This window comes from Stenotrophomonas bentonitica (genome assembly GCF_013185915.1).
In the GTDB taxonomy this organism is placed as follows: domain Bacteria; phylum Pseudomonadota; class Gammaproteobacteria; order Xanthomonadales; family Xanthomonadaceae; genus Stenotrophomonas; species Stenotrophomonas bentonitica.
In genome coordinates this window covers 55,594-420,059 of record NZ_JAAZUH010000003.1, presented here as the reverse complement: position 1 = coordinate 420,059, position 364,466 = coordinate 55,594, and the positions used below count along the sequence as shown (strand labels likewise).

The following is a 364,466-nucleotide window of genomic DNA, read 5'->3' as shown; positions in this document are numbered from 1 at the left end:
CTGGTGAAATTAGCGCTGTGGAACCACCCGATCCCATCCCGAACTCGGAAGTGAAACGCAGCTGCGCCGATGGTAGTGTGGCTCAAGCCATGCGAGAGTAGGTCATCGCCAGGGTTTACACCCAAAACCCCGCTGCTCACGCAGCGGGGTTTTTTCTTTGCGTGTTCGACGGGCAGTGAACACCGCCCACGATCTCTGTCCAACGGTAGGGTCGGTTCCCAAACGACCGCCGATAACGGTGATCGGCAGGGTGACGCATTTACCCTGATCGAAGGGCGATCCCTCCGATCACAGGTCATGCCCCAATGACGCGATCACCACCTCAGCGGTCGATCGGGATGCGACCCTACCGCCCGCGATCAGTGTCCAACGGTAGGGTCGGTTCCCAAACGACCGCCGATAACGGTGATCAGCAGGGCGACGCATGGACCCTGATCGAAGGGCGATCCCTCCGATCACAGGTCACGCCCCAATGACGCGATCACCACCTCAGCGGTCGATCGGGATGCGACCCTACCGTCCACGCTGTCTGTCCAACGGTAGGGTCGGTTCCCAAACGACCGCCGATAACGGTGATCGGCAGGGTGACGCATTGACGCTGATCGAAGGGCGATCCCTCCGATCACAGGTCATGCCCCAATGACGCGATCACCACCTCGGCGGTCGATCGGGATGCGACCCTACCGCCTACGCCGTCTGTCCAACGGTAGGGTCGGTTCCCAAACGACCGCCGATAACGGTGATCGGCAGGGTGACGCATTGACGCTGATCGAAGGGCGATCCCTCCGATCACAGGTCATGCCTCAATGGCGCGGTCACCACCTCGGCGGCCGATCGGGATGCGACCCTACCGGGGTTGGCTGACGGCACATCGCATCGTTTCCCGATACTGATCAACGAGCAGGAAGACGACGCTGTCGGCATGTCCAGCCCACGTCTCCTCATCGGCCGCCGTTCCCTTCAAGGGGCCTACTACATGCTCACCATGACCGTGGCAGGTCGCGAGCGAATCTTTACCAACGATGCCACCGTTGAGTGCGTCATCGAAGCGCTGCGCTGTTCAGACCGCGAGCAGCGATCCCGGACACTCGCCTGGGTTGTCATGCCCGACCACGTGCATTGGCTCATGCAACTGGGCAACGGGAACATCAGCCGCTGCGTTCAAGCGTTCAAGTCCCGCTCTTCCCGCGCTATCAAACTTCATCTCAAGAGTCAGAGCGCCGTATGGCAATCGGGCTTCTATGACCACTGCGTGCGATCAGACCAGTCCCTGCTGAAACAGGCCAACTACCTGATCGAAAATCCTGTTCGCGCCGGGCTGGCCACAAAAGTAGGCGATTACCCGTACTGTTGGACACGTTGGCCAACAGAGATTGACGCACCCGCGGCGGCTGACGTGCCAGCGCAGGCAGGTCAGCCGGCCAACGCCGCCTAGACCGAACATTCGCAACAGGCTCAACGTCCTGAATAGTGTCCCCAAGAAAAACGGCGCCCCGAAGGGCGCCGCTTTCTTTCAACCTCAGTGACATATACGGCTTACTTCGCCGCAGGCTTGGGCGTTGCCGTATCGACCTTGCCCTTCATCATCTCGTCGCGGGCCGCCTTGAACGGGTTGCCCTCGTACCAGTTCGGCCACCGGCCGCCGATTGCGATCTCACGACCGACGCCGTGCAGCAGCTCCAGGTCTTCCACGGTACCGTCCAGCTTCCAGGTGCTGGCGTCGTACTCGTCCTTCGGACCGTGGTAACGGTCGCGGCCGTAGGCTTCTGCCACCTTGCGGCCGGCTTCCACGCCGCCGTCCAGCAGGTCTTCGCCGCCGTCGGCATACAGTGCCGGCACGCCGGCCTTGGCGAAGTTGAAGTGGTCCGAACGGAAGTAGAAGCCGCTCTGCACCGAGGTCTCGCCGTGCAGGGTGCGACCCTTCTCCGCGGCCAGCGGCTTGAGGATGTCCTCCAGCTGCGAGCTGCCGAAACCGGTCACGGTCAGGTCCTTGGCCCGGCCGGCCACCGACATCGCGTCGATGTTGATCACGCCGGCAATCTTGTCCAGCGGGAAGGTCGGGTGGTTCACGTAGTACTTCGAACCCAGCAGGCCCGATTCTTCCAGCGTTACCGCCAGGAACACCACCGAACGCTCCGGCGCCGGCTGCTCGTGCGCCATCGCGTCGGCGATCTCCAGGATGCCGGCTACGCCGGTGGCGTTGTCGATGGCACCGTTGTAGATGTTGTCGCCCTGCTCGCCCTCATGCTTGCCCAGGTGGTCCCAGTGCGCCATGTACACGACCGCTTCGTCGGCATGCTTGGTGCCCGGCAGTACGCCGACCACGTTGCGCGACTTCTTCTCGGCGATGGTGCTCTTCAGGTCGAGCGACAGCTTGGCCTTCAGTGGCACCGGCTTGAAACCACGCTTGTTGGCGTCCTTGTAGGCCTGATCCAGGTCCAGCCCGGCGTCGGCGAACAGCTGGCGTGCCGCGTCCGCGCTCAGCCAGCCCTGTGCGGGCAGGCGCGGCTCCGGATCGTCCTTGGCCGGCAGGTCGTACTGCGGGCCCGCCCAGGAATTCTTCACCACGTCCCAGCCGTACGACGCACCGGCGGTGTCGTGCACGATCAGCGCGGCGGCCGCGCCCTTGCGCGCCGCTTCCTCGAACTTGTAGGTCCAGCGCCCGTAATAGGTCATGCGCTTGCCGTCGAACAGCGTCTCATCGTTGGCATGGAAGCCCGGGTCGTTGACGAACATTACGACCGTCTTGCCCTTCCAGTCCTGGCCGGCGTAGTCGTTCCACTTCTGCTCCGGCGCATCCACGCCGTAGCCGACGAACACCAGCTCGCTGCCGTCGATCTTCACTTCCTGCTGGCCACTGCGGGTGCCGATCACCATGTCGGTGCCGAACTTCAGGTCGCGCTGCTTGCCGGCCTGGTCCAGCTTCAGCACGGTGCTTTCGTCAGCGGTGGTTTCGGTCATCGCCACCTCCTGGAACCAGCTGTCGCCGTTGCCCGGCTGCAGCCCGATGCGCTGCATCTGGTCGCGGATGTAGTTCACCGTGCGCTCTTCGCCGGTGCTGCCCGGGGCGCGGCCTTCGAACTCGTCGGACGACAGGGTCTTGACCAGCTCGCCGAAATCGCCGGCGTTGATCTCGGCGGAGAATGCGTGGCCGGCAGCGGCCGGTGCGGTGTCGGCCACCGGCGCGGGGGCCGGGGCCGTGGTCTCGCCCTTGCACGCGGTCAGCGCGGCGGTGGCGGCCAGGCACAACAGAAGTTTGCGGGACATCATCGATTCCTGGTGACAAAGGGCCGGTGCGCGGGCACCGGGTGAAAGCGTATCAATTGGCGGGCGCGGTGTCGGTGTCGAACGGCACGGGCTCGGCGCCATGCACGGGGCCGATCGACGCGGTACGGTGCACATACAGCACGACCTCACGCTCGAAGTTCAGCTCACCGGCCACCGACGCCTTCGGCCCGATGATGATCCGCGGCTTGCGCGGCGCGCTCAGCGAAATGCCGAAGCTCGGCTTCTCCACATGGATGCCACCGCCCACCTGCGAGCCGACGCCGACGGTAATGTCCCCGTTGACGGTCTTGATGCTGTTGCTCAACCGCGTTTCGACCAGCCCGATGCCGCCGTTGACGGTTTCCACGCCACCGTCGATCTGGCTGCCGCGGTCGACGAAGATGCTGCCGTTGACGGTTTCGAGGTTGCCCTTGGCCATGACCCGCGGCCCCAGCTTGATCGCGCCGTTGACCGTGGACACGCTGCCGGTGCTGGCGCCTTCCTCGACCTTGATGCCGCCATTGACGGTCTGGATGCTGCGGGTGGTGGCGCCGCTGCTCACCTTGATGCCGCCATTGACCGTTTCAAGGTCGCCATAGGCCTGGCCGGCCTCGGCGGTGATGTTGCCGTTGACCTTGCTGATGTCATCCACCGCCCATGCCGACCCGCAGGACAGGGTCATGGCCAACAGCAGTGGGAGCGAGAGATGTTTCATGGGTGCGTCGTCCGGTATGCGGCTGGCAGGCCGCCTGCAGGAATGTCACCATGCAGCGCTGCGATCCGCATCTGCCTGAAGTCACTGGAAAGCCCTTGCGCCACAACGTCTTTTCCTCACGCCGGCATAACAATTCGTCCACCGGGCAGGGCCGTGGCCCGCTGTGGACGCTGGCGCTGTCGGCGGCCCTGGTGCTGGCGACCCTCGGCGCAGGACCGGTGGCGGCGCAGAACCCCAAGGAAACCGAACGCAAGCTGCAGAAGCTGCGGACCGAACTGAAAGGCGTGGCGCAGGAACGCAAGACCCTCGAAGGCCAGCGCGGCCAGGCCTCGCGCCAGCTGCGCGAAGCCGACGAAAAAGTGGCCCGCACCAGCCGAGGCCTGGCCGAAACCGAAACTGCGCTGCAGCGCGAAACCCGCGCCCTGCAGGAACTGCAGCAGCGGCGCAGCGAACTGCAGGCCGGCCTGCAGGCGCAGCGCCAGGAATTGGCCTCGCTGTTGCGTGCCGCGTACCGGATCGGCAACAACGCGCCGTTGAAGCTTCTGCTCTCGCAGGACAAGGTGGCCGACGCCAACCGCACCCTGGCCTACCACCGCTACCTGCAGCGCGAACGCGCGCGTCGGATCGGCGCGCTCACCACCGACCTGACCGAACTGGAAACGGTGGAAGCGCAGATCGTGGAGCGGCAGCAGGCGCTGGAAGGCACCCGCAAGCAGCAGAAGCAGCAGGCCGCCACCCTGGCCGACGACCGCAAGACCCGCGCGGCCACCGTGGCCAGCCTGGACGAGCGCTTCAAGGATCGCAGCGAGCGCGAGAAGGCGCTCGGCCAGGATGCAAAGGCGCTGGAAACGCTGTTGGCCAACCTGCGCGCGGCCGCCGCCCGCGCCGAGGCCGAACGCAAAGCCGCCGCACGCCGCGCCGCCGCAGAAAAGGCCGCAGCCGAAAAGGCCGAACGCGCTGCCGCCGCCAGCGGCACGCGTCCGCCGCCGCGCCCGGGCAAGACCCCGCCGGCGGTTGCGTCCGCACCCGCGCCCAAGGTCGGTGGCCTGGGCTGGCCGCTGTCGGGCAACCTGCTGGCCCGCTACGGCGGCAAGCTGCCTGACGGGCGGACCAGCAGCGGCGTGCTGATCGGCGCCGCCGCCGGCAGCACGGTGACCGCGGTGGCCGATGGCACCGTGGTGTTCTCCGACTGGATGACCGGCTACGGCATGATCCTGATCGTGGACCATGGCAATGGCTACATGAGCCTTTACGCGCACAACGACACCCTCCTGCGCGATGCCGGCGGTACGGTGAAGAAGGGCGACCCGGTGGCCAAGGTGGGGAACTCGGGCGGGCAGGGGGTAACGGCGTTGTATTTTGAACTGCGTCGTAACGGGCAGCCGGTGGATCCGTCTTCGTGGTTGCAGCGGCGGTAGGTCTTCGCTCAGCCACGCAGGGCGTGGCTCTACCAGCGGGCGGAGCGCCGCCGTTCTGGGCTGTTGTTCAACGGGAATTTACCGTGCGTTCGCGCATAATCGGGCGTGCCTTTCCCCCGCTTACCCTGGAGTGCTTCATGCGCGTAGCCCGTTCCGCCACCCTGCTGCTGGCCCTGGTGCCGGCGCTGTCATGGGCGCAGCAGACCGCCCAGGTTCCGGAACGTGGCGGCGATGCCGCCTCCACTGAAGAAGCCGTTACCTCGCGGGTACCGCTGGAAGAGATCCGCCGCTATGTGGCCGTCTACAACGCCGTGCGCGCGGCCTATGTCGACCCGGTCGAAGACAAGAAGCTGATGCAGTCGGCCATCCGTGGCCTGCTGCTCGACCTGGACCCGCACAGCACCTACTTCGACAAGGAAGATGCCGAAGCCTTCGACGAGCAGGCCGAAGGCGCCTACGAAGGCATCGGCGTGGAGCTGCAGCAGCAGCCGGACAACAGCAGCCTGAAGGTGATCTCGCCGATCGACGACACCCCGGCCGCCAAGGCCGGCATCCTGGCCGGCGACCTCATCATCGCCATCGACGGCAAGCCGATCAGCGCCATCGAGGCCACCGAGCCGTTGCGCGGCAAGGCCGGCAGCAAGGTGGTGCTGACCATCGTGCGCGACGGCAAGCCCAAGCCGTTCGATGTGCCGATCACCCGCGAAACCATCCGCGTCACCAGCGTGCGCAGCCGCATGCTGGAGCCGGGCTATGGCTACATCCGCCTGAGCACCTTCCAGGCCGACACCGGCGCCGACTTCCAGAAGCACGTCGCCCAGCTGCAGCAGCAGGCCGGTGGCCAGCTCAAGGGGCTGGTGCTGGACCTGCGCAGCAATCCGGGTGGCCTGTTGACCGCTGCGGTGCAGGTGGCCGACGACCTGCTCGACAAGGGCAACATCGTCAGCACCCGCGGCCGCATCTCGATCAGCGACGCACGCTTCGACGCCACGCCGGGCGACCTGCTCAAGGGCGCACCGGTGGTGGTACTGACCGACGCCGGTTCGGCCAGCGCCTCGGAGGTGCTGGCCGGCGCGCTGCGCGACAACGGCCGTGCCCGCGTGGTCGGCAGCCGCACCTTCGGCAAGGGCTCGGTGCAGACCGTGCTGCCGCTGGACAACGGCGACTCGGTCAAGCTCACCACCGCGCGTTACTACACGCCGAGTGGCAAATCGATCCAGGCCACCGGCATCGTGCCCGACGTGGTGCTGCTGCCGGAGAAGAAGGACGGCGACGACGACCTGCCGGCCAGCCTGTCCGACTACAGCGAAGCCACCCTGCCGGGCCACCTGCGCGGTGACGACGAAGGCGGCGAAGGCTACCAGGCCGGCGACGTGCTGCCGGGCGACGGCCCGATCAACGACGCCCTGGCCGAGCTGAAGCAGCCGGGCTCGGTGGTTGCGAAGCAGAAGGCAGAAGCGGCGAAGAAGCCGGCGGCGAAACCAGAAGCCAAGCCGGAAACCAAACCTGAGACCAAACCCTGACATGACGGTAGGGCCGGTTCCCAAACGGCCGCCGACCTTGGTGACGGGTGCTTTAACGCAGGGACCTGTGACGGAATACGCTCTTCTCCGCCAGACGTCCATGCCTCAATGATCTGATCACCGTCATCGGCGGTCGATTGGGATGCGACCCTACCGGCGTTCTCCCTGACGGGGCAAGACGTCCTTCAAAACCCGTGGCGCTTGCGCAGCCTCCGGGCGATGGCGGCGCGCACGTACACCCCGTAGGCCAGGCCGAACACGAAGCCGGCGATGTGCGCCCACCAGGCCACCATGCCGAAGCTCGGGCCGATGTAGGCGAACACCACCTGCAGCCCGGCCCACACCCCGATCAGCAGGTAGGCCGGGGCGCGCACGAATTCCAGGAACAGGCCCAGCGGGATCACCACGCCCAGCCGGGCGCCGGGGAACAGCGCCAGGTAGGCGCCGATCAGCGCCGACACCGCGCCGCTGGCGCCGATGATGATCTGGTCGGGGCTGCCCATCGTGTAGATCGCGGTGAGGTTGGAGATCGCCCCGCCCACCAGGAACAGCAGGATCAGCCGCCACGGCCCCAGCACCCGCTCGGCGGGCAGGCCGAAGATCAGCAGGAACACCAGGTTGCCCAGCAGGTGCGACCAGTCCGCGTGCAGGAACAGCGCGGTGAACAGCCGCAGCACGCTGCCGTCCTCGAACGTCGCCCACCAGTCCAGCGGCCGGGTCAGCCCGGTGGACAGGGCACCCCAGTCCATCCACAGGCTGCGGCGGGCGTCGCCCGGGCGCGAGATCGACCACAGGAAGGCCGCCCACAGCGCCGCGAACAGCAGGGGCGTGGCCCAGCGGACGGCAGACTTCTTGCGGGCGGGCAGGGAGACGAACATCGGTGCGCTAGCCTAGCGCGCCAAGGCGCCGGAAAGGGGTAAATGGCGGGTTCAGCCTGAATAGCCAGAACCGCCACCAACGTTATTGTTTCATTAACCGGTCTGGGTATACTCGCATACGGCGTCGTATGTCGGGAGGGGAATCCGGCGCGTTGTTCCAGGCCTTTCGGGGCGGGGAACAGCGCAGGCGCGCGTAGCCAAAACCACACGCAATTCCGGAGAGAACACACGATGCATACCGCTTCCACCCTCGCCCGCGTCACCGCCCTGGCTGTCGGCATCGCCGGCGTGCTGGCCGTTGGCCACGTCAACGCCGCCGCATTCCAGCTGAAGGAAAACAGCGCCAAGGGCCTCGGCCGCGCCTTCGCCGGTTCGGGCAGCGCCCAGGGCGACGCCTCGATCATCGCCGTCAACCCGGCCGGCATGCGCCAGCTGGAAGGCACCATGGTGCAGGGCGACCTGAGCGCCATCAGCTTCAAGGCCGAATACGAAGGCACCGGCCGCAAGCCGACCGGCCAGCCGCAGACCGGCGGTGACGGCGGCGACGCCGGCATGATTGCCCCGGTTCCGGCTGCCTACTTCCACATGCCGATCGGCGAAAAGGCCCACTTCGGTGTGTCGCTGACCGCTCCGTTCGGCTTCAAGACCGACTACGAGAACGGCTGGGTGGGTCGCTACACCGGCCTGAAGACCGACCTGAAGGCGATCGACCTGGGCTTCGCCGCCTCGTACGACGTCAACCCGTACGTGTCCTTCGGCGCGTCGGTGTTCGTTGAGCACCTGACCATCGAACTGAGCAACAATATCGACTTCGGCACCGCGCTGGCCCAGTCCCGCGTGCCGGGCTTCGCCCCGGGCAGCGCCGATGGCAAGCTGACCGTCGAAGGCGACAACAACGCCGTGGGTTGGACGGTCGGTGGCCTCTTCAGCCCCGATGAGAACACCCACATCGGCATCAGCTACCGTTCCAAGGTCGAGCACAAGGTCACCGGCGGCGACGCCACCTTCGACGTGCCGGCCAACGCCGCTGCCGTGCTGGCCGTTGCACAGCCGGGTCGCTTCATCAGCACCTCGGGCAAGGCCACGCTGACCCTGCCGGCCTCGGCCACCTTCAGCGTGACCCACAACTTCACCGACCGCTTCACCATGATGGCCGACGTCACCCGCACCGCGTGGTCGACCGCGTTTGACTCGGTCACCATCGACTATGCTTCGGCGCAGCCGGATTCGGTGCTGGAGTTCGGCTACCGTGACACCACCTTTGCTTCGCTGGGCGGCGACTACAAGCTGAGCGACACCGTCACCCTGCGCAGCGGCGTGGCGTACGACCAGACCCCGACCACCGACGCGCACCGCGACGTCCGCGTGCCGGACACCAGCCGCATCTGGCTGTCGTTCGGCCTGGGCTGGACCCCGTCGGCGAACATGGAATACAACTTCGGTTATACCCACCTGTTCACCAACGATCCGAACCTGATCGTGCCGGGCACCACCAACAACCAGGGCAACTCGCTCAACGGCAAGTACAAGGTCCGCGGCGACGTGCTGGCTGCTTCGTTCCAGTACAAGTTCTGATTCACGGCGTTCGCGCCGCGTAGTACCGGAAGGCCCCGCGCAAGCGGGGCCTTCTGCGTTTCAGCACTGCGGTGAGCGGCCTGCGGCGTACAGCAGGCCCTGGCGCAGGTGCGCCAGGAAATCGCGGTTGCGGTACACCGCCGTGTCGTGGCCCAGGCCGGTGTACCAGCTGCGCCCGCCATCGAAGGCGTGGCACCACGCGATGGGGTGGTCGGCGCCCATGGTGCCGCCGCTGTAGCGCTTCTCGTCCACGGTGGCGGTCACCTGCACCGTGCCGCGCGGGTTGCTGCGGTAGTTGTAGAGCTCGTCGCGCACGGGCCAGGCAGTGCCCACGGGCTTGCCGTCGCGTTCGGGCTGCACCGGGCTGAACTGCAGGCCTTCGGGATGGTTCTTGAAGTAGGCGCCCACCAGCTGGCCGTACCACGGCCAGTCGTATTCGGTGTCGGCCGCCGAATGCACGCCCATGTAGCCGCCGCCGGCGCGGATGAAGCTCTCCATCGCCTGCTGCTGCGCGGCGTCGAGTACATCGCCGGTGGTATTGGCGAACACCACCACCCGGTAGCGGGCGAGGTTGACGTCGTTGAAGTCGGCGGGGTTCTCGCTCTGGTCCACCGCCATCCGCTCGCGCCCGGCCAGCAGGCGCAGCGTGCTCACTGCGGTGGGGATGGAATCGTGGCGGAACTTCGCGGTGTGGGTGAACACCAGCACGCGGTCTTCCTGCGCCGTGGCAGGTCCGGCAACGGTGGACAACGACAGGACCAGCAGCAGGGGCAGGGTCAGTGAGCGCATGGGCCGATCATGACACAGCGTACAATCCCGGTCCCCGCACGCCCGGCAGCACTGTCGTGCGGGGGTACCTGCCCCACGATGTATGACACGGAGAAACACATGTCGCGTTACCTGCTTCGCACGTCCCTGGCCATGAGCATGGCCGTCTTCTCGGCCCCCGCGCTGGCCGCCCCGGACTTCGCCGCCTGCTTCACCCTGACCCCGGGCCTGTCCTGGTCCACCGGCGATGAAACGCTGACCATCGAAAAGGCGAGCTTCGCCGGCCAGGACGCCATCAAGGTGCACAGCGCCGGTGGCGGCGTCGGCATGGCCAGCTACTACGACGCCAGCGGCCGCCAGCTGCTCGGCCAGGACCGGTATGGCATCTCGGCCTGGGGCGGCGACGCCTCGCAGCCGGTGATGACCGACACCTTCAAACCGGCACCGACCTTCCCAGCCAGCGCCAAGCCCGGCGAACGCTTTGAAGTAACCGGCAAGGGCGAACGCACCCATCATGTCGAAGAGACCGTCACCGCGATCGACTATGACGGTTTCTCCGATTACACCTTCGTCGGGTTCGAAGACGTGGAAGCGGAAATCAGCTATCAGCCGCGCACGTTCAAGGACACCTGCCACGTCACCGCGACCTTCGAAGACAACCGTATCGAAGCCTGGTACGCGCCCGGTTTCGGCCGCATCAGGTTCGAGCGCTACATGGGCGACCAGCGGTTGATGCGCGACGAGATCCAGTCGATCGAAGCGGAGTGATCCGCATCGCGTGACCCACAAAAAACCCCGCTTTTCAGCGGGGGTTTTTCGCTAAACGCCTTCGGCTGGAATCAATCGCCGAGGGTCAGCAACGACGCATTGCCACCGGCCGCCGTGGTGTTCACGGTGACGGTCTTTTCCGTGGCAAAACGCAGCAGGTAGTGCGGGCCGCCGGCCTTCGGACCGGTGCCCGACAGGCCCTGGCCGCCGAACGGCTGCACGCCGACCACCGCACCGATCTGGTTGCGGTTGACGTACACGTTGCCCACGTTGATGCGCGAGGAAATGCGGTCCACCGTCTCATCGATGCGCGAATGCACGCCGAGGGTGAGGCCATAGCCGGTGGCGTTGATCTGGTCGATCACCGCGTCGAGCTGGTCGCCCTTCCAGCGGATCACGTGCAGCACCGGCCCGAAGATCTCCTTGTGCAGCTGGTCCAGGTTCTTCAGTTCGTACGCACGCGGCGCGAAGAAGGTGCCGTGCGCGGCCGCTTCGCTGAGCTCGGCGGCGGCGATCAGGCGCGCTTCCTTCTCCATGCGCAGCGCATGTTCGCGCAGGATCTGCAGCGCGTCGGCATCGATCACCGGGCCGACGTCGGTGGACAGCAGGCCCGGGTCGCCGATCTTCAGTTCGGCCATCGCACCGGCCAGCATGGTCATCACCTTGTCGGCGATGTCGTCCTGCACGAACAGCACGCGCGCGGCCGAGCAGCGCTGGCCTGCCGAGGTGAAGGCCGAGCCGATGGCGTCCTTGACCAGCTGTTCCGGCAGCGCCGAGGAGTCGGCGATGAAGGCGTTCTGGCCGCCGGTTTCGGCGATCAGCACGCCGATGGCGGCATCACGCGCGGCCATCGCTCGGTTGATCGCACGCGCGGTGTCGGTCGAACCGGTGAAGGCCACGCCGGCCACGCGCGGGTCGGCGGTGAGCGCGGCACCGACGGTGGCGCCGTCGCCCGGCAGGAACTGCACCACGCCTTCGGGTACGCCGGCGTCCAGCAGCAGCTTCACCGCGTAGTAGCCGATCAGGTTGGTCTGCTCGGCCGGCTTGGCGATCACGCTGTTGCCGGCGGCCAGTGCAGCGGCCACCTGGCCCAGGAAGATCGCCAGCGGGAAGTTCCACGGGCTGATGCAGACGAACACGCCACGGCCGTGCAGCTGCAGTTCGTTGGACTCACCGGTCGGGCTCGGCAGCTTTTCGGCGTGGCCGAACTGCTCGCGCGCCTGCTTGGCGTAGTAGCGCAGGAAGTCGACCGCTTCGCGCACTTCGGCGATGCCGTCGGGCAGGCTCTTGCCGGCTTCCTTCACGCACAGCGCCATGAACTCCGGCATGCGTGCTTCGAGCTGGTCGGCGGCGTGCTCCAGGATCGCGGCGCGGCTGGCGGCCGGGGTGCGGTTCCACTGCGGCTGTGCCGCCACGGCATTGACCAGCGCCTTTTCGACGGTGGCGCTGTCGGCCGGCTGCCACTGGCCCACCACCTGGCGGTTGTCGGCCGGGTTGATCACGTTGAGCAGCGCGCCGGTCGGCTGTGCGCCCGGCACCAGCGGGGCGGCCTGCCACGGCTTGATGGCCGCGTTGAGCTGCTCGGCCAGGGCGCGCAGATCGTTGTCGTTGGCAAGGTTGATGCCCATGGAGTTCTTCCTGTCGTGGTTCTGGCTGCGCAGCAGGTCAACCGGCAGCGGGATCTTGGGGTGCGGAATCGAGTCGAACGAGGCAACGGCCTCGACCGGGTCGCGGATCAGGTCGTCGATGGCCACGTCTTCGTCGGTGATGCGGTTGACGAAGCTGGAGTTGGCGCCGTTTTCGAGCAGGCGGCGCACCAGGTACGGCAGCAGGTCTTCATGCGAACCCACCGGCGCGTACACGCGGCACGGCACGTTGAGGCGGTTGGCCGGCACCACTTCGGCATACAGATCATCGCCCATGCCGTGCAGCTTCTGGTGCTCGTACTGGCCGCCCTTGGCGATCGCCTTCACCGCCGCGATGGTGTGCGCGTTGTGGGTGGCGAACATCGGGTAGATCGCGTCGGCATGGGTGAACAGGCGCTTGGCGCAGGCCAGGTAGGACACGTCGGTGTTCTGCTTGCGTGTGAACACCGGGTAGGCCGGCAGGCCGTCGATCTGCGCGCGCTTGATCTCCGCGTCCCAGTACGCGCCCTTGACCAGGCGCACCTGCAGGCGGCGGCCGATGCGGCGGGCCAGGTCGGCCAGGTAATCGATCGTGTACGGGGTGCGCTTCTGGTACGCCTGCACCACCACGCCGAAGCCTTCCCAACCGGCCAGCGACGCGTCGCTCACCACTGCTTCGATGATGTCCAGCGACAGTTCCAGGCGGTCGGTTTCCTCGGCGTCGACCGTGCAGCCGATGCCATAGGACTTGGCCAGCTGGGCCAGTTCCAGCACGCCCGGCACCAGGTCGGCCATCACGCGCGCACGCTTGGCGTGCTCGTAGCGCGGGTACAGCGCCGACAGTTTGATCGAGATGCCCGGCGCCGAATTGACGTCGCCGTCCGGACGGCCGCCACGGGCCTTGTGGTCGCCACCGATGGAGTGGATCGCGCGACGGTAGTCTTCCAGGTAACGCTTGGCGTCCTTCATGGTCAGCGCGCCTTCGCCGAGCATGTCGAACGAATAGCGGTAGCTGGCGTTGTCGCCCTTGTGCGAGCGCGACAGCGCTTCGTCGATGGTGCGACCCATGACGAACTGGTGGCCCATGATCTTCATCGCCTGGCGCACGGCCAGGCGGATCACCGGCTCACCCACGCGGCCCATCAGGCGCGCGAACGCGCCCGGCACGTCGGCGCGGGTGGAGTCGTTGATCTGCACGATGTGGCCGGTAAGCATCAGGCCCCAGGTGGAGGCGTTGACCAGCACCGAGTCGCTGCCGCCCAGGTGCTTCTTCCAGTCCGCTTCGCCGAGCTTGTCGCGGATCAGCTTGTCGGCGGTGTCCTGGTCGGGAATGCGCAGCAGGGCTTCGGCCACGCACATCAGCAGCACGCCTTCCTCGCTGCCCAGGTCGTACTGGCGCATGAAGGCTTCGATCGCGCCCTGGTCCTTGGCGCGCACGCGCACGCGGGCCACCAGGTCGGCGGCGGTGGCCTGCACGGTGGCCTGTTCGTCGGCCGGCAGGCGCGCCTGCGCCAGCAGCTCGCGCACGTGGCTGGCCTCGTCCTTCATCCAGGCATCGGTGATGGCCTGGCGGAACGCGTTGGGAACGGCCGGCAGCTCGGGCGACAGCAGCGGCGGGCGGGAGGCGCCGGACGAGGCCGGGGCAGGGGGAAGCGCGGAAGATGCGGTCATGCCGGTTGGCTCGTGGAGAACTTGACCATTTTAATCGTTTTTTTGCCCTGGCAAGCAATTCGGGGTGCGCTGTCGATCCGCCGCATAGCCTTTCATACAGCGGGATTCGGCGGATCCCATGGGACCGTTCAAAAGTGTGCCATTTTCGTCAAATCGGCCGCCGAGGCTTATGCTGTATTGCACCATCTCCGAAATTGTGAATGGACCCTTGCGGCTCGCGCGACAGCAGGGCTACCATCGGGACGTTCAGCGTACAGCTGGCAGTCGCACTGCGTGCTCACCCCCTCGGGTGCGTCTGCGACCGAAAAGTAGGCTTGCTCGTGGCCAGCGATGGCTGCAACCGACGACGCTAAGGGTCTAGGCAATGAAGCAACGCAGAAAGTGGGGCACGCAGTTCGCAAAGGCAGTGGGGTGTGGGGCAGCGCTGATGGCGCCGGCACTGGCGTGGGCCCAATCGGCCGACCCCAAGCCGTGGCAGCTCAACATGGGCAAGGGGGTCACCCAGAGCTCGCGGTTGGCCTGGGAATCCAACATGTTCTCGCTGTGGGTGTGTACGGTCATCGGCGTGCTGGTGTTCGGCGCGATGTTCTATGCCATCTTCAAGTTCCGCAAATCCAAGGGCGCGGTCGCCGCCACCTTCAGCCACAACACCAAGGCCGAGGTGATCTGGACCGTCATCCCGGTGATCATCCTGGTGGTGATGGCCTGGCCGGCCACCGCCAACCTGATCAAGTTCTACGACACCCGCGACGCCGAAATGACCGTGAAGGTCACCGGCTACCAGTGGATGTGGAAGTACGAGTATCTGGGCGAAGAGGTCACCTTCACCAGCCGCCTGGACCGCGAGTCGGACCGCGTGCGGCAGAGCGGCAAGGTGCCGGATCGCGAGAGCCACCCGCACTACCTGCTCGACGTGGACAACCGCCTGGTGCTGCCGGTCGACACCAAGGTGCGCTTCGTCATCACCTCCGACGACGTGATCCACGCCTGGTGGGTGCCCGCACTGGGTTGGAAGCAGGACGCCATTCCCGGCTTCATCAACGAGGCCTGGACCAACATCGAGCAGGTCGGCGTGTACCGCGGCCAGTGCGCCGAGTTGTGCGGCAAGGACCATGGCTTCATGCCGATCGTGGTCGAAGCGGTCTCGAAGGAAGACTTCCAGAAGTGGCTGGCCGAAAAGCGTCCGAAGGCGGCAGATCCCGCCCCGGCGCCTGCCGCGCCGGAAGCCACCCCGGAAGCGACCCCGGGTGAAACACCGGAAGCACCGGCAGCGCCGGCCGCGGCACCGGCCGCGGCGCCGGAAAACGCCTGACATCATCGAACCGCGCGCGCCGCACGGCGCGCACGGCTACCAGCGGAACCAATGAGGTGTAGTTGCGATGGCGCATACCGCAGTTGATCACGACGGGCATCACGGACATCAGCAGTCGTTCTTCGAGCGTTGGTTCTTCTCGACCAACCACAAGGACATCGGCACGCTGTACCTGCTCTTCAGCTTCATCATGTTCATCATCGGCGCGGCGATGAGCGTGATCATCCGCGCCGAGCTGATGCAGCCCGGCCTGCAGTTCGTGAAGCCGGAAACCTTCAACCAGCTCACCACCGTGCATGCGCTGGTGATGATCTTCGGTGGCGTCATGCCGGCCTTCGTCGGCCTGGCCAACTGGATGATCCCGCTGCAGGTCGGCGCGCCGGACATGGCGCTGCCGCGCATGAACAACTGGTCGTTCTGGCTGCTGCCGGTGGCCTTCAGCCTGCTGCTGCTCACCTTCCTGCTGCCCGGTGGTGCGCCGGCCGGTGGCTGGACCCTGTACCCGCCGCTGTCGCTGCAGGGCGGCTACAACGTGGCCTTCACCGTGTTCGCCATCCACGTGGCCGGCATCAGCTCGATCATGGGCGCGATCAACATCATCGCCACCGTGCTCAACATGCGCGCGCCCGGCATCGACCTGCTGAAGATGCCGATCTTCTGCTGGTCCTGGCTGATCACCGCGTTCCTGCTGATCGCGGTGATGCCGGTGCTGGCCGGTGCGGTGACCATGCTGCTCACCGACAAGTTCTTCGGCACCAGCTTCTTCAATGCCGCCGGTGGTGGCGACCCGGTGATGTTCCAGCACATCTTCTGGTTCTTCGGCCACCCGGAGGTGTACATCATGATCCTGCCGGCGTTCGGCGTGGTCAGTGAAATCATCCCCACCTTCAGCCGCAAGCCGCTGTTCGGTTACCAGGCCATGGTCTACGCGATCGCCGCGATCGCGTTCCTGTCGTTCATCGTCTGGGCCCACCACATGTTCACCGTGGGCATGCCCCTGGGCGGCGAAATCTACTTCATGTTCGCCACCATGCTGATCTCCATCCCGACCGGGGTGAAGGTGTTCAACTGGGTGAGCACCATGTGGCGCGGCTCGCTCACCTTCGAAGCCCCGATGCTGTGGGCGGTGGCGTTCGTCATCCTGTTCACCATCGGCGGCTTCTCCGGCCTGATGCTGGCCATCGTGGTGGCCGACTTCCAGTACCACGACACCTACTTCGTGGTGGCGCACTTCCACTACGTGCTGGTCACCGGTGCGGTATTCGCGCTGATCGGCGCGGTGTACTACTGGTGGCCGAAGTGGACCGGGCGCATGTACAGCGAGTTCTGGGCCAAGGTCCATTTCTGGTGGTCGATCATCTTCGTGAACCTGCTGTTTTTCCCGCAGCACTTCCTCGGCCTGGCCGGCATGCCGCGCCGTATTCCCGATTACAGCGTGGCGTTCGCCGACTGGAACCTGATCAGCTCGATCGGTGCGTTCGGCATGTTCGTCACCCCGTTCATGATGGCCGCGATCCTGATCGCCTCGCTGCGCAACGGTGAAAAGGCCGCCGACCGCTCCTGGGAAGGCGCGCGCGGGCTGGAGTGGACCATTCCTTCACCGGCTCCGGCGCATACCTTCACCGTGCCGCCGGTCATCCGTCCGGGCGACCTGGCCCACGACGACATCACTCACTGAGGTGCGCCATGCATGATGCGCAACAACAGGATCTGGCCGTTCGCCGCCAACGTGCGCGGCGCACCGCGCTGTGGGTGGGCGCGGTGGCCATCGCCGTGTATGTCGGCTTCATCCTGACCGGGGTGCTCGGCCGATGAACGACCCGCGCCCCGCCACGCCCGCGCCGAGCGCCGGGCTGCCGCGCCTGATCGGGGTGGCGGTGGCGGTGTTCGTGCTGACCTTCTCGCTGGTGCCGCTGTACCGCATCGCCTGCGAAAAGGTGTTCGGCGTGCGCCTGGAACGCGGACCCGGCGCGCAGGCGGCGGGTGGGCCGGCGGCGGCAAAGCGCACCGTGCGGGTGGAGTTCGACGGCGGCGTCAATTCGAAGCTGCCCTGGGCGTTCCACCCCGAGCAGCTGAGCATGGACGTGGTGCCCGGCGAGCTCAACGAAGCGCTGTACTACGCCCGCAACGACAGCGACCACGCACTGGTGGGCAGCGCGGTGCCGTCGGTGGCCCCGGCCAAGGCCTCGGGCTACTTCAGCAAGACAGAATGCTTCTGCTTCACCGCGCAGACCCTGGTGGCCGGCGAGAAACGCGACATGCCGGTGCGTTTCATCGTCGACCCGGACCTGCCGGCCAACATCAAGACCATCACCCTGTCGTACACGTTCTACAAGAACGACGCGCTGTCGTCGCAGCTGGCCACGGCGACCCCGCCGGCCACCGCGCGCTCGGCACCCTGATACGTACCCGGATACCGCATATGGCCGCCCAGCATAGTCCCGACGCCAACGTGTATTTCGTCCCCACGCACAGCAAGTGGCCCTTCATCGGTTCCATCGCGATGATGGTGACCATGGTCGGCGTGGCCAGCTGGCTCAATGACGCCGGCTGGGGCAAGTGGACCTTCTACGCCGGCATCGCGATGCTGGTGCTGACCCTGTTCTGGTGGTTCAGCGACGTGGTGCGCGAATCGCAGGCCGGCCATTACAACCACCAGGTCGACGGCTCGTTCCGGATGGGCATGGTGTGGTTCATCTTCTCCGAAGTGATGTTCTTCGGTGCCTTCTTCGGCGCGCTGTTCTACACCCGCAACCTGGGCCTGCCGTGGCTGGGCGGCGAGGGCGACGGGGTGATGACCAACGAACTGCTCTGGGACGGCTATTCCGCCGCCTGGCCGACCAACGGCCCGGGCAGCATCGGCGGCCACTTCCAGACCATTCCGGCCTGGGGCCTGCCGCTGATCAACACGCTGATCCTGCTGACCTCCGGCGTCACCCTGACCATCGCCCACCATGCATTGAAGGCCGGCCACCGCCGCCAGTTGCTGGTGTGGCTGGGCATCACCGTGCTGCTCGGCGCGTTCTTCCTCACCCTGCAGGCTGAGGAATACATCCACGCCTACAAGGAACTGAACCTCACGCTGGGTTCGGGCATCTACGGCTCCACCTTCTTCATGCTCACCGGCTTCCACGGCGCGCACGTGCTGCTGGGCACCATCATGCTGATCGTGATGTGGCTGCGCGCGGCCAAGGGCCATTTCACCCGCGACAACCACTTCGGCTTCGAAGCCGCCGCGTGGTACTGGCACTTCGTCGACGTGGTGTGGCTGATGCTGTTCCTGTTCGTCTACGTGCTGTAGCGCCGGGGCTCAACCACCGATGCCGTGGGGTTTGATCCAGCCGGTGTAGATGCCGATCGCCACCAGTGCAATCAGCGCCACCGACACCGCGATGCGCCGGGTGAGCGCATTGACGGTGCGCTTGGTCTGGCCGCGGTCGACCAGCAGGTAGTACAGACCGGCGCCCAGATTCCAGACGATGACGATCAGAAACGCGATTACCAGCAGGGTCTTCAACGAATCATTCATGCGCGGCTCAAGGGCAGGGCGGGTACGCCTATCTGACCGCGTTTCGACGGCGTTGTCATGATGCGCAAGCACACACGCCTGATCGGCTGGGTGGCCGCCGTGCTGGTCATCATCGGTTTCTCCCAGCTGGGCCTTTGGCAGCTGCACCGCATGCATGAAAAGCAGGCCCTGCTGGACCAGCAGGTGCCGGCCCGCGCGCAGACCCTGAGCCTGGCCGACGCCCAGGCCGCACCGCCGCAGCTGCGCTGGGTCGACGACCACGGGCGTTTCCTGCCGGGTACCGTGCTGCTGGACAACCAGACCCGCGCCGGGCGCGCCGGCATCAAGCTCTACCAGCCGTTCCGCAGCGACGGCGGCGCAGTCGTGCTGGTCGACCTGGGCTGGCTGCCGATGCCGCCCAACCGCCAACTGCCGACCGTGGTTCCGCGCGAAGGCGAAGTCCGCATCGCCGGCCTGCTCGCTCCGCCCCCGGCCACCGGGCTTGCACTGGGCCCGGCGCTGACCCCGGCCTCGCAGCCCGCCGTGTGGCTGGCCAACCGCATGCCGCCTGCGGATGTAGCTGCCGCGCTGGGCCTGCCGCCCGCCAGCCTGCGCAGCGCCGTGCTGCGCCTGGATCCGGCGCTGCCCGGCGGCTACGCCCGCGACCTCGAACTGCTGCCCAACACCCTGCCGCCCAGCCGCCACCTCGGCTACGCCGTGCAGTGGTTCGGCCTGGCCCTGACCGTGCTGGTCGTGGCGCTGGTGCTCGAATGGCGCCGCCGACGTCCCTGCACACCGTCCCCGCCGTAGCGCCGGGCTCTGCCCGGCCGCTTTTCCGCACACCCGCCGCTTACATGAGAAAATCCCGCCCATGAATGCCATCACCCCGGAACAGCTCAAGGCCCGCAACCGTGGTCGCTGGACCCTGGTCGCGCTGTTCGGCCTGTTCTTCGGCGCGATGGCGCTGGCCGGCGTGCTGCGCTTCTCTGGCTGGCAGCCGGCCGACCACCGCAACACCGGCCAGATGCTGCAGCCGCCGGTGGACGCACGCGCGCTGCCGCCGACCCTCGCCAACGGCGAACCCTACCCGTGGAACCCCGACGCGCACGTGTGGCGCATCCTGGTCGCGCCCGCACCGGGCTGTGCAGCCGAGTGCGTCACTTTGTCGCAGGGATTGGGCAAGGTGTGGCAGCTGTTCGGCCATAGGGCCGATAATGTCGAGATCCTGTGGCTGGGTACGCCGCCGGCCGAGGTCCAGGGCCTGCCCGCCCTGCGCGTGCTGGCGCCCCAGCCGCCCCTGCGTGCCGCCTTGCCCGCCGTGGATGACGCCGCCGGCACCCCTGTGTATGTGATCGACCCGAACGGGTTCGTGATCATGCGGTACGCGCCGGGATTCGAACTGGCCGGTCTACGCAAGGACCTGGCCACGCTGTTGAAACTGAAGTGAGTTCCGTTTGATGAACCCCACCGCGCGCCCGGCGCTGCATCGCAATTTCCACCGTCTGGCGTGGTTCGCCCTGATCATGACGGCCAGCACGATCATGTTCGGTTCGTTCGTGCGCCTGTCCGATGCCGGCCTGAGCTGCCCGGACTGGCCGACCTGCTATGGCCGCGTGACCTGGCCGCAGCATGCTGCGGAAGTGGTTGGCCACGAAGCGGCCAAGATCCGCCCGCTGGAAACCCACAAGGCCTGGCGCGAGCAGGTGCACCGCTTCCTGGCCGGCGCGCTGGGCATCGAGATCCTCACCCTGGCGCTGCTGGCGGTACGTCGGCGCAACTGGGGCACCACGGCGGTGGTCACTGCGTGCGTGCTGGTGGCCACCGGCATACCGCTCTACATGATGGGATGGCACGTAGCGGCCAGCGTCCTCGCCATTACTGGCGAAGTGATCCTGCTGATCGCCGCCTTGCGCTGGAACAACATCGACCTGGCGCGCGCTGCGCTGCTTACGCTGGCGGTGGTGATCTTCCAGGCGCTGCTGGGCATGTGGACGGTCACCCTGCTGCTCAAGCCGATCGTGGTGATGGGCCACCTGCTCGGCGGCATGCTGATGTTCGGGCTGCTGGTGTGGATGGCGTGGCGCGCCACGCACATGCCGATCACCCTGGTCGAAGCGCCGAAGCTGAAATGGCTGCTGCGCGCCGGCGTGGCCGTGCTGGTCCTGCAGATCGCGCTCGGCGGCTGGGTCAGCGCCAACTACGCGGCACTGGCCTGTGGCGGCGGCAGCGCCTCGCTCGACAACTTCCCGCGCTGCGTAAGCCAGTGGTGGCCGCCGCACGACTTCAAGGAAGGCTTCACCCTGTGGCGTGGCATCGGCGTGGACTACGAAGGGGGCGTGCTGGATGGCGCTTCGCGCATCGCGATCCAGATGGCGCACCGCATGTTCGCCGTGGTGGTCGCGGTCTACCTGCTGTGGCTGGCGGTGCGCCTGTACCGCCTGCCGAGCATGCGCGGCTGGGCCAGCGCGCTGGGCCTGCTGGTAGTGCTGCAGATCACCCTGGGCATCCTCAACGTCAAGCTGGCCGTGCCGCTGGAAGTGGCGGTGGCGCACAGCGGTGGCGCCGTGGCGCTGCTGTTCGTGCTGGTCACGCTGCTCGCGCGCCTGCGAGCGCCCGCCGACGTGGCCGATGAAGATGACGTGTCTGGAGTGACGCCGTGAGTGTTCGGCAGTACTGGGACCTCACCAAGCCCAAGGTGGTGGCACTGATCGTGTTCACCGCGTTGGTGGGCATGTTCCTCGCCATTCCCACCCTGCCTACCGCCGAGCAGGCGGTTCGTGGCGCGCTCGGCTTCCTTGGCATCTGGCTGGCCGCCTCGGCAGCAGCGGCGATCAACCAGCTGCTGGACGCACAGATCGACGCGCAGATGGCGCGTACCTCGTGGCGGCCGCTGGTGGTGGGCAAGGTGAAGCCGTGGCAGGTGCTGGTGTTCGCCGGCGCGCTGATCGTGCTGTCGATGACCATCCTGGTGCTCTGGGTCAACGTCATCACCGCCGTGCTGACCTTCGCCTCGCTGATCGGCTACGCCGTGATCTACACCGTGTACCTCAAGCGAGCGACCTCGCAGAACATCGTGATCGGCGGCCTCGCCGGTGCCACCCCGCCGCTGCTGGGCTGGGCGGCCATCACCGGCATGCAGGGCCCGATGGACTGGGCCTACGCCTCGCTGTTGGTGCTGATCATCTTCATCTGGACCCCGCCGCATTTCTGGGCGCTGGCGATCTTCCGCCGCGAAGATTACGCCAAGGCCAAGATCCCGATGCTGCCGGTAACCCACGGCGTGGCGTACACCCGCAAGTCGATCATGGCGTACTCCATCGCGCTGGCCATCGTCAGCATCCTGCCTACCGTGGTCGGCATGAGCGGCCTGTTCTACCTGGGCGGCGCGGTGGTGTTGAACGCCGTGTTCCTCTGGTACGGCTGGCGCATGCTCAATCCGCCGGATGAGCTGTTCTCGATGAAGATGTTCGGCTACTCCATCGTCTACCTGATGGCGCTGTTCGCGTTCCTGATGGTGGACCACTGGATGCTGCCGTTCCTGTGATCGCCATCGCACGCGCCCGGACTTGAATCCGGCAATCGCGCCGCCATTGCTTTCATGACCCCGACAGGACGTGACGGCATGAAGCGATGGCTCTGGATGGCTGCGATGGTGGCTTCAATGATGTACGGCAGCGCCTTTGCCGCGCCCGCAACGGGCGTGGAGGGCACCGCCACCCAGATCAAGACACTGGCGGGCGACCACCGCCTGGTGGTGCTGGGTGAGTTCCACGGCACTGCTGAAACGCCGCTGCTGGTAGCCGACCTGATGGAGCGCTACAGCCGCGACAACGCGCCGGTACGGCTCGGGTTGGAGCTGCCGATGAGCGAGAACGCCGCCCTGGCGCGGTACCTGCGCTCCAACGGAGATGCAGATGCGCGGGAAGCGCTGCGCACCCAGCCGTTCTGGCAGGTGAAGGACGACCAGCATGACGGACGCCGCAGCCGCGACATGCTCGCACTGATCGAAGCCCTGCGCGCGCTGCGCGCGGAGGGGCGCGATGTCGGTGTGGCTGGCTACGACATTGAAATCAGCGCGTACGACAGTGATGTGGACCGCGACGCAGCGATGGCCACGCACCTGCGGCAGCAGTTCAATGCGCTCCCGGCCGAAACGCGCATGCTGGTCCTCACCGGCAACGTGCACGCGATGCGCCACCCCTTTGCGGATGCGCCGCCGGAAATGAAGCACCGCACCATGGCGTCGTACCTGCTGGATCTGCCGCTGTACAGCGTGCGCGTGGAGGCGCTGCGCGGCCAATCCTGGGGCTGCATGAAGCCTTGCCGCGCGCTCACGCTACGCGAAGTGCCGGCGCAGGAACCGATCGTCGAAACGGAAACGGAACGATCCTACGACGCGTGGGTGCGTCTGCCGGAGTTGAGCGTGGGCACGCTGACTGACCCGTAACGCTGAAGAGACCCTGGGTGCGCGATGCATTGGTAGGGTCGCTTCCCGAACGACCGCACGTAGAAATGATCGGCGCGGTAGGGCATGACCTTTGCCGGGGTAACGTCGAAACGCCGACTTCGATAAGTCCGCGCTCACCATCTGCCAATCACCGTTATCGGCGGTCGTTTGGGAAGCGACCCTGTCGGCGGCCGCTCGTATGGATGGCGCTTTAGGCATGGTTCCTTGTAAGGAACGCCCGCGCCAATAGGTGGGGAAAAGATCGTCCGGCCTGCAACGAGACACAGCGCTTACTTTCGTCAGCCACAGCTCCGTAGAACGGACTGCGCGAGATTCTGCTCGCGCAATTTAATGGAGCTTGAATGAAATCAATGAAAGGCATCGGGACTGCAGTCTTGACGACTGCTGCTCTACTCGGGAGTGCGGAAGCATCTGCGGCGATGAAGGCAATCAGTCGTGCCAATTGCCTGCTCTTCGTCAATGAATCAATCACCTATGACCGACCGCTTTTCAGGAGGATGCAGGGATCAGCGGCCAGTACTCACCACGCGCAAGGTGAGCTGAGGCCGAGACATGTCTTAGGTGCTCCGAACAACGGAGCGTTCTCGTGGAGATTTCGCGCAGGCGATCAGTCTCATAACGAGCGCATCACCGTAAAGGGGTATCACACGTGGATATTCCAAGGAGCGGTGAACACTCGCCACACCTATGCAGTCAACTGCAATCTGACCGAATGGTGAACTTGATGAAGTCTCTAATGATTCCCCTTCTGATGACTGGGTTGCTGTACAGCGCCCAAGGTCATGGTGCTCAGGATGAAGCAGACGCCGTGGGCAAATGGCTTACTGAGCGCACCATGCGTGCTGCGCTGGAGGACGCCGGCCCTGGTTTGCGCGCAGTCGAGCCTGAGGGTACGTATCGCGTCGTCTCACTGTCCGAGTTGGACGCGCCGGAGGAAGTCAAACAACACTTCCGTGCAGAGATGGTTCGAAACCGAGCGGGGGTTGGCCGGGTGCCCAGCGGGGAGATCCCCTCACAGGACAAGTTGATTTCATCATTGCCGAAGATCGTCAGGTCCAATGCTGAACTTCGAAGCCGATTGCCTTCGTCACCAACTGATCTGCAAGCTACGATTCTCGGTGCGGCAGAGATGATCGGCATGGAACCAAGCGGCACGTTGGATGGAATGAAGTCCAGCGGATTGACTCGATTCTATCGTTTGGACGGAACGGGAATTGTTGAGTTCAATGAAGAGAACTTCCGTACTCCAGGTGCCAGTGTCGAGGTAATCGCCGAGCTGCAGAACACTCGCGTGAACGGTAGTCTCGCGAAGCTCGAGAAGGTCTCTGATGACCAGGGACGCAGTCGGGCGACGCTGACATGGGCCGGGGAGAACAAGGTCTACACGCTGATTGCTACAGGCGACGGCGACGTGGAGCGCAAGGCGGTACTGTTGCAGCAGATTGCCGCTGCTGTGAAGGACTGAGGCATCCGGCAGGATCGTCCATTGGGACGGTCCTGTCAGGCTGCGAGAGGGGCGGTCTTGAGTGACGCTGGCGGAACCGGACCGAGCCTCACTGCGACCGCGCAAACCGCTGCGCAATCACGGCGCACACAATCAACTGGATCTGGTGGTAGATCATGATCGGCAGCACGATGGCGCCGAGGCTGCCGCCGGCGAACAACACCTTTGCCATTGGTACGCCGGTGGCCAGGCTTTTCTTGGAGCCGCAGAACAAGATGGTGATGCGGTCTTCGCGGTTGAAGCCCAGGCGCTTGGACAGGAAGGCAATGATCGGCATCGCGATGCCCAGCAGCACGGCGGCCACCACCGCCACGGTCAGCAGTGACAGCACTGGCGTCTTGCTCCACAAGCCTTCGTTCACGGCCTCGCCGAATGCCGAGTACACCACCAGCAGGATCGTGCCCTGGTCCGTGTAGCGCAGCAGCGCGCGCTGGCGCTCCACCCAGCGTGCAATCCACGGGCGCAGCAGGTGGCCGGCCACGAATGGCACCAGCAGCTGCAGCATGATGCTCAGGATGGCCTGGCCAGGGTTGTGCATGCCACCTTGGGCGCCGGCCAGTACGGTCAGCAGCAGGGGCGTCAGGAACACGCCGAGGATGCTGGACAGCGATGCACTGACCACCGCCGCCGGCACGTTGCCGCGCGCAAGCGAAGTGAATGCGATGGACGACTGCACGGTGGACGGCAGCGCGCACAGGAACAGCACGCCGATGTACAACTCAGGCGTGAGCAGCCAGCCATCCAGCGGTTTGAATGCCAGCCCCAGCAGCGGGAACAGCGCGAAGGTGCAGGCCAGGATCGTGAGGTGCAAACGCCAGTGCAGCAGGCCGGCGACGATGGATTCACGCGGCAGGCGCGCACCGTGCAGGAAGAACAGTGCGGCGATGGCGACGTCGGTCACGTCGTCCAGCACCATCGCGGCAGGGCCGTGCATCGGCAGGAATGACGCCAGCAGTACAGTGCCGAGCAGCGCGAGGGTGAAGTTGTCCGGTCGCAGGCGCGACCACCAGCGGGTCATGGTGGGCAGGCTCCTGTTGAGCTGGGCGAATCGGGGTGATGCGCGATGGAAATCAACGCGCGTCGTCCTGCTCGAGCAGGGTGCGGGTCTGGGTTTCGAGCGAGGTCATGCCGGCACTGCGGCCGAACTGCAGGGCCTCTTCGGTGGAAGCACCCTGCTGGTGCTTGAGCAGCGCCAGCAGCGCGCCGACGCGATTGCCGGAAGCGCAGTGCAGGAGCACCGGGCCGTTGGACCGGGTCAGTGCGGCCTGCAGGGCCTGTACGTTTGCGGCGGTGAGGCCGGCGGCGCCTGCGACCGGGATGCGCACGTAGTTCAGGCCGAGGCCTGCTGCGGTCGTGGCTTCGTCGAAGCCGCGATCTTCATTGGGCTGGCGCAGGTCGATGACGGTGGTGATGCCTGCGGATGCGGCCTGCTGCAATTGCGCTGCGGTTGGTTGGCCGCCGGTGTAGAGGCCTTCGTCCGGTTGGTGGAAGCCGTTAGAGAGCGAGGTCGCCGGTAGTTCGGGTCGTGCGGGCAGCGGGGCAGAGCCCCGCTCTACGGCGGAAGCGGGTGACACCATGCCCACCATACAAACCAACAGGAAAGCCGGGCGCTTCAACCATCGCATCACGTCACTCTCCTTTCCGTCCAATCAGCGCAATGCTGCGCGCGCCTTCAACAGCTCGCGCAGTTCGTACTTGTCAGTATCGTCCAGACCCTGCTGCCGCTGCTTTGCCTGAAGCTCCTCAAGACGTTGCAGCAACAGCTGTTTTTCCAGCTGAGCCACCGCATCGTGAAGCTCTTGGTTCCACATCGCCTCGTCACCGGGAAGCGTCTGCGCGGCCAGCTTGTGCAGGGAATCCTGCTCTTCGCGGCCTTCGAAATGCTCCAGCAGTGCGCCTGTACTGATGTCCGGGCGCTGCTCCACCAGGGTGAGCAGCTCGATCAGCAGCTCCACGCCCGGCAGGCGCAGCCCACTGAAGTGGTGGCCTTCCAGCGTCATCGCCAGTGAAGGCTGTTGCAGCAGGATCGCGATGGCCGCGCGCACCAGGCTGCGGCGTTGGGTCGGTGCCACCGCGCGCGGCGGCGGACGCGAGACCGGTGCCGCAGTGGCGGTACCACCCAACCCGGTCAGCGTCGTCAGCTGCTGCTTCATCAGGTCGCCAAACGCGCCGTCGGGAATCTGCGCCAGCATCGGCCGCGCGCGCTCTGCCAGGCGCGCCTTGCCGTCCAGCGTGGCCATGTTGACCTCGCGGGTGAGCTCGTCGAAGAAGAACTGCGACAGCGGCGTGGCCTGCTTCAACCGCTCGTCGAACCCCTGCTTGCCTTCCTTGCGCACGATGGTGTCGGGGTCTTCGCCATCAGGCAGGAACAGGAAGAACGCCTGGCGGCCGTCCTTCATGCGCGGCAGCACCGACTCCAGCGCGCGCCAGCCGGCGCGGCGGCCGGCGGCGTCGCCGTCGAAACAGAAGAACACGTCCGGCGCGTTGCGGAACAGCAGCTCGGCGTGTTCGGGCGTGGTCGCGGTGCCCAGCGTCGCCACCGCCTGGGTGACCCCGAATTGGAACAGCGACACCACGTCCATATAGCCTTCCACCACCACCAGCCGCTCGATCTTCTGGTTGGCCTGGCGCACCTGCCACAGGCCGTACAGCTCGCGGCCCTTGTGGAACAGCGCGGTCTCCGGCGAGTTCAGATACTTCGGGCCGTCGTCCTTCTCCATGACCCGGCCGCCGTAGGCGATCACGCGCCCACGCCGGTCGAAGATCGGGAACATCACCCGGTCGCGGAACTTGTCGTAGACATGGCCGCGGTCGTTCTTGGAAAACAGGCCGGCGCGGTTGAGCAGCTTCATGCGCCGCTCGTCCTTGCCCAGCGCATCCTTCAGCGCGCTGTAGCCATCCGGCGCATAGCCAATCGCAAACCGGGTGCGGTTCTCCTCGTCCACGCCGCGCTGGTCCAGGTAGGCGCGCGCCTTGTCGCTGCCCTCCAGCGACTTCTGGAAGAAGCGCGTAGCTGCGTCCAGCGCCGCGTACAGTTCGCGGCCATCGTCCTGCTGTTGCTGGGTACGCTGCTGGGTCTCGCGCGGCACTTCCATGCCCACGCGCTTGGCCAGTTCATCGACTGCGTCGAGGAACTCCAGGCGGTCGTAGTTCATCAGGAAGCTGATCGCCGTACCGTGCGCGCCACAACCGAAGCAGTGATAGAACTGCTTGGTCGGGGACACCGTGAACGACGCCGAGCGCTCGTCATGGAACGGGCAGCGCGCCGAGTACTCCTTGCCCTGGCGCTTCAACGGCACACGGCTGCCCACCACTTCGACGATGTCGGAGCGGGCCAGCAGGTCGTCGATGAATGCGTCGGGGATACGGGCCATGGGCAGCAGGCTGGGGGCACGGCCGGCAACGGCCACGCACGGTAGCGGGGGACCTCGCTAGTCTACTAGCTGGCGCTGGCTTCGCCCGGTTTCGGTGGCTCGATGCCTGCTTCCGCCAGGTGGAAGCGCGCCCGCAGGCGTTCGTCGATCACCGCGGTCATCAATGCACCGACGAAGAACACCACCGTGGCGTAGTAGATCCACACCAGCGAGATCACCAGCGCGCCCATCGAGCCGTAGGCGCTGCCCGGCGCCACCGTGGCGATGTACAGCCCGATCGCATAGCGCCCGAGCGCGAACAGCGCCGAGGTGATGGCGCCGCCAATGAACGCCTGGCGCCAGGCCACGCGGCGGTCGGGCAGGTAGTGGTACAGGAACGCGAAGCCCACCGTGTACAGCACCAGGCTGGTCAGGTAGCCCACCGCCGGCAGCACCGAGGGCAGCTGCGCGAAAGCCACCTGCAGCATCGTGGTGGCGGTCATCGACAGGATCAGCAGGAAGCCCAGCGCCAGCACCACGCCGAAGGAAAACACGCGTTTGCGCAGCCAGGCCACGATCCCGTCCAGGCGCTCGCCGCTGGTGTTGAAGATCAGGTTGAGCGCGTTCTGCAGCTGGGCGAACACGGCGGTGGCGCCGATGAACAGCAGCAGGGTGCTCCACATCCCGGCCAGCGAGCCCATCGAGGGCTGGTTGTCGGCGTTCTTGAGCACGGTGTCGGCCACTGTCGCGGCACTGCTGCCGGCCACGTCGTTGATCTGGCCGATCAGCGCCTGCTGCGCGGGCGGGTACAGCGAGGCGGTCAGCCACAGCAGCAGCACCAGCAGCGGTGCCATCGAGAGCAGGGCGTAGAAGGAGACCGAGGCGGCCTGGGTCAGTACGTCGATATCGACGAAGCGCTTGCCCACCGCCACCGGAAAGCTGCGTTCAAGCCGGTCCACGTACTTGCGCAGGCGGGGCGGAACGCTGGAACGGTCATGCGCGGGCTCGGGCGCAGGGGAGGGTGGCAGTGAAGACATGCCTGGATTTCTAGCAGGCCCGGTTCGAAGACCGGGTGAAACGCGCCTGCCGGGTAGGACACGACCGTGGGTCGTGTCCTCCGCACATCTCAGCCGGCGAAGTGCTTCTTGACCAGCTGCGACACCAGGCCCATGTCGGCCTTGCCGGCCAGCTTCGGCTTCAGCGCGCCCATCAGCTTGCCCATGTCGGCCGGGCCGCTGGCGCCGGTTTCGGCCACGGCTTCCTGGACGGCGGCCTGGATCTCGGCTTCGCCCATCTTGGCCGGCAGGTACGCTTCGATCACCACCAGCTCATCGCGCTCGATCTGCGCCAGGTCGTCACGGTTGGCGGCGTCGTACTGGGTGATCGAGTCCTTGCGCTGCTTGACCATCTTGTCCAGCACGGCGATCACGGCGGCGTCGTCCAGGGTGATGCGCTCATCAACTTCGCGACGCTGGATCTCCGCGTTGATCAGGCGGATGACGCCCAGCTTGTGCTTCTCGCCCGCCTTCATGGCGGCCTTCATGTCGTCGGTGAGCTGCTGCTTCATGCTCATGGAACACCTCGTTCGGTGAAAGTATGGAAACGCAAAAAGCCGGTAACGCTTGCGCGTTCCGGCTTCGGCTCCGCCGCGACAGGACCAGCCTGCCGCATCGAAGTGCGTCCGATCAGTACAGGCGCTGACGCTTGGTGACGTCGCGCGACGAGCGGCGCAGCTGACGCTTCACAGCAGCAGCAGCCTTACGCTTGCGCTCCTGGGTCGGCTTTTCGTAGAACTCGCGCTTGCGGGTTTCGGCCAGCACGCCGGCCTTTTCGCAGGTGCGCTTGAAGCGACGGAGCGCAAACTCGAAGGGCTCGTTCTCGCGGACTTTAACGCTGGGCATGGAATCTCCGGGACACAGTAGAACCGGGTCACGCCCGGTGAGAGCCGCACATTATAGCGGCGAGAAAAGAACTTGCAACCCACCCCGGCAAACTTCCTGGCCTTGGGTAGTGAAGGGCGCGCTGGCGGTACGTCTGCCAAGGCCTCAAGAGGTCCATAATAGCAGGCATGCGAGTCCTTGGTATCGAATCTTCCTGCGATGAGACCGGCGTGGCGGTGTACGACACCTCCCTGGCCGGCCCGGACGCCCTGCGCGCCCATGCTGTCTACAGCCAGATCGCCCTGCACGCCGAATACGGCGGGGTGGTGCCTGAACTGGCCAGCCGCGACCACGTGCGCAAACTGCTGCCGCTGATCCGCCAGACCCTGGCCGAGGCCGGGCTGGGCGTGGGCGACATCGACGGGGTGGCCTATACGGCCGGCCCCGGGCTGGTCGGCGCGCTGCTGGTGGGGGCGGGCGTGGCCCGTTCGCTGGCCTGGGCGCTGGAAGTGCCGGCGGTGGGCGTCCACCATATGGAAGGCCACCTGCTGGCCCCGCTGATGGAAGATGACCCGCCGCAGGCGCCGTTCGTGGCCCTGCTGGTCTCCGGCGGGCATACCCAGCTGGTGGCGGTGGACCGCATCGGCCAGTACCGACTGCTGGGCGAGACCCTGGACGATGCGGCGGGCGAGGCGTTCGACAAGACCGCCAAGCTGATGGGCCTGCCGTACCCCGGTGGCCCGCAACTGGCGGCGCTGGCTGAACGCGGCACGCCGGGCAGGTTTAAGTTCACCCGCCCGATGACCGACCGGCCCGGCCTGGATTTCAGCTTCTCCGGCCTGAAGACCCAGGTCCTGCTGGCCTGGCGCGACAGCGACCAGAGCGAGCAGACCCGCGCCGACATCGCGCGCGGCTTTGAAGACGCGGTGGTGGAGACCCTGGCGATCAAGTGCGACCGCGCGCTGGATGCGGCCGGAACCGACGTCATCGTGGTGGCCGGCGGCGTAGGCGCCAACAAGCGCCTGCGCGCCAAGCTGCAGCAGATGGCCGAGCGCCGCGGCGGCCGTGCCTGCTTCCCGCGCCCCTCGCTGTGCACCGACAACGGCGCCATGATCGCCTTCGCCGGCGCGCTGCGCCTGGAAGCCGGCCAGCACAACCCGCCGCAGGTGCAGGTCACCCCGCGCTGGGACATGGCGACGTTGCCGGCGGTGTGAACTGCGGTTCCATCGATTTCATTGATACTGAGATGGATGCAGCAGATTTGGGCGGCCTCGCGCTTCATGCTGTCGGGAACGAGGAGTGACCATGTTCAAAATCGATCTCAAGAAAGTCGTCACCGTCGGCGCTGTAAGAGACGCCAACATGCGCCTGATGTCCGGCACCCCCGCAACGGGAAGCTTCATTGGCAGTGCACCGGGTAGCGTCATCTCGCTCCAGCTGACTTCGGAGCAGATCAACCAGGCGGGCCGTGTTGCCTTCAACTCACTGAAGCGGCGGTAGCCGTGAGCGGGCCGCACCTCACCTACGGCACGTTGGTGAAGGATGAGGGCGACATGGTGGGGCATGTCGCGTATGCACTGTACAAGCGGGATAAGTTGAGCTTCATCCAGGCCGTTCGCGACGAAAAGGGGCGAGAACCGACCGAGGAAGAGGTATGGGCGTTCATCGTCAGCTCGAATCTCGGACTCCGCATCGACGCCTACCGCTCAGAGGCAGAACAGGCACTTCAGGTCCTTTCCGGAGAGTTGCTGCAGGGTGCTGCCGAGGATCTTGGGCGGCAGTACCAGCAGGAACTGACTCAGCAACTACAAAAGGCGAAGCCGCTCTTCCGTGCGGTTGGGGAAAGCCTGCTGGCCAATCTGTTGGCCGTTGCGGTCATTGCGCTTGTTGCGGTGGTGCTCCACGGCACCCGCATCGGCTTTGTGGGTTTGGCTGCTGACGTATTCGGCTACGAAGTGAAGGCTCGAGTGGACTGAACTGTTAGCGCTGTCCCGAAACAGAGCACTGCCAGTTGATATCACCGCCCGCACTGGTACATTGATTTCACGCGCCACCGGGACTCGCGGATGGGAATCCCATCTCCACCCGGGGACAAGATTCAAGCAAAGGGCCCCGCAAGGGGCCCTTTGTCGTTTCTGGCCGGTCTTCGTGATCCCGCGCCGCCGGTTCGAGGCACGTTCGGGCCCACCCCGTTACCATGGACGCCATCTTTCACGTGGCACTCCTATGGACAAGGTATTCATTGAAGGGCTCGAAATCGACGCCCTGATCGGGATCTACGACTGGGAACGGCGGATCCGCCAGACCCTGCGCTTCGACCTGGAAATGGGCTTCGACAACCGCAAGCCGGCGGCCAGCGACGACATTGCCGACACCCTGAACTACAAGGCCGTGAGCAAGCGGATCGAGCAGTTCGTGCGCGAGTCCGAGTTCGGCCTGGTCGAAACCCTGGCCGAGCGCATCGCCGAGATCGTGCTGCGCGAGTTCAACGTGCAGTGGCTGCGTCTGAAGCTGAGCAAGCCCGGCGCGGTGCGCGGGGCCAAGGCGGTCGGCGTGATCATTGAACGAACCGCGGGTTGATGATGCAGGAAGCGGTGATCGCCACGACGCAGTGGCTGGAAGGCGTGCAGCAAACCCTTGAACCCTGGCCGTGGGCCTACACCGCACTGGTGCTGAGCGCGCTGGCGCTGGCCGCGTGGCTGGCCAATTTCGTCACCAAGCGCATCCTGCTGCGCGGCCTGCGCCGGCTGGTGCGGCGCCTGCCCGGCAACGGCGCCGGCAATGAAGGGGGCAGCAACCTGCGGGTGATCTCGCGGCTGGCCAACGTGGTGCCGAGCATGGTCATCGCCGCCGGCATCCGCATCGTCCCGGACCTGCCGCCGGAGCTGGTCACGTTCGTGATCGGGGCCTGCCGGGCCTGGGCCATCCTGACCGTGGCGCTGGCCGTTTCGCACGCGCTGGATGCGGCCAACGAACTGTACGAACGCCGCCCCGACGCCCGCAGCAAGCCGATCAAGGGCTACCTGCAGGTGGTGAAGATCGTGGTCTTCGTCATCGCCGGGCTGTCCATCGTCGCCATCTTGCTGGGCGTGCAACTGGGCCCGCTGGTGACCGGCCTGGGGGCTGCCACCGCCGTGCTGATGCTGATCTTCCAGGACACCATCCTGTCACTGGTGGCCAGCGTGCAGATCAGTGGCGACGGTCGCGTGCGGCTGGGCGACTGGATCGAAATGCCCAGCCAGAACGCCGACGGCGATGTGATCGACATTGCCCTGCACACCATCACCGTGCAGAACTGGGACAAGACGATCACCACCATTCCGACCAAGAAGCTGGTCACCGAGTCGTTCAAGAACTGGCGCGGCATGCAGGAATCGGGCGGGCGGCGGATCAAGCGCGCGGTGTACCTGGACCAGCACAGCGTGGGCTTCCTGGACGCGCAGGCGCTGCAGCGGCTGGAACAGTTCGCGGTGCTGGGCGACTACCTGCGTGAAAAGCAGGCGGAGCTGGCCGCATGGAACAGCGGGTTGGAAGCGAAGGGCGTGAATGCGGTGAACGCGCGCCGGGTCACCAACCTGGGCACGTTCCGCGCCTACGTGGAGCGCTACCTGCGCCAGCATCCGGGCATCAATACGGATATGACGCTTCTGGTACGGCATCTGCAGCCCACCACCGAAGGCCTGCCGCTGGAGGTGTACTGCTTCACCCGCACCGTGGCGTGGGCCGGCTACGAAGGCACCCAGTCGGATGTGTTCGACCACCTGCTGGCGATCCTGCCGGCGTTCGGGCTGCGCGTGTTCCAGGCCTCCAGCGATGCAATGCTGATGACCGCACAGCAGCAGCGGGCCGCCGCAGAGTAAGCTCTTGAGCCCGGCGCGCCGCCCTGGCTGCGCCGGATTTCCCTCCGGGGATGCAAAATGAACGTCAAAATCCTCCACAACGGGCTCGGGGACGCTAGAATCCCGGCCTTGTAAACGTTTTCATAAGGACTGCCGGTGGCCTCCGATCGCATCGAAACCCTCATTGCCCAGATGACCGTCGAAGAAAAAGTCGGCCAGCTGGGCGTGTTCGCGGACATGGTCCGGCCGTTCGCGCCGGACGTGAATCCCGAAGCCAACGTCAGCAACGCCGACCAGGTGCTGCAGCAGGTGCGCGAAGGCAAGGTGGGCTCGCTGTTCAACGGCGTGGGCGTGGAAGGTGGTCGCCGCATCCAGCAGGTGGCGCTGGAAGAAAGCCGACTGGGCATTCCGGTGATCCTGGCGGCCGACGTCATCCACGGCATGCGTACCGTGTTCCCGATCCCACTGGGTGAAGCGGCCAGCTTCGAACCGGACCTGGCCGAGCGCACCGCGCGCGCCACTGCGGTGGAAGCCACCGCAGGCGGCCTGCACTGGACCTACGCACCGGCCGTGGACATCGCCCGCGACCAGCGCTGGGGGCGCGGTGCCGAAGGTGCCGGCGAAGACGTGGTGCTCGGCTGTGCGTTTGCCGCCGCCCGCGTGCGCGGTTTCCAGGGCGCGGACCTGCGCGCCGCCGACGCGCTGCTGGCCACCCCGAAGCATTTCGCCGCCTATGGCGCGGTGATGGCGGGCATGGAATACAACATGGTGGACATCTCGCCGCAGACCCTGCGCGACGTGCACCTGCCGCCGTTCAAGGCGGCCTTCGAAGCCGGCGCAATCACCGTGATGTCCTCGTTCAACGACATCAACGGCGTGCCGGCCAGCGCCAACGCCGAACTGCTCACCGACATCCTGCGCGGTGAGTGGCAGTTCCCGGGCGTGGTGATTTCCGATTACACCGCCGACATGGAGCTGGTGGCGCACGGCTACGCCGCCGACGACCGCGACGCCACCGCCAAGGCGTTCACCGCCGGGCTGGACCTGAGCATGCAGAGCGGCTTCTACGCCGTGCACCTGCCGGGCCTGATCGAAAGCGGCGAGGTGCCGATGGCCACGTTGGACGAATCCGTGCGTCGCATCCTCAACCTGAAGGAAGCGATCGGCCTGTTCGACAACCCGTACCGGTCGCTGGACCTGGACCGCGAAGCGGACACTTCGCACATCGCCGCGCACGACGAACTTTCGCGCGACGCCGCGCGCCGTTCGATCGTGCTGCTGAAGAACGAAGGCAACGTGCTGCCGCTGCGCAAGGACGGCCAGAAGATCGCGCTGATCGGCCCGTTCGTGCAGGACCGCGAAAACATCGAAGGCTGCTGGACGCTGTTCGGCGACAAGTCGCGCTACGTCAACCTGGAAGCCGGTGTACGCGCGGCGATCGGCGATGAGAGCCTGCTGGAAATCGTGCCCGGCTGCGAGCTGGAAGCGGCGATGCAGGATGGCATCGAGCAGGCGGTGGCTGCCGCACTGCGTGCCGATGTGGTGGTGCTGGCGCTGGGCGAGCCGCAGCGGTACAGCGGTGAAGCGCAGTCGCGCGTTGAAATCACGCTGCCGGCGGCGCAGCAGGCGTTGGCCGAAGCGGTGGCGATGACCGGCAAGCCGCTGGTTGTTCTGCTGCGCAATGGTCGCGCGCTGGCCCTGCAGGGCGCGGTGCGCAACGCGCAGGCCGTGGCCGTCACCTGGTACCTGGGCACCCAGACCGGACCGGCCGTGGCCGACGTGCTGTTCGGCGACTACAACCCGTCCGGCCGCCTGCCGGTGAGCTTCCCGCAGGTGTCGGGCCAGCAGCCGTTCTTCTACAACCACCCGCGCACCGGCCGCCCGGAGCTGCCGACCATGTCGGAGTTCAAGGCGCGCTGGCGCGAGATCCCGAACGCGCCGCTGTACCCGTTCGGCCATGGCCTGGGCTACACCACCTTCAGCTACGGCGTGCCGCAGTTGGGCAACGCCAAGCTGGGCTGGGACGATACGCTGGAGATCACCACCACCCTGACCAACACCGGTGCGGTGGCCGGCGAGGAAGTGGTGCAGCTGTACATCCATGACCGCGTGGCCAGCCGCGTGCGGCCGGTGCGTGAGCTGAAGGACTTCCGCAAGGTGGCGCTGCAGCCGGGCGAAAGCACCGAGGTGCGCTTCACCCTGGATCGCCACGCGCTGGGCTTCACCGGCCGCGACGGCGTGTTCCGCGCCGAACCGGGCCAGTTCGACCTGTGGGTGTGTGCCTCGTCCGCCAGCGGCGAACCGGTGGTGTTCGAACTGCTCGCAGGCTGAAGGCGGGATGGACATCCGACGTAGCGCCGGGCTCTGCCCGGCCGCCATGCCGGCCGCAGTCCGTAACCGTCATCCTCCTCGCACACGCCCCCAGCTACCCTGCGCGTTCGCACCATATGGAGCCGCGCATGCGCCTGATCCAGATCCTGCTACCCACGATGCTGCTGGCTGCCTGCAGCCAGCCGGCCCCGCCGGCAGACAAAACCGCTGCGCCGACGACTTCGCCGCCGGCTACCGCGCCTACCGCCGCCGAGGATGCGCCGCAGGCCGGGCTGTCGCCGGATGCGGTGGAGCCGAGTACGACGCCCACGCCCGATACTGCGCCGCCGGTAGCGGGCACCGATTCTGCCGCGACCCCCGCAGCACCTTCAGAGGGCGGTGCACGCGAGCGCATCGACAGCCTGCTCGGCAACGCCGATAAGTACGAGAGCGTGTTCAATGATCTGCAGCGCGGCATTGCGGCCGGCGACCGTGCCGCCGTGGCTGGGCTGATGCGCTACCCGGTGAGGGTCAGCATCGCCGGCAAGAGCCAGCAGGTAAAAGATGCCGCGTCCTTCCAGCGTGACTACGACAAGATCGTGACCCCGTCGCTGACCAAGCTGATCGGCGAACAGAAGTTCGACGAGCTGTTCGTCAACTGGCAGGGCGTGATGCTCGGCCAGGGCGAGGTGTGGATCAACGGCGTGTGCCCGGACAATGACTGCAAAAATGCAGATGTGAAGGTCAACAACATCGGCGAGTGACGAGGAAAGCGTTTCCTTCGTTGCAGGTCATGCGTTCCCGAACGTTGCACCGTTCACGGCGGTTGTTTGGGAACCAACCCTACCGGGCCACATGCCCGGCAGGGTTTGCGCGCGTAGAGCCGGGCTCTGCCCGGCTCCGTACGACCATCACCCCTTCGGGGTCAGCTTCAGCAGCTTCGCGTTGCTGCCATCTTCCAGCAGCCAGATCGCGCCATCCGGACCCTGTTCCACTTCGCGGATGCGTTCGCCCATCTTGAAGCGCTCCGCTTCGCGCGCGTTGTCGCCGTCGAACGCCACGCGCACCAGCGAGGTCGACGACAGGCCGCCGATGAAACCGCTGCCGGTCCACTGCGGGAACAGCTTGCCGCTGTAGATGATGAAGCCGGCCGGGGAGATCACCGGGGTCCAGGTCACCTTCGGTGCGGCGAATTCCGGGCGGGTGTCGTGGTCGGGAATGTCGCGGCCATCGTAGTGGTTGCCGTTGGACACGATCGGGTAGCCGTAGTTGGCGCCGCGCGTGATCAGGTTCAACTCGTCGCCGCCGGCCGGGCCCATTTCATGCACCCACAGCTTGCCGCGCGCGTCGAAGGCGATGCCCAGCGCGTTGCGGTGGCCCAGCGACCACACCTGCGCAGCCACGCCGCCCTTGGAGGCGAACGGGTTGTCGGCCGGCACGCTGCCGTCGTCGTTGAGGCGGATGATCTTGCCCAGGTTGCCGCTCATGTCCTGCGCCGGGTCGAACTTCTGCCGCTCGCTGGAAGTGATCCACAGCTTGCCGTCCGGGCCGAAGGCCAGGCGGTGGCCGTAATGGCCTTTGCCTTCCACCTTCGGGGTCTGGCGCCAGATCACCTTCAGGTCTTCAAGCTTGCCGCTGCCATCGGCGGCCAGCACCAGCTTCGCGCGTGCAACTGCCGCGCCACGGGTGTCGTTCTCGCCTTCTTCGGCGTAGCTCAGATAGACGAACTGGTTCTTGGCAAACTGCGGGTGCGGCAGGATATCGCCGAAGCCGCCCTGGCCACCGTAGGCCACCTTGGGCACGCCGGTGATCTCCGCGCTCTTCTTCGTCTGCACGTTGAAGTGCTTGAGCTTGCCTTCCTTCTCAGTCACCAGCAGGCTGCCATCGGGCAGGAAGCTCATAGCCCAAGGCTGGTCGAACCGGGCCACTTCGGTGGCGGTGAACGGCCACTGGGCCTTGTCCAGCTGGGGCGCGGCCGCGGCGCCGGCCTTGTTGTCGGCGGCAACGCAGGCGGTAGTGAACAGGGCGGGGGTGACGGCAAGGGCAACGCTGAGCAGCAGGCGGCGGGTCATGGGAAATCTCCAGGGTGGGGACGCGAATGGCCAACCCGTGTTGTACAGCATGGCCATCAACAAGGCGTGCACCATACGTCACCCCCAGTAGGCGGATGCTCGCCAATCGGCTACGGTAGCCGCGGCTGGCCGGGACCGGCTGGCGCGGCAATCGCACCCTCAAAACGGAGTTTGAAGCATGAAACCTCAGGTTCACAAACCGTCGCCCGCGTTCATCGCTGCCTCGTGGCTCGCCCTCCTGCTGGGCGCCTTGGCCTACATGGTCGGCCTGTTCAACGCGGAAATGGTCCTCAACGAGAAGGGCTACTACTTCACCCTGCTGCTGTTCGGCCTGTTCGCTGCGGTATCACTGCAGAAGAGTGTTCGCGACCGTCTGGAAGGCATCCAGGTCAGTGGTCTCTATTACGCGCTGGCGTGGTTTGCACTGCTGGCGGCGCTGTTGCTGCTGCTGGTGGGTCTGTGGAACGCCACCCTTCTGCTGAGCGAGAAGGGGTTCTACGGCATGGCGTTCGCGCTGGCCCTGTTTGGCGCGGTGGCGGTGCAGAAAAACACCCGCGACCTGATGGCCGCGGGTGCTCATGAACCGCCGGCCATGCCGCCCATTCCCTACGAGGAATGAGTGAACGTGGCGCGCGGTACTCAGGTACCGCGCGGCACGCCTTTGTCCAGGTGCGCCTGGTGCAGGGAGGTGGACTCGTCCCAGCCACGGCGGACCGCGTTGCGCGCCTGCGCCCAGGTCAGCTTGCTGGTGGCCTGTTCACGCGCCCACCGCGATTCCAGTTCGGCTTCTACCTGCTCGTAGGCTTCGATGACTTCATCGGCGCGGGTGCGGGTGTGGCGCGAGCTGTAGCCCAGGTAGTAGGCCGGCTCATAGTCTTCAAAGCGCTGGTCGCTGTCGTAGTACGGCTCGGCGCTGAAGCGTTCACGCCAGTAATCGGATACGGCTTCGCGCGGCACGCCATCTTCCGGCACCCGGCCGGGAATCTGGTAATCAGGGCTCATGTCTGGCTCCGGTGGGGTGAGGCGTTACCGTAGCCAGAAGGCGGTTAACGCCGTGGGCGCGTGGGGTGAATGGTGGGTCAAGGGCGTCGCGTCGCCGGGGCGTGACGCGGACACGCATGGCGTGTCTCTACGCGGGCCAGCACACCAGGTGTGCGTATCCCACGGAACCACGACCGCGTAGGGACACGCCATGCGTGTCCCGCGCGGTGCCACCGAAGCCAATCACCCCACGTTCTTGCGCGGCAACAGGTAGATCACCCCACCCACAGCAAACGCAATCAATGCCGCCGCGATGTTCTGCCAGCTCGCACTCGCAAACAGCGCCAGGCACAGCACCAGCGCCAGGATCGGAATCAGCGGGCCACCGGGCAGCTTCAACGCACCGGGACGATCGCGGAACCGCCGCGCCAGCACGATCACCGCCGCCGCCGTGCCGATGTAGGCGAACAACCGCGTGGTCATCGACAACAGCGCCAGCTGCACGAACGAGCCCGACAACGCCAGCACCAGCGCGATCAGCCCCTGGGTGATGATCGCCGCGGCCGGCGTGCGGAAGCGCGGGTGCACCTGCGCCAGCAGCTTCGGCCCATAGCCATCGCGGGCCAGCGCGAACAGGAAGCGCGGGCCCATCATCATCGTGTTGCTGTTGGTGCCCAGGATCGAGATCGTCGCACCCACGGTCAGGATCAGCGCCAGCGCCTCACCGCCGAACCCTGCCGCCGCATCCGCCAGCGGCGTGGCCGAATCGGCCAGGCCCGGCAGCGTGCCCTGCGCGATGAACTGCACCGCGCCGTAGATCACCGTCACCGTGATGATCATCGTGATCAGCGCGAACGGAATGTCCCGGCGCGGGTTGCGGTACTCGCCGGCCGCCGCCGGAATGTTCTCGAACCCGGCATAAGCGTACAGCAGCAACAGCGCCGCCTCGCCCATGCGCTGCAGGTCGTGCGGGTCCGGGCGGGTGCCGGAGAAGGCCAGGTCGGTGTCCACATAGAAGGCGCCGATCGCCACGAACAGCAGCAGCGGCAGCATCTTGCCGATCACCAGCACGATCCCGGTGCGTGCGGCCGAGCGCACCCCGGCCACGTTCACTGCAGTCAGGAAGCCGAGCGACGCCACGATGATCAGCACCCGGCCCAGGTCGTGCCCGGCCCACGGCCAGAACCGCGCCACCGCATCCGCCAATGCATTGCTCAATGCCGCCGCGGAACTGATCCGGGTCAGCCAGATCATCCAGCCGATCTCGAACCCGGCAAAGCGTCCGAACGCCTCACGCGCATACAGGTAGCTGCCACCGGGCTCATCGAAGTAGCTGGCGGCCTGCGCGTAGCACAGCACCAGCAGCGCAACGACGATGCCCGCCACCACCACGCCCCACAGGCTGAACGGCCCCAGCAGGAGCACGGTAGCCGCCGGCAGCAGGTAGATGCCGCTGCCGATCACATCGTTGATCGACAGCCCTACGATCTGCCAACGGCTGACCGCGCGTTCCAGTTGCGGTTCGGGTGCGGCGCTCATTCAGCGGCCCCGGCCAGCGCCGGCAGCTGCCAGTCGTGCTGCACGCGCTGGTACTGCGCGCGCGGCAGCAGCACGAACACCGGCTTCTGCGCCGGGTCCAGCCACTTCAGCAGCGCGGCCATGTGCTCGGGCTGCATCGCGGTGCAGCCGGCAGTGGCCTCGCCCGGCGTGCGCCACAGATGCGCGAAGATGCAGCTGCCCCGGCGCGGTTCCGCGCCCGGGTTGTGTTCGATCACGAAGCCCTGGCGGTACCGCACGTCGCCCTTGTTGTGCAGGTCCAATCGCATCGGTTCGGTGGAACCCTCCACCGCCTCGGCACCGACCACCTCGGCATCCACGATGCGGTTGTAGTACTTCGAATCCGGCACGTCCATGCAATAGCTGCTGTCCAGCATCGGCTGATAGGGCAGGGCGGTGGTGGCCTTGTCGGCATAGCCGAACGCAGTGCCGATGCTGAAGATGCCAGCCGGGCTGCGTCCATCGCCTTCCTGCTTCACCGGCTCGCCCGGCTGCTGCGGTCCGTCGCCATTCGCGGCCGGCACCAGGCCCACGCCCCAGGCGCTGCCGCTGCGGCCCACCGACACCGCGAACGCCTCGCCCTCCGCCTTCCAACCCGTGGCCGTGCGCGAGTACGCCTGCAACTGGCCCTGGGTGGCATCCCAGCCATCGGTGGTGACCACGATCATCTGCCGGTGATCCTGCAGCGGGGACACCGCCGGGGTCAGGGCGGCAACGGGCACGGCGCTGGCAACCAGCACGACGGCAACAGCGGAACGCAGCAACGACAGCATCGGGCAGACTCCGGCAATCAGGTGTCGATCAGGTGTTCGATCCGTTCCAGGTTCACCCCGAGCTGGCGGTGGCGGTCCGGGTTGGCGTGGCAGAGCAGCACGAACACGAAGTCCAGCAGCGACTGCAGGGCAGAACGGTACAACAGTTGCGCCACGTGCGGCGCCGGGTCGTGCGCGCACACCACCAGCGCACCGTCGGCGTGCGCGCGCAGCGGGTTGGCGCTGTGCCGGGTGATCGACACCACCTTGCCGCCCATGTCCTGGAACTGGCGCGAGAGCTGGAACAGCTGCGGCAGCTTGCCGAACTCGGAAAACACCAGCAGCACATCCCCCGGGCGCGCGGCCGACAGGTTGGCCATCATCAGGATCGGGTCGGCATGGTGAACGGTCAGCATGCCCAGCAGCGAAAGCCGCATGGCGAATTCGCGCGCATACAGCCCATCGTCGCCCAGCCCGTACACGAACAGCTTGGGCGCGGCATCGATCAGCTGCACGATTGCTTCCACGTCCGCCTGCGCGTTGGCCAGGCGGGTTTCCTCGTCGGCCGAGGTGCGGCTCAGCCGCAGGCGCTCGGCCAGCTGGTCGTAATCGTTGGCCGGTGCGGCGGCCGGCGCGCTGGCACCGGGTTCGCTGCCGGCGCGGGCGACGGCCTGGCCGATGGAATACTTCAGGTCCGGGTAGCCCTTGAAGCCGAGCTTCTGGCTGAACTTGACCACGCTGGACTGGCTGATCCCCAGCGCGCTGGCCAGCTGCTGCGAGGAGTAATCGCGCAGCAGGTGGGCGTTGTCGAGGATGAAGTCGGCAATGCGGCGTTCGATCGCCGACATGTGGTCACGCTCGGAGCGGATTTTCACCAGGGGCGGCATGCGCTCTTCACCATTTTGGGGGCTTCAACATCTCCAATCCTCGCACCTCGGTGATGCCCAATCCCGGCGCATCGCTGATGGTGATCTCGGACTCGTTGAAATGTACCCCGCCTGTGACCGGATTGAACTGCCCCAGCGACGGTCCGTCCAGGTCCACCTTGGTGATGACCTCGCTCTTGGCCACGGCCAGGTGCACCGCCGCGGCCACGCTGATGCTGGACTCGATCATGCAGCCGATCATGCACGGCACCCCGTATATGGCGGCGATATCGGCAATCCGGATCGCGTTGGAGAGGCCGCCGGTCTTCATCAGCTTGATGTTGATGATGTCCGCCGCGCGCTGCTGGATCAGGTCGAACACCTGGCCCGGGTTGAACACGCTCTCATCGGCCATCACCGGCGTGTTGACCCGGTCGGTCACGTACTTCAGCCCGCTGATGTCGGCCGCCTTCACCGGCTGCTCCAGCAGCTCCAGCACCACCCCGGCGTCTTCCAGGGTGCGCATGGCGTGCACCGCCTGCTTGGCGGTCCAGCCCTGGTTGGCGTCCAGGCGCAGGAGCGCCCGGCCCTGCACCGCCGCGTGGATCGCCTTGACCCGCTCGATATCCAGCCCGATGTCCTTGCCGACCTTGATCTTCAACGACTCGAAACCGCGGTCGATGGCCGACAGCGAATCGGCCACCATCTTGTCGATGTAGTCCACGCTGATGGTGATGTCGGTGGTGATCACCGGGTCGCCACCGCCCAGCATCTGGTACAGCGGTGCGCCGTGCAGCTGCGCCCACAGGTCGTACACCGCGATCTCCACCGCCGCCTTGGCGCTGGTGTTGCGCTCCATCGACGACTGGATCAGCGCGCAGATGCGGTTGAGGTTGGCCACCTCCTGGCCGATCAGGCGCGGCTTGATGAAGCGGTCGATGGCCTCGACGATGGAGCCGTGCGTATCGCCGGTGATCACCGCCGTGGCCGGGGCTTCGCCGTAGCCGGTGTGGCCGCTGTCGGTGCGGACCAGCACCACCACGTCTTCCACCGTGTCCACGGTGCGCAATGCGGTCTTGAACGGGGTTTTCAGCGGCACGCGCAGCATGCCAAGTTCAATGTCGGTGATTTTCATCAAGGAGTCTGGGGCCGGATGCGCTGGATGTTGGTGATGCGGTCGATGTAACTGACGGTGTCGCTGGCCATCATCGGCTGCAGCGGGGTCACCGATACCCCATTGAGATGCGCCTGCACGCGCGTGCCGCCCGGTCCGAACCAGCTGCCGCCGGAGGTGTCGTGGATCATCCACGTCTGCCCGTCCAGCTGGCCGATGGTGACCATCACGTGGCCGGGGATGTAGACCAGGTCGCCTACCTGCAGCTGCTGCACGGCGGCGTTGCGCCTGGCCTTGTCGTCCGTCGCGGTGAAGGCGATGCGGTCCAGCGCCGGGCTCACCGCCTGCGCGCTGGTATTGCGCGGCATCAACACGCCGAAGCTGCGGTAGATCTCCGAAACGAAGCCGCTGCAGTCGCGGGTGTCATATGAGTGGCCCCAGCCATAGCGCTCGCCCAGGAACTTGAAGGCCTGGGTGAGCAGGTTGCGCGGGGTCAGCGGCAGGTAGTCGGCGGCGGTGTCCTGCGAGCGTGGCAGCAGCGCCGGCACCAGTGACAGGGAGCCGTCGGCATTGCGCACCGGCAGCTGCACCACGTGCGCGGCATGCGCCTGCTGGCCGTTCACGGTCTGCGCCTGTGGCCAGTCGGCCAGCACCGGCAGGCGCACGCCCATGTCCAGCTGCAGCCGCGACACGCGCGGTTCTTCAGGGGTGAAAGCGGTGAACGCGGTCGCGCCGGTCACTACCCGATACGGGCCCTTCTGGCCGTAGCCGAGCACCGTCGCGGCATCGCCGATTCCCACGAAGCGCTTTTCGATCCACGCCGAATAGCGCTCGCTGGTGATGAACAGCCACTTCCCGTCGGCGCTTTCATGCAGCACCGCCACCGCGTCGCCCGGGAACAGCGCGGACTCCTGGAAGCGGTCGATATCGGTATCGCCCTGCGAGGTGAATACCCGCAGCGCGGTCGGGAACGCACGCAGGTCGGCGCGGTGGGTGACCAGTCCGTACTGCAGCGGGCGCGCGGCGGGAATTGCATCCAGTGCCAGGTTGGCCTCGGTGCTGCTGCGCGCCCCAGCCGCGATGGGCTGGCTGTCCACACCGAACAGCGCCTTTTCGGGCCAGCGCGACAGCTTCCGGATATCGGCCAGCACCTGCGCACGCGGCAGCGACGCCGGCAGCGCCCGCAGGTCGTGGATGGAGTCGTCTTCGGCCCGCATGCGCGCGTTCTGCGCGTCAATGCCAGCCCGGTCCAGGATCACCCGGTCCGCGTCGGGCAGCCGCGCGGCCCAGAACGCCGGGTCCAGGTAGGCCTCGCGCAGCCCGACCACGCCGCCGAAACCACTGGGGGTCGCAACCGGCGCCTCGGCCCATGCAGCGGTGCCGGGCAGGGCCAGCATCGCTGCCAGCACTACGCGCGCCGGCCACGCAAGCCGCGCAGGGCGGCGGGGGGAAGCCTGGATCATGGAGCGGTCATCCTCCTCGGAAGCGTCAGGAATATTTATTCCTTTTTTCAGCGAAAGCAAGAATAAATTATTGACCCCCTGTCAGGCCCGTGTTACACAGCGATTACCACCCGCACCTTGGGAAGTGTCGCTGTGGATCTGCCCGTTAGCAAACCGCGTTCTGCTTCGACCTTCGCCCGTCGCGCCGCCACGGCGTGCCTGCTGCTGGGCCTGGCCTCGGGGCAGGCGCCGGTGCTGGCCCAGGACGCGTTGATCGCGCAGATCGACCAGGGTCAGTTCGCTGCGGCGGAAGCCACCATCACCGAACGGCTGGCAGACCCCGCGCTCAGCGCCGAGCAGCGCGCCGCGTATGCCTTCCAGCGCGAACGCATGCGCCGCATGCGGCTGGACTTCAGCCTGGACGAAGCGCAGGCCAAGATGCAGCTGCGCAAGCAGATTCCCGACCTGCGCGACGACGAGTTCGCGCGCTGGGACGCGGCCGGCCTGATCGAGCACCTGGACATCGACGGCCAGCGGCGCTACTTCAAGCGCGCCCCGTCCAACCTGTTCCGGGTCAGCGCCGAAGCACGCGCGCGCCGCGCCCCGGACGTGCCGCTGCCCACCGAGGGCCCCTACGAAAGCCTCGCCCCGCATCACCATGAGGTGATCGCCGCTGCGAAGACCAGCGGTGCCACCAGCCTGGTGCCGCGTCGGGTGGAGGTCACCCAGTCGATCACGGTCAAGCCCGACGCCGTGCCCGCCGGTGTACTGCTGCAGGCGTGGATTCCATACCCGCGGGCCATCGCCGGCCAGCAGGAAGACATCACCTGGATCGCTCCGCAGCAGGGCGCGGTGATCGCTCCGGAATCGGCCCAGCAGCGCACCGTGCACCTGCAGCAGAAGGCGGTGGCCGGTAAGCCCACGCGCTTCGAGATCCGTTACGCAGTCACCGTGTACGCGCGCCACATCGCCATCGACCCGGCCAAGGTGCTGCCGACCCCGAACGATCCGGCACTGCAGCCCTACCTGGCCGAGCAACCGCCGCACGTGGTGTTCACCCCGGCCCTGCGCGCGTTCTCGCAGCGCGTGGTCGGCACTGAAACCCATCCCTACGCCATCGCGCAGAAGCTGTTCGACGCCGTCGACCAGATTCCCTGGGCCGGCGCGCGCGAATACTCCACCATCTCCAACATCAGCGACTACGCCCTGCACGCCGGCCATGCCGACTGCGGCCAGCAGACCCTGCTGTTGATCGCCCTGCTGCGCCTGAACGGCATTCCGGCGCGCTGGCAGTCGGGCATGGTCTATTCGGATGACGCGGTGGGCTACAACAACCTGCACGACTGGGGCGCGCTGTACCTGGCTCCGTACGGCTGGGTGCCGATGGACGTCACCACCGGCCGCCTGCAGAGCAATGAACCGGCCCTGCGCGACTTCTACTTCGGTGGGCTCGACGCCTACCGCATCGCCTTCAACGACGACTTCCAGCAACCGTTCCAACCGGCCAAACGGCATCCGCGCTCGGACACCGTCGACTCGCAACGCGGCGAAGTCGAATGGTCCGGCGGCAACCTGTACTTCGATCAATGGAATTACGACTTCCAGTCGCACGTCGTGCCGGCGAAGTCCACGCACTAATCAGCACCATCACCATTTCACCCTTGAAGGAGAGAGCAGGGAATGAAAGCGAACGGTTTGAAGCGGGCGGCGCTGTGCGTCGCGTTGGGAGCGTGCCTGGGCAGCCTGTTGCCCACCGTGGCATTCGCGCAGGCGGTCAGTGGTGCCGTGGCCGGTCGTGCCAGCGCCGGCGACCAGATCACCGTGGTCAGCACCAGTACCGGGCAGACCCGCACGGTCACCGCCAGCGCCGACGGCACCTATCGCCTCGGCCAGCTGCCGGTGGGCAACTACCAGCTGCAGCTCAGCCGCGACGGCCAGAACCTGGGTGATCCGGTCGCCGTGAGCGTGGCCATCGGCGGCACCACCACGGTCAACCTCGGCAGTGGCGGCGGCGTGGTCAACCTGGACGCGCTGCAGGTGGTCGGTACGCGCGTGGTCAACCGGGTGGACGTGTCCACCACCGAAACCTCGTTCAACGTCAACCGCCAGGAGCTGGAACGCCTGCCGGTGGCGCAGGACCTTTCCGCAGTGGCGCTGCTCGCCCCCGGCGTGGTCGGCGGCAACTCCACCTTCGGCGGCCTGTCGTTCGCCGGTTCCTCGGTGGCCGAGAACGCGGTGTTCATCAACGGTCTCAACGTCACCGACATGTACACCCGGCGTGGCTTCTCCAGCGCACCGTTCGCGTTCTTCAACGAGTTCCAGGTCAAGACCGGCGGCTACTCCGTTGAGTTCGGCCGTTCCACCGGCGGCGTGATCAACGCCGTGACCCGCTCGGGCAGCAACGAGCTCAAGGGCGGCATCGAGATCACCGCCGAACCGAGCGCGTGGCGCTCCAGCGGGCGCGACCACTTCCATCGCGACGGCACCCCGCATTCCTACGCCAGCCGTGACGACAGCTCGTTCTTCAAGACCAACGTGTGGGGCTCCGGCGCGCTCGTACAGGACCGCCTGTTCCTGTTCGCGATGTACGAAGATCGCAACGACAGCGGCCACAACACCTCCAACGACGCCCTGACCTGGTTCAAGAACGAAGCCGACAACGGCTTCTGGGGCGCCAAGCTCGACTGGAACATCACCGACAACCACAGCATCTCGCTGCTGGGCTTCTCCGACGAAGGCGACGTCACGAACGGCTCCTACAACTACGACTGGGACGCGAACGAGATCGGCCAGTGGGGCGGCGATTCGGTCACCGAGACCGGCGGCCGCAACTACTCGGCCACCTATACCGGCCACTTCGGTGAAACCTTCACCGCGCGTGCCATGGTCGGCCAGAACAACCAGCGGGCCTTCACCAATTCCTCGCTGGACGAAGCCTGCAGCCCGGTATTCACCGACGCCAGCTACGCCTCGCGCCTGTACAAGCTCAACGGCCTGCGCCCGGGTTGCCACCCGACCGGCGCCGCCGTGGCCGAGCGCGACGACACCCGCGACGTGGCGCGCCTGGACTTCGAATGGCAGCTCGGCCGCCACCTGCTGCGCTTCGGCGTGGACCGCGAGCTGATGACCACCGAGCAGTCCACCCGCTATCCGGGTCCGACCCAGCTCAGCTACACCGCCTACGTGGCCCGCCCGGGCGATGAAGTGTGGGACGGCGCCAACGCGTTCGTACCGCCGGGCGTCACCGAGATGCTGCGCGGTCGCAACCGCGTGTCCGGCGGTACCTTTGAAACCGAAGCCAACGCCTTCTACCTCGAAGACATCTGGAACATCACCCCCAACCTCATGCTCAACCTGGGCGTGCGCTGGGACCGCTTCGAGAACCGCACCGCCGACGGCGACGCCTTCATCAAGATGGACGACCTCATCGCGCCGCGCGTGGGCTTCTCCTGGGACGTGAAGGGCGACGCCACCACCAAGCTGTTCGGTAACGCCGGCCGCTATTACCTGCCGGTCACCAACAACATCAACGTCAACTTCGCCGGCGGCCTCACCGACGAGTACTCCTACTTCGTGCTCGACGGCTGGCAGCAGCAGGCCAACCCGGTCACCGGCGCGCCGTACGCGGCGCCGATCATCGGCCAGCAGATCGGCCCGGTCGACACCCGCATGAACACCGGTGCGGCCGACCTTCGCCAGAGCGTGGACCGCGACCTCAAGGCGGTCTACCAGGACGAGTACATCCTCGGCTTCCAGAGCATGATCAACCAGGCCTGGTCGTGGGGCGTCAACGCCACCTACCGCACCATGGACCGCGCGCTGGACGACATGCGCCTGAACTACACCCCGTGCGGCCCGACCGGCACCACCCTGTGGCCGATCGCCAACCCGGGTGAGAACCTGACCATCTGGGGCGACTCCAGCATCGGCTGCGCAACCGAAGGCTGGATCACCATCGACACCGCCAACAGCGGTTACCGCAAGGGCGGCAGCGGCGAAGTGGTCGGCTATTCCAAGCCCAAGCGCACCTACAAGGCGCTGGAATTCCAGATCGACCGTGGCTGGGACGAGAAGTGGCTGTTCAACGCCTCCTACCTGTGGTCGCGCAGCGACGGCAACTTCGAAGGGCCGGTCAACTCCGATACCGGCTATGGCGACACCGGCATGGTCCAGCACTGGGACCACCCGTCCAACAACGAACGCTATGGCGTGCTGTTCAATGACTTCCGCCACCAGTTCAAGTTCCGCGCGGCGTACGCGTTGAATGAAACCTGGTCGTTCGGCACCACCCTGCAGGTGTTGTCCGGCGGCCCGATCACCGCTTTCGGCGTGATGTGGCCGGGCGACACCGTGGCCGGCGGCAGCACCTCCAACGAAAGCGGCGGCGGTGGCACCGGCTGGCTGTGCGTGGCCAACTGTTCCGGCCCGTACAACCAGCGCCAGTTCGAATACACCCCGCGCGGCGCGTACGGTCGCCTGCCGTGGACCTGGACCATGGGCGCCAACGTCACCTGGCGCCTGCCGGTGGAAGGCATCGACCTGAGCGTGCGGCTCTCGGTGTTCAACCTGTTCAACAACCAGACCGTCATCAACGTCCACCAGCGCTACGAAGCCCAGCCGGGCCAGTACCGCGAGAACACCTTCAACACCGGGACCCGCTGGCAGGCCCCGCGCTACACCCAGCTGATGGCGACCTGGAACTTCTGATCGCCGCAGCACCGCCGGGCCGCAGGACACGCTGCGGCCCGGCATCTTCTCCGCTCTGGAATCACCGGACATGCCCGCGCTCCGCCCCCTGTTGCTGACCGTTGCACTGGTCGCGTCACTGCCCGCAGCGGCGGCCGGGTCGCCTGCGTTTGCGCCCATGCTCGACAGCACCGTCGAGCAATACCGCCTGCCCGGCATCGCCATGGCCGTGGTGGAGAACGGCGAGGTGGTGTTCACCGGCACGCGCGGCAAACGTGGCGAGGCCATCGACGCCGACACGCGATTCCGTATCGCCTCCAACAGCAAGGCAATGACTGCCGCCGCGCTGGCACGGCTGGTCGACCGTGGCCGGCTGGCCTGGGACGACCCGGTCATCAAACACCTGCCGCAGTTCCGCATGTTCGACCCGTGGGTCACCGAACACATGCAGGTGCGCGACCTGCTCATCCACAACAGCGGCCTGGGCCTGGGCGCAGGCGACCTGATGCTGTGGCCCGAGCCCAACCAGTACACTCGTGCCGACATCATCGCCGGGCTCGCACACCTCAAGCCGGTCACCAGCTTCCGCAGCGGCTACGCCTACGACAACCTGATGTACGTGGTGGCCGGCGAAGTAGCCGCTGCGGCAGGTGGCAAGCCGATCGACCAGCTGCTGCATGACGAAGTGTTCGCACCGCTGGGCATGGCCGGGTGCCAGGCGCCCGCCGAACTGACCTCGCTGGCTGCCGGTGGCATCCGCTGCAGCCTGCGCGATATGACCCGCTGGCTGCAGGTGCTGCTCGATCCAAAGCTGGTACCCGGCTGGCTCAGCGACACCCAGCGCCGCGCGCTGTGGACCGCGCACATGCCGATGCCGCTGGGCGAACGCCAGCGCACCTGGGACAACGCGCATTTCTCCGCCTATGGCTACGGCTGGCGTTTGTCTGACCTGGATGGGCAGTGGAAGGTCGCGCATACCGGCACGCTGTCGGGCAGCTATTCCTCGCTGGCGTTGTTGCCGGACAGGAAGGTGGGCGTGGTGATCCTGATCGACGGCGAAGGGGAAGATGCACGCACGGTGCTGATGCAGGCGGCGTTGAAGCAGTACACCGCGCCGGAGCAGAAGCAGACGGTGGCGGGGTATGCCGCGCAATTGAGGGCCGAGCAGGCCAACCGCCGCAACGCAGGCCATGTACGTCCAAACACGGATGGGCGTTCCCCGGTACCGACATCGGCACCGACATCGTCGCCACCCACCGGCCTCTACCGCGACCCCTGGCTCGGCCAGGCCCGCCTCTGCCCGGAAAACGGCCGCCTGCGCTTCACCGTCGACAAATCGCCCACCCTGCGCGGCACCGTCATGCAGCTCGACACCCGCTGGCTGGTGCAGTGGGATACGCTCGGGGCGGACGCCGAACCCTGGCTGCAGGTGGAGCCGGGCAGCCCGCCCGCGCTCATCCTGCGCGCGATCGATCCGGACATCGACTTCAGCTATGACTTCCAGGACCTGCATTTCACCCGTACCGGCGACTGCCCTTAGCCTCCTGCTGGCACTGATGGCCCCACTGGCCAGCGCACAACCGGTCACCGTTGCACTGGTACGCACCACCGACCAGGCCGGCCTGGTCGACATCCGCACGCTCGCGCCGGACATCCAGCTGGACATGCGCTACGCCACGGCCAACAACTTCACCGGCCGTCCGGTACCCGGCTACGACGCCCCCAAGTGCTTCCTGCTGCGCCCTGCCGCCACCGCGCTGGCCCAGGTCGAAGCCGACCTGCGCGCCCGCGGCTACGGCCTGCAGCTGTTCGACTGCTACCGCCCCGCGCAGTCGGTGCGTGCCTTCGTCGACTGGGCCAACGATCCGTTGGAGCAGTCGCGCAAGGCCACCCAGTACCCCGGCCTGGAAAAACCCGCGCTGCTGGGCGAATACATCGCCGAAACCTCCGGCCACAGCCGCGGCGCCACCGTCGACCTGGGCCTGCTCGACTGCCGCCGCGACCCCTGCACGCCGGTCGACATGGGCACCGACTTCGACTTCTTCGGCCCGCGCGCGCATACCGACGCGCCCGACGTCACCCCCGCCCAGCACCAGAACCGGCACACCCTGCTGCAGGCCATGCAGCGCCGGGGCTTCGCCAACTACCCGCAGGAGTGGTGGCACTTCACGCTCACCCCCGAGCCGGCCCCCGGTACCGCCTACGACGTGCCGGTGCGCTGAGCCGCGCCGCTACAATGCGCGCTCACCGAACCTGTGGACCACGATGAACCTGCCGCTGCACTTTGGATTGCTGGGCACGCTGGAAGCCGGGCTGATCGCCCTGCTGGTCGGTCTGCTGGTCTACGCGCTGTGGCACCGGGTGTGCCGCTGGGCCGGCTGGAGCATGGGCTACGCCATTGGCTGGGCCTGCGTCATGGCCGTGGTTATCTCGGCCGGCATCGACGCATGGAAGCTGTTCTACATGGGCATCGTGCGGCTCGAGTCGCCGTTCTTCGCGCGGATGTACCTCGCCACCATCCATGACCCCAACGAACTGGGCTCCCGCGTGGTGATCGAAGTGGCCGGTGCACTCTTCGGTGTTGCGCTGGGCTGGCTTTTGTTCAGTTCGCGCTCAGGCGAAAAAAACGCCAACGAAGGCTGAGTTTTCGTTCGCATCCGGTTAAATCCGGCGCGATTGAATGGGCGTGTTACCAATCGCTCACCTGTGCGTAACCACCGGGGTAACCGAGCGCTGCGCGCATGTGGTTAAGACCGCGTGCGCACGCCGATCCGGGCGCAAGATCGATTCACAAACGGGCTGGCAGTGTGGGGCCGTGCGGAAACAACAGCCGCGCAACATCCCTCAAGGAGACCACCCAAATGACTAATCGCAACCGCAAGCCCCTGATCGCCCTGATGATCGCCGCAGGCAGTGTGCTGGCCATTCCGGCGATGGCCCAGACCGCCCAGCAGAGTGCAGCGCAGGCCCAGACCCAGGCCGCGCAGGCCCAGCAGTCGGCGGCCCAGGCGAGCGACGCGGCTGACGCGGCAACCGGCGCGGCCGCCCAGGCCTCGCAGGCCAGTGGCGGTGGTGGCCAGACCTGGGCCAGTGTCGACACCGACGGTGACGGCGCCATCAGCAAGACCGAGGCCCAGGTGAACGCCGGCCTTGCCCAGGTGTTCGACCAAGCCGACACCAACAAGGACGGCAAGCTCACGCCGGACGAGTACAAGGCCTACGTGGCCGCCCAGCAGGGCGCTGCCGGCGGTGGCAACGCCGCCCCGGGCCGCTGATCGGCAGGATTGACGCGCAACTGGCCTGAACCCGCTGGACAATGGTGGATGGCCCCGGGAGGGCGGCTTCGGCCGCCCTTCCTTCTGCCCGATTGCATCATTGGGTCCAACCCCGGCGCTTGCTATCCTTGGCCGATGATGACCTCCATGCCCACGCCCAACGGCGCCATCGGTCTGGTCGGTTTTGACGGTGACGACACGCTGTGGAAGAGCGAGGACTATTACCGCAAGGCCGAGCAGGATTATCTCGACATCCTGTCGCGCTACATCGACGTGCACGACACCGCCACCGCGCGCCACCTGCTGGAAGTGCAGCAGCGCAACCTCGGCGTGTTCGGCTACGGCGTAAAGGGCATGACCCTGTCGATGCTGGAAGCGGCCATCGATATCACCGAAAAGAACATTGCCGCACGCGACTTGCAGCTGATCCTGGACATCGGCCATGACACCCTGCGCCACCCGGTCGAACTGATCGACGGCGTGCGCGAGTCGGTCGCCGAGATCGCGCGCGACTACCCGGTGGTGCTGATCACCAAGGGTGACCTGTTCCACCAGGAAGCCAAGATCAAGGTCGCCAACCTGCGCGACCTGTTCCCGCGCATCGAGATCGTGTCCGAGAAAGATCCGGAAACCTACGCCCGCGTGCTGGAAGAATTCGACCTGCCGATGGAGCGCTTCGTCATGGTCGGCAACTCGCTGCGTTCGGACATCGAACCGGTAGTCACCCTTGGCGGCTGGGGCATCCATACCCCCTACGCGGTGACCTGGGCGCATGAAACCCAGCATGGCGTGGCCGACGACGAGCCGCGCATGGTCGAAGCGCCTACCGCGTTCGACTGGCCGCAGGCCCTGCGCGCCATCGAAGCCAAGGCCGCCGGCGGCTGATTCGGTGAAGCGCCTGCGCCCGTTGCTGGTTGCATTGCTGCTGTGGCTGCCGTTGCTGGCCGCCGCGCAGCAGAGCGCCGATGAGTCCGCCGCGTACCGCGTGGACACCGGCGATGCATGGGTGGACACCCAGCTGCAGGACATCAACTACTACGCCGAGCGCTACCCGGAGAGTTTCCTCGACGAGGTCTCGCGTTACGGCGGCGTGTCGCGCGACTACATCGCCGCGCTGTTCTACACCCACAACTGGCAGGCCGGCGACATCTACTTCGCCTGTTTCTGGGCAAAGGCCATCGAGCATTCCTGCCGCGACAGCGTAAAAGCCTGGTCGCGCGCCGTGCCGGAAGAGGGCGAGCCCAAGCGCTGGGCCGACGTCGTCGCCAGCCTGCCCACCAAGCCCACCAACCAGCACTGGCGCACCCTGCGCCACGCCATCGTCGCCAGCCACGACCACTGGGACCGCCCGGTCACCCTGGACGCCACCCTCAAGGGCCAGCTCGGCGACCGCGCCCAGCGCGACCGTGCGGCTGCCAATGCCGAGGTCAAGCGCGCCCGGTAAGGGCCCGGATATGAAATTGGCATGGACGCACGCCGGTAGGGTCGCATCCCAATCGACCGCCGAGACATTCACCACATCCGGTAATGGCATGAACATCATCGGGGAGGGCGTTTACCCAGTTCGCCGGTCATGCGTCCCCGAACGTTGCACCACCCCGGCGGTTGTTTGGGAACCAACCCTACCCGTACACATGCCCCATCCCGCTACGGCGAATCACGTGCACCGGTAGGGTCGCATCCCAATCGACCGCCGATAACCGCCCCGCGCCCGGTAATGGCATGAACATCCTTGGGGAAGGCTCCTGCCTTGAGCCCCCCAATGCTGCTCTGCACCTCGCCGCCCACCCCGGCCGTGCGCGACAATGCCGGATTGCTGTTCCCCCGTGATCCGTTGCCGAGTACGTAATGAGCGCCGACCGTTTCGTTTCACCCGACGATATCCGCAGCCTGTTCGCCCAGGCCATGTCCACCATGTACCGCACGGAGGTACCGCTGTACGGCACCCTGGTCGACCTGGTGGCCGAGATCAACGACGCCGTCCTGACCGACAACCCGGCGCTGGCCGAGCAGCTCGAGCGCAATGACGAACGCGCCCGCCTGGCGCAGGAACGCCACGGCGCCATCCGTGTTGGCACCGCCGAAGAACTCGCCACCCTGGGCCGCCTGTTCGCGGTGATGGGCATGCACCCGATCGGTTACTACGACCTTTCCGTCGCCGGCGTGCCGGTGCATTCCACCGCCTTCCGCCCGCGCACCGCGCCTGCGCTGGCCGCCAACCCGTTCCGCGTGTTCACCTCGCTACTGCGCCTGGAACTGATCGAAGACCCGGCCCTGCGCGATGAGTCCGCGCGCATCCTCGCGCGCCGCCGTATCTTCACCGACGAAGCGCTGGCCCTGATCGACCAGGCCGAACGCGAAGGCGGCCTGGACCAGAACGACGCCCGCCGCTTTGTGCTCGCCGCGCTGGAGACCTTCCGCTGGCACAGCGACGCCACCGTCTCGCTGGCTACCTACCAGGCGCTGAGCAACGCGCACCGGCTGGTGGCCGACGTGGTCAGCTTCCGTGGCCCGCACATCAACCACCTCACCCCGCGCACCCTGGACATCGACGCCGCCCAGGCCGGCATGCTGGCCCGTGGCATCGACGCCAAGGCCGTGGTCGAAGGCCCGCCGCCGCGCCGCTGCCCGATCCTGCTGCGCCAGACCAGCTTCAAGGCGCTCGAGGAAACCGTGAACTTCCCGGACGGCGAGGGCGGCGACGCCGGCACCCATACCGCGCGCTTCGGCGAGATCGAACAGCGCGGCCTGGCCCTCACCCCCAAGGGTCGCGCGCTGTACGACCAGCTGCTGGCCCAGGCCCGCGACGCCGGTGGCGCCGGCAGCACCGGCCAGGACTATTCCACCCGCCTGGCCGCAGCGTTCACCGGCTTTCCGGACGACCACGACACCCTGCGCCGCGAGGGGCTGGGTTACTACCGCTACGCGCTCACCGAAGCGGGCCGCAACGACCGCGCCGCCGTGGCCGACCTGCCGGCCGAAGCACTGGTCAGCGCCGGCCTGGCCAGTGCAGATCCGATCGTCTACGAAGATTTCCTGCCGGTCAGTGCCGCAGGTATTTTCCAGTCGAACCTGGGCGGCGAAGAGCAGCGTGCATATGCCGCGCATTCCAACCGCGATGCATTCGAGAAAGCGCTGGGCATGCCGGTGGAAGACGAGTTCGCAATCTACGAACGCCTGCAGCAGGAATCGCTGGACAGCCTGCGCGTCGATTGATCGATCGCGCGGAACAAAAAAACGCCGGGAAATCCCGGCGTTTTTCGTTGCATCACATCAGGCCTTCATCGTGCCGGTATCCAGCCACCGCTGGTGCCACGACAACGCCTCCGGCAACAGATGCGGGGTGTGCTTGCCGTAACTATCGCGGCTGGCACGCTCGAAATAATCGTTCAACTGGTCGCGGAACTCCGGGTGCGCGCAGTTGTCGATCACCACCCGCGCGCGCTTGCGCGGGGTCAGACCGCGCAGATCGGCCAGGCCCTGTTCGGTCACGATCACCGACACATCGTGCTCGGTGTGATCCACATGGCTCACCATCGGCACGATCGCCGAAATCGTGCCGTTCTTCGCGGTGGACGGGCTCAGGAATGCGGACAGGAACCCATTGCGCGCGAAATCACCGGAACCGCCAATGCCGTTCATGATCCGCGTGCCCATCACGTGGGTGGAATTGACGTTGCCGTACAGGTCCACCTCGATCATTCCGTTCATGCCGATGCAGCCCAGGCGGCGCACCAGCTCCGGATGGTTGGAGATCTCCTGCGTGCGCATGATGATGCGCTCGCGGTAGAAGTCGATGTTCTCCTTGAACGTCTCGTTGGCCTGCGGGCTCAGCGCGAACCCGGTGCACGAGGCATAGCTCAGCACCCCGTCGCGCAGCAGGTCCAACATGCCGTCCTGGATGACCTCGGTGAACGCGCTCAGGTCGCGGAAGCCGCTCTTGCCCAGCCCCGCCAGCACCGCGTTCGGAATATTGCCCACGCCGCTCTGCAGCGGCAGCAGGTTGGCCGGCAGGCGACCGCGCGCCACTTCGTGCTTCAGGAAGTCGATCAGGTGCGCGGCAATCTGCTCGCTGGTGCTGTCGATCGGGCTGAACGGGCTGTTGCGGTCCGGCCCGTTGGTGCGCACCACCGCCACGATCTTGTCCGGATCGCAGCGCAGCGAGGTCTCGCCAATGCGGTCGTTGCCGTGCACCAGCGGAATCGGCTTGCGGTGCGGCGGCAGCGCCGTGCCGTAATAGATGTCGTGCATGCCGTCCACGCCGGCGGGCTGCCAGTCGTTGACCTCCACGATCACCTTCTTGGCCAGGTCCAGCCAGGTCTTGTTGTTGCCCACCGAGGTAGAGGGCACCAGCGAACCGTCTTCACGGATCGCCGAAACTTCGACCACCGCCGTATCGATCTCTCCATAGAACCCGAACCACACATGCTGGGCCACGTGGCTGAGGTGGATGTCGATGTAATCGAGCAGGCCGGCGTTGATGCGGTTGCGCGCATCCGGGTCGCTCTGGAACGGCATGCGCATGGCAATGCCATCGGCCTTGGCCAGTGCACCGTCCAGTTCCGGGGCGGTGGACGCGCCGGTCATCAGGCTGATCTGGAAGGGCAGGTTGTCGGCGTGGAACGCCTCGATACGCTGCGCCAGCGCCACCGGCACCGCCTTGGGGTAGCCCGAGCCGGTGAAACCGCTCATGGCCACCGTTTCGCCGGGCTGGATCAGCGCGGCGGCGGCTTCGGCAGATACGACGCGATCGCGCAGACGCGCGTTGGCAATGCGATCAACGGACATGACGACCAGGTATTTCGTGGGGGACTTCATTATCCGCCATCGCACCCCCCTCCCGGCTGCGACCAAGGTGGAATGGTGTTCCCGGGTTATGTGAGGTGCTATTCAGGTAAATGGGGGCTTCTGTACCCATGAGTATTGTTTTGCAGTGCAGCGTGCAAGTTATTCGCGGAGCCTAGAAGATCGCCCTGCATCCCGACGTGGGGGAGGGAGCAGAGCCCGCTGACAGTTCGCTGTTAGCGGGCTTTTTAATGCCTGAAATTTGGGATGCGCCGGGCAATGCATAATCCCTGCATGCCGATCCCCGCCGATGCCGTCCCCGCCGCCCTCGTCCCCCTGGTCGACCGCGCGCTCGCCCGCCTTGCGCTCAGCCTGAACGACTCAGGTTCCTGGCCGCCGCCGGAACCTGTACTGGCCCAGCTCCGCCAACTCGCCATAACCAGCGACTTCGCCATCGACACCCTGTGCCGACAGCCCGCCCTGTTGTCGCATCTGACCCAAAACGACTGCCCGCCGCTTCCGCTCCCGGAACTGGACCCCGCGCAACCCGCCGACTGGCCCGTCCGCCTGCGCCGCTATCGCACAGCCTGCTCCACCCGCCTGATCTGGCGCGACCTGGCCGGCCTGGACGACGTCCCCGCCACTCTTGCGGGCGCCACCCGCCTGGCCGAGGAATGCCTCGCCCTGGCCCTGGCCGCGCTCGAGCAGGAATTCGCCACCCGCCACGGCGTGGTCCGCGCCGCCGACGGCAGCGCACAGCAACTGGTGGTGTTCGGCCTCGGCAAGCTCGGCGGCGGCGAACTCAACTTCAGCTCCGACGTCGACCTCGTCTACGCCTACCCCCAGGGCGGCGAATCCGACGGCCCGCGCCCGCTCGCCGCCGAGGAATACTTCGCCCGCCTTGGCCAGCGCCTGGCCCGCCTGCTCGACGAAACCACCGTGGACGGCTTCAGCCACCGCGTCGACCTGCGCCTGCGCCCATTCGGCAGCGCCGGCCGCGTCGCGCTCTCGTTCGCCGGCATGGACCAGTACTTCCAGCGCGAAGGCCGCGACTGGGAACGCTACGCGTGGCTCAAGGCGCGCGCCGTGGCCGGTGACATCGCCGCCGGCGAAGCCTGGCTGCAGACCCTGCGCCCGTTCGTGTACCGCCGCTACCTCGACTTCACCGCGCTCGACGGCCTGCGCGAAATGAAAGCCGCCATCACCGCCGAAGTCTCGCGCCGCGACATGTTCGACGACATCAAGCGCGGCCCCGGCGGCATCCGCGAAATCGAATTCCTCTCCCAGGCCCTGCAGCTCATCCGCGGCGGCCGCGAAGCCAGCCTGCGCGAGCGCCGCTTGCTGCATGCACTGCCGGCACTGGTCGCCTGCGGCCAAATGGCCCCCCAGGACGGCGAAGACCTGCTGCACGCCTACGGCTTCCTGCGGCGGCTGGAAAACCGTCTGCAGATGCTGCGCGACGCCCAGACCCACGCGCTGCCCACCGACCCCACCGACCGCCTGCGCATCGCCTGCGGCCTCGGCTATGCCGACTGGGACGCGCTGCTGGCCGCCCTCGACGTGCAGCGCGACCGCGTCAGCACCGAATTCGGCGCGCTGCTCGCCCCGCGCGCCGGCCAGGCCGCGCCCGACGCACTGGCCAACTACTGGCGCGGCCTGCCCGACGGCGGCAGCGCAGAGGTGCTGGCCGAAGCCGGCTTCCACGATCCCGGCGGCGCCGACCAGTCGCTGCGCGACTTCGCCCAATCGCTCGGCGTGAAGTCGCTTTCCGACAGCGCCCGCGCGCGCCTGGACCGCGTGCTGCCCGCGCTGCTGCACGCCGCCACCCGCTCGCCGCAACCCGACGCCGCGCTCAAGCGCGTGCTCGGCCTGCTGCAGGCGGTCCTGCGCCGCACCAGCTACCTCGCCCTGCTCGACGAACAGCCCAGCGCATTGGCGCGGCTGGTCGACGTGCTCGCCCGCAGCGCGCTGCTGGCCGAGCGCATTGCTGCGTATCCGTTGTTGCTGGACGAACTGCTCGACGTCCGCGTCTCCGGCCCGATGCCCGACGCCGAGGCCATGCAGGCCGAGTGCGATGCCTCGCTGGCGGTGGACGATCCCGAAGCCGCGCTGCGCCTGCTCAATGAAACCCGCCTCGCACTCAGCTTCCGCATGGCGCTGGCCACGCTGGATGGCCGCCAGCGCGCCGTGGACAGCACCCGCCAGCTCGCCCAGCTCGCGCAGGTCGTGGTGGTCACCGCACTGGCCATGGCCGACGCCGACATGCGCCGCGCGCATGGCGAAGTACCGGGCGGGCGCTTCGCCATCATCGGCTACGGCAGCTTGGGTGGGCTGGAGCTCGGCTTCGGCTCCGATCTGGATCTGGTGTTCCTGCACGACCACCCGGCCGACCAGGACAGCAGCAACGGCGCGCGTCCGCTCGACCCGGGCCGCTGGTACGCGCGCCTGGCGCAGAAGGTGATGGCACTGCTCGGTGCCGTCACCGCCGCCGGCCGCCTGTACGACATCGACGTGCGCCTGCGCCCGGACGGCGGCAAGGGTTCGCTGGTGTCCTCGCTGGCCAGCTACACCGAATACCAGCGCGAGCGCGCCTGGACCTGGGAACACCAGGCGCTGGTGCGCGCACGCGGCATCGCCGGCGACGCCAGCCTGCTCAGCGATTTCGAACACATCCGCGCCACCACCCTCGCGCGTCCGCGCGAGCGCGACGTGCTGTATGCCGACGTAGTGAAAATGCGCGCCCGCATGCGCACCGAACTGGACCGCAGCGACGCCGCGCGCTGGGACCTGAAGCAGGGCGCAGGCGGCATCGTCGACCTCGAGTTCCTGCTGCAGACCGGCGTACTCGACAGCGCCGGCAGCAACCCGCAGGTGCTGGAACCGCGCGACACGCCAAGATTGATTGACGCGCTGGCCGGCATCGCCTGGCTGCCCGGCGGCACGCGCGAGGCATTGCATGAAGCGCATGCGGCGTTGCTGGACGTGGGTTTGGCCTGCACGCTGGATAGACGCCCGAGGTTGGCGGTGCCAACGCCGGCGTTGGAAGAAGCGCAGCGGGTGATCACAGCCGCGTGCGAAGCAGCAGAGCTACCGTTCGGCCCGTCACCGCCGCAATGACAATCCGCGGTAGAGCCACGCCCTGCGTGGCTGCTCTTGGCGCGGACCATGCGCCGCAGCCACGCAGGGCGTGGCTCTACCCCCGGTGAAACCGTCGCCCTGTCACGCCACCCGCGGCGCCATCTTCCACAACAACGCGCGGAACGGCGCCAGCAGGAACACACCGATCGCCAGCTTCACCGCCAGGTCGCCCGCGGCCCAGCTCACCCACGGCAGACTCGACCCGGCGAACGCAATACTCCAGAAAATGGTCGTATCCAACGTCGCACTGCACGTCGTCGCCACCATCGGCGCCCGCCACCAGTGCCCACGGCGCAGCCGGTCGAACACGGTGATGTCCAGCAGCTGCGCGGCAATGAACGCCAGGCACGACGCCACCGCAATGCGCGGCGTGGCGATCCAGAAACTCAGCACCACCGCCAGCGCAAACCCCGCCCACGCCACCCGCCGCGCGGCAGCCGGGCCAAACCGGCGGTTGATCAGGTTGCTCACCAGGAACGCCACCGGGTAGCTGAAAGCCCCCCAGGTTAGCCAGTCGTTGATCGGGTACTGCACCAGCACGTTCGAGCCCAGCACCACCGCGCCCATGGCCAGCACCGCCAGCAGCAGCGAGCGGGCGGTCAACGGGGCAAACACGATTGCAGGGCGCGCGGTCATGGCGAACCAGTGGGGTAGACAGGGAAGCGGCGGATTATCCCGGCTCGGGGCGGCCGCAGCCACCCCGCAGCCGTTCAGTCACCAGCGTTCGCTCAGGTTGCTCGCCGCTGCATCCGTGGTCGGCATGAACGCCAGCGCCGTGCCCTTGGCGTCGGCCACCATCCAGCCGGCGCCGGTCTCGGTGGGGGTGAAGGCCAGCACGTCGCCCTGTTTCACCGCCGGCGCGGCCGTGTCCGCACGCGCCGGCCACTGCACCACGGCCAGGTCATTGGGGGCTTCCGGGTTCTTCAGCGATACCTTGCAGCCGCCGTCGGGCTGCTGTTCCACCTGCTCAACCGTCAACGGCGGCAGTGGACCGGCCTTGCCCTGCTTGCCAGCGCCTTCGCGCTTGGCCGCGCTGCGCCGCTCCGAGCCCTCGGCCGAGGCCTTGAACCCGGCCACCGTCAGCCAGATCGGTGCGGTGATCACCACCACGCTCGCGTAGGAGCCCAGCACCGCCACGCTGCTCGCGGTCTCGCTGGCGGTGAACTCCGGCTCTGCTGCCGCCGGTGCTGCAACGACGAGGGCCAGTGCCATCGCCAGAATCGAAGAACGCTTCATGCCAACTCCTTCTGCAAAGGCAGCACCGGCCATTCGCCGGTACCGCAAAAAATCACTGCGGCTTCGGTGCCGACATCCCCGCCACCGGCACGTGCGCCACGCTCAGTTCCTGCGCCAGCACCTTACGCTTCTGCAGGAAGTCGAACACCGACTCCACCGTCACTACCGAATAATTGCCGGAAATCCGCTCACTTGCAGGATGGTCGGTGGTGGCGGCATTGGCCGCAAAGAAGCGCGCACCCAGCCGCTTGCCCACGCCGATGTGCAGCGAGCTCGGCTCATACATCTGTTCCTTCAACCACGTCTGCACCTGCGCCCGGCGCACCAGCAATGTGCCGTCGCGCGACTGCGCAATCGCGGCGGCCAGCACTTCCAGCACCCACTGGTTGGAGTTCTGGTACTCGTCGCTGAAGGGATAGGCCACCACGCTGTAGCGCGGCTCGTGCAGCGCCTTGGCCTGGATTCCCGGCGCGGTAAGCATGGTCTTCAACGCCGCACGCACTGCAGGGGTCGGAACGCCCACACGCAGGTCGGTATGCGACCCGGTTTCGCCAATGAAGTTGCTCAGCCCCTCGCGGAACAGCGTGGACTGCGGCGACTTGCAGTGGTTGAGCAGGTGCACCGTGCGCCAGCTGCCATCGTCTTCGCGCACCGCGAAGGCCAGGTGGCTGTGGCGCAGGCCGTACTTGCTGAGGTCCTGGCCGCCGCGCGCGAGGATGACCACATCTACGTCGTCCAGCGCTTCCAGCGCCTCATCGGCGCGTAGCGCGACGTCGAACATCGCCGCCAGCGAGGCCGGGGTAGGGTGGCGCTCCACGCACTCGTGTTGGGATTGGGCGTGGGCGGCGGGGACGGCCAACATCAACGCGGTGAACAGCAGCGCGGCGGGCAGGCGGCGTGAAGCGGGGCGGGGCACATCCATGCGTGGGGTTCTCCTGCGGCTCGTGCCGCTGACGCATCATAGCTTCGTCTGGCATTTTGCCGACCAGCGGTCGGCACTACCGGTATCGAGATGTCCGATAAATCCGGTGCCGGTATCGAGACGTCCGATAAGTCCGGTGATCGCCGGGTTCGGCGCGATCTCCAATCGGCCGCTCCTGCCGCTATCGGCTCAGCTCGCGCGCGCAGGCATCACTCACGGGTGCGGGCTCGTTCTCCGGCGGCCAGTGTTCCTTCTTCTGCTGGTCCGTACGCGGCGGCTGGTTGCGGTACGCGGTCAGCTCCTTGTGGCAGCTCCACGACACCGGGTCCTGCCCGGTCGGCATGCTCGAACACCCCGCCAGCATCGCGCCCATCAAGATCAACACAGCACTGCGCATACGCACGCTCCTTCCCTGGTGAGCCTCGAACATAACGGCAACCCACCACCGAAGGTACCCAACCCACGCGCGCCGTTAAGCCGGGATACCCAATGCCGCCTTCACCTGCGCCGCCACCCGCGCGGTCTCACGCAGCGGCTCGATCGCCCCGGGCGTAGCCCAATCCAACCACCGCGACTGCAACCGCCCGCGTGCATGCAGCGCCTGCTGGAACGTCACCATCCGCCCCTGCGCCTGCTTCTCCAGCGCCACCGCCACCGGCAACCGCGTGCCGCAGGCTTCAGACAGCAGGTTCACCGAATCCGGCGATACCACCACCCGGTCCGCCCAGCCCAGCAGCCCCGCGTACGGGTTCACCCCGTCGCCGCCATCGCCCCAGATCACGCCAGGCACATCGGCAAACGCACTGCGCAGCGCCCCCACCAACGCCGGCGGGGTACGCCGCGAAGTGGTGGCCAACAAACTGCCGCCTTCCTCACGCAGCTGCCCAGCCACCTGCTGGAACACCTTCACCATGTCCGGCTCATGCCACGGCGCATGCGGGGTCGGCCCACCCACCAGCAGCGCAGTACGCGGCCCAGGCAGCTCGCCAAAGCTGGCAAACGCAGCCCGCCCCAGCGAAAGCCAGTCGTCATCCACCGGGTTCAAGCTGCCCAGCAGCGTCAGCACGTTGCTACCGCGCAGGCGGTCGTGTTCGGGCACCACCAGCAGGTCCCAGTGGCGTGTGCCCAGGCGCGGGTCCAGGATCTGCACCACCTTGCTGCCGCGCCGGCGCAGTTCGCGCAGCGCCCCGGCCGCCTGCCGGCCACAGCCCACCGCCAGCTCGGGCGGTTGCGCAGCCAATGTCGCAAATGGCTCGCCATAGCCACTGGCCGCGCCCGGCAACCAGCGCGGTGCCACCCATTTCCACGGCGCGCGCGGCTCCAGCACCAGCGGCCGGTGGGCCCCCAGCTTCAGTGCCGTGGCCAGCGCCACCGCCTGCCGCACATTGCCGGCACGGCCGTCAGTGATAGTCCAGGGCGGACTCCATCGTTTCACGTATGGCATTAATTCGTTTCAGTAAGGCTGGGTGTTGCAACAGTCGCGACACTCTACACTGCGAGCCTTCGCCAACCGCAGCGCCCGGTCAAGGTAGCGTACGGCGAGCGGAATTCCTCTTTACCCCTGTTCCACCGGAGGCTTCATGTCCAACGTGCTCAACGATGCTGCGCTCGACCAGTTGTTCCGTACCGCCCGTACCCAGAATGCCTTCCTCGACAAGCCGGTTGAAGACAGCCAGCTCAAGGCCCTGTACGAACTGGTGAAGTGGGGCCCCACGGCCGCCAACTCGAGCCCGGCGCGTTTCGTGTTCGTGAAGTCGGCCGAAGCCAAGGCCAAGCTGGCCCCGGCGCTGTCCGAAGGCAACCAGGACAAGACCCTGGCCGCCCCGGTCACCGTCATCATCGCCTTCGACGAAGACTTCCACGAAAAGCTGCCGTACCTGTTCCCGCACACCGACGCCAAGGCCTGGTTCGACGGCCCGCGTGAAGGCCGCCGCGAGTCCGCGTTCCGCAACGGCAGCCTGCAGGGCGCCTACCTGATCCTGGCCGCCCGCGCGCTGGGCCTGGACGCCGGCCCGATGAGCGGCTTCGACCCCGCCAAGGTGGACGAGGCCTTCTTCAAGGGCACCACCATCAAGTCGAATTTCCTGGTCAATCTGGGTTACGGTGATTCTTCGGGCCTGTTCCCGCGGCTGCCTCGCCTGGCCTTCGACGAAGCTGCCCGCATCGAATAAGCGTTCCCGCCGGACCCTGGCCCGTCCGTGCGGACGGGCTGTTGCATCACTTTTCCTTTTCCCTACGAATGCGAGAGAGATCTGCCATGACCGTTACCCGCAAACTGCTCCTGCCGCTGGCCCTGACCCTGGCCATCGCCGCCTGCTCCAAGCCGGCTGAAGAAACCGCTGCCCCCGCTGCGGACGCCACCCCGGCCGCTGCCGCCACCGCACCGGCTGATGCCGCTGCCGCCCCGGCCGCTGCCCCGGCTGCCGAAGCCATCCAGATCGCCTCGGGCACCTACAAGCTCGACCCGAGCCACACCGACGTGCTGGCCCAGTGGAGCCACTTCGGCTTCTCGCACCCGACCGCCCACTTCGGCAACGTCGAAGGCACCCTGGTGTACGACTCGGCCGACGTGACCAAGAGCACCCTGGAAGTGAAGCTGCCGCTGAGCGGCCTGAACAGCTTCACCGCCAAGTTCGACGAACACCTGCGCAGCGCCGATTTCTTCGACGCCGCCAAGTTCCCGGCCGCCACCTTCAAGAGCACCAAGGTTGAAGCCGCCGGCACCAACAAGCTGACCGTCACCGGCGACCTCACCATCAAGGACATCACCAAGCCGGTGACCCTGGATGTGACCGTCAACGCCGGCGGCGAGCACCCGATGGCCAAGGTTCCGGCCGCTGGTTTCGACGCCACCACCACCATCAAGCGCAGCGATTTCGGCGTCGGCGCGTATGCCCCGAACGTCAGCGACGAAGTGAACATCCGCATCACCACCGAAGCCACCGGCGAAAAGCCGGCCGCGTAATTGGTTTGATGTGAAACGCAAAAATCCCGCCGAAAGGCGGGATTTTTGTTTGTGCACAAACCAGGGGAGCATCTAGCCGGTAGGGTCGGTTCCCAAACGACCGCCGATAACATTGATCGGCACGGTGACGCATGGACCTCAAACGGAGCAGCGCATCACCGCCCGGAAACCCTCAAGCCGCCGCGATCTTCGCCAACCACGCCGTTGCGAAATCGGTCGGCAACCGACGCGCCGGCGCCACCAAGACACTCTCACGCAGGAACGCGTGCGTGGCCTGCGTAAAGTTCTGCCGCGCAATCAACGCCGCCTGCTTCACCGTAGCCTGCTGCTTGCGCAGCTGCACGATCTGCAGGCTCGGTTTACCCGGCAACGCGTACTTCTGGTACCGGCGCAGCTCATCCGCCACCAGGGTGATATCCGCATTGGCCTGTACCAGCGCCAGCTGCGCCTTGGCCAGCGGCAGCACCGCCTCGCGCATCGGCACCGTCGCCTGCGGGGCGGCGGTGGCCAGGGTGGCGTCCAGCGCGGGATCGGCGCGCTCCAGGCGCGCGATCAGGTCGGCCAGGGTCGGGAGAGAGGCAGGTTGCATCGTAGAGGCGTCGGGGAAAAGCGGGATTGTCGCACGGCCGGCCGGGGCCTCAATCCCCCTCATGCTCCGGATGCGCCTTCCAATACCCCTTCGAGCGGATCCAATCCTTAGGCACCGCCAGGTGCCCCTCGATGTACTTGCGCATCATCCGCGCCCGGCGCGACTCGGTGGCGATCCAATAGAACGTGTCGCCCTCCGGCTCCTCGAAATCGGTCAGCACGTCTTCCAGCAGCGTGCTGGTGGCCGCATCGAACCCGTTCCGCTCCAGCCACGAGACCGAAATCCGCTCGTCCACCGGCAGCTCCTGGCGGTCCTCCGCCTCCGGAATCTCGATATACACCTCCGCCCGCGCCTGCTCCGGCAGCGTCTCCAGCCAGCGGCCAATCGCCGGCAGCGCCGTCTCATCGCCAAACAGCACGTAGGTGTCGAAGTCATCGGCCGTGATATGCGAACCACGCGGCCCGCCCAGCGCAATCGCATCGCCCGGCTGCGCATTGGCCGCCCAGCGCGAGGCAACGCCGTCGCCGTGCATCACGAAGTCGATGGCCAGCTCATTGCTTTCCAGGTCCCACCAGCGCGGCGTGTAGTCGCGGGCGGGCGAGGGCTCCTGGCCCTCCGGGTAACGCGGGCCTTCCGGGGTCATCGTCGGCACCACGAACTGGCCTTCCGCGTTCGGGAAGAACAGCTTCACGTGGTCATCGGGCGAGGGCGAATCGAAGCCCTCCAGTGCCTCGCCACCGATCACCACCCGGCGCATGCACGGGCTGATCTCCTCGGTGCGCAGCACCTGCAGCGGGCGGAACTTCACGGTGTGGCGCACCAACTTGCTTTCATGCAGAGCCATGGGGGAATACCTGTTTCAAAGCCGCCGCAGCGGCGTAGGGGGGAAGACCTGGCTGGCAAAATGCGGGCGGGGTCGAAGTAGCGGGTCAACGGCCCTGCGCGCGAATCCGCGCAGCGGCCTCACTCAATGCCTGGGCCACCACAGCCGCGTTCTCGTCCTGCCACCGCGCCTGGTGCACGCCCAGCGCCTGTTTCAGCTCGCGCATCGCATCGCGCACCACCGGCGGCAGGTTGGCCTTGGCGATCGAGCGCGCGCTGTGCCGCACCCGGTGCAGCGCCGCCTCAACCTCCTCGCGCTGCGCCGCCAGTTCATCCTGGCCCAACGCGGTGAGCTGGTAGCGCTTGCGCCCGGCCTCCTCCAGCACGCTCACCCAGCCGGCCGCCTCGAACTGCGCCAGCACCGGGTAGATCGAGCCCGCACTGGGCGTGTACACCTGCACGAACATCTCGCCGATGCCCTTGATCAGCTCATAGCCATGGCGCGGCTGCGCCGCCAGCAGCGAAAGCACCAGCAGGCGCAGGTCGCCGCGGCTGAGCGGGCGGGAGGTGGCGGGGCGCGAAGCAGTCATTTCGATATATCGAATCAAGTCCGCTAACGATATATCGAAAACGCCCACCCCGCAAACGGCCCCCACCACCGTGACGCTCCGTCCCCCACATGGAACGCTCCACGCCCTGCTGTCCCACCTGTCCCATGCAACAACAGCCCATGCACCCTCAAAAACCCCACGAAACCCTGCGTCCCACTGTCGCATCTTGTCCCGAAGACACAACGCCAGCACTTCCATACGCACCCGTAGCGAAGTAAGCAAACCCATTGGTGCGCTACACTTTGCGGCTAGAAATCTAAAACAGTCGCGCGCGTGCGTGCGGTAATGGGAGCGCTAATGAACTGGTTGAACGAGGTGCTGAACAACGACCCGAATCCTGTGGAAACCCAGGAATGGATCGAGTCGCTGAAGGCCGTTATTGATGTCGAGGGCCCTGAGCGCGCGCATCAGCTGTTGGAAGGCATGGTGGAACTGACCCGTCGCTCGGGCGCCTACCTGCCGTTCTCTCCCACCACCGAGTACGTGAACACCATCGCGCCGACCCTGGAGGCCAAGAGCCCGGGCAACGCCGAACTGGAATGGCGCATTCGTTCCATCATCCGCTGGAACGCCATGGCCACCGTGGTGCGCGCCAACCGCAAGCCGGGCGACCTGGGCGGCCACATCGCCAGCTTCGCCTCGGGCGCCACCCTGTACGACGTGGGCTTCAACCACTTCTGGCGCGCCCCCAGCGACAGCCACCCCGGCGACCTGCTCTTCATCCAGGGCCACAGCGCCCCGGGCATCTATGCGCGTTCCTTCCTGGAAGGCCGCATCGACGAGCAGCAGCTGGACAAGTTCCGCATGGAAGTCGACGGCGGTGGCCTTTCCAGCTACCCGCACCCGTGGCTGATGCCGGACTACTGGCAGACCCCCACCGTCTCCATGGGCCTGGGCCCGCTCGCCGCCATCTACCAGGCGCAGTTCCTGCGTTACCTGGAAAACCGTGGCCTGATCGAAAAGTCCGACCGCAAGGTGTGGTGCTTCATCGGCGACGGCGAGTCCGACGAGCCGGAAACCCTCGGCGCCATCGCGCTGGCCGGCCGTGAAGGCCTGGACAACCTGATCTTCGTGGTGAACTGCAACCTGCAGCGCCTGGACGGTCCGGTGCGCGGCAACGGCAAGATCATCCAGGAACTGGAAGGCGTGTTCCGTGGCGGCGGCTGGAATGTCATCAAGCTGCTCTGGGGCGGTTACTGGGATGCCCTGCTGGCCAAGGACACCAACGGTGTGCTGCGCAAGCTGATGATGGAAACCGTCGACGGCGAATACCAGAACTGCAAGGCCTTCGGCGGCGCGTACACGCGCGAGCATTTCTTCGGCAAGTACCCGGAAACCGCCGCCATGGTGGCAGGTCTTTCCGACGACGACATCTGGCGCCTCAACCGTGGCGGCCACGACCCGCACAAGGTGTATGCCGCCTACCACGAGGCCGTGAACACCAAGGGCATGCCCACCGTGATCCTGGCCAAGACGGTCAAGGGCTACGGCATGGGCAGCGCCGGTGAAGCGCTCAACCCGACCCACCAGACCAAGAAGCTGGACGACGAAGCGGTGCGCCACTTCCGCGACCGCTTCAACATTCCGGTGACCGACGAGCAGCTCAAGGACGGCCAGGTGCCGTTCTACCACCCGGGCCCGGACTCGCCGGAAGTGCAGTACCTGCAGGAGCGTCGCGCCGCACTGGGCGGCTACCTGCCGCAGCGCCGCCGCAAGGCCACCAAGAGCTTCAACGCACCGAAACTGGAAGCCTACGAGCGCCTGCTCAAGAGCAGCGGCGAGCGCAGCTACTCCACCACCATGGCCTTCGTGCAGAGCCTGAACATCACCCTGCGCGACAAGGAACTGGGCCCGCACATCGTGCCGATCGTGGCCGACGAAGCCCGTACCTTCGGCATGGAAGGCCTGTTCCGCCAGATCGGCATCTACGCGCCGTTCGGCCAGAAGTACAAGCCGGTCGACGCCGACCAGCTCATGTTCTACCGCGAAGACCAGAGTGGCCAGGTGCTGCAGCAGGGCATCAGCGAGCCGGGCGCCATCAGCTCCTGGATGGCCGCCGGTACCAGCTACTCGGTCTCCAACGTGCCGATGCTGCCGTTCTACATCTACTACAGCATGTTCGGCTTCCAGCGCGTGGGCGACATTGCCTGGCAGGCCGCCGACATGCGTACCCGCGGCTTCCTGCTCGGCGGCACCGCCGGCCGCACCACGCTGAACGGTGAAGGCCTGCAGCACGAAGATGGCCACAGCCATCTGGCCGCTGGTGGTATTCCGAACGTGCGCAGCTACGACCCGACCTTCGGTTTCGAAGTCACGGTGATCATGCAGCACGGCACCAAGGCCATGATGGAAGACCAGATTGATGAGTACTACTACATCACTCTGATGAACGAAAACTACACCCACCCGGAAATGCCGGAAGGCGCGGCCGAAGGCATCATCAAGGGCATGTACCTGCTCACCGATGCCGGCAAGCCGAAGAAGGGCGAGCTGCGCGTGCAGCTGATGGGTTCGGGCACCATCCTGCGCGAAGCCATTGAAGCGGCCGCGCTGCTGGAGAAGGACTTCGGCGTTACCGCCGACATCTGGAGCTGCCCGAGCTACAACGAACTGCGCCGCGATGGTTTCGACGCTGAACGTTGGAACCGCCTGCACCCGGAAGACACCCAGCGCAAGGCGTACGTGACCGAGCTGCTGGAAGACCGCCAGGGCCCGGTGATTGCCGCCACCGACTACGTGCGTGCGTATGCGGACCAGATCCGCGCGTTCGTGCCGGCTACCTTCACCGTGCTGGGTACGGATGGCTTTGGTCGTTCGGACACCCGTGCGAACCTGCGTCGCTTCTTTGAAGTCGACCGGTACTACATCGCGCATGCCGCGATTGCGGCGCTGGCGAAGGACGGGAAGATGACCGGTAAGGATGTTGCCCGGGCTATCAAGCAGTACAAGATTGATCCTGAGAAGGCTAATCCTGTCGGGGTATAATCCTCATTGATTACGAATCGCAGAAAAGGCAGCCTAGTGGCTGCCTTTTTTGCGATGATGGCTGGAGAAGCCGAACAATCCCGGGGGGGGACATGCAGAAGTACTTCGAGAATTGCGTCAAGGAAGTTGCCGCCTGTAGTAATCAGGTTGAAGCCAGGGTTCGGGTAATTGTCGGGGTCCGACTTCTGCTCCAGCAGGCAGTTTTTGGCTTGCTGGAGTGGGTAGGGAATAAGGCGCCGGATCCGTCGCTAACTCCTCCTAAGCAGGTCTTGGATTCGCTCTGGAAGCCGGCAGATGGAAGCTTGGTGGATGCGTTGGACGCGCTACTAATCGCGGCTGAGCAGACTGGCTGGTCTGGCGTTTCGCGCCTTTTGTTGAAAAGCGTTCTCGATAGGCCCGCAGCGGAACTTTGTGGCAACCATCCCAAGAACTTACTTGGACTGCTTCGCGCTCTCGTGCAACTGCGAAACGATGGCGGTGAGGGGCATGGACTGTTGGGTGGCTACATGCCTGCACAGGAAGCCGATGCGTTCAAATTTCTCGTGGACTCTCTCCAATCAGTCCTCCCTCGAGCCGATGAGTCAGGTGGCTATCCCAAGTTTGGAGCTGATGCGGACGTCATCGAGCTAAAGTTTCTAAAGGCCAGGGATGGCATTCCTGCGCTGATTAGGCGAATTCAACGTATCGCGTCTGACCGAGTTCGCGTCAATTGCCAAATATCAGATGGACCTGAGCTGCGTGCCGAATTTAACTATGATGCGCCCAACCCATTTGAGGCGCTGGGTGAAAAGGGGCTTCCCTCGCTTTTGGAATGGCAGAATGACTGGGGCGCAAGAGTCTCAATGCCCGACAGGAAGACCGACTCATTTACTGGCCGACTTTCACAGATTGACGAGCTGCTTGAGTGGTATGAAGACGAGGGAGCTCGGGCCTGCCTCGTCTACGGTGACGGTGGCTTTGGGAAGACGACTCTCGCAATTGAATTTGTGCATCGAATCCTAGATCAGGAGGTGGAAGTCCTCTGGAAGCCAAAGATCGTTATCTTCTACACTGCGAAGAGAACGCAGTGGGGCCTCAATGGTCTGGAGCCAATAAAGTCTGGTCAACCCCATCTGATAGAGCTCCTCGCAAACATCAATGTTCTGATCTTCGGCTGCTACCCTGCGGCTGAGTTCTATAGGTTGGACTTCGTCGCGGCAGTTTCCAATCTTCAGGGTCGAATGACGGCGCTTGGGGTCAAGAGGCAGGACGTATGGCTGGTGATTGATAACACGGAAACGCTGATGTCTGACGATGGCGAGAGTAGAGCCGTCGGGCGGGAGCTCAAGGAAGTCGCGCGAAAAATCGGACGGGTTCTCCTGACGTCAAGAAGAAAGGAACATTTGGAGGCGACGCCGATCGAGGTGCCAGTGCTCGAAATGCCTGAGGCAGTTGAATTCGTTCGCGAGCGCTCGCGCAAGTTGAACTGCAAATTGGCAGTCAATGCGAAGATTGAAGACCTTCAGCGCGAAATTGAAAAGATTGAACGGCGGCCAATTGTTCTTGAAGCATTTGTTAGCGCGCTCTGCGACCCGGCAACAAGGAAGATCGAGCGCGCAACGGAGCGTGTTGCCAAAATGCTCAATAAGGATCTCGGGGATTTCTTGTTTGCCGATGTATGGGCGCGAATAGAGCTTAAGGAGCGACGCGTACTGCTTCTAATGGCCAGGGTCGCAGACGTGCACCAATCCTACTCCCTTAGGGTTTGCTGTGAGGAAGCTGGCGTCACCGTTTCCTGCATGGAGCAGGTTTTGGAGGAGTCTAGAGGGATTGCCTCTGTCGTCACTGTGTCAGGTGACGTGCAAATCGCATTCACCAAGAATTTTATCGATTATTCGAAGGGCAAGCAGGTTTCGCTCCCAGATGGTGGCGCGAGTCCAACCGATGCCGAGGTTGTTAAGGTATCCGCAAAAATATCCTCTCTCGTTAAGACTGCGTCTCGGTACAAGCTAGGCACTGGTGACGAAGCGTTCCGGACTCCACTGGCTAAGGCGGCAGAGATGGCGCGTCGCGAGGGGGACATGGTCGAGAGCCAAAGGCTTTTTGAGCAAGCAGTGGCCTCAGATAGCTTGAACGGCCATCTTCGTGAGCGATTCGCTTACTTCCTATTTTCAGCAAGGCAAGACATTGATGCAGCATTGCATCAAGCCAAGATCGCGGTCGAACTTCTTCCTGATCAGGGGGAGGCTTGGTTTATGAGGGGGTTGATTGAGGCGCGTCAGGGGGATGTTCGCGCGTGCGATGCTTCCCTAGCGAAGGCCGAGGACCTAGGCGTAAGCTGGCACAGATGCTCGGTTCAGAGGTGTTGGGGCTATCTGAAGGCACGACCGCCTCAGCTCCCGCTTGCCACTAAGGAACTACTTCGTCTGGACACGTACTTGCGGTCCAAGGACAGTGATCGACGCGTTTCGGGTGAAGTCGAACTGTTGAAGCGCCGTCTGCAAACCATCAGTGAAAGGAAGGTAGGCGAGGCTGTTCCACGTAAGGCAGCATCGAAGAAGCGTGATTCAGATAGGGTGTAGTGCCAGCCTATGGCGACGGCCTGCATCATGCTCCCTTCGTTGGGGGAAGACGCTTCAGGCAATACCGCCTTCTGTGGCGCTTGGCCCCATTCCAGAGGCTGCGCTACACAGTTGGCGGGGACGCCCCAGGGCGCTGCGAACGCTGCCGCCGACTAACTGCCTGCGTACGGAGGCATGCCTACGCCGTACCGGTCATGGTTAGGGGGGCACGTACGAACTTGGCCATAAGGACGCGCGCGCGAACCTGCGTCGCCTCTTCGAGGTCGCCCGGTGCAATATCGCGCCTGCCGCGCCTGCGCCGTTGGCGAAGGATGGGAAGATGGGCGGTAGGGATGTTGCCCGGTCTACCAAGCAGTTCAAGGCTCCCTGAGAAGGCTAATCCGGTTGGGGTTTAATTGAATTTGCCTATCCTGCGATAGGCGTCTCAAGTGGCGAGAACTCAGGAACGTACACTGCCCCCTGCGTGATGACCCACCTAGTGAAGGAGCATGTATGTCTGCGGGTACGCGAAGGATCAAAAGCGATCTGCGTGACTTCGCCGGAGAGGTGATGCGAGAGCTGCAGTCGCGCCAAACTGTTCAAAGCTTCAACGGTACATTGAGGGTCAATCCCGACCGCGTCGTGATCAGCGAAGTGGAAGGCAGGCGCGTCATTGAAAAGCTGAGACAACGGTTGAAGTAAGGGCGCTGCAATGGGGAGCAGGAAGCTCGGCTATCTCGGTCCTGGTGCTGGCGATCAGCGGTTTAATCTTCAGTCTAATCTTGCGTCTCGTTCGGTACTCCGCCAGCCGGGGAGGGGGGGGCTGAGAAGTTGCTCTTCATCTCGGCGGGGTAGGGCATTCTTTTGGGTGCGTTGGCCTTCCTTGTCGTATCGGCAGTAAAGCCATGGTTGCCTACAGACTTTTTCGCCGCTGCGGCTTGCCCAGTTCATCAATCAGTCGATACAGTGCCGTACGGATTTCGGTTAGTACTTGCGCTCATTGGTTCGGCTGCCCTCGCGATATTCCTCTACAAGTTCTCCGTGCGGATTGGGCGACGGTTCTGTAGCGAGTGCAAGATTCAACGGCTACTGGACCCGGAGTGGTCGCGCCACAGCTGTTGTGTTGCAACCAGTAACCTTCCAGGCAGCCAGCGACTATGTAGGTGTTGCTTCATCAGCCTGCGTTTCGGTAGAGGCCGGCGTAGCCAGAGAAGAGAGCGCTGTCTCAATTGTGCTGAAGGCTCCTTTGTACACGATGATCTGTTGCCGGAGCGCAATGCCGACAGTCTCATTGAAGCTGTAGTTCTTTCCGCGATGCGAGAAGACAATCTCTCCATTGTCCATCTTTGTCGCGACGCCATGAGCCAGATGATTTCGAGGTCCAAGTATCTCTTGCTCGTAGTTGCCCAGCGATACGACCCCGAGCGCTCCGATCAGCTTCTTGGCGCGATTAAAGTTCTGCCATAGCTTATTGCTGTCGCAGAGGTCAAGGAGCCCTTCGATACTAGGCGCTCCTCGGAAAGCCTCAAGCCTCTCAGTATGGCCATGCTGATGCTCGCAAGATCTTCTGTAAAAGGTATCGAACCATTCGGACCGCTGCTCCTCGCCGATATGAGGGGCGGCCGAACGAAGAACTCGGGCAATTGCCAGGTCAAGATCTCCGACTTCTGCCATGACTATGCCGCGCATGTTGTCGACGTCTAGAACCTTTCGTAACGATTGCTGGCCGACGCTAAGGATGCGCTCAATGACGTTCCCGCGGTTAGCGACAAATATCCCCTCCAGCTTCTTCTCTCGAACTTCATTCCATAGTTCCTCCACACTGTTGGAGGAATAGAAAATGACCTCGGTAAACACCTTCTGGTCGCGTACACTTCGAATGAAATCTTGGCCCTCTCCTATCCCCTCAAGGTTATAATCAACCACGAGAAGGTCAAAGTCCGAGTACGGGGCTTGCGAGTTGAAGTCGTCGCTGGTCGTGACGAGCTTGCACTCAGGCATGAAACCCCACTCAGATACTCTCCGCTCCAACTGCTCAATGTCGAGCGAGTCAAAAAACTCAGCATTGTCATCGAACCACAGAATCTTATAGGTAAGCTTCATTTCACCAGCTCCAAGGTCATCTCCATACCTCGAGGCGCCAATGCGCGCGCACTCAAAGTTCCATCCATGGTCTCGGCGAGTTGCTTGGCATGGTACAAGCCCAGGCCTGAGCCAGAAGTGGTCGTCACGCCGATCTCAAACATCGAGTCTATGTCCGGTATATCTTCCGATAGCCCGTTTCCATCATCCCCAAATGCAATGACAAGTCTGTTGTCGCCAATCTTGTCGATGCGAACCTCTAAGTTCTTCGCCATTGCTTTGCCGGAATTGGAGATCAAGTTGTCAATTAGGATTGAGAGTTCAATGCGACTCGCTTTTATATCGAACGGCTCGGTCACACTATTGCTGACGGTGAGCGTAAGATTCGATGCAGCAAAGTCCTTTGCAACATTTAGAAGGTACTGCTCGACAAATGCGGGAATGTCCGTCATCTCCTTCTTCATCCCCGCCCTGAAATTCGCTTTGCTTGCAAATTGTGCGACCGTGGCCATCCGCTTGTTGGCCATCAGAGCTTTCTCTAGAAACTTGGTCACCTTCTCGCCCCCTTCGATCTCCCGAAGAGACCGCAGAGCCTTTGTCAAGTAATTGCCGAGAATCACCGAGTCTTGGCTGATCTGATGGTGAAAGGTAAGAAGGTCCTTGACCTCAGTCGGTGCAATGGACTGAAGAAAGAGCGTTTGCGCCCTGTAGGTCTCGGTCGATTTGCTGAGCTGCTCGACTTCCTGTTGTTTCTTCGCCACTTCCACGCGAAGCGTTGCGGACTCCTGCTTCGCTGATATGGCGGCATCGTCCTTCGCCTGGATCAACCGGCGAATCTTCGACAGATCTGACCTTAAGCTTCCGTCGAGTTTGCTAGGGTCAGCTCCATCGATCTCATCTAGTAGGCGGCGCACGTCCTCTGTTCTCGTTTCGAAAACCGCCTCTAGCAGCTTCGGATTGAACCAAAAATTCTGAGTGCGAGAAGGATGCGAGCCAATGAGCCCAAGGATTGATAGCGCAATGCGTTGTTGCTTCCGTTCCCAGGACTCAAGATAAGACTCGGACGTGTTCTTCCAGTCCAAGCCCTCGGCTGTCCTCAGCTCCTCGCGCACAGTGGTGGGCACGCTGTCCCAGTCAAGACCGTCAACGACGAATCGTTCAAGCTTCCTCAGTACGTCAAGGAACAGGCCTTCCCTCAATCGCTTGAACTCAGCGGTGTTCTTAAGGCCTTCTCGGCTGGATACCGGTTGGAATACGTCCTCCACGTCGGTAAGTTCAATTCTTCCGACGATGTCGCGACTAGATAGGTATCGACTAGTGCCCTGAGACTTACGTACGTCTAAACCGAGCCAGTCGTCCCCGCGATCACCGTAAGGAGCGACACGAAAGCCGTTTAGGAAAAGGAAAATTGAGCCAAATTCAATGGATCTAATGCCGGTCTGTCGCGTAAAGTAGGCCTTCTTATACGGATTAAGGTAGTAGATGACGACGTGCGCATCCACAATGCCAGGGTAAGTAGACGAGCTTTCCCGCAGTCGGAATACCGACTCTCCCTCGTGATAAAGCTCGGTCGTCACTGATGAATCTGCTGACGACACGTGGCAGGTAATGTAAGTGGAGTTGAACTTGAGCTTCTCAAAGACCTGATTCTGGATGATTCCGTTCACGCGATCGTGGTATGACTTCCCAGCATCACCCTTCGCTAGGTCCTTAACCACCAATTCGATTGCGAATTTGTCTCGCTCGAATAGCTGATTGGGGTTAAGGAACTTTTCAAGCGACCGCTTTAGGTCGATTAGTTTGTCGTGATTCCACTCGCTGCGAAGGTTGGAGATGACCAGCGTTGTTCCCGAAGCAGGGAAGGTCGATCCTCCGCAAATATCGGCGGCTCTAGATTCGCTGATTTCCTTTGGATACAAGGGGATGCTTTGAATGATGCGGTCCTTGTCTCCTTCGACTTCAAAGTCTTTCCAGTCAATAGGCAAATGGATGATCGGCTCAGCCTTTGATCGGGTGACCAAGTCAAGACCGGAGCCAAGGCGGTCGCACGAGAACCTTCCAACGCCTTTATTTCCGGCGAAGAACTGCCCTCGCCCCTGCTGCGAGCCTTTCTTCTCAGAGTATGCGATGTTCAGCCACTTATCGGAAAGGTCACCGATCGTCATTCCGGTGCCCAGATCCGATATCAGAATCCTTGTTTGGGCGGTGGTGACGCCATCTTGGCCCAAGTTTGTGAACTCAACGCGCACGCTGGGTGAGCGCGCGTCGTAGGAATTCTTGACAAGCTCAACGATGGCAATATTGTCGTCGTTTATTAGATCCTTTCCGACGAGATTCTTCAGGAGTGTGTTAGTTCGGAAGCTGTAGGATTGACTTTTCATGATTTTGCAAGCTCCTTAAGCATCCTTCCTACTGCCTCTGCAAACAGCGGTGGTACGGCATTGCCAATTTGCGTGTAACGAGGGCACTCGTTCCTGCGATTCTTTCCGCCGGTCGTGTACTTGCCCAGAAACTTGAAATTGTCTGGAAACGACTGGAGGCGCGCATTTTCACGCGCAGTCAGGATTCGTGCTTCGGAATAGTGAATGATGTCATCTGGCAGCGTTGTGACAGTCGCGGACGGCAAACTAGCGGATAGGGGGGTTAGCGCTTGTTTCTTTATTCCGAGGCGATCTCGGTCCGTGCCGCTGATTGCTTTTCCTTTCTCGCACGTCGTCATGACAAGCTCAAAGTTGACCTTTGTCACTTCGGAGTGGCGAGGGAGTCTCAAGCTATCGGGCGCAGTGGTCCGCCGCCCACGCATCAGCCGTATGTACTCGCTGGAGTAGGTGGGAGAGTACTTGATCTGCTTGAAGCCTCCCATTGCGGAGTCATTGCAGTCGATGAGTGTGGTGCCCTTGACTTCCAGATCGCCTATGGCCTCCTGAGCTGAGACGGTTCTGTTCGTCGGGAGTCCCTTATCGGACAAGAACCTTGTCCGGCGCTTCTCGAGATACTCGAATGGTGTGAGCGATCCCAGTTTTGTCAGCGCAACGTCTCCCTTCCGGATCGCGATGAGAATGAATCTGCGTCGTCGCTGTGGGACACCGAAACGACTTAGATCTACCATTGACGAAAACACCCGGTAGCCGCATGACTCCAGCTCACTCGCAACCTTCTCCGAGTAAGCGACCCCCTGATCATCTTTCGAGCTCTTCTTGAACGCAAGATTGAATCCGCGCACGTTTTCGATCAACAGCATGCGAGGCAGCATCACTTTGACTAGCCGGATGTACTCTTCGGTTAGCTTGTTCCTTGGGTCCAAGTTGCTTCGCCGGCCGGCCAGCGAGAACCCCTGGCAAGGGGGGCCGCCCGCCAGAAGATCGATAGTGCCCCTCAGTTCCGTAAGCTCAGAGGAGTAGTTGTTTAAAACTCCTGAGATATCGGAGGCCTGTTTTGGGAGCCAGTCGGGCCAATGAAATTTGTTCGATGAGCGAGGATGCGAGATGAGATTGGCATCCAGAGTCGCAAATGCATCCGGATTTTTCTCGACCGCGAACCGGCCTTTCCAGCCAGAGTTCAGAAGTCCGAGAGACAGGCCGCCGCAGCCTGCAAACACGTCCACAAAGTTTAAAGATGTTCCTTCACTCACTCCATCCCCCGTTCGTCCCGGAATCCCGGCTTAGCCAATCAAATGGTGCGAGCATGCAGAATTTCGCCAGTACAGTCCACAGGGATGGATTCGAGGAGGCGGTCTCTAGAGCCGCAGCTCAAAGCTTGGTCAAAAAGTCATTGAAAAATAAGGGATATTTTTTGATTCGAGCGCTTTGTGAGTGAGTCAGCAGCCACCCAAAGTGCGGATTCGGACCAGTGCCAACAAGTTCGTCAGCGCTAGGGGTAGCGGCTGCATGCCTACCAGTCACATTGAGCTCGATGCTTCTCCAGCTGACGTCGGTCAACTGCGCACCCCTTACTAGCTGGCGTGGCCAAGCGCCTTTCTGTCAGCTCCCCGTAGATGGACCCAGCCAGCTTCGGGGCGACGCAGATGCGCATCGTAGATAGATCGACGCCCACCAGCTTCAGGTCAAAGAGGGTGTGGACGTCCGCCCTAAGCAGTAGTCCGTTGGACACGACGTTCGTTTCCTCTCCCAGATAGCGGTGGATATGGGCAGCCTCAAGGACATCGACTGCCCCGCACCCGGTCATCGCGCACTTCCCTTCATACGCGTCCAAGAGCGCCATGCGAAATTCCTGCTGGCCCTGGCGCTGAACGATCGACCTGAGAACCCGACTTCGTTGATCTTCGATATTCTCCGGAAGGAAGAAGCCCGACTTGTCGACCAGGAGGCGCTGTTGTTCGAGCTCGGCTGACGTGGCGGGTGACACCGCGGTCGGTGGGCCAAGAGCTAGGAGCTTTACAAGGGTCCCCGTGACCTCGGGGCCAACGTTCTTGGCGGGTTTCAGGCCTCCAATCCACTTCTGGCCGGCCTGGTCTAGGACATGCGAAATGTTCTGCATGCGGTACTCCCAGGCCTTGGGCGTACGACCATGCTTCGCTGCGAGGTCTCGATAGACCTGGGCCTTGTTTACCTCCAAGCCGTCCATCGTCCGCTGCTGCATCCGACGGTACGCTCCAACTGCTGCACCGAGCTGTTCATAGGTCCAGTCGTCCATGTCGCCCTCCTCTCGACCTTAGCGAATTGGGAATCCGATAAGGTGGAAGTATGCCGTAGGCGTCAAGCCATGACGCAAATGGAGATTTTTCCAGCTGTGGGAGGCCTAGCTAGCTCCAGAATGTTTCCACTCGACACAAGTCAAAGTCCCGGCCGTAGGCCAGTGCAGCTTCCTTTGGTGGCAGGTCGGCGTACCAGCCAAGTTCTCTTTCATCCATGCCTGCCTCTTCGTGGTTGATGGCAAAAAAGACAAGCATCGCTGCGTCGAAGTCTCGCAACCAATCACTATCAGTACGTGCCATCTGCTCATTTCCGTCAAAGGGGGCGCATATTACGTGCACTCCATCCCATATCTTGCGACGACATAGAGCTGCTTGCGACAACGGTAGGCAACGCCTACTGATTCGCTGAAATCAAGAGAAACAAACGAATGGTCGTTCCTCGACGCGTGCTGCATGTTGGTCACCGGAGCGTAGAAACTCCTCTAGTGCGAAGATTGGACTTCTCCCTGTCGGGAGGGCGGCTAATACAATACCCACGTTCGTGGGAAATACGCCCGCCGATTCGCACTAGACGGTTTCTAACCTCCCGACTCCCCCGCCATCCCGGCGAGGGGCGATCCTTACAGGAGGTCCAACATGCACACGCACTGGGACGACACGCCGTACGACGAACTCCCTTCCCAACCAACCCCTAAGCGCCCGGCAAGCGCGGCCCCGGCAGCTTCCGCACCCACACCGCCCCCGGACTTCGCGGAAGACGCCAAGATCCCCTTCATGAAGCTCCAGGGCCGCTGGCTTCGCCAGATGGGCTTCAACGTGGGTTCCAAGCTCCAGATCGACGCATCAGAAGGCGTCATCACCATCTCCATCATCGGCCGGCCGATCCTGCCTTACCCCGGCGTGCCCAGGAGCCTGCAGCGCCAGATCCACCACGCGGTGGTTGAAGCCGACACGCGCCAGCCGATTCTCAGCGGAGATCCGCGATGAAAAAGCGCGTGGTGATGAAGGTGAAGGTGGCTGACAGCCTGCGCCACCACTTCCAGGCGGCGGCGTGGCGTACCAACCAGACGCCTTCGTACCTGCTGCGGAAGATGATGATGGGGTACGTGTGGCTGGCGGACGAGCCGAAGTCCATCGACCTCACCGTGGTGAGCAACTCGTACAAGTATGCGGAGGGCATGGATGCGCCTGACGAGCAGCCGTAGGTTGCAAAGGGCCGGGGTGGTGTCCCCGGCCCTTGTCGTTCAGGCCTCGGTCTTGGGCGCCAGGCTCACCGACCACTGGCCACTCTCTTCCTCATGCGGCGTGAGCAGGTCGTAGGTCTTCACCATGCTCAGCAGCCCGGAATGGCCATAGACGGTGGGGCTGAAGGCCGGGTCGGCGCGCTTGAGGTACTGGCCCAGTGCGTTCAAGGTGACCCTGCCGTCCGGGGTGGACGAGGCCAGCAGCGCAACGGCCTCCACCAGGAAGCGGGGGCGGCGCTTGGGTAGCGGGCCGTTGGCGGCGGGCTTGGCTTCCGGCTTCGGGGTGGCGGCCGCCGGCTTGGCTTCCGGGGTGTCCACGTCCTTGGTCTTGGCGTCGTTGTCTGCCTCGGGCACCCATTCGAAGAACCGGTCGCAGGCGTTGCGCAAGGCGTCCGGGCTTTTGGCCTCGCCCACGATGTAGACGTTGGCCCCGCGCTCGCGCAGCTTGCGGCAGAGGTAGGCGAAGTCGCTGTCGCTGGTGACCAGGCAGAAGGTGTCGGCACGCTTGTCGAACAACGTTTCCAGGGCGTCCAGTGCCAGGGCGATGTCGGAGGTGTTCTTCTTGGAGGCGTACTGGAACTGCAGGCAGGGGGTGAAGGCTTGGCGTACCAGTGCTTCTTCCCACTTCTTGCCGAGTGTGTTCGAGTTTCCGTAGCCCCTGCGCGTTGTCACCCGGCCTGCCTGTGCGGCCATGCGCAGCGCGAAGTCCACGATGTCCGGCGGCACGTTGTCGCAGTCGATCAGGATGGCAACAGCGGTTTCCTGGGAGGGGTGTGCCATTGCGGTTCCTTGTCTTGGCCGGGGCGGGGGGCAGTTTGGCGAACTATAGGCAATCCGGCCCCCGCGTGTTGGGCGCCCGCGTCAGCCCATGCGCATGGCGTGGCTTTGGGTCTCGCGCTGCTGGGCTTCCTGATGCTGCTGTTGGGTCTGGGTGAGGGCCTGTTGCTGCCGTTCCTGCCCGGCTACCTCCAACTGCTGCAGGGAGTGCTCCACGGGCGTCTGTACCGCCACGTCGGTGGGCATGAAGGCGCGGCGGTGGGCGGGGTCGGCCAGGTCGCCCTGTACAACGAACACATTCCGGCCGGCGGGGCTGTCGGCGGTCTGCTGGCTCAGCACCACGTGGTCGGCACGCTCCAGCCCGTTCTGGCGGGCCAGCGCCACTACGCTTGCGGTAAGGCGCTCGCTGGTTTCGTCAGGGGTGCGACCCTGCCTGGCGTCGATGGCGGCCACGCCTTCGCGAATTTGCTGCACCAGTGCGTAGTCCGCGTGCCCGGGCCCGATGTCGGCCAGGCGGGTGGCGGGGCGAGGGGCGCCCGGGGTGCCCTCGAGCGAGGCAGTGAACGGGCTGGGGGTGATGGTGCGGTACGGGTCGTCCGGGTGGAACTGGGTTGCCTTCTGCTGCCGTTCCAGGCGCACCTCACGGGCATCGTTGAGATCGGCAATCCGGTTCGGGTTGCACTCTTCGCGCATGGAAACGTGGCCTCCGCCGGTGCTGACGTTCACCCACTTCCGTTCGCCCTCGAAGTACATGGCGTAGTAGCTGTTGCCGCCAATGACGTTGGGGTTGGTGGTCGCGCGGCCTTCGAGCAGCTGGGTGGCTTCGGTGGCGCCCAGCCTGGCAAGGTACTGGCCGCCCTCGACCACGCCCATCTGGGCGATGGCGTCATAGCCGGTCTTGCCAACGCGGGTTGCGCCCAGGTAGTTGTTGTCCAGCATGTTGGTCCAGATCTGCTCGGCCTTTTCGGGGCCGCTGTTCTCAAGCGCCGCCTGAAGCAGGACGCGGGGCGTCCAGCAGTTTGGGTCCAGCCGGTGGTCCACAAAGGCCTGGTCATGGGCAAGCATGACGTCTTTGCCGGGAAGGTTCAGCGCAAGGTCGCCGCGCCCGGCAAGCAGGTGTTTGGAGCGCAGTTCCAAGTCTTTCTTCAGCAACGTATGGCCAAACTCCTCCCAGTCGCGCTCGGTAAGGCTGGCGTTGGCGAACTGCGAGCCCACGTCGCCCTGGCGGGCAGCATGGGCTTGTGCGTAGCTGTTTGCTACCTGGCCCGGCAGGCTGTCGTTGCGCACCACGCCCAATGCCAGTGTTCCGTAGCCATCGGCGCCGGGGAGCTGGGAGAGGTAGTTCCAGTACAGTTCCCGGTTTCCGGTATCTGCATAGTGCCCGAGGACTCGGAGGTCGTTGGCGGTTAGTCCACTCATGGAAAACTCCTGTATCTGACGGGGCTACTTGACCTTGGAGCGGTTCAAGACGTCCCGTACGGCCACTTCCATGGCCTTCCAGTCCTTAAGAAACACGCGGTTGTAGCTGAGGCTGATTGAAAGGCTGTTTTCAGTGTCCACGATGTAGTGGGTGCAACTGGCAACCGTCCTTGACTCGGTGTTTACGAGCTCCCTGCCTTTGATCTCCAGCCCGTCAGCACTATGCTTGTGGCTGTCGCATTTGATGAAGGTGCTCAGCTCGCCGGATGGGTCCCGCGCGATGTACCAGTCATCTTCATACGCGGGGTTGCGGGGATGGGGCGAGCCATACTTGGTTTCGTACGCGCGCGCGTACTCGGCCATCAGCGTTTCGTTGATTGCATAGGGGGTCAGCCCCAGCTGCTCAGGCTGGGCGACGCGCAGGTCGAGCCGCTTGGACGGATCGTTGCGCTCCAATGAGCCTTCACCGGTGATGGCGTCGTTGCTGGCCTGGCGCTGCAGCAGGGTCTCGATCGGCACCCGGTCGACGTGGTCAACCAGTATCCGGATTTCCTTTCGGAAATCGTTGGTGCGGGGGTTGGCACGAGCGCCCGGAGGCGTGGGTTTCATGTCCGGCCATTCGATCACCAGACTCACGCCGTCGCCGGGCCAGGGAGCGATCTGGCTGTCCAGGTAGTTTGCAGGAATGCGGAAGGTGTTAGGCCCCAGCCGCACGTCCACCGGTGCATTGGTGTAAGTGTGGCCGTTGAGGGTACGACCTGTTTCAGTTGCTTCCGACATGTTCGAAGTCCCTTTGTGTTCGGTTGGCGGCGTCCGTGCGCAGGCGCTGGCGCTCAGGGCGACGGCGAGTGCAACTGCCAGGCACCGGCCGGATGACATCACGCTCATGGGGCGTTCCATTGCTTTGATGGAGATCACTATAGGCAAGGGGGCGTCAACGGGACAGAAACGGGCTGATTGAGTCAGCGGTGCAAGCCGGTCGCAGACGTTGGTCGTGTCGCAAATGGCTGGTTCGGCGCCATCCGTTCATGGTATTCAACAGGAGGGCCGCAAAGGCAAAGGGAGTTGGCACTATGGCGGGGAGAGCCAGGCTGTGGCTGGCGGCGGGAGTGGTGGCCGTGCTGGTCGGTGTTGCACTGTGGCGCTAGGTTCCTGCGGCGCAGACCGACGTGCCTGGAACGGACGGTGCGCCAGTACAGGCCTCGCGTGCCGAGGGGGCGCCCAGTGCTGCCTCCAGCCCCGGTCAACTTCAGGCCTCGCTTGCGCGGAAGCACAGGTTGCAGGAGTTCGCGGCCCTGAAACAGCGAGCCGAAGCGGGCGACCGGGTGGCGCAGCGCTTGCTGGCCGAAACCCATGCCGACTGCTACTTCGTCAACGAGGATCGCGACGCGTTCATCAGCACCATGGACATGAGGAAGCGCAGTCTCAGTGATAAGAGCCAGATAGACTTTCTGGAGCAGGCAACGCGCGAACGCATTGAAAAGTGCGACGCAGTGGATGGTGGCGGCCCGCTGGAACCGCAACTCGCTTCCCACTGGTACGCCGAGGCCGCCAAGCGTGGCGACCTGGCAGCCCGCGTAATGGTGCGCGCGAATGAGCTGAAGCCTTATGACCCTGCAGAGAACGAGCAGCTTCTGGAAGAGGTGCTTGCCTCTGGTGACCCTGCGGCCGTCTTCTACTTTGGTGCCACGCTTCGGGTAGATGAAGCTGTGACCACTGGCGAAGCTACCGAGGCGATGACGACCGGACCGTTGGCTACCTGGTCATGGATGGTGGCGGCATGCCGCATGGGGCACGACTGCGGGCCAGCCAGCAGGGGGATGGTGTTGAATTGCTTGGATACGCTTCGCTGTTTCGGCGAAGACATGGACACCCATGTTCTGACGAGGGAGCTGCCCACCGATGCCGAGCGCAGGGAGCTGGAACGTAGGGTGAGTGAGATTCTGGAGCTGATTGGAGGCCAATGAATTCTGGTGCGTGGCGGTTACACTCGCATTGAGCACAGGGGGAGTGGCTGTATGACAAAGGGAATTGGTACGAGGACCAGCAGGGCTTGGGTCTGGCTTGGAGTAGGGGTGGTTGCCGTCCTGGCGGGCTTTTTCTTGTGGCGGAACGTTCCGGCGGCACGGGTCGAAATCCCACGTGGGAAGGAACAGGCAGCGCAGCTTCCAGCCGCGCCTGCTCCGAAGGCCGCTGGACCTGCTATCAGCACCGGCCAAGGGCGCCCCGCAGAAGTAGTCAGGTTGAAGACCTTCGAGGACCTGAAGCGGCGGGCCAAGGCTGGCGATGCTGTTGCCCAGCGTTTGCTGGCGGATACGTACGAGTCTTGCTACATCGTCAACTTCAACCGCGAACACTTCCTCGGCTTTGTGGATGCCACTGGCGGAATGATGACCGACCCTGCAGAACTGCAGGGGCTGGAGCGGGTAGCTCGCGAACGTGTCGCACAGTGCGACGTGGTGGATGGCGGCGCCATCGTGCCGCTGGAGCTTATTCGTGGCTGGTACGCGCAAGCGGCCGAGAACGGTGACCTGGCCGCCCGGTTGACGGACAACGCCTTGAACAAGAAGAGCGTAGACGCGGCGGAATCTGCCAGCCTGATAGAAGAAGTACTCGGCTCAAACGATCCTGCTGCCGTGTTTGCCATGGGCAGCACGTTGTTTAGAAACTTTCCGGCCGGGTTCAGCGGGCCCGCCGGGGAACTGGTGACTGGAGATCAAGCCAGCGAAGCATGGCAGGTAGCCGCCTGCCGCATGGGGTACGACTGCGGACCTTCCAGCGCATTGATGGGGAGCATGTGCCTGGCGATGATGGGTTGTGCCAGCGACGATTACGAAGGCGCGGTGAAAAGGATCCTGAAAAGTGATCTGGAGCGGCGGAACCTGGAGCGCAGGGTCACGGAGATTCTGCGTTTGATGGAAGGTCGGTAAGGAGGAAGCAAGATCATGAATCAGGAAGATACGAGAAAGATGGCAGACAACAGGTACTACACGTTCAGGGTCAGGAAGCGCGACGTACATGGTCTCGCATTGGTGCTGTCCTTCTGGTTCCTGTGGAGCGAAGGCGGGGAGATCGCCAAGCTTTTTGGCAATCTCTTTGACGCGATGAAATAGTTCGTGCCCCGAGAGGCTCGGCTTCAGCTGTTCCACACCAACCCAGCCGGCGGCCAGATAGCCTCGCTGCGATCCAGATCGTAGTCATTCCCGATCGCCACGGCCGCGTCCCGGGGCTCCAGGTCGTAGTAGCTGATCAACAACCGCTGATCCAGTTCCGGGTCGTGCGCCTTGATGGCAAACAGGCTGCGCATGGCGTCGTTGAGTTCTTCCAGCCAGTCGGCGTCGATCTTGTTCATGGTGTTCCTCCGAAGCGGGCTGCAGGATGGCGCAGGGCCGTCTCATAGGATGGGACGGGCCCACGCCTGTTAAGATGTCCGGGCCAGCCAGCCTTCCCACGTGTTTCGACCGTGCGGTTGGCCGCTCCTCCCAGCGGCCACGCGAGCCAGGATCCTTCCTCTGCCTCTCACAAGGACGCTCGCATGCACCCTCGTTCCCTGTTCCGTTCGGCCGCCCTGGCGCTGGCCGTCAGCCTGACCCTTGGCGCTCCGTCTGCCTTTGCCGCCGAAAAGGCCGGCACCACCGCCGCCGCTTCCTCCGTCCAGCGCACTGCCGTTGCGCAGGGCCTGTACGAGCTGGCCTTCAGCCCGACCCAGAACGCGCTGTTCGTGGCCTCCTCGGGCGGCTTCGGCGATGCCGCGGGCCCTTCGCAGGTGTTGCGCCTGAATCCGGATTCGCTGGCCGTTGAAGCCAACATCCCGCTGGAGCGCAAGGCGTTCGGCGTGGTGCTGGACGACGCCCACAACCGCCTGTACGTGGGCAACACCGTGGACACCTCGGTGACCGTGGTGGATACGGCCACCAACAAGGCCGTGGGCATCGTGCAGCTGATGGAAAAGAAGGTGGGCAAGGACGGCAAGGCCGGCTACACCCACGACCTGCGCGAGCTGGTGGTGGATTCCCCGAACAACCGCCTGTACGTGACCGGCCACTCCGGCGAGGGCAGCGTGCTGTTCGTGGTGGATACGAAGACGCTGAAGCTGATCAACACCATTCCGGGCCTGGGCAACGCCAAGGCGCCGGGGCTGACCCTGGATGCGGCCAACAAGCGCGTGCTGACCTCCAACCTGCTGGGCGAAGTGGTCACCGTGGGCACCGAGAGTGGCAAGGTGGAGCAGCGCTTCAACATCAGCGCCGAGCAGCCGATGAACCTGGCCCTGGACCCGAGCGGCAAGCGCCTGTTCGTGACCGACCAGGGGCTGGAGATGATCCGCAAGTACCAAGGCAGCAGCATTCCGGGCTTCGCCTCCAAGCACCCGGGCCAGCGCGTGCTGGTGCTGGACCCGACCACGGGCAAGGAACTGGCGAGCATTGCCACCGACGCAGGCCCGCTGGGGCTGCTGTTGGATGCGCCGCGCAAGCGTTTGTATGTGACCAACCGGGAAGCCGGTACGGTGACTGCGTATGACAGTGAGAGCTACAAGCAGGTGGGGGCGTATGACGTGCCGACCCACCCGAACAGCCTGGCGCTGGATGCGAAGAAGAACGTCCTGTATGTGACCATCAAGAATGGGGACAAGGACGAGAAGGGAAGTGAGGAGTCTGTGGCGCGGATTGCGCTTTAAGGGCGACTGGCTTCGGAGGCCCGGCAGCGCTGTTGGTTGCCGGGCATCGTCTGACAGAAAACGCACGCCTTAAGCGTAGTGACACGCCATGCGTGTCAATGACAAGGCGGCCGCCATAACATCGAATTGAACCGTAACACTGGCCGATGTTACGGTTTAAATTGATGTTACGAATGACGTCGCCACTTCATGGCTTAGGTCTATCGGGCTGCTGCTTCCAGGCCTATCCCGCCGCACGACACGCAGCCTGTTGCAGCAGCCAGTTGCGAGCTGCAGCCTCGGTTTCAGTTCTATCGTTAATGGTGACATCCGGCTCGATTCTTCCGCCGTCTCCCTTCAAGTTCCGATCAACCGCAACGGAGCCAGTGAGCAGCAGCATGCTCCCGTCCTGTAGGCGTGCTGGATGGTTGGCTGTGGAGTACCCGGCGGTTGGCTTTCCGAAGCTGCGGGTGGCAGGTCGCCCCCTGAAGGCCAAGGCAAGCATTTCTCCGGAGCTCCCGGTGTCGGGGCCCAGAAGTACCGCCACGGGTGGAGCGGGATGCCTGAGCACATAGGCTGGGGAATCCAATTCCACTGGCGTGCTGTCACCCCGAACGACACGGCCGGATTGGATGCTCCAGATCTGCTTTATTGCTCCGGCGTTGAACGCACCAATGACCTCCTTCCGCTTTGGATCCGTCGAAAGAAGCGGTGCTACGCCCACCAACATGGGCCACATGTTGCCGCCCTGATTCGCACGGAGGTCTACGATCCAGCCGCACCGGTTGATCTCGTCTTCGGCCTTGAGCTGCGATTGCAGCAGGCTTGCGAACGTGACCTTCTGCTGATTCTGCAGGGAAGTAGACGCAGTTGAGTCCTCTTTGAAACTCGGTACGGATATCCAGCCAATGGGGTCTGCGTGGCCGGACTGGCGTTGCTGCGGACTGGATGCGGTGGCAGCACTCGGACGCCGTAGCTGCTCGGGTCGTGCAAGGCGCTGCATGCGGCCAGATGGGGTGGACATCGCCGATACGCGGATCCAGAGGCCGTGATTGCCGGTGCTGCGAGCGATGAGCTGGTCGATCAGTTTGTCGGCTTCGGCGGAATCTTTGGTTTGTTGGAGCTGTTTGCGGGCTGCGGGCCAGTCGACCTGATCGCGATAGAGAGCGCCTCGTTCGAGCAGGTGCAGTATCTCCTGGCGAACGCCTGGGAGTTGGCCCACCGGGTGAGGTGGAGCGGCCATGGACTGGAATGCGAGGGCGGCTGCCAGGGCTGCGGTGGTTCCAAGTACTGCTAGTCCTTTAGCGGGTGTCACGCGTTTTTGCTCCTTGGTTGCCTGGGTTGCAGCGCCTTCGTTTGGGTTCATGCCCTACCGGGTGTTGCGGTGTTACGTGCAGTCGACTGGGGTGCGACCCTACCGGTGGCTGGTCTCGCGTACCGATTGACGTCGGGCGCCTGGTGTGGGCGCCCGACGAAGGCATGCTCAGTGCTCATCTCACCGATCTTACGGCGAAATGCTCAGGCGTTCACATCCACCACCAGCCGGCCACGCACCTTCCCTTCAAGGAAGTCCGGGAACACGTCCAGCACCTTCTCCAGCCCAATCACTTCCACGGTGCTGGCGAGCTTGCCAAGATCCAGATCGGTAGCAAGCCGCTTCCACGCTTCCGCACGCACTTGATGCGGCGCCTGCACCGAATCAATGCCGGCGAGGGTCACGTTGCGCAGGATGAAGGGCAGCACGGAGGTGGTGAGGTCCACACCCTGCGCCAGCCCAGCTGCTGCCACCACGCCTCGGTATTTGGTCTGCGCCAGCGCATTGGCCAACGTGTGGCTACCGGCCACGTCCACCACGCCTGCCCAGCGTTCGGCGTCCAGGCCACGCGTGCGCGGCTCGGCCAGCGTGGCGCGGTCGATGAGTTCGTCGGCGCCCAGGTCCTTCAGGTACTGCGCGTGCTCGGGGCGGCCGGTGGAGGCCACGGTGCGGTAGCCGAGCTTGGAGAGGATCGCCAGCGCAATGGAGCCCACGCCGCCGTTGGCGCCCGTCACCAGGATGTCGCCGCGTTCCGGCATTACGCCACCGTGTTCCAGCGCCAGCACGCACAGCATGGCGGTGTAGCCGGCGGTGCCGATGGCCATGGCGTCCTTGCTGCTGATGCTGTCGGGCAGCTTCACCAGCCACTCGCCCGGTACGCGCGCGCGCTGGGCCAGGCCACCGTGGTGGGTCTGGCTCAGGCCGTAGCCGTTGAGCACCACGCGGTCGCCCTTGCGGAAGCCGGTGTTGGTGGACTCGAGCACGGTGCCGGCCAGGTCGATGCCGGGAATGAGCGGGAAGTTGCGGATCACCGGCGAGCGGTTGGTCATCGCCAGCGAGTCTTTGTAGTTCAGGGTGGAGTACTCCACCTGCACCAGTACGTCGCCTTCGTGCAGGTCTGCTTCGTCGAAGCTCACCAGCTGGGTGGAAACCTGGTCGCCATCTTTGCTGGCCAGCAGTGCGTTGAATGTCATGGGCGTGCCTCACCTGTGGGGGTATGACCTGCATGCTATGGTCGTGCCGTGGTTGCCACAAGAACTATGCATTTCCATAGCTACTACGGTTTTCAGGAGTATCCAGCAATGGCGCGGCGCGTGTATGGCAAGACCGGTTGCAGCGTGGAGGCCACGCTCTCGGTGATGGGCGGCACGTGGAAGCCGGTGATCCTGTTCTATCTGGTGCCCGGCACCAAGCGGTTCATGGAACTGACCCGGCTGATTCCCAATGCAACGCAGTCGATGCTGACCAGCCAGCTGCGTGAGCTGGAGGCCGACGGCGTGGTGGTGCGGCATGTGTACCCGGAGGTGCCGCCGAAGGTGGAGTATCGGCTTTCGGAGCTGGGGCAGACGCTGGTGCCGGTGCTGCTGGCGATGCGGGACTGGGGGACTGCGTATAAGAAGATGAATCGGGAGAAGGCGGCGGAAGGGGAGGAAGACGCCGAAGTGTGACGTGGTGCAGGGGGCGGGTAAGGTTTCTCCTATTCCTCCATCGGAGTGCGTGCTTCAGGATGTGCGTATGACAGGATTATCGTCACCACAAAAGGGCTGGACCATGCGACTGCGGTTAGTGAGATCGTTTCTAGCCGGCGCCGTTGCCATCGTCGCTGGCGTCGGCCTTTCCGGATGCGGCCGTGGTGCGGAGGTCTCCCAGCCAGTTAAGCCGCTCTCGCGGGAGGAGGCCGATATACGGAATGAAGTGCCGCTTACGCGATCGATTTCGCTCGATAGGGCCGGCGAAATCGCGGATGTCGAATTTGAGTTGCCCCCGCCGGGACCGAATGCTGCGCCGATGCTCATGCTCGGCTTCCGCACCGAAAGCGCAGATGTGAAGTCCGATATCGCTCTCTCAAGCAAGCTGATGCAAGCAGAACTCGCGGCAAGGGTGCGTCTTCTGCGCGTGGAAGAGGGAGCCATCACGGTGGTGCCGCTCAGTCGGGTGACTTCCGGGCCGGGTGAGTGGGTCGCGGTACCGCCGGATGGAACTGTCCCGGGTGTCACCATCAGCAGCACCGATCCCACCCTGCTTCAAGAAGCTGGGTTGGTGAACGCCGAACTCTTGCAGACCCAGTTCAAATTCGCGGTCGCAGAGCAGATTCAGCCGGGTCACTACCGCCTGACTGTCGAGTTGCTGCAAGACCATCCGGAGTTTGAGGGTCAAAACGCCGAACTGTTGGTTGCGTACTTCAAGCGCGGAAAGTAGCTCATGGAAAAGGATCCGCCCTACACCGTTACCGTATATGTTGCCGCCCCCGGAACTCCTCTTCGTTCGGGAGGTACTTCCGCAGCGGGACACATGTACCTGGTGGTCGAACACGGCAAGGAGCGCGAGAGCTTTGGCTTCGCGCCAGCCAAGCACGGCGCGACCAGTGGTCCGGGCGCAGTGAACAATGAAGATTTCCTCGAGTACATCGATCCGTTCTACGCGCGCAGGATGGAGATCAGCAAGGCGCAGTACGAAAAGATAATTGAGTTCGGAAGAGGAGCCGATCAGCACGGGTTCAATCTGCAGTACGGCGGGCTCTCCAATAGCTGCATTGATTTCACATGGGGAGCGCTCAACCACGCGGGCCTGCACCGGCAAGCGAAGGCCGAAGCGGACAAGACGTTCGAGGGGGCGATCAGGCCCTTGAACAACAAGAATGAGATCAAGAGCATTCAAGCGCCATATCCGGATAGCAAGCTCAACATCGAGACTGACCATCCAATGCCGAAGCGCACGTTCCAGCAGTGGCTGATCTCCGAGAACGAGCCGATGCTTGAACAGATTCAGGGGAAGGTTGCAGAGCTGGATGCCGCCAACGGCCGGTCGTTTGACCCGACCAGCGAGCGCATCAGTGCCAGCCTGCTGGTACTCGCCAAGGAGAACGGGCTGTCCCGCGTGGACCACGTGATGCTGAGTGACCGCACGGCCAACGCACCAGCGGCCGAGAACATCTTCGTGGTGCAGGGCGAGCGGGGCGATCCTGCCCATTTGCGAGCGGCAATGTCCACGGCAGTTGCTGCACAAACCCCCGTGGAGGCTTCATTGGAGCGCAGCGAGCAGTTGGCCAATGACCACCAGCTCTCGCAACAGCAACTGGTGGCGCAGAACGAACAGAGCCAGACGCAGGAGCGTGAGGCAGCTGTCCTTCGGATGGGCTAAGGCTTGCGCACGTAGCGTGCACGGCCCTCACCGTGTACTACCGTCAGCACGCTCACCTTCCCACCCGCATCCCGAAGGAATTCAATCTGCAGCCCATCAATATCCGGTGACACAAACCGGTTCGGGCTGATCGGCAGCACCTGCCCATCGCGCGGGGCGCCGGCCATGCCCACCGGCACCTCGCCATTCGCTACCTTCACCTGCAACGCCGGAATGTCGAAGAAGTCGGCCAGGGCGCGGCGCTGGTCCATGGGGATGCTGTTGTCACGCTCGAAGATGCCGGCGTAGTCGGCATACCGGGCATCGCTCAGGTCGAGGGCAACGGTGCGCACCGGTGGATTCACGCCGTGACCAATCGCGTCGCTGAGTGCATTGCGGATCTCAGCCGCCAGGTCGGCGCCGTTCTCGCCGTTGGTCAGGATGACCAGCCCGTCGCCCGTTTCCAGATAGCCCTCGATCCAGGCGCGGTAGCTGTCGTTCGAACCGCCGTGGTGGAAGATGCGGGTCTGCCCGGCGCCGTCCAGACGCGGGCCCAGGCCGTGCCAGCTGGGCGAGACCTCGGTCATCATGTCGGTGGCGATCGGGCGGGGCAGGAAATTGCCTTGGCCGCGATAACTGGCGGTGAGAGCGGCGACGAAGGCGGCCATGTCGTTGGCGCTCGTCCACAGGCCTGAGGCGGCCTGTTCCGGGAACGACTGCCAGCCGCGCGGCAGGGCGGTCAGTGCGCCTTCGCCGTCGTGCGCCTTGGCGATGTTGTCGGTGTCCGGTTGCGGGTCCGTGTAGCGGCTGCGCTGCATGCCCAGTGGGTCGAAGACCTGCGCCCGGGCGATGGCGTCCAAGGGTTGGCCGGTTACGTCTGCCAGCACCTGCTGCTCCACCATCACGCCGCCGCCGGAGTAGTCGCTGCGTTCGCCCGGAGTGTGGACGAGGCGAATGGGTTTGTTCTTTGCCGGGGCAGTGCCATCCAGGGTCTGCAGCAGGGTGGGCAACGGTTCGCCCGGCAGGTAGTCGGCGAAGCCGTGCACGCCCAGGCCGCTGGTATGCGACATCAGCATGCGCAGGGTGAGCTTCGGCGCCGGCACGGTGGGGGTGGCAGGTACCTTCCAGCTGCGCAGGTAGGTGTTGATGTCCTGGTCCAGGGCGAGTTTGCCTTCGGCGGCCAGGCGCAACGTGGTGGTGGCGGTGACGACTTTGCTTACCGAGCCTACCGAGAACAACGTGTCTGCATCGACACCGCTGCGGGCGCCGGCTTCGCGTGTGCCATACCCGGCGCTGTGCACCAGTTTGCCATCGCGCAGCACGGCGATGGCCACGCCGGGCACGTGGTGCTCTTCCATGCGTGCCTGCAGCGACCACTTCGGAAGTGCTGCGTCGGGCTGCAGCACCGTGGGGCGCAGGCCGTTGGCGAGCAAGGCGTCGATGGCGGGGTCGTGGCGGTCTCCGGCGAAGGCCGAAGCGCTGACCAGCAGCGCCAGTGCAGCGCAGAGGGTGAGCGCGCGCTGTGGTGCGTGGATGCTGCGGCGGCTCGGTGAGGCGATGTGACGGGCAGTGATGGCGTGCATGTGGGAGCCTCTCTGGTTTGGGCAGCGTGAAGCGAAGGCGTGCGCGTGCACGCCGCTGGAGGTGCGGAATTCGAGGAATCAAGCGCAGCCGCGCCGGTGGTGGGACGTCGCCGTCCACCGGGTGGGTGCCGCATGTGGTGTGCGGTGCTGCGGTACGGTTTAGCGGCGGGACACGGCGCCGTGCTGCACCAGGTAGTCGCGCACGCTGTCATTGCGTGCCTGGTTGAGCGGGGAGCGCCATTTGCCGAAGTCTGCGACCACGCCCAGGTTGACGTCGGCGCCGTGGTCGATGAGGAAGGCCACGGTTGCCACATCGCCGCTGCGCGCGGCATTGATCAACGGGGTTTCGTCCCACGGCACGATGCGGTTGACGTCGGCACCTGCGTTGACCAGCCGCTGCACGACCGGCAGGTGGCCATTGCGGGCGGCGGCGATCAGCGGGTTGCCGTCGCCGCCCACGTGCAGGTTGGGCTGGGCGCCGAGCGCCAGCAGCGCGTCCACGGTGCCGAGCTGGCCGTTGCGCGCGGCGTTGATGAGGGCGGTGCCTTCGCCGCGTACGGTGGTGTCCACGGGAACGCCATCGGTCACCAGCAGCTGCACCTGGGCGGTGTTGCCTTCGGCGGCGGCGCTGAGCAGGTGTTCGGCGCGCGGCGAGACGCTGCGCTTGGGTTCGTCACCATCGACCTGAGCCGGCGCAGTGCCCAGGCGCGGCGTGGCGGCCACGGTGACACCGATGTGCGCGCCGAGGGCAAGCGCGATCAACGCACTCCACAGCACGCGGGTGGCCAATCCGGTGGTCGCAGTGTCCAGCCGCAGCAGGTGGTCGATGCGCTGGGACAGGCCGCTGCGGCTGCTGGACATGGAGACGGCGAGCGGCGCGGTGTGCGTGCCGCTGCGCAGGGTGGCAATTCCAGTGAGCAGTGAGTCGGCATAGGTGCGGCCGCTGCGGCTCAGAGTGGCGGCGCGGGTGTCGCAGGCGATCTCGCGGGCGAGGTCAAGGCGTGTGCTGAGCAGGCGCATGCAGGGGCTCCACCAGTAGACGGCAAGGACGGCACGCTGGGCCGCCGCGAACCAGAGGTCGTTGCGGTTGATGTGGGCGGCCTCGTGGAGGAGCAGGTCGCGCAGGGCGGTGGGCGTCAGCGTGGTGGTGAGGTGGGTGGGGATGAGAATGCGCGGGGAGAGCAGGCCTACGACCATGGGGCCGGGGGCAGTGTCTGATTCGGCAACCGTGGTGTTGCGCGGGAGCTGGTGGCCGAGGAGCGCGTTCAAGGTTGGCGCGACGCGGGCGGTGCGGTGCAGGGTGTTGGCCAACTGGGCGCCACGGAGCAGCTGGAGTAGTTGCCAGGTGGTGCCGAGGAGCCAGAGCAGGGCGATGACGTGAAGCGCAGAGAGGCGGGTAGAGGGCGCGGTAACCGCGGTTTGGGGTGCTTCGTGCGGCCGGGCAGAGCCCGGCTCTACCTTGGGGGTGTGCGCTGGAGCGGCGGTTGTTGTGTGCAGCGGGGCAGAGCCCCGCTCTACGGGCATTGAGCGGAGGACCAGCAGCGGGGAGATGGCGGCCAGGGCAAAGGCGCCGCATAGGAGCCAGGAGCGGGCTTCGGCGCCCAGGCGGCTCTTTGCTACTACGACGGCTGCCAGTGCGAACAGCAGGGCGCTGTGCCACAGGTGCTGCAGCGCGAACGTCATCAATGCGTCGCTCCAGTGCACGGTCATTTCGGCGTTCCCGGTTTGGCAGCATCGTCCACGCGCTTGCGCAGCGCCTGCAGCTCGTCTGCCTCGATATCGTGATCTTCGATCAGGTGCTGGGCGAGTACGGTGGGGGAGTCGTTGAAGAAGGACTTGAGCAGGTTCTCCAGCGCTTGCTTGCGAGCCTCGCTGCGGCTGATGGCGGCGCTGTAGATGAAGGCGCGGCCTTCTGCGCGGTGGTGAACCAGGCCCTTCTTGTCGAGCACTTTGAACATGGTGAGCACGGTGGTGTAGGCCACCGGCTTTTTCTTCGACAGCTCGTCCGTCACCTCGCGCACGGAGGCTTCCTTCTTTTTCCACAGCACTTCCAGGATGCGGCGTTCGGAATCGGTCAGCGTGGGCGAGACAGGGCGGGCCATGGGGCTTCTACTGGTTCTTTAGTTGATGGTGGCATCCTGCGCCTGGCCGGCGGGGGGTGTCAACTATGTAATTAGTAATGGGTGTGCACACGATGTCAGTGCGGCGCCGGATTTGTTCACGGGTGCTGTTTGCTGCGTTGTCTAAGGTCGAACTTCCTTTCGAACCATCAGGAGTTCCCATGACTGCATCACGCGTTCGCTTGCACGTAGAAGACACCGGCGGTAATGGCCGTCCTGTGGTGCTCATCCATGGTTGGCCGCTGTCGGCCGAATCGTGGAAGGCGCAGGTGCCGGTGCTGAAGGCGGCGGGCTACCGGGTGGTGGCGTATGACCGTCGCGGGTTCGGGCGTTCGGACAAGCCGGCAGATGGCTACGAGTACGACACGCTGGCCGACGATCTGGCCGGGGTGCTCAATGACCTGGACCTGCGCGATGCCACGCTGGTGGGGTTCTCGATGGGCGGCGGCGAGGTGGCGCGCTACATCGCGCGGCATGGCGAACAGCGCCTGCGCAGCGTGGTGTTTGCCGCTGCGGTGCCGCCGTACATGCTGAAAACCGCTGACAACCCCGAGGGGCCGCTCACCGAAGAGAAGGCGGAGCAGATGCGGTTGGGGCTGGAGAACCACCGGGACGAGTTCTTTGATGGGTTCACCACCGATTTCTTCAGCGCCAAGGGTGAGTTGAAGGTCACCGAGAAGCAGCGGCAGGAGGCGATTGCGCTGTGCAAGCAGTCGGACCAGACGGCTGCGCTGGGGTGCATGAAGGCGTTTGGAACTACGGACTTCCGCGAGGATCTGAAGAAGGTGACGGTGCCTACGCTGGTGCTGCATGGTGACAGCGATGGTACGGTGCCGTTTGAAGGGTCTGGGGCGCGGACGCGTGCGGCGATCGCGCATAGTGAGCTTTCGCTGGTTGAGGATGCGCCGCATGGGTTCAATGCGAGTCATCCGGAGCAGTTCAATGCGGCGTTGGTTGCTTTTCTGGCGCGGTAATTTTTGCGGCTGCGGCTTGGGCTGCTTGGGACACGCGTGGCGTGTCGCTACGCGGGATTGCAATGCATATGAGAGGGTCGTCTGGCATGCGTAAGACTGCCAAGCCGCCTTGGGAGAAGCCCAATCCCAAGGGGAAGAAGGGGCAGCCGCTTTCTGCTTCGCAGAAGGAGGCAGCCAAGCAGCGTGCTGATGAGAATGGGCGCGCTTACCCGAACCTGGTCGACAACATGTGGGCGAAGAAGTTGGCGCGCGGGGAGTGATTGAACTGCGAGGCGATAAAACAACGGCGCGGTGATTGCTCATCGCGCCGTTGCCCTATCTCCGTTGGAGCGCTTTCAGCGAAGTGCGTCTTTGGCTGCGCTCAGCGCCTGGTCGGCACGCAGGAAGACTGCGGTGGTGGATTCTGCGGTGCTGGTTGAAGCCGCGCCCAGCAGCAGGGTGGCGCCTGCATTCTGGTTGGCTTCGCGGGCGACGTGCTTGAACCGTGTCAGGGTGTCTTCGACATCGCTGCTGCCGAGTACCGCGATGAACTCGCCACTGCCGCTTACGCGGTTGATGCTGTCGCCGCGGTCGGGCTGCAGGCACTGCTCCAGCGCCTGGTCCAGCTGCTGCAGCTGGCGGTCCAGGCCGCGATCACCGAGGCGTTGGGCCAGCTCGCTGAGGTCCTGCAGCTCCAGGATCACCACGCTGTAGGCACCGGCCGCGTCTGGCGCAGCGGCGGTTTCTTCGGCCACGCCGTGGTCGAGAATGGAGGCAACCTGCTGGTCACGCTCGCGGCTGCGGCCTTCCATCAGGGTCATGGTCAGGCGGGCCAGCGCCTGCAGGGCCTCGCGCTGGGTGGTGTTGAGCTCGCGCGGGTTGAGGTCCACCACGCACACGCTGCCCACCGCGGCGCCGCTTTCGGTCACCAGTGGCATGCCGGCGTAGAAACGGGCGCCGATGTCCTTGAGCACGGGATTGTCGGCGAAGCGCGCGTCCTGGGTGAGGTCGCCCACTTCCATCAGCTGGGTCGGCTGGCGGATGGCGTGGTCGCACACGGCCACGTTGCGTTCGGTCTGGATGCCGTCCAGCCCGGTGCGGGCCTTGAACCACTGGCGGTCGCGGTCGATCAGGGTCACCAGCGCCATCGGCGTGCCGCAGACGGCGGCGGCGACTTTCACGATGTCGTCGTAGGCCGGTTCGGGCAGGCTGCCCACGATATGCAGCGCATCGAGGGCGCGCTGGCGTTCGGCTTCGTCGAAGGTGGCGGTGGGGCTTGCGGTCATGCAGTTACCTGTAGCGCGTGGACATGGCGCTAGGGTAGGGCAGCTGCATGTTGTTCAGGTTAAGCCCGGGTGGAGGCGGTCCGGCCGGTTCACGTGGGCGTGCGGTAGGTGCGCCTCAGCGCTTGACCGCGAGCACGCCGTCCAACGCCAGCTCGGCCTTGAAGCCGGCCTTCTCCAGCCGCTTGGCCACTTCGCGTGGCACGTCGCGGCCGCTGGTGAGCTTGTTGGGGGCGCCGGTGTAATGGAACATGCGCCCGCCCTTGCGGATCACCCGCGCCAGCTGGTCGTAGAACACCTGCGAGTACAGTTCCCCGGCAATGCCGAAGCGCGGTGGGTCGTGCAGGATCGCGTCCACCGAGCTGCTCTCCAGGCCTTCGATGGCCTGCGACACGTCGCCGTGGGTCAACGACAGGCGGCCGCCGCTGCTGGGGGCATCAGGGTCGGGCGACCACGGGTTGAGGGTGCGCAGCCACAGCACGTCGGGGTTCTTCTCGAACGACTGGATGCGGGCGACGCCGGCTTCCAGGCAGCACGCCGCGAAGTAGCCGAGCCCGCCGCAGGTGTCGAGCACGGTCTTGCCGGCCGGGGCGACCAGCGCCACCTTCTGGCGCGCGTCTTCATAGGGCGACACCTTCGCGCTGGGCAGCATCTTGATGCCATCGATCTCGAAGGTGGGCGCGTCCCACTCGGTGGGCACCAGCTTGATCAGCGCCGAGCCGAACCGCGATACCGCCAGGAACTCCTCGCCGTCCCAGTAGTACAGGGTGCGGTCCTTGGTCTTGCCCGGGTAGGCGTAGGTTTCGCCCTTCCACTGCCAGCTGTCCGGGCCCAGCAGCGCGGTGCCGGTGGAGCGCGCCAGGTCCAGCGAACCGGTCCATTCGGTGGCACCGGCGTCGCGCGCGCGGACCAGGGCTTCGGCAAGGGGGCGGGTAAGCAGGGGGCCGGTGTAATGGGGCACGGGATCTGGGTGGGGCGGGGCAGCAAGGGGTGGGCATCGTAACCGAGATGGGCGGAAGGCTGGGTCAGATAGGGGGTTCGGTGAGGTGCTCCAGTTTCGTGGAGGGGCGCGTTGCGGTCTCCCGACTGCAGTGCCAGCCGCCGTAGGTGCCGGGGCCGCTGAACACGGCATCGCCTTCGCCCGGGTACATGTTTTCGTGCCCGCAGTAGGTTGCGTGGTACATGCGGGTCAGCCGCGACTGGCGCTCGTACTGATAGGTGAATGAGCCGTCCTCGTTTGGAATCAACACCTGCTCCACGGCGGCTATGCCGCCCTGGAAGTCGTCCCACAGGCCGGTCCGGATCACTACGGCGGTGCCGTCCTCGGCGACGCCGGGGCGGTCGTGGAAGCCGGGTGGGAACGGCTCGGTGGTGGCAGTCAGCAGCCACAGCAGCAAGGTGTACATCGCAGGTCGCCCATAGGTCGCGGGCGGCCAGTCTGTTCGGGCTGCTCCGCCTGCTGGTGTGCGCTGGGTCGCAGCTGCGAACGCAGGGCGATTGAAAAGTGCGTAACTGTGCGGTGCGTCTTGCGGGAGTGGGCCGAATGCGCGCTTCGCGGGGATGTTGGTGTTATCGGGTGGCAAGGATTTCTTGGGACACGCGTGGCGTTCCGCTACCGGTCCAGTGGGGGTGTTTGGGACCTACGGTGGGGTCAGGGGCTTGCCGACGCCTTGGTGCGCTCTGGCCTGATCGTTCGGGCGCGTGCAGGTTTGCACACTGCGGGCATGGGCATTCCACACGACACTTGGCAACCCGGCGCCGCGTACTACTTCAGTGCGCACCTGCGCGATCGGCGCAGCGACCTGCTGGTGGAGCATGCGCAGGCGCTCGGGCTGGCGTTCCGGGTGGCGCAGCAGGCGCGACCCTTCCGGATCAATGCGATCGTGGTGCTGCCCAACCACCTGCACGGGGTGTGGACGCTGCCGGCGGGTGATGAGGATGGCCACCGGCGGTGGCTGCAGATCCAGGCGGTGTTCGATCGTCAGTTGCCCGGTCAGCCTGCGCGCGCAGTGGTGCACCGCGACCGCAGCGTACGGCCGCTGTGGCATGACGACTTCCGCGAACACCGGTTGCTGGATGCAGAGGACGTGCAGCGGCACGTGGCCTATGTGCATGACAACCCGGTCCGGCATGGGTTGGTGCGCGATGCGTGCGAATGGCCGTACAGCTCGATTCACCGCAGGCGGGCTGGGGAGGAGGAGCCATGCTGACGCTTGGTTGGAGCGTGGTGCGCAGTGCGTGGCTGATGGAACACGGCCATGCGGGGGCATGGCCTGTGGCGCCTTCGCAGGTGGGGAGCACTGCCTGCGGGGCGCGTTACAGGGGACGGGGGACACGGCGAAAGCTTCGCCACTGCATGCATGGGTCACGCTGGGGTTGGGCGCGGAGGGGAACCGCGCCGACGAGGCAACGCCGGCGGCAGTTGCACATTCGTGGATCGCCTTGCGGGAGCGCCAGCGATGCGGCGCTCAGGGACAGTTGACCTGGAACACCGGGCCGGCACCAATGAGGACGAGCGCCATGTAGTCGCTGTCCTTGTCCTTGCCCTTCAGGGTGGCGCCGGGGTTGAAGTGGAAAATACCGAAGCCGCCCGAGGGGCGCACCAGCGCCTTGTCGATCTGGTCGGCATCGTCCTTGAAGAAATGCGCGATGTCCGCGCGCGAAGAGACCTGCAGCGGGGTGCTGTCACGCTGCCATTGTTCGTCGCGGTTGAAGGAAACGAAGTAGTGTCCCGCTTCCTGTTCGATGCGGAACTCGGCCGGCTTGCGGGGGTGGGTGGAGAAGCAGCCCAGCAGGGGATCGGAAGAGAAGGTGCCGGGGCTGGTGTCGCGGTTGCCGCAGGCGGTCAGCAGCAGGGCGCTGGGCAGCAGGAGTACCAACGGTAGTGTGCGCATTTCGGATCCCCCCTTGGGACAGGTATGGGGCCATGGTGCGCCTGTGCCGGGTGAGGGGATGTGCACGGGTGCTGATGGTGTACGGTTGAGCCATCACACGGAGCACGCCCCATGTCAGAGCACGGCGCTACGGCGCTATCGAAATCCGCAGTTCCTGCACCCGCTGCCGTCCACCGGCGCTGGCCGCTGCTGGGGGCGCTCAGTTGGCTGGTGGCGCCGGTCTTGTTGTCGGCCGCTTATGCGGCTGCGCAGGCTTCCCCGGAGGTGGCGCGGTTCCTGGTCGGGAGTGCCGGGGTTGCCGTGGGGGTGTTGGCGTCGTCGGTGCTGGGGTTGCTCTGCACCATTGGATCGCGGGTGCGTGGGGAACGTTGGCCGTGGGTGGGTATCGTCGGCGCGGTCATCAGTGCGCTGCCGTTGTTGTTGTTCCTGGCGGGGATGTTGTTCCGGTTCTGAGGCGTACGGCCGGGTAGGGGCGGGTGCAACCTTGGGGTTCGCTGGCGCTGCTCAGCCAGGCAGGGCCTGGCTCTACCGAGGGGTGTGGCGTTGCTCAGCCGGGCAGAGCCCGGCTCTACCGGGGGGGGGTGTGTAGCGTCGCTCAGCCGGGCAGAGTCCGGCTCTACGCCGTAGCGCCGGGCTCTGCCCGGCTGCTCTTCGCGCGATGCAATTCGACCGTGATGTGGACCAGCTCTTCGTGCACGGACAGGGCTTCGCGCAGCTGATCGGGCGTGACGTCTGAGTCGGTAACGACGCTCGCTACTACGGCGTACTTGCCGCGACCTACCTGCCACACGTGCAGGTCGGCGAGGCGTGCGGCCCACGGACCCTCTTCGATCACTTCGCGTACTTCCTCCACTACCGGCGCGTCCATCTCGGCGTCGAGCAGGATGCGGCCGGTGTCGCGCAGCAGCCCGATCGCCCACACGGTGACCAGTACGGCGCCGACCAGGCCCATCAGCGGGTCCAGCCATGCGGCGCCCCACAGTTTGCCGCCGATCAGCGCGACGATGGCGAGGACGGAGGTGGCGGCGTCGGCGATGACGTGCAGGTAGGCCGAGCGCAGGTTGAGGTCTGCGGCCTGGGCGTTGCCGGTGTGGGATGCGTGGCCGTGATCGTGATCGTGCGCGCCGTGATCTGCGTGGTCATGAGCGTGGCTGTGTTTGTGCCCATGATGACCATGACCATGACCATGACCATGACCATGACCATGACTATGGCTGTGCCCATGCCCGTCGCTGTCATGCAACCACCACGCGCAGATGAGGTTCACCACCAGGCCGACAACAGCGATGGCGATGGCCTGGTTGTAGTGGATGCTGCTCGGCGAGAACAGGCGTTCGGTGGATTGCACGGCCATCAGCAGGGCTACGCCGAGCAGGGCGATGGCGCTGGTGTAGCCGCCGAGGATTTCGATTTTCCAGGTGCCGAAGGCGAAGCGGCCGTCGTGCGCGTAGCGGCGGGCGCAGGCGTAGGCGAATGCGGCCATGCCCAAGGCAAGCGCGTGCGAGCTCATGTGCCAGCCGTCGGCGAGGACGGCCATGGAGTTGAACCACCAGCCACCGACGATCTCGACCACCATCATCACAGTGGTTAGGTACAGGGCCTGGCGGGTGCGGCGTTCGGCCAGCGGGTTGCCGTCGTCGAAACGGTGGCTGTGGCGGCGGGCGTCTGCGGTTGCGGCGAGGGACATGGGGGGAACTGAGCCTTGGAATATACCCCCATAGGGTATATGCTTTGGCCCCATGGCGCATGTTCAATCACAACGTAAGGCTCTGCTGGCACGCGTGCGGCGGATGGCGGGGCAGGTGTCTGCCCTTGAGACGTCGCTGCAGTCAGAGGAGGCCGATTGCACGGACGTGCTGATGCAGGCCTCGGCGGTGCGCGGTGCGGCGCATGCGCTGCTGATGGCGCTGCTGGATGACCACCTGCAGGCGCACGTGGTGTCGCCGGAGGATCCCGCAGAGCGGGCGGCGGAAGCACAGGTATTGGTGAAGTTGCTGCGGGCCTACGGGCGGTGACGCGGCCGGGCAGAGCCCGGCGCTACGGTGTATTGGCGAGCGCGGCGAGGTAGAGCCGGGCTCTGCCCGGCTGCGCCGGAGCCGATGGACTCAATGCCTATGCCGGCGCCAGGCATTCCAGATGTGGGTGCTCGCCAGCAGCAGGCTGCCGGCCACGGTCATCGGGGTTTCGGCCTCGTGGCTCGGCCAGCCGGCGGCGCCGGCCAGGAGCAGCAGCAGGCCCGAGGCGGCGCTGAGCAGGGCCAGGGCCGGCAACGGATGCTGAAGGTGGGCGCGCCACAGCGCGAAACCGGTGGTCGGCGCAGCGATGGCGACGAACACGATGTGCACCCATTCGGCTTCGGCCCAGACGCCCATCAATGGCAACGCGGCGGCCAGCAACGGCAGGGCCAGGCAGTGCAGGAGGCACAGGCTGGAAAGGGCAATGGCGCCTGCGTCGAGCAGGGCGGAACTTGGCTTCATGGGCGTGGGGGCCTGGAGCATGAGGTGTTATACACTAACATTCAATGCAGGGCCCTGCACGGACGGACACGCCTGATTTGAGGCCAGCGGATGGAACGCTGCGGGTCACCCGCGACCCGCAGTATTGCCCGCAGCGCGGCTGCGGCCAGCGTCGCGGCCCCCGCCCGGCCTACAGGAGGTTCAGCTCCCACCCTTCGTCCACGGCGTCCAGCTGATGAGTCAACTGCACCGCATCCAGCAGCGCCTGGTCGTGGGAGACGATGACCACGCTGCCCCGGTACTGGTTGAGCATTTCCTCCAGCGCAGCGAGCGAGGCCAGGTCCAGGTGGTTGCCGGGCTCGTCCAGCAGCAGCAATTGCGGTGGTTCTTCCGCGTACAGGACTGCACCAAGCGCGGCCTTCATGCGCTCGCCGCCGCTGAGCGTAGCGAGCGGGCGCAGGCTGCGTTCGGCGTCCAGCCCGAGCAGGGCCAGCTGGGTGCGCAGCGTGGCCTCACTGGCCTGCGGATTCGCGCGCTGCAGCAGTTGCAGCGCCGAGTCCTGTGCGGGCAGCGATGACAGGGTCTGGTCGAGCAGGGCGGTGCCTGCCGCGCGCTTCACCTCGCCCGCCACCGGTTCCAGCTCACCCGCCAGTACCCGCAACAGAGTCGATTTGCCGCTGCCGTTGCGCCCGCGCACGCCGACCCGGTTGCCGCGTTGCAGGTGCAGGTCGATGTGCTGCCAGCGTGGTTCCACCCACGGCAGGATCACGCCTTCAAGCGACGCCACCTGTTGCGGGCCCGGCGCGGCCAACGCAGGGCCAAGCATTGCGATCTGCGTAGCCGCGTCGACACCCGCAGCTGCGTCGCGCACGCGTCCGTCGGCAGCTGCACGCCGTTCGGCGTGCTGTGCCTGCAGGCGCCCCGCACTGTTCTCGGCGCGGTTCTTCATGCCGCCCAGCAGGATCGGCGCCTGGTTGGCGGTGCGTGCGTCGCGCTGCGCGCGCGACTGGCGGTGCTCCTGGCGCTCGCGCTGTTCGCGCAGTGCGTTCTGCTCCTGCCGCCGCTCGCGCTTGCGCACCGCCAGCTGCGCCTCGGCAGCGGCCTGTTCGTCCTGGCGCTGTGCGGCGTAATGATCGTAGTTGCCACCATAGCTGCGCAGCCCGCTGGGGCTGAGCTCGACAATGCGCTGCATCTGCCGCAGCAGGGCGCGGTCGTGGCTGATCACGATCAGGCCGCCACGCCATTGCGTTAAGGCGTCGATCAAGCGGGCGCGATGCGCGCTGTCGAGGTGGTTGCTGGGCTCGTCCAGTACCAGCGCGTCGGCGTCGGACAACAGGGCGCCGGCCAATGCCACCTGCATGGCCTGGCCCCCGCTGAGCCGGGACGCCGGCGCGGCCGGGTCCAGCGTGGGCAGGCCAAGCCGCTGCCACTGCGCCTGCAGCTGTTCGCGCAGGGTCCACCGCTCGCCGACCAGGGCGAAGTCGTGTGGGTCCACGCTGCCGGCTTCAATGCGGTCCAGTGCGTCCAGCACCGGCGCAACGCCGGCGAGGTCGGCGATGCGGCCGGGTTGCAAGCCGCTGTGCTGGGCGAGCAGGTGCACCTTGCCCTGGCGTTGGATGTGGCCGCTGCTGGGCGCAAGCTGGCCGGCCAGCAGGCGGCCGAGCACGCTCTTGCCCACGCCGTTGCGACCGACCAGGCCGGTGGGGGTGGTGTCGAACGAAGCGGAAAGATCGGAGAAGAGCACCCGGCCGTCGGGCAGGGTGAGTGTCACGCGGTCGAGCGTGAGGGCGAATGCGGTCATGCGACCTCCAGGAATGCCAAGGACTCCCCCTGCGGACAGGGCGGGAAGGAGACTGGCCGTCAGACGACGGCGGCATTACTGGCGCATGCAGGCACACCTCATTACGGGGGCGGCTGGATGCCGCGCGGCCATTATAGGCACCCGCTGGCGGGTGCCGATGAATGCCGGCACAGCGCTACTCGCTGATGCTGTTGGGGTTCTGCATGTTCTCCGGCGCTTCGCCGTACTGGCTGCGGCGCTGCTCGTGGAACGCGATGAACTCCGCCGCCGGCAACGGGCGCGAGAACAGCCAGCCCTGGCCGAATTCGACCTGGCGCGACTGCAGGTAGGCCAGCTGGGCGGAGGTCTCGATGCCCTCGGCCACGGTGAACAGCCCGAGCGTGCGGGCCATGTCGATGATGTGCGAGGTGACAGGGCTGGTAGCGCTGTGGGTGCCGATCGAGTCGATGAACGACTTGTCGATCTTCAACGCATCCAGCGGCAGCTGCTGCAGGTACTGCAGGCTGGAATAGCCCACCCCGAAGTCGTCGATGGCCACGCAGTGACCGGCCCGGCGCGCGGCCGCCAGCGAGGTGCGCGCCGCCTGGATGTCGAGGATGCCGCGCTCGGTGGCTTCCAGCCAGATCTGCTGCGGGTGGATGCTGGTGCCGATCAGCTTGCCGGTCAGCACCTTCAACGCGCGCCCGCTGCTGACATCGCCGGCGGAGAGATTGATGGCGATATGCGCGCTGCGGTCGTGGATGAGCAGCTCGCGCATGTCGCTGAGCACCAGGTCCATGACATGGTCGGTGAGTGCTTCGATCAGGCCGGTTTCTTCGGCGACCGGAATGAACAGGTCCGGGCGTACCTGGGTGCCGTCGCTGCGTATCCAGCGCACCAGCGCTTCGGCGCCGACGCAGATGCCGGTGTCCAGTTCGATGATGGGCTGGTAATGCATGCGGAACTCGCGGCGGCGCACGGCGGCGGCCAGTTCGCTGCGCAGCGACAGGCGCCGGCGCGAGAGCCAGATGCCGCCGGCAATGGCCAGCATCGCACCCACCGCGCCCAGCGGCAGCAGTTGCCAGAACTGTTGCCGGAAGGCGGCCACCAGCCCGGTGCGCGGTGCGATGGCGACGGCCAGCCATTCCTGGTCCTGCGCGGTGGCGAACAGGGTGCGCGGGGTGTGCCCGCTGTGCGGCTCGCGCAGCAGGCGCTGCAGCAGCTCGGGGTCGGCCATGGGCTGCTGGGCGATCAGGCGGCCGTCGGGGGTGGCCACGGCCAGCCGCACGTTGGCTTCGGCGATGACATCCACGAAGCGTTCCGGGTCCATCAGGATGTCGTGCTGACCGAGCTGCACCGAGAGCAGGGTGCCCGCGCCGTCGCCGGCCGAGGGGCGCACACCGAGGGTGATGGCGGCGCCGTCGGCGGTGATGTGGTCCGGGGTGGGTTCGGGAACCAGTTCGTCGGCCTCGCCCCAGGAGGTGCAGCGCAGCCGGCCTTCGGAGAAGTAGCCCACCTGTTCGGCCGAGGTGGTGGCCAGGGCCAGGCTGCGCATCAGCCGCACATGCTCGGGCGAGCAGGCCGGAAGGGCCAACTGGTTGAGCTTGCGCAGGGCCAGCAGGCCGCCTTCATAGGCGCGGTGGGCACGCTGCAGGGTGCGCTCGGCGGTGTGCTGCAGGCGGTCCGCTTCGGCCACCTGGGCGCGGCTCCAGCTCACGTAGAGCAGCGCGGCCATCGGCAGGATGGCCCCGAGCACCGCGGCTAGCGCAATGGCGGCGATGGTGCTGACGCGCTTCAAGCGGACCTCTCTGCCGGTTGGGGCGGGGGAATGAGCGCTATATGACCACCTGGAACGACGGTTTGGAACAGGGCTTTCCGCACAATCCTGTCGGATTTTCCCCAGTGTCGACATCCGGGCGCCGAGACAGGGTGAAGCCGACACGGTCGGGATTCACCCGTGGTTCGCGCCCCCGGCAGGATGATCGCGCCACCATGAAGCCCTTGCTGCCCATCGTGCTGACCCTGTTGCCGCTGCTGTTGCCCGGCACGGCAGCGGCGCGCACGGTGTACCGCTGCGTGCAGAACAACACGGTGAGCCTGGCAACCGCGCCGGAGCCCGGCTCGAAGTGCAAGGCGCAACAGGTGGATGACAACGCGGTGCAGGCCCCCAACCTGTGGGGCAACATGGGGGTGTTCAGCGGCACCCTGTACGAGCGGGAGCAGGACGGGCAGCTGGTGTATTCCACCCGCAACCTGCCCGGTTCGCGGGTGTTCCTGAAGTTCACCGTGGCCACGCCACCGGGCGAGCCGGCGCATGAAGGGCTGGGCAAGGTGGGCAAGCCGCAGCTCAACCGGCATGCGAAACAGTTCAAGGCGGCGGCGCGCGCGACCGGCGTGGACGATGCCTGGCTGCGCGCGATCGCGCATGCGGAAAGCAATTTCGATGCGGGTGCGGTGTCGCCGAAGGGTGCGCAGGGGGTGATGCAGCTGATGCCCGATACCGCCACCGAACTGGGCGTTTCAGATCCGCTCTCGGCCGAGCAGTCGATCAATGGCGGCGCGCGCTACCTGAAGGCGCTGCTGGCCCGCTACAAAGGCGACCGCACCCTGGCGGCTGCGGCCTACAACGCGGGCATCGGCGCGGTGACCCGCTACAAGGGCGTGCCGCCATATGCCGAAACGCTGGCCTACGTGGAGAAGGTGGGCACGCTGTACGCACGCTATCGCGAGGCGATGGGCATCAAGCCGGAAACACCGGCGCGCTGAGCTGCGCCGGCAGGCTCAGTAAGAAAACAGCGGATAGGTGGCGATGCGCCCGACCTTTTCCACCGCCGCCTGCACGTCGGCACGCTTCTTCATCTGCTCCCAACGCTCGTGGTAATCGCGTTCGCCTTCCAGCACCGGGCCCTCGCGCATGTCCTGCAGATCAAGCAGGATCTGGACGCGCTCCAGCGGGTCGGCCAGCTGCGCGATCACGATTTGCGCGGCTTCGTCCATGCGGTTGTCGGTGAGCAGGGCGTCGCGGTACTGGCCGGGCGCTTCGGTGCGGTTGGCCTCCAGCACGGTCCACGCGCGCTGTGCAGCGGTATCGTCCTTCAACTGCCGCGCGGTCATCAGCGAGACCAGCGCGTGGCTGCTGATGCCGTACGCGCTGAGGTTGGCGTCGTCCGTGTCGCGCAGGACCTCGCGTGCCATCATCGGCCGATGCAGCGACATGTACAACGCGGCCAGGTTGAGTTTCTGGCTGACCGTGTCGCTGCCTTCCGCCATGCGCACCGCGATCAGCTGGTTGGCCACGGCGCGGTCATTCTCGCCCAGGCGGCGCAGGGCGCGGCTGCGGGTGTCCAGCATCCAGCCTATGGCGAACGCCTGCTCCTCCGGCGCCTGGGTGGCCGCGTTTGCGGCGGCGGCAATCTGATCGGTCATGCCCACCACGTCGCCCAGGTCGCCGGCAATCATCAGCGCGGTGGCAAGCTCCACGGCGGTTTCGTTGATGCCGGGCCGCAGCATGGTCTCCACGCGCAACCGGTCGATCTGCCGCCGCGCGGCGGCGACCGGCTCGTAGCGGGCGTCGTCGCGCTTCAGGTAGGGGTCGAAGCGCTTGTCGCTGCGCAGGCGCACCAGCGCCATGGGGGCGTCGATGCGCTCCAGCGTGGCTGGCACTTTGTCGCCGTGGCCGGCCTCGACCTGCAGCGTGGCGAGGATGACCCACAGTTCCACCGGCTCGACGCCGTCGTTCTTCCAGTTGCTGTCGAACAGGGCCTGCAGCAGTGCCAAGCGCTTCTCGGGCTGGTCCTTCAGCCCGGTGTCCAGCTGCCAGACCATCTCGGTGGTGATGTCCGGTGAGTCTTCGCTGTCGGCCGCACCGAGGATGACGCTGTCGGCGGCGGCCACGGTCTGCTGGCCATGCAGCTGGAACCAGGCCAGGCGCAGGCGCGCGTATGCATTGTGCGGATTGATCGCCAGCGCCTGCTGCAGGCGCTGCGTGGCCAGGGCGAAGTCCTTCTGCTCAGCCGCCACCATCGCTGCCGAGGCCCACACGTGGCTGCGGCCTTCCACTGCCAGCGTGGCCAGGCGCGGGTCGGCGAGCAGGCGCTCGAACACGATGGACGCGCCCAGGGTGTCGCCGCGCTCGGCCTGCTGGATGGCTTCGCCGACCTCCATGTAAAAGGCGCGGTCACCCTCGGGCACCGGGGCGGTGGCATCCACGCTCGCTGCAGCAGTGGCCGCCAGCGGGGCAGCGCACAGCGACAGCACGAGGGCGAGGGCAATGCCGGTGCGGCAGGTCATGCGGAGCGTCCTTCCTTGGCTTGGCCCTTGATTGAAACCGGAACGCGCGTTCCAGACAAGTCGCGGCACGTACACGCGGGGTTTGCACGCGCGCCTGCACCGGCTAAGGTCATGGCCCGAACGGCAGCAGGCAAGGATCGCGATGACGCGTGCACGATGGACGATGGCGGTGCTGGTCGCCGTAGTGGTGGCGGCTGCGCTGGCCTGGACCTTCCTGCGCACGCCGGCCGAACCGGCGCCGCCGCCCGGCCCTCCGGCAACCGTATTGGGCTGGGCGCCTGAGATTTCGCTGCTGGCCGGTGACGGTGTCGGCGGCATGCGCGACGGCGCGGGCGCGCAGGCGCGTTTCGCCGATCCCTACGGCCTGGCGCTAGACTCGCAGGGCGTGCTGTACGTAGCCGACGGCGGCGACAACAACCGCATCCGCCGCGTGTATCCGGACGGCCGGGTCGACACGCTGGCCGGGCAGGGCGAGGGCTGGCGTGACGGTCCGGCGCTGCACGCGCAGTTCAACACCCCTTCGTCGATCGCGCTGGACACGGCCGGCAACGTGGTCGTGGCCGACACCGGCAACCACGTGATCCGCCGGATCGGCACCGATGGCAACGTCACCACGATCGCGGGCGATGGCACGGCGGGATACGTGGATGGCCCGGCCGCGCAGGCGCGCTTCGATGGCCCGATGGGCGTGGCGGTGGACACCGCAGGCCGCGTGTATGTGGCCGATACCTGGAACGACCGGATCCGCGTGATCGAACCCGATGGCCAGGTGCGCACGCTGGCCGGTGGCGATGCACCGGGCAACGTGGACGGCGCCGGGATCGGCGCACGCCTGGATACCCCGGTGGCGCTGGCGCTGGATGGCCACGGCAACCTGCTGGTCGCCGACATGCTCAACAACGCCGTACGCCGGCTGGCACCGGACGGCACGGTGGACACGCTGCTGGCCGACGGCGGCCTGCTCAATGGACCGATGGCGCTGACGGTGACCCACGACAACGTGGTTTACATCAGCGACTTCGACGGCAAGGTGGTGCAGCTCACGGCGCAGGGCCACGTGCTGGCGCTGGGCGGCGTGGCGCCGCAGCCTCGCTTCTCGCGGCCGGCCGGGCTGGCGCTGGATTCAAACGGTGGGCTGTACCTGTCCGATGCGGCGTCGTACCGCGTGCACCGGGTGCGCGCGCTGGCCGCAGGGGCGACCCCGGCACCGACGCTGATCGGGCCGGCTGCCGATGCGCCACTGCCCGACACCGGCGGACGCTGGCCTCTCGCGCCGCAGCTGGGCTGGCATGAAGTGGTGGGCACGCTGGGCGAGGTGCGCGGCAACTTCAGCGGCGAGAGCCGGCACCACCTGCACGATGGCTTCGACATCCGCGGCGACGTGGGCCAGACCGTGTTGGCCATTGCCGACGGCAAGGTCAGCGGCCCGTTTTCGAGCTGGGCGGTCGGCGGGCAGGGCGAAGGGTTCTCGCTGGACCGGCTGCGCTACATCCACATGAAGGTGGGCCGCGATGCGCGCGACCGTCCGCTCGATACGCGCTGGCCGCAGCTGCGCGACCTGGATGGAAAGCTGGAGCGGATACGGGTGCGCCGTGGCACGCGGTTCAAGGCGGGCGAGCCGCTGGGCAGCATCAACCGCATGGCGCATGTGCACCTGAGCGTGGGCGCCAGTGGCTTCCAGCGCAACGCGGTGGCGCTGGGCTTCGTGGACTACGCCGACAGCTTCGCGCCGCGCATTACCGAGGTGGCGTTGCTGGACGATAGGGACCAGCCGATCAAGGCAGGCCCCGGCGGGCGCGTGGAGATTCCGCGCCAGAGCCCGGGCGTGCAGATCGTGGTGGAGGCGTGGGACCAGGTGGACAACAACCTGCCGCGTCGCCGGTTGGGGGCGTACCAGGTGGGCTATCAGATCCTGGATGCCGCCGGTACTCCGCTGGTGGGCTACGAGCAGCCGCGCTTCAACATCGTGTTCAATCGCATGCCGCGCGAGAACAGCGCCACGGTGGTGGCGTATGCGCCAGACAGCGGCATCACGGTGCATGGCAGTGCGGTGACGCGGTTCCGGTACCTGGTCACCAACACCGTGCGCGACGGGCTGGTGGAAACCGGGCGGTGGCAGCCGGATGCGTTGCCGGCGGGCGATTACACCATTCGTGCGAGTGCGCGCGATTACAGCGGGAATGAGGCGGTGGGCGTGCGCGAGTTGAAGGTCACGTTGTTGCCGTGACCCACAGCGTCACGCGCCTACGCGCTCGCGTTCCACATCCATGTCCTCCACCGGGCGTACTTCAATGCTGCCGTAGCGCGACCATGGGAACTGCTGCGCGATGCGCATCGCTTCTTCATGGTTGGGTGCGTTGATCAGGTTGAAGCCGGCCAGCAGTTCGCGGGTTTCTGCGAAGGGGCCGTCGGTGATGCGCGCCTGTGCGTCGCGCGTACGCAGCGTACGCGCCGCGCTCACCGGTTCCAGCCGTTGCGACAGCACCAGGGTGCCTTCTGCTTCCAGCTTGTCCGCGTGCTGGATGCAGCCGCGCATGATGCGGTCGTATTCCTCGGCTGGCAGGTCCTTGATCAGGGCCTCGTCGATGTAGATCAGCAGCAGGTACTGCATGGCGGCGACCTCGGTGCGGGGGAGCGGCCATGATGCCCCAGCCCGCGCGACAGTCCTGTTGCAGTGCAGCGCCCCCGGCCTGTTCAGGGGCTGTGTCCGACATGGCGTGGCGGCCTTGGAAGTTTTGTTTGGCGACCGTGTCGATTTCCGGTCCACTGGGGCGTCGTAACCAGTGAAGGGCCCGCCAACCGGGCCGGCATCGAGGACAGATCAATGAAAGTCATGGTGATCGTGAAGGCAACCGAGGCCACCGAGGCCGGGCAGCTGCCGACCGAAGCGCAGTTCAAGGCGATGGGCGACTTCAATGAAGAGCTCATCAACGCCGGGATCATGCTGGCCGGCGACGGCCTGCGCCCCAGCTCGCATGGCCGCCGGGTGGCCTACACCGGCGCCGCCCCGCAGGTGATCGACGGCCCGTTCGCCGAAACCCGCGAGCTGGTGGCCGGGTTCTGGCTGTGGCAGGTGCGTTCGGTGGACGAAGCCACCGAGTGGCTCAAGCGCGCCCCGTTCCTGCCCGGCGACGTGGTCGAGATCCGTCCGTTCTACACCGAGGAAGATTTCGGTGAAGCCTTCACCCCGGAATTACGTGCACAGGAACAGCGTTTGCGCGAGCAGATCGGCCAGGCCGACTGACCCACCCCCGACCCTCTGGAGAGTCCCATGAAACTGATTCCGTTCCTCGGCTTCAACGGCAAGACCCACGAAGCGATGGCGTTCTACGCCCAGGCCCTGGGTGGCAAGGTCACCTCGGAAATGAAGTACAGCGACATGCCGCCCAGCGACAACATGGAAGGCTGCGGCGACAACCAGGGTCCGAGCGATCCGGACCTGATCGCGCACAGCCAGCTGGAGGTGGGCGACGCGATCCTGATGGCCGCGGACGGCCCGGGGTCGGGCGACAACGGCAGCACCACCATCAACGTGGACGTGGAGACCGAAGACGAAGCCGAGCGCGTGTTCAAGGCGCTGGCCGAAGGCGGCAAGATCACCTTCCCGATCGGCGAGACCTTCTGGGCCAAACGCTGGGGCATGCTCGAAGACAAGTACGGCAAGCCGTGGATGGTCAACTGCATGAAGCCCTACTGATTACCAAGGACCGACCATGAGCGATGCACCGCAGATGATCTTTGTGAACCTCCCGGTCAAGGACCTGGAGAAGAGCAAGAGCTTTTTCGCCGCCCTTGGCTTCACCCCCAACCTGACCTACACCGATGAAAAGGCGGCGTCCTTCAACATCAGCGACACCATCATGCTGATGCTGCTGAAGGAGGACTTCTTCGCCACCTTCATCAACCGCCCCATCGGCGATGCGCACAAGCAGGCGCAGGTGATCCTGGCGCTGTCTTCGCCCAGCCGCGCCGCCGTGGACGCCACCGTGGAGAAGGCCAAGGCCGTGGGCGGCACCGAGCCGACCGAGGCGCGCGACTACGGCTTCATGTACCAGCGCAGCTTCGCCGATCCGGACGGCCACCTCTGGGAAGTGGCGCACATGGACGGCGAACCCGGCTGATGCCCGCTGCCGCGCCGCACCTTGTGCGGCGCGGTGGGCGATGCTCTCATTCGCCGCATGGATGCAGCCCTCACGCAACGACTGGACACCCTCTGGCGGATGGAGTCGCCGGCCCTGATCGCACGCCTGGCGCGGATGCTGGGGGGCGACATCGGGCGTGCCGAAGAACTGGCCCAGGACACCTGGCTGGCCGCGCTGGAGCGTTGGCCCACGCAGGGCGTTCCGGACAATCCGGGAGCGTGGTTGATGACCACCGCACGCAATCGCGCCATCGACGTGCTGCGCCAGCACCAGCGCGTGGCCGGCCAGCATGCGCAGTGGGGCACGGAGCTGGAGCCGCAACCGCTGCCGTTGCCTGACGACAGCGACGCGTTGCAGGACGACATCGGCGATGACCTGCTGCGGCTGATGTTCGTGTCCTGCCACCCGGTGCTGTCGGCCGATGCGCGGGTGGCGCTTACGTTGCGCTTGCTCGGCGGATTGACCACCGACGAGATCGCGCGCGCCTTCCTGCAGCCCGAACCGACCATCGCCCAGCGCATCGTGCGCGCCAAGCGCACGCTTGCCGCGAAACAGGTGGCGTTCGAGGTGCCGCGCCAGGCCGCGTTGCCGGAACGGCTGGGGTCAGTGCTGGCGGTGGTGTACCTGATCTTCAATGAAGGCTACGCGGCCAGCAGCGGCGATGACTGGATGCGCCCGGCGCTGTGCGAGGAGGCGCTGCGGCTGGGCCGCGTGCTGCAGCAGCGGTTGCCGACGTGGCCGCAGGTGCATGGGCTGCTGGCGCTGATGGAACTTCAGGCCTCGCGCGCGGCGGCGCGGGTGGACGCGCATGGCAATCCGATCCTGCTGCCGGAGCAGGACCGCACCCGCTGGGACCACCTGCAGGTGGCGCGCGGCCAGGCCGCGTTGCGGCAGGCGCTGGCGCTGGGCGGCGCGGACGATGGCTACGTGCTGCAGGCCGCGATTGCCGATTGTCATGCCAGCGCGCGGCGCGCCGAGCAGACAGATTGGGCGCGCATGGCCGCGTTGTATGCGCGGCTGGCGCAGGTGCAGCCGTCGCCGGTGGTGGAGCTCAACCGCGCGGTGGCGGTGTCGCGCGCGGAAGGCGCCGCTGTGGCATGGCCGCTGGTGGAAGCGCTGGCCGAGGATCCGCGGTTGCAGGACTACGCGCCGCTGGCGGCGGTGCAGGGTGACCTTTTGTCGCAGATGGGCCGGAATGAGGAAGCTGCAGAAGCCTTTGCGCGCGCGGCGCGGCTTACGCCCAATGCCCGGGAACGGGCGCTTCTGCAGGCACGAGCGGGTTCCCGCTGATCCGCTTGACTTGATTGCGTCGCATTCATCTTCTATCGTGTCGCACTTCACGAAAGTGACCAGGCACCCGTCTGGTCCAGCCGATAAGGACGCGGGACGATGTTTTCAGGGAAGAAGCGCACGCGCGCGCATGGCGCGTGGCTGCTGGTGTGCGGGCTGCTGCTGGTGGGCACCGCCGTTGCCAACAGCGCACAGGCCGCCGACAAGTCGCAGCAGGCCTACTGGGCCGGATTTGCCTACACCGCCGAACAGAGCGCCGTAGAAGCCAGCACCCCGCGTGCGGCAGCGGTACTGGAAGCGCGCGGGCTGGCCCCGCTCAATCAAACGCTGTGGGCGCGCCTGAAGGCGCAGCCGCAGGCCAATCTGGAGTTGATCGACCAGCCGCTGGCCATGCTCGACGGCACCACCAGTGCCACCGTGCTGGCCACCGCGCTGGACCGTGAGCTGGTCTCGATCGAGCCGATTGGCGGGCAGTACAAGGTGCTGGTGGAAGTGGCGCTGCAGGCGCTGTTCTTCGACTTCCGCGAACGCCAGGTAGTAGCGTCCTACCCGATCACGCTGCAGCGGATCGACGTGATGGAATACCTGCCCGACGACGAAGAGATCGACACCATCGTCGCCGACCTGCTGTACGGCAATGCGCCCACCGCGCTGCCGCAGGTGCTGGCCGGAACCCTTGCCAAGGCGAAGCTGCCGGCGGCGTCCACCCGTCGCATCCAGGTGGGTGAAGTTACCCTCTCCGACGCCGTTCGCGCCAGGCTGCCCGATGCCGTGAATGAGCAGGTCCTGCGCGCCACGCTCGCCCACGAACTGTCCAAGACGCTCTCGTCCAACACCGGCATCGGCCTGCTGCCGCCGGCCAGTGGCCAGGCCATCGGCGGGGCGATGGCCGCGCGCTTTGCCGACGGCAAGGTCTACCAGCTGAAGATTCCCGAGCCGGACTACGTGGTGAAGCTGCGCCTGGACGCGCTGAAGAACGGCGTGATCAATGAAACCCCGGCGATGAAGACGATGCTGTTCGGCGCGTTCTTCCAGGCCACGGTGGTGGAGCCGTTCTCGGGCAAGGTGTTCTTCGACCAGCCGCTGCGCAAGGGCGCCACCAAGGTGGTGCCGGCCACGCAGTGGCACGTGGACCAGTGGTCGGCCAGCTACGAAACCGTGCTCGCCGGACTGGACGCCTTCGCGGGCGCCGCCGCCAAGCGTGCCGACGCGCGCGCCTGGCTGGACGAACAGAAGCCCGGCGGAAAGCCGCTGCAGCAACAGACCCAAGCCCTCCAGGAGTTGATCACCTCATGCCGTTGATTCGTGCCGTACTGCTGATTCTCATTGCCCTGATGGTTGCCGCGCCGGTGTCGGCTCAGACCGCCAGTTCCCGTGGTACCGGTTCGGCCAGCTATGGCCTGCGCCTGAGCGCCGACACCCGCGCCGAAGCCTTGAAGAAGGCCAAGGTCAACGCGCTGGAGGCGTACATCGCCGAATCCGGTGCGGCCAAGCTGCGCCTGTTCGAAGACCGCCGCGCCGAGTTCATCGGCGAGATCGACCGCTACGTGCTGTCGGCGGTGCCGCTCTCGGACACCGAAGACAAGAAGGCCAAGACCTACACGGTCAGCGTGCGTGCCGAGATCAACACCACCCTGCTGCAGACCAAGCTGGACGCCGGTTCGGCTACCGCGGGTGCACGTGGCAACGAGCGCTCGCTGCTGACCTTCCTGTTCATGGCGCGCTCGCAGGACACCGTGCAGTCGTTCCAGGACAAGGAATACCGCCGCGTTGACGCCAGCCAGAGCTACGACGAGAAGACCCGCGAAGGCGACAGCTTCCGTGGCAACTCGGTGAGCACCAACGGCAGCATCAACCAGAACGCCTCGGTGTCGATCACCTCCGGTGGCAGCACCACCGCGCGCAGCGACAACGTCAGCTGGAAGGTGGCCAACGCCAACGAGATCAACACCGCCATGACCGGTGCGTTCAGCGCCGCCGGCTATGAAGTGGTGGAAGCGGAATACGTGGAAGGCGAAAGCCGTGGCCTGCTGAGCATCGAGCGCATCCGCAAGGACTTCAGCACCGGCAATGACCTGTCGGCGGCGACCCTGCGCGACACCGCCAATGGCATCAAGGCGGCCAACATTCCGTACCTGGCCGTGGGCACGCTCGACGTGGGCATGCGCGACCGTGATCCGGTCAGCGGCAACACCCGCGTGTTCGTCACCGTCACCGGCAAGGTGCTGGACGTGAGCGGCCGTTTCCCGAAGACCGTGTCGTCGGTAGGTCCGGTGCAGTTCTCCGGTACCGGCCCGAACGAGACCGTGGCCCGCACCAACGCGCTGCAGATCGCCTCTGAAAAGGGCGCGCAGCAGATGATCAACGAATTGAACGTCAAGGCCGTGCGTTGATCGCACGCCGGCACCGCAACCCGCATTTCATCAAGGACTACACCATGATCCGCAAGACCCTCATCGCACTGGCCCTGGCCACCACCTTCGCCGCCCCGGCACACGCGCAGTTCGGCAAGCTGAAGGACCTGGCCGGCGGCGGTTCGTCGTCGTCGTCCTCGGCCGCCCCGAGCGAAGCCGACCAGGAAGCGCTGGTGCGTCGTTTCGCCGCGTCGCAGTCGCACTCGCTGGAAGCACAGACCGCGTTCGCCAAGGCCTTCGGCCTGGCCGAGCAGGTGCAGCTGCTGGAAGCCGAGCGCCAGGCGCTGTCGTCCGGTTCGGTCAACGTGGACCAGATGAAGAAGTCGGTCTCGGTCAGCGAAGCCGCGCAGGCGGCGATCGATGAGCGCGTGGCGGCCAAGCCGGAGCTGAGCGCCGAGTCCAAGCAGCACTACACCGACGGCCTGATCGCGCTGGCCGCCTCGGCCGTGGAAGGCCAGAAGCTGAGCGGTGAAGCCAGCAACTTCGCCAACGGCATGAAGAACCTGGGCGCGACCCAGCTGGCCACCGTGGGCCGCAAGCTGGTCGCCGGTGCCTGGGTGGCCAAGGAATCGCCGGGCTACCTGAAGGGCCTGTACAGCTCGTCCAAGGCGGCGCTGACCTTCGCCCGCGCCAGCAAGATCAAGGTGCCGGGCAACGCCGAGTCGCTGCTCGACACCCTGTAAGCCAACGGAGCGCCACGCATGCAGACCTCAACCCGACTGTTCGGCCTGGCCCTCACCGCGACCCTGCTTGCCGCCTGCGGCAAGCAGGAGGCGCCGGTGGAGGCGGCGGCCCCCAAGCAGGATTCGAAGCTGGAAGCCCCGGCCGAGAAACCCCTGCGCGGAACGCCCGATTTCGGCGGCACCACCAAGGTGGCGCGCGAAGCCGATGGCGTCGGCAGCACGCCGGAGCTGGCAGTACTGGCGGCGTTGCAGTCGGCGGTGGCACAGGTCAATGGCGTGCGCGTGGCCAGCCAGATGCAGAGCCTGCGTGCGGGCCTGCATGTGGACGTGGATGGGGAACACGTCGGCGACATCCGCGCCGACGCGTTCGCCCAGCAGATGATCGCCGCCTCGCAGGGGGCGGTGCTGGGCTATGAAATCCTTTCGCAGGAAGAAGTGACCCAGCTCGATGAAGAAGTGATTGCCCGCGTTCGCGCCAGCGACGCCGGTTACAAATATTCAGCGTCTGCCTCGGCCAGTGGCTCGGCGCAGGCGCAGGCCGAAGCGGCAGACGGCTCTGCGTCGGCCTCGGCCAGCATGAAGCAGAGCTACAAGGAACAGGCCAGCGTCAACGCCGAGCGCGGCGCGCAGTCGTTCGAGTCGGACGTCAGCCGCCGCACCATGCGCAGCTACTGGAAGGTGCGCGTGCGTGCCGATATCGCCCAGTACCGCGCGCCGGATGAGCAGGGCCGGCCGAAGATCGTGGTGGCGCAGCCGCACGTGCGCAGCGGCAGCTACGCGGTGGGCGACGGCCGCGTGGCCAGCGAAGAGGTGGCCGCCGCAATCCGCGCGCGGTTGAACGACACGCTGACCCAGACCAAGCGCTTCATCGTGCTCGACCGTGAGTTCGGCGAGGAGATGCAGGCCGAGATCGACCACATCAACAGCGGCAACGTGCGCCTGCAGGACACCGCGCGGCTGGGCCAGCAGCTGGCCACCGACCTGATCCTGATTCCGACCATCGAACGTTTCGAGTACCCGCGCAGCGTGCGCAACCTGCGCATGTCCGACCGCCAGGTGAGCTCGTACTCCGGCGGCGGGCGGATCACGTTGCGGCTGATCAACGCCACCACCGGCGAGGTGGTGATGTCCGACAGCTTCGACCACCAGCTGGCGTCGACCGGCCCGAGCACCCTGCCGCGCGTGGTGGATGGCAAGGGCATGGCGGCGGCGATGATGGAGTCGCTGTCGGGCCAGATCGGCACCGCGATCATCACCGAGATCTTTCCGGTGTCGGTGGTGGCGATGACCGGGGACCAGGTGGTGCTGAGCCAGGGCGGGGACACGCTGAAGGTGGGCCAGCGCTGGCAGGCGGTGATGCTGGGCGAGGAGTTGAAGGACCCGCAGACCGGTCGCTCGCTGGGCCGCAATGAGACCCCCTGCTGCACGATCCGGGTGGACCGGGTGGCCTCGCAGACCTCCTACGGCACCATTGAAGGCGGCGCGGATGTGGGCGGCAGCGCGTTCAAGCCGGGTTCGATCGAGTTGCGCCAGCAGGTGGGGGCGGTGAAGGACGTGGCAGCGGCTGCGTCCGGCGCTGGCAGCGCAAAGCCCAAGGCGGCCCGTGCGGCGGCGCCTAAGGCCCAAGCGCCGGCTGAAGATCCGAACTGGTGATGGATTGCGTGGAGCCCGCCAGCGGCGGGCACTACGCATTACCGGCAACCCGTTGACGTAGTGCCGGCCGCCGGCCGGCTCCCCGTACCCTTCGGCACGTGCGACACGGTTACTATCCGTTGATGATGGGGAATTCCCATGCAGCGGAGAGAGCAATGAAGCGAGTGGTACTGAGCGTGCTGGCCCTGTCGGTGTCCAGCGCCCTGATGGCGGCGACGCCGAAATTCGACGGCGCGCGGATCTCCGCCGACGTCAAGGAACTGGCGTCCGACGCCTATGAAGGCCGCTCCCCGGCCACCGCCGGCGAAGAGAAGACCATCGCCTTCCTCAGCAAGCAGTTCGCGGCCGCCGGCCTGCAGCCGGGCGGCGACCTGAAGGACGGCAAGCGCCTGTGGACCCAGGCGGTGCCGCTGCGCAAGGGCGACATCGTGGGTGCGCCGAGCCTGGCGCTGAGCAGCCAGGGCAAGCCGCAGACCCTCACCCAGGGCAAGGAAATCGCGGTGCGCGCGGCCATGAACGGCGCCAGCGAAGTAGACATCCAGAACGCCCCGCTGGTGTTCCTGGGCTACGGCGTGAACGCGCCGGAGCGCAACTGGAACGACTTCAAGGACGTCGACCTGAAGGGCAAGATCGCCGTCGTGCTGATCAACGACCCGGACTTCGAAACCGGCGAAGGCAGCTTCGACGGCAAGGGCATGACCTACTACGGTCGCTGGACCTACAAGTACGAAGAGGGCGCCCGCCAGGGTGCGCTGGGCGTGCTGATCGTGCACGAAACCGCGCCGGCCTCCTACGGCTGGGCCACGGTGGCCGGCTCCAACACCAACACCATGTTCGACGTGGTCCGCGACAACCCGGCCGAAGCGCACCCGCTGCTGGAAGGCTGGATCCAGCGCGACCTGGCGGTGGACCTGTTCAAGCGCGCCGGGCAGGACTTCGAGGCCCTCAAGAAGAAGGCGCAGCGCCCGGACTTCAAGCCGGTGGAGCTGAAGGGCGAAACGCTGTCGGCCAAGTACGCGGTGAAGACCGAGGTGATCACCTCGCACAACGTGGCCGCGCGCCTGGAAGGCAGCAAACACCCGGATGAAACCGTGGTGTACAGCGCGCACTGGGACCACATCGGCGTGGGCAAGCCGGACGCGAATGGCGACACCATCTTCAACGGCGCGCTGGACAACGCCAGCGGCACCGCCTCGCTGGTGGAACTGGCCCGAGGCTTCGCCAAGGGCCCGCGCCCGGAGCGTTCGGTGTTGTTCCTGGCAGTGACCGCCGAAGAGAAGGGCCTGCTGGGTTCGGAGTACTACGCGACGCATCCGCTGTACCCGCTCGCGAAGACCGTGGCGGTGATCAACATGGACGGCATGGCGCCGTTCGGCCCGTCGCGCGACTTCGGCATCTACGGTTCGGCCAAGCTGGAACTGCTGGACCAACTCAAGGACGTGGCCAAGGGCTGGGACATCCGCTACACCCCGGACCCAAAGCCGGAAGCCGGCCTGTTCTTCCGCTCCGACCACTTCCCGTTCGCCAAGCGTGGCGTGCCGGCGGTGTCGTACTCGGCGGGCCAGGATTGGGTGGACGGTGGGATTGAGGCGGGCAAGAAGGCTTCGGACGACTACACCGCCAAGCGCTACCACCAGCAGGGCGACGAATGGCAGCCGGACTGGAAGTTCGCCGGTGCCGCCCGCGACCTGGAAGTGCTGTACACGCTGGGCAACCAGCTGGCCAACAGCCGCGCCTGGCCGAACTGGAGCGATGATTCCCAGTTCCGCGCCACTCGGGACGCTTCGGCCACCGACCGGAAATGATGTACGGCCCCGCCGGCAACCGCCGGCGGGGCGTTTCATCCCACGATTCCCTGCCTCCATCGCATGCCGCTTGTTCCCGCCGGCGGCGCGGCTATCCTCACACCATCCCATCGTGAAGACGCCGCCGTGTTTGCCAGCCTATCCCTGATTCTTCGCATCCTGCTGGCCTGGGCCGCCGCGCTGGTCGTGGCCGGCTTCGTCTGGAGCGGCTTCTTCCACGGCATGGACGAGGGCCCGGGCTGGGTGTTCGGCCTGCTGTCCCTGTTCCTGATGGTCACCGCGCTGGGCAGCTGCATCACCCACCTGCGCCGGGTCTCGACCCTGGCCGGCCGCCTGGATTCAGCCACCCTCTCCAGCCGCCAGCGCCGCCAGATCGAGCTGCCGATGGACGCCGGCGCCGCCTTCAGCCTGGTCGAACAGGCGATCCGGGAGCTGCCGCGCGTGGAAGACATCGAAAGCGCGGCCGGTAGCCTGCAGGTGCGCGCCTACGTCCGCCGCGTGGACCCCTACAACGGCCGCCCGCCGTCGCGCTGGAACCTGCCCGCGCGGCTGGCCATCAAGCGCAACACCGTGCTGGCCACGGTCACCCCGGGGCAGGGCACCAGCAGCGTGACCCTGGTGTTCGAACCCGACGCCGGCGTCTGGGCCGACCTGCTCGCGGTGGACGAAGGCAGCAACTACGAGAACGCCGAAGCCGTCGGCCGCGCCATCACCCGGCACGTGGCCGAACAGCGTCGCGACGAACAGGCCGCGGCCGAGCAGACCGCCACCGAAAAGGAACTCTCGGTAGCCCGCCTGAACCTGCTGCACGCCCAAGTGGAACCGCACTTCCTGTACAACACGCTGGCCAACGCGCAGGTGCTGACCCGCACCGATCCGCCGCGCGCCGACCAGATGCTCGGGCATCTGATCCAATACCTGCGCAGTTCGCTGCCGAGCGTGGACGAGTCGATGTCCACCCTGGGCGTGGAGCTGGAACGTACCCAGGCCTATCTGGAAATCCTCAAGATCCGCATGGGCGCGCGGCTGGCGCTGCAGGTGGATGTTCCGCCCGCGCTGAACAGCCTGCCGCTGCCGTCGATGGCGCTGCAGACCCTGGTTGAAAATGCGATCAAGCACGGGCTGGAGCCCAAGCCCGGTGGAGGCACGGTGTGGATCATCGCGCGCGCCTTCGACGACCATGTCACCCTTACCGTGGCCGACGACGGCCTGGGCTTCGGCCAGGGCGGCAGCAGCGGTACCGGTATCGGGCTCAAGAACCTGCGCGAACGGCTGCGCCTGACCTGCGGCGAACGCGCCGGCGTGGCCATCGTGTCCAATTTCCCCAGCGGCGTGGCGGCAACGATCACCCTGCCGCGCGACGCACGCGAGGCGATCCATGCAGCTTGATGCCCTCATTGCCGAAGACGAAGACCTGCTGCGCCAGTCGCTGGTGGCCCAGCTGCAGCGGTTGTGGCCGGAACTGCGGCTGGTGGCCGAATGCGAAGACGGTGCCAGCGCGCTGGAACGGCTGGCCGAGCTGAAGCCGGACCTGGCCCTGCTCGACATCCGCATGCCCGGCATCAGCGGCATCGACGTGGCGCGCGCGCTGCCCGAACTCAGCCCACGCACCCAGGTGGTGTTCGTGACCGCCTACGACCAGTACGCGATCGATGCATTCGAGCAGGGCGCCATCGACTACCTGCTCAAGCCGGTCAGCGACGAACGCCTGCTGGCCACGCGCGAGCGGATCCTGGCGCGCATGCAGATGGAGCGCCCGGACAACGCGGTGCTGGAGCAGTTGCTGCAGCGGCTGGGACAGCAGCCCGGTGCGCAGTCGAACGCGCCGCCGCTGGCCTGGATCACCGCCAGTAACGGCCGCGACACGCAGCTGATCATGCTGGAAGACGTGGTCTATTTCCGTGCCGACAGCAAGTACACCACGGTGGTGACCGAAGCCGGCGAAAGCCTGCTGCGCACGCCGCTGCGCGAGCTGCTGGAAGTGTTGGACCCGCAGCGCTTCCGCCAGGTGCACCGTTCCACCATCGTCAACATGAAGGCAGTGGCGGCGGTGACGCGGGATGACACCGGACGCGGGCAGTTGCGGTTGAAGCAGCGCCCGGAGCTGCTGAATGTCAGCCAGCCGTTCATGAGTCTGTTCCGCGGGATGTAACAAAAAAACGCCGGGCAATGCCCGGCGTTTTTTCATGCGTGAAAATCAGAACGCAGGCTGCAGATGCATGTTGTGCCCGCTGTCCGGTTCACCCACATGGTTCAACTGCCCCACCAGTTCCGAATGCTGCTTCATGCGACCGATCTCGCGCATGATGCGGATGTCCTCGTGGCGCAGCTCGCGCTTGGCGGTGACCGCCTGCTTATAGTCGAGCACTTCCGGGTAGAGCTGGGCCATGTCCAGCGCTTCGGCAACGCATTCCACGCTGTCCGCATCGGAGGTGATCCGCGCGCGGCTGTTGAACGCCTTCATCCAGCGCTCGAACCCGGCGGTGTGGTCGAACATGTTGGCCATGAACCAGATCACGAACAGGATCGAGACCCACGAACCGAACACGATCACCACGCGGGTGAAGGTGATATGGAAGTCGTCCTTCCACAGGTAATTGGCGATCAGGCCGAGGATGAGCAGCGACGCCGCCTGCCAGCCGACGATGGACGCCATGAGCCACTGGCCCTTGGCCTTGGCCAGGGTGGCCACTTCTTCGCGGATCTGTTGCTCACTCTTGTTGCGCCAATGCGCGACCTGCTTCTCGAACGGGCTGCTGTACAGCTCGTTGTCCTGGAGCAGTAAACCCAAACCTTTGAACAAAGCGATCATCACGGGCTCCTTCGGGAACGTGCAGCAGCGCATTGGACTTACGGTGAGGCGGATTCAGTTCTAAGCAGGTTCGTTGCGCTTGGCAATGGGCAGTGCGACAAAACGCCGCAGGGGGTCTGGCTGAATGGGCGGGGCGCGCGAAATCTTGCGCGGTGCATCATGAAGAACCCGCGCCGAAAGCTGAAAAAGCCACCCGATTTCTGTTGCAGGCGCACAATTTTGAACGATGGCGCAAACGGACCGTGGCCGGGGTGTCGTACATCACGCAGAATTGACGCAACCGCGCAGGACGGCGGTGTCCCGAACCCCCAGGAACCGCGCAATGTCGTCACTGCTGCACCGCCTTGCCCGCCCCGCCACGCTGCCGATCCGGCGTTGGGTGCTGGAGGCGTTTCCCCGCGACCAGAGCGGCATCGACTACGACCATCCGCTGGGCGACCCGGGCTGGTTCGGACCGGACAGCGCCACCTGGCGGGTCAACGCCGAGCTGCCCGGCATGCTGGCCGGCGGGTTGTGCGCGCTGATGCTGCAGACCCTGCACCCGCTGGCGCTGGCCGGGGTGTACGACCACTCCAATTTCCGCGAAGACCTGGTCGGGCGGCTGCGTCGGACCACTTCGTTCGTGGCCTGCACCAGCTATGCCGCTTCGGGCGAAGTGGAAGCGCTGGTGGCCAAGGTGAAGCGCATCCACGCGCAGGTACGCGGGACCACGGCGGACGGGCAGGCGTACTCGGCCGATGATCCGGACCTGCTCACGTGGGTGCACGTGACCGAGGCCTATGGCTTCCTGCAGGGCTGCCGACGTTACTGCCGCGATGTGCCCGAAGCGATCGCCGACCGCTACTACAACGAGTACCGCCGTGTGGCAGAAGCATTGGGGGCTACCGACGTGCCGGCAACCGAAGCGGAGGTGACCGCGTACTTCGAGCGGCAGCTGCCGGTGCTGCGCTGCGACGCGCGTTCGCGCGAGGTCCTGGCAGTGTTGTCCGGGATACGTCTGCCCGTACCCATGCCCGGAGTGTCCCGCGACCTGTTCCTCAGCGCGGGTGCGGCGATGCTGCCGGAGTGGGCCAATACGATGCTGGAGCGCACGCCGTTGCAGCGCGCACAGGCGCGTGCGTCGGCAAAGGTGTTGCAGGGTATTTCACCCTTGTTCCACCGCGCATTGCATGACGGCACCGCCCCCCGGGCCTGCAAGCGCGTGGGCGTGCCAGTGAGTGTGCTGGCGCATTGGTGAGGGTCGCTTGGGTCTGGCGCCGCGTGGGACACGCATGGCGTGTCGCTACGCAGGTATGCCCCGCGAATGCCCGATGCGCACGGCGAATTCCCGGTACGTGCATCGGCGGACGCGTAGCGACACGCCACGCGTGTCCCACGGATGGCTGATCGACACCAAAGAAAAACGGACGCCGAAGCGTCCGTTTTTCATTCAACCATTGCTACCAATCACCACACCTTGACCCGCTTCTCCGGTGCCAGGTACAGCTTCTGGCCTTCCTTCACTTCGAACGCCGGGTACCACGCGTCCAGGTTGCGCACGGTGAGCGCGCGGAACTGGCCCGGCGCGTGCACGTTGGTCAGCAGCGAATTGCGCAGCGCCTGCTCGCGCGCCTTGCTGCGCCAGGCCTGGGCGAAGCCCAGGAAGAAGCGCTGGTCGGGGGTGAAGCCTTCCAGGGTCTGGCCCGGCTTGCCCTGCAGCGACAGCTGGTAGGCGTCGTAGGCGGTGGCCAGGCCGGCCACGTCGGCGATGTTCTCGCCCAGGGTCAGGCGGCCGTTGACCGACACGCCCGGGAACGGCTGGTAGCTGCTGAACTGCGCCGCCAGCGCGTCGCCGGCTGCGTTGAACTTCTTCAGGTCTTCGGCCGTCCACCAGTTGTTCAACTTGCCGGTCTGGTCGAACAGCGCACCGGCATTGTCGAAGCCGTGGCTGATCTCATGGCCGATCACCGCGCCGATGGCGCCGTAGTTCACCGCGTCGTCGGCCGCGCCGTCGAAGAACGGCGGCTGCAGGATCGCGGCCGGGAACACCAGGCGGTTTTCCAGCGGCACGTTCATCGCGTTGATGGTCTGCGGCAGCATCGCCCATTCGCTGTGGTCCACCGGCTGGCCCAGCTTGGCCAGGTTGCGGCGGTACTCGAACAGACTGGCACGTTCGGCATTGCCCAGCGCGTCGTCGCGCTTCACTTCCAGGCCGCTGTAGTCGCGCCACTTGTCCGGGTATCCCATGCCCACGGTCAGCCCTTCCACCTTGGCCTTGGCGTGCGCCTTGGTTTCCGGCGACATCCACTCCAGCGCGTCGATGCGCTTGGCGAAGGCGGCGATGATGTTCTTGGCCATCTCGTCGGCGCGGGCCTTGGTGGCCGGGTCGAAATGCTTCTCGACGTAGATCTTGCCGATCGCTTCGCCTACCGCGTTGTTGCTCTCATCCACCGCACGCTTCCAGCGCTCGCTCTGCTGCGGGGTGCCGTTGAGCACGGTGCCGTGGAAGGCGAAGCGCGCGTCGGCCATCGCCTTGGGCAGGTACGGCGCGGCGCGGTCCAGCGCATGGAAGGTCAGGTAGTCCTTCCACACGTCCAGCGGCTCGGTGGCGACCAGGCGCGAAATGCCGGCCACGGCCTTGGGCTGCCACACGATGAAGTCGTCCTGCTTGTCCAGGCCGGCGGCGGCCAGGAACGCGGCCCAGTCCATGCCCGGCGCCTTGGCACTCAGGTCGGCCTGCTTCCACGCGTTGGCGCCCTTGGCCACGTCGTTGGTTTCTTCCTGGGTGGCATGCGCCTGCGCGATGCGGGTTTCCAGCGCGACGATGCGCTGCGCCTTCGCCGCCGGGTCGGCCACGCCGGCCAGCTGCAGCACCTGGGCGATATAGGCCTGGTACTGCTTGCGCAGCTCGGCCATGCGGCCGCCCTGCAGGTAGAAGTCGCGGTCGGGCAGGCCCAGTCCGCCCTGCACCAGGTACGGCGCGTTGCGGTCCGGCTGCAGCAGGTCCACCGACACCCAGGTGCCGAACAGGCGGTCGGTGTAGAAGTTGGTGGCGTTGAGCAGGTCCACGTCGGCGCGCAGGGTGCCACCCAGCGCGGTGGCCAGCGCGGACTTGTCGGCGATGCCGCCGATGGCGTCCAGTTCCGGCTTCACCACGCCCATGCCGCGCGATTCGATCCCGGCTTCGTCCATGAACGCGGCGTAGTAGTCGCCGATCAGCTTGGTTTCACCGTCGGCCTTGGTGTCGGCCGCCGCGCCTTCGAGGATGGCGCGGGTGTCGGCCAGGGTTTTCTCGGAAATGACATTGAAGCTGCCGAAACTGGAGCGGTCGGCCGGGATCTCGGTGTTCTTCACCCAGTTGCCGTTTGCGAAGCCGAAGAAGTCGTCACCGGCGGCGACGCTGCGGTCCATGCCGGTGGCGTCGAAGCCGAAGCTGCCCAGCTGCGGCTTGGGCGCGGCGGGCGGGGTGGCGGCGGTATCGGACGCGGGGGTGGTGGTCGGCGCGGCCGCATCGCGGTCGCAGGCGGCCAGGCCCAGCGACAGGCTGGCGGCAATGGCAAGCATCAGGGTGGGGCGGCGCAGCTTGGACATGGACTTCTCAGGCAACGGGGAAACCGCAAGTCTAATCCGCGCTGACACTGCGGGAGGGTGCCTGCGGCTACCCCAGACAGGTTCCGATCATCGGTGTTTCACTGCCCGGGCGCGTGGCGACGCGTTCATCGAATAGTGGCTCCAGGTACCGGGGGGCGCCCCCTTCCCGAGGCGCCCGGGCTCGTGCATGCTGGGGCCAAGGCGCTGGGCCAAGGCCTGGCCCGTGGGGAACGGGTCCGCAGGGCGTCAAGAAATTGCGACGTCGGCCGCTCAGGTTGGGGAAACCAGGAAGCGTTTACATGAAGTCAGGCCGTCACGCTGGTAGGGGTATGCAATGCCCGCACTGAGCCAGCCGATGGCGCGGCCGCTGCGCACGATCGTCTGGCTGGGCATCGGCATGGGCCTGCTGCTGGGCGTGGGCCTGGTGGTGATGCTGGTCAACGACTTCCAGCGCCGGCAGGACGCTGCGCAACGGCAGAGCTCGGCGCTGGCAACCGGTTCGCAGCGCCTGCTGCGACTGGAACTGCGCAATCTGGAACGCGCCATGCGCGGCATTGCCGCCGACGGCGCGCAGCTGTTCGACAGCGTGCCCACGCAGGCGCCGGACCTTTTGGATGACTCCATCGACGGGGTCCTGCAGCGCCACGGCGAACTGGAAAGCATCGTGGTGGTGGACCAGTTCGGGCGCGCGCTGACCAGCGGCGGCGGCGATCTGACCCTTCCACTTTGGATCGTGGAAAACCATCGCGGTGCCGACAGCCAGCTGTACCTGGGCCCGCCGCAGGACCTGGGCATGCGGCGCTGGGTGCTGCCGCTGGCGCTGCGCATGGGCGAAGACCGCTGGCTGCTGGCGCGGATGCATACCAGCGAGCTGCAGTCGATCATCAGCGGGCTGGACATCGGCTACCACGGGGTGATCTCGATCAGCGACGTGAGCGGCCATGTGCTGGCGCGCAGCCCGGACAACGAAGGCCTGACCGGCAAGCAGTTCAACCTGCAGCGGCGCGACCTGATCGGGCGCGATGCGGTGCTTGCACTGGGCATCGAATACAGCCCGATCGACAAGGTGGAGCGCATTTCCACCCTGACCACGCTGGCCGAGTACCCGCTGGCGGTGTATGCGGGGCTGGGCCGGCAGGACGTGCTGGCGCCGTGGTGGCCGTACGCGCAGGCCTCGGTGGGCCTGTTCCTGCTGTACTGGGGCGCGTTCGCGCTGGTCTACACCAGCCTGCACCGCGCCACCCGCCGCCAGGACGCGATGAGCGCCGAGCTGCGCACCGGCCACGCCGAGCTGCGCCTGGCCCACCAGGTCGGCAAGATCTGCACCTGGACCGTGGACGAAGACGCCGCCGTGCTGCGCTGGTCGCCGCTGGCCCGCGAGATCTTCGGCATTCCGATCGATTCGCTGCCGGTGGCCGAATTCTTCCAGCGCGTGCACCACGAAGACGCGCCGCGCCTGCAGGAGGCGTTCCACCACGCCTTTGCCGGCAACAGCGTGCTGGATGAAATGTTCCGCGTGGTGCTGCCGGGCGGCACCACGCATTGGGTGTCGGCACGCGGCCAGCTGGCCGGTGGCGGCGACCAGGAGCGGCGCATGATCGGCGCGCTCACCGACGTGAGCGAGCGGGTCCAGGCGCTGGCGCGCGCGCAGCAGGCCGAGCGCCAATTCCGCCTGCTGTTCGACCGCAACCCGGCGCCGTTCTGGGTGTTCGACCCGGACACGCTGCGCTTCCTGGAAGTGAACGAAGCGGCGGTGCGCCAGTACGGCTACAGCCGCGACGAATTCCTGGCCATGAGCATCCTCGACATCCGCCCGCGCGAAGGCTGGGAAGAGATCCGTGGTGCCATCGCCAGCGCCGCCAATGGCGACCTGCCGGACGCCCGGGTGCGCCTGCACCGGCGCAAGGACGGCACCGTGTTCGAAGTGCGCGCGCACCTGGCGCGGCTGGATTTCGACGGGCGCGAGGCGTGCCTGGTGCTGGCCGAGGACATCAGCGACCGCATGGCCTATGAGCGCGACCTGGCCTACCACGCCACCCATAACCCGGCCACCGGCCTGCTCAACACGCGCGCGCTGGCCGCGCAGCTGGACGAGGAAGGCGGCAGCTACACCATCGCCTATGTGCAGTTCCGTGGCCTGCAGCTGGTGGCCGACACGCTGGGCCGCGAAGTGGGCGAGGTGGTGCTGCAGGCCATGGCCAAGCGCCTGGGCGGACTGGGCGTGCGCTATGGCCTGCTGGCGTTCCAGCCGGCCGAGGATTTCATCTTCGCCATCCGCGACGACCACGAGCGCCAGACCGCGCTGGACACGCTGCTGCAGACCGTTTCAGAACCGGTGCGCGGGCAGGACTGGCTGCACCAGTTCGAACCGCGCATTGGCGTGGCGGTGAAGTTCGAAGGCGACGTGGTCAGTGCCGAACAGGTGATCGGCATGGCCGCGCAGGCCGCGCATGCGGCGCGCGACGAGGGCAACGTGATTGCCTGGTTCGACAGCACGGTGAGTTCGCGGCTGGCCGATCGCCTGCGCCTGGCCGGGCGCATCCACAGCGCGATCGATGCCGAATTCGAACTGTACTTCCAGCCGATCTGCCACGCCGCCGACGGCACGCCGGCGTCGCTGGAAGCGCTGCTGCGCTGGCCGCAGGCGGACGGCAGTTTCGTTCCGCCGGGCGAGTTCATCCAGGTGTGCGAAGACACCGGCTTGATCCTGGCACTGGGGCGCTGGGTGATCCGTGAAGCGGCGCGCGCGCAGCGCCAGCTGGTGGACGCCGGCTGGGACCTGCCGATCGCGGTGAACGTGTCGGCGGTGCAGTTCTTCAACAGCGACCTGGTGGCCGAGTTCCAGCGGGCCAGCCAGGAATTCGGGCTGGCGCGCGGCGCGCTGCACGTGGAGCTGACCGAGAGCAGCCTGATGCGCAAGCCGGGCCAGGCCAAGCAGACCATGCAGCGCATGCACGAGCAGGGCATCCATATTTCGCTGGATGACTTCGGCACTGGTTACTCGAACATGTCCTACCTGCAGCACCTGCCGCTGGACATCCTGAAGATCGACCGCAGCTTCGTGGCCGATGTGGAAACCAACCCGCGCAATGCCTCCATCTGCCGCGCGCTGCTGTCGCTGGGCCACAGCATGGGCCTGACCGTGATCGCCGAAGGCGTGGAAACCCCGGGCCAGCACGAGTGGCTGGCCGCGCACGGCTGCGACCAGGTGCAGGGCTACCTGCTGGGCCGGCCGGCCCCGCTGGTGGACGTGATCGGGCGGCTGGAGCTGGCTGCGGTGTGATGGCTGTGGTGGGGCAAGCCGCTGGGGGCACGATTTGGGAGGGTCGCATCCCGATCGACCGCACGTACGGGTGATCGGCACGGTGAGGCATGAACCTTGGTCGAAAAAGCGCCTCCGTCAGACGTCCATGCCTCAATGGGGTGATCACCGTTATCGGCGGTCGATTGGGATGCGACCCTACCGTCAGTGTTCCGTTCATGGAACTAATCTAGGCCGTCACTGGCGTTTAATTGCATGGATATTGGTAATAGCCTGTGGCTCTGGATTCCCCGGAGCTCCGCCATGACCCGCCTGCCGTCGCTGTACATCTCCCATGGTTCGCCGATGACCGCCCTGCAGCCGGGGCTGGTGGGCGTGCGCCTGGCCGAGCTGGCGGCGCAGCTTCCGCGCCCGCGCGCGATCGTGATGGCCTCGGCGCACTGGCTGACCCGCCAGCCGGTGGTGGGCGCGCACCCGCAGCCGCCCACCATCCATGATTTCGGCGGTTTCCCGCAGGCGCTGTTCGACCTGCAGTACCCGGCGCCGGGCGACCCGGCACTGGCGGACGAGATCGCCAAGCGCCTCGACAAGGCCGGCCTGCCCACGCTGCAGGACCCCACCCGTGGCCTCGACCACGGCGCCTGGGTGCCGCTGCGCCTGCTCTACCCGCAGGCCGACATTCCCGTGGTGCCGCTGGCGCTGCAGCCGCTGCAGGGGCCGGCCCACCAGTTCGCGCTGGGCCGCGCGCTGGCGCCGCTGCGCGAGCAGGGCGTGCTGCTGGTCGGCTCGGGCAGCATCACCCACAACCTGCACGACTTCCGCGAGTACCAGAGCGGTGGCGAGGCGCCTTATGTGCGCCCCTTCATCGAATGGGTGGAGCAGCGCCTGCAGGCCGACGACAGCGCCGCACTGCTCGATTACCGCCGGCAGGCGCCGTATGCCGAGCGTGCGCATCCGACCGACGAGCACTTCCAGCCGCTGCACTTCGCACTCGGCGCGGCCGGTGGCGATGCGCTCGGCGCGCAGCGCATCGACGCGGGTATCGACGCCGGCATGCTGGCCATGGACATCTACCGCTTCGACGGCCCCGCGCACTGACGCGCGGGGCGCTTGTCCTACGCGGTTACGGATGGGTGTGGTAATTTTTTTCCAGGCTTTCTGGAAAATGCATGCATACGATTGAAGTCGTCCTCGCGATGCTGGTGGCGGTAGTCGCCAGCGGCTACCTGGTAAGGGTGCTGCCGTTGTCGGTGCCGCTGCCTCTGGTGCAGATCGGGCTGGGCGCGGTGATCGCCGGGGTGTTCAACCGTGGCCACGCGCTGGAACCGGAGATGTTCTTCCTGCTGTTCCTGCCGCCGCTGCTGTTCCTGGACGGCTGGCGCATTCCCAAGCAGGGCCTGTTCCGCGACAAGGGCGTGATCCTGGAGCTGGCGTTCGGGCTGGTGGTGTTCACCGTGCTCGGTGCCGGCCTGCTGATCCACTGGATGATTCCGGTGATGCCGCTGGGCGTGGCCTTCGCGCTGGCCGCGATCATTTCACCGACCGACCCGGTGGCGGTCAGCTCGATCGCCAAGAGCGCGCCGATCCCCAAGCGCCTGATGCACATCCTGGAAGGCGAGTCGCTGTTGAACGATGCCTCGGGCCTGGTCTGTTTCCGCTTCGCGGTGGCAGCGGTGATGACCGGCGCGTTCTCGCTGGCCGACGCCTCGCTGACCTTCCTGTGGGTGGCGGTGGCCGGGCTGGCGATCGGCGTGGCGGTCACGCTCGGCGTGTCCACCTTCCAGCGCTGGCTGTGGCGGCGCTTCGGCGAAGAGCCCGGCGCGGCGATGCTGGTCAACCTGCTGATCCCGTTCGCGGCGTATCTGCTGGCCGAAGAGGCCAATGCCTCGGGCATCCTGGCTGCCGTGGCGGCGGGTGTCACCATGAGCTACGTGGAGCTGACCGGCCGTGTCTCCGGCAGCATGCGCGTGCAGCGCATGGCGGTATGGAACATGCTGCAGTTCGCCTTCAACGGCATCATGTTCGTGCTTCTGGGCGAGCAGCTGCCGGGCATTGTGGACCGCGCGATGACCACGGTGAGCGAAAGCGGCCACCACAGCGCGTGGTGGCTGCTTGTGTATGTGGTGGTGATCAACCTGGCGCTGGTGCTGCTGCGCTTGGCCTGGGTGTACCTGTCGCTGCGCTGGAGCCTGCTGCGCGCGCGGCACCGGGGCGAAGCCAGGCAGGGCACCTCGTGGCGGATCGTGGTGGCTACTTCGCTGGCCGGCGTGCGCGGTGCGATCACGCTGGCCGGTGTGTTGACCCTGCCGCTATTCCTGCCGGATGGCACGGCGTTCCCGGCGCGCGACCTGGTGATCTTCCTGGCGGCGGCGGTGATCCTGGTGTCGCTGGTCGGCGCCAGCGTGGCGTTGCCGCGCTTGTTGAAGGGGCTGGAACTGCCGGCCGATTCGGGTGAGCGCAAGGAAGAAGACCTGGCGCGGCGGCTGGCCTCGAAGGCGGCCCTGGCCGGGGTGGAGCGCATGCGCCAGCAGCTGGTGCAGAACCAGACCACCGACAACGTGCAGCTGTACAACGACGCGGCGTCGCGGGTGAGCCTGTTGTACCAGCGCGTGTTGGAGAAGGATGACGGCCCGGATGCGGACCCGGAAAAGGTGCGCAGGATGGAGCAAGGGTATCGGCAGCTACGCAGCGCCGGGCTGACCGCCGAGCGCGAAGAATTGTTCCGGCTGACCCGGCGCGGCAGGATTTCCGATGAGATATCGCGGAAATTGATCCGCAACCTGGACCTGCTGGAGACCCGGCAGCGGGATTGACGACGCTGCCAACGGGGCCTGATTCCGGGCGATTCATCGGTAGGGTCGGTTCCCGAACGACCGCCGATAATGGTGATCGGCTCTGGGACGCATGACCTCGAACGGAAACGCGCCTTCGTTTGCGGTCCATGCGTCAACGAACGTTGATCGCGTACTTGCGGTCGTTCGGGAACCGACCCTACCGATGAAGCCACATCGCACTGTGGACGGCCGCAGGGTCGTCCACGCGTGCCCGGGGCACCCGGCCGGTTATTCCGCCGGCTTCTGATCGAGGTAATACGCCACCACCGTCCCCTTGACCTTGATGGTCATCGGGTTGCCGCGGCGGTCGCGGGCCTTGCCGGCCTGCACGCGGATCCAGCCTTCGCTGACCGAATACTCCTCAACGTTGTCGCGTTCGACATTGTTGAAGCGGATGCCCACGCCGCGCTCCAGCGCTGCGGCATCGTGGAAGGGGCTGGCCGGGTTGATCGCCAGGTGGTCGGGAGGGGTATCGCTCATGGGTATCGGTCGTTGAGGGCCACCACGGCCGTCTTCAGGCGCACAGGATAAACCGAGTCGCCGCCGGGGCCGAATTTCGCTTCCTGCCAACGCCCGGCCACGGCAGAATGCCTGCCTGTCTCCAGGAATACCGGTCATGCCCGACAACAGCGATTATTTCGACTTCGAAGAAGACGAGCGCGATTTCGACGAAGACGACTTCGAGGCGCGGATCTGGAACCTGTTCGTGCTGATCAACCCGGGCGACGAGGAACTGGGCCTGCAGCAGTTCAACCGCTGGCGCGAAGCGCTGCTGGAGAGCGGCCAGGAGGTCGACGAGGAGGCGGAGTGGCTGGAGCCGCTGATGACCGCCATCGCCTGGCAGTCGGGCTTCGAAGTGGAACGCGACGATGCCGACGCGCTGGTGTCGGCGGTGAACGAGCTTTCGGCGCGCTTCAACGTGCAGGTGGACTGGGGTGGCGATCTGGATGACGAGGATTTCGCCGCCGACGTGGACGCACCGATGTTGATGGCGACCGCGTACGACCGGCTGCGCGAGCACAATTACTCGCTGTGGAGCGTGGACACCGGCAACGGCGGCCTGGCCGGCTGGATGGCGCTGAGCCGCGACGACGACGCCATGCTGGCGCTGTGTTCGTTGCTGGGCGTGGAAGTGCGGCCGGGTTCCGATCCGTTCTGACCGACGCTCGAAATCCGTAGTGCCGGCCGCCGGCCGGCTCTGCATGGTGGCGGCATCGCGAGGAGCCGGCCGGCGGCCGGCACTACGCCGGTTCGGTGTACTGCGATCTCGCGTTGGCGATTACCGCTTTCACCAGCGCTCTGTCGGTGTGCCGCGAAATCGCCTTGGCACCCAATGCAATCGCCTTCTCGCGTAACGGGGCCGGCACGTCGTAATGCGCGCCGCTGCGGCGGTTCTGGAAGGCCCGCCGGGGAATCCCGAGCTGCGCCGCCATGGCGTGCAGCTCGGGCAGGGTGTCGGCCATCAGATGCGCCCAACGCTCGTCGCGCCAGGGGTGTACTGCATCGTCGATATAGACCGTCACCGGGTCGCCGTGGCTCAGGCCTGCGGCTTGTCGTCGCTGGCGGCCGGGGTGGCCTCGGCGTCAGCCGGGGCGTCTTCGGCGGCGGTTTCAGCGGTTTCGCCTTCTTCGCCTTCCGCCTCTTCCACGCCTTCGAACTCGGAGACCAGCTGCGCCAGGTACTCGTCGGCGGTCTTGCCTTCATCGGCGGCGAGGTCGTCGATCAGCTGCTGCAGCTGGGTCGAGTATTCCAGGGTGACCTTGCGGCCTTCCTTTTCCTGCACGTTGGAGAGGTGCTTGAGCATGGCCAGCATCGGCACCGGGTTGTCGGCGTTGCCCATGGTCTGGCCGCCAATGGCCAGCAGCCATTCGGTGCCCTGCAGGCCGATCGCGGCGACGACCTGGCCCTCTTCGTTGGTCAGCACGGCATGGTTCTGCACCGGCTGCTGGGCGTTGAGGCGGTTGATCGGGCGCTTCGGCTGGAGCTTCTTGCGCTTGTCGCGCTTGGCTTTGGAGAGCTTGGACATGGGGTTCGTTCGTTCTGGATCGGAAAGGACCCATTGTAGAGGCCACAGCCGTTTCCGGGCGTTTTCATGCCGGAATCGAGCGTTGCCGGGTGCGCGTGCGGTCGGCTGGGGCGCGACCCTACCGGCGGTGGACCATTGGCCGGGGCTGCCGCCTCAGGGCGAGGCGGTAGCCGGGGCTGCGGCCGGGGCTGAAGTGGGTGCCGGGACCGGAACGATGGCCGGGGCGCCCTGGGTGGCGTGGATGTCGGCATCCTGCACGGTGGGCGAGAGCGCTACTTCCTGCCCGGAACCGGCCAGGGCGGCGGCTTCGGCGGCCTTGGTCATCACCACGATGCTGATCCGGCGGTTGATCGGGTTGTCCGGCTGGGTCTTGTCGAACAGCACCGAGGACGACAGGCCGACCACGCGGGTGACCTTCTCGTCGGCCATTCCGCCGTCCAGCAGCGCACGCCGGGCGGCGTTGGCGCGGTCGGCGCTGAGCTCCCAGTTGCTGTAGCCGTGCGCGGCGTTGTACGCAGTGATGTCGGTGTGGCCGGTAATGCTGATCCGGTTCGGCACGTGGTTGATGAACTGCGAGAGCTCGCGAAGGATGTCGCGGGTGTAGCCCTTCAGCGCCGCGCTGCCCACGTCGAACATCGGCCGGTTCTGCTTGTCCACGATCTGGATGCGCAGGCCTTCCGGGGTCAGGTCCAGCAGCAGCTGGTCCTTGAACGGCTCCAGCGCCTGGCTCTTGCTGATCGCCTCTTCCAGCTCCTGCTTCAGCACTTCCAGCTGCTTCTTCTCACGCTCGCGCTCGTCTTGCTGCGGCACCGGACGTTCGGCCTGCTGGTTCTGGAACGGGTCGTTGCTGGTGCCGCGCGAGACGTCGGTGGCGCCGCCCAGCTTGATCATCGAGGTGCTGGCGCCGCCCGGGCCGGCCATGCCCGGGGCGGGCGTGGAGCTCTGACCGGTGAGCGGGCTGGGATTGCGGAAGTATTCGGAAATGGCGGCGCGCTCGGGCTTGGTGGTGGCCGCCATCAGCCACAGCACCAGGAAGAACGCCATCATCGCGGTCACGAAGTCGGCGTAGGCCACCTTCCAGGCGCCGCCGTGGTGCGCGCCATGCCCGGCCTTCTTGACCTTGCGGACGATGACGGTGGGTTTGTTCTCGGCCATGGCAGTGCCTTACTTGACCGTCTTCAGGTGGGCTTCGAATTCGCTGAAGCCCGGGCGCACGTTCGACGGCAGGGTCTTGCGGGCGAATTCCAGCGCGATCTTCGGGTTGTAGCCACGCAGGCAGGCCAGCAGGGCGGTCTTCACCGACTCATAGATGCGGCTGTCCTGTTCGGCGCGCGCTTCCACGGCCGCCGCCAGCGGGCTGACGAAGCCGTACGCCAGCAGGATGCCCAGGAAGGTACCGACCAGTGCACCGGCCACGTGCGCGCCCACTTCCTCGATCGCACCGCCGATCGAGCCCATGGTGATCACGATGCCCAGCACCGCGGCGACGATGCCGAAGCCGGGCAGGCCGTCGGAGACCTTGTTGAGCGCGGCCGAAGGCTGCATCGCTTCGGCATGGTGCTTTTCCAGCTCCATTTCCAGCAGCGGTTCCAGTTCGTGCGGCTCGATGTTGCTGCCGATCATCAGGCGCAGGCAGTCGGTGATGAAGTCGACCAGGTGATGGTCGGACTGCACCTTGGGGTAGTTGGCGAAGATGGCGCTGTCGGCCGGGCGCTCGACATGGTCTTCCAGCGCCATGAAGCCCTCGCGGCGGGCCTTGTTGAGCAGTTCGTAGAGCAGGCTGAGGACGTCGATGTAGTCCTGCTGCTTGTAGCGCGGGCCCTTGAACACGCTGATCGAGGCCTGCAGGGTCTGCTTGACCGTCTTCATGGGGGTGCCGACCAGGAACGCGCCCAGTGCGGCACCGCCGATGATGACCAGCTCATAGGGCTGCCACAGGGCGCCCAGCTTGCCGTGCGCGCCTACATAGCCGCCGAGCACGCTGAGGATGACGATGAGGAAGCCGACAATGATGAGCATGGGGCAGACGCGGAGGTGGGGATATCTCCTTGTCGGCACCACGTGAAGGTTTCTGAAGGGTGGCGTCCGTTCGACGTCACACTTTTGCGATCAGCCGGCCGGTTCCGCCTCGGCCCCGCCGCGCTGCAGCGGATCGGGATAGGCCGCGCCGTTGGGGGTGAACGACAGCGAGACCGAGTTGAGGCAGTGCCGCTCCAGGCTCGGCAACGGGCCGTCCGGGAACACATGGCCCAGATGGCTGTCACAGCGCGCACAGGTGATTTCGGTACGGACCATGCCATGACTGGTGTCACGGATTTCGCGCACGTGGTCGCGGTCGAACGGGGCGAAGAAGCTCGGCCAGCCGGTGCCGGAGTCGAACTTGGTGCTGGAACGGAACAGCGGCAGGCCGCACAGCCGGCAGCCGTAGACGCCGTCCTGCTTGTTGTCCAGGAACACGCCGCAGAACGGGGCTTCGGTGCCGTGCTGGAGCAGCACGCGCCGTTCGTCTGCGCTGAGCCCGGCTTCCAGCGCCTGGCGCTGGGCATCGCTGGGCGGGGAGAGGTCGAAAGCAGTCATGGGGGGTCCTCGTGGGGGTAACGGCTAGATGGGGGCGGGCGCGGCGCTGGGCAAGCGCGTCTGCGCCCCGCTAAGGTGTTCATGGTGCTGACACGCGGGCAGGCGCAGGGTGAATGCCTGTCCCACCGTGAGCACGTGCCATGAAACGCCTTTCCCGCCTGGCCCTTTCGCTGCTGGTGCTGCTGCCGCTGGTGGCAGCCGCGCAGATCGCCGCGCCGCGCAAGCCTACCGATACCCGTCCAGTGACCACGCCCATGCCGGCCCAGCCTGCGGCGCGGCCCGCCGACGCGCTGTCCGCGCCACCGCAGCCGATAAGAGCGCCCACGCAGGGCATGCAGCCGCTGCCCACGCATCCGATCCAGAGCCAGGGCCCGGCGCGCGTGGTGCCGCCTGCACCGCCGGCCACCACCGCCCCCGTCAAGGTGTATGACCGCAACGGCCGCATCGTGCCGGGCATGCAGCAGGCCGGTCCGAACCGCGTACTGGATACGCGCACGGGTCGCTACTACGACTCGGTACCGGCCGGTGATGGGCAAAGCATCCGGCCCTGATGCATGAACGCTTTACAACACATTCCCGCAGTCATCGGCGTCAACGCATCCGCTCACTTCTTTTTCGCCTGCGATTAACCGGTTTTCGCCGAGTCTGTACGTGCGCCGCAACACCGCGCATCCCAATGGTAGAAGGTGCAATTCCTATGGCTAACCAGCAGAACCAGAATCCCGGCAAGATGCCGCAGGATCAGCAGGGCCAGCAGAACCAGAAACCCGGCCAGCAGAACCAGCAGCAATGGGATCAGCAGAACCAGAAGGGTGGTAAACAGCAGGATCAACGCAAACCGGACCAGAAGCAGCAGCGTTGACGCGCTGGTAGGCAGTTGACCCACAGGGGCGGTGCGCACATGCGCGCCGCCTTTCTGCGTTCTGCGGCGCTTAGTCTGGAATGGGCAGGGTCAGCGTTTCCTTGACCTCTTCCATCACGATGTAGCTCTTCGACTCGCGCACGTGCGGCAAGGTCAGCAGGGTGCTGCCGAGCAGCTTGCGGTACGACGCCATCTCGCTGATGCGCGCCTTGAGCAGGTAGTCGAAATCGCCGGATACGAGATGGCACTCCAGCACGTTCGGCAGCTTCAACGCCGCACGGCGGAATTCCTCGAAGATGTCGCCGGACTTGTAGGCCAGGCTGATCTCCACGAACACCAGCAGGCTGGCCTTGAGGTACTGCGGGTCGAGCCGGGCGTAGTAGCCGGTGATCGCGCCGTCGCGCTCCAGCCGACGCACGCGCTCGGTGCAGGGGGTGGTGGACAGGCCCACGCGTTCGCCCAGTTCGGTGAACGAAATGCGCCCTTCCTCCTGCAGGATGCGCAGGATCTTGCGGTCGATCTTGTCCAGCTCGCGGGAACGGGCAGCCACAGCGTCAGCCTCTCGGGGGTGTTGGCGCGACAATACCCTGCCTGAGACGCCAAAAACAGACAAATTGCATGGTTTGGCCGGAATATACTTCCCCAATTATGGTCCCGGCACGCTCCAGTGCAGGGAATGATCCGGTTGGAGAGGTCTCATGCGCGTTCTAGTCCTTGGCAGTGGGGTAATCGGCACGACCAGTGCCTGGTACCTGCGGCAGGCCGGGTTTGAAGTCACCGTGGTCGACCGCCAGCCCGGTCCGGCACTGGAAACCAGCTTCGCCAACGCCGGCCAGCTCTCGTTCGGCTACACCTCGCCGTGGGCCGCCCCGGGCGTGCCGCTCAAGGCGGTGAAGTGGCTGTTCTCCGAACACGCGCCGCTGGCGATCCGCCCCGGGCTGGACCTCAACCAGTACCGCTGGCTGGCCCAGATGCTGCGCAACTGCACGCACGAGCGCTACGCGATCAACAAGGCGCGCATGGTGCGCATGTCCGAGTACAGCCGCGACTGCCTCAACGAGCTGCGTACCGAAACCGGCATCGAGTTCGAAGGCCGCGACCTGGGCACCACGCAGCTGTTCCGCACCCAGCAGCAGCTGGACGCCTCCGCGCAGGACATCGAAGTGCTGGCCCAGTACGGCGTGCCGTATGAAGTGCTGGACCGCGCCGGCATCATCGCCCACGAACCGGCGCTGGCCAGCGTGGCCGACACGCTGGTGGGCGCGCTGTGGCTGCCGCGCGACCAGACCGGCGACTGCCAGCTGTTCACCCGCCGCCTGGCGCAGATGGCCATGGACGCCGGGGTGGAATTCCGCTTCGACCAGGACATCGCCGGGCTGGTCACCGACGGCGACCGGATCACCGGCGTGCGCATCGACGGCAAGGTGGAAACCGCCGACCGCTACGTGGTCGCGCTGGGCAGCTACTCGCCGTCGCTGGTGGCGCCGCTGGGCATGCACCTGCCGGTGTACCCGCTGAAGGGCTACTCGCTGACCCTGCCGATCACCAACGCGGCGATGGCGCCGACCTCGACCATCCTGGACGAGAGCTACAAGGTGGCGGTGACCCGTTTCGACGACCGCATCCGCGTGGGTGGCATGGCCGAAGTGGGCGGGTTCGACCTGTCGCTGTCGCCGCGCCGCCGCGCCACCCTGGAAAAGGTGGTGCGCGACCTGTACCCGGACGGCGGCGACCTGTCGCGCGCCGAGTTCTGGACCGGCCTGCGCCCGGCCACCCCGGACGGCACGCCGGTGATCGGCGCCACCCCGTACCGCAACCTGTTCCTCAACACCGGCCACGGCACGCTGGGCTGGACCATGGCCTGCGGTTCGGGCCGTTACCTGGCCGACCTGATGAGCGCGCGCCAGCCGCAGATCAGCACCGAAGGCCTGGATATCTTCCGTTATGGCGGCCAGCACGCCGCGTCCGTCCAACACAGTGAACCCAAAGCATGCGTCCAGCCCGCGCGTTGATCGACCTGGATGCGTTGCGCTCCAACTTCCGCCTGGCCCGTGAACTTGGCGGCGGTCGCAAGACCCTGGCCGCGGTAAAGGCCGACGCCTATGGCCACGGTGCCGTCGCCTGCGCGCGCGCGCTGGACGGCGAAGCCGACGCGTTCGGCGTGGCCTGTATTGAAGAAGCGCTGGAACTGCGCGCGGCCGGCATCAGCGGCCCGATCCTGCTGCTGGAAGGCTTCTTCGATGCCGACGAGCTGCCGCTGATCGTGCAGCACAAGCTGTGGTTCGCGGTGGCCGCGCCTTGGCAGGTGGACGCGGTGGAAGCGTTCCAGACCGACGCCACGCTGCAGATCTGGCTGAAGCTGGACAGCGGCATGCACCGCCTGGGCCTGGCCCCGGCCGAGTTCCGCGCCGCGCATGCGCGGCTGTCGGCCCTGCCGCAGGTGGCGCCGATGGTGCTGATGAGCCACATGGCGCGTGCCGACGAACTGGACAGCCCGCGCACGCGCGAACAGGCCGACCTGTTCGCCGCCACCATTGAAGGGCTGGCCGGCGAAACCAGCCTGTGCAATTCGCCGGCCCTGCTGGGCTGGCCGGACGTGCGCAGCGACTGGGTGCGCCCGGGCCTGATGCTGTACGGGGCCAACCCGCTGGCCGCGCACAACGCCTTCACCGAGCGCCTGCGCCCGGTGATGACCATGCAGTCGAAGATCTTCGCCACCCGCGAGATCGCCGCCGGCGAACCGGTCGGCTATGGCGCCCGCTTCGTCGCCGAGCGCCCGACCCGGGTCGGCGTGGTGGCGCTGGGCTACGCCGACGGCTACCCGCAGTTCGCCCCGAACGGCACCCCGGTGCAGATCGATGGCCAGCCCGGCCACCTGATCGGCCGGGTCTCGATGGACATGCTCACCGTGGACCTCACCGACCTGCCGCAGGCCGGGGTGGGCAGCACGGTCACCCTGTGGGGCGACGCGCCCCGCCTGGACGTGCTGGCCCCGCTGTGCAAGGTCAGCGCCTATCAGCTGCCGTGCGCGGTCAAGCGCGTGGCACGGGTGCTCAGCGGCCGCTAGCCGGCGGCAGCAGGCGGCGCAGCCAGTCGTCCAGCAGGCGCTTCTCGAAGCGCAGCGGGTCGTTGTTGCTCAGCAGCCCGGTGTTGGTCAGGTAGCCCATGTCGATCAGCTTCTCATCGCCCTGCTGCAGCACCGCGCCCTGGGCATCGCGCAGGGTGAAAGTGAGGCTGATCCGCGGCGGGTAGATGTTGCGCATGATCCGGATGTCGTTGCCGCGCGGGCCGTTCTGCGGCTCGAAATCGCCGGCCCGCTTGATGTCGGTGATCTCCACGTCCAGGGTCTGGCCCGGCGCCAGGCGCTTGCTGGCGCTGCTGCGCAGGTAGTCGGCCAGCTGGTACACCCAGTTGCCGCTGCGCGCTTCGAACTGGTTGGAGCTGCTGCGGATCTCGGTGAACTGGGCCGGGTCGGTCCACTTCACCTGGACCGGGCTTTCGCCGGTGAGCGCGCGCGGCGCGTCCGGCGCGGTGACCGTTCGCGGCGCGGCCGACGCGCAGCCGACGAGCAGCATCAGACAGCTCAAAGCACCAGCCAGCAAGGGTTTGCGGTTCATGGCACAGCCTCGGTCAGGGTGTTGAAGGAGAGACACTACGGAGTGTGATCCTGTTCACGCGACGGAACAATTGCCTTGGACAATACGCCAACGGCCGTCCGGGCATGGTTCACTTACGTCAAAACCGGGCCGTTGTTTGACGCGACGAATACGCGCTCTGAACGATGCTGTGTCCTTCCGCGCCATCCGCTACCTTTCTTGACGCCCTTGTCCAGCCTGACTGCCTCGACCTTTACACGTGCGCCGCATGCGGCCCCCGTTCCCGACCCTTCCCTGCACCGTGCGTTGCTGGAAGGCTTGAGTGCGGGCTTCTGCATCATCGAAGTGATGATCGAGAACGGCGTCGGCGTTGACTATCGCTTCCTGGAAGTGAACGAGGCATTCGAACGCAATACCGGCCTGCATGACGCCACCGGGCGGTTGATGAGCGAGCTGCAGCCCAACCATGAAGTCGAGTGGTACCGGGTGTACGGCCAGATCGCGACGACCGGCCGTTCCCAGCAGTTCGAGCTGGAAGCCCGCGCGCTGGGCCGCTGGTATGCGGTGGAAGCGATGCGGGTGGGCGAAGCGCACGAGCGCCGGGTGGCGATCCTGTTCTTCGACATCACCAACCGCAAACAGATCGAAACGGAACTGGCCGAGAGCGAGGCGCGCTTCAGCGCGCTGGCCGACGGCCTGCCGATGCCGGTGTGGGTGCTGGACGAACTGGGCCATGCGCGCTTCGTCAACAGTGCCTTCAGTGAATTCTTCGGTGGCGACGAACAGCGCGTGCCGGAAGATGTGTGGCGCGGGCTGGTGCAGCCCGACGATGTTTCGGTGTTCGACTACGAACTGCAGGCCGCGCTGCGCGCGCAGCGTTCGATGCAGGTGCTGGTGCGTGGGCTGCGTGCCGACGGCGAATGGCGCTGGCTGGAAATGAATGCCAAGCCGCGCTTCTCGCGCGCGGGCCGTTTCATCGGCCTGGCCGGCAGCAGCACCGACGTGACCGAGCGCCGCGAGATTGAAATGGCGCGCGAAGAGCTGCTGCAGTCCGAGCGCGCCGCGCGCAACGCCGCCGAGAGCATGGCGCGCCTGAAGGACGAGTTCCTGGCCACGCTGTCGCACGAACTGCGCACCCCGCTGACCACCATCCTCGGCTGGAGCGAACTGCTGCTGCAGCGCGTGGACGACACCAGCCCGCTGTACAAGGGCCTGGGCGTGATCGCCAACAGTGCGATGGCGCAGAAGCGGCTGATCTCGGACATGCTGGACCTGAGCAGCATGCTGCTGGGCAAGGTGCAGCTGGAAGTGGAAGTGCTGGACCTGCGCGCGCAGCTCACCGAGGCGCTTCGCGCCCAGGAGCTGGTGGCCGAAGGCAAGGCGCTGGACATGAAGCTGGTGATGCCCGACGAACCGGCGCTGGTGCTGGGCGATGGCACCCGCCTGCAGCAGGTGCTGTGGAACCTGCTCAGCAACGCGATCAAGTTCACCCCGGCCGCCGGCTCGGTGACTGTCACCCTGTCCACCGACGGCGCGCACTGGACGGTGAGCGTGGTCGACTCGGGCGATGGCATCGCCCCCGAATTCCTGCGGCACCTGTTCAGCCGCTTCCGCCAGGCCGACGGCACCACCACCCGTCGCCACGGTGGGCTGGGCCTGGGCCTGGCGATCGTGCAGCAGCTGGTGGAACTGCACGGCGGCTCGGTGGCGGCCAACAGCGAAGGCCATGGTAGGGGTGCCGAATTCACCGTGCAGCTGCCGCGCTACCAGCCGCAGGCCGACGGTCGGCCGCTGCGCGAAGTGTTCAGTGGCCCGATCCACGAGCAGCTGATCGAACCGTACCCGTTGAAGGGCCTGCGCCTGCTGGCGGTGGAAGACCAGCCCGAAGTGCTGGAATACCTGCGCCGGCTGCTGGAAGAGCAGGGCGCCCAGGTCACCGCCGTCGCCTCGGCCGCCGAAGCGCTGGCGCTGCTGGACGACGGTGGCCATGAAGAGGTGGACGTGCTGCTCACCGACATCGGCATGCCCGGCATGGACGGCTACGGCCTGGCCGCCGCGCTGCGCAACGACTTCAAGCTGGACGCCGCCGCCCTGCCGATCGTGGCGGTCACCGCCCTGGCCCGCGCCGACGACCGCAAGCGCGCGCTCGCCTCGGGCTTTCAGGAGCACGTGGCCAAGCCGTATTCGGTGGCCCAGCTGGTGTCCGCCGTGCGCACCGTACTGGCCGCCAACCGCGACTCCGCGCAGCGCGCAGATACGCAATAGCACCGCCCGGTACGTGAACACCGCGCGGTACGTGGCACCCCGAACACCGCACGGTACGTGGCAACACCCGGTAGAGCCACGCCCTGCGTGGCTGGAACCCCAAAGGATTCAGAATGTCCCGCACAGCTCCCGCCATCCTCACCCATCAAGCCGACATAGCCGCGCTCGAAGCCCTGCTGCCCCAACTCAAAGGCCAGACCCAGGTAGAAGTGACGCTGAAAGACGGCACCCGCGTCTCCGGCACGGTCGCGGTACAACCCACCGTGCAGCAGTACCGCGATGCGGCCGAGAACGAGGGCACCAACGGCGAACTGCGCCTGGACGACCTGAACGACCCGGCCCAGCAGCACCTGCTGTGGCTGGACCAGATCGCATCGGTCCGCGAGCTGCCGCCGCACCCGTAACGCCGGGCAGGTCCCGGCGCTACCTCAGTGCTGGAAAACCTCGGGCGTAGCCTCGAACCGGCGCGCGTACGCGCGCTCGTCCGCCACGCGGGACACCTCGTCGTCCGCCAGGTCCGGCGCGCCATACACCGCGTACGCGACCGCGCCGTCGTCCTTCTTGCCTACCTGGTGCAGCCGGTACCGCGCATGCCCGCCGCCGGTGTCTTCCGGGTAATGAACCGGCGGCTGTGCGCCCTCCAGGTCCATCTCACTGTTGTCAACCACGCCCCCGACGAACAATGCGCGCATGAGCTACCTCCGTTGCGAATGAGCCTTCACCCTGACCGACGGCATGTTGCGGTGGCATCAAGACAGCGTTGAATAAACGCAAATCGCGCCAGGAACGAGGCGGATCGGGCGAAACGGTAGAATGGCGGTCACTTTTCAAGATCTGCCCCCGCATGGCTGCCCAGCACGACGCTCCCCTGGAAACCCTGTTCCTGCCCTTCGGCGGCGCGCTCACCTGGCCGGCCGGTCCGGTGCTGTTCCTGCGCGCCCGCGACGGTTGGCCGCTGCGTGAACGCGCCCAGCCGGGCCAGCTGGTCTGCGAGCAGAGCTTCCGCCCGTTCGCCGACGCCCTGGAAGCCAGCGGCTGGACCGTGCGTGACGAGCAGCAGCTGACCGCCGACGCCACCCGCTACGCGGTGGTGCTGGTGCTGCCGCCGCGCCAGCGCGAGGAAGCCCGCGCCCTGTTCGCCCGCGCCCTGGCCCTGGCCGCCCCGGGCGGCATCGTGGTGGCCTGCCAGCACAACAACGAAGGCGCGCGCTCCGGCGAAGGCGACCTGCAGCAGCTGGCCGGGCTGGGCGGCAAGATGACCAAGAACCACTGCCGGGTGTACTGGACCGCGCCGCTCAACGGCCAGCACGACGCCGCGCTGGCCCAGCGCTGGGCCGCGCTGGACGCGCCGCGCGGGATCCTGGGCGGGCGCTTCCAGAGCCGTCCCGGCATCTTTGCCTGGGACCGGATCGACCCGGCCTCGGCGCTGCTGGTGGAACAGCTGCCGGCCGACCTGGCCGGGCGCGGCGCCGACCTGGGCGCCGGCTACGGCTACCTCTCCACCGAGGTGCTGCAGCGCTGCCCGCAGGTGACGGGACTGGACCTGTTCGAGGCCGAAGGCCGCGCGCTGGCGCTGGCCCGGGAGAACCTCGAGAAGCTGGCCTCGCCGGCCAAGCTGGGTTTCCACTGGCACGACGTTACCGCCGGCGTGCAGGGCCAGTACGACTTCATCGTGACCAATCCGCCGTTCCACACCCCGTCGCGCGGCGACCGCCCCGACATTGGTCGCCGCTTCATCGCCGTGGCCGCCGAAGCACTGCGCCCGGGCGGGCGGATGTGGCTGGTGGCCAACCGCCACCTGCCGTACGAGCAGATCCTCAATGAAAGCTTCGGCGACGTGCGCGTGGCTGCCGAGCGCGATGGCTTCAAGCTGATCGAGGCGACCAAGGCCAAGGCCAGCCCGGCTCGCAGCCCTTCCCCCAGCCGTGATCCGGGCCGTGACTCGGGCCGCGGCCGCGACTGGACGCGCGCATGAAGCTGGTCAAGCTGCTGGCCAACCTCGGCTATGGGAGCCGCAAGCAGGTGCAGTTGATGTTCCGCGAGGGCCTGGTGACCGATGCGGAGGGCGAAGTGCTGTATGCCGACGACCAGGTCGAGCACGCCGCGATCCGCGTTGAAGGCGAGCCGCTGGACCCGCCGGTGGGGCTGACCCTGATGCTGCACAAGCCGCGCGACTACACCTGTTCGACCAAGGACAAGGGTCGCCTGATCTACGACCTGCTGCCGCCGCGTTACCGCGAGCGTTCGCCGCTGCTGTCGTCGGTGGGCCGGCTGGACCGCGACACCAGCGGCCTGCTGCTGATGACCGACGACGGCGCGCTGCTGCACCGGATCGTTTCGCCCAAGTCGCGCCTGGACAAGGCCTACCAGGTGACCCTGGCGCAGGACCTGCACGGCGACGAGGCCGCGCGCTTCGCCAGCGGTGGCCTGATGCTGGAATCGGACGACAAGCCGCTGTTGCCGGCCGAGCTGCACGTGCGCTCGCCGCGCGAGGCCGAACTGGTGCTGCATGAAGGGCGCTACCACCAGGCCCGGCGCATGTTCGCCGCCGTGGGCAACCACGTGCAGGCGCTGCACCGCAGCCGCATTGGCGGGCTCTCGCTGGGCGACCTGCCGGAAGGCGAGTACCGCATCCTCGATGCTGCCGACCTGGAAACGCTGTTCAACGTGCCATGACGATGATCGCCGCGCTACCGTTCCTCCCCGAGGCGGTCATCTTCGACATGGATGGCCTGATGATCGACAGCGAGCGGGTCTCCATCGCCTGCTGGTCGCAGGCGGCGCAGGAGCAGCAGCTGCCGTTCGCGGATGACTTCTGGCTGGGGCTGGTCGGGCTGGGCGACCGCGACTGCGAACAACTGCTGCTGCAGCACGTCAGCGCCGACCAGGTGGCCGTGTTGTACGCGCGCTGCCACGACCTGTACGAAGCGCGTACCCAGCAGGGACTGCCGCTGCGCCCGGGCATCATGGAGCTCCTGCAGCTGCTGCAGGCGCACGGCATTCCGCGCGCGGTAGCCACCTCCACCCGGCAGCCGCGCGCCAACCGCAAGCTGGCTGCGGCCGGGCTGCTGCCGTACTTCGACCACGTGGTCACCAGCGACCAGGTGGCGCATCCCAAGCCGGCGCCGGACATCTACCTGCTGGCCGCGCACAAGCTCGGCAAGGACCCGGCGCGCTGCCTGGCGCTGGAAGACTCCCCGGCCGGCACCCGCGCCGCGCTCGCCGCCGGCATGACCGCGATCCAGGTGCCCGACCTGGTGCACCCCGATGAAGCGCTGCGCGCCCTCGGCCACCGCATCGTGAATTCCCTGCACGACGCCCACGCACTGCTGCTGCCGCTGTTGTCGCGCTGAGACGCGCGCAAAGAGACGCACGCACAAAAAACCCGGCACATGGCCGGGTTTTCTGTTCACGCGGGAGGGCGGCCATTACACCCGGCCAAACACCAGCGCTGCATTGGTGCCGCCAAAGCCGAAGCTGTTGGACATCACCGTGTTCAACTGCACGTCCTGGCTCTCGCGCACGATCGGGAACCCTTCCACGGCCGGGTCCAGCTCACCGATGTTGGCCGAACCGGCCATGAAGCCATCGCGCATCATCAGCAGGCAGTAGATCGCTTCATGCACGCTCGCCGCGCCCAGCGAGTGACCCGACAGCGCCTTGGTCGACGACAGCGGCGGAATCGATTCGCCGAACACTTCGCGCACCGCCTTCAGCTCGGTGACGTCGCCCAGCGGGGTCGAGGTGCCGTGCGTGTTGAGGTAGTCGATCGGACCGCTCACGTCCTTCATCGCCATGTGCATGCAGCGCACCGCACCCTCACCGGACGGGGCGACCATGTCGGCACCGTCGGAGGTCACGCCGTAGCCGATCAGCTCGGCGTAGATGCGTGCACCGCGCGCCACGGCGTGGTCGTAATCCTCCAGCACCAGCATGCCGCCGCCACCGGCGATGACGAAGCCATCGCGGTCCTTGTCGTACGGGCGCGAGGCAGTGGCCGGGGTCTCGTTGAAGCGGGTGGACAGCGCGCCCATCGCATCGAACATCACGCTCATCGACCAGTGCAGGTCTTCACCGCCACCGGCGAACATCACGTCCTGTGCGCCATGCCGGATCAGGTCCGCGGCGGCGCCGATGCAATGCGCCGAGGTCGCGCACGCGGCCGACAACGAATAGCTCAGGCCCTTGATCTGGAACGCGGTGGCCAGGCACGCCGACACGGTCGAGCACATCGTGCGCGGCACCATGTACGGACCCACCTTGCGCACGCCACGCGCGCGCAGGATGTCGGCCGACTCCACCTGCCACTGGCTGGAACCGCCGCCGGAACCGGCGATCAGGCCGGTGCGCGGATTCACCACCTGCGACTCGTCCAGGCCGGCGTCGGCGATGGCGTCGCGCATGGCGATGTAGGCGTAGGCCGAGGCGTCGCTCATGAAACGCTTCAGCTTGCGGTCGATCTGCGCGTCCAGGTCCAGCTCGACGTTGCCGCCGACGTGGCTGCGCAGGCCGGCTTCGGCATGGTCGGGCAGGTTGCGGATGCCGGGACGGCCTTCACGCAGTGCAGCGGACACGGTGTCCAGATCGTTGCCCAGGCACGAGGTGATGCCCATTCCGGTAATGACGACGCGACGCATCAGAAGTTCTCGGTGGAAGTGAACAGACCTACGCGGAGGTCCTTGGCGGTATAGATTTCGCGGCCATCGACCAGCATGCGCGCGTCAGACTGCGCCATGACCAGCTTGCGGTTGATGACGCGGGAGATGTCGATTTCGTAGGTCACCAGCTTGGCGTCCGGCAGCACCTGGCCGGTGAACTTCACTTCACCACAGCCCAGTGCGCGGCCACGGCCGGGTGCGCCCAGCCAGGTGAGGTAGAAGCCGGTGAGCTGCCACATCGCATCCAGGCCCAGGCAACCGGGCATCACCGGGTCGCCGATGAAATGGCAGCCGAAGAACCACAGGTCGGGGCGGATATCCAGCTCAGCACGCACGTAGCCCTTGCCGTGTGGACCGCCTTCATCGCGGATGTCGGTGATGCGGTCGAACATCAGCATCGGATCGTTGGGCAGGCGACCGCTGCCCGGCCCGAACAGTTCGCCACGGGCACTGGCCAGCAGCTGTTCGCGCGAGAACGCGTGGAGACGAGTCATGGAAAACGCAATCCTGAGGAAGGTGACATCGGGTTGGCGCCGGCCCGGAGGCGGCTGATTGTTGCCAATGAAAGTGCCCAAGAGTGCAGCGTATTTTTCATTCAATCAAACGTTTTAACCGTACGCCGGCGTAGTGTTTTCAGCTTGAAAAACGCATGTTGTTGTTATGAAAAGACCATACTCAGGCGTGTGGCTGTAATCTGTTCATAACTCTCTTCCGCCCCGGGCCTTGAGCCACCACCGTGTCCGCACAACGCAAGATCATCCACGTCGACATGGACGCGTTCTACGCGTCGGTGGAGCAGCGCGACAATCCGTCGCTGCGCGGCAGGCCGGTGGTGGTGGCGTGGAAGGGCGCGCGCTCGGTGGTCTGCGCAGCGTCGTACGAGGCGCGCGTGTTCGGCATCCGTTCGGCGATGCCGGCGCTGCGTGCCGAGCGGCTGTGCCCGGACGCGGTGTTCGTGCCGCCGGATTTCGGGCGCTACAAGGCGGTGTCGCGCCAGGTGCGCGAGATCTTCCTGCGCCACACCGACCTGGTTGAGCCGCTGTCGCTGGACGAGGCCTACCTAGACGTGACCGTGCACAAGGGCGGCATGACCGTGGCCACCGAGATCGCCCAGCAGATTCGCGCGCAGATCCGTGAAGAGACCCAGCTGACCGCATCGGCCGGCATCGCGCCGAACAAGTTCCTGGCCAAGATCGCCTCGGACTGGCGCAAGCCGGATGGGCAGTTCGTGGTGCCGCCGCACCGGATCGAACAGTTCCTCACCCCGCTGCCGGTGAAGCGCGTGCCGGGCGTGGGCAAGGTGATGGAGGGCAAGCTGGCCGAGCTCGGCATCGTCACCGTCGGCGACCTGCGCGCGCTGCCGCTGGAGTTGCTGGAAGCACGCTTCGGCAGTTACGGCGGCAGCCTGTACCGGCGTGCGCGCGGCATCGACGAGCGGCCGGTGGAACCGGACCAGCAGGTGCAGTCGATCTCCTCCGAGGACACCTTCGCCGAGGACCTGCCGCTGGAAGCGCTGGAACCGGCCATCGTGGAACTGGCGGGCAAGACCTGGCAGGCCACGCGCAAGACCGAGCGGGTGGGGCACACGGTGGTGCTGAAGTTGAAGACCTCGCAGTTCCGCATCATCACCCGCAGCTTCACCCCGGAATCGCCGCCGGAAACGCTGGAAGAACTGCGCGACATCGCGCTGGCGCTGCGCGCGCGGGTAGACCTGCCGGCAGAGACCCGCTACCGGCTGGTGGGCGTGGGGCTGGGCGGATTCCGCGAACGTGAAGGCGTGACGCAGCTGGGGTTGTTTGATCCGCTGAACGGGTGACCGTGGGTGCGCGTGGCGGGTCGATGCTGCTTCGGGCCCGGGTCATGCCTTAGTCGGTGTGATCACCGCTGTCGGCGGTCGATCGGGATGCGACCCTACCGAGGAAATCCCGCCGCGTCCGAACAACCGCGCGCTCTCAGCGCAGGCGAAAAACTGCTGGTAGGGTCGCATCCCAATCGACCGCCGATGGCAGGGCAACGCGCGGTAGGGCATGACCCCGAACAGAAACCGCACGTCGCCCCACCGACCTCAATACGCCACGGTCGCCACCTGCTTCACATACTGCGGCGACTCGATCTCGCTCACGAACGCATCGGCGTAATCGGCGTAACTGATCCGGCTGTGCCCATCGGCGCCGACCAGGAACTGCTTCGCCTGCGTGCGGAACCCACCCTTCTGCGGTCCCGGGCCGATCTCGGCGGCGGGCGAATAGAAGGTCCAATCCAGGTCATCCACCTTCTGCAGCAGCGTGAACGCTTCACGCGCTGCCAGCGCCACCGGCTTGTAGGCGTCCGGGAAGCCCTCGGTGTCCACCAGCTGCACGCCGGGGGCGACTTCCAGGGTGCCGGCGCCGCCGACCATCAGGAAGCGCGGCACGCCGGCCTGGCGGGCGGCCTTGACCAGGTCGGCGGTCACCGTGGTCACCGTGGACGGGTCGTCGCCCGGCCGCGGGCCGAACGCGCTGGCCAGTACGTCGTGGCCGGCGATGGCAGCCGCCAGGGCATCGGTGTCGTCCAGCGCGGCCACGGCCAGCTGTGCACCGTCCAGTTCGCCGGGCAGGTCCGTCTTGCGGCGCACGATGGCCGTGACCTGATGCCCGCGGGCCAGGGCCTGGCGGGTGATTTCACGGCCGATGTTGCCGGTGGCACCAACGAGGGCAATCTTCATGGGGCGACGTCCGTAGCGGGGGAGGAAGGCCAGCTTATGCCTGTGTGATCGGGGGAACACCCCCGGCAGTGGGCCGATTCGTTGCACGGATGGAGGGAGTGCGGTGGCGGCGACGTGTACGGGGCCGTTCGGCACCGCGTGGGACACGCATGGCGTGTCGCTACGCACCATGTCCGCGTAGCGACACGCCATGCGTGTCCCACGGCATGCCCGCCCCACGGCATGCCCGCCCCAAGCGATCATCCATGCCCGCATTTACAATGAACGTTCCCCACGCAAGGCAACCCCGTGTCCTATCCCTACCCGCTGGTCATCTTCGACCTCGACGGCACCCTCGTCGACAGCGCGCCTGACATCGCCGAAGCCCTCAACCGCACCCTGGAAGACTGGAACCTGCCGCGCGTGCCCGAAGCCACGGTGCTGACCTGGATCGGCGACGGCGTGCGCCGGCTGGTGGAACAGGCCTTCACCGCCGCCAACAGCGACATCGACCTTGCCAAGGTCATGCCCGGCTTCATGCGCCACTACGAGGCCTGCCTGCTGCGCAGCCCGCGCCTGTTCGACGGGGTGGTGCCGGCGCTGCAGGCACTGCAGGCCCGCAACGTTCCGCTGGCGATCTGCACCAACAAACCGGTGGCGATGGTCGGCCCGCTGCTCGCGCACCTGGGCGTGCAGGACTATTTCGCGAAGGTGCTCGGCGGCGACTCGCTTCCCGAACGCAAGCCCAGCGGCGACCCGCTGCGGCACATCGCAGCCGCGTTCAACGTCGCGCCCGAAGCGGCGCTGATGGTCGGCGACTCGATCACCGATTACCGCGCCGCCGTCGACGCGCGCATGCCGGTCGCACTGGTGCGCTACGGCTACCCGCGCGGCCTGGACCTGGAAAACGTAGAAGCAGTAGCGGTGATGGACAACCTGCAGGAACTGCTGCAACTGTAGTGCCGGCCGCCGGCCGGCTCCACGTAGACCCGGCCGGCACCTCACGATGCCGGCCACTGCAAACCGCCTTACTTCGGCTGGTACCGCACGCTCAACCGGTACTCACGCCCCGGCTGGTTGAACCACGCCACGGTCTCGTAATCGCGGTCGAACAGATTGCTCACCCGACCCAGCACCGACCAGTCGCGGCTGATCGCATACTCCAGGCGCAGGTCCACGGTGCCATACCCGGCCAGGCGCACCGTGTCGTCGGCGTTGTCATACCTCTTGCCCGAACCGGTCGCGGTGACGCCGGCGCGGAAGTCGCCGAAGCGGCGGTCGATATCCAGCCGCGCGGTGTCCTGCGCACGGCGCGCCAGCCAGTTGTCGAACTGCGCGCTGCCGTCGGTGCGGTTGCGCGGGTCGGTGTGGCTCAGCTGCGCGTTGACATCGAACCCGGCAAACGTGACGAAACCGGTCAGCTCCGCACCTCGAATACGCGCCTTTTCCACCTGCGACATCATGAAGGTGGTGGCGTCATAGGTGATCAGGTCGTCGATGCGGGTTTCATACACATCCAGCCCCCAACGCCAGCCGTCGCCCTGCTGGGCAACGCCGAGGTTGGCGCTCTTCGACTTCTCCGGGTCCAGGCCCGGCACACCGCTCCACGGGTCGTACAGGTCGCTGAAGGTAGGGGCCTTGAACGCGGTGCCGTAGCTCGCGTTCAAACGGAAGCCGCGCGCCAGGTCCATGCCCCAGCCCAGGCTGCCGGTGGTGTGGTTACCGAACTGCTCGTTGTCGTCGTTGCGCAGGCTGGCCTGCAGCTGGTGCGCGCCGAAGCGGCCCTGGTACTGAACGAACACGCCGGTGTTGTCGCGGCTGTCGACCAGATACCCGGCGCTGCTGCCGTCCAGGTTGTCCTGGCTCCAGTCCACGCCGGCGCTGAGCAGCTGGCCCTCGGCGAGGCCCACGTCGGCCTGCACCGAGGCGCTGTCGCGGTGGGTCTGCGCCGCGCCCAGCCAGGTGCTGTCGTTGTAGTTGTCCGACTCGTTGTCGGCGCGGCCGACGTTGGCGGTCAGGGTGAAGCGCTCGCTCGGCGTGTACCGGACCTTGCCGCCCAGCACCTGCTGCAGCGTTTCCGAATAGTTGTAGTAACCGTCGTAGTGGTTCTCGCCTTCGGCGCGCAGCGCGGTGCCTTCCACCTGCAGCGTGTCGGTCAGCGAATAACCACCGCGCAGGCTCATCGAAAGATTGCGGTAGCCGTCGCGGTCGGGCTCGTCGGCGCCACAGCCGGCGAAGGTGGCGGCATCGCCACGGCAGGCGTTGATGCCGTCGGTGTGCTGGTAGGCGATGTCGGTGCCGAACCAGCCGCGCGCGCCGGTGCCGCCGAAGCCGCCACTGGCTTCACGCAGGCCGTTGCTGCCACCGCCCAGCTGCAGGTGCGGGGCGAACTCGCCGGCATTACGGCGGGTGAAGATCTGGATCACGCCACCGATCGCGTCGGCGCCGTACAGGCTGGACTGCGGGCCGCGCACGATCTCCACGCGTTCGATCTGCGCCAGCGGCAGGTCCTGCAGCATGGCCAGGCCGAGGTCGCCGGTGTTGATGCGTACGCCGTCGACCAGCACCAGGGTGTGGGCCGAGTTGGTGCCGCGCAGGAACAGCGAGCTCTGCTTGCCCAGCCCGCCGCTGTTGTTGATGTTGATGCCGGCGCGGCCGCGCAGCAGGTCCTGCAGCGACGGCGCCTGGCTGCGCTCGATCTCGGCGCGGTCGATCACCTGCGCCGGCGAGATGCTGTCGTGCAGGGCGATCGGGGTGCGGGTGGCGGTGACCAGGATCGGGTCCAGCGCGGCGGCATCGTCCTGTGCGGCGGCCAGCAGCGGCAATGCCGCGAGAACGGCAAGGGAAAGCGTTTGGATCTGCAGCTTCATCATTGACTCCATGCACCGCGCACGCCCGCGCGGCAAAGGTGGGGGCGGGGTCGCGTCGCAACCCGTCGTCTTCCAGGCCGGTCTCCGGACTTGCGGGCCGATGGCATGCCATCGCACCAGGCGCCTTCCCATGCACGAGCACAGTGGCGTATTGCCTGGCTTTTCCACGCTTACCGTTGCGGGGGCAGTGCCGGACTGGCAGCAGGCAGGACCTGTTGCGTCACCGGCTTCCCGTTTCAACCTGCCGGCATGCGCCGCAGGTCACCTGAAAGTGCGCGCAGTGTAGAGCAAACCTTTGCGCCTGGCCCAGTGCAGTGGCGCGACCGGTTAGAATGCGCCTCGCTTTTTGCAGGGGTGCCGCACCAATGATCCTGGACCTGATCCGGCACGCCGCCACCGGTCGCGACGACCATCTGGACGGACGCACCGACCCAGCGTTGGAGGCCGGCAGCACCGAGGCGCTGTGCGAGCGTTATGCGGAGCTGGCGTGGGAGCGCGTGCTGTGCTCCCCGCGCCAGCGTGCTGTCGGCACCGCCGAGGCGCTGGCAATGCCGCGTGGATTGGACGTGGAGCCTGACGAGGAATGGGAAGAGCTGGATTTCGGCGACTGGGACGGCCAGGCGCTGGACGCACTGCCGATGCAGGCGCTGTCGGCCTTCCATCTGGATCCGCATACCAACCCGCCACCGCATGGCGAGAGTTGGGGCCATTTCGAGCGCCGCATCGCGCGTGCGCTGCACCGCCTGCTCGATGAACCCGATGCCGTGCCGACCGTGGTGGTCAGCTATGGCGGCCCGCTGCGCATGGTGCTCTCGCAGGTCTGCGGCCTGCCGATGGCGATGTGCTGGGCCCTGCGCATAGACCACGGCACCCGCGTGCGGCTGCGCATCGAGCGCGGGGAAGAAGGGCTGTGGGGAGAACTCCTCGAGCTCCAGCAACCGGGGTAGAGCCACGCCCTGCGTGGCTGCGCGCGGTGCCGGGGTCACGCAGCCACGCAGGGCGTGGCTCTACCGGATCTACGCTCGTTCGTCGTCATCCGAAACGAATGGCGCATCATCTCTGTCGTCATCACTGACCATGCTGCGCTCATACACCGGCCCAGACGCCGGCCCCGCCTTCTTCAGCGGATTGTCGGCAATGATCGCCTCGTACTCCGCCACCAGCGCGGTACGTCGCGCTTCCGGCAATTCCTGCCAATGGCAGTCCTGCAACGCGCCTTCCAGCGAATACAGCAGGTTGAGGCTGGGCTTGAACCCGGCGCGGCGCACTTTCACGAACGCGCCCACCGCTCCGGCGGCGGCCAGGTCCTCGGCGGTGCGCAGACCGACCTGGCGCAGCCAGGCTGCACTCTTGGGGCCGATGTTGCGCAGCTTCGCGCTCATCCCAATGCCTCGACGAACACCGCGGCAATCGCTTCCAGGCCCGCCTGGTCCTCAGCGTCGAATCGCGACAGCACCGGGCTGTCCAGGTCGAACACGCCGACCAGGGTGTCGCCCTTGAACAGCGGCACCACCAGTTCCGAGCGCGAGGCCGAATCGCAGGCGATGTGGCCCGGGAACGCGTCCACGTCCTCGATGCGCTGGGTCACCCGCTGCGTCGCAGCCGCCCCGCACACGCCCTTGCTGAGCGGAATGCGCACGCAGGCCGGCAGGCCCTGGAACGGGCCGACCACCAGTTCGGTGCCGTCGTAGAAATAGAAACCCACCCAGTTCAGCTGCGGCAGGGCGTGGTAGACCAGCGCCGACAGGTTGGCGGCATTGGCGATGCGGTCGCGTTCCCCGTGCACCAGGGCGCGGGCCTGGGCCAGCAGCTGGCCGTACTGTTCCGGCTTGCTGCCGGTGAGCGTGGTGGTATCGAACATGGCCGCAGTCTAGCAAGCGGGGCCCGGAACCGGGCCGCCGGGCGCGGAACGCTGCGGTGCCGGTGATAATGCAGGCCCCTGTTCATCGGTCCGGCCATGTCCCCGTCCGCGCTTCCGCCAGCCTTTTACGTCACCGGCACCGACACCGGCATCGGCAAGACCTTCAGCAGCTGCGCCCTGCTGCACGCCCTCCGCCAGCGCGGTCAACGCGCGGTAGGCATGAAGCCGGTCGCCAGCGGCTGTGAAGACACCGCCGAAGGCCTGCGCAACGAAGACGCGACCGCGCTGCTCGCCGCCAGCCTGCCCAGCCCGGCCTACGCCGACCTCAATCCCTACGCGTTGCCGCTGCCCCTGGCGCCCGAGCTGGCTGCCGCCGCAGCCGGGGTCACCCTGTCGCTTGCGCCGATCGAGGCCGCCTTCGCCCGGCTAAGCGCCCAGGCCGACACGGTGGTGGTGGAAGGCGTGGGCGGCTGGCTGGCGCCGCTCTCGACCACGCTGGACCAGTCGCACCTGGTGCACGCGCTGCAGCTGCCGGTGGTGATGGTGGTGGGCCTGCGGCTGGGCTGCCTGAACCATGCGCGGCTGACCGCGCAGGCCATCGCAGCCAGCGGCGCGACCTGCATCGGCTGGATCGCCAATGAAGTCGACCCGCAGATGGAGCGCATCGACGACAACGTCGAACTGCTGCGCGCGCGCCTGCCGCTGCCGTTCTGGGGGCGCCTGCCGTACGCGCCGGGCGCGGACCCGGCGCAGCTGGCCCGCCACCTGCTGCCAGGCTGAGCGGCTTTCAGCGCACCGACAGCGTCGACACCAGCCGCGGCTTCTCGCGGTACAGCTGCGGGTACATGCGCTGCAGCGCCGCCACCTTGGGCTGGTCGTTGATGCGGATGTACAGCGACTCCGGGTGCAGGGTGAGGTAGTTCTGGTGGTAGCCCTCGGCCGCCTGGAACGGCTTGCCGCCATCGACCGTGGTCACCACCGGCGCTGTATACGCGCGTGCCTGCTGCAGCTGCGCGATATACGCTTTGGTGGCATCGCGCTGTGCGGCATCGTCGGCATACACCGCCGAGCGGTACTGGGTGCCGCGGTCCGGGCCCTGGCGGTTGAGCTGGGTGGGGTCGTGCACCACCGAGAAGAACACCTGCATCAGCTGGCCATAGCTCACCTGGCTGGGGTCGTAGGTGACCTGCACCGCCTCGGCATGGCCGGTACCGCCGCTGCTGACCCGCGCGTAGTTGGCATCGGCCCTACTGCCGCCGATGTAGCCGGACACCGCGTTGTCCACGCCCTTGATGTGCTGGAACACGCCCTGCACGCCCCAGAAGCAGCCACCGGCGAACACCACCTGGGCACGTCTGCCCGGCAGCTTCGGATCGGCCGCGCCGCTCGGCGCCGGCACCGCGACCACCTTCTCGACGCCTGCGGCATACGCCGGCCGATCCAGGTTCAACACGGCGGTGATGGTGAGCGTGGCGATCACGGCGGCGATGCCGCCGGCCACCAGTTTGTCTACGGAAAGTCGCATGGGTCTCTCCTGGTTCAACCGAAGGTAAAGGCGTAGGCGTGCACGCCGGGGTCGAGGAACTCGATCTCGAAGGTGCGTTCGCCGACATCGCCGTCCTGGCGGATCAACTGGTACAGGCGGTGTTCCTTCACTTCGCCGCTGCCATCGGCGCTCACGTCGCCACCGGCCGCCGCGCCTGGCGCCTGGCCATCCACGCGCACGCGGAAGCGCACCGGCTTGCCGTCTTCACCGGGGGCCAGCACCAGGTGCAGGTCACGCGCATGGAAGCGGAACGCGATGCGCCCGCCGGCGCGCTGCAGCTGCGCGTCCTCGTCGCCCACCGTCCAGTTCCCGGCCAGCGCCCACTGGTTCAGGGCCAGCGACGGCGGCACCACGTAATCAGCAGGCTGGTCGTTGCGCTGCCCACCGGGCGAAGCGAAGTTCTCCGCACGCGCATGGCCCAGATAGGTCTCCGGCGATTTCAGGTTGCGCATGTCGGCCTGGCGCTCCACGCCTTCGCGCGGGGATGCGGCTGCCATGGCCATGGCCTGCGCCGGTTCGTCGGGCAGGGTGGCACCGTTCTCGCGCAGCAGCTGGCGGATGATCTGCTCGGACTGCCGGTAGTTGCCTTCGCCGAAATGGTGCGCGCGGATCTGGCCCTTGCCGTCGATGAAGTAGTGCGCCGGCCAGTAGCGGTTGTTGAAGCCGCGCCAGATCGCGAAGTCGTTGTCGATCGCCACCGGGTAGGTGATCTTCAATTCGTCCACCGCGCCCATCACGTTGCGCAGGTTGCGTTCGAAGGCGAACTCCGGCGCGTGCACGCCGATCACCACCAGGCCCTGGTCGCGGTAGCGCTGTTCCCACTCGCGCACGTAGGGCAGGGCGCGCAGGCAGTTGATGCAGGAGTAGGTCCAGAAATCGACCAGCACCACCTTGCCGCGCAGCCCTTCGGCGCTCAGCGGCGGGCTGTTGAGCCAGCCGGTGGCGCCGGCCAGCGAGGGCAGTGTGCCTTCCACTGGCAGCGGCGCACCGTCTGGTGCATCGGCAGCGCGCATCATCATCGCCGGGCCGGCGTCGGGCGCCTGGCCGGGCAGGGTGTCGAGCAGGCCCTGTTCCAGCTTTGCGGTACTGACCGTGGAAAGACGGGTCAGCACGCCGGTATCCCAGCCCATTGCGATGGCGACCACCGCCAGCAACGCGGCTACACCGAGGCCTCGGCGGATCCATTCACCGGCCCCCAGGCGCTGCTTTAGCGCGGTGAACACCCGCCCACCGATCCAGATCGCCAGCGCCAGCGAGGTCGCCGCGCCCAGCGCGTACGCCAGCAGCAGGCCGCTGGTGCCCACGCTCGCACCCTGCAGCGCCGCGCCGGTCAGGATCAGGCCGAGGATCGGCCCGGCGCAGGGCGCCCACAGCAGGCCGGTGGCCACGCCGATCAGCAGCGAGGTGCCCACGCCGCCACGGCCGGCGTCGCTGGCCTTGTCGGCCGAAGCACTCAGCCGCGCGCCCAGCCGCTGGAACGGCGAGAGCATGCGGTCGGCCAGGGTGGGCCACAGCAGCGCGAGTGCGAACAGCGCCATCACCACCAGCGCGATCCAGCGCCCGACCTGGTTGGCCTGCGCCACCCACTGGCTGCCCACCGCCGCCAGGCTGGCGACTACCGCAAACATGAGTGCCATGCCGACCAGCAGCGGCAGCCCGCTGCGCAGGAACGGCCGGTCCGAGCGCGCGAACACGAACGGCAGCACCGGCAGGATGCACGGGCTGAGGATGGTCAACACACCGCCAAGGTAGGCCAGTACAAGCAGGATCATCATTGAGTCCCTGTAAACGGATGGATCGCGAATGCGTTACGTGCGGTTCGGAATCCGCACGCGTGTCTCTTCCTCAGCAGCGACGAAGTTCATCGCCACGCCGTTCATGCAGTACCGCAACCCGGTCGGGCGCGGCCCGTCGTCGAACACATGGCCCAGGTGCCCGCCGCAACGGCGGCAGTGCGCTTCTACCCGCAGCATGCCCAGCGTGGTATCCCGGTCCTCGGCCACCGCGTTGTGCAGCGGCGCCCAGAAGCTGGGCCAGCCGGTGCCGCTGTCGAACTTGGTGGAGGACGAGAACAGTTCCAGCCCACACCCGGCGCAGGCGAACGTACCGCGCCGGTGCTCCTTGTTGAGGGGGCTGCTGAAGGGGCGCTCGGTGCTCTGCCGGCGCAGTACCGAATATTGCGCAGGGGTGAGCTGCTCGCGCCACTGCGCGTCGGTGCGCATCACTTCAAAGCGCCGCGAGGGCGCCGGGGCGGCCGGGGCGCTGGCGCTGCAGGCGGTGAGCCCGAACAGCCCGGCGGCGGCGCCCAGGGCGCCCATGCCAAGTACTCTGCGACGGGTGAACTGCATGGCCGATCTCCAGCTCTGGATACGATGGGGCCATGCTGCGCCCGGGCCGATCAACGAATCCTCACGCAGGGTTAAATTTTCCGTGACACATTCAGGTCCGGATCCGACCACAATGCGGCTACCTTCCCGCCACTCCCCCGCGTGCCGATGAGCAGTGCAAAACAGGTCCTGATCGTTGAGGACGATGTCCACATCGCCAACCTGCTGCGCATGCACCTGCGCGACGAGGGCTACGAGGTCACCCACGCTGCCACTGGCGACGAGGGCCTGGCCCTGCTCGAAGCGCAGCCGTGGAGCGCGCTGGTGCTGGACCTGATGCTGCCGGGCGTGGACGGGCTGGAGATCTGCCGGCGCGCACGCGGCATGGCCCGCTACACCCCGATCATCATCACCAGCGCCCGCGCCAGCGAAGTGCACCGCATCCTCGGCCTGGAGCTGGGCGCGGACGACTACCTGGCCAAGCCGTTCTCGATGCTGGAACTTGTGGCGCGGGTGAAGGCGCTGCTGCGCCGGGTCGAAGCGATGGCGCAGAACGCGCGCATCGACGCCGGTGAACTGGCGGTGGCCGGGCTGCGCATCGACCCAGTCGCACGCACCGCGCAGGTGGAAGGGCGCGCGCTGGAGCTGACCCCGCGCGAATTCGACCTGCTGTACTTCTTCGCCCGCCATCCCGGCCAGGTGTTCGCACGGATGGACCTGCTCAACCAGGTCTGGGGCTACCAGCACGACGGCTACGAGCACACCGTGAACACCCACATCAACCGGCTGCGCAACAAGATCGAACGCGACCCGGCGTCGCCGCAGCGCATCCAGACGGTGTGGGGCCGCGGCTACAAGCTGGTCGACGGCAGCGAGGCGGCGTCGGCATGATCCGCCTGAGTCTTTCGCAGCGGTTGTCGGTGGCGTTCTTCGCGCTGCTGCTGGTGTGCTGCGGCGCGCTGATGGCGATCCAGATGCGCAGCACCCGCGTGCACGAGCAGGAAACCGTGCAGCGGCTCTCGCGCGGGCTGGCCGAACACATCGCCCGCAGCGGCGAACTGATGGACGGCGGCGGCATGCGCAGCGGCGAAGTGCGCGCGCTGTTCGGCAAGCTGATGGCGGTGAACCCCAGCGTGGAGGTGTACCTGCTCGACGACCAGGGCCGCATCCTCGGCCACGACGCGCCCAGCGGCCACCTCAAGCGCGACCGCGTGGACCTGGCGCCGGTGCAGGCGCTGCTGCGCGACGAGCCGCTGCCCATCCTCGGCGACGACCCACGCAGTGAAACCGGCCGCAAGGTGTTCAACGCCGCGCCGCTGTTCGTGCAGGGGCGCCAGGCGGGCTACATCTACGTGGTGCTGGTGGGCGAGCAGCGCGAGGCGCTGGCGGCCAACATCGCCGCCAATGCCAGCCTGCGCACCACGCTGTGGTCGCTGGCGATCGTGGCGGTGATCGGGCTGCTGGCCGGCGCGGTGGCGTTCCGCTGGGTAACGCGCCCGCTGCGCCTGCTGACCCGGCGCGTGCAGTCCTTCGACGTGGACGCGGCGGCGCCGGCACAGCCGGTACCGCCCACGCCGCTGCGCGCCGGTGAGCGCGACGAGCTGGCGATCCTGCAGCACAGCTTCGGGCACATGGGCCAGCGGCTCAACGAACAATGGCAGCAGCTGCGCCAGCAGGACCTGCAGCGGCGCGAGCTGGTCGCCAACATCTCGCACGACCTGCGCACGCCGCTGTCGTCGCTGCACGGTTACCTGGAAACGCTGGCGTTGAAGGACGCCACGCTGAGCCCGGAGGAGCGCCAGCGCTACCTGGCCATCGCACTGTCGCAGAGCCACAAGGTCGGCCGCTTGGCGCAGGCGCTGTTCGAGCTGGCGCGGCTGGAGCACGGCGGGGTGGTGCTGGACCGCCAGGCGTTCTCGCTGCCGGACCTGGTGCAGGACGTGTTCCAGAAATTCGAGCTGGCCGCGCAGGCCCGGCGGCAGGCGCTGGTGGCGGAGATCCCACCCGGGCTGCCGGCGGTGGACGCCGACCTGGGCCTGATCGAACGGGTGCTCACCAACCTGCTCGACAACGCGATCCGGCATACCCCGGAAGGAGGGCGGATCACGGTCACGCTGCAGGCGGTGCAGGGCGAGGTCCAGGTCAGCGTGGCCGACACCGGCCCGGGCATTCCGGCGGCGCGTCGCGACGACCTGTTCCACACCCCGCCGGCACTGGGCAGCGACCGCCCGGACAGCGGCGGACTGGGCCTGCTGATCGTGCACCGCATCCTGCAGCTGCATGGGCGCGAGATCCGGTTGATGGAGAGCCGCGAGGGCGCGTTGTTCGTGTTCACCCTGCCGCGTGCATGACCGTGGTCATGGCGACCACCGGCACTGGGGATGCGGTCCGCAACCGGTTGCAATGAAGCCTACCGACGCGCGAGGAACGACTGATGACCAGTGCCCCGAACTGCCGACGCTTCGTCCTGTCCGCGCTGGGCCTGATGGCGCTGGCCTGCAACGCCGTCGCGGCTGATACCTGCCCTGACACCGCCGCCCTCGAACCCGCACGCGCGGTGGTGCGCGACCTGCAGCGGATCACCACGCCCAACGGCATCCAGGAGCACTACGCCACCCCCATCGGCGGGCTGCGCCAGTGGCTGACCATCCGCGGCGACGACCGGGCCAACCCGGTGCTGCTGTTCGTGCACGGCGGCCCCGCCAGCCCGGTCACTCCCAGCCTGTGGCAGTTCCAGCGTCCGCTGGAGGAATACTTCACCGTTGTCGACTGGGACCAGCGCGGCGCCGGGAAAACGTATGCCGAAGCGCCGCCGGAGCAGGTCGCACCGACCCTGACCATCGAGCGTTACATAGACGACGCCATCGAAGTGGCCGAACACCTGCGCACCCACCTGGGCCAGCCCAAGGTGATCCTGATGGCGCACAGCTGGGGCACCATCGTGGCAATGCAGGCGGCGCTGAAGCGGCCGGACCTGTTCCATGCCTACGTGGGCATCGGGCAGATCATCAACCAGGTGGAGAACGAGAAGATCAGTTTCGACTACGGGCTGGCGCAGGCCAAAGCGCACGGCAACGCCAAGGCCGTCGCCGAACTGGAAGCCATTGCACCGTACCCGGGCAACACCCCGATCACGCGCGAACGCATCATCACCGCGCGCACCTGGCCACAGTACTACGGCGGGCTGACCGCCTACCGCGATGATTCGAAGTACTACTTCGGCGCCGCGAAGCTGTCACCGGAGTACACCGATGCAGACCGCTGCAACCTCGACAAAGGCAGCGTGCTGTCACTGGGACCGCTGCTGCCGCAGATGCTGAAGGTGAACTTCAACCCGATCACCCGTTTCCCGATCCCGGTGGTGATGTTCATGGGCCGCCACGATTACACCACCCCGACGGCACCCACCGAACGCTGGTTGAAAAACGTGCAGGCGCCCTTCAAACAAGGCGTGTGGTTCGAACATTCCGCGCACATGATGCCGTGGGAAGAGCCGGGCAAGACCTTGATGACGCTGGTGCAGGTGGTGAGGCCGCTGGCCACGCCCCGGTAACCCCGGGGCAAAAAAAAGACCCGACAGAGGGAGGGTTCTGTCGGGTCCTGGATTGCGTGGGGGGAGGGACCCACGCAAATTCCGTTTGATGCAATGCAGCATACGCCGATCTTGGTGCATTGCAACAACTAATTTCTGAACCCGCCGGTGTTCCAACTAATCCGTTCAGGAACAAGGGGTTGGCGCTCAGCCGCGGTAGCGGCAGCCCGAGGTGCAGGTCTCATGCACGGTCACCTCGCTCAGCGCCGGCAGGCTCGGCTTGAGCTCATTCCAGATCCACCGCGCCAGCACTTCGCTGGTCGGGTTCTCCAGGCCGGGAATGTCGTTGAGGTAGTGGTGGTCCAGGCGGTCGTAGATCGGCTTGAAGGCCGCTTTGACGTCGCCGAAATCCATGATCCAGCCGGTGTGTTCGCCCGGCTCGCCTTCGACCTTCAGTTCCACCCGGAACGAATGGCCGTGCAGGCGCGCGCACTTGTGGCCCGGCGGCACGTTGGGCAGGCGGTGGGCCGCTTCGAGGGTAAAGACTTTGAAGATTTCCATGCCGCCATTGTACGGCCATCCAACAAAAACATATCCATCCGGATGAAGAGATGTTACTTTTCGTTATATCCGCATGAAGCGATGTTATTGGCCCGTTAAGCCCTTGGCATGGACTACTGCGGAACTACTCGCTCACAACCCCCACCGAGTTCATGCCCAAGCACACCCTACTTGTAGCGGCGCTTTCCGCCGCTCTGGCTACGCCTTTGCCTGCATTTGCCGTAGACGCCGCCGCTGACGCCGCCAACGACAGCAAGACCCTCGCCGCCGTGCGTGTCACCGGCTCCAACATCAAGCGCACCGACACCGAAACCGCCAACCCGGTGCAGGTGATCGGCCGCCAGGAGATCGAAGCCACCGGCAAGGCCACCGTTGCCGACCTGCTGCGTTCGATCAGCGCCAACACCGGCAACGCCGCCAACGAAACCACCAACAATGGCTGGGCTTCCGGCTCGGCCGGCATCGGCCTGCGCGGGCTCTCGCAGAAGAACACGCTGGTGCTGCTCAACGGCCGCCGCCTGGCCAACTACGGCTTCCCGGCCGGTGGCCTGTCCGACACCTTCGTCAACCTCAACGCACTGCCGATGGTCGCGGTGGAGCGCATCGAAGTGCTCAAGGACGGCGCGTCGGCCGTGTACGGCTCCGACGCCGTGGCCGGCGTGGTCAACATCATCACCCGGCAGGGCTTCGAAGGCGCCGAGCTCGGCGGCAGCGTCGGCACCGCCGACCAGGGCGGGCTGGACGAACAGAACCTCAAGTTCATCGGCGGCATCGGCGACCTTGAAGCGGATGGCTACAACATCCTGGTCAGCCTGGAAGGCTACAACCGCGAACGCCTGGACCAGGACCAGCGCGACCTCACTAAGTCGGGCATCTACACCGACAAGCCCGGTGGCCGCTGGAACGGCTGGTCGGCCAAGGGCGCGCGCTTCCTGGTCAACGGCACCTCGGTGCCGATGCTCGATGCCAACGGCCAGTGCCCGGAAAACACCACGCTGGTTGCCAGCGCGCCGATCGACGGCCTGCCCGGCAACACCTGCGGCTACAACCTGGCGCCCTACACCACGCTGATTCCCTCGACCAAGCGCTACCAGGCCTACGTCAACGGCACCTTCAAGGTGAACGACAACGTCGAAGCGTTCGGCGAAGTGATCTACAGCGAGATCAAGGGCGTGGCGTGGTTCGGCAGCAGCCCGTTCTTCACCCTGGAAAGCGGCCGCTTCGCGCTCAACGCCGACACCGGGCTGGCCGAGCCGGTCTCGTCCAACCTGCCGGCGAGCAGCCCGTTCAATCCGTACGGGCGCCCCATCCCGATCGAATACACCTTCTTCAACCTCGGCCCCAGCTTCAAGACCAACCGTTCCACCGCCTACCGCGGCGTGGTCGGGTTGCGCGGCAGCCTGCAGGACTGGGACTGGGAAGTGGGCGCGTTCGGCGCGCGCAGCAGCGAGCGCGAAACCGTCTCCGGCGGCTTCGCGAACCGCTGGACCCTGGCCGACGCACTGGCCACCGGCAGCTACAACCTGCTCAACCCCTCGGCCACCCCGCAGGCGGTGATCGACAGCATCAACCTGAGCACGCTGCGTCCGGCGGAGTCGGTGCTGCAGGGCGTGGATGCCAAGATCTCCGGCGGCCTGGGCAGCACCTGGGCCGGCCCGGTCGGCTTCGCCGCCGGCCTCGAATGGCGCCGCGAAAAGCTGGACTCGGAAAACCCGTGGCAGATCGACGCCGGCCTGCAGATCCGCCCGGCGATTGCCGAAGTGCACGGCGAACGCAAGGTCACCGCCGCGTATGCCGAAGTCAACGTGCCGCTGGCCGAACGCCTGGAACTGCAGGCGGCCGCGCGCGCCGACCATTACAGCGACTTTGGCGATGCGTTCTCGCCCAAGCTGAGCCTGCGCTGGCAGCCGTGGGACATCCTGCTGGTGCGTGCGGCCGCGTCCAAGGGCTTCCGCGCACCGTCGCTGTCGGAGAACTCCAACAGCACCAGCATCGCCTACGGCAGCGTGATCGACCCGCGCGACCCGGACGTGCCCGGCTCGCGGCAGAATCCGACCTTCTTCACCGTCGGCAACAGCGACCTCAAGCCCGAGCGCACCAAAAGCTACAACCTTGGCGTGGTGCTGTCGCCGTGGAGCAACACCAGCCTGAGCGTGGACTACTACCGCATCGAACTGGAAAACCTGGTCGGCACCAACAACACCCAGACCCTGGTCACCAATGACGTGCCCGGTGCGGTCACCCGCGACGAGCGCGGCAAGCTGCTGGCGGTGTTCAACCGCTACCAGAACCTGAGCGAGCTGAAGACCTCCGGTTTCGACGTGGAACTGCGCCAGCGCTTCCCCACCGAACGCGCCGGCGACTTCACCCTCTCCACCGCGTTCACCCACGTGCGCGACTACCGCCGCCCGACCGTGGTCGGTGGCCCGCTGGTGGACTACGCCGGCAGCAACCTCGGCGCCACGCTTCCCGCCAACAAGGCCACCACCTCGCTGGACTGGACGTACCGCGATTTCCGCACTGCGCTGACCTGGTACTACACCAGCGGTTATGACCAGAAGGCGAGCGCTGCGGCCACCTCGGTGCAGGACCGCGTCGATTCGTACAGCCAGTTCGACCTGTACCTGGCCTACACCGGGCTGGAGAAGCTGACCTTGTACGCGAAGATCCAGAACCTGGCCGACGAGGAACCGCCGTACGACGCTTCGTTCCCGGGCATCCGTGCGCCGTACGACTTCAGCCAGTACGACCTGCGCGGTCGCTACTTCACTGTTGGTTTCGATTACCGCTTCTGATTGGGGGTTGCTGTGTCCTTGTACCGTGGTGTGTCGCGTCCCATCGCCTGGTTGTTGGGTTCGTTGTGGTTGCTGGCGGCGCCGGCGTTCGCGCAAAGCGCCTATTTCTTCCCGAAGGCCGGTGATTTCGATCCGGCCATTCCCACCCCGCAGCAGTTCCTGGGCTATGAGATCGGCAACCGCTACACGCGGCATGACCAGCTGGTGGCCTACTTCGACGAGCTGGCGAAACACTCGGACAAGATCAAGGTCGAGCGCATCGGCAGCAGCTACGAAGGGCGTCCGCTGCTGATCGCCACGGTGACGTCGGCGCAGAACCAGCAGCAGCTGGAGTCTTTGCGCCGCCAGCACGTGACCCTGGCCGACCCGGCGCAGCCGCTGTCGGCGGCGGGCAACAGCCCGGTGGTGGTGTGGCTGGGCTACAGCGTGCATGGCAATGAAACCTCCAGCGGCGAAGCCGCGCTGCTCACCGCCTACTACCTGGTGGCCAGTCGCAGCGCCGAAACCGCGCAGTGGCTGGACCGCGCGGTGGTGCTGTTCGACCCGGCGCAGAACCCGGACGGCCGCGACCGCGCGGCGAGCTGGCACAACGCGTATGCGAGCTCGCCGGCGTCGTCCGACCCGGCCGACAAGGAGCACGTGGAGCCGTTCCCGCAGGGCCGCACCAACCACTACTTCACCGACCTCAACCGCGACTGGCTGGCGCTGACCCAGCAGGACACGCGTCCGAAGATCGCGTACTTCCACCAGTGGTACCCCAACGTCCAGATCGACTTCCACGAAATGGGCAAGGACAGCACCTACTACTTCGAACCGTCGCCGGCGAGCATGCACAGCCCCCTGTTGCCGGCGTCGTCGTATGAGTGGAACAAGACCCTGGCGAAGTATCACGCGCAGTCACTGGATGCACTCGGCTCGCTGTATTACACCGGGGAAAACTTCGACAACTTCTCGCCGGTGTACGGCTCGACCTATCCGGACTTCCACGGCGCGGTAGGCGTAACCGTGGAACAGGCCAGCTCGCGCGGCCGCGTGCAGGAATCGGTGAACGGCCTGCTGACCTTCCCCTTCACCATCCGCAACCAGGTCGCCACCGGGCTGGGCACCGTGCGCGGTGCGGTCACCGAGCGCGAGGGGCTGCTGAAGCTGCAGAAGGAATTCTTCCAGTCGGCGTTGAAGCAGGCCAACCAGCAACCGGTGAAGGCGTTCGTGTTCGGCGACGCCAAGGACCCGGGCCTGACCCGGCGCCTGCTCGACCTGCTGCTGCAGCACCAGATCACCGTGCAGGCATTGACCTCTTCAGTGACCGTCGACGGTCAGCGCTTCGAACCGGGCAGTGCGTACGTGGTGCCAACCGCGCAGCCGCAGTTCCGCCTGGTGCATTCGATCTTCGCCGAAACACCGCCGATCAAGGGCGATGTGTTCTACGGCAGTACCTCGTATGCCATTGCGCCGGCCTACGGACTGGCCTTCGCCGGCAGCCGCAGCCGCTTGGATGCGGGTGAACGCATCAATGCACTGCCGGCCGAACGCGGTGGCGTAAGCGGTGGCCAGGCGGGCTACGCCTACGTGTTCGACTGGCGCGACTACAACGCCAGCCGAGCGCTGTACGCGCTGCAGGCCAGGGGCGTGGTAACCCGTGCCGCGTTCCAGCCGTTCACCGCCGCTACCGCAGGCGGCGAGCAGGCCTTCGCGCGCGGCAGCGTGGTGATTCCCGTAGCCGGGCAGACCTTGGCCGGTGATGCACTGCTGGCAGTGGTGGACGAGGTGGCGCGCAGCAGCGGCGTACAGGTGCATGCGCTGGCCAGCGGTCAGAGCCGCAGCGGCATCGACCTCGGCAGCGACAGCGTCAAGGCGCTGCGCAAGCCGGCGGTGGCGCTGGTGATGGGCGAGGGCGTGAGCGCCACCGAGATCGGCTCGGCGTGGTTCCTGCTCGACCAGCAGGTGCAGCTGCCGGCCAGCAAGCTGGACCCAGCGCAGCTGGGCAAGGTCAACCTGGACCGCTACACCACCATCGTGCTCTCCGGTGGCACCTACGGCGGCGTGGATGCGGCTGCAGTGGCTGCGCTGAAGCGCTGGATCAACGCCGGCGGTTCGCTGGTCACCTACGGCAGCGCGTCCAAGTGGGCCATCGAGCAGAAGCTCAGCGATGAAGTGCTGGGTGCCGAAGAGAAGGAGCCCGACAGCGCCCGTCGCGCCTTCGGCGACCAGCGCGACATCGCCGCGATCGAGCGGGTCAGCGGCAACATCCTCAGTGCCGACGTCGACACCAGCCACCCGCTGGGCTTCGGCCTGCCGCGCAACCAGCTGGCGGTGAACAAGGAAAACGGCATCAGTTTCAAGCCGAGCCGCAATGCCTTTTCCACGGTGGTGAGGATCGACGAGACGCCCCGGGTGAACGGGTATCTGTCGGAGAGCAACCGCACCCGCGTGGCCGGTGCCGCCTGGCTGCTGGTCTCGCCGCAGGGGCAGGGCAACGTAGTGCTGTTCGCCGATGACCCGGCCCACCGCAAGTACTGGCATGGCACCGAGCGGTTGCTGTTGAACGCGGTGTTCTTCGGAAACCTGTTGAACCCGACCAAGCCGCGGGGATGATGGGCGACGCCCGGTGCGACGTTCCGTGGGACACGCATGGCGTGTCTCTACGCGGACCACGGTCACGGATGCGTAGTGACACGCCACGCGTGTCATCGCGGTGCCGGAACGAAAAAGGCGACGCAGATGCGTCGCCTTTTTCACTTTCACCAACCGCTCGAATCAACCGGCGCGATGACCACCACCGCCCGGACCGCGGCCGCCACCGCCACGGCGCTGGCCCGACGGCGCACCGCCGCGCGGCGCACCGTTGCCGGCGCCACGGCTCGCACCGCGGCCGGAACCGTCACGCTGGCCGCCACCGCTCTTGGCACCGGCATGCGCATGACGCGGCGCTTCACCGTGCGGACGACGCGCGTGCTTGCGCGGCGAACGGTCGCCACCCGGCACTTCGGCCTTGCCCGGCGCGCTGTTGCCCCAGCGGATCGGGGTCTGCGGCTCGAAGCCCGGCACGTCGCGGATGTCCATGTCCTTGTCGAGCAGGCGCACGATCTGGCGCAGCAGCTTGGCTTCGTCCTGCGCCACCAGCGAAATCGCCTGGCCGGTCGAACCATTGCGGCCGGTACGGCCGATACGGTGCACGTAGTCTTCCGGCACCATCGGCAGGTCGTAGTTGATGACCTTCGGCAGCTCGTTGATGTCGATACCGCGCGCGGCGATGTCGGTGGCCACCAGCACGGTCACGCGGCCGGCCTTGAAGTCGCCCAGCGCACGCAGGCGCTGGCCCTGGCTCTTGTTGCCGTGGATCGCGGCGGTCTTGATGCCGGCCTTGTCCAGGAACATCGCCAGCTTGTCGCAGCCGTGCTTGGTACGGCCGAACACCAGGGTCTGCTCGCGGCTGTCCTGCGCCAGCAGGTGCAGCAGCAGCTCGCGCTTGCGCGCGCCATCGACCGGGTGCACGCGGTGGGTGATGGTCTCGGCCACGGTGTTCTTCGGGGTCACCTGGATCTGCGCCGGGTCGCGCATGAATTCCAGTGCCAGCTGCTTGATGCTCTCTTCGAAGGTCGCCGAGAACAGCAGGGTCTGGCGGTTCTGGCGCGGCAGCTTGGCCAGGATCTTCTTGATCGACGGCAGGAAGCCCATGTCCAGCATGCGGTCGGCTTCGTCCAGCACCAGGATCTCGATGCCGGAGAGGTCGACGCTGCGACGTTCCAGATGGTCGATCAGGCGGCCCGGGCAGGCCACCAGCAGGTCCACGCCACGGCGCAGCACGTCGAACTGGTTGCCCATGCCGACGCCGCCGTAGATGCAGGCGCTCGGAATGCGCAGGTACTTGCTGTAGCTGCGCAGGCTGTCATGCACCTGGGTGGCCAGTTCGCGGGTCGGGGCCAGCACCAGCGCACGCGGCTTGCGCGGGCCGTTCACGGCCTGCGGATTGGTGCCCAGGTGCTGCAGCAGCGGCAGGCCGAACGCGGCGGTCTTGCCGGTACCGGTCTGTGCACCGGCCAGCAGGTCGCGCCCTTCCAGGGCCAGCGGGATCGCCTGCTCCTGGATCGGGGTCGGGTTTTCATAGCCCTGCTCGGACAACGCGCGCAGCAGGAACGGGGCGAGGCCCAGGTTTTCAAAAGACATCGGGTGGAAGCTCCAAATACGAAGTAACGCCAGGCCCATTGGCCGGACGTGCGGCAGATCGATGTGATCGGCTGACTCGGAGCGTTCCCGTGAACCGCGCTGCGAGAATTGGGTGCAGCCGGCGCGGTGCGCAGACTGGAATGCATGACGAATGGCGTCGGAGTGGGGGCGGGCGAGGGATCGATGATCCGGATCGCCGGCGATCCCGAAGGGAAACGGACGGCCGCTGCAGACCCATATAGTGTATAGGAATCAATGGCCCGAGACCAAATGCCCCGTTCAGGTTGGGCGACGACGCCCCGCATCATGCGGATGGTTTATCGTCGTTTGACGCAATGCGTCTTGGCACCACCGCGCATTTGGTTACACTCGAAACCTTATTTCTGCGATTCCCGGATACCCACCCATGAAGCTTGGTTCTTTGAAGGAAGGCGGCCGCGACGGCACCCTGATCGTGGTTTCGCGCGACCTGCGCCAGGGCGTGCGCGCCACCGGGATCGCCGCCACCCTGCAGCAGGCGCTGGAAGACTGGAGCCACCTGGCGCCACGCCTGAACGCCCTGTACGAGTCGCTCAACGACGGCAGCGCCGACGGCGTGTTCGACATCGACCTGCAGGCGCTGGCCGCGCCGCTGCCGCGTTCCTATGAGTTCGTCGACGGCAGCGCCTACCTCCCGCACGTGGAGCGCGTCCGCCGCGCCCGTGGCGCCGAGGTCCCGGAGAGCTTCTACACCGACCCGCTCATGTACCAGGCCACCAGCGCCGGCTTCCATGGCCCGCGCGATGCCGTGAAGGTCATCAGCGAGGAGTACGGCATCGACCTCGAAGCCGAGCTGGTGGTCATCACCGACGACGTGCCGATGGCGGTCACCCCCGAACAGGCGGCCGGGCACATCCAGCTGGTCGGCCTGGTCAATGACGTCTCGCTGCGCAACCTGATCCCCGGCGAGCTGGCCAAGGGCTTCGGCTTCCTGCAGTCCAAGCCGCGCTCGGCGCTATCGCCGGTGTTCGTCACCCCGGACGAGCTGGGCGAGGCCTGGCAGGACAGCAAGGTCCACCTGCCGCTGGTGACCCACATCAACGGCGCCTGGTTCGGCGCGCCGGAAGCCGGCGTGGACATGCAGTTCAACTTCGCCCAGCTGGTCGCGCATGCGGCCAAGACCCGTCCGCTGGGCGCCGGTGCAATCGTCGGCTCGGGCACCATCGCCAACGAAGACACCAGCAAGGGCGCGTCCTGCTTCGCCGAACAGCGCACCGTGGAAACGCTGCGCGACGGCAAGCCGAGCACCCCCTTCATGTCGTTCGGCGACGTGGTCCGCATCGAGATGTTCGACGCCGCCGGCGAGAGCATCTTCGGTGCCATCGAGCAGCGCATCGAACAGGCGACACGGCCCTGAACATCCCGGCCGACCGCATCGAGCTGTTCAGCTACTGGCGCTCCAGCGCGGCTTACCGCGTGCGCATCGGCCTGAACCTGAAAGGCCTGGCGCACCAGATCACGCCAGTGCACCTGGTCCGCGACGGCGGCCAGCAGCACAGCGAGGGCTATGCCGCGCTCAACCCGCAGGAGCTGGTGCCGACCCTGGTGCATGGCGAAAGCGTGGTGCGGCAGTCGATGTCGATCCTGGAGTACCTCGACGAGGTGTTCCCGGAGCCGGCGTTGATGCCCGACGACGCGCTGGGCCGGGCCCGCGTGCGCGCGCTGGCCCAGCTGGTGGCGTGCGACATCCACCCGCTCAACAACCTGCGGGTGATGCAGTTCTTCAGCGACACCTGGCATGTACCGCAGCCCGAGCGCGACGACTGGACCAAACACTGGATGCAGGTGGGGTTCGACGCGATGGAGCGCATGCTGGTCGAGTCGGTGGAAACCGGGCGCTTCTGCCACGGCGACACCCCGACCCTGGCCGACTGCTGCCTGGTGCCGCAGCTGTTCAACGCGAAGCGGTTCAACGTGGACCTGACGCCGTACCCGACGCTGGTGCGGATTGAAGAGGCATGCCTGGCGTTGGAGGCGTTTGATGCCGCGCGACCGGAGAATCAGGCCGACGCAGCGGCCTGATTCCTTGTACCTGCATCAGAACCCGTGCGTGATCGCCGCCGGCGTCGCCGCCGAATAATCCGCATACGGGTCGTGCTCGCTGCCGCCTTCGGACAGGCGGAACTTCAACGCCAGGCCGTCGCGTGAATCGGCTGCGCGCAGCGCTTCTTCCTGCTCGATGATGCCGTTCTTGGCCATCCGGAACAGGCACTGGTCGAAACTCTCCATGCCTTCTTCCAGCGAGGCTTCCATCGCCGCCTTGATCTCGTGCACCTGGCCGCGACGCAGCAGGTCGCGGATCATCGGCGTGTTGATCAACACTTCCGTCGCCGGCAGGCGGCGCCCGTCCTGGCCCTTGACCAGGCGCTGGGAAATCACCGCGCGCAGGTTCAGCGAGAGGTTCATCAGCACGTTGCGGTGCGCGCTCTCGGGGAAGAAGTTGAGGATGCGCTCGATGGTCTGGTCGGCGTTGTTGGAGTGCAGCGTGGCCAGGCACAGGTGACCGGTTTCGGCGAACGCAATGGCCGCCTCCATGGTCTCCGCATCCAGGATTTCGCCGATCAGGATCACGTCCGGCGCTTCTCGCATCGCGTTCTTCAACGCGTTGTGGAAGGCATGCGTGTCCAGCCCGACCTCACGCTGGTTGACGATCGACATCTTGTGCTTGTGCAGGTACTCGATCGGGTCCTCGATGGTGAGGATGTGCCCGGTCGTGGTGCTGTTGCGGTGGTCGATCATCGAGGCCAGCGAGGTCGACTTGCCCGAACCGGTCGAGCCCACCACCAGCACCAGCCCGCGCGGGGTCATGATGACGTCCTTCAGGACCTGGGGCAGGTTGAGCTCTTCAATGCTCGGGATCTTGCTGCGGATGGCACGGATCACCATGCCCACCTCACCGCGCTGCTTGAACACGTTGACGCGGAAGCGCCCCGCGTCGGGCAGGGCGATGGCCATGTTGAGCTCAAGGTCGCGCTCGAACTGCGGCACCTGGCCCTCGTCCATCAGCGAATAAGCGATTTTCTTGACCATGCCCGGCGGCAACCCGGTGTTCCCCAACGGGTAAAGCTTGCCTTCGATCTTGATGTACACCGGCGCGCCGGTGGTCAAAAACATGTCCGAAGCGTTCTTTTCGGTCATCAGCTTCAGGAAATAGCCGATATCCATGCGAAATGTTTCCCCAACAATCAGCCGCGTGCCCTTGCAGGTACGCCGCAGGCTTCCGACAATGGCCGCGCACCTACTTCAGGCGAACGGCACCCCCAATGAATCCTAGCTTCGCACAAATACGACGTACTCTGTATGTGATGGCGTGCGCATTCGCGCTCTCTGGTGCCGCCCAGGCGCAGGATGGCGCCCTGGAATTGATGCAGGCCCGGCAGGCGGTGGACAAGGCCACCCAGGCCGACGCCGACCAGTACGCCCCGGACCTGATCGCCGTGGCCCGCCAGGGCCTGGAGCAGGCCCAGGCCGCCGCCAGCGACCGCCGCGAGCGCAAGAACGCCCCGGCCATGGCCGTGCGTGCCACCGCCGACGCCGACCTGGCCCGCGCCCGCAGCGAAGAAGCCACCGCCACCGCCCAGCTGCAGCTGCGCCGCAACGAGGTCACCCAGCTCGAACGCCAGCTCGCCGACGGGGAGGGCCGCCGATGAAGACCGCCCTGCGCCTCTCGCCCCTGCTGCTCGCCGCCGGCCTGGCCCTGTCGCCGCTGGCCTTCGCCGCCGAAGACCCGGCCGTTGCCCAGCTGACCCAGCGCCTGATGGCGATCCAGGCCAACCCGGACACCAACGAGCTGGCCGCCTTCGAGCGCCTGCAGGCCCAGCAGGCCATTGCGACCCTGGCCAACGCCAAGCGCCGTGACCTCGACCAGGCCCGCTACCTGGCCGACCGCCGGGTCGAGATTGCCGAAACCACCGTGCGCGCCGCCTTGGCCCAGCGCGAACTGGCCCAGCTCGAGCGCACCCGCAGCGACCTGCTGATCGAAGCCAGCCGCCGCGACGCCCAGCGCGCCCGGCAGGAAAGCGAACGCCTGCGCGTGCAGGCCCAGATCCAGGCCGAGGAGTCCGAACGCCTGCGCCTGGCCGCCGAATCCGAAGCGCTGGCCCGCCAGGACGCCGAAACCGCGCTGACCAGCGTGGCCGGCAAGCAGACCGCCCGCCTCAGTGCCGCCCAGCAGAACGCGGCCAAGCTGGCCCGCGAGGAAGCCGAGCTGGTCTCGGGCAACAAGCTGCCGGGCTCGAAGTTCGACAGCCGCGGCGAAGTCTTCACCTTCCCCGGCGACGCCTTCTCCAGCGGCAAGGGCACGCTGTCCGGGGGCGCCAAGGGCCAAGCCAAGGCACTGGCCGAGTACCTGAACATCGGCAAGAAGGGCCGTGTCCGGATCGAGGCCTACGACGCCGCCCCCGGAGTAGGGCAGCAGCGCGCCGAAGCCCTGCGCGACGCACTGGTCGGGGCCGGCGTCAGCACCAGTCGCTTCCAGGTGGCGGGCAAGAAGGCGGCCGCTACCAAGGCCCGTTCGGCCGAGGTCATCATCGCCCCCTGACGGTTTCAACCCGTTGTTTTCGTTACTTTTTCGTTGTTCCTCGTGTTCAGCCTGAACCCCGACTGGGCACCGCCAGCGATTTCAAACGAAACCCTTGAACCTGCCCTTGGGCAGGCGTAGGGTCGATTGTCCGGGTTGCCTTCCGCGACCCGGACGATTGGAGGACCGGGCCGATGTACCGAGGGCACGAACCAGAGCAGTCTGCAGTCCGGAATGGCCGGGCTGGGCGCATGGGTTCGCCTGCGGTCGCGGTTGACGCCGGTGCTCCTCCCGAAGACACGCCCCGTGCCTCACCGGCCGGGGCGTTCTTGTTTGTGCTGTAGACGCGATAGGAGGTTCATCATGTTTGAAGATCAGCCCCAGAGTGAAATCGACGCCCGCCTCAGTGCGGACCCGCAGTTCAAGAAGCTCTACGACCAGCATCGAAAGTTGAACAAGAAGTGTATGGATGCCTCGTTGGGCGTACTTGGGGTCGACGATGTCACCCTGGGACAGATGAAGCGTGAGAAGCTGCTGGCCAAGCAACAACTGCTTCGAATGTACGAGTCTTCCTCCCCTGTGCATTGATGTTTCCCCCGCGCCGACCCCGGGTCGGCGCCACCAGGTGGCCGGCCGGCCCACGGCCGGCGCCTGACACCCAACCGCCGCGGGCGGTGTCCGTCTCCTCGTCGACGGGCACCGTCCGCGTCGCTCTTTTGGGGGGACAAATCCGCTGGACACGCATGGCGTGTCTCTACCTTCTGTCGGATAATCGGGGGTCCGGCCGCCCTGCGGCGCGAATCGATGTGACCCGATGGCAATCCACTCCTCCGTGCTCGAACTCATTGGCAAGACCCCGATCGTCAAGGCCCAGCGCCTGGATACCGGTGTCTGCGAGCTGTACCTGAAGCTCGAAAGCGCCAATCCCGGGGGCTCCATCAAGGACCGCATCGGCCTTTCCATGATCGAGGCCGCTGAAAAGCGCGGCGATCTCAAGCCGGGTGCGACGCTGGTGGAAGGCACCGCCGGCAACACCGGCCTCGGCCTGGCCCTGGTCGCCCAGCAGAAGGGCTACAAGCTCATCCTGGTGGTGCCGGACAAGATGAGCCGCGAGAAGATCTTCAACCTCAAGGCGATGGGTGCCGAAGTCCGCCTGACCCGTTCGGACGTGGCCAAGGGCCACCCCGAGTACTACCAGGACATGGCCCAGCGCGTGGCCGAGGAAACCCCCGGCGCGTACTTCATCAACCAGTTCGGCAACCCGGACAACCCGGCCGCGCACGAGTTCGGCACCGGTCCGGAGATCCTGGCGCAGATGGACGGCGACCTGGACGCCATCGTGTTCGGCTGCGGCAGCTCCGGCACCATGACCGGCCTGTCGCGCGCCTTCGCCAAGCTTTCGCCGAAGACCGAGCTGGTCCTGGCCGACCCGGTCGGCTCGATCCTGGCCGAGTACATCAACGACGGCAACCTGAACGACAAGTCGGGCAGCTGGCTGGTCGAAGGCATCGGCGAGGACTTCCTGCCGTCGATTGCCGACTTCACCCGGGTCACCAAGGCCTACGCCATCACCGACGCCGAAAGCTTCCATACCGCGCGCGAGCTGCTGGGCAAGGAAGGCGTGCTCGGCGGCTCGTCCACCGGCACCCTGCTGGCGGCCGCGCTGAAGTACTGCAAAGAGCAGACCACCCCGAAAAAGGTGCTGGTGCTGGTGCCCGACACCGGTAACAAGTACCTGTCCAAGATGTACAACGACTACTGGATGCTGGACAACGGCTTCCTGGAGCGCCCGCAGACCGGCGACCTGCGCGACCTGATCCTGCGCCCGTACGGCCAGCGCGACACTGTGGTGATCGGCCCGAACGACCTGCTGACCACCGCTTACCAGCGCATGAAGCTGTACGACGTCTCGCAACTGCCGGTGATGGACGGCGACCAGCTGGTCGGCATCGTGGATGAAAGCGACGTGCTGCTGCATGTGTACGGGGACGAGTCGCGCTTCCGCGACAAGGTCGCCACCGCCATGGTCAGCAAGCTGGACCGGCTGGACGTGAAGTCGCCGATTGAAGCCCTGCTGCCGGTGTTCGACCGGGGCCAGGTGGCCATCATCATGGATGGCGGCACCTTCCTCGGCCTGATTACCCGGATCGACCTGCTGAATTATCTGCGCCGTCGGGTGCAATAACGGCCTGATAGCCGATTATCCGAGCACAAAGCGCGTTTATCACAGTCAACGATCGATTAAGCTGGCGCTGATAGACTTTCGCTCCTTTTAGTGGGAGCCCCATTGGGGCTTCCTATCCTTGGGAACTTCAATGTCCGACCCTGCATCCTCCGGGCACAGCACCCGCTCGCTTGCTCTGGCCACCCTGGCCATCCACGGCGGGCAGTCGCCCGACCCGAGCACCGGCGCGGTGATGCCGCCGATCTACGCGACCTCCACCTATGCCCAGTCCAGCCCGGGCGAGCACCAGGGCTTCGAGTACTCGCGTACCCACAACCCGACCCGCTTCGCCTACGAGCGCTGCGTGGCCTCGCTGGAAGGCGGCACCCGCGGTTACGCGTTCGCCTCCGGCATGGCCGCCACCTCCACCGTGATGGAACTGCTGGATGCCGGCAGCCATGTGGTGGCGATGGACGACATCTATGGCGGCACCTTCCGTCTGTTCGAACGCGTGCGCAAGCGCACCGCCGGCCTGCAGTTCGGCTTCGTCGACCTGACCGACCTGGCCGCGTTCGAGGCGGCGATCACGCCGCAGACGAAGATGGTCTGGATTGAAACCCCGACCAACCCGATGCTGAAGATCGTGGATATCGCCGCAGTCGCTGCCATCGCCAAGCGCCATGGCCTGATCGTGGTGGTGGACAACACGTTTGCTTCGCCGATGCTGCAGCGCCCGCTGGAGCTGGGTGCGGACCTGGTGCTGCACTCGGCCACCAAGTACCTCAATGGCCACTCGGACATGGTCGGTGGCATGGTCGTGGTAGGCGACAACGCCGAACTGGCCGAACAGATGGCCTTCCTGCAGAACTCCATTGGTGGCGTGCAGGGCCCGTTCGACAGCTTCCTGGCCCTGCGTGGCCTGAAGACCCTGCCGCTGCGCATGAAGGCCCACTGCGCCAACGCGCTGGCCCTGGCCCAGTGGCTGGAGAAGCACCCGGCGGTTGAGAAGGTGATCTACCCCGGTCTGCCGAGCCATCCGCAGCATGAACTGGCCACGCGCCAGATGAACGGCTACGGCGGCATCGTCTCGATCGTGCTGAAGGGCGGGTTCGAGGCGGCCAAGCGGTTCTGCGAGAAGACCGAGCTGTTCACCTTGGCTGAGTCGCTGGGTGGGGTGGAGAGCCTGGTGAACCATCCGGCGGTGATGACGCATGCGTCCATTCCGGTTGAACGCCGTGAGCAGCTGGGCATCAGCGATGCGCTGGTGCGGTTGAGCGTGGGCGTGGAGGAGCTGGGGGATCTGCAGGTGGATCTGGAAGGGGCGCTGCTCAGCGGCACGGGGTCGACCGTCCATGCGTAATCCTTTGTCTGCATTCTCTGCTGTGAGCAGCCTGGTCCAACACAGAAAGCTGATTTACCAGCTGGCCAAGCGCGAGGTTTTGGGTCGCTATCGAGGCTCCATTGCCGGGCTGGCATGGTCATTCTTCAATCCGCTGCTGATGCTCGCGGTCTATACGTTTGTCTTCTCTTATGTGTTCAATGCGCGCTGGGCTGGTTCGGTAGAAGGTAGCCGCGCCGAGTTCGCGATCATCCTGTTCGCCGGCATCATGGTGCATGGATTCCTATCCGAGTGCATTAGCAAGGCTCCCGCGCTGGTGCTGGGTAATGCCAGTTACGTCAAGAAGGTCGTGTTTCCGCTGGAGATCCTGACATGGTCTGCAGTCGCATCGGCATTCTTCCATATGCTGATCACCTTGACCGTACTGCTGATCGCGCAGTACCTGCTGCTCGGAAGGCTGCCGCTGACTGCGCTGTACTTCCCGCTTGTGGTGTTTCCGCTTGTGCTGGTATCAGCTGGTGTGACGTGGTTCTTCGCTGCTCTGGGTGTCTACTATCGTGACATCGGCCAGATTACCGGCTTGCTGGCCACAGTGCTGCTGTTCATGAGCCCCGCGCTCTATCCGGTCTCGTCGTTGCCGCCCAGCATGCAGAAGCTTATATATCTGAATCCGCTCACCTTCATGATCGAGCAGTCGCGCAGCGTCCTGATTTGGGGCGTCGCTCCTGACTGGATGTCGCTACTCAAGTACCTCATCGTGAGCGTGGTACTCGCCTATCTGGGCTACTACTGGTTCCAGCTTGTTCGTCGCGGATTCGCCGACGTCGTCTGACCGTAGTTCTCGCTACATGAAACTGAATTAGAGGCTCATCCATGTCGGAATTGGCAATCCAAGTCTCCGGTGTTTCAAAGTGTTACCAGGTCTACGACAAGCCCCATGACCGGGTGAAGCAGGCGATCATGCCGCGCGCGCGCCGCGCGGTGGGCCTTCAGCCTCGCAGCTACTTCAAGGAATTCTGGGCGCTGCAGGACGTGTCGTTCGAAGTCCGGAAAGGCGACACAGTCGGAATCATCGGTCGCAACGGGTCGGGCAAATCGACGCTGCTGCAGATGATCTGCGGCACGCTCTCTCCTAGTTCTGGTGAGATCAAGGTCAAAGGGCGGGTTGCCGCTTTGTTGGAGCTGGGTGCGGGTTTCAATCCCGAGTTCACCGGGCGCGAAAACGTGTTCATGAGTGCGGCCATTCTCGGGCTTACCCATGAGCAAGTGGTAGAGCGTTTCGATCGTATCGTGGCTTTCGCGGACATCGGCGATTTCGTTGAACAACCCGTCAAGGTCTACTCTAGCGGCATGTATGTTCGACTGGCGTTTGCCGTGATCGCTCACGTTGATGCCGATATTCTTGTCATCGACGAAGCGCTGGCAGTCGGGGACGCAGTGTTCGTGCAGAAGTGCATGCGGTTCCTGCGCTCATTCCGCGAGCGCGGAACGCTGCTGTTCGTAAGTCACGACACCAGTTCCGTGCTTAGCTTCTGTCAATCTGCGATCTGGCTCGACAAAGGCGTGATGCGGATGCATGACACCGCGCAGCAGACTACGCAGGCTTACATTGAATATTGCGCGCAGGAAAGCTACGGCGACGAGATCAAGTTGCAGGCATTGGATCGCCGAGATGCAGCTGCTGGCGCGGGAGTGCTGACGCGCGAGCCGATGAAGGCCGTGGAGGACATCACCCTGGAGATGTTCGACAACATTGCTCATTCCGATGGCTGGAAATCGGGCGACGCAAGCGTGGAGCGCGTGACGCTCACCAATATGGACAATCCATCCAAACCATATTTCTATGGTGGCGAGCGCGTGCTTTTGCGGATAGAGGCGCAGGTGAACCGTGACATGACCAGTCCAATCCTTGGCTTCTTCGTCAAAGACAGCCTCGGCCAGTCGCTATTCGGCGAACACACTTACACCCACGTGCAACCACCCATGGAGCTTACGGCGGGACAGAAGCTGCAGGCGGAGTTCGAGTTCCATCTCCCCCTGCTGCCTAATGGTGACTACTCGATGACCGTCTCGATTGCTGAAGGCGACCCGATAGCGAACACCCAGCACCACTGGCTCCACGATGCGGTAATTCTGAAAGTATCGTCACCGACACTTCGGTATGGGCTTGTCGGTATTCCATTCGATCGCGTGCAGATGCAGGTAGTGGAGGAGAGGGTATGAATGACTACACCAGTCAGATCGCCCCGCTGATCAGTCAGGACCCGCGAGTGACGGTGGGTCGCTTCACATATGGAAACCCTCAGTTCAAAGTGTGGAGCGATGACGAGTCCGTGAGTATCGGCGCTTTTTGCTCCATAGCCGACGACGTGGTGATCTTCGGTGGGGGCGAGCATCGAAGCGACTGGGTGACGACGTTCCCATTGCGTATCGCTTTTGGCGACGCGATGGCAGGTCGCGACGGGCACCCGGCGAGCAAAGGACCTACTCGTATTGGCAACGACGTCTGGATCGGGCACGGCGCGACGATTATCTCCGGTGTCACAGTTGGCGATGGTGCAATCATCGGTGCGCGCGCTGTGGTCACTCGAGACGTAGCTCCATACGCAGTGGTGACCGGGAATCCAGCAACTCAGGTGAAGATGCGCTTCTCACCCGAGCAGGTTGACGCGCTTCTTCGTATCCGCTGGTGGGATTGGCCCATTGAGGACATTCACGCTCACCAGGGCGAACTTTGCGGCGCTAGCGTGGACTCTTTCGTTCAGCGATTTTCATCCCGCTGACGAATTATCTGGCTCTAGCGAACATTCCTCGCCCGAAAAAATCATCGAGAGCACCATGATCAGCTTCGCCATAAATAATTCAATGTTCATGCAGCCACGCAACGTGCCCGAGAGTGCGTGGGTGGGGCACATTCCATTCGCTGCCTGGCTGGTGGAAGAGGTGCGTCCGGGAGTCCTGGTTGAGCTGGGCACACATCGCGGTGCCTCGTACTTGGCGTTCTGCCAAGCTATCCAGGAGTGCGCGGCGCCTACGCTCTGCTATGCGGTGGATACGTGGGAAGGTGACGAGCATGCGGGAGAGTACGGCGACGAAGTGTTCTTGCCTCTTCTTGACTATCACCAGCGCAACTACGCCGATTTCTCCCGTCTGATGCGCATGCGTTTCGAAGAGGCTGTCACATACTTCGATGACGGCGCTGTTGACGTTCTTCACATCGACGGATTGCACACCTACGAGGCCGTGCGCGGCGATTTTGAGACGTGGCAAGCGAAGCTGTCCAAGCGCGCCGTGGTGCTGTTTCATGACATCAATGTCCGGGAGCGGGGTTTTGGTGTCTGGAAGTATTGGGACGAAATTCGTAGCCAGTATCCTTCCTTTGCATTCACCCATGCGCATGGGTTGGGTGTCCTACTTGTAGGGCCGGAGCAGCCTCAAGCACTGTTGGATTTGTGCGAGCGTAACGCAGTGAATGGCGAGGCCGTGTTGGTCAATCGTCTATTCGATCAGCTTGGAAAACTGATCACGGCAAATGTGGATATTGGAACGCTTGCCCGTGAGCAGGGTCGGCTACATCAGTTGCTGCATGAAGGTGAGGCGACGCGCCAAGGAGTGGAACAAGAGGCCGTCCGGTTGCGCGACCAGGTAAACAAGGTTCATGCAGACTTGGAACGGGTCACCGCAGACTATCAGAACCTTCATGCGCACAATCAGGAGCTGCTGTCGGCTGCCGGAAACGTGGGCACTGTGCAGCAGCTCAACGAGCAGCTTAGCGAGCAACTGAGCCAACAGCTCGCGCAGAGTCAGGAGCGACTCCGTCGAGAACTTGGTGAGGAGCTGACGCATTGCCAAGATCGCCTGCGTCAGGAGCTTGGCGAGGATCTGGCACGGAGCAGGGATCGAGTGCGCGAGCAGCTCAGCGAGGAACTCGCAAGCAGTCAGGATCGCCTGCGTGAAAAAGGTGTAGAAAGCGATAAACTTAATGCCGAGCTGCGCGCAGTAGAGGGCGACCTGGCGCAAATGCGCGCATCCCTGAGCTGGCGTTTGATGGGCCCTTTCCGGCGCATGCGCCGAATGTTTGATTGACTTGGATGTCTCCCTAGATGAATCCCTGGCGCGTACTAGTAATTGATACAAAGAAGAGCAATCCGAACCACTACATTTGTCTGGGTATGGTTCGGGCGTTGTCGGAAGTGGAGGGCGTCGAATGCGTGATCCGATCCGACTACCTGACTGCTGTACAGGACGCGTCGCGTCACAACTGCAATCTGCTCATCGCCTTTGACGGGGAGGAGCTTGACCGACCGATCATCGAGCGCGTGGCGCAGGTGTGTGGTCGCAGCGTGCTGTGGGTGACCGAAGATCCGTACGAGCGCAGTGTCAACGTAGGTAACTCCGATCTCTTCGATCTGGTCTTCACCAACGATTCGGGAAGCGTTGCCGGCTACGGGGATAAGGGTGTATCGCTGCCGCTCGCCGCAGATCCCCGCTTCCATTTCCACGCCGTTCCGGAAGTGGATCAGGACCACTATCTGTACGATCTCTTCTTTGCGGGTACTGCCTGGCCAAACCGATCGGATTTTCTGGCGCGCCTACAGACCGCGATCCCGGAGATCAACCTTAAGCTCGCGCTGCCTGCCAATCCGTACATTCCTGCTCCAAAGTTGAAGATGGACCCGAGCGCGTATGACTGGCGCACTCCGAACACCGAGTTCGCGAAGTTCGCCAATCGCAGCCGTTCAGTGCTGACGCTGCACCGTGCATTTTCATCCTCGGGCAATGATCCGGTGGCTCACACCCCCGGGCCACGCTTCTTCGAAGTTGCGCTGGCGGGCGGTTTTCAGCTGGTGGACACGTCGATTCCGGAGATCCGTGTTCAGGATTTCTATCAGGAAGGTCGAGATTTTGTCGGGTTTGATGGCCCCGCTGACTGCATTGCCAAGTTGCGTCACTACCTTGGTAATCCAGAGGAGCGTCTGGCTATCGCGCGGTCTGCGCAGCAGGTCACCCTTGAGCGACACTTGTACTTGCACCGTGTGCGGGAGCTGCTGGGCCGGGTAGCTGCGTTGCCCCAGCCTGCTGTGCGGAGCCTGGCTGCGGCAAGCAGTTCGCGTCGCAAGGTGCTGGTTGTGTCCCACAACATACTGGGCGTGCCTCCGTATGGCGGCGTAGAGGTTTATCAGGACTCCGTTCGAACGGCACTTGGGGACACTTTTGAGTTCCTGTTCTACACGCCTGACCGCAGCGTAGGCAGTATGGGAAGCCGTTATGTACTGCATGACGGATCGATGGAAGTGATCGACGCCGTACAGTTCGATGACGGACTGGATGAAGCCGCATTGACCTGTCCGCGTCGGGAATCTGCATTTTCCGAGCTGCTGTACCGCCACGGGATCGAGCTTGTACATTTCCAGCATCTCATAGGTCATCCTCCCTCGTTGGGCCTTTTGCCATCGTCGCTCGGACTGCGTTCGATACTCAGTCTGCACGACTATCATGCTGTGTGTTCGCGTTTCAACCTGTTGGACTATCGCGGCGTGTATTGCGATATTCCGTCGCTGCCCATCGAGACGTGCGATGTCTGTCTGAATGCATGTGGCGGCGGGGCCGCCGGCAGCCAAGCCAGGCGCCGGGCTTTCTTCAGCCGGGTGTTGGAGAGCATTGACGTCCTTCATGCCAACACCGATGGTGTGGCCGATCTCTATCGTCGAATGTACCCTGCACTGCTGGATTCAGACCGCATCCGCGTCAATGCGGTGCCGATGCCCAAAGACGACGAGATGGCGGATGTCCCAATGCAGCGGGAGGCCACTACAAAGTTGCGTATAGCCGTTCCGGGCAACTTCACTCGGAACAAAGGCGGGAACGAGCTCATTCACGTCTTCAACCAGTTGCGCCATGACGACGTAGAAATCACCATCGTAGGTCCGGTGCCGGAGGAGTATCAGAACATCCTGCGCATCCTGGATATCCCCAACCTGAAGCAACACGGCTCTTACAAGCCGGGGACATTGAAGCAGATACTGGCTGGGCATGACATGTCCATCCATTTCTCGATCTGGCCTGAGACGTATTGCATCAGCCTTTCCGAATCTTGGGCGGCAGGGCTCGTTCCGATTGTTTCTGACATCGGTGCACTCGGCGAACGCGTGTTCGATGGCGAGAACGGCTACACCATCCCTGTGAGCGAAGCGGGGGCGATGGTGCACCTGATTCGAGAGGTCATAGCGGATCGCAGTGGGTTGGAGTCCATACGCAGTCGCGTTATCAGTGCCACCCGCCCACATCATGACGAGCACATGCTCTGGGTTTCCGATCTATACAATGAGCTCCTTCCGAAAGAGCGATTCACGCAACGGACCCACACGCCGATTCGTGGCAACACGATCCGTGATCTGGGCATTCTGCTTGTCGAACCCAATTGGGTAATCCGGCCCCAAGCGAGCAGCGTTTCCGACGATGGCCACGGGCCGACGGTTGTGCTTCCCGTGGGAGTCATGCGGAAGGCCCTTTGGTACTACAGGAAGAATGGCATCAGGAACACAATTGTGAGAATACTTCAGGAAGTCATGCGCCGTGTGGGCGGGGGGCGTCAATGAGCACGGTCGGAATGAGGGTGCTTGTCAGTGGCGCGTCGCCTGACAATCAGAATCGCAACGCTGTGCTCCGTGACTATGTAACGGAGGGCTTCTCACTGCTTGATGGCGTGACGCGGGCGATCTCGTCCCCGCTGGAATTCGCTGCGGAGCGAGCGGAGCAGTTCCAGCCGAATCTGGTCGTTTGCTTCGGGTCCTGCATGCCGGACGATGCGGAGTACGCTCGACTGCGTCGCTACTGTACGCAGCACGGCGCACCAATGGTGTTCTGGCTCCACGATGACCCCTACGAGTTCGACTACAACTACAAGATCAGTGCTGTCGCGGATATCGTGTTCAGCAATGACCGATGGTGTGCCGAGCACTATTCGCATCCGTTCGCCCGCCATCTACCGCTGGCGGCAAGTCACCGCGCCCATTGGCGTGAGATTACTGCGGCCAAGGACATCAGCATCTTCTTCTGTGGCGTCGCTTTCTCCAACCGCAAGCGGCTGCTGGGCGATCTTCGTAGAACACTGCAGTCGCATGATGCGGTGATCATGGGTGACGGCTGGCCGGCGGACCTTCCGTTCTGCAGCAATCAACGCTTGCCCAACGATCAGTTGTCCGATCACTATGCGCGCGCTCGGGTGACGCTCAACATGGGGCGGGATTTCCACTACGCCAATGATCGGTTCAAGCTGGAACCGTCAACTCCGGGTCCGCGTACGTTTGAAGCGGCCATGGCTGGCACAACCCAAGCCTTCTTCGTTGAAAGCCTGGAGATTGCGGACTACTACCGTCCAGGCAAAGAGATTCTGCTCTACAACTCCGCAGCCGAGTTTGCTCAATTGATGGATGAAGTGCTAACCGACTCGGATAGGTGCCTCGACCTTGCTGCAGCGGCCCAACGTCGGACAGTGCAGGACCATACCTATCAGGTAAGAGCGCGGCAAATTCTGGAAGTGGTCGAGGAATGGCGGAGCTTCTCGCGCTAAGCAGGCGCAATCAATTCAGGGCTCCTGCTTGGCTGGACTAAGCTCGATTCGGGGGTCGCGCATGAGCGTCCAGACGTCTTGGTCGGCACTTGGCGCCAGCTGGATCCGTACCTCCTGTCCCGCCAGGGGGGCGAGGTCCAGCTCGAGCCGGGTCCACTCCGTCTGCACGCTCACTTCGGGCACTACGTGCGCTACCAGCTCCGGTTGGCCCTTCGCCCGAGCGATTACATTGAAGGACACCGGCGTAGCTCGATCCCGTGGCCATTCCGGATGAACTCTGACTTCCGCAGTGAATCGGCTGCGCCGGGTGACCGGGACGTGGTCAAAGCGGATCCACTGGCCTGCATTGATCCAGGACTCAAAATGCGTCGGAGGATCATTGTCCGGGCGGTTGATAGCGGGGAGGGCTCCGCCATTGCGATTGGCCGAGATACGCGTCCAGCGACTTAGGTTGATCTTCTGACCGCCTTCGACAAAACCTCCGTCATGACTTGTCCGATAGACGAGTCGGGGCGCGATGAATGCACAAACCATGATCAGGCCGATAGCTGCAGCAACGCATGCGTTGGGTGTAAGTGAGCGCAGTCGGTTCATCGGCTTACCTCCTGTGCAGCGCCGGGTATGGGAAGCCATCGAGGGCGTTGCGAGACAATGCAGCTGCCCACTCCGATCATGCCCAAGACGGCCGCCGCGACGTAATAGGCGTGGAACTCGCCCACGAAACGGCCAACGGGATAGCGCCAGAAGTAGATCATCATGTACTCGCAAAGCATCACCAAGGCGAGGAGGATCAAGCTGCGAGGCTTTACGGATTCCAGTCCGATGCAGAAGGAGATGAGCACCGGGATAATCGCAAACATCATGATCGGCAAGAGGAAGTGGTCATCACGGCGATACAGGCCTAGGCCCGGGATCAGTGGCAGCAGGAAGAACGCGATAAAGGCAAGGCGGGGTACCCAGCGCGAGCTGCTGTGGCTGAACAGTCCTCGCCACGTGACCAGTCCCCCTACCAAACCAAGCGCAAACCAAGCGCGCATAAATTGATTGCGAAAGAGCGCGTCGCCCAATGCCCGCCACCCAGTAGCGTCATCGATGAGGCGGTAGTTGATGACCAGGTCAAGCACCTCGATCGGCAGCACGCCCTTGGCCACGTTGATCCACGGAAGATTGACTAGATTTGTCGCATTTGTAGAGGCATAGAACTCGCGAGCGATGGCTTCCGCGCTGTGGTGGAGGCCGTAGGCAACATGAACATTGTAGAGGTAGTAGGTGCGAAGAGGCGTTGCGCCGCCCGATAGATGCTCTGCAGTAAACCAAATTGCAGGAACGGCCACGGAGAGGATTAGCACCGAAAAAATTTGCCGCCACATCCAGCGCCGAGAGCCTAGACTTTCGACGATCAAGGTGAAGAAAATTACCCCGCAGAAGGAAATGTGGGCCCATAGGAAGGAGCCATGGGTAAAGAATGCCACGCTGCTGATAAGGCAAGCGCCAATCCAGTTGCGGCGCAATGCCGAGGTGCCGGCCAGGCACATCAGTGCCAGCGCCAGAAGCTTCGACCAGAGCCCGATGCTGTTGAACACCAGGAAGGGACAAGCCAACAGAAGCAGGCTGACTACGAAGGCCGTGCGCCCTCGGCTGAATCGGTCGACAATGTGGAGCAGCGGCAGCACGACGATCGCGTTGATTGCGATCCAAAGGTTGGTGTACGCAAAGGCGACAAGATCTGGATAGTCGTAAAATTTGCTGCTGAAAGAAATGCCGAATGCCGGCAATGTGCCGGCCGTGATGATGCCGCCCAGAAAGGGGCGGTCAAACAGCGCAAAATCTTCGCCTCCGACGAGCTTCGAGCCGAAAAGAAGATACTGCGCTTGGAACGCGCCTTGAGGTGAATCGCCGGGCGTCACGTTGGTAAGGGAGTAGATACTCCAGAAAATCGTGCTTCCACGGGCCGGACCATAGTGAAAACTGAGGAGAAGCAGGTAGCATGCGAGCCCGTACGAGGTCACCAGCAGAACCGGGGCCACCAACCCAGTCAACGTGGGGCGGTACCAGCGCCAGCGCACGATGCAGCCGGCCAACAACAGCCAGAGGGATATGCCACTCCATCTAGGTGCGACCAGTAGCAAAATGCTTGCTACCAGCGCGTGTGCCAACAGCCCTGTGACGAGCGTTGCGCCAGCGCGCTCCCAACGGCACAAAATCCCATCAGTCCAGCGATGCCCAAGGGTGGCGCCAACCACGAACAGGAATAGAAGATAGGCGGGGCCGACAAAGGCGGCGATACCGACAATTTGAAGCTGGGTCATCCGGCGGTTCCAGATCAGGGGTGACGCCCGCCACCCGGTTCAGGCGAAACGCCAATTATAAGGCGGCCTAGCGTGCAAAGTGCCGCTTGGTAGGATGCTCCCGACGCCTAATTACTCTATTCTTTCGCCAACAGGCCGAAGCACGGCACTTTTGGGGGATTTCAATGGAGCAATCGAAATGACAGCCTTGCCGGGTTCACTGGGCCTGATCGGCTTGACAGCGCTGCTGATCCTGATCTTGGGTGGAGGCGTACTTTCGCTGTCTTCCCGTGGTCGAAAGCAGACTGGTCTTGAGTTGCTTGCGTACGCCATCGGCATGGGGATCCTGGCATTGGCCCTCATCGGAGTGGCAGTCGTCTCGATCTCTTGGGACTACCAGCGCAATAGCTGGTTGGTCATCGCCGTGGCCTTGGCGGCTTCCTTGGTGCAATGGGTGCGCACCAGGGTGTTTTCGCGGCTTTTCGGTGGCCAAGCGCTAGCTCAAGCGGTACCGACGCGGTTTGTCGCATTAGGGTGGGTCGTGATGGCGGCGCTGCCGATGGCCGTGACCTTCTTGCCCATCAAGATGCCGGACACACTGCCCGATGGCGCCTACGTCATCAAAGGCGACAACTTGCATGTTCGACTGCAGCGCATGATGGGGGATTTTCCAGCGGACAACTATATCCCGTTCGTGGCGACTGAGTACTTGGTGCGGGACATCTCCTTTGCGGAGGAGCGCCCCCTGATGCCGGGGCAAGAGTTGGCGAATCGTCCCATTCTTATGTCGCTCGTTGCAGTTCCTTTCCGTGCTGCGATGGACGCTCCGCCGAAGATTGAAGGTCCGTTACCGACGTTCAAGTACGTGGGGAAGCAATGGCCAGACGTGGGTCGGTTTGGCGATGACGTCAGCTATCGCCGATTCCTGGCTGTGGCCTTAGTCCTGAATGCTTCGCTGTTCGTCGGCGCAGCCCTGTTTTTCCATTACTTCGGCCTTAGGCGCGCCTATTCGGTCGCCGGGCTGCTGTTGCTGCTCAGCAGTCCCTACTTCCTTGGCCAGACGCTGTTCGCGTGGCCCAAGTCATTGGCGGGCTTCTATCTTCTGCTAAGCGCCTACACACTTCTTGTACGGGACCGGACCTGGGTTGCCGGCCTGCTGGCGGCTTTGGCCTATTGGGCGCATCCCTATGCCGTCGTCTTCATCGGGGCGTTCGCGCTGTATCTGCTTGTGCGGGAACGTAACGACATGGATCCGCGGCGAGGGCTCCTGCCGTTCTGCATTGCCGCGGTAAGCGGTCTCCTTATCTGGTGGGGCTGGGCCCAGTGGTATCTACAGATGCCTTCCGATCTGGTAGAGCAGAATTTAGGTACGCAGGCAGCCCTGCTGAGCCAGGCTGGCATACGCCTCAGCAATACTCTGAATACCATCGCGCCGATCAGCTTCACCGCTTGGCCTTCGCTGCATGATCTGCTGCAAGCGTGCCTCTTGGGGCTTGTAGGCGGAGTTGGACTGCTGTTGCTCCCACAGGCTGTCTTGGGCGCAGTGCAGTGCATGCGGGAGCGGCGCAAGGAGATCGTGCTGCTCGTCGCGCTGCCCTCTGTGCTGCTTGTGGGCGTTTTCAGCGCCTTGGCTGTGCCCGCCGTGCATGGCTTCCAGAGCGTCGCAGTTATATTGCTCATGCTCGCTCTTCTCTGGATGCAGCGTCGCGGTCACTCCACCTTGATGATGGCGTGCGTGGCCTTACAGGTCAGTCTTAACATCGCTTTGATGGTTTACCGCGGTTTTGTACTGGTACAAGGCTGATCTGATCTTCTGGAGGAAATATGCAAAAAGCTCTTCTCGCGACCCTGCTGCCCTTGGCACTGGCTTCCTGTCACCAGTACCCGCCCCGTCTGTGTGAGGTCGGATCGCCCATCCAGATGCAGGTTCGTTCGCCTTTCGATGACTCTTCGAATCGAGGGATAGTGCTGGCGGTGGGCGAAACCGTCCAAGGCTCATTCTTGCCGGTGGGCTCGCTGCGCGTGGACGCAGTTGCCGTTCAGATCGGCAATGGCGGAGGGGGGGCAAGTGGCGAAGTCGTGTTCCGACTCTGTCAGGACGGCCGATGCGTCGAGGGCAAGGGCCAACTCAAAGGTTCTCGGGATAATGACTATCTTGAGATCCCGCTTACGCCGCCTCTTGGCGTCACCTTCGAGGCGGGAACGATCAGCTACGAACTCAAGCGGATCTCGGGCCAAGGCGAACTGACGGCTTGGGCCTACCCTGGCACCGGAAGGAACACCGCGATGCAAGTCGGAGAGGATCGAAGTGCTGAGGTTCTGAACTTGATGCTCCGTCAGCACTAAGCGTGCGAGGGATTACGCGCCCTAGTGCCTGCTAGGGCGCCGACGAAGGTGCCTGCGCGGGTGAGAAACGTGCACATTGTTGGCATCCCAGCTCATGATCGAGCAGTCCACGGAACTGGCTCAGTTCGGCGTGAAATTCTGGATCCAGCTCAGAAAGCTTGCGGTCGCGAATGTAGCCCCCGGCTTCCAACTGGATCCGGGCATCGCTCACTACTTGATGCCAGGTCATCGGAAAGGGTGCCGCGAAAATTGGCCACAGTGTTGCGATCGTCGTGAAGAACACATAGGTGGCGACAGAAGCTGCGGTGGTGAGGATAGCTACGGGCCATACCAGCCGGCGCCCAAGGGCGCGGGCTCCCGCAATCAGAATCAGCGGACTTAGAAGGAACAGGAAGAAGGCCGGGAATACTATGTAGCGCGTGCCGAACAGGAATGGATTAATGGCACTGAGTGAGGGGTCGTGTCGTAGTCGGAAGACGATCAATGCACAGTACGCTCCAAGCGCAAGGGTTGACATGCCGATCAACAGGCCGCCGGCGATCAGTGAAGGCTTGCAGTCGCGTTTTCCCCTCCACAACAGAGCTGCCGAAACGGTAAGCATTGTTACAAACACGCCAAAGCCGTAAGCGGCGTCGGTTTGGTAGCTGTCCGGGTTCGGCCATGGGAAACGACCGTTGGACCAGAGCGAACGCATACCCGCTTGGATGGAGCCCATGTACAGTGCACCAAAGCGCGTCCACTGATCGCTCCAAGTCACCGCATGCTCGGCCGCCTCCACACCAGTTCGCGCCATGATCCAGGCGTGCCCCAGCGTTAACACGGCAAAGGCTACGGGCGCGTTGTAGGTTTTTTGGGGAAGTTCGCGTGCCCAGATGAGCACTATCGCAGCGACCAGGGCCGTCAGGCTGATGGCCAATCCGACGCCGAAGAGGTGCATCGACGCATAACCCCATGCCAAAGCCCAGTAGACCGAGTTCGCGCTGGCGGTGCGTGCGGCGGTCAGCAGCATTGCCGTGGCCACGGCACCACACGCGATGCACAGAAGTGGTCCAGCCATGAATGGCCAAGTTGCCAACTCTAGGACGGTGGGCTGTACGACAAACAACAGAGCCGCCAAGAGGGCTATCGTGGCGCTGCTGAGTCTGCCGAGAGAAGTAAAGGCCAGCCCGGAGCGTCCGACCAGATACAGGGAGGTGGTCAACAGGCCCAGCACGAGCATCTGACGCGCAAACCACCAGCGAACCCCTGTGCCAAACCATCCGGACTGAAGATACTCCAAGCCAAAGAACAAGGGGGCAAAGTGGCCGTTGTACGCTCGGATAAGCATCGGCCTAATGAACGCAAAGCGGTCCTCATGACTCCATGCGGAGGCGATGAACCAGCCCGACTCGCCACGGAAGGGCATCACGTTCAGGCCGATGATCTCGCAGTAGACTGCCAGAAGCATGGCTGTGGCGAGCGCCATGCATCCTACATGCCAGATGCCGAAGGTGACGTTGGGCTCCTGCGCCGGGCGTCCGAGTGAGGTCATTGGAAGGTGCCTCCTTTGGTCGTTTAGCGCCGGCAGCTCCGGCAAAGGGCCGTTTCAGGTGCGGAAAGTCAGTCGCTTGTGTCCAATGTAGCTGGTGAGAACTGGGGTCGCCACACCGACCGCATGCGCTATGGTTTCTGCGCCGCGGGTGATTCCCATCATTGGTAATGCCCATCGTGCCAGAAGCAAACTTACGCAAAATGTCTGCAGTAACGCAAGTGCATTAACGGCAAGAAACCAGAGCACTTGATGATGCGCAGCATTGCTTGTTTGTTTGAATGCCAGTTTGCGCATCAGCACGAATGCTGTGACCAAGCCAACCATGAAGCTCAGGACGATCGACAGCGAATACGGGAGCCAAAGGCTGAACAGCATCCTCGAGAAGAAATTCGCGGCAGCCGCGAGGCCGCCGGATATGATGAACATAGCGAAACGTTTGCTGATCACGACTGTCCCATGGCGGTTCGGGCTAGGGTCGAACCCACGGCGATACTCTCGTTGATGGAGCGATCTTCCGGATAGTAATAGGCAGTGTCTGCCATGTAGAAACCGGCCAGCGGCGTCTTCATCGGCGGTAGCATCTCTTGGAATCCAGGCGGGCAGATCGTCTGAGCATACTCGTAGCGATGGCAGTGGGTGGCGCGGATCCAATCCGGCTTGAAATTGGGGTTGATCATTGGCAGGTAGCTGATCACCTCATCGATCAGTTGCTGGTTGCTCCACTGCCATTTGGGGTGGGTCTTTGGCATGTAGTAAGGTGCGTACACGATGTGTTCGCCCGGACCGTTTCCGGGATTGAGGTTGCTGTATTCGATCAGCCCGGGAATGGAGATTCGCTCATCGCTGATGTTCATCCAGAAGTTCTCACTGACCGGCTTCGAGAGTTTCAGGATCACGCAGGCCACCGGAATGTTCTCGATCGCTGCGACTTGACGGGAGAAGGCTTCCGGCAGTGCCGGCACCATGGAGGGTACGTACTGGATTGGCGCGGTGGAGATTACGCCGTCGTAGGGCTGGTCGCCGGCAGCCGTGCGCACGCCGGTGGCACGAGTGCCATCTGCGGTCACCTGGTCAATGGGCTGGCCGAGCAGGATCCTACCGCCACGCCCAAGCACCTCGGCAGCCATTTTCTCCAGCAGCACCGCCGAACCCCCTTGCAGGTAGCCCATGCTCTCGTTGAACAGATTGCGTCGCGACAATGCCACGCGCTTGATGCGCGTGCCGATCCAGGAAGCAGATAGGTCGTTCTGGAACTCGAAGAACTTCAGCGCGAACGCCTTTTCCCACATTACCTTGTAGGCCTTTGGGCCAATCCAGCGGGTGATCCAGTCGCGCGCATTCTCCTTGTCCAGCGCAGACCAATCCTTGATCCCCTTTGTGTACATCACGTGCAGCGCGTAGCGGACCTTGTCGATCAGCCCCAAGTGCGGGAAGCCCAGCAAGGCAAATGGCGTGCCCCACTTATGGAGCTTGCCTTGGTAGTAGTACCCCATCTTGGTATCCGTCCAGTGAAGGCGGTCTGAAAGCTTCAGCTCATCGAGTAGCTTGAACAAGGGGTAGTCGGTCTTGCAGATGAAGTGGTAATAGCGCTCGATCCGAAGACCATCGAAGTCGAAGTCGGCCGACATCCCGCCAATGCGGTCATCACGCTCGTACACGTCTACCTGGTGGCCCTGCTTCAGCAGTTCCAGGGCTGTCATGAGGCCCATGGGGCCGCTGCCGATAATGGCGAAGGTGCTCATACGCATTTTTCCGTCAATTCTGTGGGTCAGCGCTTCAGCACGATGTGGCTGTAGCGTGGGTCGGTATAGCTTTCTCGAATTGCATCTTCGAACGGAGTCTGCCGCACGCCGAACACGGCCTTGGTGTCCACGCCTTTGAAGTCGTCGCCGGCGCTGAGCGCCTTGAGCTGGGAGGCTGTGAATGGCGGTTTGCTGCTGAACAGTGCAAACGTACGCAGCAGAAATCCGAAGAATCCGATGGGGATGTGCACAATCAAGGTGTGCAGCTTCTTTACCCGTTTGATGGTGCGGATGATATCTACGTAGTCAACGCGGGTGTCGCCCACGATGTCGAAGACAGCGTTATCGGGTTCGGTTTCCACGCATTTGACGATGCAGCGGCAGAAGTCCCGCTCATACAATGGTTGACGCATGAACCTGCCGTCCCCAGGAATTGGGAACACCGGTGTGCGCGCCATGAAGCGTGAGAGCCAGCCCAGGTGCTTGGGGTCGAACCAGCCAAACATCAACGTCGGGCGAAGCACGCAGTGGCGCAGGCTGCTATCGACGACCAGCGCTTCCTGCGCACGCTTCGTTTCGGTGTAGTCATCCTTGGCCACAGAGTTCACTACCGAGGAGCTGATGTGAACCATGTAGGGCACACCTGAGGCCTTGCACGCGGCCAGAACATGTTCGGTCGCAGTGAGGTTGTTGCGCACGAACAGGTCCGGGGTCTTTCCCGTAATCTGGGCGTGGAGTTGCACGACCAGCTTGGCACCCTCGAAAACCTCCCTCCAGCTGCCCGGTTCAGCCAGATCAGCTAGAACAATCTTCACATCCGGGTGAAGCTTGCGAAGAATCTCAAGATTGTGCTCATGCTTGTCGATGGCTACAAGTTGCGTGTAGCCCTGTTGCTTCATTTCGACAATGAGGTTCTGACCTACCAAGCCTGCCGCGCCGGTCAGGACGATTTTTTCATTCTTCTGTGCCATGGGCGAACTCGAGTACCAAAGTGGAGTCAGCTGGGCTTGTAAGCCACGACCAGGGCCTGCTTGCCCAGGATGTGCCATGCCAGCGGTATGTGCAGGTATAGAGAAACCAACCAAGGCGCCTGCGGAAGCCTGCTCTTGGTGGTGTATGGAAGGAACTTGGGGATCACCACGCGTGGCTCCAGCCCGGCCATCAAGACTCCTTCGACCAGACTACGGTCGCTCAGTGCAGTATGGTGATCGAAATAGTCCCAGTACTCGTCATAGAGGAATCGGATGTTTGGCTGAAGGATGACGGCTCTCCCACCAGGTTTCAGCATCCGCGCGCTTTCCCTCAATGTCTGCAGAACTAGGTCTTTGGTCGGGAGATGCTCAAGGAAATTGCTCATGAACACAGCATCGACGCTGCCGCTTGGAATGGAACTCACCGACGTGCAGGATTCATTGATGATGTGGACTCCGTCGGCAGCGAACTTGCGTACGTCAGGGTTCAGGTCAACGGCTATCTTTCGACTGGCGGGAATGTTGTTGATGAATTCACAATAGCCAGCCCCAATATCCACCACAGTGTCGCCGGGGGCGACGAAGCGGTTGAAGTACTGGGTGCACAACACTTTCCAGATGCGGTTTTTATTCGCCAGCTCCTCTTTCGGGAACCGGTGCTGATACAGAACGTCCAGGTCGTGATCAATATCCGGCATCGCAAAGTGTCCTTCTTTATGAGGGATTCAAAGGGAGATACGGCGGAAAACGAACTCGGGGATATTCTTGATTACCATCATGATCGCCCACCAGAACCCTGGCAGGTAAGCAACCGCACGTCGACGGTCGGACGCACGCACGATGCCTCGTGCAACTCTATCAGGGGTCGCCCACAGGGCGCCCTTCTTGAATGCCTGAGTCATGGGCGTGTCCACGAAGCCGGGCTTTATTGTTAGTACGTTGATGCCCTGCTTGCGTAGGCGCTGACCCAGGCCGCTGAGGTAGGTGCTTACGGCCGCTTTTGCACTGCCATACAAATAGTTGCTGGCGCGGCCCCGGTCGCCGGCTACGGAGGAAATCACCGCCAAGGTGGATCCGGCCTCCAGTCGCTGCGCAAGTGCGGCGGCCAGCGCGATGGTCGACGTACCGTTGGTGCTGAACTCTCGCAGCGAAACGTCTACGGAAGCATCGCAGGCAGCCTGATCGGGAAGGGTGCCGTGGGCGATCAGCACTGTGTCGATGCCACCCATGGTGGCCCAGGCGGTGTCCAAGACTGCGGCGTGCGCGTCGATGTCGTTGACATCGAGTGCCGCAGCGTCGACCTGCCTCGCACCGCGTACGCGAAGGTCTGCCGCGATGGTGTCGAGCCTGGTTGCGTTGCGGGCAACAAGGAATACTGCTGCGGCACGCGTGGCGTACACGCGCGCCACAGCTTCGGCGATGGCCGATGTCGCACCAATGATCAGGATCTTCTGCATGCTCACTCCATGACCCGGCGCCAGAAGCCGGATGAGAATCGGGGGTCGATGAATCGGGAAAAATGCTGCCACTTCGGATTGGACTGGCGGAACAATGCGCCGCTCATGCGCGCGTCCTTGGCCGCGTATACCGCGCCACCGGCCTCGGCAACGATGGCATCAAGACGCTCCAGCATCCGGAACACATCCGGCCCATCGTTCGGGAAATCCAGTGCGAGCGTGCTTCCGGGGCGCGGGAAAGACAGCAGTCCCGGCGAAGGTCGATTGCCGAACTCCTTGAGGACCGCAAGGAAGGAACCCCGCCCGCTGCGCGAGATCTCCGAAAGCAGTGCGGCGGTTGCATCGCGTGCATTATCCGGTGGCAGGACGCACTGGTGCTGCAGGAAGCCCTGTGGGCCGTACATGCGGTTCCAGTGGTTGATGCCGTCCAGCGGATAGAAATAACTCTGGTAATGGCTGACATGACGGTGCCGCCTTGCCGGCTGGCGCCAGTAATACAGCGTGTTGAACGGACGCAGGGTGAGTCGGTTGACCAACGACACTGGCGGCACCAGCGGCATGCTGCGCCTGGGAGAGGCAGACGGTGTAGCGGCTTGGGCGTTGCCGGGCGCGTGGTCGCCACGCAGGAAATGCCCACGCCCCAATTGCTTGCCTTTTGCCAGGCAGTCGATCCAAGCCACGGTGTACTCGAAGCCATCGGCCGAGTCGCGCGACAGCGCGAAGAAGTCGTCAAGGCTGTCGAAACGGATCGATTCCGTTTCGATCCATGGACCGGGCACGCGGCGCAGCTGCAGTTCGGCCCAAGTGATCAATCCGGTAAGGCCCAGTCCACCGATGGTGGCGGCGAATAGGCCGCTGTCGTCCTGCGGATCCAGCAGCTGGCGGGACCCATCGCTGCGTAGGAGTTCCAGGCACCGCACGTGGTGGCCGAAGCTGCCAGCGCGGTGGTGGTTCTTGCCATGCACGTCGTTGCCGATCGCACCCCCTACGGTCGCGTAGCGGGTTCCAGGCGTCACCGGAAGGAACCAGCCAGTGGGTAGCGCCAGTCCGATAACTTCGGCCAGTGTCACCCCGGCTTCACAGCGCAGGACGCCGTTTGCCGGGTCGAACGCGATGAAGCGGTCCAGCGCCCGTGTCATCAGCAGCGTGCCGCCCGGGTTCAGGCAGCTGTCGCCATAACTGCGACCATTGCCGTGGGGCAGCAGCGTTCCCGTGCAGGCCGGAAGGTCGGCCCCACGGTCGCCCAGCGCAAGCAGCGTCTGCTGCGCGCGCGGGTAGCGTCCCCACGACTGGCCGCGCGTTGAACTCATATGGCGGCGAGCACGATGACCACGCACAGGGCAATCACCACTTGGCTGACCCGGTCCATGGCGGCAAAGACGATGGGGTCATCTTCCATGTCGCCACGGTGCGAGACGATCCACATGCGGCTGATCCAGTACAGAAGCATCGGGCACAGCAGCCAAAGCACCTTCGGCTTGCTGTACAGCTCAAGGCTTTCCGGACTGTTGATGTACAACGCAAACACCAGCACGCCGATGTAGCCGGCCGCAGCACCCAGCGACTGCACGAGCGGCAGGTCTGCGACGGCGTAACCGCGGCCGATCGCCATTTCCTTACCGCTGGCCAGTGCGGCAGCCAGTTCGGTGTAGCGTTTGAGCATGGCCAGGCTGAGGAACACAAACATCGAGAACGCCAGCAGCCAGAACGACAGCTCCGAACCGATCGCCACGGTGCCGCCAATGATGCGTACCGTGTACAGCGCGGCCAGCAGTACTACGTCGATCATGACGATGCGCTTGAGCTTGAGCGAGTAACCGAGGGTCATCACGTAGTAGCACAGCAGCACGCCGGCAAAGGCAGGGCTGCAGAGCAGGGCCAGCGCGAAGCCGAGCACGGTCAGCAGCGGCGCCATCAGCAGTCCATGCAGCAGCGGCAGCGTACCGGCGGCGAACGGCCGTTTGCGCTTGCGCGGATGCATGCGGTCGGGCGTCAGGTCGAGCAGGTCGTTGAGCAGGTACACACCTGATGCGCACAGGCCGAATGCCAGGAACGCGATGCCGGAGTCGACGACGGCGTCCGGCTCCAGGAACCGATGGGCGGTAAGCAGCGGCACCAGCACCAGCAGGTTCTTCAGCCACTGGTAGATGCGCAGGGCCTTGATCCAGGTGAGCAGGCCGCCGTTCTGGGCGGGCAGGTGGCCCAGTACCTCGGTCTGAAGGGCGGCGTCGCGGGCCAGACGCTCACCGTTGTTGACGACGATGGCGCCGCCGGCATGCGCCCAGACCTGCAGGTCGACCCGCCCGTTGCCCATGTAGTCGAAGCCACGCTCGCCGAAACGCTCGGCCAGCGCCTTGCCCTTGTTGTGGCCGGACAAGTTGGTGTGGCCATCGCTGGCAATCACTTCCTCGAACAGGCCGAGGTGGTCGGCGATCGGCTGCACCAGCAGCAGGTCCGAGGCGGTGCACAGCACGCGGGGCCGCTGCGTGGTGGTACGCAGCATCTCCAACACCCGCTCGTCGTACGGCAGCGTCTCGGCCGGCAGCTGGACGCGCGAGGCAAGCTGGCGCTTTACGGCAGCCTTGCCGCCAAGCAGCCAGAACGGCAGCAGGAACAGGTAGAAGGGGTTGCGCGCCAGCAGGGCCAAAAGCGATTCATATAGAATGTCGGAACGCAGCAGGGTGCCGTCCAGATCGACACAGAGCGGGCGGTTCTGGGAATTCAAAACGGGGTTACTCCTGCGTCAAGCGAGCCAGGACAGCACATACGGGTGCCTCATCCATGAAATTTGACCGGGAAGTATAGCGCTGCACGCTTCAGGAATTGGTCCGAAAACGCGCGTTTAATCCGACTTGGCGCGAACTTCCAGCCGAGTCAGCGCCAACATTCCGACGATGACCGCCAGCCACAGACTGGCCAGTCGAATGCCAATTGCGGCGGTCAGGGCCACGTCCATGCCGGCGCCCACGCTGGCCAGCATCACTACGATGGCGGCTTCGGTGGTGCCCACACCCCCCGGGACGAAGGACAGCGCCCCCACCAGCATCGCCAGCGGGTAGATGGCCACTGCATGCTGCCAGGCCAGATCGACTCCCAGCGAGTGGCAGAGCCACGCGAATGCGGCGGAGGTCAGCAGCCAGGCAGCGGCGCCATAGCCAGCGCTGGCCACGGCCAGGCGTGCGTGCAGCAGGGGGCGCAGGGCACACACCCCGTCAAGCAGGAAACCGCATAGCTGGCGCAGTCGTTGGCCAGGAAGTCGAGTTATGACGACCCGCGCAAGTTGCTGCAAGGCTGGCCAGCATGCCAGCAGGCAGATTCCGGCGACCACGGCGAGTACCAGGCCGGTCAACACACCAAACAGGGGAACGAGGCGTGCGGCGCCGGTCGCCATCAGGGTGATGACCAGCAGATCCAGTGCGCGTTCGTAGACAAATGTTGTCAGCGTGGTCCTGGGAGGTACGCCCAAGCGCGAAAAGTAGCGTATGCGCAGCAGCTCGCCGGCCTTGCCCGGCGATGCGGTAAAAGCGAAGCCGGCCAGATACGCCCCCAGCCCCGACCACCAAGAAGCCAGCGGATGGCGCTGTGCGCGCAGCAGCATGTGCCAGCGCTGGTAGCGGAAACCATAGCTGGCCAGTACCGCACCTGCACACAGCAGCAGCGGGCCGCCCAGCTCGCCCAGTCGCGACAGCACGTTCTTGTCGCGATCCAGATACCACAGCGCCACCAGATACACGGCGGCGACGCCTGCCAACCATCCCAGTGCCCGGCCCCGGCGCTGCGGGGCGGGCGGAGTGAAAGAGGCGTCTTCGGCCACGCTTACAGGGCCGCTTCCAGCTCCGGCAGCAGGGTAAACAGATCCCCCACCAGCCCGATATCGGCAATCTCGAAGATCGGCGAGTCCGGATCCTTGTTGATCGCCACGATGGTGCCGGCGTCCTTGATCCCGGTCAGGTGCTGGATGGCACCGCTGATGCCCACGGCCACATACAGCTCCGGGGCAATGATCTTGCCGGTCTGGCCGACCTGCAGGTCGCTGGGCACGTAACCGGCGTCCACCGCCGCGCGCGAGGCGCCCACGGCCGCACCGAGCTTGTCGGCCAGCTGGAAGATCACCTTGAAGTTCTCTTCCGAGCCGACGCCACGGCCACCGGAAACCACGCGCTTGGCGCTCTGCAGGTCCGGGCGGTCGGTGGCACCGGCGGCCAGGCCGATGAAGCGGGTGTGGGTCGGCAGGGCCGCGTCCACGCTGGCCGCTTCAACCGGGGCGCTGCCGCCCTGGGCCGCTTCCGGCCAGGAGGCGGCGCGCACGGTGGCAACCACGATCTGGTCGGCCGGCACGTCCACGGTGATGATGGCGTTGCCCGCGTAAATCGGGCGCTTGAAGCTGTGGCTGCCTTCCACGCTCATCAGGTCGGACACCTGGTTCACGCCCAGCAGGGCGGCCACGCACGGCATCAGGTCCTTGCCGAAGGTGGTCGACGGGCCGAACACGTGGGTGTAGCCCTTGGCCAGCTGTGCGATCTGCGGGGCCAGCACCTGGGCCTGGGCTTGGGCGTTGGCAGCATTGGCAACGGTCAGCACCTTGGCCACGCCCGCCAGCTGGGCGGCCTGGGCGGCCACGGAGGCCGGGTCGGCAGCCAGCACCAGCACGTCGATGCTGGCGCCGCTGATGGCGGCAGCCGCGCTCACGGTCTTGGCGGTGGCGGCGTTGAGCTTGCCGTCATGGTGCTCGGCAACTACGAGGATCTTGGTCATTACAGCAACCCCTTCTGCTTGAGTGCGGCAACCAGTTCGGCTGCGTCCTTGACCATCACACCCTTGCTGCGCTTGGACGGCGCGGCGTAGTGGGTGGTTTTGAAGGTGTCGGCGGCTTCAACGCCCAGGTCGGCCAGTTGCAGGCTTTCCAGCGGCTTGGCCTTGGCCTTCATGATGTCCGGCAGCTTGATGAAGCGCGGCTCGTTCAAACGCAGGTCGGTGGTGACCACGGCCGGCAGGTCCACTTCCAGCGTTTCCAGGCCGGCGTCGACCTCGCGGGTCACGGTGGCCTTGCCGTCGGCAATCTCCAGCTTGCTGGCGAAGGTCGCCTGCGGGCGGCCCCACAGCGTGGCCAGCATCTGGCCGGTCTGGTTGGCGTCGTCGTCGATCGCCTGCTTGCCCAGGATCACCAGGTCCGGCTGTTCTTTCTCGACCAGCTTGAGCAGGGTGCGCGCGGCGGTCAGCGGCTGGATGGCCTGGTCGGTGACCACGTGGATGGCGCGGTTGGCACCCATGGCCAGGCCGTTGCGCAGGTGGGCCTGGGCGTCGGCGGGGGCGATGGTGGCGACCACGACCTCGGTGGCGATGCCCTTGTCGCGCAGGCGCAGGGCTTCTTCCAGGGCGATTTCGTCAAAGGGGTTGGGGGACAGCTTGACGCCGTCGGTGACCACGCCGGAACCGTCCGGCTTGACCTGAATGCGGACGTTGTAGTCCACCACGCGCTTGTACGCGACGAGGATTTTCATCTGGTGCGGGATCCTTCAATAACGGGGAACGTCCGGCTGCAGGACGCGGCAACCGGTTCGGGGGTGGGATCCCGATTCTAACTGGCTTACGCCAACCATGCGAATGCGTATGGTTGTGCTGCACTGCGACATGAAAGTGCTGCCCATTTGCCTTCTTCACATGACGTGAGAGGCCGCGAACGGCACTGCGATGTATGCTGTGTGGCTGTACGAGCGCCCCTGGAGGGCGGCTCATGATCGATACCGAACAGGAGAACGGGTAGTGCCCACATGGCTTGTCACCGGCGGAGCCGGATTCATTGGCGGAAACTTTGTGTTGGAAGCCGTCGCCAGAGGCGTGCGGGTAATCAATCTGGATGCCCTGACCTATGCGGGTAACCTGAAGACCCTGACTTCCCTGGAAGGCAACCCGGACCACGTCTTCGTCCAAGGCGACATCGGCGACCAGTCCCTGGTGACCCGACTGCTGAATGAGCACCAGCCGGATGCGGTCCTGAACTTCGCCGCTGAAAGCCATGTTGACCGGTCTATCGACGGTCCGGGCGCCTTCATCCAGACCAACGTGGTTGGCACCCTGGGTCTGCTCGAATCGGTGCGCGACTACTGGAAAGCGCTGCCGGCCGACAAGGGCAAGGCGTTCCGCTTCCTGCACGTGTCCACCGACGAGGTGTACGGCACCCTCGGTGAAACCGGTAAGTTCAGCGAAACCACCCCGTATGCGCCCAACTCGCCGTATTCGGCATCCAAGGCGGCTTCGGACCACCTGGTGCGTGCGTTCCACCACACCTACGGGCTGCCGGTGCTGACCACCAACTGCTCGAACAACTATGGCCCGTACCATTTCCCGGAAAAGCTCATTCCGCTGGTGATCGCCAAGGCGCTGGCCGGCGAACCGCTGCCGGTCTATGGCGACGGCAAGCAGGTGCGCGACTGGCTGTTCGTGTCCGACCATTGCGAAGCGATCCGCACCGTGCTGGCCAAGGGCCAAGTGGGCGAGACGTACAACGTGGGCGGCAACTCCGAGAAGGAGAACATTGAGGTGGTGCACGCCATCTGCGCGCTGCTCGATGCACGCCGGCCGCGCGAAGACGGCCAGCCGCGCAGCAGTCAGATCACCTACGTGGCGGACCGCCCGGGCCATGACCGTCGTTATGCCATTGACGCATCGAAGTTGAAGGACCAGCTGGGCTGGGAGCCCAAGTACACCTTCGAGCAGGGCATCGGCTTCACGGTTGATTGGTACCTGGACAACCAGGAATGGGTCAACGGCGTGCTCGACGGCAGCTATCGACTGCAGCGCATTGGCACCAGCGCCTAAAAGGATTTCCTACCATGACGCAACGTAAAGGCATCATCCTGGCGGGCGGCTCCGGCACTCGCCTGTATCCGATCACCAAGGGCGTCAGCAAGCAGCTGCTGCCGGTATACGACAAACCGATGATCTACTACCCGCTCAGCGTGCTGATGCTGGCCGGGATCCGCGACGTGCTGATCATCAATACACCGCACGAGCAGGCGCTCTTCCAGACGCTGCTGGGAGACGGTTCGCAGTGGGGCATGAACATCGAGTACGCCGTGCAGCCGAGCCCGGACGGGCTGGCGCAGGCTTACCTGATTGGCAAGGACTTTGTGGGCGGCAAGCCGAGCTGCCTGGTGCTGGGGGACAACATCTTCCACGGCCACGGCTTGAGCGAAATGCTGCGCAACGCCGATCAGCGCGAAACCGGCGCGACCGTTTTCGGGTACTGGGTGAATGACCCGGAACGTTACGGCGTGGCTGAGTTCGACAAGGCCGGCAAGGTCATTGATCTTGTTGAGAAGCCGGCCAACCCGCGTTCGAACTATGCGGTTACCGGCCTGTACTTCTACGACGGCAATGCCAGCCATCACGCAGCCGAACTGAAGCCGTCGCCGCGCGGCGAGCTGGAGATTACCGATCTCAATCAGCGGTACCTGCGCGAAGGCAATCTCCATCTGGAAGCGCTGGGTCGCGGCTACGCGTGGCTCGACACCGGCACGCACCAGTCGCTGCTGGAGGCTTCCAACTTCATCGAGACCATCCAGACCCGCCAGGGCCTGCAGGTCTGCTGCCCGGAAGAAATCGCCTTCGGCCAGGGTTGGATCAACGCCGAACAGCTGGAAGCGCTTGCCGCACCGCTGATCAAGAATGGTTATGGCCAGTATCTGCATGCGCTGGCCGTGCGTGGAGTCGTACCGTGAAAGTAATTGAAACCAAGCTGCCGGGCTGCGTGGTAATCGAGCCGGCTGTGTTCGGCGATGAACGTGGCTTCTTCTTCGAGACCTGGAACGCCGAGCGTTTTGGCCAGCACGGCCTGCCCACGAAGTTCGTCCAGAGCAACGTCTCCACCTCGGCCAAAGGCGTACTGCGTGGCCTGCACTATCAGTGGCCGCGTCCGCAGGGCAAGCTGGTCAGCGTTCTCGAAGGCGAGGTGTACGACGTAGCCGTGGATATCCGCCGCGGCTCGCCGACTTTCGGCCAGTGGGAAGCGGTGGTGCTGAGCGCGGAGAACAAGAAGCAGTTCTGGATTCCGGAAGGCTTCGCGCACGGGTTCGCCGTGCTGTCCGAGCGTGCCGTTTTCAGCTATCTGTGCACCGAGGTGTACCTGAAGGACTTCGACGCAGGCGTCCGCTGGAATGATGCCGATATCGGCGTGGATTGGCCGATCAGCGGCCCGACCCTGTCGGCCAAGGATGAAGCCGCGCCGTTCCTGAAGGACATTGCCGAAGACCGTCTCCCGGACTTCGCTGCGCTGCAGGGCGCACTGTGACTGTGCTGCTGTTTGCCGGCAACGGACAGTTGGGCCAGGAACTGTTGCGCGCCCTGGCCCCGCTCGGCACGCTCATGGCAACTACCCGCAGCGGCACTCTGGCCGACGGTACGCCTTGCGAGACGGCTGATTTCAATCAGCCTGAATCCCTGGTCGCGCTGCTGGACCGGGTGCAGCCCAGCATCGTGGTGAACGCCGCGGCCTACACGGCCGTGGATCGCGCCGAGGAAGAGCGCGACGCCGCTTTCCGCGCAAATGCTGAAGCGCCGGGCGTCATCGCCCGCTGGTGCGCTGCAGCTGGCGTGCCGCTGGTGCATTACTCCACCGACTATGTGTTCGACGGGCAGGGCACGCGCCCGTACCGCGAAGGCGATGCCACCGCGCCCTTGGGCGTGTACGGCGCCAGCAAGCTGGCCGGTGAAGAAGCCATCCGGGAAGCAGGTGGACGCCACCTGATCTTCCGTACCGCGTGGGTGTACGCCTCCCACAGCGCCAATTTCCTCCGCACCATGCTGCGGGTGGGCGCTGATCGCGATGTGCTGCGCGTGGTCGCCGACCAGGTAGGGACGCCGACCCCGGCGGCATTGATTGCCGACGTCACCGCACAGGCGCTGCAGCATCCGGGGCAGCTGTCCGGAACGTGGCACCTTACTGCCAATGGCGAAACCAGCTGGCACGGCTTCGCCGAGGCGATCTTCGCCGAGGCCGTAGCAGCGGGCAAGCTCGCACGCGCGCCAAAGGTTGAAGCAATCTCCACGGCCGAGTACCCGACGCCGGCAAAGCGTCCGGCGTACTCGCACTTGGACGTTTCGAAGCTTGAGTCTGATTTCGGCGTCAAAGTGCCGGACTGGCAGCAGGGTTTGAAGCGTGTGATTGCAGATATCTAGTAAAAGAAAAAACCCGGCCAGGCCGGGTTTTTTTATCGTACTTTCGCGCCGATCAGCTCCTGCCGTACGTATCCTCGAACCGCACGATGTCATCCTCGCCCAGATAACTGCCGGACTGCACCTCGATGAGCTCCAGCGGCAGCTTGCCCGGGTTGCGCAGTCGGTGGGTCACGCCCAGCGGAATGTAGGTGCTCTGGTTCTCGCCCAACAGGATCACCTCATCACCGCGCGTTACTTCGGCGGTTCCGCTCACCACCACCCAGTGCTCCGCACGGTGGTGGTGCATCTGCAGGCTCAGCGTGCCACCGGGCTTCACCGTGATCCGCTTCACCTGGAAGCGTTCGCCATTGTCGATGGAGTCGTAGGCGCCCCACGGGCGATACACCTTGCGGTGCCAGGTGGCTTCGGGGCGCGAATCGGCCTTGAGCTGGGCCACGACCTGCTTGATTTCCTGCATGCGGTCGCTGCGGCCGACCATCACCGCGTCATCGGTCTCGACCACGATCACATCGTCGAGCCCGACCAGCGCGATCAGGCGCTCGCCGTAGGCATAGGTATTGCGGCAATCGATGGCGATCACGTCGCCGTGGTGTGCGTTGCCATCGGCATCCTGTGCCGACACGTCGCGCAGCGCGGTCCAGGAGCCCACGTCATTCCAGCCGGCGTCCAAGGGCACCACCACCGCGTCGCTGGTCTTCTCCATCACCGCGTAGTCGATGGAGTCGGCCGGTACGGCCGCAAATGCTTCCTTGTCCAGACGGGTGAAGTCGGTATCACGGCGTGCCAGCTGCCAGGCATTGCGACTGGCAGACAGCATCTCCGGTTGCAGGCGCTCCAGCTCGGCCAGGTAGCGCGAGGCCTTGAACAGGAACATGCCGCTGTTCCAGAAGTACTCGCCGGACTGCACGTACTGAAGGGCGGTCTCCGCATCCGGCTTTTCGACAAAGCGGTCGACCGCACGGACGGCACCGCCTGATGACGCCTTGATGTAGCCATAGCCGGTTTCCGGCCCGGTCGGCACGATCCCGAAGGTAACCAGCTTGCCCTCGCGTGCAGCCGGCAGTGCGCTGAGAACCGCGGCCCGGAAGGCGTCTTCATGGGCAATCACATGGTCCGACGGCAGTACCAGCAGTACCGGGTCGCCTTCCTCCAGCGTGGCTTCCAGCGCGGCCACGGCGATCGCTGGCGCGGTGTTTCGCCCGACCGGCTCCAGCAGGATGGCCTGAGGCTGCACGCCCAGCTGCTGCAACTGTTCGGCGGCCACGAAACGATGTTCCTCGTTGGCAACGACCAGCGGCGGTCGCCCGGCGATGGGCGCCACGCGTTCCCATGTGGCCTGCAGCATGGTCTGCTCGCCGGCCAGGGCCAGGAACTGCTTCGGATAGGCCTCGCGGGACAGCGGCCACAGCCGCGTACCGGAGCCGCCAGACAGGATCACCGGAAGAATGTCGTTCATCGGGCTACGCCTCAGGATGCCGTGAGCAACTGGGAGATTTCGTCGGTGCGCTGCTGCAGCAGGGCGGCATCGCCGCGCGCTTCCACGTTGAGGCGAAGCAGCGGCTCGGTATTGGAGCTGCGCAGGTTGAAGCGCCACTCGCCAAAGTCGGCGCTGATGCCGTCGGTGTGGTCCAGCGTGGGCCCGTGCGAAGCGAAGTGTTCCATCACCCGCGCGACGGCGAGCTTGGCGTCGCTGATCTTGAAGTTGATCTCGCCGCTGCACGGGAACTTCTGCATGCGCTCTTCCACCAGCTCGGCCAGCGAAAGGCCGGACTCTGAGACCAGCGCGGCGATCAGCAGCCACGGAATCATGCCTGAGTCGGCGTAGGCGAACTCGCGGAAATAATGGTGCGCGCTCATTTCACCGCCATACACGGCATCTTCGTCGCGCATCTTTTCCTTGATGAAGGCATGCCCGCTCTTGCACAGCACGGCTTGGCCACCGGCCTCTTCGACCATTTCCACGGTGTTCCAGAGCAGGCGCGGATCGTGCACGATCTTGCCGCCCGGCTGCCGCGCCAGGATCGCCCTGGCCAGCAGCCCGACCAGGTAATAGCCTTCGATGAAGCGGCCGGTATGGTCGAAGAAGAAGCAGCGGTCGAAGTCGCCGTCCCAGGCGATCCCGAAGTCCGCACCGTGCTCAAGCACCGCCTTCGCGGTGAGCTCGCGGTTCTCGACCAGCAGCGGGTTCGGAATGCCGTTCGGGAAGCTGCCGTCCGGCTCGTGCGCGATGCGGACGAACTCGAACGGGAGGTGCGGCGCCAGCAGGTCCACGATGGCACCCGCGCCGCCGTTGCCGGCGTTGACCACCAGCTTCAGCGGCTTCAGCGAGCTGCGATCCACGTAGCTCAGCAGGTGCTCGATGTAGGCCGATTTGTCCGGATGCGACTGGATGCCGGCCTTGGGTTCGACCGCAGGCGCGGTGTCGGCCTCGACGGCGTCGGAGATGGCGAACAGGCCGGTATCCGAGCTGATCGGCCGGGCCTGCTCCTTGACCAGCTTCATCCCGTTGTAGTCCATCGGGTTGTGGCTGGCGGTGACCATCACCCCGCCGGCGGCCTTCAGGTGGTCCACCTGGAAGTAGACCTCCTCGGTACCGCACAGCCCGATGTCCAGCACCTCGCGCCCCGCGCCGCGCAGGCCGGCAGCCAGCGCGTCCTGTAGCCCGGGGCTGGTCAGGCGCACGTCATGGCCGACAACGACGGTGCCCGGCGCCAACTGGGCGGCCAGGGCCACGCCGATCCGGCGCGCCATGTCTTCGTTCAGCTCGTCCGGCACGCGGCCGCGGATGTCGTATGCCTTGAATGCGGGGAGAGTCATCGGTAGTCCTTTCGAAGTTAGTAGGCGAGTTTAGCTGGTGCCGCGTGTGGGAAGCGTTTTCAGCCCGAACCGGCCGTTTAGCCGGGGCTGGCCCTGCCAATGGCTACAATGGCGGCTTACATCAACGAGGTGAGGGCGTAGATGAGCAAGTCCCCAGACAACGGCCGGCGCGGCAAGCGCTACGCCAGTGCCGCCGAGGCGCTGCAGGGCGCGGTGGCCGACGGCCAGACCCTGGCGGTCGGCGGTTTCGGCCTGTGCGGCATTCCCGAAGCGCTGATCGCCGCGCTTCGCGACACCGGGGTAAAGGACCTGACGGTGATTTCCAACAACGCCGGCGTGGACGGCTTCGGCCTGGGCCAGCTGCTGGAAACGCGCCAGATCAGCAAGATGATTTCGTCCTACGTGGGCGAGAACAAGGAGTTCGAGCGCCAGTACCTGGCCGGTGAACTGCAGCTGGAATTCAACCCGCAGGGCACCCTGGCCGAGCGGCTGCGCGCCGGCGGCGCGGGCATCCCGGCCTTCTTTACCGCCACCGGCTACGGCACCGTGGTGGCCGAGGGCAAGGAAACCCGCGAGTTCGACGGCAAGCACTACGTGATGGAGACTGCGCTGCGCGCGGACGTGGCGCTGGTCAAGGCGTGGAAGGCCGACGAGGCCGGCAACCTGGTGTTCCGCAAGACCGCGCGCAACTTCAACCCGGCCTGCGCCATGGCCGGCAAGCTGTGCGTGGTGGAAGTGGAAGAAGTGGTGCCGGTGGGCAGCATCGACCCGGACCAGGTGCACCTGCCTGGCATCTACGTGCACCGCATCGTGCACAACCCGACTCCCGAAAAACGCATCGAACAGCGCACCGTGCGTGCGGAGGGCAACTGAGATGGCATGGACCCGCGATGAAATGGCGCAGCGCGCCGCCCGCGAACTCACCGACGGCGCCTACGTCAACCTGGGCATCGGCCTGCCCACCCTGGTCGCCAACCACATTCCCGAAGGCGTGGACGTGTGGCTGCAGTCGGAGAATGGCCTGCTCGGCATCGGCCCGTTCCCGACCGAAGCGGAAGTGGACGCCGACCTGATCAACGCCGGCAAGCAGATCGTCACCGCGCGTGCCGGTGCCAGCTACTTCGGCAGCCACGACAGCTTCGCGATGATCCGCGGTGGCCACGTCAACCTGGCGATCCTCGGCGCCATGCAGGTGACCGACAAGGGCGACCTGGCCAACTGGATGGTGCCCGGCAAGATGGTCAAGGGCATGGGCGGCGCCATGGACCTGGTGGCCGGTGTGCAGCGCGTGGTGGTGCTGATGGAGCACACTGCCAAGAACGGCGAGCACAAGATCCTGCCCGAGTGCACCCTGCCGCTGACCGGCGTGGGCGTGGTGGACCGGATCATCACCGACCTGGCCGTGTTCGACGTGACCGACGCGGGGCTGAAGCTGGTGGAAGCTGCCCCGGGCGTGAGCGATGAAGAACTGAAGGAAAAGACCGGGGTCAGCTTCAGCTGACCTGGGGTCACGGCGGTCCGCATACCTTCCCGGTGTGCGGATCAGCCGCGTTTTGCGTAGGCGTAGGTCGAACCCGTCTCCGCACCGCCCAGCGTTGCCAACGTGTAACCGGCGTCCTCGCAGACGGCGCCCAGCGCACGTTCCAGTACGTGCGCCAAGGTGCCATCGATCTGGCCTTCTTCAGGCTCGAACGCGCTGGGCAACAGATGCGCGTCCAGCAACGGGTGCAGGGCCGCCAAACGCACCCAGAACATGCTGCCAGCACTGAACCGGGCGTCCAACAGGTCGGCGTGCAGCCCCAGTCGAACCTGCAGGCGCCGCAGCGCTTCTGCATTGGCACCGACGTAGTCGCGCACCGGCAGCAGGTGTCCTGCCGGAGCTAGCAGGCCCAAGGTGGCATCCTGCGCGAACCGCTCCACAGCCTGTGCGCCGCGTCCGTCGTCCAGCAGGTGCTGCAGCAACTCCTGGCGCCATTGCGCACCCTGCTGCATATGAGTGGAGCGCTTGGTATGCAGCTTCAGCACCACGTCTTCGCCCTGCTCAAACAGTAGGTTGGCGACATGCAGGAACGGCAGGATGTCACGACCGTGGTTGGCGAAGATCATGATCTCGCCAGTAAGGCCGGAGGTCTGCAGCAGAGCCTCGACGCGCTCGCGGTGTTCGGGGGCAGTGGTGATGATGAGCCGGTGTTCCAGTGCACTCTGCCGCAGGTGGGAGAGCAGCTCGGCCAGTTCTTCCAGATACCAGGCATGGATCACCACGCACGGGCGGGTTGGTCTGGCAGTGGTCGGCACACGCAATGCCTGACGCGTCGCCTCCAGGTAAGCGTGGCCCAGCCGCAGGTCCGGCTCAAGCACAGCGCCTTCGGCCCACTCGTTCCAGGCGTTGATGAAAACCAGCTTCTGGGCCGGAGGCACTGGTGCCAAGCGCTGGTGAATGGTCTTTGACAGCCAGTCCCGGTACCCGCGCGGCGAAGCATGCAGGTACACGCGGCCGCGTCCAGAACGGCGTGCTTCGTTGTCCCAGCCTGGGTTCACGCCCGGGTAGAGCGGGTAGTCTGGCAGCGCACGGGCGCCAATCTCGCTCGCTAGCTCGCGCCAATCGCGCACGTCACCCTGGAACTCCGGATTGATCAGGTACTGGTCGGCAGTGAGCGAGCGCGGGTTGCTCATGTTCGGCGGGAACTCCACCGCTGCGTCGAAATCAATCTCGCGCGGGTCGGGCCGTTCAAAGCCCTGAACGTATGCCAGATGGATTTCGCCGATATCGTTGTCCCGGCACCACTGGCGCCAGCGCTGCGCAGTTGCGCGCGCATCCGGTAGCAGATGCGGGCGGTAAACCAGCAGCATCGGCTTGCCGTCCACCTTCAGGGCACGGCGGTCACGCAGGTAATCGGCAACGTGGGCGATGAAGGCCAGATCGTCTTCGGCGCTGTGCTGCTGGCCGATCAGGATGTCTTCGCTACGCCCGTCCCAGCGCCGCGCCCAGTTTTCGTTGGCCCAGCACAGGCAGAACGGCATATCGATAGTGTCGTCGGCCAGCCACTGGCGCAACGGCGTTTCCAGTAATGTGGTGCCGCTGAACCAGTAGTAGTAGAAGCAGAATGCGCCGATGCCGTATTCCTGCGCCAACGCTGCCTGCTCGCGCATGATTTGCGGGTTGCGCAGATCGTAGAAGCCCAGATCCGCCGGCAGCCGGGGCTGCGCGTGGCCTTCGAACTGGGGCAGGGCGCGGGTGACGTTCCGCCATTCGGTGAAGCCCTTGCCCCACCAGGCATCGTTCTGCTCGATCGGGTGGAACTGCGGCAGGTAGAACGCCACCAGGGTGGCCGGCAGCGTGGCGGGCAGGGGCTCGGCGCGGTACGGCACATGGCCGATGGCGGGCTCGTCTGCGCGCACCAGCGGGCGACGCGCGCTGTCGCCTGTGGAGCCCACTCGCCCGCGAGGCGGTGGTGGCACCCAGTCGCCATGGCGGTCCAGGAAACGGGCCCGCAGCCGGTCACGCTGCCCGTCGGAGAGGGGCAGAGCCCGGAAGCCAGTGCGTAGCGCGAGGTAAACCGCTGCGCGCAGGCGGCCCTTGAGGGTGGTCATGGACGGCAGACCCCGGTCAGGGCGAGCGCGGCAGCGGGCATGAAGTCTCCAACACAACGGCAATGGGCGTCATTCTCGGCGTTTGCCGGTGCGGCGGCAAATGAGGGGAGCGGCGCGCCGGGGCACGTCCCGCCCCCCCCCCGGTAGAGCGACGCCCTGCGTCGCTGCACTCCATCAACGCCCGGAACACCCCCGTCCGATCCGCCGCCTGATCGGCCGAAGCTGCACCGACACCGCCGGCTCCGCCGCACGCAGCAGGATGGCACCGTCATACATCTCGACGGTCAACCGCGTCCCGGGCGCGATGCCGGCCTCGGCCATCCACATGCCGCGCAGTTTGATGCAGGGGACGATCGGGTCGCCGGGCTGCGGTCGGTGGTGCTGATAGATCAGCGAGCCCACGAGAACGCGCTTGGGTTTGTGCCAGCCGAGGCTGGGGCGGCTGGATGCACTGGTGGGCGCATCGTTGTCATTGGTATGCATGGTGGCTCTCCAAGATGAATCCCTCGTCAGGATGGCGAGGGGAGTCGGGAGGTTGAAAGCCGTGCTACTGCAGACGGTGCGACGTATTCCCCTGAAGGGTTTTTTATTCCGTCGCCCTCCCGACATAGGAGGACCGATATGCAGTAGCGGAGCTTTCAAACTCACGGGCACACCATGCGAACCCCGCGACGATACCTCCAGTAGATTGTTTCTGTTGATGTGCGCGTTTCAGTTGATGCTATCAATGGATGTGACGTGATCGGTCCGGACCGCCCTGAAAGCGTTGTGGGGCAGGGGCGTAACGAAGTGGAATGGAGTTGGCACTTGGGGTTTTTGCCGGGGTTCTGAGTCGATCACGGGGAGATCCGAGCTGGCGGTTTTGGCACGAGAATCTTTTCATCGCGCGATGTGGGCGATGTTTCGATCAGGGGTCATGCGTTACCGGACGTTGGTGGGTTGCGTGCGGTCGTCTGGGGACCGACCCTACCGCTGCCCCTCCGGAGTCGCTTCGGGCGCAAATGCTAGAATTCGCGGCTTGGCTGAACCTGGAACGCTGCCGTGATCAAACCCGGGAAGGGAACCTCCTCCGTGCTGCAACGCTGGCTGGTCGGCCTGTTGATCGGCGCACTGCTGATGGTGGGGCTGCGTGGCATTGCCAAGGACATCCATTTCGACAGCTCGCTGCTGCGCAAGGCCTTTGATGCCGACGCGGGGTGGACCGAATCGGTACCGCCAGAGGTGGTCGAAGCCCGCGAGCTGCTTTCCCACCATGGCGATGCCAGCGTGCCGGTCGCGTTGGCGCCGGGCCTCTGGGAAGACCCACTGGTGCGCGAGCGCCTGTGGGACGGTCTGTACCCCCGCCGCGTGCACTGGGCCGACAAGGGCCTGATGCTCTGGCGTACCCCCGGCCCGCAGCAGCCGAACTGCACTGAAATCTCAAGGAGTGAGCGCATTGTTCTCGTTGACTGCCACTGACGGTGGCGCGCGCGCCGCGCTGGGCATGCTGGCCGGCGTGCTGCTCTGTTATGCCTTCGCCGCGTTCGGCTGGGTAGGGCTGCCGGCCCAGATCGCCTTCATCGCCGTGCTGGCCTGTGCGGTCTGGTCGCTGCTGGCCCTGCGCGACGGGCGGGCGGCCTGGATGGTGGGCATTGTCGTGGTACTGCTGGTGCTTGCGCTGGGCAGCCCCACCGACGAATGGGACCCGCGCTCGATCTGGATGCTGCACGCCAAGCGGATCTACCTGGAAAACTCGCTGTACGCCCAGCTGGACGGCTACGCCATCTTCAGCCACAACGACTACCCCTCGCTGATGCCGTTGTGGTCGGCCACGGCGGCCAAAGTAGTTGGGCACTGGAACGAGATCTTCCCCAAGGCCGCCGCCACGCTCCTGCTGCTGCCGCCGTTGCTGCTGATCGCGCGCAGCCTGCGCACCTGGTGGGCGGTGGGCCTGTTCGCGGTGGCGGTGCTGGAAGTGGGCGGGCGCTATCTGGTTGACGGCTACATGGACGCGTTCCTGGCGGTGTACGCGGTCGCAGCGCTGGCCGTGGCGATCCAGCCGCGCCGCGACGTCGCCGAGGGCACGTGGTTCAACCTCGCTGCCTATGCGGCACTGTCGGCGGTGCTGACCCTGATCAAGAACGAGGGCGCGGTGCTGGCGATCCTGGTGGGTCTGGTCGCCGTCGCCACTGTCCTTCTGCGCGACCGGCGCATCCCTTGGGCCCTGCTGGCCGCGTTCGCCGCATCCATGGTGCCGCTGGTGGCCTGGAAGCTGGCTGTGGCCGGTGCGGACCTGGGCAACGACCTGGCCCAGAGCGACCTGAAGGGGCAGCTGCTGGCCCGCCTGCCTGACCTGACCCAAAGTGTGCTGATCCTGAAGGCCCTGCTGCGCAGCGCCGCGTGGGTGCCGCTGGTGCTGCTGCTGGTACTGTGGGCGCGCCTGTGGCGCGTGCCGGCCGCCCGGGCCGCGCTGGTGGTCGCCGTGGCCTATTTCGGTGTGCTGTTTGCGGTCTACCTGAGCACCCCGCACGACCTGATCTGGCACCTGGCCACCAGCGCCAAGCGCGTGGCGCTGCCGGTACAGTTGTTGTTGATGTACGGAGTACTGGTGCTGCTGGACCAGTGGAAACTGGCCGCTGCGCCTCAGCGTGCAGGAGAACGGAATGCTTGAGCCCAACGAATCGTTCGTGGTGGTCACCCCGGTCTACGAAGACCACGTGGCGTCGACCCGCTTGTTCACCGAGCTGGCACGCCTGTACGGCGACCGCGTGTTCGTGGTGGCGGTGGACGACGGCTCGATCCGCGAACCGGTGCAGCCGTTCCAGCTGTCCAGCTCCGGGGTGAGCGGGGTGGTGTTGAAACTGCGCCGCAATGTCGGCCATCAGAAGGCCATCGCGGTAGGGCTGGGCTATGTCGAGGAAAACCTGCCGGACGCGCAGCGGGTGATCGTGATGGATTCGGACGGGGAGGACCTGCCCGAAACCATCGCCACGCTGCTGGAAGCGACCCGGGACGAGAATGTGGACGTGGCCGTGGCGCGGCGCAAGAGCCGGGTGGAAACGCTGCGCTTCCGCGCGTTCTACGTGGTCTACAAGTTCATTTTCCAGCTGCTCACCGGGCGCACCATCAGCTTCGGCAACTTCATGGCGATCAAGGTCAGTGCGCTGCACCGCCTGAACGCGATGCACGAGGTGTGGACCCATGTGGCCGCCGGCCTGATCGCCAGCAAGCTGCGCCTGGCGGTGTGCCCGATCGACCGGGGGCCGCGCTACGCCGGCCAGAGCAAGATGAACTTCGTGGGGCTCACCCTGCACGGTTTCCGCGCGCTGATGGTGTTCGCCGAGGACGTGCTGGTCCGGGTGGGCCTGATGTGTGTACTGGTTTCTTCGGCATCCATCGTGCTGGCCGTGGTCGCGACCCTGCTCAAGCTGGCCGGCTACGCCACGCCGGGCTGGTTCTCGATGGCGCTGGGCGTGCTGTTCCTGGTGTTCCTGCAGACCGGCACGCTGACCCTGATGACGCTGATGCTGAGCGGGATCGTGCGCGGCACCATCCAGAAGCCGGGCGCCTACCGCGAGTACCTGGCGGGCGTCACCGAAGTCACCGCCGATGTCGCGCCGCGCTGATTTCCGCCAACTGCTGCGGTATGTCATCAACGGGCTGGTGGCCACCGGCGTGCACTTCGCGGTGCTGACCCTGCTGGTGGAGGTGGTGCATGTGCCCTCCAAGGGCGTAGCCAACCTGGTGGCGGCAGCGGTCGCCATCGTGGCGTCGTTCCTGGGCAACCGCTACTTCGTGTTCGCCGCCACCCAGGCCCGCGCCAGCGGCCAGCTGTGGCGGTTCGTGCTGCTGTATGCCGCAATCGCGCTGATCAATGGCGGCCTGATGGCGCTATGGTCGGACCTGTTCAAGTTCGATTACCGCATCGGCTTCGTGCTGATCAGCATCATCCAGTTCATCCTCTCGTTCCTCGGCAATCGCCTGCTGGTGTTCAAACCATGAAAACCTTGCGCAACGCACTGCTGCTCACCGCCGTCTACGTGGTGCTGCTGTTGGGCATCCACTTCCTGCATGTGCGCTTCTTCAGCGTCGACGTGGTGTTCTACGCGGCCATCGGCGATGCGCTGCTGGCGGCGGTGCTCACCGGGCTGTTGCTGCTGGTGCCCGCGCTGCGCCGCTTCACCCTGACCGAGAAGGTCCTGCTGGTGGCGGTATGGCTGCTGGGCGGCTACGCCTTCGCCATTTCAGTGCCGACCGTAATCGACCGCTCGCTGTCGTTCTACATCCTGGAAAAGCTGGACCAGCGCGGTGGCGGCATCCGCCAGGACGCGTTCCAGGACGTGTTCACCAAGGAATACATGGTGGAGCACCGGCTGGTGGACGTGCGCCTGACCGAACAGGAGAGCTCGGGCACCATCCAGATCAGCAACGGCTGCGTGCTGCTCACCGACAAGGGCCGCCGCGTGGCAGCGATGAGCCGCTTCTACCGCCAGCACTTCCTGCCCAAACAGCGCCTGCTGCTGGGCAAGTACTCAGACGACCTGACCGACCCGTTCCGCCACAGCCGCCAGGACGTCACCTACCAGTGCAGGTGACGGTGGGAGCTGAGCGCGCTCTTACGCGCTCAACAACCCATCAAAATACGCAATCGTGCGCCGAAGCCCATCCTCCAGCTTCACCTGCGGCTCCCACCCACCCAGCTTGCTCTTCGCCAGCGTGATATCCGGCTGCCGCTGCATCGGATCGTCCTGCGGCAACGGCTTGAACACCAGCTTCGACCCCGAATTGGTCAACGCAATCACCGTCTCGGCCAGCTCGCGAATGGTCATCTCGGCCGGATTACCCAGGTTGCACGGTCCGGTGAAATCCTTGTCCGTGGCCATCAACCGGATGAACCCTTCAATCAGGTCATCCACATAGCAGAACGAACGCGTCTGCTGGCCCTCGCCGTAGATGGTGATGTTCTCGCCGCGCAGCGCCTGCACGATGAAGTTCGACACCACGCGCCCGTCATTCGGGTGCATGCGCGGGCCATAGGTGTTGAAGATGCGCGCCACCTTGATGTCCAGCCCATGCTGGCGGTGGTAATCGAAGAACAGCGTCTCCGCACAGCGCTTGCCTTCGTCGTAGCAGGAGCGCGGGCCGATCGGGTTCACGTTGCCCCAGTACTCCTCGCGCTGCGGGTGGACGCTCGGGTCGCCATAAACCTCGCTGGTGGACGCCTGGAAGATCCGGCAGTCCAGCCGCTTGGCCAGGCCCAGCAGGTTGATCGCGCCGTGGACCGAGGTTTTTGTGGTCTGCACCGGGTCATGGCTGTAATGCACCGGCGAGGCGGGGCAGGCCAGGTTCCAGATCTCGTCCACTTCGATGTACAGCGGGAAGGTGACGTCGTGGCGCAGGAATTCGAAGTGCGGGTTGCCCAGCAGGTGCGCGATGTTGCGCTTGGTGCCGGTGAACAGGTTGTCCGCGCAGACCACTTCGTGGCCCTGCCCGAGCAGGCGCTCGATCAGGTGCGAGCCGAGGAAACCCGCACCGCCGGTGACCAGGATGCGCTTGGTGCTGTCATGACTTCTCATTCGGGGTCTCTGGCTGTGGGCGGCGTGGTGGTGGCCGCTGGTCGCGCGTGGGGAAAGTGGACCATTGTAGGCGGGAGGGATGGTCGTGTCGTAGGGGCGGTCGCGCGGGGTGGGGCTGCTTCGATTGGGGTCCATGCGTTACTGGGCGATGCGGGGTTTCCGTGCGGTCGTTTGGGAACCGACCCTACCAGTGGGTTTCCCGGCTGAGCTGAGTGGGCCGCCGCCGTGCTAGCGTTTCGCCATGGATCTCCACCTTCCCGACGCCCAGGTGCATTGGCACCGCCATTGGCTGGCCGCGCCTGCCGCCGACGCGCTGCAGCGACAGCTGCGCGGGGAAGTGCCTTGGGAGGTTCACAAGATCAAGATGTTCGGGCGGCAGGTGGATTCGCCGCGGCTGAGCTGCTGGATGGGGGACCCTGCGGCGCGGTATCGGTACTCGGGGACGGACTTCGTACCGCATGCGTGGCATCCGGCCTTGGTGCCGTTGCGCGACGCCTTGGGCGAGTTCTGCGGCCAGCCGTTCAACAGCGTGCTGCTGAACTGTTATCGCGACAACGACGACGGGATGGGGTGGCACAGCGACAATGAGCCGGAGCTGGGGCCTACGCCGTTGATTGCGTCATTGAGTCTGGGTGCTGCGCGTCGGTTCCTGTTGCGGCGGCGGGATGATCATGCGCGCAAAGCCGAAGTGACCCTCGGTCATGGCGATTTGTTGGTGATGGGTGGGCGTACCCAGACGTTTTATCAGCACGCGTTGCCGAAGAGTGCACGGCCCTTGGCCGAGCGCATCAACCTGACGTTTCGTTGGATAAACGGGTAGAGCCACGCCCTGCGTGGCTGACGTACCGTCGGGAGATAGCCGGTAGAGCCACGCCCTGCGTGGCTGCGCGGTGCACGGGCCGTTCCAGCCACGCAGGGCGTGGCTCTACCGATGATCGGCCAGACACCCTCGATGTGCGTGACGCAGTCAGCGCAGGCGTGCGGGAATAACCGTAGCCGTCTTGCTGTCATTCTGCCCCGTCACCAACGTCCAACCCACCAGCTCGCGGGTCACTTCCTCCAACCCCTTCTCCAGCGCGTGCGCCACGTCACCGGTCGCGGTACTGCCCACCGGCTGTTCCTGGCGGAAGGTCCGATCGGCAACAACCCGCTGGTCAATCACGTGGATCAGCTTGGCGTTGATCTCGATCAGCGCGGTCGGGGTGGCCTGGCCACGGTAGTCCGACTCGAAACGCCGCACGTCCAGCGCGAGCTTGTAGTCGGCGCGGATGCCGGTGGTGGCACGCGCCACGCCGGTGATGCGGCCGGAGTCCTCGAAGGCGCGCACCAGTGCGTCGTCCACCATGTCGGTGGCCGGCTGCGCCCAGCTCACGCCCTTGTAGACCTCAAGCTCGCCCGGGTTCGGTCGCACGTTGATGCGCGGGCTGTCGACCACGCGCGCGGCGGTCGGCTTGACCAGCACCAGCGCCCAGTCGACCTTCGGCCATGACGGGTCGGGCTGCACGCGTACCACCGGCGAATAGATGGTGACCTGGCTGCGCTCCCCGCCGCCCAGCAGCGAGGAGCAGGCGCCCAGCGCGATCATCAGTGCCGCCGGCAGCAGCAGGCGGGGCAGGGAGGTGGGAAGAAGGGGCATGCGGCTCATTTGGGTTCGAACTCCTTCGGCGCGTCACGGCCGAGCAGGTAGCGGGCCGGGTTGTTGTCCAGTTTGTCGCTGACCCGGCGCAGGTCGCGGATCAGCCCGCGCAGTTCGGTCAGGGTCGGGCCGAGCTGGGCCAGGCCGTCGTTGGCGAAGCTGTTGATCGCCGCGCGGTTCTCGCCAAGGATGGAGTCGGCGCTGCCTGCGGCCGAGTCGAGCTTGGTCAAGGTAGTTTCCAGCTTGTCCAGGATCGGCGGCAGCTGCTGCACCAGGTTCTTGTCCAGGCGTTCCACGGTGCCGTTGGTGGTCTTCAGGGTCACTTCCAGGCTGCGCGCGGCGTCGCGCGCGCTCAGCAGCAGCGCCTTGGTGCCCTGGTCGCGGTCGGCCAGGCCGCCGCTGATGGTTTCCAGGTTGGCCAGGGTGGCGTTGATGCTGGCCACGTTGCGGTCGCTCAGCACCTGGTCCATGCGCTCGACGATGCGGTTGGCGACGTCGGTGATGTTCTGCAGCGCCGAAGGCGTGGTCGGAATGATCGGGGCCGGGTCGCGGTTGACCGCGGTCAGCGCCTGCGCCTGCGGGGTGCCGCCGCTGAGCTGGATGATCGAGGGACCGGTCAGGCTGGTGATGGCCAGCTTGGCGCGGGTGTCGGTCTTGACCGGCGTGTTGGAGTTCAGGCGGATGCGGGCCACCACCTGGCGCGGGTCGTCCGGCACCAGGTTGAGTTCGGTGATCGAGCCGACCGCGATGCCGTTGTACTGCACCGGGCTGCCCACCGAAAGGCCGGTCACGGCTTCGCGGAACACCACGCGGTATTCGGTCCAGGTGCGGTCTGAGGAGTACTTGGCCGCCCACAGCCCGAAGGCCAGCAATGCCAGCCCCACGATGATGGTGAAGGCGCCGATCAGTACGTAATTGGCTTTGGTTTCCATGGCTTACTCGCTCTTCTGCTTTGCGTCGCGTGCAGCACGCGCGCGCGGTCCGTGGAAATATTCCTGGATCCACGGATGGTCCAGTTGTTCGATCTCGTGCAGCGGCGCGGTGGCGATCACCTTCTGGTCGGCCAGTACCGCCACGCGGTCGCAGATGGCATACAGCGTGTCCAGGTCGTGGGTGATCAGCATCACGGTCAGGCCGAGCGCTTCCTGCAGGGTCTTGATCAGGCGGTCGAAGGCGGCCGCGCCGATCGGGTCGAGCCCGGCGGTGGGTTCGTCCAGGAACAGCAGTGGCGGGTCCAGCGCCAGCGCACGGGCCAGGCCGGCGCGCTTGCGCATGCCGCCGGACAGCTGCGAGGGCAGCTTGTTGATCGCATCTGCGGGCAGGCCGGCCAGCTTCACCTTGAGCAGGGCCAGCTCGTAATGCCAGCGCTCGGGCAGCTCGCCGTGGTGTTCCTTCAGCGGCACCTGCACGTTTTCGCCCACGGTCATGGACGAGAACAGCGCGCCGTCCTGGAACAGCACGCCGGTGTTGCGTTCGATATGCAGGCGGTCGGCACGGTTCTCCGAACGCGCGTCCACGCCGAGCACTTCGATCTGGCCTTCGTCCGGATGACGCAGGCCGAGGATGCTGCGCATCAGCACCGACTTGCCGGTACCCGAGCCACCGACCACGCCGAGGATCTCGCCGCGACGCACGTCCAGGTCCAGCCCGTCGTGCACGGTCTGGCTGCCGAACCGGTTGGTGAGCCCGCGCACGCGGATCGCCAGCCCGGCCTCGTCGGCCAGTTCGGTGCGGGTGTCTTCTTCAGGGGCGGCCGTGGTCGTCATCACCAATCCATGTGCATGAACCACAACGCGGCGAACGCGTCGATGATGATCACCAGCGAGATGGTCTGCACCACGCTGGAGGTGGTGCGTTCGCCCACCGATTGCGCGGTGCCTTCCACCTTCAGGCCTTCCAGGCAGCCGATCAGGCCGATCACCGCGGCGAACACCGGCGCCTTGGACAGGCCGACCAGCATGTGCCGCACTTCGATGGTGTCGTGAAGGCGCGCCAGGTACATCTGCGGCGGGATGTCCAGGTCGAACGCGCCGACGGTAACGCCGCCGGCCAGGCCGGCGATCATCGCGATGAAAGTCAACAGCGGCAGGGTGACCAGCAGCGCGATCAGGCGCGGCAGCACCAGCAGGTCCACCGGGTCCAGGCCAAGGGTCTGGATCGCGTCGATCTCCTCGCGCGCCTTCATCGAGCCGATCTGCGCGGTGAATGCGCTGGCGGTGCGGCCGGCCAGCACGATCGCGGTGAGCAGCACCGCGAATTCGCGCAGGAAGGCGATGCTGACCAGTTCGACCACGTAGATCTCAGCGCCGAAGTCGCGCAGGATGGTCGAGCCGAGGAATGCGATCACCGCACCGACCAGATAGGACAGCAGCGCCACCAGCGGCACCGCGTCCAGGCCGACCTGTTCCATGTGGTGCACGGTCGCAGTGAGCCGGAAACGACGCGGCTCGCGGATCAGGCGTCCGGCCTTGACCAGGTTCTCGCCGAGGAAGCTGGCCAGCGCCACGATGTTGTGGGCGGTGGCATGCACGCTGACGCCCAGGCGCTCCAGCGCGGCCAGCACGCCGAAGTCGCGCTTGGCCTTGGGCCGGTCGTCGGCGACCTCTTCGATGGTGCAGACCAGCGCGCGGTGCTCCTCGCGGAAGGTCAGTGCGTCTTCGCCCAAGTCGGCGCGATGGGCCACGCGCAGCACCTGCAGCACGCCGGCCGAGTCCAGCTGGGTAATGCCGCTGGCGTCGATGCCGGTAACGGTTTCCGGCGCCGCGCGCAGCGCTTCGGCCGCGTCCAGCGCGGTGCGCAACGTCCACTGACCGGACAACCGGATCTTGCCGGGGTCCTGTGGATCCTGTTCGAGGTGGGGGGCGTTGTCGGGCGTCATGGCGTCTCCACGCAGCATAACCTGTCTACGTGTACGCCCCGTAGTGCCGGCCGCTGGCCGGCTCTCGAGATGCGGGTAATACTACGCCGCATGTCTGCCGACGCACCCGCCATTGCAACCCCTCCGGCCACCTACGCACAGCGGGTGGCCTTCGTGTCCGAAATCGCCGGGCGGCTGCACAGCTACGGCACCACCGCCCAGCGGCTGGAGGCCGCGGTGGTGGCGCTGGCGCAGCGGCTGGACCTGGACTGCGAGCCCTGGTCGAATCCGACCGGGCTGATCCTGAGCTTCAGCGACCCGACCAAGGCGATCGGTTCGTCGGACATCACGCGCGTGATCCGGTTGGCCCCGGGCGAAAACGACCTGCACAAACTCAGCATTGCCGACCAGATCACCGACGCGGTGGCCAACGGCACCATGAGCATTGCCCAGGGCCATACCGCACTGCGGCAACTGGACAAGGACCCCGGCCGGCGCGGAAAGATCCGCATGATCCTGTCCTACAGCCTGGGTGCGGCCGGCGTGGCCGGGCTGTGGAAACTGCCGTGGCTGGACATCGCTACGGCCGGGGTGATCGGGCTGCTGATCGGCCTGATGACGCTGGTCACCGACCGCCGCCCGGCCAGCCGCGAGGCGAGCGAGGCGCTGGCCGCTTTGCTGGCCGGCACCGTGGCGGCGCTGGTGGCTTCGTTCGTGGGCGCGCTGAACCTCAACACGGTGATCATCGCCTCGCTGGTGGTGATGCTGCCCGGCATGTCGTTGACCAACGCGGTGAACGAACTGGCCAGCCAGCACTGGGTGTCGGGCACGGCGCGTTTTGCGGGCGCGATCACCACCATTCTGAAATTGACCGTGGGCGCGGTAATCGCGGTGACGCTGTCGGGCATCATCGGCCTGGACCCACTGGTGCGCGCCTCGCGCCCGCAGGACGCCTGGGTGGAATGGAGCGCGCTGCTGGTGGCGGCATTCGCGTTCGCGATGCTGTTCAAGGCCAGTCGCCGCGATTACCCGTGGGTAATTGCCGCGTCTGTTGCCGGGTATGCGATCTCGAAATTCGCCGGGCAGGCGTGGGGCATGCCGGCGGGGATTTTCATGTCGGCGATGGTGATGACCGCGGCCGGCAATCTGTTCGGGCGGCTGGTGCAGCGTCCGGGCGCGATCATCCGCTTGCCCGGCATCATCATGCTGGTGCCGGGCAGTACCAGTCTGCGCGGGGTGCTGACCCTGGTGCAGCAGCAGGACATGAGCGCGGGGCAGGTGGTGCTGATGACGGTGTTGAACGTGGTGATGGCGCTGGTGGCGGGGTTGTTGTTCGGTAATCTGTTGTTCCCGGCGCGAAAGAATCTGTGAGTTTCTGAGAGTTTCCGTGGGACACGCATGGCGTGTCTCTACGCTTGGATTTGCGCAAAAACACATTGGGGCGGACATAAAAAAACGCCGGCATCCCGCCGGCGTCTTCAATGCGTGCGCCATCGGCGCGCCGCTTACTTCTTGATCAGGAAATCTTCCAGCTTCTTGCCCTTGGTGGTGTGCGCGGCCAGCCAGCGCGGCTGCTTGCCACGGCCGGTCCAGGTTTCCTTGGGGTTGGCCGGGTTGCGGTACTTCGGGGCCACCTTGCCGAGCTTGCGCACGGCCTTGGCCGGGGCGGCCTTGGTCGCCTTGGCGGCGCGGCCGCGGGTGGGGGCCGCAACGCCCGCCACTTCTTCCAGGGTGTAGCCGTTGGCCTTGGCCAGCTTGCTCAACTGGGCGCGGACCTTGGTGAGGGCCGGACGCTTTGCGACGATGGTCTGCTGCTTCTTGGCGTTCTTGATCAGGGCGCCCAGCTCTTTGGCAGACAAACCACTCAGGTCAATACTCATCAACTACTCCGGAATCTAGAAAGAAGGACGGGTGTGGCCAGTCCCTGGCATCGGCAACAGCATACATTCTCATTTGCCGCATGCACAGCTTGTAGGAATAATCAATGGAAATGGGACAATTAAATGCCGGGGTCTTTCACCCGGCATCCGTCATCATTTCGTCAGCTTGGCCATCAACCCAGCGCGGTCCAGGCTTTCCGCTTCGCTGGCGCTGCGGGCACGGTATTCGAAGGTCCCGGCCGCCAGGCCGCGTTCGGACACCACCACGCGGTGCGGCACGCCGATCAATTCGATGTCGGCGAACATGTTGCCCGGGCGCAGGCCACGGTCGTCCAGCGCCGCATCCAGGCCGGCGGCCTGCAGTTCCGCCAGCAGTTCGGCGGCGGCAGTGGAAACGCTTTCGTCCTGCTTCGGATTGATCACGCACACCACCACCTGCCACGGCGCCATCGCGTCCGGCCAGATAATGCCGGCATCGTCATGGTTCTGCTCAATCGCTGCAGCGACGATGCGGGAAATGCCGATGCCGTAGCAGCCCATCGCCATCACCTGCGCCTTGCCGTTCTCGTCCAGCACGGTGGCATTGAGGGCCTGCGCATACTGGCGGCCGAGCTGGAACACATGGCCCACTTCGATGCCACGGGCCACGCGCAGTTCGCCACCGTCGGCGGCGCGGTCGCCTTCCTTCGCGTTGCGGATGTCGGCCACTTCCGGCTCGGGCAGGTCGCGACCCCAGTTCACGCCGGCAATGTGGAAACCGACTTCATTGGCACCGACCACGAAGTCGGCCATGGCCGCAACGTCGCGATCGGCCACGATGCGGATCGGCTTGGCCGGGCTGAGCGGGCCCAGGAAGCCCGGCTCGCTGCCCAGGTGCGTGGCGATTTCCGCTTCGCCGGCCATGCGGTAGCCCTGCAGGCCGTCCACCTTGCCCAGCTTGATTTCATTGACCTCGTGGTCGCCGCGCACCAGCGCCAGCACGAAGCCGGCCTCGGTCATGATCGCGACCGACTTCACGGTGCGCTCCAGGCCCAGGCCGAGCATGGCGGCAACCGCCTCGCAGGTCTTCTGGGTGGGGGTTTCGACCTTGCGCAGTGCTTCGCTGGCGGCCGCGCGCGGGGCAGGCTCTGCCGCCACTGCCGCTTCCATGTTGGCCGCGTAGTCCGAGCCGGTGGAGAACACCAGCGCGTCTTCGCCCGAGTCGGCGATCACGTGGAATTCCTGCGAGGCATCGCCGCCGATCGCGCCGGAGTCGGCCTGCACCATGCGGAAGTCCAGGCCCAGGCGGGTGAACACGCGGGCGTAGGCGGCCTTCATGTTCTCGTACTCGCGCACCAGGCAGTCGTCGTCCAGGTGGAAGGAGTAGGCGTCCTTCATCAGGAACTCGCGCGCGCGCATCACGCCGAAGCGCGGGCGGATCTCGTCGCGGAACTTGGTCTGGATCTGGAAGAAGTTGACCGGCAGCTGCTTGTAGCTGGACAGCTCCTGGCGCGCGAAATCGGCCGCGGCCTCTTCAGCGGTGGGGCTGTAGCAGAACACCTGCTCCTTGCGGTCCTTGATCTTGAGCAGCTGCGGGCCGAACTTTTCCCAGCGGCCAGTGGCTTCCCACAGTTCCTTGGGCTGGATGGTCGGCACCTGGAATTCCACCGCGCCGGCATTTTCCATTTCCTCGCGCACGATGCGCTCGACCTTGCGCAGCACGCGCAGGCCCAGCGGCGACCAGATGTACAGCCCCGAGGCCAGCTTGCGGATCATGCCCGCGCGCAGCATCAGCCGGTGGCTGGTGAGCTCGGCATCGCTGGGGGTTTCCTTGGTGGTACGCAGGTGGAACTGGGAGAGGCGCATCGTCGGCTTCGCTGAACGGCGGAAACCGATATTCTGACACGACCCTCCCGGATATGGCCTGTCAGGCCGCCGGCTTGCAGTACGCCTTGATGGCGGCTTCAGCCAGGCCCTTCTGGGCGGTGCGCTGGTCTGCGTCCAGCGCCTTGTCCGGCTTGCCGTCGCCGTCGGTGTCCTGCATCACATCGCCCTTGCCATTGAGCAGGGTCAGATTGTTGCGGGCATTGGTGCAGTCGGTCGAGTCGGCAGGCGCGGCTGCCTTGGCCGCGGTGCTGCCGGCGGCCGGGTCGCGGCTCTGGATCTGGCGCTGCTCGGCGTTCTGGCCGGTCGGCGGCTTCTCCGAGTACTGGGTGACGCCATTGGCATCCTTCCACTTGTAGACGTTTCCGGCGCTGGCCGTTGCGCTGACGAGCAGCAGGCAGCACACGAGGGGCAGGGCACGCATGGCAACTCCGGGCAGCAAGGGGTCAGGTGCGCGATTGCAGCATTCCCGCCCGGCGCTGGCAAGCCTCCCCCCAAACCGGGCCGCAGCCACTAAACTGGCCGCATGGATCAGATGAAACCCCCGCCGCGCTCGCGCAGCATTTACCTGTTGCCCAACCTGTTCACCACGGCCGGCCTGTTCGCGGGGTTCTACGCGATCATCGCCGCCGCCAATGGCGACTTCGTCAATGCCGCCATCGCGGTGTTCGTGGCCGCGGTCATGGACGGCCTGGACGGCCGCGTGGCCCGGCTGACCGGCACCAGCAGCGAGTTCGGCGTGCAGTACGACTCGCTGGCCGACCTGGTCAGCTTCGGCATGGCCCCGGCGCTGGTGATGTACCACTGGTCGCTGTCCTGGCTGAAGTTCGACGACCCGATCATGGGCCGGGTCGGCTGGGCGGTGGCCTTCCTGTATGCGGCCTGCGCGGCGCTGCGCCTGGCCCGCTTCAACACCCAGGTCAGCGTGGTCGACAAGCGCTGGTTCATCGGCCTGGCCAGTCCGGCCGCGGCCGGGCTGATGATGTCCTTCGTGTGGGCCTTCGCCGACGGCGCGCTGGGCTGGGACGGCAATGAGCTGCGCTACGTGGCGTTGGGCGTGACCCTGGTCGCGGCCCTGCTGATGGTCAGCCGGATCCGCTTCTGGAGCTTCAAGGGCGGTGGCGAGAAGGGCCCGCGCGCCGACCGCGTGCCGTTCCTGGCGCTGGCGCTGGTGCCGATTGCCATTGCGATCATGGTCATCGACCTGCCGCGCGTGCTGTTCGCGATGGGCGTGATCTATGCGTTGTCCGGCCCGGTCAGCTGGATCTGGCAGCGCACCCGCAAGCCGGCCGAGCCGACCGCGTGAGCACCCCGGCCGCCCCGCCGCTGTGGACCCCCGCCCAGCAGTCCTGGCTGCAGGCGATGGGGTATACGGTGTTCGTGGACGGCAGCATTGAAGCGGCCCCGGAACCGGTGGTGGAGCTGGGCGCAATCCCGGCGGTAGAGCCGGGCCCTGCCCGGCTGAACGAAGCCGCTCCCCGTCAGGACGCAGCCCCCACCCGACCCGACGGCGCGCCCACGCCGCCGCGCCGCAACGCCCCTGCTGACGAAGCACCGTCCGCACCCACACCCCCACGCACCGGGACCCGCCGCCCGGCCGTGCGCATGCCGCCGCCGCTGCAGATCGCCCTGCTGCGCGCCTCCGGCTGCAACCCGAACGATCCTGACACCCAGGCGCTGATGGCCAGCTGGAACCTGGACGAACTGCGCGGCAACGCGGCCGCCAAGCGCGCGCTGTGGCCGCAGTTGAGGGCACTGCGCAGGCGGGGCACCGCGTGAGCGCGGTCAGCTCGCCGCGCCCGCCGGCGCTGCGCGCGCTGCGCGAGGCCGATCTCGACGCGGTGATGGAGATCGAACTGCGCGGCTACCCGTTCCCGTGGACGCGCGGCATCTTCGTCGACTGCCTGCGCGCCGGGTATCCGGCGTTGGCGATGGAAGACGACGGCGTGCTGGTCGGCTACGGCGTGCTCAGCATCGCCGCCGACGAGGCGCATGTGTTGAACGTATGCATCGACCCCTACAGCCAGACGCGTGGCCTGGGGCGGATGCTGTTCCGCGCGCTGGTGAAGCTGGCGCGCGACCACGGGGCGCAGCGTGTGTTCCTGGAAGTGCGCCCGTCCAACACGCCGGCCGTGGCGCTGTACCACAGCGAAGGCTTCAATGAGATTGGCCGCCGGCCGCGGTATTACCCGGCCAAGGACGGACGCGAGGATGCGCTGGTGATGGCGATGGAGCTGGTGGACGGCGACATCACGGTGATGCCGCCGTTGTAACCCTTACAGCTTCGCGCGCTGCGCGACCAACCCTTCCAGCTGCGTGGTCCACTCGACCAGGCGCACGCGCTCCTGCTCGACCACGGCGGCCGGTACCTTGTCGGTGAACTTGGAGAGCTTCATCGCGCTCTTCTCCTTCTCCGACTCCACCCGGCCGATTTCCTTGTCCAGGCGGGCGCGTTCGGCGCCCAGGTCGACCAGGCCCTCCAGCGGCACCAGCAGCTTCAGCTCGCCCACGATGGCGGCGGCAGCCGGCGGGGTGTCCGCGTCGGCAGCCAGCCATTCGATGCGTTCCAGCTTGAGCAGGAACGACAGCGACGAGGTGAAGCGCGCAACACGATTGCGGTCCTCTTCACTGCCACCCTGCAGCAGCAGCGACACCTGCTTGGCCGGCGGCAGGTTCAATTCACTGCGCACACGGCGCAATGCATTGACCATCGACTTCAGCCATTCCACGTCTGCTTCCGCACGTGCGTAATCGCCGGCGAACTCCTCGGCGGTCGGGTAGGCGCGCAGCGAAATGGTGTCCGCGTCCAGGCCCAGGCGCGGGGCGACCTGGCGCCACAGCTGCTCGGTCACGAACGGGGTCAGCGGGTGCAGCAGGCGCAGTAGCGCTTCCAGCACGTACAGCAGGGTGTGGCGGGTGCTGGCCGCGTCCTCGGCGTTGTCGCCGTTGAGCGCCGGCTTGGTCAGCTCCAGGAACCAGTCGCAGAACTCGTTCCAGGCGAACTCATACAGCGCCTGCGCCAGCAGGTCGAAGCGGTAGTTGGCGTAGTGCCCCTGCGCTTCGGCCGACACCGCCGCCAGCCGCGCCAGGATCCATCGCTCGGCGTCGGTACGCGGCTGCGGCACGCCGCTGAACTGCGCGCCTTCGGTGTTCATCAGGGTGAAGCGGCTGGCGTTCCACAGCTTGTTGCAGAAGTTTTTGTAGCCCTCGGCGCGACTCATGTCGAACTTGATGTCGCGGCCGTGGGTGGCCAGCGCGGCGATGGTGAAGCGCAGCGCGTCGGCCCCGTGGGCGATGATGCCGTCCGGGAAATCCTTGCGGGTCTGCTTCTCGATCTTCGGCGCGTCCTTGGGCTTCATCAGCCCGGTGGTGCGCTTGGCGACCAGGTCGTCGATGGAAATGCCGTCGATGATGTCCAGCGGGTCGAGCACGTTGCCCTTGGACTTGGACATCTTCTGGCCCTGCGCATCGCGGATCAGGCCGGTGATGTAGACGTCCTTGAACGGGATCTTCCCGGTGAAGCTGTCGGTGGCCATGATCATGCGCGCCACCCAGAAGAAGATGATGTCGAACCCGGTGATCAGCACCGAGGACGGCAGGTAACGCTCGAAGCCACGCTCGGCCATCGCCTGCTCGTTCGGCCAGCCCAGGGTCGAGAACGGCCACAGCTGCGAGGAGAACCAGGTTTCCAGCACGTCGCTGTCCTGGCGCAGCACCACGTCCGCGCCCAGTCCGGCGCGCGCGCGCGCGTCGGCTTCGTCGCGGCCCACGTAGCAGGTGCCGGCGTCGTCGAACCACGCCGGAATGCGGTGGCCCCACCACAGCTGGCGGCTGATGCACCAGTCCTGGATGTTTTCCATCCAGTGGCGGTAGGTGTTGATCCAGTTGGCCGGAACGAACTGGATCGAACCGTTCTCCACCAGTTCCAGGCCGCGCTTTGCCAGCGCGTCCATCTTCACGAACCACTGGTCGGTCAGGTACGGCTCGATCACCTGCTGGGTACGGTCGCCACGCGGCACCTGCAGCATGTGCGCCTTGGTTTCGACCAGGATGCCCAGTTCTTCCAGCTCGGCCAGGATCACCCTGCGCGCTTCGTAACGATCAAGGCCACGGTATTTTTCCGGGGCGTTGTCGTTGATCGCCGCCACCGGGGTGAACAGGTTGATCATCGGCAGGTTGTGGCGCAGGCCGACCTGGTAGTCGTTGAAGTCGTGCGCCGGGGTGACCTTGACCACGCCGGTGCCGAACGCACGGTCCACGTACTCGTCGGCAATCACCGGCACGCTGCGCCCGGTCAGCGGCAGGGTGACGCTGCGGCCGATCAGGTGCGCGTAGCGTTCGTCTTCCGGGTGCACCATCACCGCGGTGTCGCCCAGCAGGGTTTCCGGGCGGGTGGTGGCCACCACCAGGTAATGGCGGGTTTCGCGCAGGGTTTCAACGCCGTCGGCGTCGCGCTCGACATGCTCGTAGCTGGCGCCGTCTTCCAACGCGTAGGCGATCGACCACAGGAAACCGTCTTCCTCCACGCTTTCCACTTCCAGGTCGGAAATGGCGGTCTTCAGCACCGGGTCCCAGTTGACCAGGCGCTGGCCACGGTAGATCAGGCCCTGCTCATGCCAGCGCAGGAACGCCTCGACCACCGCTTCGGACGGCTGCGGGTCCATGGTGAAGGTGCTGCGCGACCAGTCGGCCGAGGTGCCCATGCGGCGCATCTGGCGCTCGATGATGTCGCCCGACTGCGCCTTCCATTCCCACACCTTCTCGATGAAGCCTTCGCGCCCCAGCGAGTCGCGGCTTTCGCCGTTGCCGGCCAGCGCCAGGTTGCGCGAGACCACCATTTCGGTGGCGATGCCGGCGTGGTCGGTACCCACCTGCCACAGCGTGTCGTAGCCGCGCATGCGGTGGTAGCGCACCAGCGCGTCCATCAGGGTCTGCTGGAAGGCATGGCCCATGTGCAGCGTGCCGGTCACGTTCGGCGGCGGCAGCAGGATGGTGTACGGCTCGCCCTTGCCGGACGGCTTGAAGTGCCCGGCCTTCTCCCAGGAGTCGTACAGCTCCGTTTCGAAGGTCTTGGGGTCGTAGCTGGAGGCAAGTTGGGTCATGCGGGGCAACCAGGAGGCAATGAATAAAGGATCAGGGCGCCGGCCGGCCCGATCAAGGGCGCCGGCACGGGCTTACATGTCGTACTTGTTCAGGGTGAAGTCCAGCGCCTTGTACTGGCGCCAGCGCTCGCGCAGCGGTTCGCGCGCGGCCGGGTCGGCCGGCACCACTTCCAGCACCCGGTCGCAGGCGCCCAGGTACGGGTCGTCGCGCAGGTTGATCACCAGCGGCCGCGACGGGGCGGTGCTGCCCGGCACTGCGATCAGCACCAGCGCTTCTTCCTCGTCGGCGTCTTCCCCGGCGATCTGGTGCGGAATGTAGGCATCGTCGTCGAACGACCACAGCAGCTCGTCCAGCTCCTCGGCCTGGGCCTGGTCGCGGGCCAGCACCAGGGTCTGCAACCCGGCGTCGTTGGCCTTGCGGGCCAGCTCGCAGACCAGGCGCAGCGGTTCGGTCAGGAACCGCGGCTTGGCGATCAGGTAGAAATCAGCCCGCGACATTTGCGCGGCCGGCCTGGTCCAGCAGCCACTGGGTCAGCAGGCCGACCGGGCGGCCGGTGGCCATGCCACGCTTGCCTTCGTCGCTGGCCACGCCGGCGATGTCCAGGTGCGCCCAGCGCTGGCCTTCGGTGAAGCGCGACAGGAAGCAGCCGGCGGTGATCGCACCGGCCCAGCGGCCGCCGATGTTGTAGACATCGGCGAAGCTGGAATCCAGCATCGGCTGGTATTCGTCCCACAGCGGCAGGCGCCAGGCGCGGTCGAACACGTGCTCGCCGGCGGCCAGCAGTTCGTTGGCCAGGTCGTCGTGCTTGGTCATCAGGCCGGCGGTCTGGTGGCCCAGCGCGACCAGGCAGGCGCCGGTCAGGGTGGCCACGTCGACCAGTGCGGCCGGCTCGAAGCGCTGCGCGTAGGTGAGCGCGTCGCACAGGATCAGGCGGCCTTCGGCGTCGGTGTTGCCCACTTCAATGGTCTTGCCCGACATCGAGGTGATCACGTCGGACGGACGGTAGGCGTTGCCGTCGATGGCGTTTTCCACCGCCGGCACCACTACCACCAGGTTCAGCGGCAGCTTGGCGGTGACCGCGGCGACGAAGGTGCCGATGACGTTGGCGCCACCGCACATGTCGTACTTCATTTCCTCGATGCCGCCCTGGGTCTTCAGGTTCACGCCACCGGTGTCGAAGGTGATGCCCTTGCCGACCAGCACGTACGGCTTGGCGTTGCCGCCGTTGTTCCACTTCAGCACCACCATGCGCGGGCGGTTGGCCGAGCCGCGGGCCACGGCCAGCAGCGAGCCCATGCCCAGGGCTTCCATGGCGGTTTCGTCCAGGATCTCGGCTTCGGCGCCGGCGTGGGCCTGGGCGAAGGCAACCGAGGACTCGGCCAGATAGGCCGGGGTGCACAGGTTCGGCGGCAGGTTGCCCAGCTCGCGGGCGTGCTGCACGCCGGCGGCGATGGCCTGGCCCTGCAGCAGGGCCTGGGCGTCGGTGCCGGCGATGGCCAGCGTGGCCAGGCCCGGGGCTTCGGGCTTCTTGGTGCCCAGGGTAGCGGTGTAGCGGTAGCTGGCATGGTCGGCGGCGATCACGGCCTGGCGGATGTTCCAGGCGGCGTCGCGGCCCTTGATCTCCAGCTCGGAGAGGGTGAACAGCGCGTGGCGGTTGACCCCGCTCTTCAGCGCGCGGCTGGCGTCGCCGACCGCCTTCAGGTACTGCGGCACGCCGAACTTGGCCGGTTCGCCCAGCCCGACCACCAGCACGCGCGGGGCGGACACGCCGTCCACGTCATGCAGCAGGGTGGTGGCGCCGGTCTTGCCGCTGACATCGCCGCGGGCGACCAGGGCGGCCAGGCGGCCACCGGAAGCGGCGTCCAGGGCCTGTGCCGCCGGGCTCAGGGTCTGGTCGGCGTAGGCGCCGACGATGACGCAGTCGACCTCGGCCGATGCCGGGGACGCGTGATTCAGGGTAAATTCGAGGGCCATTGATCAGATTCCGTTGGCAAATCCGTACAATCGCGAGCTGTTTACGTCCCGTCAGTAGACTGGGCAGCCACGCGAACGAATCCGAGAGTTTAAACCACCGCCCCATGTCGAAGCTCGATCGCTATCTCCTGCGTGATTTCGTCCAGAGTTTCCTGGCCACCCTGATCGTCCTGCTGGTCGTAAGCGTGGGTGGCGTGCTGGTGGACATCCTCGGCAACATCGCCGACGGCCGCCTCCCGGCCAAGCTGCTGTTCTCCCAGCTGGGCCTGCAGTTCATCGTCTACATGCCGCTGATCCTGCCGCTTGCCCTGATGCTGGGCATGCTCCTGGCGGTTGCGCGGCTGTACCGGGACTCGGAAATGGCGGTGCTCACCGCCATTGGCGTGGGCCCCAAGCGGCTGCTGCGGCCGGTGCTGATGCTGGTGTTGCCGGTGGTGGGACTGGTGGGCCTGTGCTCGCTGTGGCTGGGGCCCTGGGCCGACCGGACCAGCGAGCAGATGATCGAAAGCGCCAACCGCAGCCTGGTCATGGCCGGGCTGGAGTCGGGCAAATTCACCATGCTGCCCAACGGCGGGGTGGTCTACCTGTCCTCAGTCAGCCCCGACGGCAGCGGGCTGGGCCGGATCTTCCTGCAGCGTTCGCGCGGGGACCGGATCGAGGTGGCGTCGGCGGCCAGCGGCAAGATGTTCTTCGAAGGCGACCGCCAGCGCTACCTGCAACTGGACGACGGGCACCAGATCGAGGGCCCGGCCAACGGCGCGCTGGACTACCGCCTGATGACCTTCGCCCGCAATGACGTGGCCCTGCCCGACGGTGCGGTGACCCGCGACGAGAAGGACCCCGAGCTGCTGCCGACCACGCAGCTGTTCGGCGACGAGCGCCCGGAGGCGCAGGCGCAGCTGCATTCGCGCATCACCCCGCCGCTGATCGCACTGGCCTTCGCGTTGATGACCGTGCCGCTGGCGCGCAGTTCGCCGCGCCAGCAGCGTTACGGACGCATGATGCTGGCCTTCCTCGCCTACATGGTTGGCATGAACCTGATGTTCATTGGTACCCGCTGGATCGCCGACGGCAAGCTGTCGGGTACGGTGGGGCTATGGTGGTTGAGCCTGCCGCTGCTGGCGCTGGCGATCTGGATGTACCTGCGTGACGGCAAGCTGTCGCGCCCGCGGAGGACCGCATGAAGCTTCTTCCGATGCGGTTCGACCTGTACCTGGGCCGGGCGGTGTTCAGCACCGTGCTGATCACCTGGGCCGTGCTGGTGGGCCTGGACGTGGTGATGGCGTTCTCCGGCGAGTTCAAGGACGTGGGCAAGGGCGGTTATACGCTCGGCCATGCCGCGGCCGGGGTGCTCTACACCGTCCCGCGCCGCGCCTATACGTTCTTCCCCACCGCAGCGGTGATCGGCGCGCTGATGGGCCTGGGCCAGATGGCCGCGACCTCCGAGCTGACCGCGCTGCGCGCGCTGGGGCTGTCGCGCAAGCGGCTCAGCGCCTCGGTGGCGATCGCGCTGTCGCTGATGACCGCGGTGATGGTGCTGAACGGTGAGACGCTGGCGCCGTGGGCGCAGCAGCGCTCGGACAACATCAAGGCCAGCGCCAAGTCCGGTCAGAGCCTGGCCGCCTCGCGCTATTCCGGGGTGTGGGTGCGCGAAGGCGACACCTTCCTCAGCGCGGGCAGCGGCGACGAGCAGCTGTTGCCGGGCGCCGGCACGCGCCTGATCCTCAACGACGTGCGCCTCTACAAGATTGCCGAAGACGGCAAGATCGCATCGCTGACCCATGCCGAATCGGTGGTGCATGACGCCAACGGCTGGACCTTGAACAAGGTGCGTCGCGACACCTTCAATGAACGCTCGGCCACGCGCACCACGGCCGAGTCGGAGAAGTGGGATTCGCAGCTGGACGCCGGGGCGCTGGCGTCCGGGTTCTCCAAGCCGCGCAACCTGGCCGCGCGCGACCTGCGCACCAGCATCGAGTACCGCAAGCGCAACGGGCTGGACGCGCGCGATTACGAAGACATCTACTGGAGCCGCTGGTTCTACCCGCTCAACGTGCTGGCGCTGTGCCTGGCCGCGGTGCCGTTCGCCTTTGGTTCGCTGCGCAGCGGCGGGATGGGAAAGCGGTTGTTCCTGGGCATCCTGTTCGCGCTGGGCTTCTGGCTGCTGCAGCTGTTCTTCGGGCGCATGGCCGGCGCGTTGAAGTTCGATTACCGCATCGCGTACGCGCTGCCGCCGATCGTGATGCTGGTGGTGTCGGGGATGTTGTTCCGGCGGAAGTCGGGGTAGCGCCGGCCGTTGGCCGGCCCATGCATCCCTTCACCGTTTCGGATTACGTCGCAACCGCGTACCGCTTGCGCGGTCGTGCCAGGCAAGACGTTCCCGGTCGACCAACGCCCACCAGAATCCCAACCCGCCCAGCGCGGTTGAGACGGTGCCTACCGCGTAGCGGATCCAGAGCTTCCTCGCGGTAGGGGCGCTGCCATCGGCGCCCACCACCTGCAGCCGCCACGGCCGCATGCCCAGGGTCTGCCCGCCGCGCCGCCAGCTCATCGTGGCGTACAGCCCGGTCACTACCCAACAGCACACCCACAGCGCCCATTGCAGCGCACTGAACGGCGCGATGTTGTCGCGTGCCGCGTGGCCCACCGCGTAGCCGGCGGTGAACAACGCGCCGGCCAGCATCCACAGCGCCAGTGCCGGGAAGAAGTCATACAACAGGGCCAAAAGCCGCCAGTGCAGCAGCGCGCTGGGGCGGGACGTATCGGTGGCGGCAACGGTCGGCGTGCTCATGCGCCGAGCATACCTGCGTATCCTGTGCGCATGTCCACCCCCTCCACGCCCGCCGCGCGCCGCCAGCTGGTGCAGTACCTGCCCGAACTGCGCGCCGACGACGCCGCCTCGATCCGCCACTTCCTCGACGCGATCTGGGCCGAGCAGGGCCTGGCCCGGGCCAGCCTGGACAGCTATCGGCGCGACCTGGAAGGGCTGGCGCGCTGGCGCGACGGTAAAGGCGGCGGCCTGGCCGGCATCGACCGCGCCGGCCTGTTCGACTACCTGGCCTGGCGCGCGAAACACGGCTGGTCGCCGCGCAGCAATGCGCGCCTGCTGTCAGCGTTGCGCGCGTTCTACGGCGACGCCCTGCGGCGCGGGCTGCGCAGCGAAGATCCCAGCGCGCTGCTGGACCCGCCGCGGTTGCCGCGACTGCTGCCCAAGGCCCTCGCTGAGAGCCAGATCGACGCGCTGCTGGCCGCACCCGACGTGGAGCAGCCGCTCGGCCTGCGCGACCGCGCCATGCTCGAATTGATGTACGCCGCCGGCCTGCGCGTGAGCGAACTGGTGGACCTGCCGGCCAACGCGGTCAACCTCCGCCAGGGCGTGCTGCGGGTGACCGGCAAGGGCAGCAAGGAACGGCTGGTGCCGCTGGGCGAGGAATCCCAGCACTGGCTGGAGCGCTACCTGCAGCAGGCACGGCCCCAGATCACCGGCACCCGCAGCGTACCCGCCGCCCGCGACGGCAGCGTGCCGCTGTTCCTGGAACTGTCACTGCATCCGCTGAGCCGCCAGCAGTTCTGGGCGCTGGTGAAAAAGTACGCCGCGCTTGCCGGGATCGACCCGGTACGGATCAGCCCGCATGGCCTGCGCCACAGCTTCGCCACCCACCTCCTCAACCGGGGCGCCGACCTGCGCGCCCTGCAGATGCTGCTCGGCCACAGCTCGCTGTCCACCACGCAGATCTACACCCTGGTCGCGCGCGAGCACCTGCAGAAGCTGCACGCGAAGCACCACCCGCGCGGGTGAAACCGTAGCCCCGTGACCGTGCAGCCCCGGAACGGATGGCGACAGACCACGGTAGAGCCACGCCCTGCGTGGCTGCTCCTAAACGCAGGTCTCGTTTGGATCCAACGGAGACCCCGAAGACTCGCGTACATCGCATGTCCCCGAACCATCCGACTCCCACCCACTGTCATCGTCGGTGGCATCGCCAGAACCGAAAATGGCAGCCTTCGACGCCACGTCATGGCGGGAAATCCTGCTCGGCGCCAGCGACGCAACACTGTCGCGGCGCGCGGGGTCAAGGACGGCCGCAAGCCCCAACTGCTCTATGAATCTTTCCAGACGGGCAAGCTCGCGACCATGACCAATCTCGGGCGCCTGCGCCTTCAATTGGTACGCGGCCGCGAGCGAGAGTGCGTCCGGGCCGTTCGAACTGTGGGAGTCACCTGCAGTGGCCTCCCTGAACATGGTCCGGAAGTCCTTGAAGTCATTGAGTTCACCGTTCCAGTATGAGGTTACAAGCGCGTTTCGCGCACGCGCAGCGGTGGCATCGGCTGTCATCACGGCCTGCAGCGCTTTGGCCGGTCGCGTGCTCATGTCCATGTCGCGAGGGCGATGGCGCTGGCAAAGGTTGAGCAACCTCTCCTCCAGCTGATATTGCTGGCTTGGCTGGTTGCTTGGGTTCATCAGCACACGCAGGTGAGCCAGTTGATGGCTGCGCTCCAGCAGCCGAGGGACATCGAGTCTGCCTTTCCAGTAGGCGCCGATCATCGCTGACTCACTGTTCGCTATGCTGCGCAGGGCGCGCTCTACGCGAAGGCCCCTGTGAGGGGCGGCGACGGCCAACGCCACCCGGGCAGAGGTGCTGCCCAATACCCGGGCCTTGAAGGTGAGTGCTATCGCGGAAGCGGAATGCATTGATAGATGGGGTCAATCACGGGGCGGCCGAGCATGCCTTCGGGTCCCTGCCATTGCTTCCATGAATCACTCACCACGTGACCGGTTGCCCACTCGGGCGCAGGGCCACCACAGTGCCGCCCGGCTGCCTGTGCGAGAATCCGCGCACTCTCACCCGTGGATGTACAGATGCGTCGAGTCCTTACCGTGGCCCTGTTCGGTGCGCTCAGCCTGACCGCCTGCGCCCAGCCGGCTGCCCCCGGCGCCACGCCGGCCGCGAAGCCGGGCAGCAGTGCCGCCACACCGGCCGCTCCCGCCGCCGCAGGCAATGCCAATGCCGACCAGACCGTGCGCAGCGCGCTGGCCGGGCTGGACCCGAAGTTCAAGCCGGACTACGTCGGCGCCGCGCCATTCCCGGGCTTCCGCGAGGTGTTGGTGGGCGGCCAGGTGCTGTACGTCTCCGACGACGGCCGCTACCTGATGCAGTCCCAGCCCTACGACATCCAGAACCGCGCCCCGGCCAGCAGCGCCGGCCTGCTGGCCTACCGCAAGGCGCTGCTGGACAAGGTGCCGCGCGGCGACCGGATCGTGTTCGCTGCGCCCAATCCCAAGCACACCCTGACGGTGTTCACAGACATCGAATGCGGCTACTGCCGCAAGATGCACCAGGACATCCCGGAACTGAACAAGCTCGGCATCACCGTTGAATACCTGGCCTTCCCGCGCATGGGCCCGGCCAGCAAGGACTTCACCGACATGGTTTCGGTCTGGTGCGCGACCGACCGCCGCCAGGCGCTGACCCATGCCAAGCAGGGCCAGCCGGTCGCCCCGAAGAACTGCACCAGCCCGGTGGCGATGCAGTACGACCTCGGCCAGCAGGTCGGCGTGAGCGGCACCCCGGCGGTGTTCGCCGCCGATGGCACCCAGCTGGGCGGCTACGTGCCGCCGGCGCAGCTGGTCAAGGCGCTGGAGCGCCAGGCTCGTTGAAGCATGCGCACCCGGATCATGGATCCGGGGTGCTGGTGGCTTAGACGCTGAAGTCCGGCTCGGACCGGTCGGTGAGATAGCCGCTTGTATCGGCGTCCGACTCGCTGGTGAGCTTATGGATGCTGTCAAAACTGTTGAATGAAGCGAGCATGCTTCGCTCGTCCGGCACCCCGCTGGATTCCACGATCCTGGGGGCCTCCGAAACCTCCACCTTGCGCAGTTTCAGGGTGTCCTTCGCGGCGCGGATTTCCTCGATCAGAGTGAGCGTGTTCGCGTCGGAAAGAGGTGCGGTGGACTCCTGCTTGCTTTCAGTTTGCACGGCAGCGGTATTGCCGGCCGCTGGCCGGCTCTGCAGCAACGCAGACGCCTGATCGGCCTTTCTGATATCGCACGTTTCCTGATCGAACAGCCGCTTCGCCTGGATCATCTCCGAAGGCGAAACATAGTCCCACTCATCGTCCGAATCGCTGTCGATCACCGACCCGATAGAGCCATCGTCGCTGTCAAGGTCGCTTTCGACGTCCGAATTGTAGTCGACGGTCGGCGTGTCGCTGTCGTAATCCACGGGCGGTATCTCAGGCGCGCTCCCGTTACGGGCGGGCATGAATGTGATGGGCGTGTTTTCCCTGCTGTCCATGAGCGTGCGGTTGACCAGCGGCGCCAGCCCGCCGCCAGCCGTAGACACATCGTGCGTATCGTTCTCGCCGAAAAAGCTCGTCAGTTGCCTCTCGGACTGGATCAGCGAAGCCGCCTGTCGGTCCAGCGTGGACCCGGCGATGGACGGGCTTTCCTTCGCCGGCGACGCCCCCCAACCATGGTGGAGCCAGCTGGTGTCCGAGGTTTTGACGATTGAGACAGGCGGCCGTAGGACGTTGGCGACTGTCGCCGGCACGCATGCGCGCGGCAGTGATGCTGCGCCAGTCTTGGCGCGGGGTATGTGGAACGCCGTGAACATGGGCGGGGCCGGCGCCCACGCCCCCTTCTTGTTGTTCCGGATCTCCTTGAGGGTGAGAGGCTTCAGTGCCTCCCGTCCTTCCAGCTTGCGTTGTGCGGCCTGGTTGCCGAACGCTGCGCCGACGCGCAGGAATACGGTGGGAGTACGCATTGGGTAGCATGCGCCAGTGAGGAAGAATCGCCATTATTCGGTGCTGGCCGGCCATGACTTCCAGGAATGCCTCACCCATGCATCCGGCGGCTCTGTTCAGCGTGGCGCCTGATCGCCGTACGGTTGTGTGCGTGCTGTAGCGGACTCCGGCCACCAGTGGCGCTGTGCTTCGGCAATCTCGGCGTCTTCACGCCTGAAGCGCGCGTTGAACCACGCCATCTCTGCTTCGGTGTACGCAACATCCTTGAAGTCGCTGTCCCAGTCGTAACCCCTGCTGGCGGCGGGGCCATTGCTTACGCTGGAAAGCTGGCTGCCCGCGCTGTCCGGCTTTGGCGGACGTGGTGGCACGGGTGGAGGAGTGCGCGCTGCATGGGTATCGGACGTCCCGCCTGCACTCGCGTTATTTGCCCTGAACATCTGAGTCCCGTGTCGGTAGTGAGCCGTTGCCGGGCGAGTCTGGGTCAGGCGATGCAGCTGCACTTTCAAATAATGCTCATTGCGTGCGACTGCACGCCGTACCGCGCCCGGAGCCATCGCAGCCCCGGGCGCGTCCTGCGCGTTACTTCAAGCCATTGCTGATCGTGTTCACCAGCGTGCCCTGGGTGTCGTCACCGCTGAACTCCCAGAAGAACGCGCCGCCCAGGCCCTGGGCCTTCACGTAGCCCATCTTCTCGGTGACCATCGCCGGGGTGTCGAAGCTCCAGAACGTGGCGCCGTTGTAGCTCCAGGTGGCGCGTGCGTTGGCGTCGGTGAAGATCGGATGGTTGAGGTTCTTCAGCACCTTCCAGTCTTCAATGCCCGCTTCGTACGTACCCGCCGCTGCGCTGCCGCTCTGGTACAGCCCGTTGTTGACGTTCGGCACGTTGGTCCAGCCGCGACCGTAGAAGCCGATGCCCAGGTTGAGCTTGCTGGCCGGCACGCCACGCGCGATGAAGGCTTCCATCGCGTCGTTGCTGTTGTACAGCTTGGTATCGCCGGTCGACGGATCCGACGGCGAATCGAACAGCGCCGAATGGTGGCCGGTGATCGGGTCGAACGCGCCGTGGAAGTCGTACGTCATCACGTTGATGTAGTCGAGATAGCCGTGGTACGCCGCCGGGTCGGTCACGCGGATCTTGTCGATGCCCGCGCCTACCGCCACGGTCAGCAACAGACCCGGGCGCACCGCATCGAGCTGGCGGCGGAACTCGGCCATCAGCGCGGTGAAGTTGGCGTTGTCGGCCGCAGTACCGCAGCTCAGCCCGCACGCCACCGGGTACTCCCAGTCGATGTCGATGCCGTCGAACACGCCGGCCGCCGCGCCCACGCCACCGGCACCGTCGGTGACCGGCAGGTTGCCCTTGATGTAGGCGTCGATGCACGACGCCACGAAGGCCTGGCGGTTGGCCGGCTGCGCCGCGCTGGAGAAGCCGCGCGACCAGGTCCAGCCACCGAGCGAGATCAGCACCTTCACGTTCGGGTGCTTGGCCTTGAGCTGCTTGAGCTGGTTCCAGTTGCCGCGCAGCGGCTGGTCCCAGGTGTCGGCGCTGCCGCTGACGCTTTCACCGGCCTGGAAGGCCTTGGTGTAGTCGGCGAATGCGTCGCCGCCGGCCCCGGTGTTCGGGTCCGAAGGCTGGGTGACGCCCACTTCGCAGCGGTTGTTGCGCACGTTGCCGAACGCGTAGTTGATGTGGGTCAGCTTGCTGGCCGAGCCGCTGGTGTCGATGTTCTTGACCCGGTAGTTGCGGCCGTAGATGCCCCACTGGGTGAAGTAGCCGATCACCCGCTTGTTGCCGCCACCGCCACCGCCCGCTGCGGTGGTGACGCTGATCGACGCGCTCTGCGCCGAGGCGTTGCCGGCGTTGTCGCGCGCACGCACCCGGTAGGTGTAGGCGGTGCTGGCGGTGAGCCCGCCGTCGGTGTACTGGGTGGCGCTGGGCGAACCGACCAGGGCGCCGTTGCGGTACACGTCATAGCCGGCCACGCCGCTGCCGCCGCTGTTGTCGGTGGCTGCGGTCCAGGCCAGGTTGACCGTGGTGGCGGTCTTCGAGGGCGAGGACAGCCCGCCCGGCACGCTGGGTGCGGTGGTGTCGTTGCTGGCCGCGTTCACGGTCACGCTCACCGTGGCCGAAGACGTCACCGCATTGTTGTTGTCGGTCGCCACTGCCTTGAAGGTGTGGGTGCCGGCCGAGGCATTGGCCCAGGTCACGCTGTAGGGCGCGCTGGTGTCGATGCCGAGCGAGGTGCCGCCACGGAAGAATTCGACCTTGCTCACGCTGCCGTCGGCGTCGCTGGCGTTGGCGCTCACGGTGATGCTGCTGCCGGCGCTGAAGCTGGCGCCGTTGGCCGGCGAGGTCAGGCTGACGCTGGGCGGCTGGTTGCTGCCGCCGCTGTCGCAGGCGCCCAGGTTGGTGTAGTACTGCGCGCCGGCCGGGTGGTCGGGCGGGGCATTCCAGATGGTCTGGTTGGCCCGGTACAGCACGCCGCCCTTCTGCAGGGTGGTGCCGGCCTGGTAGATCACCGAGGGATTCCACTCGCCCACGCCACTACAGCTGGCGGCCTGGGCAAGGCTGGGGGCGAGGGTGGCCGAGGCCAGCGCCAAGGCCAGCAGCCAGCGGGGGGATAACGATGTCACCTTACTGCGCGCAATCGGGTCAGCCATGGTCGTACTCCGATCAAGGGTGGGCGCTGGTCGGCAGGGTGTCGGCCAGCGTTGCAGCAGGTCCGGGGCCGGTGAGAGGGGCCGGCAACAGCAGTGGGGGCGGACAGGGTCCCGCCGGGCATCCTGCTGGGCGGGTCGTGGCAACGTTGTCATGGATCGCCCCGCCATTCCGTGCGCCAGCGCAAGGTTCGGGCGGCTGGTCGGTGAACCGGGCCGGGCCGGCGGTGGCCCCGCAGCGACCACCCGGGGGCGTCGGACCGGTACAATAGTGGGCCCCGTCTCCAACCACGGTTCCCCGGACATGATGGTCCTCGAGGGCGCATCCGCCCTTTCGCCGTTCCGCCGCGAACGGCTTGAAACCCGCCTGCAGTCCCTTGCCGCCGACGTTCGCATCACCGGTGCCTGGCACGTCTACTTCATCCAGACCGAGGGCGAGGCCACGCCGGACCCGGCGATCCTGAGCCGGATCCTGGAAGCCCAGCCCGCGCTGGCGCCGCAGGAGGCCGGTGCCGTCACCCGCTTCGTGGTGCCGCGCCTGGGCACGCTGTCGCCGTGGTCGAGCAAGGCCACCGAGCTGGTGCGTGGCGCCGGGCAGCCGATCCGCCGGGTGGAACGCGGCCTGCGCATCGACCTGGCCGGCTGGCCGGCCGACGCCGACGCCCGCGAGGCGCTGGTGCGCGCGCTGCACGACCCGATGACCCAGTCGGTGCTGGACGACGCCGCCCAGGCCCAGGCGCTGTTCACCGCGCCGGCCCGTGGCGAGCTGGAGCGGGTGGCGCTGGACGACCTGGAAGAGGCCAACCGCCGGCTCGGCCTGGCCATGGCCCAGGACGAGATCGACTACCTGCGCCAGCGCTTCGGCGAACTGGGCCGCAAGCCGTCGGACGTGGAACTGATGATGTTCGCGCAGGCCAATTCCGAGCACTGCCGGCACAAGATCTTCAACGCCAGCTGGACCATCGACGGCGCGGACAAGCCGCACTCGCTGTTCCGGATGATCAAGAACACCCACCAGCAGACCCCGCAGCACACGTTGAGCGCTTACAGCGACAACGCGGCGGTGGTGGCCGGTTTCCCGGCCGCGCGCTATCGGCCGGACCCGGCCAGCGGCCAGTACCGCAGCGAGCCGGTGGTGGATTCGGCGTTCTGCATCAAGGTGGAAACGCACAACCACCCGACCGCGATCGCTCCGTTCCCGGGCGCCTCGACCGGCGCCGGCGGCGAGATCCGCGATGAAGGCGCCACCGGTCGCGGCGGCAAGCCCAAGGCCGGCCTGACCGGCTTCTCGGTCTCGCACCTGCGCATTCCGACCCTGCCGCAGCCGTGGGAAGCGCCGCGCGCGCTGAACCCGCGCATGGCCCCGGCGCTGGACATCATGCTGGAGGGCCCGCTCGGCGGCGCCGCCTTCAACAACGAGTTCGGCCGGCCCAACCTGCTCGGCTACTTCCGCAGCTTCGAGCTGCCCGAAGGCGACGGCCTGACCCGCGCCTACGACAAGCCGATCATGCTGGCCGGTGGCCTCGGCGCGATCGACCAGGTGCAGGTGGAAAAGCTCAAGCTGCAGCCCGGCGACGCGGTGATCGTGCTCGGCGGCCCGGCCATGCTGATCGGCCTGGGCGGCGGTGCGGCCAGTTCGGTGGCTTCCGGCGAAAGCGCCGAGGACCTGGACTTCGCCAGCGTGCAGCGCGACAACCCGGAAATGGAGCGGCGCTGCCAGGAAGTGATCGACCGCTGCGTCGCGCTCGGCCTGGACAACCCGATCCGCTGGTTCCATGACGTGGGTGCCGGTGGCCTGTCCAACGCCATTCCCGAGCTGCTGCACGACTCCGGCGTGGGCGGTGTGATCGACCTGGGCAAGGTGCCCACCGACGATCCGTCGCTGTCGCCGATGCAGCTGTGGTGCAACGAGTCGCAGGAACGGTACGTGCTCGGCGTGCCGCAGGCGCGGCTGGCCGAGTTCGCCGCGCTGTGCGCGCGCGAGCGCTGCCCGTTCGCCGCGGTCGGCGTGGCCACGGCGGAAGAACGCCTGGTGGTCGCCTACGGCGCCACGGTGGGCAACATTCCGCCCGACGCGCCGATCGACCTGCCGATGGACGTGCTGTTCGGCAAGCCGCCGAAGATGCACCGCGACACCGCGCACCCGCCGGCACCGCGCTGGCCTGCGCTGAAGACCCACGGGCTGGACCTGCACGAGGCCGGCCTGCGCGTGCTTGCACACCCGTCGGTGGCCTCGAAGAACTTCCTGGTCACCATCGGCGACCGCAGCGTCGGTGGCCTGACCGCGCGCGAACAGATGATCGGTCCGTGGCAGCTGCCGCTGGCCAACGTCGCGATCACCCTGGCCGGCTTCGACACCCTGGCCGGTGAAGCGATGGCCATTGGCGAGCGCACCCCGCTGGCCCTGCTCGATGCGGCTGCGTCGGCGCGCATGGCGGTCGGTGAGGCCATCACCAACCTGTGCGCGGCCCCGGTCGATTCGCTGGAAACGGTGAAGCTGTCGGCCAACTGGATGGCCGCAGCCGGCCACAACGGTGAAGACGCGCTGCTGTACGACGCGGTGCGCGCGGTGGGCATGGAGCTGTGCCCGCAGCTGGACCTGAGCATTCCGGTCGGCAAGGACTCGCTGTCGATGCAGGCGCAGTGGCACGACGCTGGCCAGGCACACAAGTCGGTGTCGCCGGTGTCGCTGGTGATCTCCGCGTTTGCGCCGGTCGCCGACGCCAGCACCCAGCTGACCCCGCTGCTGGACCGCGACACCGACAGCGAGCTGTGGCTGATTGGCCTGGGCGCGGGCAAGCAGCGCCTGGGCGGCTCGATCCTGGCCCAGGTGCATGCCGACCACAGCGCGCTGCCGGCATTCGCCGGTGCAGTGCCGGACCTGGACGACCCGCAGCGCCTGCGTGGTTTCTTCGAACTGATCCGCGACGCCCGCCAGGCCGGCCTGCTGCTGGCGTACCACGACCGCAGCGACGGCGGTGCGTTCGCCGCCCTGTGCGAGATGGCCTTCGCCTCGCGCCAGGGCCTGGACATCACCCTGGACGCGTGGGGCGATGACCCGTTCCGCAGCCTGTTCAATGAAGAACTGGGCGCCGTGGTGCAGATCGCGCGCGAAGACCGCGCCGCGTTCGCCGACCTGGTCGAGCGCCATGCGCTGACCGAATGCGCGCAGCGCATCGCGCGCCCGACCACCGCACCGGTGGTGCGGGTCTCGCTGCAGGGCGAAAGCCTGGTCGAGTGGCGCTGGGAAGCGCTGTTCGACGCCTGGTGGTCGGTCACCCATGCCATGCAGAAGCTGCGCGACAACCCGGACAACGCCGACCAGGAACGCGCCATCGCGCGCAGCTTCACCGCGCCGGGCCTGAAGCCGAAGCTCACCTTCGACCTCAGCGAAGATGTCGCTGCCCCGTTCATCAACACCGGTGCGCGTCCGCGCGTAGCGGTGCTGCGCGAGCAGGGCGTCAACGGCCAGATTGAAATGGCCAACGTCTTCGAACGTGCCGGCTTCGACAGCTTCGACGTGCACATGAGCGACCTGATCGAAGGCCGCGTCCAGCTGTCCGACTTCACCGGCCTGGCCGCGTGCGGTGGCTTCAGCTACGGCGACGTACTCGGTGCCGGTCGCGGCTGGGCAACGTCGGTGCTGGAGCGCAGCGCGCTGCGCGATGCGTTCGCCGCGTTCTTCGCGCGCGAAGACAGCTTCGCGCTCGGCGTGTGCAACGGCTGCCAGATGATGAGCCAGCTCAAGGACATCATTCCCGGTGCCGAGCACTGGCCGCAGTTCCGCCGCAACCGCAGCGAGCAGTTCGAGGCGCGTACCGCGCTGCTGGAAGTGGTGGAGTCGCCGTCGATCCTGCTGCGTGGCATGGCCGGTTCGCGCCTGCCGGTGGCGGTGGCGCACGGTGAAGGCCAGGCGGTGTTCGCGAGCCCGGTCGACCAGGCCGCTGCACGCGTCTCCCTGCGCTACGTGGACGGTGATGGCAACGTTGCCAACCAGTACCCGCTCAACCCGAACGGTTCGCCCGACGGCATCACCGGCCTGACCAGCAACGACGGTCGCGTCACCATCATGATGCCGCACCCGGAGCGCACGCCGCGCGCAGTGAACCTGAGTTGGCGTCCTGCGGACTGGAATGGCGACTCGCCGTGGCTGCGCATTTTCCGCAACGCAAGAGTATGGTGCGGCTGAGTGCGCGTGATGACGCAGTGAGCATCATGTGAAAAACCGCCGACACAGTCGGCGGTTTTTTTTTGCGCGCGATTTCAACTCGTGTCGAAGCAACGAGTTACAGCGCGTTACATGCGTGAATGCGCGTGATGAAGATTGCTCACATCGATCTAACAAAACACGTTGATGAATAGTCAGATGTGTGACGCAACTCGCGTTCGAACACTTTCTGCCGTCAAAGTCTTGACGCGGTCAAAACCCTGCGTTAACACTGAGGTCTCATTTCGACAGCGTTCAGTTCTGCAGTAACCCCAAGGATGGCGCGTTCTCTGTTCGTTGCACCCGCCGTTCGGCACTTCACGCAGTAATCCAAAAAGTTCAAGCACACGCCCCCAGGGGACGTTGGACCACGAAGTCCGGCGTTGGCGTCGCTTTGCCCAAAACCAGTCCAACCAGGAGTCGCATCGATGAATCGGATTTATCGCAAGGTCTGGAACAAAGCACTGGGGCAGATGGTGGTTGCCTCCGAATTGGCCAGCAGCCAGACCCCGGGCGTGGTGATCGACCAGCGACGGTCTACCGACGCGCGTGGCGCCTCGGTGTTGTCGGCCGCCATTGCGTTGACGCTTGGACTCGGCATGAGTGGGGCGATATCCGATGCGCGTGCGCAGTCGGTGGAAGTGGGCGGCAACGCGAACTGCGTGGTGCTCAACAGCAACGTGATCGACAGCTGCGTGGTCGACGGCAACGCCACGGCGTCCGGCACCAATGCGGTGGCGATCGGCAGCAACAGCACGGCCTCGGCCGCCAACAGCGTGGCGCTCGGCGCCGGCTCGCGCGCGGCACGCGCCAACACGGTGTCGGTCGGTGACGCCGGCAAGGAACGCCAGGTCACCAACGTCGCCGCCGGCACCGCCGCGACCGACGCGGTGAACAAGGCACAGCTGGACACGGTGGCCGCCACCGCTGCCAGCGCGACCCGCTATTTCAAGGCTGACGGTGCAGGCAACAACAGCGACGCGGCGCGTATCGACGGTGACGGCGCGCTCGCCGCCGGTGCCGATGCCAACGCCGATGGCGACGGCGCCACCGCACTCGGCAACAGCAGCCAGGCACTGGCCAATGCGACCACGGCGGTCGGCAGCGGTGCAGTCGCTGCAGGCCTGGGCGGCAGCGCCTTCGGCCAGGGCAGCCTGGCCATTGGCGATGCCACCGTCGCCGCCGGGCAGAACGCGATGGCGTTCGGCCTCGGCGATGTCGCACTCGGTGCATCCGCGTTTGCCGCCAGCGAAAACGGCGCCGCCACCGCGATCGGTGGCCTGGCCGAAGCCAGCGCCGACGGTGCCACCGCAGTGGGCGGTGGCGCACTGGCCATCGGCGCAGGCAGCACCTCGCTCGGCCGCGGTGCCGGCAGCGGCGGCGAAGCCTCGATTGCGGTAGGTGCGTTCAGCACCGCCGTGGCCGACTTCAGCGCAGCGCTGGGCTCCAACTCCGCCGCGGTGGCCGTGGGCAGCGTCGCATTGGGCGCAGGCTCGTTTGCGGACCGCGTCGACACCGTGTCGGTCGGCAACAACAACGGGCTCGAACGCCAGATCACCCATGTCGCCGCCGGCACCGAAGCCAGCGATGCGGTGAACAAGGCGCAGCTCGACGAAGTAGGCGACGTGGCCGCCACCACCGCGAAGTACGTGCAGGTCACCGGCAGCGCCGACAGCGATGCCGGCGCCTTTGCCGATGGCGACAACGCCACCGCCGTGGGCGAAGCCACCAATGCACTCGGCAACGGCACCACCGCGCTTGGCAGCGGCGCTACCGCCGTTGCGCAGGACGCCACCGCTGTCGGCTACAACGCACTGGCCAGCGGCCAGAACAGCGCTGCGTTCGGTACCAACGCGCAGGCCAATGGCCCGGGCAGCGTGGCCGTGGGCGGCACTGCGGTGGACGAAGACGGCAACCCGCTGATCACCAACGGCGGCGTGCCGGTCGATACCGGTGCCACCAGCGCCGGTGTAGGTGGCACCGCAGTGGGCGCCAGCGCCGAAGCGTCCGGCTTCGCCGCGTCCTCCTACGGCGTCGGCGCGTATGCGGCCGGCGCACAGTCGTCCGCATTCGGTGCGGTCGCGAATGCGACGGGCGATTACGCCACGGCAGTCGGTACCCAGAGCGTGGCCGCCGGCACCAGCAGCACCGCCATCGGCGGTCCGGCCGACCTGATCCCGGGGCTGGGCTTCTTCGTGCAGACCCAGGCCAGCGGCGAAGCCGCCACGGCGGTCGGCGCCGGCGCGATTGCCAGCGGCGACTACGCGGTGGCCAACGGCACGCTGAGCGAAGCCTCCGGCACCGAAGCCACGGCGCTCGGCTACTTCGCCTATGCACCGGGCGACGGCGCGTCCGCGCTCGGCGCGGAAAGCTGGGCCAGCGGCGAGCTGAGCACGGCGGTCGGCTTCTACAGCACCGCGCGCGGTGCCAACAGCGTGGCCCTCGGCGCGAATTCCACTGCGGTGCGCGACAACACCGTGTCGGTCGGCGATGTCGGCAGCGAACGCCAGGTCACCAACGTGGCCGCCGGTACCGAAGACACCGATGCGGTGAACAAGGCGCAACTGGACAGCGTGGCCGCCACCGCCGATGAAACCGCCAAGCGCTTCAAGGCCAATCCCTCGCAGGACAGCGACGTGGGTGCATTCGCCGACGGCGACGGCGCCCTGGCGGCCGGCGAAGCCAGCAACGCGTTCGGCGCCGGTGCCACCGCCGTTGGCAATGGCGCGTCCGCACTCGGCGATGACAGCGTGGCGGTCGGCCGCAACGTCGCCGCCACCGGCGCAGGCAGTGTCGCCATCGGCGGCCTCGGCCAGGCGTACGACCAGTACAACCAGCCCATCGTTGACGGCGACGGCAATGCCGTGACCGTCGGCACCACCGCCGCGCAGGACGCGGTTGCGGTCGGTGCCGGTGCGCAGGCCACCGGCGCGCAGAGCAATGCGTTCGGCAACGGTGCACAGGCGCTGGGCGACAACAGCCTGGCCCAAGGCTACAAGTCGCGCGCAACCGGCGACTACAGCACCGCACAGGGCGACAACGCTTTTGCCAGCGGCGTGGAAAGCACCGCCACCGGTGCGTACGCGTGGGCCACCGCTGAAAGCGCCACCGCGTTCGGCGCCAGCGCCTGGGCCACCGACGCCAATGCCACCGCGGTGGGCTACGCGGCCTGGGCCGACGGCGCAGGTGCCACCTCCGTGGGCTACAACAGCTGGGCGCGCGGCAGCAGTTCCACCGCAGTCGGCCGCGGTGCCTTTGGCTACGGCGACAACAGCGTCGCGGTCGGCTACCAGGCGTTGGGCAACAGCATCAACACCATCGCCATCGGCACGAATGTCGTGGCCGGTGGTGAAAGCGCCATCGGCATCGGTGCCGGCAGCAATGCCAGTGCGTCCAACGCGGTCGCGCTGGGTGCGGGGTCTACTGCAGATCGTGCGTACACCGTCTCGGTCGGCAACGACGACCAGCAGCGCCAGATCACCCAGGTTGCCGCCGGTACCGAAGGCACCGACGCGGTCAACGTGGACCAGCTGACCGCCGCGACTGACAAGTTCCAGGCCACCGGTGACGGCGTGGCCGTGGCCGGCGGCGCGGAAAGCGTGGCGGCCGGTTCGAATGCCGCCACCGATGGCGACTACGCCACGGCGGTGGGCTCCAGCAGCTTCGCCAGCGGCAGCGGCGCGTCGGCGGTCGGCAGCGGCGCCTTCGCCCTCGAGACCAATGCCACGGCGGTCGGTTTCAACGCGTTGGCGACCACGGCCAATTCAACCGCGAACGGCGCCAACGCGCAGGCCACCGCCGAGTACGCCACCGCCAGCGGTGCCGAAAGCCTGGCCTCCGGTGAGCAGAGCACCGCCAGCGGTGCGGCCAGCGTCGCCTCCGGCGCCGGCAGCCTGGCCGGCGGCGCACTCTCCGAAGCGGCCGGTGAGGAATCGGTCGCGCTCGGTTACTACAGCTCCGCCAGCGGTTCCGGCGCCACTGCAGTCGGTGCCGAAAGCGTGGTGAGCGGTACCTTGTCGGCCGGTTACGGCTTCGCCTCCGAAGCCACCGCTGGCTACACCACCGCCATTGGTGGCTACGCGGCGGCGACGGCGTTCAACGCCACTGCGCTGGGCAGCTTCGCGCAGGCCACCGGCTCGAACAGTGTCGCGCTCGGCGGCGACGCCGTTGCCAGCGGTGCCTACAGCACCGCGACCGGCCAGGGCAGCCTGGCCAGCGGCACCAACAGCGTGGCCGTCGGTGGCGCGCTGTTCGGCCTGCTGCCGACCGAAGCCTCCGGCAACTACTCCACCGCCGTGGGTGGTGGTGCATGGTCGTCGGGCTTGAACAGCACCGCGCTGGGTAACGCCGCGACGTCCGAAGGCGAGAACAGCGTGGCGCTCGGTGCGGACTCGATTGCCGACCGCGACGACAGCGTGTCGGTCGGCAGTGCCGGCAGCGAACGCCAGGTCACCAACGTGGCCGCCGGTACCGAAGGCACCGACGCGGTCAACCTCGACCAGCTCAACGCGGTGGCCGACACGGCCGCCACCACCAGCAAGTACTTCCAGGCCAGCGGCAGCGATGCCAGCGACGCCGGCGCGTTCGTCGACGGCGACGATGCGCTGGCCGCCGGTGAAGCCAGCAACGCCATCGGCAACGGCGCCACCGCGCTGGGCGCCGGCAGCACCGTGGTCGCCAACGAAGCCACCGCGGTCGGCTTCAATGCCACTGCCACCGCCGACAATGCGGTGGCGCTGGGCAGCAATGCCGCCAGTAGCGGCGCGGGTGCAGTTGCAGTGGGTGACCTGAGCAATGCCAGCGGCAACGCCTCGGTCGCCATCGGCGGCGGCGCGCTGTCGCAGGGCTTTGGTGGTGTGGCGATCGGTGCCGGGTCCGAAGCCAGCGGCCTGGCCGCGACGGCGGTCGGTTACGGCGCGTGGGCGCTGGGCCGCGAGACCACCGCGATCGGCAACTTCGCCACCGCTGACGGCTGGGCCGCCAGTGCGTTCGGTGCAGGTGCCACCGCCGGTTTCTTCGGCACCGCCATCGGTACCTACAGCCAGGCCTCTGAAGTCGCCACCGCGGTCGGCCAGGGCACCTTCGCCGACATCGCCGGTGCGGCGTTCGGCGTGCAGGCGCGCGCTGGCACCTACGGCGTAGCACTGGGCAACAACGCGGCGACCGCCGATTCCGGTGTAGCAGTGGGCTTCAACGCGCTGGCCGGCGCCGATGCCAACAGCGCCAGCCAGGGCGTGCAGACCACGGCGGTCGGCAGCGAAGCCTGGGCCACCGAAGACGGTGCCACCGTGGTCGGTTACAACAGCTACGCGCAGGCGGTGAACTCGAGCGTGCTCGGCAGCAACACCTGGACCACCAAGGACGCCGAAAACAGCGTCGCGCTCGGTGCCGGCACGCTGGCCGATCGTGCCAACTCGGTATCGGTCGGTGCCGCCGAAGCGTGGACCGATGCCGCCGGCGTCGTGCATGACGCCATCGACCGCCAGATCACCAATGTCGGTGCAGGTACCGAAGACACCGACGCGGTCAACCTGGCGCAGTTGAAGGAAGTGGCAGCGGTGGCTGAAACCACCAGCAAGTACTTCCAGGCCAGCGGCAGTGACGACAGCGACGCCGGTGCCTTCGTCGACGGCGACAACGCGCTCGCCGCCGGTGAGGCTTCCAACGCAATCGGCAACGGTGCCAGTGCACTCGGCAGTGGCGCCAACGCCTTGGCCAACAACGCCACCGCGGTGGGCTTCAACGCGCTGGCCACGGCCGAAGGCGCCGCAGCGCTGGGCAGCGAGGCCCAGGCGACCGGCGAGAACAGCGTCGCGGTCGGCAACGGTGCCGCCGCCAGCGAGATCGGTGCCAGCGCCATCGGTGCCGGTGCGCAGGCCTCGGGTGCGTACAGCAGCGCCAGTGGCAGCGAAGCGGTAGCGTCGGGCCAGCAGGCCACCGCGAATGGCTTCCGTTCCACTGCATCCGAAGCCGGTGCCTCGGCGTTCGGCAGCTACAGCGAAGCCACCGGCCAGCTCTCGTCGGCACTGGGCTACGGTGCCATCGCCTCGGGTGCCAGCGCGGTTGCAGTCGGCGAGTTCAGCGAAGCCACCGGCGATGAAAGTGTCGCCATCGGCGGCAGCACCTTCTCCGGCTTCATTCCGGCGCGTGCGTCGGGCACCGGTGCAGCGGCCTTCGGTGCCGGTGCCTGGGCCACCGATGACTACACCACCGCGATCGGCTGGAACTCGTGGGCCGACGCCGCCAGTGCCACCGCACTGGGCGAAAGCGCCACCGCTACCGGCGTGAACAGCGTGGCGCTGGGTGCCGGTTCCAGTGCGGACCGCGACAACAGCGTCTCGGTCGGCACCGCCACCTCGCAGCGCCAGATCACCAACGTTGCCGCCGGTACCGAAGGCACCGACGCGGTCAACCTCGACCAGCTCAATGAAGTGGCCGACACCGCCGAGGAAACCAACCGCTATTTCAAGGCCTCCGGCAGCGGCAACGGCGATGACGTGGGCAGCTACGTCGATGGCGCCTACGCCACCGCCGCCGGTGAAGCGTCCAACGCGTTCGGCACCGGCGCTTCGGCCTACGGCAGCGGTTCGCTGGCGTCCGGCCGCTATGCATCGGCGTCGGGTTACAACGCGTCGGCCACGGCCGATTCGGCCACGGCGGTCGGTGGTGCGCTGTACTACGAAGATGCCAACGGAAACGTGCTGCTGGACAAGGCGACCAGCGCCAGCGGTACCGGCGCCACCGCGCTCGGTGCCGGTGCGCAGGCGGACGGGGCGTTCAGCACCGCCAGCGGTGCCGGTTCCACAGCGGCGGGTGTGCAGTCGTCCGCATTCGGCTACAGCGCCGAAGCGGGCAGCGACTACAGCACCGCCGTCGGCGCCTTCAGCGCGGCCAGCGGCGTGCGCACCACGGCCGTGGGCTACGGTGCAGAAGCCACAGGCGATTACGCCTCTGCGTTCGGCTGGGGCAGCACCGCCTCCGGTGCTTACAGCATCGCCATCGGCAACAGCGCACAGGCCAGCGGCGCCAACAGCTTCGCCAGTGGCGCCAGTGCCTGGGCCACCGCTGCGCAGACCACCGCGGTCGGCCAGCTGGCGTGGGCCACCTCGGCCGGCTCCACCGCGCTCGGCCAGGACAGCTACGCCTACAGCGGCATCAACGCCACCGCACTGGGCAAGAGCGCCTGGGCCAACGGCACCGGCAGCGTTGCGCTGGGCGCAGGCTCGCGTGCGACCGAAGCCAACGTGGTCTCGGTCGGTGGCGGCAACGGCACCACCGGTCCGGCCACCCGCCGCATCACCAATGTCGGCGCGGCGGTCAATGCCACCGATGCGGTGAACAAGGCGCAGCTGGACAGCGTCGCGGCCAACGCCGATGCCGTGGGGCAGCGCTTCAAGGCCAGCGGCACCGGCGTCGCCACCGCCAGCGGCACCGATGCGCTGGCAGCGGGCTCGGCGGCTACCGCCAGCGGTACCCGCAGCAGCGCGCTGGGTACCGCCGCTACCGCGTCGGCTACCGGCGCCACCGCGGTCGGTGCCGATGCCACGGCCAGCGGTACCAACAGCACCGTGCTCGGCCGCCTGTCCTCCACCAACGCCACCAACGCGGTGGCGATCGGTAACGGCGCGTTCGTCAGCAACGGCGCCGGTGGCGTCGCACTCGGTGCCGGCGCCGCCGCCTCCGGGGCGAACTCGCTGGCGCTGGGTGCGGGCTCGCGTGCCACCGAAGCCAACGTGGTCTCGGTCGGTGGCGGCAACGGTACCGATTCGCCGGCCACCCGCCGCATCGTCAATGTCGCGGCCGGTCGTGTCGCCGCCGGCAGCACCGACGCGGTCACCGGTGGCCAGCTCAACACCACCAACCAGCGCGTGGGCGCGGTGGAAACCCGGGTCGGCGATATCGACGACCGCATCGGGTCGGTGGAGAACGCCACCGTCAACGCGCTGAGCTACGACGACAGCAGCCGCGGCACGCTGACCCTGGCGGGGATCGACGGCACCACCGTGGACAACGTCGCCAACGGGTCCATCGCCAGCAGCAGCCGCCAGGCCATCAACGGCGGGCAGCTGTTCCAGGCGCTGACCGACACCGCCAGCTTCCTCGGCGGCGGCGCCAGCGTCGGCATGCAGGGCGTGTTCGTGGCGCCGAACTACGTGATCCAGGGCAGCACCTACAACAACGTAGGCGATGCACTGGGCGCGCTCGACGCCAAGGTCAGCGACCTCGACCAGCGCATCGCCGGTGGCGGCAGCAACGCGGCGCGTGCGCGCACCGCGTCGGTGTCCACCGCCAGCGTGGCGGCTGCCCCCGAAGCAGCCGACACGGCGGCAACCACCGCCACCACCGCGGCCAGCGCAGACACGGCCCGCGTCGCCAGTGCGGATGCGCCGGTGGTGCAGGGCGCGCCGACCGCGGCCAGCTACGGCAGCTCGCAGCCGGTCGCGGCTGCATTGCCGGTCACCTCGGTGGCCATGGGCGAAGGCGCCGTCGCCAGAGGCGCTTCGGCAACCGCGATCGGGCAGGGGGCCAGCGCCACCGCCGCCAACTCGGTGGCGCTGGGCCAGGGCTCGGTCGCCGACCGTGCCGACACGGTCTCGGTGGGTGCGGTGGGGGCCGAACGCCAGGTCACCAACGTCGCCGCCGGCAGCGCCGCCACCGACGCGGTCAACAAGGGCCAGCTGGATGGCGGGGTGGCCTCGGCCAACAGCTATACCGACCAGCGGTACAGCGCAATGGCGGACACCTTCGACATCTACAAGGGCGAGATCGACGAACGCCTGCGTCACCAGGACCGTCGCATCGACCGCCAGGGTGCGATGAACGCGGCCATGCTCAACATGGCCACCAGCGCCGCCGGCATCCGCACGCAGAACCGGGTCGGTGTCGGCGTCGGCTTCCAGAGCGGCGAGTCGGCGTTGTCGCTGGGTTATCAGCGCGCCATCAGTGACCGCGCCACCGTCACTTTGGGCGGTGCGTTCAGCAGTGATGACAGCTCGGTAGGCGTGGGTGCGGGCTTCGGCTGGTAACCACGAATGCAATGCAAGGCCTGAGGGGGCGGGTCACGGGAACCCCGGCCAGGGCCGGCCGGGGGTGACCGATGGAGTGTTGGCCTGAACAGTCGTTTGATCCATGACCTTGAAGAGGATTTCAACGTGACCAAGAAGCAGAACCTTCGCATCAACGTGCTTGCAGCCGCCGTGCTGTCGCTGTCCGTGGGCGCCAGCGCCTATGCTGCCGGCCTGCCGGTCAAGGAGCCGGCGCGCCAGGCCAGCACCGCCCAGCAGAATTCCGAACGCATCATCGTCAAGTACCGCACCGGTACCGCCGCCGCGGCCGACCGTTCGGCCAAGCTGGCCGCGGTGACCTCGGCGGTGTCGCGCGCCAGCGTGGGTGGCACCGCCTCGCGCAGCGCCGCGGCCAGCCCGCAGCTGCTGCGCCGGCTCGGCACCGGTGCGGACGTGATCCGCCTGCAGGGCAAGCTCAGCCAGGCCGACCTGCAGAAAGTGCTGAAGGAAATCCAGTCCGACCCGTCGGTCCAGTACGCCGCAGTCGACGTCAAGCTGCAGCGCGCCGACCTGCCGGCCAAGGAAACCAAGCAGCTGATCCCGAACGATCAGTACTACGCGCAGTACCAGTGGCACCTGCACAGCGCCACCGGCGGCGTGAACGCTCCGGCGGCATGGGACGTGGCGCAGGGTGAAGGCGTAGTGGTCGCCGTGCTCGACACCGGCATCCTGCCGCAGCACCCGGACTTTGCCGCCGGCACCCTGCTGGAAGGCTATGACTTCATCAGCGACGCGGAAACCTCGCGCCGTCCCACCGATGAACGCGTCCCGGGTGCGCTGGATTACGGCGACTGGGTCGAGAACGACAACGAGTGCTACGCCGGCTCGCTGGCCGAAGACAGCTCGTGGCACGGCACGCATGTCTCCGGCACGGTCGCCGAAGCGACCAACAACACGATCGGCATGGCTGGCCTGGCGTACAAGGCCAAGGTGCTGCCGGTGCGCGTGCTCGGCAAGTGCGGTGGCTACCTGTCCGACATCGCCGACGCGATCACCTGGGCCTCCGGTGGCACCGTTGTCGGCGTTCCGGCCAACCCGAACCCGGCCGAAGTGATCAACATGAGCCTGGGCGGCGGCGGTGCATGCGACCCGGCCTACCAGGATGCGATCAACGGCGCGGTGTCGCGCGGCACCACCGTGGTGGTGGCGGCCGGCAACCAGGCTTCCAACGCCTCCGGCTATCGCCCGGCCAGCTGCGCCAACGTGATCTCGGTCGGCGCCACCCGCATCACCGGCGGCATTGCCTCCTACTCCAACTTCGGCGCAGTGGTGGACCTGTCCGGTCCGGGCGGCGGTGGCGGCGTGGACGGCAACCCGGGCGGCTACGTCTGGCAGGCCGGCTACAACGGCCTGACCACCCCGACCTCCGGTGCCTACAGCTACATGGGCATGGGCGGCACCTCGATGGCCTCGCCGCACGTGGCCGCCGTGGCCGCACTGGTGCAGGGCGCGCTGGCCTCGGCCGGCAAGGACCCGCTGACCCCGGCCCAGCTGGAAACGCTGCTCAAGCAGAGTGCGCGTACCTTCCCGGTGACCATCCCGGCCGCGACCCCGATCGGCAGCGGCATCGTCGACGCCAAGGCCGCGCTCGACAAGGCCCTGGAAGAGCCGTGCACGGTCGACTGCGCGCCGGATGCGACGCCGCTGACCAACCGCGTTGCGGTCACCGGCCTGAGCGGTGCCGGCGGCAGCGAAACGCTGTACAGCTTCGAGGCCGCGGCCGGCAAGACGGTGAGCTTCCTCACCTACGGTGGCAGCGGCAACGTCTCGCTGTATGTCAGCGCCGGCGAAGAGCCGTCCGCGACGGACTTCGACGCCAAGTCGGCGCGCCCGGGCAACAGCGAAACCGTGCGCTTCACCGCACCGGTGGCGGGCACGTACTACATCAAGCTGGTCGGCGAATCGGCCTTCAGTGGCGTGAGCATCCAGGCCGTCCAGTAACGGCCCGGTAGTGCCTGCGGGAGCCCGTCCTGTGACGGGCTCCCGTTTTTGTGTCGGCCACCACCGCATGTGGCCCTGCGGCGAACTGGTAAAGTCGGCAGGTCGCCAGGAGAGCTTTCGTGAATGCGGTAACCCACGATCTTGCTGAAGAGTCGTCCACCGATGCGGAAGCCCGCATCGTGGCGCTGTTGCTGCGCAATGGGCGGCTGAAAGAAGCCGACCTGGCCCGCGCCCGCCCGCTGCAGCGCGAGTCCGGCGGCAGCCTGCTGCCGCTGCTGGTGCGGCTGGGCCTGGTGTCCGAACGCGACCATGCCCAGGCCTGTGCCGAGGTGCTGGCGCTGCCGCTGCTGGAAGGCAAGGCGGTGCCCGAAGCGCCCCCCGAATCCCTGCTCGACGCGCTGCCGCTGTCGCTGCGCTTCCTCAAACAATTCCACGCCTGTCCGCTGGCCCTGCACGACGGCGTGCTCGACCTGTGGCTGAGCGATCCGCAGGAGCCCTACACCGCCGACGCGGTGCAGCTGGCGATGGCGGTGCCGGTGCGCCTGCACGTGGGGCTGCGTTCGGAGATCGACGACGTCATCGAGCGCTGGTTCGGCCAGGGCCGCAGCGCGATGGGCGCGATCATCGAAACCGCAGACGGCGAAGGCAGCGCGGTCGACGACATCGAACACCTGCGCGACCTCGCCTCCGAAGCCCCGGTGATCCGCCTGGTCAACCTGGTGATCCAGCGTGCGGTCGAACTGCGCGCCTCGGACATCCACATCGAACCGTTCGAAAACCGCTTGAAGGTGCGCTACCGCGTCGATGGCGTGCTGATCGAAGGCGAAAGCCCGCCGGCCAATCTCACCGCTGCGGTGATCAGCCGCATCAAGATCATGGCGCGGCTGAACATCGCCGAGCGCCGCCTGCCGCAGGACGGCCGCATCATGCTGCGCGTGCAGGGCAAGGAACTGGACCTGCGCGTGAGCACCGTGCCGACCGCGCATGGCGAAAGCGTGGTGATGCGCCTGCTCGACCGCGACACCGTGGTGTTCGACTTCCACCGGCTCGGTTTCACCGACGCGTTCCTGCCGCAGTTCCGCAAGGTGCTCGACCAGCCGCACGGCATCCTGCTGGTCACCGGGCCCACCGGTTCGGGCAAGACCACCACGCTGTACACCGCGCTGAGCCAGCTCAACACCGCCGACGTCAAGATCATCACCGTCGAGGACCCGGTCGAGTACCAGATCGAAGGCATCAACCAGATCCAGGCCAAGCCGCAGATCGGGCTGGATTTCGCCAGCGCATTGCGCAGCATCGTGCGCCAGGACCCGGACATCATCATGATCGGCGAAATGCGCGACCTGGAAACCGCGCGCATCGCGATCCAGTCGGCGCTGACCGGCCACCTGGTGCTGTCCACCCTGCACACCAACAATGCCGCCGGTGGCATCACCCGCCTGCTCGACATGGGCGTGGAAGACTACCTGCTGACCTCCACCATCAACGGCATCCTGGCCCAGCGCCTGGTGCGCCGGCTGGAGCCGCAGCACGCGCTGCGCTACCCGGCCTCGCCGGAGGAGATCGAGAAGTTCGACCTGCGCCGCCTGCAGCCGGAAGGCGAGATCTTCCTGTACCGCGCGCAGCCCTCGGCGCTGGCGCCCACCGGTTACCTCGGGCGCACCACCATCATGGAATTCCTGGTGATGAACGACGAGCTGCGCCGCGCGGTGATGCGTCGCGCCGGCATGGGCGAAGTGGAGCAGATCGCGCGCGCCGCCGGCATGCGCACCATGTACGAAGACGGCCTGGCCAAGGCGCTGCAGGGCTACACCACCATCGAGGAAGTGCTGCGCGTGACGGAGGAAAGCTGAGCATGCCGCAGTACCGCTACAAGGCCCTCAACGCGCACGGTGAGCTGTTCGACGGCCAGATGGACGCCGCCAGCGAAGCCGATGTCGCCGCGAAGCTGCAGGACCAGGGGCATCTTCCGATGGAAGCGCGCCTGGCCGGCGAAGGCGGGGCGGGCAGTACCTCGTGGACCGCGCTGCTGCGGCGCAAGCCGTTCGACGGCGCCGCGCTGGTCCAGTTCACCCAGCAGCTGGCGACCCTGCTCGGCGCCGGACAGCCGCTGGACCGCGCGCTCAGCATCCTGCTGGAACTGCCCGAAGACGAACGCAGCCGCCGGGTCATCACCGACATCCGCGACGTGGTGCGCGGCGGTGCTGCGCTGTCCACCGCGCTGGAACGCCAGCACGGATTGTTCTCGCGGCTGTACATCAACATGGTGCGCGCCGGCGAAGCCGGTGGCAGCCTGCACGACACCCTGCAGCGGCTGGCCGACTACCTGGAGCGCAGCCAGGAACTGAAGGGCCGCGTGATCAACGCGCTGATCTACCCGGCGATCCTGCTGGCGGTGGTTGGCGGCGCGCTGCTGTTCCTGCTCGGTTACGTGGTGCCGCAGTTCGCGCTGATGTACGAAAGCCTGGACGTGGCGCTGCCGTGGTTCACCCAGTGGGTGCTCAACGCCGGGCTGGTGGTGCGCGAAGGTTGGCTGGCGATGATCGTGGTGCCGGCGCTGGCGCTGCTGGTGGTCGAGCGCAAACTGCGCCAGCCCGCCGCGCGGCTGGCGCTGGATGGCTGGCTGTTGCAACGCCGCGGCATCGGCGGGCTGATCGCCAAGCTGGAAACCGCGCGCCTGGCACGCACCCTGGGCACGCTGCTGCGCAATGGCGTGCCGCTGCTGTCGGGCCTGGGCATCGCGCGCAACGTGCTGGGCAACCGCGCGCTGGCCGCCGATGTCGATGTCGCCAGCGACGAAGTCAAGAACGGCAACGGCCTGTCCGCCGCGCTCGCGCGTGGCAAGCGCTTCCCGCGGCTGGCGCTGCAGATGATCCAGGTGGGCGAGGAATCAGGCGCGCTGGATGTCATGCTGCTCAAGACCGCCGACACCTTCGAACAGGAAACCGCACGCGCCATCGACCGCCTGCTGTCGGCGCTGGTGCCGGTGATCACCCTGGTGCTGGCCTCGGTGGTCGGCCTGGTGATCGTCGCCGTGCTGGTGCCGTTGTACGACCTCACCAATGCCATAGGCTGAAGGAGCTTCCATGATCCACCGTCGCACCCGTTCGCAATTCGCCTCGCCGCGCAACCAGTCGGGCATGAGCCTGCTGGAAATCATCATCGTCATCGTGCTGATCGGCGCGGTGCTGACCCTGGTCGGCAGCCGCGTGCTTGGCGGTGCCGATCGCGGCAAGGCCAACATCGCCAAGTCGCAGGTACAGACCATGGCCGGCAAGATCGAGAACTACCAGCTCGACACCGGCAAGCTGCCGGCCAAGCTCGACGACCTGGTCACCCAGCCCGGTGGCAGCAGCGGCTGGCTGGGCCCGTACGCCAAGCCGGCCGAACTCAACGACCCGTGGGGCAATGCGCTGGAATACCGCGCACCCGGCGAAGGCCAGCCGTTCGACCTGATCAGCCTGGGCAAGGACGGCAAGGTTGGTGGCAGCAGCTACGACGCGGACATCAAGTACGAGTAATCAGGCTTGGCATCGTCCGCAGCACCGTGCAGCACCCGGCTGTGGCGCGCCGCGCCGCGACGCCGGGCCGTGCGCGGCGTTTCGCTGCTGGAGATGCTGCTGGTGGTGGCGCTGATCGCGATCATCGGTGCGGTCACCGCCACCGCCATGAACGGTGGCATCGACGGCATGCGCCTGCGCAATGCGGGCAAGGAGATCGCCAGCCAGCTGCGCTACACGCGCACCCAGGCCATTGCCACCGGTGAGCGCCAACGCTTCCTGATCGACCCGCAGGCGCGCACCTGGGAAGCGGCCAACGGGCGCCATGGCAGCCTGCCGGCCGCCATCGAGGTGCACTTCCGCGGCGCCGGCCAGGTCGCCGGCGTGGCCAGCGGCAAGGGCGGCATCGCGTTCCATCCGGACGGCGGCTCCAGCGGCGGCACCATCGAACTGGGCGTGCGCGACGCGCTGTGGCGCATCGACGTGGCCTGGATCACCGGCGAAGTGCGCTCCGGGCCGGTGCGGGGTGCGCAATGAAACGACAGCGCGGCTATTCGCTGCTGGAAGTGATCGTCGCCTTCGCGCTGCTGGCGCTGGCGCTGACCCTGCTGCTGGGCAGTCTGTCCGGCGCGGCGCGCCAGGTGCACGGCGCCGACCTGCGCACCCGCGCGACCCTGCATGCGCAGTCGCTGCTGGCTGCGACCGGGATCGAGGCACCGCTGCAGGTGGGGCGCACGCAGGGCGACTGGGAAGACGGACGTTACCGCTGGGACCTGCAGGTCGAACCGTATGTCGACCCGCGCGTGGATACACTGCAACCGGCTGCGGCCAGCATCGCCACCGGTCCCACCCTGGCCCAGCTGACCCTGCAGGTGCGCTGGGGCGAGGGCAATGGCGAGCGCCTGCAATGGCGGTCGCTGCGGCTGCTGCCCAACTCGCCGGAAGCAGCGCGATGAACCGCCGCACCGCGCGTGGCTTCACCCTGATCGAAGTGCTGCTGGCCACGGTGCTGCTGGTCGGCGGGCTGGCGCTGGCGTTCGCCACCGTGCGCTCGGCGATGAACATCGCCCAGCGCGGCGAGCGCGTGGCGGCGCAGAACGAGCGCATGCGCGCGGTGGAAGGCTTCCTGCGGCGGCGCCTGAGCATGGCCCTGCCGACCGCCGCCGAGCCGCCCGATCCTACCCGCGAGCCGCTGTACTTCCTCGGCGAACCGCAGCACATGCTGTTCGTGTCCGAACTGCCCGGTTACCTCGGCCGCGGCGGGTCGTACGTGCATGAACTGCAGGTCAACCGCAACGGCAACGACCTGCGCCTGGACGTGGCGCTGACCCTGGTGCAGAACGGCGAGCGCATCGCCGAAACGCCGCCGCGCCCGCCGGAAATGCTGGCCGACGCCCTGCGCGAGGTGGCGTTCCGCTACCGCGGCATCGACCCGCAGAGCGGCCAGCTCGGCGAATGGCAGAGCCAGTGGGACGACACCCGGCGCTTGCCGCTGCTGGTCGAAGTCCGCATCGTGCCGCTGCAGGGACCGGCGTGGCCGCCGATGGTCGCCGCGCTGTCGCAGGCGCGCGAGGCACGCCGATGAGGCACGCACGCGGGGCCGCACTGGTGCTGGTGCTGTGGCTGATCGCGCTGCTCACCGCAGTGGTCGGTGCGTTCGCGCTCAGCGCGCGCATCGAGCACCTGCAGCAGCGGGTGATCGGCGACGATGCGATCGGCCAGGAATATGCGCGCGCCGGACTGGAATACGCGCTGTTCCGCATGCAGCCCTCCGCACTGCAGCCGTCCTGGCAGGCCGACGGCCGCCGGTACCGCTGGGAATTCGATGGCCGCCGCATCGACCTGCGGGTGGTCGACGAGAACGGCAAGATCAATCTCAACCTGGCCGACACCGCCCTGCTCGGCGGTTTCCTGCGCGCGCTGGACGTGGAACCCGGGCGGGCCCAGCAGCTGGCTGGCGCGATTGCGGACTGGCGCGATCCCGACAACCTCAAGCAACCCGGCGGCGGCGCCGAAACGGCCGACTACCAGGCCGCCGGCCTGCCGTATGGCGCGCGCAACGGGCGCTTCGAGACCCTGGGCGAACTGCAGCGGGTGCTGGGGATGGATCCGGACCTGTATGAACGGATGGAACCGATGCTGAGCCTGTACAGTCGGCAGTCGCGTCCGGATCCCCGTTTCGCGGCCGGGCCGGTGCTGACCGCGCTCGGGTTGGACGCCGAGCCGCTTCTGGCCGAACGCGAACGCAACGCGGCGGCGAGCGACGAAAACGTGACCGGCGCGCTTGCCAGTGGCAGCGGCACCTATAGTATCGAGAGCCGCGCGACGGACCCGAGCGGCCGGGTCTCGGTGCTGCGCGCGGTGGTGCGCATGGGCACGGCGGGCACGCCGGGAACGACTTATACGGTACTTCGCTGGGAGCAGGGAATGGCAGCTCGATGACGGTATGGCGGGACAGTCTGGAGCAGGCACGGGGACGGCTCGCGCCCGGCGTGGGCAATGGCCTGCGCTGGTGGCGGCGTTCGCTGCTGGCCTGGTTGCCGCTGCGCTGGCAGTGGGCCATGGGCTGGTCGCAGTCGCGGCTGCTGCTGTCGCGGCATGCCGAGCAGCTGGTGCTGCGCCGCGACACCGCCGAGCAGGTCCAGGCCGTGGCCGAACTGCCGTGGCCGACCGCGCCCGCGGATCTGGAGCGGGCGCTCGACGCGCGCCTGCGCGGACTGCCCCGGCACTGGGTATTGCCGGCCTCTGCGGTGCTGCGCCGCCCGCTGCGCCTGCCGGCCGCGGCCGCGCCGCGCCTGCGCGACGTGGTCGGTTTCGAGATCGACCGGCAGACCCCGTTTGAAGCCAGCCAGGTGCATTACGACGTGCGCGAACTGGGCACGCTGCCCGACGGCCAGCTGCAGGTGGAGCTGGTGGTGATTCCGCGCCAGGCGCTGGAGCAGTGGTCGCAGCAGGCCGGCACCTGGGCGCAGCAGCTGGCCGGGGTGGATGCCGACGATGGCCACGGCCAGCCGCTCGGGGTGAACCTGCTGCCGGCGACCCAGCGCCAGCTCACCCGCGACCCGATGCGGCGCTGGAACGTGCTGCTCGGCTGCGCCGCCGTGGTGCTGCTGGCGCTGGCCGCGACCCAGCTGCTGGACAACCGCCAGGCCGCCGCCGAGCGCCTGCGTGAGCAGGTCGACGCCTCCGCGCGCGATGCCCGCCGCGTGGCCGCGCAACGCCAGCAGCTGCAGGAGCTGGTCGACGGCGCCGCGTTCCTGGAAGCCAAGCGCAGCGAGCACGCCAGCACCGTGGAGCTGTGGAACGAACTCACCCGCCTGCTGCCCGACGGCACCTATCTGGAAAAGCTGTCGGTGGAAGGCAACACCCTGCAGCTGATCGGCCTCAGCCGCGAAGCCTCGCAGCTGGTGCCGCTGCTGCAGGACTCGCCGTTGTGGCGCAAGGTCAACCTGACCGGCGTGCTGCAGGCCGACGGTGGCGCCGGTGGCCGCGACCGCTTCACCCTCACCGCCGAACTGCAGCCGTTGCCCGGCGCACCGGCCCCGACCGCACCGGCCGCTGCCACGCCCGCCCCGGAGGTTGCCGATGGCAATGCCGCCGACACGCCGTGACCGCTGGCTGGCGCTGGGCCTGCTGCTGGCCGCGCTGGCGCTGGCCTACCTGCTGCTGGTGCACCCGTGGTTCACCCGCCCGCTACTGGACATCAACCGCGACATCGCCGAAACGCAGGAGCGCGAACAGCGCGTGCTGGCGCAGCTGGAGCAGCGCGGCCAGGTGCAACAGCGCCTCCAGGAAGTGGAAGCGGCGCTGCAGGGGCGTCCCGGCTTCCTGCGCGAGCCCACCGCGGAATCGGCCGCAGCCGCACTGTCCAGCCGCCTGCAGGACGCGGTCGCCTCGGCCAGCCCGGGCAACCGCAGCTGCACCATAAGCAACCGCTCGCCGCTGACCGACACCGCGCGCGACGCGCAGTTCCCGCGCGTGGCGCTGCAGGTCCGGCTGCGCTGTGGCGTGCCGGAAATGGCGGCGGTGCTGCACACGCTGGAAACCGGCAGCCCGCGCCTGTTCGTGGGCAACCTCAACCTGCTGGCGCAGCGCTTCCAGGCCTCGCCGAATGAAAGCGGCACCGGCCTGGACGTGTCGTTCGAGCTGGTCGGCTACCTCAAGCCCGGTGCCGGCACCGAGGCGATGGCTGCTCCGGCTGCGGCGGCGCCCGATCCGGCCCCGGCCGGGCTGGAACCGGTAGGCTCGGCGATGGCCGCACCGACCGACCCGGGCGTTGCGCAACCGGTAGACGAGGGCACGATCATTGAAGATTGAACTGGCCTCCCTGCGCAGCTGGTGGCTCGGCGGCGTGGTCGCCTGGGCCGCCGCGATCTGGATCGCCACGCTGTTCGGCGTGGGCGGGCGCATTGCGCCGCCGGACGCCGGCGACCGCGTGCCGCCGGCGTTGCCCACCTTGGCGCCGGCCGCGCCGGAACGGCTGGCCTCGGCCGAGTCCTACGCCGCCATCGGCGCGCGCCCGCTGTTTGCCGAAGACCGCAAGCCACGGCCGTACCTGCTCGGTGGCAGTGATGCCGGAAGTACGTCCAGCGCGGTCACCCTGACCGGCGTGCTGCTGACTTCCGAATTCGGCATGGCCATCCTCACCACCGACCAGAAGCAGTCGCTGCGCCTGCGCCTCAATGGCGAGGCGGTGAACGGCTGGCAGCTGGTGGCGTTGGAGCCGCGCAGTGCCACCGTGAACGGACCGGGTGGCACGCAGACGCTGGAGCTGGTGACCTTCAGCGGCCAGGGCGGCGAGCCGCCGACCGTGCTGGGCACGGCCGCAGCCGCAGGGCAGGGCAACGCCGTTCGCCAGCCGCCGCCTCCGCCCTCCAGCCCGCCGCCGCGCGTGCCATCGGCGTCCGCGCAGGCCGCCGAAGCCGCCGCCAATGCAGCCGCGAACGCGGCGGCGGCCGCCGCTGCCGCGACGCAGACACCGAACGCACAGCCTCCCGCGCAGGGACCCAGCGAACAACAGATGCAAGCCATCCGCGCCCGCATCCAGGCGCGCCGCCAGCAATTGCAGCAACAGCAACAGTCGCAGCAGCCGCCGTCAGGCGGCTCCGGCCAAACCAAATAGAGTGAAAGCATGACATTGCGTCTTTTCTCCCTGTCGTTCGCCGTCGCCCTGCTTGCAGGCTGCGCTTCCGTGCCTGCCCCCGAAGTGCAGCGCAATGCGATCCTCACCGGCAAGCACCAGGTCGTGGCCGGCGACGGTTCGCGTGACGGCGTGGACGCGCAGCCGCTGGGCGACGGCGCCCCGCAGCCGGTGATCCGCCGTGGCAGCGGCACCATGATCAACCGCAGCGCGGCGGCGGCACCGTCGCCGGCGTTGTCGCAGGCCAGCACCGGCACCGCCACCTTCAACTTCGAAGGCGAGTCGGTGCACGCGGTGGTCAAGGCGATCCTGGGCGACATGCTCGGCCAGAACTACGTGATCGCCCCCGGCGTGCAGGGCACCGTGACCCTGGCCACGCCCAAGCCGGTGTCTTCGGCGCAGGCGCTGAACCTGCTGGAAATGGTGCTGGGTTGGAACAACGCGCGCATGGTCTACAGCGGCGGCCGCTACAACATCGTGGCCGCCGACCAGGCGTTGGCCGGCACCGTGGCGCCGAGCACCGCACCGGCGGCCAACGCGCGCGGCTTCGAAGTGCGGGTGGTGCCGCTGCAGTACATCTCGGCCACCGAAATGAAGAAGGTGCTGGAGCCGTACGCGCGGCCCAACGCCATCGTCAACGTCGACGGCGGCCGCAACGTGATCACCTTGGGCGGCACCCGCGCGGAACTTGAGAACTACCTGCGCACGGTCGAGATCTTCGACGTGGACTGGCTGTCGGGCATGTCGGTGGGCGTGTTCCCGATCCAGACCGGCAAGGCCGAACAGGTGGCTGCCGACCTCGAAAAAGTGTTCGGTGAGGAGAGCAAGACCCCCAGCGCCGGCATGTTCCGCTTCCTGCCGCTGGAGAACGCCAATGCGGTGCTGGTGATCACCCCGCAGGCGCGCTACCTGGACCAGATCCAGCAGTGGCTGGAGCGCATCGACACCGCCGGTGGCAGTGCGCGGCTGTTCTCCTATGAACTGCGCTACATCAAGGCCAAGGACCTGGCCGAACGCCTGGCCGAAGCCTTCGCCAGCGAGAATGGACGCGGGGGGCGGAGCTTGGACACCTCGCTGGCGCCGGGCGCGAACATCCAGAACCTGAGCAGCAACGACGGCACCGGCGGCACCAGCCTCAACACCGGCAGCACCGGCGGCACCAACCGCACCGGCGGCATGGGCGACGGCACCATGAGCCTGCCGCAGCGCCAGTCCGGCAACGCCAGCTTCAACCTGGAAGTGCAGGGCGATTCGGTCGGCGTTTCCGCGGTCGAGGAAACCAACACGCTGTTGGTGCGCTCCACCCCGCAGGCCTGGCGGTCGATCCGCGAGGTGATCGAGAAGCTCGACGTGATGCCGATGCAGGTACATATCGAAGCGCAGGTGGCCGAAGTGGCGCTGACCGGCGACCTCAGCTACGGCGTGAACTGGTTCTTCGAACAGGCGGTGCAGACCGGCAAGACCGAAAGCGGCATCGACCTGCCCAGCGCGCTCGGCCGCTCGATCTGGGGCAGCATTTCCGGCCGGGTCGGCGACGGTGGCCTCGGCTGGACGTTCCTCGGCAAGAACGCGGCAGCGGTGGTGACCGCGCTGGACAAGGTCAGCAACCTGCGCCTGCTGCAGACCCCGTCGATCTTCGTGCGCAACAATGCCGAAGCCACGCTCAACGTGGGCACCCAGATCCCGATCAACTCGGTGTCGGTCAACACCGGCGTCGGCGGCGACAACACCTACAGCCAGGTCCAGTACCTGGACACCGGCGTGATCCTCAAGGTGCGCCCGCGCATCACCCGCGACGGCGTGGTGTTCCTGGACATCGTGCAGGAAGTCAGTTCGGCCGGTGCGATCCCCAGCGGCTGCGACCCGACCCGCACCACCTGCAACCCGCCGATCAACACCCGCAAGATCTCCACCGAAGCGGCGGTACAGAGCGGCGACACCATCATGCTGGCCGGCCTGATCACCAACAACGACGAAACCGGCGCCGACGGGGTGCCGGGGCTGAGCCGGATCCCGATACTGGGCGCGCTGTTTGGCAAGAAGACCCAGCTCACCGGGCGTTCGGAGGTGATCGTGCTGCTCACCCCGACCATCGTGCGCAACGCGCAGGAGTCGCGGAACCTGACCGACGAATACAGCAACCGCTTCCGCGCGATGGAGCCGTTCCCGGCCCGGCCGAAGCGCTGAACCGGCGGCGGCCGCCCGGTCGGCGGCCGCGCCTGCTACGCTGCGGGCACGACGCCGCGCAGAGGGGAAGGGATGGGGACGATCGTGTTGCTGCCGATCGCGGTCGATGACAGCGCCCTGGACCGCTGCCTGGCCGCGCTGGACGCCGGCAGTCCGCCCGGAACGCCGGCGTGGCTGGCCGACGACGGCCAAGCCGGGCCGCGCGCGCAGGCGGTGATCGAACACTGGCTGGCGCACACCCCACTGCGCGCCGAGTACACCCGCCGCGCACGCCCGATCGGCGAAGTCGCCCACCTGGATGAAATGCTGCGCGCCTGCGAGGGCAGCGACGTGGTGGTGCTGGCGCCGGACGCGGTGCCCGCGCCGGGTTGGCTGCAGCAGCTCGATGCGTGCTTCGCCCGCGATGCCTCGATCGGCTCGGCGACGCCGTGGTGCAACGCCGGCGAAACCGCCGCGTGGCCGCGATTGGGCGAGATCGATCCGATACCCGACAACCTGGAGGCGTTGGCCCAGGCCTGCGCGGCACTGCCCAGCCTGCACCCGGAGCTGCCCTCGGCGGTGACCCATGCGGTGCTGCTGCGGGCCAACGCGCGGCGCAAGGCGGGCGGCCTGGACATGCACAGCTATGCGTCCTGGAACGCGGCGCTGGTCGACCTGAGCCTGCGCATGGCCGGGCTGGGCTGGCGCAATGCACTGTGCGAGAACGCCTTCGTGGCGCGCGAACGCGAGGCGCAGGCACAGGACGGCGACATGGAAGCGTTGGGCACGCGCTGGCCGGCCTGGCAGCCGCGCCTGGCCGGGTTCCTGATGGGCGACCCGCTGCTCCAGCTGCGCCAAGACCTGCAGCGGCTGCACCAGCAGGCGATAATGCCGCGTTCCCAGGGCGATCTGTTCGCGTCGCCCGCCCCGCCCCCGGAGTCGTCGGTTTGAATCCCTGCATTGCCGTAGTGATCGTCAGCTACCAGAGCGCCAGCACCCTGGACGCCTGCCTGGCGCGGTTGCGCGCCGCCGCCGAAGTCGCCGAGATCCGGGTGGTGGACAACGATTCCGACGACGGCACGCTGGACATCGTGCAGCGCCACGCCAGCGCGGATCCGCGCGTGCGCTTCATCGCCAACCCGGACAACCCCGGCTTTGCGGCGGCCAACAACCAGGGCGTGGCCGACAGCCATGCGCCGTGGCTGGCCTTCATCAACCCGGACCTGATGGTCGGCACCGATACGCTGGCGCTGCTGCGCGCGCGCGGGGAGTCGATGGGCGACTGCGTGCTGGGCGTGGAGCAGGTCGACGAGCAGGGCCAGCCGGATGCGGCGGTGCGCCGTCGCGACCCGGATTTCGCGGCGATGCTGCGTCATCCGGGGCAGGGCGCGCGGCTGGCGATCCCGGCCGACCCGGCGCAGACGCTGCAGGTGGTGCCGGCGCTGTCGGGGGCATTGCTGCTGATGCCGCGCGCGCTGTTCGTGCGCATCGGCGGCTGGGACGCGGGTTACCGGCTGCATGCCGAAGACCTGGACCTGTGCCGGCGCGCGCGCGAGGCCGGCGCGGTGGTGGCGATCGCCAACGACCTGCAGGTGGTGCACGTGCGCGGGGTATCGAGCCGGTCGCGGCCGTTCTTCGTGGAGTGGCACAAGCACCGGGGCCTGTGGCGCTACTTCCGCAAGTTCGAAGCGCCGCGCCGCAACGTGCTGGTGCAGGTGGCGGTCTGGGGCGCGATCTGGGCCCGGTGGTCGGTACATGTGGCCAAGCGCATAATCCGGCCATGATCATCCAATCGCTGCTGGACACCGACCTCTACAAATTCACCATGATGCAGGCGGTGCTGCACCAGCACCCCGGCGCGCAGGTGCAGTACCGGTTCAAGTGCCGCACGCCCGGCATCGACCTGGCGGCGTACATCGACCAGATCAACGCCGAAATCGACCACCTGTGCACGCTGCGCTTCACGGCTGAAGAGCTGGATTACATGCGCGGGCTTCGCTTCGTGAAGCCGGACTTCGCCGACTTCCTCGGCCTGTTCCACCTGGACCGCAAGTACATCGACCTGCGTGCGTCGCAGACCGTGCCGGGCGAGATCGAGCTGGACATCACCGGACCGTGGCTGCACACGATCCTGTTCGAGGTGCCGCTGCTGGCGATCATCAACGAGGTCTGGTTCCGTAATGCCAGCACGCCGGATTTCGCCGAGGGCGAGCGCCGCCTGCAGGCCAAGACCGCGCTGCTGCGCGACACGCCGGGCTTCGAGCTGTGCCGCATCGCCGACTACGGCAGTCGCCGCCGTTATTCGCGCGACTGGCATGCGCGGATGCTGCCGATGATGCGCGAGGCATTGGGCGATCAGTTCGTGGGCACCAGCAATGTGCATTTCGCGCGGCTGTATGGGATGACGCCGCACGGCACGATGGCGCACGAGTACCTGCAGGCATTCCAGGCGCTGGGACCGCGGCTGCGCGATTCGCAGGTGGCGGCGCTGGAATCGTGGGCGCGCGAGTACCGGGGCGACCTGGGCATCGCGCTGTCGGACGTGGTCGGGCTGGAGGCGTTCCTGCGCGACTTCGACATGTATTTCTGCAAGCTCTTCGACGGGGTGCGGCACGATTCGGGCGACCCGTTCAGCTGGGGCGACCGGATGCTGGCGCACTTCAAGGAGCGTCGGGTGGATCCGCGCAGCAAGGTGCTGGTGTTCAGCGACGGGCTGAACATCGAGAAGGTGATGCGCCTGTTCGATTACTTCCGTGGCCGCTGCCAGGTGGCGTTCGGGGTCGGCACGCACCTGACCAACGACCTGGGCCCGACGCCGTTGAACATCGTGATCAAGATGGTCCGCTGCAACGGCCAGCCGGTGGCCAAGCTCAGCGATTCGCCGGGCAAGAGCATGTGCGACGACCCGGGCTACCTGGCGTACCTGCGCCAGGTATTCGAGCTGCCGCCGGAATAGAAAAAATCATTCGAGCGCGTACCGCGCCACGAACAATGCGGCCACCAGCCAAACGGCCGGATGCACTTCCCGCCAGCGCCCGGTGCCAGCCTTCAACGCGGCATACGCGATGAACCCGAACGCCAACCCGTTCGCGATCGAATAGGTGAACGGCATTGCCAGCGCGCAGAGCGCGGCAGGTACGGATTCGGTGAGGTCGTTCCATTCGACATCGACCAGCTCACGCAGCATCAACCCGGCGACGAACAACAGCGCGGGCGCGGTGGCATAGCCGGGCACCATGCCGGCCAGCGGGGAGAACAGCAGCGCAGCCAGGAATAATGCGGCTACCACCAGGGCGGTGAGCCCGGTACGCCCACCCGCCTGCACACCAGAGGCGCTTTCGGCAAATGCAGTAGTGCTGCTGGTGCCCAGCAGGGAGCCGGCGACGATGGCAGTGCTGTCGGCAAGCAACGCGCGACCAAACCGCTTCTGCGAACCGGGCAGTTTGAGCAGCCCGGCGCGGCCGACAACGCCATACAGGGTGCCGGTGGCGTCGAACACTTCAACGAGCACGAACACGAGCACGACCTGCAGGAGCACGGCGAGCGGGGCGCCGCCGTCGTGGTGGAGCAGGCCGGGCAGGTCGAGCTGGAGGAAGGTGGGGGCAAGGCTGGGCGGCAGGGAAACGATGCCGTGGTACTGGACGTTGCCAAGCAGCCAGGCGGCACCGGTGACGGCGAGGATGCCGATCAGGATGGCGCCTTTGATGCGGCGTGCTTCCAGGATGGAGATCAGCAGGAAGCCGGCGAGGGCGAGCAGGGGCGGGGCGGTGTTGAGCGGGCCGAGCGCGACGAGGGTGTCGGGGTTGGCGACGATGACGCCGGACTTCTGCAGGGCGATGATGGCGAGGAACAGGCCGATGCCGGCAACGATCGAGGCGCGCAGGGAGGCGGGAATGCCTTCGACCAGCCAGGCACGCACGCCGGTCAGTGAGAGGGCGAGGAATACGAGGCCGGAAATGAAGACGGCGGCGAGCGCCTGTTGCCAGGGCAGGCCGGCGGCGCCGACGACGGTGAAGGCGAAGAACGCATTCAACCCCATGCCGGGCGCCATGCCGACCGGGAAGTTGGCGGCGAACGCCATCACCAGCGAGCCCAGCGCGGCGGCCAGGCAGGTGGCGATGAATACGGCGCCCGGGTCCATGCCGGTGGTGGACAGGATGTCGGGGTTAACGAAGACGATGTAGGACATCGTCAGGAACGTGGTCAGCCCGGCCAGCAGTTCGGTGCGCACGGTGGTGCCGTGCTTTTCGAGCTGGAACAGGCGTTCAAACAGTTTCATGGTGGGGGATCCATTGAAAGGCGAATCAGAGCGACAGCAACAGCAACAGCAACAGCAACAGCCTTCGTCTGGTGGTGCCACTGGCTGGGGTCGGCGGGCGGGGGGGTACGGGACACGCCTTATACCCTCCGGGCCCCGGCCCAGCCGCCAGCGGCTGGGCGTTCAGTCGCACGCGAGGCAGTGCCTCGCAAGCAGTGCGCCTTCACCCCGTTAGGCTCGGGCGGCACATCCATGTGCCTTCACGGTCCCGTACCCCCCCACCCGCCGACCCCTCGATAGAACATCGGTGGCCTGGGAACGGCAACGGCAACGCATCGTCGGCATCGCGTAGGGACACGCCATGCGTGTTCGCTCTTGCCAACCGCACGCGACCAACTATCGGGGGCGGCCGGCGGGTAGCCCCGGAGGGACGCTAGAAAACATGGATGTTTTCTAGCAGCCCCCATGGATGGGTTCACGGCGTGTCCCGGAGCGGGGCTGCCCGACGGCCGCCCCAGCTCGTACAAATGAAAACGCCGCGCTTTGAGCGTTGCACCCAAACCACAAAAACAAAACGGCCGCGCGAGCGCGGCCGTTTCACTGTTACTTCAGCGCCTTGAAGCGCAGGCGCTTCGGGGCGGCGTCGTCGCCCATGCGGCGGCGCTTGTCTTCTTCGTACTCGCGGTAGTTGCCCTGGAAGAACTCCACGTGCGAGTCGCCTTCGAACGCCAGGATGTGGGTCGCGATGCGATCCAGGAACCAGCGGTCATGCGAAATCACGAACGTGTTGCCCGGGAACTCCAGCAGCGCATCTTCCAGCGCACGCAGGGTTTCGATGTCCAGGTCGTTCGACGGTTCGTCGAGCAGCAGCACGTTGCCACCCTGCAGCAGGGTCTTGGCCATGTGCAGGCGGCCACGCTCACCACCGGACAGCGAGCCCACCAGCTTCTGCTGGTCCTGGCCCTTGAAGTTGAAGCGGCCGATGTAGGCGCGCGACTGGATCTCTACACCGTTGATGTTGAGGATGTCCAGGCCACCCGCGATTTCCTGGAACACGTTGTGGTTGCCTTCCAGCGCGTCGCGGCTCTGGTCCACGTACGACAGCTGCACCGTCGGACCGACCACGATCTCGCCCGAATCCGGCTTTTCCTGGCCGGTGATCATCTTGAACAGCGTCGACTTACCCGCACCGTTCGGACCGATGATGCCCACGATCGCACCCGGCGGCACCAGGAAGTTCAGATCGTCGAACAGCAGGCGGTCGCCGAACTTCTTCGACACGTTCTTGAACTCCATCACCGAGTTGCCCAGGCGCTCCCCCGGCGGGATGAAGATTTCATTGGTTTCGTTGCGCTTCTGGTAATCGACCGACTGCAGCTCTTCCAGGCGGGCCAGACGCGCCTTGCCCTTGGTGCGGCCACCCTTGGCGTTCTGGCGCGACCACTCCAGTTCCTTCTGGATCGCCTTCTGGCGGGCCTTTTCCTGGTTGTCTTCCTGCTTCAGGCGCTCTTCCTTCTGCATCAGCCAGTCGGTGTAGTTGCCCTTCCACGGAATGCCGCGGCCGCGGTCCAGTTCCAGGATCCACTCGGCGGCGTTGTCCAGGAAGTACCGGTCATGGGTCACCGCCACCACCGTGCCGGTGTAGCGCGCCAGGAACTGTTCCAGCCATTCCACCGACTCCGCGTCGAGGTGGTTGGTCGGTTCGTCGAGCAGCAGCATGTCCGGCTTCTGCAGCAGCAGGCGGCACAGCGCCACGCGGCGCTTTTCACCGCCCGACAGCTTGCCCACGATCGCATCCCACGGCGGCAGGCGCAGCGCGTCGGCGGCCACGTCCAGCTGGTTTTCCAGGGTGTGCGCATCTCCGGCAGCCAGGATCGCCTCCAGGCGCTCCTGTTCCTTGGCCAGCTTGTCGAAATCGGCACCTTCCTCGGCATAGGCCAGGTACACCGCGTCCAGCGCGGCCTGGGCCTGCAGCACTTCGCCCACGCCTTCCTCGACCGCTTCACGCACGGTCTTGGTCGGGTCCAGCTCCGGTTCCTGGGCCAGGTAGCCGACCTTGATGCCGGCCTGCGGGCGGGCTTCGCCCTCGAAGTCGGTATCCACGCCGGCCATGATCTTCAGCACCGTCGACTTGCCGGCGCCGTTCAGGCCGAGCAGGCCGATCTTGGCACCCGGGAAGAACGACAGCGAGATGTCCTTGATGATCTGCCGCTTGGGCGGGACCACCTTGCTGACGCGGTTCATGGTGTAGATGTATTGCGAGGACATGAGCTCTCCGAAGGCGCAACCCTGCGCCCGTTCCGGCAGGAACAGGAACAGAAGGAAAAAGGATGGGCTCAATTATAGCCGGAAGCGCCGCCAGCCGCCGAACGGCCCATGGGGCGGGGCTTGCCACTGCCTGAATGGGCGGTCAAAGCGGTGCAAATGGAAACCGTTTCCAGCGGGAAACCGTTCAGATGTCGTCAGCATGATAGGAAGCGTCAATCCACCAAGCGAGGCCAATCATGCGCATCAATCGAATTGTGGTCGGAACCGTGGCCTCGCTGCTGGCGCTGGGCAGCATTGCCCCGGCCTTTGCCGACGACCACCGTGGCCGTGGCCACGACAGGCACGAGCGTCACGAGGATCGTCGTGAACGCCATGAAGACCGCCGCGAACGTCGCGAGGACCACCGCTAGTGGCACGAAGACCGTCGCGAAGCCCGCCATGACCGCCGCTACTACGACAATCGCCGCTACTACCGTCCGGCCCCGCCGCCGCGCGTGGTCTACCGTCCGGCGCCGCGCCCGGTCTACGGCGGCTACGGCTGGGCCCGTGGCCACCGCTACAACGAGTACTACCGGGGCCCGGTCTACGTGGTCAACGACTACAGCCGCTACTCGGTGCGCCGCCCGCCGCGTGACCACCACTGGATCCGCGACGACCGTGGCAACCTGCTGCTGGTCGCCATCGCCACCGGGATCATCGCGGACTACGTGATCAACCGTTGATCCCGGGGCAGCCACGCAGGGCGTGGCTCTACCGGCGGGACACGGGTAGAGCCACGCCCTGCGTGGCTGACGCGGACCCGACCCCAGGCGCGCCCCAAGGGCGCGCTTTTTCGTTCCAGCCCCGGTTCCGCCTTACAATCACAGGCCCGCTGTTCCCCCCTTCTGCCTGGAGTAAGCGATGTTCCCGCGTGACGTCCGCATCGAAACCTACGATCCCGAACTGGCCAAGGCCATTGCCGCCGAAACCCAGCGTCAGGAAGACCACGTCGAGCTGATCGCCAGCGAGAACTACACCAGCCCGGCCGTGATGGAAGCCCAGGGCAGCCAGCTGACCAACAAGTACGCCGAAGGCTACCCGGGCAAGCGCTACTACGGCGGCTGCGAGTACGTGGACATCGCCGAACAGCTGGCGATCGACCGCCTCAAGCAGCTGTTCGACGCCGACTACGCCAACGTGCAGCCGCACAGCGGCTCGCAGGCCAACCAGGCGGTGTACTTCGCGCTGCTGCAGCCGGGCGACACCATCCTGGGCATGAGCCTGGCCCACGGCGGCCACCTGACCCACGGCGCCAAGGTCAATGCCTCCGGCAAGATCTTCAATGCCGTGCAGTACGGCGTGAACGAGCAGGGCCTGATCGATTACGACGAAGTCGAACGCCTGGCCCTGGAGCACAAGCCGAAGATGGTCGTGGCCGGCTTCTCCGCCTATTCGCAGGTGGTGGACTGGGCGCGCTTCCGTGCCATCGCCGACAAGGTCGGCGCCTACCTGTTCGTGGACATGGCCCACGTGGCCGGCCTGATCGCCGCCGGCGTCTATCCGAGCCCGCTGCCGCACGCCCACGTGGTCACCTCGACCACCCACAAGACCCTGCGCGGTCCGCGCGGCGGCATCATCGTGGCCAAGGGCGCCGGCGAAGAGATCGAGAAGAAGCTGCAGTCGGTGGTGTTCCCGGGCATCCAGGGCGGCCCGCTGATGCACGTCATCGCGGCCAAGGCCGTGGCCTTCAAGGAAGCGCTGGAGCCGGGCTTCAAGGCCTACCAGCAGCAGGTGGTGAAGAACGCCCAGGCGATGGCCACCACCCTGATCGCGCGCGGCTACAAGATCGTCTCCGGCGGCACCGAAAACCACCTGATGCTGGTCGACATGATCGGCAAGGACGTGTCCGGCAAGGACGCGGAAGCCGCCCTCGGCAAGGCCCACATCACCGTCAACAAGAATTCGGTGCCGAACGACCCGCGTTCGCCGTTCGTGACCTCGGGCCTGCGCCTGGGCACCCCGGCGGTGACCACCCGTGGCTACACCGAGCAGGACTGCGTCGAACTGGCCAACCTGATCGCCGACGTGCTCGACGCGCCGGCCGATGCCGCGGTGATCGCCCGCGTCCGCGACGCGGTCAGCGCCCAGTGCCGCAAGTACCCGGTCTACGGCTGATGTACCTCCCGGCAGCGGCGCCAGGCGTCGCTGCCGGGAACCATGAACCACGTCCCGATTTGTACGCCACGGTCTTCTCAGGTACCTTTGCGACGCTGCCGTGACCACGGCATGACGTTTTCCTGATGCAAGGCGTTCCATGTACTGTCCGTTCTGCCAGCATGCCGATACCCGGGTGATCGACTCGCGCGTCTCCGAAGACGGCGCGACGATCCGCCGTCGGCGCGAGTGCGAGGCCTGCAACGAGCGCTTCAGCACCCTGGAAACCATCGAATTGAAGCTGCCGGCGATCGTCAAGAGCGACGGCAGCCGTGAGCAGTTCGACGCGCGCAAGCTGCGGGTCGGCTTCGACCGCGCGCTGCAGAAGCGCCCGGTGCCCGAAGACAAGATCGAACTGGCGGTGCGCGCGGTGATGCAGCAGCTGCGCATGTGCGGCGAGCGCGAAATCCCCTCGATCAAGGTCGGCGAGTTCGTGATGAACGAACTGCGCAAGCTCGACCATGTCGCGTATGTCCGGTTTGCCTCGGTCTACCGCAGCTTCGAAGACGTCGCCGATTTCCGCGAGGAAATCGAGAAGCTCGAACGCGAGCTGCCGGCCAGCACCGAACAGCTGCAGCTGCTGGGCGATGTGATCGCCCTGACCAAGAAAAAGAAGGGGTAGAGCGGGGCTCTGCCCCGCTGATCGGGATCTCTGCCCCGCGGCCTCCCGCACCCCGCCTGCATTACCATCAGGCAATGAGCACTTTCTCCACCCTCGACCACCTGCACATGGCGCACGCCCTGCGCCTGGCCGAACGCGCCCGCTTCACCGCACGGCCCAACCCCATGGTGGGCTGCGTCATCGCCCACGACGACCGCGTGGTCGGCGAAGGCTGGCACCAGCGCACCGGCGGCCCGCATGCGGAAGTGTTCGCGCTGCGGCAGGCGGGCGAGGAAGCACAAGGCGCCACGGCTTACGTCACCCTGGAACCCTGCGCCCATTACGGTCGCACGCCGCCGTGCGCCCTCGCACTGATCGAAGCCGGCGTCTCGCGCGTGGTCGCCGCCATGCGCGACCCGTTCCCCAAGGTCGACGGTGGCGGTTTCACCCTGTTGCGCGAGGCCGGCATCGAGGTCGCTGAAGGCCTGATGGCCGCGCAGGCGCGTGAGCTCAACCTCGGCTTCCTGTCGCGGGTCGAGCGCGGCCGCCCGTGGCTGCGGGTCAAGCTCGCCGCCAGCCTGGACGGCCGTACCGCGATGGCCGACGGCAGCTCCAAATGGATCACCGGCGCCGCCGCCCGCGAAGACGTGCAGCAGTGGCGCGCACGCGCCGGCGCGATCCTGACCGGCGCCGACACCGTGCTTGCCGACGACCCGCAGCTTACCGTGCGCCTGTCCGGCACCGAGGTGATCCCGCCGCTTCGGGTGGTGCTGGACTCACGCCTGCGTTCGCTGGAATGCGCCCGCGTCCGCGAGGGTGGGGCGCCCACGCTGTACCTGCACGATGCATCGGTGAGCGCGCCGGACGCTGCCGATGCCGAATTCGCCAGCGTGCCCAGCGTTGACGGCCACCTGGACCTGGCCGCGGTGCTGGCCCTGCTGGCCGACCGCGGCATCAATGAAGTACATACCGAGGCCGGCGCCACCCTCTGCGGCGCACTACTGGCCGGCGGCTGGGTGGACGAACTCCTGCTCTACCAGGCGCCGACCCTGCTCGGCGAACACGGCAGGCCGCTGCTGGCAGGCCTCGGCATCCACAGCATGGAGCAGCAGCAAAGGCTGCGGCTGGTAGACCAACGCCAGGTGGGTCAGGACCTGCGGCTGCTGCTGCGCACCTGAGCGACAGGCAAAAAAAAAACGGGCCCCTTTCGGGGCCCGTCGATCATGGCGCGGTTGAGCGCAGCCCGATCGGTAACTCAGAAGCTGGCGCGCACGCCCACCGAGTACTGGGTGATGTCGTCGAAGTACTGGACTTCGCCGACCAGGCCCCAGGTGCGGTTGAACTTGACCTGGCCGCCCAGGGTGCCGATCCACTCGCCGTCCATGTCGCTGCCATCGATGTAGCCGGCCTTCAGCCAGGCTTCGGTGGCGCGCGACGGCTTGCCGCGCAGGCCAGCGGTAACGCGACCGGCGTTGGTGTGCGTCTTCAGGCTCTGGTCCGCCCAGTTGTCCTGCTTCAACGTCAGTTCGTCGTTGATGCGCATCCAGGCGATGTCGGTGGTGAAGTCCAGGCGGTCGGTGAACGGCATGTGGTAGCCGATGCCCAGTTCCGGCTGGTTGAGTTCCTGCTTGATGCTGACGCGACCGAAGTCGTCGCTCAGGTCATAGGTTTCCGAGACCTGGCTGTAGCCACCGAACACGTACACCTGTTCGGCAATGGCGAACGAGCCACGCACGTAGCCGCCATCCAGCTTCGGGTTGCTGCCCGGGCTGCTGATCTGCAGCTGGGTCCAGCCACCTTCGACCCAGGTGTAGCTCATGCTGTCGGCAGCGGAGGCGGTGAGCGGGGCAGCGGCCAGCAGAGCGGCGGCCAGGGCGATGATCTTGCGCATGAATTTCCTTTGGGAGTGAGGTCCGTTTCAGCCGTCCCTTCAGTGGACAGCGGGGCGGCGTTCTACGCCGCGGGGCGCATCTTAACAAAAGTTTCACAGAAAGCGACCACTCAGCCAGCGCTGTTACAATGGCCGGGCCGGTTCGCCGGTATACAAACGTCTTCAGGGCGGGGTGCGATTCCCCACCGGCGGTAGGTGCGCAAGCACGAGCCCGCGAGCGCTTCCGGCCCCGCCGGAAGGTCAGCAGATCCGGTCCGATGCCGGAGCCGACGGTATAGTCCGGATGAAAGAAGACGGTGCCACAGGGCCTACGCGGCCCTGCGCCCGCCTGTTTGCCTTGCGGCGTTTTTCGCTCACTTTTCGCGGAGAACGTTAGTGTTTACTGGAATCATCGAAGGCGTCGGCCACCTGGCCGCTCGCGATCCCCTTGGCGGCGATGTCCGCTTCACCTTCCACGTTGGCAGCCTGCCGTTCGAACACGTGCAGATGGGCGAGAGCATCGCCATCAACGGCGTGTGCCTGACCGTGGTCGCCTTCGACGCGACCTCGTTCGCGGCCGATGCCTCGACCGAGACGCTCGGCCTGACCACGCTGGGCCAGCTGGCACCGGGCGCGGTAATCAACCTGGAACGCGCGATGCGCCCGACCGACCGCCTCGGCGGCCACCTGGTCAGCGGCCATGTCGACGGCCTGGGCCAGGTGCTGTCCATCCATGAGGACGCGCGCGCCCAGCGCTGGCGCTTTGCCGCCCCGGCCGGGCTGCTGCGCTACATCGCCAAGAAGGGGTCGATCTGCGTGGACGGGGTCAGCCTGACCGTCAATGAAGTGGACGATGTCGGCTTCGAGGTCGCGCTGATTCCGCATACCGTGGCCAACACCGCCTTCGCCGCCACCGGCGTGGGCAGCGCGGTGAACCTGGAAATCGACCTGGTCGCCCGTTACGTCGAACGTCTGATCGCCCCCCAGGCACAGGAAGCCCGCGCATGAACTTCGCCCCCATCCCCGAGATCCTCGAGGACATCCGCCTCGGCCGCATGGTGGTCATCGTCGACGACGAAGACCGCGAGAACGAAGGCGACCTGATCATGGCCGCCGAGCTGGTCAAGCCGTCGGACATCAATTTCATGGTCACCCACGGCCGTGGCCTGGTGTGCCTGCCGCTGACCCGCGAGCGGGCCGCCGACCTCGGCCTGGCGCCGATGGTGCAGGCCAATACCGCGCAGTTCCAGACCAACTTCACGGTGAGCATCGAGGCCGCCGAAGGGGTCACCACCGGCATTTCCGCCTACGACCGCGCGCATACCATCCGCACTGCGGTGAAGCCCGACGCCAAGCCGGCCGACCTGCACCAGCCGGGCCACATCTTCCCGCTGATCGCCCAGCCGGGCGGTGTGCTGACCCGCGCCGGGCACACCGAAGCCGGCGTCGACCTGGCCATGCTGGCCGGGCTGGAACCGGCCGGCGTGCTGGTGGAGATCCTCAACCCGGACGGCAGCATGGCGCGCCGCCCGGAGCTGGAAGTGTTCGCCCGCGAGCATGGCCTGAAGATCGGCTCGATCGCCGACCTGATCGCCTACCGGCTGGCCACCGAAAAGACCGTCGAGCGCGTCGACGAGCGCGACATCGACACCGAGTTCGGCCCGTTCAAGCTGGTCACCTACCGCGACCGGATCGCCCACGACCTGCATTTCGCGCTGGTCCGTGGCACCCCGGACACCGAGCCGACCCTGGTCCGGGTCCAGGTGGAGAACCCGCTGGCCGACCTGCTGCACTGGCGCCGCGACGATTTCGGCGTGGCCGCCACCGACGCCCTGCGCGCCATTGCCGCCGCCGAACGCGGCGTGATGGTGGTGCTCTCGGCCCCGCGCGACACCAACAGCCTGCTGGCCCGCCTGCGCCAGCAGCCGCAGCCGGTCACCCCGGGCAAGGACAAGGACGTGAGCCAGTGGCGCCGCAACGGTGCCGGCGCCCAGATCCTGTCCGACCTCGGCCTGGGCAAGCTGCGCGTGCTCGGCACCCCGCGCCGCCAGATCGGCCTGGCCGGCTACGGCCTGGAAATCATAGACACCGTCACCCCGTAGGCGCGTAGCGACACGCCATGCGTGTCCCCGCAGACCCAACCCACGCGCAAACGCCCGGGCATCGCCCGGGCGTACGGTAGAATATCCCCCCAATCAGGATTCCCCCCTCGACCATGAGCCACTACGAAGGCGACCTTCGCACCCCCGAAGCGGCCCGTTTCGCCATCCTTGCCAGCCGCTGGAATGCCCGCATCACCGACGTGCTGGTGGCCGGCGCGCGCCAGAGCCTGGCCGGCAACGGCATCGAGGAAGCCGCCATCGACGTGATCCGCGTCCCGGGCGCCTGGGAACTGCCGCTGGTGGCCGCCCGCCTGGCCGCCGCGCATGAACATGCCGCGATCATCGCCCTGGGCTGTGTGATCCGTGGCGACACCCGCCACTACGAACACGTGGCCGATGGCTGCGCCGAAGGCCTGATGCGCGTGCAGCTGGACTTCGGCGTGCCGGTGCTCAATGGCGTGCTGGCCGTGGAACGTGCCGAGGACGCCGAAGCGCGCGCCGGTGGCAGCCACGGCAACAAGGGTGAGGAAGCCGCACTGACGGCGTTGGAAATGGTCAATCTTCTGGAGCAGTTGCCGTGAACAAGTCAAACCCGGGCAAGCCCTCCGGCAAGCCGGTCCGCCGCGATGGCATCGACCCCGTGCTGCGCTCGCGCGCGCGCCGTCGTGCCCTGCAGGCCATCTACGCGTGGCAGATCTCCGGCGGCAATGCGCAGTCTGTGATCGCCCAGTTCGCCCACGAACAGGCCCGCGAAATCGCCGACCTGGCCTACTTCGAGGCGCTGGTGCACGGCGTGCTGGACCACCGCAAGAGCCTGGACGAAGCGCTGGATCCGTTCGTGGACCGCGGCATCGACGAGGTCGATGCGATCGAGCGCGCCGCGCTGCGCGTGGCCGCCTATGAACTGCTGTACCGGCAGGACGTGCCGTACCGCGTGGTGATCAACGAAGCGATCGAGTCGACCAAGCGCTTCGGTTCCGAACACGGCCACACCTATGTCAACGGTGTGCTGGACCGCGCAGCGGTCGAGTGGCGCAAGACCGAAAGCGGACACTGAGCCGCGGCCCGGGCATGCCATGTCCCTTGCCGAATTCTCCCTGATCGAACGCATCCGCACGCGCACCCGCGCGCGTGCCGACGTGGTGCTCGGCATCGGCGACGATGCCGCGCTGCTGCAGCCGCGTGGCGGCGAGCAGCTGGTGGTGACCGCCGACACGCTCAACAGTGGTGTGCACTTCCCGGCCGAAACCCCGCCGTACGACATCGGCTGGAAAACCCTGGCGGTGAACCTGTCCGACCTGGCCTCGATGGGCGCGCGCCCATCGTGGTGCGTACTGGCGCTGTCGCTGCCGGACGCGGAAACGGAGTGGGTGGACGCGTTTGCCGACGGTTTCTTCGCCCTGGCCGACCTGCATGACATCGTACTGGTCGGCGGCGACACCACGCGCGGCCCGCTGTCGCTGTCGGTCACCGCGATGGGGCAGGTCGCCGCAGGCACGGCACTGCGCCGCGACGCCGCCCAGGTGGGCGACGACATCTGGGTCAGCGGCACGCTCGGCGATGCGGCGGTGGCGCTGCGCGCCTGGCAGGCCGGTACGCTGGACGTGCGCTTTCCGGCCGAAGACGCCCAGGTGGATCACCTGCGCCAGCGCCTGGCCCGGCCCACGCCGCGGGTGGCACTGGGTGCCGCATTGGTGGGCATTGCGCATGCGGCGGTAGACATCTCCGACGGCCTGCTGGCCGACCTTGGCCACATCTGCGAGCGCAGTGGGGTCGGTGCGCTGATCGATCCCGAACAGCTGCCCATTTCCGCAGCCGCGCGCGCCCGCATCGGCCTGGCCCATGCGCGCGACGCCGCGCTGCGCGGCGGCGACGACTACGAACTGTGTTTCACCGCTGCGCCTGCGCAGCGTGCAGCGCTGGCTGACCTGGCCAGCCGTCTGGCGCTGCCGCTCACCCGTGTCGGCGCCATCGTCGCCGGCAACGGCGTCAGCACCGGCAGTGACTCCAGCGGCCCCAGCGGCTACGAACACTTCAACGAGCTGTAAGCCAACGGCGTCGCCCCCCACGTAGAGCGGAGCTCTGCTCCGCTGCTCTTCACGCAGGCGGCAACACCTTCCCCGGATTGAGGATCCCGTCCGGATCCAGTGCCTGCTTGATCGCCCGCATCGCCGCCAGCGTGGCCGGCGTGAACGCCTGCGCCATGAAAGCGCGCTTGGCCAGGCCGATTCCATGCTCGCCCGACAGCGTGCCGCCCAACGCCAGCGTGAGCTCGAAGATCTTCGGCAGCGCGGCGTGCGCGCGTGCGTTCTCGTCGGCGTCGTCGGGGTGGTACAGGATGTTGACGTGCAGGTTGCCGTTGCCGGCATGGCCAAAGGTGACGATGGTCAGCGCGTACTGCTGCGCCAGCGCCTGCACCCCGGCCACCAGGTCGGGGATGCGCGACACCGGCACCACCACGTCTTCGTTGATCTTGCCCGGCGCGATGCTGCGCAGCGCCGGCGACAGCGCCTTGCGCGCCGCCCACAGTTTCTCGCGCGCGCTGCCTTCCATCGCCACGTCCAGCGCCAGCATGCCGTCGCCTTCGGCGGCGGTGGCCAGGGCCTGCAGCAGATAGGGCAGGGTGTCGTGGTCGCCATCCGCTTCGACCAGCAGCATCGCGCCGGCGGGCGGCACCTCGGCGCCGTTCCGGCGCAGCAGCTCCAGGCTGCGTGCGTCCATGAACTCCAGGCGGGTGGGCACCACCGGCTGCGCCATCAGCCGTGACACGGCGGCGGCCGCCGCATCGGCGTCGCGGTAGAGCACGCGCAACCCGGCCTGGGTCACCGGCAGCGGGGTCAGTTTCAGGGTGGCTTCGACGATCACCGCCAGCGTGCCCTCGCTGCCCACCAGCAGATGGGTCAGGTCGTAGCCGGTGGCATCCTTGGTGTAGGCGCCGCCGCACTGGATCAGTTCACCGGCACCGGTCACCGCCACCAGGCCGAGCACGTTGTCGCGGCTGGTGCCGTACTTCACCGCGCGCGGTCCGCCGGCATTGCACGCCAGGTTGCCGCCGATGCTGCAGATGTCCGCACTGGACGGATCCGGCGCCCAGAACAGGCCGTGTTCCACCAGCGCGTGCTGCAGGTCGCCGTTGAGCACGCCGGGTTCCACCACCGCGCAGCGGTTGCCCGGCTGGATCTCCAGGATGCGGTTCATGCGCGCCAACGACAGCACGATGCTGCCAGTGACCGGCACCGCCGCCCCGGTGGTACCGGTGCCCGCGCCGCGCGCCACGATCGGCACCGCGTGCGCGCGGCAGGCCTGCACGATGGCCACCACCTGGTCGCGCGTGATGGGCAGCGCAACGCCGGTCGGCAGCGCATGCCGCCACGAATTGTCCTGCGCATGCGCGGCCAGGGCAGCCGCATCGGTCCGCCAGCCATCCTCGCCGAGCAAGGCGGACAGCGTGGCAACGAATCCATCAGGTAGACGCATAAATTCCGGTAGTGCCGGCCGCCGGCCGGCTCCTCAAGACAATGATCGAAGCCATCAACAATCCTCCAACCGAAACGCATCCCGCAACCAGTTCAACCGCGGCGGCTCGCCACTGGCGTCCACCACATCGAACCGGCACGGCCCGCGCGCCAGCTCCGGGTGCGACAACAGGAACAGCTGCGCCGCCAGCACCAGCTTGCGCCGCTTGCGCAGGTCCACCGACGCCGCGCCGCCGCCAAAACGATCATCGGCGCGGTAACGCACTTCAACGAATACGGTGGTGACGCCATCGCGCATCACCAGGTCGAGCTCACCGCCCTTGTAGCGCACGTTGCGTGCGACCGGGCTCAGCCCGGCGCTGCGCAGATGGGCGAGCGCAGCGGTTTCCACCGCCGCACCCCGCTGTGCCCGCGCGGTCGCCACGTCACACTCAGTTGTTGGCCACCGGCATCGGACGGCCGCCGCTGAAGGTCGACCACGCCGGCACCCGCAGCACGTTGCCGTTGCTGTCCAGGAACAGGGTGCCGGTGGCGCCGGCCAGGCCGCCTTCGTTGGCGACCTTGTCCAGGTACGCGCTGATCTTCCACGCGTCGAACCCGAACGCGAACAGGCGCCCGGCCGCGCCGCGCGCGGTCGGCAGCATCTGCCCGGCGGTGGCGGCCGAGGGCAGGCCGGCCACGCCACGCACGTTCCAGGCTTCGTTCGGGTACACGATGCCGTCCAGTGCCATGTCTTCTTCCGGCTTGCCGGTGCCCAGGGTGAGCTGCGAGGTGCCCACGCGGGTGGCGCCGCCCACGCCGGCCAGGGCCAGCTGCGGGGCCAGTGCCCGCGCCTGCGGCGCCTTCACCGCCAGCAGCACGCCGTCCACCGCACCAGCGGCACGCACCTGCGCGCCGATATCGCCGACCGCATCGTTCACGCCCACCGTGGCCAGCACCTGGCCGCCGCGCTGGGTGAAGCGTTCGCGGAACGCCGCAGCGGTGCGGCGGCCGTTGTCGTCATTGCTGTGGATCACCAGCACCTTGCTGCGCTCGCGGCCGCGCAGGAATTCGGCGGCGATGATGCCGTCGTCTTCCGGGGCCAGCGAGAAACCGGCGCTGCCGGCCGGCGGGCTGCTCTTGCCGCGGTTCAAGGCCAGTACCGGTACCGGCAGCTGGGCGCGGCCGAACACCGCGTCCACTTCGTCGCGGCCGAGCGGCCCGACGATGAAGTCCGCGCCGGCGCCGACTGCCTTGTCGTACGCGGCAATGGCACCGTCCGGGGTACCGGCGGTATCGATGAACTGGATGTCCGGGCGCTGCCGGCTTTCGCCGTAGTAGCCGCTGAGCAGGCCGTCGCGCACCGGCTGTGCGGCGGTGGCGAGGCGGCCGCTGAGCGGCAGCAGCACCGCCATCTTCACCGGCGGCCGGTAGCCGTCGGCCATCGCCGGCGCACGCTTGCTCGTATCGAACTGGGCCACGCCGTCGCGGTCGAACGGGCGCGGCAGCGGCAGGCCGCGTGCGATCAGTGCGCGGCCTGCGAAGTTGTACAGCGGCTCGTTGGCCGGCAGCGCGGCGGCGCGGGCGCGCAGGGTGGCATCGTCGAGGGTGCCGAGCAGCCCGGCAATGGCCTGCTGGTTGTCCGCGCGGGCCTGGCCGCTGAGCGCGGCGTGCGCGCGGGCGCGCTCGGTGGCTGCGCCGATCGCGTCGCCGGTCGCCTGCAGCGCGTTGGCACGGGCCAGCTGCCAGCGGGTGCGCAGCGGGGCGGCGACGGTGTCGGAGGATTCCTTGAGGAAGGTCAGCGCCTGCGCCGGCTGCTTGTCGGCCAGGGCCAGCTCGGCGCTGGTCAGGTGGAAGCGCTGCAGGCTGGCGCCGCTGAGCTGGCGCGCGGTGACCTGGGTCAGCAGGGTGCGGGCGCGGGCGTTGTCGCCGGCCTCGTGCCAGGCGAAGGCCGCATCGGCGAGCACCGCGCTGCGCGCATTGCCGCGCAGCGTATTGGCCAGCGCTTCCAGCTGCACCGCGGCGTCACGCGGCTTGCCCTGGTCGATCAGCGCCAGTGCCTGGCTCTGCGCCGGCGAATCCGGGGCGCTGGTCAGGCTGGTCGTGGCGCAGCCGGCGAGCAGCAGCAGCGACAACGACAGGGCGGAGATCCGTGCGGCGGGCTTGTTCATGATCAGGTCCATTCGATGGGGTCTCGTACACGTTAGGATTCTACCCTTGACCTGTGAGTGCCGTTGCGATGAGTGCTGTCCCCACGCTGTATGTCGTTGCCACCCCGATCGGCAACCTGGCCGACCTGACGCCCCGGGCCCAGGAGGTCCTGCGTTCGGTGGCCGCGATCTGCGCCGAGGACACCCGCCGCAGCGGCCAGCTGCTGGCCCATTTCGGCATCCAGCAGCCGCTGGTGGCGCTGCACGACCACAACGAGGAGGCGCTGGCCCAGCGCATCGTGGCGCGCCTCCAGGCCGGCGAATCGCTGGCGCTGGTGAGCGATGCCGGCACCCCGCTGGTCAGCGACCCCGGCTACCGGCTGGTGCGTGCCGCGCGCGCGGCGGGCATCCGGGTCAGCCCGGTGCCGGGCGCCTGTGCGGCGATTGCCGCGCTCAGCGTGGCCGGCCTGCCCAGCGACCGCTTCACCTTTGAAGGCTTCCTGCCGGCCAAGGGCTCGGGTCGCCGCGAGCGCCTGCAGGCCCTCGCGGGGGAAACCCGTACGCTGGTGTTCTACGAATCCTCACACCGCATCGCGGAGTCGCTCGCGGACATGGCTGCCGCATTCGGCGCGGACCGCCCCGCGGTGCTGGCGCGCGAGCTCACCAAGCTGTTCGAAACCGTGCTCGACGGCGACCTGGCGGGTCTGCTCCAGCAGGTGGAAGCCGACGACAACCAGCGCAAGGGCGAGTTCGTGGTGATGGTGCAGGGCGCGGCGAACGACGAAGAAGCGCAGCTGGCCGAAGGGCGAAGGGTGTATGCCAAGCTCAGCGAACACCTGCCGCCGTCAACGGCGGCCAAGCTGGCGGCAGAGCTGACCGGCGCACCGCGCAAGGCGTTGTACGGGTCGTAAACGCCAGGTGCTTCAGGAGCCGCACTCCGAACGGTGTTAAGATGAGCGCGACGAAGCAGGCCAGGCAGTCGCGTCATCCCCGTCAAACGGGATGCCGAGGAAAGTCCGGGCTCCGCAGGGCAAGGTGCCAGGTAACGCCTGGGCGGCGCGAGCCGACGGAAAGTGCAACAGAAAGATACCGCCTACGTTCCCCTCGGGGAGCCGGTAAGGGTGAAATGGTGCGGTAAGAGCGCACCGCGAGTCTGGCAACAGACCGGCACGGCAAACCCCACCTGGAGCAAGACCAAATAGGGTCCTCATGGCGCGGCCCGCGTCGGGACCGGGTAGGTTGCTTGAGCGTCACGGTGACGTGGCGCCTAGAAGAATGACTGTCCACGACAAAACCCGGCTTATCGGCCTGCTTCGTCGCTCTTCTTTCGATATCTCCCGTCCGGCGTCATCGCGCCGGACGGGCGTTCGTTGTTTCCGCGCGTCATCCCCCGCCGTTCCGGTATTCCGCAGCCGAAATGAACTGAGAAAACGCCTCGCACCACACCACCACGGTGGTGTACGCGTTCACGTCCACGTTGGCCGGCACGTCCAGCAGGAAGCGCTCGAACGTCTTTACGTCGCCGATCAACTGCGCGTCCTGCTTGATCCGCAAAAAGCCGCCGCGGGTGTCCACGAATTCATTGGTCAGGTACACCTTGTAATCCGGGCCCGGCGCCATGCGGCCGTCGAAGGCGATTTGAGTGGTGCTTACGCTGACCGCTCCGTCGGCCCAGTGCACCGGGTCGCTGCCTCTCAAGGTGCGCTCGAAGCGGGCGGTGTAGTCGCTGTTGCCCATGGCCTCGGCCACGAGCGCGGCGCTCGGGCCGTCGGGCGCGGTCAGGATCGGCAGCAGGTAAACGCCGGCGCCGAATCCAACGGCGAGGGTCAGGGCGTGGGTGGCGAGCAGCAGGGTCAGTCGGCGGTTCATGGGGGATGTCCGGTAGGCAGGGGCGCAGTGCGCCCGCGGTGCGGGTGCACCGGTACCGGACAAGAGCGGGGCGTCAGCGGATTGGATGCGCGGGGCAGGGCGCCGCGTTCACCCGCCAGCGGGCATCGGCACTGGCGCGTCGGGGCCGACAGTCAGTGCGGTTTCGCCGATGCAGGCGCCAGACGGGTCGAAGCGACGCTCGCGGATGAAACCGTGGCCGTCCGCACCGAGCGCGATCACGGTGCTGGCGCGGGTGCCGTACTCCGGGCTGCGGATGAACGCCGAGGACAACCAGCGCTCGCGCTCCAGGCCGATCCCGGTGTCGGGCAGGGTGCTGTCGTCGGCACGGGTCTCGTCAGCCAGCGCCGCCCACAGCGGGGCCAGGTCTTCGCGGCCGGCATCGATCCAGGCCTGCATCGCAGCGTTCAGGCGCAGCGTCTTCGGCCACGGCGCGTCGAGGGGGCCGTTGGACATGCCGTGCACGCCCGGCGCCAGCGCCTGCTTCAGCAGCGGGTGGTTGCCCAGGAACTGGCAGCTGTCGCGGTCGGCCAGCAACAGGTTGAACGGCGCGAACGCCGCCGCATCGGCGCTGAGGGTGTCCACGAAGTCGGCGGCCGGGGTAGTCGCGCGCAGGTAATCGGCAACCAGGGCGCCACGCGACGGCCCAGCCTGCAGCGCCAGCGGGTCGCGCACGTTGGTCACTACGGCCATGCGGCCGTCGGCACCGACACCGGCCCAGGTACCGCCCGAGCGCAGGTCGCGCCCGGCCAGCAGGCCGCGGTCCGGTGCGGGCCAGGCCGCCAGCGCAGCCGTCGGGCGCTGGTGGAATTCATCGCGGTTGCCGGCCATCAGCAACTGCCAGCGGGGGTGGACCTTCCAGGCCAGGGCGAGCAGACACATGGCCCGCATTGTGCCGAATCTGCGCAGTCACGGGTTGGTCGCGACCGCGCGGCTACTGAATGCGCGCGGAGGTTTCACACCACCTCCACAGGCCTGAACTTCGACCCAATCTCAAAAATTGAGACGAAACAGCAACTTGTGGATAAGCCTTGAACAAGTCTCTAAACATTGCTGCAAGCCCTTGATGTCCAAGGCGATTTCCCGCCCGCAAAACTGTTGACAACCCCATGACCGCTGCTAAGGTGGGCAACAGAGGAGAAACCGGGTTTTTTGTGGTTTTTCGTGGTTCAATGTTTCACCGGGCGAAGGAAAGGTGCACGCGTCGTGTTTCAGGGCGAGACGGCCATCACAGTTGACGACAAAGGACGCATGGCGGTTCCGACCGCGCATCGTGACCTGGTCGCGCGCGTGAGCAACAACCGGCTGGTCCTGACCTACAACCCCTTCGAGTCCGGCTGCCTGTGGCTGTACGCCGAGCAGGAGTGGGAGCGGGTCCGCGACGACGTCATGGCCAAGCCCAACACACAGCGCGTCGTGCGCCTGCTGCAACAGAAGCTGGTCGGTTCGGCCGCGCATCTGGAGCTGGACGGCAACGGTCGCATCAGTATTCCGGCCAGCCACCGTGGTGCCGTTGGCATTGAAAAGAAGGCGGTGTTGCTCGGCATGGGCGACAAATTCGAATTGTGGAGCGAGCAGGCTCATCGCGCATTGATCCAGCAGACGTTGTCTGACACGGATCTGGGCGACGGGTTGCTCGATTTGAAGTTGTGAGCCGGGGTGCCCGGGTGCGCGGAGGCGCGCAGACCGGTCACCTTCCGGTGTCGCAGTCGCCGGCGGGCCACCTGCCGGTCCTGTACACGCAGGTCCTGGACGGCCTGAGGGTGATCGAAAACGGAACGTATCTCGATGGCACGTTTGGTCGTGGCGGCCATGCCCGCGGCGTGCTCGAGCAACTCGGTCCCGGAGGCCGGCTGCTGGTCATGGACAAGGATCCCGAAGCGATTGCGGTAGCCGAGCGCGATTTCGCGCCGGACCCGCGCGTGGCGATCTTCCGTGGCAGCTTCGCCGACCTGCTGCACTGGAACGAAACCGCCGACGGCCTGGACGGGGTGCTGTTCGACCTGGGCGTCTCGTCGCCGCAGCTGGACGTAGCCGAGCGTGGTTTCAGCTTCGGCAAGGACGGTCCGCTGGACATGCGCATGGACCCGGACAGCGGCGAAAGCGCCGCGCAGTGGCTCAACCGCGTGGAAGAGCGTGAGCTGATGGATGTGCTGTGGACCTATGGCGAAGAGCGCCAGGGGCGCCGCATCGCCCGTGCGATCATCGCGCGCCGCGAGAAGCAGCCGTTCTCCCGCACCGCCGAACTGGCCGAACTGATCGCCTCGGTGATGCCGCGTGGGAAAGACAAGATCCACCCGGCCACGCGCAGCTTCCAGGCCATCCGCATCCACATCAACCGCGAACTGGCCGACCTTGAAGCCGGCCTGGACGCGGCGATGGCGCGGCTGAAGCCCGGTGGCAGGCTGGCAGTGATCAGCTTCCACTCGCTGGAAGACCGCATCGTCAAGCAGTTCATGAACCGCCACGCCAAGGCGCCACCGAGCAACCGCCGGTTGCCCGAGCTGGCCGCGTTCGTGCCGACGCTGGACCTGGTCGGCGGTGCCATCAAGGCCGAGGGCGACGAGCTGGCGGTCAATCCGCGCTCGCGCAGCGCCGTGCTGCGCGTGGCCGAAAAGCGCGCGGTGGCCGCATGAGCCGCCTGCTGCTGGTCGTGCTGCTGGCCTGCACCATCGCCTCGGCGATCGGTGTGGTGTTCATGCGCCACCGCCATCGGCAGACTTTCGTCGAGCTGTCGCGCGTGGAGCGCGCCCGCGACGAACTGAACATCGAGTTCGGCCGCCTGCAGCTGGAACAGGCGACCCTGGCAGAAGCCACCCGCGTCGACCGCGTGGCGCGCGAGCGGCTGGGCATGAAGTTCCCGGAAGCGGCCGACGTCGTAGTGGTGCGGCCATGAACAAGACCGGCCGCAACCGTGCCCGCAACAGCTTCAACCTGCGCCAGCGCCTGAAGTGGGTGGGACTGGCGCTGGGCCTGTGCTCGGTCTCGCTGGTCGGTCGCGCCGCCTACGTGCAGCTGGTCAACAGCGACTTCTACCAGCGCCAGGGCGAAGCGCGTTACCTGCGCGAACTGCCGATCAACACCTCGCGCGGCATGATCACCGACCGCAACGGCGAGCCGGTGGCGGTGTCGACCCCGGTCGCCTCGATCTGGGTCAATCCGCAGGAACTGATGCGCGCCCCGGACCGCATCCCGGAGCTGGCCACCGCGCTGGGCATGCCGCTGGACGAGCTCTCCACCAAGCTCAGCCAGAAGGCCGACAAGGAATTCATGTACCTGCGCCGCCGGATCAACCCGGACGATGCGGAGAAAGTGGTGGCGCTGAAGATTCCGGGCGTGGCCTCGCAGCGCGAGTTCCGTCGCTTCTACCCGCAGGGTGAGGCGATGGCGCACGTGCTCGGCTTCACCAATATCGACGACCGCGGCCAGGAAGGGCTGGAGCTGGCCTTCGACGAATGGCTGCGCGGCAAGGCCGGCGCCAAGCGCGTGATCCGCAACCGCAAGGGCGACACGGTCGAAAGCGACCTGCTGCGCGCCGCCGAGCCGGGCAAGGACCTCACCCTCAGCATCGACCGCCGCATCCAGTTCCTGGCCTTCAAGGAACTGCGCAACGCGCTGATCGCGAACAAGGCCGCTGGCGGTTCGATGGTGATCATGGACGTGGCCACCGGCGAAGTGCTGGCGATGGTCAACCTGCCGACCTACAACCCCAATTCGGTGGGCGGCGCCGCGCCGGACACCCGCCGCAACCGCGCGGTGACCGACCTGGTCGAGCCGGGTTCGACCATGAAGCCGCTGACCATCGCCTCGGCGCTGCAGTCCGGCGTGGTCACCAAGGACACCACGGTCGACACCAACCCGGGCTACATGGCGATCGGCCGCTATACGATCAAGGACGTGCCGCGCAACAACGGCGTGCTCAACGTCACCGGCGTGATCACCCGCAGCTCGAACATCGGTGCGGCCAAGATCGCCGCGAAGATGCCCGACCAGGTGTTCTACGACCACGTGCACAGCTTCGGCTATGGCTCGTCGCCGCACAGCGGCTTCCCGGGGGAATCGGCTGGCGTATTCCCGAGTCCGGCGCGCTGGAGCGGTTCGTCCAAGACCACCATGTCCTACGGCTACGGCCTGAACGTCACCCCGTTGCAGATTGCCACCGCCTACTCGGCGCTGGGCAACGGCGGCAAGCTGATCGCCCCGACCTTCGTCAAGGGCCAGCGCAACGAAGGCAAGCAGATCATCGACGAAAAAATCGCCAAAGAGGTCGTGGCGATGATGGAAACCGTGGTCACCCAGGGCGGCGCCAAGCAGGCGGCGGTGCTGGGCTACCACGTGGCCGGCAAGACCGGCACCGCGCGCAAGGCCGGCCCCGGTGGCTACGAGCGTGGTCATTACAACTCGCTGTTCGCCGGCGTGGTGCCGGCCAGCAACCCGCGCTTCGCCACGGTGATCGTGATCAACGATCCGCAGGCCGGCACGTACTACGGCGGCCTGGTCTCGGCCCCGGTGTTCCACAACGTCATGGAAGGCGCGCTGCGCCTGATGGACGTGCCGCCGGACGATATCGACTCCTGGCTGGCCGCGCAGCAGTCCGGAAAGATGGGCCATGCCGCCACATCGCTGCCGACCCCGCCGCCTGCCGATGCAGTGCTTGCGCCCGACGCCGCCGCCGAATTCGATGCCGCGCTGCCCAGCGCGCACGCCACGTTGCCGCCCGCGCAGGGAGGCACGCAATGAGCCAGATGATGTTGCTTTCGCAGTTGCTTCCCGATGTGGCGCTCAGCCACGACCCGTCGATCACTGGCCTGGTGCTGGACAGCCGCGCGGTGCGCCCCGGCAATGCCTTCGTGGCGATTGCCGGTTTCGGCGCGCACGGGCTGGGCTTTGTCGACCAGGCCCGCGCCGCCGGTGCGGCCGCGATCCTGTTCGATCCGCCGGCCCCGGCCGAGCTGCCGGCCCCGGCCGACGCCATTGCCGTGCCCGGGCTGCGCAGCCGCATGGGCGGCATGGCCGACCAGTTCCACGGTCACCCGTCACGGGCGATGACCATGGTCGGGGTGACCGGCACCAACGGCAAGACCTCCACCGTGCAGCTGCTGGCCCAGGCCTGGCACCTGCTCGGTACCACCAGCGGCAGCATCGGCACGCTCGGCGTCGGCCTGTACGGCAACGTCGTGCCGACCGGCTTCACCACCCCGCTGGTGCTGCAGATGCATGAAGTGCTGGCGCAGCTGCGCGACCAGGGCGCGCGTGCGGTGGCGATGGAAGTCAGCTCGCACGCGCTCGACCAGGGCCGCGTGGATGCCGTGCATTACGACGTGGCGGTGTTCACCAACCTCACCCGCGACCATCTCGACTACCACGGCGACATGGCCCAGTACGGCGCGGCCAAGGCCAGGCTGTTCCACCGCGCCGGCCTGAAGGCGGCGGTGGTCAACCTGGACGACAGCTTCGGCAGCGAACTGCTGCGTACCGTCGACGCAGGCGTGCAGCAGATCGGGGTCAGCTCGCGCGGCGCGCAGCACGCCACCCTGCTTGCCGACTCGCTGCGCCTGGATGGCCGCGGCATCGCCTTCGACCTGGTGGTCGATGGCGTGCGCCACCCGGTGCAGTCGCCGCTGCTGGGCCGCTTCACCGTGGACAACCTGCTCGGCGTGGCCGGTGCGCTGTTCGCGCTGGGCCACGTACCGGCCGACATCGCCGCGCTGCTGTCGCAGCTGCAGCCGATTGCCGGACGCATGAACCGGCTTGGCGGCAGCGACGGCCAGCCGACCGTGGTGATCGACTACGCACATACCCCCGACGCGCTGGAACAGGCGCTGTCCAGCCTGCACGGGCACCTGGCCGGGCGCCTGTTCTGCGTGTTCGGCTGCGGCGGCGAACGCGATACCGGCAAGCGCCCGCAGATGGCGGCCATTGCCGAGCGCCTGGCCAACGTCGTGATCGTCACCGACGACAACCCGCGCGGCGAAGACGGCGACGTCATCGTGGCCGACATCGTGGCCGGCCTGGCCCGCCCGGCGTCGGCCACCGTGCAGCGCGACCGCGCCGCGGCGATCGCCACCGCGATCGGCGAGGCGGGCGAGGGCGACATCGTGCTGATCGCCGGCAAGGGCCACGAGCCCTACCAGGAAATCCACGGCGTGCAGTACCCGTTCAACGACACCGAAGTGGCGGCCCGCGTGCTGTCGCAGCGGCAGGAGGGCGCACGATGAAGCGCACCCCGCTGTCGCTGATCGCGCATTGGGCCGGTGGCGAGATCCATGGCGAAGACACCGCCATCGACGCCATCAGCAACGACACCCGCACCCTCGCACCGGGCAGCCTGTACGTGGCCCTGCGCGGCGAGCGTTTCGACGGCCATGACTTCGCCGCCGACGCGGTGGCGCGCGGCGCCAGCGCGATGCTGGTCGAACGCCTGCTCGACGTGGCCGTGCCGCAGATCGTGGTCGGCGACAGCGAGCATGCGCTCGGACGCATTGCCGCCGGCATGCAGCGCGACCGCAGCGCCGCGGTGTTCGCGATCACCGGCAGCAACGGCAAGACCAGCGTCAAGAGCCTGCTGCTGGCGATCCTGGAGCAGGTCGCGCGCGAGCGCGGCGCGGTGGTGTATGCCAACCCGGGCAACCGCAACAACGAGATCGGCCTGCCACTGGCGGTGATCGACGCCCCCGAAGACGCCGACTTCGCCGTCTACGAGATGGGTGCCGGCAAGCCGGGCGACATCGCCTACCTCACCGACATCGCCCGCCCGCAGTACGCGCTGGTCAACAACATCGCGCCGGCGCACCTGGAGCGGATGGGCAGCCTGCAGGGCGTGGCCAGCACCAAGGGCGCGATCTACGCCGCCCTGCCGGCCGACGGCGTGGCCGTGATCAACGCCGACGACGCCTATGGCGCCTGGTTCGAACAGCACGTGGTCGGCCAGCCGCCGCGCAGCCGCGTGCTGCGCTATGCGCTGGACCACAGTGCCGACGTCACCGCGCAGGCAATCAAGTCGGCCGCCGACGGCAGCCAGTTCACCCTGGTCGCCCCGACCGGCGCGGTCAGCCTCACGCTGGCGCTGCCGGGCCGCCACAACATCAGCAACGCGCTGGCCGCGGCTTCGCTGGCGCTGGCCGCCGGCATCGGCCTGGACAGCATCGCCGCCGGCCTGGCCCGCGCCGAACCGGTGCCGGGCCGCCAGATCGCGCACCGCCTGCCCAGTGGCGCGGTGCTGGTCGACGACAGCTACAACGCCAACCCCGGTTCGCTGGCGGCCGCCATCGACGCGCTGGCCGCGTCGAAGGACGAGGCCTGGCTGGTGCTGGGCGACATGCGCGAACTCGGCCCCGATGGCGAGGCCCTGCACGCGCAGGCCGGTCGCCGTGCGCGCGAGGCCGGGCTGAAGCGCCTGTACACCCTGGGCACCCTGAGCGCGGCTGCATCGCAGGCGTTCGGCGAAGGCGGCCGCCACTTCCAGAGCCATGACGCGCTCGCCGCGGCGCTGGCCGACGAACTGCATGCTGGCGTGCGCTGCCTGGTCAAGGGCTCGCGCGGCAGCGCCATGGACAAGATTGTGAAAGCGCTGCTGGCGCGAGGAGAGGAAACCCCCCATGTTGCTTGAACTGGCTCGATGGCTGCAGCAGTTGGAGAGCCTGTTCGGCTTGTTCGGCTACCTGACCCTGCGCGGCATTCTCGCTGCGCTTACCGCGCTGTTCCTGTCGCTGTGGCTGGGCCCGGCGATGATCCGCAAGCTGGCCCAGTTCAAGGGCGGCCAGCCGATCCGCACCGACGGCCCGCAGACCCACTTCTCCAAGGCCGGCACGCCGACCATGGGCGGTTCGCTGATCCTGCTCACCATCACCCTGTCGGTGCTGCTGTGGGCCGACCTGCGCAACCGCTATGTGTGGGTGGTGCTGGCGGTGATGCTGTGCTTCGGCGCGATCGGCTGGTACGACGACTGGATCAAGATCGTGCGCCGCGACCCGAACGGCCTGAAGTCGCGCTGGAAGTACCTGCTGCAGTCGATCTTCGGCCTGGCCGCCGGCCTGTTCCTGTTCTACACCGCCGACGTGCCGGCCGCGCTGACCTTCTACATCCCGATGTTCAAGTCGGTGGCGCTGCCGCTGGCCGGGATCAGCTTCGTGGCCATCGCCTACTTCTGGATCGTCGGCTTCTCCAACGCGGTCAACCTGACCGACGGCCTGGACGGGCTGGCGATCATGCCGACCGTGCTGGTCGCCTGTGCGCTGGGCGTGTTCGCCTACGCCTCGGGCAACGTGGTGTTCTCCAACTACCTGCAGATCCCGCAGATCCCGGGCGCCGGTGAGCTGGTCATCATCTGCGCGGCCATCGCCGGCGCGGGCCTGGGCTTCCTGTGGTTCAACACCTACCCGGCCATGGTGTTCATGGGCGACATCGGCGCACTGGCGCTGGGCGCGGTGCTGGGCACCATCGCCGTGATCACCCGCCAGGAGCTGGTGCTGGTGATCATGGGTGGCGTGTTCGTGATCGAGACGCTGTCGGTGATGATCCAGGTCGCCTCGTTCAAGCTCACCGGCAAGCGCGTGTTCCGCATGGCGCCGATCCACCACCACTTCGAACTCAAGGGCTGGCCGGAGCCGCGCGTGATCGTGCGCTTCTGGATCATCTCGGTGGTGCTGGTGCTGATCGGCCTGGCCACGTTGAAGGTCCGCTGATGAACGACCTGTCGCGCCAGGCAACCCGTCTTGAAGCCATCGGAGGCCACTTCGACAAGTGGCTGCTGGGCGCGATCATCGCGCTCACCGGGCTGGGCGTGGTGATGGTCGCGTCGAGCTCGATCGCGCTGATGAGCAGCCCGTTCTACTACCTCAACCGCCACCTGGTCTTCCTGGCGGTCGGTATCGTGCTGGCCGGCATCGCCATGCGCACCGAGCTCAAGAGCATCGAGCAGTACAACCAGATGCTGCTGCTGGGCTGCTTCGCGCTGCTGGTGGTGGTGTTCATTCCCGGCCTGGGCAGCAGCGTCAACGGCGCCCGCCGCTGGATCAACCTGGGCTTCTCCAAGTTCCAGACCGTCGAAGCGGTGAAGGTGCTCTACATCGTGTGGCTGTCCAGCTACCTGGTGCGCTTCCGCGACGAGGTCAATGCGACCTGGCCGGCGATGCTCAAGCCGCTCGGCGTGGCCGGCGCGCTGGTGGTGCTGCTGCTGCTGCAGCCTGACTTCGGTTCCTCGACCCTGCTGCTGGCGATCACCGCCGGCATGCTGGTGCTGGGCGGGGTGAACCTGCCGCGCATGTCGATGCCGATCGTGTTCGGCCTGGTGGCGATGAGCGCGCTGGCGATCATCGAGCCGTACCGCATGCGCCGCATCACCTCGTTCTGGGACCCCTGGGCCGACCAGCAGGGCGACGGCTACCAGCTGTCCAACGCGCTGATGGCGGTGGGCCGTGGCGAGTGGACCGGCGTCGGCCTGGGCAACTCGGTGCAGAAGCTCTACTACCTGCCCGAAGCGCACACCGACTTCATCTTCTCGGTCACCGCCGAGGAGCTGGGCTTCGTCGGCACCTGCCTGATCGTGGCGCTGTATGCGCTGCTGGCCGGGCGCGCGTTCTGGATCGGCATGCGCTGCGTGGAGATGAAGCGCCACTTCTCCGGCTACATCGCCTTCGGCATCGGCCTGTGGGTGAGCATGCAGAGCTTCGTTTCGATCGGCGTGAACCTGGGCATCCTGCCGACCAAGGGCCTGACCCTGCCGCTGATCTCCTCGGGCGGCTCGAGCATCCTGATGACCTGCGTGGCGATGGGCCTGCTGCTGCGCGTGTCCTACGAACTGGACCGTGCCGAACGCCGCCAGGCGGTGCGCATGGGCGCGGCCGACCTCGACGAGGCGGCACCGGTCGAAGCACCGGCCAGCGCCAGCGCGGTGGCTGCCGCCATGCAGGAACGCGAGCCGCGCGCCGCCGCGCACCGCGACAGCGCCCCGCGCGGCACCAGCCGCATGCAGCAGCGCATTGAACCGACCCTGGGGAGGATGGGATGAACGCCTCTTCTTCGCAGAGTCCGGTGATGATCATGGCCGGCGGCACCGGCGGCCACATTTTCCCCGGCCTGGCCGTGGCCCGGGTGCTGCGCGCGCGCGGCATCCCGGTGACCTGGCTGGGCAGCGACGGCGGCATGGAAACCCGGCTGGTGCCGCAGCACGACATCCACATCGACACGCTGGCGATCAGCGGCCTGCGCGGCAAGGGCAAGCTGGCCCTGCTGACCGCGCCCGGGCGCCTGCTGCGCGCGGTGCGCTCGGCCGGCTTCCTGATCCGCGACCGCCAGCCGCGTGCGGTGATCGCCTTCGGCGGCTTCGCCTCCGGTCCGGGCGGGCTGGCCGCGCGCCTGCACGGCCTGCCGCTGCTGGTGCACGAACAGAACCGCGCGCCGGGCCTGACCAACCGCGTGCTGTCGCGCTTCGCGCGGCGCCTGTTGACCGGCTTCCCGGGCAGCTTCGCGCAGCGCGAGGAGGCCGTGGGCAACCCGGTCCGCGCAGAAATCGCCGCGATCGCCGCGCCGGAACAGCGCCTGGCCGACCGCCAGGGCCCGCTGCGGCTGCTGGTGCTCGGGGGCAGCCAGGGAGCCCGCGCGCTCAACAACGCGGTGCCGCAGGCACTGGCCGCGATGGGCGACAGCGTGGCCGTGCAGGTGCGCCACCAGAGCGGCGAAAAGCTGCACGCTGAAGCGCTGAAGGCCTACCAGGACGCGGGCGTCAGCGCGCAGGTGGAACCGTTCATCGCCGACATGGCCGAAGCCTTCGGCTGGGCCGACCTGGTGGTGTGCCGTTCCGGTGCCTCCACCCTGGCCGAGCTCTGCGCGGTCGGCGTGGGCAGCGTGCTGGTGCCGTTCGCCGCCGCGGTCGACGACCACCAGACCCGCAATGCCGAATACCTGGTCGAGCGTGGCGCGGCCGTGCTGCTGAAGCAGGACGACGCGCTCGCCACTGCACTGCAGGGCGTGCTGCGCGAGCTGGCCACGAATCCCGGCCGACGCATGCAGATGGCCGTGGCCGCGCGTGCGCTGGCCAAGGTCGATGCCGCAGAGCGCATCGCCGACATCATCCTCGAGGAATCCAAATGAACACCGCTACGCGAGGCCGCGCATGATCCGCCGCCTTCACGACACCAATGACCTGGTGCGCGCCTTCCCGCGCGTGCATTTCGTCGGCATTGGCGGCACCGGCATGAGCGGCATCGCCGAAGTGATGCTGACCCTGGGCTATGAAGTGTCCGGTTCGGACAACGCCGACAACGCCGCGACCCGTCGCCTGGCCAGCCTGGGCGCGCGCGTGATGCGCGGCCATTCGGCGGCCAACGTGCTGGGCACCGACTGCGTGGTGGTCTCCAGCGCGATCCGCGAAGACAACCCGGAACTGATGGAAGCGCGCAGCCAGCGCATTCCGATCATGCAGCGCGCGGCCATGCTGGCCGAACTGATGCGCTTCCGCCGCGGCATCGCGGTGGCCGGCACCCACGGCAAGACCACCACCACCAGCCTCACCGCAGCGGTGCTGAGCGAAGGCGGGCTGGACCCGACCTTCGTGATCGGCGGCCAGCTGCTGGCGGCCGGTGCCAACGCCAAGCTCGGCGGTGGCCAGTGGCTGGTGGCCGAGGCCGACGAAAGCGACGGCAGCTTCCTGCGCCTGAACCCGCTGGTCTCGATCATCACGAACATCGACGCCGACCACCTGGAAAACTACGGCAACGACTTCGGCCGCGTGCAGGCCGCCTTCGCCGAATTCCTGCAGCGCCTGCCGTTCTACGGCCTGGCCGTGCTGTGCATCGACGACCCGGAAGTGGCCGCGCTGGCCGCGCAGACCCCGCGCCACGTGATGAGCTACGGCATGAGCAGCAACGCCGACGTGCGCGCCGAAGACGTGGTCCAGGACGGCCCGCGCATGCGCTTCACCCTGCGCCTGCCGGAAGGCAGCAGCCATCCGGTGACCCTGGCCCTGCCGGGCGCGCACAACGTGCTCAACGCCCTGGCCGCTGCTGCGGTGGGCTGGCAGCTGGGCGTGGCCCCGGACGCCATCGCGCGCGCGCTGGAAAGCTTCGCCGGCATCGGCCGCCGCTTCAACGACCTGGGCATCGTCACCACGAAGTCGGGTGCGCGCGTGCGCGTGATCGACGACTACGGCCACCACCCGCGCGAGCTGGCAGCGGTGTTCGCCGCCGCCCGTGGCGGCTGGCCGGACCAGCGCCTGGTCGTGGCCTTCCAGCCGCACCGCTACAGCCGCACCCGTGACCAGTTCGATGCGTTCGCCGCCGTGCTGTCCGAAGTGGACGCGCTGGTCCTGAGCGAGGTCTACCCGGCCGGCGAAGCGCCGATTCCCGGTGCCGACTCGCGTTCGCTGGCGCGCGCCATCCGCGCGCGCGGCCGCAGCGAGCCGGTCGTGGTCGGCGTCGCGGCCGAGCTGCAGAACGTGCTGCCCGACGTCCTGCAGGACGGCGACCTGCTGCTGATGATGGGCGCAGGCGATATCGGCCATGTTGCCCACGTCGTCGCTACCGAAGGTTTTGGGGAGGGTCCTGCCGCATGAACACGCCTGTCTTCCCGCCGCTGCGCGTCACCGATCCGGCCATGTTCGGCCGTGTCGCCGTGCTGCTGGGCGGCACCTCCAGCGAACGCGAAGTTTCGCTGGATTCCGGTCGCAACGTGATCGAGGCGCTGCGCGCGCGCGGCGTCAATGCGATCGCCGTGGACGGCATCCCGGCGCTGACCCTGGCGCTGGTGGAAAAGCGCTTCGACCGCGTCTTCAACATCCTGCACGGCCACAACGGTGGCGGCGAGGACGGCATCGTGCAGGGACTGATGGAAGCCTTCGGCGTGCCTTACACCGGTTCGGACGTGCTCGGCTCCGCGCTGGGCATGGACAAGATCCGCACCAAGCAGGTCTGGCTGTCGCTGGGCCTGCCGACCCCGCAGTACCGCAAGGTCACGGCCGAAACCGTCCACGCGCACGCGGCCGAACTCGGCCTGCCGGTGGTGGTCAAGCCGGCCAACGAAGGCTCCAGCGTGGGCATCAGCCGGGTTACCGACGAGGCCGGCCTGGACGACGCGGTGGCGCTGGCCGCCCGCTACGACGGCCAGCTGCTGATGGAGCAGATGGTGGTCGGCGACGAACTCACCGTAGGCATCCTCGGCGACCAGGCGTTGCCGTCGATCCGGATCGTGCCCAAGGGCCAGTGGTACGACTACAACGCCAAGTACCTGGCCGACGACACCCAGTACCTGTGCCCGGGCCTGGACGGTGACGACGAAGCTGAAATCCGCCGCATCGCATTGGAGGCGTTCCGCGCCGCCGGTTGCCGCGGCTGGGGCCGCGTGGACGTGATGCGCGACCGCGCCAGCGGCCGTTTCTACCTGCTCGAGGTGAACACCGCGCCGGGCATGACCAGCCATTCGCTGGTACCCAAGGCGGCCGGCCAGGCGGGGATCGGCTTTGAAGAGCTGGTCTGGCGCGTACTCGAACAGACCGTGGAGACCGCCCACGCATGAACGCGGCGCTGCGCATCTTCGTCTGGTTGCTGGCCCTGTCGCTGGTGGCGCTGCCCGTGGTGGCGGTGCTCAACGGCTGGGTCGGTGCCGAACGCTGGCCGTTGGCCAAGCTGCGCGTGCACGGCGAGTTCAAGCGGGTCCCGGCCGAACAGCTGCAGCAGGTGGTGCTGCCGTATGCGCGCTCGGGCTTCTTCGCGGTCAAGCTGCAGGACGCCCAGGACGCGATCGAAACGCTGCCCTGGGTCGAGAGCGCGCAGGTCCGCAAGCAGTGGCCGGACGTGCTGGAAATCACCCTGGTCGAGCACAAGCCGTTCGCGCGCTGGGGCAAGGACCGGCTGCTGTCCGAGCAGGGCAAGCTGTTCGCCACCCCGCAGAAGCTGCAGGACCTCAAGCTGCCCGACCTCGATGGTCCGGACACCCAGACCCAGGAAGTGGTGGCGCTGTACAACGACGCGCGCGCGCTGTTCGCGCCGGCTGGGGTCGACGTGACCCGGGTCAGCATGGACGCGCGCGGCAGCTGGTCGCTGCAGCTGAGCAACGGCACCGAAGTTGTGGTCGGCCGCGACGACGCGCGCTCGCGCCTGCAGCGCTTCGTGCGCGTGCTGCCGCAGCTGGCCAACCAGCAGGTGCCGATCGAGCGCGCCGACCTCCGCTATACCAATGGTTTCACGCTGAGCTGGGGTACCCCGGCCGCGGCCGCGCCGGCCAATGTGGCGCACAGCACGCAGGACAGGACATGAATCGCAAGGGTGACAAATCGCTGATCGTCGGCTTGGACATCGGCACCTCCAAGGTGGTCGCGCTGGTCGGCGAGTATTCGCCGGGCAATCCGATCGAGGTGATCGGCATCGGCTCGCATGAGTCGCGCGGCCTCAAGCGCGGCGTGGTGGTGGACATCGAATCCACCGTGCAGTCGATCCAGCGCGCGGTCGAAGAGGCCGAGCTGATGGCCGGCTGCGAGATCCGCTCGGTGTATGCCTCGATCTCGGGCAACCACGTGCAGTGCAAGAACTCGCCGGGGATCGTGCCGATCCGCGACGGCGAAGTGACTTGGGGCGACCTCGACCGCGTGCTGGATGCGGCCAAGGCGGTGGCGATCCCGGCCGACCAGAAGATCCTGCATGCGATCCCGCGCGAATACGTGCTGGACGACTCGCAGGAAGGCATCCGCAACCCGGTCGGCATGACCGGCGTGCGCCTGGAAGTGCATGCCCACCTGGTGGTGTGCGCGCAGTCGGCGGCGGCCAACATCAGCAAGTGCGTGCAGCGCTGCGGGCTGCAGGTGGACGACCTGGTGCTGTCCTCGCTGGCCTCCAGCGTCGCGGTGCTGACCGCCGACGAGCGCGAGCTGGGCGTGGTGCTGGTCGACATGGGCGCCGGCACCACCGACCTGGCCGTGTTCGTGCAGGGCGCGATCTGCCACACCGCCTCGCTGCCGATCGCCGGCGACCACGTCACCAACGACATCGCGCACATGCTGCGCACGCCGACCCCGGAAGCCGAGCAGATCAAGGTGCGCTACGCCTGCGCCCTGGCCCAGCTGGCCACCGCCGAGGAAAGCATCCAGGTGCCCAGCGTCGGCGATCGTCCGCCGCGCCGGATGCCGCGCCACGCGCTCGCCCAGGCGGTGCAGGGCCGTTACGAAGAGATCTTCGAGATGGTGCAGGCCGAACTGCGCCGTTCCGGTTTCGAGGAACTGGTGCGCGCCGGCATGGTGCTCACCGGTGGCGCCTCGAAGATGGAAGGCGTGGTCGAACTGGCCGAGGAAATGCTGCAGATGCCGGTCCGCGTGGGCATTCCGCAGCACGTCACCGGGCTGGGCGAAGTGGTCGGCAATCCCGTGCACGCCACCGGCGTGGGCCTGCTGCTGATGGGCAGCCAGACCGAACACCCGCGCCGTCCGTCGCTGCCCACCGGGCGCGCGGGCAGCATGTTCAACAAACTCAAGACATGGTTCCGGGGCGAATTCTGACGCCCCGGGGCGATACCGCCGGTTGACCATCGGCGTGCTTCAAACCGGGAAACATTCCGGCGCACCACACCGCTACATACATAACCCACACAGCCGCAACGGCAACATGCAGCGCAATGGCAGGACGCCAACGCGCCCATGCTTACCAGAAGCGGATACAACGAGGACACGGACATGGCGCATTTCGAACTGATTGAGAAGATGGCACCCAATGCGGTGATCAAGGTGATCGGCGTGGGCGGCGGCGGCGGCAACGCCGTGGCGCACATGGTCAGCACCAGCGTGGACGGCGTGGAATTCATCACTGCCAACACCGACTCGCAGGCCATCAAGAATTGCGGTGCCAAGCTGCAGCTGCAGCTCGGTACCAACGTCACCAAGGGCCTGGGCGCAGGCGCGAATCCGGAAGTCGGCCGCCAGGCCGCGCTGGAAGACCGCGAGCGCATCATGGACGCCCTGCAGGGCGCGGACATGGTGTTCATCACCGCCGGCATGGGCGGTGGCACCGGTACCGGCGCTGCACCGGTGGTGGCACAGCTGGCCAAGGAAATGGGCATCCTGACCGTGGCCGTGGTCACCAAGCCGTTCCCGTTCGAAGGCCGTCGCCGCATGCAGGTCGCGCTGAAGGGCATCGAAGAGCTGAGCCAGCACTGCGACTCGCTGATCACCATTCCGAACGAAAAGCTGATCACCGTGCTTGGCCGCAACGCCACCATGATCCAGGCCTTCCGTGCCGCCAACGACGTGCTGCAGGGCGCCGTGCAGGGCATCGCCGACCTGATCGTGCGTCCGGGCCTGATCAACGTCGACTTCGCCGACGTGCGCACCGTCATGTCCGAAATGGGCCTGGCGATGATGGGTACCGGCACCGCCCGTGGCGACGACCGCGCCCAGGCCGCCGCCGAAGCCGCCATCCAGAACCCGCTGCTGGACGATGTGAACCTGGCCGGTGCCAACGGCATCCTGGTCAATATCACCGCCGGCGCCGACTTCACCATGGCCGAGTTCGACGAGATCGGCCGCACCATCGACGGCTTCGCCTCCGAAGACGCCACCGTGGTGGTCGGTACCGTGCTGGATCCGGACATGCAGGACGAGGTCCGCGTGACCGTGGTCGCCACCGGCCTGAACCGTGCCGTGGCCGCCAAGAGCCAGCGCCCGGGCGAGCGCGCACCGATCAAGCTGGTCCGCAACGCCACCACCGGCCAGCCGGAGTTCGGCGACTTCGACAACGGCGGCGACGCGGTGTCCAAGGCTGTCGGCGGCATGGGCCTGGGCCTGCGTCGTCCCAGCGCTGACACCGTGGCCGCATCGGCACCGGCGTCCTCGGGTCCGGCCACGGCCGAACTGCCCAACGATTACCTGGACATCCCGGCGTTCCTGCGCCGCCAGGCGGACTGAGGATCGCCAGCCGGGGCCTTGTCCTCCCCGGTGAGCGCCTCCATGTCCCTTGCTGCCGGGCCAGGATGGGCCCGGCAGTCTGCCGTCTCCGGTTCAGAAAGGAGCGGTGGTAGTGCGTGTTATTCTTGTTTGTCACTGCCGCGCTGACCGCGCGCTTCCCCCGGTTGCCCCCATGATCCCCCAACGCACCCTCAAGAACACGATCCGCGCCACTGGCGTTGGCCTGCACAGCGGTGACAAGGTCTACATGACCCTGCGCCCGGCGCCGGTCAATCACGGCATCGTGTTCCGGCGCGTGGACCTGGACCCGGTGGTGGAAGTGCCGGCCCGTGCCGACCTGGTCACCGAAGTGACCCTGTGCACCGGGCTGACCTGCAACGACGCCAAGATCCAGACCGTCGAACACCTGATGTCGGCCCTGGCCGGCCTGGGCGTGGACAACATCATCGTGGAGCTGTCCTCGGCCGAGCTGCCGATCATGGACGGTTCCTCCGGCCCGTTCGTTTTCCTGCTGCAGTCGGCAGGCATCGCCGAACAGGACGCGCCGAAACGCTTCATCCGCATTCTCAAGACGGTGGAAGTGACCGACGGCGACAAGGTCGCCCGCTTCGAGCCCTATGAAGGCTACAAGCTCGGTTTCACCATCCAGTTCGACCATCCGATGATCCCGGCCAAGCAGTCGCGCGCCGAGATCGAGTTCTCCACGGCCGCCTACACCAAGGAAATCGCCCGCGCGCGCACCTTCGGCTTCATGCGCGACCTGGAGTACATGCGCGAGCGCAACCTCGGCCTGGGCGGTTCGATGGACAACGCCATCGTGCTCGACGAATTCCGCGTGCTCAACGACGACGGCCTGCGTTACGCCGACGAGTTCGTGCGCCACAAGATCCTCGACGCGATCGGCGACCTCTACCTCGCCGGCGGCCAGGTGCTTGGCGCCTACGAAGGCTTCAAATCCGGCCACGCGCTCAACAACAAGCTGGTGCGCGCCCTGCTGGCCGATGCCAGCGCCTGGGAGTGGGTGAGCTACGAGGCCCCGAGCAGCGACGTGCCGGTGGTGTACGGCGTACCTGCCTACGCGTAAGTGATTGAAAACGTTGAAAAGCGAACGGCGCCCACGGCGCCGTTCTGCATTCCGGGCCGCGCCCGGATGTGATGTTGATGTCAATGAACCGTCTACGTACCGTGGTCACATTTTTGTGAACCCGATCCCGTTTCCGACCAACTTTAACGTTTATTTAATAAAAGAATAACGACTGGTCGACCCAGCGCGGCTACAGTGACCGCCGGCTCCCTGCCAGATTCACATCACTGTGACGACGACGGGGAAGGGGCGGGACGCCCCGATGCCTGCGGGTCGCGGATCAGTCCACGTCCTTCAGACAGGCCAACGCGTCGCGTAGCCCTTTGTGCGTGGCGGCTGAAACTGCCTGGGGGCCATTCCTGTTGTCGATCGCTGGGGAGCGTGGAGGAGGGGCAGCCGCAGTTTTGACGGTCACCTTGGTGACCTTCAGCCCGATGGACCGGGCCGCGTCGATCAACTGTGCTTCGGCAAGCCGGACCTTGGCATGCCACACAGCGGAGTCGACGACAAAAACGAGGTGTTCGCCGTTTACATTCGCCAGCCGGCAACGGGTGGCCAGGGTAGGCGGCAGATGGGGGCGCAACTGACGGTCCAGCGTGTCGAGCCACAGCGCACGACGCAGCGGGTTGCTGGTTTTGCCATCCATGACTGCATCCAGCGCCGGTTTCGGCGTTGTTGCAGGACGGGCACTGGATTTCGGCTCAGACATGAAAACTCACTGATGGCATTCAAAAAGATCGTAATCAAAACGCGTGAAGGACAGGCCAAGACGCCGCTTGCGCGTTTGCGTTTCTACTTCGAGGACAGGCCCCGCGCCCTGCTGGGCAGCGTGCTCGGCCTCGGCTGCGTGATCGGCCTTGGTGCCGGCCTGGCTGGCAGCATGTTCAATGATTCCCGGCTCCACGCCAAGGTCGCCCAGCAGGAGCGCGACCTGGCCAAGGCCCAGCAGGACGCGCAGACCCAGGTCAACGCGCTGGCCGCCCGGATGGGCGAGCTCCAGGCGCAGGCGACCCGGCTCAACGCGCTCGGCGAGCGCCTGACCCAGATGGGCAAGCTGGAAGACGGCGAGTTCGACTTCAACGAGACCCCCGGCCTCGGTGAAGGCGAACCCGGCCCGACCCAGGACATCCCGGTCAGCGACGTCAATGCCGACTTACAGGTGCTGGAGCAGCGCTTTGCTGCTTCAGGCCGCCAGTTGTCGGTGATGGAGTCGCTGATGTTCGACCATCAGCTGGACCAGAACGCCGTGCCGGGTCGCATGCCGATCCGCAACAGCTACATCACCTCCAGCTTCGGCGGTCGTGCCGACCCGTTCGGTCGCGGTCGGGGCAACCACAAGGGCATCGACTTCCATGCCAAGGTCGGCGACCCGGTGATGTCCGTGGCCGACGGGGTGGTCAGCTTCGCCGGCGTGAAGGGTGGCTATGGCAACGTGGTCGACGTCGACCATGGCAACGGCTATGTGACCCGCTACGCGCACAATTCGCGCCTGGTGGTGAAGGCCGGCGAGCTGGTCCGGGCCGGGCAGGAAGTGGCCAAGGCCGGTTCCACGGGCCGTTCCACCGGTGCCCACGTGCACTTCGAGGTCTGGGAACGCGGCCAGGTGGTTAACCCGCGCAAGTTCCTGGGCGACGGCGGCAACACCCCGGTCGGGCGGGTCTCCCGCGGCTGAGGGCTGCATCTGGCGGATCGCGGGCGCTTGAAACCAAGTGCCCTCGTCCCAAGCTACAATGGGTGTTGCCATAGACAGGGCGCGATGCGCCCTGTTTCGTTTGCGGCGGGCGGTCCCAGGGGGAGCGCCGCCGTTGGGGCGTCTCATTCCAACCGGTTCCTTCAATGATCAACAGCCTGCTTACCCGCGTCTTCGGCAGTCGTAACGAACGCCAGCTGCGCCAGCTCAACCGCATCGTCGCCAAGATCAATGCGTTGGAGCCGGACATCGAAAAGCTCTCCGACGAGCAGCTCAAGGCCAAGACCCCGGAGTTCAAGCAGCGCATTGCCGACGGCGAAGCCCTGGACAAGGTGCTGCCGGAAGCCTTCGCGGTCTGCCGCGAAGCCAGCCGCCGCGTGCTCGGCATGCGCCACTACGACGTCCAGCTGATCGGCGGCATGGTCCTGCACCTGGGCAAGATCGCCGAAATGCGCACCGGTGAAGGCAAGACCCTGGTGGCCACGCTGCCGGTGTACCTGAACGCGCTGGAAGGCAAGGGCGTGCACGTGGTCACCGTGAACGACTACCTGGCCCGCCGCGACTCCGCGCAGATGGGCAAGCTGTACAACTGGCTCGGCATGAGCGTCGGCGTGGTGTACCCGGGCATGCCGCACAGCGACAAGCGCGAAGCCTATGCCAGCGACATCACCTACGGCACCAACAACGAATTCGGCTTCGACTACCTGCGCGACAACATGGCGCTGTCGCGCGCCGACCGTTACCAGCGCGGCCTGCACTACGCCATCGTCGACGAAGTCGACTCGATCCTGATCGACGAAGCGCGTACCCCGCTGATCATCTCCGGCCCGGCCGACGATTCCCCGGAGCTGTACATCCGCGTCAACCGCGTGGTGCCCAGCCTGATCCGCCAGGAAGCCGAAGAAGGCGAGGGCGACTTCTGGGTCGACGAGAAGGGCAAGCAGGTGCACCTGTCCGAAGCGGGCATGGAGCACGCCGAACAGCTGCTGGTCGACGCCGGCATCCTCAGCGCGGAAACCGAAGGCCTGTACGCGGCGCAGAACCTGACCGTGGTCCACCACCTCAATGCCGCGCTGCGCGCGCATGCCATCTACCAGCGCGACGTCGATTACATCGTGCGCGACGGTGAAGTGGTGATCGTGGACGAATTCACCGGCCGTACCCTGGCCGGCCGCCGCTGGTCCGATGGCCTGCACCAGGCGGTGGAAGCGAAGGAAGGCGTGCCGGTCCAGCGCGAAAACCAGACCCTGGCCAGCATCACCTTCCAGAACCTGTTCCGCATGTACAAGAAGCTGTCCGGCATGACCGGTACGGCCGACACCGAAGCCTACGAATTCCAGAGCATCTACGGCCTGGAAGTGGTGGTCATCCCGACCAACCGCCCGACCATCCGCAAGGACTCGCCGGACCAGGTGTTCCTCAACCGCAACGGCAAGTTCAACGCCGTGCTGGCCGACATCCAGGAGTGCAACAAGCGCGGCCAGCCCGTGCTGGTCGGCACCACCTCGATCGAAACCTCGGAAATGCTGTCCGAGCACCTGCGCAAGGCCGGCGTGCACCACGAAGTGCTCAACGCCAAGCAGCACGACCGCGAAGCGACCATCATCGCCAACGCCGGCATGCCCGGCGCCGTGACCATCGCCACCAACATGGCCGGTCGCGGTACCGACATCGTGCTGGGCGGTTCGCATGAAGCGGAGCTGCACGCGCTGGGCGAAGACGCCACTGCCGAGCAGCGCGCCAAGGTCAAGGCCGACTGGCAGGTCCGCCACGACCAGGTCAAGGCCGCCGGCGGCCTGCACATCGTGGGCACCGAGCGCCACGAATCGCGCCGTATCGACAACCAGCTGCGTGGCCGTTCCGGCCGCCAGGGCGACCCGGGTTCCTCGCGCTTCTACCTGTCGCTGGAAGACAACCTGATGCGCATCTTCGCCTCGGACTGGGTCCAGAAGGCGATGCGCATGATGGGCATGAAGGAAGACGACGTCATCGAAGACCGCCTGGTCAGCCGCCAGATCGAAAAGGCGCAGCGCAAGGTCGAAGCGCACAACTTCGACATCCGCAAGAACCTGCTGGACTTCGACGACGTCAACAACGACCAGCGCAAGGTGATCTATTCGCAGCGCGATGAACTGCTGGACGCCGAGTCGGTCAAGGACAACGTCGACGGCATCCGTGGCGACGTGATCTTCGACATCGTGGCGCGCTTCGTGCCGCCGAACTCGATCGACGAACAGTGGGACCTGCCGGGCCTGGAAGCCACCCTGGCCTCGGACCTGGGCGTGCAGATGGACGTCACCGGCCTGCTCAAGCAGCACGAAGAGCTCGACGCCGAAGCGATCGCCAACAAGGTGCAGGCGCGCGTGGACGAGCACTTCGAGCAGAAGGAAGCCGGCGTCGGCGAAGAGACCATGCGCGCGCTGGAAAAGCACGTCATGCTGACCGTGCTGGACCAGAGCTGGAAGGAGCACCTGGCCCGCATGGACTACCTGCGCCAGGGCATCTACCTGCGCGGTTACGCGCAGAAGCAGCCCAAGCAGGAGTACAAGAAGGAAGCCTTCGAGCTGTTCTCGGAAATGCTGGAGAACGTCAAGCGCGAAGTGGTGACCCTGCTGGCGCGCGTGCGCATCCGCAGCGAAGAAGAAGTGGCGGCGCTGGAAGCGGCCGAACGCCAGCAGGCCGAAGCCCGCCTGCTGCAGTCGCAGTTCCAGCACCAGAACATGGGTGGCTACGGCGCCGACGAAGAAGCGGCGGACGTGGAAGCGCAGCGCAACGGCGTGGCCCAGGTCTCGCGCGACGAGCCCAAGGTAGGCCGCAATGATCCATGCCCCTGCGGCAGTGGCAAGAAGTACAAGCACTGCCACGGCCAGCTGACCTGATGAAAAAGCCCCGCGAAAGCGGGGTTTTTTTTGGGGAGGATGCGGCAGTTCTGTGAGCTGTACCGCGAAACGACATGTTTCAGAGAAAACTGACACGCAGTGGTGGTGCATCCCCACGAGCGTGTCAGATGCGACCGACGGGCTCGACTGCGACATCCAACTATCGTTGCAGCCCCTGTTGCGAGCGCGTTGCATTCGCGACAGGGCGGCGCGCCATCGCGCGTTTTCCCTGAGTCGCCATCCATGGAGCTTCATGAACAGGATTTATCGCCTGGTGTTCAACCACGCCACGGGCCAGATGCAGGTTGCATCCGAACTCACCTCCACCCATTCCTCCTCCGCAACGGCCAGCGGCAGCGTCCGCCGTCGTTCACAGCTCAGTGCCGCCATGCTGGTCGCGTTGGGCCTGTCGGCTGCATCGTTGCCGTCCGCATTCGCGGCGGTGCATGACTTCAACTCCGACGAAACGGTCACAGACGGCCGCGTCTACGCCGACGGCTTCCGAATCGGGGCCAGCGGCAAAGTGCTGATCGAGGCCCTCAACGGCGGCACGCTGACCTCCAACGACCTTGTCTCCCTTGGCACGAACAGCGGAGGTGACGGCACGCTGCACCTCGACGGCGCCACCTCGAAACTGACCGTCAACAGTGCGTCGGTCCGCGTCGCCGAGGCAGGTCGGGGTGAGCTGCGCCTTTCCGGCGGCGCTGCCGCAACCGTGGCAGGTGGCACTGCGTCGTTCGGTCATGCCACCGACGGCTTTGGCATCGGCTCCGTCGATGGTACCGGCTCGTTGCTCAGCACGCGCCAGTTGCTGGTGGGCCGTGAGGGTGCCGGCGTGCTGGACATCAGCAACGGCGGTCGCGTGGAAACAACGTTGCCGACGCCGCTGGCAGGCACGTCGTACGGCATGATCATCGGCTCTGCAGCGTCCGGCATGGGCGTGGTCAACGTAAACACCGGTGGCGTGCTGGTGGTCAACGACAACGAGCTGCGGGTCGGTGAGGCCGGTACCGGCACGCTCAACGTCGACATGGGAAGCGTGCGCGTGGGTCGCGACCTTGTCATCGGTGCTGCCCGCAATGGCGGCGGCACGGTGGAGGTGCGCAACAGCGGCACGCTGGAAGCACAGCTTGTGAGCATTGGCGCTGCGCAGGGCGCGGCCGGCAGACTGCTGGCCAGCGGTACCGGAGCATCGGTGACGGCTGACGCCATGCGGGTGGCGGCAAACGGCAATGGCGCGCTGCGGGTAGAGCGCGGCGCCGTGGTGACGGTTACCGGCAACGTGACGGCCGAAGCTGACCAGGGCCTGCCGAGCACGGCTTCGCGCATCGGTCGCATCGAGGTGTCCGGCGCCGGCTCGCTGCTGAGCGGCGACCGGGTGATCGCCAGCACCCATCTGCTCATTGACGACGGCGGCCAGATCCAGTCCAACAGCGCGCGGATCAAGGACTCCTACAGCAGCACGGGAACCGCCACGCTCACCGGAGCGGCAAGCCGGTGGTCCAACCTTGGCGAGATGGACATCCGTACCGGCGTGGAGGTGCTCGATGGCGCCGTCATGAGCACCGATACCTTGCTGGTCTCCGGCGGCCAGAACTCGTCCACCTTCGCACTGGGCCGGGTGGATGAACAGGTACGGGTAAGTGGTGCGGGCTCGGTCATTGAAGCCAGCGGCAACATCACCGTGGGCAGCCATCTGGTTGGCGAGCCGTTCGGCATCCTCACCGTTGCCAACGGCGGCCGGATCGGCACAGGCGCCGATCTGACCATCGGTACGTTGGGCCATGTTGTCATCGGCGGGGGCATGGACACCTGGTCGGTGGCCAATGGCGGTCCCGTCTGGACCGCAGCGGAAGCCGCTGGCGAACTGGGCAGCGCGGACATCGTCATGCAGGGCGGAGCCGGCGGGCTGGTGTTCAACCACACCGGCGACATCACCCTGGCCAACACGCTGCGCAGCATCAGCGACGTCAGCGGTGCGGTCACGGCCGTGGCCGGCAATACCACGCTGTCCGGCAACCTGGCCGACTTCGGCGGCAAGGTCGTCGTACGGGGCGGCATCCTGAGCATCACCGGCGACATGTACACCGGCCAGGGCTACACCGGCGGCAGCCAGGCGCTCCAGCAGCAGATCGAGGTCTCCGGCGGAACCCTGGTGCTCAACGGAAGCTCTGGCTTCAACGAGACCATCAACTACGGCAGCACTACGGGTGTGGTCCGCAGCTCCAATGTGCTGGTACGCGACGGCGGCGTCCTTGCCGGCAACGCCACGGTCGGCAGGACCGAGGTGTTCAATGGTGGCGTGTTGTCGCCGGGCAATGCGGGCGTGGGTACGCTCACGATCGATGGCGACCTGTACATCAACGCGGCGGGCGCGGTGCCAGCCAGTGTCGCGCAGAAGGCGTTCTACGACGTGGACCTGCTGGGCAACGGCCAGGCCGATTTCGTCAAGGTCAGTGGCAAGGCGTACATTGGCCATGGTGCCGGGATTGCCGGCAGCACCGGCGCTACCGGCGTGCGCGTGACCGGCCTGGATCCGCTGGCCAGTTACCAGAACGGCCACAGCTACACGATCCTCAATGCCGCCGAAGGCCTCAATGGCGGCTTCGATGACGTCATCTCCAATTCTGCCTTCATCACCCCGACGCTGACCCAGACCGGCAACGACGTGCTGCTGACCATCGCGGTGAATACGCCGGTGGCGCCGGTTGATCCGGTGACTCCGGTTGACCCCGTCACCCCCGTTGATCCGGTCACGCCGGTGGACCCGGTAACTCCGGTCGATCCCGGCTTCCCGGGCACGCCGGGCGTGACCCCGCCGATCGTGTTCGGTGCGGTCGCGGTCACCGGCAACCATCGCGCCACCGCAGCGGCACTGGACTCGCTGCAGCAGTCCGGCGACGCGCTGGCGCTGTACAACGGCCTGCTGATGCTGGACGAAGCCAGTGCCCTGGCTGCCTTCGACGACCTCGCCGGCGAACTGCACGCCAGCAAGCGCGCGCTGCTGCTCGACGACCGCTTCCTGCGTGAAGGCATTTCGCAGCGCCTGCGTCCGGATCCGAGCGCCAAGCGCGAGGGTTCCGCTGTATGGGTGGCCGGCAGCGGCGCCTCCAAGCGCAGCGACGGCGACGGCAATGCCGCGCGTACCCAGGACCACCGCCAGGGTCTGATCGCCGGCTATGACTGGACCTTCGGCGAGCGCTGGACGGTTGGCGTCGCCGGCGGCCCGGAATCGCTGCGACAGCAGATCAAAGCCCGCAACGCGATCACCGAGGTCGATGCCGTGCACGGCGGCCTGTATGCCGGTTTCCGTGGCGAACAGGCCTGGATCAACGGTGGCGCCAGCTATGCCGATTACGAGGTGGAGACCCGCCGCGACATCGGTGCCGGCACGTCGTGGGCGCAGGCCCTGGACAGCCGCCATGACGCGCACGCCGTTTCGGCGTTCGCCGAGGGCGGTTGGGACCTGCAGTTCGACTCGCTGACCCTGAGCCCGTATCTGGCCCTGGCTTACACCCGCCTGTCCAGCGAGGCCGCTACCGAGACCGGCGGCACCGCCGCCTTGTCGGTGGCGTCCAGCAAGGACGAGGTGTGGACTACCACAGCCGGGATCCGCGCCTCGTGGGACATCAGTGGCGGCCAGCAGGATGGGGCCCGCTTCGAAGCCGGCCTGGCCTGGCAGAACGCGGCCGGCGAACTGCGCGCGGACTCGCGCAATCGGTTCGTAGCCGGCAGCGACAGCTTCACCGTGCAGGGCCTGCCGCTGGCCCGCAACGTGGGTATCGCCGAGGTCGGGGTGTCGCTCAACACCTCCGACAACAGCCGCCTGTCGATGTTCGCGCAGGGGCGTGCGGGCGATGGCCAGCGCGAAGTGGGGGCCCAGCTGAACTGGAACGTGGCGTTCTGACCGGACCCGCGACCTGAAGTACCGGAGGGCCCCGAAAGGGGCTCTTCGTCTGTCTGGCATTGCGCAGGCCGGCCCGGATTGGGCATCCTCACCCCATGCCATCCCCCAGACGATCGATCCATGTCGTGGCTGCCGTCATCACCGATGCCCGCGGCCGCATCCTGCTAAACCGTCGCACCGAGAACCGCGACATGGCCGGCCTGTGGGAATTCCCCGGCGGCAAGCGCGAGACCGGCGAGAGCTCCGAGCAGGCGCTGGTCCGCGAGCTGCGCGAAGAGCTGGGGATCGAAGCCGAGATCGGCGACTGGATCATGGACGTGCCCCAGGCCTACCCGGACAAGCACCTGCGCCTGGAAGTACGACATGTGCGCAGCTGGAAGGGCTCCCCGCGCGGCCGCGAGGGCCAGGCGATCACCTGGGTGGCCCCGGACAAGCTGTCGCGCTACTCCATGCCCCCCGCCGACCTGCCGGTGGTGGCCGCGCTGCGCCACCCGGACCGCTACCTGATCACCCCCGAGCCGGACACCGACGAGGACGCCGCCCACCAGGACTGGTACGCGCGCCTGGCGCGCGCGCTCGACGCCGGGGTCCGCCGGGTGCAGCTGCGCACCCCGACCAGCCCGGCCCGCATCCAGCTGGCCGAACAGGCGGTGTCACGCCACCGCAGCGGCGTGCAGTGGCTGCTCAACCGCGACATCGAGCTGGCCCGCCGGCTGGGCGTGGGCGTGCACCTGAGCGGCGAGCAGCTGCTGCAGCTGGAGGCGCGGCCGTTGCCCACCGACCAGCTGGTGGCCGCCTCCTGCCACGACCTGCCGCAGCTGCAGGCCGCGCAGCGGCTGGGCTGCGACTTCGCCGTGCTCGGCCCGGTCCAGGCCACCTCCAGCCACCCGGACACCGCCCCGATCGGCTGGGAAGCGTTCGAAACCCTGCGCGCCCAGGTATCGCTACCGATCTACGCCCTCGGCGGCCTGCATCCCGATGACATCACCCAGGCCCGCCGCCACGGCGCCCAGGGCATCGCGTCCATCAGCGCCCTATGGCCAACATGACCGCCGCGTAGCGACACGCCACGCGTGTCCCAAGGGGTGCCGAACTACAACGTAATCCAGAAACACCCATACGCCCGCCGCAACCCGAACACGGTCCGTGCAGGCGTCGCACTGTTCCCCAACGTCTGCTCCAGCCGCAGTCCAATGGGGCGCGGCCGCGAAACCGGCGCCACCGCCGCCACCGCCTCGGCCAGGCTCGCATTCGGATCCACCGGCACCGGCGCCGGCACTGCCGCCACCTCCGGATACACCGGCGCGATGTCGATCAACGGCCGCTGCACCACCGACTCCAACCGCCCGATGATGCTGTTGGCGGTGGCATCGGAAACACTGCCCCACAGGTAGATCGAGGACAGGCGGTTGACGTCCTGCTGGCTCACCGCATCGCGGATCTGCCCGGTCAACTCGCTCAGCCGGCGCGCGCAACCGGCACGGTAGATCCCGGTGTTGCCCACCGAAGCCGCCCGCGGCGGCATTCGTGCACTGGCGCCCAGCGAATCGCAGCTGCGGTCGGTGAACACCGTCTCGCCCTGCGCGGTGGTGCAGCGGTTCACGCGCGGCGCCTGCGCCTGCGCCCAAGGGGCCCAGCTCAGCAGGCACAGCGACAACAGCAACGGGGCGAGCAGTTTCATTGCAGCAGCGTAGCGGCGAACGCGTTATCTGCAAGCGATTCGGCGTGGCCCGTTCAGCGGCCCAGCAACTTCAGCACCTGGGTGGTCGGCTTGGCCAGGTTGAGGGTGTAGAAATGCAGTCCCGGCGCGCCACCGGCGACCAGCCGCTCGCACAGCTGCGCCACCACCTCGGCGCCGAATGCGCGCACCGATTCGGCGTCATCGCCATAGGCCTGCATGCGCTTGCCGATCCAGCGCGGGATCTCCGCGCCGCACTGTTCGGAAAAGCGGCGCAGCTGGCTGAAGTTGGAGATCGGCATGATCCCCGGCACGATCGGCACCTGCACGCCCAGCTTGCGTACCGCGTCGACGAAGTGGAAATAGGCGTCGGCGTTGTAGAAGTACTGGGTGATGGCCGCATCCGCACCGGCGTCGATCTTGGCCTTGAAGTACTTCAGGTCGCGCAGCGCGTCGTCCGACTGCGGGTGCGTTTCCGGGTAGGCGCCGACCTCGATGTGGAACGCGTCGCCATGCTCGGCACGGATGAAGGCGATCAGCTCGCTCGCATAGCGCAGGTCGCCGGGGTGGCCCATGCCCGAGGGCAGGTCGCCGCGCAGCGCCACGATGCGCCGGCAGCCGATCGCCCGGTACAGCTTGAGCAGCTCGCGGATCTCCTCACGGCTGCCGCCGACGCAGGACAGGTGCGGGGCGGCTTCGAAGCCGTGGTGCTGCTTGAGGTGGCGCACCGTTTCAGAGGTGTAGCTCAGGGTCGAGCCGCCGGCGCCGAACGTGCAGGACACATACTCGGGCGCGTAGGAGGCCAGCTTGGCCGCCGTGCGGTCCAGCTGGGCGCGCTGTTCGTCGGTCTTGGGCGGGTAGAACTCGAAGCTGATGGCGGTCATGGGCGGCAGCGGCGGCGGGCGTGGGGTCATCATATCGCTCCATCGCGATGAATGTAAAATCGTGCGCAGCGGTTACCCTGTGCGCCTGTTTTCACGCCCCGACACCATGACCATCGTCCTTACCGACTTCGCCCGCCCCCGCCTGTTTCCGCGCGTGCCGCGCGGCAATACCATCCAGGACTGCACGGCCGAGCAGTTCCAGGCGCACCTCAACGCGCACGCGCCGTTCAAGGTGCTCGACGGCTATGCCCCGTTCTGCAAGCTGCATGTGTACGAGAACTGGACCAGCACCCGTTGCCTGACCGTCCCGGTCACCGACGCCAACCGCCACCAGCTGCGCAGCGGCTACGAGGCCCGCAACCGCGACGAGTTGCCGGTGCTGGTGCGCTGGTTCGAAGGGGTGGAATCGCCGCGCGCGAACTACCTGGTGGTGATCCTGTACAGCGCGGAGCAGCTGGCGAAGGAAGGTTCTCCGATTGCAGCCGACTGGGGCATCGTCGGGTGCATCTATACCGCCGAGCCCGAAGAAGTGCCGATGGCGCCGATCACGATGATACGCAATGCGCTGGGGGTGGAGGAGGGCGGATCCGGGGTGCCATTGGACCGCGAGGCGTACCAGCGGGCGGTGGCGTTCTGGGAGAACAATGCGAACTGGCGGCCGTAACGGTCCCGCGCATACCCGAATGGACGGGCGATCCCCCGCCGGTAGAGCCACGCCCTGCGTGGCTGCGCGGTAACGTGTCTTCGTTCGACATTGCAGCCACGCGTGAATCGCGTCCCGTATTGGCGGCAGGTTCCGCGCGCATGGCGATGCGTTCATCGTACCGGCGCCCGCCGGTCATGCGGCGCGGCGTGGCTCTACCGGCCAATGCTCACCATTCGACCACCGGTCAACGCAACCAGATCCCCCGGCGCCAACCCCACCTCCAACCCGCGCCTTCCGGCACTCACATGCATCGTCTCCAGCGCCTGCGCGCTGGCGTCGATAAAGGTGCGGTGCTTCTTCTTCTGCCCCAGCGGGCTGATCCCGCCGACCAGATACCCGGTCGCACGCTGAGCAACCGCCACATCGGCCATCTCGCACTTCCGGCAGCCGGCGGCCTCGGCCAGCGCTTTCAGGTCCAGCGTGCCGCTGACCGGCACGATCGCCACCAGCAGTTCGTGCTTCTCCGTGCTCGCGAGCAGCGTCTTGAACACCAGCGCAGGGTCCAGGCCGAGTTGCTCCGCGGCTTCACCGCCATAGGAAGCGGCATTGGCATCATGGTGATACGACAGCACGCGATGCGCGATGCCGTGCTTGCTGAGCAGATTGATGGCCGGGGTCATGACAGGGCGTGTGTTGTCGGGGTACCCGCATCGTAGCGGTGCGCGCCGGACATGACTTGACCGAAGCTATCGCGAAGGGGCTGAGCACCTCCGCAGGCGCCGTGAGGGGCCTGCGGAGGAAAAGCAACAGCAGCCCTAAGGGTTTTTGAGGCTTGCGACGCTGCCTGCGCACATCGCACTGTCGGCATTCATACCTTGTTTCTTTGCCAATGCTACCGCTTCGTCCTCTGAGGCCTGGATCGATGTCGCTGCCACCTTCCAGATGTTCTTTTCTTCGGAATACGCTGCAGGCGGGTCAACGAATTCGTTGCCATCGTAGACCGCGCAGTACATGGTCTTGGCGCCGCCTGCGGGTGCGGGTGCAGGAGCGGGCGCAGGAGCGGGCGCAGCCGCCGGCGCGGGTGCAGTCGTTGACGTCGCTGGTGCTGACGCTGCAGTGCTCGACTTGCTGGTATCAACGTCGCACTGGGCTTTGGTCAGAGTGACGGCACCCTTCTTGTAGCGGGTGGCGGCAGCCAGTGCGCCGGCCTCCGCTGCCTTCAGGTCGGCAGCCTTGATGGCGTATTTGCCGTCCGGGTTGCTGCTCGCTTCCGGTTTCTTGCCATCTGCGCCGGAAAACACCATGCACCGATACTCGACAGCATGGACGGGAGACACATACGCGGCACCGCACAGTGCAAGCAGTGCGGGAAGTACGAACTTGATATTCATGGAAATCTCCGGAGTACACCCAGATATTCCCCCGCGCGCCGATGATCCCGGGGCCGATGTGACGCCCGGGTGCAGCCCGGGTGAAAGCCCCTTAACGAAAACGGGCGCCCGAAGGCGCCCGTTGAACGTCCGGTAGTGCCGGCCGCTGGCCGGCAACCCCATCAGTAGCGGTAATGCTCCGGCTTGAACGGGCCTTCCACCGGCACGCCGATGTAGTCGGCCTGGTCCTGCGTCAGGGTGGTCAGCTTCACGCCGATCTTCTCCAGGTGCAGGCGCGCCACTTCCTCGTCCAGCTTCTTCGGAAGCAGGTACACCTTCTTCTCGTAGCTGTCCTTGTTCGCCCACAGGTCGATCTGCGCCAGGGTCTGGTTGGCGAACGAGTTGGACATCACGAAGCTCGGGTGGCCGGTCGCGCAGCCCAGGTTGACCAAGCGGCCTTCGGCCAGCAGGAAGATCGCGTTGCCGTTCGGGAACACGTACTTGTCCACCTGCGGCTTGATGTTGATGTGCTGCACGCCCGGGAAACCGACCAGCGCATCGACCTGGATCTCGTTGTCGAAGTGGCCGATGTTGCAGACGATGGCCTGGTCCTTCATCGCGCTCAGGTGTTCGATGCGGATGATGTCCTTGTTGCCGGTGGTGGTGACGTACAGGTCGGCGCGGCCCAGGGTCGACTCGATGGTGTTGACTTCAAAGCCTTCCATCGCCGCCTGCAGGGCGCAGATCGGGTCGATCTCGGTGACCACCACGCGCGCGCCGTAGGCACGCAGCGAGGCGGCGCAGCCCTTGCCCACGTCGCCGTAGCCGCAGACCACGGCAACCTTGCCGGCCAGCATCACGTCCATCGCGCGCTTCAGGCCGTCGGCCAGCGACTCGCGGCAGCCGTACAGGTTGTCGAACTTGCTCTTGGTGACCGAGTCGTTGACGTTGATCGCCGGGATCAGCAGAGTGCCGGCCTGGGCCAGCTGGTACAGGCGGTGCACGCCGGTGGTGGTTTCCTCGGAAACGCCCTTCCAGTCCTTGACCACGCGACCCCAGTAACCCGGGCGCTCCTTGGCCACGCGCTTGAGCAGGTTCTTGATGACCTGTTCTTCGTGCGAGGACGCCTTTTCGTCGACCCAGGTGCTGCCGTTCTCGAGCTCATAGCCCTTGTGGATCAGCAGGGTGACGTCGCCGCCGTCGTCGACCACCAGCTCCGGGCCGGTCAGGGTGCCGTCGGGCAGGGTGAAGGTCAGCGCGTCCAGCGTGCAGTCCCAGTATTCCTCCAGGGTCTCGCCCTTCCAGGCGAACACCGGGGTGCCCGACTTGGCGATCGCCGCGGCGGCGTGGTCCTGGGTCGAGAAGATGTTGCACGAGGCCCAGCGCACGTCGGCGCCGATGTCCTTCAGGGTTTCGATGAGCACCGCGGTCTGGATGGTCATGTGCAGCGAGCCGGTCACGCGCACGCCCTTCAGCGGCAGGGTGGCGGCGTGCTTGCGGCGGATCGACATCAGGCCCGGCATTTCGTGCTCGGCGATATCCAGTTCCTTGCGACCCCAGTCGGCCAGCGAGATATCGGCAATCTTGTAATCGCCTTCGGTGGAGAAGGTCTTGGCAACAGCGTTCATTCAAAAGCTCCGGTAATGGACGATGGAATCGTCTTCGCCGGGCGCCGTTGGAACCAGCCCTGCCACCGAGCCTGGCCGTGCGGATCGGGTCCGGCAGCGGTCGCAGCGCCCCTCGGTGGAGGGGAATGCCCAGTATATCGCGGCGCACCGCCCGGGCATGAATCGGCGCCCCGACCCAACCATCGGCAGGGGGGCAAACCGCGCCCCGCTGTTAAGGTCCAAGGTTTGCACAGGATGGGGCTCGAACATGACAGGCACACACCGCAGCGCACGACTGATCGTGGGCATGGCCCTGCTGGCGGTCGCACCGCTGGCGCTGGCCGCGCCGGCATCCAAGGCGACCGCGCCGCAGGCGGCGGCAGCCGCCCAGGTCGGGCAGGGCTACCAGCTGCCTTCGGCCGCTTTGCAGGCGGTGGTGGACGCGCCACGCGCACCGACCCTGAGCCTGTCGCCGCGCCGCGACCTCGCCGCGATGCTGCAGAGCCCGCCGCTGCCGTCGATCGAAACCGTCGCCCAGCCCGAGCTGAAGCTGGCCGGGGTGCGGATCAATCCGGCCACGCATTCGGCCAGCCGTTTCAGCTTCGTCGACAAGCTGTGGCTGATGACGATTGCCGACGGCAAGGAGCGCCAGATCACCGGGCTGCCGCAGCCGCTCTCGATCGCTTCGCTGGCATGGTCGCCGGACCAGCAGTACCTCGCGTTCAACCAGGTGCATGCGACCAGCGGTACCAATGAATTGTGGATCGTCGACGTCGCCAGCGGCAGCGCGCGGCGCCTGCTCGGCGACCTCAACACCGTATTCGGCGACGGCTACGCCTGGCTGCCGGACAGCCGCGGGCTGCTGGCCACCCTGCAGCCCAAGGGCCAGGGCCCGGCACCGACGGCCGGTGGCATTCCGACCGGCCCGGCGATCCAGCAGACCCAGGCCGACGCCGGTGTGCGCGCGATCCGCACTTACCAGGACCTGTTGAGCAACGAAGCCGACGCGCGCCTGTTCGACCATTACGCCACCTCGCAGCCGGTGCGCGTTGCGCTCAACGGCGCGACCACGCCGCTGTCCAGCGCCGGCGTCTACCTCGACCTCGACGTGTCGCCGGACGGTCGCCACGTGCTGGCCGAACGCGTGCAGCGTCCGTACTCCTACCTGGTGCCCGCCGATGATTTCGCGCGCCGCATCGAAGTGTGGAACGCGGCCGACGGCAAGCTCGAACACACCGTGGCCAACCTGCCGCTGGTGGAAGGCCTGCCGACCGGCAACGACGCGGTGCCCACCGGCGTGCGCAACGCGAGCTGGCGCGCGGACGCCGAGGCCACCCTGGTCTGGGCCGAGGCCCAGGACGGCGGCGACCCCAACCGCGAGGCCAAGGTGCGTGACGCCGTTCTGATGCAGGCGGCACCGTTCGAGGCACCGCCGGTGACCCTGGCCCAGCTCGGCAGCCGCTACGCCGGCATCCAATGGGGCCGTGGCGACCTCGCCCTGCTCAACGAGTCGTGGTGGAAGTCGCGCGTGGTCAAGCAGTGGCGGATCGCACCGGACCAGCTCGACCAGGCGCCGCAGCTGCTGTCCGAGCGCTCCTCGCAGGACCGCTACAACGACCCGGGGCGTCCGGCGCTGGTGCGCGACGTGAACGGTCGTGCGCGGCTGCAGACCAGCAGCGATGGGCGCAGCATCTTCCTGCTGGGCCTGGGCGCTTCGCCGGAGGGCGACCGCCCGTTCGTCGACCGCTTCGACCTGGAGAGCCGCCAGGCCACCCGCCTGTTCCATTCGCAGGCACCGGACTACGCGCTGCCGCAGGCGCTGCTCGACCAGGAAGGCAGCTCGCTGCTGCTGACCCGTGAGTCGCCGGACGTGCCGCCGAACTACTTCGTGCAGTCGCTGGCCGATGCCGGCGCCGCGCCGCGCGCGCTGACCCGTTTCGAGCACCCGCTGCCGCAGCTGCGTGGGGTGAGCAAGGAGCAGATCCGCTACAAGCGCAACGACGGGGTCGACCTGACCGCCACCCTGATGCTGCCGCCGGGTTACACCGCGAAGAAGGACGGCCCGCTGCCGATGCTGATGTGGGCCTATCCGGGCGAGTTCAAGACCGCCGCGGCGGCCAGCCAGGTGACCGATTCGCCCTACCGCTTCAACGCGATCAGCTACTGGGGTCCGCAGGCATTCCTGGCCAAGGGCTACGCGGTACTCGTGAGTCCGTCGATGCCGATCATCGGCGAAGGCGACAAGGAGCCCAACGACACCTACCTGCCGCAGCTGGTCGCCAACGCCGAAGCGGCGGTGGACGAGGTGGTGCGGCGTGGCGTGACCGACCGCGACCACATCGCGATCGGCGGGCATTCCTACGGGGCGTTCATGACCGCCAACCTGCTCGCGCACACCCGCCTGTTCAAGGCCGGCATTGCGCGCAGCGGCGCCTACAACCGCACGCTGACCCCGTTCGGCTTCCAGGCCGAGGAGCGCAATTTCTGGCAGGCGCAGGACGTGTACCTGAAGATGTCGCCATTCAATTTCGCCGACAGAATCAAGGACCCGATCCTCTTCATCCACGGCGAGGACGACAACAACTCCGGCACCTTCCCGATGCAGAGCGAGCGCATGTTCGCGGCGGTGAAGGGCCTGGGCGGCACCTCGCGGCTGGTGATGCTGCCGAACGAGTCGCACCATTACCGCGCCCGCGAGTCGTTGATGACGATGCTGGCCGAGAGCGAGCGCTGGCTGGAGCAGACGATTGGGCCAGGCAAGGCGCCGCGCTGACAACACATGCAATTGAAACCATTTGCGCGACAAGGATCGCCGCGCAATCTGGGTTAGGCTTGAAGGATTCCGTTCCTTCAGGCCAGTGCGTCGCAGATGAACGAGTACCGCAGCAGCATCGTCTTTGCCACCCCCGACATTCCCCTGCGTGACGATGTGCGCCGTCTCGGTGCGCTGGTCGGCGACCTGCTCGCCGAGCAGGTCTCCATGCAGTTCTTCGATGATGTGGAACAGGTGCGCACCCGCGCGATCGCGCGCCGCGAAAGCGACGCGCCGATCTCCGACCTCAACGATGCGCTGGCCGGGCTTGCACCGGAACGCGCCGAATCGATGGTGCGTGCGTTCAGTACCTACTTCCAGGTGGTGAACATCGCCGAGCGCGTGCACCGCATCCGCCGCCGTCGCGACTACCAGCGCGCCGGCACCGCCGCACCCCAGCCGGACGGCCTGCAGGACGCGCTGCAGCAGCTGAAGGCGCAGGGCGTGAGCCTGGACGAGCTGGCGCAGTGGCTGCCGCGGATCGACATCGAACCGGTATTCACCGCGCACCCCACCGAAGCGGTGCGCCGCGCGTTGCTGGAAAAAGAACAGCTCATGGTGGCCAGCCTGGTCGACAACCTCGACGGCCAGCGCACGCCCGGTGAAGCCGCCGCCGATGCGGCGCGCTTCCGCATGGCGCTCACCGCGTCGTGGCAGACCACGGATTCCTCGCCGGTGCGGCCGACCGTCGACGACGAACGCGAACACGTCGGCTTCTACCTGGTGCAGGTGCTGTACCGGGTGATTCCGGTGCTGTACGAATCGCTGCAGCAGGCGCTGCTCGATACCTATGGCGGGAGCGTGCCGCTGCCACGCCTGCTGCGCTTCGGCACCTGGGTGGGCGGCGACATGGACGGCAACCCGAACGTGGACGCCGGCACCATCCGCAACACGCTCGATGCGCAGCGCCAGGCCGTGCTCGGCCGCTACCAGAAGGACCTGCTGCAGCTGGCCAGCCTGCTCAGCCAGTCCACCGAGCGGGTCGCGGTCAGCGACGCGCTGCAGGCCCGGGTCGCGCACTACCAGCAGCTGCTGCCGAAGGTGGTGTCGCGCCCGCGCCACGCCGACATGCCGTACCGCCTGCTCAACGACCGCATGCGTGCGCGCGTGCAGGCCACGCTGGACGATGCGGACGGTGCGTACGCCTCGCCGCAGGAGCTGGAAGACGACATCACCCTGATCCTCGACAGCCTGCACGCCAACAAGGGCGACCACGCCGGTGGCTTCGCGGTGCGTCGCCTGCTGTGGCGGGTGCGGACCTTCGGCTTCCACCTGGCAAGGCTGGACGTGCGCCAGGAGTCGAGCGTGCATGGCCGCGCGCTGGCCAGCGTGCTGGACGGGCAGGACGCGTGGGACGCCGCCGACGCGGTGACCCGGGCGCGCCGTCTGGCGCCGTTCGCAAGCGGCGAGCAGGCGCTTCCAGCGAGCACGGAAGAGGGCGGCCAGCGGTTGGACGCGGTGTTCGCCGCGCTGGCCGATGCGCGCCGCCGCCACGGTGCCGATGCGCTGGGCAGTTACATCATCTCCATGGCGCACGACCGCAGCGACGTGCTGGCGGTGCTGGCGCTGGCACGGCGCGGCGGACTGGTCGACGACAGCCGCGCGGTGCCGCTGGACATCGCGCCGCTGTTCGAAACCGTGGACGACCTGCAGCGCGGCACCGACACCCTGCGCGACCTGCTGGCCGACCCGGTCTACCGCGCGCACCTCACCGCGCGCGACGACGTGCAGATGGTGATGCTGGGCTACTCCGACAGCGGCAAGGACGGCGGCATCGCCGCCTCGCGCTGGGGCCTGCAGCGCGCGCAGGTGGAGCTGCTGGAGGTGGCCGCCGAGAGCGGCATCCGCCTGACCTTCTTCCATGGCCGGGGCGGCTCGATCAGTCGGGGCGGCGGCAAGACCACCGACGCGGTCGACGCCTCGCCACGCGGCAGTATCGACGGCCGCCTGCGGGTCACCGAGCAGGGCGAGGTGATCCACCGCAAGTACGGCATCCGCGCTCTGGCGCTGCGCTCGCTGGAGCAGTCCACCGGCGCGGTGCTGCGTTCGAGCCTGCGTCCGCGGGCGCCGGAGCCGCGCGAAGCGCAGTGGCGGCCGGTGATGGATCGGGTCGCGGAAAAGAGCGCCGAGGCCTATCGCGCGTTCGTCGGCCAGCCGGACTTCATGCAGTACTTCCGCCGCGCCACGCCGATCGACGTGATCGAGCGGATGACGCTGGGCTCGCGCCCGTCACGCCGGCTGGGCCAGGACGCGGCGCTGGGCAACCTGCGCGCGATTCCGTGGGTGTTCGCCTGGAGCCAGGCGCGCGCGGTGATTCCGGGCTGGTACGGGGTGGGCAGCGGTTTGCAGGCGGCGATCGATGCTGGGCACGAGGCGACCCTGCAGGAGATGGCGCGCGACTGGCCGTTCTTCAGCACTTTCCTGGACGACATCGCGATGGTGCTGTCCAAGGGCGACATCACCATTGCCGAGCAGTTCTCGCAGCTGGCCGGGCCGCTGCACGACACGTTCTTCCCGCAGATCCAGCGTGAGCTTGCGCTGACCGGCCGCCTGATCCTGGCCATCACCGGCCAGGACGCCCTGCTGCAGCACGACCAGCGCCTGGCGCTGTCGATCCGCCTGCGCAATCCCTACATCGACCCGATCAGCGTGCTGCAGGTCGACCTGCTGCGCCGCTGGCGCGAGAGTGGTGGGGAAGACGACGACGTGCTGCGCGCGTTGGTGGCGTGCGTAAACGGCGTTTCGCAGGGCGTACAGAACACCGGCTGACCAGGCGTGTCCCGTAGTGCCGGCCGCCGGCCGGCTCCACGCACCTGTCGGAAGCATCCGGAAGAGCCGGCCAGCGGCCGGCACTACTCGGCTGTCGGCGGGTTTGACGCGAGCAGCTCGCGCTGCCTTTGCTCCATCTCGGCCCGCAGCTGCCGGCGCAGCAACGCCGCCGCATTCCGCCTCCGCTGGTTGCTGCTCTCCAGCTCCAGCGGCGGTACCGGGGTCGGCCGGCCGTCGTCATCCACCGCGACCATGGTGAAGAAGCAGCTGTTGGCATGCCGCACGCTGCGCTTGAGGATGTCCTCGGCCACCACCTTGACCCCCACTTCCATGGACGAGGTGCCGGTGTAGTTCACCGAGGCAAGAAAGGTGACCAGCTCACCCACCGCGATCGGTTCGCGGAAGGTCACCTGGTCCACCGAGAGGGTGACCACGTAGCGGCCGGCATAGCGGCTGGCGCAGGCGTAGGCGACCTGGTCGAGCAGGCGCAGGATCGCGCCGCCGTGGACCTTGCCGGAGAAGTTGGCCATTTCCGGTGCCATCAGCACGGTCATGGTGAGCTGGTGGGATTTGATTTCGTCGGGCATGGCAGGAGTGTAACGCCGCAAACGAGAAGGGCCGCTTTCGCGGCCCTTTTCGGGTAGAGCCGGGCTCTGCCCGGCTGCACCTGGTTGCTGCCGGGCAGAGCCCGGCACTACCTCACTTCAGTTTTGCATCCGCACGCAGGGCGGCGGCGCGGTCGGTCTTCTCCCAGGAGAAGGCCGTGGCGTTGACCGTCTCACCGGCACCGTTGAGGTAGCTGAAGTCCTTCGGCTTGCGGCCGAAGTGACCGTAGGCTGCGGTCTGCTGGTACATCGGGTGGATCAGGTCCAGCATCTTGATGATGCCGTACGGGCGCAGGTCGAAGTGCTTGCGGATCAGCTTCTCGATCTTGTCATCGCTGATCTTGCCGGTGCCGAAGGTGGTGACCGAGATCGAGGTCGGCTCGGCCACGCCGATGGCGTAGGAGACCTGCACTTCGCAACGGTCGGCCAGGCCGGCAGCCACGACGTTCTTGGCCACGTAACGGGCCGCGTAGGCGGCCGAACGGTCGACCTTGGACGGATCCTTGCCCGAGAACGCGCCACCACCGTGACGGGCCCAGCCGCCGTAGGTGTCGACGATGATCTTGCGGCCGGTCAGGCCGCAGTCGCCCACCGGGCCGCCGATCTCGAACTTGCCGGTCGGGTTGATGTGGAACTTGGTGCCCTTGTGCAGCCACTTGGCCGGCAGCACCGGCTTGATGATCTCTTCGCGGACGGCCTCGATCAGGTCCTTCTGCTTGATCCCCGGGGCGTGCTGGGTCGACAGGACCACAGCGTCGATGGCGGCCACTTCGCCGTTTTCATAGCGCAGGGTGACCTGGCTCTTGGCGTCCGGGCGCAGCCACGACAGCGCCGAGTTGCGCTTCTTGCGGATCTTGGCCTGCTGCTCGACCAGGCGGTGCGACAGGTGGATCGCGGCCGGCATGTAGCTGTCGGTCTCGTTGGTGGCATAGCCGAACATCAGGCCCTGGTCGCCAGCGCCCATTTCTTCGGGCTTCTTGCGGTCCACGCCCTGGGCGATGTGCGGCGACTGCTTGCCGATCAGGTTCAGCACGCCGCAGGTGGCGCCGTCGAAGCCGACGTCGGAGCTGTCATAGCCGATGTCCAGGATCACCTTGCGGGTGACCGCTTCCAGGTCGATCCAGGCGGAGGTGGTGATTTCACCGGCCACGATCGCCACGCCGGTCTTGACCATGGTTTCGCAGGCGACGCGGGCGCGCTGGTCCTGGGCAAGGATCGCGTCCAGCACCGCATCGGAAATCTGGTCGGCAATCTTGTCCGGATGGCCTTCGGAGACCGATTCGGAGGTGAACAGGTAGCTGGACATCAGGCGTAATATCCTTTGATTCGGATGGAAAGATGGGCGCGAATGATACACGGCAAGTCGCGCCATTGCATTGTGGCCCAGCGAGGGTTGCCCGTGGTTAAGCCGGCGTGCCCACCGGCAGGGGCCGGTGCAGCGCGATTGGCCCCCAGCGTCGGGGCCCAGTGTTCCACCAGCGTGACAGCCGGGCGGCCCGTCGGGCGGGCCTCTGGCGGGTCTCCGTCATCGCCCTGCCGCCGGACGGTCACGTGGTTGCCGCACGCCGGGCGCAGGCTGCGGGCCATTCAGCCGCCCCGGAGCAAGTGCCATGCACGATCTCGAGCCGCGTCTGCAGTTCCGTGAAACCGCCTGGTGGGAGGGTGGTCCACCGGCCGAACATCCCGCCGCCGCCGGCCGCCCGGTCGCAACGCCGCCGGCGGAAGACGCCCCCTTTCCCTGGCGCCGGACCATCTTCCTGTCCGACGTGCATCTGGGCGCGCGCCACTGCCACGCGGCCGAGCTGGCCCGGTTCCTGTTCCGGCTGCGCTGCCAGCGCCTTTATCTGGTGGGCGACATCGTCGACCTGTGGTGGCTGGCGCAGCGCCGCGCCAGCTGGGGCGCGGCACACAGCGCGGTGATCGAGGCGCTGCACGCGCTGCGCCGGGCGGGAACCGAGATCGTGTACATCCCGGGCAACCACGACGCCTCCCTGCGCCAGCTGTGCGGGCTGATGCTGCCGGCGATGCGGGTGCGGCGCCGGGCCATCCACACCACGGCAGACGGGCGACGGCTGCTGGTGGTACACGGCGACGACTACGATGGGGCGACCCACTTCGGCGGGCTGCAGGAGCGCTTCGGCGACTGGCTGTACTACCGGATCCTCACCGGCAACCGGCTGCTCAATGCGGTACGGGGCCGGCTGGGCCTGCGCTACTGGTCGCTGTCGGCGTTCCTGAAGAAGCGCAGCAGCGCGGCCGAGGCCTACATCGAGCGGTTCGTGCATGCGGGCCTGGCGGATGTGCGCCAGCGTGGGCTGGACGGGATCGTGTGCGGGCACATCCATCGCGCGGCGCTGGTCGAGCGGAACGGGCTGGTCTACGCCAACGATGGGGATTGGGTGGAAAGCCTGACCGCGCTGGCGGAGGATGCGGATGGTTCCCTGCGGCTGATGGATCATCACGGGCAGACAGTGGTGCAGCTGGTGGTGGCGAGGCGGGCTTCGGTTTGATGGCGAGACACGCATGGCGTGTCACTACGCGGCCGGCGGAACCCACGGTGCATGGCTCGCAACGCGTAGCGACACGCCATGCGTGTCCCAAGCGGTGCCAGCCACGCCCTTAATCCCCTTCGCTCCCGTACCATCGGCCGATGGATTCCCTTAGCCAGATCGTTCTGGGCGGCGCCGTCTCCGCCGCCATCGCCCCTGCCGGCCACCGCCGCGCCGCCCTGCTGGCCGGTGCGGCGCTGGGCACGCTGCCGGACCTGGATGCCCTGCTGCTGGCCTTCACCGCTGCCGATCCGGTGGCGCTGATGACCGAACACCGCAGCTACAGCCATTCGCTGCTGGTGCTGCCCTGGGTGGCGGCGCTGATCTGGTGGCTGTTCAAACGCTACGGCCACGGCCGGGTGGCGCAGGCACCGGGGCGCTGGTTCTGGGCGATCCTGCTGTCCTTGATCACGCACCCGCTGCTGGACGCGTTCACCGTGTACGGCACACAGCTGTGGTGGCCGTTCACGCCGCCGCCGACGATGTGGTCGAGTGTGTTCATCATCGATCCGCTGTAAACGGTGTGGCTGCTGCTGGGCTGCATCGTGGCGTGGTTCGCGCGCAGCCGGCCGCTGGCGCAGAAGGCGCTGCTGGCGGGGCTGGTGCTGAGCACGGGGTACCTGGGCTGGTCGCTGCTGGCCAAGCAGCAGGTGGAGCGCGAGGCGGACCGTGCGCTGGCGGCGATGGGGCTCGGAGATGCACCGCGCTTTTCGGTGGCGACGCCGTTCAACACGCTGCTGTGGCAGGTGGTGGCGATGACGCCGGGCGGCTATGTGATCGGCGAGCGCTCGGTGGTGGCCGACCGCGGTCCGATGACGTTCCGGGGCTACCCGTCGAACGTGCAGGCGCTGCGGCAGGCGGCACACATTCCGGCGGTGGCACGCCTGAACTGGTTCAACCGGGGCTTCATGCGCGCGCAGGTGGTGGACGATCGGCTGCAGCTGAGCGACCTGCGCATGGGGCTGGAGCCGGATTACACGTTCACGTTCGCGGTGGCGCGCGCGGAGGGCGACCGCTGGGTGGCGATCGTGCCGGAGCAACTACGGCCAGCGTACGAAGGCGAGCAGGGCCGGGCACGCGCGAAGCGCCGCTTCGGCGCACTGTGGGAACGCATCTGGCACGCGCCCACGGACTCTGATCTTCCCGGGGATGCAGGACCCCGGTAGGGTCGCATCCCAATCGACCGCCGCGATAACGCCACATTCGATTGTGGCCGGATACTGATCGACGCAACGCCTCAATACACGGTGGCGCGCGCCTGCACGAACGAGAAGAAGAACACGGCATTCGGATCGTTCTGCACCAGCGAGAACTCGCGGCGCATCCCATCCACGGTCTCCTGGTCGACCAGCCCGGCTTCCAGCAACGGATCCGCAGCCGACAGCAGCAGCTGTTCCCAGAACGCGATCATGGTCTTGCGCCGGGCCGGTTCGCGGTTGTCGAGGTGGATGGTCTTGATTTCGGTATGCACGTCGCGGAAGCCGCCGGCGAGCAGCAGGTTGCCGAGCTTGGCGCCGACGAAGGGGTCGCCGCCGTGGTCGTACTGGAAGTCATTGAAGGCCATCCAGTAGCGCCAGATATGCGGGGAGTACGGGTCGAGCAGGAACGAGGCGTTCATGACTTCGGTGACGTACACGGGGGAGCCGGGCACGAGCACGCGGCGCACTTCGCTGAGCACGCGGGCGGGCGAGGGCACGTGTTCGAGCACCCAGCAGAGGAAGGCGGAGTCGAATTCGCGGGCGCCGAACGGGAGGTTGCCGGCGTCGCCCTGGAGGAGGCTGTAGCGCTCGCTGCACCAGGGGGTCTTTTCGAGGTTCTGGCGGGCGGTGGCAAGCTGGGCGTCGCTGAGGTCGATGCCGGTGACGTGCAGGTCGGGGAAGCGGCGCAGGAGGATTTCGGTTTGGGCGCCGACGCCGCTGCCGACTTCGAGCAGGCGCTGGGCGCCGCTGTAGTCGATGCTGTTGAAGATAGTGGATTCGAGCAGGCGGGCCTGGGTGACGAGGCGGTGCTGTTCGGTGTTGGAGAAGCCGTGGAGGTAGGTGGGGGCGGCAATCGGGGTCATGGCGGTCACATCGATCAGGCGGCGGACGACAGGGGTTCGCCGGCGGCAAGGGCGTTGAAGTAGTCGGTGGTGAGGGCGATCTGGCCGGCGGGGTCTTCGGCGCGGTTGACGACGGCGCGGAAGGCGGCATTCTCGGGGCGGTCCTTGGCGTACCAGCCGAGGTGCTTGCGGGCGATGCGCACGCCCTGGGGGTCGCCGTAGAAGGCGTGCAGGGCATGCAGGTGGCCGAGCAGGATGTCGCGGACTTCTTCGATGCCGGGCGGGGGCAGGAGGGTGCCGGTGGCGAGGTAGTGGGCGACTTCGCGGAAAATCCAGGGGCGGCCCTGGGCGGCGCGGCCGATCATGACGGCGTCGACGCCGGTCTGGGCGAGGACGTGGGCGGCTTTCTGCGGGGAGTCGATGTCGCCGTTGGCGATGACGGGGATGCGCAGGGCGGCCTTGATGGCGGCGATGGTTTCGTATTCGGCGGTGCCGGTGTAGTGCTGGTCGCGGGTGCGACCGTGCACGGCGAGGGCGGCGATGCCGCTGTCTTCGGCGATATGGGCGATGCGGGGGCCGTTGCGGTGGTCGCAGTCCCAGCCGGTGCGGATCTTGAGGGTGACGGGGACGTCGACGGCGCTGACGACGGCGCTGAGGATGCGGGCGACGAGGTCTTCGTCGCGCATGAGGGCGGAGCCGGCCCAGGCGTTGCAGACCTTCTTGGCGGGGCAGCCCATGTTGATGTCGATGATCTGGGCGCCGTGGTCGACGTTGTAGCGGGCGGCGTCGGCGAGCTGCTGGGGTTCGGTGCCGGCGATCTGGACGCTGATGGGGTCGGGTTCGCCGGCGTGGTCCATGCGGTGCAGGGACTTGCGGGTGTTCCAGAAGCGGGGATCGGAGATGGTCATTTCAGACGCAGCGAGGCCGGCGCCGAGCTGTTTGCACAGCAGGCGGAACGGTTTGTCGGTGACGCCGGCCATGGGGGCGAGCACGACATTGGGCTGGATGTTGTAGGGACCGATCTGCATGCGAGGCATTGTAGTGCCGGCCGCCGGCCGGCAACCAAGCAATCCCTTCCCCATTCAGTCCGATCAGGAAGCCCCTGATGCCATAGCTTCATCAGCAGATGCTTGACGGTTGCTTCCTTCGTCCCCAGCGCTGTTGGATGGTGGCTGGTTGACTTGCGCGTAAAGCCGGAGCCAGAGCCAGAGCTTCGGCTCTGCGTTGTCGCCTGGCTGGGCAGGTCGGTATGGGTTTGTGGGGGACGCCGTGAACCCTTCCATGGGGGCTAAGTCGCCGCATCCATGCGGCTCATTCCCCCACAAACCCATACCGACCTACCCTCGAGACCGTATGGGTGACGGTGGGGAGGGCCAGGTCAAAAGCAAAAAAAAAGACCGGCGTTGGCCGGTCTTTTCTTGTTCGGGTTCACTCGTCTTTTTTACACATCTGCCGGCGTGAAGTGCGGCATGGCTACTGCTGCGCCTTCCTTTTCGGTGGACTTGCCGGCGAACTGGTTCGCGAAGCGGACGTGGCGGGCGAATGCTGCGTCGGGGTCCTGGGCGAGGGAGGCGACCAGGGCGCCGTTGAAGGCGTCGCCGGCGCCGGTGGTGTCTGCCACCTGGACCTGCTCGGCGCCTACGCGGTAGTAGGGCTGGGTGTCGCCGCGCAGGGTTTCTTCTGCGTGGGAGACGAATACGCCGACGGCGCCGAGGGTGACCACGACGGTGCCGTTGCCGACCAGCTTGCGGCACAGGGCATGCAGGCTGGCGCCGTCGAGGGCGGCGACGTCGTCGGCGTCGATGCGCTCGCCGACGTGGCGGCCGAGCAGGGCGGCGAACTCGGTTTCGTTGGGGGTGAGGATGTCGGCGAGCTTGAGCAGGCCGATGCTGGAGGGTGCGTCGGCGGGGGCGGCGTTGAGCACGGTGGTGACGCCGGCGTCGCGGGCGATGGCCAGGGCGGCTTCGATGGTTTCGACCGGGGACTCGAGCTGGGCCAGGACCACCTTGGCGCCGCCGAGCAGGCTGCGCTGCTGTTCGATGTAGGCGGTGCTGAGGGCGGCGTTGGCGCCGGGGCCGATCACGATGGTGTTGCGGCCGCGGGCATCGACGTAGATGCCGCCGGTGCCGGTGGGCTCGGTGCTGGCTTCGGCGCTGAGGGCGAAGCCGTCCTGGTCGGCCAGGCCACGCGCCATGGCGCCGCCGGCGTCATCGCCGAGGGCGCACAGGAAGGTGGTCGGGGCGCCGGCGCGGCGGGCGGCCACGGCCTGGTTGAAGCCCTTGCCGCCGGGGCCGGTGCTGTAGCGGCCGGCAATGGTCGCGCCCGGGGCCGGGAGCGACTCGCAACGCCAGACATGATCCACGTTGAAGGAACCGACAACGACGACACTGCTACTCATAAAGTTTGTTTCTCTAAAGCGGATATCAGCTGAAATGCGTCAGCACGCCGGCGATGGTGGCCGTCATGAAGGTGGCGATGGTACCGCCGAGCACGGCGCGCAGGCCGAACCTGGCCAGGTCGTGGCGGCGTTCCGGGGCCAGACCACCAATACCACCGATCTGGATGGCGATCGAGCTGAAATTGGCGAAGCCGCACAGGGCGTAGGTGGCGATCAGGCGGCCTTCGGCCGAGAGCGACACGCCGGGGACCTGGCCGTTGACGATTTCCGAGAGCTTGGAATAGGCAACGAATTCGTTGATGACGACCTTCTGGCCGATCAGCGAGCCGACGGTGGTGGCATCCGCCCACGGGGTGCCGATCACCCAGGCGATCGGGGCGAGCAGGTAGCCGAAGATGGTGGAGAGGTCGGTCGGGCGGCCGATCATGGCCTGCAGGCCGGTGACTTCGCCGAACCAGGTCAGCGGGGCATTGAGCAGGGCGATCAGGGCGATGAAGGCCAGCAGCATGGCGCCGATGTTCAGGGCCAGCTTGAGGCCGTCGCCGGCACCGGCGGCGGCGGCGTCGATGATGTTGCTGGAGGTCTTTTCGACTTCCATCTTCACCGTGCCACGGGTCAGCGGGGTGCCGGTCTCGGGCACCAGCAGCTTGGCCACGACCAGGGTGGCCGGGGCGGCCATGATGCTGGCGGCCAGCAGGTGTTTGGCGTAGAAGGCCTGCTGCACGGGGTCGCTGCCGCCGAGCATGCCGACGTAGGCGGCGAGCACGCCGCCGGCGATGTGGGCCATGCCGCCGATCATCATGGTGATCAGTTCGGACTGGGTCATCTTCGCGATGTACGGGCGCACGGTCAGCGGGGCTTCGGTCTGGCCGATGAACACGCTGGCGCAGACGCTGGTGGTTTCGGCGCCGGACACGCGCATGACCTTGGTGATCGCCCAGGCCATGCCCTTGACGATCTGCTGCATCACGTTGAGGTGGTACATGACCCCCATCAGCGCGGAGAAGAAGATGATGGTCGGCAGCACCTGGAAGGCGAAGATGAAACCGAACCTGCTGGTGTCCATCAGGCTGCCGAAGATGAAGCCGGAGCCTTCGTTGACGAAGCTCAGGATCTTGACGAAGCCCTTGCCCAGCGCGTCGAACACGTCGCGGCCACCCGGTGCCAGCAGCACGATGGCGGCGAACGCGACCTGCAGCACGATGCCGGTCAGCACCAGGCGCCAGTCGACGGCGCGCTTGTTGTTCGAGAACAACCAGGCAATGCCGATCAGCACTGCCAACCCAAAGAGGCCGAAGCCAATCCTGCCCAAACCTTCGACCATGAGACTCCCCCTGGGGCGCCGCGAAAAACGGGAAGCCTAGAGCAGCGGCAGGGGCGGAGCAAGGAAAAGCGGTGTGTGGGGGGCGATTGGCCGCGATCGGGCAAGCAACGGCAAGGGGGGCGGCCGCCCCGGCTACACTGTCAGGCCGCGTCCGGGCGGCGTTCCGGCGCAGCACAACGCGTTCAGTTTTCCCTCTACCGCAGGAGAATCACATGCACTACCGCCGCCTGGGCTCGTCCGGCCTGAAGCTGTCGGCCCTCTCGTTCGGGGCCTGGGTCACCTTCGGCGACCAGATCGGCCGTGACGAGGCCCGCAACCTGGTCGCCTGCGCCTGGGACAACGGGATCAACTTCTTCGACAATGCCGAGGGCTATGCGCGCGGCCGCGCCGAGCAGGTGATGGGCGATGTGATCGCCGACCTGCGCCTGCCGCGCGACGGGTTCTGCGTGTCCAGCAAGGTGTTCTTCGGCGCGGTGGACGACCCCCGGCCGACCCAGCATGGACTGTCGCGCAAGCACGTGACCGACGCCTGCCATGCCGCGCTCAAGCGCCTGCGGGTGGACTACCTGGACCTGTATTACTGCCACCGGCCGGACCTGGACACGCCGATCGGCGAGACGGTGCGGGCGATGGACACGCTGATCCAGCAGGGCAAGGTGCTGTACTGGGGCACCTCGGAATGGTCGGCCGCGCAGATCCAGGAGGCGGTGGACTTCGCCCGCGCCCACAACCTGCACCTGCCGACCATGGAGCAGCCGCAGTACAACCTGCTGCACCGCGAACGGGTCGAGCGCGAGTACGCGCCGCTGTATGCCGACCCGGGCCTGGGCACCACGATCTTCTCGCCGCTGGCCTCGGGCCTGCTCAGCGGCAAGTACAACAGCGGGTTCGATCCCGACTCGCGGCTGGGGCAGGGCCAGATGGGCTGGCTGAAGGACCTGGTGCTGGGCGATGCGGCCGAGCAGCGGCTGGACAGGGTGCGCGCCTACACCGCGCTGGCCAATGAGATGGGCCACGCCCCGGCGCAGCTGGCGATCGCCTGGTGCCTGCGCAACCCGAACGTCTCCAGCGTGATCCTCGGCGCCAGCCGGGTGAGCCAGCTGGAGCAGAACCTGGGCGCGCTGGACCTGCTGGAGCAGGTCTCAGAAGCAGACTGGGCCAGGATCGAGGCCATCTTCGCGGCGTATTGATGACACCGAACGCGTAGAGACACGCCATGCGTGTCCCACGGGGTGCCCGACACCCCGCAGGACACGCACGCCCCATTAAAACGATAGGCATCATCTATCGAAATCGCGAAATCGATCATAAATATCTTCAATCAAAACGAGAATGGTTGTTGATTGTCAACTGAGAATCATTATCATTTGACTCGTCCCTCGCACGAGTCCAGACAATGAACACTCAAGCCGCTGTACTGCTGCGCCCCGAAACCCTGACCCTGCGCGACCGCCCGGTCCGCGCGGTCCCGGCCGAAGAAGTGATCGACAGCGAGGCCCTGCTCAAGGGTCGCCGCGAAATCCTGATCCAGCACGGCGACCGCTTCTATCGCCTGCGCCACACCAGCAACGACAAGCTGATCCTCACCAAATAACGGCCCGCCTCCCCCACGGGGTGCGTCCGCGCGGCCGCGCGACGCCCCTGGCCCGCCGTCCTGCACCGCTCTCTCCCCCTCGGCAGGTCGCCGGCGATCTTCGGATCGCGGCGCCGGCCGGGGGTCTCCAACCGTGCCCAGCCGAACCCCGCCAACTACATGAACCGTCCGACCGCCCTGAGTCTTGCTGTCTGGCTTGCGCTGCCTTTCGCCGCGCATGCCGCCGCCCCCGCCAGCCCCGACGCCGACGCCGCCGCGCGCGACTTCGACCGCGTGCAGGTCACCGCCACCCGCACCGAACGCGCGCTCAGCGACGTCGCCGCCACGGTGGACGTGATCGACCGCGAGCAGCTGGACAACCACCTGGTGCGCGACATCAAGGACCTGGTGCGTTACGAGCCGGGTATCTCGGTCACCAGCAGCCCGGCCCGCTTCGGCCTGGGCGGCTTCCGCATCCGCGGCCTGGACGGCAACCGCGTGCTGATCCAGACCGACGGCATCGCCATGCCCAAGGCCTTCGACATCGGCAGCTTCGCCGACGCCAACCGCAACTTCACCGACCTGGAAACCCTCAAGCGGGTCGAGATCGTGCGGGGTCCGGCCAGTGCGCTGTATGGCTCGGACGCGCTCGGCGGGGTGGTGGCGTTCGTCACCAAGGACCCGTCCGATTACCTCACCGACGGCAAGAACAGCTACATCGGCCTGAAGTTCGGCTACGACGGCGAATGGAACGGCCTGCTCGGCAGCGCCACCGCCGCGTTCGGTGGCGACCGCTGGAGCGGCATGGTCAACGTCAACCATCGCCAGGGCCAGGAAACCGAAAGCATGGGCGAGGTGCGCAGCAACGACCGCACCCGCACCGCCGCCAATCCGCAGGATCGCGATGGCCGCAGCGTGCTCAGCAAGCTGGTGTATGCGCCCAGCGAGGACCAGCGCTTCCGCCTGACCGTGGAAGGCAACGAAGACAGCGTGGATACCGACGTGCTGTCGGCGATCGACCACACCACCACCACCGGCATGCAGGCGCGCGACCACCAGACCCGTGCGCGGGTGTCGTTCGCCCACGAGATGGACAACGTCGGTGCCGGCTTCGCCGACAGCCTGTCCTGGCAGCTGTACCGGCAGGACAGCGAAACCACCCAGCGCACCGACGAGGCGCGCGCCAACCGCAGCACCCGCCACCGCGAGTTCAACTTCGACCAGCGCGTGTACGGCCTGCAGGCCGCCTTCCACAAGGCGCTGCAGACCGGCAGCGTGGAGCACGCGCTGACCTACGGGTTCGACGGCACCTGGACCGAAACGCGGCAGAAGCGCGACGGCTACCAGGTCCTGGCCAACGGCCAGGTCAGCACCACGATCCTGCCCGACGCGTTCCCGGTCCGCGATTTCCCGATCAGCAAGACCACCGAGCTGGGCCTCTACGTACAGGATGAAATGCGGTTCGCCGATGGCCGCTTCTCGCTGGTGCCCGGCGTGCGCGTGGACCACTACGAACTGCGCCCCGACGTGGACCCGATCTTCGCGGCCGACAACCCCGGCATGGCGGTATCGGACCTGACCAAGACCAGCGTCTCGCCGAAGCTCGGCATGGTCTGGCGCTTCGCCGATGACTGGTCGCTGTTTGCCGGTTACTCGCACGGCTTCCGCTCGCCGCCGTACGACGACGTCAACCTGGGCTTCACCAACGTGATGTTCGGTTACACCGCGCTTCCCAACCCGGACCTCAAGCCGGAAACCAGCGACGGGCTGGAACTCGGCGTGCGCTTCCTGAGCCCGGCTGCGTACGTGAGCCTGAGCGGCTACTACAACGACTACAAGGACTTCATCGAGTCGCAGCGCCAGGTCGGCGTCAACGCGCAGGGCCTGATCGTGTTCCAGTCGCAGAACATCGCCGACGCGGAGATCTACGGCGCAGAACTGAAGGCCGGGGTCGACTTCGGCGAGCTCAGCGCGGCGATGGCCGGCTGGTCGTTGAACGGCGCAGTGGCCTGGTCGCGCGGCACCGACAAGACCGCCGACGTGCCGCTGGCCTCGATCGACCCGCTGCGCGGCACGCTGGGCGTGGCCTACGACCGCGACAGCTGGGGCGTTGAACTGGCCGGCAGCTTCGCCCAGCGCAAGGACCGCATGCCCACCCCCACCGCGTTCCGCCCGGCCGGGTATGGCGTGCTGGACCTGATGGCGCACTGGGACTTCGCGCCGGGCGCGAAGATCAACGTCGGCGTGTTCAACCTCGGCGACCGCAAGTACATCGACTACTCCTCGATCACCTCGTCGCTGGCCACCAACAGCACGGTGACCGACCGCTACACCAACCCTGGCCGGAACGTGTCGGCCAGCCTCGCCATCAGCTGGTAGCCCACCATGAGCCGAGCCCTTTCCGCACTGCGAACCCCCGACCGGTACCTGCGCCCTGGCCAGCTGCCTTCCCCGGAACAGCTGGCGGCACTGGGCACGGTGCTGTGCCTGTACCGCCCCGAGAGCAGCGAGCTGGGCGGCTGGAAACATGCCGTTTCCGCGCACGCCTGCCAGGGCATGGACAGCGAAGGCATCCGCGAAAGCCTGTGCTTCGCCGACGCCCGCGGTCGCTGCTGCTGGCGGTTGTACCTGCTGCCCGACAGCGACTTCCTGGCCTGGGACCGGCTGGTGTCGGCGTTCCCGGCACGGCCGGAACCGGCCAACGATGGCGGCGTGGCCGAACGCCTGTGGCGGCGCCTGGCCACCCGGCTGGGCGGCGAACCGTGGCGGATGTGCGCGCTGCGCCTGCATGCCGGCGACGCCCAGGGCATCGCCGCCAGCGTGGCCTCGCTGTCGGCGCTGGGCGCCACCGCCGCGCGCCGCATCGCGCGGGTCGAGGGCGCCGACGGCGAGCTGTGGGTCGACGATTCCAACGTGGTACCGCTGCTCCACCATTCTTCCATTCGACATTCCTGACGAGACTTCGTAGATGAAATTCCAGACAGCCAGCGCGTGGTTGCTGCTTGCCGCCAGCGGCATCGCCCACGCCCAGCCCTCCGACCTGCAGCGCGACCACGCCAGCATCCTGGCGATGAAGGGCGAGTACATCGTCGACTTCGCGTTCGACGAAACCGTGCTGCTCAAGCCCGGCTACGAGCGCGCGCCGGCCGTGCGCAGCGGTGGCAACGAAGTGGTGATCGTGGTCGAAGACAGCCCGAAGCGGATCGTGCTGCAGCACCTGCTGGTGGACGGCAAGAGCGGCCACGTGACCAAGCACTGGCGGCAGGACTGGGTGTATGAGGCGCCGAACCGCTTCGAGTTCAGCGCCGACCAGACCTGGCACGTGCGCACGATCGACCCGGCGGTGAACGCCGGCGCCTGGACCCAGTGCGTGTACGAAGTGAGCGATGCCCCGCGTTACTGCGGTACCGGCCGCTGGGACTACAGCAACAACGTCGCCACCTGGACCAGCGACCTGAGCTGGCGTCCGCTGCCGCGCCGCGAGTACACCCGTCGCAGCGACTACAACGCGCTGGCCGTGGTCAACCGCCACACGCTCACGTCCAACGGCTGGACCCACGAGCAGTTCAATACCAAGATCCTGCGCGGCGCCGACGGCAGCCAGCAGGAGATCGCCCGCGAGTTCGGCTTCAACGACTACAACCGCACCACCGAGGTCGACTTCAAGCCGGCCTACGACTACTGGACCGCCACCGCCGACTACTGGGCCAAGGTCCGCGCGCGCTGGAACGGCTTCCTCGGCCAGGCCCCCGGCGTGCACCTGAAGACCAAGCTGGACGGCATGGCGATGATCATCCCGCTGTTCACCCAGGCCCAGGACCTGCAGGACGGCAAGAAGGTAAAGGACGCGCAGATCGACGCCGTGTTCAAGCAGTGGGTGGAAAAGGCGCCGGCAGACGCCGCGCGCTGACCCGCTGTGCAGCACCGGCGCAGCGTCCTCGGGGGGGCGCTGTGCCGGCGTTGCGTTGCATGATCGATTCATGGAGGTTTTTCCTCCCGCACAGGCAGCTACTGGCAGGACCTGCATAGAGAGGTCCTGCCTGCCATGCAACTTTCGAACATCGTCACCACACTGCTTGGCGCTGTCGCCGCGTTGCAGGGATCGCGCGCCGCCCCCGTCGACATCGTCCAGAACGATCCGCTGCCGCTGAACGGGATCTGCCACGGCACGCTACCGGCCGCACTGGGGGCGAGACTGGAGCGCAGCTACGCCCAGTGCGGGGAACTCATCCTCGGTAATCCCCGGTTGTTCGGTGACTTGGGTACCAACGAAGTCGAAGCGCTGTGCATTGCGCAGGCCGGGCTGGAAACGGGCTTCGGGCATGCGTTGCGGGGTCGGCCCAGTGAAATTCCGGTGATCCGTGAGGGACTGCACCGCCTCGCGGAGAGCCGGGCCGACAATCCGATGCTGCCGCCGGCCACGGCGGGCCACACGCTGGATGACCTGCGCCAGATCAACTACCAGGATTACCGTGCCAGCGCGTCCACCCGGTACAAAGCCCAGCTTGAGCGACAGGTGGCAGTGCTGAGCGCGCATATCGAGCCGCACCATCTCACATCGCTGGATGACGCACGTCGGGCATCGGCCAGGCCGGCATGCCGACGGGCGTGGCAGCGCGAGCTGTACAACTGGCTCCGCTCCGAGATCCACGAACGCAGGACGCTGGTGACCATGCGCGCCATCGGCAAGCCCGAGTCGATCAGCCGTGATCAGGTCGATGCGCTGCGCGCGGAGCTGGTGCAGCTGCGCTTCGGCCACAACGCGATGAAGCGGCGCATGCATGAAGATGCGTTGGTGGCGTTGGTGCAAAGGTCAAACGGCGATGCCGTCATTCCTTGAACATCAAAAACGCCGCCACCACGATCAGCCCGAACGCCGCGTAGTGGTTCCACTTCAACGGCTGGTCCAGGTAAAACGCCGAGAACACCGCGAACACCACCAGCGTGATCACTTCCTGCATGCCCTTCAGCTGCGGGGCCGAGTACACCGCACTGCCGAGCCGGTTGCCCGGCACCTGCAGGCAATATTCGAAGAACGCGATGCCCCAGCTGACCAGGATCACCATCATCAAGGGCGCGCTCTTGTACTTGAGGTGCCCGTACCAGGCGAAGGTCATGAAGATGTTGCTGCCCAACAGCAGCAACACGGGGTACAGATAAGCGGTAAACGACGGGCCGGGCATCGCGGGGGATCTCGAGGAGGCGAAGGCGCGGAGCATACCAATGACACCGCGCGTGACGCGTAGAGCCGGGCTCTGCCCGGCTTACGCCTCCCGCAACGCCAACGCCGGCGGCGTATGCAGGATCCGCCGGGTACCCCACCAGCCCGCCAACATGCTCAGCGCCACGCCGAGCGCGCCACCCAACAGCAGCGGCCCCCACGGCGGGCTGAGCTGCAGCTCGAACACCTGCCTGGCCACCACGCTGCCCAGCAGCGCCGCCGTGCCTACCGCCAGCAGCGAGGACAGCAGCCCCAGCGCCCCGAACTCCACCAGCACCGCCCCGCGCAGCTGGGCGCGGGTGGCACCCAGGGTGCGCAGCACCGCGCTGTCGTACCGGCGCTCGCCCGCAGTAGCCTGCAGCGCAGCCAGCAGCACCAGCACCCCCGCCAGCAGGCTGAAGCCCATCACCAGCTGCACCGCCTGGGTCACCCGATCAACCACCTCGCGCACCCGCTGCAGGATGCTGTCGATGTCCAGCAGCGAGATGTTCGGGTAGTCGCGGGTCAGTCCGGCCAGCGCCGGGGCCTGCGCGCGCGGCAGGTGGAAGGCGGTGATCAGGTTGTACGGCGCATCGCCGACCGCGCCTTCGTTGAGCAGCAGGAAGAAGTTGACCCGGAACGAGTCCCAGTCGGCCTTGCGGATGCTGGTCACGGTGAAGCGACGCTCCTGCTCGCCCATCTGCAGGGTGACGGTGTCGCCCAGCTTCATGCCGTAGCGCTCGGCCCAGCCTTCCTCGATCGAGGCTTCCGCCGCGGTGCTGCCGGCTGCCCAGTAGCGCCCGGCCAGCAACGTGTTGGCCGGCGGGAAGTCGTGCCGCCAGGAGAAATTCACCGGGCGGTTGGCGTCGTCGTCATCGTTGCTGTTGTCTTCGCGCGCCTGGCGTTGCGGCGGCCGGTCGTTGACCGCCAGCAGCCGGCCGGTACTGAACGGCTCGATCCCCGGCGCCTGTACGCCCAGGCCGCCGAGCGCATCCAGCACCGCCTTGCGCTGCTCGGGCTGGATGTTCATCAGGAAATAGTTCGGTGTGTCGCTGGGCAGGCGGTCGCGCCACTGCGCCAGCAGGCCCGGGCCGATCACCGAGAGCAGCAGCAGCGCGCACAGCGACAGCGACAGCCCCACCAGCTGCATCACCGCCAGCCCGCGGCGCCGGGTGAGCGCGGCCAGGCCGAGCTTCCAGCGCCCGCGCAGGCGCGGCTGCAGGCCGCGCAGCAGCCACAGCAGGGCGGCACCGGCGGCGCCGGCCAGCAGTGCCAGCGCGGCCAGCCCGCCCAGCACCCAGGCCGCCAGCCGCACATCGCCGGTGGCCTGAACGGTCAGCGCCACCGTGGCCGCCAGCGCAGCCGCGTAGACCAGCAGCGAGCTCGGCGGCATCGCCGCAAAGCTGCGGTTGAGCACGCGCATCGGCGGCACCCGGCGCAGCCGCAGCAGCGGCGGCAGGCCGAAGCCCAGCAGCAGCACCAGTCCGATCCCGGCGCCGGTCAGCGCCGGCGTGGCCTGCGGCAACGGCAGCCGGCCCGGAATCAGCCCGCCCAGTGCCTGCACCAGGCCGGCCTGCGCGGCCATGCCCAGCCCGATTCCGACCAGGCAGGCCGGAATCGCAAGCAGCACCAGCTGCAGCGCCATCGCGCTGAGGATGTCGCGCTGGCGCGCGCCCAGGCAGCGCAGCACCGCCACCTGGTCGATCCGGCGCAGCGCGAAGCGGTTGGCCGCCAGCGCGGTGGCCACGCCGGCCAGCAGCACCGCCAGCAGCGCGGCCAGCGAGAGGAAGCGGCCGGCCAGGTCGAACGCACCGCGCACGCCACGCTGCGCGTCGGCGATGCCGACGATGCGCAGGCCCTTGGCGCGCGGCTGCAGCCAGCCGCGGAAGTCGGCGATCGCCGCGCTGTCGCCGGCGAACATCATCCGGTACGACGCGCGGCTGCCCGGACCCAGCAGGCCGGCGCGGTCCACGTCGATCCGGTTGACCAGCAGTGGCGGGGAGAGCTGCATCAGCTCGCCCGAGGTGTCCGGCTCGGCCTGCAGGATGCGGGTCACGGTCAACGTGCCGGCGCCGAACTCCAGCGCGTCGCCCACCTTCAGGCCCAGCGCCTGCATCAGGCGCGGGTCGGCATAGGCTTCGCCGGCGGGCGGGGTACCGGCCACTTCACCGGGACCGCCCGGGGCGCGGCTGACCTGCAACTGCCCACGCAGCGGATAGCCGTCGCTGACCGCCTTGATGTTGGCCATCTGGCTGTCGTCGCCATGGAACAGCACGCTGGGGAAGCTGACCATGCGCGTGCTGGCCAGGCCGCGCGTGCGTGCTTCGTCGGCGAACGCCTGCGGTACGTCTTCGCGCCCGCCCAGGCCGAGGTCGCCGCCGAGCATTTCCGCCGCGCTGCTGGTCAAGGCCAGTGTGACCCGGTTCACCAGTGTGCCCACCGCCGTCATCACCGCCACGCCCAGTACCAGCGCGGCGAACACGGTCAGCAGGTCGCCGGCCAGGAACTCGCGGCGCAACGCGCGCGCCGCATGCCGGACCACGTTCATGCGCGGACGCCGGCAGCGTCGACCAGCCGGCCGCCGTCGAGCTGGTAGATGCGTTCGCAGCGTTGGGCCAGGCGCAGGTCGTGCGTGACCAGCACCAGGGTGGTGTCGCTGGTCGCATTGAGCGCGAACAGCAGGTCGCTGATCTGCTGGCCGGTGGCCTGGTCCAGGCTGCCGGTGGGCTCGTCGGCGAACAGGATCCGCGGCCGCGCCACGAACGCGCGCGCCAGCGCCACGCGCTGCTGCTCGCCACCGGACAGCTGGCGCGGGTAATGCCGCGCGCGATGGCTGAGCCCCACCTGTTCCAGCACCTCGCGCACCCGCGCGGCGTCCTCGCGCCCGGCCAGTTCCAGCGGCAGCGCGATGTTTTCCTCGGCGGTCAGCGCCGGCAGCAGGTGGAAGCTCTGGAACACGAAGCCGACCTCGCGCGCGCGCAGCTGCGCGCGGGCTTCTTCGTCCAGCGTGCCCAGCCGGGACCCGGCCAGCTCGATCTCGCCGCGGCTGGGCAGGTCCAGCCCGGCCAGCAGGCCGAGCAGGGTGGTCTTGCCCGATCCGGACGCGCCGACGATCGCCACGCTCTCGCCTTCATGTACCGTCATGTCGATGTTGTCCAGTATGTGGACTTCACCCTCCGGGCCACGCGCGGACTTGCCCACGTTGTGGGCGGCGATGGCGACGGACGCGCTGCGGGGGGACAGGCTGTCGATGAGGATTCTCCAATGTACCGAGCAAGGATGGGCCACGCGGCCCGGATGATGTGGCTGCTGGCAGGATTGGTGCTGTTGCCTGCGCTGGCGTGTGCCAAAGGTGCCGATACCCGCAACGCGGTGCTGGTGGTCGGCGACAGCCTCAGTGCCGCCCACAATATCCCGGCCGCTTCCGGCTGGGTGAACCTGCTTCAGCAGCGGGTCAACCAGCAGGTCAAACCGCCGCCGGCGGTCATCAACGCCAGCATCAGCGGCGAGACCACGGCGGGCGCGCTGACCCGCCTGCCGGCGCTGCTGGAAAAGCACCGGCCGTCGGTGGTGGTGATCGAACTGGGCGGCAACGACGCCCTGCGCGGGCTGACCCCGGCGCAGCTGCGCGGCAACCTGGAAAAAATGATCGTGGCCAGCCAGAAGGCGGGGGCCCGGGTGCTGCTGCTCGGCATCGACGTGCCGCCCAACTACGGCCCGGCCTACCGCGACCGCCTGCGCCAGGCCTATGCGGGGCTGGCCAGCCAGTACAAGGTGCCGCTGCTGCCGTTCCTGCTTGAAGGGGTCGCGCTGAAGCCCGGCCTGATGCAGTCCGACGGCCTGCACCCCACCGCCGCTGCGCAACCGCAGGTGCTGGACAACGTCTGGCCGCTGCTCAAACCCCTGCTGAAAGCGCCTGCGCCGTAACCTGTGAGCGGCTTCACATCGCGTCCACCGTCGATCCGGCATGTTTCACAAAGCTGAAGAAAGAGGGACTCCCATGCGTCAGACAAAGGAAACCTCCGGCCTGGTGCTGGTGGTCGAAGACAACCGCAATATCTCCGAGATGATCGGCGAATACCTGGAAGGCCGCGGGTTCGAGGTCGACTATGCCCAGGATGGCCTGGACGGGTACCGGCTGGCCGCCGAGAACAGTTACGACGTGGTGGTGCTGGACCTGATGCTGCCGCGCCTGGACGGCATCGAAGTCTGCCGCCGGCTGCGCAACGACGCCCGCAAGTCGACCCCGGTGCTGATGCTGACCGCGCGCGACACGCTGGACGACAAGCTCACCGGCCTCGGTTTCGGCGCCGATGACTACCTGACCAAGCCGTTCGCGATCCAGGAACTGGAAGCCCGCCTGCGCGCGCTGATCCGCCGCGAACGTCGCCAGGTCGGCTCGGAAGTGCTCAAGGTCGCCGACCTGGTGCTGGACCCGGTCAGCATGCGTGCCACGCGTGCCGGTACCGAACTGCAGCTGTCGCCGATCGGCCTGCGCCTGCTCACCATCCTGATGCGCGAATCGCCGCGCGTGGTGACCCGCCAGGAAATCGAACGCGAGATCTGGGGCAACGGCCTGCCGGACTCGGACACGCTGCGCAGCCATCTGTACAACCTGCGCAAGATCATCGACAAGCCGTTCGACCGTCCGCTGCTGCACACCGTGCAGAGCGCCGGCTACCGTATTGCCGATATCGCCCAGCCGATGAGCTGAAGCGACACGATGCCCCGGCGCTTGCCGGGGCATCGCCGTTGTTTGCACTGGACGTCGTAATGCCGCACGGTCTGCCGCGCAAGATCCGAATCGTTTTCATCCTGCAGGCCGTGCTGGCCAGCCTGGGCATCCTGCTCGGTGCGTGGCTGGTTTCGCTGGTCATCAAGCACAGCCTGGTGAGCAGCGCGCTGCAGGAAGAAGCCACCTATTTCTGGGACCTGCACGCGGCCTCGCCGGTGCAGCCGCCACCGAACACGCGCAACATCCGCGGTTACCTGCTCGAAACCGGGCAGTCCGCGCTGAGCCTGCCCGCCAACCTGCGCGAGCTTGCGCCAGGCTTCCACGAACTGAAAGCCGACGACCAGCTGGTGCTGGTCGATGCCCGCCCGGAGGGCCGCCTGTACCTGGTGTTCCTGCGCTCGCGCGCGGAAATGCTGGCGTTCTGGTTCGGCATCGTCCCGGTGCTGCTGACCCTGCTCGCGGTGTACGGCGCCTCGTGGGTCACCTACCGCGCCTCCAAACGGCTGGTCTCGCCGGTCAACTGGCTGGCGCGCCGGGTCTCGCGCTGGAATCCCGGCCACCCCGAAGCATCCGACCTCGCCCCGGACAAACTGCCGGCCGACATGCAGGGCGAAACCCGGCAGCTGGCCGCCGCGCTGCATTCACTGGCGACACGGGTCACCGCGCACGTCGCGCGCGAGCGCAACTTCACCCGCGACGCCAGCCATGAACTGCGCACCCCGCTGACGGTCATCCGCGTGGCCAGCGACATGGCGCTCGGCGACCAGGACATGACCCCGCGCCTGCGTCGTGGCCTCAACCGCATCCAACGCGCCGGCCGCGACATGGAAGCGGTGATCGACGCGTTCCTGATCCTGGCCCGCGAAGCCGACGTGGAACCGCAGATAGAACTGTTCGACGTCAACGACATCGTGCAGTACGAAGTGGACAACGCCCGCGAACTGCTGGCCGGCCGCCCGGTCGAAATCCACGTGCACAGCAACGGGCCGGTGCAGCTGCACGCACCGCCGCGCGTGCTGCAGGTGGTGATCAGCAACCTGCTGCGCAACGCCTGCAGCTACACCGACGAAGGCCGCATCGACGTCGACGTGCTCGACGACCGCGTCGTGGTCCGCGACACCGGCATCGGCATGTCGCCCGAAGCGCTGTCGCGCGCCTTCGAACCCTTCTACCGCGCCGAACCCAGCCGCCCCCAGGGTACCGGCCTGGGCCTGTCGATCGTGCGCAGGCTGTGCGACCGGTTCGGCTGGAAGATCGGACTGAGCAGCGAGCCGGGCGTCGGCACGCAGGCGACCATCGCCTACCGCTGAGCCGGGCAGAGCCCGGCTCTACCGCGCAATTGCCGGCCCTGCAATTACCGGCACTGCACCTTCGGCGCCAATGCCTTGCGCCAGATCGCGTAGCCCTCCGGCTGCATATGCAGCATGTCCTCGCGGAACAGCGACGCGCGCGGCTGGCCGTCTTCGCCCAGCATCGGCGTGTAGACGTCGGTGAAGCCGGTGTTGGGCAGCTTCGCCAGCGCCTTCTCGATCAACCCGTTGGCTTCCACCACCGCCGGCAGCAGCTGCGCGCGCGACGGACTGGGCTTGATCGAAATGACCTCCACCGTGGTCTTCGGCAGGTCGCGGTGCACGCGCTGCACGAACGCCACCACATCGTCGCGCACCTGGGCCGGGCTGCGGCCGCTGTTGAGATCGTTGTCGCCGGCGTAGAAGAACACCTTGCACGGCGCGTACGGCACCACGATCTGGTCCGCATACCAGGTGCTGTCGCGTACTTCCGAACCGCCGAAGCCGCGGTTGAACACCTTCTGGCCGGGGAAATCGGCCGCCAGCGTGTCCCACATCCGGATCGATGAGCTGCCGATGAACTCGATGCCCCCGCGCGGCGGCGGAGTGAGCGCGTCCGCCTTGGCGAAGGCCGCCATGTCCCCGGCCCAGGCCACGTTGGAGACCTGCTCGGGTACCTGCGGTGGCGGCGGGACCGGGGCGGTCTTCAGGGCCAGGGCGGGCAGGCTGGCGGTGAGCGCCAGGGCGAGCAGCAACGGGCGGGCGACGCGATGGGTCATGGGGAATTCCTGAACGGGTACCACGGCATCTTAGGCGGGCAGGGGGTCCAGGGGTTGTCCGGGTGTGTCGGGAGCCGGCCGGCGGCCGGCACTACGGATGTGGGTGGCCGGTTCGACGGGAGCTTCGGGTGGGTCCGGGCGCCCTGTGGCAAAATGGCGGATTGTCCACCGCTTCCCGCGCTGCCCATGACCCCTTGCCGTGCCCTGGTTCTGCCGTCGTGCCCCCTTGCCAGCCATGGAGCATGCCTGCGTGGCTGACGAACTCGGGCACCTGCCGCGCGGGCCAAAGCGCATCTTCAAGGCGGCGGTGTGGTCCTGGCAGGGCCTGCGTGCCGCCTGGCTGCACGAATCCTCGTTCCGCCTGGAGGTCTACCTGCTGGTGGTGCTCGCGCCGCTGGCGCTGTGGCTGGGCCAGACCCCGGTCGAGCGCGCCCTGATGATCGGCTCGATGCTGCTGGTGCTGGCCATGGAACTGGCCAACTCGGCGATTGAAGCGGTGATCGAACGCTACGGCCCCGAATTCCACGAACTGGCCGGCCGGGCCAAGGACATGGGCTCGGCCGCCGTGTTCGTCCTGATGATGAATGTCCTGGTGTGCTGGGCCCTGGTCCTGGCGCCGCGAATCTTCTGACGCGTCCGCGCGTCATTTCCCCCTTGTAAGGATGTATCCATGTTCCTCGAGCTGCTCTCCGATCCCAACGTCTGGTTGACCCTGCTGACCCTGAGCGCGCTTGAAATCGTGCTCGGCATCGACAACCTGGTGTTCATCTCCATCGCCGTGAGCAAGCTGCCCGAAGAACGCCGTCCGTTCGCCCGCAAGCTCGGCATCGCCGTGGCCTGCATCACCCGGATCCTGCTGCTGGTGTCGCTGGCCTACCTGGCGCACATGGAAGCCAACCTCTTCACCGTAGCGGGCATGGGCATCTCCATCCGCGACCTGGTGCTGATCGTCGGCGGCCTGTTCCTGATCATCAAGGGCGGCATGGAAATCCGCGAACTGATCACCGGCGGCGAAGACGAAGACCCCACCACCACCAAGGCCTCGGCCGTGTTCGGCATGGTGATCCTGCAGATCGCCATCATCGACATCGTGTTCTCGCTCGACTCGGTGATCACCGCCGTCGGCATCGCCCAGCACGTGCCGGTGATGGTCGCCGCGATCCTGCTCTCGGTGGCCGTCATGCTGCTGGCCGCCAACCCGCTGGGCCGCTTCATCGACGCCAACCCGACCGTGAAGATGCTGGCCCTGGCCTTCATCCTGCTGATCGGCGCCGTGCTGATCCTGGACGGCCTGGACGTACACGTGCCCAAGCCCTACATCTACGCCGCCATGGGCTTCTCGGTGCTGGTGGAGTGGCTGAACCTGCTGATGCGCCGCCGCGCGCTGGCCCACCACGTGCCGGGCGCCGGCAACTGGTAAGGGGTCTCCGGGTACCGACCCAGGGTCGGTACCCGACCATGACGGGGAATTAACCCCTATTCATGCCATTCTCCGGCCGCGTCCACCCCCGATCCGGAGCCGGCCATGCGTACCTCTTTCCGCCTCATCCTGCTGGTCCTGCTGGCCAGCCTGTTGTCTGGTTGTGGCTACAACGCGATCCAGCAGAAAGATGAACAGGTCAAGGCCGGCTGGTCCGAAGTCGTCAACCAGTACAAGCGCCGCGCCGACCTGATCCCCAACCTGGTGCAGACCGTGGAAGGCTATGCCAACCAGGAACGCCAGGTGCTGACCGACGTGACCAACGCCCGCGCGCGGGTCGGCCAGGTCAACGTCAATGCCGACGACGCCGAGTCGCTCAAGCAGTTCCAGCAGGCCCAGGGCGAACTCAGCGGTGCGCTGTCGCGGCTGCTGGTGGTGACCGAAAACTACCCGAACCTGAAATCCGACCAGGGCTTCCGCGACCTGCAGGCGCAGCTGGAAGGCACCGAAAACCGCATCACCGTCGCCCGCGGTCGCTACATCCAGCAGGTGCAGGACTACAACACCTACATCCGCTCGTTCCCGCAGCTGATCACCGCCAAGATCTTCGGCTACGCGGCCAAGCCCAACTTCACGGTCGAGAACGAAGCGCAGATCGCGCAGCCGCCGGCGGTGAAGTTCGGCTCGCAGCCAGCCGCACCGGCGCCCGCGCCGCAGCCGCAACCGCAACCGCAACCGCAACCGCAGCAGGCGCCGGCGCAGTAAGCCATGAGCCTCCGCCCGCTGCTGCGTGCGCTGTTGCTGTCCTGCCTGTGCCTGGCCCTGCCGGCCTGGGCGCAGAGCGACGCCGCGATTCCGCCCATGGCCTCGCCGGTGGTCGATACCACCGGCACCCTGGACGCAGCGCAGAAGCAGGCACTGGAAGCGCAGGCCCTGGCCCTGCAGCAGCGCAAGGGCAGCCAGCTGCAGATCCTGATGGTGCCCAGCACCCAGCCGGAAACCATCGAGCAGTACACCCAGCGCGTGTTCGAGCAGTGGCAGGTCGGGCGCAAGGGCGTGGACGACGGCGTGCTGCTGGTGGTGGCCAAGGACGACCGCAAGGTGCGGATCGAGCCGGGCTACGGGCTGGAAGGCGCGATCCCCGATGCCATCGCCAACCGCGTGATCCAGGAGTACCTGGCCCCGAAGTTCCGTACCGGCGACTACGCCGGCGGCCTGGCCGACGGCACCGCCGCACTGGTGAAGCTGGTTGACGGCGAGGCGCTGCCGGCGCCGGTCAGCGACAACCGCGCGCCGCGCGGCAATGGCAGCGACGGCTTCACCGTCGCGCTGGTGATCGGCTTCTTCGTCGGGACCTTCGCCCGCGCCCTGCTGGGCTGGCTGCCGCGCCCGCTGCGCGCCCTGCTCGGCGGTGGCGGCGCAGCGGTGGCCGCATTCCTGTTCACCTCGTTGTGGCTGGCCAGCGGCCTCGCCGGCCTGATCGGCCTGTTCGTCGGCTTCTCCTCCGGCCGCGCCGGCCGCTTCGCCCGCAACACCGGCTGGGGCGGCGGCGGCTTCGGCGGTGGCAGCTGGGGCGGTGGGGGAGGGGGCGGGTTTGGCGGAGGCGGCGGCTGGGGTGGCGGCGGTGGACGTTCCGGAGGCGGTGGCGCCTCGGGAGGCTGGTGATGCGCATCTGGCGCCATCTGTTCGCTCCCTCGCTGCACCGCACCTTCAGCGAAGCGCGGCTGCAGGCCATCACCGACGCGATCGCCGCCGGCGAGCGCCGCCACGGTGGCCAGGTCATATTCGCGGTCGAAGCCGACCTGCCGTGGATGGCGCTGTGGCAGGGCGTCACCCCGCGCCAGCGCGCCGAGCACGCCTTCGCCCAGCTGCGCACCTGGGACACCGAACAGAACAACGGCGTACTGGTCTACCTGCTGCTGGCCGACCACGCCATCGAACTGATCGCCGACCGCGGCCTGCGCGGCCGGGTCGGCGAAACCCAGTGGCAGGCGATCTGCGAGCACATGCAGGGCCTGCTGCGCGCCGACGACCTGCAGCAGGCGGTGCTGCTGGCCATTGCCGAGGTCTCCGACGTGCTGGCCGGGCACTATCCGCCCGGCAGCGGGTCCAAGGATGACGCCCTGCCCAATACCCCCCAACTGCTTGGTTGAGGTAACGCGGCACTGGGCCGAGAATAGCCGCTTACCTGCAAGGCGCCGCCCATGATCTATTTCCACGATATCGACCCCATCGCCCTCTCGCTCGGGCCGGTCAAGGTGCACTGGTACGGCATCATGTACCTGCTCGGCTTCACCGCCGCCTGGTGGCTGGGGCGCAAGCGCATCGCCGCGGGGCGCCTGCCGGGCGTGGACGGCAATGGATTCTCCGACCTGCTGTTCTACGCCATGCTCGGCGTCGTGGTCGGCGGCCGCGTCGGCTACATGCTGTTCTATGCCACCGCCGATTTCCTGCACAACCCGCTGCTGCTGTTCAAGGTCTGGGACGGCGGCATGAGCTTCCACGGTGGCCTGCTCGGCGTGCTGTTCGCCTGCTGGTACTGGTCGCGCAGGCACCGCCTGCACCTGTTCGACACCCTCGACTTCATGTCGCCGCTGGTACCGCTCGGACTAGGCTTCGGTCGCCTCGGCAACTTCATCGGCGCCGAACTGTGGGGCAAGTACACCGACGGAACCTGGGGCGTGGTCTTCCCCAGTGGCCTGCCGGCCGCCTTCAACGGCGTGGACATGGACACCCTGCGCACCCAGTTCGCCAGCGGCGCGCTGAATCAGTACGCCCGCCATCCCTCGCAGCTGTATGAAGCGCTGCTCGAAGGCCTGGTGATGTTCGCCGTTCTGTGGGCCGTCTCGGCCAAGCCGCGCCAGCGCTACCTCATCTCCGGCCTGTTCGCGCTGATGTACGGCGTGTTCCGCTTCGCCGTTGAATTCGTGCGCATGCCCGACAACGGCGTCTACCTCGCGTTCGACTGGTTCACCCGCGGCCAGCTGCTCAGCCTGCCGCTGGTGGCGCTGGGCGTGGTCCTGCTGGTCCTGTCGCGCCGCGCCCCGGTCCTGCAGCCGGTGCTCCCGGTCGCGCCGGCCGCCGCCGGGAGCAAGGCATGAAAGCCTACCTCGACCTGCTGCAGCACGTACTCGAACACGGCACCGAAAAGTCCGACCGCACCGGCACCGGCACCCGCAGCGTGTTCGGCTGGCAGATGCGCTTCAACCTCAACGACGGTTTCCCGCTGGTCACCACCAAGAAGCTGCACCTGCGCTCGATCATCCATGAGCTGCTGTGGTTCCTGAAGGGCGACACCAACATCGGCTACCTCAAGGACAACCAGGTCCGGATCTGGGACGAATGGGCCGACGAAAACGGCGACCTCGGCCCCGTCTACGGCAAGCAGTGGCGCAGCTGGGCCACCGCCGACGGCGGCAGCATCGACCAGATGCAGTGGCTGGTCGACGAGATCAAGCGCAACCCCGACTCGCGCCGCCTCGTGGTCAGCGCCTGGAACGTCGGCGAACTCTCGCAGATGGCGCTGATGCCCTGCCACAACCTGTTCCAGTTCTACGTGGTCGACGGCAAGCTCAGCTGCCAGCTCTACCAGCGCAGCGGCGACATCTTCCTCGGCGTCCCGTTCAACATCGCCAGCTACGCCCTGCTGACCCACATGGTCGCCCAGGCCACCGGCCTCGGCGTCGGCGACTTCGTCCACACTCTCGGCGACGCCCACCTCTACTCCAACCACTACGACCAGGCCCGCGAACAGCTCACCCGCCAACCGCGCGCTCTGCCGAAGCTGTGGTTGAACCCCGACGTCACCGACCTGTTCGGCTTCCAGTTCGACGACATCCGCATCGACGGCTACGACCCGCACCCCGCCATCAAGGCCCCGGTCGCGGTATGAAGCTGTCCCTGATCGTCGCCCTCGACCGCGACCACGGCATTGGCCAGGACAACCAGCTGCCCTGGCAGCTGCCGGACGACCTGAAGCGCTTCAAGGCACTGACCCTCGGCAAGCCGATCCTGATGGGCCGGAAGACCGCCCAGTCTCTGGGCCGCGCCCTGCCGGGGCGGCCAAACCTCGTGTTGACCCGTTCGGGCCAAGTGCCGTTCGAAGGCATGCAGGCAGTAGCCTCCATCGAAGAAGCAAAGCAGTTCGCAGCCGCCACGGGCGCAGACGAGTTGTGCGTGATCGGCGGCGGCGAGATTTTCAGGCTGGTCATGGCGCAAGCCACGGACATGCACCTGACGTGGGTAGACGCGCAGGTAGACGCAGACACCCATTTCCCGGAGTTCGATGCGGAGCAGTGGGTGGAAGTCGCACGAGAGCATCACAAGGCGGATGCAAAGCACGCGTACGCCTTCGATTTCGTGGATTACACGCGAGACCGATAGCGCCGCGCGCTGAAAGATCAGACACGCATGGCGTGTCTCTACGCATGGCCACCGACCCACTATCGAGGGGTCGGCGGGGGTGGGTTTGAGGGGGCACGAGCCGCATGGATGCGGCGATGAGCTTACATGGACGTACTTGCAGCGTCCCCCACAAACCCGCACCCGACGGCCCCAGCCAGGGAACGCCTGCAGCGCAAGGTTGTTCGCCTGAATCCAACAGCAGCCGGGCAGGGCCCGGCTCTACCGGAAGGGATGCAATCAGAAGGGCTATGCGGTCGTCGGAGAGCTGTCGCCGCCGCCATTGCCTGCCGGCTCACGCTGACGGCGCGGTTGCTGTTGCCGCGGCCCACGCTCGCGCTGCTGCCCTTCGCGCGGACCCCGCGGCGGGCGCCCGTTCAACTGGCCGCCTTCATTGGCCGGCCGACGCGCCGGCGGACGCGGCGGCGTGACCGGCTTCGGCACATCGCGGCCCGGTACCTGCACCACGCGCAGCTCTTCCGTATCCAGCTGCAGCGCCGTCAGCTTCCCGCCCCACACCGCACCCGTATCGATCGCATGCACACCCTGCGTGATCGTCAGGCCCAGCGCCGACCAATGCCCGCACACGATCTTCAGATCGCGCTCCACCCGGCCCGGCACCTCGAACCACGGGTACAACCCCTGCTCCTGCGTGCCCGGCGTCCCCTTGTCCTCGATTCCGATCCGCCCGCGCGGCGTGCAGTAACGCATCCGCGTCAGCAGATTGATGATCGCCCGCGACCGGTCGTACCCCGACAGCCCCGGCGACCACACCGGCTTGTCCCCGTACATGTTGCGGAACAGCTTGCGGTAACCACCGCCATGCAACTGCTGCTCCACCTCCCGCGCATGCTTCTCCGCCAGCTGCGTCGTCCACTTCGGCGCCAGCCCCGCGTGCACCATCATCCAGCCCAGCTCACGGTCCACGTGCACCAGCTTCTGCATGCGCAGCCAGTCCAGCAGCACATCCCGATCCTCCGCCTGCACGATCCGCAGCAGGTCCGGATTCACCTTGCGCTGCTCCTCCTCCGTACGCGCACCCACCGCCAACAGCGACAGATCGTGGTTGCCCAGCACCACCACGCTGTGCTCCCGCAGCGAATGCACCAGCCGCAACGTCTCCAGCGACTGACCGCCCCGGTTGACCAGGTCGCCACAGAACCACAGCTTGTCCACCGCCGGATCGAAGCGGATCTTCTCCAGCAGACGCTGGGTCACCTCATAACAGCCCTGCAGGTCCCCGATGGCCCAGACACTCATGCGTGCGCCTCCATCAGTGCAGCGTGCGCGGAATGGTCAACACGAACGGCGCGATCGGCGCAGCGAACTCGGTGCCATCGTCGGCCACCATGTCGTAATGCCCCTGCATCGTTCCATGTTCGGTTTCCAGCATGACACCCGACGTGTAACGGAAGTCTTCACCCGGGCGCAGCCGCGGCTGCTCCCCGATCACCCCGTCACCGTCCACATGCTCCACCCGCCCGTTGCCATCGGTGATCCGCCAATGGCGCGCCACCAGCCGCGCCGCAACGCGGCCCCCGTTGTGGATCCGGATCGTATACGCGAACGCAAAGCGCCCGTCTTCCGGCGTCGACTGCTCATCCAGGAAGCGCGGCGCGACCTCCACCGAGATCGCATACTGTTCGGCGTCGCTCATGCCGACTCCGCGCGCGGCACATTGGCCAGCGCAATGAACTGCGCCACCTCCAGCTGCTCCGCACGTGCATCGCTGCGCACGCCCGCCGCCTCGAACTGCTCCGGCGTCACCACCCCGTTCAGCGCATTGCGCAGCGTCTTCCGGCGCTGCCCGAATGCCGAGCGCACCACCTCCGCGAAACGCTTCCGGTCCAGGATCCCGACCGTAGCCGGATCGCGCGGCACCAGCCGCACCACCGCCGAGTCCACCTTCGGTGGCGGGCGGAATGCCCCCGGCGGCACCACGAACAGCGACGTCACCTTGCACCACGCCTGCAGCATCACGCTCAGCCGCCCATAGACCTTGCTGCCCGGGTCGGCCGCCATGCGGTCCACCACTTCCTTCTGCAGCATGAAATGCATGTCGCGGATCACCGCCGCATGCTCCATCGCATGGAACAGGATCGGCGACGAAATGTTGTACGGCAGGTTGCCGACCAGCCGGATCTGCCCATCGCCGGCCAGCGCCGTGAAGTCCACCTGCAGCACGTCGCGGTGCACGATGGTCAGCTCGCCCAGCGGTGCCGCCGCCGCGGTCAGCGGCGCGATCAGGTCGCGGTCGAACTCGATCACCGTCAGGCGCGGATGGCGACGCAGCAGCGGCAGGGTGATCGCACCCTGGCCCGGCCCGATTTCGACCAGCCGGTCGTCGTCCTTCGGATTGACCGCCAGCACGATCTTGTCGATGTAGCTGCGGTCGGCCAGGAAGTGCTGGCCGAGCTGCTTTTTCGCCGGGGCGGTGAAGCCGGGCGCAGAGGGGGAGTGCGAAGAAGTCATGTGCTCATTTTACGTTGCCGGGCCAGCCGCGCGCACAGCGCAGTGGCGGCCAGCAGGCTGGAAGGGTCGGCGATGCCGCGCCCGGCCAGATCCAGCGCCGTGCCGTGGTCCACCGCCACGCGGGGGTAGGGCAGGCCCAGCGTGATGTTCACCGCCTGCTCGAACCCACTGTACTTGAGCACCGGCAGGCCCTGGTCGTGGTACATCGCCAGCACCGTGTCGAACCCGGCCAGCTTCTGCGGCAGGAACGCCGTGTCGGCCGGCAGTGGCCCGACCAGGTCCATGCCGCCCGCGCGCAGCCGCTCCAGCAGCGGAATGACCACGTCCAGCTCTTCACGGCCCAGGTGCCCGTCCTCGCCGGCATGCGGGTTCAGCCCCAGCACCGCGATCCGCGGCGCCGCGATGCCGAACTCGCGACGCAGCGCGCCGTGCACCGTGTGCAGGGTCGCCGCCAGCCCATCGGCCGTGATCGCATCGGCCACCGCGCGCAGCGGCAGGTGGGTGGTGGCCAGCGCCACCCGCACGATGTCGTTGGCCAGCATCATCACCACCTGCACGCCCGCCTGGTCGGCCAGCAGCTCGGTGGTCCCGCTGTAGGCAATCCCGCCCTGGTTGATCACCGCCTTGTGCACCGGCCCGGTCACCACCCCGTCCAGGCGCCCGTCCACGCACGCCTGGCCGGCCTGCAGCAGCGCACCGATCACCGCCCCGGCATTGGCCGGGTCGGTCTGGCCAAAGCGCGAGGGCGTCGCATTGGGCACCGCGCACAACGGCATATCGCCCGGCTGGCGGGCGATCGCGTCTTCAGGCAGCAGGTTCAGTGGCAACGAGAGCGCTGTCGCGGCCGACCGCAACGTATCCGGGTCGGCGAAGGCCAGCAGCCGGCAATCGGTGCGCGGCTGCTGGATCAGGCGAAGGCAGAGTTCCGGGCCGATCCCGGCGGGCTCGCCCGGTACCAGAGCGAGCTGCGGGATCATCGGCGTGGGCCTCAGGGGGTGGTCGGCGCCGGGGCCGGAGCCGCCTGGCCGGGGGTGCCGATGCGCAGGTCCACGTAGGCTTCGCCACGCAGTTCCTGCAGGTAACGGTTGTATTCCTCTTCCAGCTTGCGGCGACCGATGGTCTCGCGGATCTGGGCGCGCTTGTTGTCGGTGCCTGCATCGGTCTGGCGCGAACCCTCGCGCTGCACGATATGCCAGCCGGCATCGGTGCGGAACGGCGCGCTGACGCCGCCGTCGGTCAGCGCGGTGACCTGCTTGCCGAAGTCCGGGCCGAACGCGTCGGCCGGGAACCAGCCGAGGTCGCCGCCCTGGCCCTTGCTGTTGGTGTCTTCGGACGATTCCCGGGCCACGGCCTGGAAGTCCGCACCGCCGGCAATGCGCGCACGCAGGGTGTCGGCCTTGGCCTTGGCGGTGGCGTTGTCCTGCTGGTCGTTGACCCGCACCAGGATATGCCGCGCGTGGTACTCGGTGATGGTCTGGCCGCCGGCGCTGGCGCTGGCATCACGCACTTCGACCAGCTTCAGCAGCTGGAAGCCGCTCGGGCCGCGCAGCGGGCCGACCACTTCGCCGGCCTTCATGCCGGTCATCATCTGCGCGAAGGCACCCGGGATTTCATCCAGCGAACGCCAGCCAAGGTCGCCGCCTTCCAGCGCGTTGGGGCTGTCGGAATAGCGAACGGCGGCGGCATTGAAGTCCAGCTCGCCCTTGTCCAGCAGGGCCTTCACGCCGTCGACCTTCTTCTGGCCGGTGGCGATCTGCTCGGCGGTGGCACCTTCGGGCAGGGCGATCAGGATGTGCGCCAGGTGGTACTGGGTACCGGCGGTCGCTTCCTGCTTCAGCGCGGCATCCACTTCGCCCTCGCTGACACTGATGCGGCTCTGCGCGAAGCTCTGGCGCAGGCGCTGCACGGTGATTTCGTCGCGGACCGAGTTGCGGAAGTCATTGAAATCCAGGCCGTCGGCGGCCAGGCGCTGGCGCAGGGCGTCCAGGTTGGAGCCGTTCTGCTGGGCGATCGAGTTCAGCGCCTGGTTCAGTTCCTGGTCGCTGACCTTGATCCCGCTGCCTTCGGCGCGGGCCACCTGCAGCTTGACCAATACCAGGCGCTCCAGCACCTGCCGGTTCAGCACGTCATCGGGCGGCAGCTGGTTTTCCCGGCCGGCGTACTGGGCCTTGATGTTCTGCACGGCACGGTCCAGCTCGCTCTGCAGCACCACGTCTTCGTCGACGATCGCGGCAATGCGGTCCAGCGACTGGGTCTGCTGGGCCAGCACCTGCAGCGGCGCGGAAACGGTGGTGACGGCGAGGACGGAAGCGAGGAGGACGGGAAGGGTCTTGGTCATGGGATCAGGTTCGGATCGTAGTCGTCGCGCGTGGGCGCACCGGTAGTGCTGGGCGGCACGAGATAGAGGTCGTCCCGGTAATAGCCGAGAATAGCACGGCGCAAAGTGCGGTCCGTGTTCTGGCCGATGGAGCTCAGGCCCTTGAGCACGAACTCGATCTGGAACGAATTGTTCAGCTCACCCTCGCGGTTGCGCACGTAGCGGCGGGCCAGGGCGCGGACGGCCAGGCAGCAGCTGTCCCACTGCACGCCACCGATGATCTCCAGCGGCGCCTTGTCTTCCAGCGAGTAGTAGTAGCGGCCGACCACGCTCCAGGAGGCATTGATCGGGTACAGGAAGGACAGGTCGACCTGCTCCAGCAGGGTGCGCTCTTCCTTGGTCGCGGTCGCCGGCGCGGCCGCATTGATGCGGTAGCGGTAGGTCAGGTTGACGATGCCGTCGTTGGACATCAGGTAGCGCGCGCGCACGCTGGCCAGGTCCTCGCGCTTGTACTTGGGGTCCCACTGGTAGGTCGCGCCCAGGTTCCAGCGGTCGTTGATGGCGTAGTTGGCGTCGGCGATCCACGCCGACTTGCCCTGCTCGATCTGGGCCTGCTGACCCGGCAGGGTGACCCGCGAATCGTCGAAGTACAGGATCTGGCCGATGCTGCCGGAGAAGCGCTCGCGCCCGGTGTCCTGGTTGATGAAGCGGGTACTGACCGCCATCGTCAGCTGGTTGGCATCGTTCTGGCGGTCCGCGCCGGTGTAGCGCGAGTCGCGGAACAGCTGGCCCCAGCTGAAGGTGAAGTCGCGGGTGTCGAAGATCGGCTGGTCGCTCTGGTCGCGGTACGGCGTGCGCAGGTAGAACAGGCGCGGCTCCAGCGTATGCAGGTAGCCCTTGCCATTGATGGTGGTTTCGCGGTCGAAGAACATGCCCGCGTCGATGCTGCCGATCGGCACGCTGCGGTGGGGGGAGGTGTTGCCGCGCAGCTGGTCTGCCGTAGCCGTGGCCGGGTCGATGCCAGCATCACGCAATGCCTGCAACCGGGTCTGGTCGGCCAGGCCCTGGTCCAGCTCGTAGCCGGTGTAGCGGTAAGCCAGGGTGGGGGTGACGTACCACGAGGCGCCCGCGAACGGCATGCTCACGAACGGCTTCACGTCCAGGCGCGAGC

General features: G+C 66.6%; 327 protein-coding genes, 1 rRNA gene, 1 other RNA gene, 5 pseudogenes and 3 riboswitches (1 of these 337 running past the window's edge). Of the genes and pseudogenes, 195 read left to right on the top strand and 139 right to left on the bottom strand.

From position 1 onward, the window contains the following. Together rrf and HGB51_RS17850 are read left to right on the top strand one after the other, a co-directional pair. Window positions 1-114: ribosomal RNA gene (gene rrf, locus HGB51_RS17855) — 5S ribosomal RNA — on the top strand. 808 nt (window positions 115-922) lie between these two features. Then, the gene (locus HGB51_RS17850; protein ID WP_425505393.1) at window positions 923-1,435 is read left to right on the top strand and encodes an REP-associated tyrosine transposase; all 513 of its coding nucleotides are present in this window, start codon (window positions 923-925) and stop codon (window positions 1,433-1,435) included. 101 nt (window positions 1,436-1,536) lie between these two features. On the opposite strand, the gene HGB51_RS17845 is transcribed toward HGB51_RS17850, so the two are convergent. Further along, a complete protein-coding gene (locus HGB51_RS17845) occupies window positions 1,537-3,267 on the bottom strand; it encodes a M28 family metallopeptidase (protein WP_070208844.1) in 1,731 nt (576 codons plus the stop codon). Between the two features lie 52 nt (window positions 3,268-3,319). Beyond that, window positions 3,320-3,982 carry a DUF4097 family beta strand repeat-containing protein gene (locus HGB51_RS17840; protein WP_070208827.1) on the bottom strand — a complete coding sequence of 221 codons (663 nt, stop codon included), beginning with the start codon at window positions 3,980-3,982 and terminating at the stop codon, window positions 3,320-3,322. Between the two features lie 95 nt (window positions 3,983-4,077). On the opposite strand from HGB51_RS17840, the gene HGB51_RS17835 reads away from it, so the two are divergent. Both HGB51_RS17835 and HGB51_RS17830 read left to right on the top strand, forming a co-directional pair. Beyond that, window positions 4,078-5,400: a murein hydrolase activator EnvC family protein gene (locus HGB51_RS17835; protein WP_070208828.1), complete on the top strand. Its 1,323-nt coding sequence runs from the start codon at window positions 4,078-4,080 to the stop codon at window positions 5,398-5,400. 137 nt (window positions 5,401-5,537) lie between these two features. Beyond that, window positions 5,538-6,923: a S41 family peptidase gene (locus HGB51_RS17830; protein ID WP_070208829.1), complete on the top strand. Its 1,386-nt coding sequence runs from the start codon at window positions 5,538-5,540 to the stop codon at window positions 6,921-6,923. Between the two features lie 185 nt (window positions 6,924-7,108). Here the strand turns inward: HGB51_RS17830 and HGB51_RS17825 are convergent, their stop codons facing one another. Then, window positions 7,109-7,801 carry a rhomboid family intramembrane serine protease gene (locus HGB51_RS17825; protein WP_070208830.1) on the bottom strand — a complete coding sequence of 231 codons (693 nt, stop codon included), beginning with the start codon at window positions 7,799-7,801 and terminating at the stop codon, window positions 7,109-7,111. Window positions 7,802-8,032: 231 nt separating this feature from the next. Between HGB51_RS17825 and HGB51_RS17820 the strand changes: the two genes are divergently transcribed. Further along, window positions 8,033-9,376, top strand: a complete 1,344-nt coding sequence (locus HGB51_RS17820) for an outer membrane protein transport protein (RefSeq protein ID WP_070208831.1) — start codon at window positions 8,033-8,035, stop codon at window positions 9,374-9,376. Between the two features lie 60 nt (window positions 9,377-9,436). Here the strand turns inward: HGB51_RS17820 and HGB51_RS17815 are convergent, their stop codons facing one another. Next, window positions 9,437-10,165, bottom strand: coding sequence for a ThuA domain-containing protein (locus tag HGB51_RS17815; RefSeq protein ID WP_070208832.1), 729 nt, complete (start codon window positions 10,163-10,165; stop codon window positions 9,437-9,439). A gap of 99 nt (window positions 10,166-10,264) precedes the next feature. Here HGB51_RS17815 and HGB51_RS17810 point away from each other — a divergent pair, with 99 nt between their 5' ends. Then, window positions 10,265-10,912 carry a hypothetical protein gene (locus HGB51_RS17810; protein WP_070208833.1) on the top strand — a complete coding sequence of 216 codons (648 nt, stop codon included), beginning with the start codon at window positions 10,265-10,267 and terminating at the stop codon, window positions 10,910-10,912. A gap of 71 nt (window positions 10,913-10,983) precedes the next feature. On the opposite strand, the gene putA is transcribed toward HGB51_RS17810, so the two are convergent. After that, a complete protein-coding gene (gene putA, locus HGB51_RS17805; protein WP_070208834.1) occupies window positions 10,984-14,208 on the bottom strand; it encodes a bifunctional proline dehydrogenase/L-glutamate gamma-semialdehyde dehydrogenase PutA in 3,225 nt (1,074 codons plus the stop codon). A gap of 364 nt (window positions 14,209-14,572) precedes the next feature. Between putA and coxB the strand changes: the two genes are divergently transcribed. The 5 genes from coxB to HGB51_RS17785 all read left to right on the top strand — a co-directional run bounded on the left by coxB (window position 14,573) and on the right by HGB51_RS17785 (window position 18,821). Beyond that, entirely contained in the window at window positions 14,573-15,520 is a 948-nt protein-coding gene (gene coxB, locus HGB51_RS17800; RefSeq protein WP_070208835.1) for a cytochrome c oxidase subunit II, read from the top strand. A gap of 67 nt (window positions 15,521-15,587) precedes the next feature. Then, entirely contained in the window at window positions 15,588-17,198 is a 1,611-nt protein-coding gene (ctaD, locus tag HGB51_RS17795; RefSeq protein WP_070208836.1) for a cytochrome c oxidase subunit I, read from the top strand. 8 nt (window positions 17,199-17,206) lie between these two features. Continuing rightward, entirely contained in the window at window positions 17,207-17,335 is a 129-nt protein-coding gene (locus HGB51_RS20420; protein WP_256123623.1) for a hypothetical protein, read from the top strand. Further along, a complete protein-coding gene (locus tag HGB51_RS17790) occupies window positions 17,332-17,922 on the top strand; it encodes a cytochrome c oxidase assembly protein (RefSeq protein WP_070208837.1) in 591 nt (196 codons plus the stop codon). Before HGB51_RS20420 ends, HGB51_RS17790 begins: the two co-directional genes overlap by 4 nt. Window positions 17,923-17,942: 20 nt before the next feature. Beyond that, a complete protein-coding gene (locus HGB51_RS17785) occupies window positions 17,943-18,821 on the top strand; it encodes a cytochrome c oxidase subunit 3 (RefSeq protein ID WP_070208838.1) in 879 nt (292 codons plus the stop codon). Window positions 18,822-18,830: 9 nt separating this feature from the next. On the opposite strand, the gene HGB51_RS17780 is transcribed toward HGB51_RS17785, so the two are convergent. Then, entirely contained in the window at window positions 18,831-19,049 is a 219-nt protein-coding gene (locus tag HGB51_RS17780) for a twin transmembrane helix small protein (protein ID WP_070208839.1), read from the bottom strand. 57 nt (window positions 19,050-19,106) lie between these two features. Here HGB51_RS17780 and HGB51_RS17775 point away from each other — a divergent pair, with 57 nt between their 5' ends. From HGB51_RS17775 to HGB51_RS17750, 6 genes are all read left to right on the top strand, one after another. After that, on the top strand, window positions 19,107-19,838 hold the full coding sequence (locus HGB51_RS17775; RefSeq protein WP_070208840.1) for an SURF1 family protein: 732 nt from the start codon (window positions 19,107-19,109) through the stop codon (window positions 19,836-19,838). A 61-nt stretch (window positions 19,839-19,899) separates the two neighbouring features. Then, entirely contained in the window at window positions 19,900-20,475 is a 576-nt protein-coding gene (locus tag HGB51_RS17770; protein ID WP_070208841.1) for a hypothetical protein, read from the top strand. 10 nt (window positions 20,476-20,485) lie between these two features. Then, window positions 20,486-21,688: a COX15/CtaA family protein gene (locus HGB51_RS17765; protein ID WP_070208842.1), complete on the top strand. Its 1,203-nt coding sequence runs from the start codon at window positions 20,486-20,488 to the stop codon at window positions 21,686-21,688. After that, on the top strand, window positions 21,685-22,572 hold the full coding sequence (cyoE, locus tag HGB51_RS17760) for a heme o synthase (RefSeq protein ID WP_171966913.1): 888 nt from the start codon (window positions 21,685-21,687) through the stop codon (window positions 22,570-22,572). The genes HGB51_RS17765 and cyoE overlap by 4 nt, the downstream gene beginning before the upstream one ends. A 78-nt stretch (window positions 22,573-22,650) precedes the next feature. After that, window positions 22,651-23,475: a calcium-binding protein gene (locus HGB51_RS17755; protein WP_070208618.1), complete on the top strand. Its 825-nt coding sequence runs from the start codon at window positions 22,651-22,653 to the stop codon at window positions 23,473-23,475. A 757-nt stretch (window positions 23,476-24,232) separates the two neighbouring features. Continuing rightward, complete coding sequence (locus tag HGB51_RS17750) at window positions 24,233-24,961, top strand: hypothetical protein (protein WP_141739184.1); 729 nt, start codon at window positions 24,233-24,235, stop codon at window positions 24,959-24,961. A gap of 88 nt (window positions 24,962-25,049) precedes the next feature. On the opposite strand, the gene HGB51_RS17745 is transcribed toward HGB51_RS17750, so the two are convergent. The 6 genes from HGB51_RS17745 to rpsU form a co-directional block, all read right to left on the bottom strand. Then, window positions 25,050-26,018 (bottom strand): bile acid:sodium symporter family protein, encoded by a 969-nt coding sequence (locus HGB51_RS17745; protein ID WP_070208620.1) that lies wholly within the window; start codon window positions 26,016-26,018, stop codon window positions 25,050-25,052. A 52-nt stretch (window positions 26,019-26,070) separates the two neighbouring features. After that, a complete protein-coding gene (locus HGB51_RS17740; protein ID WP_343034391.1) occupies window positions 26,071-26,574 on the bottom strand; it encodes a protein tyrosine phosphatase family protein in 504 nt (167 codons plus the stop codon). Between the two features lie 75 nt (window positions 26,575-26,649). Next, window positions 26,650-28,374, bottom strand: coding sequence for a DNA primase (gene dnaG, locus HGB51_RS17735; protein WP_070208621.1), 1,725 nt, complete (start codon window positions 28,372-28,374; stop codon window positions 26,650-26,652). A gap of 65 nt (window positions 28,375-28,439) precedes the next feature. After that, the gene (locus tag HGB51_RS17730; protein ID WP_084739050.1) at window positions 28,440-29,390 is read right to left on the bottom strand and encodes a YihY/virulence factor BrkB family protein; all 951 of its coding nucleotides are present in this window, start codon (window positions 29,388-29,390) and stop codon (window positions 28,440-28,442) included. Window positions 29,391-29,479: 89 nt separating this feature from the next. Further along, window positions 29,480-29,926, bottom strand: coding sequence for a GatB/YqeY domain-containing protein (locus HGB51_RS17725; RefSeq protein WP_070208622.1), 447 nt, complete (start codon window positions 29,924-29,926; stop codon window positions 29,480-29,482). A 112-nt stretch (window positions 29,927-30,038) separates the two neighbouring features. Beyond that, the gene (gene rpsU / locus HGB51_RS17720) at window positions 30,039-30,254 is read right to left on the bottom strand and encodes a 30S ribosomal protein S21 (protein ID WP_002808376.1); all 216 of its coding nucleotides are present in this window, start codon (window positions 30,252-30,254) and stop codon (window positions 30,039-30,041) included. 167 nt (window positions 30,255-30,421) lie between these two features. On the opposite strand from rpsU, the gene tsaD reads away from it, so the two are divergent. From tsaD to HGB51_RS17685, 7 genes are all read left to right on the top strand, one after another. Next, window positions 30,422-31,447, top strand: coding sequence for a tRNA (adenosine(37)-N6)-threonylcarbamoyltransferase complex transferase subunit TsaD (gene tsaD / locus HGB51_RS17715; protein ID WP_070208623.1), 1,026 nt, complete (start codon window positions 30,422-30,424; stop codon window positions 31,445-31,447). Window positions 31,448-31,538: 91 nt separating this feature from the next. Next, window positions 31,539-31,733 (top strand): hypothetical protein, encoded by a 195-nt coding sequence (locus HGB51_RS17710; RefSeq protein ID WP_070208624.1) that lies wholly within the window; start codon window positions 31,539-31,541, stop codon window positions 31,731-31,733. 2 nt (window positions 31,734-31,735) lie between these two features. Then, the gene (locus tag HGB51_RS17705; protein WP_070208625.1) at window positions 31,736-32,209 is read left to right on the top strand and encodes a hypothetical protein; all 474 of its coding nucleotides are present in this window, start codon (window positions 31,736-31,738) and stop codon (window positions 32,207-32,209) included. A 250-nt stretch (window positions 32,210-32,459) separates the two neighbouring features. Continuing rightward, the gene (gene folB / locus HGB51_RS17700; RefSeq protein ID WP_070208626.1) at window positions 32,460-32,813 is read left to right on the top strand and encodes a dihydroneopterin aldolase; all 354 of its coding nucleotides are present in this window, start codon (window positions 32,460-32,462) and stop codon (window positions 32,811-32,813) included. A 2-nt stretch (window positions 32,814-32,815) separates the two neighbouring features. Next, entirely contained in the window at window positions 32,816-34,093 is a 1,278-nt protein-coding gene (locus HGB51_RS17695; RefSeq protein ID WP_070208638.1) for a mechanosensitive ion channel family protein, read from the top strand. Between the two features lie 135 nt (window positions 34,094-34,228). Beyond that, window positions 34,229-36,403 carry a glycoside hydrolase family 3 N-terminal domain-containing protein gene (locus HGB51_RS17690; RefSeq protein WP_070208627.1) on the top strand — a complete coding sequence of 725 codons (2,175 nt, stop codon included), beginning with the start codon at window positions 34,229-34,231 and terminating at the stop codon, window positions 36,401-36,403. A 128-nt stretch (window positions 36,404-36,531) separates the two neighbouring features. After that, window positions 36,532-37,146, top strand: a complete 615-nt coding sequence (locus HGB51_RS17685; protein WP_070208639.1) for a hypothetical protein — start codon at window positions 36,532-36,534, stop codon at window positions 37,144-37,146. A gap of 147 nt (window positions 37,147-37,293) precedes the next feature. Here HGB51_RS17685 and HGB51_RS17680 read toward each other — a convergent pair whose 3' ends face one another. Further along, window positions 37,294-38,454 (bottom strand): PQQ-dependent sugar dehydrogenase, encoded by a 1,161-nt coding sequence (locus HGB51_RS17680; protein WP_070208628.1) that lies wholly within the window; start codon window positions 38,452-38,454, stop codon window positions 37,294-37,296. 178 nt (window positions 38,455-38,632) lie between these two features. On the opposite strand from HGB51_RS17680, the gene yiaA reads away from it, so the two are divergent. Continuing rightward, on the top strand, window positions 38,633-39,073 hold the full coding sequence (gene yiaA / locus HGB51_RS17675; RefSeq protein ID WP_070208629.1) for an inner membrane protein YiaA: 441 nt from the start codon (window positions 38,633-38,635) through the stop codon (window positions 39,071-39,073). Window positions 39,074-39,093: 20 nt separating this feature from the next. On the opposite strand, the gene HGB51_RS17670 is transcribed toward yiaA, so the two are convergent. The 6 genes from HGB51_RS17670 to HGB51_RS17645 all read right to left on the bottom strand — a co-directional run bounded on the left by HGB51_RS17670 (window position 39,094) and on the right by HGB51_RS17645 (window position 45,187). After that, window positions 39,094-39,456 carry a hypothetical protein gene (locus HGB51_RS17670; protein WP_070208630.1) on the bottom strand — a complete coding sequence of 121 codons (363 nt, stop codon included), beginning with the start codon at window positions 39,454-39,456 and terminating at the stop codon, window positions 39,094-39,096. Between the two features lie 222 nt (window positions 39,457-39,678). Next, entirely contained in the window at window positions 39,679-40,974 is a 1,296-nt protein-coding gene (locus HGB51_RS17665; protein WP_070208631.1) for an APC family permease, read from the bottom strand. Continuing rightward, window positions 40,971-41,765 (bottom strand): L,D-transpeptidase family protein, encoded by a 795-nt coding sequence (locus HGB51_RS17660; protein WP_070208632.1) that lies wholly within the window; start codon window positions 41,763-41,765, stop codon window positions 40,971-40,973. The genes HGB51_RS17665 and HGB51_RS17660 overlap by 4 nt, the downstream gene beginning before the upstream one ends. Window positions 41,766-41,782: 17 nt before the next feature. Next, a complete protein-coding gene (locus tag HGB51_RS17655) occupies window positions 41,783-42,631 on the bottom strand; it encodes a MurR/RpiR family transcriptional regulator (protein ID WP_070208633.1) in 849 nt (282 codons plus the stop codon). A 7-nt stretch (window positions 42,632-42,638) separates the two neighbouring features. Next, the gene (locus HGB51_RS17650) at window positions 42,639-43,745 is read right to left on the bottom strand and encodes a dipeptide epimerase (RefSeq protein WP_070208634.1); all 1,107 of its coding nucleotides are present in this window, start codon (window positions 43,743-43,745) and stop codon (window positions 42,639-42,641) included. Then, window positions 43,745-45,187, bottom strand: a complete 1,443-nt coding sequence (locus tag HGB51_RS17645) for a C40 family peptidase (RefSeq protein ID WP_070208635.1) — start codon at window positions 45,185-45,187, stop codon at window positions 43,745-43,747. The genes HGB51_RS17650 and HGB51_RS17645 overlap by 1 nt, the downstream gene beginning before the upstream one ends. Window positions 45,188-45,319: 132 nt before the next feature. Between HGB51_RS17645 and HGB51_RS17640 the strand changes: the two genes are divergently transcribed. From HGB51_RS17640 to hglS, 9 genes are all read left to right on the top strand, one after another. Continuing rightward, on the top strand, window positions 45,320-46,804 hold the full coding sequence (locus HGB51_RS17640; protein ID WP_084739053.1) for a transglutaminase-like domain-containing protein: 1,485 nt from the start codon (window positions 45,320-45,322) through the stop codon (window positions 46,802-46,804). A 42-nt stretch (window positions 46,805-46,846) separates the two neighbouring features. Continuing rightward, on the top strand, window positions 46,847-49,873 hold the full coding sequence (locus tag HGB51_RS17635; protein WP_171966912.1) for a TonB-dependent receptor: 3,027 nt from the start codon (window positions 46,847-46,849) through the stop codon (window positions 49,871-49,873). A gap of 70 nt (window positions 49,874-49,943) precedes the next feature. After that, on the top strand, window positions 49,944-51,392 hold the full coding sequence (locus HGB51_RS17630; protein WP_070209300.1) for a serine hydrolase: 1,449 nt from the start codon (window positions 49,944-49,946) through the stop codon (window positions 51,390-51,392). Window positions 51,393-51,408: 16 nt separating this feature from the next. Then, window positions 51,409-52,074, top strand: coding sequence for a M15 family metallopeptidase (locus HGB51_RS17625; protein WP_425505392.1), 666 nt, complete (start codon window positions 51,409-51,411; stop codon window positions 52,072-52,074). Between the two features lie 43 nt (window positions 52,075-52,117). Beyond that, a complete protein-coding gene (locus HGB51_RS17620) occupies window positions 52,118-52,495 on the top strand; it encodes a hypothetical protein (protein ID WP_070209299.1) in 378 nt (125 codons plus the stop codon). 218 nt (window positions 52,496-52,713) lie between these two features. After that, window positions 52,714-53,127, top strand: coding sequence for an EF-hand domain-containing protein (locus HGB51_RS17615; protein ID WP_070209298.1), 414 nt, complete (start codon window positions 52,714-52,716; stop codon window positions 53,125-53,127). A gap of 135 nt (window positions 53,128-53,262) precedes the next feature. Further along, window positions 53,263-54,012: an HAD family hydrolase gene (locus HGB51_RS17610; protein WP_070209297.1), complete on the top strand. Its 750-nt coding sequence runs from the start codon at window positions 53,263-53,265 to the stop codon at window positions 54,010-54,012. 4 nt (window positions 54,013-54,016) lie between these two features. After that, window positions 54,017-54,571 carry a hypothetical protein gene (locus HGB51_RS17605; RefSeq protein ID WP_070209296.1) on the top strand — a complete coding sequence of 185 codons (555 nt, stop codon included), beginning with the start codon at window positions 54,017-54,019 and terminating at the stop codon, window positions 54,569-54,571. Between the two features lie 404 nt (window positions 54,572-54,975). Further along, on the top strand, window positions 54,976-56,343 hold the full coding sequence (hglS, locus tag HGB51_RS17600; protein WP_070209295.1) for a 2-oxoadipate dioxygenase/decarboxylase HglS: 1,368 nt from the start codon (window positions 54,976-54,978) through the stop codon (window positions 56,341-56,343). Between the two features lie 57 nt (window positions 56,344-56,400). Here the strand turns inward: hglS and scpC are convergent, their stop codons facing one another. After that, complete coding sequence (gene scpC, locus HGB51_RS17595; protein ID WP_070209294.1) at window positions 56,401-57,915, bottom strand: succinyl-CoA:acetate CoA-transferase ScpC; 1,515 nt, start codon at window positions 57,913-57,915, stop codon at window positions 56,401-56,403. Between the two features lie 291 nt (window positions 57,916-58,206). On the opposite strand from scpC, the gene glnE reads away from it, so the two are divergent. Continuing rightward, window positions 58,207-61,029, top strand: coding sequence for a bifunctional [glutamate--ammonia ligase]-adenylyl-L-tyrosine phosphorylase/[glutamate--ammonia-ligase] adenylyltransferase (gene glnE / locus HGB51_RS17590; protein ID WP_070209293.1), 2,823 nt, complete (start codon window positions 58,207-58,209; stop codon window positions 61,027-61,029). Window positions 61,030-61,131: 102 nt separating this feature from the next. Here glnE and HGB51_RS17585 read toward each other — a convergent pair whose 3' ends face one another. From HGB51_RS17585 to HGB51_RS17565, 6 genes are all read right to left on the bottom strand, one after another. Continuing rightward, on the bottom strand, window positions 61,132-61,686 hold the full coding sequence (locus HGB51_RS17585; protein ID WP_070209397.1) for a queuosine precursor transporter: 555 nt from the start codon (window positions 61,684-61,686) through the stop codon (window positions 61,132-61,134). Between the two features lie 78 nt (window positions 61,687-61,764). After that, window positions 61,765-62,286, bottom strand: coding sequence for a hypothetical protein (locus HGB51_RS17580; protein WP_070209396.1), 522 nt, complete (start codon window positions 62,284-62,286; stop codon window positions 61,765-61,767). A 52-nt stretch (window positions 62,287-62,338) separates the two neighbouring features. Further along, window positions 62,339-63,208, bottom strand: a complete 870-nt coding sequence (locus tag HGB51_RS17575; RefSeq protein WP_070209395.1) for a DUF2145 domain-containing protein — start codon at window positions 63,206-63,208, stop codon at window positions 62,339-62,341. 36 nt (window positions 63,209-63,244) lie between these two features. After that, the gene (locus HGB51_RS20415) at window positions 63,245-63,373 is read right to left on the bottom strand and encodes a hypothetical protein (protein ID WP_256123636.1); all 129 of its coding nucleotides are present in this window, start codon (window positions 63,371-63,373) and stop codon (window positions 63,245-63,247) included. Between the two features lie 16 nt (window positions 63,374-63,389). Further along, entirely contained in the window at window positions 63,390-63,605 is a 216-nt protein-coding gene (locus HGB51_RS17570; RefSeq protein WP_070209399.1) for a hypothetical protein, read from the bottom strand. Window positions 63,606-63,680: 75 nt separating this feature from the next. Then, window positions 63,681-64,652, bottom strand: coding sequence for a mitochondrial fission ELM1 family protein (locus tag HGB51_RS17565; protein ID WP_070209394.1), 972 nt, complete (start codon window positions 64,650-64,652; stop codon window positions 63,681-63,683). 136 nt (window positions 64,653-64,788) lie between these two features. On the opposite strand from HGB51_RS17565, the gene HGB51_RS17560 reads away from it, so the two are divergent. Further along, window positions 64,789-65,379: a malonic semialdehyde reductase gene (locus HGB51_RS17560; RefSeq protein ID WP_070209393.1), complete on the top strand. Its 591-nt coding sequence runs from the start codon at window positions 64,789-64,791 to the stop codon at window positions 65,377-65,379. Window positions 65,380-65,465: 86 nt separating this feature from the next. After that, window positions 65,466-66,173, top strand: a complete 708-nt coding sequence (locus tag HGB51_RS17555; RefSeq protein ID WP_084739101.1) for a YceI family protein — start codon at window positions 65,466-65,468, stop codon at window positions 66,171-66,173. Window positions 66,174-66,345: 172 nt separating this feature from the next. On the opposite strand, the gene HGB51_RS17550 is transcribed toward HGB51_RS17555, so the two are convergent. From HGB51_RS17550 to HGB51_RS17540, 3 genes are all read right to left on the bottom strand, one after another. Beyond that, on the bottom strand, window positions 66,346-66,762 hold the full coding sequence (locus HGB51_RS17550) for a hypothetical protein (RefSeq protein ID WP_070209392.1): 417 nt from the start codon (window positions 66,760-66,762) through the stop codon (window positions 66,346-66,348). A gap of 49 nt (window positions 66,763-66,811) precedes the next feature. Beyond that, window positions 66,812-67,606, bottom strand: a complete 795-nt coding sequence (locus tag HGB51_RS17545; protein ID WP_070209391.1) for a siderophore-interacting protein — start codon at window positions 67,604-67,606, stop codon at window positions 66,812-66,814. Between the two features lie 85 nt (window positions 67,607-67,691). Further along, window positions 67,692-68,174, bottom strand: coding sequence for a PadR family transcriptional regulator (locus HGB51_RS17540; RefSeq protein ID WP_070209390.1), 483 nt, complete (start codon window positions 68,172-68,174; stop codon window positions 67,692-67,694). A gap of 318 nt (window positions 68,175-68,492) precedes the next feature. Here HGB51_RS17540 and aceE point away from each other — a divergent pair, with 318 nt between their 5' ends. The 4 genes and pseudogenes from aceE (at window position 68,493) to HGB51_RS17525 (ending at window position 74,422) form a co-directional block, all read left to right on the top strand. Then, a complete protein-coding gene (gene aceE, locus HGB51_RS17535) occupies window positions 68,493-71,180 on the top strand; it encodes a pyruvate dehydrogenase (acetyl-transferring), homodimeric type (protein ID WP_070209389.1) in 2,688 nt (895 codons plus the stop codon). A gap of 92 nt (window positions 71,181-71,272) precedes the next feature. Continuing rightward, window positions 71,273-73,741: a P-loop NTPase family protein gene (locus HGB51_RS17530; RefSeq protein WP_171966911.1), complete on the top strand. Its 2,469-nt coding sequence runs from the start codon at window positions 71,273-71,275 to the stop codon at window positions 73,739-73,741. A 205-nt stretch (window positions 73,742-73,946) separates the two neighbouring features. Continuing rightward, window positions 73,947-74,136: pseudogene (locus HGB51_RS20550) on the top strand (hypothetical protein); the annotation flags it as partial. Between the two features lie 97 nt (window positions 74,137-74,233). After that, on the top strand, window positions 74,234-74,422 hold the full coding sequence (locus HGB51_RS17525; protein ID WP_070208205.1) for a hypothetical protein: 189 nt from the start codon (window positions 74,234-74,236) through the stop codon (window positions 74,420-74,422). Between the two features lie 453 nt (window positions 74,423-74,875). Here the strand turns inward: HGB51_RS17525 and HGB51_RS17520 are convergent, their stop codons facing one another. The 5 genes from HGB51_RS17520 to HGB51_RS17500 form a co-directional block, all read right to left on the bottom strand. Next, window positions 74,876-75,823, bottom strand: a complete 948-nt coding sequence (locus tag HGB51_RS17520) for a response regulator (RefSeq protein WP_070208204.1) — start codon at window positions 75,821-75,823, stop codon at window positions 74,876-74,878. After that, on the bottom strand, window positions 75,820-78,183 hold the full coding sequence (locus tag HGB51_RS17515) for a sensor histidine kinase (RefSeq protein WP_070208203.1): 2,364 nt from the start codon (window positions 78,181-78,183) through the stop codon (window positions 75,820-75,822). Before HGB51_RS17515 ends, HGB51_RS17520 begins: the two co-directional genes overlap by 4 nt. Then, the gene (locus HGB51_RS17510; RefSeq protein WP_070208202.1) at window positions 78,180-79,433 is read right to left on the bottom strand and encodes a DNA cytosine methyltransferase; all 1,254 of its coding nucleotides are present in this window, start codon (window positions 79,431-79,433) and stop codon (window positions 78,180-78,182) included. The genes HGB51_RS17515 and HGB51_RS17510 overlap by 4 nt, the downstream gene beginning before the upstream one ends. A 260-nt stretch (window positions 79,434-79,693) precedes the next feature. Further along, window positions 79,694-80,455 (bottom strand): HNH endonuclease, encoded by a 762-nt coding sequence (locus HGB51_RS17505; protein ID WP_070208201.1) that lies wholly within the window; start codon window positions 80,453-80,455, stop codon window positions 79,694-79,696. A 109-nt stretch (window positions 80,456-80,564) separates the two neighbouring features. Continuing rightward, window positions 80,565-80,756, bottom strand: a complete 192-nt coding sequence (locus tag HGB51_RS17500) for a hypothetical protein (protein WP_084738997.1) — start codon at window positions 80,754-80,756, stop codon at window positions 80,565-80,567. A 336-nt stretch (window positions 80,757-81,092) separates the two neighbouring features. On the opposite strand from HGB51_RS17500, the gene HGB51_RS17495 reads away from it, so the two are divergent. Together HGB51_RS17495 and HGB51_RS17490 are read left to right on the top strand one after the other, a co-directional pair. Then, window positions 81,093-81,443 (top strand): SymE family type I addiction module toxin, encoded by a 351-nt coding sequence (locus HGB51_RS17495; RefSeq protein ID WP_084738995.1) that lies wholly within the window; start codon window positions 81,093-81,095, stop codon window positions 81,441-81,443. Beyond that, complete coding sequence (locus HGB51_RS17490) at window positions 81,440-81,661, top strand: hypothetical protein (RefSeq protein ID WP_070208199.1); 222 nt, start codon at window positions 81,440-81,442, stop codon at window positions 81,659-81,661. The genes HGB51_RS17495 and HGB51_RS17490 overlap by 4 nt, the downstream gene beginning before the upstream one ends. A 39-nt stretch (window positions 81,662-81,700) precedes the next feature. Here the strand turns inward: HGB51_RS17490 and HGB51_RS17485 are convergent, their stop codons facing one another. The 3 genes from HGB51_RS17485 to HGB51_RS17475 form a co-directional block, all read right to left on the bottom strand. Continuing rightward, complete coding sequence (locus tag HGB51_RS17485; RefSeq protein WP_070208198.1) at window positions 81,701-82,480, bottom strand: NYN domain-containing protein; 780 nt, start codon at window positions 82,478-82,480, stop codon at window positions 81,701-81,703. An 81-nt stretch (window positions 82,481-82,561) separates the two neighbouring features. Continuing rightward, a complete protein-coding gene (locus HGB51_RS17480) occupies window positions 82,562-83,896 on the bottom strand; it encodes a Smlt3024 family type IV secretion system effector (protein ID WP_070208197.1) in 1,335 nt (444 codons plus the stop codon). A 24-nt stretch (window positions 83,897-83,920) separates the two neighbouring features. Continuing rightward, a complete protein-coding gene (locus HGB51_RS17475; protein ID WP_070208196.1) occupies window positions 83,921-84,784 on the bottom strand; it encodes a Smlt3025 familytype IV secretion system inhibitor in 864 nt (287 codons plus the stop codon). 389 nt (window positions 84,785-85,173) lie between these two features. On the opposite strand from HGB51_RS17475, the gene HGB51_RS17470 reads away from it, so the two are divergent. The 3 genes from HGB51_RS17470 to HGB51_RS17460 all read left to right on the top strand — a co-directional run bounded on the left by HGB51_RS17470 (window position 85,174) and on the right by HGB51_RS17460 (window position 87,009). Next, window positions 85,174-85,863, top strand: a complete 690-nt coding sequence (locus HGB51_RS17470; protein WP_070208195.1) for a hypothetical protein — start codon at window positions 85,174-85,176, stop codon at window positions 85,861-85,863. A 276-nt stretch (window positions 85,864-86,139) separates the two neighbouring features. Beyond that, entirely contained in the window at window positions 86,140-86,826 is a 687-nt protein-coding gene (locus HGB51_RS17465) for a hypothetical protein (RefSeq protein ID WP_141739146.1), read from the top strand. A gap of 15 nt (window positions 86,827-86,841) precedes the next feature. Continuing rightward, a complete protein-coding gene (locus HGB51_RS17460; RefSeq protein ID WP_171966910.1) occupies window positions 86,842-87,009 on the top strand; it encodes a hypothetical protein in 168 nt (55 codons plus the stop codon). Between the two features lie 23 nt (window positions 87,010-87,032). Here the strand turns inward: HGB51_RS17460 and HGB51_RS17455 are convergent, their stop codons facing one another. Next, the gene (locus HGB51_RS17455) at window positions 87,033-87,248 is read right to left on the bottom strand and encodes a hypothetical protein (protein ID WP_070208193.1); all 216 of its coding nucleotides are present in this window, start codon (window positions 87,246-87,248) and stop codon (window positions 87,033-87,035) included. Between the two features lie 183 nt (window positions 87,249-87,431). Between HGB51_RS17455 and HGB51_RS17450 the strand changes: the two genes are divergently transcribed. Beyond that, complete coding sequence (locus tag HGB51_RS17450; protein ID WP_070208192.1) at window positions 87,432-88,574, top strand: YncE family protein; 1,143 nt, start codon at window positions 87,432-87,434, stop codon at window positions 88,572-88,574. 223 nt (window positions 88,575-88,797) lie between these two features. On the opposite strand, the gene HGB51_RS17445 is transcribed toward HGB51_RS17450, so the two are convergent. Both HGB51_RS17445 and acuI read right to left on the bottom strand, forming a co-directional pair. After that, window positions 88,798-89,919 (bottom strand): S41 family peptidase, encoded by a 1,122-nt coding sequence (locus HGB51_RS17445; protein WP_084738993.1) that lies wholly within the window; start codon window positions 89,917-89,919, stop codon window positions 88,798-88,800. A 152-nt stretch (window positions 89,920-90,071) separates the two neighbouring features. Beyond that, a complete protein-coding gene (gene acuI / locus HGB51_RS17440) occupies window positions 90,072-91,061 on the bottom strand; it encodes an acrylyl-CoA reductase (NADPH) (RefSeq protein ID WP_070208191.1) in 990 nt (329 codons plus the stop codon). A gap of 108 nt (window positions 91,062-91,169) precedes the next feature. Here acuI and HGB51_RS17435 point away from each other — a divergent pair, with 108 nt between their 5' ends. The 3 genes from HGB51_RS17435 to HGB51_RS17425 all read left to right on the top strand — a co-directional run bounded on the left by HGB51_RS17435 (window position 91,170) and on the right by HGB51_RS17425 (window position 93,228). Continuing rightward, window positions 91,170-91,535 carry a winged helix-turn-helix transcriptional regulator gene (locus tag HGB51_RS17435; protein WP_070208190.1) on the top strand — a complete coding sequence of 122 codons (366 nt, stop codon included), beginning with the start codon at window positions 91,170-91,172 and terminating at the stop codon, window positions 91,533-91,535. A gap of 67 nt (window positions 91,536-91,602) precedes the next feature. Continuing rightward, a complete protein-coding gene (locus HGB51_RS17430; RefSeq protein WP_141739145.1) occupies window positions 91,603-92,286 on the top strand; it encodes a hypothetical protein in 684 nt (227 codons plus the stop codon). Window positions 92,287-92,379: 93 nt separating this feature from the next. After that, entirely contained in the window at window positions 92,380-93,228 is an 849-nt protein-coding gene (locus HGB51_RS17425) for an XVIPCD domain-containing protein (RefSeq protein WP_070208188.1), read from the top strand. Here HGB51_RS17425 and HGB51_RS17420 read toward each other — a convergent pair. From HGB51_RS17420 to HGB51_RS17410, 3 genes are all read right to left on the bottom strand, one after another. Next, window positions 93,225-94,790, bottom strand: a complete 1,566-nt coding sequence (locus HGB51_RS17420; RefSeq protein ID WP_070208187.1) for a serine hydrolase domain-containing protein — start codon at window positions 94,788-94,790, stop codon at window positions 93,225-93,227. The two genes, HGB51_RS17425 and HGB51_RS17420, sit on opposite strands and share 4 nt — an antisense overlap. A gap of 159 nt (window positions 94,791-94,949) precedes the next feature. Beyond that, window positions 94,950-96,500, bottom strand: a complete 1,551-nt coding sequence (locus tag HGB51_RS17415; RefSeq protein ID WP_070208186.1) for a M56 family metallopeptidase — start codon at window positions 96,498-96,500, stop codon at window positions 94,950-94,952. Next, window positions 96,497-96,892, bottom strand: coding sequence for a BlaI/MecI/CopY family transcriptional regulator (locus tag HGB51_RS17410; RefSeq protein ID WP_070208185.1), 396 nt, complete (start codon window positions 96,890-96,892; stop codon window positions 96,497-96,499). Before HGB51_RS17410 ends, HGB51_RS17415 begins: the two co-directional genes overlap by 4 nt. 179 nt (window positions 96,893-97,071) lie before the next feature. Between HGB51_RS17410 and HGB51_RS17405 the strand changes: the two genes are divergently transcribed. Continuing rightward, window positions 97,072-97,884 carry an alpha/beta fold hydrolase gene (locus HGB51_RS17405; protein WP_070208184.1) on the top strand — a complete coding sequence of 271 codons (813 nt, stop codon included), beginning with the start codon at window positions 97,072-97,074 and terminating at the stop codon, window positions 97,882-97,884. Window positions 97,885-97,970: 86 nt separating this feature from the next. Then, window positions 97,971-98,144 (top strand): hypothetical protein, encoded by a 174-nt coding sequence (locus tag HGB51_RS17400; RefSeq protein WP_171966909.1) that lies wholly within the window; start codon window positions 97,971-97,973, stop codon window positions 98,142-98,144. A gap of 75 nt (window positions 98,145-98,219) precedes the next feature. Here HGB51_RS17400 and HGB51_RS17395 read toward each other — a convergent pair whose 3' ends face one another. From HGB51_RS17395 to HGB51_RS17385, 3 genes are all read right to left on the bottom strand, one after another. Continuing rightward, window positions 98,220-99,149, bottom strand: coding sequence for a GAF domain-containing protein (locus HGB51_RS17395; RefSeq protein WP_070208183.1), 930 nt, complete (start codon window positions 99,147-99,149; stop codon window positions 98,220-98,222). Between the two features lie 115 nt (window positions 99,150-99,264). Then, window positions 99,265-100,107, bottom strand: a complete 843-nt coding sequence (locus HGB51_RS17390) for a class I SAM-dependent methyltransferase (protein WP_070208182.1) — start codon at window positions 100,105-100,107, stop codon at window positions 99,265-99,267. Between the two features lie 64 nt (window positions 100,108-100,171). After that, a complete protein-coding gene (locus HGB51_RS17385) occupies window positions 100,172-100,552 on the bottom strand; it encodes a hypothetical protein (protein ID WP_070208181.1) in 381 nt (126 codons plus the stop codon). A 318-nt stretch (window positions 100,553-100,870) separates the two neighbouring features. Here HGB51_RS17385 and HGB51_RS17380 point away from each other — a divergent pair, with 318 nt between their 5' ends. After that, complete coding sequence (locus HGB51_RS17380) at window positions 100,871-101,356, top strand: REP-associated tyrosine transposase (RefSeq protein WP_070208180.1); 486 nt, start codon at window positions 100,871-100,873, stop codon at window positions 101,354-101,356. A 258-nt stretch (window positions 101,357-101,614) separates the two neighbouring features. Here HGB51_RS17380 and HGB51_RS17375 read toward each other — a convergent pair whose 3' ends face one another. Then, entirely contained in the window at window positions 101,615-102,040 is a 426-nt protein-coding gene (locus HGB51_RS17375) for a hypothetical protein (protein ID WP_070208179.1), read from the bottom strand. Window positions 102,041-102,151: 111 nt separating this feature from the next. Between HGB51_RS17375 and HGB51_RS17370 the strand changes: the two genes are divergently transcribed. Next, window positions 102,152-102,493 carry a hypothetical protein gene (locus HGB51_RS17370; RefSeq protein ID WP_246233678.1) on the top strand — a complete coding sequence of 114 codons (342 nt, stop codon included), beginning with the start codon at window positions 102,152-102,154 and terminating at the stop codon, window positions 102,491-102,493. 163 nt (window positions 102,494-102,656) lie between these two features. On the opposite strand, the gene HGB51_RS17365 is transcribed toward HGB51_RS17370, so the two are convergent. Further along, the gene (locus tag HGB51_RS17365; protein WP_070208178.1) at window positions 102,657-103,727 is read right to left on the bottom strand and encodes a cation diffusion facilitator family transporter; all 1,071 of its coding nucleotides are present in this window, start codon (window positions 103,725-103,727) and stop codon (window positions 102,657-102,659) included. Window positions 103,728-103,779: 52 nt separating this feature from the next. Between HGB51_RS17365 and HGB51_RS17360 the strand changes: the two genes are divergently transcribed. Further along, the gene (locus HGB51_RS17360) at window positions 103,780-104,055 is read left to right on the top strand and encodes a metal-sensing transcriptional repressor (RefSeq protein WP_070208177.1); all 276 of its coding nucleotides are present in this window, start codon (window positions 103,780-103,782) and stop codon (window positions 104,053-104,055) included. 90 nt (window positions 104,056-104,145) lie between these two features. Here the strand turns inward: HGB51_RS17360 and HGB51_RS17355 are convergent, their stop codons facing one another. The 3 genes from HGB51_RS17355 to HGB51_RS17345 form a co-directional block, all read right to left on the bottom strand. Further along, complete coding sequence (locus HGB51_RS17355) at window positions 104,146-104,517, bottom strand: MerC family mercury resistance protein (RefSeq protein ID WP_070208775.1); 372 nt, start codon at window positions 104,515-104,517, stop codon at window positions 104,146-104,148. Window positions 104,518-104,686: 169 nt separating this feature from the next. Continuing rightward, window positions 104,687-106,297 carry an ABC-F family ATP-binding cassette domain-containing protein gene (locus HGB51_RS17350; RefSeq protein ID WP_070208774.1) on the bottom strand — a complete coding sequence of 537 codons (1,611 nt, stop codon included), beginning with the start codon at window positions 106,295-106,297 and terminating at the stop codon, window positions 104,687-104,689. Window positions 106,298-106,472: 175 nt separating this feature from the next. Next, a complete protein-coding gene (locus tag HGB51_RS17345; protein ID WP_070208773.1) occupies window positions 106,473-108,074 on the bottom strand; it encodes an EAL domain-containing protein in 1,602 nt (533 codons plus the stop codon). Between the two features lie 194 nt (window positions 108,075-108,268). On the opposite strand from HGB51_RS17345, the gene HGB51_RS17340 reads away from it, so the two are divergent. Next, the gene (locus HGB51_RS17340) at window positions 108,269-109,042 is read left to right on the top strand and encodes a lytic transglycosylase domain-containing protein (RefSeq protein ID WP_070208772.1); all 774 of its coding nucleotides are present in this window, start codon (window positions 108,269-108,271) and stop codon (window positions 109,040-109,042) included. A gap of 15 nt (window positions 109,043-109,057) precedes the next feature. On the opposite strand, the gene HGB51_RS17335 is transcribed toward HGB51_RS17340, so the two are convergent. After that, complete coding sequence (locus HGB51_RS17335) at window positions 109,058-110,566, bottom strand: tetratricopeptide repeat protein (RefSeq protein ID WP_070208771.1); 1,509 nt, start codon at window positions 110,564-110,566, stop codon at window positions 109,058-109,060. A 142-nt stretch (window positions 110,567-110,708) separates the two neighbouring features. Between HGB51_RS17335 and HGB51_RS17330 the strand changes: the two genes are divergently transcribed. Then, the gene (locus tag HGB51_RS17330) at window positions 110,709-112,793 is read left to right on the top strand and encodes a gluconolaconase (protein WP_070208770.1); all 2,085 of its coding nucleotides are present in this window, start codon (window positions 110,709-110,711) and stop codon (window positions 112,791-112,793) included. A gap of 9 nt (window positions 112,794-112,802) precedes the next feature. On the opposite strand, the gene HGB51_RS17325 is transcribed toward HGB51_RS17330, so the two are convergent. Next, window positions 112,803-113,177, bottom strand: coding sequence for a YciI family protein (locus tag HGB51_RS17325; protein WP_070208769.1), 375 nt, complete (start codon window positions 113,175-113,177; stop codon window positions 112,803-112,805). 213 nt (window positions 113,178-113,390) lie between these two features. Between HGB51_RS17325 and HGB51_RS17320 the strand changes: the two genes are divergently transcribed. From HGB51_RS17320 to HGB51_RS17270, 11 genes are all read left to right on the top strand, one after another. Next, window positions 113,391-113,810, top strand: a complete 420-nt coding sequence (locus HGB51_RS17320; protein WP_070208768.1) for a YciI family protein — start codon at window positions 113,391-113,393, stop codon at window positions 113,808-113,810. Window positions 113,811-113,837: 27 nt separating this feature from the next. Further along, window positions 113,838-114,263, top strand: a complete 426-nt coding sequence (locus tag HGB51_RS17315) for a VOC family protein (protein ID WP_070208767.1) — start codon at window positions 113,838-113,840, stop codon at window positions 114,261-114,263. Window positions 114,264-114,279: 16 nt separating this feature from the next. Next, a complete protein-coding gene (locus HGB51_RS17310) occupies window positions 114,280-114,687 on the top strand; it encodes a VOC family protein (RefSeq protein WP_070208766.1) in 408 nt (135 codons plus the stop codon). 57 nt (window positions 114,688-114,744) lie between these two features. After that, the gene (locus HGB51_RS17305; protein WP_070208765.1) at window positions 114,745-115,998 is read left to right on the top strand and encodes an RNA polymerase sigma factor; all 1,254 of its coding nucleotides are present in this window, start codon (window positions 114,745-114,747) and stop codon (window positions 115,996-115,998) included. Between the two features lie 99 nt (window positions 115,999-116,097). After that, window positions 116,098-117,300 carry a hypothetical protein gene (locus tag HGB51_RS17300; RefSeq protein ID WP_070208764.1) on the top strand — a complete coding sequence of 401 codons (1,203 nt, stop codon included), beginning with the start codon at window positions 116,098-116,100 and terminating at the stop codon, window positions 117,298-117,300. Beyond that, window positions 117,291-118,391 carry a hypothetical protein gene (locus tag HGB51_RS17295; protein ID WP_070208763.1) on the top strand — a complete coding sequence of 367 codons (1,101 nt, stop codon included), beginning with the start codon at window positions 117,291-117,293 and terminating at the stop codon, window positions 118,389-118,391. Before HGB51_RS17300 ends, HGB51_RS17295 begins: the two co-directional genes overlap by 10 nt. Window positions 118,392-118,435: 44 nt before the next feature. Continuing rightward, window positions 118,436-119,095: a hypothetical protein gene (locus HGB51_RS17290; RefSeq protein ID WP_070208777.1), complete on the top strand. Its 660-nt coding sequence runs from the start codon at window positions 118,436-118,438 to the stop codon at window positions 119,093-119,095. Between the two features lie 18 nt (window positions 119,096-119,113). Continuing rightward, window positions 119,114-120,748 carry a CsgG/HfaB family protein gene (locus tag HGB51_RS17285; RefSeq protein ID WP_070208762.1) on the top strand — a complete coding sequence of 545 codons (1,635 nt, stop codon included), beginning with the start codon at window positions 119,114-119,116 and terminating at the stop codon, window positions 120,746-120,748. 155 nt (window positions 120,749-120,903) lie between these two features. Beyond that, window positions 120,904-122,553 carry a M28 family metallopeptidase gene (locus HGB51_RS17280; RefSeq protein WP_070208761.1) on the top strand — a complete coding sequence of 550 codons (1,650 nt, stop codon included), beginning with the start codon at window positions 120,904-120,906 and terminating at the stop codon, window positions 122,551-122,553. A 126-nt stretch (window positions 122,554-122,679) separates the two neighbouring features. Beyond that, window positions 122,680-123,942, top strand: coding sequence for a sensor histidine kinase (locus HGB51_RS17275; protein ID WP_070208760.1), 1,263 nt, complete (start codon window positions 122,680-122,682; stop codon window positions 123,940-123,942). Beyond that, window positions 123,932-124,705, top strand: coding sequence for a LytR/AlgR family response regulator transcription factor (locus HGB51_RS17270; protein WP_070208759.1), 774 nt, complete (start codon window positions 123,932-123,934; stop codon window positions 124,703-124,705). The genes HGB51_RS17275 and HGB51_RS17270 overlap by 11 nt, the downstream gene beginning before the upstream one ends. Window positions 124,706-124,750: 45 nt before the next feature. Here the strand turns inward: HGB51_RS17270 and HGB51_RS17265 are convergent, their stop codons facing one another. Continuing rightward, window positions 124,751-125,365, bottom strand: a complete 615-nt coding sequence (locus HGB51_RS17265; protein WP_070208776.1) for a hypothetical protein — start codon at window positions 125,363-125,365, stop codon at window positions 124,751-124,753. Between the two features lie 322 nt (window positions 125,366-125,687). Here HGB51_RS17265 and HGB51_RS17260 point away from each other — a divergent pair, with 322 nt between their 5' ends. Further along, window positions 125,688-126,602, top strand: a complete 915-nt coding sequence (locus tag HGB51_RS17260) for an oxygenase MpaB family protein (RefSeq protein WP_070208758.1) — start codon at window positions 125,688-125,690, stop codon at window positions 126,600-126,602. 209 nt (window positions 126,603-126,811) lie between these two features. Here the strand turns inward: HGB51_RS17260 and HGB51_RS17255 are convergent, their stop codons facing one another. After that, window positions 126,812-128,935 carry a M13 family metallopeptidase gene (locus HGB51_RS17255; RefSeq protein ID WP_171966908.1) on the bottom strand — a complete coding sequence of 708 codons (2,124 nt, stop codon included), beginning with the start codon at window positions 128,933-128,935 and terminating at the stop codon, window positions 126,812-126,814. Between the two features lie 334 nt (window positions 128,936-129,269). Between HGB51_RS17255 and HGB51_RS17250 the strand changes: the two genes are divergently transcribed. The 3 genes from HGB51_RS17250 (at window position 129,270) to HGB51_RS17240 (ending at window position 135,010) form a co-directional block, all read left to right on the top strand. After that, window positions 129,270-132,218 (top strand): bifunctional diguanylate cyclase/phosphodiesterase, encoded by a 2,949-nt coding sequence (locus HGB51_RS17250; RefSeq protein ID WP_070209406.1) that lies wholly within the window; start codon window positions 129,270-129,272, stop codon window positions 132,216-132,218. A 282-nt stretch (window positions 132,219-132,500) separates the two neighbouring features. Further along, window positions 132,501-133,295: a dioxygenase family protein gene (locus tag HGB51_RS17245; RefSeq protein WP_070209405.1), complete on the top strand. Its 795-nt coding sequence runs from the start codon at window positions 132,501-132,503 to the stop codon at window positions 133,293-133,295. Between the two features lie 71 nt (window positions 133,296-133,366). Further along, window positions 133,367-135,010: a Na+/H+ antiporter gene (locus HGB51_RS17240; protein WP_070209404.1), complete on the top strand. Its 1,644-nt coding sequence runs from the start codon at window positions 133,367-133,369 to the stop codon at window positions 135,008-135,010. A gap of 249 nt (window positions 135,011-135,259) precedes the next feature. Here HGB51_RS17240 and HGB51_RS17235 read toward each other — a convergent pair whose 3' ends face one another. Then, on the bottom strand, window positions 135,260-135,511 hold the full coding sequence (locus HGB51_RS17235; RefSeq protein WP_070209403.1) for a DUF3297 family protein: 252 nt from the start codon (window positions 135,509-135,511) through the stop codon (window positions 135,260-135,262). A 136-nt stretch (window positions 135,512-135,647) separates the two neighbouring features. On the opposite strand from HGB51_RS17235, the gene HGB51_RS17230 reads away from it, so the two are divergent. Beyond that, entirely contained in the window at window positions 135,648-136,190 is a 543-nt protein-coding gene (locus HGB51_RS17230) for a DUF6630 family protein (protein WP_070209402.1), read from the top strand. Window positions 136,191-136,272: 82 nt separating this feature from the next. Here the strand turns inward: HGB51_RS17230 and HGB51_RS17225 are convergent, their stop codons facing one another. The 5 genes from HGB51_RS17225 to msrB (HGB51_RS17205) form a co-directional block, all read right to left on the bottom strand. Continuing rightward, window positions 136,273-136,554, bottom strand: coding sequence for a DUF4031 domain-containing protein (locus HGB51_RS17225; protein WP_070209401.1), 282 nt, complete (start codon window positions 136,552-136,554; stop codon window positions 136,273-136,275). A gap of 14 nt (window positions 136,555-136,568) precedes the next feature. After that, window positions 136,569-137,057, bottom strand: a complete 489-nt coding sequence (locus tag HGB51_RS17220; protein WP_070209400.1) for a hypothetical protein — start codon at window positions 137,055-137,057, stop codon at window positions 136,569-136,571. 153 nt (window positions 137,058-137,210) lie between these two features. Next, window positions 137,211-138,212, bottom strand: coding sequence for a flagellar motor protein MotB (gene motB, locus HGB51_RS17215; protein ID WP_171966907.1), 1,002 nt, complete (start codon window positions 138,210-138,212; stop codon window positions 137,211-137,213). 9 nt (window positions 138,213-138,221) lie between these two features. Further along, window positions 138,222-139,076 carry a flagellar motor stator protein MotA gene (gene motA, locus HGB51_RS17210; RefSeq protein ID WP_070209673.1) on the bottom strand — a complete coding sequence of 285 codons (855 nt, stop codon included), beginning with the start codon at window positions 139,074-139,076 and terminating at the stop codon, window positions 138,222-138,224. Window positions 139,077-139,166: 90 nt separating this feature from the next. Continuing rightward, window positions 139,167-139,634 carry a peptide-methionine (R)-S-oxide reductase MsrB gene (gene msrB, locus HGB51_RS17205; RefSeq protein WP_070209672.1) on the bottom strand — a complete coding sequence of 156 codons (468 nt, stop codon included), beginning with the start codon at window positions 139,632-139,634 and terminating at the stop codon, window positions 139,167-139,169. 140 nt (window positions 139,635-139,774) lie between these two features. On the opposite strand from msrB (HGB51_RS17205), the gene HGB51_RS17200 reads away from it, so the two are divergent. After that, entirely contained in the window at window positions 139,775-140,185 is a 411-nt protein-coding gene (locus tag HGB51_RS17200; protein WP_070209671.1) for a hypothetical protein, read from the top strand. Window positions 140,186-140,331: 146 nt separating this feature from the next. After that, window positions 140,332-140,496, top strand: coding sequence for a lana protein (locus HGB51_RS17195; protein WP_171966906.1), 165 nt, complete (start codon window positions 140,332-140,334; stop codon window positions 140,494-140,496). 70 nt (window positions 140,497-140,566) lie between these two features. On the opposite strand, the gene HGB51_RS17190 is transcribed toward HGB51_RS17195, so the two are convergent. After that, a complete protein-coding gene (locus tag HGB51_RS17190; RefSeq protein WP_070208992.1) occupies window positions 140,567-141,046 on the bottom strand; it encodes an AsnC family transcriptional regulator in 480 nt (159 codons plus the stop codon). Between the two features lie 148 nt (window positions 141,047-141,194). Between HGB51_RS17190 and HGB51_RS17185 the strand changes: the two genes are divergently transcribed. Further along, a complete protein-coding gene (locus HGB51_RS17185; protein WP_070208991.1) occupies window positions 141,195-142,508 on the top strand; it encodes a D-amino acid dehydrogenase in 1,314 nt (437 codons plus the stop codon). Beyond that, on the top strand, window positions 142,487-143,563 hold the full coding sequence (alr, locus tag HGB51_RS17180; protein ID WP_070208990.1) for an alanine racemase: 1,077 nt from the start codon (window positions 142,487-142,489) through the stop codon (window positions 143,561-143,563). The genes HGB51_RS17185 and alr overlap by 22 nt, the downstream gene beginning before the upstream one ends. On the opposite strand, the gene HGB51_RS17175 is transcribed toward alr, so the two are convergent. Continuing rightward, entirely contained in the window at window positions 143,550-144,113 is a 564-nt protein-coding gene (locus tag HGB51_RS17175) for a DUF3016 domain-containing protein (RefSeq protein ID WP_084739079.1), read from the bottom strand. The genes alr and HGB51_RS17175 overlap by 14 nt on opposite strands. 207 nt (window positions 144,114-144,320) lie before the next feature. Between HGB51_RS17175 and HGB51_RS17170 the strand changes: the two genes are divergently transcribed. Continuing rightward, window positions 144,321-146,357, top strand: a complete 2,037-nt coding sequence (locus tag HGB51_RS17170; protein ID WP_084739078.1) for an ATP-binding protein — start codon at window positions 144,321-144,323, stop codon at window positions 146,355-146,357. Window positions 146,358-146,470: 113 nt separating this feature from the next. Then, window positions 146,471-146,761: a DUF3247 family protein gene (locus HGB51_RS17165; protein ID WP_070208988.1), complete on the top strand. Its 291-nt coding sequence runs from the start codon at window positions 146,471-146,473 to the stop codon at window positions 146,759-146,761. 24 nt (window positions 146,762-146,785) lie between these two features. Here HGB51_RS17165 and HGB51_RS17160 read toward each other — a convergent pair whose 3' ends face one another. Beyond that, window positions 146,786-147,049 carry a hypothetical protein gene (locus tag HGB51_RS17160; protein WP_070208987.1) on the bottom strand — a complete coding sequence of 88 codons (264 nt, stop codon included), beginning with the start codon at window positions 147,047-147,049 and terminating at the stop codon, window positions 146,786-146,788. A 152-nt stretch (window positions 147,050-147,201) separates the two neighbouring features. Between HGB51_RS17160 and HGB51_RS17155 the strand changes: the two genes are divergently transcribed. Genes HGB51_RS17155 through HGB51_RS17145 form a run of 3 tightly spaced genes read left to right on the top strand, consistent with a single transcriptional unit; the run spans window position 147,202 to window position 149,710 of the window. Beyond that, a complete protein-coding gene (locus HGB51_RS17155) occupies window positions 147,202-148,332 on the top strand; it encodes a class I SAM-dependent methyltransferase (RefSeq protein ID WP_070208986.1) in 1,131 nt (376 codons plus the stop codon). Continuing rightward, on the top strand, window positions 148,329-149,033 hold the full coding sequence (locus tag HGB51_RS17150; RefSeq protein ID WP_070208985.1) for a pseudouridine synthase: 705 nt from the start codon (window positions 148,329-148,331) through the stop codon (window positions 149,031-149,033). Before HGB51_RS17155 ends, HGB51_RS17150 begins: the two co-directional genes overlap by 4 nt. Beyond that, window positions 149,030-149,710 (top strand): HAD family hydrolase, encoded by a 681-nt coding sequence (locus HGB51_RS17145; protein WP_070208984.1) that lies wholly within the window; start codon window positions 149,030-149,032, stop codon window positions 149,708-149,710. The genes HGB51_RS17150 and HGB51_RS17145 overlap by 4 nt, the downstream gene beginning before the upstream one ends. A gap of 75 nt (window positions 149,711-149,785) precedes the next feature. Here HGB51_RS17145 and fabB read toward each other — a convergent pair whose 3' ends face one another. Both fabB and fabA read right to left on the bottom strand, forming a co-directional pair. Continuing rightward, window positions 149,786-150,994 carry a beta-ketoacyl-ACP synthase I gene (gene fabB, locus HGB51_RS17140; RefSeq protein ID WP_070208983.1) on the bottom strand — a complete coding sequence of 403 codons (1,209 nt, stop codon included), beginning with the start codon at window positions 150,992-150,994 and terminating at the stop codon, window positions 149,786-149,788. Next, a complete protein-coding gene (gene fabA / locus HGB51_RS17135) occupies window positions 150,994-151,509 on the bottom strand; it encodes a 3-hydroxyacyl-[acyl-carrier-protein] dehydratase FabA (RefSeq protein WP_070208982.1) in 516 nt (171 codons plus the stop codon). The genes fabB and fabA overlap by 1 nt, the downstream gene beginning before the upstream one ends. 242 nt (window positions 151,510-151,751) lie before the next feature. On the opposite strand from fabA, the gene dinB reads away from it, so the two are divergent. Further along, entirely contained in the window at window positions 151,752-152,831 is a 1,080-nt protein-coding gene (dinB, locus tag HGB51_RS17130) for a DNA polymerase IV (protein WP_070208981.1), read from the top strand. Window positions 152,832-153,080: 249 nt separating this feature from the next. Here the strand turns inward: dinB and HGB51_RS17125 are convergent, their stop codons facing one another. Then, window positions 153,081-153,719, bottom strand: a complete 639-nt coding sequence (locus tag HGB51_RS17125; RefSeq protein WP_070208980.1) for an NAD(P)-dependent oxidoreductase — start codon at window positions 153,717-153,719, stop codon at window positions 153,081-153,083. A 288-nt stretch (window positions 153,720-154,007) separates the two neighbouring features. Between HGB51_RS17125 and gph the strand changes: the two genes are divergently transcribed. Beyond that, window positions 154,008-154,658, top strand: coding sequence for a phosphoglycolate phosphatase (gph, locus tag HGB51_RS17120; RefSeq protein WP_070208979.1), 651 nt, complete (start codon window positions 154,008-154,010; stop codon window positions 154,656-154,658). A 68-nt stretch (window positions 154,659-154,726) separates the two neighbouring features. Here gph and btuB read toward each other — a convergent pair whose 3' ends face one another. Then, window positions 154,727-156,568 carry a TonB-dependent vitamin B12 receptor gene (gene btuB / locus HGB51_RS17115; protein WP_070208993.1) on the bottom strand — a complete coding sequence of 614 codons (1,842 nt, stop codon included), beginning with the start codon at window positions 156,566-156,568 and terminating at the stop codon, window positions 154,727-154,729. 58 nt (window positions 156,569-156,626) lie between these two features. Further along, window positions 156,627-156,852: riboswitch (cobalamin riboswitch) on the bottom strand. An 81-nt stretch (window positions 156,853-156,933) separates the two neighbouring features. On the opposite strand from btuB, the gene HGB51_RS17110 reads away from it, so the two are divergent. Continuing rightward, window positions 156,934-157,515 (top strand): histidine phosphatase family protein, encoded by a 582-nt coding sequence (locus HGB51_RS17110; protein ID WP_070208978.1) that lies wholly within the window; start codon window positions 156,934-156,936, stop codon window positions 157,513-157,515. A 69-nt stretch (window positions 157,516-157,584) separates the two neighbouring features. Here HGB51_RS17110 and HGB51_RS17105 read toward each other — a convergent pair whose 3' ends face one another. Together HGB51_RS17105 and HGB51_RS17100 are read right to left on the bottom strand one after the other, a co-directional pair. Then, complete coding sequence (locus tag HGB51_RS17105; RefSeq protein ID WP_070208977.1) at window positions 157,585-157,950, bottom strand: TfoX/Sxy family protein; 366 nt, start codon at window positions 157,948-157,950, stop codon at window positions 157,585-157,587. Beyond that, on the bottom strand, window positions 157,947-158,429 hold the full coding sequence (locus tag HGB51_RS17100) for a GAF domain-containing protein (protein WP_070208976.1): 483 nt from the start codon (window positions 158,427-158,429) through the stop codon (window positions 157,947-157,949). The genes HGB51_RS17105 and HGB51_RS17100 overlap by 4 nt, the downstream gene beginning before the upstream one ends. A gap of 96 nt (window positions 158,430-158,525) precedes the next feature. On the opposite strand from HGB51_RS17100, the gene bioD reads away from it, so the two are divergent. Further along, window positions 158,526-159,209 (top strand): dethiobiotin synthase, encoded by a 684-nt coding sequence (gene bioD, locus HGB51_RS17095; RefSeq protein ID WP_171966904.1) that lies wholly within the window; start codon window positions 158,526-158,528, stop codon window positions 159,207-159,209. A 7-nt stretch (window positions 159,210-159,216) separates the two neighbouring features. Here the strand turns inward: bioD and msrA are convergent, their stop codons facing one another. Genes msrA through msrB (HGB51_RS17080) form a run of 3 tightly spaced genes read right to left on the bottom strand, consistent with a single transcriptional unit; the run spans window position 159,217 to window position 162,323 of the window. Further along, on the bottom strand, window positions 159,217-159,954 hold the full coding sequence (gene msrA, locus HGB51_RS17090; protein ID WP_070209666.1) for a peptide-methionine (S)-S-oxide reductase MsrA: 738 nt from the start codon (window positions 159,952-159,954) through the stop codon (window positions 159,217-159,219). 14 nt (window positions 159,955-159,968) lie between these two features. Beyond that, entirely contained in the window at window positions 159,969-161,747 is a 1,779-nt protein-coding gene (locus tag HGB51_RS17085) for a cytochrome c biogenesis protein DipZ (RefSeq protein WP_070209668.1), read from the bottom strand. A 36-nt stretch (window positions 161,748-161,783) separates the two neighbouring features. Next, the gene (gene msrB / locus HGB51_RS17080; RefSeq protein ID WP_171966903.1) at window positions 161,784-162,323 is read right to left on the bottom strand and encodes a peptide-methionine (R)-S-oxide reductase MsrB; all 540 of its coding nucleotides are present in this window, start codon (window positions 162,321-162,323) and stop codon (window positions 161,784-161,786) included. A gap of 147 nt (window positions 162,324-162,470) precedes the next feature. On the opposite strand from msrB (HGB51_RS17080), the gene HGB51_RS17075 reads away from it, so the two are divergent. The 3 genes from HGB51_RS17075 (at window position 162,471) to HGB51_RS17065 (ending at window position 165,855) form a co-directional block, all read left to right on the top strand. Next, window positions 162,471-163,193 (top strand): response regulator transcription factor, encoded by a 723-nt coding sequence (locus tag HGB51_RS17075; RefSeq protein ID WP_070207061.1) that lies wholly within the window; start codon window positions 162,471-162,473, stop codon window positions 163,191-163,193. Continuing rightward, on the top strand, window positions 163,190-164,653 hold the full coding sequence (locus tag HGB51_RS17070) for a sensor histidine kinase (protein WP_070207060.1): 1,464 nt from the start codon (window positions 163,190-163,192) through the stop codon (window positions 164,651-164,653). Before HGB51_RS17075 ends, HGB51_RS17070 begins: the two co-directional genes overlap by 4 nt. Before the next feature lie 83 nt (window positions 164,654-164,736). Further along, window positions 164,737-165,855, top strand: a complete 1,119-nt coding sequence (locus HGB51_RS17065) for an alpha/beta fold hydrolase (RefSeq protein WP_070207059.1) — start codon at window positions 164,737-164,739, stop codon at window positions 165,853-165,855. Between the two features lie 186 nt (window positions 165,856-166,041). Here HGB51_RS17065 and queD read toward each other — a convergent pair whose 3' ends face one another. After that, entirely contained in the window at window positions 166,042-166,395 is a 354-nt protein-coding gene (gene queD, locus HGB51_RS17060) for a 6-carboxytetrahydropterin synthase QueD (RefSeq protein WP_070207058.1), read from the bottom strand. 152 nt (window positions 166,396-166,547) lie between these two features. Between queD and HGB51_RS17055 the strand changes: the two genes are divergently transcribed. Both HGB51_RS17055 and HGB51_RS17050 read left to right on the top strand, forming a co-directional pair. Next, window positions 166,548-169,190, top strand: a complete 2,643-nt coding sequence (locus HGB51_RS17055; RefSeq protein WP_070207057.1) for a TonB-dependent receptor — start codon at window positions 166,548-166,550, stop codon at window positions 169,188-169,190. A gap of 30 nt (window positions 169,191-169,220) precedes the next feature. Then, entirely contained in the window at window positions 169,221-171,785 is a 2,565-nt protein-coding gene (locus HGB51_RS17050) for a M14 family zinc carboxypeptidase (RefSeq protein ID WP_256123589.1), read from the top strand. A gap of 162 nt (window positions 171,786-171,947) precedes the next feature. Here the strand turns inward: HGB51_RS17050 and HGB51_RS17045 are convergent, their stop codons facing one another. Then, on the bottom strand, window positions 171,948-173,357 hold the full coding sequence (locus HGB51_RS17045; RefSeq protein WP_070207055.1) for a DEAD/DEAH box helicase: 1,410 nt from the start codon (window positions 173,355-173,357) through the stop codon (window positions 171,948-171,950). 406 nt (window positions 173,358-173,763) lie between these two features. On the opposite strand from HGB51_RS17045, the gene HGB51_RS17040 reads away from it, so the two are divergent. Then, window positions 173,764-174,753 (top strand): fumarylacetoacetate hydrolase family protein, encoded by a 990-nt coding sequence (locus HGB51_RS17040; protein WP_070207054.1) that lies wholly within the window; start codon window positions 173,764-173,766, stop codon window positions 174,751-174,753. After that, a complete protein-coding gene (maiA, locus tag HGB51_RS17035; RefSeq protein WP_070207053.1) occupies window positions 174,750-175,418 on the top strand; it encodes a maleylacetoacetate isomerase in 669 nt (222 codons plus the stop codon). The genes HGB51_RS17040 and maiA overlap by 4 nt, the downstream gene beginning before the upstream one ends. A 15-nt stretch (window positions 175,419-175,433) precedes the next feature. Here the strand turns inward: maiA and HGB51_RS17030 are convergent, their stop codons facing one another. Further along, window positions 175,434-176,561: a PilT/PilU family type 4a pilus ATPase gene (locus HGB51_RS17030; protein ID WP_070207052.1), complete on the bottom strand. Its 1,128-nt coding sequence runs from the start codon at window positions 176,559-176,561 to the stop codon at window positions 175,434-175,436. 98 nt (window positions 176,562-176,659) lie between these two features. Between HGB51_RS17030 and HGB51_RS17025 the strand changes: the two genes are divergently transcribed. The 11 genes from HGB51_RS17025 to HGB51_RS16975 all read left to right on the top strand — a co-directional run bounded on the left by HGB51_RS17025 (window position 176,660) and on the right by HGB51_RS16975 (window position 188,991). Then, entirely contained in the window at window positions 176,660-177,046 is a 387-nt protein-coding gene (locus tag HGB51_RS17025) for a DUF4398 domain-containing protein (protein ID WP_070207051.1), read from the top strand. Beyond that, window positions 177,043-177,936 carry an OmpA family protein gene (locus HGB51_RS17020; protein WP_070207050.1) on the top strand — a complete coding sequence of 298 codons (894 nt, stop codon included), beginning with the start codon at window positions 177,043-177,045 and terminating at the stop codon, window positions 177,934-177,936. The genes HGB51_RS17025 and HGB51_RS17020 overlap by 4 nt, the downstream gene beginning before the upstream one ends. Window positions 177,937-178,278: 342 nt before the next feature. Continuing rightward, entirely contained in the window at window positions 178,279-178,503 is a 225-nt protein-coding gene (locus tag HGB51_RS17015; protein ID WP_070207049.1) for an HP1242/YdcH family protein, read from the top strand. 226 nt (window positions 178,504-178,729) lie between these two features. Further along, window positions 178,730-180,100: a pyridoxal-phosphate dependent enzyme gene (locus HGB51_RS17010; RefSeq protein ID WP_070207048.1), complete on the top strand. Its 1,371-nt coding sequence runs from the start codon at window positions 178,730-178,732 to the stop codon at window positions 180,098-180,100. Between the two features lie 130 nt (window positions 180,101-180,230). Then, window positions 180,231-181,439 carry a cystathionine gamma-synthase gene (locus tag HGB51_RS17005; protein WP_070207047.1) on the top strand — a complete coding sequence of 403 codons (1,209 nt, stop codon included), beginning with the start codon at window positions 180,231-180,233 and terminating at the stop codon, window positions 181,437-181,439. A gap of 22 nt (window positions 181,440-181,461) precedes the next feature. Further along, window positions 181,462-182,250 carry an ABC transporter permease gene (locus HGB51_RS17000; protein WP_343034388.1) on the top strand — a complete coding sequence of 263 codons (789 nt, stop codon included), beginning with the start codon at window positions 181,462-181,464 and terminating at the stop codon, window positions 182,248-182,250. Window positions 182,251-182,291: 41 nt separating this feature from the next. Continuing rightward, entirely contained in the window at window positions 182,292-183,641 is a 1,350-nt protein-coding gene (locus HGB51_RS16995; protein WP_070207045.1) for an ABC transporter ATP-binding protein, read from the top strand. After that, window positions 183,638-184,201 (top strand): CatB-related O-acetyltransferase, encoded by a 564-nt coding sequence (locus HGB51_RS16990; protein ID WP_070207044.1) that lies wholly within the window; start codon window positions 183,638-183,640, stop codon window positions 184,199-184,201. Before HGB51_RS16995 ends, HGB51_RS16990 begins: the two co-directional genes overlap by 4 nt. 55 nt (window positions 184,202-184,256) lie before the next feature. Then, entirely contained in the window at window positions 184,257-185,504 is a 1,248-nt protein-coding gene (locus HGB51_RS16985; RefSeq protein ID WP_084738868.1) for a class I SAM-dependent methyltransferase, read from the top strand. Between the two features lie 17 nt (window positions 185,505-185,521). Then, complete coding sequence (locus HGB51_RS16980) at window positions 185,522-188,017, top strand: glycosyltransferase family protein (RefSeq protein ID WP_084738867.1); 2,496 nt, start codon at window positions 185,522-185,524, stop codon at window positions 188,015-188,017. Between the two features lie 11 nt (window positions 188,018-188,028). Continuing rightward, window positions 188,029-188,991: a CgeB family protein gene (locus HGB51_RS16975; RefSeq protein WP_246233671.1), complete on the top strand. Its 963-nt coding sequence runs from the start codon at window positions 188,029-188,031 to the stop codon at window positions 188,989-188,991. 15 nt (window positions 188,992-189,006) lie between these two features. On the opposite strand, the gene HGB51_RS16970 is transcribed toward HGB51_RS16975, so the two are convergent. Together HGB51_RS16970 and HGB51_RS16965 are read right to left on the bottom strand one after the other, a co-directional pair. Next, window positions 189,007-189,585 carry a hypothetical protein gene (locus HGB51_RS16970; protein ID WP_141739063.1) on the bottom strand — a complete coding sequence of 193 codons (579 nt, stop codon included), beginning with the start codon at window positions 189,583-189,585 and terminating at the stop codon, window positions 189,007-189,009. After that, window positions 189,582-191,300 (bottom strand): hypothetical protein, encoded by a 1,719-nt coding sequence (locus tag HGB51_RS16965; RefSeq protein ID WP_070207038.1) that lies wholly within the window; start codon window positions 191,298-191,300, stop codon window positions 189,582-189,584. The genes HGB51_RS16970 and HGB51_RS16965 overlap by 4 nt, the downstream gene beginning before the upstream one ends. 178 nt (window positions 191,301-191,478) lie before the next feature. Here HGB51_RS16965 and HGB51_RS16960 point away from each other — a divergent pair, with 178 nt between their 5' ends. Together HGB51_RS16960 and HGB51_RS16955 are read left to right on the top strand one after the other, a co-directional pair. Then, window positions 191,479-193,083, top strand: a complete 1,605-nt coding sequence (locus HGB51_RS16960) for a hypothetical protein (RefSeq protein WP_070207037.1) — start codon at window positions 191,479-191,481, stop codon at window positions 193,081-193,083. Window positions 193,084-193,103: 20 nt separating this feature from the next. Next, complete coding sequence (locus HGB51_RS16955) at window positions 193,104-193,625, top strand: hypothetical protein (protein WP_070207036.1); 522 nt, start codon at window positions 193,104-193,106, stop codon at window positions 193,623-193,625. Between the two features lie 31 nt (window positions 193,626-193,656). Here the strand turns inward: HGB51_RS16955 and HGB51_RS16950 are convergent, their stop codons facing one another. The 11 genes from HGB51_RS16950 to HGB51_RS16900 all read right to left on the bottom strand — a co-directional run bounded on the left by HGB51_RS16950 (window position 193,657) and on the right by HGB51_RS16900 (window position 204,827). Beyond that, window positions 193,657-195,156 carry a hypothetical protein gene (locus HGB51_RS16950; protein ID WP_070207035.1) on the bottom strand — a complete coding sequence of 500 codons (1,500 nt, stop codon included), beginning with the start codon at window positions 195,154-195,156 and terminating at the stop codon, window positions 193,657-193,659. Window positions 195,157-195,210: 54 nt separating this feature from the next. Further along, the gene (locus HGB51_RS16945) at window positions 195,211-195,603 is read right to left on the bottom strand and encodes a GtrA family protein (RefSeq protein ID WP_070207034.1); all 393 of its coding nucleotides are present in this window, start codon (window positions 195,601-195,603) and stop codon (window positions 195,211-195,213) included. Then, a complete protein-coding gene (locus HGB51_RS16940) occupies window positions 195,600-196,898 on the bottom strand; it encodes an NAD(P)/FAD-dependent oxidoreductase (protein WP_070207033.1) in 1,299 nt (432 codons plus the stop codon). The genes HGB51_RS16945 and HGB51_RS16940 overlap by 4 nt, the downstream gene beginning before the upstream one ends. A 26-nt stretch (window positions 196,899-196,924) precedes the next feature. Next, on the bottom strand, window positions 196,925-197,869 hold the full coding sequence (locus tag HGB51_RS16935) for an NAD-dependent epimerase/dehydratase family protein (protein ID WP_070207032.1): 945 nt from the start codon (window positions 197,867-197,869) through the stop codon (window positions 196,925-196,927). 26 nt (window positions 197,870-197,895) lie between these two features. Beyond that, a complete protein-coding gene (locus HGB51_RS16930; RefSeq protein ID WP_070207031.1) occupies window positions 197,896-198,567 on the bottom strand; it encodes a class I SAM-dependent methyltransferase in 672 nt (223 codons plus the stop codon). Window positions 198,568-198,594: 27 nt separating this feature from the next. After that, window positions 198,595-199,326, bottom strand: a complete 732-nt coding sequence (locus HGB51_RS16925) for an SDR family oxidoreductase (protein WP_070207030.1) — start codon at window positions 199,324-199,326, stop codon at window positions 198,595-198,597. A gap of 2 nt (window positions 199,327-199,328) precedes the next feature. Beyond that, window positions 199,329-200,636 carry an FAD-binding oxidoreductase gene (locus HGB51_RS16920; RefSeq protein WP_070207029.1) on the bottom strand — a complete coding sequence of 436 codons (1,308 nt, stop codon included), beginning with the start codon at window positions 200,634-200,636 and terminating at the stop codon, window positions 199,329-199,331. Beyond that, window positions 200,633-202,051 (bottom strand): UbiA family prenyltransferase, encoded by a 1,419-nt coding sequence (locus HGB51_RS16915; protein WP_070207028.1) that lies wholly within the window; start codon window positions 202,049-202,051, stop codon window positions 200,633-200,635. Before HGB51_RS16915 ends, HGB51_RS16920 begins: the two co-directional genes overlap by 4 nt. A 117-nt stretch (window positions 202,052-202,168) precedes the next feature. Continuing rightward, window positions 202,169-203,140, bottom strand: coding sequence for a lysylphosphatidylglycerol synthase transmembrane domain-containing protein (locus HGB51_RS16910; RefSeq protein WP_070207027.1), 972 nt, complete (start codon window positions 203,138-203,140; stop codon window positions 202,169-202,171). Between the two features lie 2 nt (window positions 203,141-203,142). Further along, complete coding sequence (locus HGB51_RS16905; RefSeq protein ID WP_070207026.1) at window positions 203,143-204,081, bottom strand: electron transfer flavoprotein subunit alpha/FixB family protein; 939 nt, start codon at window positions 204,079-204,081, stop codon at window positions 203,143-203,145. Continuing rightward, window positions 204,081-204,827 (bottom strand): electron transfer flavoprotein subunit beta/FixA family protein, encoded by a 747-nt coding sequence (locus HGB51_RS16900; protein ID WP_070207025.1) that lies wholly within the window; start codon window positions 204,825-204,827, stop codon window positions 204,081-204,083. The genes HGB51_RS16905 and HGB51_RS16900 overlap by 1 nt, the downstream gene beginning before the upstream one ends. Window positions 204,828-205,089: 262 nt before the next feature. Here HGB51_RS16900 and rfbB point away from each other — a divergent pair, with 262 nt between their 5' ends. The 4 genes from rfbB to rfbD are packed head-to-tail and all read left to right on the top strand — an operon-like array spanning window position 205,090 to window position 208,503. Continuing rightward, the gene (gene rfbB, locus HGB51_RS16895; RefSeq protein WP_070207024.1) at window positions 205,090-206,145 is read left to right on the top strand and encodes a dTDP-glucose 4,6-dehydratase; all 1,056 of its coding nucleotides are present in this window, start codon (window positions 205,090-205,092) and stop codon (window positions 206,143-206,145) included. Window positions 206,146-206,159: 14 nt separating this feature from the next. Then, window positions 206,160-207,047, top strand: coding sequence for a glucose-1-phosphate thymidylyltransferase RfbA (gene rfbA, locus HGB51_RS16890; protein WP_070207023.1), 888 nt, complete (start codon window positions 206,160-206,162; stop codon window positions 207,045-207,047). Beyond that, window positions 207,044-207,616: a dTDP-4-dehydrorhamnose 3,5-epimerase gene (gene rfbC / locus HGB51_RS16885; RefSeq protein WP_070207022.1), complete on the top strand. Its 573-nt coding sequence runs from the start codon at window positions 207,044-207,046 to the stop codon at window positions 207,614-207,616. Before rfbA ends, rfbC begins: the two co-directional genes overlap by 4 nt. Continuing rightward, entirely contained in the window at window positions 207,613-208,503 is an 891-nt protein-coding gene (gene rfbD / locus HGB51_RS16880; RefSeq protein WP_070207021.1) for a dTDP-4-dehydrorhamnose reductase, read from the top strand. Before rfbC ends, rfbD begins: the two co-directional genes overlap by 4 nt. 52 nt (window positions 208,504-208,555) lie before the next feature. Here rfbD and HGB51_RS16875 read toward each other — a convergent pair whose 3' ends face one another. Both HGB51_RS16875 and HGB51_RS16870 read right to left on the bottom strand, forming a co-directional pair. Then, complete coding sequence (locus HGB51_RS16875) at window positions 208,556-209,959, bottom strand: mannose-1-phosphate guanylyltransferase/mannose-6-phosphate isomerase (RefSeq protein WP_070207020.1); 1,404 nt, start codon at window positions 209,957-209,959, stop codon at window positions 208,556-208,558. A gap of 11 nt (window positions 209,960-209,970) precedes the next feature. Continuing rightward, the gene (locus HGB51_RS16870; RefSeq protein WP_070207019.1) at window positions 209,971-211,320 is read right to left on the bottom strand and encodes a phosphohexomutase domain-containing protein; all 1,350 of its coding nucleotides are present in this window, start codon (window positions 211,318-211,320) and stop codon (window positions 209,971-209,973) included. Between the two features lie 141 nt (window positions 211,321-211,461). Here HGB51_RS16870 and HGB51_RS16865 point away from each other — a divergent pair, with 141 nt between their 5' ends. Beyond that, a complete protein-coding gene (locus HGB51_RS16865; RefSeq protein WP_070207018.1) occupies window positions 211,462-212,193 on the top strand; it encodes a CoA transferase subunit A in 732 nt (243 codons plus the stop codon). Window position 212,194: 1 nt separating this feature from the next. After that, window positions 212,195-212,821: a CoA transferase subunit B gene (locus tag HGB51_RS16860; RefSeq protein ID WP_070207017.1), complete on the top strand. Its 627-nt coding sequence runs from the start codon at window positions 212,195-212,197 to the stop codon at window positions 212,819-212,821. A 41-nt stretch (window positions 212,822-212,862) separates the two neighbouring features. On the opposite strand, the gene HGB51_RS16855 is transcribed toward HGB51_RS16860, so the two are convergent. Both HGB51_RS16855 and HGB51_RS16850 read right to left on the bottom strand, forming a co-directional pair. Then, window positions 212,863-214,911: a glycoside hydrolase family 99-like domain-containing protein gene (locus HGB51_RS16855; RefSeq protein WP_070207016.1), complete on the bottom strand. Its 2,049-nt coding sequence runs from the start codon at window positions 214,909-214,911 to the stop codon at window positions 212,863-212,865. 174 nt (window positions 214,912-215,085) lie between these two features. Further along, window positions 215,086-215,394: a SymE family type I addiction module toxin gene (locus HGB51_RS16850; protein WP_070207015.1), complete on the bottom strand. Its 309-nt coding sequence runs from the start codon at window positions 215,392-215,394 to the stop codon at window positions 215,086-215,088. 558 nt (window positions 215,395-215,952) lie between these two features. On the opposite strand from HGB51_RS16850, the gene HGB51_RS16845 reads away from it, so the two are divergent. Genes HGB51_RS16845 through HGB51_RS16825 form a run of 5 tightly spaced genes read left to right on the top strand, consistent with a single transcriptional unit; the run spans window position 215,953 to window position 219,485 of the window. After that, window positions 215,953-216,369 (top strand): hypothetical protein, encoded by a 417-nt coding sequence (locus HGB51_RS16845; RefSeq protein ID WP_141739061.1) that lies wholly within the window; start codon window positions 215,953-215,955, stop codon window positions 216,367-216,369. Further along, window positions 216,347-217,561, top strand: coding sequence for a hypothetical protein (locus HGB51_RS16840; RefSeq protein ID WP_246233666.1), 1,215 nt, complete (start codon window positions 216,347-216,349; stop codon window positions 217,559-217,561). The genes HGB51_RS16845 and HGB51_RS16840 overlap by 23 nt, the downstream gene beginning before the upstream one ends. After that, on the top strand, window positions 217,554-218,516 hold the full coding sequence (locus HGB51_RS16835; protein ID WP_070207013.1) for a glycosyltransferase: 963 nt from the start codon (window positions 217,554-217,556) through the stop codon (window positions 218,514-218,516). Before HGB51_RS16840 ends, HGB51_RS16835 begins: the two co-directional genes overlap by 8 nt. Further along, window positions 218,500-218,892, top strand: a complete 393-nt coding sequence (locus HGB51_RS16830; protein WP_070207012.1) for a GtrA family protein — start codon at window positions 218,500-218,502, stop codon at window positions 218,890-218,892. The genes HGB51_RS16835 and HGB51_RS16830 overlap by 17 nt, the downstream gene beginning before the upstream one ends. Continuing rightward, window positions 218,889-219,485 carry a hypothetical protein gene (locus tag HGB51_RS16825; protein WP_070207011.1) on the top strand — a complete coding sequence of 199 codons (597 nt, stop codon included), beginning with the start codon at window positions 218,889-218,891 and terminating at the stop codon, window positions 219,483-219,485. Before HGB51_RS16830 ends, HGB51_RS16825 begins: the two co-directional genes overlap by 4 nt. Window positions 219,486-219,506: 21 nt before the next feature. On the opposite strand, the gene HGB51_RS16820 is transcribed toward HGB51_RS16825, so the two are convergent. Continuing rightward, window positions 219,507-220,466, bottom strand: a complete 960-nt coding sequence (locus tag HGB51_RS16820; protein WP_171966902.1) for a UDP-glucuronic acid decarboxylase family protein — start codon at window positions 220,464-220,466, stop codon at window positions 219,507-219,509. A gap of 241 nt (window positions 220,467-220,707) precedes the next feature. On the opposite strand from HGB51_RS16820, the gene HGB51_RS16815 reads away from it, so the two are divergent. Then, window positions 220,708-221,286: an alpha-ketoglutarate-dependent dioxygenase AlkB family protein gene (locus HGB51_RS16815; protein WP_070207658.1), complete on the top strand. Its 579-nt coding sequence runs from the start codon at window positions 220,708-220,710 to the stop codon at window positions 221,284-221,286. Window positions 221,287-221,433: 147 nt separating this feature from the next. Here HGB51_RS16815 and HGB51_RS16810 read toward each other — a convergent pair whose 3' ends face one another. Genes HGB51_RS16810 through HGB51_RS16795 form a run of 4 tightly spaced genes read right to left on the bottom strand, consistent with a single transcriptional unit; the run spans window position 221,434 to window position 224,980 of the window. Further along, window positions 221,434-222,111: an ABC-type transport auxiliary lipoprotein family protein gene (locus tag HGB51_RS16810; protein ID WP_084738917.1), complete on the bottom strand. Its 678-nt coding sequence runs from the start codon at window positions 222,109-222,111 to the stop codon at window positions 221,434-221,436. Then, window positions 222,108-223,034: an MlaD family protein gene (locus HGB51_RS16805; protein WP_070207659.1), complete on the bottom strand. Its 927-nt coding sequence runs from the start codon at window positions 223,032-223,034 to the stop codon at window positions 222,108-222,110. The genes HGB51_RS16810 and HGB51_RS16805 overlap by 4 nt, the downstream gene beginning before the upstream one ends. Window positions 223,035-223,037: 3 nt before the next feature. After that, window positions 223,038-223,868 carry an ABC transporter ATP-binding protein gene (locus HGB51_RS16800; protein ID WP_070207660.1) on the bottom strand — a complete coding sequence of 277 codons (831 nt, stop codon included), beginning with the start codon at window positions 223,866-223,868 and terminating at the stop codon, window positions 223,038-223,040. After that, a complete protein-coding gene (locus tag HGB51_RS16795; RefSeq protein ID WP_070207661.1) occupies window positions 223,868-224,980 on the bottom strand; it encodes an ABC transporter permease in 1,113 nt (370 codons plus the stop codon). Before HGB51_RS16795 ends, HGB51_RS16800 begins: the two co-directional genes overlap by 1 nt. 90 nt (window positions 224,981-225,070) lie before the next feature. Between HGB51_RS16795 and HGB51_RS16790 the strand changes: the two genes are divergently transcribed. Further along, window positions 225,071-226,330, top strand: coding sequence for a threonine/serine exporter family protein (locus tag HGB51_RS16790; RefSeq protein WP_070207662.1), 1,260 nt, complete (start codon window positions 225,071-225,073; stop codon window positions 226,328-226,330). Window positions 226,331-226,467: 137 nt separating this feature from the next. Here HGB51_RS16790 and HGB51_RS16785 read toward each other — a convergent pair. The 3 genes and pseudogenes from HGB51_RS16785 to HGB51_RS16775 form a co-directional block, all read right to left on the bottom strand. After that, window positions 226,468-226,839: pseudogene (locus tag HGB51_RS16785) on the bottom strand (H-NS histone family protein); the annotation flags it as partial. A gap of 153 nt (window positions 226,840-226,992) precedes the next feature. Beyond that, on the bottom strand, window positions 226,993-228,684 hold the full coding sequence (locus HGB51_RS16780; RefSeq protein WP_070207664.1) for a proline--tRNA ligase: 1,692 nt from the start codon (window positions 228,682-228,684) through the stop codon (window positions 226,993-226,995). 61 nt (window positions 228,685-228,745) lie between these two features. Further along, window positions 228,746-229,126, bottom strand: a complete 381-nt coding sequence (locus HGB51_RS16775; RefSeq protein WP_070207665.1) for a DUF4124 domain-containing protein — start codon at window positions 229,124-229,126, stop codon at window positions 228,746-228,748. 102 nt (window positions 229,127-229,228) lie between these two features. On the opposite strand from HGB51_RS16775, the gene pssA reads away from it, so the two are divergent. The 3 genes from pssA to rimI are packed head-to-tail and all read left to right on the top strand — an operon-like array spanning window position 229,229 to window position 230,975. Further along, window positions 229,229-230,008 (top strand): CDP-diacylglycerol--serine O-phosphatidyltransferase, encoded by a 780-nt coding sequence (pssA, locus tag HGB51_RS16770; protein ID WP_070207666.1) that lies wholly within the window; start codon window positions 229,229-229,231, stop codon window positions 230,006-230,008. After that, the gene (locus HGB51_RS16765) at window positions 230,005-230,481 is read left to right on the top strand and encodes a hypothetical protein (RefSeq protein WP_070207667.1); all 477 of its coding nucleotides are present in this window, start codon (window positions 230,005-230,007) and stop codon (window positions 230,479-230,481) included. Before pssA ends, HGB51_RS16765 begins: the two co-directional genes overlap by 4 nt. Beyond that, window positions 230,478-230,975 carry a ribosomal protein S18-alanine N-acetyltransferase gene (gene rimI / locus HGB51_RS16760; RefSeq protein ID WP_070207668.1) on the top strand — a complete coding sequence of 166 codons (498 nt, stop codon included), beginning with the start codon at window positions 230,478-230,480 and terminating at the stop codon, window positions 230,973-230,975. Before HGB51_RS16765 ends, rimI begins: the two co-directional genes overlap by 4 nt. A gap of 3 nt (window positions 230,976-230,978) precedes the next feature. Here rimI and HGB51_RS16755 read toward each other — a convergent pair whose 3' ends face one another. The 3 genes from HGB51_RS16755 to HGB51_RS16745 form a co-directional block, all read right to left on the bottom strand. Next, entirely contained in the window at window positions 230,979-233,804 is a 2,826-nt protein-coding gene (locus tag HGB51_RS16755) for a valine--tRNA ligase (RefSeq protein ID WP_070207669.1), read from the bottom strand. A gap of 72 nt (window positions 233,805-233,876) precedes the next feature. Continuing rightward, window positions 233,877-234,302: a DNA polymerase III subunit chi gene (locus tag HGB51_RS16750; protein ID WP_070207670.1), complete on the bottom strand. Its 426-nt coding sequence runs from the start codon at window positions 234,300-234,302 to the stop codon at window positions 233,877-233,879. Then, window positions 234,289-235,779, bottom strand: a complete 1,491-nt coding sequence (locus HGB51_RS16745) for a leucyl aminopeptidase (RefSeq protein WP_070207671.1) — start codon at window positions 235,777-235,779, stop codon at window positions 234,289-234,291. Before HGB51_RS16745 ends, HGB51_RS16750 begins: the two co-directional genes overlap by 14 nt. A gap of 104 nt (window positions 235,780-235,883) precedes the next feature. On the opposite strand from HGB51_RS16745, the gene lptF reads away from it, so the two are divergent. Continuing rightward, window positions 235,884-236,963, top strand: a complete 1,080-nt coding sequence (gene lptF / locus HGB51_RS16740; RefSeq protein WP_070207672.1) for an LPS export ABC transporter permease LptF — start codon at window positions 235,884-235,886, stop codon at window positions 236,961-236,963. Further along, window positions 236,960-238,066: an LPS export ABC transporter permease LptG gene (lptG, locus tag HGB51_RS16735; RefSeq protein WP_070207673.1), complete on the top strand. Its 1,107-nt coding sequence runs from the start codon at window positions 236,960-236,962 to the stop codon at window positions 238,064-238,066. The genes lptF and lptG overlap by 4 nt, the downstream gene beginning before the upstream one ends. A gap of 30 nt (window positions 238,067-238,096) precedes the next feature. Here the strand turns inward: lptG and HGB51_RS16730 are convergent, their stop codons facing one another. Beyond that, window positions 238,097-238,570, bottom strand: coding sequence for an RDD family protein (locus HGB51_RS16730; RefSeq protein ID WP_070207674.1), 474 nt, complete (start codon window positions 238,568-238,570; stop codon window positions 238,097-238,099). A gap of 30 nt (window positions 238,571-238,600) precedes the next feature. Here HGB51_RS16730 and xerD point away from each other — a divergent pair, with 30 nt between their 5' ends. Next, entirely contained in the window at window positions 238,601-239,578 is a 978-nt protein-coding gene (gene xerD, locus HGB51_RS16725; RefSeq protein WP_070207675.1) for a site-specific tyrosine recombinase XerD, read from the top strand. A 78-nt stretch (window positions 239,579-239,656) separates the two neighbouring features. Here xerD and HGB51_RS16720 read toward each other — a convergent pair whose 3' ends face one another. After that, a complete protein-coding gene (locus HGB51_RS16720) occupies window positions 239,657-240,325 on the bottom strand; it encodes a hypothetical protein (protein WP_141739113.1) in 669 nt (222 codons plus the stop codon). A 315-nt stretch (window positions 240,326-240,640) separates the two neighbouring features. On the opposite strand from HGB51_RS16720, the gene HGB51_RS16715 reads away from it, so the two are divergent. Next, window positions 240,641-241,438, top strand: coding sequence for a thioredoxin fold domain-containing protein (locus HGB51_RS16715; RefSeq protein ID WP_070207677.1), 798 nt, complete (start codon window positions 240,641-240,643; stop codon window positions 241,436-241,438). A 40-nt stretch (window positions 241,439-241,478) separates the two neighbouring features. Here HGB51_RS16715 and HGB51_RS16710 read toward each other — a convergent pair whose 3' ends face one another. The 3 genes from HGB51_RS16710 to HGB51_RS20470 form a co-directional block, all read right to left on the bottom strand. Beyond that, complete coding sequence (locus HGB51_RS16710) at window positions 241,479-242,543, bottom strand: hypothetical protein (protein ID WP_070207678.1); 1,065 nt, start codon at window positions 242,541-242,543, stop codon at window positions 241,479-241,481. A 96-nt stretch (window positions 242,544-242,639) separates the two neighbouring features. Next, window positions 242,640-242,891, bottom strand: coding sequence for a hypothetical protein (locus HGB51_RS16705; RefSeq protein ID WP_141739114.1), 252 nt, complete (start codon window positions 242,889-242,891; stop codon window positions 242,640-242,642). Between the two features lie 211 nt (window positions 242,892-243,102). Next, entirely contained in the window at window positions 243,103-245,184 is a 2,082-nt protein-coding gene (locus tag HGB51_RS20470) for a glycosyl hydrolase family 18 protein (protein ID WP_070207679.1), read from the bottom strand. A 301-nt stretch (window positions 245,185-245,485) separates the two neighbouring features. On the opposite strand from HGB51_RS20470, the gene purL reads away from it, so the two are divergent. The 17 genes from purL (at window position 245,486) to pncB (ending at window position 274,156) form a co-directional block, all read left to right on the top strand. After that, the gene (purL, locus tag HGB51_RS16695) at window positions 245,486-249,370 is read left to right on the top strand and encodes a phosphoribosylformylglycinamidine synthase (protein WP_070207680.1); all 3,885 of its coding nucleotides are present in this window, start codon (window positions 245,486-245,488) and stop codon (window positions 249,368-249,370) included. A gap of 446 nt (window positions 249,371-249,816) precedes the next feature. After that, window positions 249,817-258,414 carry an ESPR-type extended signal peptide-containing protein gene (locus HGB51_RS16690; protein WP_070207681.1) on the top strand — a complete coding sequence of 2,866 codons (8,598 nt, stop codon included), beginning with the start codon at window positions 249,817-249,819 and terminating at the stop codon, window positions 258,412-258,414. 126 nt (window positions 258,415-258,540) lie between these two features. After that, window positions 258,541-260,394 (top strand): S8 family serine peptidase, encoded by a 1,854-nt coding sequence (locus HGB51_RS16685; RefSeq protein WP_171966901.1) that lies wholly within the window; start codon window positions 258,541-258,543, stop codon window positions 260,392-260,394. A 119-nt stretch (window positions 260,395-260,513) separates the two neighbouring features. Then, window positions 260,514-262,247: a type II secretion system ATPase GspE gene (gene gspE, locus HGB51_RS16680; RefSeq protein WP_070207745.1), complete on the top strand. Its 1,734-nt coding sequence runs from the start codon at window positions 260,514-260,516 to the stop codon at window positions 262,245-262,247. Window positions 262,248-262,249: 2 nt separating this feature from the next. Beyond that, window positions 262,250-263,470 (top strand): type II secretion system protein XpsF, encoded by a 1,221-nt coding sequence (gene xpsF, locus HGB51_RS16675; RefSeq protein ID WP_070207746.1) that lies wholly within the window; start codon window positions 262,250-262,252, stop codon window positions 263,468-263,470. A 10-nt stretch (window positions 263,471-263,480) separates the two neighbouring features. Continuing rightward, complete coding sequence (gene gspG, locus HGB51_RS16670; RefSeq protein ID WP_070207747.1) at window positions 263,481-263,915, top strand: type II secretion system major pseudopilin GspG; 435 nt, start codon at window positions 263,481-263,483, stop codon at window positions 263,913-263,915. A 93-nt stretch (window positions 263,916-264,008) separates the two neighbouring features. Further along, on the top strand, window positions 264,009-264,431 hold the full coding sequence (gene xpsH / locus HGB51_RS16665) for a type II secretion system protein XpsH (RefSeq protein ID WP_070207778.1): 423 nt from the start codon (window positions 264,009-264,011) through the stop codon (window positions 264,429-264,431). Then, window positions 264,428-264,850: a type II secretion system protein XpsI gene (xpsI, locus tag HGB51_RS16660; protein WP_070207748.1), complete on the top strand. Its 423-nt coding sequence runs from the start codon at window positions 264,428-264,430 to the stop codon at window positions 264,848-264,850. The genes xpsH and xpsI overlap by 4 nt, the downstream gene beginning before the upstream one ends. Beyond that, window positions 264,847-265,479 (top strand): type II secretion system protein J, encoded by a 633-nt coding sequence (locus tag HGB51_RS16655; protein WP_070207749.1) that lies wholly within the window; start codon window positions 264,847-264,849, stop codon window positions 265,477-265,479. Before xpsI ends, HGB51_RS16655 begins: the two co-directional genes overlap by 4 nt. Next, a complete protein-coding gene (locus tag HGB51_RS16650) occupies window positions 265,476-266,336 on the top strand; it encodes a type II secretion system minor pseudopilin (RefSeq protein ID WP_070207750.1) in 861 nt (286 codons plus the stop codon). The genes HGB51_RS16655 and HGB51_RS16650 overlap by 4 nt, the downstream gene beginning before the upstream one ends. Continuing rightward, window positions 266,333-267,505 (top strand): PilN domain-containing protein, encoded by a 1,173-nt coding sequence (locus tag HGB51_RS16645; protein WP_070207751.1) that lies wholly within the window; start codon window positions 266,333-266,335, stop codon window positions 267,503-267,505. The genes HGB51_RS16650 and HGB51_RS16645 overlap by 4 nt, the downstream gene beginning before the upstream one ends. Continuing rightward, window positions 267,480-268,211, top strand: a complete 732-nt coding sequence (gspM, locus tag HGB51_RS16640; protein ID WP_070207752.1) for a type II secretion system protein GspM — start codon at window positions 267,480-267,482, stop codon at window positions 268,209-268,211. Before HGB51_RS16645 ends, gspM begins: the two co-directional genes overlap by 26 nt. Further along, window positions 268,201-269,016, top strand: a complete 816-nt coding sequence (locus HGB51_RS16635; RefSeq protein ID WP_070207753.1) for a general secretion pathway protein GspN — start codon at window positions 268,201-268,203, stop codon at window positions 269,014-269,016. The genes gspM and HGB51_RS16635 overlap by 11 nt, the downstream gene beginning before the upstream one ends. A 9-nt stretch (window positions 269,017-269,025) precedes the next feature. Continuing rightward, window positions 269,026-271,221 carry a type II secretion system secretin GspD gene (gene gspD / locus HGB51_RS16630; RefSeq protein ID WP_070207754.1) on the top strand — a complete coding sequence of 732 codons (2,196 nt, stop codon included), beginning with the start codon at window positions 269,026-269,028 and terminating at the stop codon, window positions 271,219-271,221. Window positions 271,222-271,293: 72 nt separating this feature from the next. Then, window positions 271,294-272,151 carry a glycosyltransferase family 2 protein gene (locus tag HGB51_RS16625; RefSeq protein WP_070207755.1) on the top strand — a complete coding sequence of 286 codons (858 nt, stop codon included), beginning with the start codon at window positions 271,294-271,296 and terminating at the stop codon, window positions 272,149-272,151. Further along, a complete protein-coding gene (locus HGB51_RS16620) occupies window positions 272,148-272,984 on the top strand; it encodes a glycosyltransferase family 2 protein (protein ID WP_070207756.1) in 837 nt (278 codons plus the stop codon). Before HGB51_RS16625 ends, HGB51_RS16620 begins: the two co-directional genes overlap by 4 nt. Further along, a complete protein-coding gene (gene pncB / locus HGB51_RS16615) occupies window positions 272,981-274,156 on the top strand; it encodes a nicotinate phosphoribosyltransferase (protein WP_070207757.1) in 1,176 nt (391 codons plus the stop codon). The genes HGB51_RS16620 and pncB overlap by 4 nt, the downstream gene beginning before the upstream one ends. Window positions 274,157-274,162: 6 nt before the next feature. Here pncB and HGB51_RS16610 read toward each other — a convergent pair whose 3' ends face one another. Both HGB51_RS16610 and ettA read right to left on the bottom strand, forming a co-directional pair. Continuing rightward, complete coding sequence (locus tag HGB51_RS16610; RefSeq protein ID WP_070207758.1) at window positions 274,163-275,479, bottom strand: NCS2 family permease; 1,317 nt, start codon at window positions 275,477-275,479, stop codon at window positions 274,163-274,165. 582 nt (window positions 275,480-276,061) lie between these two features. Beyond that, window positions 276,062-277,726, bottom strand: a complete 1,665-nt coding sequence (gene ettA, locus HGB51_RS16605) for an energy-dependent translational throttle protein EttA (RefSeq protein WP_070207759.1) — start codon at window positions 277,724-277,726, stop codon at window positions 276,062-276,064. Between the two features lie 236 nt (window positions 277,727-277,962). On the opposite strand from ettA, the pseudogene HGB51_RS16600 reads away from it, so the two are divergent. From HGB51_RS16600 to ribD, 4 genes and pseudogenes are all read left to right on the top strand, one after another. Further along, window positions 277,963-278,448 (top strand): annotated as a pseudogene (locus tag HGB51_RS16600) (RcnB family protein). Between the two features lie 178 nt (window positions 278,449-278,626). Beyond that, window positions 278,627-279,880 carry a serine hydroxymethyltransferase gene (gene glyA / locus HGB51_RS16595; protein WP_070207760.1) on the top strand — a complete coding sequence of 418 codons (1,254 nt, stop codon included), beginning with the start codon at window positions 278,627-278,629 and terminating at the stop codon, window positions 279,878-279,880. 139 nt (window positions 279,881-280,019) lie between these two features. Then, window positions 280,020-280,541, top strand: coding sequence for a transcriptional regulator NrdR (gene nrdR / locus HGB51_RS16590; RefSeq protein ID WP_070207761.1), 522 nt, complete (start codon window positions 280,020-280,022; stop codon window positions 280,539-280,541). 74 nt (window positions 280,542-280,615) lie between these two features. Continuing rightward, the gene (gene ribD, locus HGB51_RS16585; RefSeq protein ID WP_070207762.1) at window positions 280,616-281,698 is read left to right on the top strand and encodes a bifunctional diaminohydroxyphosphoribosylaminopyrimidine deaminase/5-amino-6-(5-phosphoribosylamino)uracil reductase RibD; all 1,083 of its coding nucleotides are present in this window, start codon (window positions 280,616-280,618) and stop codon (window positions 281,696-281,698) included. A gap of 77 nt (window positions 281,699-281,775) precedes the next feature. Here the strand turns inward: ribD and HGB51_RS16580 are convergent, their stop codons facing one another. After that, the gene (locus tag HGB51_RS16580; protein WP_070207763.1) at window positions 281,776-282,411 is read right to left on the bottom strand and encodes a hypothetical protein; all 636 of its coding nucleotides are present in this window, start codon (window positions 282,409-282,411) and stop codon (window positions 281,776-281,778) included. A 154-nt stretch (window positions 282,412-282,565) separates the two neighbouring features. Then, window positions 282,566-282,710: riboswitch (FMN riboswitch) on the top strand. A 76-nt stretch (window positions 282,711-282,786) separates the two neighbouring features. Here HGB51_RS16580 and HGB51_RS16575 point away from each other — a divergent pair. The 5 genes from HGB51_RS16575 to thiL all read left to right on the top strand — a co-directional run bounded on the left by HGB51_RS16575 (window position 282,787) and on the right by thiL (window position 286,540). Continuing rightward, the gene (locus tag HGB51_RS16575) at window positions 282,787-283,398 is read left to right on the top strand and encodes a riboflavin synthase (protein ID WP_070207764.1); all 612 of its coding nucleotides are present in this window, start codon (window positions 282,787-282,789) and stop codon (window positions 283,396-283,398) included. Then, complete coding sequence (gene ribB / locus HGB51_RS16570; protein ID WP_070207765.1) at window positions 283,395-284,492, top strand: 3,4-dihydroxy-2-butanone-4-phosphate synthase; 1,098 nt, start codon at window positions 283,395-283,397, stop codon at window positions 284,490-284,492. The genes HGB51_RS16575 and ribB overlap by 4 nt, the downstream gene beginning before the upstream one ends. A 113-nt stretch (window positions 284,493-284,605) precedes the next feature. Beyond that, complete coding sequence (gene ribH, locus HGB51_RS16565) at window positions 284,606-285,073, top strand: 6,7-dimethyl-8-ribityllumazine synthase (RefSeq protein WP_070207766.1); 468 nt, start codon at window positions 284,606-284,608, stop codon at window positions 285,071-285,073. Next, window positions 285,070-285,549: a transcription antitermination factor NusB gene (gene nusB / locus HGB51_RS16560; RefSeq protein WP_070207767.1), complete on the top strand. Its 480-nt coding sequence runs from the start codon at window positions 285,070-285,072 to the stop codon at window positions 285,547-285,549. The genes ribH and nusB overlap by 4 nt, the downstream gene beginning before the upstream one ends. Before the next feature lie 19 nt (window positions 285,550-285,568). After that, window positions 285,569-286,540, top strand: a complete 972-nt coding sequence (thiL, locus tag HGB51_RS16555) for a thiamine-phosphate kinase (RefSeq protein WP_070207768.1) — start codon at window positions 285,569-285,571, stop codon at window positions 286,538-286,540. Between the two features lie 49 nt (window positions 286,541-286,589). On the opposite strand, the gene HGB51_RS16550 is transcribed toward thiL, so the two are convergent. From HGB51_RS16550 to HGB51_RS16540, 3 genes are read right to left on the bottom strand one after another with little or no spacing between them, the layout of a single operon-like run. Next, window positions 286,590-287,969: an FAD-binding oxidoreductase gene (locus HGB51_RS16550; protein ID WP_070207769.1), complete on the bottom strand. Its 1,380-nt coding sequence runs from the start codon at window positions 287,967-287,969 to the stop codon at window positions 286,590-286,592. 54 nt (window positions 287,970-288,023) lie between these two features. After that, window positions 288,024-288,392: a YraN family protein gene (locus HGB51_RS16545; RefSeq protein WP_070207770.1), complete on the bottom strand. Its 369-nt coding sequence runs from the start codon at window positions 288,390-288,392 to the stop codon at window positions 288,024-288,026. Between the two features lie 7 nt (window positions 288,393-288,399). Further along, window positions 288,400-290,118 (bottom strand): penicillin-binding protein activator, encoded by a 1,719-nt coding sequence (locus HGB51_RS16540; RefSeq protein WP_070207779.1) that lies wholly within the window; start codon window positions 290,116-290,118, stop codon window positions 288,400-288,402. A 68-nt stretch (window positions 290,119-290,186) separates the two neighbouring features. Between HGB51_RS16540 and rsmI the strand changes: the two genes are divergently transcribed. Together rsmI and rnpB are read left to right on the top strand one after the other, a co-directional pair. Then, window positions 290,187-291,008, top strand: a complete 822-nt coding sequence (gene rsmI, locus HGB51_RS16535; RefSeq protein WP_070207771.1) for a 16S rRNA (cytidine(1402)-2'-O)-methyltransferase — start codon at window positions 290,187-290,189, stop codon at window positions 291,006-291,008. Window positions 291,009-291,060: 52 nt separating this feature from the next. Further along, an RNA gene (rnpB, locus tag HGB51_RS16530) (RNase P RNA component class A) lies at window positions 291,061-291,416 on the top strand. Between the two features lie 64 nt (window positions 291,417-291,480). Here rnpB and HGB51_RS16525 read toward each other — a convergent pair. Further along, on the bottom strand, window positions 291,481-291,966 hold the full coding sequence (locus tag HGB51_RS16525; RefSeq protein ID WP_070207772.1) for a DM13 domain-containing protein: 486 nt from the start codon (window positions 291,964-291,966) through the stop codon (window positions 291,481-291,483). Window positions 291,967-292,074: 108 nt separating this feature from the next. After that, on the bottom strand, window positions 292,075-292,866 hold the full coding sequence (locus tag HGB51_RS16520; RefSeq protein ID WP_070207773.1) for an NRDE family protein: 792 nt from the start codon (window positions 292,864-292,866) through the stop codon (window positions 292,075-292,077). A 324-nt stretch (window positions 292,867-293,190) separates the two neighbouring features. Between HGB51_RS16520 and mraZ the strand changes: the two genes are divergently transcribed. The 15 genes and pseudogenes from mraZ (at window position 293,191) to lpxC (ending at window position 309,950) form a co-directional block, all read left to right on the top strand. Then, window positions 293,191-293,637: a division/cell wall cluster transcriptional repressor MraZ gene (gene mraZ, locus HGB51_RS16515; RefSeq protein ID WP_070207774.1), complete on the top strand. Its 447-nt coding sequence runs from the start codon at window positions 293,191-293,193 to the stop codon at window positions 293,635-293,637. A gap of 14 nt (window positions 293,638-293,651) precedes the next feature. Continuing rightward, window positions 293,652-294,620: a 16S rRNA (cytosine(1402)-N(4))-methyltransferase RsmH gene (rsmH, locus tag HGB51_RS16510; protein WP_070207775.1), complete on the top strand. Its 969-nt coding sequence runs from the start codon at window positions 293,652-293,654 to the stop codon at window positions 294,618-294,620. Further along, window positions 294,617-294,880, top strand: a complete 264-nt coding sequence (gene ftsL, locus HGB51_RS16505; protein ID WP_068849221.1) for a cell division protein FtsL — start codon at window positions 294,617-294,619, stop codon at window positions 294,878-294,880. The genes rsmH and ftsL overlap by 4 nt, the downstream gene beginning before the upstream one ends. After that, on the top strand, window positions 294,877-296,724 hold the full coding sequence (locus HGB51_RS16500) for a peptidoglycan D,D-transpeptidase FtsI family protein (protein WP_070207776.1): 1,848 nt from the start codon (window positions 294,877-294,879) through the stop codon (window positions 296,722-296,724). Before ftsL ends, HGB51_RS16500 begins: the two co-directional genes overlap by 4 nt. Beyond that, window positions 296,721-298,202 carry a UDP-N-acetylmuramoyl-L-alanyl-D-glutamate--2,6-diaminopimelate ligase gene (locus tag HGB51_RS16495; RefSeq protein ID WP_171966900.1) on the top strand — a complete coding sequence of 494 codons (1,482 nt, stop codon included), beginning with the start codon at window positions 296,721-296,723 and terminating at the stop codon, window positions 298,200-298,202. Before HGB51_RS16500 ends, HGB51_RS16495 begins: the two co-directional genes overlap by 4 nt. Further along, window positions 298,199-299,593 (top strand): UDP-N-acetylmuramoyl-tripeptide--D-alanyl-D-alanine ligase, encoded by a 1,395-nt coding sequence (locus tag HGB51_RS16490; RefSeq protein WP_070209167.1) that lies wholly within the window; start codon window positions 298,199-298,201, stop codon window positions 299,591-299,593. Before HGB51_RS16495 ends, HGB51_RS16490 begins: the two co-directional genes overlap by 4 nt. Further along, window positions 299,583-300,668: a phospho-N-acetylmuramoyl-pentapeptide-transferase gene (gene mraY / locus HGB51_RS16485; protein WP_068849228.1), complete on the top strand. Its 1,086-nt coding sequence runs from the start codon at window positions 299,583-299,585 to the stop codon at window positions 300,666-300,668. The genes HGB51_RS16490 and mraY overlap by 11 nt, the downstream gene beginning before the upstream one ends. After that, complete coding sequence (ftsW, locus tag HGB51_RS16480; protein ID WP_070209166.1) at window positions 300,668-301,993, top strand: putative lipid II flippase FtsW; 1,326 nt, start codon at window positions 300,668-300,670, stop codon at window positions 301,991-301,993. Before mraY ends, ftsW begins: the two co-directional genes overlap by 1 nt. Continuing rightward, complete coding sequence (gene murG, locus HGB51_RS16475) at window positions 301,990-303,075, top strand: undecaprenyldiphospho-muramoylpentapeptide beta-N-acetylglucosaminyltransferase (RefSeq protein WP_070209165.1); 1,086 nt, start codon at window positions 301,990-301,992, stop codon at window positions 303,073-303,075. Before ftsW ends, murG begins: the two co-directional genes overlap by 4 nt. Before the next feature lie 22 nt (window positions 303,076-303,097). Further along, complete coding sequence (murC, locus tag HGB51_RS16470) at window positions 303,098-304,534, top strand: UDP-N-acetylmuramate--L-alanine ligase (RefSeq protein ID WP_070209164.1); 1,437 nt, start codon at window positions 303,098-303,100, stop codon at window positions 304,532-304,534. Beyond that, complete coding sequence (locus HGB51_RS16465) at window positions 304,531-305,493, top strand: D-alanine--D-alanine ligase (protein WP_070209163.1); 963 nt, start codon at window positions 304,531-304,533, stop codon at window positions 305,491-305,493. Before murC ends, HGB51_RS16465 begins: the two co-directional genes overlap by 4 nt. Next, window positions 305,490-306,167 (top strand): annotated as a pseudogene (locus HGB51_RS16460) (cell division protein FtsQ/DivIB); the annotation flags it as partial. The gene HGB51_RS16465 and the pseudogene HGB51_RS16460, both read left to right, overlap by 4 nt. A gap of 62 nt (window positions 306,168-306,229) precedes the next feature. Further along, the gene (gene ftsA, locus HGB51_RS16455) at window positions 306,230-307,465 is read left to right on the top strand and encodes a cell division protein FtsA (RefSeq protein ID WP_070209161.1); all 1,236 of its coding nucleotides are present in this window, start codon (window positions 306,230-306,232) and stop codon (window positions 307,463-307,465) included. Between the two features lie 174 nt (window positions 307,466-307,639). Next, window positions 307,640-308,866 (top strand): cell division protein FtsZ, encoded by a 1,227-nt coding sequence (gene ftsZ / locus HGB51_RS16450; protein ID WP_070209160.1) that lies wholly within the window; start codon window positions 307,640-307,642, stop codon window positions 308,864-308,866. Between the two features lie 172 nt (window positions 308,867-309,038). Beyond that, entirely contained in the window at window positions 309,039-309,950 is a 912-nt protein-coding gene (gene lpxC, locus HGB51_RS16445) for a UDP-3-O-acyl-N-acetylglucosamine deacetylase (protein WP_070209159.1), read from the top strand. Between the two features lie 280 nt (window positions 309,951-310,230). On the opposite strand, the gene HGB51_RS16440 is transcribed toward lpxC, so the two are convergent. After that, a complete protein-coding gene (locus HGB51_RS16440) occupies window positions 310,231-310,659 on the bottom strand; it encodes a DciA family protein (RefSeq protein ID WP_070209158.1) in 429 nt (142 codons plus the stop codon). Window positions 310,660-310,671: 12 nt separating this feature from the next. Between HGB51_RS16440 and HGB51_RS16435 the strand changes: the two genes are divergently transcribed. From HGB51_RS16435 to HGB51_RS16420, 4 genes are all read left to right on the top strand, one after another. After that, entirely contained in the window at window positions 310,672-311,622 is a 951-nt protein-coding gene (locus HGB51_RS16435) for a M23 family metallopeptidase (protein WP_070209157.1), read from the top strand. A gap of 164 nt (window positions 311,623-311,786) precedes the next feature. Further along, window positions 311,787-314,519, top strand: a complete 2,733-nt coding sequence (gene secA, locus HGB51_RS16430) for a preprotein translocase subunit SecA (protein WP_171966899.1) — start codon at window positions 311,787-311,789, stop codon at window positions 314,517-314,519. Between the two features lie 253 nt (window positions 314,520-314,772). Further along, window positions 314,773-318,426, top strand: a complete 3,654-nt coding sequence (locus tag HGB51_RS16425) for an autotransporter domain-containing protein (protein WP_070208740.1) — start codon at window positions 314,773-314,775, stop codon at window positions 318,424-318,426. Between the two features lie 95 nt (window positions 318,427-318,521). Next, window positions 318,522-319,475 (top strand): Nudix family hydrolase, encoded by a 954-nt coding sequence (locus HGB51_RS16420; RefSeq protein ID WP_070208739.1) that lies wholly within the window; start codon window positions 318,522-318,524, stop codon window positions 319,473-319,475. A 44-nt stretch (window positions 319,476-319,519) separates the two neighbouring features. Here the strand turns inward: HGB51_RS16420 and HGB51_RS16415 are convergent, their stop codons facing one another. Beyond that, complete coding sequence (locus HGB51_RS16415) at window positions 319,520-320,107, bottom strand: hypothetical protein (protein WP_070208738.1); 588 nt, start codon at window positions 320,105-320,107, stop codon at window positions 319,520-319,522. A 53-nt stretch (window positions 320,108-320,160) separates the two neighbouring features. Continuing rightward, window positions 320,161-320,988 (bottom strand): methylenetetrahydrofolate reductase [NAD(P)H], encoded by an 828-nt coding sequence (gene metF, locus HGB51_RS16410; protein WP_070208742.1) that lies wholly within the window; start codon window positions 320,986-320,988, stop codon window positions 320,161-320,163. Between the two features lie 106 nt (window positions 320,989-321,094). Here metF and HGB51_RS16405 point away from each other — a divergent pair, with 106 nt between their 5' ends. Continuing rightward, window positions 321,095-321,652, top strand: coding sequence for a DUF3228 family protein (locus tag HGB51_RS16405; RefSeq protein ID WP_070208737.1), 558 nt, complete (start codon window positions 321,095-321,097; stop codon window positions 321,650-321,652). Window positions 321,653-321,846: 194 nt separating this feature from the next. On the opposite strand, the gene ybaK is transcribed toward HGB51_RS16405, so the two are convergent. From ybaK to ahcY, 3 genes are all read right to left on the bottom strand, one after another. Then, entirely contained in the window at window positions 321,847-322,314 is a 468-nt protein-coding gene (gene ybaK / locus HGB51_RS16400) for a Cys-tRNA(Pro) deacylase (RefSeq protein ID WP_070208736.1), read from the bottom strand. 135 nt (window positions 322,315-322,449) lie between these two features. Then, window positions 322,450-323,025, bottom strand: a complete 576-nt coding sequence (locus HGB51_RS16395; protein ID WP_070208735.1) for a hypothetical protein — start codon at window positions 323,023-323,025, stop codon at window positions 322,450-322,452. 161 nt (window positions 323,026-323,186) lie between these two features. Further along, a complete protein-coding gene (gene ahcY, locus HGB51_RS16390; RefSeq protein WP_070208734.1) occupies window positions 323,187-324,632 on the bottom strand; it encodes an adenosylhomocysteinase in 1,446 nt (481 codons plus the stop codon). A gap of 32 nt (window positions 324,633-324,664) precedes the next feature. Continuing rightward, a riboswitch (S-adenosyl-L-homocysteine riboswitch) is annotated at window positions 324,665-324,752 on the bottom strand. Window positions 324,753-324,879: 127 nt separating this feature from the next. On the opposite strand from ahcY, the gene HGB51_RS16385 reads away from it, so the two are divergent. After that, complete coding sequence (locus HGB51_RS16385) at window positions 324,880-327,384, top strand: S9 family peptidase (RefSeq protein WP_070208733.1); 2,505 nt, start codon at window positions 324,880-324,882, stop codon at window positions 327,382-327,384. A gap of 96 nt (window positions 327,385-327,480) precedes the next feature. Continuing rightward, on the top strand, window positions 327,481-330,192 hold the full coding sequence (ppc, locus tag HGB51_RS16380; RefSeq protein ID WP_070208732.1) for a phosphoenolpyruvate carboxylase: 2,712 nt from the start codon (window positions 327,481-327,483) through the stop codon (window positions 330,190-330,192). A gap of 83 nt (window positions 330,193-330,275) precedes the next feature. On the opposite strand, the gene HGB51_RS16375 is transcribed toward ppc, so the two are convergent. Then, entirely contained in the window at window positions 330,276-330,779 is a 504-nt protein-coding gene (locus HGB51_RS16375) for an acyl-CoA thioesterase (protein WP_070208731.1), read from the bottom strand. A 112-nt stretch (window positions 330,780-330,891) separates the two neighbouring features. Continuing rightward, complete coding sequence (gene metK, locus HGB51_RS16370) at window positions 330,892-332,103, bottom strand: methionine adenosyltransferase (protein ID WP_070208730.1); 1,212 nt, start codon at window positions 332,101-332,103, stop codon at window positions 330,892-330,894. Window positions 332,104-332,407: 304 nt separating this feature from the next. On the opposite strand from metK, the gene HGB51_RS16365 reads away from it, so the two are divergent. Both HGB51_RS16365 and HGB51_RS16360 read left to right on the top strand, forming a co-directional pair. Then, window positions 332,408-333,307, top strand: coding sequence for a UDP-2,3-diacylglucosamine diphosphatase (locus tag HGB51_RS16365; protein ID WP_084739065.1), 900 nt, complete (start codon window positions 332,408-332,410; stop codon window positions 333,305-333,307). A 140-nt stretch (window positions 333,308-333,447) separates the two neighbouring features. Beyond that, window positions 333,448-334,512: pseudogene (locus tag HGB51_RS16360) on the top strand (metal-dependent hydrolase). 71 nt (window positions 334,513-334,583) lie between these two features. On the opposite strand, the gene HGB51_RS16355 reads toward HGB51_RS16360, so the two are convergent. The 4 genes from HGB51_RS16355 to HGB51_RS16340 form a co-directional block, all read right to left on the bottom strand. After that, window positions 334,584-335,408 (bottom strand): methyltransferase domain-containing protein, encoded by an 825-nt coding sequence (locus HGB51_RS16355; RefSeq protein WP_070208729.1) that lies wholly within the window; start codon window positions 335,406-335,408, stop codon window positions 334,584-334,586. 14 nt (window positions 335,409-335,422) lie between these two features. Further along, window positions 335,423-336,415, bottom strand: a complete 993-nt coding sequence (gene dusB / locus HGB51_RS16350; RefSeq protein WP_070208728.1) for a tRNA dihydrouridine synthase DusB — start codon at window positions 336,413-336,415, stop codon at window positions 335,423-335,425. A 413-nt stretch (window positions 336,416-336,828) separates the two neighbouring features. Continuing rightward, window positions 336,829-337,785 (bottom strand): ribokinase, encoded by a 957-nt coding sequence (locus HGB51_RS16345; RefSeq protein ID WP_102946407.1) that lies wholly within the window; start codon window positions 337,783-337,785, stop codon window positions 336,829-336,831. Window positions 337,786-337,810: 25 nt separating this feature from the next. Beyond that, the gene (locus tag HGB51_RS16340; RefSeq protein ID WP_070208957.1) at window positions 337,811-339,109 is read right to left on the bottom strand and encodes a NupC/NupG family nucleoside CNT transporter; all 1,299 of its coding nucleotides are present in this window, start codon (window positions 339,107-339,109) and stop codon (window positions 337,811-337,813) included. Window positions 339,110-339,321: 212 nt separating this feature from the next. Between HGB51_RS16340 and HGB51_RS16335 the strand changes: the two genes are divergently transcribed. The 6 genes from HGB51_RS16335 to HGB51_RS16310 all read left to right on the top strand — a co-directional run bounded on the left by HGB51_RS16335 (window position 339,322) and on the right by HGB51_RS16310 (window position 345,522). Further along, a complete protein-coding gene (locus HGB51_RS16335) occupies window positions 339,322-340,299 on the top strand; it encodes a potassium channel beta subunit family protein (RefSeq protein WP_070208958.1) in 978 nt (325 codons plus the stop codon). A 206-nt stretch (window positions 340,300-340,505) separates the two neighbouring features. Further along, window positions 340,506-340,703 carry a hemin uptake protein HemP gene (hemP, locus tag HGB51_RS16330; protein ID WP_068849295.1) on the top strand — a complete coding sequence of 66 codons (198 nt, stop codon included), beginning with the start codon at window positions 340,506-340,508 and terminating at the stop codon, window positions 340,701-340,703. A gap of 159 nt (window positions 340,704-340,862) precedes the next feature. Further along, complete coding sequence (locus HGB51_RS16325; RefSeq protein WP_070208959.1) at window positions 340,863-343,061, top strand: TonB-dependent hemoglobin/transferrin/lactoferrin family receptor; 2,199 nt, start codon at window positions 340,863-340,865, stop codon at window positions 343,059-343,061. 6 nt (window positions 343,062-343,067) lie between these two features. Then, window positions 343,068-343,637, top strand: a complete 570-nt coding sequence (locus tag HGB51_RS16320; RefSeq protein ID WP_070208960.1) for a ChuX/HutX family heme-like substrate-binding protein — start codon at window positions 343,068-343,070, stop codon at window positions 343,635-343,637. Window positions 343,638-343,650: 13 nt separating this feature from the next. Then, window positions 343,651-344,592 carry a DUF6607 family protein gene (locus HGB51_RS16315; protein WP_070208961.1) on the top strand — a complete coding sequence of 314 codons (942 nt, stop codon included), beginning with the start codon at window positions 343,651-343,653 and terminating at the stop codon, window positions 344,590-344,592. A gap of 135 nt (window positions 344,593-344,727) precedes the next feature. Then, window positions 344,728-345,522, top strand: a complete 795-nt coding sequence (locus HGB51_RS16310; RefSeq protein WP_070208962.1) for a hypothetical protein — start codon at window positions 344,728-344,730, stop codon at window positions 345,520-345,522. Here the strand turns inward: HGB51_RS16310 and HGB51_RS16305 are convergent. From HGB51_RS16305 to HGB51_RS16295, 3 genes are all read right to left on the bottom strand, one after another. Continuing rightward, a complete protein-coding gene (locus HGB51_RS16305) occupies window positions 345,512-345,865 on the bottom strand; it encodes a DMT family protein (protein ID WP_070208963.1) in 354 nt (117 codons plus the stop codon). The genes HGB51_RS16310 and HGB51_RS16305 overlap by 11 nt on opposite strands. 81 nt (window positions 345,866-345,946) lie before the next feature. Further along, the gene (locus HGB51_RS16300; protein ID WP_070208964.1) at window positions 345,947-348,430 is read right to left on the bottom strand and encodes an ABC transporter permease; all 2,484 of its coding nucleotides are present in this window, start codon (window positions 348,428-348,430) and stop codon (window positions 345,947-345,949) included. Next, the gene (locus HGB51_RS16295) at window positions 348,427-349,026 is read right to left on the bottom strand and encodes an ABC transporter ATP-binding protein (protein WP_070208973.1); all 600 of its coding nucleotides are present in this window, start codon (window positions 349,024-349,026) and stop codon (window positions 348,427-348,429) included. The genes HGB51_RS16300 and HGB51_RS16295 overlap by 4 nt, the downstream gene beginning before the upstream one ends. A gap of 120 nt (window positions 349,027-349,146) precedes the next feature. On the opposite strand from HGB51_RS16295, the gene HGB51_RS16290 reads away from it, so the two are divergent. From HGB51_RS16290 to HGB51_RS16280, 3 genes are all read left to right on the top strand, one after another. After that, complete coding sequence (locus HGB51_RS16290) at window positions 349,147-349,809, top strand: arylesterase (protein ID WP_216666884.1); 663 nt, start codon at window positions 349,147-349,149, stop codon at window positions 349,807-349,809. 73 nt (window positions 349,810-349,882) lie between these two features. Further along, a complete protein-coding gene (locus HGB51_RS16285) occupies window positions 349,883-350,596 on the top strand; it encodes a response regulator transcription factor (RefSeq protein WP_019182442.1) in 714 nt (237 codons plus the stop codon). Window positions 350,597-350,655: 59 nt separating this feature from the next. Continuing rightward, a complete protein-coding gene (locus tag HGB51_RS16280) occupies window positions 350,656-351,927 on the top strand; it encodes a sensor histidine kinase (protein WP_070208965.1) in 1,272 nt (423 codons plus the stop codon). A 44-nt stretch (window positions 351,928-351,971) separates the two neighbouring features. On the opposite strand, the gene HGB51_RS16275 is transcribed toward HGB51_RS16280, so the two are convergent. Further along, on the bottom strand, window positions 351,972-352,685 hold the full coding sequence (locus HGB51_RS16275; RefSeq protein WP_070208966.1) for an SGNH/GDSL hydrolase family protein: 714 nt from the start codon (window positions 352,683-352,685) through the stop codon (window positions 351,972-351,974). Between the two features lie 250 nt (window positions 352,686-352,935). On the opposite strand from HGB51_RS16275, the gene HGB51_RS16270 reads away from it, so the two are divergent. The 8 genes from HGB51_RS16270 (at window position 352,936) to HGB51_RS16235 (ending at window position 358,488) form a co-directional block, all read left to right on the top strand. Beyond that, a complete protein-coding gene (locus HGB51_RS16270; protein ID WP_070208975.1) occupies window positions 352,936-353,316 on the top strand; it encodes a diacylglycerol kinase in 381 nt (126 codons plus the stop codon). A 39-nt stretch (window positions 353,317-353,355) separates the two neighbouring features. Then, window positions 353,356-354,105, top strand: a complete 750-nt coding sequence (locus HGB51_RS16265; protein WP_070208967.1) for a TerC family protein — start codon at window positions 353,356-353,358, stop codon at window positions 354,103-354,105. Between the two features lie 105 nt (window positions 354,106-354,210). Then, on the top strand, window positions 354,211-354,870 hold the full coding sequence (locus tag HGB51_RS16260) for a LemA family protein (RefSeq protein WP_070208968.1): 660 nt from the start codon (window positions 354,211-354,213) through the stop codon (window positions 354,868-354,870). 3 nt (window positions 354,871-354,873) lie between these two features. Then, entirely contained in the window at window positions 354,874-355,770 is an 897-nt protein-coding gene (locus tag HGB51_RS16255) for a TPM domain-containing protein (protein ID WP_070208969.1), read from the top strand. After that, a complete protein-coding gene (locus HGB51_RS16250; RefSeq protein ID WP_070208970.1) occupies window positions 355,770-356,258 on the top strand; it encodes a TPM domain-containing protein in 489 nt (162 codons plus the stop codon). Before HGB51_RS16255 ends, HGB51_RS16250 begins: the two co-directional genes overlap by 1 nt. 51 nt (window positions 356,259-356,309) lie before the next feature. Continuing rightward, the gene (gene lgt / locus HGB51_RS16245; protein WP_070208971.1) at window positions 356,310-357,206 is read left to right on the top strand and encodes a prolipoprotein diacylglyceryl transferase; all 897 of its coding nucleotides are present in this window, start codon (window positions 356,310-356,312) and stop codon (window positions 357,204-357,206) included. After that, window positions 357,203-357,997, top strand: coding sequence for a thymidylate synthase (locus HGB51_RS16240; RefSeq protein WP_171966898.1), 795 nt, complete (start codon window positions 357,203-357,205; stop codon window positions 357,995-357,997). Before lgt ends, HGB51_RS16240 begins: the two co-directional genes overlap by 4 nt. After that, window positions 357,994-358,488, top strand: coding sequence for a dihydrofolate reductase (locus HGB51_RS16235; RefSeq protein WP_171966897.1), 495 nt, complete (start codon window positions 357,994-357,996; stop codon window positions 358,486-358,488). The genes HGB51_RS16240 and HGB51_RS16235 overlap by 4 nt, the downstream gene beginning before the upstream one ends. A 267-nt stretch (window positions 358,489-358,755) precedes the next feature. On the opposite strand, the gene HGB51_RS16230 is transcribed toward HGB51_RS16235, so the two are convergent. The 6 genes in view from HGB51_RS16230 to lptD are tightly spaced (at most 13 nt apart) and all read right to left on the bottom strand, a layout consistent with a single transcriptional unit that may run on beyond the window. Next, a complete protein-coding gene (locus tag HGB51_RS16230; protein WP_171966896.1) occupies window positions 358,756-359,766 on the bottom strand; it encodes a symmetrical bis(5'-nucleosyl)-tetraphosphatase in 1,011 nt (336 codons plus the stop codon). Window positions 359,767-359,779: 13 nt separating this feature from the next. Next, window positions 359,780-360,163 carry a Co2+/Mg2+ efflux protein ApaG gene (gene apaG, locus HGB51_RS16225; RefSeq protein ID WP_070209016.1) on the bottom strand — a complete coding sequence of 128 codons (384 nt, stop codon included), beginning with the start codon at window positions 360,161-360,163 and terminating at the stop codon, window positions 359,780-359,782. Beyond that, window positions 360,160-360,978 (bottom strand): 16S rRNA (adenine(1518)-N(6)/adenine(1519)-N(6))-dimethyltransferase RsmA, encoded by an 819-nt coding sequence (gene rsmA / locus HGB51_RS16220; protein ID WP_070209017.1) that lies wholly within the window; start codon window positions 360,976-360,978, stop codon window positions 360,160-360,162. The genes apaG and rsmA overlap by 4 nt, the downstream gene beginning before the upstream one ends. Beyond that, window positions 360,975-361,955 (bottom strand): 4-hydroxythreonine-4-phosphate dehydrogenase PdxA, encoded by a 981-nt coding sequence (gene pdxA, locus HGB51_RS16215; RefSeq protein ID WP_070209018.1) that lies wholly within the window; start codon window positions 361,953-361,955, stop codon window positions 360,975-360,977. Before pdxA ends, rsmA begins: the two co-directional genes overlap by 4 nt. A gap of 11 nt (window positions 361,956-361,966) precedes the next feature. Then, the gene (locus HGB51_RS16210) at window positions 361,967-363,316 is read right to left on the bottom strand and encodes a peptidylprolyl isomerase (RefSeq protein ID WP_070209019.1); all 1,350 of its coding nucleotides are present in this window, start codon (window positions 363,314-363,316) and stop codon (window positions 361,967-361,969) included. Continuing rightward, window positions 363,313-364,466: the end of an LPS-assembly protein LptD gene (gene lptD, locus HGB51_RS16205; protein ID WP_070209020.1), read on the bottom strand. Its footprint extends 1,303 nt past the window's final position; the window shows 1,154 of its 2,457 coding nt (coding positions 1,304-2,457); the start codon falls outside the window, past its right edge — the gene reads right to left on this strand; its stop codon occupies window positions 363,313-363,315. Before lptD ends, HGB51_RS16210 begins: the two co-directional genes overlap by 4 nt.

Coding starts and splice junctions, on each gene's coding strand:
- HGB51_RS17230 (WP_070209402.1), top strand. CDS start 135,648: ATGCCCGACAACAGCGATTATTTCGACTTCGAAGAAGACGAGCGCGAT.
- HGB51_RS17765 (WP_070208842.1), top strand. CDS start 20,486: ATGAACCCCACCGCGCGCCCGGCGCTGCATCGCAATTTCCACCGTCTG.
- murC (WP_070209164.1), top strand. CDS start 303,098: ATGATCCGCCGCCTTCACGACACCAATGACCTGGTGCGCGCCTTCCCG.
- HGB51_RS16780 (WP_070207664.1), bottom strand. CDS start 228,684: ATGCGCCTCTCCCAGTTCCACCTGCGTACCACCAAGGAAACCCCCAGC.
- HGB51_RS16385 (WP_070208733.1), top strand. CDS start 324,880: ATGACAGGCACACACCGCAGCGCACGACTGATCGTGGGCATGGCCCTG.
- HGB51_RS16355 (WP_070208729.1), bottom strand. CDS start 335,408: ATGACCCCGATTGCCGCCCCCACCTACCTCCACGGCTTCTCCAACACC.
- HGB51_RS17665 (WP_070208631.1), bottom strand. CDS start 40,974: ATGAGCGCCGCACCCGAACCGCAACTGGAACGCGCGGTCAGCCGTTGG.
- HGB51_RS17250 (WP_070209406.1), top strand. CDS start 129,270: ATGCCCGCACTGAGCCAGCCGATGGCGCGGCCGCTGCGCACGATCGTC.
- HGB51_RS17155 (WP_070208986.1), top strand. CDS start 147,202: ATGGCTGCCCAGCACGACGCTCCCCTGGAAACCCTGTTCCTGCCCTTC.
- pssA (WP_070207666.1), top strand. CDS start 229,229: ATGGATCAGATGAAACCCCCGCCGCGCTCGCGCAGCATTTACCTGTTG.
- HGB51_RS16415 (WP_070208738.1), bottom strand. CDS start 320,107: ATGAAACTGCTCGCCCCGTTGCTGTTGTCGCTGTGCCTGCTGAGCTGG.
- HGB51_RS17430 (WP_141739145.1), top strand. CDS start 91,603: ATGACAGGATTATCGTCACCACAAAAGGGCTGGACCATGCGACTGCGG.
- HGB51_RS17020 (WP_070207050.1), top strand. CDS start 177,043: ATGAAGACCGCCCTGCGCCTCTCGCCCCTGCTGCTCGCCGCCGGCCTG.
- HGB51_RS17100 (WP_070208976.1), bottom strand. CDS start 158,429: ATGTTCGATACCACCACGCTCACCGGCAGCAAGCCGGAACAGTACGGC.
- HGB51_RS16520 (WP_070207773.1), bottom strand. CDS start 292,866: ATGTGTCTGCTCGCCCTGGCCTGGAAGGTCCACCCCCGCTGGCAGTTG.
- HGB51_RS17670 (WP_070208630.1), bottom strand. CDS start 39,456: ATGAGCCCTGATTACCAGATTCCCGGCCGGGTGCCGGAAGATGGCGTG.
- ftsZ (WP_070209160.1), top strand. CDS start 307,640: ATGGCGCATTTCGAACTGATTGAGAAGATGGCACCCAATGCGGTGATC.
- HGB51_RS17825 (WP_070208830.1), bottom strand. CDS start 7,801: ATGTTCGTCTCCCTGCCCGCCCGCAAGAAGTCTGCCGTCCGCTGGGCC.
- thiL (WP_070207768.1), top strand. CDS start 285,569: ATGTCCCTTGCCGAATTCTCCCTGATCGAACGCATCCGCACGCGCACC.
- HGB51_RS16290 (WP_216666884.1), top strand. CDS start 349,147: ATGTACCGAGCAAGGATGGGCCACGCGGCCCGGATGATGTGGCTGCTG.
- HGB51_RS17575 (WP_070209395.1), bottom strand. CDS start 63,208: ATGGATGTGCCCCGCCCCGCTTCACGCCGCCTGCCCGCCGCGCTGCTG.
- HGB51_RS16315 (WP_070208961.1), top strand. CDS start 343,651: ATGAAATTCCAGACAGCCAGCGCGTGGTTGCTGCTTGCCGCCAGCGGC.
- HGB51_RS17290 (WP_070208777.1), top strand. CDS start 118,436: ATGATCCGCAAGACCCTCATCGCACTGGCCCTGGCCACCACCTTCGCC.
- fabA (WP_070208982.1), bottom strand. CDS start 151,509: ATGACTCGTCTCCACGCGTTCTCGCGCGAACAGCTGCTGGCCAGTGCC.
- HGB51_RS17395 (WP_070208183.1), bottom strand. CDS start 99,149: ATGACCGCAAGCCCCACCGCCACCTTCGACGAAGCCGAACGCCAGCGC.
- HGB51_RS17150 (WP_070208985.1), top strand. CDS start 148,329: ATGAAGCTGGTCAAGCTGCTGGCCAACCTCGGCTATGGGAGCCGCAAG.
- msrA (WP_070209666.1), bottom strand. CDS start 159,954: ATGCGACTTTCCGTAGACAAACTGGTGGCCGGCGGCATCGCCGCCGTG.
- HGB51_RS17660 (WP_070208632.1), bottom strand. CDS start 41,765: ATGCTGTCGTTGCTGCGTTCCGCTGTTGCCGTCGTGCTGGTTGCCAGC.
- xpsF (WP_070207746.1), top strand. CDS start 262,250: ATGCCGCAGTACCGCTACAAGGCCCTCAACGCGCACGGTGAGCTGTTC.
- HGB51_RS17680 (WP_070208628.1), bottom strand. CDS start 38,454: ATGACCCGCCGCCTGCTGCTCAGCGTTGCCCTTGCCGTCACCCCCGCC.
- HGB51_RS17015 (WP_070207049.1), top strand. CDS start 178,279: ATGTTTGAAGATCAGCCCCAGAGTGAAATCGACGCCCGCCTCAGTGCG.
- HGB51_RS16965 (WP_070207038.1), bottom strand. CDS start 191,300: ATGACCCAGCTTCAAATTGTCGGTATCGCCGCCTTTGTCGGCCCCGCC.
- HGB51_RS16820 (WP_171966902.1), bottom strand. CDS start 220,466: ATGAGAAGTCATGACAGCACCAAGCGCATCCTGGTCACCGGCGGTGCG.
- HGB51_RS17335 (WP_070208771.1), bottom strand. CDS start 110,566: ATGACCTGCCGCACCGGCATTGCCCTCGCCCTCGTGCTGTCGCTGTGC.
- mraY (WP_068849228.1), top strand. CDS start 299,583: ATGTTGCTTGAACTGGCTCGATGGCTGCAGCAGTTGGAGAGCCTGTTC.
- HGB51_RS17775 (WP_070208840.1), top strand. CDS start 19,107: ATGATGCGCAAGCACACACGCCTGATCGGCTGGGTGGCCGCCGTGCTG.
- HGB51_RS16265 (WP_070208967.1), top strand. CDS start 353,356: ATGTTCCTCGAGCTGCTCTCCGATCCCAACGTCTGGTTGACCCTGCTG.
- HGB51_RS17320 (WP_070208768.1), top strand. CDS start 113,391: ATGAAAGTCATGGTGATCGTGAAGGCAACCGAGGCCACCGAGGCCGGG.
- motB (WP_171966907.1), bottom strand. CDS start 138,212: ATGGCCGAGAACAAACCCACCGTCATCGTCCGCAAGGTCAAGAAGGCC.
- HGB51_RS16905 (WP_070207026.1), bottom strand. CDS start 204,081: ATGACCAAGATCCTCGTAGTTGCCGAGCACCATGACGGCAAGCTCAAC.
- HGB51_RS17265 (WP_070208776.1), bottom strand. CDS start 125,365: ATGATCGCTTTGTTCAAAGGTTTGGGTTTACTGCTCCAGGACAACGAG.
- HGB51_RS16230 (WP_171966896.1), bottom strand. CDS start 359,766: ATGAGTGTCTGGGCCATCGGGGACCTGCAGGGCTGTTATGAGGTGACC.
- HGB51_RS20470 (WP_070207679.1), bottom strand. CDS start 245,184: ATGGCTGACCCGATTGCGCGCAGTAAGGTGACATCGTTATCCCCCCGC.
- HGB51_RS17730 (WP_084739050.1), bottom strand. CDS start 29,390: ATGTCTTCACTGCCACCCTCCCCTGCGCCCGAGCCCGCGCATGACCGT.
- gspM (WP_070207752.1), top strand. CDS start 267,480: ATGGCAATGCCGCCGACACGCCGTGACCGCTGGCTGGCGCTGGGCCTG.
- HGB51_RS17085 (WP_070209668.1), bottom strand. CDS start 161,747: ATGATCCTGCTTGTACTGGCCTACCTTGGCGGTGTGTTGACCATCCTC.
- HGB51_RS16650 (WP_070207750.1), top strand. CDS start 265,476: ATGAGGCACGCACGCGGGGCCGCACTGGTGCTGGTGCTGTGGCTGATC.
- HGB51_RS17525 (WP_070208205.1), top strand. CDS start 74,234: ATGTCTGCGGGTACGCGAAGGATCAAAAGCGATCTGCGTGACTTCGCC.
- HGB51_RS17435 (WP_070208190.1), top strand. CDS start 91,170: ATGGCGCGGCGCGTGTATGGCAAGACCGGTTGCAGCGTGGAGGCCACG.
- HGB51_RS17235 (WP_070209403.1), bottom strand. CDS start 135,511: ATGAGCGATACCCCTCCCGACCACCTGGCGATCAACCCGGCCAGCCCC.
- xpsI (WP_070207748.1), top strand. CDS start 264,428: ATGAAACGACAGCGCGGCTATTCGCTGCTGGAAGTGATCGTCGCCTTC.
- HGB51_RS16395 (WP_070208735.1), bottom strand. CDS start 323,025: ATGAATATCAAGTTCGTACTTCCCGCACTGCTTGCACTGTGCGGTGCC.
- queD (WP_070207058.1), bottom strand. CDS start 166,395: ATGGAAATCTTCAAAGTCTTTACCCTCGAAGCGGCCCACCGCCTGCCC.
- HGB51_RS16275 (WP_070208966.1), bottom strand. CDS start 352,685: ATGACCCATCGCGTCGCCCGCCCGTTGCTGCTCGCCCTGGCGCTCACC.
- hglS (WP_070209295.1), top strand. CDS start 54,976: ATGAGCGCCGACCGTTTCGTTTCACCCGACGATATCCGCAGCCTGTTC.
- lpxC (WP_070209159.1), top strand. CDS start 309,039: ATGATCCCCCAACGCACCCTCAAGAACACGATCCGCGCCACTGGCGTT.
- HGB51_RS16870 (WP_070207019.1), bottom strand. CDS start 211,320: ATGACTCTCCCCGCATTCAAGGCATACGACATCCGCGGCCGCGTGCCG.
- HGB51_RS17070 (WP_070207060.1), top strand. CDS start 163,190: ATGATCCGCCTGAGTCTTTCGCAGCGGTTGTCGGTGGCGTTCTTCGCG.
- HGB51_RS17540 (WP_070209390.1), bottom strand. CDS start 68,174: ATGACTGCTTCGCGCCCCGCCACCTCCCGCCCGCTCAGCCGCGGCGAC.
- HGB51_RS17125 (WP_070208980.1), bottom strand. CDS start 153,719: ATGAAGATTGCCCTCGTTGGTGCCACCGGCAACATCGGCCGTGAAATC.
- HGB51_RS17475 (WP_070208196.1), bottom strand. CDS start 84,784: ATGAGCGTGATGTCATCCGGCCGGTGCCTGGCAGTTGCACTCGCCGTC.
- HGB51_RS17780 (WP_070208839.1), bottom strand. CDS start 19,049: ATGAATGATTCGTTGAAGACCCTGCTGGTAATCGCGTTTCTGATCGTC.
- HGB51_RS16550 (WP_070207769.1), bottom strand. CDS start 287,969: ATGCGTCTACCTGATGGATTCGTTGCCACGCTGTCCGCCTTGCTCGGC.
- HGB51_RS17365 (WP_070208178.1), bottom strand. CDS start 103,727: ATGTCCCTCGCCGCAACCGCAGACGCCCGCCGCCACAGCCACCGTTTC.
- HGB51_RS17245 (WP_070209405.1), top strand. CDS start 132,501: ATGACCCGCCTGCCGTCGCTGTACATCTCCCATGGTTCGCCGATGACC.
- HGB51_RS17455 (WP_070208193.1), bottom strand. CDS start 87,248: ATGAACAAGATCGACGCCGACTGGCTGGAAGAACTCAACGACGCCATG.
- lgt (WP_070208971.1), top strand. CDS start 356,310: ATGATCTATTTCCACGATATCGACCCCATCGCCCTCTCGCTCGGGCCG.
- xpsH (WP_070207778.1), top strand. CDS start 264,009: ATGCTGCTGGTGGTGGCGCTGATCGCGATCATCGGTGCGGTCACCGCC.
- HGB51_RS17495 (WP_084738995.1), top strand. CDS start 81,093: ATGCACACGCACTGGGACGACACGCCGTACGACGAACTCCCTTCCCAA.
- HGB51_RS17045 (WP_070207055.1), bottom strand. CDS start 173,357: ATGTCTTTTGAAAACCTGGGCCTCGCCCCGTTCCTGCTGCGCGCGTTG.
- HGB51_RS16540 (WP_070207779.1), bottom strand. CDS start 290,118: ATGAACAAGCCCGCCGCACGGATCTCCGCCCTGTCGTTGTCGCTGCTG.
- metK (WP_070208730.1), bottom strand. CDS start 332,103: ATGTCCAGCTACCTGTTCACCTCCGAATCGGTCTCCGAAGGCCATCCG.
- HGB51_RS16995 (WP_070207045.1), top strand. CDS start 182,292: ATGTCGGAATTGGCAATCCAAGTCTCCGGTGTTTCAAAGTGTTACCAG.
- HGB51_RS17460 (WP_171966910.1), top strand. CDS start 86,842: ATGAATCAGGAAGATACGAGAAAGATGGCAGACAACAGGTACTACACG.
- HGB51_RS17355 (WP_070208775.1), bottom strand. CDS start 104,517: ATGAAGCCAAGTTCCGCCCTGCTCGACGCAGGCGCCATTGCCCTTTCC.
- HGB51_RS17300 (WP_070208764.1), top strand. CDS start 116,098: ATGTTTTCAGGGAAGAAGCGCACGCGCGCGCATGGCGCGTGGCTGCTG.
- fabB (WP_070208983.1), bottom strand. CDS start 150,994: ATGCGTCGCGTCGTCATTACCGGAATGGGCATCACCTCGTGCCTGGGC.
- HGB51_RS17110 (WP_070208978.1), top strand. CDS start 156,934: ATGATCCTGGACCTGATCCGGCACGCCGCCACCGGTCGCGACGACCAT.
- HGB51_RS17570 (WP_070209399.1), bottom strand. CDS start 63,605: ATGCGCAGTGCTGTGTTGATCTTGATGGGCGCGATGCTGGCGGGGTGT.
- HGB51_RS16310 (WP_070208962.1), top strand. CDS start 344,728: ATGCAACTTTCGAACATCGTCACCACACTGCTTGGCGCTGTCGCCGCG.
- HGB51_RS16935 (WP_070207032.1), bottom strand. CDS start 197,869: ATGGCACAGAAGAATGAAAAAATCGTCCTGACCGGCGCGGCAGGCTTG.
- HGB51_RS17260 (WP_070208758.1), top strand. CDS start 125,688: ATGTCGTCACTGCTGCACCGCCTTGCCCGCCCCGCCACGCTGCCGATC.
- ribD (WP_070207762.1), top strand. CDS start 280,616: ATGAGCACTTTCTCCACCCTCGACCACCTGCACATGGCGCACGCCCTG.
- HGB51_RS16525 (WP_070207772.1), bottom strand. CDS start 291,966: ATGAACCGCCGACTGACCCTGCTGCTCGCCACCCACGCCCTGACCCTC.
- nrdR (WP_070207761.1), top strand. CDS start 280,020: ATGTACTGTCCGTTCTGCCAGCATGCCGATACCCGGGTGATCGACTCG.
- btuB (WP_070208993.1), bottom strand. CDS start 156,568: ATGAAGCTGCAGATCCAAACGCTTTCCCTTGCCGTTCTCGCGGCATTG.
- HGB51_RS16610 (WP_070207758.1), bottom strand. CDS start 275,479: ATGAAACTGTTTGAACGCCTGTTCCAGCTCGAAAAGCACGGCACCACC.
- HGB51_RS17075 (WP_070207061.1), top strand. CDS start 162,471: ATGAGCAGTGCAAAACAGGTCCTGATCGTTGAGGACGATGTCCACATC.
- HGB51_RS17840 (WP_070208827.1), bottom strand. CDS start 3,982: ATGAAACATCTCTCGCTCCCACTGCTGTTGGCCATGACCCTGTCCTGC.
- HGB51_RS17285 (WP_070208762.1), top strand. CDS start 119,114: ATGCAGACCTCAACCCGACTGTTCGGCCTGGCCCTCACCGCGACCCTG.
- glyA (WP_070207760.1), top strand. CDS start 278,627: ATGTTCCCGCGTGACGTCCGCATCGAAACCTACGATCCCGAACTGGCC.
- HGB51_RS17515 (WP_070208203.1), bottom strand. CDS start 78,183: ATGAAAAGTCAATCCTACAGCTTCCGAACTAACACACTCCTGAAGAAT.
- HGB51_RS17005 (WP_070207047.1), top strand. CDS start 180,231: ATGTCCGACCCTGCATCCTCCGGGCACAGCACCCGCTCGCTTGCTCTG.
- HGB51_RS17620 (WP_070209299.1), top strand. CDS start 52,118: ATGAACCTGCCGCTGCACTTTGGATTGCTGGGCACGCTGGAAGCCGGG.
- HGB51_RS16645 (WP_070207751.1), top strand. CDS start 266,333: ATGACGGTATGGCGGGACAGTCTGGAGCAGGCACGGGGACGGCTCGCG.
- HGB51_RS17025 (WP_070207051.1), top strand. CDS start 176,660: ATGAATCCTAGCTTCGCACAAATACGACGTACTCTGTATGTGATGGCG.
- HGB51_RS17695 (WP_070208638.1), top strand. CDS start 32,816: ATGCAGGAAGCGGTGATCGCCACGACGCAGTGGCTGGAAGGCGTGCAG.
- HGB51_RS16375 (WP_070208731.1), bottom strand. CDS start 330,779: ATGCCCGACGAAATCAAATCCCACCAGCTCACCATGACCGTGCTGATG.
- HGB51_RS17850 (WP_425505393.1), top strand. CDS start 923: ATGTCCAGCCCACGTCTCCTCATCGGCCGCCGTTCCCTTCAAGGGGCC.
- ftsL (WP_068849221.1), top strand. CDS start 294,617: ATGAGCCGCCTGCTGCTGGTCGTGCTGCTGGCCTGCACCATCGCCTCG.
- HGB51_RS17645 (WP_070208635.1), bottom strand. CDS start 45,187: ATGATCCAGGCTTCCCCCCGCCGCCCTGCGCGGCTTGCGTGGCCGGCG.
- HGB51_RS17545 (WP_070209391.1), bottom strand. CDS start 67,606: ATGGCTCTGCATGAAAGCAAGTTGGTGCGCCACACCGTGAAGTTCCGC.
- HGB51_RS17490 (WP_070208199.1), top strand. CDS start 81,440: ATGAAAAAGCGCGTGGTGATGAAGGTGAAGGTGGCTGACAGCCTGCGC.
- HGB51_RS17745 (WP_070208620.1), bottom strand. CDS start 26,018: ATGACCCGCTGGTGGTCGCGCCTGCGACCGGACAACTTCACCCTCGCG.
- HGB51_RS17815 (WP_070208832.1), bottom strand. CDS start 10,165: ATGCGCTCACTGACCCTGCCCCTGCTGCTGGTCCTGTCGTTGTCCACC.
- murG (WP_070209165.1), top strand. CDS start 301,990: ATGAACGCCTCTTCTTCGCAGAGTCCGGTGATGATCATGGCCGGCGGC.
- HGB51_RS17405 (WP_070208184.1), top strand. CDS start 97,072: ATGACTGCATCACGCGTTCGCTTGCACGTAGAAGACACCGGCGGTAAT.
- HGB51_RS16750 (WP_070207670.1), bottom strand. CDS start 234,302: ATGTCGCGGGCTGATTTCTACCTGATCGCCAAGCCGCGGTTCCTGACC.
- dnaG (WP_070208621.1), bottom strand. CDS start 28,374: ATGGCCCGTATCCCCGACGCATTCATCGACGACCTGCTGGCCCGCTCC.
- HGB51_RS16425 (WP_070208740.1), top strand. CDS start 314,773: ATGAACAGGATTTATCGCCTGGTGTTCAACCACGCCACGGGCCAGATG.
- HGB51_RS16850 (WP_070207015.1), bottom strand. CDS start 215,394: ATGCATACCAATGACAACGATGCGCCCACCAGTGCATCCAGCCGCCCC.
- HGB51_RS17360 (WP_070208177.1), top strand. CDS start 103,780: ATGGCGCATGTTCAATCACAACGTAAGGCTCTGCTGGCACGCGTGCGG.
- HGB51_RS17240 (WP_070209404.1), top strand. CDS start 133,367: ATGCATACGATTGAAGTCGTCCTCGCGATGCTGGTGGCGGTAGTCGCC.
- HGB51_RS17755 (WP_070208618.1), top strand. CDS start 22,651: ATGAAGCGATGGCTCTGGATGGCTGCGATGGTGGCTTCAATGATGTAC.
- ettA (WP_070207759.1), bottom strand. CDS start 277,726: ATGTCCTCGCAATACATCTACACCATGAACCGCGTCAGCAAGGTGGTC.
- HGB51_RS16795 (WP_070207661.1), bottom strand. CDS start 224,980: ATGACGCCCGACAACGCCCCCCACCTCGAACAGGATCCACAGGACCCC.
- folB (WP_070208626.1), top strand. CDS start 32,460: ATGGACAAGGTATTCATTGAAGGGCTCGAAATCGACGCCCTGATCGGG.
- HGB51_RS16625 (WP_070207755.1), top strand. CDS start 271,294: ATGGGGACGATCGTGTTGCTGCCGATCGCGGTCGATGACAGCGCCCTG.
- metF (WP_070208742.1), bottom strand. CDS start 320,988: ATGACCGCCATCAGCTTCGAGTTCTACCCGCCCAAGACCGACGAACAG.
- HGB51_RS17310 (WP_070208766.1), top strand. CDS start 114,280: ATGAGCGATGCACCGCAGATGATCTTTGTGAACCTCCCGGTCAAGGAC.
- rpsU (WP_002808376.1), bottom strand. CDS start 30,254: ATGCCCAGCGTTAAAGTCCGCGAGAACGAGCCCTTCGAGTTTGCGCTC.
- HGB51_RS16775 (WP_070207665.1), bottom strand. CDS start 229,126: ATGCGTGCCCTGCCCCTCGTGTGCTGCCTGCTGCTCGTCAGCGCAACG.
- HGB51_RS17325 (WP_070208769.1), bottom strand. CDS start 113,177: ATGCAGTACCTGCTGCTGATCTACATCGACGAGGCCCTGATCAAGGAC.
- acuI (WP_070208191.1), bottom strand. CDS start 91,061: ATGACATTCAACGCACTGCTGGCCAGCAAAGATGGCGACCAGGTTTCC.
- HGB51_RS17030 (WP_070207052.1), bottom strand. CDS start 176,561: ATGGATATCGGCTATTTCCTGAAGCTGATGACCGAAAAGAACGCTTCG.
- purL (WP_070207680.1), top strand. CDS start 245,486: ATGATGGTCCTCGAGGGCGCATCCGCCCTTTCGCCGTTCCGCCGCGAA.
- glnE (WP_070209293.1), top strand. CDS start 58,207: ATGCCGATCCCCGCCGATGCCGTCCCCGCCGCCCTCGTCCCCCTGGTC.
- HGB51_RS17845 (WP_070208844.1), bottom strand. CDS start 3,267: ATGTCCCGCAAACTTCTGTTGTGCCTGGCCGCCACCGCCGCGCTGACC.
- HGB51_RS17295 (WP_070208763.1), top strand. CDS start 117,291: ATGCCGTTGATTCGTGCCGTACTGCTGATTCTCATTGCCCTGATGGTT.
- HGB51_RS17270 (WP_070208759.1), top strand. CDS start 123,932: ATGCAGCTTGATGCCCTCATTGCCGAAGACGAAGACCTGCTGCGCCAG.
- HGB51_RS17625 (WP_425505392.1), top strand. CDS start 51,409: ATGGCCCCACTGGCCAGCGCACAACCGGTCACCGTTGCACTGGTACGC.
- HGB51_RS16970 (WP_141739063.1), bottom strand. CDS start 189,585: ATGAACCGACTGCGCTCACTTACACCCAACGCATGCGTTGCTGCAGCT.
- HGB51_RS16325 (WP_070208959.1), top strand. CDS start 340,863: ATGAACCGTCCGACCGCCCTGAGTCTTGCTGTCTGGCTTGCGCTGCCT.
- HGB51_RS17750 (WP_141739184.1), top strand. CDS start 24,233: ATGATTCCCCTTCTGATGACTGGGTTGCTGTACAGCGCCCAAGGTCAT.
- HGB51_RS17565 (WP_070209394.1), bottom strand. CDS start 64,652: ATGCCATACGTGAAACGATGGAGTCCGCCCTGGACTATCACTGACGGC.
- HGB51_RS17195 (WP_171966906.1), top strand. CDS start 140,332: ATGGCTAACCAGCAGAACCAGAATCCCGGCAAGATGCCGCAGGATCAG.
- pdxA (WP_070209018.1), bottom strand. CDS start 361,955: ATGATCCCGCAGCTCGCTCTGGTACCGGGCGAGCCCGCCGGGATCGGC.
- HGB51_RS17770 (WP_070208841.1), top strand. CDS start 19,900: ATGAATGCCATCACCCCGGAACAGCTCAAGGCCCGCAACCGTGGTCGC.
- gspG (WP_070207747.1), top strand. CDS start 263,481: ATGATCCACCGTCGCACCCGTTCGCAATTCGCCTCGCCGCGCAACCAG.
- HGB51_RS17615 (WP_070209298.1), top strand. CDS start 52,714: ATGACTAATCGCAACCGCAAGCCCCTGATCGCCCTGATGATCGCCGCA.
- HGB51_RS16860 (WP_070207017.1), top strand. CDS start 212,195: ATGGCATGGACCCGCGATGAAATGGCGCAGCGCGCCGCCCGCGAACTC.
- HGB51_RS17400 (WP_171966909.1), top strand. CDS start 97,971: ATGCGTAAGACTGCCAAGCCGCCTTGGGAGAAGCCCAATCCCAAGGGG.
- HGB51_RS16280 (WP_070208965.1), top strand. CDS start 350,656: ATGCCGCACGGTCTGCCGCGCAAGATCCGAATCGTTTTCATCCTGCAG.
- HGB51_RS16710 (WP_070207678.1), bottom strand. CDS start 242,543: ATGCGTACTCCCACCGTATTCCTGCGCGTCGGCGCAGCGTTCGGCAAC.
- HGB51_RS17685 (WP_070208639.1), top strand. CDS start 36,532: ATGCGCCTGATCCAGATCCTGCTACCCACGATGCTGCTGGCTGCCTGC.
- HGB51_RS17725 (WP_070208622.1), bottom strand. CDS start 29,926: ATGAGCATGAAGCAGCAGCTCACCGACGACATGAAGGCCGCCATGAAG.
- HGB51_RS17375 (WP_070208179.1), bottom strand. CDS start 102,040: ATGCGCACACTACCGTTGGTACTCCTGCTGCCCAGCGCCCTGCTGCTG.
- HGB51_RS17500 (WP_084738997.1), bottom strand. CDS start 80,756: ATGGCACGTACTGATAGTGATTGGTTGCGAGACTTCGACGCAGCGATG.
- HGB51_RS16235 (WP_171966897.1), top strand. CDS start 357,994: ATGAAGCTGTCCCTGATCGTCGCCCTCGACCGCGACCACGGCATTGGC.
- HGB51_RS16440 (WP_070209158.1), bottom strand. CDS start 310,659: ATGTCTGAGCCGAAATCCAGTGCCCGTCCTGCAACAACGCCGAAACCG.
- HGB51_RS16940 (WP_070207033.1), bottom strand. CDS start 196,898: ATGAGCACCTTCGCCATTATCGGCAGCGGCCCCATGGGCCTCATGACA.
- rfbA (WP_070207023.1), top strand. CDS start 206,160: ATGACGCAACGTAAAGGCATCATCCTGGCGGGCGGCTCCGGCACTCGC.
- HGB51_RS17255 (WP_171966908.1), bottom strand. CDS start 128,935: ATGTCCAAGCTGCGCCGCCCCACCCTGATGCTTGCCATTGCCGCCAGC.
- HGB51_RS16285 (WP_019182442.1), top strand. CDS start 349,883: ATGCGTCAGACAAAGGAAACCTCCGGCCTGGTGCTGGTGGTCGAAGAC.
- HGB51_RS16865 (WP_070207018.1), top strand. CDS start 211,462: ATGAGCAAGTCCCCAGACAACGGCCGGCGCGGCAAGCGCTACGCCAGT.
- ribH (WP_070207766.1), top strand. CDS start 284,606: ATGAGCCACTACGAAGGCGACCTTCGCACCCCCGAAGCGGCCCGTTTC.
- HGB51_RS17580 (WP_070209396.1), bottom strand. CDS start 62,286: ATGAAGCGTTCTTCGATTCTGGCGATGGCACTGGCCCTCGTCGTTGCA.
- HGB51_RS16825 (WP_070207011.1), top strand. CDS start 218,889: ATGAAAACCTTGCGCAACGCACTGCTGCTCACCGCCGTCTACGTGGTG.
- HGB51_RS16210 (WP_070209019.1), bottom strand. CDS start 363,316: ATGACCAAGACCCTTCCCGTCCTCCTCGCTTCCGTCCTCGCCGTCACC.
- HGB51_RS17105 (WP_070208977.1), bottom strand. CDS start 157,950: ATGAGCGCGAAGCTGCGCAACATCGGCCCCAAGAGTGCAGCCTGGCTG.
- HGB51_RS17010 (WP_070207048.1), top strand. CDS start 178,730: ATGGCAATCCACTCCTCCGTGCTCGAACTCATTGGCAAGACCCCGATC.
- HGB51_RS17415 (WP_070208186.1), bottom strand. CDS start 96,500: ATGACCGTGCACTGGAGCGACGCATTGATGACGTTCGCGCTGCAGCAC.
- HGB51_RS16960 (WP_070207037.1), top strand. CDS start 191,479: ATGACAGCCTTGCCGGGTTCACTGGGCCTGATCGGCTTGACAGCGCTG.
- HGB51_RS16690 (WP_070207681.1), top strand. CDS start 249,817: ATGAATCGGATTTATCGCAAGGTCTGGAACAAAGCACTGGGGCAGATG.
- HGB51_RS17330 (WP_070208770.1), top strand. CDS start 110,709: ATGACGCGTGCACGATGGACGATGGCGGTGCTGGTCGCCGTAGTGGTG.
- HGB51_RS17480 (WP_070208197.1), bottom strand. CDS start 83,896: ATGAGTGGACTAACCGCCAACGACCTCCGAGTCCTCGGGCACTATGCA.
- apaG (WP_070209016.1), bottom strand. CDS start 360,163: ATGAGCGACGCCGAACAGTATGCGATCTCGGTGGAGGTCGCGCCGCGC.
- pncB (WP_070207757.1), top strand. CDS start 272,981: ATGATCATCCAATCGCTGCTGGACACCGACCTCTACAAATTCACCATG.
- msrB (WP_171966903.1), bottom strand. CDS start 162,323: ATGCAGTTCACCCGTCGCAGAGTACTTGGCATGGGCGCCCTGGGCGCC.
- HGB51_RS16340 (WP_070208957.1), bottom strand. CDS start 339,109: ATGGTCGAAGGTTTGGGCAGGATTGGCTTCGGCCTCTTTGGGTTGGCA.
- HGB51_RS17305 (WP_070208765.1), top strand. CDS start 114,745: ATGGATGCAGCCCTCACGCAACGACTGGACACCCTCTGGCGGATGGAG.
- HGB51_RS17055 (WP_070207057.1), top strand. CDS start 166,548: ATGCCCAAGCACACCCTACTTGTAGCGGCGCTTTCCGCCGCTCTGGCT.
- HGB51_RS17175 (WP_084739079.1), bottom strand. CDS start 144,113: ATGAACCGCAAACCCTTGCTGGCTGGTGCTTTGAGCTGTCTGATGCTG.
- bioD (WP_171966904.1), top strand. CDS start 158,526: ATGTCCCCGTCCGCGCTTCCGCCAGCCTTTTACGTCACCGGCACCGAC.
- HGB51_RS17585 (WP_070209397.1), bottom strand. CDS start 61,686: ATGACCGCGCGCCCTGCAATCGTGTTTGCCCCGTTGACCGCCCGCTCG.
- HGB51_RS17065 (WP_070207059.1), top strand. CDS start 164,737: ATGACCAGTGCCCCGAACTGCCGACGCTTCGTCCTGTCCGCGCTGGGC.
- msrB (WP_070209672.1), bottom strand. CDS start 139,634: ATGACTGCTTTCGACCTCTCCCCGCCCAGCGATGCCCAGCGCCAGGCG.
- lptG (WP_070207673.1), top strand. CDS start 236,960: ATGAAGCTTCTTCCGATGCGGTTCGACCTGTACCTGGGCCGGGCGGTG.
- HGB51_RS17710 (WP_070208624.1), top strand. CDS start 31,539: ATGTTCAAAATCGATCTCAAGAAAGTCGTCACCGTCGGCGCTGTAAGA.
- HGB51_RS16295 (WP_070208973.1), bottom strand. CDS start 349,026: ATGACGGTACATGAAGGCGAGAGCGTGGCGATCGTCGGCGCGTCCGGA.
- HGB51_RS16855 (WP_070207016.1), bottom strand. CDS start 214,911: ATGACCACCCTCAAGGGCCGCCTGCGCGCAGCGGTTTACCTCGCGCTA.
- HGB51_RS17830 (WP_070208829.1), top strand. CDS start 5,538: ATGCGCGTAGCCCGTTCCGCCACCCTGCTGCTGGCCCTGGTGCCGGCG.
- HGB51_RS16730 (WP_070207674.1), bottom strand. CDS start 238,570: ATGAGCACGCCGACCGTTGCCGCCACCGATACGTCCCGCCCCAGCGCG.
- ahcY (WP_070208734.1), bottom strand. CDS start 324,632: ATGAACGCTGTTGCCAAGACCTTCTCCACCGAAGGCGATTACAAGATT.
- hemP (WP_068849295.1), top strand. CDS start 340,506: ATGAACACTCAAGCCGCTGTACTGCTGCGCCCCGAAACCCTGACCCTG.
- HGB51_RS16365 (WP_084739065.1), top strand. CDS start 332,408: ATGCACGATCTCGAGCCGCGTCTGCAGTTCCGTGAAACCGCCTGGTGG.
- alr (WP_070208990.1), top strand. CDS start 142,487: ATGCGTCCAGCCCGCGCGTTGATCGACCTGGATGCGTTGCGCTCCAAC.
- HGB51_RS16745 (WP_070207671.1), bottom strand. CDS start 235,779: ATGGCCCTCGAATTTACCCTGAATCACGCGTCCCCGGCATCGGCCGAG.
- HGB51_RS17555 (WP_084739101.1), top strand. CDS start 65,466: ATGACCGTTACCCGCAAACTGCTCCTGCCGCTGGCCCTGACCCTGGCC.
- HGB51_RS16930 (WP_070207031.1), bottom strand. CDS start 198,567: ATGCCGGATATTGATCACGACCTGGACGTTCTGTATCAGCACCGGTTC.
- HGB51_RS16255 (WP_070208969.1), top strand. CDS start 354,874: ATGAGCCTCCGCCCGCTGCTGCGTGCGCTGTTGCTGTCCTGCCTGTGC.
- lptF (WP_070207672.1), top strand. CDS start 235,884: ATGTCGAAGCTCGATCGCTATCTCCTGCGTGATTTCGTCCAGAGTTTC.
- HGB51_RS16835 (WP_070207013.1), top strand. CDS start 217,554: ATGCTTGAGCCCAACGAATCGTTCGTGGTGGTCACCCCGGTCTACGAA.
- HGB51_RS16720 (WP_141739113.1), bottom strand. CDS start 240,325: ATGATCGGCGCCTACTGGAAAGGCAGACTCGATGTCCCTCGGCTGCTG.
- HGB51_RS17550 (WP_070209392.1), bottom strand. CDS start 66,762: ATGCAACCTGCCTCTCTCCCGACCCTGGCCGACCTGATCGCGCGCCTG.
- HGB51_RS17280 (WP_070208761.1), top strand. CDS start 120,904: ATGAAGCGAGTGGTACTGAGCGTGCTGGCCCTGTCGGTGTCCAGCGCC.
- ftsW (WP_070209166.1), top strand. CDS start 300,668: ATGAACGACCTGTCGCGCCAGGCAACCCGTCTTGAAGCCATCGGAGGC.
- HGB51_RS16420 (WP_070208739.1), top strand. CDS start 318,522: ATGCCATCCCCCAGACGATCGATCCATGTCGTGGCTGCCGTCATCACC.
- HGB51_RS17650 (WP_070208634.1), bottom strand. CDS start 43,745: ATGAAAATCACCGACATTGAACTTGGCATGCTGCGCGTGCCGCTGAAA.
- HGB51_RS17520 (WP_070208204.1), bottom strand. CDS start 75,823: ATGAAGCTTACCTATAAGATTCTGTGGTTCGATGACAATGCTGAGTTT.
- HGB51_RS16755 (WP_070207669.1), bottom strand. CDS start 233,804: ATGACCCAACTTGCCTCCAGCTACGACCCCAAGACCTTCGAAACGGAG.
- HGB51_RS16875 (WP_070207020.1), bottom strand. CDS start 209,959: ATGAACGACATTCTTCCGGTGATCCTGTCTGGCGGCTCCGGTACGCGG.
- HGB51_RS16990 (WP_070207044.1), top strand. CDS start 183,638: ATGAATGACTACACCAGTCAGATCGCCCCGCTGATCAGTCAGGACCCG.
- HGB51_RS16950 (WP_070207035.1), bottom strand. CDS start 195,156: ATGACCTCACTCGGACGCCCGGCGCAGGAGCCCAACGTCACCTTCGGC.
- HGB51_RS17220 (WP_070209400.1), bottom strand. CDS start 137,057: ATGTCCAAGCTCTCCAAAGCCAAGCGCGACAAGCGCAAGAAGCTCCAG.
- HGB51_RS17385 (WP_070208181.1), bottom strand. CDS start 100,552: ATGTACACCTTGCTGCTGTGGCTGCTGACTGCCACCACCGAGCCGTTC.
- HGB51_RS16260 (WP_070208968.1), top strand. CDS start 354,211: ATGCGTACCTCTTTCCGCCTCATCCTGCTGGTCCTGCTGGCCAGCCTG.
- motA (WP_070209673.1), bottom strand. CDS start 139,076: ATGCTCATCATTGTCGGCTTCCTCATCGTCATCCTCAGCGTGCTCGGC.
- HGB51_RS16250 (WP_070208970.1), top strand. CDS start 355,770: ATGCGCATCTGGCGCCATCTGTTCGCTCCCTCGCTGCACCGCACCTTC.
- HGB51_RS17630 (WP_070209300.1), top strand. CDS start 49,944: ATGCCCGCGCTCCGCCCCCTGTTGCTGACCGTTGCACTGGTCGCGTCA.
- putA (WP_070208834.1), bottom strand. CDS start 14,208: ATGACCGCATCTTCCGCGCTTCCCCCTGCCCCGGCCTCGTCCGGCGCC.
- ybaK (WP_070208736.1), bottom strand. CDS start 322,314: ATGACCCCGGCCATCAATCTGCTCAGCAAGCACGGCATCGCGCATCGC.
- coxB (WP_070208835.1), top strand. CDS start 14,573: ATGAAGCAACGCAGAAAGTGGGGCACGCAGTTCGCAAAGGCAGTGGGG.
- ribB (WP_070207765.1), top strand. CDS start 283,395: ATGAACTTCGCCCCCATCCCCGAGATCCTCGAGGACATCCGCCTCGGC.
- HGB51_RS16500 (WP_070207776.1), top strand. CDS start 294,877: ATGAACAAGACCGGCCGCAACCGTGCCCGCAACAGCTTCAACCTGCGC.
- HGB51_RS16580 (WP_070207763.1), bottom strand. CDS start 282,411: ATGCGCAAGATCATCGCCCTGGCCGCCGCTCTGCTGGCCGCTGCCCCG.
- HGB51_RS16655 (WP_070207749.1), top strand. CDS start 264,847: ATGAACCGCCGCACCGCGCGTGGCTTCACCCTGATCGAAGTGCTGCTG.
- HGB51_RS17185 (WP_070208991.1), top strand. CDS start 141,195: ATGCGCGTTCTAGTCCTTGGCAGTGGGGTAATCGGCACGACCAGTGCC.
- HGB51_RS16305 (WP_070208963.1), bottom strand. CDS start 345,865: ATGCCCGGCCCGTCGTTTACCGCTTATCTGTACCCCGTGTTGCTGCTG.
- HGB51_RS16495 (WP_171966900.1), top strand. CDS start 296,721: ATGAGCCAGATGATGTTGCTTTCGCAGTTGCTTCCCGATGTGGCGCTC.
- HGB51_RS17425 (WP_070208188.1), top strand. CDS start 92,380: ATGTACCTGGTGGTCGAACACGGCAAGGAGCGCGAGAGCTTTGGCTTC.
- HGB51_RS16300 (WP_070208964.1), bottom strand. CDS start 348,430: ATGAACGTGGTCCGGCATGCGGCGCGCGCGTTGCGCCGCGAGTTCCTG.
- HGB51_RS17165 (WP_070208988.1), top strand. CDS start 146,471: ATGTCCCGCACAGCTCCCGCCATCCTCACCCATCAAGCCGACATAGCC.
- HGB51_RS17635 (WP_171966912.1), top strand. CDS start 46,847: ATGAAAGCGAACGGTTTGAAGCGGGCGGCGCTGTGCGTCGCGTTGGGA.
- ctaD (WP_070208836.1), top strand. CDS start 15,588: ATGGCGCATACCGCAGTTGATCACGACGGGCATCACGGACATCAGCAG.
- HGB51_RS17560 (WP_070209393.1), top strand. CDS start 64,789: ATGTCCAACGTGCTCAACGATGCTGCGCTCGACCAGTTGTTCCGTACC.
- HGB51_RS16715 (WP_070207677.1), top strand. CDS start 240,641: ATGCGTCGAGTCCTTACCGTGGCCCTGTTCGGTGCGCTCAGCCTGACC.
- yiaA (WP_070208629.1), top strand. CDS start 38,633: ATGAAACCTCAGGTTCACAAACCGTCGCCCGCGTTCATCGCTGCCTCG.
- HGB51_RS16790 (WP_070207662.1), top strand. CDS start 225,071: ATGTCTGCCGACGCACCCGCCATTGCAACCCCTCCGGCCACCTACGCA.
- HGB51_RS16465 (WP_070209163.1), top strand. CDS start 304,531: ATGAACACGCCTGTCTTCCCGCCGCTGCGCGTCACCGATCCGGCCATG.
- HGB51_RS16405 (WP_070208737.1), top strand. CDS start 321,095: ATGACCATCGTCCTTACCGACTTCGCCCGCCCCCGCCTGTTTCCGCGC.
- HGB51_RS17350 (WP_070208774.1), bottom strand. CDS start 106,297: ATGACCGCATTCGCCCTCACGCTCGACCGCGTGACACTCACCCTGCCC.
- secA (WP_171966899.1), top strand. CDS start 311,787: ATGATCAACAGCCTGCTTACCCGCGTCTTCGGCAGTCGTAACGAACGC.
- HGB51_RS17200 (WP_070209671.1), top strand. CDS start 139,775: ATGAAACGCCTTTCCCGCCTGGCCCTTTCGCTGCTGGTGCTGCTGCCG.
- dusB (WP_070208728.1), bottom strand. CDS start 336,415: ATGCAGATCGGTCCCTACAACATCCAGCCCAATGTCGTGCTCGCCCCC.
- HGB51_RS16810 (WP_084738917.1), bottom strand. CDS start 222,111: ATGAGCCGCATGCCCCTTCTTCCCACCTCCCTGCCCCGCCTGCTGCTG.
- HGB51_RS17420 (WP_070208187.1), bottom strand. CDS start 94,790: ATGCACGCCATCACTGCCCGTCACATCGCCTCACCGAGCCGCCGCAGC.
- HGB51_RS16800 (WP_070207660.1), bottom strand. CDS start 223,868: ATGACGACCACGGCCGCCCCTGAAGAAGACACCCGCACCGAACTGGCC.
- HGB51_RS17505 (WP_070208201.1), bottom strand. CDS start 80,455: ATGGACGACTGGACCTATGAACAGCTCGGTGCAGCAGTTGGAGCGTAC.
- scpC (WP_070209294.1), bottom strand. CDS start 57,915: ATGTCCGTTGATCGCATTGCCAACGCGCGTCTGCGCGATCGCGTCGTA.
- HGB51_RS17820 (WP_070208831.1), top strand. CDS start 8,033: ATGCATACCGCTTCCACCCTCGCCCGCGTCACCGCCCTGGCTGTCGGC.
- rsmI (WP_070207771.1), top strand. CDS start 290,187: ATGAGTGCTGTCCCCACGCTGTATGTCGTTGCCACCCCGATCGGCAAC.
- HGB51_RS16900 (WP_070207025.1), bottom strand. CDS start 204,827: ATGAAAATCCTCGTCGCGTACAAGCGCGTGGTGGACTACAACGTCCGC.
- HGB51_RS17810 (WP_070208833.1), top strand. CDS start 10,265: ATGTCGCGTTACCTGCTTCGCACGTCCCTGGCCATGAGCATGGCCGTC.
- xerD (WP_070207675.1), top strand. CDS start 238,601: ATGTCCACCCCCTCCACGCCCGCCGCGCGCCGCCAGCTGGTGCAGTAC.
- HGB51_RS17160 (WP_070208987.1), bottom strand. CDS start 147,049: ATGCGCGCATTGTTCGTCGGGGGCGTGGTTGACAACAGTGAGATGGAC.
- HGB51_RS17145 (WP_070208984.1), top strand. CDS start 149,030: ATGACGATGATCGCCGCGCTACCGTTCCTCCCCGAGGCGGTCATCTTC.
- HGB51_RS17790 (WP_070208837.1), top strand. CDS start 17,332: ATGAACGACCCGCGCCCCGCCACGCCCGCGCCGAGCGCCGGGCTGCCG.
- ppc (WP_070208732.1), top strand. CDS start 327,481: ATGAACGAGTACCGCAGCAGCATCGTCTTTGCCACCCCCGACATTCCC.
- HGB51_RS16830 (WP_070207012.1), top strand. CDS start 218,500: ATGTCGCGCCGCGCTGATTTCCGCCAACTGCTGCGGTATGTCATCAAC.
- HGB51_RS17610 (WP_070209297.1), top strand. CDS start 53,263: ATGATGACCTCCATGCCCACGCCCAACGGCGCCATCGGTCTGGTCGGT.
- HGB51_RS16985 (WP_084738868.1), top strand. CDS start 184,257: ATGATCAGCTTCGCCATAAATAATTCAATGTTCATGCAGCCACGCAAC.
- HGB51_RS16240 (WP_171966898.1), top strand. CDS start 357,203: ATGAAAGCCTACCTCGACCTGCTGCAGCACGTACTCGAACACGGCACC.
- HGB51_RS17315 (WP_070208767.1), top strand. CDS start 113,838: ATGAAACTGATTCCGTTCCTCGGCTTCAACGGCAAGACCCACGAAGCG.
- HGB51_RS16805 (WP_070207659.1), bottom strand. CDS start 223,034: ATGGAAACCAAAGCCAATTACGTACTGATCGGCGCCTTCACCATCATC.
- HGB51_RS17450 (WP_070208192.1), top strand. CDS start 87,432: ATGCACCCTCGTTCCCTGTTCCGTTCGGCCGCCCTGGCGCTGGCCGTC.
- HGB51_RS16335 (WP_070208958.1), top strand. CDS start 339,322: ATGCACTACCGCCGCCTGGGCTCGTCCGGCCTGAAGCTGTCGGCCCTC.
- HGB51_RS16815 (WP_070207658.1), top strand. CDS start 220,708: ATGGATCTCCACCTTCCCGACGCCCAGGTGCATTGGCACCGCCATTGG.
- HGB51_RS16980 (WP_084738867.1), top strand. CDS start 185,522: ATGAATCCCTGGCGCGTACTAGTAATTGATACAAAGAAGAGCAATCCG.
- HGB51_RS17655 (WP_070208633.1), bottom strand. CDS start 42,631: ATGCCGCCCCTGGTGAAAATCCGCTCCGAGCGTGACCACATGTCGGCG.
- HGB51_RS17370 (WP_246233678.1), top strand. CDS start 102,152: ATGTCAGAGCACGGCGCTACGGCGCTATCGAAATCCGCAGTTCCTGCA.
- HGB51_RS17340 (WP_070208772.1), top strand. CDS start 108,269: ATGAAGCCCTTGCTGCCCATCGTGCTGACCCTGTTGCCGCTGCTGTTG.
- HGB51_RS16955 (WP_070207036.1), top strand. CDS start 193,104: ATGCAAAAAGCTCTTCTCGCGACCCTGCTGCCCTTGGCACTGGCTTCC.
- HGB51_RS16320 (WP_070208960.1), top strand. CDS start 343,068: ATGAGCCGAGCCCTTTCCGCACTGCGAACCCCCGACCGGTACCTGCGC.
- HGB51_RS17445 (WP_084738993.1), bottom strand. CDS start 89,919: ATGAACCCAAACGAAGGCGCTGCAACCCAGGCAACCAAGGAGCAAAAA.
- HGB51_RS16975 (WP_246233671.1), top strand. CDS start 188,029: ATGAGGGTGCTTGTCAGTGGCGCGTCGCCTGACAATCAGAATCGCAAC.
- HGB51_RS17530 (WP_171966911.1), top strand. CDS start 71,273: ATGCAGAAGTACTTCGAGAATTGCGTCAAGGAAGTTGCCGCCTGTAGT.
- HGB51_RS16490 (WP_070209167.1), top strand. CDS start 298,199: ATGAAGCGCACCCCGCTGTCGCTGATCGCGCATTGGGCCGGTGGCGAG.
- HGB51_RS16920 (WP_070207029.1), bottom strand. CDS start 200,636: ATGAGTTCAACGCGCGGCCAGTCGTGGGGACGCTACCCGCGCGCGCAG.
- ftsA (WP_070209161.1), top strand. CDS start 306,230: ATGAATCGCAAGGGTGACAAATCGCTGATCGTCGGCTTGGACATCGGC.
- HGB51_RS17380 (WP_070208180.1), top strand. CDS start 100,871: ATGGGCATTCCACACGACACTTGGCAACCCGGCGCCGCGTACTACTTC.
- gspD (WP_070207754.1), top strand. CDS start 269,026: ATGACATTGCGTCTTTTCTCCCTGTCGTTCGCCGTCGCCCTGCTTGCA.
- HGB51_RS16925 (WP_070207030.1), bottom strand. CDS start 199,326: ATGCAGAAGATCCTGATCATTGGTGCGACATCGGCCATCGCCGAAGCT.
- HGB51_RS17040 (WP_070207054.1), top strand. CDS start 173,764: ATGAAGCTTGGTTCTTTGAAGGAAGGCGGCCGCGACGGCACCCTGATC.
- HGB51_RS17410 (WP_070208185.1), bottom strand. CDS start 96,892: ATGGCCCGCCCTGTCTCGCCCACGCTGACCGATTCCGAACGCCGCATC.
- rsmA (WP_070209017.1), bottom strand. CDS start 360,978: ATGACTTCTTCGCACTCCCCCTCTGCGCCCGGCTTCACCGCCCCGGCG.
- HGB51_RS16435 (WP_070209157.1), top strand. CDS start 310,672: ATGGCATTCAAAAAGATCGTAATCAAAACGCGTGAAGGACAGGCCAAG.
- aceE (WP_070209389.1), top strand. CDS start 68,493: ATGAACTGGTTGAACGAGGTGCTGAACAACGACCCGAATCCTGTGGAA.
- HGB51_RS17785 (WP_070208838.1), top strand. CDS start 17,943: ATGGCCGCCCAGCATAGTCCCGACGCCAACGTGTATTTCGTCCCCACG.
- HGB51_RS20420 (WP_256123623.1), top strand. CDS start 17,207: ATGCATGATGCGCAACAACAGGATCTGGCCGTTCGCCGCCAACGTGCG.
- HGB51_RS16345 (WP_102946407.1), bottom strand. CDS start 337,785: ATGAGTAGCAGTGTCGTCGTTGTCGGTTCCTTCAACGTGGATCATGTC.
- tsaD (WP_070208623.1), top strand. CDS start 30,422: ATGCGAGTCCTTGGTATCGAATCTTCCTGCGATGAGACCGGCGTGGCG.
- HGB51_RS17485 (WP_070208198.1), bottom strand. CDS start 82,480: ATGGCACACCCCTCCCAGGAAACCGCTGTTGCCATCCTGATCGACTGC.